A 445396-nucleotide genomic window follows, 5' to 3' on the forward strand; every position below is an offset into this window, starting at 1 on the left:
CGCCCTAAAGTCTGGAACGGTGAAGCCGAAGCGCGGATTTACCGCCTACCCTGATGGGTTCGAAGCCGAGTTCACGGACAAGCCCCACCCTCAAAGCGCCGAAGGCGCTTAGGGTGGGGTAGTTGACTAGTGCGCTAATTCATTACTGCTGCACTGCGTCGGGGGACCTCCGCGGTCTGTCGAATCGTTCTATTCGGACGTAACCAACAGATCGGGGTAGTTGTCACGTGCGAGCGTGAACAGTTCGTCCACGGTTTCCGGATCGGTGGTGAAAGCGCTGTCATAGACACCCGCTGGTTCGCTACTTTCCGCGCTGGGCGCAGAAGACGCCGCCCGTGACTCATCGAGACGTTCTTCGGAGACGAGTGCTGCCTTTCGCTGCGGGTCGTCGTTCCCATCGTACAGGAGAAACCAGTGTTGCTCTAACTCGCGGTGATCGTCCTCGACAACGGTGAACGGGACGGCGTTTAGTGTCGTGTCTGGATAGCCGTAGACACGCACGTCGACGCCCTCGTTGGCGAGTGTGGTGTACATCTCCATCGTGCGTTCAGAGTTGGCAATCTGTGAGAGGCGCTGGAAGCCAGCGTGGAGTTCACCGCCTCCCTCTCGCAGGGCTCGGCGTTCGAATTCCCGTGAGATGCGGACCATCTCTTTGACGCTCTGTGCCGGTTGCACCGTCACGTCGGTCGACAAAGATGCCACCATCTCGGGGACCGATGGTTCCTCGCCGTCCTCGATGGCCCTCTCGAAGGACAACCGCGAGAGGAACTCCTCGGCAGCACACGCCCCAAGCACGGTTCCCTCCTCGTCCAGGACGGCGACGTTGTCGAGTCGTGTCCCTTCCGTTGCCACAGTCCTGACATCGATTCCGTATCCGCTCAGCCACTGCGACAACTCCTGGAGTTGGTTCTCTGTTCCCGCGTAGTCATAGATCGTGAGCGTCCGCGAGTGCCGATTGAGATACCTCAAGAGCTCGTTCATCGGGTCTCACCCTGGGATGGATACTCGGCCCACGTGGTCTCCGTGCCACCCTGGACTCTAAACAGTGTCTTCCCTTCATCTTCTCTGACTTCGATAACAGTCGAAAAGAGCTGCGTGAGCCTGTTCTTGTCCATGGTGTCGATCGCATCGGTGTCCAGCAGCTGGACAGTGATGTCTCCGAATTCTGTCACGCGGTTGTTAATCGCCGTAATGAATCGGAAGATACGATCCACGTCGGAATACACTAAGAATGTCGAGAGGTTATCGAGCAGGATGACTCGGCCACCAGTTGTCCCGAACTCGTCGTATCCCTTCGAGAGGCAGATCCCAACACCGGTCAGGTCAGCAGGCGTAGCTGACGTACAGGTCGGCGTCCCGGTGGCGTCCTCGTTCTGGCCTGATTCGGTACAGTCGATGACGTAAAGATCTTCGACTCGTCGATTCGGCGGACTGAACGCGTTGAACCGGGATCGAAACTGGTCCGCTGTGTCCATCGCCGTGATCACGAACGGCGGGCGCTCGGAGGCCCAACTCTCCGCAAGCAAGTCGAACGCAATAGTGTCTTTCTCACTGCGTGTCGGCCCGCTAATGAGGATGTTCGATTTGAGGGTTTCGTCGGGAAGTATCTCACTGACTCGTGCCCCATCTCTCTGCGCTGTCAGTTTTTTCAAATTGAACCAGTCTCGTCTATGAGATAGAAAGAGCGTGATATGAAATATGCCTTCCCATCGGATAGATCGGAACGGTCGTCCTCCTCTCTATCGGCGAGCCGATGGTGGGATCCGCGAAGTGGCCTTACGCGACTGCCTTGAGAGCAGTTGTCCGCACGGAATCCCATCCAACCGTCTTCTGCCGTGAGCAACCCGCGAGCAGCGAATACGTGCATGTGGAAAGACCAGTCGAGCTGACGCTGCTCGGTTCAGGTTCGGAAAAGTGGCACGTGTGGCCAGGTGGCGAGTCGGGGAACGACTCGGAGCGTGGCTTATTCGTCGGTGTCAGCGGCTTCGTCGGCTTCGTCGTCGCTGATGGAGACCTCGACGTCCTCGACGGCCTTCTCGGCGGCTTCCTGCACGTCGATGACGTTCTCCTCGACGTCTTCCTGGACGTCGTCGAAGCGGTCCTGAAGCTGGTCGAGCTGGTCCTGGTAGCGGTCGAGCTGCTTGTCGAGCTGGTCCTCGAACTCCTCGGCCTGCTCGATGATGCGGTCGTCGATCTCGTCGGTCTGCTCTTCGATCTGCTCGACGAGGTTCTCGTACTGGTCGACGATCTGCTCGATGGCGTCGAGAGTCTGGCCTTCGAGTTCCTCGTTGCTGTCGAGTACGACCTCCAGCAGGTCACCGAGGCCGTCGAGGGCGTCCTCGGTCGCCTCGGAGTAGCTGTCGATGCCTTCCCCGTACTGCTCGTCGATCACGTCGAGGGCCTCGGCGTGCTGATCGAGCAGGGTGTCGAAGCCGTTGTTGACCGAATCACGGAGCTGGTCGACGGTGTCGTCGTCGCTCGGGGTCGCGGACTCGACGGTGTCGAGGATCTGGTTGATCGTGTCCTGACCGAACTCCAGCGTCCGCTGCTGGGCCTCCTTCTGGTCGTCGACGGTTCCCCGGATGGTCTCGTTGACCTCTTTGGGCACCTTCAGCGTCTGTTCGACGGCTTTCTCGCCGTTCTTGATCGTGTCTCGCTGCAGTTTGAAGATCGTACCGATGGGTGATGTGTTGTTAGTCATTTGAATTCCCCCCGTTGGAGACGGGAACGATGATGGCCTGGACGATGTCGTTTTCCTCGATGTCCAGTGCCTGGCGTTCAGCGTCCGGGATGCTGATGCGACCACTGCTCTGGACGCGTGTCTTGAACGTCGCCGTCTGCTGGATCGCTTCCAGCGGAAAGTCCGTCGGCGACTGTGCCTGTCCGAGCAGTTGCATGAGAGCCTGTTGCTGCGTGTCGATCGCCGTCTCGCCCGCCTCTTGGAGTTTGTCTGCGAGTAGCGCCGGTAGCAGCGCGGCCCCGTTCTGGTCGTCTGACATCCCTGTACTAACGTGTAGTCTCCCCGAGTACTTAGCTGTTCCCATTGAGAACCATCTGATGCCATCTGATGACAACAATAGTAAACTGACTCGGCGTGGTTTACCGGATCGGCAACGCGGCCGGTCGGTGCGCGTCGATGAGCGACTCGCTCGCGGGTGGGAGGACGGCGCGGACGGCGGGCGCGGAGAGTAACGCTTTTGCACGGTTCGTCCGGAGGATGAGGTATGAGCGAGTGGCCGCACGACCCGGACGGCGACGAGGGCAGCGAGGGGCGGCGAAAGTACGGACAGGCGATCATCGCCAAGAAGATCGACGAAACGGAGGACTTCCCGCTGTCCCGCGACGAGTTCGTCGACGAACACGGCGACGAACCCATCCGCATCGATTACGAGACAGTCGTCAGCCTCGAAACGGCGCTCGACGGCGTCGAAAAATCCGAGTTCGAGGACTTCCCCGAGTTCCACAAGGCCGTCGGCCAGAACATGCGCGAGAAGGGCCTCTGGTTCTACGAACTCGCATAGCGCTCCAAGCGATTCGGAGTCCTTCTGTTCGTGATCGTCCGTGTGAACCGTGTGGTATGAGACCGCGACACATACTTGTGGGTGGCCGATAAATCACCACGATAGGCCATGGCTACAGACGGATCACACCCCGGATGGGTCGGTCCCACCGGACACGGAGAGGGGCTGCCGGCCGCCGTCATCGAGGACCTGCTCGCGTGCCCGCGACGGCGTGTCTTGCTGACGACGCTGGTCGAAGCCGACGAACCGGTCACCGTCGAGGACCTCGCGGCGGAACTGGCAGCGGCCGAGTCAGCGCCGGCGGCGTCGGTATCGGCGGCCGACAGACGGCGTGCGCGTACGGAGGTGTTTCAGGAGGGACTGCCCAAACTGACCGCGACGGATGTCGTCGCCTTCGATTCCCGCCTCGGGACGGTCGAGTTCACCGGGCCGGAGGCGCTGGCGACCAGACTGGACGCGCTCGCCGAGGAGTGACGGGGACTCCGGAACCAAAGACAAATAGCAGGCCGGTGTTTACCGACGGGTACAGTGACGAATACGCAGGTGACCCACATCCAGATCGACAACTACGGGCCGTGGACGGTCACCCCGGAACCGCGCCGCGAGGTGGACCTCCAGACGCTCCAGTCCCGGCTGTTCGCTGACCTCTCACAGCTCTTTGGCAACCGGGACGGCTACGTTTTCTTCTCGCGATTCGACAACATGATCGCCGTCTCGAACGGACTCGATATGGACGCCCACGCACTCGTCCAGGAGTCGGTCGGGAACCGATACCCGGTGACGATGAGTCTCTCGGTGGCGACCGGGACGACGCCGGCCCAGGCGCTGGGCGACGCGACGGACCAGCTCCAGGAAGCGGGGAGCGCCCAGGACAAACACCGACGAGAGATACTCAAAGGCCGGACGATCGACGACGAGTTCCGGACCGAGGAGGACGTCCAGATCGCCCACTTCGACGTCAACGACGCCACGGGCAAATACACCGACCAGTTGAACGAGTTCGACACGTTCATCCACATCGAACAGGGCTACGCCGAGTTGATGCGCTACATGCGCCAGGCCCACGGCTCGCTGTGCTTTTTCGTCGGCGGCGACAACGTCATCGGCGTCTGTCCGGACTTGGACGAGGCCGATTACCAGGACGCCATCGATCACGTCAACGACGCCGTCGAGGTCGACCTCAAGGTCGGCGTCGGCCGCGGCCGGACCGCCCAGTCGGCCGGCATGGACGCCAAACACGCCCTCGAACACTGCCGCGCGAACGGTGCGGACGTGGAACTACTGTTCTGAGATCGACCGTCGATACGTTTCCGCAAAAACACATACGCAGAATATCAGACCCGATGCGGGTGTGGGTCGATCCGGACTCCTTTACTACGGCGTCAACAGTCTTAAGCGTGGCGTAGGTAGCTTTTAGACACAGTGTGTGAAAGCTTAGCACATGAACGGTGAAGTCACAGTCAGAGAAGTGATGAGACGGGAGTACGTCGGGGCAAGCGAGGCGGACACGCTCGTCGACACGGCGGCGTTGATGCTCGAAGAGGACGTGGAGGCGGTCGTGGTCCTACAGGGGTCCAAACCGGTCGGGATTCTCACGCAACGGGACCTGCTGGGGGCCGCCGTCGATCAGGGCGACCTCGAATCGCTGCAGGTCAAACACGCGATGACGGACGACCCGCCGACCGTCTCGGCCTCGGAGTCGCTCGCGACGGCCACGGACATGATGTCGGGAACGTCGACGCGCCGCCTGCTCGTGATGGGTGACGGCGAACCGATCGGCGTCATCTCCGAACACGACATCGTGACGGCGTCGACGCTGAACCCGCGCGTCAACGGAACGACCAGCCCGGACGTCGAGTCCGAAGACATCGGTGCGGAAGCCGCCGTGGCAACCACCGAGGCGACGGCTACCGACGAGGAGTACTCCAGCCAGGGCATCTGTGAGGTGTGCGGGTCGCTCACGCGAGATCTCTCGTCGTTCAACGGCCAACTGGTCTGTGCTGACTGTAAAGACGTCTGAGACGGCCGGGGCAGAGAGATACCCTGGCATGGGTTCTCATACCCGTGACGCAATATTTTATAACGGACCGGAGTATACCTAAGAAGGAACATGACGCAAAAGGTTCATAGACGACGAGTCCTGCAGGGCATCGGCGGTGCGGCGATCGCTGGACTCGCGGGCTGTACGACGAGCGACGAAGGCAGCAACGGCACGGCAGTGAGTCTGGAAGATCGGTCGAGCGCGATCAAGCTCGGGATTCTGATGCCGGAGACTGGCGACCTCGCGGAGTTGGGGCAACCGATTCGCGACGCGGCGCTGTTGCCGGCGACGCAACTCAACGACGCGGACCTCCCGGTGGAGTTCGACACGCAGGTCGAGGACACGCAGACGAACCCGACGGCCGGCGTCAGCGCGGCCGAGGCACTCGTCAACTCGGGCTATCCGATGGTGACCGGACCGGCATCCTCCGGGGTGAACCTCCAGGTGACGCGCGAGGTCCTCATCCCGAGCGAGGTCGTCGGCTGTTCGCCGTCGAGTACGTCGCCGGCGGTGACGGATCTGGAGGACAACGACTACGTCTTCCGGACGGCACCGAGCGACGCCCTCCAGGGCCAGGTGCTCGCACAGGTCGCCCGCGACCGACGCGAGGCGAGCACGGCCGCGACGATGTACGTGAACAACAGCTACGGGCAGTCGCTGTCGGAGAGTTTCGCCGGCGCGTTCGAGGACAACGGGGGAACGGTCCAATCGCAGGTGTCCTTCGAGAAAGAGCAATCCTCCTACACCTCGCGGCTGGACAACGCCACCGCCGACGACCCGGACATCCTCATCGTCATCGGGTATCCCGCGAGCGGGGTCCAGTTGTTCCGCGACTACTACTCGGATTTCTCCTCGGACCGGACCATCATGGTCACGGACGGCCTCCAGAGCGCGGACCTTCCGAGCCAGGTCGGCAACGACATGGAGAACGTCATCGGCAGCGCGCCGCTGGCCTCGGGGCCGCAGGTCGACACGTTCAACGAACTCTACCGGAGCGAGTACGACACGTCACCGGGCGTGTTCAACGCTCAGGCGTACGACGCCTCGGCGGTGATGATCCTCGCGAACATCGCTGCCGGCGGGAACAACGGGACGAACGTGCGCGACAACCTGCGCACGGTGGCCAACCCCGACGGGACGACCGTCGGACCGGAGAACCTGGCGGAGGCCTGTGAGATGGTCGGCAACGGCGAATCGGTGAACTACGCCGGTGCCTCCTCGTCGGTCAACTTCGACGACAACGGCGACATGGCCGCGGTCAGTTACGAGGTCTGGGAGTTCGCGCCCGACAGCGAGAGCGGGTTCAGTCAGATCACTACTGTCGACTTCGAGGCCTAGGTCACCCGCCGAGGAACTCCTGTCTGACTTCTTCATCGTTCAACAGCGCATCACCGCTGTCCTCGTATCTGTTCTGGCCCTGCACGAGGACGTAGCCGCGATCACAGCGCCGGAGCGCCTCTTTCGCGTTCTGTTCGACCATCAGTATGGCCGTCCCGGCCTCGTTGATGCTGTCGATGCGGTCGAACATCTCATCGACCAGGTCCGGAGCCAGTCCCGCAGACGGCTCGTCGAGCATCAACAGGTCCGGGTCGAGCATCAGCGCCCGGCCCATCGCGAGCATCTGCTGTTGCCCGCCGCTGAGCGTCCCCGCCTTCTGGGTCTTGCGCTCCTCCAGGATGGGGAACCGGTCGTAGATCACGCGCAGCTGCTCTTCGGGCACCGAATCGAGGATGTAGGCCCCCATCTCCAGGTTCTCCTCGACGGTCAGGGTGTCGAAGACGTTGTCGGATTGGGGAACGTAGCTCATCCCCTTGTGGATGATGTCTTCGGGGTTCAGAGCCGTGATGTCCTCGCCAGCGAAGGTGACGGTCCCGCCCATGTGCGTCGTCAGTCCGAACACCGACTTCATCACGGTCGATTTCCCCGCCCCGTTCGGTCCGACGATGGTGACGTACTCCTCGTCCCCGACGCGCATGTCGACGCCGTCGAGTATCTGCAGGTCGCCGTAGCCGGCGTCTAAGTCCCGTGTTTCGAGGAGGTCGTCGGTTCGCTCCGCTCCCTGGGTCGCCCCCTGCTGGGACCCGCTCATACGTCCTCCCCCAGATAGGCCTCGATGACCGACTCGTTCGATCGGATGTCCTCGGCGTCGCCCTCGGCGAGAACCGATCCCTGGTGCATGACGATGACGTGTTCGCAGTTCTCCATGATGACTTCCATGTCGTGTTCGACCAGCAGGAACGTGTAGCCGTCAGCCCGCAGGTCGTGGATGTGGTCGAGCAGTTTGTTCTCCAGCGACGGGTTGACGCCGGCGAGCGGTTCGTCGAGCAGGACCATCTCGGGATCGGTCATGAGGACCCGGGCCATCTCCAGGAGTTTCCGCTGGCCGCCCGAGAGGTTGCCGGCGAACTCCTCGGCCAGGTGGTCGATCTCGAAGAACTCGAGCATCTCCCAGGCGCGGTCCCGGACCTCGGCTTCCTGTTCGACGACGCCGCCCCGAACGCCCGGCGTGACCGAGCGCCACAGCGCCTCGCCCCGCTGGTCACGCGGGGCCAGCATTACGTTCTCCAGAACGGTCATCTCGCCGAGTTCGCGAGCGATCTGGAACGTCCGAACCAGTCCGCGCTGGGCGACCTGATACGGTTCCAGACCGGTGACGTCCTCGCCGTCGAAGTAGACGGCCCCGTCGGTGGGCTCGTAGATGCCGGTGATACAGTTGAACGTCGTCGACTTCCCGGCCCCGTTCGGGCCGATCAGCCCCGTCAACGACCCGGCTTCGACCTCGAAGGTCGCACCGTCGACGGCCGTGATGCCGCCGAACTCCTTGCGTAACCCCTCGACACGGAGCGGGTAGTCGGTGTCGTGCGTGGCCGTCGCGTCGGCCCGGTCGGCGGTCTCGGCCGTCTCGCCGGACTCCCGTGGGCTCTCACTCACGGTCACCACCCCCGTTCCGGCCCGCCGAGAGGTCGACCGCTGCCGCCGACTCCTTGCGGTGTCCGAGCAGTCCCTCGGGACGGTTCTGCATCAGATAGACGATCAGCACCCCGAGGAAGATGAACCTGAGCGTCGAGATGTTCTCCAGCGAGTAGGCGATAAACGGGGTGACGTCCAGCGAGGAGAGCGGCGCGATGGCCTCGATGGAGGTGTTCGGGGCATCGGTAATCTGGAGGCCGAAGAGGTCGTCCAACAGCACGGGGATGATGCGGGCGAGCTGTGGCGGCCCCTCGAACAGCAGGGTCGCGAAGACGATGCCACCGAGGACGCTGCCCGTGTTCGAGCCCGCGCCGCCGATGATGAGCGCGAGGAAGATGTAGAACGTCTGGATCGGCATGTAGTCGCTGGGGATCGTAAACCCGGTCGAGCCGCGCCAGAGGATGCCCGCCAGCCCCATCAGCGCACAGCCGACCATGAACGTCTTGATCTTGAACAGCTGGGTGTCCTTCCCGAGCGAGTTCGCGACCATCTCGTCTTCCCGGATTGCCTTGAGGACGCGACCGAACGGCGAGTTGCCGATGCGACGCAACAGCCAGTAGAAGGCAGCGACGATGGCGACGAGGGCGATGACGTAGGCCAGCCCGATCACGACCGAATCGCGGATCCCGACCCCCGAGACGAGGAAGACTTTGAGCGACCCGGTGACCTCGAACAGGACGTCGCCGACGGGGGTGAGCCCGGCCGATGTATCGCCGGGATCGGTGTAGAAGATGGCTCGGATGGGGTTCTCCGGGGTCCGGATGCCCTGTCCGCCGCCGGTCCCGACGGTGGTACCGAACAGCGTCATCTCCGCGAACACCGACGAATTGAGGGTCAGGCGGATGATCTCGGAGAAGGCGACGGTGACGATGGCCAGGTAGTCGGCGTCCAGCCGGAGCGCCGGGAGCGCGGCGATCAGCCCGACCAGCGCCGACGCCAACACGCCCCCGACGATGCCCAGTGGGAGCGGGAGTCCGAGTCCGAGTTCGGGGCCGGAGATGATGGCCATGGTGTAGACGCCGATGGCCATGAACCCGGCCACGCCGATGTTGAAGAGTCCGGTGTACCCCCAGTGGAGGTTCAACGCGAGGACGAGCATCGCGTACACCGCCGAGAGGAACGTGATGCGCCGGAGCGTGTTGACCAGGCCGTTCAGCGGTAGCTCCAGGAACACCACCATCGCGACGCCGAAGACGACGTAGAGCGCGAGCATGACGCCGACGATGAGCAGGGCGTCGCTCTTCGAGTAGCGCCACAGCGCCCCGATGGCGAACACCAGCCCGGCGTACACTGCCAGCACCATTACGAGTTCGCGCAGCGGCGGGACGATCCCGCCGACGCCGACCAGCGACAGCACCGAGAGGGCCACCCAGACGAGCGCGAGCGCGCCCAGAGCAGTCGCCGCGCTGCTCTCGCGCGTGAACTCGGCCAGGTCGTCGGTCGTGAACTGCTCGGTCGTGTCCGCGACGGGGCTCATCCGTCCGTCACCTCCTGGTGACCGCGGCCGGTCACCGGGCGTCCGCGGCGCGTCATGCCGTTTTCACCCCGCCGAAGATCCCCTCCGGGCGGAACAGCAGGATGAGGATCATGATGAGGAAGGCGGCGGCCAGGCTGAAGTCGGTCGGGAGCCAGACGAGCGAGAGGTTGCGCACGATGCCGATGATGACACCGCCGATCATCGCGCCGTAGATGGAGCCGATGCCGCCGAGGATGACCGCCGCGAAGATCAACAGCAGGAGCACCCAGCCGAGATTGAACCCCATCGACCCGCGCTTGAGCGCGATGAGGTAGCCGGCCGACCCGGCCAGGCCGGCCCCGAGGAGCCAGGTCCACTGGATGACTCGCTCGGTCGGGATGCCGGTCACCCGTGCGAGGTCCTTGTTGTCGGACATCGCTCGCATGGCCTTCCCGAACTTCGTTTGCTGGAGGAACACGTGGATGCCGAGCATCAACAGCACCGCGCTGACGACCAGCGTCGCCTCGTGTGCGTCGATGGTGATCGTCCCGTCGACGATCGTCGGGCTGACCTTGGGAACGTCCCCGGCCGTCAGCCCCCGGAGGCTGGTTCCATAGACGAAGACGACGAAATAGCGAAGCGCCAGGGCCACACCGATGCTGGCGATGAGCAGCGAGATGCCGCCCGCATCGCGCATCGGTTCGTAGACGAGTCTATCGATGAGGAGCGCGATCAGGATCGTCATCACGATCGCCACGACGAGCCCGGCCACGATGGACAGCGGTTCCGCAGTGGCCGTGATCCCGATGTCGCGCGGACTCGCGTTCAACAAGAAGAGTTCGCCAATCGTCGCCGTGCCGAGCCCGGCGACCAGATACGACGCCGTCCATCCCGAGAACGCCCCGACTGTCAGGTAGTCACCGTGCGAGAAGTTCGCGAAGTTCAGGATGCTGTAGGTCAGCGAGAGTCCGATCCCGGCCAGACCGATTATCAACCCGATGACAGTCCCGTTCCAGACATAGCCGGCGACCGTCGAAATGAGCGTCGCACCGGTGAGGATTCGCCGTACCAGATCGAGAAATAACAGTACGGCGATAGCCGAGACGACGACCAGACCTGGTCGCTCCGTGATGAGTTTTCGACCTCGAATATACGCCTGAGTAGCGCCCATACTGTGACACGGTATCACTCACACCTATTAAGTATCACTACTCCGAGACTGGATCCGACCGGTCACGGGCCGACCCGTCAGTGAGGTGTGATAGCAGCTCTCGATCGCGGACCGGCATCGAACAAAACACCTTTCCTCGGTCCCAGTGGAACGGTGGATATGGGGATACCGACGCTGGACGACCTTGCCGTCGACGGGACGACGGTGGGAATACGCGTTGACATCAACAGCCCGCTGTCGGAGTCGGGCGGTCTCGCGGACGACGCCCGCCTTCGCGCCCACGTCGATACACTGAACGAGTTGCTGGACCGAGGTGGTCGCGTCGCCATCCTCGCCCACCAGGGGCGACCGGGCGGTGACGAGTTCGCCAGACTCGAGGACCACGCCGACCGTCTCGCCGAGCTCCTCGATCACCCGATCGAGTACTGCGACGCGACGTTCTCGGCCGACGCCCGCGCCGCCGTCAACCTGCTGGACGACGGCGAAGCCGTGCTCCTCGAGAACACCCGGTTTTACAGCGAGGAGTACATGGAGTTCCCGGCCGACGAAGCCGCCGAGACCTTCCTGGTCGAGCGCCTCGCGCCGGAACTGGACGCGTTCGTCAACGACGCCTTCGCCGCCGCCCACCGCTCACAGCCCTCGATGATCGGCTTCCCGGTCCGCGTCGACAGCTACGCCGGCCGCGTGATGGAGCGAGAGCTGGACGTCCTCAGTAACATCGAGGACACACCGCGCCCACGCGTGTACGCCCTCGGCGGCGCGAAGATCGCCGACGCCCTGGAGGTCGCCGAGAGCGTCCTCTCCCGTGATCTCGCCGATACCATCCTGACCAGCGGGATGACCGGCAACGCCTTCCTGGCGGCCAGCGGCGTCGACATCGGCGAACCATCTCGCGAAGCAATTGTCGACCGCGACGCGACAGCCATCGATCAGGCCGCGGACCTCCTCGAGGAACACGGTGAGAAGATCCGCGTCCCGGAGGACGTGGCCGTCTCCCGGGACGGCGAGCGCGAGGTCGTCGACGTGGCGGACCTGCCCGTCGACGCCCCGGCACTCGACGTGGGCGAAGCGACGATCGCTGCCTACGCCGACACGTTCGAGACCGCCGGGACGGCCATCCTGAACGGTCCGCCGGGCGTCTTCGAGCAGGAGGCCTTTGCCGTCGGCACCCGAGAGATATTCGGCGCTGCGACGCGCGCCGAGTACAGCATCGTCGGCGGCGGTGATACGGCGGCCTCGCTGCGCAGCCTCGGTATCGACGGGTTCGATCACGTCAGTACGGGCGGCGGTGCGGCCCTCCGATTGCTCACGGGCGGCACCCTCCCGGCCGTCGAGGTACTGAAAACAGAGTGAGAATCGAATCACCGGACGTCGAAGCGGCGGACGCCCTCGCGGACCACTGGGTCAGTCTGGCCGCCGAACAGCGCCAGTACGGGTCGCACCTCCGGACGGACGCGAACCGCGATGCGATCCGGGAATCGCTGCTCCGGGCGATCGTCACGGACGGCGTCAGAGTCGCCCGTGCCGAAGAAAGCGACGAGTTCGACGCCGACCGGGACGCGATTCTCGGCTTCGTGATGTACAGTACCGACGGACGGACGTTCGAAACGACGGTCTCCCGCGGGACCATCCAGAACCTCTACGTCCGCCCGCCGTATCGCAATCGCGGTATCGGGAGCGATCTGCTCGATGCGGCGACAGCGGGGCTCGAGGAACGCGGTATCGAGGTCGTCAAGCTCGAAGTCATGGTGGCGAACGACGCCGCCGAGCGGTTCTATCGCCGCCACGGGTTCGAACCCCACCGGATCCAACTGGCAAAGCCAGTGGAAAGCGATAATCACTCAAAGGACCGGGAATAACACCGACGTGTGCCAGGGGAGCTTGGGTGGTTCAAGCACCCGACTTGTAATCGGGAGTTCGTGCGTTCAAATCGCACCCCTGGCTCTTCTCGCGGTCGCGAACCGTCAGCACAGTGTGAGCCATCGAAGGATCTGAACGAGAGGGGACACAGCCGCCGAACGCAGTGATGCAGGTCGTCTCCGCGTGATTCCACATCCCTCCTGTGGCAGCGAACGGCAGAATCGATTCCAATCGGGAACGTCAGGCGACATAGCGGACACGGCGTTCCCGAGGGCGACGGCCCGACCGAGTCGTCGCACTGAAACCCGTCGGCCGAGTACGGGTGTCCATGACCGACGACTGGGCCGCGCAACTCCGCGCCAACCGCGAGGAGAAGGACCGCTTTTTCGCCGACCACCGCCAGTCGCCGATTCCGCCCGAGGAACGCGACGAGTTCGACGGGCTGAACTACTTCGACCCGGACCCCGAGTACCGCGTCGAAGCCACCGTGACCGTCCACGACGACCCGGACCCGGTCGAGATGGAGACGAGCGACGGCCGCACGGTTCGGTACCTGCGAGTCGTCACCTTCGCGTTCGAACTTGACGGCGAGTCCCGCGAACTCTGTGGGTACCGACAGGAGAACGACGACTCGAAGGCGCTGTTCGTCCCGTTCCGCGACAAGACGACCGGGCCCCAGACCTACAAGGGCGGCCGGTACATGGAACTCGAACCCGACCGGGACCTCGAAGACGGCGACCAGGTGACCGTCGATTTCAACCTGGCGTACTCCCCGTTCTGCGCGTTCAGCGAGACGTTCTCGTGCCCGCTCCCACCCGAAGAGAACTGGCTCGAAACCACGGTCGAGGCCGGCGAGCGGACGCCGTAGTTCCGTCGGAAGACTAGCGAATTACGGGGTTCGGTCGCACGGAACTGGCTTCCTACACGGACGGTCTGTGCGTGATTGGTTCCCACTGGTGGCCACGTAGAGTGAGTCGCTCCAGTGCTTGTCCCAAATTGGTCGCCGGTTGGTGTGGTGCTGGCGAATCTGTATAGCCGAGCAGATGGATGGACGGATATGGCCCCTACAGACGACGAGTATACGCCGACGCACTTCCAGTTCGACACGAGCGAGAACGAACCGACGTACATCATCGTCGAGACCGTCGCCGAACTCGAAGGCGTCGATTCGGACGAACTGCCGTCGCTGTACGACACGATCGACCACATGGCCGACAACCTCTACTCGGACCCGCCGACGGCGAAGGCACAGGTAGAAATGACGTTCACCTACGCCGGCTATCGGATCACGCTCAATCAGGACGGCTCCGCGGAGTTCCTGAAGATCCCGTCGACGAGGAAGTGAAGCCGGTTGGGGTGACGCCGCCGATCAGTCGTCAGCCGAGAGAATGCCTCGAACGGTCATCTTCGCCGGGTCGAGCACGTCGTCGACCTCCTCGGCGTCGAGGTAGCCCTTCTCCAGGACGACCTCTCGAATGGTCTTGTCCTCTTTGAGTGCGGTTTTCGCCACGTCGCTGGCCTTGTCGTAGCCGATGGCGGGGTTGAGCGCGGTCGCCAGCGCCATGCTCTCCTTGACCCGTTCCTCGCAGTGTTCCTGGTCGGCTTCCAGTTTCGCGACGAACTTCTCGCCGAAGGTCTCGCTGGCGTTCGCGAGCATGTTCGCGGACTGCAGGAAGTTGTGTGCGAGGACCGGTTTGTAGAGGTTGAGGTCGATCTGGCCCTCGGCCGCGCCGTACTCGACGGCGGCGTCGTTGCCGACGACCTGCTTGTGGACCTGGTTGACCGCCTCGGCGACGACGGGATTGATTTTCCCGGGCATGATGGAACTGCCGGGCTGGTTCTCGGGTTGGTCGATTTCACCGAACCCGTTGCGCGGCCCGGAGGCGAGCAGGCGCAGGTCGTTGGCCATCTTGTTGAGCGAACCGGCGATCGTTCGAAGCTGACCGTGGGCCTCGGCCATCGCGTCGTGGGCGGCCTGGGCCTCGAAGTGGTTGTCAGCCTCGCGGAACGCCAGGCCCGTCTCCTCGCTGATGTACTCGGCGGCCAGTGCCGGGAACTCCGGATGGGTATTCAGACCAGTCCCGACGGCGGTCCCGCCCAGCGCGAGTTCGCCGAGGTGGTCGCGCGTGTTCTCGGCGCGGACGATCGCCTTCTCGACCTGGGTGCGGTAGCCACCGAACTCCTGGCCCAGCGTCACGGGCGTCGCGTCCTGAAGGTGGGTTCGGCCGGTCTTGACGACGTCCGAGTACTCGTCTTCCTTCGCCGCGAGTTCCGACTGGAGCGTCTCCAGGGCGGGGATGAGGTCCTTCTCGACGGCTTCCAGGGACGCGACGTGCATCGCCGTGGGGATCACGTCGTTCGAGGACTGGCCGAAGTTGACGTGGTCGTTCGGGTGGATCTCGCGAGTACCGATCTCGCCGCCGTAGATCTCCGTCGCGCGGTTGGCGATGACCTCGTTGGCGTTCATGTTCGAGGAGGTGCCCGACCCGGTCTGGAACACGTCGACGGGGAACTGGTCGTCGTGGTCGCCGGCGATGACCTCGTCGGCGGCCTCGATGATGCACTCGGCTTTGTCCTCGGGGATCAGTTCGAGTTCGAGGTTGGCCTGTGCCGCACCCTTCTTGACGATGCCCAGTGCGCGGACGAACCGGCGGCCGAAGGTGATGCCCGAGATGGGGAAGTTCTCCACGGCGCGCTGGGTCTGTGCGCCCCAGTAGGCGTCCGCCGGCACCTGCATCTCGCCGAGACTGTCCTGCTCAGTGCGATAGTCGTCGTCACTCATGTTCGTGGAGAACTCCGACCGGAACGCTCCTAAAATGATGTGATACGCCGCTGGCAGGCGCGCCGCTCACTGCCGGAGGCCGAGACTCGCCTGCAACCGATCGCGGTTGTGGGTGTAGAGCCGCCGAGCTTCGTCGTCGTCGATGTCGAACGCCGTCGCGTCCCGCCGCCCCAGCAGCGACGAGGTGGCTGTGTCGGCGGTCAGGTGTGCCAGCCCGAGGCGGCGCTGGAAGACCGATCGCTCGCGCACCACCGTCTGTAGTCGGTAGTAGGGGACCACGCGGATGGTCTGTCGCCAGAACCCCGACCGGACGACGAAGTACTCCTCGCCGGCATCGTAGCCCAGATGCGTCCACTTGAGGTGAGCGGCGACCGGGACGAGCGGCACGAGCAAGAGCGGCGTGAACCAGAGCGTGAAGTTCCCCAGAACCTGCGCGATCGCAGCGAAGACGCCGGTCAGCGACAGCACGGCCAGCAGATAGCGAACCACGTAGCGACGCCTGGCGCGTTTCGGCGGCCGAGAGAACTCGAACTCGTCGAACGCTTCCAGGTCGCGGGCCAGCGAGAGCGTCCGCTCGCGTCCGGCGAGCGGGATCGCAGCCTGGGGACCGCCCTGGCCGTTCTGCTGTCCCGGGCTGTAGCCCGCCGTCTCGACGCTGAGTCCCGCGTAGCCGAGCGCGCGCATCAGGAGGTTCTCCTTGATCGTGAGCGTCTGGATCTTGTCGGTCGGAATCGACCCGCTATACCGCTGGAGGAGGCCGCGCTCGTACACGAGGTCCTCGCCCTGCCGGCCCAGCGTGAAGTTGTAGTACTCCGTGAACGTGGCGACGGCGGAGAGCACCCAGGAGGTGAGGACCGCGAGGAAAATCGCGATGAGGCCGGCGACGAGCGCGATGTCCGGCGTCGACGTCACCGCCCCGGGACCGAGGTCGACGCCGGTCACCCGGACGGCGGTCCCGACGACGAAGTCCTGGACGAACGGGAACCCGACGACAAGGAGGAAGATCGACGCCGACCGAAAGGAGGCGGCCGACAGCGCCAGCAGTTCCCCCGACCCGAGCGAGAAGATGGGCGTCGAGGACCCGGCGTCGACCCTGGGCCCGTGCTCTCGGACCGGGGTCTCGCCGGCGTCGACGGCGTCGTCCGCCACGCCGTCCGGCCGGTCCGCCGTCTCGTCCTCGGCGTCGGTTCCGGTCCGCGTCTCGCCCTGGGCGGCGGCCCTGCGCTCGCGGATCTCGCCCTGGAGCCGCCGGGCTTCGTCGGCCGCGACGAAGTCCAGTTCGGCCTCCGTCTCCGAGCCGCCGGCCGTCTCGACGCGGACGACGGCCACGCCCAGAATCCGGTGGACGATGCTCTCGGTGATGTCGACGTTCTGAACCCGTCGGTACGGAATCTCCCGTTCCTGCCGCCCGAACACCCCGCTGTCGATATCGAGCGTGTCCGGCGTCAGTTCGTACTCGAAGCGGTAGTAGTACGCGACCTGATAGGCGACGCCGGCCAGAAAGGCCACGGGGAGCAACGCCAGGATGAGCCCGGTTCGGTCCCCCGCGCCCGAAAAGGCGACGTTCGCCATCCCGAACGCGAAGAACACGAACGACGCTGCGAGGAGCCCACGCTGGAGCGAGCGGGTCACGGCACTCAACGGGTGCAGCTTCATTCGTTCGAGGCGTCACGTCGAACGGTGGTATCAGTTTCCCTCTCGTACTCACCGACGGCTGGCAGGAAGCGATCCCGGCAGCAACGGCACCGAGCCCTTACGACCGGGAGTTCCGTCGAGGTGAGATTCAAGTGTCAGGTCTTCCTGTACATGATATGAATCGTCGCCACTTCGTCACGGTTGCAGCGGTCGGATCCCTGGCGGGCTGTTCGGTCCTGTCCGGTCGTACCGAGCGCGGGCAACTCGATCTCACCGTGCAGAACGAACGCGCGGACCCTGTCAGCGTGCTCGTCGAAGTCGTCGACGACGAAGGGACGACCTACGAGGAGGAGTCGGATCGGATCGAAAGCAGCGTGGCTCGCACCTTCGAGGTCACCGTCGGCACGGACGGTCGGCACGAAGTGACCGTCACCGGGGACGATTGGCAGGGCCAACTCGGGTGGAACGCCGGGACGTGCGCGCTCTTCGACGGGACCGTCAGGGTCACCGACGGGAGCGTCGAAGTGGCCAGCGAATGCGTCGACACGCGATAAGGCGGTCGCCGTGGCTGTCGGGAACCATAGCGGAGTACGCAGACGTCTGTTCCGGTCTGAGATGTCACCCGGAACACTCCCGGGCGAGAAGTCTGGGAGGGGCATAGAAAGTGAACTTACGAAAGACGATCCGTGAACTCCAACCCTACTGACATCACTCTTCGCGATTGCCGTACGTGTCCTCACCCCACCCGAAACCGGATGCTTCGTCGTTCCGTTCGAGGTAGTCCTCCAGCGTCTCGTGGACGGTTCGGCCGAGGTCATCTAACGCGCCGTCGATCATCGACACCGTGCTCGAATCGAGCGACTCGGTCGCGTCTCGCTCCCGCCAGTCGTCCGGAACTGTCGGAGGATCGAATCGAAGGCGGTCGTCGGTGGGGTCCCAGTAGAAGTCGAACGCCTGGAACAGGTCGAGATCGGTGAGGATTCGAAACTGCGCTTCGTCGAGGTCCGTGTATTCGGCCCACTCGTTGAATCCCTCCGTCCACGCCCCTTCTTGCAGCAGGTCTTCGAGGTCCTCGCGGTAGAAGTCCTCTGATCCGAGCGTTTCGTCCTGCCACTCGAACTCCCGCGGCATCCCTCGGTTCGAGAGATCCGGTGGGTCCGGTATCGCTACATCGAGTGCCATACCAGTGGTTCCACTGGGAACGCAATAAAGCTCATAGCAGATCCCAGCGAAGTGACGTGTAACGCCTCTCTTGACCGCGACAGAGGACAGCTGATTCTTGCGGGAGTCGTCTAATTCGAGTGTAAAATGTCACCCGGAACACTAACGACCGACATCATCCGGGGCGGTGTGCCCTGTCAGCCGGGAAACCCTCGTGCCGGGTGGATCAGACGCTCGCAGCGTCTCGTACCCGGACGGCTGTTACCGTCGGGCAGAGTCGCGTGAAGTGCGACCAGGCTGTGAATGTCGCGCGCCCGGGTTCTCCGCGCGGTCATCGCGCCCTAACGGGTGTGCTCGGGCGGGGACTAAAGGCACGCAGTGAATCGTAGCGGCCACCGGGAGAAAAGACTGTCGCGCTACCTGTGACAGCGAGAGAGTTCCCCACCCTTCCCCTGAGAGCCGAGTGTTCCGACGCGCTGTCGGAACCGAGGACCGAACAGGGCGGGCGTGAATCGCGTTACTTTCACTCAGAGACCCATGGATTTTTGCCCACTGAGGTCGTATGCCGAATCATTTTCTCGGGAAAAGTGGGTGTGGTTTGGCGTTCACCCGTCATTGCCAGACTCCGTCTGGCAGGCAGCCAGAAATCTCCGATTTCTGGCCACATCAAAAACGCGAGCCTGCCCGAGGGAGACTCCGCCGTGAGGCACAGTCAGGTGGATGGCACTGCCCGCACGGGCCAAGCAGATACCCAAGTACATCACACCGTTCACGCGGTCTGACGGCTTGCGTGCAAACCGGAGTACCCACGAGGGGAATCTTGCCTCCGGTGGGGTCGGCCCGCCCGCCCCCACGCGAGAGGAAACCTCGGCGTATACGCCGAGGAGGATGTCATACCAGGAAGTCGTCTTCGCGCAGCTGGCAGAACCGCCCCGAGCGGAGGAAGAACTTCCGACCCTTGTACTCGGCGAGCAGTTTGAGGCCGGTCGCCCCCGCTGTAATCGCCTTCGTCGGCCGGTAGTGGCCGCCGTCCAGCATGTCGCTGACGGCCCCGAAGGTCCGGTCCCACTGGGTCGGCCCCCAGTCCCGAACCATGTCGGCCAGCGACACGTTCCGGCGGACCTCCTCGCCGATGGCTGCCTTCCACTCGTCGTTGTACCTGTCGAGGCGGCCCTGCCCGGCGAGTTGCCCGGCGATCTTGCCGGTCCGAACCGCGACGTGGTCGCCTCCCTCGTGGAACGCCGAGGTCGCGCCCATCGCACCGCCCACTACTGCGATGCCGGCTTTCGTCGGCGACTCGATGGGGCGGGTCGAGGAGATGGGGTACGTTTCCGTGCCCTTTGCCTTCCCGCGGTCCTCGACGATGGGGAAGTCCGAGATGTCGTACTCGGGGAACTCGCGTTCGAGCAACCGCTCGATGTAGACCTGCCCGCGCGGGATGTCAGTGTCGTCCTCCTGCAGGAGCGCCCACTCGCTTTTGTCGTAGTCGTCGATGTCCATCCCGATGGGCATCGTCAGTCCGATGCGGGCGACGTTGTCGTCGTTCGGGAAGATCCAGGGGTACGCCGTGTGTCCGGGCATGATCCCCCACCAGAACTTGATGAGTTCCGGGTCGAACAGCTCTTCCGGTACTCTGCGGTGTTCCTGGTAGGCGATGTGGTTGGCCCGGTTCGAACCGAGGTGATCGCTGACGCTGTGGTCGTGGGGCATGAACTGGTCGAGGACCCCCGTTGTGATCGTCCGTTGTGGCCCGTCCGCCAGCACGAGATAGGTGGCCTCGACGTCCTCGCCGTCCGCGAGTTCGAGGCGGTGGGAGTGTCCGCCGGTCATGTCCGTCTCGACGTCGGTGACGCTGACGCCGACGCGGAACTGCGCCCCGGCGGCTTCCGCGCGTTCGCGGAGCCAGTCGTCGAACTTCGCGCGGTGGAAGGCGAAGCCGAAGTCAGGATATCGGGCGGAGACGCCGGTGCTGCGGATCGTGATGTCCTCGTTCGGGCCGAGGAACTGTGCCCCGTCGAGTTTGCTCAGAATGACCTCGTCGGGAATCTCCTCCGGGCGGAAGTCCATGATGTCGACCCAGTAATCGAGCATGCCGGCGGCGTCGGTCGAGTCCGGACCGAGGCCGTCGCGGTCGGCCCGGGGAACGCCCTTCTCGAAGACGACCGTGTCGGCGCCCAGCGCGGCGGCCTCGCGGGCCGCGGACGACCCGGCCGGACCCCCGCCGACGATGGCCACGTCCACCTGTTCCATACCGGTATCGCGTAGTGCTGGTGTTAAAGTCCTGCCATTCCGGGCGGTGGCGCGGTCGGCCTGTCTCGTCGCTGTCAGGCCGGCCTACCCTTTTGTCGACGGGGACCGCGAGAATGCGTATGAACAGCAGAATACCCCGACGGAGGCGATCCGACAGTGACGAGTAGTTTCGACGTCGTCGTCCTGGGTGAGAAGTTCCACGGACTGCCGCCCTCGGCGTACGCGGCCGCGCTACGCGACCGCCTCCCCGACCACGACGTCCGGGTTGCGAAGACGCCGGATCGAGCGCGGGTGCTGCTGGAGACGGCAACGGTCGCGACCGGCTCGGACATCGACGAGTCACTGCTCGAAGGGGCCGAGAACCTCAGCCTGTTCGCCTGTGCATACGCCGGCTACGATCACCTGCCGCTCGATACACTCGCCGATCGCGATATCGCAGTGACGACCGCCTCGGGCGTTCACGGGCCGAACGTCGCCGAGCAGGCTATCGGCTTCTGTCTCAGCTTCGCGCGCCGACTCCACGAGGGGTGGCGACGACAGCAGCGCCGACAGTGGCAGTCGTATCCGACTCACGAATTTGCCGGCAGCACCGTCGGTATCGTCGGCCTCGGATCGATCGGGCAGGCCGTCGCCGCCCGCCTCGACGGGTTCGGCGTCGACACCATCGGCGTGCGCCACTCGCCCGAGAAAGGTGGGCCGACGGACAAGGTCCTCGGCTACGGGGACGTCCACGAGGCACTGGCCCGGTCGGAGTACCTGCTCTGTTGCTGTCCGCTGACCGACAAGACGCGTGGCCTCCTCGACGAGACGGGACTCCAGAGCCTGCCGACCGAGGCCGTCGTCGTCAACGTGGCTCGCGGCGAGGTCGTCGACACCGACGCGCTCGTCGCCGCGCTCCGTCGCAACCAGATCCGCGGGGCCGCACTGGACGTGACCGATCCCGAACCCCTGCCCGAAGACCACCCGCTCTGGAACTTCGAGAACGTCCTCGTGACGCCGCACAACTCCGGGTTCACACCCGAGTACCACGAGCGACTCGCCGACATCGTCGCGGAAAACGTCCAGGTGGTCGCCGCGGGCGAACCGGAGAATCTGCGAAATCGGATCAACCTCTCGTAACAAGCATCCGCGGCGCTCCGCGCCGCGGTTCACCGGACGCGAATCAAATGAGCGTCCGGGTAATTTTTATACTAAATTTTTGCGAGGAGCGGTGCCGAGCGGAGCGAGGCACCCGACGTGGTTCGAGAGAGCAAAGCTCTCTCGTCATGCCGAAAGAGCGCTCTGCGCTCTTTCGTAGCAAAGTAAAAATTTAGAGTGGCTCGATGAGTTCAACGACGTGGCCGTCGGGGTCCTCGACGAAGGCCGTGCGGGCACCGGCGGCGGGCTGGTCGGAGGGTTCCTGAACGACGCCGTGGTGATCGATCTCCTCGAAGGCCGCGTCCACGTCCTCGACTCCGACTGCGAGGTGGTCCCAGCCAGTTCCGAACTCGAAGTCGTCCTCGCCCTCGGTGTCCGAAAGCTGGATCTCGACGCCGCTGTCTTCGGCGACGTAGACGTTGCGCGTCTCGCCGTCCTCGCTCGTGAACTCCCAGGACCGCTCGAAGTCGAGATTCTCGACGTACCAGTCCGCGAGGTCGTCCGCGTCCGAGACGTTCATGCAGGTGTGCAAGATGTCCATGCAGTCGGGAGTAGTAGGCAGCGAACCTAAAACCGTTCTCACTGCGAGTTGTCGACGGGCACTAGCCGATGGTGAACTCCCGTCCGCTCCAGGTCTCGATCTCAAGCTGGTAGGGCGAGACGGTGTCGGAGTCACCCCATGTGACCGGGTTCGGCGCGTACTGGGTGTTCGTGGCGAGGACCGCCAGGGCGGGTTCGACGTCCGCGTGTTCGGTTTCGACCAGTTCGCCTTTGACGATGACGCTCCGCCACGTCGATTTCGGTTCCGTCTCCTCGTAGACGGTGAACCCGACGTTCCGGTCGCGCTGGAGACACCGCTTCTTGTGGCTCTCCTCGTCGCCTTCGAGCTGGACGACGAAGAGGTCGCGCTCGTCGTCGTAGCCGTACGAAACCGGAAGCGGATGCGGGTTCGCGTCGACCCAGTCGTTCAGGGCCAACACCCCCGTTCCGTTGCGCTGGAGGACGTCAATGACCTCGGCGTCGGTCAGCTGCCTCATGTCACCTCGGTAAGTCGTCGCCACAGGTAGAAGACAGTTACGTGTCGGTCGAACCGCCAGACGGTCCGCCGGCCGTTCTCAGAAACCGGGAACGCGATCCCCCGCTTTTCAGAGAACGACCGTAAGCATCCATATGCCCGTATCGTCGGAGGAGCCGTTCGCGGAGTGGGACGACGAGCGGTACAGCGTCGACATCGAGCGGTTCGACGAGCAACACAAGCGTCTGTTCGGACTGTTGAACGACCTGCATACGGCGATGGACGAGGGTCACTCCGACGAGAAGGTCGGCGACATCCTCCGGGAACTCGAGCGGTACACCGAGTACCACTTCGGCGACGAAGAGGAGTTCATGCAGGACTGTGGCTACGCGATGGACTGTGCCGACTGTTTCTACAACCACCGGGATATGCACGAGAAGTTCGCCGATCGGGTGAGCGAACTCCGGGAGAAACACGAGAACGGCGAGTACATCACGATGGAGGTCCTGACGTTCGTCCGCGACTGGCTGGACTCCCACATCGCGGCCAGCGACGTGGACCAGAACTACAGCGACTACTACCGGGAGGAAGTCGACGACTACGAGTACAATCCCGGACAGTTGAACGCGAACCGCCGGGACGTCGGCCAGACCGACAGCGAGGACCGGCAGGCCGAGCGAACCGCGACGGAAGCGGACGTCACAGTCGAGGGGCCGATCCACGAGGGGGACGACCTCACGGTCCCGGAGGGGCCGATGGCGGCCTGGTTCGAGTCGCTCGCCGAAACACGAGGGGACCGAACGGCCGCGCTCGTTCGCGAGGGCGAGACGTACGAGGAGCGCACGTTCGCGGAACTCTACGAGCGTGCGCGAGCGGTCGCCGGCGGCCTCCTGTCCGAGGGGTTCAAACCCGGAGACCGCATCGCAATCGTGGCGGAAAACCGGTACGACTGGATGGTCGTCGACGTGGCCTGTCAGTTGGCGGGGCTCGTGTCGGTCCCGATCTACCCGTCGTTCGAGAGCCAGCAAACGGTCGAACTCCTCGAGGAGGCGGCCGTGGACGGCCTCGTCTCCGAGGTTGAGACGGCCGTCGAGGTCGAGGAGGCCGCCGGGTCGGTCGTCCAGATCGCGGACCTCCCGACGGAGGAACCACGTGCGCTCCCGGGCTTCGAGGCCGGCGTCGACGACGTGGCCACGATCGTGTTCGACGTCGGCACTACCGGCGAAGAGGGCGGGTGTGCGCTGACACACCGGAACCTCCTTTCGGCCACCGCGTCGCTGGCCGAGGCGTTGCCGCTCGACCCGGGTGCCACCGGGACGTGTTTCCTGCCGCTCGCACACGTCTACCAGCGCGTGTCGACGTATTACCTCTGGGCGAGCGGCGGTGCCGTCGCCGTCATGGATCCCGACGGGCTCCCCGACCAGTTCGAGGCCGTCCGACCGGACGTCCTCGTCGGCACGCCCAAGGCCTATCAGGAACTCTACGGCGCGCTCCACGACCGCATCAGCGACCTGGGCTGGATGAAACGCAAGCTCGCCGGGCGCGTCAGCACGTACGGTCGTGGCATCGTCGACGGGAGCGGGACCCCGCTGAAGTACAAAGCAGCACAGCGGGTCGTCTTCGGACCGCTTCGCGAGACCTTCGGCCTGGATCAGGTCTCGTACGCCCTCTCGGGAGTCGGCAGCCTCGACGACCACCTCGTGAATTTCTTCCGCGGATTCGGCATTCCTGTCTGTGAACTGTACGGCCCGGTCGAGACGGCCGGCGTCGGCGCGCTGAATCCGGTCGACTCCTTCGAGCCGGGAACCGTCGGCCGACCCATGCCAGGCACCGCCTTCGCGCGCTCCGAGGCCGGCGAGATCCTGATCCGCGGCCCGAACGTGATGGACGGCTACCTCGACGAAGACGCAACTGCGTACGCGCTCCGTGACGACTGGTATGTGACCGGGCAGTCCGGCGAATTCGACGGCAACGGGTACCTCCGGCTGGGGAGTAGCGTCTGATCGGTTCGTCGGCGAGCGGGCAAAAAGCGCCGTCGGTCGTCTCGAACCCGGGTTAGAGGTAGCCTTCTTCGAGCAGCAGTTCGCCGTTCAGCAGGCTCGCGCCGGCCGCGCCACGCATCGTGTTGTGCGCGAGGCAATTGAACTGGACGCCGTCGCTCGTCTCCCGGAGGCCGCCGGTCGAGACCTGCATGCCGTTTTTCCGCATGCGGTCGAGGCGGGGCTGGGGCCGATCGAGGTCCTCGAAGACGTGGATGAGCGGATCGGGGGAAGACGGCAGGTCGATGCTCTCGTACTCGCGCATGGCCTCGGCGGCGTCCTCGGTGGTGATCTCCGCTTCGGTGTCGGTCCAGACGTTCTCGAGATGGCCGTCCAGCGTCGGGATGCGGTTACACGAGGCCGCAACGTCGGCTTCGTGCCACTGGACCGCCGCGCCGTCGAATTCGCCCAGCAGTTTCTGGCTCTCGGTCTCCATCTTCTGTTCTTCACCGCCGATGTGCGGGATGGCGTTGTCGATGATCTCCATCGAGGTGACGCCGTCGTAGCCCGCGCCCGACACTGCCTGCAGCGTCGAGACGCGCACGTCGGTCAGCCCGAACGCCTCGTCGAGCGCCGCGAGCGGCGGGACCATCGTGATGGTCGAGCAGTTCGGGTTCTTGATCATCGCCCCGTCCCAGCCGCGCTCGTCGCGCTGCACCTCGATGAGGCCGAGGTGGTCCGGGTTGACCTCCGGGATTGTCAGCGGAATGTCGTCGTCGGTCCGGAAGTTCGAGGAGTTCGAGGACATCACGTAGCCCGCTTCCATGAACTCGGGCTCGACCTGTTCGCCGACACTGGAGGGGAGCGACGAGAAGAGGAGGTCCACGTCGTCGGGAACCTCGGATGGGTCGGTGCCGACGACGGTCATCTCGGCGACGTCCTCGGGGATCGGCGTTTCGACGCGCCACTTGGCTGCCTCGCGATACGATTTGCCCGCGCTTTCCTCGCTGGCGGTCAGTGCCGCGAGCTCGAAGTCCGGGTGCGGGTCGATGAGCTGGATGAGTCGTTGTCCGACTGCGCCGGTCGCGCCGAGAACGCCTACGCGTACTGTCATTGGTATCCGGTGAGTCAGTGGTCCCCATGCAAAACGGTTTGGATACGTGCGGGCGGCGGCGGGCGAGCGGGCGCGCCAGCGGCGTGGCTATCGTCGATACGAGAACGGCGAAAACAGCGGTCTCCTCGCGTCAGGCCGGGACCTGCGCGCCTTCTTTCCGGGTGATGTAGCCGGCGATGCGGTTGCGGACGCCCTTGGACTCGATGTCGGTCAGTTCCTCGACGACGTCCTTGTTGTGCTCGAAGTCGTGTCCGAAGGCCTTGGGATAGCGCTCCATCAGGATTGTCCCGGTCTTCTTGACGTATGCGGGTTTGATTGCCATGTGCTTTGTTTCTCCCGGTGACGGTGAAAAAGGGTTCGGATTTCACCGGTCGAGGTCGGCGTCGATAGCGTCGCGCAACCGCTCGAACGCCGCCCGCTCGCGCTCGGCGCCGCATTTCTCGACGACCGTTTCGAAGTACGACAGCCGATCGAGCAATCGCTCGCGGTCGTAGGCGGGCACGTCCAGCCGCGAGGCCGCCACAGTCGCCTCGATCACCGCGTAGTAGCCCCGGTTCGTCGTCGGCACCGTCCGGGACTGGACACCCGTCTCGACCGGGTCGAGCGCCCACTCGACCCACTGGGTGTCGTCCTCCCGACCCTCGTCGATCGCAATGACCTCGACACGCGCCCACGCATCCGCGCTCCCGAGGACCGGCTCGTCTTCCTCCCGGATCGTCAGCGCGGCCTCGGTGAAATCGACCGGATCGCGGGTGAACTGAACGTAGCCCTCGCCCCGCTCGCGGAAGTTCCGCCAGGTCCGGGTCCGCCCCCAGGTGGTCGCCGTCACCGGCTCGTCGCTCTCGGGCGCGTGTAGTCCCAGCGCAGCCAGGTTCCACCGGTCGTTCGGCCCCAGCGTCGCAACGATGGATTCGGTGACGCCCCTGAGCGCGACCGGCCAGTCGGGCGTCCGATCCTCAGACATCCAGCGTCGCCTCCGGGTCGCGTTCGAGTCGCCGCCGGAGTGCGCCGCCGACCGCCCCCACCGCTGCACCGGGGACGGCGTACGCGACGGCGGTTCCCATCAGCCCGAGCAGGAGGAAGTGAACGGGCGCATCGGCCTGCAAGAACAGCGCGCCCTGGGCCACGGTCGTCCCGACGAACGCCGCCCGGAAGCCGGTATCGGCGCTCCGTCGGAGGGACCCGCCGTTGAGCCAGCCGGCGACGAGCGCCCCGGCGTACAGCCCGAGCGCACCGGGACGCAGCACGGTCGTCAGCGACGCCGACCGCTCGATCCCCGTCGCCAGCGCGACGAGTGCGTACCCTAGGACGGCGACGGTCACGCCCGCACCGATCGCCAGCGGCCCGCGATCCTCGGTCGTCCGGAGCCGGTCCCCGCCGGTCACACGTCGAGCCCCCGTTCGAGCGCGACGAACAGCGCCGCCGCGGTCAGGTCCGCGGTCGTCCCCGGATTGATGCCCTCCGCGACGAACTCGTCGGCGAGCGTCCAGGGGTCGCCGTCGCCCTCCAGCGCCTCCCTCGCCCGTTCGGTCGCCGCCTCCGCAGTCGCCCGACCCTCTTTGGTCGCGACGAAGGTGTCCGGTTCGTCGGCGAGCAGTTCGAGGAAGACGCGAGCCGTCCGATCCGGAACAGCGCCATCGAGTTCGAGCAGCCGGTCGGCCGCCGCGAAACTGCGGTCGAACTCCCCGGTCCACTCCCGGGCGATGCCGTCGACCTCGACGCTGCGCTCCATGACGTCGAACAGCGTCAGTCCTCGCTCCTCCAGCACCGGTACCGCGTCGGCCCCGCGGCGAACGTCCAGCGGTTCCAGCTCCGCGGGCGGGTCGTCGACGGCCACGTCGACGTGCTCGAAGGCCCGGTAGAAGTCCGCGGCGTCCGCGACGGTCGACTCAGCGGCCAACTCGGTCGCACGCTCGCCGGTCAGGTCCCCGTCGGCGGCAGCGACCACCAGCGGGACGAGCGCGAGCAACGCGCCGAACTGGGTGTTGCCGCCGGACTGGCGACTCATCCCGGCAACGGCGCGCTCGAAGGCGCGACCGACGCGCTCCCCATCCGAAGCCAGTTCGAGTCCGGGACGCGCCCCGACCGCGCCGGCCATGAAGTGTTCGAACCGGAGGTCGTCCAGATCGTGTTCACGGTCGACGTTGCCCGGTTTCGGCGTGCCGGTCACCTCCAGCAGGAGCGCCAGTTCGGCGTGCTGGACCACCGACCGCTCCGGCGGTGGGTCGACTCGCGTCGGCTCGTCGCTCACGCGTCGACCTCCCCCGCGAGCCACTCGGTCGCGGCCGCTTCGACTCGCCGGAGGACCGCCGGCTCGTCGCTCGGCCGGCCGACGCTGACCGCGTCGGCCCCGTGGTCGAGGTACTCGTGGACGCTCTCGCGGTCCCGGACCTCGTTGTTCGCGATCACGAAGCAGTCGGTCGCGGCCGCCACGTCAGCGATGACCGCCTCCGAATCCATCGCGTCGACGTGGAGCACGGACGCACCGGCCTCGTCCAGCCGACGCGCGGTCGCGGGGAGGTCCACGCCCTCGACCTCCGTCCGGACCTTGACGCTCACCGTCGCACCCGTTTGGGCGGCCGTCCGGACCTGTTCGCAGAGCCGGTCGGTCTCGCGGAGCAGCGTCTCCCCGGCACCGGCCGCACACATCTCCTCCTGACGGCAGTGGGCGTTGATCTCTATGAGTGCATCCCGCTCGCGACAGATCCGCGCGGCGGCTTCGAGCGGGTCCAGACTCGTGGTCCGGACGTTGAACCCGGCCAGCAGGTCGGTATCTGCCAGCGACGCCAGCTGCCGGTCGATGAACTCGATGGGGTCCTCGGGCAGGAACTCGGTGCGGTCGCGAGCCACCAGATCCCGGGCCGCGTCACGGGTTGGCTCGTCGAGCGCGATACCGCCCAGAAACGCCGCTCCAGCGAACTCGGCTCCGTCCCGCGCCCACTCGGCGTCGGACTCGCCGCTGAGACTCGCGAGCGCCACCCGCGGGGAGAAATCGACCGTCACCGGATCGCCTCCAGTGCGTCCTCCGTGGCGCGGGCGACCCGGGCAGCGTCGGTTTCGGTGTCGAGGCTGGTGTCCGTGCGGACGACCGGGCGGTCGAGGTCGGTGCCGTCGGCCTCGTCCAGGACGAACGCGTCGGCGAAGTCGTAGGCCTCGGCGACGCCGGCCGTCGACGGCTCGTAGCCCACGGCGTCCATCAGCTTCGCGGCCGGGCCGGAGAACACCCGATCCTCGACGAACGGCGAGACGGCGACGACCGGCGTCTCGCGAAGCGCTTCCTCGATGCCTTCGACGGCGAGAAGCGGACCGATGCTCGTGACGGGGTTCGACGGGCCGACGACGACGGGGTCGTCGAGCGCGGTCAGGACGGCGTCGGTCGCAGTCGCGTCGGCTCCACCACGGAACGCCACGTCCTCGACGGTCGGGTCGCCGTCGTGGCCGACCCAGAACTCCTGGAAGTGCATCGGACCCTCGGGCGTGTGAATAATGCTCGCCACGGGGTCGTCGCTCATCGGCAGGACGGTCCAGGGCACGTCGAAGGCGTCTGCGAGCGTCCGCGTCACCTCGGTGAGCGTGTGTCCCTCGTCAAGGAGGCTCGTTCGGGTAATGTGGACCGCGCGGTCGCGGTCGCCGATGTGCATGAACTCGGCGACGCCGGAGAAGCGCCGCCAGCGCGCGATGTCACGGCCGGCGGTCTGGCGGTCGTCGGGGAGGTACCGGGGGCCGGCCTCCAGCCCCGCGTCGTCTGCGAGCGAGTGGAGTTCCTCGGAGGTCGTCGCCGGGTCGTCTTCGATGCCCCACCACGTCTCGCGGTCGAGGACGTCACCGCCCAGAAAGAGCACCGTATCGACGTCCGGGCAGACGAGCAGGCCACCCAGTTCCACGTCGTCGCCCGTGTTCCCGACGACAGTCGTGTCGTCGGGGGGAAACACGTCGCCGGCACCCCGGAGGAGTTTCGGCGTCCCGGTCCCCCCGGAGATGAACGTAACCATACTCACGGGTCCGGAAGCGAGCGACGAAACGCTTTCGCCTCAGTCGGTCGCGCTGCGCGCCTCGGAGAGCCAGGCAGGTTCCGAGACGGTCGTGGATCCGACGTCGCTGTACTGCAGCGAGAGGTGGTAGCCGAGCGGGTCGCCGTTCGCGTTCTCGCCCGTGACGTGGTACTCGAACGATCGGACGACGCCGTCGCGGTCGACGGCGACGGTCACGGAGATAGTCTCGATGCCCTCGGCGGTGAGTATCTCGGGGTCGTGTGCCGAGGCGTTCACCTGGCTGGGGTCGGTGACCTCGTATCTGTCGACCGTCACCCCGTCGACGGTCTCCGTGCCGGCGTCAGAGAAGTTCAGCCCGTCGAGATACCCGGCGATCCCCGGGTCCCGGTAGGTTGTCGTGTCCGCTTCGTCGCCGTCGAAGCGCTGGTAACTGGCGTTATCGCCGGCCGACTGTCGGATGTACGCGTTCCCCTGTCCGTCGACGTAGGCGGCCCGAGACGGCTGGAACGCGAGTTCCTGCTCGGAGCGCAGGCTCCCCTCGGCGAGGTTCGTCTGCGCGGTCACGTTCTTGTAGTTGATGATGCCGCTCCGGTTGCCCAGTTGCCTGGCGGTCGCGTTCTGCCGGTAGGTGAACGTTTCGGCGTCGTCAAGCGCAGCGGTGTGTGCGTCGATCACTCCGCTGCCATCGAGGGGCAGTTCGTGGACCGGTTCAGACGTGTTCGTCCCGTTCGTCGGCGTCTGGGAGGGTTCGCCGCCGAACAGCCCGGCACAGCCCGAAAGCGTTGCGAGCGCGACCAGCAGGAGGACCGAGACGGTGCGTCGGTTCATCATCGGGAGGAATTCGGTCAGTCGATATGAAAGAACCGACTCGGATCGGCGGAGCCGACCAGACACCGAGGAGAGACAGAGCCTTTTGTGCCGTCGGTTCGAAGCCGCTCGCAATGAAGAGCATCAAGGACAGCGTCCACGACCACATCGCGGTGACGGGCGTCGCCAGGGACCTGATCGACACCCCGGCCGTCCAGCGGCTCCGGCACATACGGCAGCTCGGCACCGTCACGCTCGTCTATCCCTCCGCCAACCACACCCGCTTCGAGCACAGTCTCGGCGTCTATCACCTCGCCAACGAGGCGCTGGGCCACCTCAACGTCTCCGGCCAGCAGGCCGAACGCGTCCGCGCTGCCGCACTGCTCCACGACGTGGGGCACGCCCCCTTCAGCCACAACATCGAGGACGTGGTCCATCGCCACACCGGAAAATGGCACGACGACGTGCACGAACTCCTCGAAAACGGCGAGGTCGCACGCGTCCTGACCGAGCACGGCCTGAACACTGACAGCGTCGCCGACCTCGTCGCCGGCGAGGGCAAACTCGGGCAACTCGTCTCTGGGGAACTCGACGTCGACCGGATGGACTACCTGGTCCGGGACGCCCACCATACTGGCGTCCCCTACGGCACCATCGACCACGAGCGACTCGTCCGGGAACTCCGGTTCGTCGACGGCGAACTCGTCCTCCAGGAAGGGAACGTCCAGACCGCCGAGAGCCTGCTCGTCGCCCGCGCGCTGATGACGCCCACCGTCTACGGTCACCACACCGCCCGCATCTCCAAGACCATGCTCCGGCGGGCCAGCGAGCGACTCGTCGAGGAGACCGACACGAGCGCCGAGGAACTGCGGCGGATGGACGACCACGACCTCATCGTGTCCCTCCGAAACTGCGGCGAGACTCAGGAGATGGCCCAGCGGCTGAGCTACCGGGACCTCTACAAGCGGGCCGTCTGGGCGGAGATGCCCGACGTGCCGGCGGACCTGCTCGACCGCGATCACGAGGCCATCCGGGCCGACGAGCGGGCCATCGCCGACGAGGCCGAGGTCGACCCCTCGGAAGTCATCGTCGACGTGCCCCCCCGGCCGGAGATCAAAGAGTCGACCAGCCGCGTGATGGTCAACGGCGAGGTGCGTTCGCTCGGCGACCAGTCGACGCTCGTGAGCGCGCTCCGGGCCGTCCAGCACGACCAGTGGCGTCTCGGCGTCTACGCCCCCGAGGCGGTGAGCGAACGGGTCGGCCACGCCGCCAGTCGAGTGCTCGGCCTCGACATCGACGGGGCCCTGGTCAACGAGACGCGACCCGGCGTCCACACGACACTCGACGATTTCGAGGGTGAACCATGATTCTGGAAGGGACGGTCCTGCGCGGCCACGACTTCATCCCGGTCGAGGGACGGGTCGTCGTCGAGGACGGGGAGATCACGGCGGTCGAGGAGACACAGGCTCGCAGCGACGACATCATCCTCCCGGCCTTCGTCAACGCCCACACCCACATCGGTGACTCCATCGCCAAGGAGGCCGGCGGGGGACTGAGCCTCGACGAACTCGTCGCGCCCCCCGACGGGCTGAAACACCAACTGCTCCGGGAGGCCAGCCGCGAGGAATCGGTCCTGGCGATGCGGCGCTCGCTGCAGTTCATGGAACAGAGCGGCACCGCGAGTTGCATCGAGTTCCGCGAGGGCGGCGTCGAGGGCGTCGAGGCCATCCGGGACGCGGCCGCGCCGCTTTCGATCGACCCGGTCGTCCTCGGCCGGGAGACCGTCGACGCGATGGAGGCCGCCGAGGGGTTCGGTGCCAGCGGTGCTCGTGACGGCGAGTTCGGGCACGAGCGAACGGTGACCAGGGACGCGGGCAAACTGTTCGGCATCCACGCCGGCGAGCGCGACAGCCACGACGTGAACCCGGCGCTCGACCTCGACCCGGACTTCCTCGTCCACATGGTCCACACCGAACCGCTCCACCTGGAGCGGGTCGCCGACAACGAGGTGCCGATCGTCTGCTGTCCGCGGTCGAACCTCGTCACCGACGTGGGGTTCCCGGACGTGGCCGAACTGGCCGACCACACGACCGTCGCGCTCGGGACGGACAACGTCATGCTGAACAGCCCCTCGATGTTTCGCGAGATGGAGTTCACTGCCAAGTTCTCGGACCTCTCCGCCACGGAGGTCCTGAAGATGGCGACCCACCACGGCGCGGACATCGCCGACCTGAACTGCGGCGTCGTCGAGCCCGGGCGGAACGCGCAACTGCTCGTTCTCGACGGTGATTCGGACAACCTCGCCGGCGTGAAAGACCCCGTCCGGGCCGTCGTTCGCCGGGCGGGCGTCAGCGACGTCAAAGAGGTCGTGCTGGAGAAACCGGACTGACCGGAAGTTCGGTCGGGACCGAACGGTTAAGCTTCTGGGCGGCGACTATGCTAGATGATACCAATGTACGAGCGCATTCTCCTGCCGACGGACGGGTCGGTGGGAATGGACCGCGTCATCGACCACGCAGGGGAGTTGGCGGCCGAACACGACGCGCTCGTCCACGCGCTCTACGTGGTCGACACGGCGAGTTTCACGAGTCTCCCGATGGAGACCTCCTGGGAGGGCGTCTCGGACCTGCTCCGCGAGGACGGACAGGACGCGATCAACGAAGTGGAGACGCTGGTCGGCGACCGCGCACAGGTCGAGGGGGTCGTCGTGGAGGGGTCCCCGAGCAGGGAGATCATCGACCACGCCCGCGAGGACGACTGCGACCTCGTCGTCATGGGCACTCACGGTCGGGGCGGCATCGACCGGCTCTTGCTGGGCAGCGTCGCCGAGCGCGTCGTCCGCACGGCGGATGTGCCGGTCCTCACCGTCAGAGTGTCCGATCCCGGAACACCGGTCGAAGAGCCGTAATCGCTCAGACCGGTCGGAGGTGTTCGCAATCGCCAGCCGTCACCCGGACCCGCTCCTCCTCCGTGTCCACGATGAGCGACCCGGGGAACTCCACGTCGACGGCCTCGCCGACCACGTCGCCGCCCGGCGTCTCGACGCGGACGCGCTGTCCGAGCGTCGCCGAGAGGTCACGCCACGCCGGGAGGACGCTTTCCGGGTCGGCCCGCAGTGCATCGAACTCTTCGAGGACCCGCTGGGTGAACACCCGGCGGTCAACGTCTCCGACCTGTTCCCGGAGGCTGGTCGCGTCCGGAACCAGCTCAGCGGCGTCGACGTTGGCGTTGATACCCATCCCGACGACGACCCAGGACACCCTGTCGGCCTCGCCTTCCATCTCGGTGAGGATGCCCACGAGTTTCGACGATTCGCCGTCGCCGTCCGGGACGAGCACGTCGTTGGGCCACTTGATGCGCGCGTCGACGCCCGCCTCCCGGGCGGCCCGCGTCACCGCGACCGCGGCGGCGAGGGTGAACACGGGCGTCTGTGCGGGCGGGACCTCCGGGCGGAACAGAACCGAAAGCCAGATCCCGCCGCTGGGTGAGGACCACTCGCGGTCCAGCCGGCCCCGGCCACCGGTCTGTTCGTCGGCGAGAACGACCACGTCGGATTCGCCCTCGTCGGCCAGTTCCCGAGCGCGACTGTTGGTGCTGGGAATGCTGTCGTGGTACTCGATAGTGAAGGGGGCGTCCAGCCCGAACTCGACGGCGGGGCCGCCGAACTCCGGGACGTCGGTCAGTTCGTAGCCATCGTCCCCGCTCTCGATCGTGAAGCCGTCCTCCCGGAGCGCTTCGACGTGTTTCCAGATCGCCGCCCGCGAGATGTCGAGTCGCTCGGCGAGGTCCGGTCCCGAGACGGGGCCCTCGGACAGTGCGTCGAGAACACGGTGGCGCGTCTCCTGCATACGTTGCGTGATACCGGCAGGCCCCTAAAGACCTCGGCGTCGTCCGGGCTGATCCCCTGTCCCTTTTCTCATTACGGTCGAACAGTGACGTATGCGTTACTTCGAGGATCTCACGGTCGGCGACGACGCGACGTTCGGCGAATGGCCCGTCACGAGCGAGGAGATCGTCTCCTTCGCCGAGCAGTGGGACCCGCAACCGATGCACGTCGACGAGGCCGCCGCCGAGGCGTCGGTCCACGGCGGCCTCATCGCCAGCGGCCTGCACACGGTCGGGATCGCCATGCGGCTCTGGGTCGACGAGTGGCTCGTCGACGTGGCCAACAAGGGAGCGCGCTACATCCAGCGGATCGAGTTCCACGAACCGGTCCGGCCCGGCGATACCGTCGTCGCCAGGGGCGAGGTACTGGAGAAAACGACGCCCGACCACACCGACAGCCACGGTTACGTCGACTACGAACTGTCGGCACACGTCGACGGCGAGCCTGTCATGACGATGGTGACGGACCTCGTGGTCGAGCGCGGCGGAGAGTGACCGATCGGGTCATACGGAATGCTGTAGAAGGTTTCCGCATCGACCGCCCGACTGCGGGCGGTCGTAGCGGTACACAGCGACAGCAAACCGTATCAGTCGGTGACCGACCGCATCCGGTCGTCGATACGGACGACGTCGTCGTTCAGGGACTCGATTTTCGACTGCTGATCCCGGTTCGCGTCGGCGATGCGCTCGACGTCGTCGGCGACGTCGGTGGCGGTCTCGGCGATCTCGTCGATCATGCTGGCGATCTCTTCGGCGCTGGCCGCCTGATCGTCGGTCGTCTCCGCGATCTCGGTGACGCCGCGGTTCGTGTCCGTCACCGACGAGAGGATCGACTTCTGGTTCTCGATGACGGCTTCGAGGTCCTCGGCGGTCGCCTGGATCTCCCTGTTGGCCTCGGTGATGTTGTCGGCCGTCTCCGTCGACATCGCCTGGACCTCCCGGATGAGCGACTCCGCTTCCTCGGCGCGGTCCTGGGACTCGGTCGCCAACTGCTTGACCTCGTCGGCGACGACGGCGAACCCCTCGCCGGCCTCCCCGGCCCGCGCGGCCTCGATGGAGGCGTTGAGCGCGAGGATGTTCGTCTGCTCGGCGATGTCGTTGATCACCTCGACGATCTCGTCGATCTCGTCGACGCGCTCGCTCAGGTTCTGCGCGTTATCGGCCACGCTGTCCGCCGAATCCGCGAGCGTGTCCACGCGGTCGATGGTTTCGCGGGCGGTCTCGACCGACGCCTCCGCCTTGGCTTTCGTCTCCTCGCTCTGATCGCTCACCTGGTCCGCACTGGCAGCGATCTCCTCGACGGTCGCGCTGAACTCCGAGACCTCGCTCTGGACCTCCGATAAGTTCGCCGCCTGCTCGTCGGCGTGCTCGCTGATGTCGTCGGACTTGGCAGCGACCTCGTCGGCCGAGTCCCGCAGTTCCGAAACCGACTCGCTGACGGTATCGGACACCTCTTCCTGGAGGTCCCGAACCGCTTCGCGTTGCTCGACGAGTTCCGAAACCTGGTTCAGGAACTCGACGGCACCGACGACCTCGCCGTCCGGCGCTCGGACGGGTACCGCCTGTACCCGCGAGTAGCTCTTCTCGCCGCCGACGTTCGACGCCGACCGGACCTCGCCCTCGCGAATCGCTTCGCCCGTGCGCATTACCTCTTCGGCGAGGGTCTCGCTTTCCCCCTCGGTCCCGAACACCTCGTAGGCGTCCTCCCCGACGGCCTCCTCGGCCGACACCCCGAACCGGTCGGCGATCGAGTCGCTCCAGTGCGTTATCGTTCCTGATGCGTCCACGACGAACGTCGGGTCGACCATGTTGTCCACCATCGATTCGAACGCCTGCCGCCAGAACTCGCCGCTGGCGTCCCGGTCGGTGTCCGCGTCCGGATCCGGACTGAGCGGCGACGATTGCGCTCCTGTAGCCATGTCTCAGGGTCGCGAGTTCACGGGAATTAAATTACGCGGATTGCAATCATCGGTGATAATCTTACCCGTGTTAGCGAAATAGACCGATTCTGGACGGAGTGTTAACCGGGCTCCGTTATTCAATTACGATAAGCAGGTCGCCCATGTCGACGCTTTCGCCTTCGGAGATGGCGACCTGGGCGACGGTGCCGCCCCGCGGGGCGACGATGTCGTTTTCCATCTTCATGGCTTCGAGCACGCAGATCACGTCGCCCGAGGCGACCTCGTCTCCCTCCTCGACGTCGACCTCCAGGATCGTCCCCTGCATCTCGGCGGTGACCGTCTCGCCCTCGGCCGTCGCGGCCTGGGAACTGCCGCCGCTGTTGCCACCACCGCCTCCGCCGCCGTTCCCGCCGGCGGGGCGCTGTGGCTGGCTGCCGCCACCGTTGCCCGCGCTCGTCGGGATGGGCGGCGCGCCGCGCTCTTCGAGTTCGACCTGGAAGCGTTTGCCGTTGACCTCGACGGTGAACTCTCGCTCGACGATTTCCTCGTCCTCGTCGCCGCCTTCGGACTCCGTCCCGGTCGAGCCCCACTTCTCCTGGGCCTCGTCGATGCGTTCCGGGTCGAGTTCGTCGTCGAGGTACTTCGTGTGGTGGAGTCCGCTGGTGAACTCCTCGTCGGTGAGCATCAACCGGTGGAACGGGATGATCGTCGGGATGCCCTCGATGTCGTACTCCCGGAGCGCGCGCTTTGAGCGGTCGATACACTCCTGGCGGGTGCTCGCCGAGACGACGAGTTTCGCGATCATCGAGTCGTAGTCGGTGACCAGCTCGTCGCCCTGTCGGAGCGCGTCGTCCAGGCGGACGCCGATGCCGCCCGGCGGGTCGTACACGTCGAGTTCGCCCCCGGTCGCCGGCGCGAAGTCCTCGGCCGCGTTTTCGGCGTTGATGCGGAACTCCATGGCGTGGCCGTCTATGTCGACGTCCTCCTGCTCGAAGCCGAGTTCGTCGCCCGCGGCGACCCGGAGTTGCCACTTCACGATGTCGATGCCCGTTATCTCCTCGGTGACGGTGTGCTCGACCTGGATGCGCGTGTTCACTTCGAGGAAGTAGAAGTTCGTGTCGGGGCCGAGGATCTCGTCGCCGTCGTCGCGGTCGTCCTCGACGAGGAACTCGACGGTGCCCGCGTTGTAGTAGTCCGCCGCCTTCACGCCGCGGCGCGCGGCCTCGCCGATCTCCTCGCGGAGTTCGTCGCTGAGCGCGGGACTGGGCCCTTCCTCGATGACCTTCTGGTGGCGGCGCTGCAGGGAACAGTCGCGTTCACCCAGATGGCGGACGTTGCCGTGATGGTCGGCGATGATCTGGACCTCGATGTGGCGCGGGCCTTCCAGGAACCGCTCTAAGTAGACCGAGTCGTTGTCGAAGTAGGCCTCGCCCTCTCGTTTCGCGCTTTCGAGTTGGTCCTCGATCTCGTCTTCGCCGTGGACGATCTTCATCCCGCGGCCGCCACCGCCGCCTTCGGCCTTGATCGCGATGGGGAAACCGTGTTCCTCGCCGAACTCCCGGACTTCCTCGGGGTCGGTGACCGGGTCATTCGTCCCCGGAACGATCGGGACGTCGGCTGCCTCCATCGTCTTTCGGGCTTTGGTCTTCTCGCCGAGCCCTTCCATCGCGTCGCCGGCCGGGCCGATCCACGTGACGCCGTCGGTGTCCTCGACCTTGCGCGCGAAGTCGGCGTTCTCGGCGAGGAAGCCGTAGCCGGGGTGGATCGCGTCGGCGTCGGCCTTCTGGGCCGCCTCGATGATACCCTCGTGGTCGAGGTAGGAGTCGGCCGCGCGCGCCGGCCCGACGTTGTACGCCTCGTCGGCGTAGCGAACGTGGCCGCCGTGTTTGTCGGCCTCGCTGTAGACAGCGACCGTCTCGACGCCGAGTTCCTCGCAGGCACGCATCACCCGGACCGCGATCTCTCCCCGATTCGCGACGAGCACCTTGTCGAACATACCGACCTGTACCGTGAGTTGACCCATAAAAGTATGCGCACCCGCAAGCTTGCAATCGACGCGATCTCCCCTGGAACAAACTATAGAGCGGCGCGAGACCTCACATCCGGTCGGCGCGGCCGGCGGCCGTCCACTCGTCCGTCGGTGCGTCCCGACGGACGCGAACGCCGTCCCGTCGAAGCGTCCCCTGAATGCGGCCGGCGTAGGCCCACTGTTTGCCGTCCCAGCCGGGTTCAGAGTCGGATTCGGCCGCCGCGGCCGCCGCGGCCCGCTGGCGGTCGTTCATGTGTGCGCTGATCGCGGCGGCGATGGCCGCGGCCTGGTCCGTCGTCGCCGACGGGACGGCCTCGAAGACCGCCGCCACGAGCGCCTGATCGGGCGTCGGGCCGTCGGATGTCGCCTCTGCGTCGGTATCGGCTGCCATGGTTACAGTGGGATGTTGCCGTGTTTGCGGTCCGGGTTGTCCTTGCGCTTCGAGCGCAGGACTTCCAGATCCGTGATGAGTCGTTTGCGCGTCTCCTGTGGTTCGAGCACGTCGTCGACGAAGCCCCGTTCGGCTGCAGTGTAGGGGTTCGCGAAGGCGTCGCGGTACTCGTCGATGAGTTCCTGTCGGCGGGCCTCGACGTCCTCGGCGTCTTCGAGTTCGTCGTCGTAGAGCACGTTCACCGCGCCTTTCGGCCCCATAACGGCGATCTCGGCGGTCGGCCACGCGTAGTTCACGTCCGCGTCGATGTGCTTCGATGCCATCACGTCGTAGGCCCCACCGTAGGCTTTCCGGGTGATGACCGTCAGCAGCGGCACCGTCGCCTCCGAGTAGGCGTACAGCAACTTCGCGCCGTGTTTGATGATCCCGTTGTGTTCCTGTTCCGTGCCGGGCATGAAGCCGGGCACGTCCACGAACGTGAGTATGGGGATGTTGAACGCGTCACAGAACCGGACGAACCGCGCGCCCTTGAGCGACGCATCGATGTCGAGCGTGCCGGCGTTGACGTGCGGGTTGTTGCCGACGATGCCGACCGAGTGGCCGTCCAGACGGGCAAAGCCCATGGTGAGGTTCCGGGCGTACTCCTCGGCCACCTCGAAAAAGGAGTTCTCGTCGGCGATCCGCTCGATCACGTTGCGCATGTCGTACGGTTTCTGGGGCTGTTCGGGCACGATGTCCATCAGGTCGTCGGGTTCCCGTTCCGGGTCGTCCCAGGGCTGGACCCGTGGCGGGTCCTCGACGTTGTTCTGGGGGAGGAACGAGAGGAGGTACTTGATGTCGTCCAGGGCCTCCTCCTCGCCGGCGCGGGTGAACTGCGAGACGCCGCTTTCGGTGGCGTGAGTCTTCGCGCCCCCGAGTTCCTCGAAGCCGACCTCCTCACCGGTGACCGTCTCGATGACGTCCGGCCCGGTGATGAACATGTGACTCGTCTCGTCGACCATGAAGATGAAGTCCGTGATGGCCGGCGAGTAGACCGCACCGCCCGCGCAGGGACCCATGATCGCCGAGATCTGCGGGACGACGCCGGAGGCGAGCTGGTTTCGGTGGAAGATGTCGGCGTAGCCGGCCAGCGAGTCGATGCCTTCCTGGATGCGCGCGCCCGCCGAGTCGTTGAGGCCGATGATCGGACAGCCGGTTTCGATGGCCTTGTCCATGATCTTCGAGACCTTCTGGGCGAACGCCTCGCCGAGCGACCCGCCCATCTGGGTGAAGTCGTGGGCGAAGACGAACACCTTGCGGCCGTCGACCTCGCCGTAGCCCGTGACGACGCCGTCGCCGGGCATCTCCCGGTCGGCCATGTCGAAGTTCTGCGAGCGATGTTCGCGGAGCGTGTCCACCTCGTTGAACGTGCCGTCGTCCAGGAAGTAGTCGACGCGCTCGCGGGCGGTCATCTTCCCGCGTTCGTGCTGGGCTTCGATGCGCTCCTCGCCGCCGCCCAGTTCCGCCTTGCGTTTCTTCTCCCTGAGTTCCTCGACGCGGTCGTCCATCGTCATCGGGAATCACACCCAGCGACCGAGTAACCGTCCATGCCTGTTGAACACACAGCGGCGCGAAAAAGGTTTATGACAACGGTTTCGATCATTTTTGATCATTATCGACGGCGTCGGCCTCGACCGACCCGGCAACACTTTTGTCCGGGCCGTCGGATGCGGGTTCATGAACGACCAGACGCCCCCGGAACGCCTTCGCTCGCTGCTTTCGGGATCCGAAACCCTGGCACTGCCTGGCGTGTTCGATGCCCTCTCGGCTCGACTGGCCGAGCAGGCGGGGTTCGACGCCGTCTTTACCTCCGGGTTCGGCATCGCAGCTACGACCCTCGGGATGCCGGACATGGGGCTGTTGACGATGGCGGAAAACACCGACCGCGTCGACGCAATCACCGACAGCGTCGACGTGCCGCTGGTCGCGGACATGGACACCGGGTACGGAAGCGCCCTGAACGTGCGCCGGACGATGGGCGAGTGTGTCGACGCGGGCGTCGCCGGCGTGATCCTCGAAGACCAGGCCTGGCCCAAGAAGTGCGGCCACATGGACGAGAAACGCGTCGTCGACACCGAGGAACACGTCCGCCGGGTTCAGGCGGCCGCCGACGTGCGCGCGGAACGGGACTCGGAGTTCGTCATCGTCGGCCGCACCGACGCCCGCGAGCGACACGGACTCGACGAGGCCATCGAGCGCGGGCACGCCTACGTCGACGCCGGTGCAGACGTGGTGTTCGTCGAGGCCCCGGAGTCCCGCGCGGAACTGGAACGGATCGGTGACGCCTTCGACGTCCCCACCTTCGCGAACATGGTCGAGGGCGGCAAGACGCCGTTCCTGCCCGCCGACGAACTCGAAGCCATGGGGTTCGACATCGTCGTCTACCCGCTGTCGGCGCTGTTCGCGGCGACAGCGGCGATGCAGGAGGCCTACGAGACGCTGGCGACCGAGGGAACGACGGCGGGCGTCGACGGCGTCGGCTTCGAGGGGTTCGAGGCCGTCGTCGACGCACCGGGGGTCCGCGAGCAGGAAGCGCGGTACGGAGCGGCCGACAGCGACGAGTGATCCGACTACTGTCGGTCAGTTCCGAACCGACCGCTCACTGCCGGACGCTCCGCTCGGGGCCTGATTCCAAGACGGCGTCCGAGCGGACTCAGCGATAGTTCACGGTCCGTCGGGACGACTGGAAAAAGTCCGAGTTACTGCTGTTGGTTTTTCGCCAGCTCCAGCGACCAGAAGAAGCCGAAGTAGGCGACGATACCAGCGAGCATGAACATGTAGTAGGCCCACTGCGGGCCGTCGACGAAGTTGAAGAACAACTCGACGATGGTCACCCACACGACCGCGAACAGGAGGTCCGAGAACATCCCCGAACGGTGCTCGCGGACGTGGTCCGTGATCGTATCGACGATGCTCATCGCCGATCACCTCGGGTCGGTCGCGTGAATGGGTCGGTCATGCTCGGAATGGTAGGGGCGTGTCGTTATTCCGCTTCTGCTTCGTCGACGTCGCTCTCCCCGTGGACGTCCACGATGAGGACTGGGAGTCTGGTCCGCCGGAGTACTTTCTCGGCGACGCTGCCGAGCACCACACGCGAGAGCCCGGACCGGCCGTGCGATCCCATGACGATGAGGTCGATCTCGCTGTCCTCGACGAACTTTCGGATGGCGCGTGCGGGCTCGCCGACGCGGATGTGCTCCTTGACGGTCAGGCCGTGTTCGGCTGCCGCGTCCGCGACGTAGCTCGTGGCTTCGTCGGCGGCCTCCTTGACTTCCGGCATGTCTTCGAGGTGGCCCTGTCTGATCCGGTCGACCTGTTCGGTCCCCAGCGAGTAGCTGGTGGCGTCGACGTCCACGACGTAGAGGACGTGGACGGTCGCGTCGTACTTCGAGGCGATGTCGATCGCCTGGTCGACCGCGTGTCGTGCCGTCTTGCTCCCGTCAGTGGGAACGAGGATGTTATCGTACATTGTCTCAGTCGTCCGCGGGGGTCTGGCCCCCGTCGGTACTCACGACGTCTTCGGCAGTCTGTTGCTGGCCCATCGGCTCCGGGCTGTGACACTGCCGAACCATCTTCTTTGTTTTCTCGTCGGGTTCGGCAGTCATCAGCGAGACGACGATGGTGACCGCGAACACGATCGGGGTGCCGGGGAGTGCCGCGCCGATTGCCGGCACGAACTCGCCGTACACGTCGCTGAACGGCATGATGAGGTCGTTGACGACCGCCGCGATCCAGATCACGAGACCGGTCGTCATCCCTGCGAGTGCGCCCTGGCGGTTCGTGTTCTCCCACCAGAGACCGAGGAAGAACATCGGGAACAGGACGATGGCCGCCAGCGAGAACGCGAGTGCGACCAGTTCGCCGATGAGCGCCGGCGGGTCGAGCGCGGTAAACGTCACGAGCGCACCGATACCGACTATCGTCGCGCGACCGAGCATGACCTGCTGGCGCTGGGTCGCGTCGGGGTTGATGAGTTCCGTGTAGATGTCGTGTGCGACCGCGGAAGAGGCCGTGATAAAGAGTCCGGCCGTGGTCGCGATCGCCGCGGCCATCGCACCGGCCGCGACGAAGCCGACCAGCCACTGTGGGAGCGCAGCGAACTGCGCCGCCAGCACGACGATGACGTCACCTTCGGCACCGCTCATGGCATTGGACCCGGAGAAGACCTCCGACGCCGAGATGCCGGCGTCCGCTGCGAACAGGTCGACGCCGAGCGCGGCCATCGCGGGAGCCGACCAGTACAGGAGCATGATGAAGAACAGCCCGGAGACGGTCGACCAGCGAGCGGTCCGCTCGTTCTCGACGGTGTAGAACCGCACGAGGACGTGCGGGAGGCCGCAGGTCCCGAAGATCAGGGAGAAGGCAGTCGCGACCCAGAGGTAGAACGAGGCGTTGACGAACGGCTCGGAGAACTGGTTCCCGAGATCGTTGATCATGGCCCCGTACTGAATCTGGGGCAGGACCATTCCCTGATGGGTCCAGCCCACGGCGAAGACGCCCACCAGGAACGCGACGATGAGGATGACGTACTGAACGGCCATCCCTTTGGTCGCACCGAGCATCCCGGAGAGCGCGAGGTAGCCGACCGTAATCGCCATCATCACGATGACCATCGGAACGAAGTCGAGTCCGAAGACGTACTGGCCGACCAGGCCCATGCCGCTTGCCTGTCCGACCGAGTAGACGTACGCGATGAGGATCGTCGTCAAGGCGGCGATCGCGCGTGCGGTCGAGGAGTTGTAGCGGTCCCCGACGAAGTCGGGTGCGGTGTACTTCCCGAACCGACGCATCTGCGCGGCCAGGAAGATCAGCAGAACGAAGTAGCCAGTCGTCCAGCCGATGACGAACGCCAGCCCGTAGAACCCGGCGAGGGCGATCAGCCCTGCCAGTCCGAGATACGACGCGGCGGACATCCAGTTGGCGCCGATCGCCATCCCGTTCTCGATGTACCCGATACCACGGCCGGCGACCCACATCCCCTCGGTGTCGGCGACCCTGAACAGGTAGCCGATCGCGAGGAACGACGCCATCATCAGGAAGACGATGGCCGCACCGAGGGGCTTGAACGAGATGTTGAGTGCTTCCGCTTGCAGTGGGATCATTACTGGTCAACACCTCCGTCAGCAGCCGTCGCGTCCGCACTGCTCGCCTCGGTGGCTGAGCTGGTGTTGATGCCGTACTTCTCGTCTAGCTTGTCCCGCTGGCGGGCGTAGATGGCCGCCAGCACGAGCGAACTCGTCGGCGCGAAGAAGGCCACCAGGAAGTAGTGGGCCGGGAAGCCCAGGACCGTTATCGAGGTCATCGTGCTCGGGGCAAAGTACGTCGCCACGACCGGTCCCCACGTCGTGAGGATCCAGACGAGGAAACTCCCCCAGACTAGCTTCAGGTGGTCTCGCATGAACGCCGTGCTGGGTTTCAGCAGGTTCACTTTCTTGTCCAGATAGTCGGTGTCGCGATGGCGCTGTGCGGCCCCGCTGACCGTTCCGCCGTCAGAACGGACTTCTGATGAGGAACCGCTCGGGTCGCTCGCGGTGCCGCCATCGGTCTCGACTACCGTGTCGTCGGTCGATTCGTGTGAGGTTTTGTCTGTCATGGTTTGGCTGTGTCGTCTTGGTGTCTGTCGGTGTGTTGGTGTCAAGCCTGCCGAAAAGTGGAGTGTCGTTCAGTCCTCTCCGACTTTCCCCGCGATGTCGTCGACGATCTCGGGGTTACGCAGCGTGCTGGTGTTCCCGAGTTCGTCCTCGTTCGCGATGTCTTCGAGGAGACGTCGCATGATCTTGCCCGAGCGCGTTTTGGGAAGTTCCGGCGAGAAGATGACTTCTTCCGGTCGCGCGATCGGGCCGATGGCGTCTTCGACGCCGTCGATGATACGGCTCCGAAGTTCCTCGTTTTCTTCGTAGCCGTCCTCGGTGATGACGTAGGCGTAGACGGCCTCGCCCTTGATGTCGTGGTCACCGCCGACGACGGCGGCTTCGGCGACGCCTTCGACGCCGACGATCGCGGATTCGAGTTCCATCGTTCCGAGCCTGTGGCCGGAAACGTTGATCACGTCGTCGACGCGACCGAGGACGGTGATGTAGCCGTCCTCGTCGAGTTTCGCGCCGTCCTCGGGGAAGTAGACCCACTCGTCGGCCTCGGGGTCCGAGTACTCGTCCCAGTACTCGTTGATGAACCGCTCGTCGTTCTTGTAGAGCGTTCGGAGCATCCCGGGCCACGGCTTGTCGACCGTGAGGTAGCCGGCTTCGCCGGGTTCGACGTCGTCGCCCTTCATGTCGACGACGTTCGCGCTGATGCCCGGCAGCGGCGGGCCGGCCGACCCCGGCTTCATCTCGCCGACGCCCGGCAGCGTCGTCACCATCATGCCGCCGGTCTCGGTCTGCCACCAGGTGTCCACCACGGGACACTCCTCGTCGCCGATGTGTTTGTAGTACCACTTCCACGCGCGCGGATTGATCGGTTCCCCGACCGTCCCGAGCAGGCGCAGGCTCGACAGGTCGTGTTGTTCGGGGTACTGCGAGCCCCACTTCATGAACGCGCGGATCGCAGTGGGTGCCGTGTACAGCTGGGTCACGTCGTAGTCGTCGACGATTTCCCACATCCGGTCTTTGTCCGGGTAGTCCGGCGTCCCCTCGTACATGACCGTCGTGGTCCCGAGCGCGAGCGGCCCGTAGACGATGTAGGAGTGGCCGGTGATCCAGCCGATGTCGGCCGAGCACCAGTAGTTGTCCTCGGGTTTGACGTCCAGTACCGCCTGGCTCGTCCAGGCGGCGTAGGAGAGGTATCCGCCGGTCGTGTGTTTGACGCCCTTGGGCTGACCGGTGGTCCCCGAGGTGTACATCAGGAACAGCATGTCCTCGGCGTCCCGGGTGACCGGTTCGACTTCCTCGCCCTCGTGGTCGGCGACGAGGTCGTCGTAGTCGACCTGGTCGTCGTCGAGGTCGTGGTCGAGTTCGTCGCCCAGGCGGTCGACGACGACCGTCGTCGTCTCGTGTTCGACGCCGTCGAGACCCTGGTCGGCCTTGTCCTTGTGGTCGAGCGGGTCGCCGCGTCGATAGTAGCCGTCACAGGTGACGAGATACTCCGAGTCGGAGCCGTTCATCCGGGTCGCGAGCGCGTCGGCCGAGAACCCGGCGAACACGACCGAGTGGGGCGCGCCGATGCGGGCACACGCCAGCATGGCGACCGGCAGTTCCGGGATCATCGGCATGTACATCGTCACCACGTCGTCCTCCTCGACGCCCATGTCACGGAGCGCGGCGGCGAACTCGTTTACCTCGGTCAGTAGTTCTTCGTACGTGTACGTGCGCGTTTCGTCGGTCGGCTCGCCGACCCACTCGATCGCGGCCTCGTCACCGCGACCGTCCTCGACGTGTCGATCGAGGCAGTTTTCCGACGCGTTGAGCTTGCCGTCTACGAACCACTCGTAGAACGGGGCGTCGCTGTCGTCGAGTACCTGATCGTAGGACTCCTGCCAGTCGAGCAGGTCTGCGGCCTGCTCCCAGCACTCCGGCCAGTTCTCCTCGAACTCCTCGTAGATGGCCTCGTCGGAGACGTTCGCCTGCTCGACGAACGACTCAGGCGGGTCGAACGACTCACCCTCCGGTAATCGAGCCTCCAGTTCACTGTCGGACTCTCCTTGGTTGGACATGATTCGTCATGATAGTCTCCAACTTCCATGTTAAGCCACGGTTCTAATTATTACAACCACGAGCGCCAGAACAGTCACAATATCCAACAAGTAAGCGCGAAGATAAACGCCAGAGAACAAAAATGCGGTTTCTACTGGCCGATAATTAGCGGAAAACGGGCGTCAGTGTCGTTCGGTCGGCGTCACGTCACCGGGTTTCGCGGGACAACACGGCACTCACTAAACAGTTAGCGACTCGCCACTCACTCGTCGGTCCAGGGCATATCAGTCGCGTGGTGGTCGGCCTGGTCGTAGAAGGTCGAGAGGAGTTTCTGCTGGGCGCGCCGCAGGTGATTGTGCAGCGTCGGCGAAGTGATTCCGATGGCGTCCGCGAGTTCCTCGGCGGTGCTGCCCCGTGGCCACTCGAAGTAGCCCGCGTGGTAGGCGGCCTGGAGGACGGCGGCCTGTTTCTCGGTGAGGTTCTCCCTGAGCGAGGACCGGAACGCCGGGAGCGACTCGGCCGGGAGTTCCCGCTCGCGCTTTTTCGACAGATCGGTCCCGGGAAACGTCGCGGTGACGTCGTCCACGATGTCGCGAACCGACGCGTTCGCGGGAACCTCACCGACGACCTCCTGCCGGCCAGCGGTCGCCTCTATCTCACGGATCGTCGCCCCGTGTTCGACCAACGTCTTCGAGAGGTCGGGGCCGTCGACGACCAGTTCCAGCAGCGCCTCCTCGCCGTAATCGCGGACTAACCTGGCGTCGGTGACGGCCTCGGTCGTGGGGGCCCACTCGACGACGGCGTCGGGTTGTGCATCCGCCAGCGTCACGAAGTAAAGTAGCGACCGTTCCTCGCCCGGAACGACGCCCTCCATGGAGAGCGTCCCGTCGAATCTGGCGGACGCGCCGGCGAAAAACGAATCCGGGTTCCGACACTCGAAGGTCAGTTCCACGGACGTGTCGGCGAGAAGGAACTTCCGTTGTTCGGCGGCGGTGATGGCCTGCCCGACGCGCGCGCCGAGGTCCGCCAGTAACGTTCGCTCGCGGTCGCTGATGTCGCCGGTCGCGGCTGCGCCGATACCCAGCACTCCGTAGGTGGAATCGCCGTCGTCGACCGGGATCACGGCGGCCGCATCCGCGTCGTACTCCCGCCACGGGGCGAACGCGTCGTCCGTGTTGACCGACGACACCAGGACCCGATCCTCCGAGAGAGCGGTCCCGGCCGCGCCGTCGGCGACCGCGAGTTCGTCGACGGCATCGGTATCGAGTCCCGCCACCGCGACGGGACGGAACCCGTCGCCCTCGCGCTGGGCGAACCACGCGAACTGGTAGCAACCGACGCCGACCAGTCGTTCACAGGTCGTTCGTTCGACCTCCTCGCGCGTCGAGGCGGTCGTCAACCCCTCGCCGACGTTGCGTAAGCCGTCGATAATCCGGTCCAATCGAGCCAACGACGGCTGCCCGGAACCGTTCTCGGCCGTGGCCGTCTCGGCGTCGGTCAGACGGGAGTCAATCGCGTCGGAGCGGGCGAACGCGGCCGCGATGTCGTCGGGCTCTGGCTCCTCGAGGTACGGGGCGAGACTCTCGATGCGTTCCCAGCCACCGACCGCCTGGACCACCCGCGGGTCGACCCACTCTTTCACCAGGTGGCGTGCGAAGTACTGTCGCAGGGTCTGCGAGGACACCTCCCGGAACCGGTCCTCGCCGGTGCGGTCCGCGGCGCGGTCGGCGACCTCCGAGACGAGCATCTGGACGCGCCGCGGTGTCACCGGAATCAACCGCTCGTCCGCTGCCACGTCCTCGGCGCGCGCGTACTGCCGCAGGTCGTGTTCGACGTCCTCGGGCAGGTACGCCAGCCGGGTCTCCGCGTCGGATTCGGGCACCGTGAGGAAGTAATGCTCAGCCCCATCGTGGTCGCGATTCCGGACGTGATCCGGTCGAATCCGCGTGATCTCCGCCGGTCGAAGCCCCACTTCTCCCCCGAGCCGAAGCACCAGCTCGGCCCGATACGTCTCGCTCGCACGCCGGAGGGTGCGGTACTCCGCCGCTCCGATCTGCATCCGATTTCCATCGGCCGTCTCTCCCACACCCATGTTTCGCAATACTACAAGAATACGAAACAAAAACCTTGCCCCGCATCAGCCGTGGACGGGTATCCGCCGACAGACGGGGGGATCGTTCGATCTGCGTTTCGTGTTTTTCGAGAAGGGCGAAACCCGCGTTCGGCCTGTCGGCTGCTCCGGCCCGGTTCAGTTATTACCGTCGAAGGCAGTTTCTAGTTCGCCGACGATCTCGGGGTTCCGGAGCGCGCTCATGTCGCCGAGTTCCTCGCCGCGGGCGACCGAGGACAGCAGTCGGCGCATGATCTTCCCGGAGCGCGTCTTCGGGAGGTCCGGGGTGAAGACGACGGCGTCCGGGACCGCGATGGGACCGATCGCCGTCCCGACGGCGTCCTGGATGGTATCTCGGAGCGGTTCCTCGTCGTACCCCTCCGCCAGACAGACGTACGCGAGGACGGACTGGCCTTTCAGATCGTGGGGCGCACTGACCACGGCGGCCTCGGCGACCCCCTCGACGTCGGTGATCGCGCTCTCGATCTCCATCGTCCCGAAGCGATGGCCGGAGACGTTGATGACGTCGTCGACCCGGCCCAGCAGCGTGATGTACCCGTCCTCGTCGACGGCCGCACCGTCTTCGGAGAAGTACGCCCAGTCGAAGCGGTCGAGCACCGGTCGCGTGGGTTCGCGGTCGACGAACCACCCCTCGTTTTCGGCCATCGACAGCGGCATTCCCGGCCAGGGGTCCGTCAGGACCAGATACCCCGCCTCGCCCGGGTCGACCCGCGTCCCGTCAGCATCGACCACCGTGGCACCGATTCCCGGGAGCGGCCGACCCGCCGATCCCGGTTTCATTTCGTCGACGCCCGGAAGCGTCGAAACGATCATCCCGCCGGTCTCGGTCTGCCACCAGGTGTCGACGACCGGACACTCCTCGCCGCCGATGTGTTCGTAGTACCACTTCCAGGCCCGGGGGTTGATCGGTTCCCCGACTGTCCCGAGCAGCCGCAGCGATGACAGGTCGTGTTGCTCGGGGTACTGCTCGCCCCACTTCATGAACGTCCGGATCGCGGTCGGGGCCGTGTAGAACACGTCGACCGCGTTGCGTTCGATGAGTTCCCAGACCCGGTCTTTCTCCGGATGGTCCGGTGCGCCCTCGTAGAGCATCGTCGTCGTCCCGAGCGCCAGCGGGCCGTAGACGATGTAACTGTGGCCGGTGATCCAGCCGATATCGGCCGAACACCAGTAGGTGTCCTCGGATTTGATGTCCAGGACCGCGTGGCTCGTCCAGGTGACGTGGGCGAGGTATCCCCCCGTCGTATGCCTGACGCCCGTCGGCTCGCCCGTCGTTCCGGAGGTGTAGATGAGAAAGAGAGGGTCGCTGGCGTCGCGGTGGACCGGGTCGACCTCGGTGCCGCGGTGGGCCGCCAGCAGGTCACGGTAGCCGTACTCGTCGTCGTCCAGCGGCGTCTCGTCACCCAGCCTATCGACGACCACCGTGGCGTCCACGTCGTGGTCCAGTTCGATGCGGGCGTTGTCGGCCTTGTTCTTCTGGTGGACCGGCGTTCCCCGCCGGTAGTAGCCGTCACAGGTGACGAGATACTCGGACCCGGCGCTGTCCATCCGCATCGCGAGCGCGTCGGCCGCAAAGCCCGCGAAGACGACCAGATGAGGCGCGCCGATGCGGGCACACGCCAGCATGGCGACCGGCAGTTCGGGGATCATCGGCATGTACAGCGTGACGACGTCGCCTTCCTCGACCCCCAGATCCCGCAGTGCAGCGGCGAACTGGTTGACTTCGCGGTACAGTTCCAGATAGGTGTACGAGCGTGACTCGCCGAGTCGCCCCTCCCATTTCAGTGCGACCTTGTTCTTCCGGCCGGCGTCCAGGTGCCGGTCGAGGCAGTTGTAACAGGCGTTGAGCCGACCGCCCTCGAACCAGCGGAACGGGGGTCGGTCACCGCCCAGCACGCGGTCGTACTCGGTGTCCCAGTCCAGCCGGTCGCCGGCCCGCGCCCAAGCGTCGGGCCAGTCGGCCGCGAACTCCTCGTAGACGGCCTCGTCGGAGAGGTTCGCCTGCTGACGGAACGACGACGGCGGATCGATACACTCGCCAGCGGACAGCCGCGTCTCCATGTCCTCGTCGTCGGCTGGCATCTATGGAGAACGTACGGCCTTGCCAGAATAAGTGTTGGCACTAATCGCTTCCCCACGGCAACAGGTTCGCCGCTCTCGTGGCGGCGTCCGGTCAGAACCTCGCGCCCGAGCCGACCTCGTTGCGGTGTTCGAACTCGGCTGCTATGGCCCGACGGAGGAGCGCGACGACCGGGGAAGTACCACGAGTTGATCGCCGGTCCCGCGCAGTTTTAGTGTCGTCCACCCTCTCCGGAGAGTGTGGAGAACGTCACCGACCGGACCTCGAACCCCTTCGACATGCGGCCACCCTGTGAGCCGTTCGTTCCCGGATACGGCGACGCCAACGCGCACTTCCACGTCGTCGGCGACCACCCCGGCGTCCACGGCGGCGTCGACTCGGGAATCCCGTTCACGGAGTCCGTTGCCGGGGAGCGACTCCAGCAGGCCCTCGTCGCCGCCGGACTCCTCGACCGGGTCGGAACGCCCCCGACCGTCGACAGGACCTTCCTGTCGTACCTGTACATGTGCGTTCCCGGCGGAGACGGGCCCAGCGACGAGGAGTACGCGCGACTGGAGCCCGTTTTCGACGCCGAACTCCGGGCCATCACGGCACACGTCCTCCTGCCGGTGGGCGAGCGCGCGACCCGGCACGTCCTCGCGAACTACACCGCTCGCGACCCGAACCGCGACGTGAGCGAGTTACACGCGACCGAACTGCTCGGGAGCGGCTTCCTGGTCTATCCGATCAAAGAGCCGGTCGACTGGACGAAAGCCGACGAGGCCGACCTCGTGGCGGCACTCCGGGACCTCCAGCAGGGGGATTACCGCCGCGAGGTCGATCTCGGTCGATTCGTCGCCGACGACGACCCCTACTTCGTTCGATGAGGAGCTGGGTGCGCACGGAATGCGGAAGAAATCCCCGCAACCTGTGACGACCGGCGATCGGGAGATAGCCGCCAAAACAGCGTGACTCCGCGGAACGCGGTCGAAAAACGTGCGTCGCGCTCGCCTCGTACGCGAGCAGGATTCTCCGCTGTAGTGTCACCCATACGTGGGGCAGGCCTGAATGTAGTCACGAGCCGGTGGACACACCACTCAGAGACACATGGCAACGGACCACGCAGACATCGACGCGCGACAGTTCGCCCGACACCTGCGAGCCCTCCGCTACCGGGAGGTGACGATGGCGTTCGCGACGCTGGCAGTCGTTCTGGGAGCCATCGTCCTATACCCCGGACGGGACGGGATAGCCACCGGCATCCAGGCCGACGTGGGCCTGACGACGCTGGCGCTGTTCGTCGGCGTCGCGGTGCTCGCCGGCGTCGTCAAGGGGATGATCGGCTTCGGCTACGCGCTCATTACGACCCCGATCTTCGCGACGGTCATCGACCCGACGCTCGCTGTCGTCGTGCTCGCCATTCCGCCGTGGATGCTCAACATGTTCCAGATCGGCGAGACCGACACCGGACTCGCGTTCGTCCGGGAGGAGTGGGTGTTGCTCGTCCTGGCCGTGGTCGGCTCAGTGGTCGGCGTCACGTTCCTCGCCCAGTACAGCGCCGGCCCCGCCGTTCCCTTCCTCATCGGCCTCATCATCTTCGGGTACGTCGTCTTCCAGATCGTTCAGAACTTCGTGACCGTCGAGGAGGCCCATCACCCGCTCGCGCTGAGTACGGCCGGCTTCCTCGAAGGGTTCCTGCTCGCCGCCTCGAACCTGGGGCCGCTGCTGCCGGCGTACTTCCACACCTTCGAGCGCGACGCCGAACGGTACATCGGGGGCCTCTCGATGGTCCTCGGGACCATCTTCACCGTCCGCATCCTCCAGATGCTCGCGATGACGGCCATCGAATCGCCCCTCACGGTGGGCGGGACGACCGTCCTGGCCGCGACCGACCTCATGACGCCCTATCGGCTGTGGCTCGGGTGTGTCATCGCCGTCGTCACGATCGTCGGCCTCCTCGCCGGCACGTACCTCCGGCGGCTCGAAATCGACGAGGAACGGTTCAACTGGTTCGTCGTGGGCCTGCTCGGGATCATCGCGCTCAACATCTTCCGGAACACGATTCCGGTGCTGTTCTTCTAGATCGGACCCCTCATACGGTTTGCTGTAGCTGTGTACCGTTACGACCGCCCGCAGTCAGGCGGTCGATACGGAAATGTTCTACAGCATTCCGTATCAGAGGACGGCCCCCGGCCGTCGGACGAGGGCGATAGCGCCACCGACGCCGACGACTGCCGCGACCGCGAGCGCCTCGAAACCGACGGACAGACCGACCACGGAGGTGATCCCCGAGAGGAGACTGAACGCCAGGAACAGCGGCAGCACGACGGCCACGGCGTACAGCCACGGGACACCGACAGCGCTGGCCAGCGGGCCGGCACCGGACCGGTACTCCTCGAGAGCCGATCGGCCGAGCACCCAGCCGGTGAACAGCAGGAACCCGAGCAGTCCGGCTGTCAACGCGAGGTTCGCGATGGTGTCCGCGAGCAGGGTGAAAACGGACGGAATCATCGCCGCGACGCTGCCGGTCACCAGAAAGAGGGCGGCGACAGCGCCCGTCGCGCGCGACCGCGTCGCGTCGCGTTCGTCGACGAGATAGGAGACCAGCACTTCGAAGATGCTGATCGACGACGACAGCGCGGCCAGGGCTACCACGCCGAAAAAGACTGTGCCGACGAGGCGACTGTACGGCAACTGCCCGAACGCGCCGGCGAGGCTGATAAAGAGCGCGCCGGGGCCGCCCTCCCCCGGCGAGACGTCGAGGGTGAACAACACGGGGAAGATGACCAGCCCAGCGAGCACGCCGATGCCGGTGTTGAGCGCGGCGATCACGGTCCCGTCGGCGGCGAGCGAGCGGTCCTCGCCGAGATAGGAGGCGTAGGTCAACATGACGCCAGCCCCGACCGAGAGCGTAAACAGCGCCTGCCCGGCCGACGCGGCGAGCACGTCGAGGAAGTTCGCCCGAAGATACGCCACGTCGAGGGTGAGGTAAAAGGCGTAGGCGTCGCCGGCACCGGGGAGCGTGGCCGCCCACGCCGCGAGCGCGCCCAGCAGGACGACGATGGCGGGGACCATCACCTTCGTCGCGAGTTCGATGCCGCGGTCGACCCCCGCGTAGACGACGCCCGCGGTCAGCGCCAGAAAGAGGACGTGGAACCCGACGGCACCCAGTCCGTAGTCGATCGCCGCGAAGTACTGCTGGGGGGCGTCGAAGTACGCACCGGTGAGACTGCCGAGGACGTACCGGAGGATCCAGCCGCCGACGACCGAGTAGAAGGTCAACACGACGACCGACGCGACCAGGGCGAGGCCGCCGAGCGCGCGCCAGTTGCGCCCGCCGAGTTGCTCGAACGCGCCCACCGGGTTACGGCTGGTCCGTCGCCCGATGACGAACTCACCCAGCAGTCCCGGGACGCCGACGAGCACGATCACGACCAGATACAACAGGAGGAACGCGCCGCCGCCGTTCTCGGCCGTCAACCAGGGGAACCGCCAGACGTTCCCGAGACCGACGGCGCTCCCGACTGCGGCCAGGATGAACCCGAGCCGACTCTGCCACGATGCTCTCGTCATCAGTCAGGTCTTCCAGCGGAGGGCGATAAGGGTGACGAGACGGGTCAGAACGGAGCGAAGGCGGCCGGGCTCTCGCCGAGGAACATCGTGTCGAAACCGAGCGCAAGCGTCGCCAGCACACCCAGAACCACGACCGTCCGGAGCGCCCACAGCCAGAGCGGACCGAACGCGCCCAGCCCGCCGGTCCCCTGACGGAGTTCGGCCACGGCGTCGTCGGCCAGCACCCAGCCGACGAACAGGACGAGCAAGAGCACCGAGAGCGGCAGGAAGATCTGGTAGGCGAAGTTGTCGAACCAGGTCAGCCAGGCGGTGTCCCACGCCGAGGGGAGGCCCAGAGCGAACAGCCCGAGACCGACACCGACGGCGAGTTTCGGGCGAGAGATCCCGTAGTTGTCGTTGGCGTAGGCCACGGTGACTTCCAGCAGGCTGATGGCCGAGGACAGCGCCGCGATAAGGACGACACCGAAGAAGACGACGCCGATGACGCGGCCGAATGGGAGCGCGCCGAACCCGGAGGCGACGGCGATGAAAAGCGCCGAAGCTCCGCCCTCAAGCGCGGGGTCGATGCCGTTCGCGAAGAGGATCGGGAACACGATGAGACCGGCCAGAACGCCGATGAGCGTGTTGGTGACGACGATGACGCCGCCGTCGACCGGCAGGTTGTCGTCTTCACCGATGTACGACGAGTAGGTGATCATGATGGCCATCCCCAGCGAGAGCGTGAAGAAGGCCTGTCCGACGGCGAAGGGGATGACGGTTCCGGCGTTCGCCGTGATCGTGCTCAGGTCCGGCGAGAGGAAGTAGCTGTAGCCCGCGCCGGCCCCGTCGAGGGTCGCAACCCAGGCCGCGAGCCCGAGCATCAGGACGACGATGCTCGGGACCATGACCTTCGTCGCTTTCTCGATACCGTCCTCGATCCCCAGAGCCACGATCCCGACGACGATAGCCAGGAAGACGCCCTGTGCCAGAACGGCTTCGGGCCCGGCCGAAACCGCCACGAAGTAGCCTTCGGCGTTCCCGAAGTACGACCCCGTGGCGCTCCCGAGGATGTACCGGAGCACCCAGCCGCCCACGACGTTGTAGTACGACAGGATCCAGAAGCCGGTGAGGAGCCCGACGGCACCGATGATCCGCCAGGATCGGTGGCCCAACTCCTCGAAGGCGTCGACGGCGTTCCGGTGTGTCCGTCGACCGACCACGAACTCCGCTAGCATCGCCGGGAAGCCGATGAGCAACACGGCGACGAGATAGAAGACGACGAACGCGGCTCCGCCGTTGCCGGCGGTCTTGAACGGGAACTGCCAGAGGTTGCCGAGCCCGACCGCGCTCCCGATGGCGGCTACGAGGAACCCGACGCGCGTCGCCCACGTCTCTCTCTGTGACATTGTCAACGTCCATATACCCGGACCCCCAATTTAATCCCTGTGGGACGAACCGGGGCGCCGGTTTCCAGAAACTGACATCGATACACGGGTGCGTCGGACAGTGTACAAGCCTGTCCGCACGGGTCGATTCCCGTCCAGTGCCCCGTCAGGCTTCGCCGTACACCGGGACCGCCGCACCGCTCGTGACGCTCGTGGCGTCCGAACAGAGGGCCAGAACCGTCTCGGCGATGTCGGCGGGGTCGACCCACGCGTCGTGGTCGGCGTCGGGCATCATCTCCCGGTTGGTCGGCGTGTCGATGACGCTCGGCATCACGGCGTTGGCCCGAACGGTCCCGCGGTTCTCCGCGGCGATGGTCTCGGTCAGTAGCCGGACGCCCGCCTTGCTCGCCCGGTAGGGACCGTCACCCTCGCCGCCCTCCAGGGAGGACCGCGCCGACACCGAGACCACTGCGCCCCCCGAGTCCTGGAGATACGGCAGCGCGTGTTTCGAGGCCAGGAAGGCCGTCTTCAGGTTCACGTCGAGCATGAACTCGAAGTCCGAGACGTCCGTCTCCTCGATGGGGGTGCCGCCGCGCCACGACCCCGCGACGTTACAGAGGTAGTCGAGGCCGCCCCGCTCCTCGGTGATGTCGTCGACGATGCGCTCGACATCGTCTTCGTCGGTGAAATCGCCCTGGTGGTGACAGACCGGTTCGGGGTCGGCCAGGAAGTCCTCGCTGTCCGGCCCGACGATGTCCGCGCCACAGACCGACGCCCCCGCATCGTGAAAGGCCTCGATGACTGCGCTACCCAGTACTCCCCCCGCGCCAGTGACGAGGACGACGTCCCCGCCGAAGTCGAACTCGACTCCCATATCCTTGCGTACCGCCCGAAAGGGCAAAAAACCAGGCGCGTGCCACAAGATTGACCGAAACATCGCTCACGACGGGTCGTGGTTCCAAGCGACGGGGCAATCCCGGGTCGAGCGGCACAAACACTTTCTCACCCGGCTACGGAGGATACCGTAACGTGCGCTGTATCGCTCACAGGGGGTTCGCCGAGACCTACCCCGAAAACACGGTCGCCGGCGTCAGGGCCGCCTTCGAACACGTCGACGCGGTCGAGGTCGACGTGCGCCGCTGTGGCTCGGGCGAACTCGTCGTCGTCCACGACGAGACCGTCGACCGCGTCACCGGGACCACGGGTGCGGTCGTCGACTACTCGCGATCCGAACTCGCGGGCCTGGACGTCCTCGACTCCGGGGAAGGGATTCCGACGCTCGACGCCGTGCTGGCAACGGTCCCCGACGGGGGCGAACTCAACCTGGAACTCAAAGAAGGGGGAATCGCGGCCGACGCGCTGGCCGCGGCCGACGACGCCGACGTCGACGTGCTGATCTCGTCGTTTTCCACCGAGTCCCTCCGGGAGGCTCGCGGCGCCGGCGGGAGCCGGCTCGCGTACATCTCGGCCGAGGCCGACGAGGAGGGGATCATAAACGCCGCCCGGCAGCTCGATTGCACGGCGCTCCACCCCCACTGGCAGCTCTGCGTCGACGAGTTCGTCGACAGAGCCCACGACGCCGGCCTGAACGTCAACGCCTGGACCGTTCCGTCCCGACACGACGCGGACGCGCTCGACGTCGTCGGCGTCGACGGCGTCATCGTCGACCGACCGGACGTCTGTGAGAAGTGACGCGTCGCGACCCGCAGGAACGGAGCAACGGCTCCCGAGCGTCGGGAAAGGTAGAAAGGGGTGGGGGATGGTGGGGTGGCACAGAAATCCTGTGCCTGTCACGAATTGAGCGCGCGGAGCACATAAATCCACCGGCCGAGTATCGGAAAAGATACCGAGATCCGGGGTCGCACCGTGTCCGCGTATCGGGTTGTTCGGAGGTGAATCGGCCGATCAGAGGCCAGCGACGTTCTGGCGGAGTTTGATGGTCGCGGTCATCAGCGTCGTCGCGGTCATGATGACGAAGACGACCTGGATGTGGCGGACGATGCCGACGTTCAGCCCGAAGAGGATCGTGAGGTCGATGGCGAGGACGAGCAGTCCGAAGGCCACGACCGGGAGGAGATGTCGCAGGAGCGAATCGATCATGGTCCCCTGGACCGACGACCGGGAGAGTTGCCGCTGGCCGTAGACGAGGCCGTAGGAGGCAAAGACCAGTGCGGCGACGCCTTCGACCGCCGTCAGGACGATGTGCGTCCCGAAGATTCCCGTCCCGAACACGGACCCGGTGACGATGACGGCGAAACTCATCTCGATGGTCCGGCGCTGTTCGAAGGCGCCGCCGGAGTCGATTCCTGCGTTCGTCAGCGCGTCGTTATCGTAGATCTCACGCATCGTCAGCGCGAGCATGAGGAGGAAGGCCAGGAACACGCCGTCCCGATACGGCGTTTCGACGACCGTCATCGACGGTGTGACGGCCGTCACCGACTCCACGACGCCCAACAGTCCGTACAGGGCGGCCGCGAGGCCGACGAACAACAGGTACTCCCAGAGCACGGCCTGTGAGTCCAGGTCGGTTGCCCCCAGGTTCCAGTAAGCGTACAGCGCGAAGCGGACGCCGAGGACGGTCATGAGGGAAAAGGCGATGAAAAAGATGAACGCGAGGCTGCTGTCCACGGCGAACACCGACTGGAGAGGTACCACGTCCATGCTCTACTCGGCCGCCCGACGGAGATCGCTCACCAGTTGTGAGACGGTTTCGTAGCGGGTCAGTTTTTGTTTTGCCATTGCCTTCCTGACGACTTCGTCCAGCCCGTTCGTGATCTCGGGGTCGTGTTCCGACGGTGGAACGGGGTCCGTATTCAAGATTCCCGTCCGGACCTCGTTGTAGTTGCCCTCGAACGGCGGTCGCCCCGTCAGGAGTTTGTAGACGACGGCACCGAGCTGGTAGATGTCGGTCGCGTGGTCGATGTCGCCGTAGCTTCGGTCGAAATACTCCGGGGCCGCGTACCGGGGGTCCAGCAGCGTCGACGGATCGAAGTACTGTCGCATCACGTTCATCAGTCCGAAGTTCTTCACGAGCGGGCGGTCCCCTTCGGACATGAACCCGTCGGCGTACACGACGTTGTACGGGTCGATGCCGGCGTGGATAACGCCGCGTTGGTGGGCGTGCGATATCGTCTTGGCGACCGTGACCGCGTCCCGGATCGCCCGGCTCAGATCCACGTCGGTCCGGTCGTACAGTGTCCGGACCGCGTACTCCGTCGCCATCCAGGGCGCGGGCGAACTGGCCCAGTCGAACAGCGACACGACCGAGTCCTCGTCGGCGATAGCCGCCCAGTTCTCCAGGGCGTCGGTCACCTCCGCGGCGAACCGCTCGCGGTCCGAATCGGGCGTCCGGAAGCAGTTGATCGCGATGCCCTCCTCGGAGTTACCGCGCACCGCGCGCGTCCGGAAGATCGTCGTGTACCGGCCGTCGATACCGGGGGCGACGATGGCCAGTCGGTCGAACCGGCTCTCCTCGGTGATGTCCTCGATGGCCGCCTCCCCGGCCGCCCGTTCCAGGTCGGCCTCGCGTCCCTGCCGTCTGGCTGCTGCCCGCCGCTGGTCGTCCAGATCGTCGACCCGTCCGTCGAGCAGTTCCGAGAGGTCCTTCATCTCCTCGGGCTCTTCGCCGTCGTTTTGCCGGTTCTGGTAGACGCTCCGTGGGTCGCTCTCGTTCCCCTCGGGGACTTTCGTCCGGCCGACGTCCCGCGACACCATGCCGCCGCTGATGTAGTCACTCCGGGCCAGGCTTCCCCCACGTTCCCCGAGGCGGCGGCGGACGTCTTCGACCGCGGACTCCTTTGCCACGTCCGAGAGCACCTCGGAGACGGTTTCGGGAAAACGGTTGCGAAGGTACGCAAAGGCCAGCTCCGCTTCGGCCGTCGGTTCCCCCTCCCCGTCGGTACCGAGCCTGGTGGCGAGTCCGGTCGCGATCCGCTCGACGGCACCGGGATCGTACTGTGCGACCAGGGAGAGCGACCACGCCGCGTTCAGCCTGGTCGGTCGGTCGTCGGAATCGAGGAGGACGAGCAGTTCGGACAGCTGCTCGCGCCCGGCCGCGGGATCAGCGACCGTCTCACGAAAGACGGGGCGGACGCTCGACTCGTCGTCTGATCCGTGTACCATGTGACTGCGTCTCTGTTCCCGAGAAGTTGGAAGTCACCCCATAAGACGCTTGTGTTAGATTCACAACCAGAGAATCGCGACGGCTGTCGGGGACCTGAACGGCCGTGTCGGCACAGGAGCGGTGCCACGCGGGAATTCGTGACCAGTGACTTCGAGACGGAACCGACCGTCCGCACCTTATCAGCAGTGAGAATTACGGAGGAACGCTTTACATAGGATAGTCCTTGGCCATCGACAATGGCACGAGATACATTATCTCTTCTGCCCGAGTCCATACGGAGTCGGTACACCGCTCGGCTCGGGTTCGCACTGGCGCTGGCGATACTGGTCGTCGTCGCGTCAGGTGCAGTCATCAGCCAACAAGCACAGGCGAGTCTCCAGGAGGACGTCAGGAACGAACTCCGGACGGTCTCGGAGACGCAGGCCGATCAGCTGGACACCTGGTTGAACGCCGTCAAGAGCAACGCGCGCACCAGTTCACAACTGGCGGTGTTCAAGTCCGGTGACAGTGACCGGATCGAGGGGCAACTGGAGACGATGGTCGCCGACGAGTCAGTCCCGCCGGACGTCGTCGCGGTACACTACATGAACACCACGACAGGGACCTTCACGGCCAGTTCGGACGAGCAGTTCGTCGGCGTCAGCCCCGCCGAGCAGGGCGCACCCTTCGCCGAGAACCCGCCGGCGTTCGAGGGTCCGAACGACGTCCACGTCTCGGAGCCGTTCACGGTCCCCATCGCCGACCATCCGATCGTCGCAGTGGTGACGCCGGTCCCGAACGAGGACGCGGTGCTCGTCTACATGATCGACCTGGAGGCTCGGACGGAGGCGCTGTCCTCCGATAACAACGAGACCGTCACGGTCGTCCTCGACGACCAGAACCGCTACATCGCCCATCCGAACGCCTCGAAGATACTGACGGAACACGACGGGGAGTCGACGTCCGGTTCGTTCTCGGAGGTGACCAGGGACGGCGAGCGGGTCCTGATGACGTCGATGGCCCTCGAAAGCGAAGACTGGACCGTGATGTCGCACACGCCAACCTCGGAGGCGTACGCCCTCGGCCAGCAGATCAACTCCGATCTGATCGGGCTCATCATGTTGGCGGTCATCAACCTCGGACTCATCGGGGTGACCATCGGCAGCGGGACGGCGATCTCGTTGCGCCGGCTCTCGAACCGAGCCGAGGCGATGGCGGACGGGAACCTGTCGGTAGATCTCACCTCGGCCCGGGCCGACGAGATCGGGTCGCTCTACCGGTCGTTCGACCGGATGCGCGGGTCGCTCCGCTCGAAGATCACGGAGGCCGAAGAGGCCCGTGAGAGCGCCGAAACGGCCCAGGAAGAGGCCGAGGAGGCCCGTCAGGAGGCCGAACGCGAGCGCGAGGAAGCCCGCGAGATGAACGAACGGCTCCAGCGGAAAGCCCAGGAGTACGGCGACGTGCTCGGCGCGGTGGCCGCCGGCGACCTCACGGTTCGGGCCGATGCGGACGTGGACAACGAGGCCATGGCCGAGATCGCCGAGGCCATCAACGAGGCCATCGCCGACCTGGAGGCGACCATCGCCAACACCCAGGAGTTCGCGGAGAACGTCCTCGAATCGAGCCAGGCGGTCGGAGAGAGCGCCGAAACGGTCGACGAGGCGAGCCAGCAGGTCCGCCAGTCGATCCGGGAGATCTACGACGGCGCCAGTGAACAGAGCGAGAACCTCCAGGATGCGGCCGATCAGATGGAGAACCTCTCGGCGACCGCCGAGGAAGTGGCCGCCTCCGCACAGGAGGTCGCGGACACCTCCGCGGAGGCCGCGTCGGTCGGCGAAACCGGGCGTGAAGCGGCCCAGGACGCCATCGAGGGGATGAGCGCCATCGAAGACGAGACCGAGGCGACGGTCCAGGAGATCACGCAGCTCGACGAGGAACTCAGCGAGATCGGCGACATCGTGAGCGTCATCACCGAGATCGTCGAGCAGACGAACATGCTCGCGCTGAACGCCTCCATCGAGGCCGCCCGTGCGGGCGAAGCCGGCGAAGGGTTCGCCGTCGTCGCCGACGAGGTCAAACAACTCGCCGAGGAGACCAAGGACGCGGCCGGGGACATCGAGGACCGGATCGAGCGCATCCAGGCACAGGCGGGCGACACCGTCGACACGATGGAGACGACACAGGCCCGCATCACCGACGGCGTCGAGACCGTCGAGAACACGGTCGACGCGCTGGAAACCATCGTCGAGCACACGGAAGAACTCGACACGGGCATCCAGGAGATCGACGAGGCGACGGCCGAACAGGCCCGTACGTCCCAGGAGGTGATGCAGGTGATCGATCACCTGACGGCGATCAGCCAGCAGACCTCGACGGAGGCCAACACGGTCGCGGAGGCGGCCGACGAACAGACCGACTCCATCTCGGAGGTCTCGGGCAACGCCGAGGCGCTCCGGGCGCGAGCCACCGAGCTGTCGAACCTGCTCGAACGGTTCGATGCCGAAGCGGCCCACGCCGCGGGAACGGACGATCGAACGACGGCTGCGACTACTGACGACGACTAACTATGGTAGATATCACGACCTGGTTCCAACTGGGCACGATCGGAATGGTCCTGGGAACGTTGGCGATGGTCTGGGCCACGCGCTACGTTCCCCGGGAGAAGTATCGAGAGAGCGGCCTGCTGATCGCAGTCGGGGCGATCGCGGCGGTCGCGTACGCCCTCATGTCGGTCGGCATCGGGACGATCCGGGCCGTCGACGGCCACACGGTCTACCTGGCGCGATACATCGACTGGCTGCTGACGACCCCGCTGCACGTCGTCTACCTCGGACTGCTGGCGGAAGCGACGCGGCGACAGCTCGGCGAACTCGCGGTCTGGCAGGCGCTCACCATCGCGTTCGGTCTCGTCGGGGCCTACCTCGCCCCGCCGATGAAGTGGGTGCTGTTCCTGGCCGGCGGGCTGGCGTTCGTTCGCGTGCTCTATCTGCTCTACCGGCCGATCTACGCCCGGGTCGCGGAGCGCCGGTCCGACAACATCTCGGAACTCTATCAGAAACTGCTCAACTTCATCGCCGTGCTGTGGCTGATGTATCCGATCATCTGGATACTGGCACAGAGCGGCCTCGGACTGTTGGACCTAGAGACCCAGTCGCTCGTCGTCTCGTACATCGACGTGGTCGCGAAGGTCGGCTTCGGCCTCATCGCCCTGAACGGCCAGGCGATCGCGGCGTCGCTCGGCTCGGACGAGGAGGAAGCGGCGGCGACCGCTGGCGCTGCGTCGACTGACTGACGCGAAAAAGAGATCGGGCGTCTATCGGACGCCGATCGCTTCGATCTGTTCCTGATACCGGTTCCGGATGGTGACCTCGGTCACCTGGGCCACGTCCGCGACCTCGCGCTGAGTCTTCTTCTCGTTACAGAGCAGCGACGCGGCGTAGATGGCAGCGGCCGCGTACCCGGTCGGGGACTTCCCGGAGAGCAGCCCCTTCTCGGCGGTCTCGTCGATGATCTCGTTGGCCTTCGACTGGACCTCTTCGGAGAGGTCTAGATCGGAGGCAAAGCGGGGCACGTACTGCTTGGGGTCGACCGGCTCCATCTTCAGGCTGAGCTCCTGGGCGACGTACCGATAGGTGCGGCCGATCTCCTTCTGTTCGACCCGGGAGACGTCAGAGACCTCTTCTAAGCTGCGCGGGATCCCCTCCTGTCGACAGGCGGCGTACAGACAGCTCGTCGCGACGCCCTCGATGGAGCGGCCACGGATGAGGTCCTCGTTCAGCGCCCGGCGATAGATCACGGAGGCGACCTCCCGAACCGACCGCGGGACGCCCAGCGCCGAGGCCATGCGGTCGATCTCGGAGAGGGCGAACTGGAGGTTGCGCTCGCCGGCGTCTTTCGTCCGGATGCGCTCCTGCCACTTCCGGAGCCGGTGCATCTGGCTCCGCTTCTCCGAGGACAGCGACTGGCCGTACGCGTCCTTGTCCTTCCAGTCGATCTGGGTGGTGAGCCCCTTGTCGTGCATCGTCTGGGTGGTCGGCGCGCCGACGCGCGACTTGCTCTGGCGCTCGCTGTGATTGAACGCGCGCCACTCCGGCCCCCGATCGATGTTCTCCTCTTCGATGACGAGCCCACAGTCGTCACAGACGATTTCACCCCCGTCAGCGCTTGATACCAGGTTATCTGAGTTACATTCGGGACAGTTTCGTACCTCCTGATCTTCCCCGCTTTCTTCTTCATCAGCTCGTTCCTGCTCGCGCTCCCGCTGACGACTCGGACGAACCATCGTTCTTATATAGAAAAAGCACACTCTCATTTAAACCCTTTGCATCGAATTTCAGGTGCGTTGACGTGACTGCGGCCGGACATCCATATACGGACGGTAGGAGCTCCGTACCGCCCGGTACGATCGATGTAAGGGGTCGTTCGAGCCTGTTGTTCTCACGAAAGGTTTACGTCCGCTTGCGCGGAATTCCTTCCAACGAGATGAACGATCATCGGGTTCTGGGGGGAGTACTGCTAGTATTAGCGGTACTACTCGCGGCGAATCCGCTCTATATATTTCAACACCCCGACGAGGTAAACGAGGTCAAGGTCGGGAACAGCTACGACAGGACGCCGACGGCCAACTACACGTACGAGGAACTCTCGCCGCGCGCACAGGAGTTGGTCCGCCAGGCGATCGAGTCCGAGGACGACACGACGCGGTTTCGGGGCGACCGCAATCGCCCGGACGAGTTCAGGTTCGAGGCCGCCTCGAACGGGACGCGCGAGGTGGCCGGTTCCCTCTACCGCATCGCTTCCAACGGGACCAACTACACGCTCGCGTACACCTACCGGTATTCGAACGAGTCGAGTCGAGTGACCGTCGACGGTCCCGACGACAGGATACCCAGGGCGAACTACAGTTACGAGGAACTGTCCCCGAGGGCCAGAACGGTGTTCGACGAGGCAATGAGCGCTGAGAACAACACGACACAGTTCCAGGGTGCGGAGAACCGGCCCGACGAGTTCGAGGTTCCGCCCCAGTCGAACACGTCAGGTGGGGTCGTCGTGGGTGCGGTGTACCGCGTCGAGTACAACGGGACGAACTACACGATCGAGACGTTCATGCCGCCACGCGTCAGCAACACCGAGACCCAGCGATCACAGGCCCTCATCGGCTTCGGCGTCGTCCTCGGCGTGATCGGTGCGCTGTTCGTCTGGCGTGCGCAACCACAGATGCTGGGGCTGACGTTCGGGTCCCTCGGGGTCGCGTTCCTCGTGTTGAACCTTGGATACCGGTACGCCCCGGACCTGTTCGGCTGGCTGACAGTCTTCGGGTCGTCGATATTCGTCTCCCTCGCCCTGTTGGCCGGAATCGTCAGTGCCGGTTACCTCCTCTATAAGACCAATCGAGAACGGCAGCTCGCACGCAGCGCCTGAGTCAGACGCCGTCTACGGGACGGTAGTCGACGACTATACTCCCCGTCCCTTGAACGTGCAAGCCATTAGTGGGACATTAACTAAACAGGTAGGCACCGTTAGCGAAAACAGGGGAACGTAGGATGCAAACAACAGACGACCACGACGCAGGCGGGTCACGGACGGGAAACTCGTCGATCTCGTATTTCCGGTGTGCGTACTGCGGCGCGAGCGAGCGGTCGACGGAGATCGAGTACAGTCCGCTCGGGTTTCCACAGTGTCCGGTGTGTCGGACCGACCACGGACCCTAGCGGGGCCGGGCCGGACGGCGGGTCCTGCCGGAACTGTTATGTCGGCTGTCACGCATAGGCCAACACACGATACGCACCGGGGGGTGCAGTATGACAGGGGACAGGCTCTCGAGACGCCGTGTACTCGCGATCGCTGCCGCGACCGTCACGGCCGGCTGTGGCGCACAGAACAACTCAGACAGTGACGCTGGCGGTCGGTTCGAGGAGGACAGCGGGAACGCCAGTGCGACGGCGACAGCGACTGCGACGAGCACCGAGGAAGGGAGTTCGATCGAGATCAACCGCGAGGGGACGCCGACCGAGACCGAAACGGAGTCCACGGCACGGGAGCCAGAGACGACCGAACAGCCGGAAGAGACGCCAGAGCGAACCGAGACCGAGATGCCGACCGGGGCCGAACGGCTGGAGCGGGCCGAGCAGGCGCTGAACGAGAGTATCACCGTTTACACGGACGTAGGGGGCGCTGATTCGATACTTGACGTGGACGCGTCAGCGACTGCGTTCGACGAGGCGGCGGTCCGCGAGCGACTCTCGGCGGCGACGACCGAACTAGATGCGGCAGCGGACGTGCCGGCTGTCGACCAGGGGGACGTCGACGAGTTGCGAGCGGTCGGGGCTGCCATCGAGGAACTGGTCGCCTGTCAGGTCGCAGTGATCGACGCGTACCGGGAGTTCGACAGGGCAGAGACTGCGCTCTTCGACGAGGAGTTCGACACCGTCAGCGACGCATTGAGCAAACTGGAATTGAACACCTCGAAGGCCGCGTCACAACTGAGTTCGTTCGAGCGAAACGTAGAGACCGAGGACCTGGCCGCCGTCGACGGGATCACCGAACGGGAATACCAGGTGAAAGTCGACCAGTTCTCGGGCGAGGTCGACGCGTTCGAGGAGGTGGGATCGCCCATCGACGAGTTCAATCAGGGACTCGAAGGGTTCAACGACGGCGTCGACAGTTACGTCGGAAAGGACTACGGGAGTGCGAGACAGCGACTGCTTGACTCCCAGAACGGGTTCGAGATCCCCGCAAACGACCTCAGCGGGATCGCGAGGCCGCGGTCACTGAACGGCCGGATAGAGGGACTGATCGGCGCTGCGGAGGCGCTCGCGGCCGGGACGGATCACCTGATCGACAGCAGCAAGGCGGGGAACGAAGACAAAGAACAGGAGCGCCAGTCAGATTTCAACGACGCCATCCAGGAGTACCAGCGCTCCGGTGCGGTCACGAACCTGGAGAGTTACGATCAGTTATTGAGCGAAAGCTGAACGCCAGTCGGGGTGTGTCCGGGTCGGCCGCCCACAACGGCAAAGTTGTTCGAAAGGGCGTTCGGCCTCGAGCGACTGGGTGATAAATTCCGACATAGGGAGCCTCTATCGGCCGATTCGTGGCTCACGTCTGAACAAGGGGTTCGGGGATAGCCCGGCGACGTGGGAGCGGATGGCAGGGATTTAAGCGCTTACCGGACGCCGTCTACGGCCGTATGAAGCTTCACGAATATCAGGCCAAACAGGTCTTCGCGGACGCCGGGATCCCGACCCCGTCGTCGCAACTCGCCGAGACTGTCGATGCGGCAGTCGATGCGGCCGACGATATCGGGTATCCGGTCGCGATCAAGGCGCAGGTACAGGTCGGTGGCCGCGGCAAGGCAGGCGGTATCAAACTCGTCGACGACGCCGAGGAAGCCCGGGCGGCGGCTGAAGACATCCTCGGGATGGACCTCAAGGGGTACACCGTCGACCGCGTCCTGGTCGAGGAAGCCGTCGACTTCACGAACGAACTCTACGTCGGCGTGACGATGGACCGCGGCGAGGGCAAACCGGTCGCTATGGTCTCGACGCGCGGCGGCGTCAACATCGAGGAGGTCGCCGCCGAGGACCCCGACGCCATCGCTCGCGAGCACATCGACCCCTCCTTCGGGATGCATCCCTATCAGGCTCGCAAGGCCGTCTACGACGCCGGGGTCGACCGCGAGGTAGCCGGCGACGTGGCCTCGGTCCTGACGACGCTGTACGAGCTCTGGACCGAGAAGGACGGCAGCGACGCCGAGATCAACCCGCTGATGGTCACGAGCGACGACGAAGTCATCGCGGCCGACGCCGTGATGAACATCGACGAGGACGCGCTGTTCCGCCATCCCGACCTCGCGGAGATGCAGGACGAGGCCGCCGAGGACGACCTCGAAGCCAAGGCCAACGAGTACGGCTTCGACTACGTCCGACTGGACGGCAACGTCGGCATCATCGGCAACGGTGCGGGCCTCGTGATGACGACGCTCGACCTCGTCGACTACTACGGCGGGGAGCCGGCGAACTTCCTGGACATCGGTGGCGGCGCGAAAGCCGAACGCGTCACCAACGCCCTGGACATGGTCTTCTCCGACGAGAACGTCGACGCCGTCGTCTTCAACATCTTCGGCGGCATCACGCGCGGCGACGAGGTCGCGAAGGGCATCAACACGGCCTTGGAGCAGTTCGACGAGATCCCCAAGCGCGTCGTGGTCCGACTCGCCGGGACCAACGCCGAGGAGGGCATGGAGATTCTCAACACCGACCTCGTGACCGTCGAGGCGACGCTGGAGGACGCCGTCCAGCGTGCGGTCGAATACGCAGAGGAGGACTCACAATGAGCGTTCTAGTCGACGAGGACACCCGCGTCGTTGTACAGGGCATCACCGGTGGGGAAGGGAAGTTCCACACCGAGCAGATGATGGAGTACGGCACGAACGTCGTCGCCGGTGCGGTCCCCGGCAAGGGCGGCCAGGAGGTAGCCGGCGTGCCGGTCTACGACACCGTCGACCAGGCCGCACGCGAGGAGGACGCCAACGCCTCCGTCGTGTTCGTCCCGCCAGCCTTTGCGGGCGACGCGCTGTTCGAGGCGCTCGACGCACCGGTCGATCTGGTCGTGGCGATCACCGAAGGCATTCCGACCCAGGACATGAGCCGGGTCTACAAGCGCCTCTCGGAGACCGACACGCACCTCGTCGGTCCGAACTGTCCCGGCGTCATCACGCCTGGGGTCGCCAAGCTCGGCATCCTGCCGGGGAACATCTTCTCCTCGGGGAACGTCGGACTGGTCTCCCGCTCGGGAACGCTCACCTACCAGGTGGTCGACAACCTCACCGAGCGCGGCCTGGGCCAGACGACCGCCATCGGCATCGGTGGCGACCCCATCATCGGGACGGACTTCACCGACGCCCTCGAACTGTTCGAGGCCGACGAGGAGACCGAAGCCGTCGTCATGTGCGGTGAGATCGGTGGCGAAGACGAGGAGGAAGCCGCCCAGTTCATCGCCGAGAACATGGACACGCCGGTCGTCGGCTTCATCGCCGGCCGGACCGCACCGCCAGGCAAGCGCATGGGCCACGCCGGTGCCATCGTCTCCGGGTCCGGAACCGGGACCGCCGAGTCCAAGATCAGCGCACTGGAGGACGCCGGAACGCCCGTCGGCGACACGCCCGAGGAAGTCGCCGATCACATCGAAGAGATCCTGTAGGAAACGGTTGTTTCCTTCGAGCGTATTTTTCGCCCCGACGCCGCCCTAATTTCGCGTTTCGACGGGAAAGATTAAACACGATTGCACGATATTCGGACACAATGACCGCGTCAGTGGACGGTCCGATTTCGGTCCTGTACGTCGACGGCGACGCCGACCAGCAGGATCGAGTCGTTGCCGGTCTCGAAGACGGGGGCGGGGATCTGGCAGTCACGGCGGTGGCGACCGGTGAAGACGCGATCTCTCGGTTCGACGCTGGCGCGTTCGACTGTCTGGTAAGCGAGTACGCGTTACCCGACACGGACGGACTGACGGTACTGGAGCGGGTTCGCGAGCGTGACGGAACCGTGCCGTTCGTGCTCTACACCGATGCCGGCGACGAGCGAGTGGCCAGCGACGCCTTCTCGGCCGGTGCGACCGATTACCTGCGGAAAGACGGGACCGACCAGGGCGACCTGACGGCGGCGATCGAGGCGGCCGTCGATGAGTACCGAACCGAGCGCGCACTCGAAGAGAGCGAGGAGCGATATCGGACGTTAGTCGAGGGGAGTCACGACGGCATCTACATCTATCAGGACGCCGAGTTCGTCTTCGTCAACGACCGGATCTGTGAGATCACCGGCTACAGCGAAGCGGAACTGGCCGACATGGAGATCTGGGAACTCGTCCATCCGGCCGATCGGGATCGGGTACGTGCCATCGGCGAACGCAGAGCGCGCGGTGAAAACCCGCCCCAGACCTACGACTCCCGAATCCTGACGAAAGACGGGGAGACGCGATACCTCGAATTCAGCGTGGCGTCGATCACCCACGAAGGCAACTGGGCGGCGCTCGGCTCGGTCCGCGACGTCACCGAGCACCGGGAGCGCGAACGAGAACTGCGGGCCGAACAGGAGTTCGTCCGGACGATACTCGACACGCTCGACGACGTCATCTTCGTGAGTTCCCTCGACGGTGAGATACTGCGGTGGAACGACCGGCTCTGTGATGTCACCGGGTACAGTGACGACGAACTCGCCGACATGGTCGTATTCGACATCGTGCCCGAAGAGTACGAGACGGACATGGTCGGCGTCATCCGCGACGTGTTGTCGACGGGCACCGCGAGCGTCGAAGGGGAAGCTCTCACCAGAACGGGCGAGCGGATTCCATTCGAGTTCCGCGGGTCGGAACTGCAAAACAGCGAGGGGGAAGTCATCGGAGTCGCGGGCGTCGCCCGTGACGTAAGCGAGCGCCGGGCACGCGAACAGGAGCTCGCGCAGTACCGAACGATCGTCGAGGCCGTCGGCGATCCGGTGTACACCCTCGATACGGACGGGAACTTCACGCTGGTCAACGAGGCGCTGGCCGAGATGACCGGCCACGAGGGCGACGAACTCGTCGGGGAGCACGTCTCGACAGTCATGCGCGACCAGGACGTCGAGACGGCGACGGAACTCATCGAGGAGTTGCTGAAAAGCGACGAGCGGCGCAACGCCACCTTCGAGATGCAGACCGTCACGGCCGAGGGCGACCGCGTCTCCTGCGAGGACCACATCGCACTCCTGCCCTCCAAAGAGGGGTTCCAGGGGACGGCGGGCGTCGTCCGCGACATCACGGACCGCAAGGAGCGCGAAGAGACGCTGCGGCGGCAAAACGAGCGCCTGGATCAGTTCGCCGGCGTCGTCAGCCACGACCTGCGAAACCCGCTCAACGTCATGTTGAGCAGGCTGGAACTCGCACGGCAAAGCGGGGACGAAGAGCACTTCGCGGCGATCGAGGCGGCCGGCGAGCGAATGGAGCGACTGATCGACGACCTGCTGACGCTGGCTCGCGACGGGCAGACCGTCGGCGAGGTCGAACCGGTCGCCCTCGGTCCGGCAGTCGAATCCGCCTGGAAGAACGTCGAGACGACGGCGGCGACGCTGTCGGTCCAGGCCGACGATGCACAGTTCCTCGCCGACAGCGATCGCCTCGCCTCGCTGCTGGAGAACCTCTTCCGGAACGCCGTGGAACACGGTTCCACGAGTCCTGACTCGCAAACTCGTCAGGACGCAGTCGAGCACGGCTCGACAAGCAATCGGATTTCGTCCGATGACGCCGTGGAACACGGTTCCACGAGCCCTGACTCGCAAACTCGTCAGGACGCTGTCGAGCACGGCTCGACAGGCGACCGAACCGCGACACGTTCCAAAAGACCGACCGACCCGTGTGCACCGGGTAGCGAAGCGGGCCTCTCCGGTAGTGGGGGCGGGCCCGCGGAAGCGGCCGAGCAGCGTTCCGAAAGTGTTCGGGTTCGCGTCGGTCGCATCGAGTCAACCGGGACGACCGGGTTCTACGTCGCCGACGATGGTCCCGGAATTCCCCCATCGGAACGCGCTGACGTGTTCCAGCACGGGTACTCGAACAGCGAGAACGGGACCGGGCTCGGACTGGTCATCGTCGAAGGGATCGCCGAGGCCCACGACTGGTCGGTGTCGGTCACCGAGAGCGAAACCGGCGGGGCGAGGTTCGAGGTGACCGGCGTCGAGCCGTTCGGCGGCTGAGGTCGACGCGATGTGCTCCCCGGCCGTGGGGTGACTCACCGGGAACACCCCGAAAAAAGGGGCCGAAACGGATCCATACCGCGGCGTAATCAGCCATTTCCGTAACGTGTCCCGCGAATCGTTAGTCGATTGAACGGTGGAGCGGGGCCGTCTCCCGTCCCCTCGGCGTGCGTTGATTTCTCGCGACCGGTCGACCGACAGGTGACCGAGCGGGGGACGATTCGCGCCGGTCGTTGTGATTATCATCGGGAAAGGAGTCGGCTAGGTAGGGATACAAGGAATGAACGTTCCGGTGCAGATATAAGGATTGATTCGAATGGTATTTACTATGGCCCACACCTGCAGGAACTGCAAGCGGACGTTCGCCACGGAACTCGAACTCGAACTTCACCGGGACACGTGCGAGGAAGGGCAGCTCTTCTGTGACAAATGCGGCGAGCGGTTCGCCGAGCGAACCGCCACGACCGACGGCTGGCACTATCGATGCCCGACGGAGGACTGTGACGGCACCGGTATCGGCGAGGACATCTATCAGGTAGAGAACGTACGCGTCGCGAAACAGTAACACCGCTCACTCGCGAGCGGTGTCACCCGTCGAGAGGACAGCTAGCTCCTGCAGGGCTTTCAGGCAGACCACCACGTACGGCGCGGCGACGAGTGGTATCTCGAACTCGATGGTCGTCGGCGGTCCGGCCCGAACGCGGTGACCAGTCGCGGGAATCCGAGCCACCCGCCACGTCCACCGCCGTTCGCGACAGCTCGTCACCTCGAACGGGAGCCAGATGCCCCCCACGGTCCGAACGCGGCCGGTCGTTCCGTTCTCGATAACCCGCTGGTCGCAGTCGACGGCACGGACTGACGGTCCCCACGCCGGCCAGTGGGTGGTATCGACGAGGAGGTCCCAGCACCGATCCGCCGGTGCGTCTACCTCGCGTGCGGCCACGAAGCGTCGACCGTCGGGCGTGCGTTCGAGGCGCACCGAACTCCGGTCGGACCCGCCTGGACAATCCATATCCCATCAACGGGCGGAAGTGCCAAAGTCCTTTCCAGCTTCTGATAATCGGGTACCAACTTATACGGTGGGTGGTTACCAAGCCACGCTCGAATGATCGAGGTCCGGGACCTGCGCAAGGAGTACGGTGGGTTCACAGCGGTTTCAGGGAGTAGTTTCACCGTCGACAGCGGCGAGGTGTTCGGCATCATCGGACCGAACGGTGCCGGGAAGACGACGACCCTGAAGATGCTCGCTGGCCTGCTGGAACCGACCGACGGCACGGTGAGCGTCGCGGGCTACGACGCCGGCGACAGTGAGATGCGCCGGCGGCTCGGCTTTCTCCCCGAGGAATCGCCGCTGTACGAGGAGATGACACCGCTGTCGTATCTCCACTTCTTCGCCGACCTCTACGACGTGCCCGAGGACGTCGCCGAGGAGCGGATTCACGAGACACTGGACCAACTGGACCTCGAACACCGAGACCGACAGCTCGGAGACATGTCGAAGGGGATGAAACGGAAAGTCGCCATCTCCCGGTCGCTCATCAACGACCCGGACGTGTTGATCTACGACGAGCCGGCCAGCGGCCTCGATCCGCTGACGACCAACTACGTCATCGACTTCACGAGCCGGCTGAGCGACGAGGGCAAAACAATCGTGTTCAGCGCCCACAACCTCTATCACGTCGAGAGCATCTGCGACCGGGTCGCCATCATGAACGAGGGGGACATCGTCGCCCAGGGCGGCCTCGCCGAGTTGCGCGAGGAACACGGCGAGACCGAGTACCACGTCTACACGACCGTCGAAGTCCCAGGAAGCGTCCAGGAGAACGGTCGATACCACCGCATCGTCGACTCGATGGACGACGTCGAGACGACGCGCGAGGCCGCACAGGACGCCGGCGGGTCGGTCGTGGACATCCGAACGGAGGAGTCGAGTCTCGAAGAGGTGTTCCTCGATCTGGCCGATCCGGAGGTCGAGGCGTGAAGCTCCGGAAAGTCCTCCGGATCGCCCGGTGGGAGGTGACCAAGAACGCCGGCGGGGTCGACAAGAAAACCGTCGCCGTCGCCGCCGTCGCGCTGCTGGTGGCCGGACTCGTCGCTCCCTACGCCGCCAGCCAGGGTATCGCGCTCGACAGGGGTATCTACCGCGTCGGCGTGACCGAGGAGAGTCCCTACTATCAGGTCGTCGCGGACGACCCGACGTTCGTCGCCCGCGAGCCGAGCGAGGACGCGCTCGAGGCGGGTCGGATCGACGTGCTCATCGAGCCGGGTGAGCCGCCGGACGCGGCCAGCAGCGCGAAAGGCGACGCGGCGCTGGCCGAGCTCCGGTCGACGGTCGACGACTACAACGACCAGCAGATGCGCAAGGAGACGAACCAGTCAGCTGCGTTCCCCATCGCCGTGACGCTCCGATACGTCGAGCGTGAGAACGTCCAGGAGGTCCTCGATCCCGGTGCGACCGGTGGGACGGACACCGACGACGAGTCCGACGAATCCGATGGGGAGACGGGAACCGACACCAGCGGGAGCGACGACGGGAGCAGCGACGGAAGCGGTGATGGGACCGGAGACGAGACGGAGGCCGGTGACGGGACGGGCCAGTCCGGTGACGGAGACACGGCCGCCGGCGGTGGCGGCGGGAACGTCGGCGGGCTGGCCGGGAGTCTGGCGAGCGGGAACGCCTCGGGAACGCCCGCGGACATCTCGCCGCCCTTCCCGTTCCAGTCACTCGTGCTCGCCTTCCTGTTCGTCCTGCCGCTGAACTTCATCATCCAGGCCTACGGGAGCACGATGCTGTCCGAGCGGTTGAATCGCCGGGGTGAACTCCTGCTGGTCTCGCCGGTCACCCGGTTCGACATCATCGGCGGGAAGACCCTGCCGTACTTCGGGGCCGCGATCACGATGGCGGCCCTGATCGGGGCGGGACTGCAGTTCCCGGACATCTCGCCGCTCTCGGTCGGGATATCCGTGCTCGCGATCACGCCGATCGCCCTCCTCTTCCTCGCCGCGACGTTCGTCGGCGCGATGTTCGCCCGGTCGTTCAAGGAACTGACGTTCGTGACGGTGACGGTGACGGTCTCGCTGACGACCTACGCGTTCGTGCCCGCCATCTTCACCGACGTGGGTGCGGTCGCGCTCATCTCGCCGCTGACCATCGTCGTCCGGGACCTCCAGGGCCAGGCGGTGACGCTCGGCGAGTTCACGTTCTCGACGCTGCCGCCGACGCTCACGGCCGGGGTACTGTTCGCCCTCGGTGCCGGTATCTACCGCGAGGAGGACATGTTCACCCAGCGTTCGATCCCGCTGAAGACGTTGGACGCACTGGCGGCACGGGTCCACGGCAAGTGGAGCGTCGCCGCGGTGAGCGCCATCCTGCTCCCGTTCGTCTTCGTCGCCGAACTGGTCGGCGTCGCGATGCTCTTTGCCATCCCGGAGGCGCTGTCGATCCCGGCAATCCTCGTCATCGTCGTCGTCGTCGAGGAGATCGCAAAGAGTCTGCACATCTACGCCGGCTACGCACACAGCCGCTTCGAGGCGGGACTGAAACCTGCGCTCGTCGTCGGCGCGTTCAGCGGCGCGGGCTTTTTCGTCGGCGAGAAGTTCACGCTGCTGGCCCAGTTGGTCGGCCTCCCCGAGCAGGTGGTGGTCGGTCAGGCCGCGCTAGCGACTGGCACGGGAGCGGGCAGTCCCTCGATTCCGGTCGTCATCGCGTTCCTGCTCGCGCCGCTCGTGTTACACGTGGTGACCGCCGCCATCTCGGCGGTCGGCGCGAGTCGGGACCGCGAGTCGTACGTGCTCGCGGTGGTACTGGCGATGATCATTCACTTCGGCTACAACTTCACGGTGGTGAGTGCAAGTGGCGCTATCTGATCTCCTCTCGGACCCGCGAGCGGCCATCGCCCGCCGGGATCTGGCGTCGCTCTCCCGGGAGAAGACCATCGTCCTCGCCCTGCTCATCCAGCTGTTCGTGGCGGCGTTCTCGTCGTTCCTGGTGGTCGGCCTCACCTCGCTGTACGACCCGAGTTCGGTCTCGGGCGAGGTGAACGTCGGCGTCACCGGCAACGCCAGCGACAGCCTTATCGCGGCGACGGAGGAGATGGACGGAATCGACACCGTCCAGCTCCCGAACGAGGCGACGGCGGCACGCGCCTTTCAGGACGGTGGTATCCGTGGCACCAGGGTCGACACCGTGATCGTGGCGAATCACGGGGCGGACAGACGCATCAACGTCACAGCGACAGCGCCCGACGGGAGTCTGCAAACGACGCTGATCGTCGTGCAGATCCGGGAGACCCTAGAGCAGTTCGAGCGCCAGGAGCGCCAGGACCGGTCGGCTCACATCGACCGGGAACTGGTGCCGCTTCCCGACGACGTGGCCGCGAGCCCGTACTTCGGCTTTACGTACACGATCCTCATTCCGCTCTTGCTGTTCCTGCCGCCGTTCATCAGCGGCTCCGTGGCGGTCGACGCCATCACCGAGGAGATCGAACGCGGGACGCTCGAACTCCTGCGGGTCGCGCCGGTCACGCTGGTCGACATCGTCGACGGCAAGTCGGTGGCCATGGCGATGCTCGCGCCGCTGCAGGCGCTCCTGTGGATCCTCCTGCTCGGTGCCAACGGCATCAGTGTCTCGAACGTTCCGCTCCTCATGCTCACCGTCGCGTCGATGGCGACCGTGGTGGTGGTCATCGGCGTGGTGCTCGGCCTCGTCATGGGCGAGCGAAAGAGCGCACAGCTCGTCTACTCGGTGGGCGTCCTCGGGCTCTTCGCCTCGGCGGTGTTCCTCCCAGAACACCCGGCCACGACGGTCGCCAAACTGGCCGTCGACAGTCCCACGAACACGACGTACGCGCTCGTCGCGCTCTACGCGGCGGTCGCCGTGGGGCTCTACGCGCTCGCGAGGGCGTACGTCGACCGGGTCGACGTCGAATCGCTGTAGCCACCTGGTTTTTTCTCCGGGCCGGGCACAGGGCTCGTATGGAATACACGACACTCGGCGACACCGGCATGGAAGTCAGCCGGCTCTGTCTCGGCTGCATGAGTTTCGGCGACCCCGACTGGCGCGAGTGGGTCCTCGACGAAGCAGAGTCTCAGCCCATCATCGACCGGGCCATCGATCTCGGTATCAACTTCTTCGACACCGCCAACATGTACTCGACGGGCGAGTCCGAGCGGATCATCGGCAACGCCCTAGAGGGGCGCCGCGAGGAGAGCATCGTCGCGACGAAGGTGTACTTCCAGATGGACGAGGACGACCCGAACTCGGGCGGCCTTTCGCGAAAGACCATCGAGCAGGAACTCGACGCGAGCCTCGACCGGCTCGGCATGGACACGGTCGACCTCTACCAGATCCACCGCTACGACTACGACACGCCGATGGAGGGGACGCTCAGGGCACTCGACGACGCCGTCCGTCGCGGGAAAACACGGTACATCGGCGCGAGTTCGATGTGGACTCACCAGTTCGCCGACGCGCTCCACACCAGCGAGCGCCTCGGACTCGACCGGTTCGCGACGATGCAGAACCACTACAACCTGGTCTATCGCGAGGAAGAACGGGAAATGTTGCCCTTCTGCCAGAAAGAGGGGATCGGGACCATGCCGTGGAGTCCGATGGCCCGCGGGTATCTCACCCGGCCACACGACGAGGTCGACAGCACCGCACGGGGCGCGAGCGAGGAGTACCTCTACGAGCACCCGTATCTCGACGGGGGCGGACCGGCAGTCAACGAGCGAGTCGAGGAACTGGCCGACGAGTACGACGCCTCGATGGCCCAGATCGCCCTGGCGTGGGTCCTGGACAAGGAGTGGGTCGACGCGCCCATCGTCGGGACGACCAGCGTCGAACATCTGGAGGAGGCCGTCGAAGCGCTGGACATCGACCTCGCCGAAAGCGACGTCGAGTATCTCGAAGAACCCTACGAGCCAGTCCCAGTCTCCGGCCACGAGTAGGAACGACTGCCTGTTACACACGCAACATCTATTATCAGGGATGTCATGGGTACTGACACATGAAGCGTCGAGCGCTTCTCACGTCGATGGGGGTTGGGATGGCCGGTATGGCCGGTTGTCTCAACGGGAACTCGAACAGTGGGGGGAACACACCGCAGGAGAACGCGGGAACGCCGGTCGCGGTCTCGACACCGGACGGCAAGAAGGCGAGCTTCGAAACGGCGATCAATCTCAGCCAGGAGGAGGTCGCCCAGGTCGGCACGGAATACGAGTTCGAGATCACGGTCAAGAACACGGGCGGACAGCCCGGCGTCTATCGGGCACCGGTGAAGACGCGGACGGGCAGCGATGTCGAGTACGAGGAACAGTCCACCGCGATGGTGTACGTCGAAGCCGGCGAGTCGAAGACGGCAGCGATTACCGTCCCACCGTTCGAGTCAGTCGGCTCGGCGGACGTTCGGTTCGGCGGTCCCAAGAACACCTGGTCGGTGGAGATCATCGGACCGGACCTGGCGATGGGGGAATCCTTCGAGGTCGACGGGTTCGAGATCACCGTCGAGTCCGTCGAGTTCCAGGACACGTTCACCTACACCGTGAGTGGCTACGAGAACGAGGATACGCCGTCGATTTCGAACGGAAAGTTCGCTGTGGTCACCATCAAGTTAGAGAGCATCGGCAGCAGCAGCTGGATGGCAGACTCACACGACTACAAGATGCTGATCGACGGGAGCGAGCGAACGGCCTGGACGGACGCGAGATACAACAAACGGAGCCTGGCAGCAGGCCAGACAAAGCGCGTCCAGTTGCCCTACGAGGTCGCCGGCGGAACGGCCAAATCCGACCTGATATTCAAGTACGAGGGCGTCCGCGAGGACAAGTACGCCCGCTGGAGTCCCGGGTTCTCGGCTACCACGTCCGGCGACGGGTCCTGAGATGGGTGGGCAAAGCCGAATTAGCAGGGCGGCGGGCTGTTCCCGTTCGACAGGTCAGTCCCAGAACGACTGAGTGCGAGCGTACTGGCGTTCCTGGGACAGGATGTCCCGGTAGAACTCGTCTTCGTCCTCGCGGAGTTTGCTGATGATCCGGGCCGCGTTGTGCGGGCCGACGCCGCGCGCCGCCAGCGCGACGACGGCCTGTTTGCCGTGGCTCTGAACGAGGTTCGCCGACTGGTAGGCCCGGCGCGTCTGTTTCTCCTGTTCGTCGTCTTTTTGTTCGGCTCTGACTGCCGTGACCACCTCGTCGGCCCAGGGGTTGAGCGCGGCGATGCGCGTCGATCCGCAGCCCGGACATTCGGGTTGCTCGTCGACCCGCTCGACGGTCTGTTTGCGCTCCCAGTCCTGACAGTGGAGACAGAAGAGAATGACCCGGTCGCTCTGGATGCGCTCGCGAACGGTCTCGATGACGCTGGCATCGGCGTTCTCCGGCGCGAGCAGTTCTTTCCCCGAAGAGCGCCCACCCAGTCCGATCGGCGTTCGCTCGCTGACGGTCTCGATGGAGAGTTCGCCGGCCTGGATCCGTGCCAGCACGTCGCTGGCCGCCTCGACGGCGAGTTCCTCGTGGAGCAACTCCCGCAGCGCCTCGTCGTAGACGGGTGTGCCTTCGAGGGCATCGAGCAGCCGGCCGCGGCCGAACCCGCCGGCGCTGCCCTTTCGCCAGTTTTTGAGCGTGCCGAACTTCGCGGCGACCTGTGCGAGTTTGAACTTCAGCGCGTCGGCGTGTTTGAGACTGAGTTCGATGATCCCGGCGACGTGTTCGGGGTCGGTCTCGCGGAGCGTCTCGAGCACGTCGTTGACGGTGATTCCCTGGGGGACCTCCAGTTCGATGCGGTAGGGGTCGATCTCCATCCCGACCGAGGAACCGGTTCGCTGACCGATCAGCGCCGAGAGGACGCGCCCGAGCGTCTCGTTGATGGTATGGCCGAAATGCGCTGTCAGAACGACCTCGCGGCCGTGGGACTCGACCAGGATCGTGTCGTCAGTGGGCATCGGCGCGTGGTGGCGGTCGAGTTGCTCCAGGGCTTCGCCGATAGTGTGTTCGTCGGCCGGATAGCGTCGGCTGAGATCTCGGGCGACGGCGTCCACGTCGACGGCCCCGTCCAGTTGCGCGCCGGCGACTTTTCGGATGTCGCCGACCTCCTGGGCGACCTCGTAGGGGACGGGAATCTCCTGGCCGACCCACGAGGGGACTTCACCGGCCGGGTCCTCGACGGGCGTGACTAGCACTTCCTCGTCGTCTTCCTCTACCTCGGTGATGCGCCACATCTCGCCGCGCTGAATGAAGATCTCGCCCGGCGAGGCGAAGTTGACAACGAACTTCTCGTCTAAGGTCCCGACCTGGCGACCGCTGGCCATGTCTTTGACGTCGTAGGTTGCCTCGTCGGGGATCATCGAGAGGTTGTGATAGAAGTACTGCCACGTCCCGCGGCGCTTCTCGATCATGTCCTCGCCTTCTTCGAGCCAGACGACGCGGTTGTCCCCGAGTTCGCGGACCACCTGCTTGAACTCGCCTTCCGTGACGTTCCGGAACGGGTAGGCCCGAGTGACGATGTGGTAGGCCGCCATCGCGGAGATCTCGCCGAAGTCCATGACGAGCCCGGCGATCTGGTTGGCGACGGTGTCGAGACTGCCGTGGTGGATGTTCGCCGGTTCCACGTCGCCGTCGACGGCCTGGCGGGCGATCGCCAGCGCCTCGAACGTGTCGTCGGGCCTGGTCGTGATGACGGTCCCCGAGGAGACCTCGTCTCGACGATGGCCGGCGCGGCCGATCCGCTGGAGGAGTCTGGAGACCTGGCGGGGACTCTGGTACTGGACGACGTGGTCGATGCTCCCCACGTCGATGCCCAGTTCCATCGAGGACGTACAGAGCAACCCCGAGAGGTCGCCGTCCTTGAAACTGTCCTCGACCTCGATGCGGGCCTCCTTCGAGAGCGAGCCGTGGTGGACCTCGATGTCGGTCCCGAGTTCCTTGAACCGCGAGCCCAGCGCCTCGGCGGTCTGGCGCGTGTTGACGAACACGAGCGTCGACTCGTGCTCGCTGACGAGGTCATCGATGGCCCGGACGTGACTCGCCACGTCGACGTTGGTCATCAGCTCGTTTGCGAGTCGCTCGTCCTCGTCGGTGACACGGGGCTCGCGAACGGCGATGTCGATCTCGCTGCCCACGTCGACCTCGATGATCGCACAGCCCCTGTCGCCGGTGAGGAACCGGCCGACCTCCGCGGGGTCGCCGACCGTCGCCGAGAGCCCGATGCGCTGGAACGGGCCGGACAGCTCCCGGATTCGTTCGAGACCGACCGTCAGCTGTGCGCCGCGCTTCGAGGCCGCGAGTTCGTGGACTTCGTCGACGACGACGTGTTCGACGTCTTCGAGCGCCCGCCGGAGTTTCTTCCCAGTCAGCATCGCCTGGAGCGTCTCGGGCGTCGTCACGAGCACGTCCGGCGGGTCGTCGGCCTGTTTCCCCCGCTGGTAGTCGGTCGTATCCCCGTGACGAACGTCGACGTCGAGCCCGAGCGTCTCGCCCCACCAGTCCAGCCGCTCGCGCATGTCGCGGTTCAGCGCTCGCAGCGGTGTCACGTACAGCGCACCGATCCCGAACCGATCGGTGCCTTCGAGGGCATCGAATACGGGAAGCATGGCGGTCTCGGTCTTGCCGGTGCCGGTCGGCGCGACGATGAGGCCGTTCCGCCCGTCGACGAGCGGTGGAATCGCGCGGCGCTGTGGCTCGGTGGGACTCGTGAATCCGCGCTCGGAGAGCGCCGACCGGACCGCCGCGCCGAGTTCGGCGAAGGCGGCCGCTGAACCCGCTTCTGGCATCACCCCGGCTAGCGGATTGAACCGATTAAGCGCACCGCTTGCGGCCGACGCACTGTCACCACCGACGCCTCAGATCCGGTCGTAGGCACCGAGCCGCGTGCCGTCGAGCAGGTACGCCTCCCCGTCCGCCAGTCCGTCGGGGAGGAACGGCGCGAGAAAGCCCTGCCCCTCGACGTTGACCCAGGTCCCCCCCGAGAGGTCGTTGAACCCCGGAAAGACGACGAGTTCACCGTCGATAGCCAGGTCGTCGTCGAAGAATCCCTCGAACGGAGCAGGGTCGAGCGCCCCGCGCAGCCACGCCCGCTCAACGCGAGCGCCGCCGACCTCGTCCTCCAGTCTGACCGCCGGGTGTTCGTGCCCGACACAGACCACGTCAGCCGCCAGCACGTCAGGCGAGGGCCAGGTGTGACCGTGCGCGAAGCCAACATCCCCCAATCGAACACCATGTCCCGGCGAGATGTCGATGTCGAAGCCGTTCGTCTCGACGACGGACCCGATGTCACCGTCGTGGTTCCCCTTCACGACGGTCACCGCGGCGCGGTCGGTGACGGCGTCCAGCAGGTCCACCAGTTCCGCGCGCTCCTCGTCGCCGGGGTCGCCGATGGCGTGGGCGAGATCGCCGAGGAAGAGCAGTTGGGAGACGTCAGTTCGGTCCAGCAGGTCGAGCACGGCAGTTCGGCGCTCGTCGGCGTGGCTGGCGAGTTCGACGCCGTCGTACCGGAGGCCGACCTCCAACCCGGCGTGGTAATCCGCGACGACGAGCGCCCGCCCGTCGGGGAGGTCCGCGACGGCCGCGGGCTCGCCGGGGACGGGTTCGACCGACATCAGATGGGCTTGAGCGTCGCGTCGTCGGGCTCGTAGCAGCGGCCGTCCATCAGCGCGTCCTGGATCGCGTCCTCGACCGCGTCAGGGTCCGCGCCGTACTGGTCGACCACGCTCGCGATAATCTCCTCGCGGTCGGCACCGTCGCCGCCGTTTAGCTCCCGCATCGCCTCCATGACGGCGTCCCCGAGGTCGACGTCTGCTGCGTCCTCGGCCGGTTCTTCGGTTGCGTCGTCGCCACCCTCGTCGTCCTCGGATTCCGCGGTCGGCTCGGGGTCCGGTTCCGCCGTCGACCCGGCTTCGGACTCCGTCGCCGTCGCTGCGTCCGGTTCCGACGCCGCGTCGGGTTCCGTCGTTGGCTCGGGATCGGACGCCGATTCGGGTTCCGGCTCCGCGTCCGGCTCAGGTTCGGGATCGGGATCGGGCGTCTCGATGTCGGCTTCGCCCGGTTCCTCGACTTCGGTCCCGGTCGAGAAGTCCGTGCCGAACTCCTCCTCGATGCGCTCGCGCTCGTCGTCCTCCATCTCGAACTCGCCGGGCTCGAAGTCGCCGATGTCCTCCTCGTCCGAGTCCCCGGCATCGACGTCTGTCCCCGAGTCACTGACCGGTCGGTCTTCGACCGTCGGTTCCGTTTCCGCGTTCGTCGCGGTCTCGACAGCGGCGTCCGAGGACGTACCGGGTTCGGCCGTCGGAGACTCGCCACCCGAGTCGACTGCCGGTTCGGAGTCCGTCTCCGTCGATGTGGCCTCGGCCGGTTCCGGTTCGGAGTCCGTCGTGACCTCGGCCGATTCGTCCTCGCCCGTTACGGCGTCGTCGGTGGTCGCTTCCGCGTCCGCTGTCTCCGTTTCGGCGGTCGAGACCGCATCGTCTGTCGCTTCGGTGGTACCTGTTTCTGTCGACACCGACTCGCTCGCCGACTCCGTCGCCTCCGCCGTCGACTGCTCGGCCGACGATGGCGTCGTGGTCGGCTCCGTCGCCTCCTCGCCCCCGGCGTTCGGGGTACCTGCGATCTCGGTGTCGATCAAGTCCGAAAGCGTCGCACTCCCGCTCGCGTCCGGACGGACTGACAGCGAGTCGACCTCGTCGCGGTCGCCGGCGACGACGCGGGCGGCGTCGAGTGCCGTTCCCTGCAGTGCCTGCAGGTACGTCGGCGTCGTCCCGTAGTGTTCGATGGCCATCGCGGTGCCGGAGGCGAGGCCCTCGTCGACCCCCGAGGCTTCCAGCACCTCGCGCAACTCGTCGCCGCGCTCCTCGCGTCCCAGCGCCCCGGCCATCGTCGCGATGCGGTCCAGCGTCCGCTCAGCCGTCGTGACGGTCCAGCGGTCGCGCGTCTCCGCGTCGACCTCGTTGATGCTCTCCGGGCGGACCGAGGTGTAGACGACGTCCGAATCGTCCGGCTGGAAGGTTCGGGCTTTCCCGGTGACCGAGACGAACAGGGGCGGGTCGGCCCGTTCGAGGAAAGCCATCTCGTCGGGCTGGTACTGGCCGGCGTAGACCACGAACGCGCCCGTCGGGTCGACGATGCGCGCCCGCAGCACGTCGTCGTTGACCTGTTCGAGTTCGGTCAGAACGCCGACGACGAACAGCCGGTTGACGCGTGCGCCCGTGGGCGTGACCACGTAGTTCGGTGCCCGCTCCTCGTCGCTCTCGGAGTAGGAGAAGTCCGCGTCCTCGTACTCGGCGGCGAACAGTCGGTAGGCGACCTCGCGGCGACCCGCACCGCCCTGGTCGGACTCGCTTTCGCTCACGCGAACCACCCCTGGATGGTGAGGGAAAGGTCGTCAGTCGCAGCCAGGGAGGGACCGAAGGTCCCTCTTGCAGCCGGCGCCGATGGCGCCGGCGACCGCCTGCTGGAACGTCTGACGGCACTCATGCGTCCACCTCCGAGAGCAGGGCGCGAGCGCGTTCAGCCGGGTCGTCCTCGCTCCGAGAGAACTCCGTGGCATCGAGGTTCGCGCCGTACTCGTCGACCGACAGCGATCCGCGGACGCGGTACTCGTGGCCGACGATGCGGCCGGCGATGGTCTCGGCGACGACGGACTGGTCCATCTCGTCGCGGGCGTGTTCTTTGGCGTCGGACAGGTCGCCGCCGTACACCTGGGCCGTGAGTTCGTCGCCCAGTACTGCGGTGACTGTCCCGGTGCCGTCGTCGACGATGGCCTTCGTGCGAAGGTCGTCCTCGCCGTCGACCTCGCCGTGGCTACGACACTGCCCCTTCTGGATGACGCGACCGCAGTCGGGACAGCGCTCGATGAGGCCCGACCCGTCCCGGATCGAGATGACGTTCCCGACGACGGCCACGTCGTAGGCCCCGCCGCGCTCGACGGCCTCGTTGATCGGCAACTGTTCGGGTTCGTCCCGCGCCTCGACCGGTTGGTCCCTGGTCGACACGGTCGTGAACTCCGAGAAGTTGACCGAGGGAACGCCGCGGAACTCCCGGACGTAGGCGTTCTCGACCCGGATCGAGGCGTCGGTCTCGATCCCCGCTCGCGGTTCCCAGTCGGTGAAGGGGAGCCGTGCCGTCTCGTCGGCCAGGGTCCCCGAGAGGATCTCGGTCTCCCCGTCGCGGCCGTCGATGACCTTCGACTCGCATTCGACGACTCGCACGTCGAGGTTCACGCCGCGGTCCCCCGGTGAGAGGTCGGCCAGCGACGCGTCGCCGCCGACCTCGTAGTCGAGGGCGAGGGTCTCGTCGACGCGTTCGACGTCCGTGCTCTCGCCGAGGTTCAACTCGGGGTTGCCCTCCCACTCTCGGACGCCGGCGTTACCGATCTGGACCGTTTCGCCGGGCTGGAGGGAGAAGTCCTCCCAGGCGGTGTAGGATATCTTGCCGGTCTCGTCGGCGAGTTGGCCCTCGAAGATGACGTGGTTCTCGCCGCGGTAGTGGATCGGTCGTTTCCCGACGGAGAGGATCGTCGCCGTGACGGTCACCGAGGAGTCCTCGGTCGACACCTCGGCCACGTCGACGGCACTGGGTGCGCCGCCGCCGCTGCTCGTTCCGTCGCCGTACTTCCGGCGGAGGCTCTGTTTGGCCTCGTCGATCGGGACGCTGTACGACACCAGGTTCTCCAGGTCGGATCTGACCTCCTCTTTGTCAACACCGAGGTCGGAGGCGAGTTCCTCGGCATGATCGTCTAACTCCATCACCGTGGCCTTCGAGGGGCCGTGGTAAAATGCTGTCGCGACCCCCGAATCCGGAGCCCATCGTAAGAGCGTTACCAGCGGGACCGAAACCGTCGGACATGCGCGTCGTCGTCAACGCAGCGATGAGTGCCGACGGGAAGATCTCCTCCCGCGAGCGGACCCAGATCGAGATCAGCGGGCCGGACGATTTCGACCGCGTCGACCGGCTCCGGGCCGAGAGCGACGCCGTCATGGTCGGCGTCGGGACCGTCCTCGCCGACGATCCCTCGCTGACCCTCGACAGCGAACAGCGACAGTCCGAGCGCGAGGCGAACGGCAAGTCCTCGAATCCGGCCCGCGTCGTGGCCGATTCACGCATCCGGACGACCCCCGACGCGACGGTGCTCGACGACGCCGCCCCCACCTACCTGCTCGTCAGCGAAGCCGCGCCGACCGACTTCGTCGAGCAGATGGAGGAAGCCGGCGCGACCGTCATCGCCACCGGCGACGACAGGGTAGACCTGGTCGACGCTCTCGGGGAACTCGAAGCCGAGGGGATCGACCAGCTCATGGTCGAAGGCGGTGGCGAACTCATCTTCTCGCTGTTCGCGGCCGGCCTGGTCGACGAGTGTTCGGTGTTCGTCGGCCCCAAGATCATCGGCGGGCGGGACGCTCCGACGCTCGCGGACGGCGACGGCTTCACCGAGGAGTTCCCGGAACTGTCGCTGGAGGCGGTCGAGCGACTCGACGACGGCGTCCTGTTGCAGTGGCAGGTTCCCTAGAAAAGCGGACCGAGTACCGAGTTAGTGGTCGTGGCCGGTCATCTCGCCGAACGTCTCGCCGAACCGCTCCTCGAAGAGATCCAGCGTGTGTTCTTCGGCCGCTTTGACTTCCTGCTGGGGTTCGCCCTGACTGTGGTGGACCGCACCGTGGATCCGCTGGGCCAGCCCGATCATCGCGATGTCGCCGACGATCTCCGGGTCAGTCTCGGCTTCCTGTCGGAGCATGTCGAGCAGGCCCGTTGGAACCGTCAGTTCGTCGGCCGTTCCGTCCTCGTCTTCGATGGTGAGCGTCACCGTCTCCTGATTTGCCATGCCCGGTCCTTGGCGGACCACCTTGAAGCATCTGTTGGGTCCGTGTTCGTCGACCGACGGACCGCCTGCCACCATATTGAACACCCTGTTCGGCCCAATACGTCTCAATAGCCCTCCTAGCGAGCTATTTACTGTCGCGGCCGGACGACGGTGACATGGTGGCAACCGATCTGCTCACGGTCGTGACGGTCCTGCTGACGCTCGGATGGATGGCCGACCTGGTCGTCGATACCACACGGATGTCCGCTGTCACCGACGTTTGGAGCCAACCAGAGAAGGACATGGACGCATAGCCGAAGGAAGTGTCATACCCAGAACTATTTTGTGAACGTCGGTCACAGGGGCGACTGTCATGGTCCCCCGAACGCGCCCCCTCCCCACTGCGATAGCGATAGCCGTGTTGGCGGTCACGGTGATCGCCGTCGGAAGCGCTGCGCCCCCACCACAGTCGGTCTGTGAGCCGTGCGTCGAAGACCTCGAGTGGAGCGGCTATCGACACGGCGTCGCACTGCAGGTCACCGAGAGCAACGCGACGATGCGAGTCCACGAGAACGGGAGCGCGACCTGGACGGTTACCAGCCGATTCACTCGGGCAGCGGGCGTCGAGCGGTCCCGCCCGAACACGACGCTCCGGGACCCGTCCACACTCCAGCAGAACCGAACGCTCCGTCGAACCGTCGTCCGGGAGGTCATCGGTGCCGACCGAGGAGACACGCGGCTTCAGTCGCTTCGGGTCAACGATTCGACGATACGCTTCACCTACCACGAATCGGATGTCGCCAGACGAACGCCCGGGGGTGTCCTCCTCGTCGAGAGGTACTACACGCGGAGCATGGGGAGCGGGTGGTACGTCGACGTGGACCGACTGACCGTGGTCGGCCCGCCGGGAACAGTGGTGTCGAACGACGTTACCGACGCCGTCGGATCGAGCGTCGCGACGACGGATGGACGGCGGTTCGTCCTGCGAGGCGAGACGCGGCAGAACTCGTCGATGAATCGGCCCATTCCGGACTCGCCATCGCTCGATCGAAGCGACTTCTTCGTCGCTTTCGCCGACCCCGGACCGACGGCCGGCGTGGCGACCGCGCTCGGCATCGCGAGTGTGACACTCCCATTTGTGGTCGTGAATTTCGTCGCGTACCGCTGGGTGGGGACCGGCATCCTGCTGGTGGCACTCGGAGCCGTGGCGACGGTCCGGACCCGGCGCGGGAACCCCCTCGGCAAGCGGACACTGGCCCTCTGGGCCGGCGGGACGCTGGGCAGCTATCTCCTCCTGACGCTGTTCCTGTTACCCCCGTCCGACGCCCCACCGTTCGTTTCGTTCATGACGGGCGTCTTCTCAGCGCTCGCCGTGCTGTTCGGTTTCGGCAGTTGGTTCAGCTACGGGTGGCTCTCGTCGAACGACGGTAAATCGACCGGGGCGGAGAACTAGTCGTCGGCCTCGGCGTCGGCCGTCGCACTCTCGGCGGACTCCGCAGTCGCGTGTTCTTCGAGGTACTCGTCGGCGTCCAGTGCCGCCTTACAGCCCATGCCGCCCGCGGTGATCGCCTGCTGGTAGTGGAAGTCCACCACGTCGCCCGCGCCGAAGATGCCGTCGACGGCAGTTTTCGTCTGGCCGCCGTCGGTGCCGCCCTGCGTCTTGAGGTACCCGGCCTCGTCCATCTCGACGCCCGTGCCTTCGAGGTACTCCGTGTTCGGCGTGTGACCGATGGCGAGGAACACCGCGCCGACGTCGAACTCGATCTCCTCGGTGTCGGGGTCGTCGAGTTTCTCAGTCGGGTGGCCCTCGGGATGGCGGACGAGCGAGACGTGGTCGACGCCGTCCTCGGGGGTCCCGTGGATCTCGGTCGCCTCGGTGTTTTTCATGATCTCGATGTCGCCGTCCTCGACCTTCTCGTGGACGCGGTCGATCCAGTAGTCCTCGGCACGGAACTCCTCGCGGCGGTGAGCGATGTAGACGGTGTCGGCGAACTTCGTCAGGAAGGTCGCTTCCTCCATCGCGGCGTCGCCGCCGCCGATGACGAGCATGTCCTCGTCGCGGAAGAACGCGCCGTCACAGGTCGCACACGTCGAGACGCCGTAGCCCATGAGTTCGTCCTCGCCGGGAATGCCGAGGGTCCGGGCGCTCGCGCCCGAGGCAGCGATGACGGCGTCGGCAGTGTAAACGGTGCCGTCACGGAGTTCGACGCGGAACGGGCGGTCGCTCGCATCGATGTCGGTGACGATGCCGTGGTCGATGTCGGTCCCGAACTGCTCGGCCTGCTCTTTCATGTTGTTGACCAGGTCGGGACCGCTGATTCCGTCCGGAAAGCCCGGGTAGTTTGCCACGTCGGTCGTCAGCGTCAGCTGGCCACCGGGTTCGTCACCCTCCAGGACGAGCGGGTCGTTGTTCGAGCGAGCGGCGTAGATCGCCGCGGTCAGTCCCGCGATTCCCGTGCCTGCAATGATGAGCCTCCGGTGTTCGACGGCCTCGTCAGTCATGGCTGTAATTAGCTGCGGCGCAGACATTAAGCCTACGCTGTCCCGTCCAGCCTGCACAACCGGCGGTCGCGCCGACAACGCTTAGGGGCGTGCCGCCAGTGCTACCGCTATGGCCGCTGACATCGAGGAGAAGACCGACCGGTACGAGGGACTGCTCGCCGAAGCGCTCGACGAAGCCGAGTGCGGGGTCCCGCCGGACACACCGCTCGGCGACGCCGCAGCCGAATACGAGGAGATGGCGCGGTCGTACCTGGAGGACGGACGCCACTTCCGCGAAGAGGACGACCTCGTGAATGCCCTGGCGTCGTTTTCCTACGGGCACGCGTGGCTGGACGCGGGCGCACGCATGGGGCTGTTCGACGTGCCTGAAGAAGGGCACCTGTTCACCGTCTAACCGTCGCAGTGGGGCGCTTTCCAGGTCCGAAACTCCCCACCTGCCTTTTTCGGCTTCCGGCGACGACGTGTGGGTATGCCCGGTGTTTCCAGCGGAGATCGGAGAGTGCAACTGATCGGCCTCGCCTTCTTCGTCGTCGCGGCGGTCGGGACAGTCGTGTACGACTGGGACTTCAGCGGCGATTCGGGGGCCGTTCCGACCGCGCTGGCGCTGGTCGCCGTCGCAGTTGCGATCGCGGTGACGTTACTTCGGCGGCGGTAGGGGGCCAAGCCGGTTGCTGGGTCGGCCGATCGATCACGGTCCCGACCCCGAGAGAGCCCACTGCCGGTGCCGGTGCTATTAACTCGGTCTGTCGCTTCTTGTCGGCCGAATGGAGGGGATCCTCTGGTACGTGCTGACGGGCACGCGGGGTGGGACCAACCGGGCACGGATTCTCCGAGCGCTCGACGATCGCCCGCGGAACGCCAACCAGCTCGCGGCGGATCTCGACCTCGATTACAAGACGATCCGCCACCATCTCGACGTGCTGGTGGACAACGACGTCGTCGAGTCTACCGGCGACGACTACGGCGCCGTTTACCTCCTGACGGACCGGACCGAGCACAACTGGGAGACGGTCGAGGACATCATCGCGGAGGTCGAGTGAGTATGGTCGAATTTGGGAAAGAGTATATTTCAGGCGTGTTCGAAGGGAGGCACAGATGGGTATCTGGCTAGATGCCGCCAGCGCGGCGACGGCACTGAACGTGTGCATGCTCGTCGTGCTGACGGGCATCTGGCTCCGGAACTACGGCGAGTTCCGGTCGAAGCACACGCTCGGGTTCGTCGTCTTCGGCGTCCTGCTGCTCGCCGAGAACCTCCTGTCGTTTTACTACTACGTCCTCGACCCGCAGGTCGCGACGCTGTTGTCCTCGGCGGCCCCGGTCGCCGGCCGGGCGATGATGTTCGTCCAGTTACTGGAGTTCGGTGCGCTCGTCTTTCTCACCTGGATCACGCTCGATTAGTCCAGGACGCGATTCCCGCCGTACCGAGGCGATTTCGGAGAGAATTGGGTGAGAACCTGGCCGCGGTGTGGTGACACCTGGGAAAATCGTCTTTTAGACAGTCGTGGAGCGTTCTCACGATGGTCGACAGAACTCGGCGAACGGTACTCGCGACGGTCGGTGGAACGGTTGCGCTCGGACTGGCCGGCTGCAGTCAAAACGAGGGTGCGGGCGGAACCGAGACGAACGGCACCACGACCGACGAAATGACAGAGGGAGAGACGACAGAGGAGGAGACGACCACGACGGAGACGATGTCCGATGAGATGGCGAACGTCCGCGTCGCGCACATGTCCCCGGACGCGCCGAACGTCGACGTGTACGTCGACGGCGACCCGGTGCTGACTGACGTTCCCTTTCGGACCACGAGCGACTACCTCGAACTCGCGCCCGGGACGTACACGGTGATGATCACGGCCGCGGGCGACGAGAGCACCGTCGTCTTCGAGGACGACCTGACGGTCGAAGCGGCCGACTACACGGTCGTCGCAGCCGGGGAACTCGCCGACGACGGCGAAGCCTTCGAAGTACTCGTACTGGAAGACGATACGAGCGACCCCGGTGGCGACAGCGCGCGAGTCAGGCTGGTTCACGTCGCACCCGACGCGCCGGCCGTCGACGTCACCAGCGGCGGCACGACGGTGTTCGACGGGGCTGCGTACGGTGAAACCGCGACTCAGACCGTCCCGGCCAACGACTACACGCTGGAGATCCGACCGGACTCGGACGGGGACGACGCCGAGGTCGTCGCCGACTACGACGTGTCGCTGAACGGTAGAACGGCCTACACGGTCTTCGCTGCCGGGTACCTCTCCCCCGACGACGAACCGACTGACGAGTCCTTCGACCTGCTCGTCGAACAGGACGCGAGCTATTGAGGCCGGCTCCGGATTCCCACGAAAACGGTCCCCCTGACGCACGACGCGATGACGGTCCCGGGCGGGAAGAGTCCGAACCCCCGTTCTGTCATCGAACCAGTTCCGGCCCTTCTCGCAATGAGTCCGACAACGAACGGACCGCTCGCAATCGCGGTGACGTGTCGATAACCCTATCAAAAATCATCATTCGTTATAAAGTGGCGCGAAAGGTTTAAATAGCTATCGCACTTACTGATAGTTAGCAATAGCCGGAGATTTCTTAAGGTTTCCGCCGCCGGCAACGCAGGACATCCAATGAGCGACACAACAATCAGAACCTCGGACGCGGAACAGACGCGGGAACGACAGTCGATCGAGTCGACGCCGGAGGCCGTTTCGACGGACGAACAGGAGGCAAACGAGAACGAAGTCTGCCCGGAGTGCAGCGGCAGCCTCGTCACTGACAGCGAACACGGCGAGACAGTCTGTCGTGACTGCGGGCTCGTCGTCGAGGAAAACGAGATCGACCGCGGACCGGAGTGGCGCGCGTTCAACGCCTCCGAGAAGGACAACAAGAGCCGGGTCGGAGCCCCGACGACCAACATGATGCACGACAAGGGGCTCTCGACCAACATCGGCTGGCAGGACAAGGACGCCTACGGGCGGTCGCTGTCCTCCAGCCAGCGCGAGAAGATGCAGCGACTCCGCACCTGGAACGAGCGGTTCCGGACCCGGAACTCCAAAGAGCGCAACCTGAAACAGGCGCTGGGCGAGATCGACCGCATGGCCTCGGCGCTCGGCCTGCCCGAGAACGTCCGCGAGACCGCCAGCGTCATCTATCGCCGCGCGCTCGACGAGGACCTCCTTCCCGGACGGTCCATCGAAGGCGTCGCCACCGCGTCGCTGTACGCCGCCGCACGGCAGACGGGAACGCCCCGAAGCATCGACGAGATGATCGCCGTCTCCCGGGTCGACGACATGGAGATGACCCGGACCTACCGGTACATCATCCGGGAACTGAAACTCGAGATCAAGCCGGCCGACCCGGAGAGTTACGTCCCCCGATTCGTCTCGGACCTTGACCTCTCCGAGGAGGTCGAACGCGGAGCTCGCGAACTCATCGAGGACGGCCGCCAGGCCGGACTCCTCAGCGGCAAGTCGCCGGTCGGCCTCGCGGCCGCCGCGGTGTACGCCGCCTCCCTGCTGGCCAACGAGAAGGTCACCCAGTCCGAGGTCAGCGAAGTCGCGAGCATCAGCGAGGTCACCATCCGCAACCGGTACAAAGAGCTACTGGAAGCCAAACAGGTCGCGGCCTGATTCCGGACTCTCGGGGTGTGAACTCTTGGCAACCTTTTTCTGCCTGCCGTATGTGAACAATAACCACATGAAGGAGACATACGTCCGGTTGCTCTGCCCGGAGTGTAAGAAGGGATGGGAGTCGACGCCCAGCGACCTCCCGTCACACAAGCGGACGTTCCACTGTCCGAACTGTCACGCGAGCCGGCGGCTCGCCGAGTTCACGCGAACGGAACACGATCTGGAGACGCTGAAGTCGGTGCAATAGAACCCGACTCGGCGGCGGTTCAGTCGCTCGTCGGCGACAGTGCGCCACAGGCCTCACAGCGGAGCATCAGTGCTCCTTGCTCGCGCTCGAACTTGGTGTCGGGGAGCCCACACTCCGAACAGAGGACGTACTCCTCGACGTACTCGTCGAGGGCGTCCTGAACGCGTCGTTGTCCGAACTCGCCGGTCAGTCTGGCACGGCCGCTCTCGTCGATGTGCCCGCTCGTCCCGAGTTCGCTCTGGAGGAACTTCATCACGTGGTCGTCTTCGCGGTCGAGTCGCTTCGTCGTGGACTGGAAGTTCTCGTAGACCGTGACGTTGCCTTCCTGTCGGACCTCGGGGTCCGGCACGTCGAACCGGTCGGTGCTGCCCTCGATCTCCGGGGTGTGCTCCATCGCCCGGTCGAGTTGGTCTTCGTAGTCCATATCTGGACTCAACCGCGCACGAGACAAAAAAGTTTCAGCCGGCGCGCGCGACGTATATGGGTGTCGATCGACGATGATTCCGAACGTACCGAGTATGAAACAACTCTGTTTAGATTGATTGACGACCACAAATCACTTGAAAACCCCCTTATTGCCGGCTCTCCGGCAGGGTCGTGTGTTAACGGTCCTCAGAGTAATACTATAACCCTTGAGTGGTTACGCTCGGGTGACCATGAAGAAGCAGGAACTCATCCATCTCCACGGCCTGCTTGCACAGGTACAGAACCACTACGAAGAGCGCACAGGGAACACCGTCGAGCACGACGAGTACGCGCGAATCAACGTCCGACCGACGTCGATTCACAAGTCCAAGGACGACCACAAGGAAGCCGTCTTCGCGCTGGCGGACGGCATCAACTCCGAGATGTCCGAGGAGAAGACCGAACAGATTCCTGCTGCGGCCGACTGAGCGGACTCTTTGCGTCGTTTTCTCTCTTGCAGTCCGAGTCTTCACTTTCTCTGACGGCTCTCACCGACAGCAAGCGACGGGTAATGAGCCGCAAGTCCTAACAGAACTGTTGTCGTGAAAACCGGCGAGCGTTACTTGTCGATGAGTTCCTCGAACTCGGGGAGAACCTCGTCGTCGGCCGACTGGTCGCCCGCCGCATCGTCGACCGTCTCGTCGGCCGTCGTCTCCTCGGACGCCTCCGCGTCCGAGTCCGTCTCGGTCTCCTCGTCGTCGTCCTCTTTGACTTCCTCGATTTCCAGCACGTCGAGCGGGATGTTCTCGAGCCGTTGACCGATCTCCTTCCGGGCGATGCGGGCGGCGTGTTCCTCGCGTTCGACGTTGAACACGGTCATCTCCAGTTCGAGGGCGACGAGGCTCTCGTCGGCCGCAATAAAGGCCGGCTCCAACCCCTCACCGCAGTGTGGACAGGACCGCTCGCCCATGTTGATCTCGACGTAGTTGAGATCGGGATTGAGCATTTCACCCGTTTTCGAGATGGCGATGCGGACGGCTTCGTCCGGTGTCTCGACGTCGTACACCGGAACTGCGGCCTCCACGACAACTCTGCAGTTCATGCCAACTGATTGGCGAGCCAGTGGTAAGAAGGTTAGCGTCCGTTCAACCGGTATCGGGAGCCTTCACGCGTTACGGACTGCCTGTTTCCGAACTCGACACCGACCGGGAACACCGGGAACCGCTGTAGCGACTCGTAACCCCCAAGCGTGTCCACCCCCTCCCACCCATCGATGGAACAGGGCGTCATCCCCGTCGAGTCGCTGTCCGGTGGCTTCGATCTGCAGTCGACCATCGAGAGCGGGCAGTCCTACCTCTGGCACCGCGAGGACGGGACGACCTACGAGACCGACCGGGCCTACGGCGACGACGGCTGGTACTGGACCACGTTCCGACCCGCCGACCGCACTGACCCCGCAGTGGTCCGCGTTCGCCAACTCGACGGCCGCCTGGAGTGGGAATCGGGCGTCGACGCCGAGGCCCACCTCCGTCAGCGCCTCCGACTCGACGACGACCTCGACGCGATTCTCGACGCGACACCCGACGACCGACTGCTCGCGGACGCCTACGAGACCTATCGCGGAATGCGACTCGTTCGCGACCCGCCGTTCGGGACACTCGTCTCGTTTATCTGCTCGGCACAGATGCGCGTCGCCCGCATCCACGGGATGCAAGCGGCGCTCCGCCGGACCTATGGCCAGGAGGTTACCTTCAAGGGTAACTCTTACCGGGCGTACCCGACGCCGGAGGCGCTCGCGGGAGCGACTGAGGCGGAACTCCGGGAGTTAGGACTCGGCTACCGTGCGCCCTACGTCCAGCGCAGCGCCGAACTGGTGGCGACGGGCGACCGCGACCCGGTCGACGCGACGGGTCGCCCCTACGAGGCGGCCCGCGAGTTCCTCACCGGGTTCGTCGGCGTCGGGCAGAAGGTGGCCGACTGCATCCTGTTGTTCTCGCTGGGCTACCTCGAAGCGGTGCCCCTGGACACCTGGATCCGGTCGACGATCGAGGAGTACTATCCCGAGTGTGACCGGGGGAACTACGACGAGACCTCACGAGCGATCCGAGCGGCCTTCGGCGGGGAGTACGCGGGCTACGCCCAGACGTACGTCTTCCACTATTTGCGCAACGGCGATGATTGAGGCGGGAGTCACGTACCTTTTGAGCGGCGCGAGTCAAGATCCAGCCATGAGCGACAGTGGCCGCGCCCACGTGTTCGTCACCGGCAAGGTGCAGGGAGTGTACTATCGAGCGAACACCCGGGATACAGCGCGTGAACACGGCGTCGACGGCTGGGTCCGGAATCTCGACGACGGCCGCGTCGAAGCCGTCTTCGAGGGACCGGAAGCCGACGTCGAGGCGCTCGTCGAGTGGTGCCACGAGGGCAGCCCCCGGGCACGCGTCGACGGCGTCGAAGTCGAGTACGAGGACCCCGAGGGGATCGACGGGTTCGAGATTCGGTACTGAACTCCCGCAGGCTTAACGGTCGGCCCCTCGAAGCCAGGCCCATGATGCGGATACAGGATCAGGCCGTCCTCGACGAGAACGCCGCGGCACTGGGGGTGCCACGAAAGCAGTTGATGGAGTCCTCCGGGCACGCCGTCGCCCGCGTCGTCCGCGAGGTGGCCGACGCCGACAGCGAGGTCGCGATCGTCGCCGGCCGCGGGAACAACGGCGGCGATGCCTTCGTCACCGCCCGTTTCCTGGACGACTACGACGGTAGCGTCCACCTCCTCGGCCGTGCCGAGACCATCACCACGGATATCGCCAGGGAAAACTGGGACGCCCTCCAGCGAGCGGAACTCGACGCCCGTGAAGTCCGGGACTCAGCCGACCTCGACCTGGGGAGTCCCGACGTGATTATCGACGCCATGCTCGGCACCGGCGTCACGGGCGCGCTCCGGGAGCCCGAGGCGACGGCCGCCCAGCGAATCAACGACGCCGACGCGACGGTCGTCGCCGTGGACGTGCCTTCGGGGGTCAACGCCGACACGGGCGAGGCCGCCGGCGTGGCCGTCGAAGCCGACCACGTCGTCACGTTCCACGAAACCAAGCCCGGACTCGCGGCTGTCGACGCCGACGTGACGGTCGCCGACATCGGCATCCCCGAAACCGCCGAACGGTTCGTCGAACGCGGCGACCTCCTGCGCCTCTCCCGGGACCCGGCGAGTCACAAGGGCGACCACGGCGAAGTGCTGGTCGTCGGCGGCGGCCCCTACACCGGCGCGCCGGCGCTCGCGGCCCAGTCGGCGTTTCGGGCCGGCGCGGACCTCGTTCGCGTCGCCTGTCCAGAGTCCGTCGCCAGCGAAGTGCAGAGCTTCGAGGAGGGGATCATCACCCGCGCCTTCGCCGGCGAGATGCTCCAGCCAACCCACGTCGACCAGCTCCTCGATCGCGCCGTCCAACACGACGTGGTCGTGTTCGGCCCCGGACTCGGCGACGCCAACGGGACGCTCGAAGCCGTCGGGGAGTTCCTCGAGGCGTTCGACGGCCGGGCCGTCGTCGACGCCGACGCGCTCCAGGTCGTCCCCGACGTGGAGACCGATGCGACGCTGCTGTGTACGCCCCACCAGGGCGAACTCCAGGCGATGGGCGGCGAGACCGACGAGGACTGGCGCGAACGGAACGACCTCGTGGCAGGGTTCGCCGACGACATCGGCCACACCCTGCTCGTCAAAGGTGCCTACGACGTGATCTCCGACGGAGAAATGACGCGCGTCAACCGCACCGGAAACCCGGGAATGACGGTCGGCGGCACCGGCGACGTGCTGGCGGGCGCGGCCGGGGCGCTGCTCTGTACCCAGGACCCGGTCGACGCCGGTGCCATCGCGGCCTACGCGAACGGCCGCGCCGGCGACATCGTCGTCGAGGATCGCGGGTTCGGCCTGACGGCCGCGGACCTGCTCGATGCACTCCCCACGGCACTCTGGGGTGATCAGGATGAGTGAAGATCCCGCAGAGACGAGCGACCGGGACGACCTCACCCACACCGACGACACTGGGTCGGTCCAGATGGTCGACGTGGGCGACAAACCCGACACGGCTCGTCGAGCGACGGCCCGCGGCGAGATACACCTGCAGGAATCGACGGTGGCGGCCATTCGCGAGGACGGTATCGAGAAGGGCGACGTGCTGGCGACGGCCCGCGTCGGCGCAGTCCAGGCCGTCAAACACACCTGGGAGACGATCCCGATGTGTCACCAGATCCCGATCACGAACGTCGACACCGACTTCGAACTCGACGACGACCGCGTCGTCCTGACGGTCGCTGTCGAGACAACGGGAAAGACCGGGTGCGAGATGGAGGCCCTGGAGGGCGTCACGACCGGGCTGAACGTCGTCTGGGACATGGTCAAGGCCGCGGAGAAGGACGCCGACGGGGGGTACCCGGACACGGCGATTCGTTCGGTCGAGGTCGTCGAGAAGGAAAAGCGCTCTCTCGCGTGAGAATCGACCCCCGGGTTAGGCCGTTGTGAGTTTTGTGGTCGATACCTAACCGCGAAACATAAGTTCTGGAACGGCTTACATAGGACTACACATGAGAAACATCGGACTGAAAGCCCGAATGGCGGTAGTGGGGTCGATACTGTTCGCCTTCTACACGCTGGGTATTTCGTTCTTCTACGCGGTGTTCGGCGTCCCGATACCGATACTTGTCGGACTGAGCGTCGTCTTCGTCGTCTTCCAGTACAAGCTCAGCAAATGGTTCACGCTCCGGTCGCTCAAGGGCCAGGAGTTACCCGAGGACAAGTATCCCGAGATCCATCGGTTCGTCGAGCAAACCAGCAGGGACATGGGTATCGACAAGCCGACGCTGTACCTCGTCGAAATGGGGGTTCCCAACGCCTTCGCGCTCGGTCGCCGGGGCAACGGGACCGTCGCGGTCTCCCGTGAACTGATCCAGTTGCTCGAACGCGACGAACTCGAAGGCGTCGTCGCTCACGAGCTGGCCCACCTCCAGAACCGCGACTCCATCGTCATGCAACTGGGGCAGGGCGTCGCCTCGGTCATCGGCTTCGCCGCCTACTTCGCGGTCATTCTCTCGGGCGACAACGATCTCGTCGACATCTTCATCGGGATGATCGTGAGCAACATCGCCCAGATGCTGGTGATGGTGTTCGTCTTCGCCATCTCCCGACACCGCGAGTACGTCGCCGACAGGGACGCCGCGACGGCGATCGGTCGCGGTGACCCGCTCGCGCGTGCCCTGGAGAAGATCTCCGCCGGTGCCCAGCGGAGTCAGCCGACCGATGCAGCCAAAGAGGTCAACGCCCTCTGTATCTTCGGCGGCGGCGCGAGCCTCCTGTCGACGCACCCGCCGACCGAAAAGCGCATCGAACGGCTCCGCAGTTACTGATGGTCGCTCGCGAACTGATCGCGGCCGTCCTCGGCGTGGGATTCGGACTCTTCCTCGTCGCCTTTCCGCAGGCGTTCGTCCGGTCGTGGACCGCCGGCCGCGGCCGGCCGGACCCCTCCCGCGGCGAGTACGGTGCGGACGGGTCCACGCCCGAGAAGTGGCTGTGGGTCGTCCGCGGTGCCGGCGTCCTCGTCGCCGCTATCGGAATCGGGTTCGGCGCGTCGCTGTACCTCTAGAAGAAACAGAACCGAACGACGTCACGCGGACTCGGCCGGCACCAGTTCGCCGGCTTTCGACCGGGACTGCTCGACGACGGCCGGACGAGCCTCGAACTCGATGACGACTTCGTCGCCGTAGTCGACGGTGTCGACGTGTGCGTGGTCGTGGATCCAGGAGACGACGCTCATCGTGTCGTCGGTCATCGGGAGCACGAGCCGTTCTTCCACCAGTTCGGGTAGTTCGCCGTCGATACGCTCACGGAGTTCCGCGACGTTCTCGCCAGTCTTGGCGCTCACAGCGACCGGGTTGGGCGCGAGCGCCGACAACGCCTCGCGTTTCTCCTGTAGTTCCGCGTCGCTGACGGCGTCCGTTTTGTTGAGCACCGTCACGATGGGCGCTTCGTTGCGCTCGTAGAGCGTGTCGTGACAGGTGACGAGTTTCTCGCGGATCTCGTCGATCGGTTCGCTCACGTCGACGACCAACAGGACGAGATCGGCGCGGTACACGGCGTCCAGCGTCGACTTGAACGACTCGACGAGCCAGTGGGGCAGGTCCGTGATGAACCCGACCGTGTCGGTGACGAGCACGTCCCGCCGGTCCATGTCGACGCGGCGAGTCGTCGTGCCGAGCGTGGTGAACAGTCGGTCCTCGCTCTCGGCGGTCGTGTCCAGGTCCGGATGGAGGTCGACGTTCTCGTCGACATCGAGGTCCTCGGCGAGGCGGCGCAACAGCGTCGATTTCCCGGCGTTCGTGTAGCCGGCCAGCGCCACCAGGTCGAACCCGGACTCCCGGCGCTGCTCGCGGCGGTGTTGCTCGGTCTGCTCGATGTTTTCGAGTTCGTCCCGGATGTTGGAGATCTGTTTCTTGATGTCACGCTCGCGGGACTCGTCGTACTCGCCCAGCCCCATGAACCCCGGGCGCTCCTCGCGCTTGGCGAGACTGGCCTTGGCCTCCGCTCTGGGGAGTTCGTACCGGAGTTGTGCGAGTTCGACCTGGAGTTGCGCCTTCCGGGTCTGGGCCCGCTGGCCGAAGATCTCCAGGATGAGCCGGAAGCGGTCGATGATCCGCGTGTCCTCGGGGAGCTTGTTCCCGAGGTTGTAGGTCTGATAGGGGCCGAGCTGGTTGTCGAAGATCACGACACTCGCGTCGGTCGCGGCGACCGTTTCCGCCAGCGTCTCGGCTTTCCCCTCGCCGATGTGGTGTGCCGGATCCTCGGTACGTGTCTGGGTCAGTTCGCCGACGACCTCGTACCCGGCCGCGCGTGCCAGATCACGAACCTCCTCGGTGCTCGCCGTCCCCGAGTCCACCCGCTTCGCGACGACCGCTCGCTCCGTGTGTGTTTCTGTCTCCGTCACTTACCCCCCGATAGGGGACCTGCCTATTTAAACATCTGGCCGCCTCCCGTCGGTCGGTTCCGTCTGACGCGCGGCAGACGGGCACAAAAGCCTTAACCTAACGTCCTCGGTTTCCTTATGTGACATGGTCGATATAACACCCCAGCAGATCGGGCTCGAAGTCGGCGGTGGCGCGCTGGTCGGGGCGATCATCGGCTTCGCGGCCAAGAAGATCGCCAAGATCATCGCGATCATCGTCGGCCTCGAGCTGATGCTGTTCAAGTTCCTCGAAACGAAGGGCATCCTGATCGTCGACTGGAGCGCCATCTCCGGCGCGGCCAGTGACGGGGCCGACACCGCGGCCCAGGCCCCGGGCTGGGTCATGAGCTTCCTGGCGGCGCTCCCGGTCGGCGTCGGCTTCACCGGCGGCTTCGTGGTCGGATTCAAGAAAGGATAAGACGGCTGGTTTCTGCGGACTGTTTCTGTGACTGCTCTCACGGAGCGGTCTCGCCGCTCGGTGGCGTGAACTCGCCGGTCCCGCCGTTCGGGGTCGTCGGCTCTTCTGGTTCGGGTTTGGGCTGTTTGTCCCCGCCCGTGAGGAACTCGATCACGTTACCGATCAGGACCTCGTTGTCCGCGTCCCGGTAGTACGACGGTTCGAGGAACGTCGAGTCCCCGATGACGGTGGCGTTCCCGTTGCGGGCCGCGACGCCGTAAGCCTCGTTCGACCGCGTCGTCGAGAGGTGAGTGCGGTCGGTCGCAGTCAGTAGCGTCTCGGCCGTTCCGTTGTTGGCCGCGACGGGCGTCACGCGCTGGAACACGGCCCGGTCGACGCCGTCGGTCAGGTTCGTTCCGCCGGACGGCGTCGCGTAGACGTGCTGGAAGTTGTTGGCGTTGTCGTGCATGTTGTACAGGTAGCCGGTGCCGACCGACATCCCGAACTGCGAGGACAGCGCCGTCAGCTCCGTCGAGACGCGCTGGGCACTCAGTCCACCGAGCAGGCCGCCCGAGACCTGCGTGCTAGCCGGTTCCGCGACCAGCAACACCCGACCGCCGCGGTCGGCGAAGTCGGCGACGCCCCGGACCTCCGGGGCCCGATACGGTTGCCGGGGCGCGACGACGACGAAAGCGTCGGCACCGCGCAGCGACGCGTTGAGTTCCGGTGCCCGGCCCTGCTGGCTCCCGGAGCCGTGGAACCGGACCTCGTGACCGGCTTCGACGAGCGACTGGACGAGCGGCTGGAGTTCCTCGCGAGTGAACCCGTTCGCGTGGGCCCGGTCGATGACGATTACCTTCGACTCGCCGTCAGAATCGGTCGTGACGGTTCCGTTCTCGGACGGAACGTCGACGAGGTTCGTCGCCGAGTCGAGCGTGCTCGCGTTTGCCGCCGTCCGGGCCTCCGACCCGGTCGACGCCCCGAGCAGTGGACTGACGGCCGCGACGAGCACGACGAGGGCGACGATGCCGACGAACGCGCCCGCGAGCTTCGAGGCGTTACTCATCGGTGATCACCTCCCGGTCCTCGACGCTGCCGTAGAGTGCGAGGTACTGGTAGGTCTCGACGCCGCGATAGCCGAAGGTGTCCTCCTCGACGACGACCGTCGTGTTCCCGTCACCGGTCTGGACCTGGCCGAGTAGCGAGATGCCCTGCTGTTGCGGGGGCTCTTTCTCGACGACGGCGTAGTCGTCGAGGTCAGCACGGGAGGCGGCGTGGGCGATCGCAGTATCCTGATCACCGATTCGGTCGGCGATACCGTTCTCGACCGCCCGTGAGCCCAGATACACCTTCGCGTAGGAGACCTGTTCGCGGGTCAGATCGAGTTCGCTTCCGCGTTCTTCCATCACGGTCCCGACGAACTCGCTCCGAAGCGTCTCGGCCTGTGCGAGCGCTTCTTCCCGGGTGAAGCCCGAGCCCTTGTCGGGGCCGGAGGTGATCGCACCCGGTGGCTGGGCACCGGTCGGTGCGGTCGCGACGACGCCGACGCTTCCGATCAGCGAGCCGGGCGTGACGTAGATCCGGTCCGCCGGGAGCATGCCGAAGTAGCCCCCGGAGGCACCGACGCCTTCGACGCTGGCGACGACCGGCATCTCCGCGGCGGTCCGGTTGACCGCCAGGTAGAGGGATTCACTGGCAGGGACCGATCCCCCGGGGCTGTTGACCTCGAGGACCACTGCCTGGATCGATTCGTTCTGACGCGCTTCGCGGAGGTCGTCTCGGACCCTGTCGACCGAGCCGCTCGTGATCGGCCCTTCGATCGTGACGACCGCGACCGCGTCCGGTGAGCTCTGGCCCAGGCCGCGCGTGACACCCGCGGCATACGGAGCCATCACCGCACCGATCAGGACGGCGACGACCGCGACGACCGCGTACTGCCAGGCGGCCGGCCCAGTCGTCTCGTTCTCTCGTGACATGACGCAGGCGGGTCCACACGGTGACAGCAAAGAAGAGTTTCCAAACTCGTAACTGATTTATCGGAATTCACGGCGACGGGAGACCGAGTGCAGGGAAGACGTGGTTACCGAGTCGAAATCTCGTCCTCGTCGGAGATGATCCGGGTCTCGGCCTCGCCGCTCGTGTGTTCGTTGACCAGATTGTAGAAGTCGTTTTGCATGCCAGCCGGGAACTGGATGACGCCGACCCAGGAGCCGTCGCCCTGCCACTCCTCGCTTTGCAGGTCGCCGAACTGGCGGATATGCGATTGGGCCTTCCCGGCGTAGTCGGCCGGCACCTGCACCGCCACGGTCATCTCGTCGAACCTGATCGGGATCACCGGGCGGAGCATGTCGAGTGCCTCGTCGACCTGGTTCTCGACGGGCTCCATCGGATCGATCTTGAACCCGGCTTCCTCCAGCGCCGACTCGATGCGGTCCGGAGGGTGGGGCGCGTCGTCCATCTGCGGGTTGACCGCGTTCCGGGTGATGTGGTTGACGAGTTGCTTGTGTTTCTGTTCCTGCATCTCGCGGCGCTGTTCGGCCGTGATCTGGATCTCACCCCGTTTGATGACCTCCGGGATGACCTCCAACGGATCCGTCGTGTCGAACACCTCTTCGAGTGCGTCCTCGGGCGGGCGGTCACCGCGGGAGGCGTCCTCGAAGACGTCCTCGGCGGCGATGACGTCCTCCAGTTCGCCGTCGAACTCCTCGCGTTTGATCGTGAGCGCCGCGTCCGGATCGACCAACACCTCGAACCGCTGCCCGTGAGACTCCAGGCGGGCCGTCACCGCCTCGTCGAGCGAAATCATAGCTGAGGGTTACACCGGCACGCATATAAGGTGTTTCCCGCTCGAACTCGATAACCCGCGACAGAGTTGCTGGTTGGCGTCGTTAGGTCGGCTCGAAAAACAGATTCGCCGGAATTACTCCGTGTCGTCGGCGCCCTCGTCCGCGTCGGCGGCCTCGTCGTCCGCGTCGGCGGTCGAGTCCGCTTCGTCTTCAGGGGCGAGCAGATCGAGATCGACCAGGTACTCCTCGACTTCTTCGTCGGTGAGCATCCGGTAGCGTCCGGTTTCGGCGTCGATCGTCGCGAGGCCGACGCCTTCGGGTCGGAGCTGGTCGTCGTTGACCGAGGCCAGCGAGCGCAGCGCCAGTCCGACGGCCTCGACCAGATCGATGTCCTCGCTGTAGTGTTCTTCCAAGTGGTCCCGGATCTCGCCGCGGTCGGCACCGACGGCCAGTGCCTTCCACTCGTAGGGGGTCCCCGAGGGATCCGTCTCGAAGAGGCGAGGTTCGCCGTTCTTGTCGACGCCGCCGACGATGAGCGCGACGCCGAACGGTCGGGCACCGCCGATCTGCGTGTACTGCTGGATGTGGTCGGTGACCTCCTTGGTGAGCGTCTCGACGCCGATGGGGTCGCCGTACCGGAGCTGATTGACCTGTGCGCGTCGTCGGGCGAAATCGATCAACTGTCGGGCGTCGGCGACGTGACCGGCGCTGGCGACGCCGATGTGGTCGTCGGCCTTGTGAATCTTCTCGACGGAGGAGCGCTCCATCAGCGGCGACCGGATGCGTTTGTCCACCGCGAGAACGACGCCGTCCTCCGCGCGGATGCCGATGGAGGCGGTCCCCCGTTTGACGGCCTCGCGAGCGTACTCGACCTGATAGAGGCGTCCGTCCGGGGAGAAGATGGTGATCCCCCGGTCGTAGGCCTGCTGTTGTGATTGTCCCTGCATAGTTACTCGAAATCGAGCTCCGTCGCCCCCGCGAACGCCGAGTCGACTGTCACGTCGTACCGGCCGTCCCGCACGACGGCAGTCCGTTCGCCGCCCTCGAAGGTGACTGTTCTCTGGTCAGGTGCTTCCGGGTCTGCTCCTAAATACTTTTCTTCACAGGCACGTACCGTCCCGCTCACGCCCCGCACTCTGAGGCCCAGTTCCTGTCCGTCGATCCCGTCGAGACAGGCCACGGCCGCCCGCGCCCGGTCGACCTCGTCTCGTCGCGTTCGAACGATCGCGTACCCGCACCCGTCGTCCAGCTCGAACCCGATGACGGTCAGGTCGAGGTCGGCGCTGGCGGCGTCACCGAAGAGGTTCTGGGCGGCGTACCACAGGTGTCGCTGGAACTCACTGCGGCCCACGGCTGTGTCGGGCCAGCTCTCGATGCCCACCGCCAGATACCGCCAGCGCGGTCGCAGGTGTTTCGGCAGGTGTTTCATGGGTCGATCTCGGCTGCTTCCGCCACCGGGACGCGTTCCGCGACGAGAACGCCGACCTGGTCGTGGACCCGCTCGACCGCGGTCAGCGTGAATCCCGCATCGGTCAGTGCGTCAGCTAACAGTCCGACCGTCGAGGGATCGTCGACCTCGGGCGTGTAGAACGGCTCCTCGGGGTCCGGTTCGCCGAAGAACATCACGTCTCCGAGGACGAATCGCTGCGGTTCCAGTGCCGCGATCCCGTCGATCGCGTCGCGTTTCTCCGCGTCGCTCAGGTGGTGCATCGCGAAGTTCGAGACCACGACGTCGACGTCGGCGTCGTCCGGCACGTTCGGCTCGCGAAAGCGCCCCTCACCGAACTCGACGTTGTCGAGACCCTCGGCGTCGGCTTTCGACCGCGCCTGGTCGAGCATCCCCTCGCTGATGTCGCGCCCGACGACGCGACCGGCGTCGGGAGCCAGCGCGAGCGCGATCGCGCCGGTTCCGGTCCCGAGGTCGAGGACCACGTCGTCCGAACTCGGGTCGGCGTGGTCGACGACGAGTCCGGCACAGGCGCGATACTCCGCGGACTGGTCCTCGTCGTAGTCGTCGGCGACCTCGTCGAACCGAGCGGCGTGTTCGTCCAGGCTCCGTTTCATATCCGTTCCTGTGTTGCCAGCCCAAAGAAGGACTCGGAACGACGGGACGGGACCGTGAAACACCCCCAAAACCAAAGATGACCCCGTTCGGACAGGAACTATGCAACGGCAGGTACAGGGGGCGGTCATCGCGGTGAGCGGACTCCTCTTGACAGGCATCCAGATCGTCCACGCGACCAGTCGGACGCGGACGACGGTCGGACTGCTCATCGACGCGGCCCCGTTCGTTCTGATGGCGCTGGCGATCTCCTTTACGGGGTACTGGATGCTCCGGGGCGACGACGGTGAGCACACGACCGTCGTCGGAGCGTGGGTCGTCGGCGGTGCGGTCGGCTTCGCCGCAATCGCCGCGCTCCTCCTGACCAGCATGAACGTCGCGCTCGATACGTTCCCGGTCTTCGAGTCGGCACCCGCCATCGCGATCGACCTCATCACGGTCGGGGCGCTCGCGGGTGTCCTCGTCGGCGTCTACGACGCGCGGAGTCGGACGCGCCTGACCGAACTCGAACGCCAGCGCGACCGCATCGAGGGCTTTGCCAACCGCGCCGCGGACGTGAACAACTACGGCCGGGCGCTCAACCAGTCGGCCACCATGGAGGAGGTGTCGGCTCTCTGTATCGAAGCCGTCGCGACCCTCGCCGACATCAGCGACACCGCCTTCGTGGAACACCGTGGCGACCTGGCGACGGTCGTCGACAGCACCATCGTCGGCGTTCCCGACGAGACCGTCGCGCAACTGTCGGCGCGGGGCGAGGACGCCGACCTGGCGACCGTCGTCTCTCACACCGACAGGCTCCCCGACACGCTCGACGAGAGCGTCGAATCGGTCCTGACGATCCGCGTCACGCAGACCGAACACAGTGCGATCACGATCGTCGCGCTCACCCGCGGCACGGAGACCATCACCGAAGAGACACAAGCGCTCCTGGAGATGCTCGTCTCCCACGCCGGCACCGCATTGAACAACATCTACACTCCCGGCAGTCAGACGGCCAGTGCCGACGACGACCACGTCGACATCGAAGTCGAATCAGGTACCGACGAGGACCGCAACTAGTCGCCCGATCCGTCGTCCAGCCCCGACCCCTCGTACTCCCCGCGCCGGACGCCGGGTTCGACGAACGCGTCCGACTGTCGGTCCCGGTTGCGATCCGCCAGTCGTCCCCACTCGGCGAGTCCCGCGTCGATCTGCTCGCCGGTGAACCCGACGGCCTCACCGACAGCCCGGAGCTCCCGAGGCGCTCGCAGGTGCAGGTGTGAGCGCGCATCGCCGGTCACGACGAAGGGCACGTCGTAGTGGTCGACCAGTTCGCGAAGTTTCCGGAGGTCCTGGATGGCCTGGACACGTCGACCGCCCTCCACGCGGAGCACGCGAGCGAGCGAGAACTCGACGCGAACGCCGTTCCGCGCGGCTTCCTTCGCGAGGACGTGATTGAAATCGCCACCGTCCATCGGGTGAGCCAGCACGTCCACCGCTGATTGCTCGACGGCAAAGCGGTTCATCCGATTGCTCCCGCCGTGCACGCAGACGACGGTCCGCTCGGGGCGATAGTTGCCCACGTAGCCGCTGGCTCGCGAGGGATCGTCCGCTCGAACCTCGACCCCGTTGACGATGTCGATGTCGTACCTGTCCCGGACGCGGTCGAGGTCCGCGTCGTGTCGGCTGTCACCGTGATTGCGGACGACCAGCCCCGAAAAGCCGTACTCGCTAGCGGTTCGCGCCAGCCGAGAGACCGTACTCGCTCCATCCGGCCGCGCGTGAACCGCCTCGTACATACCTCATCGGTGTCCCCGGCCGCCTCTTTGGCGTTTCGAATACCTGTGGGGAGCAGTATGGTCGGCCCAGGAATACCAGCAGATTGATTGCCAGGACTGCGGTCTTTAGCTTCGAATCGTGTAGAAACGGCATGGGCGCTGCAGGATTTGAACCCGCGACAGCTTGGTCCGAAGCCAAGTACTCTGTCCAGACTGAGCTAAGCGCCCTCGGTCCGTCGTATTCGGTGTGCCCTGTTAAACGCCTCGGTTCGCCCCAACCGTGTAACCCCCTCACGGGAGAGACACCGACACACGATAACCCGTATCGGGTGCTTTATCAGTCACACCTCGGAGACTCCACGCATGGCGACGGTCGAGCGCGTTCGTGGGCTGATCGAGCTGACGCGACCCGTGAACTCGGTAGCGGCCGGGGTACTGACGTTCATCGGGTCGTTCGTCGCGGCGGCGGGCGGACTCCCCGTAGCACCGGTCGTCGGAGCGATCGGTGCGACCGTGCTCGCAACGGGGGCCGGCAACGCCATCAACGATTACTTCGACCGCGAGATCGACCGAATCAACAACCCGGACCGTCCGATCCCTCGCGGGGCCGTCTCACCGCGGGACGGGCTCTGGTTCAGCATCGGCCTGTTCGGACTGGCAGTCGTATTGGTGCTGGCACTCCTCCCGCCGCTGGCGATCGCCATTGCGGTACTCAACCTGCTCGCGCTGGTCACCTACACGGAACTGTTCAAGGGCTTGCCCGGGGTCGGGAACGCGCTGGTGGCATATCTCGGGGGAAGCACGTTCCTGTTCGGGGGCGCTGCGATCGGAAATATCGAACCGACGGTCGTGCTCTTCGTCCTGGCAGCGCTGTCGACGCTCGCCCGGGAGATCATCAAGGACGTCGAGGACATCGCCGGCGACCGGGAGGAGGGCCTGAACACGTTACCGATCGCGGTCGGAGAGCGGCGGGCGATGTGGCTGGCAGCGGCCATGCTGGTCGTCGCCGCGCTGGCCAGCCCACTCCCGTATCTGACCGAAACCTTCGGCGTCGCGTATCTGGTCGTGGTCCTCCCGGCGGATCTCATCATGTTGTACGCTGGGTACGAGGGGTTCACCGATCCGACGGCGGGACAGTCCCATCTGAAGTACGGAATGTTCCTCGCGGCGGTGGCGTTCATCGTCGGCCGGGCCGCGACGCTGGCCTGAGAATTACCTGGGAATCGACCGCAGCCAAAAGCATATATGCGTTCCCGAACCACTGTACGGTAAAGATAATTCGACCGCGAGAGGGGGCTATTCCCGCGGTCTGAGTCTTTCAGCGAGGACCTTCCATGTATGATCTCGGTTCGGAGTTCGGCGAGGCGACGGTGGATCCCGGCACGAACATCCTCATTGCCGGGCCACCGCTGAGCGGCAAGCGCCAGCTGGCGATGCGGGCGCTCGAACGGGGGTCGGAGGCGGGCGACGGGTCGATCATCGTGACGACGCGGGACAACGCCGAGCGAGTGCAGGAGGACTTCCGCTCGATACTGACCGCACCCGAGGAGGCGAATCTCGGGATCGTCGACTGCGTCACGAAACACCAGGGCCAGTCGGTGCAGGATTCGAACGTCGTCAAGTACGCCTCCTCGCCGATGGACATGACCGGCATCGGGATCAAGTTCTCCGAGTTCGTCGAGGAGTTCTACCGCAACCGGAACGTCAAGCGAAACCGCGTCATGCTGGACTCGCTGTCGACGCTATTGCTGTACTCGGACCTCCAGACGGTTTTTCGGTTCATGCACGTGTTTACGAGCCGGATCGAGAACGCCGACGCCGTCGGCATCCACGTCATCGAATCGACGGCCCACGACGAGGAGACGATGAACACCCTCAAGCAGTTGTACGACGGCATCGTCAGGACCGACGAGGACCGCAACGTCAGCCTGCAACTCCCGGGCGTCGACACCGGTGCCGTTGGCCACTGAGCCCGGCAGTATCCTTTTGTCTCGGCGTGGCCACTCTCCACGTATGCCCGTCGAAAGCGACGCGGAGATCGGCGAGATACTCGACTACGACACCATCGCCGTCGTCGGCTGTTCGGCCTCGCCCGGCAAGGAGGCCCACGAGATCCCGAAGTACATGCAGGCCCACGGCTACGAGATCGTGCCGGTAAACCCGTACGCTGACGAGGTCCTCGGGCGGGAGGCGTACGACTCGCTGACCGACGTCGAGGAGTCCGTCGACATCGTCAACGTGTTCCGGCCGAGCGAGGAGGTGGCCGGTATCGTCGACGAGGCCGTAGAACGCGACGACGTCCAGGTCATCTGGACACAACTGGGGATCACGGACGATCAGGCAGCCGAACGGGCCGAAGACGACGGCCGCCGGGTCGTCCAGGACCGGTGTCTCAAAGTCGAACACCAGCGGTTGAAACCCTGAACGGCGCTTCGATCAGTCTTCCGGCTCCGCCGCGGTACCGCCGGCGGCGTCGCTCGCTTCCGTCGCGGTGTCGGTCCCAGTCCCGTCCGTTTCGGCCTCTTCGATGGCCGCGTCGGCGAGGACCTGTTCGACGTCGATCCCCTGCTCGTCGGCGAGCGCGTCGAGGAGGGCCCGCTGTTCGTCGAGTTCGTGATCCATGCGGTCGACCTGTTCGCTGGTTCGGTCGACTTTCTCCCGCAGGTCCTCGATCTGTCCGCGGAGTTCGTTGATCTTGGCGTAGGTCTTCTCCGCCGAGTCGACCATCTTCTGAATCTTCTTTTTCGTGTCGCCGAGTCCGACCATACGGGCCGTTCACTGCGAAGGTTTGTGGCCGTTTCGGCTGGCACCGAGGAGAACGCCGCGATTAAGTCCGATGGCTCCGGACGTCGAGGCATGGACGACCTGCGGCTCGCGCCACTCGTCGGAATCGTCGCCTCGCTGGGGTTTCTCGTCACGCTGGGTGTGCCGTACGTGCTGGCTGATTCGGCGTCCGCGGTGGGCGCGTACTACACGTCCGGCGCGGTCAACCCGCTGTTGGCGGGTCTGTTCGCACTCGTCACGATCATCGTCTTCGCCGCAGGCCGCGAGGGACGAACGGATCCCGAACTCGCGGCCGGCGTCGCGCTCGCGCTGGGTGCGTTCATGACCATCGTGGCCGTCGCGTGGGCGCTGACGGTTCGCGTCGACGTCATCGCCATCCAGACGAGCCATCGCTGGATCGTGGTCGCGGTATCGGCGATCGTTCCCGTGAGCGGTGCGTGGTTCGCGCGTGCCCTCGGAGTCTTGTAAGTGGGGGACGGGAGGGTACTGTTCCGAAAGGTCCTTAAGTTACTCCGGATTAGTGATGAATGGACTAGGCCGGGCAGTTAGGCCCTGCTCGTCACCCGTGGTATGGTCTTTAGCGGGGGCCGAATCTCGGGGGCGTACGGTCAGACGGCCGTGGGCCCCGCAAGCCAACGTCGAAGCCTCGTCCTGCGGGGGCGGCGGTCCACGATGGCTCACCTGCAGGGGTGACCTGTCGTGGTTAGCCGGAGACAGCCCGTCAGGCGCGGAAGCGAGCAGCGGATCTCTGGACACCCGTCGCTCGTAGGGTCGCGGGGTGGAGGAGGTGCGCGGGCTTACCCACGTCCGAACGCCGGGCAACCTCGAGGTCCATTCCATTCATCCGATATTGTTACGTCGAGGAGTATCCTCGCTCGCGAGTGCTCGGTGCGGGAACCACGTTTTTCGAGAAGGGGTTCGCGCTCCACGCGAATCCGACGAAGAAAACGGTAGTTAGTCGTCGGTCGCCGGTTCGGCCACACCCTCGACGTTCGCGAGTTCGAGGTCGCCGCCGATAGTGCGGTTCGGGTAGGGCATGTTGATGTCCTCGGCGTCGAAGCGCTCCTTGACGGCCTTGACGTACTCGGCACGGGTCTTGACGAAGTCGCCGCGCGAGGGGTTATCGATCCAGATGCGGGACTGCAGTCCGACAGAGGAATCGCCGAGTTCGACGAGGCGGACCGACGGCGCGGGGTCGTCGAGGATCTCCTCGTGGGCTTCGGCCTCCTCGACGATGATCTCGGTGGCTTCGTCGATGTCGTCGTCGTAGCCGATGCCGAACAGGAACTTCAGACGGAGTTGGTCCTTGGCGACGGGGTTCTTGATGACGCCGTCGGTGAGGTTGGAGTTCGGGACGGTCAGCAGTTCGTTGTCGAAGGTACGGACTCGCGTCACGCGGAGGCTGATGTCCTCGACGACGCCGGACTGGTCGTCCCACTCGATCCAGTCGCCGATGCGGAACGGCCTGTCGGTGAAGATGAAGATGCCGGCGACGAAGTTCCTGATGACCTCCTGCATGGCGAAACCGATGGCCAGCGTCGCGGCGGCGGCGACCGTCGCGAGCGACTGGAGGAAGTTACCGAAGCCGGCCAGCCCGAAGGCGACGGCGATGGCGACGAAGACGATCAGGATCCGGGTGATCTTGATCAGCGGTTTCCGGGCGTGAGCGTCGAGACCACGGGCGTTCAGCACGCGGTTGACGAGCGGACTGACGGTGAGGCGGCCGACGAAATAGAGGGCCAGAAAGGCCACGACGAAGGTAATCGTCGCGCCGGCGGCCCCGGCGAACTCACCGGGAACGCCGCCCCGGGTGAGCAGTTCAGCGACGAACGACGCCCCCGACTGGAGCGGTACCGTCACCGCTCTAGCACCGCCGTATGGCCGCGTGTTTCGACGAGGTCAGCGTTCACGTCATCGGCGAGTTCGTCGGCCAACGCCTCGGTCGTCGTCCCGCCGCGGGCCGCCCGGAGGAACTTCACCTTCACGAGGTTGCGCTCGGCGAGTTGGTCCGAGAGTTCGTCGACGACGGCTTCGATCCCGTTCTTGCCGACCCACACTGTCACGTCGAGGTCGTGAATCCGCTGACGGCGGTTATCGTTGGTCATGATATCGATACTTGGGAGGTACGACCGTTAAAGGCTGTCCCAACTGGTTCGGTGTCCGTTGCGTCCGCGGAAACCGACGGGCGACAGCTCAGTACGGGTATCGCGCGTGCCCACCGCAGTCACAGGTGATCACGACGTGCCCGTCTCGCGTTCGCACCCGCGCGTTCACGCCGGGCACGAGAGACACGTCACAGCGGTCGCAGGTGAAGCGCTTGAACTCCCGGGGAAGCGAGAGCCGGTTCCGTTCCGCGACGCGGCGTGCGCGACGCACGTACTCCCTGGCCCGGTCGAACTCGCCGTCGGCGGCGGCGTCACGCGCCAGTTCCTGCAGGCGTTCGATGCGCTCGGCCGCGATAGTCTCCTCGGTGGACATTCGGGATAGCCGGAACTGGGAGGCCGGGGCCGGTATAGGTTGCGCTCGGCCGTTCCGGTAGGATTTTGCCACGAGGGTGTATCGGCCCGCCTGTGCGCGCGCTCAACTACCTCGAACTCGAATCCCGCCTCAACCGTAGCGGTATCGGCACGTCGGTCGACCAGCAACGCGCCGCGCTCGCCGAAACCGACGTCGAGGTGCTGACCTCGCCCTGGACCGGCGGGAGCGCCAGCGACGGACTCGAACGAGCGCTCATGGGCCACGATCCGATCGCGGACTTCGACGTGGCTCACTGCAACATGATCGGTCCGGGAACGGTCGCCGTGGCACGGTACGCGCGCCGCAACGACATCCCGCTGGTCCTCCATTCCCACGTCACGAAGGAGGACTTCGCGGAGAGTTTCCGCGGGTCGACGTACCTCGCCGGCTCGCTCGGGCGCTACCTCCGGTGGTTCTACTCGCAGGCCGACCTCGTCCTCTGTCCCAGCGAGTACACGAAACGCACCATCGAAGCCTATCCCGTCGACGCCCCCATCCGACCCATCAGCAACGGCGTGGACCTCGACTCGCTGGAGGGGTACGAGGACTGCAGGACGGAGTACCGCGAGCGGTTCGATCTGGAAGGGATGGTCGTCTTCGCGGTCGGCAACGTCTTCGAGCGGAAGGGTCTGACGACCTTTTGCCGGCTGGCCCAGGAGACCGACTACGAGTTCGCCTGGTTCGGTCCCTACGACTCGGGGCCACACGCCTCGAAGACGGTCAAGCGGTGGACCGGGAACCCGCCGGAGAACGTCACGTTCACCGGGTGGGTCAACGACAAGCGCGGGGCCTTCGGCGCGGGGGACGTGTACCTGTTCCCGACGAAAGCCGAGAACCAGGGCATCGCCGTCCTGGAGGCAATGGCCTGCCGGAAGGCCGTCGTGCTCCGCGACATCCCCGTCTTCGAGGAGTTCTACACGCACGGCGAGGACTGTCTGAAATGCGAGACGAGGGACGAATTCAGGGACGCGCTGGCGGAACTGGAGGCGAACCCGGATCTCCGCGAACGACTGGGTGAGAACGCCCGGGCGACGGCCGAGGAGCACGGTCTGGAACGAGTCGGTGAGCGACTGGCGAGTATCTATCGGGAACTCGATGACAACGCAACGCATTAACCACAGGTCTGTCAACAGGGGGACACCGATGCCCACCGTCGCCGTCTTCACGGACACGTATCTGCCGACGGTCAACGGCGTCACCTACACCGTCCAGACCTGGCAGAAGCAGTGGGCCGAACGCGGGGGGTCGATGCCGGTCGTCTATCCCGGTGCCGAGGACTACGATCCGACACCGGACGAGTATCCGGTCCAATCCGTCTCCTTTCCGTTCTACGACGGGTACCACGCCGCGATGCCCCAGATTCCCGACGAGATCGAGGCGATGGATCCCGATCTCATCCACACCCACACGCCGTTTCTGATGGGGCTCGCCGGTCTCCACTACGCCCGGCGACACAACGTCCCGCTCGTCGCCTCGTATCACACGCCCACGGCCGAGTACGCCGACTACATCGCCGAGGGGTGGCTCCGTCCACCCGTCGAGAAGGCGGCCAAGGCATACGAGAAGTGGTACATGAACCGCGCGGAGATGGTCGTCGTCCCGAGCGAACCCGCACGCCACCACCTCCGGGAGATGGGCGTCCGGACGGCCATCGAAGTGGTCCCCAACGGCGTCGACATCGACCGGTTCCGCCCGGTCGACACCGAGGCGTTCCGTCGCGAGCACGACCTGAACACCGGGAAGCCGCTCGTCGGCTACACGGGTCGACACGGGTACGAAAAGCAACTGGATCTCATCGTCGAGGCCACCGACGGGATGGACGTGACCGTGGTGTTCGGTGGTGACGGGCCGGCGCGGGACCGCCTGGAGGAACTGGCCGCCGACGCGGACGTGGATATCCGGTTCCTCGGCTTCCTCGACCGGGAGCACCTCCCGGCGTTTTACGCCTCGCTCGACGCGTTCGCGTTCCCGAGCCCCGTCGAGACGCAGGGACTGGTCGCGCTGGAGGCCAACGCCTGCGGGACGCCCATCGCCGGCGTCGACGCCGGCGCACTCTCGGATACGGTCGTCACGGGCGTCACGGGCTACCGCGCGCCGCCGGGCGACGCCGACGCCTTCGCCGAGGTCATCCAGCGGACGCTCGACGAGCGCGACGAACTCAGCGAGAACTGTCTCGACCGCCGGGAGTTGATCGGCGTCGACCACGCCGTCGACGTGCTGGAAGACGTCTACGACATGCTGCTGTAGCTATCTGACGAACACCGAACAGTTTTTCTCGACGTTACGAAACGAGCGCCGAGAGCTCCGAGGAAGTGACCCGATCGAAACCGGACGTCGACCACTTTCGGAACCAGTAGGCCGGACCGGAGATTCGGTACTGACCAGTGAGCGTTCTAGCGAGAACCAGCAGTATGCGGTCGCAGGGCGCATCCGTGGCGCGGAGCGTCGCGGTTCACTGCTGGCGAGTGCTGTAGGCACGAGCCAGCAGCAGTTTTTTGCCCACGTTTTTGCGAGAGGGGTCGCCCCACCGACCCCTCGAAGTAAAAAGGTGGTTAGTTTTCGAGCGCTTCGGCGATCCGTTCGAGGGTCCGTCGCACGTCGTGGACCTCGTCTCGGAGCTTTCGCACTTCGCGGACCATCTCCTCGTTGCTGCCGCCGCCGGACTCCTCGCGACCGCGGCCTTCGCCGCCGGGGCCCATCCCACCGGGGCCGCCCGGACCCATGCCGCCGGGACCGCCGCCGCCCATGCCACCGGGGCCGCCACCGCCGCCCATCATGCCGCCCATCATCTGCGCGAAGGGATTGCCGCCACCCATGCCGCCGGGGCCGCCACCGCCGCCCATCATCTCTTCGAGTCGCTCCTCGCGGGACTGCTCGCCACCTTCGCCCTCCTCGCCTTCCTCGGCGCGCTGCTGGCGGATCTCCTCGACGCGCTCGCGGAAGGACTTCCCTTCACCTTCGGTTTCCTCGCTACCACTGTCTGCCTCGGCCTCGGTGTCAGCGTCTGTAGAGTCGTCGTCTGCCATGGGACGGCGTTGGCGACGGCGTCTGAAAAGGGTTGTCGTGTCTGGCTGTCACTCACCCATTCGTCGGACCAGCAGGGAGAGCCCGACGCCACATCCCAGGACGACGGCGAGGTTGAACACCGCCTGGAAGACGGGCACGAAGTCGGGGGCGACCCAGATGCCGATGGCGTTCGAGGCGGAGAGATAGAACCGCACCGTCGAAAGCAGTGCCAACAGCAACAGCGTGGTGAAGGCACCCCAGTAGAGATAGTACGTCGCGTCCTCGCCGATCAGTCCGTCCTCCCCAGTAGAACTCGCGGTGCGCTGGTCGTCGGTCGAAGCTCGGTCCGTGTCGATTGTGGATTCGGATTCAGTGTCTGTCATCGGGGATCACCTCGTCGGGCGAGGACGAACAGTCCACCAAGGATGCCGGCGAGCGCGAGGCCGGGACCGAACCCGGGGCCGTCCCCGGAGGAGTCTGGCATCGGTGTCTCGCCGGGTTCGCGGTCAGGGCCGTCGGCACTGCCGGACCCGCGCTGGAAGTCACCGACCTGGAGTCCGACTTCGCGTCTGGTCTGGTTGACTTCGATCGTCTCGGTGGGGTTCAGGTTCGCCGCCGAGCGAGCGGTCGTGACGATGACGTCCTCCTTCCAGAGGACGGCATCGAGGTAGTAGTTGTACTCGCCTGGCACGGTCAGCGTCGTGGTGGGCGTCTCGGTCGAACCGGGCGAGATCTGGCCGACCCGGACCACCCGCTCGGAAGCCAGGATGTTCGAGTCGGCCTGCCGGGCCTTCAACACGAGTCGCATGTCCTCCGAGGGCGTGTCGCCGCCGTTCGTGAGGTACGTCGAGACGTTCAGCGTCGTCCGGTCGTCGGTCGTCGACTCGATCGAATACTCGATCGAGGGGAGCGCGTTCGGACCACCGGCGAACCGGTGGAAGTCGACGTTCGAGTCGGCGTACTGCGGGACCAGGTTCCCGACGCCGTCGACGGAGGTCGACCCCGACGAGCGCCGTTCACCGTCCCGGTAGACGACGGTGTCGATCCGGTACCCACCGGTTCGGTTGACCCTGAGGTCGGCGGTCACGGGCACCTCGCGGTCACCTTCGACCGTCCCGACGTCGACGGTGTCGGTCGTCTCGACCAGTCCGGATTCGATGCCGACCGCCCGGAACAGCACGGTGACGTTCTCGGACGGACCGCCGGCGTGCTGGACGCGCGCTTCGACCGAGAGCGGGACTGTCTCGCCAGTGACTGTCCCGTGGGAGACCGAGAGGTCCCGAAGCTGGAGGGAATCGCGTTCGTCGGACTCCGGTTGGGCGATGACACCGGGGACGACGGCGGCGACGAGGAGGGCGATCAGGACGACGGCGAGGAAGCCGCCGACGAGCGGCCATTCACGTTGCACGGCGATACCGACGAAACCGTCATATATGGGTCTTGTGTGTGAAATGGTACTTTCGGCCTACCCGAACGCGCCGAGGCTGGATTGCAACTCGCGGTCGGTTCCCCCCTCAGTACACTCGTAGCCGACCAGATCGCGCATGTCCACGGCGTAGGTGCTGCCCCCGTTGTCGAGCACGAGGACCCGTCCCTGGGCCCCACGCACCGTTCCCGTAAGCACCGTCTCTTCGACCGGCCGGTCCGAGAGGGGTAGTCCGTAATCGAAGTCGAACCGTTCGAGTACGTCGAACTCCGCCAGCAAGTCCCGCCAGGCGGCCTCGTCCACGTCGCGGTGAAGTCCCGCGATCTTCGTCGGCACTCGGACCCGGTCGACCAGGTCGGTGGCGATTTCGGCCTCCAGTTGCCGGGCGATGCGGCCGTCCTTGACCGTTCGAATGTGGGCCGCTCTGTCGGCCCCCTGCTCGCGGAGGCGGGTCCGGAGTCGCCACGAGCGGGTGACCCCGACCTTGAACGTCGCCGGGGCGAAGGCCGCCAGGTAGACCGCGTGTTCCTCCCGGCAGGCGGGCAGCGGGAGGTCGCAATTCCCAACGCACCGGGCACAGGCCCACCTGCTGGTGTGGTCGTCGCAGTAGGGCGCTGATTCGTTCGGACAGGACTCGTGACGACCATCCTGAACCGTTCCGGCGCAGTGACGCTCGCCGAGAGTGTAGGCCAGTTCGGCTCCGGACACGAGCGGCTGGCGGTCGAGTCCCTCCTCAGTCGAGAGCACGAGTGCGGGGTCGCTCTCGTCGTCGCCAGCACCGGTGTCGTACCCGACGATCTGCACGCCAAGCGGTTGGACCCCGCCCGATTTATCCTTGCTGTTCGGGTGCCGACCGCCACTCGGGACGCCCGGTCGTCTGCCGCCCGTACGCCGTCCGTCATCCTCGTCCGTGTTAGCTAAGTAGACAGGCGTGAGAAAGGGGCCTGTGCCGTTCGCGTACTGTCCCGAGTGTGGGTCGATCGAGTACTTCGATGCCCGCGCCGCGGACTACGTCTGTAAATCCTGTCTCTCCCACAGCGATGCGATCCAGCGAACGCTCCCCGAGTTCGAGTGAGACCGGCCCCAGCGGCTACAGGGGTCCGACTCAGTGTTCGTCGAGCAGTTCCCGCACGGCCTGCCGGACCGCGTCGTCGCTGGACTGTTCGGGATCCCAGCCGAGCGCCGAGAGCTTCTCGATGGAGAGACGCATTCGCGGTACGTCGCCCACCCACCCGCGATCGCCGCCGGTGAACTCGTACTCGGGGTCGAGATCCATTTCGTCGGCGACGATATCAGCGATGGTCGTGACCGACGTGGTGGTTCGGGTCCCGAGGTTGTAGACGTTGAGGTCTTTCTCCGCGGTCTCGACGACGTGGCACATCGCGTCGATGCACTCGTCGATGTGCAGGTAGGACTTCTCCTGGCGGCCGTCGCCCAGGATTTCGAGGGTGGCGGGGTCCTCGCGGAGTTTGTGGATGAAGTCGGGGATGACCGCGCCCTTCTGGAGGCGCGGGCCGACGATGTTGGCGAAGCGGTACACCCAGGCGGTCATGTCGTGGCTCTTGGCGTAGACCGAGATGAGGCTCTCCTCGCCGAGTTTGCTCGCGCCGTAGATGCTGATGGGTTCCAGCGGCGCGAAGTCCTCCGGCGTGGGCCGCGGTGCTTCGCCGTACACCGTCGAGGACGACGTGAAGGCGATGTTGTCCACGCCGACGGCGTCCATCCGTTCGAGGACGGTCTCGGTCAGTCGGTTGTTGAACCGGTACTGCTCGACGTCGTCGCGGGCGGCGTTCTTGTCGGCTGCGAAGTGAAAGACCATATCGAGGTCCCCGGTGATGGCGTCGGCGGCGACGGACGGGTCAGTGAGGTCGCCCTCGACGAACTCGACGCCGTCGGGAAGCCACGATCGATCCCCGTTCGAGAGGTCGTCAACCACCCGGACGTCGTTGTCCGCGACGAGTCGCTCACAGAGGTGCGAGCCGACGAACCCCGCGCCGCCGGTCACCAGGATGCGTTTTCCGGAGAGTTCCATGCGTCGACTCCCACGCCGCTGGCCAAGTGCTTTTGGAAGGCGGACGATAGCATCGAGGAAGCGTGCCGGCGATCCTATCCAAGCCGCAAGTACACTGCAGGTACGGTTTTCAGTCCCCGACGAGCACGGACGATACCAGAAGACGCGACGGTGGGTGCAGCCTACCGGCGGTAAGCGGACCTTACCCGGTCGAACCGACGAGGTCGATGCCAAGTGATGAACCCCCTGACCCGACTCACCGAGTGGTTCGAGCGCCGATACACCAAGCAGGCGCTCGCGCAATTGGTGGTCGTCCTCGTCGCCCTGCTGCTCCTCACCCAGGGGTTTTTCGTCTGGTATTTCGCATCGGTCGGCCTCTCGATGGGGACGACGGGGTACAACAACGACGACCGCACGGTCGTCATCGACCAGTCGGCCGTCGAGCGGATCGAAGGCGGGTACGACCCGAACCACGAGGAGGGGTGGTGTCTCTACGGGACGAAAAACAGCACCCACATCCGCGTCACCGAGGTCGTTCAGGCACAGACGCTGTTCAAGCGGTCGGACCGCATCGCCTTCACCTGCGTCCCCGAGACCGCCGGACAGGTGGCCGCCGGGAAGAACCCGCGACTGGTCGGGAACGTCCACAGCCACGTCGACCACAACGAGAGTCGATTGAGTCGACTCGACATCCTGTTGCTGGGCCGCGTGAGTCCGGTCGTCTCGGTGATGGGCGTCTACACCGAGCGGGACGGCGTCGAGTTCTTCACGACCGAGAGCCTGCGAGATCCCCTGAAAAAGGAGGTCACGGGGGAGTCCCGCGCTATCGAAACCCCCTAACCGGGGACGGCCATTCGGGGTGGTATGCACGAGGAACCCGAGGTCGCGGTGCTCCGACTCGGCCACCGTCCGGGCCGCGACGAGCGTATCACGACCCACGTGGGGCTGACCGCGCGGGCGCTGGGTGCCGACCGCGCGATTCTGGCGGGCCAGGCCAGCAGTCGCGCCGACACCGTCGAGGACATCACCGACCGGTTCGGCGGCCCCTTCGAGACCGAGACGGTCGAGTCCTGGCGGCCCGTCGTCCGGGACTGGGACGGCAACGTCGTCCACCTCACGATGTACGGGCTGGAAGTCCAGAACGTCGAAGACGAGATCCGGGGGACCCTCCAGGCGGACCGCGACCCGCTGCTCGTCGTCGTCGGGGCCGAGAAGGTCCCCTTCGAGGTGTACGAGTGGGCCGACTGGAACGTCGCGGTGACGAACCAGCCCCACTCCGAGATCGCCTCGCTCGCGGTCTTCCTCGACCGGCTGTTCGAGGGCCGGGAACTCGACCGCGAGTGGGAAGACGCCCAGAAGACGGTGATCCCCCAGGCCATCGGCAAGCGGGTCGAAGAGCCCGACGAGTAGCTACGACGGGACGAACAGCCGGAACGGGCGCAGGAGGCGGGCGAGGAGGCGGCGCGCGTTATCGCGGACGAACGGCCAGGGACCGATTTTCGATTCGTCCAGTATCCACAGGTCGCCCTCGCGAGAGGCCGTTCCGGCCTGCTCGTGATAGTCGAGCGCGTCACGGACGCGGGATTCGGTCATGTCACAGGCCTCGGCGAGTTCCGGGACCGTCTTCGGCCCAGTTTTCAGTTCCTCGGCGACGAGGTTCCCGACCTGCATCAGCAACATCAGTTCGCCGAATCCGGCTTCTTCGAGGTCGTCGTCGACCGCGCGAAGACCGGTCCGCAGGCTGTAGAGCGCGTCGAGCACGAGCCAGCCACCGACGACGAACCCGGCGACGGCGACGCCCGCGTCGGACTGGCCCCAGTACGCGACACCGCCGGCGGCCACGCCGATCAGTCCCAGGAGGAGTCGGAAGTGGCGCTCGTCCATACCCGGAATCGGTTCCGACAGCTCCACGGACTCGCTCACGAGCAGGACAAGCGTGATGACGACGACCTGCGGCCAGGTGAACTCGAAGAGAAACCGGAAGAGGACGACGACTCCGACGGCAGAGAGCACGCGCCGGGCTGCGGAGCGACCCGGAAGGGAGTCTCTCAGCGTCGCGGTCATGCGTCTCGGTTCGGCTTACGCCCATCTAAAACCACGTCCAGTCCTGCCGAGTCGGAGAACGGTCCGGTGGGTTTAAACGACTCACGCCCGGATTGACTGCCAATGGCTTTTGAGGAACTCCTGGAGGACCCGGTTATACAGAAGTACCTCCACGAACTGGTGGGACCGAAGGGAATGCCCGTCGCCGCGGCACCGCCTGACGGCGAGGTGACCGACGAGGAACTCGCGGAGGAACTCGGCCTCGAACTGAACGACGTCCGCCGGGCGCTTTTCATCCTCTACGAGAACGACCTGGCGACGTACCGACGCCTCCGCGACGAGGACTCCGGATGGCTCACCTATCTCTGGACGTTCAAATACGAGCAGATCCCGGAGAAACTCGAAGAGGAGATGTATCGGCTGCTCGACGCCCTGGAACAGCGCCAGGACTACGAGCACAACAACGAGTTCTACCTCTGTGAGGTCTGTGGCATCCGGTTCGAGTTCGACGAGGCGATGGACTTCGGCTTCGAGTGTCCGGAGTGTGGCTCGCCGGTCGACGCGATGGAGAACACGGCGCTCGTCGAGTCGATGGACGAGCGCGTCGCGAACCTCCGAGACGAACTGAACGTGGAACGAGAGACCGAAGCCTGATGGTCGTCCTCGCAACGAAGCTGTACGTCGGTGGCGACGCACGGGACCGGGCGCTCGACAGTCTGCGGTCGATGGTGAACAACGAGGTCGGCGACCTCGACGTGACGGTCGACATCGGGATCCGCGACGACGACTTCCCCTCGGTGACCATCGAGGGCGACGACGACGTCGTCGCGCGCAACCTCCTCCGCGAGGAGTGGGGCGAGATCACGCCTCACTTCGAGGCCGGCGAGACCTACGTCGGCACGCTGGAGGGGTGGGACGACGACGGGTTCGTCCTCGACGCGGGCGAAGAGGTACGGATTCCGGCCGACGAGCTCGGTCTCGGACAGGGGACTCCCGAGCAGATCCGGACGCGGTTCGGGCTGGTCCAGCACATGCCGCTCCGGTTCGTCTGGGACGACACGCCGCGCCTGGCCGAGGACGAACAGGACCGGCTCTACGACTGGACGCGTGGCACGGGACGGGTCAACGTCAACAGCGCCACGCGCTCGGAGATTCGCGCGACGGTCAATCGGGCCGGACACGCTCAGGACATCGTCACGGTCGAGCGACTCGGCCTGCTGGAAGGGAGCATCGTCTGTCGCGAGGGGACTGACCCGCCGGGGCTGCTGGCCAGCATCGGCGAGTACCTGCCGGCGGAGCTGCTCGCCGTGGTACCGTGACGCGGCGACGGCTCCTCGTCGGTGTGGGGCTACTCGCGCTCCTGGCCGCGCTGGCCGGTTGTTCGACCATCCTCGGGCCGGGCGAGCCGGACCCCGAAAAGATCGAACAGAACGTCAGTTACGACTGGAACACGTCGGCCAACGCGACGTTCGACATCACGAAAGACGAGTACACGGCCGTCTATGTCGTCGACAACCAGTCGGAGCTCGAACTCTACCAGCGTGACGCGCTGGGAACGAGACACCCCCTCGACATCGAGGGCGTGAAGTTCCGGTATCAGAACGGGACGGTCACGAACGTCTCGGCCGAGAACGTCGACCTCCAGCGAAAGCGAGCCGTCGTCAGTACGCCGGCCGAGGACGGCAAACTCGCCTTCCGGTCGCCGCGACGGGGCAAGCAGTTCGGAATGCCGACCTTCGTGAGCGGGAGCTACGAGGCGACGCTGCCGCCTGGAGCCCGGGTCGACATCCCCATCCTCGCACAGGTCAGTCCGCGCGGGCACGAGACCAGCATCGACGACGACCGCGTGACCGTCTCGTGGGACGAGGTGGAGGCCCAGTCCGTCTCGATCCGGTGGTACCTCGCCCGGGACCTCCTGCTGTTCGGCGGGCTGTTCGCCCTCATGCTTGTGGTAGGGGCTATCGGGGCGATCTACTACCTCCGGCAGATCCGCGCACTCGAAGCACAGCGGGAGGAAGTGGGTCTCGACGTCGACACCGGCGACGACTCGGACGACGGGGGACCACCGCCGGGGATGCGGTGACCACCATCCGTGGTACACCCCCGTTCCTGGGCCACGTTCGCTGACCGTTCGGGTTCGCGGAACTGAACGGCCCGAAACCACTAATTGCGTCGGGCCGTTGGCTCGGACCGAATGCCCCTGCTTATCGACGTTCGGAAGCTCCGTATCATCAACGTTTTGATGGAAAGCGGGGCGGGGAACGTCGCGAACTCGCTGGAATCGCTGGCGGGACTCAACGCCGAGGTCGCCGTCAAGAGCCTCTCGATGGTCACGCCCGGCGACATTCCCGACGACCTGGGCGACGACGAGGTGTTCTCGGCGACGATCAGCCTCACCGAACCGCCGTACGGCGACTTTATCATGACGTTCGACCAGGGAACCGCCGAGAGCATCGCCGAGGAGATGACCGGGACCGAGGTCGACGGCGAACTGACACAACTCCAGGAGAGCGCGCTCCAGGAGATGTGCAACATCTTCACCTCCGGGTTCATCGACGGGATGGCGAACACGCTCGGCTCGTCGATCGAGATGGCGACGCCCGAACTCGAACACGGGACCGGGCGGCAGTTGATGGTGGACAACCTCTCGCACGTCCGCACCGACTCGCTGGCGATCGTTCTGGACTCGCAGGTGAACGTCACGGACCCCGGGACCGAGTTCCGGATCCGCATCTTCCTGGTCCCGGACCCCGGATCGTTCGTCAACCTGGTCGATCACATGGACATGGACGACATCCGGACCGAGGAGCTACAGATCGAGGACATCGAAACCGACGACGAGGGGGACGACGACGGTGAGGACGCGGACGATGGGGAGACCCTCGGAACCGATCACACGGCGTTCGAGGATCTCTGAGCCGGTCCGGCCTTCTGGCCGGGGCACCTGATGGACTTTTACCTGCGGGCCGCCAATCCCGGGTCATGCGCGTCGCGCTGGTCACCGTGGGGGACGAGTTACTTGCAGGGGAGACAGTCAACACGAACGCGTCCTGGCTGGGGAAGCGGCTCTCCGAACAGGGTGCGACCGTCGAGCGGGTGTCGGTCGTCCCCGACCGGCTCGCCGACATCGCCCGCGTGGTCAACGAGTACCACGCGGAGTACGACGCCGTCGTGGTCACCGGCGGACTCGGGCCGACACACGACGACATCACGATGGACGGCGTCGCCGCCGCCTTCGGTCGCGAGGTCGTCCAGAGCGAGGAGGCGCTGGCCTGGATCGAGGAACACGGCGGCTACACCCGCGAGGACCTCGCGGAAGGCACCGCCGACATCCCCGCCGGCGCGCGGATGCTCCCGAACCGTGCTGGGGTCGCGCCCGGCTGTGTCATCGGCTCCGTCTACGTCCTGCCGGGCGTCCCCGACGAGATGAAGGCCATGTTCGAGGACGTCGCCGACGAGTTCGAGGGAGCGCGTCGCTACGTCGAAACAGTCGAAGCGGACGAACCCGAGAGCGCGATGTTGGACCGGATTCGCGAGGTCCGTGAACGATTCGACGTGAAGGTCGGCAGCTATCCCGGCGACCCTGTTCGAATCAGGTTCGAGAGCACCGACGAGAACGCGGTCGAGTCGGCGGCCGCGTGGCTCCGCGATCGCGTCGAAGCGCCGGACCGGACGGAGTAGCGCGGTCAGCGGTAAAAGTACGCCCACCACGCCGCGACCAGCACCAGGCTGACGAGCCCGACCGCAGCCCCGGCGCTGTTGATGACGGCTTCCTGCACACCCGGCTCGGTCGCGTTTTGCGCTGCGAGTACGAGATTCATAACCGGCCGTTCCGACCCCGCGGTCTTAAGAATCCCGGAGTGTCGCCGCCGGATCTCGACGAGCGGAAGGCGATACCGGGTCAGCCCGGACGCCTTTTCACGATGCCGCCAGTACGCATCGCTAATGCGTCGTATCGGCGTCGTCGTGAATCCGATCGCCGGGATGGGCGGCCGCGTGGGACTGAAGGGAACCGACGGGAAAGTCGCGGAGGCCCGCGAAAAGGGCGCTGAGCCCCGGGCACCCGACCGCGCTCGCGAGGCCCTCGAACGCCTCCACGAACTCGGCCCCGAGACCGAACTCCTGACCTACGGCGGGCGGATGGGTGCCGAGCCGGCCCGCGAAGCCGGGTTCGATCCGACGGTCGTCGGCCGACCGAGCGGCGAGGAGACGACGGCCGAAGACACCAGAGCGGCGGTCCGTGCCCTCCTGGCCGAGGACGTGGACCTGGTCCTGTTCGTCGGCGGCGACGGGACCGCCGTCGACGTGACAGAGACGCTCGACGAACTCGGCGACGAGACGCCGATCCTTGGCGTACCGGCCGGCGTGAAGGTCTACTCGGAGGTGTTCGGCGTCACGCCCCGGGCGGCGGGCCAGATCGCAGCGACCTTCTCGGAGACCGAGCGGGCGGAGGTCAACGACATCGACGAGGACCAGTACCGCGAGGGCGAGGTCCACACGGAACTGCGCGGCGTCGTCAGCGTGCCGGCCGCCGAACAGCGCCAGGCCAGCAAACAGCTCGGTGGCGGCACCGTCGAGAGCCTCGCCGAGGGCGTGGCCAGGGAAACCGAACCCGGCGTGACTTACGTACTCGGTCCGGGCAGCACCGTCGGCGCTGTCGAGGAAGCGCTCGGGTTCGAGGGGTCACCGCTCGGCGTCGACGTCTGGCGCGACGGGACGGTCCTCGTCGAGGACGGCGGCGAGCAGGAGATCCTGAACGCGCTGGGCGAGGAGAACGTCATCGTCGTCTCTCCCATCGGCGGCCAGGGGTTCGTCTTCGGTCGCGGGAACCAGCAACTCTCTCCGGAAGTGATCCGGCAGTGTGACCTGGAAGTGGTCGCATCGAAGCGGAAACTTGACGAAATCGGCGTACTACGGGTCGATACCGGAGATCCGGAACTGGACGAGCAGCTCCGCGGCTGGCTCCAGGTGCGGGTGGGGCGCTTCGAGCGACGCCTCATGGAAGTGGTTTAGGAACACACCGATACGGCGGACCTTCACGAAGAGATATTACATTTCGGCCAGTCATAAGTGGTGTATAGACAAAATTAAGGTGGCCGACGACTGACAAAGGGCATATGGAAACCCGTAAGGTGCAACGGCTCGGTCCCTCGACCCTCGCGATGACGCTCCCGGCCGAATGGGCCCAGGAGCACCACGTCGAGAAGGGGGACGAGGTATCGCTCCGAATCGGTGGCAAAGGGACGCTGACGGTGATGCCCGAGTCCGTCCAGAGCGAGGAGTCGGAAGCGATCATCTACGCCGAAGACCTCGATGCGGACGCGGTCGAGCGCGCGATCGTGGCCCAGTACGTGCTGGGCCGACGGATCATCCACGTCGAGGCCGGCGAAGACGGCACGCTGATGAGCGAACACATCAATGCCGTCTACAACGCCGAAACCCAGCTCATGGGCCTGGGCGTCATCGAAGAGACGCCCGAGCGCATCGCCATCCGGTGTTCGGTCGACCCCGAGGACTTCACGCTCGACAACCTCCTCGAGCGACTCGAATCGACCGGTTCGACGATGCGCAACGAGGCGGTCAAGGCGCTCGCACACGGGAACCCCGACCTGGCCCAGCGCGCGCTGAACAGGGAGCGCCAGGCCAACAAGATATTCGTCCTCCTCCTGCGCCTGATCTTCACCGCCTACCAGAACCCGAACCTCGCCCGTGCGGTGGGACTGGACAACGGCTTCCCGCTCATCGGCTACCGCTCGATCGCGAAGAACCTCGAACTCACGGCCGACAACGCCGAGGACATCGCGGAGATCGTCCTAGAGACCGAGGGGCACACGCTGAACGTCGAGTCGTCGACGATGCGACGCATCCGCGAGTTCACCGACCAGGTCAACGAGATCACGGAGAAGGGCGTCACCGCGGCCGTCGAGCGCGATTACGACACCGCGATCGAAGTGCGGAAACAGTACGCCGACATCGGCAACCGCGAGCAGGAGATCCTCTCGGACCTCCCGGAGATGGACAACCAGGACCTGCTCCGCGTCCGCGAGGTGCTGGTGAGTCTCCAGCAGACCGCCCAGTACGCGGTTCGGAACGCGGAGATCGCGACGAACCTGGCGCTCAACGAGGAGTCGGCCCACACGAAGATCCAGTAGCCGGCTGGGACCTCGAGGGTCGTTACTCGACCGTTGTATCGTCGTTCGCGGCTGTTTTGCGGCCCGTCAGCGGGTTTCTCGTGGTGATCGCACAGTCGAACGCGGGGTGTTCCGCGAAGTGTCGCACCAGCATGTGCCGACGCGAGCCGGTGATCCCCGTCCGGCCGACCTCCTCGGCAGTGAACTCCGCCGGCAGGCGCTCGAACAGGCGCCGCAGGTTCCCGAACTCTTCGAACACCTTCGTGTTGCCCGCCGAATCGGCACCCCGGCGGGAGACGACGTACGTCCCGTCCTCGCGGTGTGTCCCGGTCGTGTGCAGGAACTCCCGTTCCCGGGTCATCGCGTCCCCGATCGCGTCCTGTAGCTGCTCGGCCTGTTCCCTGGACAGGGCGTGAGTCTGGCCGCCGACGGTCACCCGTATCGATTCTCCCTCTCTCCGTACTGCGATCCCCCCATCGGGCTCTTCATCACCGTCGAAGAACTCGATCAGGAGCGGTTACACTCCGTGTCATGCAGTCGCATGTTCCCACGGCATCGAATAAAGCCCTGCTGTGGGCGTGACCTGGGTCTTTATAAAGGATCGCCGACCGGTCGACGGATCGGCAGGGGATCAGCCGAGGAGTCCGCCGTCGTCCTCGGTGGTCGTTTCGTCCGACCGGGTGGCCGTCTCGGGCTGTGTGTCGGTGGTCGAATCCGTCGTCTCCCCAGTGGGCGTGGCGGCGTCTTCGTCCTCGTCGGTACTGTCGGGCATGGGCATCGAACCGTCGTCGCCGGCTTCGTCGGTACCGTTGGCGGCCGATCCGTTCTTCGTCCCGAAGATGTCGGTTTCGATGGTCCGCTCGTAGTCGACGGCCTCCAGCGGAATCCGGAACTCGCCGACGCCAGCCAGGTCGGATTGCGGGTCGACGACCAGATAGAAGTCGATTTCGACGTCCGTGACCTGGTTCCGTTCGAGGTGACTCACCCACCACTCGTCCAGGTTCTCGTTCTGCATGGCCGTCCGCGTTCGGATCCGCTCGGTCTGGCCGGGCAGCACCGTCGCCACGTCCTCGGAACTCCCCTGGCCGACGGTCACGTCGTTCATCGTGATGGTGTAGCCGACCTCACTGACGGCGTAGGGCCACGGTTTGGGGTTGTACACGTCGAAGGACATCTCGATGGGCGTCTCTTCCTCGGAGAGTCCCTCGGTGTCCCACTGGGCGCTCGTCTCGTTGACGTACAGGACCGGGTCGTCGACGAGCGGCCGGTTGGCGTCGATCGGCCGCGTCTCCTCGGAGTTGAACTGGCTGATGATGTCGGTCTCGACCCGTTCTTTCTGAGGCAGCGCGACTTCGCGTCCGCCCAGCGTCGAGGACGTGACGCGGGCGTCGATCACGACCTGCGTCTGCTCGTCGTTCGCGATGTGCGAGCGCCACCAGGCCGGAATCCGGTCGTTTCGCATGGACGTCGTAAAGGAGAGCGTCGAGTTACCGCGCCCGACCCGCACGCCCTCCTTCTGGCCGCTGGCCATCGTGACGTCGTTCATCAGTACCGTGTAGTTGACGGTGGTTCCGGCGAGCGAGACGCCGACGGGGTTGGGGTTGGAGACCACCAGGTCGGTCTGGATCGTCGTCGTCGACTCGTTGACCGGCCCGAAACTGTTCTGGACCGAGGCCACCTCCGGGACGCCCAGCAGTCCGAGCAAGAAGGCGAGCGCGATCAGTACCACGACCCCCAAGAGAGCGGTCGAGACGACGCGTACCGTACTGCCGAGAAACGTCTCCGTAAGCCGAGACATACGTGTGCCGGTACCCTATCCGGGTCGGTAAATATGTCTTCTGGCAGCGGCTTCGGGCCTGATACGGACTGCTGTAAGTCATTTCCACATCGACCGCCCGACATCGGGCGGTCGTCGCGGTACACAGTTACAGCAAACCGTATGAGCGACTGCCGGTCGAACCCACGAGAACTCCGTATGAACTAAGTGCGCGCTAGCGGAACGGGCGGTAATGGCAGAAACAGGACTGCAGACGGACAAGTCGCTGGGCCTCGGACTCGTCTTCGGCACGATCGCCGTCGTCGGGGCCGTCGTCATGTACGTCGCGTCGGCGGACCAGCTTACCGCCGGTTGGGGCTTCGCACTCGCGGTTATCGCCGGCTCGATAGCCATCGCAGCCATCCACCTCTTCTCGTAGGACTAACCTTCCGAAGCCGGTGGCGATGCGACACTTACCGGAAACGAACCGTTAAAAGTCAGCACCGCCTACGTTCGGTATGGCCGATTACAGTGAGGAGGAACGGCGGATTCTAGAGCACCTCCGCGACCAGGTCGCCGGAGGTGAGTCGTACGTCCGAGCCAAAAACATCGCCGAGAGCATCGGACTCTCCGCGAAGCAGGTGGGAGCACGCCTGCCGCGACTGGCCGAGAAATCCGACGAGGTCGACATCGAGAAGTGGGGACGTGCGCGGTCGACCACCTGGCGGGTCACCAGAGCCTGATTACGGGGACCGAGCCGAGTCGCACTCTTTTTTGACGCGGGACCCGAAGGGCGTGTATGACTGTCCGGGTCGAGCGATCCTTCGAGTTGCCGGCGGAGCCAGAGCAGGTATGGACTTTCATCGCCGACCCGGAGAAACGAGCGCGGCCGATCAGCGTCGTCTCCGACTTCGATAAGACCGGGGACCGAACTGCGACCTGGTATCTCAAGCTCCCGATACCGGTCGTCGACAGGTCCATCGCCGTCGAAACCGAAGAGGTCGATTTCGACCCGCCCCACCGCGTCGAGTTCGTCGGCCGGTCGAAGGTGATGCGCGTCGTCGGCGAGCACGAACTCGAACCCATCGACGGGGGTACCCGCCTCATCACTCGGTTCACCGTCGACGGCAAGCTCCCCGGCGTCGAGCGCTACTTCAAACGGAACATGGACGAGGAGTTGCACAACATCGAACAGGCGCTGCTGGACGACCTTGGTATCGAGGCCTGAGATGAAACTCGCACTCGCCCAGCTGGCCATCGAACGCGGCGAGGTGGCCGCGAACGTCTCGCGTGCCAAAGACGCCATCGCGGAGGGTGCGGCCCAGGGCGCGGACCTCGTCGCCCTCCCCGAAATCTTCAACGTCGGCTACTTCGCGTTCGACAGCTACGGCCGCCGTGCCGAACCGCTCGGCGGATCGACGCTCTCGGCGATCGCAACTACGGCCCGCGAACACGACGTCGCTGTGCTGGCGGGAAGCATCGTCGAGGACCTGGGGGAGACCGCCAGGGAAACCGACGCGGCGGTGCCGGCAACGGAGGGGTTGGCCAACACGAGCGTCTTCTTCGACCGCGACGGCGAGCGCCAGGCGGTCTACCGGAAACGACATCTGTTCGGGTACGGCTCGGCCGAGCAGGAGTTGCTGGTCCCGGGCGAGTCGGTGCCGGTCGTCGAGTTCGGGGGATTCACCGTCGGGATGACGACGTGTTACGATCTGCGATTTCCCGAACAGTACCGGCGACTGGTCGACGCCGGCGTCACGCTGGCGCTGGTCCCGAGCGCGTGGCCCTATCCCCGCGTCGAGCACTGGCAAACCCTTCCGCGCACGCGGGCGATCGAGAACCAGTTCTACGTGGCGACGGTCAACGGGAGCGGGAGCTTCGACGAGGCCACGCTCCTGGGCCGGTCGACGGTGTACGACCCGTGGGGGACAGTTCTCGCGAGCGCGGACGACGACCCGACGATCGTGACGGCGACCGTCGACCCCGAGCGCGTTCGGGCGGTGCGCGACGAGTTCCCCGCGCTCGACGACCGCCGGACCTAACCGAATATTTATCCGCGGGGCAAACCTACAGGTCGGTGCCGGTACGACGCTTTTCACGTCAGACCGGCAACAGCAGACACCCGCCTCGCTGCTCGGCCATCGTTGCGACATCCGGCTGTCCGGACAGCCGACCTGTCGCAATCCGCCTCGTCCCGTCGGCGCACCCGCCTCGGCAGGGAACGCCGGCCTGCCGAGGCGTCCATCTCTACTTCCAGTCCACCGAGGGACTCAGTCGTCGTTACTCGTCGTGATATCGGCCGAGAGCCCCTGTGCCATCTCGATGTCTTTCGAGTTGTTGACCGTCCAGGCCGTCCGCTCGGTCACCGCCTCGATGACCTCCCGGGCCGATGGCGCGCCCTTTCCGGATTGCTTGACGCCGCCGAAGGGCAACTGGACCTCCGCGCCGATACACGGCAGGTTCGCGTAGGCCAGTCCCACCTCGGCGTGGTCCCGGTAGTAGTTGAGCTGGCGGTAGTCCTCGCTGACGATGGCCCCGGCGAGTCCGTAGGGCACGTCGTTGTGGATCTCCAGCGCCCGCTCGATGTCACCGCTGTAGGGGATCAGCGCGACGTGGGGGCCGAACACCTCCTCTTTGAGACAGCGGAGTTCGGGATCGTACTCGGTCTCGTAGACGAACGGGCCGACCCAGTGACCGTTCGCGAAGTCGCCGCTGCGCTCGCCGTGGTCGGCCGACACAGCCCCGCCCTCGGAAATCTCGTCGTCGGCGAGGTCGGCGCGGTCGACCAGCACGGTCACGCCTTCTTCGCGCGCGAGGTCGTTGTACTGGTGGAACTTCTCGACCTGGCTCTCCTCGATAACCGGTCCCATGAACGTGTCCTCGTCGAGCGGATCGCCGACGGCCACGTCCTCGGCTAAGTCGACGAACCGGGCTTTGAACTCGTCGTAGACGTCCTCGTGGACGACCAGTCGCTCACTGGAGACGCAGCGCTGGCCGGTCGTCTTGAACGACGACATTACCGCTGAATGGACGGCGATGTCAAGATCGGCCTGCTCGGTGACGACGACAGCGTTTTTCCCGCCCATCTCCAGCGAGACCTCCCGTCCGGGTTCCCCACCTAATTTGTCCGCGATCCCGTGCCCGACCTCCGCCGAGCCGGTGAAGAGGACGGTGTCGACGCGGTCGTCCTCGACGATGGCGTTGCCGGCGTCGCCGAAGCCCTGCACCACGTTGAAGACGCCGTCGGGGATTCCCGCGTCGTCGAACATCTCCGCGACGATCTGGCCACACCACGGAGTCTGTTCGGCGGGCTTCCAGACGACCGTGTTGCCCTCGACCAGGGCGACGGCCATGTGCCAGAAGGGGATGGCGACCGGGAAGTTCCACGGCGTGATACAGCCCACGACGCCCCGGGGTCGCCGGCGCATGTACGAGTCCTTGCTGGGGATTTCAGAGGGGACCACGTCGCCGTGTGGATGGCGAGCGTTGCCGGCAGCCCACTCGACCATGTGGTACGCCTCGACCACGTCGGCACGACCCTCCGAGATTTCCTTGCCGCACTCCCTGGTGACGATCTCCCCGAGTTCGTCCGTGCGCTCGCGCAGTTCGTGGTAGATGTCCCAGAGGTGTTCGGCGCGGTCGATATAGGAGCGGTCGCGCCAGGACTCGAAGGCTCCCTCGGCGGCCTCGACAGCGCGTTGGACGTCCGTTTCCGTCGCTCGGTGGAACTCGGCCAGGGGTTCGCCCGTCGCCGGGTCGATGCTCTCGAAGGTCTCGGTCCCGCTGCCCGAAACCCACTCGCCGTCGATGTACTGCTCGTACTGGGGCTGTCCGTGCTGACTCATACGATCACCGGCAAGAATTGCACGCCCGGTGTAAAAAAGGCATCTCCGTGGCTTCCGATCGCATCCGCGAAAAGACGGTGAGGTGACTTGTCCCCTGGTTTCAGGTACGTGGGTGGCTAACCGGAGACGTATGCCTCTCGATAGACGTGCCATCCTTCGACTCGGCAGCCTATCGCTGGCCGGTGTCGTCGCCGGTTGTGCCGATCAGGGCGGGGACGCGACTGAGACGGGAACCGACGAACCCGTGGAGACGACCGAGATCACCGGGAATCCGGGCGGAATGGTGACGGACACCGAAACAACGGGATCGCCGAGCGGAGGAGGGACTGAATCGCCGGGCGAAACGACGCCCGGGGCGGGGCCGCCCCTGCCGTCTGGCGAAGTCGTCGAGATGGACGGGACAGCCTTCGCCCCGATGGAGCTTTCGGTCGATCCCGTCACGGAAGTCCGGTGGGTGAATCGCGACGGGGTCCCACACGACGTGACCAGTGCGCAGTTCAACGACGGCGCGACGGCGTGGGAGTTCGAATCGGAGACCCTAGAACAGGACGAGGAGACGGCCTATACGTTCGAGGAGGCCGGCACGTACGAGTACTACTGTTCGATTCACGGTCAGTCGACGATGTGCGGCGTCGTGCTGGTCGGCGATGCTGAACGCGCCGGCTCGCTTCCGTGTGAGTGACTAGTTCGTCGAGACTCCCGTTCACGTCCCGTTCGAGCTGGTCGCGGCTTTTTCGACCTCGCCTTTGACCGCGGCGGCGTCGAAGCTGTGGTCGGGGCGGATGTTGACGAAATCGAGGAACTCCCGAGCGGCCAGGAGTTCCTCGGGCGAGTACGCCGACAGCGCCGCTGCGACCGTCTCGCTCGCGCCGATGTGTGGCGTCAGCGACCCGAGCGCACACGCCACGTCGTAGCCGCGCGCGTCCTCGATGCGCCCGTCGCGGACGTTGGTCGCGTCGATGAAGTAGAGGCGGCCGTCCGCGACGAGGACGTTCTCCTCGCGGAGGTCCCCGTGGGCGAGCCCGTTGTCGTGCATCGTCGCGAGCGCCTCGAACAGCGCCGGCGCGTGGGACCGCACGGCGTCAGCGTCGAGTTGGTCGAGCGTCCGGAACGCAGGGAGGTACTCCATGACGAGGACGCCCAGGCCGTCGACCTCGAACGCTTCCAGCGGTTCGGGGACGTTGAGACCCAGTTCGCGCATCCGTTTCGTCGCCGCGAGTTCGTGTTCGGCCATCTCGACCGGCGTGTCGAAGTGCTGAAAAAACCCCTCCGTCCCGCTGGAGAAGGCACCGAGGTTGCGCCCGGCCGTAAACAGCGCGTGGACCAGCGAGTTCTGCTCGGAGGTGACCTTGACGAACAACTGGTCGTCGACGACCAGCGGCGTCGACAGCCAGTTGTCGGCATCGAGGAACTCGACGCTGCCGTCCGGAAGGTCGTAGCGGTCACAGACTTCCTCGACGACGGGATTGAGGCGCTCCCTGGAGACGCGCCCGCGAAGCAGCCGACGAATAGCCATACACCCACGAGAAGCACACCCACGGGTATATCCCTTCGGTCTGGCCACCAGGGACCGGCCCAGCGGGCGACGGACGCGGAACCCGACACGCCCAAGTTCTGGCCGGCCACGGTTCCGGTATGGGCACACCGCTGGAGCCGCGAGAACGGCAGGTTCAGGAAGTCATCGACCGCCTCCACGAGGCATATCCGGACTCGACGATCTCGCTTACCTTCTCGAACCGCCTCGAACTGCTCGTCGCCGTCGTCCTCTCGGCGCAGTGTACCGACGAGCGCGTCAACAAGGTCACGGCGGACCTCTTCGAGAAGTACGAGACCCCTGAGGACTACGCCGAGGTCGATCAGGACGAACTCGCCGAGGACCTGAACTCGGTGACCTACTACAACAACAAGGCGGGCTACATCAGGGACGCCTGTCGGAAAATGATCGACGAACACGACGGCGAGGTCCCCGATACGATGGACGAACTGACCGACCTCCCGGGCGTCGGTCGGAAGACGGCGAACGTCGTCCTCCAGCACGGCCACGATATCGTCGAGGGCATCGTCGTCGACACGCACGTCCAGCGGCTCACGCGCCGACTGGGCATCACCGAAGCGGAGCGACCGCCCGCTATCGAGGAGGACCTGTTACCCGTCGTTCCCGAGGCGGAGTGGCAGGCGTTCACGCACCTGCTCATCAGTCACGGCCGCGCGACCTGTACCGCGCGCAACCCGGACTGTGCGGACTGCGTGCTCGCGGACCTGTGTCCCTCGGCGAAGGGCGACAGCGACGTCGACCTCGCCAGCGGCGACGCGTGGTAAGCGCGTGCTACCGCCAAGAACGAACGAGTTACTCCGGCTAGTCCGATCATAATCGGTTTCGGGCGACGTGGAACGTAGCTGGATGTAACCTGGGCTAATCGGCCACTATATCGCCACCAAAGTTTCGAAAGTCGAAAAAACGATTAATGCAGTAGCAGATCGCTACTCGAGTGTAGGGTCGATAGGAAGATCCTACGAGACGAGCAATGGTCGGCAGCACGGCGGTCGGGGCTCACATCTCGGGCAGGTCCCGGCATGGTTGTATCACGGTCGACGACGAAACTGTCGCACATGGGCATCAACTGCCCCGTTCCGCCGTTCGCTGTGCTGTAGGCCGGTCGGTTTCCGACGACTCGGTCGCTTCGGAGCGTCTGCGGACGAACCATCTGACCCCCAAACCAATCCGCGATTCGGAACTACCACACAGTCCCTGTCACGTTCCCGTTGTATTCTCCTCTCTCCCGCTGACGGGTCGGTCGGACCTCCCGACCGGCGACCCCCAGGCCAACGCCCTAGACGATCCAGTATTTGAGCAGATAGCGAGCGACGCCGACCAGGTACGCGAGGATCCAGAAGAACACGTAGCCGAAGACGCCGATGCGGATGCGTCGGCGGAAAAACTGGAGGCGGTCGCTCCCGATCTCGTCCAGCATGACGTCCTCGTCGTAGTCGTGATAGAGATCGTGTTCGTATTTAGCGCGGAACACGCGGACGATCCCGGTGAAGCCGAACGCCAACATCGCGTACGCCTGGAGACCGAGAAACGCGTGGATGGCGGCGAAGCCGTTGAGTTGCGAGATCAGGCGGGGAAGCATCCAGAACAAAAGCGGAATCGTCGTCAGGGCCAGTCCGGTCACGATGAATTTCAGGTGATAGACGAGCACGCTCCAGGTGACGTGCTCGGTATCGATCATGATCCAGGCACCGTAGAGAAAACAGGGAAAACTGAGCGTCACCGAGAGGAGAACGAGCGTCGCGATCGTCGTTTCCGACAGGGCCATGCCCGGACGTACGGACGAAGTTCGTTAAAGCGTGCCGAAACGGCCCGTTCGTCCCGAGTACGGGGCCCACCGGACCGAAGTCTGCGCTCGGGGACAACCGTCACGCTAAGGGGCATCGCGCCCGAACAGACAGCTAATGAGTGACGCCTCCGACGAGCGGGCTGGCGACGAGCAGGGGGCCGCCGGACCTGCGGACGCTGATGAAGACGCCCCGACGGAGGAAATCTCGACCGAGCAGCTCCGCCAGCAGGTCGAGGAAAAGTACGATTTCGAGGAGTTCGGGCCCGACGACATGGCGGAGATGAGCGCCGACGAGTGGGAGGCGGCGTTCGATCCGGACACGTGGATCACGGGCGAGGAACTCCTAGACCGCGTCGAAGCCGACCTGAAGTACAGAGTCGTGATTCGGGACGTGTTCGCCCGGGTCGAACGGCTCGCGGACGGTCGGGTCCTCGCCTACTCCGACGAGGGGTACGCGACAGTCCACCCCGACGGCACCGTCGAGGGGCACGGGACAGTATTGCGCGACGTGAAACCCGTCGTCGCGCTGTGTTCCATGGAGGAGTACGACGTTCCGGAGATGCCCGAAGGAGAGATCCTCCCCCAGCCTACGGAGGTGCCCGAGGGGAGCGGCGAACTCGGGAACATCGTGATGCAGGTCATCGCCGGCGTGCAAGTGCTCGCGGGGCTCGGGTTGCTCCTGTCGTGGCTCCTGTTCGCCATCGGCGTCCTCCAGCCACCGACGAACAGCGTGGGTCAGGACGCGAACCTCACGCTGATGGTGCTGGCGGGCCTCGCGTTCCTGGCGGTCGGGATCCTGTTGTTCGGCGTCGTCGCGAACGCGCGTCTCTCCGATAAGTTCCGGGCCGAGGAGTATCGCAACCGGCTGCGCGCGATCGGTCTGGAGTCGGGCGAGCGTCCGGATTTCCTCCCGATCGAGGACGACGAGTGGGTCGGTGACGAACCGAACCGGCTCGAGACGGGCACGGAGACGGCCGACGAGTGACTCGAGCCGTGAGGAGGGATCGAGGGGCGCGAAGACGGCATCGGCGACCGAGAACGGCAAGAATAGGAAACACCACGTTAGCAGTTCAGTACGGTTCCTGCCGGCGTATTCGGTGGGTTTATACAAACCCAGTTCTGAGTTTTTGATGTATATGAACAGGCGGGACTTTCTCCGAACTGCCGGCGGGGCTGCCGGCGCTACCGCCGCGGTGTCTGCCAGCGCAGGCACAGCCGTCGCTCAAGAGGGCAACGAGACAAGCGGCAACGAAACGAGCGGAGGTGGCGGAGGCAGCGAGCCCGCGGGCCCACCTGATTTCGGTGGCTACCTAGACGGGGCGAACAACTACAACGGCGAAGTCGCCGACGAGACGGGCAGTGACACGGTGACCGTTCAGGTCGGCGCGGGCGACGGGCTGGCGTTCGGCCCGGCGGCCGTCCACGTCGACAACGGCGCGACCGTCCAGTGGGAGTGGACCGGCGAAGGCGGTGCCCACAACGTCGTCGCCGACGACGGCTCCTTCGAGTCGGGCAGCGCGGTCGACACGACCGGCGTCGAATTCGAGCACACCTTCGAGGAAGACGGGATCTACAACTACTACTGCCAGCCACACGAGGCCAGTGGTATGTTGGGCTCCGTCGTCGTCGGGACCGACTACCCGACGGCAGCGGCCGAAGGCGGCGAATCCGGACCCAACACCGACCCCACGCACATGGGCGTGCCGTTCCAGGCACACTGGGTCGGGATCGCGACGATACTGATGATGTTCGTGTCGCTCATCTTCACGTTCTTCCTGCTGAAGTACGGCGAATCGCCGCACGCGAAAGGAGGGAACGACTAACATGTCATCCGAAGGCAGCAGTTACGGAGACATTCACAGGTACGAACCGCCCCGCGAAAGCACGGCAGCAGCACTCGCGATCGTCCTCCTGACGGTCGTCGAGGTCGTGTTCGTCGGACTGTTCACCTACGGACTCGTGTCCGGATGGGCACTGAGCGAGTTCGGCAACATGTACATGGGCGGTATCCTGGCAGTCATCTTCATCGACCTCGCCTTCATCCTGATGCTGTACCGGAAGGAGTTCCTGCCGGACGTGATGATCGTCAAGAAGCGACGACGCAAGTGGGAAGACCTCTACGTTCGTCAGGACGACATCGACGGAACCCCGTTCATGGAGGACCCCTGGGAGGGCGTCAAGCGGGCGCTCTACCCCTACTACAAGAAATAAATCATGCCACTAGACGAAGACAAATATCCGAAAGAGACAGGACGACGCCGGTTCGTGAAGGGCGTCGTCGGTAGTGCAACGCTCGCAAGCGTCGGTGTCGGTGGCGCGGCCGCCCTGGACACGGTGACGTCGCCGACCGGTGTCGGCGGCGGTATCACCCAGTTCGTCGGCATCGAGAACACCGACGGGCCCGCACCGCGCGGCATGCCGATCATCCCGATCCAGATCGAGAACGGCGAACTCAAGGGAATGTGGCCGTCGGTCCAGGAAGAAACCCAAGGGGGCCAGACGGTCAAGGTCGCAAAGGAGCAGTTCGGCGGCATGGAGTACTCGAACGCCTGGTTCCAGTACTGCGGCGTCCAGAACTACGAGGGACTCGCCCCGGAAGCCGACCAGGACAACTTCTTCCGTTCGATCGGGTCGCCCAACTTCGAGTGGCAGGCAGAGGCCAAGGAGGGCGGGGAAAAACTCCTCGTTTCGGACTTCGATGACTACGAGGAGTGGGGCAACGGCATCGGGGCCGACGGCGTCGGCAAACCGGCCGAAGCCCGGTGGCGCTCCGAGGGCGACGTGCAGACGCTGACAGTCCAGATCATTCGGAGCACGAAGGTCGAAGAGATCGCGAACGGCAACGTCGAACTGGACGACCCCAACGCACAGGAGTTCTTCCAGGCCGCGACCGACCAGGGCTTCATCGCCTGGCTCAACAAGTGTACACACTTCTGTTGCGTGCCGGGATTCAAGACCCAGACCGGGAGTGCGAAGTTCGGCGCCGAAAACGACGTGTACTGTCAGTGCCACCAGTCGATCTACGACCCGTTCAATCCGGTCAGCAGCCAGTTCGTCGCGCTGCCGCGTCCCGAAAGCGACGGCGGCAGCGAGGAGGGAGGCGAGTAACGAATGAGTCTGGAAAAGAAAGACGAACACGATCACGAAGGCTGGATGGAAGAGCGCGACCTGACGGCCGTCGAAGAGCGCTACCTGGCCATCCTGATGTGGCTCGACAAGCGGCTCCGCCTGGTCGACTACCTAGAGCTGCTGGAGGACATGTACTACAAAGTCAACCTCCAGATGCCCAAGAGCCACACGGAGCAGTACGGGCTTGACAACAAGTTCTGGTACTGGTACCCGCTGTACGCGCTCGGGTCCTTTTCGACGTTAGCGTACCTAATAGCCGCAGTATCCGGTGCGTTACTGGGCTTTTACTACGCCCCAGCCGCGGCCGCTTCCGCCGGTGATCCGACGGTCGCGTACACCTCGGTCACGTCGATCATGGTCGACCTGAACTTCGGGTACATGCTCCGGAGCATCCACCGGTGGTCGGCACAGGTGATGACGGCGGCCGTGTTCCTGCACATGCTCCGTGTGTACTTCACGGGCGCGTACAAGGAACCCCGAGAGCTGAACTGGATCATCGGCATCGTGCTCATCTCGATGACGATGGTGTTCGGATACACCGGCTACCTGCTCCCCTGGAACCAGCTGTCCTACTGGGCAGGGCAGATCGGTGTCGAGATGGCGCTGTCGATCCCGCTCGCCGGCGAATGGGTCGCACAGCTGATGTTCGGCGGATTCACGCTGACGCAGGCCACGTTGCAGCGGATGTACATCCTGCACGTGTTCTTCCTGCCGTTCCTCGTGACCGCGCTCATCGCAGTCCACATCGGCATCGTCTGGATGCAGGGCATCGCGGAACCCCACTAATACAATGAGCGACAACGACACTCCCGAAACGGAGACCGACGGAGGCACCGGCATCGTCCCGCCGGACGACGAGACGCCCACCTGGAGCGAGCGCAAAGAGCGCAGCCAGGGGCTCTCCCGGCTGACGTACGAGTACTTCGAGCGCGCACGTCGCGAAGACCAGGACCTCCGGCAGGAGTCGAGTTACGTCGAGCGCGACGTCCTCGGCTTCCCGGCCTGGCCTCACGAGATGATCAGGAACCTCGCGCTGTCGAGTTTCTTCATCGGCATGGTCCTGTTCCTCTCGGCGACGCTGCCCCCGGAGATGCTGCCGCCGGCCGACGCGTCGAGTACGCCGTCGGTCATCCTGCCCGACTGGTATCTGTACTGGTCGTTCGGACTGCTGAAACTCGGGCCGCTCAACCCCGAGCTGGCGCTGCTCGGCGGGCAGAAGCTGATGGCCGACCGAACCTACGGTGTGCTGGCGAACCTCGTCGTGGTCGGCGTCATCACGATCGTCCCCTTCCTGAACAAGGGGAGCGCGCGCCGACCGGTCGAACAGCCGTTCTGGGCGGCCGTCGGCGTCTTCGGCGTCGTGTTCGCCTTCACCATCGCGGCGCTGTCGGTCAAGAACCTGGTGCCCATCGGTTCGCACCTGCTCTTCGACCTGACGTTCCTGTTGCCGTTCGTGTTCGGCTTCATCACCTACGCGGTGCTCAAGTCGATGCGCGAGGGGTACATGTTCACCCTCAACCGCCGCTACTACCGCCTGCGACCGCCGAAATAACCGCCTTTGTTTTCGATGTCTGATGATTCAACGTCCGACCAGCCGTCCGACTCGGAATCGCATACGACCGCGACCGACCAGGAGATAGACAGCGAGCAGTCTCCGGAACGGGCCGACAGCGAGTCCGGGGGGAAGAGCGGTCGCGACATCGTGGTTCCGATGCGGGTGTACAAGGCAGTCACCGTGTTCACGACGCTGTTCGCGGTGGCGACGGTCGTCGGCGGGTTCGTGCTGCTGGATCTGGCGACGGATCGGGCACAGGCGACCGTCTCGGAGATCCAGCCGCTGGTCGCGCTCCTCGGGATCGGATTGATCGTCGGCGGAGCAGCGGCGTACGCGTTCTCGACACGGTTTCGCGCGGAAGGAATGGGAAAGTCTAAAGACGACACCGACGAAGGTTCAGATAATGGCTGATGAATTCGCTAAGGGCTTCGGCATTCTGACAGCGGCCGGCCTCGGCTGGATGGTCCTGGCGGGCTGGTACACGACGGACAGTTTCGAGGAGGGACAGCTCCTGGGAACGCCGCCATCGGACCCCGGCATCTACGGGCAGGTAGCACTAATGTTAAAGGACGCGCTGTTCTGGTTCGCGATTCTCGGTGCGCTGACGTTCTGGGTCATCATCCCCCTGATCAACGAAACGCGCGACGCCCTCGACGAACGCGGAAGCTGAAGACGGCCTGGTCGGCTTTTTTCCGACAGCTCTCGACCGACGAGCGGCGGCTCCGAGATGATTCCACGATGTCACGGAGTCGCCGAGAGCGGCGACAGGGGTAGCGCTCTCGACGCGAATCGTGGACGCAGTGTCTCACAGTTGTACGCCGCCGGGCTGACGGACACTCCTCACCCGTCTCCGCTGGAGCCAGTCGAAGGCATGCTGGCGTCCGTAATCTCGATTCACGGTCACACCCCGGTTGCCGTGTCCGTCCGACAGCAACCACAGTGACCGACGCCTGGCAGCGGGGAGACGGAACTGGCAGCAGCAGATGCGTATAGAAGTAACGCTTCGGGGGGATCGTCGTCAAAAAAGGGAAACGCGTGGCCGATCAGATGACAGCCGACCAGTACGGCTTGATGACGAAGAACAGCGCCTGGTAGGAGACGTACATCAGTACGAGTACCGAGGCGGCGATAGCGCCCTTGGGGCGTTCCAGGTCGATCCCGCGTCGGGCCTCGACCTTGCGAGCCTCGAACTCGAAGAAGTCGGTAATGAACAGACCGACGATGAGTGCCGAGGCAACCAGCCCGCCGTGCTGGTGGAGCGTGGTGTAGTATAACGTCGCGAGCACGAGCGCCACGTTCGAGAGAACGTGAACTGGGTGTCGACTGACCGCGTCAGCGCCGTCTTGGGCCTGCTGTACGTTTTTGCGGTGCTGGAACGCACGGGTCCCGATGTTGACCACCGCGAGTGCCAGAAGGACGTACTCGATCTGGCCGCCGAGTACCGTATCCAGCGGTCCGAAGAGTGTCACCGATGGTGCTGCCATACTCGACACTTTCGACCTGATACATTAGAGTTTTTCCAATCCCGTCCGCCGTCAGGACCCATCACTCGGGAGCGGACGCCGACTCGTCCGGCCCCCCGAACGGTGCCGTGCTCTGTGGCAGCGTCCGGACGGTCAGCCGGTCGATCTGCGCGACCGACAGGGGCGTGTCCGGCGGAACGCAGTCGCCGCGGCGGTCGTCGGCGAGCAACTCGACGGGCGCATCGTCGCGTTCGACCGTCAGCGTGAGTCCGTCGGCCGGGAGGATCCAGTGGTCGGCGTCGATAGCGAACGGTGCGATGGGAACGACGCTGACGACCCCGGTGTCGCGGGCGACGATCGGTGCACCGTTCGAGCGCGCGTAGCCGTGACTCCCCAGGGGCGTGGCGACGACGACGCCGTCGGCCCGGAACTGCGCGACCAGATCGCCGTCGGTCCGAACCGAATACTCGGAGATGCGAGCGGGGTCTGCGGTGACGAGCATCAGGTCACAGAGCGCTCGACCCCGCTCGATGCCGTCGGCCATCGCAGCCAGAACCGGTCGAGAGTGGGTTCCGCCCGCTCCGTCCAGGAGCGCCTCGATCGCCCCGTCGATACCCGAGAGCGGGACCGACTGGACACCAGTCCCCGCGTTCACCGGGAGAACGGGAACGTCGGGAACCGTTTCACGAGCAGTGAGGTCGAGCAGGGACCCCTCACCGACCGTGACGAGCACGTCGGGGGACGACGAGAGCACCGTCGACAGCGCCCCGGTCCGGTGTTCGACGCCCGCTGTCTCGATGGCGGATCGAACCGGCTCGATCCGCTCGCCGACGACACCGACGACCGACGGCTCCGCTGGCTCACTCATCACCCGGGTACTGGCACCCGGCGGGCAAAAACATGGGGACTCGCGGTCGTCACTCCCCGTACGGCCAGTCACCCGTCACGCGCATTCCCTCGGCCAGTGACTGGGACTCCAGGTCCGTCGCTACGTCCTCGGGAGTCGCGTGCGGTATCGTCCTGTCCTCGTCGGCGAGTTCGACCACGAGCGCCGTCAGGAGGATCGCGCTCTCGCGGAGGTCCCGGGGGTCGAGTTTGTCGATCGTGTCCGCGTGCGTGTGACCCCAGCCGCGGCCGCGGTCGGGCGTCTCGCTTTTGACCCAGCAGGCGGGCACGCCCCACTTGGCGTACGACCAATGGTCGCTGTGTGGCCCCAGTTGGGGGTCGACGGTGATGGGGTGATCGAACCGGTCGCTGACGGCGCGGACGGCCGCGCCCAGTTCGTCGAAACCATGGGTCTTCGCCCTGAGCGTTCGGCCGCGGACCACCCCGTCTAGGTTGACGACGGCGCGAACCTCGTCGAAGTCGGCGCGCTCGGCGTGGTGGGCCGATCCCCGGAGGCCGACCTCCTCAGCGCCGAAACAGACGACGTGGACGCGCGTATCGAGGTCGGACTCGCGGCTCGCGAGCGCGCGGACGACTTCGACGACTGCGGCCGTCCCAGCGCCGTTGTCCATGGCTCCCTCGCTGAGATCGTGGGCGTCGACGTGGCTCGTCAGCAGGACTGCGTCGTCGGTCTCCGGGCCGAGTTCGGCGTGGACGTTTCGACTCGTCGCCGGACCGACGTCGGCGTCGACGGTGACCGTCACGCGCTCGCCTTCGAACCGGCGAGCGAGTCGGAGGCCGACCTCCTTGCTGACGCCGACGGCCGGAATCTCGCCGATCGGGTGGTCGGGTGTCCCGACGCTCCCGGTCGGCGGGAGACAGCCGTCGACGTGGTTGCGGAAGACGAAGGCGGCCGCGCCAGCCTCGACGGCCCGATAGTACTTCTCGCGACGGTGGACGCGGCGGTCCTGCCAGTCTGGGGCGTCGCTGGCGACCATCACAATGCTGTCCTCGCACTCGGCGGACTCGAAGTCCTCGGGGAGGCCGTAGCCGAGGTCGACGAACTCGCCGGTCGCGGCGTCGGCTGGGCTCCGGGGGAGCGCGATGCAGTCCTGGGTTGTCTCGCCAGCCTCGACGGTGCTCTCCTCGCGCGTCCAGCCCTGGATGTCGAACTCGACGAGGCGAGAGTCGCGAGCGCCGGCGTCGGCCAGGGCGTCGCGGGTCAGTTCGGCCGCGCGGCGTTCGCCCGCGCTGCCGGCCATTCGGTCGCCGACGTCGACGAGGGCTTCGAGGTGGAACCAGCCGGTCGAACTCGTGAACGTCTCGCCGATCCAGTCGGTCATACGGACCTGTGGCGCGAGCGGCACATTAGGCGTTGTGCCGCGTGCAAACTGAAGGCTTTTGAGCCGTGACGGTAATGGCTGGGGTATGCGGGACGTACTCGACGAGTGGCGACCGGTAGTCGACGAGGCGATCGAGGAGCTGTTGCCACGACTCGTCGACGACGCCTACCTCACCGACTTCTTCGGCGAGCCGACCTACCAGTACGATCCGACCGCGGTCCAGTCGGCCCTGTCCGACCCCATCTGGGAACTGCTCGACCGCGGGGGGAAACGCTGGCGGGCCGTCGTCTTCCTGGTGCTCGTCGAGGCTTTCGGCGAGGACCCCGAAGAGTACCTCCCATACGCCTGTATCCCCGAGATCCTGCACAACGGGACCATCATCGTCGACGACGTCGAAGACGACGCGTCGATGCGCCGGGGTGACCCCGCCCTGCACCTCGAACACGGCACCGACATCGCCCTGAACGCCGGGAACGCGATGTACTTCCTGCCGCTGAAGATCATCACGCGCAACCCCACAGGGTTAGACGCCGAGACGCGGCTGGCAGCCTACGAGATGCTGATGCACGAACTCAACCGGACCCACCTCGGCCAGGGAATGGACATCCACTGGCACAACGAACAGGAGATCCGGATGAGCGAGCGCCAGTACTTAGAGATGTGTGCCTGCAAGACGGGCTGTCTGGGCCGCATCGTCGCCCGTCTCGCCGCCATCGTCACCGGCCAGCCCGAGGACGTGGAGATGGCCGTCGCAAACTACGCCGAACGGATGTCCATCGCCTTCCAGATCGGCGACGACATCTTAGACGTCGAACACACCCTGGACGAGGCCGGCGCGTTCGGCAAGGAGTTCGGCAACGACGTCCGGGAAGGCAAGAAGACGCTAATGGTCATCCACGCGGCGGAACACGCGCCGCCCGAGGACGTGGCGCGCTTAGAGGAGATCCTCTGGGCCGACGACAACGACGAGGAAGAGATCATGGAAGTCATCGAGATCCTCCAGTCGACGGGGAGCGTCGAGTACGCGCGCGAGCAGGCGATCGACCTCGCGGCGCACGCGCGCGGCCATCTGGCCGATCTCGATCTCGAACCCGAACCAGCACAGAACCTCGCGGATTTCACCCGCTTCGTCGTCGAACGCGACGCCTGACTCGGGTCGCTCAGGTGACGAGGAGATAGGCCATCATCAACCCGAAGTACAGTACCACGAGCACGCCGAGTGCCTTCAGCTGGAACAGCCGAAGCGCCTGGTTTTCGTCCTCGAAGGCGTCTTGGGCGGCCTCGCGCTGGTCGTCGGTCAGTTCCGACTCGTGTTCGAGCCCCCAGTGCAGCGCGCGGAACGCCTCGTCGGAAAAGGGTGCGCCGCAGTACTCACAGACGACGGTCTCGTCGTCCGCAGGGACGCTGTAGTCGTCGTTCGGTCCGGCTGCGATCGGTTCGGTCGTCGGCTCGTCGGTGTGTGTGCTCATAGGAAAGGCGGTTGAACGGACGGTTGCGAGACGATCCACAGCGAGGTCATCGTGTAGAGGACCATCACGAGGGTGAACGAGTACTGGCTCCGGATGGCCTGGAGGCGGCCAGGGAACACCTCGAACGCGGTGGCGTGGGCGACCCAGATCGCCAGGAGATGCCCAAGCAGCACGAAGGCCATGTTGAGGCCGCCGAACCAGCCGGGCAACTGGGCGACCGGGACCGTCGCCGGAGCCGTGAACGGACTGGCCAGCACAGTGATCGCAGCTGGCAACAGCGAGAGGAAATAGCCCAGGTAGTGTGCGAGGTGGTAGCCGGCGGCGATGGCCAGCAGCGAGGGGGCGAACCGACGGGCCAGGTACGCCTGGCTCCGGTAAGAGTCGGCCATTCGGCGGCTGTACCCCGCAGCGAGCCAGTACGCGGCGAGGAAGACGAGGTACCCGGCGATCATCGCGACGGGATAGAGCACCATCGGGGGCACGCCGAGATCGACGGCGGATCTGGCGAACCCGGTCCAGAGGGGCGTCGCGACGAGGCCGTCGTAGGTCGTCACCCAGACGATGGCGACCACGAACGCGACCTCGTCGAACCCGTCGACCAGTCGCGTCTCGGAGAGGCCGGTCCCGGGAAGCCGCAAGCGCAGGCGGTCGGCCGTCTCGTCCCATTTGACGGGTGCGACTCGGCCGTAGTACCGGAACACGCGCGCGACCGGGTCGACGCTGCCGAACCAGCGGTCGGGGCCGAAGACGAGCGCGCCAGCGAGCGTGAACGCCGTGTAGCCGACGACGACGCCGACGAGCAGTCGCGGCTCGTCGGCCAGCGGGCTGACGACTTCGAGCCAGACGAGCGCGAGCAACCCGACCACGCTCGGCCAGGCGCCCAGCGACTCGGGGTAGGCGCGGTCGGCCGACGGCAGGAGCGACGAGACGGTACGCCAGGGGTTGAGAACCGGCCAGGTGTTTCCGACGAGGTACGTGGTCGCCGTGAAGCCGGCCCACCACCCCACCCAGACGACGAGAATTGCCGGATTCGCGAGGGCCTCCGACGGCCCGAGGTAACCGAGGACGAGCACGACGAGGAGTCCGGCGACGCCCAGCAAATGGCCGGCCAAGCGGGCGACCCGCCGGGCGGGGAACGGACGGGCCCGATACCAGCCATGGATGTCCCGGATCAGCCGGCGGTCGGTGACGAAACTGGCCAGGAGGAACGACGCTCCCACTGCGCTCCCGCCGGTCAGCAAGAAGAGCCAGGTCGGGACCGCAATCGTCTCGCGGGCGTTCGCGCCGAGGCTTCCGCCATGTGCCGTCGCGGGCCCGACGAACAGAACCAGGGCGACCGCCAGCACGGGCAGTCGGGCGAACATGTACTGCAGGAGTGACCGCGACGACCGGATCGAAAGCGACCACGGGGACGGCGGGTCGTCGGACATTGAATGAAGCGACGGGTTTCACGTCCGAGTAGCTTCCGAAACTGCGATGACTTGGGCAGGTTTTTACCGGTCGACTCGTAAGCGAGGGATAGACATGAGTCTCGCAGACGAAACGTCAGAGGACCACGGGGGCCACGACGAACACCACCTCCCCGCGGTCGAGGACTGGCCGCGCGGGTTCGGTGAAGCCAGCTGGTGGCCGTTCATCACGGCCCTCGGTGGCGCCGGCTTCTACATCGGGGCCGCGCTGTTCGTGCTCGGGAGAGGCGAAGAGGCACTCGTCGGCCCGATGACAGGCCCGTACGTGTTCATCGGCAGCACGTTCTTCTTCCTGGCCGGTCTCTACGGCTGGCTCTACCACGCGTTCGTGGTCAACTTCTGGGAGCACGGTACTGACGAACACGAGGGCGGCACGCTCAGACTGGCGATGATATGCTTCCTCGGCACGGAAGTCGCGACCTTCGGGGCCGGCTTCGTGTACTACTTCTTCATCCGGGCCGGGGCCTGGCCGCCGGCCATGCCGGACCCGCTACTGGCTCCCCTCGTCATCGCGAACACGGCGATTCTCGTCCTCAGCAGTTTCACGCTGCACTTCGGCCACGTCGCGCTGCTGAACAACAACCGGAAGCGCTTCATCCGCCTGATGGGTGCGACGCTGCTCCTGGGCATCGTCTTCATCGGCGGCCAGGTGTACGAGTACTACGAGTTCCTCGTCCACGAGAACTTCACGCTCACCGAAGGCGTCTTCGGCAGCGCCTTCTACGGGCTGACCGGCCTCCACGGCCTCCACGTGACGATGGGCGCGATCCTCATCGGCATCGTGTTCATCCGCGGCCTGCTCGGGCAGTACGACGCCGAGCGACACACCTCCGTCAGCACCGTCTCGATGTACTGGCACTTCGTCGACGTCGTCTGGATCTTCCTCGTCGTCGTCCTCTACGTCGGCGCTGTCGTATAACGCAGCGCGCGTTTTTCGCCGCACCGAACGAGAGTAACTGAGGAGGTAGTCCCACTATTCTCAGCATCAGCGTCCCAGGTCGTGGCAATGTATTCCAACGCAACCGACGTTTAAACGCCAGGTGGGAATCGATTTGTTGCCAACACTTATCACGGGACGTGTGCAGTAATGGACCAATGGGACTGGTCGGACGGGGGCCGATTCGGGTCTGTTATCTCGGGTCGGACGAGAAGATAGCCGACTGGGTCCGGGCAGGGTTCGAACGAAATGAGGAAGCGGTCGAGTTCGTCGCGGAAACGGATTTCGACGTCGCGCTGGACCGGATCGCGGACGCACAGCAACGTCTCGACCCCCGAATGCGAAGTCCGCTGGTCGACCACGAGGACCCCTTCGACTGTGTCGTCTGTGCCGACGACGCCGATCCCGTCACGTTCATCGACGGGGTCCGGGAGAGAGACGACTCCCTCCCGGTAGTGCTGTTCGCCGACGACGGGAGCGAACGGTTGGCGAGCGGCGCGATCAGCGCGGGCGTCGACGACTACCTCACGACGGAGGGCTCCAATCCGACCGGGCGACTCGTCGAGCGCGTGGTCGAACTCGGCAAGCGCCACCGCGACCGGAAGCGAAAACGACTGAAACGGGAGCGCATCGAGCGGATCGTCGACGAGAGCGCCGAGATGATCACCGTCGTCGAACCCGGTGCCACGGTCGGCTTCCAGAACGATGCCGTCGAGCAGGTCCTGGGGTACAGCCCGGACGAGATCAATCGGAACCTCCCCTTCGAGAAGGTCCACCCCGACGACTGGCAGGAGATCCGCGAGGAGTTCTACGATGCCGTCCGCGACCCCAACCACGTCCCGGACGTGGAGTTCCGCGTCAAGGACGCCGACGACCGCTGGCGAACCGTCGAGGCGCGCGGCCGAAACCTGCTGGACGATCCGCTGGTGAGGGGCTTCGTCATCACGACCCGCGACATCACCGAGCGGAAGGAGCGGGAACGCGACCTGGAGGGGTACCGGACGGTCGTCGAGAACGCCGGCGACCCGATGTACGTGCTCGATCCGGACGGCCAGATCTCCTGGGTCAACGAGGCGTTCCTCGAACACACCGGCTACGAGCGGGCGTTCGTCGAGAACACGCACGTCTCGACGTTCATGCGCGAACAGGACCTCCAGAAGGGAGTCGAGATCATCGACGAGTTGCTGACCGGCGACGACGACTGGGGGCGTTTCGAGTTCATCATGGAGAACGTCAGCGGCGAGATCCGACGCTACGAGGTGAACGTCTCCGTCCTCACCGACGACGACGGGACCCTCCGTGGATCCGTCGGCGTCATCCGGGACGTCACCGAGGGCGAGTCACTGGAGTAGCCGATCAGTCGTCGGAAACGCCGGTTATCTCGACTCGCAGGCCGCCGCGCTCGCTATCAGTCAACGACACCGTCCAGCCGTGGGCTTCCACGGTCCGGCGGACGATCGCCAGTCCGAACCCGGTTCCCCCCTGAGACATGGTTTCGCCGTATTCGAGCAGTCGGTCCCGTTCGTCTTCCGGAATGCCCGTGCCGTCGTCGGCGACGTAAAAGCCGTCGTCCATCGCCCCGAGCGTCACCGACACGTCCTCGCCGGCGTGTTTCACGCTGTTCTGGAACAGGTTCGCCAGGATCTGCCGGAGCCGGTGTTCGTCAGCGACGACCGAGCGATCGGTCTCGATGGTCAGCGTCGCCTCGGCGGTTTCGAGCCCCGACCACGTCGTCACCGCGAGGTCGTCGAGGGCGACCGGTTCGCCGTCCGACACCGTGTGTCCCTGCCGTGCGAGTTCGACCAGATCCTCGATGAGCCCTTCCATCCGTTGCGTGGCCCGGTCGAGCGCCTCGAAGTGGTCCTCGTCGCCCGTCTCCCTGGCCAGTTGGAGCCGACCGGTGATGACGTTCAGGGGATTCCGGAGGTCGTGTGAGACGGCCCCGACCAACTCTTCGAGTCGCTCGTTTTGCCGTTCGAGTTCCCGCTCGTGGGCGACGCGATCGGAGACGTCCCGGGCGATCCCGGCGATGCCGACGACCGCGCCCGTCTCGTCGGTGAGTCGGGACCCGCGAAACTCCGTGGGGATCTCCGTCCCGCCTCGCTGGTGGACCCGCGCCTCGACGACGGCGCTCCCCGTCTCGACCGTCTCCGCGATCGCGTCGTCGATCCGGTCGCGGTGGTCCGGGACGAAGAAGTCAGCGGGCTCCATCTCGCTGATTTCGTCGGCGTCGTACCCCGTCACCGTCGGGATGTACCGGTTCCAGTAGACCAACTCCCCGTCCCGATCGAGGATGAAAAAGCCGTCCCTGATGGCATCGAGCGCCTCCACCAGCACCGTGCCGCCGTCTTCGACACCGAGACCCTGGAGCACCCGCTCGACCGCCGCCGACTCGTCCTCGAACCCGTCATCCGCGACGGACGCCGACGGGTCCGATCGACCGCCATCGGTCCGAACCGGATCGTACTCCGCGACCGCCGTGAGGATCTCGTCTGCGAGTTCGCCGTACTGTTCGGTTCCCGACCCCTTCTGGAGATACGCGGTGACGGCAGAATCGAGCACCGTTTCGTCGATCTGTGCCCGATCACGGCCGGTAAAGAGCAGAAACGGGATCCCGGGCGCCTCCTCGTGAACCGCCGCGACGAACTCGTCACACCCCATGTCCGGGAGCTGGTAGTCGCTGATAACACAGTGGACGGTCCCCTCTCGGACCGCCTCGAGCGCCTCGCCCGCTGTCTCAGCTAACTCCACGTCGAGACGGTCGTCCTCGCGCTTCAGAAAGGTCGCCGCCAGATCGACGATTTCCGGGTCGTCGTCGACGTGGAGCACCCGAATCGGGTCGACATCGACATCGCTCATGACAGCCTATTGGACGAGTGTACTGTTAAGCGTTGAGGCTGGAGGCAATCGTACTGCCCGAATCACTGCAAGCGGAATGAGTCGACCGACAGGACGGATAGGACAGTTTCGGCTCGCTCCTCATCCCAATATACTCACCAGAACCCAAAGCGTTCTGGTTGGCTCACGTCGGTTCGTCGCAGAAAGCCGGTGGAGGGGATTGTGAACTATTCGGAGACGGTTCACCTCACTGCGTTCGACGACTTTCAAATCCTACCACAGAGGTCTCTTTCGAACTCGTGGACTCGGCCAGAAAGAGCCGGTGGAGGGATGTTGAACCACGGTCGTTCCGTTTCACTCCACTCCCTGATTCAAATCCCTCGGTGGCTTTCGCTGCTCGCGAATCGCTCGCAGCAGAAAGCCGGTGGAGGGATTTGAACCCTCGGCCTAATCCTTACGAAGGATTCGCTCTGCCAGTCTGAGCTACACCGGCGCGTCACCACGTTCGCATCCGAGCCCTGCATCGCTTCACTCTCCAGGACACCGGCGCGTCCGCGTGCATCAATTCGTCCGTGCATAACCGCAATAAGGGTTGCGAATCCGACCGAACATTGCCTTCACTCCCGTCGCAACCGAACGTCCAGTACGACGTTCTGTTCGTGTGGGGCGTATGACCGAACGACGTGCCGCGTCTCGATATCGACCGTGTACTCGGGTTCGGCAGCCGCACGGATGGCCCGTTCACCCGGCCCGAACAGGTCGTCTTCGGGTTGGATGTCGTAGTAGTGGAGGACGCAGTCATCGCCGGCCAACTCGACGGCAGTGTCCAGGAACTCGTCGGCGCTGTGGGGGAGGTTCATCACCAGCCGGTCGGCCCAGTCGGAGTACTCGCCAGCGACGTCGCGTACGTCCCCCTGGATGGCCGTCACGCGGTCCTCGACGCCGTTCCGCCGGGCGTTCTCCCGGAGGTACTCGATGGCGACCTCGTTGAGATCGACGCCGACCGCCTCGGCACCGCGTTTCGCGAACGGGATCACGAACGGGCCGACGCCGGCGAACATATCCAGCGCCCGTTCGTCAGGCTGGACCTGCTCGGCGACGCGGTGGCGTTCGGTCGCCAGCCGCGGGGAGAAATAGACCTCGGCGAGGTCGACGGCGAACTCACAGCCGTACTCTCGATGGACGGTTTCGGTCCCCTCTCCGACCAGCACGTCCCAGTCACGCACGCGGAGATCACCTTTGACCTTCGAGGCGCGGTTCAGGACCGTCGCCACCGGGAGCGCGGACTCGGCGATCGCGTCCGCGAGCGCCCGCGCGCGGTTAGGGTCGTCCTCGTCGACGATGGCGATGTCGCCAAGCCGAGCGTACGACGCCTCGAAGTCGACCAGGTCCGCAGGCATCGTCTGTGTCTCCCGGGCCGGAGGGTCGTAGTCGACGACCTCGTATTCCGCCGGAACGGCGGCGGCGTCCGTCACCGGAATGTAGAGCCGCCCGTCCTCGACGACGATTTCGTGACGCTCGTCGACGAGGCCCATGTCCGCGAGATCCTTGCGGGCACTCTCACCGTCCTCGCGAGCGACACGGGCGCACGGGACCGACATGGACACTCCTCGGACACCGCCAGCGGTAAGCCTGACGTTTCGAGCCAAGGTCGGGTCGTTTAATCCCCCGCAGAGCCCAGTAGCGGTATGCTCACTTTCGTCGGCCTCGGACTCTACGACGAGCGATCGATCACCGTTGCGGGCCGGGACGCGCTCCGGGTGGCTGACAGCGTCTTCGCCGAGTTCTATACCAGCAAACTCGTCGGCACCTCGGTCGCCGATCTGGAAGCCCACCACGACATCACCATCGACGTGCGGGACCGCGCCGGTGTCGAGCAAAACCCCGAGCCGATCCTCGACGCCGCCGAGGGCGGCGACGCCGTCTTCCTCACCGCAGGCGATACCATGATCTCGACGACCCACGTCGATCTCAGACTGCGCGCCCACGACCGCGGTATCGAAACCCGGGTCGTCCACGGCACGACTGCCCAGACCGCGGCCAGTTCGCTGACCGGCCTCCAGAACTACCGCTTCGGCAAAGCCACGACGCTCCCCTTCGAGCGCTCGCACGGCGGCGAGGGCGTCCCGAACAGCGTCGTCGAGACGATCGACGCGAACCGAGAGCGAGGACTGCACACGCTGGTCTATCTCGACATCAAGGCCGAAGCCGAGGAGTACATGACCGCAGACACTGCGGCCCCGCTGCTCGCCGACGACTACGAGGACGTGCTGGCCGTGGCAGTCTGTCAGGCTGGCAGCGCCGAGCCAACGGTGGTCGCCGACCGGCTCTCGGCGCTCGCCGACGGCAGCTTCGGTCCACCGCTCCACCTGCTCGTCGTTCCCGGCGACCTCCACATGCTGGAGCAGGACGCGCTCGGCGAACTCGCCGGTGCGCCGGCCGAAACACTCGAAGAATAACCGGGCTACTCGCCGTCGGCTCGGACTGGTTGGACGCCCAGCGAGTCCCGCAGGTCGTACTCACTGCCCGTCAACAGGTAGAGGACGTCCTCGACGATGACGAGCACTTCGGGGAGTTCCCGAACGACGAGCCAGGTGATCGCGACGAGTGCGACGACTGAAAGCACCTGTGCCATGATTCGGTCGGCGACGAAGTACGACACCATGTACGGGTCCGATGTCGCGAAGAGGGTCATCACGGCGTTGGGAAAGACGTGGAGGTACTGTTCGCCAAAAGAGAGGCCGATGAACACGTTCCGAACGAGGTTCAGCCCGTAGATCACCGGGATCGAAACCGCGAGCGCGCGGAGTTTCCGGCGCAGCGGTGCGCGTACGGCGGCGATCATCCCCGCGAAGATGGCCATGCTCCCGATGCCGGTACAGGCGATGATGATCGTGTAGGTGATCCGGTGGTCCGGGTCGGGGTAGAACTCGAACGTGTTGCGATAGGAGGGATACTCCCTGGAGGCGCTCTGTTGGACCTCGTTGACTAAGTTCCCGGAGACGACTTCCGGATTGTGACCCACCACGCCCATCAGGAACTCGGTCTGTCTGGTCACGGTTTCGACGAGCGGGCGCTGGAACACGACCAGCGTCTCGAACGGAAGGAAGACGATCCCCATCACGGCGATCGCCCGCGAGAGGACGAACAGCGTGTCGCGCCCGTCCGCAAGCAGATACGCGACGTACAGCGAGGCCGGCACACCGACGAGCGTCCCGATCCCCTCGACGAAACTTTTCTGGACGACCGCGAAGTGGTAGATGAGCGTAAACCAGAACAAGCCAAAGAGGAGCCACGCGCCGACCGTCACCAGTCGCCGCGAGTTCCGAGTAGTGTTCATCACCGAGAGGAGTCCGGCCGCAGCCCCGAGCGCGAGCGGGAGTGCTCCCAGCGTCGCGATCCCTTCGACGACGGCCCCCTGGCCGACCGCGTAATAATACACCAGCAGTGCCCAGAACGCACCGAACAGCAGCCACACGCCGACCGTCAGATATCGGTCACCGTCGCTGCGCCGATCCGACCAGCCGAGTAATGCCCCGGTAGTGAACGTCCCCACGACCAGCCAGGCCAGCGGGTCTGACCATTGCGTGAACCAGGCCAGTATCCCGAGCAGCGTATCGAGCATTCTGTCGATTCACAGCTACGCCAAATACGACTATATGTCTTGTCGTTGGGTGCAGACGACACGCACAGCCAATTCCGCCCTCGCACGTTGGGAGACAGTGCTGAACGGCCGCGTGTCGCGGTAGGTCGAGTCGGTAGCGCTGTCGCTATCGGGTGTAGCGTCCGAAAAGAAATGGAATGTGGTCGAAAGCCGGATTAGATCCGGTAGTTAGTCGCGACGACGGGTCGCGAGGAGCGCAGCACCGAGGAGCGCGATCAGAGCGAGGCCGGCCGTGAAGCCAGCACCGTCTCCGGAGGAGTCCGTGGTTTCTTCGCCGCCTTCAGTGGCGGTTTCCGTGGGCTCGTCCGTCTGCTCAGTCGTCTGCTCGGTGGTCTGCTCGGTAGTCTGTTCGGTGGTCTGCTCAGTCGTCTGCTCGGTCGTGGTGTCCTCCTGGACGGAGACCGTGGCCGAGTCGACGACAGCAGAGCCGTTCAGCTCGTAGGCACCGTCAGCGTCCGGGAACTCGAATTCCTGGTTGCCGTTGGTGTCCATGTGAGCCATCGCGACCAGCGTCTGGTCGGACGCGAGGTCCGAGTCCAGCGTGATGGTCACGTCTTCGGTCTCACCGGCACCGAGGTACTCGCTCGTGCCGATGACCTCACCAGAGGCGTCGCCCTGATGGATGGCGATGAAGCCACCTTCGGACATCGTCACGCTGTCGACGGTGACAGCACCGTTGTCGAGGGTCTGGTCGTTGAAGTCGACGCCAGCCGTCACGGCGTCACCGATGCGACCTTCCTGATCGTAGTCGTCATCGAAGCCACGTGCGGAGGCCTCGAAGGTCGTGTTGGACGGTCGCTCGGAGAGGTCGACGACTGCCTCGAAGGACTTGTCGGACTGGACATCAGCGGTCGGGTCTTCGAGGAACGAGCTCGTGCCCGAACCCTTCAGACGGATGTCGAGTTCCGTACCGGGTGCGACGGTGGTCGTACCCGTGACGGACTGGTCAGCTGCGGCCGAGAGCTGGATGAGGTCGTCCTCGTCAGTGTCGAAGTGGACCTCTCGGTCGGTGAACTGCACGTTGTCCGTGAGGGACTGCTTGTCCTCGACGATGTCGGCATCGTCGTAGAACGTGAAGTTACCGACGTAGGTGTCGTCTGCCGTGTTCCGGTAGTTACCGAGATCGCCATCAGCATTGACGAAGTCACTTGGGTTACTGTTGGTCGAACCAACGCTACCCTTTGTATCTTCGTTGAATTCTTCAACGCGTTGAGTCTGGATCGCGTTCTCATCCATGACGACGTAGAGCGAGGAATTCGCCTGGTCAGGCACGACTGCCAGACCGTTGTTCTCCTCGGTCGCAGTGAAGTCGACTTCGTACGCGTTGTAGTTCGCACTCGCGTCTTCCTGCGTCATGCGGAACTCAAAGTCGTCGGATGCAATGGAAGAGGTTCCGTTGAGCATCTCAACGAAGGCCTCTTCGTAATTGTCGCTATGCCCACCGAGTTTGTTCTGGGCTTCGAGAGCACCGTAGACGCTCGTCGATTCGATTTGCCAGACGAGGGTGTCGTCCTCTGCGACCTCGTCCTGCTCTGTAAGGTGTTCGTCTTCGACGAGTTCTGCGACGCTAGACGGATCGTCCTGTTCGATCTCATCGAAGTCGTCTTCGGGTGCTGCCCAACTGTTGAGTCCGGTGATCTGCGGCTCGGTGATCTGGACGGAGCCAACATCGAACTCGTTCGTCTTGTCGTCCACGCTAGAGACGTTCAGCTCGTAGGCTGCTGCTGCCAGCGGCGGGTCCGAGATTTCACCGCTATCGACAATGACATCCTCGACACTGTCCGAATCGTCCGCAGTGCCGATGGAATCTGCAGCGGTTAGATTAACGCCATTATTACCACCAACGAGGTCACGACCCAGCGTGTAAGTGTTCATTTCGAGAACGACTTCACCATCTTCGTCACCGTCGGTGACGTCCATGGTCATGTTGAAGCCGTTGTCGTCGTAACCCATGAACACCTGCGCTTCGTCGGTGTTGTCCAGTTCGATCGGGACGACAGCAATGTCACCCTGACCGACCGGCTGAACATTACCGACTGTGGCGTCCTCGTCAGCTTCCTCGATGTTCGAGATGGAGTCGGACGCTTCCGCATCGGTGTCCGTAACCTCGAAGTCGAAGGTGTAGTCACCGGTGTCGACATCCGAGAAGTCGGCCGGGATACTGGCACTGTCACTGTTGACGTCGAATCTGACGCCGTCCTTGTCTTCGAGGTTTTCGAGGTTCTCTGCGTTCGCGAAGACATCTTCTTCGAGCGTCTCGTCGTTCAGACCGTCAGCTTCGACCTGAACAGTGTAGTCCTGACGGTTCGAGTTGAGGTCGAGGTCGGTCGTTTCCGACTCGACTTCGTCGTCCTCGAACGAGGCCGTCAGACTCTGGACGGAGACAGAGAAGATCGACTCAGTAAGTACTGAGTTCGAAGTATTTGGAACATCTCCATTATGGTTGTCACCGATGACACCATTCTTTTTGATGTCGTAGACGTTGCCGTCAGTATCGACGATCACGTAATCGCCTTCAAGGTTCGACGTATCGATGAGTTCGTTGTCACCGTTGTCGAAGCCAACCGGTTCGACGAAATCACCGAGGTAGTAATCGCCACTGTCACGGTCGACACTGTAGAGTTCGAATTGCGTATTGTTAGTAGCGTTGTTCGAGGTGTAGAGGGTTTCGCCCTGGTAGTACCGAGGACCATCGTCGAGATTGCGATCGGCAATGGTGTACCGGCTAGTCCAAGAGTCAACCTCGCTGCCCTCGTCGTCCTGCAGGATCACTTCGAAGTCGTACTGACCTGCATCAACTGAATTGTTAATGCCTTCGAGTATGACTTCGACGTTGTCCGTGTCACTGAATGAATTGCCGTCGGGCAGTGCAATCTCGATTTCTGAGCCTGCTGCACTGGCGACTTCATCAGTGACATTTGTGCCACTGTTGTCGTTAACCGTCACACTGTCAACCCCATCTACTTCTGCATCTTCAAGGTCGACAACAACGGTCTCGACAGTAGCGGAACTACTGTCCAGTTCAATGTTTGCTTCGGTAGTATACGTTACATCATCTGCACTCGCATTATAGTCTGTGAGACTATAATCGACGGTAGCAGAGTTAGCCGCTGCAGCTCCACCTGAGAGCGCGACGGTGCCGGCGAAAACCGACGTGACCATCAGCGCAGTCAGGAAGAGACTGCGAATCTTCTTTCGTGTTCCTGTCATATTTTGAGTTGGTTTGGTTGTGTCATTCGGGTTGGTTCCAGCACCTTTCCAGCGATCGGCCCGTGGCACACACCGCAGCCACACCGCAACCGACCCACTGTACTCGATACTATCACCATGGGTAGGGGTACGGTGTAAACCAATCCCGCTCATTATAAATGCTTTGTGGTCAATTCCGGGGGATGACATCAACCCACATCCCCCGGAATTCCCGATCTCGGCGCGTATATCCCCGAAATCGCCTCATATATGAGGCCGGCATGCGACCGTTCCACAGGCGTCTGACACGTATTCACAAGGTGAAAACAGACGGTCCAAGCCGCACGCGCGTACAAGTAGTCAGATGCCAGTCGGATGTGCCAAGACTGTCGTCTCCAGTCCCCACGTCTCGATCAACTCGGCGAGCGCTTCCACACCGAACGTCTCGGTAGCGTAGTGACCGGCGAGTACCACGTTGATTCCAGCCTCGCGTGCTTCGTGGTAGGCCTGCTGTTTCCCCTCGCCCGTGAGCAGGAGGTCGACGCCCTCGGCGACGGCTTCGTCCAGCCAATCAACGCCACTCCCGGTGACGATGGCGATATCCTCGACCACGTCGGGCCCGAAATCGAACAACTGGACCGACCGATCCCCAGTGTCGAGTTCGTCGTCAAGCAGTGCGACGAGTTCGTCGGTCTCAAACGGATCGGTGGCCCTCCCGCGCTGGCCGACGTGTTCGGGCCCCATCTCCCCGAACGGTGCACGGTCGGTGAGGTCGAGCAGATCGGCCAGCCCTGCTGCGTTCCCGAGTTCCTGATGGCCGTCGAGCGGGAGATGGGAGACGTACAGCGGCATGTCGTAGTCATAATGGGGTTCCAGCCGGTCGTACAGCCGGCCGGTCACCCGCTCGACGCTCCCGAACACGTAGCCGTGGTGAGTCACCAGGAGGTCCGCGCCGGCGTCGACGGCCGCTTCCGCCGTCGCCCGCGACGCATCGACGGCGAACGCGACGTGTTCGATCTCAGTGTCCGCAGGCCCGACCTGCAGTCCGTTCGGGCTCGCGTCGATGTCGGCGTAGGCGTCGGTCCGCAGTTCCTCGTCCAGTCGTGTACACAGGTCCGCACAGAGCATAGTTGAGCGTTCGCCGGCACCCCCTGTAGCCTTTGGGCTCGCTACTCGCGGACGAGTTGCCCGCCCTGCTCCCCGACGTAGCCCTCCGAGACGAGCGTGTCGATTACGTCGGCACAGTCGTCCTCCGGGATGTCGTAGGCGTTGGCCGCGACGACGGCGAACTCCTCGCGCTCGACCGGGAACTCGCGGTTCTGCAGCAGCCTGACGACCTTCTTGGCGACCGGCGTCGAGAGAATCGAGGGAGTGTCACCAGCACCGTCGGACGCGTCGTCCCCCTCGTCGCCCGCACCGCTGGCTGCCGCTGGTTCTGGTCGCTCTGAGTCCACCGCTTGCTCCGAGTCGGCCTCCCGGGTGTCGTCGTCCGCGTTCGCGGTCCCGTCCTCGCTTTCGCCGTCGGTGTCGGATTCCGCACTGGACTCGTCCCTGGCGTCGACTTCGGCCCCCTCGTCGTCCGGTGCGGTCGCAGCCGACCCGTCTTCGGGGGCCGACCCGCGCTCCCCGTCCGAATCCTGGTCGGCCGTGTCGTCGTCGGCCGCATCTTCCTTCCCGGACGGACCCGACGGTTCATCTGTCGTCGGGTCGGTCGAGTCCGGCGAAACCGTTGTAGATCCGTCGTCGACATCGGCGGCCCCCTCGGCGAGGTCCACTGACTCGTCGAGCGTCGTCTCGATCGAATCGATTCCGTCGACGGCGTCGAAGGCGACATCGAGTAGCCCGTGGTACTTCCGCCGACACGTCGGACACAGCGAGACGGTCCGATCGTCGTCAGACGGGATTCCCTCGGGTACGATCGGATGCGCTTCGACCGGCGCGTCCAGTGCGATCCCACAGAAGTAACACGACGAAAGCGTAGACATGATGGGAACCGACTCACCGCCCGTGCAAAAACTATTCGCCGTCCTTGCTCTTGAGGAATCTAGTCGTCCGCGTGCGCGAACACGAACGCGCGGACCAACTTGGCGGCCAGGACGGCTGCCTGACCGTCGTCGCGGTCGTTGACCTCGACCACGTCGAACCCGTCGGCGAACGGGGCGACCGCGCGAACGACCTCGTGCATCGTCCCCGGTTCCAGACCGAACGGCTCCTTGGTCCCGGTCCCGGGCGCATACGCCGGGTCGGCGGCGTCGATGTCGACGCTCAGGTACACCGATCGGTCGCCAAAGTCGGGGTCCCAGTCGCTCACGTCTCCGGGATCGACCACCGTCACGTCGCCGTCTCGGGCACGCTCCCACTCGGTTTCACTTCCGGTGCGCGCTCCGAGCACGACGGCCTCGTCGGCGACGTCGAGGGCGTGACGGGTGACCGTCGCGTGATTGAGCGGGTTGCCCGCGTACTCCTCGCGGAGGTCGAGATGGGCGTCGAGACAGACGAACACGTCCGGGTCCACCGCGCGCACGCCCGCGACCGTGACGGTGTGCTCGCCGCCGATGGTCAGCGGGACGGCCGCTTCGTCCCGGATGTCCGAGAGCGCCCCACCCAAGAACTGGAGGTACTCCTCGGCGTCGTCGGTCGGGTGGACGTCGCCGTGATCGTGAACCGAGAGGTCGGTAAAATGCTGGTCAGTGTGGTGGTCGTAATCGTCGAAGGACTCGGCAAAATGGCGGACTCGGCGGGGGCCGAACCGGGTGCCCGGTTGGAACGTGGTCGAGGCGTCCAGCGGTGCGCCGACGACGACGTACTGGGCTGCCGATCGGTGGGCCCGCGCGCCAGGAAACATCCGCTATACGATCTTCCGCTGGCCCTCGTATTCGAGGTACTCGATCTCGTCGTCCTCGGAGAGGGTCTCCTCGCCGGGGACCTTCATCGTGATCGTCTCGTACGTATCCAGGTCCATGACCTGGGCGACGTCGGCGCTCTCGACGTTGACGACCTGTCCCTGCTTACGTTCGATGATCGGGACCCAGATCTTCGCGTCGACCGGCTGGGAGAGGTTGCGCTTCTTGTCGTCGAAGACGCCTTTCCCTTCGACGCGAGCCTTGGCGCTGCCGTGTTTGCCGGGTTTCGCCGTACTGTAGGAGTCGATCTCACAGGGGACGTCGTCCATCATGACGTAGCTCCCCTCGTCTAGGTCTCGCACTTCCTTCTGCTCTTTCGCCATGTCCCGCGGTAGTCCGTGTACCGGTATAAACGGTTTGGAACGGCCGCGACCGACGAAACCGGCGTCACCGGGCGAGCGGCCCCGGGTCAGCGGTGTCGGTCGAGGAACGTCCGGAGGCGCTGCAGTCCGGTCGTCAGGTCGTCGGAATCGAGCCCGAAGCCGATTCGGAAGTACTGGTCGCGGCCGAACAGGCCGCCGGGCGCGAGGACGACGCTCTCCTCCTGAACGACGCGCCGACAGAACGACTGGCCCGTCGCGAACCCATCGGGAACCGTGACGAACCCGTTCGGTCCGACCGGTTCGAACCACTCCAGCCCGTACTCGGACAGGAACGCCGCGACCCGGTCCCGGTGGTCCGCGACGAGGTCACGGTTCTCCCGGAGTATCTCTCCCTCCCGGTCCAGCGCTTGCCGGGCGACGTGCTGGCCGAAGATCGACGGCGAGATCGTGGTGTAGTCCTTCCAGCTCCAGGCGGCCTGGACCACCTCCGGCGGGCCGGCGAGCCAGCCGAAGCGGAGCCCGGCCAGCCCCCAGGCTTTCGAGAGTCCCGTGGTGCTCACCCCGTGACGGCCCATGCTCGCCACCGGGTCGATCGGCTCGTCGGCGAGCAGTCGATACACCTCGTCACAGAGGAGGTACGCCCCGGCGTCGGCCGCCAGGTCGTAGATCGCCTCGACGGTCTCCTGTGGATGGTACCGACCGGTGGGGTTGTTGGGGTTGTTCAGGATCACGACGCTGGTCTCTGGTCGGATGGCCTCGGCGACGGCGTCGGGATCGAGTCCCCACTCCGGGGGTTCGAGCGGGACGCGAGTCACGTCGGCCAGCGTCTCGGGGATCGAGGACAGCGACTGATAGGTCGGCGTCACGACGACGGCGTGGCCCCCGTCGTCGAGCAGCGCCAGGTTCGCCAGCAGGTTCGCTTCCTGGGTCCCGGTGGTAAACAGTACCTCGTCGGCGGCCCGGCCGTAGCGGTCGGCGACTTTCGCACGCAGAGCGGGGTCGCCGTTCGTCGGGACGACGTAGTCCAGCCGTCCCGGGTCGGTGTCGAACCGACTGGCGTCGAGCGCCCGGACGCCGCTCTCGGCGAGCATCACGTCGGCCTCGTGTTCGTGGTCGGCGAACCAGCGTTCGAGACCGAACGGTTCGATCTGCATACGTGCCAGTCAACCGCGCGCGGAAAAAGCGTTCCCGAAGGAGTCAGGGGGCGCGGCTCCCGTCCCCGTCGGAGTCGCCGGGTGCAGAACCGGCGTCGCCGTCGCCCCCCTCGACGACGGCATCGCCGAAGCCCGCGCCGAGATCGATCTCGCCGACCGCCGACCCGTCGGTCTCGGACGCCTCGCGTTCCCGCAGGTTCTGGCGCGTGAACTGCGGTTCGGCCTGAATCCCGGACGTCTCGCGGAACGACCAGTACAGCAGGCCGGCCACCAGGAGCGTCCCGGCCCCCGCGACGATCGCGGCGTCGACGGTCGCAAACGAGTACAGCACCGCCGTCGAGACGATCCCCGCCGACAGCGCCATCCCGTAGACCAGTCGCTTGGCCAGCGTCGCCAACAGCCCGTCCGAGTCCTCGATGTCGGCGTTGACCCGGAGGTCGTCGCGCTCGATCCGGTCCAGGGTCCGTTCGAGTTTCGGCGGCGTCCGCACGGCCGACTGGGCGGCCTGCTGGAGTTCGTCGCCGCGGTCCTCGATGAACTGCCGGACCCCCGCCTCCAGATACCCCTCGTCGCGGAGGTAGTCCGTCGCCACGGCGATGAAGTCGAAGTCGGGGTCCAGCGTGACGCAGACCCCCTCGACGACGGTCGCGACGCGGAGGACGAGCGCGAGGTTCGAGGGCAGACGGAGCGGGAACTCGTAGATGGTGTCCTCGACCTGCTGGACGATCTGCTGGATGCGGTACTGCTCGATGTCGTCGCCCCGGGCGTCCGCGATGGCCAGTTCCATCACCTCGCCCATGACCTGTCGGTCGGCGTCCGGGGAGAGCGTCCCCATCTCGATGAGCGCGTCGAGGATGGCGTCGGTGTCCTGGTTGGCGACGGCGACGTAGAAGTCGATGATCTTGTCCTGGACGTAGGGTTCGACGTACCCCGACATGCCGAAGTCGTAGAACACCAGGGTGCCGTCGGCTTTGACCGCCAGGTTCCCGGGGTGTGGATCGGCGTGGAACACGCCGTCGTCGACGATCATCTGGAGGTAGACCCGCTGGAGCGTCTCGGCGATGTCCGTCCGGTCGACGCCCTTCGCGTCGAGTTCCTCGATGTTCGAGATCTTCGTCCCCTCGACGTACTCCATCGTGAGGACGCGGCCGGTCGAACGCTCGCCGTCGACCTGTGGAATGCGAACCCGGTCGTCGCTCCGGAAGTTCTCGCGGATCTCGTTCAGCATCCGCGCTTCCCGCCCGTAGTCCATCTCCTGGCGGATGGTCTTGGCGAACTCGTCGGCCAGGGTCTCGAGCGAGAAGGAACGAGCCTCCTGGACGAACCGCATGATGAGCGGCAGCGACCAGCGGATGACCCGCAGGTCCGCCTCGACCAGATCCTCGATGCCGGGACGTCTGACCTTCACGGCGACGGGACCGTCTGCCGTTTCGGCGTAGTACACCTGCCCGAGGCTCGCACCGCTGATGGACTCGGTCTCGAAGTGCTCGAAGTGCTCGTCGATGGGACCGAGCTCCGATTCGATGACGGCCCGCGCGTCGTCCCACTCGGCCGGCGGCACCTCGTCCTGGAGTTTCGTGAACTCCTCGATGTACTCGGGCGGGAGGATGTCGGGCCGAGTCGAGAGCAGTTGGCCCAGTTTGATGAACGTCGGGCCGAGCGTCAACAGCGAGTCGAGTAACTTCGCGGCGCGGCGACGCCGCTCGGCGGGCGAGACCGACCGGGACCGGCCGACGACGAGGAACCGGTGGCGGTCACGCGCGTAGGCGAGCAAGAGGGGCAGGAACTGGCGCGCGACGGTGAGAAACCGTCGGTACGCACGGAAATTCACCGACCGGCCACCCCGTGATCAGGCACTCGCGTCGGTGATCGGTACGTCCGCCTCGGGCGTCGCACCGGCTTTGGGCAGGCGGAGTTCGAGGACGCCGCGGTTCATCGTCCCCTCGGCGTCCGCACCGGTCGCGTCCGGCGGCAGGGGGAGTTCCGCGTCCAGAAAGAGCGAGCGCTCCTCTTCGACGTACTGGAACTCGGTCGGGTGCCCTTTCTCGCGGCGGGCCTCGATCGTGAGTCGACCCGACGCGACCCCGACGTCGACCGTCTCAGCGGTCGCTCCCGGCAGATCGATGACCAGCAGGTAGGCCTCGTCGCTCTCCAGCAGGTCGGCGAACACCGTCTCGGGAAGGTCCCGCATCGCATCGCGCAACGCTGACATACCAACCGCTAAGGACCCATCAGTGAAGAAGGCGGTGGTTGCGGTGGGTTCGTTCGCCGGACGCTTTTTGTTCGGGCGCTCCAAGCGGGAGTATGACTGACCCACGAGAGTCGGGGTTCAAAGAGGTGACGCGGCTGGCCGCGGCCCGCGAGCGGCTCCGGGACGCTGTATCACCACACGACCGGACCGAGCGCGTCCCGCTGTCGGCGGCCGACGGCCGCGCCATCGCCGAGACCGTGACCGCCCGCAGGCCCGTCCCGCACTACGACCGCGCAGCGATGGACGGGTTCGCCGTCCGCGCCGAGGACACGTTCGGGGCCGGCGACCGTTCGCCGGCCGTTCTCCGGGAACGCCAGCGCGACGGAGCGGCCCAACCCGGCGACGCCCCGCCAGAGGTCGCCCCGGGCGAGGCCCTCCGAGTCCATACGGGCAGCGAGATCCCACCCGGGGCTGACGCCGTGGTGATGGTCGAACAGACGGAGCGTGTCGCGCGAAGCGCGACAGACAGCGAGAACGGCGATAGCGCGGAACGTAGTTCCGCGGACCATTCGAGCGGGCAGAGCCCGCGAGAAGAAGCCGTGAGCGGACACGGGGGCGACGTGGAGGTCTTCGACGCCGTCGGCGAGGGCGAGAACGTCGCGCCCGCCGGCGAGGACGTCGCTGAGGGACAGACCTTGTTCGAACCGGGCCATCAGCTCCGCCCATCTGACCTGGGACTACTCAAATCGGTCGGGATCGACACCGTGACTTGCTACGGGCAGCCGACTGTGGGGGTCGTCCCGACCGGTGAGGAACTCGTCCAGCACGACCCAGAGCCCGGCGAGATCATCGAAACGAACGGGCTCACCGTCGCACAGTACGTCGAGGACTGGGGCGGGAAGGCGACGTACCGGGACGTCGTCACCGACGACGAGAACGCGCTCCGGGCGGCGATCCAACGGGACCTGACCAAGGACGTCGTCGTCACCACGGGCGGGTCCTCCGTCGGCGAGCGCGACCTCATTCCGGAAGTCGTCGACGAGTTGGGCGAGGTACTGGTCCACGGCGTCGCGCTCAAACCCGGCCACCCCGTCGGCTTCGGCGTCGTCGAGGAGACGCCCGTCATCATGCTCCCGGGCTATCCCGTCGCCTGCATCGTCAACGCCGTCCAGTTCCTCCGTCCGGCGGTGAAGTGGAGCGGACACCTTCCCCTTCGAGCGCATCCGGCCACAGAAGCCGTCCTCGACCGGAAGATTCCCAGCGACCCCGGGACTCGCACGTTCGCACGGGTCTCACTCGATCCGGACGGGGCGAGCGTCGACGAAACCGACGCCGAGCCCCCTACCGCCACACCGACGCGGGCCAGCGGCGCGGGCGTCCTCTCGAGCGTCGCGCTGGCCGACGGGTGGGTCGTCGTCCCGGAGGACAGCGAGGGAATACCCGAGGGTGAGCGCGTGACGGTCCAGCACTGGGAGTGGTCTCAGTGAGTTCTCGGAAGGAGTTCCACGACCTCGCGCCCCCCGAAAAAGCCCACGACGCCATCGCCTCGCTCGACCTGGCGGGCGGGACCGAACGCGTCCCGCTCAGGGAGGCCCGCGGTCGCGTCCTCGCGGAGCGGATCGACGCCGATCTCGACGTACCGGGGTTCGACCGCGCGAGCATGGACGGGTACGCCGTCCGCGCACGGGACACCTTCGGCGCTGACGAGGCAGACCCCGCCCGACTCGACCTCGTCGGGGAGGTCCACGCCGGCGAGGAACCCGACGTGACCGTCGAGGACGGGGCGGCCGCGGAGATCTCGACGGGCGCAGTCATGCCCGAGGGCGCCGACGCGGTGGTGATGGTCGAGAAGACGGATACCGAGGAGCGCGTCGAACGGAGTTCGACGGAAAGAGCGAGCGGCAACGCCGCGAGCAGAGAGGTCCTCGTCCGCACGTCGCTCGCGCCGGGGGACCACGTCATGCTCGCCGGTGCGGACGTGGCCGCCGGCGAGCGCGCGCTCGGTCCCGGCACGCGGCTTACCCCCCGAGAGATCGGCCTGCTGTCGGCCCTGGGCGTCGACGAGGTGCCGGTCCGCGCCAGCCCCCGGGTCGGCATCATCTCGACCGGCGACGAACTCGTCCGGCCCGGCGACTCGCTGCACTCGGCGGCCGGCCAGATCTACGACGTCAACAGCTACACCGTCGCGACCGCCGTCGAGGAGGCCGGCGGCGAGGCCGTCCTCTACCCCCACGCAGGGGACGACTACGAGGAGATGGAGCGAATCCTCACCGAGGCCGCCGAGGAGTGCGACCTCGTGCTCTCGTCGGGATCGACCAGCGCCTCGGCCGTCGACGTCATCTACCAGGTCATCGAGGAACGGGGCGAACTCCTCCTCCACGGCGTCGCAGTCAAGCCCGGCAAACCGATGCTGGTCGGGCGGGTAGCCGACTCGGCGTACGTCGGCCTCCCGGGCTATCCCGTCTCGGCGCTGACCATCTTCCGAACGTTCGTCGCGCCGGCGATTCGGGCGGCGGCGGGCCAGCCCGAACCCCGCACGGCGACCGTCGAGGGCCGGATGGCCGTCGAGGAACGCTACAGCGAGGGCCGGATGCGATTGATGCCGGTGGGATTGGTGACCGACGGCGAGGGGCGGACGCTCGTCTACCCGGTCGACAAGGGCAGTGGGGCGACGACGAGCCTCGTCGAAGCCGACGGCATCGTCGAGGTCGATCCAGACACCGAGTACCTCGGTGAGGGCGAGGCGGTCACCGTCCAGTTGTTCTCGCCGGACGTGCGCGAACCCTCGACCTTCGGCGTCGGCGAGGACGACCCCGCGCTCTCGCGGTTCCTCGACGACCTGGAGAATCCGAGGTACCTCTCGCTGGGGACGCGCGAGGGACTGCGCCGCCTCCGCAACGGGGTTCCGGATTTCGCCGTCGCCGCCGGCACCGACGCGCTGGATACCGACTACGCCGAACTCGGCGGGTGGTCCCGCGAGTGGGGACTGATCGTTCCCGAAGGGAACCCCGAGGACGTCTCGGGCGTGACTGACCTGGTCGACCGTGACCTCCGAGTGGTCAACCGGGGAACGAACTCCGGGCTCAGGACGAGTTTCGACGACGCCATCGCGGCGGTAGCCGGCGAGCGCGACGAATCGCGTCGAGACCTGACCGACGCCATCGACGGCTACGAACTCACGGTCAAGGCCCACGAGAGTCCGGCCCGGAAGGTAGCCACTGGGACGGCGGACGCCGGACTGGGACTCCGTGCGACCGCCGAAAAGCTCGGACTCGGGTTCGTCCCGCTGGGCGACCAGCCCGTGCGCGTGCTGGCGAATCCCGACCGGACCGAAAAGCCGGGCGTCGAGGCGTTGGAGTCGGCATTGGCGGACATAGACGGCGTCGTCGCCGACCTCCCGGGGTACGCCTCGCAGTGAGATGGGTGGGCTCGACGAGTGGTACGGCGTCCAGCAGTTCGCAGTCTTCGCCGTCCTGGCGCACCTCCCGCTGGTCGTCGAGGTCCCGACTAGTACCGCCATCCTCGCCTCCTGGTACGTGACGATGCTGCTCGTCGGGGTTCTGGCACTAGTGACGAACCTCGGTCGTCCGGCCGTCGTGCGCGAGTATGCCGGGTTGCTCGGCAACGTGGAGGTGTTCCTCTGTGGCGTCGGCTGTGGGCTGGTGACAGTCGTGCTCCTGGGCGACCCCTCACCGACGCCGTCCGGGCGCGGTTTGGCGGTCGTTTCGAGCGGTGTCGCCGTCGTCCTCGCGGCCGCGGGTCTCGGCGGGGGGACCACTCTCACCGCGCTGTTCGGCCGCGGCTGAGCGTTCAGTCACTACCGGGCTCGGACAGCCCGTCGGCGAACTCCCCGAACGTCTCGATGCGGTAGTCACCCAGCACACACTGGCCGCGCCGGTCGGGACCGTGGCGTTCGACGTGAATGCCATCGAGTCCGGCGTTCCACGCGGCACCGACGTCGTGTGGACCGTCGCCGGCGAGGACGCCGGAAGAGCGAGGGGCTTCCGAGGCCCCGTTCGCGCCGGTCGGTGGTGCGCCCGCGTGACCGGTATACGCGATGTCGAGGTCTTCCATCGCCATCTCGACCGGTTCCGGATCCGGTTTCCAGCCGGTGTCCTCGGTACAGCAGACCACCGTGTCGAACCAGTCGCGGATGTCCAGCCGGTCCAGGACGGGATCGGTGAGGTACTGCTGGCAGTGGGTCACCAGGCCGACCGGCACGTCCAGATCGGCGACGAAGTCCGCGTCGTCGTAGAGGTAGGTGTGTCTGGCTCTCGCCTCGGCGTCTTCGACATCGTGGAACACGTCCCAGAACCGATCGACGTCGATCCCCCACTGGCTGAGCTGTTCGTTCCGGGAGCCACCTAGCCCGTGCCAGATGATCTCGGCCTCCCGGTCGGTGAACTCGCGACCCAGTCGGTCACCGACCTCGTCGAACACCTGCTGGACGTAGGAGGGCTGGATGTCCACCAGCGTCCCGTCGAGGTCGAGCAGCCAGAAGTCGTACTCGTCAGGGACCATCGGGATTTCTGACATACGGGAGGCTCGAATAAGTGTGTTCCGGCAATTGTATCCGGAGCGATATGTGTGTCAACAGTTCACTCATCGACCGTCCGACGTGTCGTCGACGACTCTGATGCTCGATCCGAGGTACTTCGAGCGGACCTCGGGGACCCCATCGGCGTTGAACAGGTCCAGGTTGGCTCCGATCTCGGCGTCCAGCGCGTCGAGATACGACTGGTCCGTCCGCAACTCCCGGAAATCCACGGACAGCACGGTGACGCCCAGCGCGTCCTCGGTCAACTCCCGGAAGTAGTCGGGGTCGTTCAGCTCTCCGTGCCAAAGATTATCACGGAAAAACAGCCAGCCCTCCTCGCCCGGCGGGTCGGCCTCGCGGAACAGCGTCGTCTCGAACTCGTTCGGTTCGGCGCGCAGACCCCCAACGTCGGGGTCAAGCCGGAACCGACAGCCGAAGACGTACTCGGCGTCCCCGGGGCCGTCACCGTCGGCGTCGTCCGCGTCGGTCATCACTCGTAGACGTCGTTGAACCGCTCGGCGAGGTCGGTGTCTTTCTCGGTGATCCCGCCCTCGTCGTGGGTGGTCAGGCGGACCTCGACCTCGCCCCAGGTGATCGTGATCTCGGGGTGGTGCCAGGCGTCCTCGGCGATGCCCCCGATACCCGACGCGAAGCCGACGCCGGGGAGGTACGAGTCGAACTCGAAGGTGCGGACGATCTCGTCGCCGTCGCGCGCCCAGCCTTCGGGTAGCTGTGCTTCGATCTCCTCGTCGGAAAGCAAGTCTGCCATGTGAACGAGGTCGACCGGTAGCCGGTTAAATCCACGGCCGGGGCCGACCGGCCCGAAGGGAAAACCGTTCAGTTCTCGGGCACGAAACCCCGGTGATGGCCGCGACGAACCGTCGTTCCCGTATCGTCCTCGCCGGCGTCGTCTTCGCCGTACTGCTCGCCCAGGTGTTGCTGTATCCGGGTATCGACACCCTTGTGGACGCGCTCGGGGCCGATACGGCGCTCGACGCGAGCATGTGGTTCCTGACCGCCGAGTTCGCGGCGTTCGTCGTCTTCGCCGCGGTGTGGGGCGCTGCCAGCGACGCGGCGGGCCGACGCGTCCCCTTCATGGTCGCCGGTGCCGTCGGCGGCGCGATCGGCTACGCCCTGCTCGCCGGCCTGCACCGACTCCTTCCCCTCCCGTTCGCCGCCGTGCTCGGCCTCCGCGTCTTCCAGGGCGCAGCCACCATCGGCGCGTTCTCGCTGGCGATGACGATGCTGATGGACTTAGACGGCGGCCACGGCCGAAACATGGGCGCGGCCGGCATCGCCATCGGTCTCGGCACCGCCACGGGCGCGCCGCTTGGCGGCCAACTGTACGAGATCGGCCCGTTCGTCCCGGTGATCGCCGCCAGCGGCCTCCTGCTGGCCGCCGGCGTGCTCGCCGCCTTCGCCACCGACCGCGCGACCGGGAACGACCGCAACACGCTCGGCGCGATCGTGAGCGGCCTGCGCGAGACGCCGACGCTCGTGATCCCGTACGCCTTCGGCCTCATCGACCGGCTCACCGCCGGCTTCTTCGCGCTGGTCGGCACGCTCTATTTCCGGGAGGTCGTCGGCCTCTCCCCCGGCGAGACAGGACTCATGCTCGCGCTGTTTTTCGCCCCCTTCGCCCTGTTCCAGTACCCCTTCGGCGTCCTCTCGGACCGCATCGGACGTACGATCCCCGTCGTCCTCGGGTCGCTGTGTTACGGGGTCGCCGTCATCGCCGTCGGCCTCGCGCCGACGGTGCGACTCACCGGCGTCGCGATGGTCGTCGTCGGCGTCGTTGGGGCGCTGGTCGCCCCCGCGACCATGGCGCTGGTCACTGACCTGGCGCCCACCACCGACCGCGGCATCGCCATGGCCGGGTTCAACATCTTCGGCAGTCTGGGCTTTCTCGCCGGCATCCTCGTCGGCGGGACCATCGCCGACGAGATCAGCTACGTCGCCGCGTTCCTGGTGGTCGGCGGGATGGAGATCGGGATCGCGATCCTGGCGCTGCCGGCGTTTCTACGGCTGGAACTCCCGAGAGCCGATCTCTCCGCAAAATAGCGTCAATCGTCCAGTTGCTCTAACACGGCGGTCGGCATCTGGTCTTTCATCGCGTCGGGGATCTCGTCGGGGTTCATGCTGGAGACGAACTCCGGCGTCTCCGCCCCGAAGTCCGGGTCGAACAGCTGGAGGGCGGTGTTGATCGTCGTCCAGTCGTCCTCCTCGGCGGCGTCGCGCAGGCTCTGGGTGGGTGCGGCGAGCAACTGGCCCACCAGGGCGTCAGCCATCGATTCGATGACCTCCCGTTCCTCGCCGTCGAGGTCGAGTTTCTCGGTTGCGGTGGCCAGTTCGCGCGTCTTCAACTGCTCTGCGCTCTCGTACATCGCGGCGATGACCTGATCGGCCCGCTTGCGCTTGTACTGGGTCAACAGGTGCTCGAACTCCTCGTCGACGATGCGTTCGACTGCCTCGGCGGCCTCCTCGCGTCGAGCGCGGGATTCCGCCGTAACCGACTCCAGGTCGTCCATGTCGTGTACCTCCACGGACGCCAGTTCGTCCGCGTCCGGCGGCACGTCCCGGGGTTGGGCGAGGTCGATGACGAGCGTGTCGCCGGCGTCTTCGAGCGTCCCCGTCTCGACGACGTGGCCCGGGCTTCCCGTCGCGGTGATGACCAGGTCCGCCCGTTCGACGGCGGTCGGGACCGCGTCGAGCGCGAGCGCGCTGGCGTCGACTTCCATGCCCTCGACGAGGTGTTCGGCGTGGGGCACCGTTCGGTTCCCCACGAGCACGCGTTCGACCGTCTCGTCCAGCGCTTTCGCGACGAGCGCCCCCATCTCGCCGGCACCCACCACGAGGGCCGTCGCCTCCGAGAGGTCCCGCTCCGCACGGGCGAGGTTGACGGCAGCGCTTCCCAGCGACACCGTCCCCTCGTTGATACCGGTGTCCGTGCGGGCACGCTCCCCGACGTGGATCGCCTTGGTGATGCCGTTCTCCAGGACGGGTCCGATCCCGCCGACGCCACGGGAGTCCTCGTAGGCGTCTTTGACCTGGCCGAGGATCTGGTCTTCCCCGAGAACGATCGATTCGAGCCCCGCCGCGACACGAAGGAGGTGGCGCAGGCTCTCCTCGTGTTCCATCTCGAAACACGCGTCGTCCGAGACGCCGGAGAGGAACTCGTCCAGCACCGCGCGTCCGACCTCCGGGTCGGCGGTCACCACGTACGCCTCGGCTCGGTTACACGTTTGCAGGACGTACGCTTCCTTGACGCCGGGCTCGGCGAGCAGCGATTCGACGGCTACCCGCTGGCTCTCGGCGCAGGCCGCTTCGATGTCGTCGACGCTCGCACGTTCGTGCGACACGCTGACGCCCGTAATGACGCCAGTTCCGTCTATCACGATATATCACCTGTCACGTCGGAAGTCACGTCCTCGGCTACTTGCCGTGCCTTTGTCCTGCCACTATCTAAATGCTTCCAAACAGGACCGGCCCTGACGACTGTTCGCATTGCCTCCCGTCTCGCTTCCGGATCGACGCCCCGTTCCTGTAACTCCTCGCGCAGTTCGCCCGTCAACCGGGCCATCTCGCCCGCTCCGTCGATCTCGGCTTCGATCCGCTCGCGCAGGTACCGGGACAGCGCCGGGCTCGTTCCGCCGGTCGCGACCGCAGCGACGACCGGGTCGTCCCGAACGGTCGCCGGCACGACCACGCTCCCCGGGTCGCGCTCGCCGTGCCGGTCGGTCCGGTTGACCAGCGCACCGTGGTCGCGTCCAGCCCGCTCGATGGCCGCGTTCCGCTCGGCGTCGTCGGTCGCTGCGACGACCAGCGCGGGTTCGGTCCGGTCGATCCACTCGGCGACCGCCTCGTCGTCCGGCGCGGCTTTGACTCGCTCGGCCCCGCCGAAGTCCGTGTCGGCGAACTCGGGACTCACCACGACCACGCGCGCCTCGCGTGTGAACCGCCGTGCCTTCCGCGCGCCGACGGTCCCGCCGCCGAAGACCAGCACCGTCGTACCCGTGAAGTCGTGGAGGAGTGGAATCATGGTCAGTCGTCCGCTTCAGTTGCGCCATCGGTCGTGTTCGCTGCCGCCCGCTCGTCCAGTCTGATGCCCGTTTTCTTCAGGATTTGCGTCGAGAACAGCGAGTCCCAATCGTCTTCGCCGACATCCCAGTACTCGGCCATCCGGTCGCGGACCTGCTGGATGCGCTCCTGGCTCTCTGCCTCGCTGCGACCGTGAGTCATCGCGAAGAAGTTGTACGGCCACACGCCGTCGTGCCGTGGCCGCTCGTAGCAGTGCGTGACGAAATCGAGACCAGCGATGGCCGGCCCGACCGCGTCGAGTTTCTCGTCGGGAACGTTCCAGACCGTCATCCCGTTCTCCGAATACCCGAGCGCGTAGTGGTTCGGGATGACGCCCACTCGGCGAACTTTCCCTTCCTGATCGAACCGCTTGATCGTCTCAGTGACCCAGTCGACGTCCTGGTCGATGGCTTCGGCGACGTCGCGATACGGCGTCGCCGTCACGGGGAGCCCGTCCTGGATCTCCAGAACGAGGTCCAGTTCGGCCGCCGTCAGTTCGGTGCGCTCGGTCGGCGTCACGTCCGGCCCGAGATCGGAGAGATCGACGTCGCCCTCCGGGATGGGACCGTCGAGCAGGAACTTCGCCTCGACCCGGAACTCCTGCTGTTTGGGCAGGTTGTACGTCTCCTGGCCGGTTTCGGCCTCGATTTCGGCCAGCACCTCGTCGACTCGGTCGGGGTCGGGAACGCTCACGACGAACCACATGTTCAGGTGCGGGTGTTCGCGCTCGTAGTTGTGGGCCACCTCGTCGAAGGCGTTGACCTGCTCGGCGACCTCGTCGAACCGGTCTTCGGGCGCGTGCATGGCCACGAGCGTGGCCGCACCGCCGATCGCCTCGGCGTTGATGAGCGCGCCGAACCGCGTCAGCACGCCGTCCTCGTCGAGTGCCTGGATTCGTGCCAGGAGCGCCTCGGCGTCGAGATCGACCCCCCTGTCGGCGAGCGCGTCGGCCGCCGGCTCGAACGGTCGCTCGACGACGGGAAACCCGCCCTGGAAGGCGTTGATGATCGCCCTGTCCGCGCGCTCCAGGTCTGCAGTCATGGTCGCAACTCAGGGTCGGCCCGGCATAAATCCGCGTTTGTCGTCCCGGTACGTGAGAAACCGGAGCCGATCCGATCGCGTGCCGCACGGAGCCGAATAGTTACTCGTCGAGCGTGACGCCCTCGACGGTGTAGCCGTCCTCGCGGAGCGATTCGACGAGGCCGTCCTGGTCGACGTCGGCCTCGTAGTAGAAGACGATCCGGAACCGCTCCTCGCGGATGAGTTGCTGACACTCCCAGACGAACTCGTCGCCCTCGATGGTGAGCCCCTGGTGCTGGTTCAGGCCGAAGTCGGGATCGTCGTTGCCCGAGTAAACGTAGGTGTCGCCCGGGTCGTACCCTTCGTAGTCGGCGATGGTGTTGCCGATCTCGATGGTCGTCTGGTGAAGCTCCGCCTCGGCGTCGCTGTCCAGTTCCGTGTGAACGATGACGCCCGCCAGTTCGATGTCGCCCGGTTCCAACAGCGCCTCGGTCCGTTGATAGAGGTCCGGGTCGATGACGTCCTGCTCGTGTTCCATCGCTAGCCACTCGCTCGTCGGTCCCCATACTTTTCACGGTCTGTCGCCGACCAGGTCGCTCGAAAAAACGATGATCGGGGCGGTCGCCCCGGTAGTGCAGGAACGCGAGTTACAGTCGCGTGAGGTTCGTCGCACGCGGACCCTTGTCCGCCTGCTCGATATCGAACTCGACTTCCTGACCCTCTTCGAGGTCGGGGCCGCCGACGTCTTCCATGTGGAAGAACACGTCTTCGTCGGCGTCGTCGGTCTCGATGAACCCGTAGCCGCCCGTGTCGTTGAAGAAATCGACTTTGCCAGTGGCCATCGAACTCACACCCGCTCCAGGTTGACGGCACGCGGACCCTTGTCCGCCTGCTCGATGTCGAACTCGACTTCCTGTCCTTCCTCGAGGTCCGGGCCGCCAACGTCTTCCATGTGGAAGAAAACGTCCTCGTCCGCGTCCTCGGTATCGATGAAACCGTAACCGCCAGTGTCGTTGAAGAAATCAACCGTACCGTTCGCCATTGCACTTGCCAAGAAGGTGTCCCGATATTAAAACCCTGCGGGTCCCCCTGTCAGCGGGGAAGACAAGATTCTTACGACCACGTGCGGACCGATTACGCAATGCTTTCGTGGGTTCGACAGCAGGCCCTCCAGGGATACGAGCGCCTGCTTCGGGGGGAGATATCGGGGACGCCGGACCACGTCGCCGTCATTCAGGACGGCAACCGCCGCTATGCGACCAGGCAAGGCGACGAGGCCACCGACGGCTACCACGCGGGCGCAGAGACCACCGAGCAACTGCTCAACTGGTGTGACGAACTGGAGATTCAGGAACTGACGCTGTACGCGTTCTCGACCGAGAACTTCGACCGGCCGGAGGACCAGCAGGAGGCGCTGTTCGACCTCATCGAGGACAAACTCTACGAGTTCGCCGACGCCGAGCGCGTCCACGAGGGGAAGGTCCGAATCCGCGCCATCGGGGAAACCCAACGGCTTCCCGAGCGAGTCACCGACGCGATTCGGTACGCCGAGGACCGGACGCGGGGGTACGACGCGCTGCACCTGAACATCGCCCTGGCCTACGGCGGCCGGGCCGAGCTGTTGGGCGCTGCCCGCGACGTGTCCAGGGACGTAGCCGCCGGCGACCTCGACCCGGCCGACATCGACGCCGACACCGTCGAATCCTACCTCTACGAGGGGCCGGTCCGGGACGTGGATCTCATCCTCCGGACCGGCGGCGACGAGCGGACCAGCAACTTCCTGCCCTGGCACGCCAACGGCAACGAGGCCGCCGTCTTCTTCTGTGCGCCGTACTGGCCGGAGTTCCGCAAAGTCGACTTCCTCCGTGCGATCCGAACCTACGAGAACCGCGAGGACTCCTGGCGGACCGCTCGCGCCCGCCGCGCGCTCGCGCTGGTGAGAGCGATGGGCGGTGCCGAACTCGACGAGGCCAAACGGGTCCTCCGACGGTTCCGCGACCACCTCCCGAGCAGCGAACGCGAGGCGCTCGGCGATCCCGCGGAGGGGGAACTCGACCCGGACCCTGCCGCCGACTAACCGCGCACCCACTCGAGTGCGTCCGCGCGGTCTTCGGTCGCGTACGTCTCGATCGAACCCACCGAGATTTTCCCGCGCAGCGAGATGGATTTGATCCCCTCGGCGACGACAGCCCAGCGTTCGACGCCCGCCTCGTCCGCCCGCTGGGCGGATTTTTCCCAGAGCGAAAAGACGTCCTCGGTGAACGGGTCGTCGAGTTTCACGACCGTCACCATGCCGTCGACCGCGTTGTTCGCCAACAGCTCCTCGTAAACCCGGTACGCCTCCGCTTCGAACGCCGAGAGTTCCATTCCCGACAGGAACTCCCAGACCATCACGCCGTCGTCGAGTTCGACCGTCCAGTCGGCTCCGGTCTGACGCTGTGCCATAGCCGAGATATCAGTTGTGTTGCTATTCAATGCTCGGCACGTGTGAGGTTACGGAACACAACCGTTCGGCAGTCGGTGGTTTTCGGACGCCACACTGATCGGCCTACCGGCCGAACTTCCGCTGGACTCGTTGCACTCGTCCAGCGGCGTTTGGGCGCTTCCTATCGTCAGCGCCCAAACCGCCGTCACGTCATTGACTTCGTGACGTGATTCGGCCTACCGGCCAAATCGCCGCTGACGGTCCTGAAAATCCCGAATCGCGCGGAGGTAGTCCCGCTTCCGGAAGTTCCGCCAGTTCACGTCAGTGAAGTACAGTTCCGAGTAGACCGACTGCCAGATCATGAAATCCGAGAGCCGTTCGGCCCCGGTCTTGATGACCAGATCCGGATCGGTCGGGAAGACGAGTCGCTCCTCGATGTCGTCCTCGTCGATGTCTTCGGGATCGAGGTCGCTCGCGTCGACCTCCTCGGCGACGCCCTGGACCGCCGTCGCGAACTCGTGTTTCCCGCCGAGGCCGATGGACACCTGAATGGGTGCGTCGGCGCGACGATCGTCTTCGGGACCGCGAACGGCGATTTCGCGCGGTCCGGTTACGTCTTCCAGCGACCGCCGAAGCGTCGGTACCGCCCCCTCGTCTAGAACGCTCACGTAGACCATCACGCGCTCGGCTCCGTACTCGAACGCCCAGCCGAAAAAGGTCTCTAACGTGTCGTAGGCACCCTGTTCCAGCAGGTCGCGCTCCGTGATGACGACCGCGACGTTGTCCGGCGTGGCCTGGTCGGCCCACTGGGTGCGAGCAGCGAGATACCGATCGTAGATACCCACGAGTTGGCGTTTTCGACGGGCCGCAATGAAGTTCACGGCTTCGGCGATAGTGCGGTAGCGGTGCGGGGCGGTAGCGGGGCGGTAGCGGGGCGGTAGCGGGGCGGTTGCGGAGCGGTACCACGAGGAAGTCGTACGCGAGCGCTCCGCGCTCGCGCTTTTTTGCCCCATCTTTTTTCGAGGTGCGGTCGCGGCGTCGCCGCGACCCGCCGAAGAAAAAAGGTGGTTGTTTAAGTACCTCTCGGGGGTAGCCGGGGACGTGACGTCGACAGTGCGGCGGTCGGGGGCGTTCGCGCTGGTTGGGACGCTAGCACTGCTCGTCCCGTTCGTGAGCCGTATGACCTCGAAGCCGGTCGCGACCGTCGCCGGGACGGCCCCGTTCATCGTCGTGGCCGTGCTGGCGCTGTACGTGGTCGACGAGGGAGCGGTTTTCGAGGCCTTCGCCCGACCGGGCGACCGACGGGACGGGCGACTCTACGGACTGGCCGGCTTCTCGCTGGCCATCGCCGGCCTGGCGCTCCTCTCCGTCCAGTTCGGGCTTCCGGCCCCGGTCTTCGTCGGGTCGGTGTTCGTCCTGGCGTACGGCAACCTCGCCGAGCAGCTGGTCCGGACGGTGACGGCGGAGAACATCCTCGCCGTCGCCGGGTTCGTGGCCGGCGGCTTCCTCGTCGGGACGGGCGCGCAACTGTCGACACTCGCCTTGACGCCGGAGTCCTACGGCGTGCCGACCGTGGTGTTTTTCGCCGCGAGCGGCGCGCTCCTGGCGTCGCTGTTGCGGACCGTGCTGTTCCCGCGTGACGACCCGCTCGTGATGTTCTCGGTGGCACTGCTGTTGTGGCTGTTCGCCGACCTCGCAGTCGCAGTGACGACGACCCGAATCGCCGTGGCCCTGGGCGTGACCGTCGTTCTCGGGTACGTCTCCTACGCGCTCGACACGGCGTCGTTGCCCGGGATGTTGACCGGGGTGTTCCTCGGGCTGTTGACGATCGTCCTCGGGGATTACGGCTGGTTCGCGATGCTCATAACCTTCTTCGGCGTCGGTGGACTCTCGACGAAGTTCCGCTACGAGGAAAAGAAGACGCGGGGCATCGCCGAGGAAAACGAGGGGGCACGCGGGAGCGGGAACGTGCTCGCGAACTCCACGACGGCGCTGGTGGCCGTGATCGGGGCCGCAGCCAGCCCGTCGCACATCCCGGTCGCACCCGAGGTGTTCCTGTTCGCGTTCGCCGGCTCGATCGCCGCGGCGATGAGCGATACGCTCTCCTCGGAGATCGGCGGCCTGTTCGACAACCCGCGGCTCATCACGACGTTCCGGCGGGTCGAGCCGGGGACCGACGGGGCCGTGACCTGGCAGGGCGAGGTGGCCGGCGTCGTCGGTGCAACGCTGATCGCCGCGATCGCGCTGGCGATGTTCGACGAGGTCGCCCCGCTCGGGTTCGTCGTCATCGTCGGTGCCGGTGTCGTCGGCATGACGGCCGACAGTCTCCTGGGAGCGACCATCGAAGGACCCCGGGTCGGCAACCAGGGCGTCAACTTCCTGGCGACCCTGGTCGCCGCTGTCGCCGGCGGCCTCCTCGCCATCGGTGTCGGGCTGACACCGCTCTGACCATGATCCGCGAGGCAACGCCCCGCGACCTGACGCGGCTCCGTGCCATCCAGCTCGCCGCGCTCGACGAACCGTGGGCGGACCTGCTTGAGCCGGCAATCGAGGGACCACCGGTCGTTCTCGTGACGACCGATACGACAGCTGAGCCATCGTCCGGTACAGTGGGGAAACCGGGTTCGGACACCCGAGCCGAACCGGTCGGCTACGCGGTCGCGATTCCGGAAGGGGACGTGGCCTACCTGGCGGAGTTCGCGGTCGCCGCGGGGTACCGACGGTCCGGACGGGGTTCGGCGCTCATGGCGGCGCTGTGCGCTCGGCTCGCCAGCGACGGGTTCGAAGCAGTCCGACTCACCGTGAAGATGGACGACGAAGTCGCGCGCTCGTTTTACGACGCCCTGGGGTTCCGGGTCCGGTCGCTCATCCCGCATCACTACGAGGACGGGGACGGCCTCCAGCTGGTCCGCTCGCTCTAGGCGTTGGCCTCTAACTCGAACTGGTCGGCCGTCCGGATCCGGACGCTGGTCGGTTTCTTGACGAACTGGCCCTCGCTCCGGGCGACGACCTGCTCGACGCCGCGCTGTGCGGCCACGTCCAGGACTCGCTGGGTCAACTCGCCGTCGAGGACGACCGTCGCCGGGACCTGCTCGGCGTCGGTGAGCGTCTCGAAGGCCTCGTCGGCGGACGCTGCAGCGATCCGCCCGAAATCGCTGTCGAGCAACAACACGGTGCTCGACCCCTCGCCGACGACGGCGTGGACGTATCCGGCCAGGGTCTCTGGCGCTTCGTCGCTATCGTCCGAAACTGCGTCGCTGTCGGCCGGTTCAGCGTCGGCGTGCTCGTCACGCGCCGCCGTCTCGGCCGTCGATTGGGCCGTCGTTTCGGTCCCGGTCGACGCCGGTGGCTGATCCCCCTCGACGCCGGATTCGACCGCGTTCTCGTCGGCGGTCGCCGTCTCGTCGGCCGACGGCGTTGCGGCGTCGGTCGATGTTCCGGTCGGTTCACAGTCGTCGGCGGCCTCGGGGGGTGCCGGTCGGGCGCTCCCGTCGGTCACGGCGACGGTCTCGTGCGGTGTGTTCACGTCCGAAACCACATCGAACGGGACCTTCTGGCGGAGCGCCGACATGATCTCGTCGCGCGAGAGGTCCTCGACCGACCGGTCCTCGGGCGCGAAGGCGGCGTAATCGAGGTCCCCCACCTGCCGGAGTTCCTTGAGGATGAGGTCGCCGCCGCGGTCGCCATCGAGGAACGCCGTGACCGTCCGCTCCTCGGTGAGATCCGCGACCGAATCCGGGACGTTCGTCCCTTCGACGGCGACGGCGTTCTTGATCCCGTACTGGAGCAGTTGGAGCACGTCGGCTCGACCCTCGACGAGGATGATGGCGTCGCTATCGGCGACGCGCGGGCCGGCCGGCAGTCCCTCGAACTCGGTGATGTCGGCGACCCGGACCTCCTGTCGGACGGCCTCGACCAGGTCCTGGCTGCTCATGACCTCCTCTTCGAAGGCCGAGAGCAAGTCCTTGGCCCGGTCGACGACCTCCCGGCGCTTGGCGGCGCGCACGTCTTCGAGTTTCGTAACCGTGAACTCCGACCGACAGGGGCCGACGCGGTCGATGGTCTCCAGTGCCGCGGCGAGGATCGCAGTCTCGACCTTGTCGAGGCCGCTCGCGATGGTCACCTCGCCGAACGACTGGCCGTTCTCCGAGCGGATCTGCACGTCGATGCGACCGACCTTCGAGGACTGCTGAAGGTCCCGCAGGTCGAGGTCGTTCCCGAGCAGCCCCTCGGTCTGTCCGAAAACCGCGCCGACGACGTCACTCCGCTCTACCACCCCGTCCGTCCTGATGTCCGCGTGAATGAGATATTTTGCTGAATCCTGCATTGGTGATGAACTGCCCCGGGTTGGGGCGTGAATGATGTGATGACGTGTCCATGAGCGAATCCATGGATACAGTAGGACGTAGGAGACGGCGGACCCATATACCTACTGCCGGACGACCGTGATAACGGACCGCAGCGACCGGTCACACCGCGACGCGTAGCTATTATCCGCCCGGCCACTGCCCATCCGCCATGGGCATCGAAGAAGCCGACATCGACCCCGAACGGTTCCTCGAAGACGTGGAGATGCGGATCGGGACGATCGTCTCTGTCGAGGCGTTCCCGGAAGCGCGCAAGGACGTGTACAAACTCGACGTCGACTTCGGGACCGAGACGCGCCAGTCCGCCGCCGGACTGACGGACAACTACACGAAAGACGAACTGAAAGGGCGACAGGTCCTCGCAGTGGTCAACCTCGGCACCGTCACCATCGCGGGCTTCGAGAGCCAGTGTCTCGTCACCGGGGTCGACGACGAGGACGGCGACGTGGTCCACCTCCAGCCCGAGCGCGAGGTCCCCGACGGAACGCGCCTGTACTGATCGCGGAACTACGCCGGCCTTACCGGACCCGCTAAGGCCATCTTACCGGGGACGAGCGTGGCATCTCACCGGGCGCACTCCGCCGAAGAACGGTCGCTTTCGACCACCGATTCAGTAATCCGGACGTAGTCGAGGAGGAACGCCCGACCGGGTTCGTGGGCCGGGTTACCGTGGTATCGGTCGAACCCTCACGATAATTTTTACTCGATAGTAAGTAAATCTTATTTACTTCAGCGGCCTCCCAAACAGTGATGACTGGAATCACTTCTGAAGCACTCGGAGACACGGAGACGATACGATGATGTGGCAGGACCTGATCTTCCTCGGCGGTAGCGTCTTCTCGCTGATCGTCCTTCTGCCGACGCTCAAAGACCGGATGGCGAACGTCCCGCTCGGAACCTCGCTCCCCTCGGCGACGATCGGCATCATCTACGGCACGACGTTCCTGTCGCTGGGGATGACGATGTCCGCGGTGGGCTCGCTGCTGACCGGCGTGATGTGGAGCGTCATCGCTTTTCTCAGGTCCCCGCACCCGTACGACCACCTCGTCGATTCAGGTCCCCGAGGCCAAGGGGACGGTAACTATCAATCAGCAGACTGATTCGGGCACGTCGCATCGACGTGTGGTATCCACCCGGACCGTGACAGGTAGAGATGGGTGACTCTAAAGTGTACGAGAACGAAGAAACGGCTATGGACAGTACGGAACCCAGCGGACGGTTCAAGCGACTCGGTAGTGCATTGCTCGGCGCGGGACTGGCCGCGTTCTCGATTCGGTCGTTCCGAAAGGGCAATCGCCTTCGAGGAGCGGTCACCAGTGTCGGAGCGATCGCACTCGGCTACGCCGCCGTGAAAGGGACTGACAGTACAGGGGAGGAGTTCGACGTGGAGACGACGGGCGGCGAGACGAGCACGGACACCGAAACGGTCTCGACGACTGTAACGGACACCGACGAGTCGGCGGCCGATACGAGTCCGGGGCTGACGTGTGCCGCCTGCGGTGAACCGATCACGACCGGGCAGCGACGGCGGCCGAACGAGGACGACGAGACGGTCCACGACGACTGCCTCTAACGGTCGAGTCCGGCCGGAACCGGGCGAGTAACCGACCGACGAGCCGAACGCGTTTCTGAGTCGCGGTGGTTTTTATAGCCGCCGAGCCAGTCGACACGTATGCAGACCCACATCGTGCCGGTCGGGTTCGACTACGACCGGCTGATCGCGCCGCTCGTCCGGGAGCAACTGGACGTGGACCGCGTGATCCTCCTGGAGGGGGCGGTCGGCAGCGAGGCCAACGTCGAGTACTCGCGCAACCTCGCCGAGAAGTTGGAGAAGGACTTCACCAACCTCCTCGGGGCCGAGACCGAGCGGGTCGTGGTCGACGACGTCTACGACTACGACGACGCCTTCGAGCAGGCCTACGCGCTCATCATGGCCGAACTCGACCGCGGCCGCGACGACGCGGACGACGAGGTCGAGGAGGTCTGGGTCAACATCTCCGCGATGCCACGCACCGTCTCCTTCGCCTTCGCGACCGCCGCCCACTCGATCATGGTCGAGCGCCAGGAGGACCGTGAGCGCATCCACACCTACTACACGGTCCCCGAGAAGTACCTCGAAACCGAACTCGCCGAGGAACTGCGCCGCCAGATCGACCTCCTCGAAGATATCGGGACCGACGTCGACGACGAGCGAGTCACCGAGCGATTGACAGCGGCCGGAGACTTGCTCGACGAGTTCGACGAGCGTGGGACCACGATCGGCGCCAAAGAGATCGACGGCAGCCACATCGTCGAACTCCCGGTCGCCTCCTTCTCGAACGTCAAACCGTTCGAGGAAATCATCCTCTATACGCTCGGTGAACACGGCGAGTTCGAGTCGGTCTCGGAACTCGCTCAGGAACTGGCCCGCGAACTCGGCGAGGAGTACACCGATTCGTTCCGCTCGAAGGTCATCTACAACGTCGATCGATTGGGGCCGGGCGGGAAAGGCTACATCGAACAGGAGGAACACGGCAAATCATACCGAACGCGGCTCTCGCGTATCGGCGAGTTGTGGGTGCGTGCCCACGCCGACAGCGAGCCACAGGCGCTGTCCTGACTCCGATTACCGACCGATCTCCGCTTTCTTCGCCCGCGTCGCCATCGCGAGGAACACGGCCAGGACCGTCAGCGTGACCGCTCCGGCGGCGGCCTGGTCGTGGACCGCCAGGTTGTGGTTGTACCCGGCCACGATTTCGGCGGGCAAGAGCGTGTGGTGGGGATCACCGACGATGGGCATGAAGTAGTCGACCACGTCGTTGAACAGGTACCACGCAGTCGCGACGGCGACGGCCCAGATCGGGAAGTCGCTGTAGCGGTAGATAACGAAGGCCTCGACGGCCATCGCGAGGTGACTCCAGACGAGGAAGTGGTACAGCCACAGCGGCGTGTCCCCGATCCCGTTGATGTAGAGCTGGACGTACGGCGTCCAGAGGCCGAGTTTGATACAGCCGAAGAATGCCAGGACGTGGACGAACTCCAGATCGAGATCGAGTTTCCAGACGATCAGCGACAGCCCGATGAACATCGTCGCGACGGGGCTGTCCGGAACGACGGGCCAGGCCACCATCGGTTCGATGGCGAACTGGCCAGTGATGGTTGGCGTCGAAGCCGGGATCGGCTGGAAGCCGTAGTACCAGAAGCCGAAGGCGGTGCCCACGAGATTGATGATCGCGATGGGCCAGGCCAGTCGGAGGGCTGCGTCCTCCATCCAGGCGGGCAGTGGTGCGACGTACCGCGGAAGCGACTCCCGGTCGGGGAGACGGCCGTCGAAGTAACGGGCGATGAACTGCTCCAGGCGGCGGCCCGCGTCGGTGACCGGCATTACCGTGGTGCTCGACGGGTGGAACAAAAACGGTAGTGGTTGTGGTCCGCGCGCGTGGCCCGCCCGGTTCAGCAGCCACCGACTCACTCGAACTGCGTCCGAATCGAACAGCGTGCGGTGACGGGACTGGGGGCGAAGGACGGGGTTAAGTAACACAATACCCAACGGGTGTATATGACGAACGAAACAGACCTAGAGGACCTCCAGCGCGGGACCGAGTTGGTCAAGCGCGGGTTCGCGAAAATGCAGAAGGGCGGGGTCATCATGGACGTCGTCAATCCCGAACAGGCCCGCATCGCCGAGGACGTCGGGGCCGTCGCCGTCATGGCCTTAGAGGCCGTGCCGGCGGACATCCGCAAGCGCGGCGGCGTCGCCCGGATGGCAGACCCCGCCGACGTCGCCGAGATCATCGACGAGGTCTCCATTCCGGTGATGGGCAAATCCCGCATCGGCCACACCAAGGAGGCCCAGATCCTCGAGGCCGTCGGCGTGGACATGGTCGACGAAAGCGAGGTGCTGACGCCCGCCGACGACCGCTATCACATCGACAAGCGCGACTTTACTTCCCCGTTCGTCTGCGGCGCACGCAACCTCGGTGAGGCGCTCCGCCGAATCGACGAGGGCGCGGCCATGATCCGCACCAAAGGCGAGGCCGGCACCGGCGACGTGAACCAGGCCGTCCACCATCAGCGCAACATCAAGGGCGCGATCCGCGAACTCGAAGGGATGACCCACCAGGAACGCGAGAAGTGGGCCCGCGAGAACGAAGCGCCCGCGGACCTCGTTCACGACACGGCCGAGATGGGCCGACTCCCGGTCGTCAACTTCGCCGCCGGCGGCATCGCGACGCCCGCCGACGCCGCCTTGATGATGCACCACGAGTGTGACGGCATCTTCGTCGGCTCCGGCATCTTCGGTGCCGAGGACCCCGAGGCGATGGGCGAAGCCATCGTCGAGGCGGTCAACAACTGGGACGACCCCGAGAAACTCGCCGAGATCTCCTCGAACATCGGCTCGGGCATGAAAGGCGACGCGAACAACGATCTGCCCGAAGAAGAGAAACTTCAGGGTCGCGGCGTCTGATCACCGATGTCCGGGGAGTCGACCCGCGATCCCGCCGCGATCGTCGACGACCTCGACCGGCCGGTTCTGCTGTTCGACGGCGTCTGTAACCTCTGTAACGGCTTCGTCCGCTTCATCGTCCGGTTCGACGCGGCGGGGACCGTTCGGTTCGCACCCCTTCAGTCAGCGGTCGCAGACGAACTGCTCGACCGCTACGACCTCGAACCCGAAGGCGAGGGGTTCGAGACCGTGGTCCTTATCGAGGACGGCGAGGCGTACACGAAATCGACGGCGGCGCTCCGGGTGGCACGGCGACTCGACGGGCCGTGGCCGCTCGCCTATCCGCTCGTCTATCTCCCCGAGCGGTTCCGGAACGGCGTCTACGACCTCGTCGCCAGGTACCGTTATCGAGTGTTCGGGCGGAAAGACGAATGTCCCATGCCCGACCCGGAACTCCGCGAGCGGTTCGTCGAGCGGTCGCTGACCTGATCCTGGAGTTCAAGAATCGATAATCGAAGAGCCGAACTTTTTATCGGTCGCTCACTCCGTCGAGTATGGTCGTCCAGTACATCAACGATTTTCGCGTGGTTCTGGAGGGATTCGTCTCTACAGAGGCGCGACTGGCAGCAACGGTCGTACTGACGGTCGCAGCGGTGGTAACGGCGATCGTGCTCGCGCCGCGGATCGTGCGGCTCGTCCGTCGGTCGATATCGAACCGGTTTTTCGGGCACGAACGCGTCCCCTTCGAGCCGCCCGAGTTCGACTGGCGGCTCCCGGTAATGGCAGTGGTTCGGACGATCCAGCTCGCGGTCTTTCTCGGGGTTTCCCTCGCGGTCATGGTGGTCTGGGGGTTCGTCGATCTGGCACTCACGACGGTCGCGGCGATGGCGGCGATGATTCCAACGCTCGTGCGGGGGCTGATAACGATCGGGCTCATCGGCGGGACGCTGGTCGCCATCGACATGCTGGAGACCTCGGTCGAAGAGTACGCCGAGGAGTCGGACACGATAAATCAACACCAGCAGGGGATCGTCTTCCACGTCCTGCAGGCGGTCGTCCTGATCGGGGCGGCGATCGTCGCCCTGTCGGTCTGGGGTGTCAACCTCGGCGGCCTGCTGGTCGGTGCCGGCTTCCTGGGTATCGTCATCGGGACTGCCGCGCGGACGACTATCGGCTCCTTTATCGCCGGCTTCGTCCTGATGTTCTCGCGCCCGTTCAAGATCGGCGACTGGGTCGCGATCAACGACGACGAGGGGATCATCACCGACATCACGATCATCAACACGCGCATTCGGAACCCGGCGGGCGAAGAGGTCGTCATCCCGAATCTACACGTCGCAAACGCGACGGTTACCAACCGAACGAGCCTCGAACGGCTCCGGCTGTCCGTCGACGTGGGTATCGACTACGAGGCCGACCTCGAACTCGCCGAGGAGTTGATCGAGGAGACGCTCGTCGACGTCTCCCACTCCGTGGACAACCCGACGCCACAGGTCATTCCGAAATCGTTCGGCGATTCGGCGATCGTCCTGGAGTGTCGGTTCTGGATCGACCACCCCAGCGCGGCCAAGCGAGCGATGGCCACCGCCGAAGTCGTCCGCGAGGTCAAAGCGACGCTCGACGACGCCGGTGTCAAAATCCCCTACCCGCAACGCGAACTGCTCGGACGCGAAGAGGCCGGCGGCTTTCAGGTGAGTGGGGCGACCGGGAGCAAATCAGCGGCGGAGCCAACACTGGCAAACGACGGGGGGGACTCGGCGTCGCAGTAGATTGAGAGGTGTGCAGTAGCGGTGCGGTGGCGGTAGCGGTGCGGTGGCGGTAGCGGTGCGGTGGCGGTAGCGGTGCGGTGGCGGTACAGTTTCAAGCATCCGGCGGCCGGTGGCCGCCGGTTCACTCCGGGCGAACGCAGTGAGCCCGGAGCGGTTTTTAGTCCAGGTTTTTGGAGCAGGGGGTTCCCGCAGCGAGCGAGAGTGAGCGAGGGGACCCCCTGCTGTAAAAAAGTGGGTTCTAGTACTCGTAGTCGGTGTCGATGGTGCTCGCGGTTTCGACCATCGAGACGGCGGCGTCGGAGTACTGCAGGACTTTCTGCATGTCCCCATCGAGTTCGAAGACGCCGGACATCAGCCCGTCGATGGCGCCGACCTCACCTTCGGTCAGACGGACCCAGTCAGCGTACGCGCCCCGGTAGATGAACCCGTAGTCGGTGTCCTCGGGGTCGGGGACTTCACGGCAGTCGAAGACGTCGCCGTCCTCCAAGCCGATGAAGTAGTACATGTCCTCGGGAAGGCGGTCATCGGCTTCGAGGTGGAAGATGAAGTTCCCGTTGAACTCGACCCCCCACCCCTCGCTGGCCTCCTGATAGGTCTCGTTGTTGCGCAGTTCCTGCTCCCACTCCTCGATCCACTCGTCGGTTGGAAACGGTATCGCCATGGTTGTATCCGCCGTCCTTGCAACGGCACGGGCAAATCAACATGGCTTGTCATAAGAGTTCTCCCGGGAGTTTCGTGCTATTTATATCGCCGTATATTTCCTGTACTTTTTCTCGGAAGTATCGACGGGGCGACGACACCACTCTTAAATTACCGGTCAATTCCCGCGAAATCCTTTTTTAGTGTATCAATGTAATACAATCAAATCGAGTGCCGCATCTGGGGATGTGCGGGGCGAGAGCGTTCGTTACCATGAGTGTAAATCAGAAATCACGGTTTGGGCGGGATGAGCAGGTCGCGTCAGTTATCGGGTCGCTGGTCGGTGGGTTACTGGCCGGGGTGTTGATACAGCTCACGGGCGGTGCCGAGGCCATGCTGTATTTCGCGTGGATGATCGACGCCAGTACGGTCGCGACCGGGTGGGTCGTCTGGATGGTCTTGTCGCTACTGTTCGGCATCGGGTTCGCCCTCTTCGTCTCGCGGAACATCAACACGTTCACGAACACGATCATCATGGTTTCGCGGAAGAGCACGGTCACCCAGGAACTGCTGGTTCCCTTGCTGCATCGGTCCGCGCTCGGGCTGACTGCCGGCAGTATGGGCCTCATCTACGGACAGATCCTCGGCTTCGGCTTTTTCGCCTATCTGGTGCCGGTCATCCTCGGCATGAACGGTTACTTCGTGAACTTCCCGCTGGCGATCTTCCCCGTCATCTTCGGCTACATCACGTACGCGACCGTGCTGGGGACGGTCTACGGGATGTTGCTGGAAGCCGACTGGTACGAACTGGGCGGCGGAGACGCCGCCGAACAGAGCGCGGCGCTCGTGGGTGCAGTCGCCGGAGGCCTCCTCGGAAGCGGCGTCCTCTATCTCGTCGGCGGTGCAGAGAGCCTGGCGACCCTGGGGACGCTGGTCAACGGGGCCTCCGTCCCGCACGGCCTCCTGGTGTTCATGCTGGCGGCGCTCGTCCTCGGGCTGGCCTTCTCCTGGGTGCTCTCACGGACGATCAACGACTTCACGAACACGGTCATCATGTTCTCGCGCCGGAGCGAGGCCACCCAGAAGGTCCTCGTGCCGCTTATCACCCGCGCGGCCCTGACGGTCACCGCCGGCAGCATGGGGCTGGTCTACGGCCTCGTCATCGGCGTGGCTGCAGTCGTTCTCGGTGTCGTCGGCGTCGTCCCCCAGACCGGGCTGGCCGGCGTCCTGGCCTTTGCCGTCTACGGGAGCGTCCTCGGGAACGGCTACGGCCTGATGATGGAGAAAGTGGACCTCTCGGGACTCGGTCCGAGCGAGGAGTCCCGGGCCGGAATCAAGGGATCGCTGGGTGCCGGACTGCTCAGTGGCCTGTTCGTCTTCGCGTTCGTCGGCGTCTCGGTGTTCACCGGCCTCGCCAGCGTGGTCGGGCAGGGCGGGATCTTCACGGGATTCCTCGTCTGGATGGCCATCAGCGTCGCGCTCGGGTTGGCCTTCGTTGCCTACGTCTCCCGGTCGATCAACGACTTCACGAACACGGTCATCATGTTCTCACAGCGGAGCGAGGCCACCCAGAAAATCCTCGTGCCGCTCATCACCCGCGCGGCCCTGACGGTCACCGCCGGCAGCATGGGGCTGGTCTACGGCCTCGTCCTCGGCGTGGCCGTCTTCGGCGGGTCGGTGGCCGGCCTGCTTCCGTCGGTGAGTCCCCTCATCGTGCTGGCGTTCGTCATCTACGGGCAGGCACTGGGGACCAGCTACGGGCTCATCCTGGAGGACGCCGACCTCAGTCTCCCCACCGTGTTCGGCGGCGACGAGGCAGACGAAGACGAGATGCCGGCCGAGGGCGACAAGGAGGAGTTCGTCCCGCCACACGAGCGGCCCGGCTTTGCGGGCTGGCGTGCGCGGCGGCCCTTCGCCGGCTCGGTGATGTTGATGCTCGCCGGGCTGATCATCCTGGCCATCCCGCTCCGACTCCAGTTCATCTTCCCCGGCCCCTCGAAGGCGGCGCTCGGGATCGTGTTCGGGGCGATGGTCATCGCCTGTGGCGTCTTCGCGCTGTTGAAACCGGGGCTGTCGACGCTCATCGGCGTCACCGGCATCGCCATGTCCATCCTCTCGCTGGTCGGGGCATTCGGCGGACTGGTCGTCGGAATGCTGGTCGGCATCGTCGGCGGCAACCTCTGTATCGCCTGGCAACATCCCGCCCGCGACGAGGAAGCGGCCAGCGACAGCCGCTTCAACTGGACGGGCGAAGGCGAACAGCAACAGTGGTAACGCACCTTTTTAAATAGACCACCGCGCTTCGCGACTCGGCGGAAACTCGTTAGAAAACGGTCGCACCGTCGCCGATCTCGGTCTGGTAGACCACCTTTTTCAGCGTCGGGCCGCCTTCGGCGACCACTCCTCGAAAAACGTGGGCGAAAAAGCGCGCCCTCGCTCCGCTCGGTCGCGTGAACCACGGCCCTCGTCCGCTGATGGTCCTCAGAACACCGTCGCACCGTCGCCGATCTCGGTCTGGTAGACGCGGGCCTCGACGCCGACGTCGTTGAAGGCGTCGATCATGGCGGTCCCGACCGCACGTTTGTCCGGTTCGTGGCAAGCGGCGATGACCGTCGGGCCGGCACCGCTGATGGTCACGCCGGTCGCACCGGCTCCGTGGGCGGCCGATTTCACCGCATCGTAGCCCTCGATGAGATCCGCGCGGGCGGGCGTGACGACGGTATCGTTCATCCCCTGCCCGACGAGGTCGGGGTCGTCACGATGCATCCCCGAGGTCAGCGTGGCCGCCCAGCCGACGGTCTCGACGAGTTGCTCGACCCTCGCCGTGTCGGGAACGACGCCGCGGGCGTCCCTGGTCGAGACGACGATGTCGGGGAGACAGGCCACGAGCGGGATGTCGGCGTCGACCTTGGTGACGCCGTCGTCGGTTGCGATCGTGAACCCACCCATGATGGAGGGGGCGACGTTGTCGTCGTGGGCGTCGCCGGAGACGACGGCCTCGCCCTTGGCCGCGATGGGGACGAGTTCCTCACGGCTGTAGCCGCGGTCGTACAGTTCGTTGAGGCCGACGGCGGCCGCGGCGGCGCTGGCCGCAGAAGAACCCAGTCCGGAGGCCGGTCGAACGCCCTTGTCGATCTGGATGTGCGCCGGAGCGTCCAGCGCTTCGGCAACCGCGCCGACGGTGTTTTTGTCGGGGTCTTCCGGGATGTACTGGCTGCCGACGCCGGTGATGTCGATGGTCGTCCGACTGGCCTTCTCCAGGCGGACGACGTCCGCCGGGCGGTCGAGTGCGACGCCGAAGACGTCGAAACCGCTCCCGAGATTCGCACTCGTCGCCGGTGCCCGGACGGTCAGCATGCACGTGGCTTCCCGTAGGGCAGGCAAAAAGGTAGCGAACTACGGGTTCGACGACGCCCCTCGCTTGCCCCGCCGTCCGTCACTCGGAGAGGAACGATACGATTTCTTCGCCCACCACCGCGGGCCGTTCACGGTGCATGAAGTGGCCCGCGTCCTGTATCTCGATCGCGCGACAGTCGGCAGCGAAGGCGTCACCCGCGGTCTCGAACGTTTCGGCACCGATACAGCCGTCGTCGGCACCGGCGACGACGAGTCCGGGAACCTCGATCCCCGGAATCTCGTCGGGGTCGGGGCGGCCGTTGCCGACCAGGTCGCGTACGACGGGGTTGACGAACTGTCGGTAGTACGACAGCGCCGCCTCGACGGTTCCGTCGGCGCGGAACGTGTCCTTGACTGCCTTGATGTGGTCCCGGTCGTAGTCCCAGCCAGGGCTCCAGAGGTTCCAGAGCACTTCGATCAACGCGAAGTCCTCGCGTTCGAGCGTTCGCTCGGAGATGCCCGGCAGCTGGAAGAACCAGATGTACCAGCTCCGGAGGAACTGCCGCGGGTGGTCCCAGATTTCGGCCGCGAATCGCGGCGGAACCGCCATCGTCGCGATCCGGTCGAACCGCTCGGGGTCGCGCCGAGCGGCCGCGTAGGCCGCGACGGCCCCCCAGTCGTGGCCCACCAGCACCGCGTCCTCGAAGTCGTCTTCCTCGACGAGCGCATCGGCGAGTGCGACGGCGTCGGCACCGAGCGCGCTCGCGTCGTACGCGTCGTCCGGGGCCGGTCCGGTCGGGCTGTAGCCGCGCATGTAGGGCGCGACGGCCGTGAACCCGGCGTCGGCGAGTCGGTCGAACAGCGGCTCGAAGGTCTGAGGTGCGTCCGGAAACCCGTGGAGACAGAGGGCGAGTCGGTCCCCGTCGCCCCGGGTGAGACACTCGAACTCCAGTCCGTTCGCCGTCACCTCGCGTCGGTCGGTCATAGGTCGTGTTTCACGTGCCGGTTACTTACGGACTGTGTAAGAGGCAGAAAAGGAACGCGTCGAGACGGTTAGTTCGTGTTGTACTCGTCGGTGTCCATCTGCCCGGTCACGACGACGGCCCGCCCGTTCTTGGAGACGCTGACGTTGTCGAGTTCGTCCCAGTAGTCGCTGTCGTCGATGTAGTCCTCGAACTCGTCCTGGGGAACGTCGTCGGCGTCGTCGAAGAGAGTGACCGATTTGATCTTCGTGGTCTCACCGTTGACGGTGTCCGTTCCGCCGCTGGCCACCGCTCCCTCGAACTGCCCGTAGTCCTCGTCGGTCTCGTCGACCTCCTCCTGGGTCCGACCGGAGACCCGAGTCCCGTTCCCGATCTTGTTCACCAGTTCCTTGAACTCCTCGTTTTCGCCGACGTAGCGGTCCTCGTCGCCGTTCTTGGTGTCGATGATCGTCTCGACTGCGTCGCTGTCATCGGCGTAAACCGCGGTGCCCCCTTTCACTGCGACGGCACCGCTGCCGTTCTCCGGTTCGTAGATCGTGAAGTTCCCCTGATCGTCCTCGTCGTCGAAATCGTTGTCTTCGAGTTCGTCGGTGACGTCCTCCTTGTTGAAACTCCCGATGAGGACCGACGCCGACCCGAATCCCAGAGAGACGACCTCGTCGATGTCGTCGATGTCGAGGTCCAGCAAATCGGTTTCGGCCTCGGCCTCGTAGTTCTCGAAGGCCTCCTCGTCGAAGTTGTCCTCGTTGTTCCGGATCTGTTTGTAGTTCGTATACGAGAAGTAGTAGTGGTCACTGTCTCCCAGTTCGTCCGGCGCGGGGAGCCACTGTTTGTAACTGGCCCCACCGATGAACGGGACTGCACTCTTGATCTGGCTACATCCGGAGAGACTGCCCACTGCACCGAGCCCTGCCGCTGCCGCACCGAGTCGAAGCGTCTGACGACGCGAAACGTCTTTTTCCATACTTATAGGTTTCCTGTCGCTTACCAGTTAAATCTCTTTATACATTCTGTGTCCACGGTCCAAGTGTTCATTTAATTCGGTCCAGTAGATGGCCTATGACAGTGATCGGCTTCCTCAGCGTCGCACCGGTGATCGAAGACAGCATGGCCGACGAGATCGCAAACGCCGTCGACGCCCTAGAGGAGTTCGACGTCGACTACGAGACGACGCCGATGGGAACGACCATCGAAGCCGACGACATCGGCGAGTTGTTCGGGGCCGCACAGGCGGCCCACGAGGCGGTCGACGCCGATCGCGTCTCCACGGTCCTGAAAATCGACGACAAGCGGACCCGCGAAACCAGCGCACGCGAGAAAGTCGACAGCGTCGAGGCGGAACTGGGTCGCCCGGCCCGGAGCGAGCGCGACGACTGAGCGCGGGCCGGGGACGAGCCTTTTTAACCGACGGCGCACGGAACGGGGTGTATGGAGAGTCTCAACAGGATGGCGACGGACCTCGTCGACGAGGCCATCGACTTCGCCGACGAACTGAACGTCGCCGTCACGCCCCTGGACGGGGAGACGACGGTGCTCGATTTCGGCGTGGAGATCCCCGGCGGCGTCGAGGCCGGACTGCTACTCGCAGAGATCCAGACCGCCGGGCTCACGTCGGTCCAGACGGCGATCGAGGACGTCGCCGGCGCACCGATGACCCACGTCGAACTCTCGACGGACCACCCCGCACTGGCACTGCTCTGTGCCCAGAAGGCCGGCTGGGAGGTCAGCACCGACGACTTCGAGGGGCTTGGTAGTGGGCCCGCCCGTGCGCTGGTCGCCGAAGAGGAGATCTACCAGCGCGTGGGCTACCGCGACGAGTTCGACTTCGCAGTCCTGGCCATCGAGACCGACACGGTCCCGGACGAAGCGGTGGCCGAGCAGGTCGCCGAGATGGCCGGCGTGCCGGTATCGAGCGTGTTCCTGCCCGCGTTCTCGGCGGCGAGCATCACCGGCAGCGTCCAGATGGCCGCCCGCGCGGCCGAACTCGCCGTCTTCCGCCTGTCCGAACTGGGCTACGATCCGCTCGACATCCTCTCTGCGAGCGGGAGCGCACCCGTCGCGCCCGTCGCCGAGAGCGAGGAGATGGCCATCGCTCGGACCAACGACGCGCTGGCGTACGGCGGCCGAGTCCACCTGACCGTCGACAGCGAGTTCGACCGCTTCGACGAGGTACCCTCGACTGCCACCGAGGAGTACGGCCAGCCGTTCGCCGAGGTCTTCGAGGACGCCGACTGGGACTTCTACGAGGTCCCGGAGGACGTGTTCGCGCCCGCCCAGGTCACCATCGACGTGATCGGTGGGCCAACGCACGTCCTCGGCGAACGAAACGACGAGGTGCTCGCCGAGAGCTTCGACCTGTAGGATGCGGTACAAGGTCGCGCCGGACCCCGAGAACGGTCGCCAGGCGCTCGCAGCGGCCCACCGCGCCGTCCCGCTTGTCCCCGGGAGCACCGACGACTGCTGTGCTCGCCTCCAGACCCGACTCGACCTCCCGAACCGCGAGACGGCCAACGAGTGGCTGGCCTTTCTCGACGCCCTGGGGCTCGCGGCCGAGACCGACCGCGGGTACGAGCGCGTCCGGACCGACCTCGACGCCGAGGACCTCGGGGCATCATTTCGCGAGCGCGTCTTCGGCGCGCGCGAAGTGCTGGACGCGCTGGGGGCAGCCGACGGGCCGATGACGCCCGTCGAGGCGTTCGAGGCAGTTCGTTCGATGGTGCCTACGTGGGAACGGAATCGACACGCGGACTGGGAACGGGAGTGGCGAGACCGCGTGGCGCGATTGCTCGACTGGGCCGTGGTGTTCGACCTGGTCGAGCGGCGGTCGGACGGCTACGTCGCGGCCAGTCAGTGATCGTGGTCGTCAGTACCGTGGTGGTGTCCGCCGTCGCCCTCGGCGAACCGGGGGTTCGACTCCGCGAAGACGCCGTCGGGGTTGTCCTCGTGGAGCCAGACGTGGAGCGTCCGCAGGTCCGGGTGAGTGATGACCCCGTCGACGGTTCGCATCGTCCGGTCGCCGGACTTCCCCTCGGTCGACCCCCAGTTGAGCGTCGCCGTGTCGCCGGCTTCGATCGTCTCGTCGGCCGGCCGAAACTCCGCCCAGTACTCGTCGGTCAGGAGCGTCTCGAGGTCGTAGCTGTCGAAGTCCCGTTGGGAGGTGTCCGGCGTCGCGAACACGTGGGTCGCCGCGCGGTGTGACCCCCACCGCTCGGTGAGGCCCTCGGACCCGTCGACGAAGAGGTCCGGGTCTTCGGACGTCGAGTCGACGGGCACCACGTACTCGACGGACGCGAGTGACAGGCCGTCGTCGGTCCGCACGTACGTGAGCATCGGTGGTTTCTCGCGATTTGGGCCGTCCGATTCGGCCTGTGCGACCCGACCCTGATCGAGGAAATGCCACCCCATCCCGTCCATGTACGGACCGAGGACGGTGTACCCGTCGCGGCGAGCAGCCGACGGGTCCGCGTACTGCTCCGTCGCTGATCGGACGGCCGCGAACTGGTCCCCGAGTCGGCCCGACGCCTGTGTCGGTTGCGGGCCGTCCTCGCGCGTCGCAGTCACCGTGGGTGTCGCGGTTGCGCTCGTCCCTGCAGTGGTTCCCGTCGCCGTCTCGTTCCGACTGGCGTTCGAACAGCCGGCGAGCGCGGCGGCCAGTCCGGTCCCGACCGCGAGCAACGCTCGGCGTCTGCTGTATCCATCCCCCGAAGGATCCGTCTCAGACATGTGTTCGAAGCGTCGGCCCGGTCGTCCAAGTACACGCTGGCCGGGTCGTCGTCGGTCGATTGCGGAGTGACTATCGGGCGGTTGCAGACGCCGTCGGCGACCGGGCTTCGGCGAGCGCGCCAAACGCTTAACCGAACCCGATGCGAAACGTAGTCGATGAGAGCCGACGGGATCGACGCCGTCTTCCTCGATCTGGACGGGACCATCTGCGAGTACCGCCAGTCCAGTCGAGAACTGCTCTCGACGGCGTTCGAGGAACTCGACGTCGACCCCTTCTTCACCGCCGCGGAGTATCACGACCAGCTGTTCTCGCAGGTCGTCACCGACGAGACCAGGGCCGAACGCCGCGAGCAGGCCTTCAGGACGCTCGCAGAGACCGACGACCGCGACCCGGCACTGGGTCGACGGCTGGCGTCGGTCTACGCGTCGATGCGCGACCACGGCGACGTGGAACCGCTCCCGGGGGCGCTGGAGACTCTGGATTCGCTGGGCGAGCACTACGACCTCGCGTTGGTCACCAACGGCGGGCCCGAGATACAGGACCCGAAACTGGACGCCCTCGACATCGCCGACGCCTTCGACGTGGTGGTCTACGGCGGCTACGACACCACGCCGAAACCCGAACCCGGCCCCTTCCACGAGGCGCTCTACGCGCTCGACGCCAGCCCCAGCCGCGTCGTCCACGTCGGGAACTCCGTCCGGTCGGACGTGTGGGGAGCCGACGCCGCCGGCATCGAGTCGGTACTGATTCGACCCGACGGTTCGGACACGGTTACCGCCCCGGACTACCGGATCGAGTCGATGAGAGAACTGCAGGACCCGCCGTGGGAGTGACAGGGGTCACTCAGTCGGCGTCACGTCGACGACCCGCCCGACGCCCTTCGAGCGCCCCTCGCGGAAGACGAACTTCTGGCCCTCTTCGACGTAGTACGACCGGAATTTGAAGCGCACGCGAGTCGTCCCGTTGTCGCCCGGGAGGAGCTGGCCGTCCTCGGGGTAGAACGCGGCGGCCTCGCTGACGGTTTCCAAGTGCACCACCGGTTCGTAGCCGTCGCCGATGCGGGTCGGGTGGTTCAGAACCATCACTTCGGCCTCGAACTCCCGGACCGGCGTCGGGTCCGCCTCGGCCGGCAACAGGACCATCCCGCGCTCGACGTCGGCTTCCGCCACGCCCTTGAGCGCGATCCCGACGATGCGGCCCGCCCGGCCCTCGTCGACGCGGTGGTAGTGCATCTCGATGGACCGGACTTCGACCTCACGGAACGAGCCGTCCTGCATGGGGCCCAGCAGGAGTTCGTCCCCGGCCTCGACGGTGCCGGATTTGATGGTCCCCGATGCGACCGCGCCGACGCCGGTGACCTTGTACGAGCGGTCGACGTACATCGCGAAGTCGTCGGCCTCGGCACCGGCGGTCTTGGGCAATCGCTCGAAGAACTCGTCGAGCACGTCCAGCCCGTCCATCGTGACCGCGCTGGTCGTGACGACCGGGACGACGGTCTCGCTGATCTCCTCGATGGCCGCGTCGACGCCGTGGCGCTCGACCCGGAGCGGCGTCTTGTCGACCTCCCGGAGCAGGCGTTCGACCTCGCGTTCGACCTCGGCGACCCGCTCGTCGTCGACCAGGTCGGCCTTCGTGATGGCGACGATCGTCGGGAGTTCGGTCGCGAGCAGGATGCCCAGGTGCTCGCGGGTCGTCTTGGTCGGTCCGTCGTCGGCCGCGACGGTCAGCAATCCGTAGTCGATCTTCTGGCCGACCAGGCCGCGAATGGTGGTGCGGAGCCACGGCTCGTGGCCCACCGTGTCGACGAAGCTCACGAGGCGGTCGGCCTCCTCGACGACGCGAGCGCGGTCGGATTTGCGGTGCGGGTTGTCCATCCTGACTGCGCCGTCGTCGTCGAAGCCGTAGACCCCGTAGGACAGGTCCGCCGAGAGCCCGCGTTCGACCTCGTGGGGACGAACGTCGAGGAAGGAGCGGGTGCCGCCCTCGCCGTCGTCTGGATTGCCCGTGACCAGCGAGCCGACGAGCGTCGACTTGCCGTGGTCGACGTGGCCGGCCGTGCCGACGACGATGTGCTCGTCGTCTTCCATCACCGTGCCCTCGCGGATCGTCGCGACGCCGACGATGCCGTTTTCGGTCGACTTCGAGACGGGGGCGTGACTGTCCGTGGCGGTGGCGAACCCGTCGTCGACCCCCCAGGTCTCGACCTCCTCGATGTGTGCGCCGGCCTCCTCGGCCAGGAGGGACAGTACGTCCATCGACTCGGAGAAGGCTTCGGGTGGGATACCCGTGATCCCGCCGTCGTCGGTGACGCCGACGACGTAGGTCGCCTCGCCGTCGCCCGAGAGGACGCGGTGGCGCAACTGGGCTGCCAGGCTCTCGAACCGGCCTTCCCGCGCGTGAAGGTCCTTCGTGAGCCGCTCTTTGAACTCGACGCTGCCGCCCTCCTGTTCCCCGCGCTCGATCGCGCGTTCGAGGACGGCCCGGTCGGGGCTCATGCCAGGCGCTAAGGCGGTCGATATTAAAAGCTTTCCCCGAGTTCGGGTATTGTTGACATCCTTCCCGAACGTAGGGCCAGGAAGTTCCGTGAGCAACGGGCATGCAATCCGCCAGGGACGAACGCCGATTACGCGTCCCGGCCGATGCGCTCGGCCGCTTCGAGGAACCCCTCGCCGTACTCGCCGTCGGTCACCTCGTCGGCGGCCGAAAGCGCCCGGTCGTCGGCGTTGGCCACGGCGATGGCGCGACCGGCCGCCTCGAAGGTCGACACGTCGTTCTCGGAGTCGCCGACCGCCACGAAGTCCTCGGCGTCGAGGTCGAGTTCCCGAGCGACAGCGTGCAGCCCCGTCCCTTTGTTCTGGGCCGGAGATTTCACGTGGTACGCGAAACCGGTGTCGACGACCTCCAGGCCGTGGTCGGCGGCGATGGATTCCAGCGGCTCCAGCGGCGAGTCCAGACTCACGGCCAGTTCCGTCTCCCGCCAGCGGTTCACCATGTCGGCGTTCCCCCAGCCAAGGTCGTAACCTGCAGCCTGATACTCCTCGGCGACCGCCTGAGCGGCCACGGGTTCGCCCGTGAACACCACCGTCTCGGTCTCGGCGACGTAGCTCACGCCGCCGTTCTCGGCGATGACCCGGATCGGGATCGCGAGGAACTCACAGAGGCCGACCGGATACGGGAACGCCTTCCCGGTCGCGACGACGACCGGAGCCGCCCACTCTTTGAGCACCGGCATCGTTCGCGGGTCGATGCCGCGGTCGGGTCCGGTGAGCGTTCCGTCGATGTCGACGACCAGCGGGGGCGTCACGCGCCGGTCACCGTCCGTGCCAGCGTCGTCCGTGCGTACGCGTCCATGGCTAGGCATGCGTCTCACATCGCATAAGTAACCGCAGTCTGATGTGCCGATATGAAGCCCTCACCCGTCGCCGGGTGTCCCGACACCTACCTCGTCGACAACGAACTGTTCGGGATGGAGGAGGCGCTCGCGACCTACCTGCTGAACGCCGAGCGGCCCGCCGTCCTCGACGCCGGCACGACCGAGGGTGCCGAGCGCATCCTCGACACGATGGACGCCCTGGACATCGACCCCGGGGAGGTCGAGTATCTCGTCGTCAGTCACGTCCACCTCGACCACGCCGCCGGGACCGGCCGACTCGCCGAGGCCTGCGAGAATGCGACCGTCGTCGTCCACGAGCGCGGCTACCCGTTCCTGACGGACCCCGACCGTCTCGGGGACCTCGTCGAGAGCGTCAACGCAGCCATCGGGTTCGAGGATCCGTATGGAGAGCCCTCGGTCGTCCCGGCGGAGCGCTGTCGCGCCGTCTCCGGCGGCGAAACCCTCGACCTCGGGGACCGTGAGTTCGAGATCTACGACGCGCCCGGCCACGCGCCCCACCACTTCGTCTGCCTCGAACCCGAGAGCGGCACGCTGTTCGCGGCCGACGCCGTCGGTGCGTTCGACCCGAACGAAGGCGGAGTCGTCCCGACGACGCCGCCGCCGAGTTTCGACCTGGAGGCGAACCTCGAGACCATCGACCGACTCGCCGAACTCGACCCGTCCCGGACACTCTACAGTCACTTCGGACCGGGGGAACGCGGCGAGGCGAGCGGGGAACTCGACGACTACGCCGAGATGCTGCCGGCGTGGGTCGAGGCCGTCCGGTCAGCGCGCGAGGCCGTCGGTGACGACGTCGACGACGTCATGGCCGAACTCCGGCCGGAGTGGGAGAGCTCGACGCTCCGCCGGGACGTGGTCGGTGTTCTTGGATACCTCGACCGCTAGGAGAGCCGTTCGTACGCGCGGTTGACGCGCTTGAACTCGTCTTCGTCGCCCCCGTCAGTGTCCGGGTGGACTTCCTTGACTTTCTGCCGATAGGCCTGCTTGACGGCGTCGTCGTCCGCGCCGGGGTCCACGTCGAGAACCGCGTAGGCTTCGGCCTCGCTTGGTCCGTCCGTCGTCGACGGAGCGCGTCGCCGCTGGCGTTGGCGCTGGCCTTGCCCCCCGAAGGGGTCGCCCCGGGCACGAGAGCGCCGGCCGCCGCGACCGCCCGGTGGCGTCCAGTCCTCCCGGGGACCGGCACCGAACCCGCCCCGTTCCCGACTCCGACGCTGACGGGTACGGCGGCCCGACCCGGATCCGTCGGTGTCCGTCCGCGCCTGGCGCTCGACCGAGCGGTAGACCCGTCTGGCCAGCCGACCGCTCGCCTGGAACCACATGAAATACGCCGCCGCACCCAGCGCCAGCGCGACGAAGATGATCGCCGGATTGTAGATCACGCCCAGCAGCGCCAGCAGCACCGCACACCCCGCCAGGGCAGTCGCGATCCCGGTGATGAGCCGGTCGTGTTGCACGACTGCCCCTTCGTGTGCGACGACCGTAAGCCTCTCGCTGCCGGTTGGCACAGCCGCGGAAGCGACTGACTCCGGACCGCGCAGGGTTCATACGCGTGGGCGTGCTACTCCCTGCCATGAGCGTCTCCGGCAACTGTGCGGTCTGTACCGTGGGCGAGGTCAGTCACACCTGCTCGCACTGTGCCCAGTTGGTCTGTGACGAGCACTTCGACGAGGAGACCGGCCTCTGTGTGGAGTGTCTCTCCCAGGTCGGCGGCGGCGGTGGCACGGAACGCCAGCGCAGCCCCGAAAATATGCCCGATGGCGTCGACACGTACCGGTTTTAGCCCGGCGATATCCCATCCCGAACGAACGGCCGGGCAACGATCCCGAAAGGGAGCGCTCGGCTAGTTTTCCGGTGTACACCCGAAACCTCCGTTCGTTGTCACACCCGGCACTTTTTAGACTGGTCGTGGACCCGGAACGTATGCGCCGCCCCGACCCCTTCGCCGTCCTCCTGGGTGCGTACCTCGGTGCGCTCGCGTTCACTCTCGCCGTCGCGGTCGCTGGCTCCACCGTGGTCGAACCGCTGGCTTTCGTCGCAGGTGGCCTCGTCTGGCTGCTCGTCACCGCGATTGCCGATCAACGTACCCACCTCGCCGCCACGATGGCTCGTCGGCAGTGGCACCTCGCGCTGCTCGGCGTCCCGGCCCTCGTCCTGATCGGGTGGATGGTGACCTACGACGCGCTTCCCGCTGCAGACCGGACCGTCATGCCGTGGATCCCGTTCCTGATCGTCGCCCTCGTGATCGGTCTCGGCACCTACCTGCTCGCGAACCAGCGCATGCTCGCGTGGTCACGGGCGAACGACGCCGTCGTCGCCGAGTGGGTGGCCGAACCGACGCGACGCCACACGTGGTTCCTCCGAGGCCTCGCGCTGTCGGGCGCGCTCGCACTGCTCGGAGCCGGAGTGACATACGAGGACGCGGTCTTCCTGGCCGAGTTCGCGCCGACCGCGGCGGGCGTGCTCTTCGCCGCGGCGTTTTTCGTCGGCGGGAAACGACACTACGTCGCACTGGCCGACGGGCTCTACGTCAAACGCGTCGGCAGTTACGGCGGCGAGTTCATCCCCTGGTCGCGGTTCGCGGACTTCGAAGTCACGGAGAGTTCGCTGGCGCTGTACCGCTGGCTGCCGCCGCTGGCCTTCCGGTCAGCGCGGGCGGACGTCACGGACCTCCCGGCGATCACCGACGCGCTCGATCGGTATCTCCCCCGCAGGGACGCCGGTTAATCGCGGTACTGGTTGAGGCGGTCTTTTAGCCGCTTGGCGGCCTGTCCAGCGGCTTTGTGGAACTGCTCGCCCTGGTCTCTCGGCTCCGCCGCTCGACTTCCCGAGGCGCTCCGCGCCTCGCTGTCCTCTCCGGCGAAGATGATGCCTCGCGAGGAGTTCACGAGGCCGACCCCAATACCGGACTGTGTCCGGTCTGCCGACGAGCTTCGCTCGTCCAGCTTGGCGAGCCCGTGCTCGACGGCGGCCTCGGCGTCGCCGCCCTGCGCGCCGACCCCTGGCACGAGGAAGGGGATGTCGGGCACGATCTCGCGGATCTCCTCGAGTTCCTCGGGCTGGGTCGCGCCGACGACCAGCCCGACGTTCCCGTTCCGGTTCCAGGTGTCTGCCAGCGCGGCCACCCGCTCGTACACCGGTTCGCCAGATTCCAGTTCGAGGTTCTGGATGTCCGCGCCGCCGGGGTTGGAGGTGCGACAGAGCAGGAACACGCCGGCGTCGGCCCGTTCGAGGAACGGCTCCAGGGAGTCCCGCCCCATGTAGGGGTTGGCCGTGATCGCGTCGGCCGAATCGAGCAGGTCGGCGTACTGGCGGGCCGTGTTCCCGATGTCGCCGCGTTTGGCATCCAGCAGCACGGGCACGTCCTTCCCGTGTGCGTAGGCGATGGTTTCCTGGAGGGCGCGCCAGCCGTCCGGGTCCTCGTAGAAGGCCGCGTTGGGTTTGTAGCAGGCGGCGTGTTCGTGCGTGGCGTCGATGATGCGCCGGTTGAACGCCCACCGGGGCAGGTCCTTGTCCATGAGGTGCTCGGGCAGGCGATCCATGTCCGGGTCCAGCCCCACGGAGACGACGCTGTCCGCCGTCTCGATGCGGTCGGCGAGGCGGTCGAAGAAAGTCATTATCGATGGCTGGTCGGGACCCCACTACAAGGTTCCCATCCGATCCCAGGCGGTTCTCGGCCCGACTCAGGCGTCGGTCGCGTTGTAGACGACGCGCACGTCCACCGAGACGGTGGCGTCGCCGGTTTCGATGCTGGTCGACCCGCCCGCTGCCGTGTCGGCGGCCTCGGTCTGGTATCGAACCGGGCTGTAGTTGCGGTCGGTCGCGTCGATGCTCGCGACGCCGGTCACTTCCAGATCGCCGGCAGCCGCCAGCGTGTCGGCCTGACTCCGGGCGTCGCCCATCGCGTTTTCGAGGGCGTCGTCGCGCAGTTCCGTTCGGCTGTCCTCCGAGAGCGTGAACCGCACGCCAGTCACCTCGGCACCGCTGTCCGCGGCGGCGTCGACGACACCGCCGGTCGCGTCGGTGTCATCGAGGCGGACCTCGAAGGCGTGAATCCCGCGGTAGGCCGGTCCCTCTTCGGCCTGGGGACGTCGGTGTGGCTCGGTGATCCGGTAGTCAGCGGTCGAGATCTGGTCCTCGGCGACGTTCGCGTCGTCGAGGGCGCTACGGAGGTCCGCCGACCCGTCGGCGAGTTCGTCCCTGATGCGCTCGGTGTCCTCACCCTCGGCGACGACGGCGACGGTGACCACCGCCTCGTCGGGTGTCGCGCTGGCGCTGCCCTCGCTGGAGACGCTAACGGTCCTGTCCCCGGCGTCGGCTGCCGATGTCGTGTCGGCGTTCGGCGTGGCTTTCTGGCTGTCTGTGCGATCGGTCGTCATCACCGCGCCCGCCGTCCCCGCCGCCACGAGGGCGACGACGAGGGCGAGCACGGGGAGGGCTCGCTTGCGCATTGCACCCGACGCTTCGACGGGCACCACGGTATAACCGACGTAGAATCAAACGGCCGTTTGACTCATCGAACGGACACTCGCGGGAACACTGGCTGACTCCCTCCGGTCTTCACCCAAGCACCCGCTCGCTTCGCTCGCGGGTAGACTCAAATACCAGGCGTCGTTACGAACAGACGAATGGCACCGGCACCGGTCGCGGTCGTGTTCGACCTGGACGACACGCTCGCGGTCACGGACCGAACCCGGCAGACGCTCCTCGACGAAGCCACTTCCCACGCGGGCACAGACAGGATTGCACGCGCAGAGTATCTGCAGGCCCACGGCGCGGTCGAGGCGACCGAGACGCGCGCACCGATCTTCGAGCGACTGCTCGACGACGACAGCGACGCCACGGCGACCGATCTCGCAACAGCCTACCGAGAGAGAATCGAGGACGCGTTGCGGCCGGTCCCCGGCGCGGCCGATCTGATCGGGGACCTCCGGCGAACCTATCGCGTCGGCCTGCTCACAGACGGTCCGGTCGTCGCTCAGCACGGGAAACTGGAGCGACTCGGCTGGGAGGACCTGTTCGACGCCGTCGTGGTCACCGGGACCCTGGCCGCCGGCAAGCCCGACCGGCGCGCCTTCGAGGCCGTCTGTGACGCGCTCGACGTGCGCCCCGACGGGGCCGTCTACGTCGGCGACCGCCCCGAGGTCGACATCGCGGGCGCGGCCGACGCCGGTTTCCGGACGGTGCAGGTGCTTACGCCCGAAAATCCCGATTCCCGTCCCGAAGCCGACGCCGTCATCGACCGCGGGGAACTCGTCGCGCGGTTGCCCGACCTGCTTCAGGCCCTGTAGCGCTCACCGGCCGCGAGTACCACCTCGACGGCTCCTTTCACCTCGGCACCGCTCTCGACGAACACGAGCGTCCGGGGCGGTTCGACGGCTTTCGGGCGCACCCGAAGGCCCTCGTCGTCGGCTGTATCCGTGGCCGCGTCCAGCCCGGCCTGGAGTTCCAGGTACGCGCGGTCCGGCTGGACGAACACTTCGGCCAGACGGTCCTCGCCGACGGCCACGCCGTAGGCGAAGGCCCCGTCGTCGGTCGGCTCGGCGTCCGGGTCGGCGTCGACCACGGACAGGTCGGCGAGCACGCCGGTCTCGCGGCCGGTGATCTCGGAGGCGAGCAGTTGTGCGATGCGCTTCCCGTCGGTGATGCGTTCGTCGACCATCAGAGTTCACCCAGTGCGCGTTCGGCGACCTCGCCGACGTCGATGCCCTGCCGGCGAGCGTAGACGACCGCCGCGGCTTCGACCGTCACGCCGAGGTCGGCCTGCAGCGAATTGATCGCCGCGACGGCCTCCTGTTTCTGGACGCCGGCGTCGACGATGGCGTCGAGCGCGCGCTCGAACGTCGACCGCTCCTGGAGGATGGACTCGTCGGGGACGAATCCGTCAGGGACCGCGACCTCGTCGGGGTCGAACGTGACGGTCACGTCCCCGTCGGCGCGTTCGACGAACCCCTCGCTGGCCGCGACGTCGAGCAGTCGCTTCGCCTGATCGGGCGAGAACCAGTCGCGGTCGAGCGAGAGCGCGACCACGAACTCGCTCGTCCCCATCCGCTCTTTGCCCTGCTGGCGAAACGGTGCGGCGACGGCCGTCCGCAGACTCATCGTCCGTATCCGCAACTGGCATCCTTCTAAACCCATCGCTGTTGGTCGTCGATAGGGGCTCCGGTCGTCTCCGCTCACCGGTCGAGAGTCGAGAGGTTCAAGTATCCGCTCGCGAATCCAAGAGGTATGAAAGATCAGGGACGCTCCATCCGCAAGCGGACGGGCGGCCGGCTTCGACCGAACCACAAGAAGAAGAAACACGAACTCGCCGGGGAACCGACCGAGACGCAGGTCGGCGACGGGAAGCTGAAGTTCGTGGACACGCGCGGCGACACCGAGAAGGTCCGCGCCATCACGTCCGACACCGCCAGCATCGCCGTGGGCGACGAGGTCGTCGCCGCGGAGATCGAAAACGTCGCCGAGAACGAGTCCAACCCCAACTACGCGCGACGGAACATCATCACGAAAGGTGCCGTCCTCGAAACGAGCGAAGGCCGCGCCCGCGTGACCTCCCGACCCGGCCAGGACGGCCAGGTCAACGCCGTTCTCGTCGAGGAGTAACGCCGATTCTCGGTCGCAGTATCCCTTCTCAGTAACCGTCTAGCGCGTCGTGTGCCGGTTTCGACGAGTTGTCGTACGGCAGCCGATTCGCGCACCTGTCACGCCAACCGTTCAGGGACGTGGTGCGGCCTTCTGCAGTGCGCTCTCGGCGATGTTGCCGCCGTAGTCGGCCGTCCGGGACAGCGAGTCGACGACGAGCCCGAGCACCTGGGCGGTCTGGGAGTCCATCTGGTGGATGCGATCGTCGACCTCCCGGGCGCGGTCGTCGATGGGGCGGATCTGTTTGCGGGCCTCGTTGGCCAGCTCCGTGGCGGTCTCCGGGTCGTCCTCCAGCAGCGCGTCCATGGCGGTTTCGGGGACCGCCAGCGCGTCCTCGCGGAGGTCGTAGAGCCCCTGTGCGATCTCGTCGTCGACTTCGCCGATCTCCAGGGAGAACTCGGCGATCTTCGTGGCGTGGTCGGCGATGCGCTCCAGTTGGCGGGCGCTGGACTGGTAGTCGAAACACGTCACGCGTGGGAGCCCGATGTGAGAGGCCGCCGTCGGGTCGCGAAGGACCGTCCGGAACACCCGGGAGATCATGTACCAGAGCCGGTCGACGTCGTCGTCCCGCTCCATCACGTCGCTCGCGAGGTTGTCGTCGTTCTCGACGAGCGCGTCCACCGCGTCGGAAAGCATCGTCAACGCGACCAGCCGCATGCGCGTGATGGCGTTGTGAACCGACAGCTCCGAGGAGTCGAGTAAGTCCTGGAGGACCACGCGCTCGCTGGTCTCCTCGATGACCTCCAGTCCGACCAGTCCCTGGGTGGCCTGGCGGATGGTTCGGCGCTGCTTTGCTTCCACGCGCGGGGTCTCCAGCGTGATGATGTCGAAGCCGCTGACGTACATCGTCATCACTGCGCGCGTGAGCTGGTCGCCCTCCAGTCCAGTGACGTCGAGGGTCCCCTCGGAGCGTTCGTCGGCCGTTTTCGGTGAGAGGAGGAGTGAATCGCTCTCGGCGTGGAATTCGACGACGCTGCCCGCGCTCACGTCGTTTGCCGTCGCCCAGTCTTTCGGTAACGAAACCGTGTACGTCGATCCGCCTGTCACCTGGACCTTTCGCGTCTCCATGCCACCGTGTTCCCCCGTATCCGCAATAAATCAATCCATGTCTATATACGAGAGACCGATATACCTATTTTTAGGTTCGGCTACGAGTAAACCAAACTAACGGGTCCGTGGCCCCGAAGTTGTGGCCGAGATTACGATGGTTGGCCGATAGTATGAGTCGACCTCCATCTCGGCGATTCCCCGAACCCGATGGAAAGGCGGACAGAGGCCGGATATTGTCCCAGACCTGAATTTGTGAATCTATACCAATACAGAAAGCTATATAGATTATAGATTATTCGGTAAAGGTAATAGTAGAGTATTTACCCGTATGTCTGCCCATTTCAGACGATGACACGCGAGCTAACTTCGGTGTCGCGACGCGAGTTCGTCGCAGGTGTTGGTGCGACAAGTGCCCTGGCGCTGGCAGGGTGTACGCAGGACACGAGCGGAGACGGCGGACTCTCGGGCGAGGTCGTCGTCAAAGGGAGCAGTACGGTGTTTCCGGTCTCGGACAAGATGGCCGAGGAGTTCATGTCCGAACACGGGGACGTGAACGTCACCACCGACTCGACGGGGAGCGGTGGCGGCTTCGAGAACCACTTCTGTCCGGGCAACGCCGACATCAACGGCGCGTCCCGGCCGATCACGGACAGCGAAATCGAACACTGTGGCGAGAACGACGTCGAACCCATCGAGTTCCAGGTTGCCAGCGACGCGCTGACGGTGGCGGTCAACAACGCCTCCGACGTCGACTGCGTCACCTTCGACGAGCTGTCCCAGATCTGGCGTGAAGACCGCACCACCACGTGGTCGGACGTCAACGAGGAGTGGCCCAACCAGGAGTTCAGTCTGTACGGCCCCGCCAACACCTCCGGGACGTACGACTGGTTCAACGAGAACGTCGTCGGTGAGGAGTACAGCCACACCGCCGACCACCAGGCGACCGAGGACGACAACCAGATCGTTCGCGGGATCGAGGACAACGAGAACGCGATGGGTTACTTCGGGTACGCCTATTACCAGGAGAACAGCGACCGCGTGAAAGCCCTCGAGATCGAGCAATCGGAAGGCGACGGCTGTACCGAACCGAGCCTGTCGAACGCCAAGGACGGCTCCTACCCGATGGCCCGGCCGCTGTTCATCTACGTGAACAAGGAGTCCCTCCAGCGCGAGGAAGTCTACGAGTTCGTGAAGTTCTACCTCGAAAACGCCGAAACGAACCTCGTCCAGGACATCGGCTACGTCCCGTCAGGGACCGACCTCCGCGACGAGAACCTGAGCAAACTCGAAGAGAACTACGACGCCTGATCGAGTCACACTAAACCGCCCTCTTTACGTACCCAACCTACCACCGAATTCACAATGAGTACAGACACACAACCGGACATCACGTCACGCCCCACGGGTAAAGTGGCGAGAGAGAAACTGTACAACGGGATCTTCTTTTTGTGTGCCGCGTTGTCCGTCGCAGTCACGCTCAGTATCGTCGTGCTGCTGGCGAGAGACGCCGTCGGCTTTTTCGCGGCGGTCCCGCCGAGCGACTTCTTCCTGGGGACGGAGTTCGTCGCCTCGAAAGGGAAGTTCGGCGTGTTACCCCTGGTTTCGGGGACGCTCCTCGTCACCGTCCTCTCGGCACTGATCGCGATACCGATCGGTGTCGCAGCCGCCGTCTATCTCAGCGAATACGCGAGCGAGCGGATGCGCGCGGTTCTCAAACCCGGTCTCGAGATCCTCGCCGGCATCCCGACGGTCGTCTACGGCTTTTTCGCGCTCGTGTACGTGACGCCGTTCCTCCGCGTCCTGGGACTGCCGGTCGCAACGTTCAACGTCCTCAGCGCGTCGCTGATGGTCGGGATCATGATCATCCCGATGGTCTCCTCGCTCAGCGAGGACGCGATGAGTTCCGTTCCCGATTCGTTGCGCCAGGCCGGCTACGGGCTCGGTGCGACCAAATACGACGTCTCGACCAGTATCGTCATTCCGGCGGCGCTCTCGGGTATCTTCTCTTCGTTCATTCTCGCACTGTCACGGGCCATCGGCGAGACGATGATCGTCGCCGTCGCGATGGGGTTGTCCCCTCAGATGCTCGACCTCTCGGACCCGTTGAGCAACGTTTTGGGCAACGGCCAGACGATGACCTCGAAGATGGTCCAGGTCGTCGGGTCGGAGCTCGCTGGCAGCGACGCCGGCTACAAGAGTCTGTTTGCCATCGGAATCACGCTGTTCGCGATCACATTCATCATGAACTTGATTAGTAATCGTATCGCGGCGCGGTACCGGGAGGAGTACGAATGACGGACACCGGTCGTCGGGAGGTGCGAAACTGATGGCGACCCAGGACGGACTCGAGACGTCACGGGAGGGCGACCAGCAGGTCAGTCGCATGCGCGGGCGAATTTTCGAGGCCATGTGCCTCGCTGCGACGGCTATCGGCCTCGTCGCCGTCGGTATCCTACTGCTGTACGTGACCGCAGACGCCATCAGACCGTTCTCGGCCGATCCCGGCTGGCATCTCGTGTTCTTCGCCACACTCGTCGTCCCGTCGACGGGCTTCGGACTCTACCTGTACGCGAGGGACGGGAACGCAGGAAAGGTCGCGTACACGGCACTCGGATTGGGGCTCATCGGCGTCCTCCTCGCCGGCGCGTTGGTCATCCTCTTCGTCGAGATATTCCCCTACGGCGAATGGTTCGCGCTCAGCATCGCACTCGCGATACTGGGGGCAGTGACGGTCGTCCACAGACGATACCGTCGCCACGCGGAGACCGAGCGAACCGGACTATTGATCGTCACGCTGCTGGTGACTGTGTTCGGAATTCCACCCGGTGCCATCGCCGAACTGCTGGGACTGCCGTTCTACATCCCGAGCGTTCGGGGACTGATCGCCTCGTCCCCGGTCCTCCCGCTTGACTGGATCATGCTCGTCCCGTCGCTCGTGCTCCCGGTCGCGGCAGCGGCAGGCTGGTTCGTCCGTGGTCGGCGGGAGAGCAACCGTGCCGGCCTCGTTACGGCAGGTGCCGTGATCGTCGGCTCCGTGCTCGGTGTCGGCCTCGGCCCCGTCGTCGGCGTCGGTGTCGAGGGGTGGATGCTCATCGTTCTCTCGACGGCCGTTCCGCTCGGGCTGTACGTCGAAAGCGTGCTCCGGCGCGACGAGGGTCGCCTCGGACTGTTGTTCCCGGTCGTCCTCGTTGGGGGCACGCTCCTGGGAGCAGTCCTCACCCGGACGCTCGGCTTCGCCGGTCCCGACCCGTGGCTCGACTGGGGCTTTCTGACGAGTGCCACGTCGACGACGCCCGCGGACGCCGGGATCTACCCGGTGATGGTCGGCTCGATCATGCTGCTCATCGTCATCGTTCTCACGACGTTCCCCGTCGGCGTCGGTGCCGCGATCTACCTCGAAGAGTACGCGCCCTCGTCGGGGCTGATGGGACGGCTCGTGACGCTCATCGAGATCAACATCGGCAACCTCGCGGGCGTCCCGTCGGTGGTGTACGGACTGTTGGGTCTGGCGCTGTTCGTCAGGTTCTTCCAGATGCCGACCGGGTCGGTCATCGTCGGCGGTCTCGCGGTCGGACTCCTGATCCTCCCGATCATCATCATCTCCGCACAGGAGGCGATTCGGTCGGTCCCGGATTCGATGCGGGAGGCCTCCTACGGTATGGGGGCGACCCGCTGGCAGACAGTCAGAAACGTCGTCCTCCCCGAGGCGCTGCCTGGTATCCTCACGGGAACGATTCTGGCGTTCGGTCGTGCGATCGGCGAGACGGCACCGCTACTGATGATCGGGATGGCGGCGTCCGTTCGGGTCCCGCCGAACGGGTTTTTCAGCAGGTCCGGTGCGATGCCACGACAGATCTTCCAGTGGGCCCGACAGTTCGATCCGGCGTTCCTCAACGGGGTCCTTCCCGCGGGCGTCGTCACGCTCGTGTTCGTGCTCCTGGTCATGAACGGGACGGCAATCATCATCCGCAACAGGTATCAACGAGGGAGTTAAGCCATGACACAAGACGAAATGACGGATACGAACGACGGTACTGACCCGACTGCGAACGCAGCCGCAGACACGCCGGATCCGTCGGGCGACCCGCTCGTCGATCAGTCCATCGACGTCGAAGGAACGAGTACCACAGAGCAAACCAGCGGCACCGCTCGGACCGTCCTCGAATCCCGTAATCTAGATGTCTATTACGACGACGTACAGGCACTGAACGACGTGAGCCTCGCAATTCCGGCCAAACAGGTCACGGCGATGATCGGACCGTCAGGCTGTGGGAAATCCACGTTCCTCCGGTGTATCAACCGGATGAACGATCTCATCGACTCAGCACGCGTAGACGGTGAACTCCGCTTCGAGGGGAAGGACGTCTACGACGACGACGTCGACCCCGTCGCCCTCCGCCGTCGCATCGGGATGGTGTTCCAGCATCCCAATCCGTTCCCCAAGAGCATCTACGACAACGTCGCGTACGGCCTCCGCGTCCAGAACCAGACCGAGAACATGGACGAGAAGGTCGAACGAGCGCTGAAACACGCCGCGCTCTGGGACGAAGTCAAAGATCAACTCGACAAGAGCGCCCTCGACCTCTCCGGTGGCCAGCAACAGCGCCTCTGTATCGCCCGCGCTATCGCGGTCGATCCCGAAGTCATCCTGATGGACGAGCCGGCGAGCGCGCTGGACCCCATCGCGACCTCGAAGATCGAGGACCTCATCGACGACCTCGCCGAGGACTACACCGTCGTCATCGTCACCCACAACATGCAACAGGCCGCGCGCATCTCCGATAAGACAGCGGTGTTCCTCACTGGGGGCGAACTCGTCGAGTTCGACGACACGAACAAGATCTTCGAGAACCCGGAAAACCAGCGCGTCGAGGACTACATCACCGGCAAGTTCGGATAGCCCCAACATACAACAGCCAACACGGAGAACCCCAATTCATGCCACGGAAAGACTATCAGCAGAAGTTAGAAGACCTTCAGGACGACGTCCTCTACATGAGCGAGGTCGTCCTCGAACGGTTCAGGATGGGCCTCGACGCCCTCGAACAGAAAGACGAGGAACTCGCCCAGGACGTCATCGAGGGCGACCACGAGATCAACCAGCTGTACCTCGATCTCGAACAGGACTGTATCGACCTGCTCGCGCTCCAACAGCCGGTCGCGGGCGACCTCCGCTTTATCGCCGCCTCGTTCAAGGTCATCACCGACCTGGAACGCATCGGCGACCTCGCGACGAACCTCGGGGAGTACACCCTGGACGCGACCCGGGACGTCTACCCCGACGTCGACATCCAGTCCATCGGCGAGGAGACGCTGGCGATGGTCGAGGACGCGATGATGGCCTACGCCGAACAGGACGCCGAGGGCTGCTTCGCGATCTCCGACCGCGACGACGACATCGACGCCCACTGTGAGCGGGCCTCCGAACTCGTCGTCAGGGACCTCATCGAGACCGAACTCGAAGAACAGGGCAAAACCGACGACGAGGACATCGAGCAGTTCCTCCAGGAGGTCTCCCGGATGTTGCTGACGATCCGAGACCTCGAACGCGTCGGCGACCACGCCGTCAACATCGCTGCCCGCACCCTCTACATGGTCGAGAACGACGACGCGTTAATCTACTGAACCTTTTACTTCGTCGGGTTCGAGTCGCGCCTCCGGCGCGCTCGAACCACTCCTCGCAAAACGTCCTCAGAAATCGAAGATTTCTGATGGGCTGTCCCCAGAACGGCTTCGCCGTTCTGGTGTGCATGAAAGACGCGGAGCGTCTTTCATACTGCACAAGAGCTTCGCTCTTGTGAACGTTCATGAAAACTGCTCCGACTCACTTCGTTCGTCGAAGTGAACCGGCGTCGTCACGAACGAAGTGGGTGACGGCTCGAAAGACGCAGCGTCTTTCGGCGGCCGACGGCCGCCGGATGCTGGTGGGTGCCTGCCTTTCCCCGTCGCCACGAACGAAGTGAGTGGCGGCTCGGAAGCGCTTGCCCTTCCGGCGACGCTCGCAATGAAACGCGAGCGCGGCCACCGCACAGTACCGTTCCTCACGGCGTCTCGTCGACGCTCGCCAGTCCGTCGCCGGTGATCGAGAAGCGTGCGGTGTCCCCGGCGGGTTTCGACTGGTGTTTTTCGAGCGTGACGCGACGGTTGCCGCCGCGGAACCGCTCGATCCGGCAGACGACGCCCGACCAGTGAGTGAGCGTGTGGCCACCCAGAGGACTCGCGCGGTCGCTGTCCGGGTCGGTGTACACCTGATTGGTGATGACGACGGCGAGGTCGTGTTTGCGGGCCAGCGAGAGCAGGTGAGTCACCTGCTGGGCCACCGTTCGCAGGGCGTCGCCGGCCTCGTCGTCCTCGGAGCGTTTGATCCGGTAGAACCCGGTCGCGCTGTCCAGCACGATGAGGTCGACCCGCTCGGCGAACTGGGCGGCGTCCTGGACGGCCTCGCCCTGTTCCTCGAAATCGAGGGCGTCCGAGATGATGATCCGGGAGGCGAGGTCGTCGATATCCTCGGTCCGAGCGCCGGCCACCTGTTCGAGGCGGTCGACTGACAGCCCTTCGGTGTCGATGAAGAGGGCGCTGTCGCCGGCGGCGGCGGTCTCGACGGCCGCCGAGAGCGCGAGATTGGTCTTGCCGGCGGCCGGCGGGCCGTACAGTTGCGTGACCACGCCGCGTTCGAAGCCGCCGCCGAGGAGGTCGTCGATGGACGTACAGCCGGTCGGAATCGGCTCGCTCACGTCCTGGCGTTGGAAACGCCCCGACAAAAGCGCTCCCACTCAGGCCCGCGGGAGATGGTCGCCGAGTGCGGCCGTGACGGCGTCCACGTCGATATCGGCTCTGGCACAGCGAATCGCCGGCCGCCACCGCGACCGCCAGCGGACGACGATCGTCTCGTCAGTCACCGCGTAGCTCTCGAAGGCGTCCCACTCGTAGAGGTACCGGGTCGCCGGATCACGGCGCTCCAGGCCCGCTGGCGTCACCCGGTAGGTTCGCTCTCGACCGACGTTCCCAAGCAGGATGACCGGGACGAACAGGACCTGTGCGACTGTGCCGACCCACTCCGCGTTCAGAAGGTACCCGCCGGCCCAGATGGGGACGAGGAGACACATCGCCACGACGCTGGCGTACTGGAGCCGTTTCCGCGATTGGTCGGGCCAGCCGGCCGTCCACTCACAGGTCACAGACTCGTCGTCGACGACGGCGTCGGCGTACCGGCTTCTGGACATCGCGACCAGGCCGATGCCGACGAGTATGCCGACCACGCAAAACAGAAACCCGACGAGTGCACCCGCGCTGGCCGACGACGACTCGACGGCAGCGAGGAACGCGAAGTAGCCGAGGAGCGCGAAAACTGGCAGGAAGACGAGTCCCCACGCGACTCTCGTGGCACCCATCCGCTCTGGAAGCCCGCGCCAGCGCGTGACGCCCCAAGCAACACCGACAGTGATAGCCGTAACTGCTGCCAGCAGACCGAAATACAGGACCGCCGCGTCGCCACTCACCCACAGTCCGAGCCCGATGACGACAGCCGGAGTCAGAAGTAACGCGGCGTACAGGCCAGCCACGAACGCGAAGAACGTGTCCGGCCGTTCCGGCGACTGGAGGGCGGGGCCCCGGAACTGCTCGTGCATGTTCGAATCACCCGTCCACGGTGTGAAAGCATTTGTGCCACAACCTAAGTCGGCCCGCTGCCAACTTCCGCTGTGATCGTCGTCGCCACGGAGGACTTCGAGGTGTACCACGGCGTGGTCAACGAGCTGCGCGACCGCGGCGTCCCGTTCACCACCATCGAGCCCGACGACCCCCTGCCCGACCGCGCATCCGTGCTGGTCACTGGTCCGGAGCGCGAGATCGACAGCGACGTCGAGACGGTCAGGGCCGAGCCCGAGAACCCGCGACGAGCGGTCGAGGAGGTGCTGACGGCGCTGCGCGGGGGCGGCGGCCGGACGATCGTCGGCATCGACCCCGGCGACCGCCCGGGGATCGCCGTACTGGAGGGTGAAAGCGTCGTCGCCGCGTTCCACGTTCCGTCCGCCAAGACCGCCCAGGTTGTCGAGCGGGAACTCGAGGACGCCACGTCACCGCTGGTCCGCATCGGCGACGGCGCGCGGATGGTCGGCGCGCGCATCATCGACGACCTGCCGGACGTGCCGGTCGAACTCGTCGACGAGACCGGGACGACGCCGTACCTCGGCACCGGTGCTCGGGGGATGGGTGACGTCCTCGCCGCCGTCAACATCGCCCGGATCGCGGGCGAGGAGATCGAATCCCGCGACGTCGAACCCACTGCCGGCGAGATCCGGACGATCAAGGAGCGCTCACGCGAGCAGTCCGAGGACAACCGGACTATCGGCGAGGGACTGGCCCGGCGCGTCGCCGTCGGCGAGTTGACCATCGACGAAGCGCTGGCCGAACACCGCGACGACGGCTGACCCTACCCTGACACCGCGTTCTCCGCGCGCCGCATGACCGCCCGAACCGGCAGGTCCGTCTCCCGGGCCACCGCGAGCGCGTCGTCGTACTCGGCGCTCACGTCGAAAACCGTTCCGTCCGCGTCGCTGGCGACCTTCACGTCGACCTCGAACTCGGTTCCGTCGACGGAAATGGTGGCCGTGACGAGTTCGCGGTCGGCCATCCACCGGTGGCCGGCCCCGTGTTCGCGCACGCCCAGCGTCCCCGTCTCCTGGGCGAGTCGACGAGCGACCCGCTCGGCGTCCTCGGGTTTGACAATGACCTTCACGAGGTGTCCGGGCCGGGATTTCTTCATCGTGAGCGGGACGATGGACACGTCTCGTGCGCCCGCGTCCGCGAGCGTCTCCTGGAGCCCGCCGAGGACCTCCGGGGGCACGTCGTCGACGTTCGTCTCCAGAACCGTGATTGCGTCCCGCTCGAGGCCGCCGCTCCCGTCGCCGACGAGGGCGCGCAGGACGTTGGGTCGGTCGGCGAAGTCGTACCCGCCCGCGCCGTAGCCCGAGGACTCGACGCGGAGCGACGGGAGCGTCTCGACACCGTCGGCGACGTGGGCGAGGATCGCCGCACCGGTGGGCGTCAGGAGTTCCGCGTCGACGGGACCGCCCCGCAGCGACCAGTCGGCTCGTTCGGCGACCTCGACGACGGCGGGCGTCGGCACCGGGTAGGTCCCGTGGCTCATCTCGACCTCGCCGCCGCCGGTCGAAAGCGGCGTCGTCACCACCCGCTCCGGATCCAGGTCGTCGAGCAGGAGACAGGCGCCGACCACGTCCGCGATGGCGTCGTCGGCCCCGACCTCGTGGAAGTGGGTCTCGGTCAGGTCGGTTCCGTGAACCGCCGCCTCGGCCTCCCCAAGTATCTCGAAGACGGCTTTCGCGTCCGCCGTGACGCCGGCCGGCAGCTCCAGCGACTCGACGACATCGAGGACTTCCTCGTAGGTGCGCTGTGAGCCGTGACCTTCCGCGTGGGTGTGGCCGTGGTCGTGGTGGTGATGGTCGTCATGGTCGTGGCCACCGTCACCATGATCGTGGTCGTGGTCACCGTGGTCGTGGTGGTGATGGTCGTGACCATCGTCTCCGTGGTCGTGACCGTCGTGATCGTGATCTGCGCCGGTCAGCACCACGTCGACGGCAGTGGCACTGATGGCGTTTTTCTCGACCTCGCGGACCTCGTAGGCCACGTTCAGGGCGTCGGCGTCCTCGACGGGTGCGAGGGCGTCACGATCGGCACCGGCCGCGAGCAGTGCGGCCAGCAGCATGTCGCCGCTGGCACCCATCCGGCCGTCGAAGGCGAGTGTTCGCATACTCGGAGCGAGACCGTACAGCGGGTAAAAGCGTCCGGTCCCGGGCGAGTTCGACCGGACTGATAGGCGACTGTCGACGAGGAGAACCCCCACTGTCATTGTGCTCGCCTCGATACCGTCGACCCGATGCCGACGCCGGAGGCGACGAAACGAACGCTGTGGGTCATCGTCGCATCAGCGACGCTGACGGTCATGGCCGGCGCGATCCTGGGGCCGGTCGTCCCGGGGATTCAGGCAGGCCTCGGCGTTTCGGAGTCGCTGGCGGGGCTCATCATCACCACGCACGGGCTGTTCATCGTGCTGACGAGTCCGCTCGCGGGAGCGATCATCGACCGGTTCGGGCCGCGTCGCCCGTTCGTGGGCGGTCTGCTTGTGTACGCCGTCGGCGGCGGTGCCGGCCTCGTCGTCGAGACGTTCGCGCCGCTGCTGGTCTCACGGGCGGTCCTGGGAATCGGAACGGCCTTCGTGTATACGGGCGTCACCGTGTTGATCTACGACCTCTACGAGGGCCAGCGGATGGACCGCGCGCTCGGGCTCCGCAGCAGCGCCAACAGTGCCGGGGCCGCCGTCTGGCCGCTGGTCGGTGGTGCGCTGGGCACCCTCTCGTGGCAGTTCCCCTTCGCCGTCTACCTGATTGCGCTCCCGCTCGGGTTGCTCGCCGTCGTGACTGTGCCCGAAACTGGCCGGGGAAGTACAAACACCGCGGCCAACGGCGGCGCGGACCCCTCCCGGACCGACGGCGGACTGGCTGGCGTCGTGTCGGTGTTCCGCCGGCGGCCGGCGCTCCTGGCCGTGTACCTGCTGTACTTCGGGGCAAATACGCTCCTGTACAGCATCGTGGTGTTCTACCCGCAACTGCTCGAAGGGGTCGGAATCACCTCGTCGTTCTCGATCAGCCTGTATCTGGCCGCCAACGGTGCCGCCGGCGGCCTCTCGGCGGTCGCCTACGACCGGCTGAAACGGCGGGTCGGCGCGCACGCGCTGGTTCTGGCTGCGCTGGGACTCTGGAGTCTGGCGTTCGCGCTCGCGGTGGTCGCCGACTCGGCGCTGTTGGCCGTGCCGCCGGTCGTCTGTTTCGGCCTCGGACTGGGCCTGGTCTTTCCCTCGTCGTTCGCCTGGGTCGAGTCGCTTGCACCCGCGGACCGCCAGGGGCAGTACAGTTCCTACGTGGCCTCCTTCGGCTACATCGGCCAGTTCCTCTCGCCGGTGCTGTTCGGCCCACTCGTCCCGCTGGTCGGCGTCCGTGGCGTGTTCGGGGCGGCCGCGGCGGTCGCCGTCACCGGCGCGCTCTCGCTCGGCGGGACGCTCCTGTGGCGACGGTAGCAGGACGCGTGTCGAACTGGAACGAACCCGTCCAGGGACCACGCCGCTTCTGAGGGCCATCCGGTAATCCAGGTCGGGTCCCGTTACTATCCAGTCGCGGTCCGAATTATCAAACCGGACCACCGGTAGCAAAAAGCATATCTCCCGGGGTCCCGGACTGTGCTACATCCCCACAGGCAACAAGTATGAATGAAGTCCAACTGGAGGTGGCGAAGGCCTACCCGAACGATTCGGGCCGCGGTATCGCCCGCCTGGATCCGGACACTCTGCTACACCTCAAGCTCTCGCCCGGCGACATCATCGAGATCGAGGGCAGCGACACGACTGCGGCGAAGGTGTGGCGAGCGGACCGGCAGGACTGGAACACCGATACCGTCCGTATCGACGGGTTCACGCGGCAAAATGCCGACGTGGGCATCGGTGAACGCGTCACCATCCGCAAGGCAGAAGCACAGAAAGCAGACGAACTCGTCCTCGCACCCCCCGAGGAAGCGAGCGTCCAGTTCGGCAGCGACGCTGCCGGCATGGTCAAACGACAGATCCTGAAACGGCCGGTCGTCGAGCGCGACATCGTCCCGGTGATGTCCTCGACGAACCACCCGTTCATGCGCTCGCCCGGGCAGGCCATCCCGCTCATCGCGGTCGAGACCGACCCGGAGGGGGTCGTCCTCATCACCGAGGACACCGACGTGGAACTCCGCGAAGAACCCATCTCCGGCTTCGAGAAGACGGGCGGCGGCATCACCTACGAGGACATCGGCGGCCTCCAGAACGAGATCCAGCGGGTTCGGGAGATGGTCGAACTCCCGATGAAGCACCCGCAGATCTTCAAGAAACTCGGCATCGAGCCGCCCCAGGGAGTCTTGCTCCACGGCCCGCCCGGCACCGGGAAGACGCTGCTCGCGAAAGCCGTCGCCAACGAGACCTCCGCCAGTTTCTTCTCTATCGCCGGTCCGGAGATCATCTCGAAGTACTACGGCGAGTCCGAACAGCAACTCAGGGAGATCTTCGAGGACGCCAGCGAAGAGGCGCCCTCGATCATCTTCATCGACGAACTCGACTCCATCGCGCCCAAACGCGAGGACGTCACCGGCGAGGTCGAACGCCGGGTCGTCGCCCAACTGCTGACGATGATGGACGGCCTCGAAAGCCGGGGCCAGGTCATCGTCATCGCGGCGACCAACCGCGTCGACAGCGTCGATCCGGCGCTGCGTCGCCCCGGTCGCTTCGACCGCGAGATCGAGATCGGCGTCCCCGACGAGGTGGGCCGCGAGGAGATCATGCAGATCCACACCCGCGGGATGCCCCTCTCGGACGACGTGAACCTCTCGAAACTCGCCACCGAGACCCACGGGTTCGTCGGCGCTGACATCGAGAGCCTCACGAAGGAAGCGGCGATGAAGGCCCTGCGGCGGTACCTCCCCGAGATCGATCTCGACGAGGAGGACATCCCGCCGAGCCTCATCGACCGGATGATCATCAAGCGCGACGACTTCCGCGGCGCCCTCAACGAGGTGAGTCCGAGCGCGATGCGGGAGGTACTGGTCGAGCTCCCGAAGATCGACTGGGACGACGTGGGCGGACTGCCCGAACCCAAAGAGCAGGTCCAGGAGGCCGTGGAGTGGCCGATGTCGAGCCCGGAGAAGTTCGAGCGGTTCGGCATCACGCCGCCGTCGGGCGTCCTGCTGTACGGGCCGCCCGGGACCGGCAAGACGCTGATGGCCAAAGCCGTCGCCAACGAGACGGACGCCAACTTCATCAGCGTGCGCGGGCCGCAACTGCTCTCGAAGTGGGTCGGCGAATCCGAGAAGGCGATCCGCCAGACCTTCCGGAAGGCCCGGCAGGTCTCGCCGACGATCATCTTCTTCGACGAGCTGGACTCGCTGGCCCCTGGACGGGGCGGCGAGGTCGGCTCGAACGTCTCCGAGCGCGTCGTCAACCAGCTACTGACGGAACTGGATGGCTTGGAAGAGATGGAAGACGTGATGGTCATCGGCGCGACCAACCGGCCGGACATGATCGACCCGGCGCTCATCCGCTCGGGTCGCTTCGATCGGTTGGTCATGATCGGCGAGCCGGACGTGGAGGGCCGCGAGCAGATCCTCCGCATCCACACCCAGGACATGCCGCTGTCGGCGGACGTGAGCCTGCGCGAACTGGCCGAGATCTCGGAGGGCTACGTCGGCAGCGACCTCGAATCCATCGCCCGGGAGGCCGCCATCGAGGCACTCCGCGAGGACGACGACGCCGACATCGTCGAGATGCGCCACTTCCGCCAGGCCCTCGAAGGAGTCCGTCCGACCGTCGACGAGGACATCCGCGACTACTTCGAGCAGATGAAAGACGAGTTCAAAGGCGGCGGCGCCGAGACCCAGCAGGGCCGCGGCGGCGGGCGCATCGGCTTCCAGTGAACCTTTTCCGTCGTCGGGTTCGCGCCTAACGGCGCGACCGCTCCTTGAAAAACGTTCATGAAAAAGGCTCGGCGCTCACTCCGTTCGCGCCGAGTGAACCGGCTCGTCCCGAAGAGAGTCGTCTGACCGCACGGAGCACTGGAAAGACCAGAGTAAGTGTCGACGGATCCGTATCAGCCATGACAGGAGACGACCCACAGGCGTTCGACGACGAGCAGGAAGCGCGGACAGAAACGTTGCTCGACGGCGACGCTGAGGGCGAGTCCGGCGAATTGGAGGTCCCGCCTGCCGTGTATCAAGGGTAGAATCAGAAACCCGACCGAAATCACCGCTCCAGTCTCGCGCCGTCCCGCGGACAGTAGTCGTAGGCGTCGTTTCTGGTCCGGAACTCACACTCCGGACAGGTGCGGGGCGGATCGGCGTCGTCGCTCCGGACTTCCCGGAACAGGAAGGGGACGAAGGGCAAGAACAGCAGGAACACGAACGTCTCGAAGTACCACCAGAGGGCGACGCTCACGAGGAGGCTCCCGACCAGACCGACCGCCGCCGTGAGCGTCCGAGAGCCGACCATGTGTGTTCCGTGCCACTCGACGAGCAAAAGCAACCCGAGTTCTCGTTCGATCCGCCCTGGTGGAGCGGGAGCCGACCCGACGGCTGCAATTTGTCGTTCATGGTTTCATATTTCACGTTCGTTCGCCAGTTATCTACTGAACGTGGTCCTAGAATCGATATTACTTCCTTGTACAGAACCTTTATCAACTATCTCTGAACAATTGTTGATTGTAATGTCCAAGGCAGAAACCCCCTCGGCTGGCATCGACCTCCCGTACAACCCGTCGGCGAGCTACGCACCGTGTCGGAACTGTGAGGAAGGGACGCTCGTCTGGGACGCGGAGGCAGAGACGTCACGCTGCCGCTGCTGTGGCGTCACAGTATAGGAACCAGCACCTCCCAGTCAGGTCCATTCGGTCGCCGTCCACGTCCCAGGTGGCGGCCGTCCGTTTTTTCGAAAAGGCGATACAGGAGCCGGTCGTAGCAGGCTACAACTGGCCGAGTTTCCGGAGAAGCTGGCCGCGGTACTCCTCGTCAGAGCGGACATTCTTGAGTTCGAGGACGTTCCGCTCCAGTTTGTCGAGCGCGACGTTGAAGGCCTGTTCGGCACCGTACCCCTCGCCGGAGCCGGCGATCTGGCCCTCCGTCGTCCGGAGTCGGATCTGCGACTGGATGAGCGGGGTGCCCCGGAGTTTCTCCTTGTGCTCGTGGAAGCGGACGTGGGCGTGGCGGACCTGCATGTCCTGGTACTTGTCGACCACGGCCTCGATGTCCGACCGGATGTCCTCGCGGACGATGGTGTCCAGCAGTTTGATGTTCGTGATCTGGACGTCCATGTGCTCTTCTTCGGTGTAGGTGAGCGCCCGGAGCACGTCCGTCTTGGTGAGTATGCCCGCGACCTCGCCGTCGTCGTCCTCTGGGGTGACGACCAGCCCGTTGTAGTCGTTGTCGAGCATCCGCTCGACGGCGGACTTGACAGACTCGTCGAGTGTCGTCGTCGAGACCGGGCTGGACATCACGTCGTAGACCGGGATGTCGAGGACGCGGTCGATGTCACCCGCGCGGTCGCCGGTGGTCGTCTTGTCCATGTTCCGGACGACGATGTCGACGATGTCGTGCGTCGTGACCATCCCGGAGAGGTCACTGTCCTCGTCGAGAACGGGGACACGTGAGATGCTGTGTTCGCGCAGGAGGTTGATAGCGCGCCCGACGTGGGTGTCTTCCGCGACGGTCACGACGTTCTCGCTGTAGATGTCGGCGACAGTGAGTGCGTCCAGATTCTCGAGGACGGCTTCGAGGATGGCGTTGGTCGTGACGATGCCCCACAGCCGGTCGGCCTCGAACACCGGCGCGATGCGCGTCCCGCCCTCGACGAGGACGCGGGCGACCTCCCGCACGTCGTCGGTCCGTTCGACCTTCGGGGCCGAGACCAGCATCGACTCGGCTTTCATGTCGTCGTTGACGTGTGACTGAACCAACTGGCGCTTCCCGATGACACCAGCGTACTCCCCGTCGTCGGTAACGATGATTCCGCGGGGGTTCTTGCGCTCGAAGATGGAGCGGACCTTCGAGAGCCGCTCGCCCGTGTCGACCTCGACATAATCACTGGTGGCAATATCGGCAATATCCATCGTAATCTCCCTTCTGGCTTGGTCACCGGGGGTAATCAAACTTCCCGCTACTTCTTCCCGTCTCCGTCCCGTACTACCGGTGTGCTTCCGGACATCACCGTCTTCGGCCGGTACACCTATCTGGTGACGGAGGTGCTGTGGGGAACCGTTGCCATCGCCCTCGTGACGTACGCCGGCGTCGCCAGGGAGGCCGTTCGCACCATCGTCGTCCTCTACCCGTTCGCGTACCTCTGGGACTGGTACACGCTCGAAGTCGGCGTCTTCGCCATTCCACTGCGGACCGGCATCGACCTGCTCGGCATCCCCATCGAGGAACACGTCTTCATGATCGTCGTCCCAGCGATGGTCGTCGGTGCCCACGAATCGCTCCGGAAGGCCCTCGACTCCCCGGTCGCCGATGATTGTGGCCGTCCCCAGCGCGAAACATAAGCTGGTTCGTCACGGGATACTGGCGGATCGGTATGTTTATTTATTGCAGGTGAAACTGATACATTGTAAGCGGTTTTCGGGAGAGTGCGTGACATTATATCAGTAAAGGGCCTCCCATGTGGTATTATATCTATCAGAGCAACGCTTTAGGGAATTCACGGACCATCCGTAGGTAGGAGGGGAGAACCTATGGAAACGACTACCGACACCGATCCGGTTCGTCTCGAATTTTACGTGCGCACGCTCTCACCGCCGGGTGCGCGGGCCCGACAGGAAGCGGTACTCGAGCGCCTCCAGCGGCTCGCGGCGGACGGTCACATCGACGACCTCTACGTGAAGGTCTGGGGCAAACAGATCGATCCGACGACCAGAGCAGCGGAGACGGATCAGGGACAGTTCATCCTGAATCGCATCGCCGAGTTCAAACAGTGGGCGCTCGCGGAGAACACGACGCTCGAATCGTTCTACCAGACGCACGAACAGTCCTCCTCGATCACGGGCGAGGAACACACGAGTATAGTGCTCCCCAAGATGGGACTCGCCGAGTACCACGGCAGCGAACTCGAACAGGTCGCCCCCTGTACGACCGGCGAGGAGACGTACAGCATCGTCGACCACATCGACGACCTCGAACGCCGTCTGGCCGGGCCGTCGGCCACCGAGCAGGAGACGGTGTCACCGGTCGCCGAGGAGTAACGCTCCGCAAGCGGGTGGTTCCGTGCCGTCCTTTCTCTTCTCGAACGCCATACTGTAAGCGCCACGACCGTATCCAGCGTCGCGCCCAACAGCGACTGAAAACGGATCGAAGGGAACCGAAACGCGAGACGAAGCCACTGGGCCAAAACACCGTTGCTGTTACTGGTCGAGTCACGAGTGTCCGATGCCTTCCCATCGCACGCGCTGGACTCCGATTCCGCTCCGTCTCGGCGTCGGTACCATCATGACCGTGCACGGCCTCGGGAAACTCGGCCTCGGGCCGCTCGCCAGCCCCGACGGCGTCGCCGGTTTCGCCGAGACCCTGGCCGCACTCGGCGTTCCACTCGCCGCCATCGCCGCCTGGGCCGTCACGCTCCTCGAGTTCGTCGGCGGATTGTTCGTGCTGGCCGGTCTGTTCGTCCGCTACGTGTCCCTCCTCATGGCGGCCAACATGACCGTCGCCACACTGCTGGTCCACCTCCCCAACGGCTTCGCCGTCTCCGACGGCGGCTTCGAGTTCACCGTCCTCCTCGCGCTGGCCTCCCTCTCGCTCGTCCTGTCCGGCCCCGGCACGCTGTCGCTCGAACGAGCGGTGCTTGGGCACGAGTACCGGCCGCTCTCGTCGGGTGCAGGGGACGAAAGAACAGCGTAACCGATGGCAGTGTTAGGACCCATTCGACTGAAATTCGAGTAGATTCATCTCGCAACCCAAAAAGTGTCAGAATCCCGAGATGGGTTCGGACGGATTGTGAACCACGAGGACTTCACTTCGTTCGTCCTCTGGGTTCAAATCCGCCTCACGTCTCAACTACACGACGCGACCGACTCGCTTCGCTCGTCGTGTTGCGTCGTGTAAAATTTTCTATGGGTTCGGACGGATTTGAACCGTCGGCCTCCTCCATGTCAAGGAGGTGTCGTAACCGGTCTAGACCACGAACCCTGATTGCACTCAACCGTAATCGGCAGTGGTAATTGAAGGTTTCGGATTCGGTATCACCGTGCCGTCTGCCAATCATGGCCACAGGTGAAGTATCTCCAACAGCAGGCAGATCACGACAATAGCGGTGCTGTTGCTTCAAGCCTACGCACGGGCGCGAACGAAGTGAGCGCCCGCCTTTTTTGGTCCAGATTTTTTGGCCAGGGTCGAGCGAAGCGAGACCCTGGTGAAAAAGGTGGGTGCGAAGCGCTTAAGTCGATGTACGGATTTGTGCATTACAACACGAACAAGTCCATTGGTGACCACAATGCAGGAATACATCGAACGAGTCAGCGAGGGCGAGGATTTGACGCTCGAAGAGGCACAGACCGCCGCGACGCGCGTCTTCGAGGAGGCGACGGAGGCACAGATCGGGGCGCTGCTGGCGGCGCTGCGGGCGAAAGGCGAGACCGAGGCCGAAATCGCGGGGTTCGCACAGGGGATGCGGGGGGCCGCACGGACCATCAACCCTGATCGAACGCCGCTGGTCGACACCTGCGGCACCGGTGGGGACGACTACGACACGATCAACGTCTCGACGACGAGCGCGATCGTCGCGAGCGGGGCGGGCGTGCCCATCGCCAAGCACGGCAACTACTCGGTGTCGTCCTCGTCGGGGAGCGCCGACGTGCTGGAGGTCGCGGGCGTCAACGTCGAGGCCGAACCGCCAGCGGTGGAGGCAGCCATCGAGGAGAGCGGGATCGGGTTCATGCTCGCACCGGTCTTCCACCCGGCGATGAAGGCCGTCATCGGGCCGCGGAAAGAGTTGGGGATGCGGACGATCTTCAACATTCTCGGCCCGCTGACGAACCCCGCCGGTGCGGACGCGCAGGTACTCGGCGTGTACGACGACGAGCTGGTGCCGTTGATCGCGAACGCGCTGTCGCACATGCCCGTCGAGCACGCGCTGGTCGTCCACGGCTCCGGGCTGGACGAGATCACGATCCACGACGAGACGACCGTCGCCGAGGTCGAGGGTGAGACCGTCGAGGAGTACACCATCGAGCCGGCAGATCTGAACCTCGAAGCGGCCCCCATCGACGAGGTTGCGGGCGGGTCGCCCGAGGAGAACGCAGCGGACCTCCGCGGCATCGTCGAGGGCGACGTGACCGGCCCCAAACGGGACATCATCCTCGCGAACGCGGGCGCGGCCATCTACGTCTCGGGCGAGGTCGACTCCCACCGGGAAGGCGTCGAGGTCGCCCGGCAGGCTATCGAGTCCGGCCGCGCCGCCGAGAAACTATCCGAGTTGTGTTCGGAGCAGGCATGACGCGGGCCAAGGTCTGTGGGATCACCCGCGAGTCGGACCTCGACGCGGCGGTCGAGGCGGGCGCGGACGCCCTCGGCTTCACCGCCGAGGTGACGGTCGATACCCCCCGAGAGATCGAACTCGACCGCGCGGCCGACCTCGTCGAGTCCGTGCCACCGTTCGTCACGAGCGTACTGGTCACCATGCCCGAAACCGTCGAGCAAGCCGTCGAGGTAGTCGAGCAGGTCGGCCCCGACGCGGTGCAACTTCACGGGGCGCTCGGACCCGACGAAATCGCAGCCGTCGGCAATCAGATGCCCTCGAAGGTAATCGCCGCTGTCGACGCCGAGGAAGCGAACATCGACGCGTACGCCGACGCCGCGGACGCGCTGCTTGTCGACTCGGTGGACGAACAGGGCGGTGGCGGCACGGGCGAGACACACGACTGGGAACGGACGCGGGACCTGGTGACGGACCTCGAGGTGCCCGTGATTCTGGCCGGCGGACTGACGCCCGAGAACGTCGCCGAGGCGGTCGAGACCGTGCGGCCGTTCGCGGTCGACGTGGCCAGCGGGGTCGAATCGGACGGCGGAGTCAAGGATCGGGCGGCAGTCCGAGCATTCGTCGAGCGGGCCACGCGCGCCCCGGTGGAAGCATGAGCGTGATGGACACGACGCGAGAGGAATTCATCGAGTTAGCAGACGGGGACCGCCCGGCCGTCGTCCGCGTCGCCGCGGACCTCGGCGTCGAGGTCGAACCCCTGGCCGCCTACGCCGCACTGACCGGCCGGACGACTGACGCCGACCCCGCGCCTTACGCGTTCCTGCTCGAAAGCGCCGAGAAGATCGCATCCAGCGACCCGGACGGGGCTTTTGCCCCCTCGATGGAGGAGCGCCACGCCCGCTACTCGTTCGTGGGCTACGACCCCGAGGCGGTCGTGACCGTCGACGGCGACGAGACGACCGTCGAGACGTTCGACGACCGGTACGCCGACTACGTGTCGCCGGACCCCGAGGGGGACACCGTCGATAGCCTCCGAGGAGCGCTCCCAGAGGCCGCGCTCCGGGGATTCAACGGCGAGGACCGCCAGCACCTGGAGGGCGGTCTCGTGGGCTTTCTCTCCTACGACGCCGTCTACGACCTCTGGCTCGAGGAGGTCGGGCTCGACAGTCCCGACTCACGATACCCCGACGCCCAGTTCGTCCTGAACACGAAGACGCTGGTGTTCGACGACATCGAGGACACCGTCTCGCTGGTGTTCACGCCCCTCCTGACGCCGGGCGAGGACGCCGGCGAGCGCTACGACGAGCTGCTGGCGGAGGCCGACCGCGTGGCCGACCTGCTGGCTGGCGACGTCGAGGTCGAGACCGGCGGGTTCACGCTCGACCACGAGACGGCGGGCCCACGCGAGGAGTACGAGGACGCCGTCCGCACCGCCAAGGAGCACGTCCTCGACGGCGACATCTACCAGGGCGTGATCTCCCGCAAGCGGGAACTGTACGGCGACGTGGACCCGCTGGGGTTCTACGAGTCCCTACGGGCTGTCAACCCCTCGCCGTACATGTACCTGATCGGGTACGACGGGCTGACCATCGTCGGTGCGAGCCCTGAGACGCTCATCTCGGTCAGGGGCCGAGACGTGATGTCGAACCCCATCGCGGGGACCTGCGACCGCGGGTCGAGTCCGGTCGAGGACCGACGGCTCGCGGGGGAGATGCTCGCAGACGGGAAGGAGCGCGCCGAGCACACGATGCTGGTCGACCTCGCACGCAACGACGTTCGCCGGGTGTCCGAACCGGGAAGCGTCCGCGTCGAGGAGTTCATGAACGTCCTCAAGTACTCACACGTCCAGCACATCGAATCGACGGTGACGGGCACGCTGTCGACCGAGTCGGATTCCTTCGACGCGACCCGGGCGGCGTTCCCGGCGGGGACGCTCTCTGGCGCACCGAAGATCCGGGCGATGGAGATCATCGACGACCTCGAACGCTCGCCACGGGGCGTCTACGGCGGCGGCGTCGGCTACTACTCCTGGACCGGCGACGCCGACTTCGCCATCGTCATCCGGACGGCGACTGTCGAATCGGGGATCGGCCCCTACACCGCGGACATGGACGACGATTCAGACCGCATCACGGTCCAGGCCGGCGCGGGCATCGTCGCCGACAGCGACCCGGCGAGCGAGTACTACGAGACAGAAAAGAAGATGAACGGCGTGCTCACGGCCCTGAATCGCATCGCGGACGCCGACGTGAGTGCCGACAGCGAGCCCGTCACTGACGGAGCCGAACCCACCGAGGGGGTGGAGCAATGACGGCACAGACCACCGGAACCGAGACCGACAGCGACACCAGGCAGGTGCTGTTCGTCGACAACTTCGACTCGTTCACGTACAACCTCGTGGAGTACACCGACGTGGCGCTCAGCGCGACGGCGGACCACGCGGCGGGAGACGGGGCTGTCGGCGGCAGCGACCACGCGGAGACGACGGTCCGTCGGAACACCGCGTCGCTCGAAGACGTTCGCGAGATCGATCCCGACGGGATCGTCATCAGTCCCGGCCCGGGCCATCCCAGGAACGACCGCGACGTTGGCGTGACGATGGACGTCCTCGACGAGGTGAGTCCCGAGGTCCCGACGCTCGGCGTCTGTCTCGGACTGGAGGCGGCCGTCTACGCCTACGGCGGGGACGTCGGGCGGGCACCGAAACCGGTCCACGGTAAGGCCGTCCCGATCCAGCACGACGGCGAGGGCGTCTTCGCCGGACTGGATCAGGGGTTCCAGGGCGGTCGGTATCACTCACTGGTCGCCACGTCGGTCCCGGACTGTTTCGAGGTCACCGCCACCTGCGAGAGCGACGAGGGAGACCTCGTGATGGGAATCCGCCACCGCGAGCACCCCATCGAGTGCGTGCAGTTCCACCCCGAATCCGTGCTGACGGCCGTGGGCCACGACATCATCGAGAACTTCCTCGAATCGGTCTGAGACGAAGCTCGCCTCACCCGGCGATCAGCAGGTTACTGACGACCGGCAGACCGAGGCCGAGCACCTGCTCCAGGACGAGTGCCGCACCGAGGACGATCAGTCCGACGACGGCGACTTTGATCGCGAGGCTGATGACGAATCTGAGGAGGATGACCGCTCCGACGAGCACGAGGAGCGCCCCCACGGCCCCCGGCACCGAGGCCAACTGACCGAGTTGTAACGGTATCATACCTGAACGTCATAGCCACGGAACATAAACGATGGTGGCCGCGACCCCGCTATCGAGCGGCGGTTCTGTCGACGAATGAATACGTATATACGGGCGTCCGAGATCGACATCGCCGGGCCGCTCGTGGCTCGAAACCTACACATCGCGAGAGGTCACGCAGCGGCCGCCCAGCCCCGGTCGAGAGCTGTCTCGAAAGGTGCAAATGTTGCCACCGAACCCCCGACGATTTCCACTGGAAGGAGACACTTCGTCCGTCGGTTCACCGGGGTGATGTTCCACTTTCACTCTGGTCTGGTAGGCATTAAGACGGACCGCCACATTGGCTAGCAGCGTAGACAACACGCCCGTAGTCAGTCACATGCGGGTACGGACTTACACAATAGTGACAACTGTATCGGGACGGTAGATCGACCCAACGAAAAGGGTTATCCGTAACCCATGAGTACAAGAATTCCGCCAGAGATGACAGGTCTGAGGCCTACACAGCAGCGAGGTATTGCGCAGCAGCCATATGCGGAGGGACAACGATGAGTCGGAACGAACTGACGGTCGGCGACGTGACGCTACCGGTCAAACGGACGGAGGGGGACACGCTCGAAGAACGGTTGACGGGGAACGCGTATCACAACATTCTGCCGGCTCGCTATCTGCGGAAGGACGCGAACGGCGACCCGATGGAGGAACAGGAGGACCTCTTCGACCGCGTCGCCAAGAACATCGCGCTCGCCGAGGCGGTCTTCGAGTCCGAAAAGCGCGGCGAGGAGATCGCGGTCACGCCCGACCAGCTCAAGCCCGACCACCCGCGCCGGGACGAACTCGCCGCCGAAGTGTTCGGAAAGGGGGTTTCGACCGAGGACGACACCGAGACGACGCTCTCTATCTACAACGTCAACAAGTTCTCCTACGAGACGCTGGTGCCCGAACTACCCGAGGACATTCAGGACCACGTCGAGGAGACGGCCGACGAGTTCCAGAACCTGATGGAGCGACTCGCGTTCATGCCCAATTCGCCGACGCTCATGAACGCGGGCGACGAACTCCAGCAGCTCTCGGCCTGTTTCGTCGACTCGCCGGCCGACGACATCGACGACATCCACCAGACCGCAAAGGAGGCCGCACAGGTCTTCCAGAGCGGTGGTGGGATGGGGTACGCGTTCTGGAAGCTTCGACCGTACGGCGACGCCGTCGGGTCGACCGGCGGGATCGCATCCGGCCCCATCACGTTCATGCGCACGTACGACCAGATGTGTGAGACGATCGCCCAGGGCGGTGCCCGTCGGGGTGCCCAGATGGGCGTCATGCGCGTCTCCCACCCGGACGTCATCCAGTTCATCCACGCCAAGAACAAGGACGTCTCGCTGGCCCACTCGCTGCGACTGAACGACCCGGACGACTACACGCACAACTCGTTTGCGGACGCCCTGGAGGAGGCCCGCGACCTCATCGACGACGACGGAAAAGTACCGAAGCATCTCCGCAACGCCGTCGAGGGGCACCTCTCGAATTTCAATATCTCGGTCGGCGTCACCGACCGGTTCATGGAAGCGGTCCAGAACGACGAGGAGTTCACGTTCACCAACCCGCGCACCGAGGAACCCCACGTCGCCACCGAGGAGACCAAGGAACTGTACGAGATGTTCGACCTCGGCGAGTACGTCGAGGTCGGCGAAGTGCTGTCGGTCCCCGCAACCGAGATCTGGGAGCGCATCATCGGCGGGGCACACGAGAACGGTGAACCCGGTCTCATCTTCCTCGAACGCGTGAACAAGGAACACTCCTTCGACGTGGAGGAGCACCCGGACCACCAGATCCTCGCGACCAACCCCTGTGGCGAGCAGCCCCTCGAGGAGTACGAGGCCTGTAACCTCGGCCACATCAACCTCTCGACGCTGGCGGCACAGGACGGGCCGGACTGGCGCGTCTGGTACGACGCACACGGCGACGAGTACGACTCCATCGAGGCGGCCGTCGACGCGTTCTTAGAGGAGTCCATCGACTTCGAGGAGTTCGACCACCGCATCGAGATGGGGACGCGCTTCCTCGAGAACGTCGTCACGATGTCCGACTTCCCGGTCCCCAAGATCGAGGAGAAGGTCCGTGAGATGCGCAAGATCGGCCTGGGCATCATGGGCCTGGCACAGCTGTACGTCCAGCTGGGCATGGAGTACGGCAGCGAGGCCTCCAACGAGGTCGCGCGCCAGATCATGACCCACATCAACCACGGCTCGAAGTGGGCGTCCCACGAACTCGCCGAGGAGCGCGGTGCCTTCGACGAGTGGGACAACTCCAAGTACGCCGACCCGACGGAGTATCGCGAGTGGTTCGAGCGCCAGACCGGCCTGGACGCCGACGAGTGGGCGGATGGTTTCGCGATGCGGAACCACAACACGACGACCATCGCACCCACGGGAACGACCTCGATGGTCGGCAACACCACCGGCGGCTGTGAGCCGATGTACAACGTCGCCTACTACAAGAACGTCTCCGACGACGTGCAGGGCGACGAGATGTTGGTCGAGTTCGACGACTACTTCCTGCGGACCCTGGAGGCCAACGACATAGACGTCGAGGCCGTCAAGGAAGAGGCCACCGAGCAGATGGCCAACAACGAGTTCGACGGGCTCGAGGGCCTGGAGACGGTGCCCGACGCCATCGGCGAGCTGTTCGTCACGACCGGCGATCTCACGGCCAAACAGCACGCTGCGATCCAGTGTGCCTGCCAGGAGGGCGTCGACTCGGCCATCTCGAAGACGGTCAACGCGCCCAACGACTCGACGATGGAGGACGCCTCGGAAGTCTTCGAGTACATCTACGAGAACGGCGGCAAAGGCGTCACCTACTACCGCGACGGCACCCGCTCGAAGCAGGTGCTGACGACGCGTGCGGACAACGCCGAGTTCTCGGAGATGGACGAAGAAGAGGCCGCCGAGGTCCTCACCGCGAAGATCGAGGACATCTTCGGCAGCTTCGAGGCGTTCGTCGACCACGAGGGCGTCCGAGCAGAACTCGACACGGACGTCGGGGACCTGTTCGACGTCGACGAAGCCAAGTACACCGAAAAGCGCGAGCGACCGGCCGCGCTGCGCGGCGTCTCCCAGCGCATCGACACCGGCTACGGCAAGGTGTACGTGACCATCAACGAGGACCCACAGACCGGCGAGCCGTTCGAGCTGTTCGCCAACATCGGTCACTCCGGTGGCTTCACGAACTCCTTCACCGAGGCGCTGGCGAAGGTCATCTCGACGGCGCTGCGGTCGGGCGTCGACCCGGCCGAAGTCGTCGACGAACTGCAGGGCACGCGCTCGCCGAAGGTCGCCTGGGACAAGGGCGAGCAGATCCAGTCCATCCCGGACGCCATCGGCACCGCGATGCGTCGCTACCTCGACGACGAGGTCGACAAGCCCTACCCCAAACAGCAGACGCTCGAAGAGACCGCCACCGAGGTCGCCGACGACCCGAACGCCGACGCCGCAACTGACACGGGCGCTGGCGCACCCGAGCCGGACGGCGGTCCCGGCGGTGCGACGGCCGAGCGACCCGGCCAGGGGTCGATGGCCGAAGACGACGCCACGCAGGACCTCATCGAAAGCGGCGAGAGCCCGGAGTGTCCCGAGTGTGGCGCGATGACGCTCTACTACTCCGAAGGCTGCAAACACTGCGAGTCCTGCGGCTGGTCCGAGTGCTGAACTGAGCTTCCGGAGCGTGTGACACTACGGAGTTCGGCCACGTTAGCCCGTTCGGTCGCGCCGTCGCGGCGTGACCGTCGACGACGTATTCTGCGTTCGATTCCGTGCTCGCTGTTCTCAGTTGCCCCCGAGTCCGAGTGGCTACGCCTCCCGTAGCAGACAGACCTGTTCAGTCCCCGTCCCCTCGACCGTCACGGTATACCCGTGGTAGGTGAACGTCAGTGTCCGAGTCGTCATTCGGGTACTCCCGGGGACCGGCTCGAAGACGGCGTCGATAGCGTCCGTATCGAGGATCCGTCCGAGCGGCGGGAGGTCGAGCGGGTCGGTCCCGTCGACAGTCGAGACGAGGCGAACGACCGCCTCGCATACCAGTTCCTCGTCCCGTACCTCCGTCCGGCACCGATCGTCACCGTCTGTCCCCACGTATCGTCCTGTCATTGCTATCGGTAGCACAACTCCACGCCCGCGGAACCTGACTGGTCTGGTTGGATGTGAAAGACGGTTAAATGGAGGGGGCTGTTCCGGACCGACGATCACTGCCAGGTGACGTCGGTCAGGACGGCCAACGCGAGGAACGGCAGTCCGCGGAGGACCGCGACGAACTGCTGGGCGAAGGTATCGCGGTCGACAGCATCCCCATCGAGAAAAAAGTTGATCCCGGCGGCGTTCTCGACGAGCCTGACGGCGGCAAACGCGAGCAGGCCCAGAACGAGCGGCGCCTTGAAGCGCCGGTAGTTGCGAACCCAGACGAACCCAGCGCGGCCAGTACGCAGACGTTCAGTGCCGCGATCCCGCTCGCTACCGTGATCCAGGTGCTCATTGCCATACAGTGTCACTCCACGTGCTCGATGATCTCCTCGAACGCCTCGCAGTGGTGTTCGAACTAGTCGGCGAGGAAGTACATCGTACCACAGGGCCTTCTCCATCGACTGTAGCGAGGTTTTCTCACGGTTCTGGTCTCATGCGTGCTGGTCGTGACAGCGGCGCGCACGCGGGTCAGTCGACCGTCCGGGAGACCCAGCCGGTCGGGCCGCTCGGGAACCCACCGGTCTCCTCGCTGGGCTGGAGCGTTCCGGTCCGGTCGGTCGCCCGCACCACGACCTCGTGTTCGTCGCCCGGCGGGTCGTACGTGTACCGCCACTGCCGCCACGCGTCGGGCCAGTCGTTCCCGTCGGTCCCGCCGGGCAGCGGCTCGGAGAGTTCGGCCTCGTTCCAGGTGGAGCCGGCGTCGGTCGACACCTCGACCGTCTCGATGCCGCGGGTGCCGGCGTAGGCGTGCCCGCCGAGTTCCTTGCGGCCGTCGTCCGTGTCGTTGACGGCGCGGAGTTTCGCGACTGTGTTGACCGGCCCAGTCCCGTGCCAGCCCTGTTTCTCCCAGTAGCCCTCGGCCTCCCTGTCGAGGATCTCGATCTCTGAGATCCACTTGACGTTGATCTCGCCCCAGTGCCCGGGGACGAGTGCGCGGACCGGGAACCCATGCGCGCGCGGGAGTTCCATGCCGTTCATCCCGTAGGCGAGCAGTCCGTCTTCCATCGCGTCGATGGGGAACTCCTCGTAGTAGTCGTCCTCGGCGCGGAGCATGACACAGCCACAGCCGCTGTCCGGGTTGGCCCGCTCGACGAGGTCCATGATAGGGACCCCTGTCCAGAGGGCGGTGTCGATCTTCTGGCCGTTCAGCGACTCGCCGACACAGCGCAGCGTCTCGAAGCGGTCCTCGGTCTCCATGGACTCGATGTCGTCCATGGTGACGGTCACTTCCTCCTCGACTTCGCCCGTCACGGTGAGCGACCAGTCCTCCCGGTCGACCGACGGGTCGATAGCGCTGTAATCGACCGTGTAGAAGTCCTCGCTGACGAGCGGCTCCACGCCTGCAATACCCAGCGACAGCTCGGCTGCGTCGTCGAGTAGCCCCTGCAGTTCCTCGGAGCGACCCAGTCCCGTGGGCATCCCACCGCCGGTCCGTCCCTGGCCGACCGCGTAGCCAACCGCGCTGAATCCGAGCACAGAGAGGGCGGTGGCGACGACCGTCCGCCTGTCCTCGTCGACGTCGGTGGCGACGGGCACCGATGGGACGGCCTCGGCCAGCAGAACGACCGCACCGGCGGGAAGTCCCGCACCGAAAGAGAGCAGGAGACTGTCGGTGAGCGTCACGGCGACGCCCCAGGTCGCGACTGCGGTCGACACCACCGGGAGCGCTCTGTTGTTGAGTCGCTCGCCGACGGACATCGACAGCGCGGCGAGCGTGCCGATACCGCCGATCACCAGCAGGAAGGCGGTCAGCAGGCTCAGCTGTTGGCCGAGACTGCCCAGTATCGTGATCGCGTAGCGGATGACAATATCGGGCATCACCGCCCGGAGCAGGTCCGCAACCGGGGAGACGACGAACGCCGGCGTGTATCCGGCCACTGCGTAGGACCCGACGACGCCGGCCACGCCAGCGAACAACCCGACGAGCGCCGTCGGGAGCGCGTGGCGCACCTGTGTGCGAAGCCGTGACGTACTCATTAGTGTTCCTTGGTCTCCAGTGGTTTACGCGCTGCGGCGGGCGACGACCAGCGCCGTCCCGAACAGCGCGAGGCCAGTGGTAAAGCCGGGACCGTCAGCACTCGTATCCGTCGCGCTCTCGGTGTCGCTCATCGAGTCGGTGATAACCACGCTGTCGTCGCCGGCCGCGATGGCGGGCGAGGCGAGAACGGGCAATGTCATCAGTGCAACCAGTGTGAATGTGCCGTAGCGTCGAACGCGGTTCAGTACACTTGCAGCCAGGAAAGAGCCTCTTAAACGGATTTTCCGATCTCCGACCGGACTCCCCTCGGAGTCGGACCGACCTGGGTCTAGAATTCGTCCGGAATCGTCAAGTCCAGCCAGTGCCAGTCTTCGGACATGGACGACGGCCGCGCGGACACTGACGAAAGCAGCGACGACGAGCGGCCAGTCGGCGGTCGGCCCTGTCCGCAGTGTGAGCGCCCGATGTACAGCCGCCACTGCAAGTACGTCTGTCCGGAACACGGGGTCGTCTTCGACTGCGCCGATACGTTCTACTGAGCCGTTTGGGGCGGCACGTTTCAACCGTAGGTACGTTCTCCAGAGTTTATTGTTCTGTAACCCAATCAGAGACTATGAGTCGAATGGACGGGGGGTCGGTACGCGTGTTGCACGTCGACGACGAGCCGGACCTCGTCGAGCTGTCGGCTACGTATCTCGAGCGGGAGCGGGCGGACCTGACGGTCGTTACCGAAACCAGTGCTGCGGACGCGCTCGGGCGCCTGGACGGGGCCGCGATCGATTGCGTCGTCAGTGACTACGATATGCCGGGGATGGACGGGCTCGAATTTCTCGAAGCCGTCCGCGAATCACACCCGGAGTTGCCGTTCATCCTCTTTACTGGAAAGGGCAGCGAGGAGATCGCCAGTGAAGCCATCACGGCCGGCGTCACCGACTACATCCAGAAGGAGGTCGGTGCCGACCAGTATACCGTCCTCGCGAACCGCATCGAGCGGGCGGTCAGAGCCACGCGCGCCGAAGACGCCTTAGAGGAGAGCGAGCGGATGCTCTCGACGCTCATCGGCAACCTGCCGGGAATGGTCTACCGGTGTCGCAACGAGCCGGGGTGGCCGATGGAGTTCGTCAGCGACGGCTGTCGCCCCCTGACCGGATACGACGCCGAACGGATCGAGTCCGGTTCGATCGACTGGGGTTCGGAGGTCATCCATCCCGACGACCGGGGAACGATGTGGGAGACGGTCCAGGCGGCGCTCGACGAGCGGGAGCGATTCGAGGTAACCTACCGCATCCGGACCGCGGAGGGGGAGACGCGCTGGATGTGGGAACAGGGACAGGGCATCTACGAAGACGGCGCTGTCACCACCATCGAGGGGTTCATCACCGACATCACCGACCGCAAGGAGGCACAGCAACGCCGCCAGCAGTACGAGACCATCGTCGAGTCGATGGACGACGGAGCGTACATTCTCGACGAGAACTGCCAGTTCGAGTTCGTCAATACGCCGTTTCTCGGCGTGAGCGGACGCCAGGAGTCGGACGTCATCGGCGAAAAGGCCGGGCTGTTCGTCAGCGACTCGTCCCGTGCCAACTACCAGACTGCACTCGACCGACTCGAACGCGGCGACGCCAGCCAGATTCGAACGGAAGTCGATGTGACCCCACCGGACCGCGACGAACTAACGGTACACCTCCGGTTGACCAGGTTAGCGGAGGACGGTCAGTTCCGGGGCATCGTCGGCATCGCCAGGGACATCAGCGAGCGCAAGGCCCGGGAACGCGAACTCGAACGCTACGAGACGATCATCCAGGCCGTCGGCGACCCCGTCTACACGCTCGACGCCGAGGGCAACTTCACGTTCATGAACGACGCCATCGAGCCGCTGACCGGATACGAACCCGATACCCTCGAAGGCAAACACGTCTCGACGATCGTGCCCGACGCCGACGCCGAGACGGCACGCGACCTGATCGAGACGCTCCTCGAGAGCGACGACCGACGGAACGCGACCTTCGAGATGGGACTGAAGACGCGAGACGGCGACCGGATACCCTCGGAGAACCACATGGCGTTGCTCCCGTTCGGGTCGGACGGAAAATTCCGCGGAACAGCGGGGGTCGTCCGTGACATCACGGAGCGAAAGCAGCGCGAGGAACGTCTGGCGCAGTTCGCCAGCGTCGTCTCCCACGACCTGCGCAACCCACTGAACGTCATCCAGGGTCGCCTGGAGTTCGCCCGGAAGACGGGGGACTCGGAGCATCTGGACACGATGGCGGACGCCGCCGACAGGATGGAGCGCCTCATCGACGACCTGCTCACGCTCGCCCAGCAGGGCCAGACCGTCGGCGACACCGAACCGGTGGACGTCGAGCGCGTCGCCGTCGACGCCTGGGAACAGGTCGAAACCGACGCGTCGACACTCGACGTCGACGGCCCGATCGGGACCGTCTCGGCCGACCGGGGTTGGTTGCGGGAACTGTTCGAGAACCTCTTCCGGAACGCTGTGGAGCACGGCTCCACAAGCCCCGACTCGCAAGCTCGTCAGGACGCTGTCGAGCACGGCTCGACTGGCGAGGCCGACGGACCGACGGTCCGAGTCGGTCCCATCGACGGGGAGGGGGAGGGGGAACAGGCTCCGAGCGGGATCTACGTGGCCGACGACGGGCGGGGAATCCCGCCAGAAGAGAGGCAACGAGTGTTCGAGCACGGCTACTCCGAGAGCGACGAGGGCACGGGGTTCGGACTGACTATCGTCGAGAACATCGTCGAGGCCCACGGGTGGGAGATCACGCTCACCGACAGCGATTCGGGCGGTATCCCCGCGAGTGATGCGAGTGGGGAGTCGGGAGACGAGCGAGGCGAGTCTGCCGGTACCAGGTTCGAGATCACGGGCCTCGATTAGGCCGGGTCGCCCCGCTCGCGCAGGTGGCGGTACGCCGGGCCGGCCAGCAGCAAAACGGCCAGCGAGCCAGCTCCGACGACCAGCGGGAGACCGCTGCTGAGTCCCTGAACGGAGAGCGTCCGCATCGAACTCCCGGCCAGCACCGCTGCGACGACCCAGGGAAACTCACCCAGAAACGTCCCGACGAGCATCGTACCGACCGACACCCGCGAGAGCCCCGCCGCGTAGGCGACGCCGTCGGCCGGGAGCGGAGCCAACCGCGCCGCCACGATACCGCGCAGTTCGCCGGTCGCATCGACCAGTCGGTCGCCGTGCTTGCCGAGATAGCCGAACACGCCGTCGTCAGTCCGGACGTAGCGCGCCAGCGCGAACGGCGGCAGGCTCGTGAGGACTGCCCCGGCCAGTCCGACGGGAACACCCACCGACAGCCCGTAGACGTAGCCGACGAGGACCGAGATTGCGCTGATGGGCCAGAGCACGAACGGTCGGAGCAGGTAGAGAGCGACCAGCGCGGCGGCGAACAGCTCCGGTCGGGCCGACAACGCTTCGGCGTGTGCGAGCACGGCCGCCGGCGACAACAGGACGGCAGCGGCGAGTATGGCACCGCCGGCGAACACGCTGCCGAACAACTGCCGACGCGTCGCCCGTTGCATCTATTATGTGGCCATCGTCTCCGGTAAAACCTCTTGTGGTCGGTCCGACCCCGCCACGCAACGCTTACTTCACCGGCCACCGCAGGTGAGGGTGTGCCCGACAGCGACCGCGTCGCGCTCGGACTCGACCTGCTGGCCAGTCTGGAGGACGACGAGTTGTCTGTCGCCGACGCGCTCGACCGCATCGAGACCGTCACGACCGACCCGAACGTCCAGCGCGAGATCCTGGATACCGCCGTGGTTCGGGGCGTCATCGACCGCGAGGACGGCGTCGTTCGCCCGACGAGCCACGACTACGTCAGTTTCGAGTCCGACGTGGTATCGAAGGAGGGCGAGTTTACCTGCAAGCGGTGCGGCGCTGGCATCACCACCGGCTACTTCATCGACTTCGACGCCGGCGAACACGGTCCCTTCGGCTCCTCGTGCATTCGGAAAGTCACCGGCCGAGAATAATGTCCGAGTTCGCTCGGGTTAGCCGCGCCCCTCGCGGAGTTCCGCGATGAGCTGATCGATGGTCTCCTGCTGTTCAGCCAGGAGTTGGTTCTGGCGCTGGACGACCGCCGTCAACTCGTCGAGTTGGTCCTCGATCGCGGCCACGTCGGCCCGCCCCGCCTGCTGGGTGGACTGTCCGGCCCGCTGTGACTGCGAGCCGGAGGACTGCCCTCGTGTCTCGCCGTCGGCCGTACCGGACCGCGACGCCGTCGTGTCGGTCCGTTCGGACGCTGCCGACTCGGTCCCGGCCGACGCCTCGCGAGTTCGCTGCTGGGACTGGCTCGCCGTACTGGCCGTCGCAGCGTCGTCATCGGTTCCCTCGCTGTCGTCGTCCTCGCTGTCGGTAACCAGCGGGTCGATCCCGTCGCCGATCTCGATGTCGCTCCGGCCGCGGTCGCTGGCGTCCCCTGCCGCGGACTCGTCGGCCTGCTTGATCTCGCGGTTGAGGGCGTCGAGCGAGGTGACGTCGTAATACTGGAACACAGCGTTTTCGACGAGCTGCTGGACCTTCCTGGCGTCCTCGTTCGGCGTCTTGATACGTTTGGGACGGCCGTCGATCTCGATGACGATCTCGGTGGCGACGCTCCCCTCGTCGAAGGAGAGGGCGGTCAGGTCGCTGAACGCGTAGACCTCGAAGTCCTCGGTCCAGACGACGGACCCGATGTGTTTGACGACGCTGGTTTCGGTGACGAACAGCGCCAGTTCGCTGAACCGGAACGCGCCCGACAGCGTCTCTTCCGGGGCGATCACGCCGGCGTCCCGCAGGACGCCGGTCATCAGCAGTTCGAAGACCGGGTCGTCGCGGTTGCTCGGGACGGTGAACGTCTCGGTCCCATCGACGTACTCCAGAACGAACTTCGTTTTGCGCCGTCCTTCCTTGACGTCGAGTCGTTCGACGTCGTGCGTGTACGCTTCGACCTTCTCGTCGGAAAGCAGTCCCTCGGCCCGGTAGAGGAGCGTGCGGGTCCCGGTGAGATAGACGGTGTCTTCGTCACCCAGGTTGACGCTGGCCTCGATCTCCTCGCCCCCGAGCGCGTTTCGGACGAGGTCTGGAACCTCCATGCCCGTTGTGTGCCGGGCGGGTGGCTTAAATCCGCGGGTAGAACCCCCCGCACCTGACAGTCACGGAACCGGTTTCGCGATCAAGCGGCGAACGCGTGCCCGAATCCACGGATGGAGATGGGAAGGTTAAAGAAGTGCACTCGACTACCATCGACTGCGCCCGGGTGGCTTAGCTGGACATAGCGCCGCACTCATAGGGTTATCGAGACTCACGCGGTGCCACTCCCGGTCCCGCGAGGCCTGTCGAGCCTCGAACCTGGGACATGCGGAGATCGAGGGTTCGGAGCCCTCCCCGGGCATTCTCAGCACTCGTCACGAACGAACGTGAGTGACATCGCTGAGAATTGCGCGGGACACTCCGAACCCGTAGGTTCTCGCCGAACGAAGTGAGGCGAGAGTAAGAGAATCTCTGATTCTGGCTGGTTCTGAGCCCTTTACAGGCAGTCACTCGTCCAGTCGGGGGACGCCAGCGAGACGTAGGAACGGAGAAATCAAGCCTTCGACGGGGGAGCGAACACCGTTATTCGTCGCCGGTCGCGTCGCCATCGGTGATCGAGACGGACCCGTCGCTGGTGACGGTGACCCGATAGCCGTGGTACCCAAACGTGATCTTGCCGTCGCCCGGGAGCGACTGGGCGTCCGGAGTGAAAAGCGAGTCGAGCGCGTCGGGATCGATCACCTCGAACAGCGGGACGGTAATATCCACGGGATCGATCCCTTCGGCTGCTGCCACCTGCTCGACTACGGCCCGGCTCACGGACCGCGTCGCCATCGCATTTCCCATAGTCGTCGACTCCGCGCGTCCTACAGATAAGCTTGTCTTCCGTTCTGATCACCCACTAACACGACACGGCCGAGATCGACTCGGAGTGGTCGGAGACGAGGCGGCGCGGCCCGCTCGTGGTTCCTATCGTCGTGCGGGGACGACGACGTCGGTGGCGATCCAGGCGTCGCTGTCGCCCGACTCCGTGAACACGGTGTGGCTGCCGTCGCTCTGGTGGGCAGTGATCGATGGAGTTCCCGACCGGGAGTCGTTCCGTGCGGAACCGATCGGCCGATCACCGTTCCCAGGCTCGCCGTCGCTGGTGTCGTCAACCTGTCCCATGACTATATGACACAAACGACGGTATTCGAGGTATCCGTTCTGCGAATATATGATGGGTCATTTTTACCAATCAGTTCCAGTGAAGAGAAGACGGTATCACTAGGATCGTTCGAGCCCCACGAACGCCGGCGGCGGTGTATGGTGCTATTAGGGTACGCGGGACGACGCGATAGTATGGACAAACAGTCGCTCCGCGAGCGAGTGTGGGACACCCTGGAGGACTCCGGCGAGGCCCGGTTTCCGTTTCCGCCCCACGGTCGGATTCCGAACTTCGCCGGTGCCCAGCGAGCGGCCGACCGGTTGACCGACACCGACGAGTGGCGGGCGGCCGACGCCGTCAAGGCCAACCCCGATTCGCCCCAGCGACCCGTCCGACGCGAGGCCCTCGACGCGGGGAAGACGGTCTACATGGCCGTGCCACGCCTGCGCGACGAACCGTGTTTCCTGAAACTGGATCCGGCACGCATCGACGACATCGACCGGGCGACGACGATCGCCGGATCGTCGGAACTCGGCGAGCAGGTCGGTCCCGATGCCGTTGAGGAAATCGACCTCGTCGTCTCGGGCAGCGTCGCCGTGACGACCGACGGTGCCAGGGTCGGCAAGGGAGAGGGCTACAGCGACCTGGAGTACGCGGTCCTCCGGGAACTGGGGCTGGTCGGCGCGGCGACGCCCGTCGCGACGACCGTCCACGAGAGCCAGGTTGTCAACGACGACGTGCCCATCGAATCCCACGACGTGCCGATGGATCTCGTCGTCACGCCGGAGCGAACGGTCAGAACGGAGACGACTGCAACGAAACCGTCGGGGATCGACTGGGACCGACTCTCCGCGGACCAGCGCGACGAAATCCCGGTTCTCCAGCGATTCGCTCCCGAATGAGTTCCGACGGTCGCCACGGGACCGCCGCTCGCGGGTGGGCGATCGGTGAGTTAACCACGGATCGACCCGACCGTCCGCGTGATGTATCTCTCACCCGTGGTTCGGACGCTCCGGGACGACCCCGTTCCGGGCGAGACGGTGACGCTGGTGCTCTCGCTGGCCGACGACGCGGCCGACTCGTCCGCGACCGTCGAAGCGGCGATCGAGGCGGCGGTCGAAGGGGTAGGCGGCACTGTCGACGAACACCTTCAGTTCGACACGATCGCAGTGACGGTCCCCCACGACGGAATCAGTGCGGTCTGTGACCTCGATGGCGTCGAATCGGTCGAAACGGCCGAGACCATCGGTATCACCCCTGGCGACGCTGGCGAGGACCTAGATCCTGAGGACTGACCGCTCCGGCACCCAAAATCGCGGGTCAGGTCGCTTCGGATTCGGCCGCGCGGGTCACCCGGTCGGCCAGTTCGGAGTAGAGACCGGATCGGCCGTCCTTCTGGATCAGTTCGGTCACGCCGTCGGGCGGCGATTCCTCGAACAGTTCCCGGCCCTGGCTGGTAAAGAGAATGAAGGGCACGTCGTCGCACGTCTCCTGGACGGCTTCTAAGAACTCGAAGCCGTTCATTTCGGGCATCTGGTAGTCGCTGACGATACAATCGACGCCGGCCTCGCAGTCCCGGAGCCGTTCGACGGCCGCCGGGGCGCTCGTCTCCGTGAGGACGGAGAAGCGACCGTCCGTGTGCTCTAAATACTCGCTCGCGAGGTCCACGACTGCGGGATTGTCGTCGACCACCACCACCCGTACCGTTTCCCCCGTCTCCGCATCGTCCGTGACCATCTCTGTACCCGAGACCTGTACCTCCGAAACCATAAACAGGTGACAGTAGTTTCTCGTCGTGAAAACACCCGGTTCGTGTCCGTCCCCGCCCGTGGCAATACCACGGACCAGTCACGCGCTTTTCGCTGGAGGTCCGGCGCGTGGCACGTATCTATTATGGGGCTGGAACACTGACTTCGGGTGAATGGAGGTCTCGGAGTCGATAACTCGTGCGGCCCTCGATACGCTGTCCAGCCAGGTCGCGATACTCGATTCGGAGGGACACATCCTGTTCACGAACAGCGCCTGGGGAGTAGCAGGCGACGAGGCCGCGACCGGTACCGGCGTCGACGCGGAGGGGGCGAACTACTTCGAGTCGGCCGACCCGACTGCCGACGAGTACGCCGCCGACGCCATCGAGGGGATCAAGGCGGTGCTGACCGGCGACCAGGACGTCTTCCGTCTCGAATACCCCTGTCACACGCCCGAGAAACAGCAGTGGTTCATGATGCGGGCCACGTCGTTCACGCTCGGGGACCGGACCTTCGCGACGGTCGCGCACATCGACATCACCGATCGACGGCTGGCAGAGATCGAGGCCAACGAGAACGCCGAGCAGGCAAAGCGGGAGCGACGCAACCTCGAACACCTTCTCGACCGGATCAACGGGCTCATCCAGGACATCACGCAGCTTCTGGTCGGGGCAGTCTCCCGCGAGGAGATCGAAGAGGGCGTCTGCGAGCGACTCGTCGAGGCCGACCCGTACGTGTGTGCGTGGATCGGCGACGCCGATTTCCCGGAGGAACACCTCGATCCTCGGGCTATCGCCAGTAGCATCGACGTGGCCCTCGAATCGACCGACCAGCAACTCGGCGAGGCGGCCGGCAATCCGAGCGGGCGCGCACTCGTCGGCGAGGAACTCCACGTCGTCCAGTCGGTCGGCGACGACGAGCAACTCGACCGGATATACGGCCACGCCGTCAGCTCACTGCTCGCGGTTCCGCTGGTGGCTCGGGACACGGTGTACGGAGTGTTGACGGTCTGTGCCAACGAACCCGACGCGTTCGACGAGCGCGAACAGGTGGTCCTCGAAGCGATCGGGCGAATGATCGGGAACGCCATCAACGCCGTCGAGAGCAAGCGCATGCTCACGACGAACCGGATCGTCGAGATGGAGTTCTCCGTCGCCGACCGCTCGGTGTTTCCCTGCCGCCTCTCGGCCGATCTCGGCTGTTCACTGCACTACTCGGGATCGGTGTACAGATCCGACGGCCAGGTCCAGGAGTTCTACACGGTCAGCGGTGCCGAGGCCGAGGCGGTGTCGTCGTTCGCCGACGGAGTGGAAACCGTAACCGCGTATCGACGCCTGGCCGATCACGACGACGAGTTACTGTACCAGTTCACCCTCCAGCACTCGTTGATCGACACGCTCGTCGACCACGGGGCAGTCACGCAGACGGTCACGAGCGAGAACGGGCAAGCCCGGTTCACCGTCGAGATACCCCAGGAGTCCGACGCCAAGTCGCTGTTCGAGTTGCTCTCCGATCGGTACGACCGGGTCGATCTCGTGAGCTATCACGAACACGAACGGCCCGTCCAGACCCGCCAGGAGTTCCGTACCGACCTCGAACAACGACTCACCGACCGACAACTGACAGCACTGCGGACCGCGTACTACAGCGGCTTTTTCGACTGGCCCCGGGGCGTCGACGGCGACGAACTCGCAGCGATGATGGACATCGCGCGGTCCACTTTCCACCAGCACCTCCGGGTCGCCGAACGGAAGGTGCTAGATGCCTTCTTCGAGCATCAGTAGCCGAGGGCAGTGAACTACCCCACCCTACTCGCTCACCGCTGACGCGGTTCGCTCCTTGAGGGTGGGGCTTCCTGCTTCCACGACGCGCTTTGCAGATACAGGCGTATCCACAGGGAGCGCAGTCTCCACAGGCATTCCTTCGGAGTGTCCCACTCCTAACTGCTTGATACCGCGAGAAAGGATGTTCCACGCCGTTGCCAGAAATCTCCGATTTCTGGCTGCCCGCCAGACGCAGTCTGGCGACCGCGTTCACATCCCTGTCCGCCTCAAACCCGCAGGCGGGACAGGAGTGTTCACGGACCCACAGCGGCTTATCCGTCTTGACGCCGCAGGACGCGCACTCTTTCGTCGTCCCACTCGGATTTACCGCTACGAAGTGTGTCCCCTCTCGCTCACACTTGTATTCGAGCAACGAGAGGAACGTTCGCCACGCAGCAGACGCGGTATTGCGACTGTTCGACGGTGATTCAAGCATTCCCTTCACGTTGAGGTCTTCGACCGTCACAAGGTCATACTCCCGAGCGTAGTAGTTCGAGAGTTTATGTAGGAAGTCGCGGCGCTTCCGTCGCAGGTCAGCGTGACACTCCGCGACTCGCCGCCGTTGCTTCTCGTAGTTGTTAGACCCGTGTTGCTTGCGCGAGAGTTTCCGTTGCTCGCATTCCAATCGCTCCCGTTCAGCGGAGAGGTCAAGCGACCCGACCGCCGTGCCGTCGGTGTCGTGGGCGTACCTGAGTATCCCTACGTCAATGCCGACGCACTTATCGGGAGTCTCAGGCGGCTCAGGTGGTTCATAATCCATTTCGACGGCGAACGTGGCGAACCACTCGCCCGTCGATTCCTTCTTGACCGTGACCTGCTTGAGCGTGGCGTCGTCGGGTATGGCGCGGTGGAGCCTTATCGGAATGTCCGCGAGTTTCGAGAGTGACAGCACAGTCTGACCGCCCTTCTTGTCGAGCTTGAAGCCAGACTGACTGTACGTGAAACTGCGGAACTCCCGTGGCCGCTTCCACTTGAGTTGGCCGACGCCGTAACCGTTCTCCTTGAGTTTGGAGAGTCCTTTGAGGTTGTCAAACAGGCGTTCCACGACGGTTTGGAGAACCTTCGAGTACACGTCCGAGAGGGCGTCCCACCACTTCTTGAGGTCGGGAAGTTCCGACCGGAGGATGGTCATGGACGGCAGTTCTCCGTGTTCGTCTCGGTACTCGTTGAGGCGGTAGAGCGTGTGGTTGTAGAGTTGCCTACAAATGTCTCGGTGGCAGTCCAACTCCTCGCGGTGAGCATCGGACGGCTTGAGACGGTACTTGTAGGCGTAGTACATCCGTTACTGTCGTTCCTCAATCAGTTCGTCCAACTGCTCTCGGACGAACGAGGAGAGGTTGAGGTGTTGGTCCTCAATCCACTCGTCTTGATCTTCCCGAATGGTGATTGTCTTCCGTTTCACCGTAATGCACGCTATGCACGTCACACGCATAATAGCTACGGTAGACATGGGCCTGTGGGTCTGCAACAGAACAGTGTATGGGAGACGATGACGGCGTTGACGAATCGCTCCGCGATTCGTTCGCACACCAGAATCTTTGATTCTGGGGACGCTGTATCCCCGCCCTACTGCGCTACTCGGGCTTCGCCCTGCATTGCTCGTTGAGGACGGGGGCTTAGCGCCTATATTTCAGCTAAATTCGAGAGTTAGAGAGATTCAGTGAGGGATGACCGAGATTGCCCAATTATCAAACCTAACAGATTGGGTGTGACTTTTTCATCAACCAAGTTCCAAAAGAGGGACACAATGGCCACCGACGGAGGTGTGAGAGCGGGTATCGAACAGGACATCGAGGACGACATCGAGGAGGACATCGACCGGAACGCCGGCTACGATCACGAGGCGGCCAGCGAGATCCAGACGTCGATCGCCGAGCTGGAGGACTCCTCGGTCGAGATCGCCGAGCGGACCCGGGAAATCTCGCAGTTGGCAAACGAGCAACACGAGGGGATGACCCAGGTCGCAAACGAGGTATCGACGCTCTCGGCCTCCGTCGAGGAGATCGCCTCCTCCGCCGAGGAGGTCGCAGCCTCCAGCAAACAGGCCAAAGACCTCGCCGAGGAGGGGCAGGCCTCCGCCGAGGAGGTCGTCGGCGCCATGGAGGAGATCCAGCAGGCCGCCGACAGCGTCGCCGAGGACGTCAGGACGATCCAGTCGTCGGTCCAGGAGATCGACGAGATCGTCGAGATCATCAACGACATCGCCGACCAGACGAACATCCTCGCGCTGAACGCCTCGATCGAGGCGGCGCGAGCGGGAGAAGCCGGCGAGGGCTTCGCCGTCGTCGCCGACGAGATCAAGGACCTCGCGGGCGAGTCCCAGACCCAGGCCGGCGAGATCGAGAGCATGATCGACGAGATTCAGGCGAACACCGAGCGTGCGGTCGGGAGCTTAGAGGAGAACAACGACCGCATCGATCAGGGGATCTCGTCGGTCGACGAGGCCATGGAGAACCTAGCGGAGATCGGCGACGCCGTTCGCGAGGTCAACCAGGGCATCGAGGAGGTCGCGACCGCCGCCGACGAACAGGCCGCCTCGACCGAGGAAGTCGCGAGTATGGTCGACCAGACGACCGCCAACGCCGAGACCATCGCCACCCAGGTCGACGAAATCACCGACGAAGTCGACGACCAGACCGACCAGATCACCGATATCAACGGGGCTATCGACACGCTCATCGAGGACGTCGAGACCCGGTCGGTCGCCGGCGACTGATACCGCGGACAGAAATTTTCGCACCCGTCGTTTGTCGAGCGGTCATTTATCCACGGTGTGCCGGGCCGATGGTCGATCCAGCGTTCACGGACTTCTGTCCGACAGTACGACGACACCGCTGGACCGGGTTCCCGCGTCGGTACGGTCAAGTTCACCCGGGCCGGACGGATGCCCATGGGGTCAGCGTCCGACGATCCGTCCGTCATCAGATCGATCGCGATCAGCGTCGAGGACCTGGTCGCGGCGTTAGAGTCGGCCCGCCGCAACGACCGAAACGCGGTCCTCCGCGTCACGCCACCGTTCAGCGGCCGAATGCGCGCTCGTATCCACGTCGAAGGCGCTGAGGGCTACGAGGAACCGGAACCGATCCACATCGATCCGAGTTCACTCGTCGGGGATTCGGCCCCGGACTACCCGACGCCCGTCCAGACGGAAGACCGACTTCGGGCCGATCCGGACGCCGAGTACTCTCCGGACCGACACCACGAGCGACACACCGACGCCGTCGCCGAGTGGCGTGGAAGCGTTCGCGAACACGTCGTCGAGACGATCACCATCGACACCCAGGCAGGCACCCACGAGATCGCAGTTACCGTCCTGGGGTGAGCATCCGAGCGACACCGGAATCCGTAGTAGTTTAACGGTCCTACCACTACTGATCTGCCCGTGTTGATTACAATAGGATCGTCGCGGAAAATATCGGCAGTATTATCGCCTACGACCGACCGAGAGCAGTTTATAAAATTTTACGCGACCTCTGAGCGCGTTGTGAAAGGTCCGGCCCGCGGGCGTGCGTTGGTGAAATAAGCCGAAACGTATCGAAGTCTCAACCGACTATAAGGGGTAGTCTCACCTTATGTTGAGACAGACAGACACGATGTCACCGTCAAGTCCCTCCAGAACGGAACTTCGAACGCTCCTCGCGGAAAGCGATCGCCTTCCGTCGCTGTCCCGTTACGGCACCGGACTGAAGACGGGCATCACAGGCCTCGCGTTCTGGAGCGCCATCGTTCTCCCGTTCCTCCATCTGCCGCTCCTGGCGACCGGACTCGAGAGCTCCGCCGTGACGATGGCCTTCGCCGTGTTGCTGGCGCTGAACGTGCTCGCCGTCGTCGTCGGACAGGCCCACCACCGGAACTGACCGGCCCGTTTCGGTCCCCATCACTCGCCAGTCAGTACCGCACGAAGTCGCGGCAGTTCCGCTGCAAGCGCTTCGCGTTTGAGCAACGCGAACCCGACGACGATGATCAGGAAGCCGGCCCCGGTGTACCAGTCGATGACCTCGCCGAGGACGAGATAGCCCGAAACCGCTGCAAACACCGGGGCGACGTAGGACACGAGGTTGATCTCGACCGGCCCCAGGCGGTCGAGCAGGTCGAAGTAGACGAGAAAACCGACGGCGCTGGCCCCGACCGACAGATATCCGAGTGCGCCCAGCGCCTCGGCCGTCCACCGAACCGAACCCAGCGACTCCGAGGGGAGCGCGACGCTGACGGCGTGCATCAACGCCGCCCCGCCGAGCATCGACCACGCTTCCATGGTCTCGATGGGCAGGTCGGCGTCGATACGCCGCGTCAGAACGCTCCCGAGCGCAAAGGAGAGCGCCGCGAGGAACACCAGTCCCTTCGCGATCACGTCGGCCGTCAGCAGGTTCGACGGGTCGGGACGCGTCAGGATCACCACGCCCGCGAGTCCGAGGAACGTCCCCGCGATGCCGGCGGGGGTGAGTCGCTGGTCGGGCAACAGCGCCCGCGCGAAGCCGGTCGTCAGGATCGGCGAGAGGCTGACGATGACGGCCGCCGCGGCACTGGTCGTCCGCTGTTCGCCGACGAACAGGAAGGCGTGATAGCCGCCGATGAGGAGGACGCTCCCGACGACGACCTGGACCAACCCGCCGCGACTCTCGGGCCTCCACTGGTCGGTCGTCCACCAGGCGTAGCCGAGCACGAGGATCCCCGCGATGTCGTAGCGTATCGCCGCAAAGAGCACGGGCGGGAAGTATTCCAGCCCCGCCTTGATGGCCATGAACGCAGAGCCCCACAGCGCCGCCAGCACCAGGAACAGCGTCGCGTTGCGATACCGGGTCACGGCCGTCTTTCACCCGGTCCGGCCCAGAAGGTTTCGTTTGCGGTCGTGTTCGGCCTGTGAGTATTACGCCGCTTGCCGCTCGTCCCGGAGCGCCCTGAGCACGTCCTGGCGGGCGATGATCCCGACGACCGTGCCGCCAGACGAGTCGTCCCCCACCTCGACGACGGGGAGTCGGTTGATGTCTCGCTCGTCACACAGGAGGTCCAGCACGTGATCGAGGTCGTCGTCCGGTGCGACCGTCACGACGTCGCTCGTCATGACGTTCCTGACGGGCTTGCCCGCGTTGCGTGCCATGTCGATGCCCACGTCGAGTTCGTCCCACGAGAGGTCGATGGCGTAGGTCAGGCTCTCCAGGAACGGCGGGAGCCCGACGGGAATCCACAGCGTTCGGTCCGAGGGCTGGAACAGGTCCACGAGGTCGCCCTGGGTGACGATTCCGACGAGTTCGCCGTCTTCGACCACCGGATACCCGTTGAACTCGGCGCGGGCGAGCCGAGTGAGCACGGCGGCAACGTCGTCGTCCGGCGAGACAGTCTCGACCTCGGTCTGCATGATATCGGCGGCGGTCAGCATGCGAGGACGGAGGTCCGGCCGGGCCGTAGGCGTTCCGGTGAGACACCCGCCCGCGAACCGGTAGTCGAACGGTCCTGTCCGCCCGTATATTTAAATTGCTGCCGTGATATAGGGCAACTATGGCCGCTTACGGCCGGCCGTCCCTTCGGGACTTGTTCGACGAGTCGCCCACGCCACACATCGCCCACCCGCCTCGCACCCATCACCGTGACTTCTACCTGGCAACGGATGGATCCTTCAGAGGCACTGGTGCCGCCACGGACGGCGGGACCCGGGAGACCGCTCCCGCCGGCGGACTCGGCGTCGTCATCGAAACCCGCGACGGGGAGCGCGTCGCACGCCTGTCGCTGCCAGACAGCGCACCCGACAACAACGTCGCGGAGTACCGCGCCCTGCACCTGGGGCTCGACGTGCTCGCCACGCGTGCGCCAAACGACGCCCGCGTCGGCGTCCTCATCGACCACGACGACCTCGCGGGCAACGTCAACCAGGCGGTGCTGGCCGCCCGCGGCGCGGACTGGGGCGCACACGACCTGTCCGTCCCCGGGGCGACGACGAATCACTGGCGGGGCATCCGGGCACGTATCAACGGCTTCGGCGAGATCAGGGCCGCCCGGATCGACAGCGGCGTGAACCCCGCCCACCCGCTCGCGAACGCGCCAGACCAGTACCACCACGTCAACCACGAACCCGACCGGTGTGTCCTCCCGGAGACCCCGCGCTCGACCGGCGGCACCGACGAGCAGTACCCGCCGCCGTCCCGCGCCGACCGCCACGCGAGCGACTGAGGGGTTCGTCTCCGGCAACTTCCGGCTCAGTGTAAGAGCCCTGCATCCGGCCTCTCGTAACGCTTCGCGACCGGTCTTTGCCGGTCGCCTCACACAGTCATGGATCGGAGAGCAGGTCCAACAGTAGCGTCTCGGACGCGAGCAACTGGTCGCGTCGAATCACAACGGGCGGAAAGACGTCCGGAGAAGAGAACTACGGAGCCGTCACGTTCCCGGACGGTGGCTGCGTGATACCGCCGGGTTGGGTCGCTCCCGAGTCGGCATTCGGCGCACCCGGTTCCTTCTCGCCCGACACGAGGAACGTTGCGAGGTTGCTCACGAACGCGTCGTTGTCGGCGAGCGTCGCACTCGCCGGGGAGAGGAAGCTCGTGTCACCGACGGCCGCGAGGTTCCCGACCCGGGCGGCGACCGTGTACGTGCCCGCCCTCCGGGTCGACGACAGCGACGTACCCTCGGCCTGGGCGACCGTCGTCGCGTTCGCGCTCGTCTGCAACGGGGTCGCGTCGCGGACGACGAGTCGGTCGACGCCGGTCGAGAGCGATCCGTTGCCGACGCCCCCCGCGTAGACGCTCTGGTAGTTGTTCGCGTTCTCGTCCATGTCGTAGAGGTAGCCCGAGCCGAAGGTGATTCCGAACTCCGTCGCGAGGTTCGTCGGCTGGCCGGGCGAGGAGGTAGACCCACTCGACCCGGCGAGCGGGATTTCGATGGACGATCCCCCGGTCGAGGCCTTCGGAACCGGATCGGCCAGCAGCAACACGCGACCGCCGGCTTCGGCGAAGGACTCGACGCCGTTGATTTCGCCGGCCGTGTACGAACTGGCCGGGTTTGCGACGACGAACGCATCGGCCGACTGCAACGTCGAATTCAGGGTCGAACTCCCGGACGCACCGAAGCTCTGGTCGTCGCCGCCGGAGTAGAACCGGACCTGGTGCCCGTCACTGACGAGGGCATCGACCATCGGCTGCATCGCGTCTTTGCTGACCGCGTTGCCGTGGCTCAGATCGATCACGACCGTCTTCGATTCGGCCTGGTCGACCGCGTCCACAGTACCGTCGTCCGCCACCGGCGTCGTCAGGAGCGTGTCCGTGTCGTACGCCGAGACGTTCGGTGCCGACGAGTTCGACGGCGAACCGCTCAGTAACGCGCCCGTCGCGGCCGTGCTCGCGAGGACGACCGCGACCACGACTGCGAAGACGGCGAGCCCCTTCAGGAGATCAGTTCGTGCCATTCCGTGTCACCTCCGTTCGGTCCGCCGAGCCGCCGACGTTCAACTGCCCGTGTATCATGAAGTACCGGACCGACTCCACGGTGGGCCCGTCGGACTCGGAAGCGTTCAGTCCGATCTGACTCAGCGTGCTCGGGGAGGGAGACTCCACCCGAGTCGTCTCGTAGTCCGAGAGGCCGGCCCGTCCGGCGGCGTCGTCGATCGCGGCGTCGATCCCGCCGACCTCGTCGGCGAGGCCGAGTTCGACGCCCTCGGACCCGGAGTAGACTTTGCCGTGGGAGAGTTCCTCCCGGGAGAGTTCGAGTTCGTCACTGCGTTCCTCGTAGACCGCGCCGACGAACGCGCGCCGAAGCGTCTCGACACGTTGGCGCGCCTCGGATTCCGTCGCCGTCGAGTACTTGTCAGGACCCGACGTGATCTGGTTGTCGGGCGTGTCCTGGGGCGGTACCGTCGCCCGAACGCCGATGCTCCCGATGGCGTTGGCCGGTGCCACGTAGATCGCGTCCGCGGGGGCGCTGGTGTAGTACCCACCCGACGCCGCCAGCCCGGTGACGGACGCGACCACCGGCATCTCCTGTTTCGTCTCTTTGACCGCGAGATACAACTGCTCGCTGGCAGAGGCCGTCCCGCCGCGGCTGTTGACGTCGAGGACGACCGCTTCGATGGATTCGTTCTGGCGCGCCTCGCGCATGGCGTCGATGGCGGCCGTCGCGGTGTCGCCGTTGATCGTCCCGTGGACCTCGATGACGGCGACGGTCCCGTCGGGACCGCGCGTGGTGTTCCACGCGTACGGGACGAGCGCGGCACCCACGACCAGCCCCACCACACCGAACACGATGACGGGACCGCCGAGACGGTCGAGGAGACCGCGTGATTCGGGCTTCACGTCGCAGCACCTCCCTTCGTCGCCGCGCCCGTACTGTTCGGGACGCCGAGCGAGACGTTCTCGAAGCGGATCGTCTCGGTGATCTCCCGACCGTCGGCGGTCCAGGTCGATTCGATCCGAACTGGCACCATGCGATCGACGTCGACCGACACTTGCCGTTCGGTCAGTCGGCGCTGGTCGCCGGTGGCGTTCGTCGACGGGTTCAGCGTGTAGACGGCGACGCGCTGGCCGTCGACCGTCTCCGTCCCGTCGTAGACGACCTCGTACTGCTCGACGAGGTCAGCCGCGAGCGCACCGTAGATCGCCGCGGCGCCGGTGCGACTGGATTCGGCGCTCCCGCCGGCGAAGAGCCGCGACGGCGAGGGGTCGTCGATGACGGTCGTCTGCCCGGCGTTGGGCCCGTCGTGATACGCGATGCGGAGGTAGTCCCCCTTGTCGAAGGCGACGGTCGCCCGCGTGGCTTCGCGGTCGTCGCCCCGCTCTACGGTCCGGACCATCGTGGCCTCGAACCCGTCCAGTGTTTCGTAGCGCGATTCGACCTGCTCGGCGACGGCGTCCGAATCGTCGATCTCGGTTCCCGCCGGTGCGAGACAACCGGCCGTCACGGAGAGGAGACCGACGAGTCCGACGAGTACGCCACGTCGGACGGTGTCGGAGTGTCTTTGTGACATGCTTCACCCCGACTACACGCAGCCTTCATAAGGGAGTGTCTGACAGTTTCCGGGTCAGAAACTCGGTGGTTGGTTTATATGTCGAGAAACCCGATCACTCTGTGAGAACACAGAGTCGGAAAAGCAGTGGCGGAAAACGCCGACTCGGACCTGCGGTCCGTCGCCGTCGATCTAATAGTCGTTCTGCTGGGCGTCCACGACCGCGACGCTCGCCAGGTTCACGATGTCGCGACCACCTTTTTCTCCTCGGGTTGCTCCCGGAGGTCGCAACCACTCGTCCAAAAAGCTGGACCAAAAACGCCGACTCGGACCTTCGGTCCTCGTCGCCGTCCGAATCAGTAGTCGTTCTGCTGGGCGTCCACGACCGCGACGCTCGCCAGGTTCACGATGTCCTTGACTTCGTCGCCGCGCTGGAGGACGTGGACGGGCTTGTCCATGCCGACGAGCATCGGGCCGATGGCCTCCGCGCCGCCGAGGCGCTGGAGGAGTTTGTAGCCGATGTTCCCGGCTTCCAGGTTGGGGAACACGAGGATGTTCGCCGGCTCTTCGAGGTCCGAGAACTCGTAGGTCCCTTCGAGGATGTCCTCGACGACGGCGGTGTCGGCCTGCATCTCCCCGTCGACCGGGAAGTCACAGGCGGGGTCGTCCCGGAGGAGTTCGGCGGCGCGGCGGGGTTTGCGCGTCCCCTGGTTGTCCACCGAACCGAAGTTCGAGTACGACAGCATGGCGGCCCGTGGCTCGATGTTGAACCGGCGGGCCAGATCGGCGGTGTGGCTCGTGACTTCGGCCAGGACTTCCGCGCCGGGGTTCTGGTTGACCGTGGTGTCGACGCAGAAGACGACGCGGTTCTTGAACGTGAGCATGTAGACGCCGGCCGCGTAGTTTGCGTCCTCGGCGGTCCCGACGATCTGCAGCGGCGGGCGCAGCGCCGACGGGTAGTTGTGCATCAGGCCGGTGAGCATCGCGTCGGCGTCGCCCATCTCGACCATGATGCTGCCCAGGTAGTTCCCGTCCTGGATGAGTTCGTCGGCCTCGCGACGGGTGATGCCCTTCCGTTTGCGGAGTTCGTAGAGCCGCTCGGCGTAGGGCGCGAGGTTCCCCTCGCCGGGGTCGATGATCTCCGGGTCGAAGTCCAGCGCCAGCGTCTCCATGATGGCCCAGATGCGCTCGCGGTCGCCGATGAGGATCGGCTCGGCGATGCCCTGGTCGACCAGCTGCGCGGCCGCCCGAATCATCTTCTCGTCGTCGCCCTCCGCGAGAACGACGCGCTTGGGCTCGTTTTTGGCCTTGTTCAGGACGACCCGCATCATCTCGCGGGACTTGCCCAGACGGGCTTCGAGTTCCTCGACGTACTCCTCGACCTCGAGTTCCTGTCGTGCGGCACCGCTCTCCATCGCTGCCGTCGCAACCGCGGGAGCGACCTCGAAGAGGACGCGCGGGTCGAGCGGTTTCGGGATGATGTAGTCGGGGCCGAACTGCAGCGGCTGGTCGCCGTAGGCCTTGACGACGGCGTCGGGCACGTCCTGTCGGGCGAGGTCGGCCAGCGCCTCGGCGGCGGCGACTTTCATCTCCTCGTTGATCTCGGTCGCACGCACGTCGAGCGCTCCCCGGAAGATGAAGGGGAACCCGAGGACGTTGTTGACCTGATTGGGGTAGTCCGACCGGCCCGTCGCCATGATGACGGTGTCGTCACGGGCCGCTTTCGCGTCCTCGTAGCCGATCTCGGGGTCGGGGTTGGCCATCGCGAAGATGATGGGGTCGTCGGCCATCGAGGCGACCATCTCCTGGTCGACGATGCCCCCGACCGAGAGACCGACGAACACGTCGGCGTCGCGCATCGCGTCCGCGAGGTCGCCCTCGGCCGTGTCACGCGCGAACTCCTGTTTGAACTCGTTGACGTCGCCCTCCTCGGCGCGGGCCTCGGTGATGATTCCCGAGGAGTCACACATCGTGATGTTCTCGCGGCTGGCACCGAGCGAGACGTAGAAACGGGCCGAGGCGATGGCGCTCGCGCCGGCACCCGAAAAGACGATATCGAGCTCGGAAACGTCCTTGCCTGCGATGTCGGCGGCGTTCAGCAGCGCCGCTCCGGAGATGATAGCGGTGCCGTGCTGGTCGTCGTGGAAGACGGGGATGTCCATCTGCTCGCGGAGTTTCTCCTCGACCTCGAAACACTCCGGAGCCTTGATGTCCTCTAAGTTGATGCCGCCGAAGGTCGGCTCCATCGAGGAGATCGAGCGGATCATCTCCCCCGTGTCGGCATCCTCGAGTTCGATGTCGAAGACGTCGATGTCGGCGAAGCGCTTGAAGAGGACGCCTTTCCCCTCCATGACGGGCTTGGAAGCCTGCGATCCGATGTCCCCGAGGCCGAGAACGGCCGACCCGTCGGAGACGACACCGACGAGGTTCCCCTTGGCGGTGTAGCTGAACGCGTCGTTCGGGTTGTCGCGGATGGCCCGGCAGGGGGCAGCGACACCCGGCGAGTAGGCGAGACTCAGGTCCCGCTGTGTGTTCGTCGGCTTCGTCGTCGAGATCTCGATCTTCCCGGGTGGATCCTCCCGGTGATAGTCGAGTGAGTCCTCGTCCAGTCCCATGCAGAAACTCCCACCGTGCCAGGGTAAAAAGGTAACCGAAAGGAACATTCGACAATCGTCGACCACGTCAATGGATTCCGTGGTATCGAGTCGCGATGTGAATGGATGCGAACGAACACGTTCAGCTCGTTTTCACGCACCGGGAACGAAAAGCCGGGTTGAAATACTCGCGGTCCTGAACGCCAGGTATGCGCATCAGGTTTCGCCACCTCGCCGCGACGACGACGGGGTTCACCTTCGGGCTCATCCTGCTGGGTGTGTACACGGGAGCCATCGGAGCGGGACTGTCCTGTGGCGCTCGCTGGCCGTTCTGTGACGGGTGGATGGGGCTGTTTCCCGCCACCTGGCCGAGTTTCATCGAGTGGTTCCACCGCCTCGTCGCGATGGTGACCGGCTTCATGATCCTCGGGACAGCCATCCAGGCCTGGCGGCACGACCACTCGCGACGTATCCGGTGGGCCTCGACGATTGCGGTCGTCGTCCTCCCTGTCCAGATCCTGCTCGGCGGGAACACCGTCCTGAACTTCGGCCCGATCTCGTCGGTCGTCCACCACGCCGCCGCCCAGATCATCTTCGCCGCGATGATCGCGACGACCGTCTGGGCGTTCGAGACCGCCGGCACGCGTGCCGCGACCGATCCGGAGGCGGACGCCTCGGCCGAATCCGGCAGTTCAGACCCCGTTCGGCTCTGATTCCGGCCCGGTTCTTTCGTCCGTCACATGAAATCGCCGAGACCGGACTGCTGCTCGTCGTCCGCGGCTTCGGCTTCGTCGTGGTCCGCTGACGCCGCGCTATCGCCGGATTCTCCGTCCCCGTCAGTCGCACTCGCTTCCAGCGTCGCCTGACCGTCGCCGTCCTCGTCCGTCCCCTCGGACGCCTCGTCCCCGGCGTCGTCCCCGTTCTCGGAGCCCGTCGACCGCGTACTCCCTTCGAAGGCACCGCCGGAGTGTTCGACCGCGGCTTCCTCGCGGAGTCGCTCGGCGTCCTCGACGATCGACTGGACCTTGTTGGTGTCCTTGCCGGAGCCGGTGACGAAGGAGACGTGGTCGGCGTCGAGGTCGTAGCGGGCGGCCATCGCGACGGTGAGTTCCCGGTTCTTGCAGTGGTGGGTCATCACCGCGAGATGGGGCATGATCTCCCGGCGGGCCGTGGCCATGCTGACGCCGCTCTCCTCGGCGATCCCCTGAGCGATGTGGTCGCGCTTGTTCCGCGTGCCCCGGGAGCGACCGAGTTTCGACCAGTAACTCGGCGGGCCGTAGCGCGTCCACCCGCCCTTCTCCCCGTCGCGGGCGGCCGCGACGCCGGCGGTCATGTTGTCGCCGGCGTAGCGCCAGTACGAGTAGTCCTGCGTCGCACGCACGCGCCCGAGCCAGCGGTCGGCGTTGGCCAGGAAGTCGTAGGCCCGGGCCAGTTCCGCGCCCTCGTAGTCCTTGGGCATGTTGTCCTCGATCCAGTTGATGAGGTCGTCCGGCGTCTCGTCGACGTCGTAGGACGCCTCCAGCGCCTCCTGGGCACCGGCCTTCTTGATGACCGTATCGAGGTAGTCGAAGACGCCGTTGGTCGTGTCGCGCTCGCCGGTGACCACGTGCTCTGCCCGGAGTTCCGCCCGGCCTTCGCCGAGCGCCTGCAGGTCCTTGATGGCACCGCGCAGGTCGCCGCTGTTGGTCTGGGCTATCTGGTCGAGCGCCTCGTCCTCGAATTCGAGTCCCTCCTGTCGGCAGATGTCTCGCAGCACCGGCACGATGGAGCGCTTGCCCACGTCGCGGAACTCGATGTCCTGGCAGGCGTTGCGCAGCGAGTTCGACATCTCGTAGTAGTCGTTGGCGATGAGGACCATCGGCTGGCCGGCCTCCTTGACGATCGAGGTCACGGCACGCGAGCCGCCGCGGTCGACGTTGCCGTGGAAGTTGTCGGCCTCGTCGACGATGATTAGCTGGCGGCCGCTCCCCCCCAGCGTCGCGTTCTTGGAGGCGCGGCCGGCCATCCGCTCGATGTCGTCTTTGGTGCGGGAGTCGCTTGCGTTGAGTTCGACGGTGTCCCACCCCATGTCGCTCGCCAGCGCGTGGGCCGCCGATGTCTTCCCGATACCGGGACTCCCGTGGACGATGACGGCCTCGCGGTGGTCGTCCCAGGTGTCGGCCCACTTTTTGAGGGCGTCACGGGCCTTGTCGTTCCCCCGGACCTCCGCCAGCGTCGACGGACGGTACGTTTCGGTCCAGTCGCTCATTACCAGAGGGTGGCGCGGCCGGCGTTTAGGGATTGCGGAGCGCTACTCGTCGTCCACGAGCTGCGGTCAATCCTCGTCCATGATGAGCGCAAGCAGGAAATCCGTTTCAGCGTCCAGTCTCGTCCAGCGCCGTCTCACGCGCACGCTCGCGGAGTTCGTCGCTCGTCGATTCGACGTCGGCGAACTCGTCTCGGAGCGCGTCAAGCGGTCCATCAGACATACGAGGTCGTACGGTGGATCGTCGTAAAAGCGTTCCCCGCATGCACTAACTCACCCACCGTCGGTGCGCCGGACGTCACTCACGTCCTGCACTCCGAGCGGACGACCGGTGGTACGCCGGAACGCGACACGATTCGACGCAGTCGACAGGGGGAAACTAAGATTTAATAACTCGACGGCGATGAGTTAATACATGACCGTCGTCAGCGTCTCGATGCCGGACGACTTGCTCGAACGGATCGACGAGTTCGCGGAGAACCACGGCTACACCGGACGGAGCGAGGTGTTCCGGGAGGCATCCCGGAACCTCCTCGGGGAGTTCCAGGACAAGCGACTGGAGGACCGCGAGTTGATGGCCGTCGTTACCGTCATCTTCGACTACGAGACCACGAGCGTCGAGGAGAAGATGATGCACCTGCGCCACGACCACGAGGACCTCGTGGCCTCGAACTTCCACAGCCACGTCGGCGACCACTACTGCATGGAACTGTTCGTGCTCGAAGGCGAACTCGAAGACATCTCTTCCTTCGTAGGCAAGGTTCGCGCGACGAAGGACACACTGTCGGTCGACTACTCGGTGTTGCCGGTCGACGACATCGGAATGTTCTCCTGATCGGCAGTCGCATCGTCGCTCCGTCGTCGTGCCGTAAGGTAGTAATAGGCAAATATATCTTGATTTTTGTATTAAATTAGTTATTTTGATTAATAATCGGTGGGCGCCCGGCAAACTCGTTTGCGACCGCCTATCGTAGCTGACCTCGATGGCCGAGCATTCGGTTACCGTAACAAAGTCGTATTTGACGGCCTCTGAATCGGATTGGGGACAACATCCCTCCTAGACTCGGCACTGAACGACGGCCTTATCGCGAACCACAGTTGTTATTAGAAATGGCTACAGTATTAATAATATATGCCAAAACTCACGCGTCGAGAAACAATCGTAGCGTCAGCAGGACTGCTCACGACGGGCGCACTCTCGGGGTGTCTCTCCAGGGAGGGCTCCGCGACGGGAACGACGGCGCAGGCGTCCTTTCACGTCTTCGGGGACTTCGCCGCGAAGGTCGCCGGTGACGCGGCGACGGCGGAGACGCTCGTCCCATTGGGTCAGCACGGCCACGGCTGGGAACCCGGACCGCGGATTCAGGGCGACGTGTTGGACGCGGACCTGTTCGTCCACGGGATGGAAGGGTTCCAGCCCTGGGCCGACGACATCGTCACGTCCATCGAGAGCGACGACGCTGCGGTCGTCCCCGTCTCGGCGGCCGATGGGATCGACCTATCCGCACCCGGCGAACATGATACCCACGAGGGAGAAAATGAGGACGAACACGACGGCGAAGAGAGTCCTGGGGAGCACAACGAGAGCGAACAGCGCGACGACGGACACGACCACGCGGAGGGGGCAGACCCGCACTTCTGGCTCGATCCGATTCGAGCCAAGCAGGCCGTCGCCACCATTCGGGCGGGATTCGTGAACGTGGACGGCGACAACGCGGACGCCTACGCGGCGAACGCCGAGGCGTACCGCTCGGACCTGGACGACCTTCACGAAACCATCGAAGAGAGCCTGGCGACGGCCTCGAAGGACGTAGTCCTCGTCGCCGGCCATAACGCGTTCGGCTATCTCGGTGCCCGCTACGGCTTCGAGGTGAAGACGCTGACCGACGTGTCCCCGGACGACACGCCGACGGCCCGGGACATCGAAGCCGCTCAGCACGTCGTCGACGAACACGACATCGAGTACATCTGTGCGGACCCCCTGGAATCACAGCAGGCCGCCGAACAACTGCGCGAGGAGACGGCCGCGACCGAGATACTCCCGTTGACTTCCATCCCGGGCCAGACCGACGAGTGGGACGAGAAGGGGTGGGGCTACGCCGAAGTAATGCAACAGGTGAACCTGCCGACGCTCGAAGCCGCACTGGACGTCTCATGAGCGGCGCAGAATCGGGCCCGGAACCAGTGGTCGAGGTCGCAGACGTGGACTTCGGCTTCGGCGAGCGGCCCGTCCTCGCGGACGTTTCGTTGACCGTCGACCCGGGCGCGTTCCTCGGGTTGGTCGGTCCGAACGGATCGGGAAAGACGACGCTCGTCGAGTTGCTGCTGGGGCTCCGGCGGCCGGATACAGGAACGGTGACGCTGTTCGGCGAACCGGCCCACGAGTTCGACGACGGGGAGCGGGTCGGCTACGTCGCCCAGCACGCCACCGCGGCGGCCGGGCGCATGCCAGTGACGGTGCGGGAAGCCGTCGCGATGGGCCGATACCCGCATCGACTCGTCGGTCGGTTCTCCGCTGCGGACCGTCGGGCCATCGACGACGCACTCGACCGCGTCGACGTGGCCGACCTGGCCGACCGACGGGTGGGAAACCTCTCGGGCGGCCAGCGCCAGCGGGTCTTCATCGCCCGCGCGCTCGCGGCCGAGGCCGACCTGCTCGTGCTCGACGAGCCGACGGTCGGCGTCGACGCCGAGTCCCGCGAGCGGTTCTACGACCTCCTCCACGAACTCAACGACGAGGGACTCACCATCGTCCTCATCGAACACGACATCGGCGTGGTGACGACCCACGCCAGCGAGATCGCCTGTCTGAACCGCGAACTGTACTTCCACGGCGACCCGGAGACGTTCGTCGAGACGAACGCCCTCGCCGACGCCTACGGCACCAATCAAGCCCCGGTCCACCATGGTCACTGAGATGTCCCCGACACCGCTCCAGTCCGCGGTCACCGACCCCATCAGCGGTGCGTTCGACTGGTTCCTCGTCGAGGTGTGGGGCCGGCTCCTGGCCGAACTGAGCGGCGCGCTCGGCGTTGGGATGCTCGAGTACCCGTTCATGCAGCGAGCGTACCTGGCGGCGATCTGTATCGGGATCATCGGCCCGCTGGTCGGGGCCTTCCTGGTCCACCGCGAGATCTCGATGATCGCGGACACGCTCGCCCATACCGCCTTCGCGGGGGTCGCGGTCGGACTCTTCCTGAACAGCGTGCTCGAACTGGGCCTGTCGCCCATCGGGACGGCCTTCGTCGTCGCCGTCGCCACGGCGCTGCTCGTCGAGTTGCTGGTCCAGCACGGCGACGTGACGACCGACACCTCGCTGGCGATGGTCCTGACCGGCGGGTTCGCACTCGGGAGCGTCCTCATCTCGGCGACCGAGGGGGGAATCGCCGTGGGTATCAACGCCTACCTGTTCGGCTCGCTCGCGACCGTCTCGAAGGCCAACGTCGGGCTGCTGGTGGTGATGACGCTGCTGGTCTCCGTGGTCGTCGCGATCTCCTACCGACCGTTGCTGTATGTCACCTTCGACCCGACGGCGGCGCGAGTGGCCGGCATCAGCGTCGCGTGGTTCAACCGACTGATGACCGTGCTGACGGCGCTGGTCGTCGTCAGCGCCATGCAGATCATGGGCGTCATCCTCGTGGCCGCGCTGCTCGTTATCCCCGTCGCCACCGTCGACGGGGCCCGCAGTTTCAGGCGCTCGCTCCTCGCCGGCGTGGTCGCCGCCGAGATCGGCGCAGTGCTGGGAATCTCCATCGCGTACCAGTACCGCCTCGCGGCCGGCGGGACCATCGTCCTGACGGCGATCGGCCTCTATCTCGTCGTTCGCGTGGGCGGACGCTTCGTCCCCCGCCGTCTCGCGGCCGGCGGAACGACACCGGCGGGGGACCGGACTCCCCAGCCGAAAGCCGACGGTGGGGACGAGGACTGAGACGCAGTTTATATCTCCTCCCGGAGGCGTCCGCCGACGACGACGAGGCTCGTCAGCACGAGCAGAAGTTGCCAACCGGCCTGTGCGACGGGGAACACCCGGCGGACGTTCTCCGGTTCCGCACCGCGTGTCGGGTCGACGCCGCTGTTGACGTGGACCTCCTCGGTCGAGCCGAGTTGTTTGGCCTCGACGGTCCCGCCGTCGAGTTCGACGAACGTCTGAACGAACCCCTGGTGGTTCGAGAGGATCGCTTTCCCGTTCACCTCGTAGAACTGATCGTGGAGCGGATACATCGGGTTCGCACCGCTCGTAAAGAGGTCCAGCCCGACGGCGGCGAAGGCAAAGGCCACGACGGCCGTCCAGGCGACCGTCGATCCGTGCTGGCCGAACCGCGCCCGGAGCAGCGACGACTCGCGGACTCGCGTGTCGTAGGCGACGATCCCGGCGACCGCCAGCGGGAGCAAGAGCGTATGGAAGGCGGCCCGATGCGTTCCAGGGATGACCATTCCGACGAACACGTCGAAATCGGCGAGGGCGACGACGGCGAGGACGACCGCGAGGCTCCGCAGCGAGAAGGCCGTGCCAAGCAGTCCGGCGGCGATCAGTCCAGCGAGTGCGAGATGCACTACCGTGGAGGGCATGCCACGGATTGTGGGGCCGACAGCCACAAATCGTTTCCGGCAAGTGTTTCCGGACCGTCGGTGACGCTTCACCGAGAGATCGGTGTCGATACGCTTTTCCATCGGACGGGAGAGGGAAATCTACATGGCTCGTGGCCCCCGTCGCGAACTCGCCGAGAAGATTGCCGGCGAGATCACGCTCAGCGAGGACCCTGGTGCCACTCTCCGGAAGTGGCGTTCGGACTTCGACGTCTCCCAGACCGAACTCGCCGACCGGCTCGACGTCTCCTCGTCGGTCGTCTCCGACTACGAGAGCGGCCGGCGCGCGAGTCCGGGTATCGGCATCGTCAACCGCGTCGTGACCGCACTGCTCGACATCGACGAGCACCGCGGCGGCGGGCGCATCCGCCAGCACGCCCGCGTGCTCTCGGCCGGCTTCGAGAGCGACATCGTCCACGACCTCCGCGAGTACCCCGCGACGATCCCGATCGAACGCTACTACGACGCCATCGACGCGACCGAGATCGTCCGGGGTAACCAGGACACCGTCGCCGGCCACACCGTCATCGACAGCATCGAGGCCATCACGCGCCTCTCCAGCGAGGAGTTCTACCGCCTGTACGGACAATCGACCAACCGCGCACTGGTGTTTACGAGCGTCACCCGCGGCGAGTCACCGCTGGTCGCCATGCGCGTGGTCACGCCGACGCCCAACGCCGTCGTCCTCCACGACATCGAGGAGGACGAACTCTGGGAACACGCGCCGGCGCTGGCCCGCGTCGACGGCTTCTCGCTGGCCGTCACGACGGCGGATCTGCCGACGATGCTGGAGAACCTGGCCGAACTGCCCTAACAGAGGTTTCGCTGGTAGTAGCCCGACCCGGCGAACCCGTTTTCTTCGATGTAGCGCGCCGTCGTATCCGAGAGGTGCTCCTCGGCGGGGTCCGTCGACGGCGTGAGCCAGCCGTCCTCCGTGTGGCCGACCGGTGCCGCGACGTTGTGGAGCAGTTCGTGCGTGATGACGTGAACGCGCTTCGAGACGTTGCCGTCGTAGCCGCTGCGGTTGTCCTCGACGACCGACGCGAACCCTGGGCTGTCCGCGACGCCGGCGGTTCCGGACTCGCGGACGTCACCGATCACGACCTGGTGATAGCGGCAGGCCCGCTGCCCGAGGTACCGGTCGGTGTAGTACTGGTGGATCGCCGCCGATTCGGAGCCGTTGACCGAGACCTGCGTGCCGAGTCCGCCGCCCCGCGGCGGACTGTCGGAGATGTGAACGGCGATCCCGGTCGATCCGTCCGGGTTTTCGACCGGCATCTCGCGCCAGACCCGCCGAAGCTGTTCCTTTTCGGTCTCCGAGAGCGGATAGGTCCCGCCACCGTAGTTCACCTGCACGTACAGGTCCATCCGGTCGGGGTCGGCATCCGAGAGCGCGACGCCGTCCGGGGTCTCGCCGGCCCGTTCCCACCCGTCCCGCAACCGGTCACCGTCGGCGTCCGGACTGGGCCGGTCGTAGGCGTTGACGTCTGCCAGCGCCTCGCCCCCGCCGGCCGTCGTGGTGTCGCCGTTCAGGACCGACAGCGCCTGGGCCTGGTTGTCGACGAGGTCCTCGGAACTCCCCCCGTCGAGCTCGCCGAGGACGTACGGGAGCCCCCAGACCGACCCGAAGAGGAAGGCGGTTATCAGGCCCATACCCACGATGACCTTGCCGATCGGCGTACTGGGCATCACGAACTCGTAAGCGCGTTTCGTGCGCGGCCCGCCGAGTTTCAACAGCGTGTAGAGCACGCGGCCGACCGAGATCGCGATCAGGATCGACACGACCGTCGTGACGAGGAAGACGATGCTGAGAAACAGCGGGCGCGGGAGGGTCGCGTCCGCCCACAGAATCCCGTCGACGATGAGCGTCGTTCCCGGCGAGAGGATTCGAGACACTCGGCTCGGGACGACCGCGTACGCGACGCCGACGGCGAGGAGGACTCCGACCGACACCTTCTCCGCGAGGGTGGCCATGTCACCCTCTAAATTCCCATCCGATTTGAATCTTCTCGCCGACTGTTCGAAGAATTATGATTTTCGCCAGAAGGCGGCGGAGCCGTCCGAGAGAGGAGTCAGCCGCCCGTCTGACGGCCGATTGGCCCCGACTACGATCCCGTCACTCCACGTACCGGTACTTCCGCTCGCCCATCCGGCCCCAGCCGTCGAAGACGAACTCCGCCTCGGGCGGGGTGAACGCCTCGGCTTCGGCGTCGGTATCCTTGTCGTGGTTGTGGACGTCGTGGATGTGCTTGTACTCCTCGTAGGAGATGCTGTACCGGGCTTCGAGCTGTTCGTCGACGTTCAGGGCCTCGATTTCGGCCTCCCAGCCGGGCTGGACGGTCTCGGCGTGGACCTCCGCCTGCGCCCCGCTGCCGTAGGAGGCGACGCCCAGCGTCTCGCCCGTCAGGTCCATCCCCGATTCGAGGGCGTGTTTGAGTCCGCTCGCGCGGGCGACGTGAACGCTCCCGGTGTACCAGTTACCCACCTCGCGGCTGATCGAGAGCGTCGGGTCGACGGTCGCTTCGTACCAGTCGAGATAGCGGTCGGTCTCGACGAGTTCGTCCGTGTACTCACCCATCGCGTCGACGTACTCCTCGTCGGTGTCGAACGCCTCGGGCCGGGGCTGGCGGCCGATGTCCGGCGCGAGTTCCTCCTCGACTGCTGTGTCGCGGATCATGTGCCGGTAGGCTAGCGCGGCAGCCTTCCGGACCATCCCCGGGAACGGGGTGTGGAACGGGAGCAGGACGAACTCGTCGGGGGGGATCTCGCCAGCGACCGACTCGTAGTCCCTGACCGCTTCGCGCATCCGCGCGAGGTAGACCTGCACCGAGCGCTTCCCGTCGACGGACGGGAACTGCTGGTTGGGCTTGAGGAAGTCCGTCTCGTCGGCGCTGCCGTAGCCCTGCTCGGTCGAGAGCGCGACCAGATCCGGGTCCTCGGTGATGAGCATCGCGACGGCACCAGCCCCCTGGGTCGCTTCGCCGGGGTCACCGCGGGCGTAGAGGGCGGTGTCGGTCGCGACGACCAGCGCCGCACGGCCGCGGTGACGGCCGGCACGGATCCAGTTGTACGCGTCGTCGATGCTCTGGGTCCCAGCGACGCAGGCGAACTTCCGTTCGCCCTTGTTGGCGTGGTGGAAGTCGCCGTCGTACACCTGCTCCAGGCAGCCGGCGATGTACGTCGAGACGGGCTTGGAGTTGTCGAACGCGCTTTCGGTCGCCACGTCGATGCGCCCGATGTCCGCGGGCGTTAGCCCCTTCCGTTCCATCAGCCGATGGGCGGCGTTGGCCCCCATCGTCACGATGTCCTCGTAGGCGTCGGGGAACGAACTCGAGTGCAGTCCGAGCCCTTTCGTGTATTTTTCCGGTTCCTCGCCTTTGGCCGGTGCGAACGTCTCGGCCAGGTCGAGTTCGAGTTTGCCCGTTCGGATTTCGATGGCGTCGATGCCGACCGCTGTCATATCACCATCTCAGGCGAGCAACTATAATATATTGTCGACTGAACGTTCGACAGGCGTCGAATATCGTGGTCGGTAGAGCGCAGGCGATCCCGATCGCAGGCGATGTCTCAGTTGCGCGGAACGAGCACAGCCGGAGCCATAAACTAATATATGCTAGCGCATCAACAACATATCACCAGAAGATAACGAGACGGGCAAGCAGCGTCTACAGGATCGCGATACCCAAACGAACACATGACCCATCCATCACCTCGGAAGAAAACAAAAGCGATCTATCTGGTCGTGCTCGTCGTTCTTTCGACGACCGTTATTGGACTTCCTTTGACAGGTACAGCGGCTGCGACGAACGCACCGACGGAAGTTTCAGCGAACGACCTCCCGTCCTCGGTCGTCTATCTCGGACAGGAACTCGAAGTCGGAGTCACTGGGAGCGATAACGGTGATTTCGAGGTCGACAACGAAGACACGGTGTTCTTTTACGAGATTGAACAGGGCGAAGACACCCGACTGGTCGATACCGAAACGGTGGAAGACGGGAAGATCACGCTCGATACGAGCGTTCTCGATGACGGCGGTCAGTTCGCGATCAACAACAGGAGTTCCTACCGGGAGTACCAGACCGAGTTCGCGATCCTGACACAGGAGTTCGACGTCGAGTCGTCACAGGAGACCGTGACCGAGGACGACGAGGAGGTAACGTTCGACGTGTTCAGCAATCGCAACCCGGACTACAACGTGACGATCAGTGCGGACGGACTCGATTACGACGAGTTGAACGCGACGTTCGTCCACCCCGACACCGGACTCACGGAAGTCACCAACCCGAACCACCTGCCGCTCGACCGGCTCGGGTTCGATCGCGAGGAGGGAGACGGCGTCGAGGAACTCCGAAACAACGGCTACATCACGCTGAACCTCTCGGACTCGACGCGCTTCGAGACCGAAGAGGAGATCGTCGCAAACTTTTCGAACCTCGCCGAAGAGGAAGGCCTGTCGGCCAACGAGGAGTACGAGTTCGAGCTGTCGGTGACGGACACGACATCCTCGGACAACGTCACCCTCCAGACTGGGGAGACGACGGCGGAGTTCGGCCAGTCGCTGTACACGCGAGCCGCCGGTGATCTGGCGGCGGTGAGCGTGTCCCTCGATGCGACCGACGAGGGGTGGGTGCAGTTCGCCGATCCGTCCGGCAGCTTCGTCGACGTTCTCTATCTCAGCGACGACGACGGTGACGGCGACGTTTCGTTCGTGATGAACACCCGTCTCGCGGGGACGAACCACGACGAGCTGAGCGGCCTCGATAGCGGAGATTCCGATGTCGTGTACTACTCAGAAAGCGACACGGTTTCGAGCTACATCCACGACGAATCCATCGGGAACGAGGGCACCGACGTGACCAGGGCGACGTTCTACGACGGGAGCGTCGACGACGCGAACGAGCTCACGTTCGCCGAGTACGTTCAGGAGGTAAACGGCGCGACGCCGACGGAACAACTCTCGCGCCCCTTACAGCCGACCGACTACGATCTGATCGTCGCCAACGAGGGACGGTTCGTCGTCGACGACGGGGACCCGACAGTCGACGACGAGATCGGGACCGCCGAGTTCGACCTCGTCCAGCCGTCCGTCAGAGACGTGACCACGTGGACCGCTCCGGCCGGGGACGCCGACGACGCGAGCAGCCTGACAGCGCTCTCGTCGGACCTCACGAACCGCGCCGACATCTCGCTGGGCGATAAGGCCCTCATCCGGTTCAACGCGACCGGGTTCGTCGGCGCGATGGCGACGATCGACTACATCCAGAACGGCAACGACATCGACGAGGGACTGTCCGAGGGATACCAGCCGAACGTCCTGCACGAACTCGCCGGTGGCGACACGGACTGGCAGGGCGAGGGCATACAGTTCTCGTTCGAGGGAGAGCGAAAGGTCAACCGCGACCGGAACGAGTTGGACGTTTCGAGTGCGAGCGAGAACGAGGTGTACGCGCTCGTGACTCAGCAGACGGCCGAAGACAACGTCGGTTCGCTGGGCATCGTCGTCGACACCGATGCCGAACCGTTCACCGACGGCCTGTCAGACGGCGAGGAGTTCGATACGGAACTGCGGTACGTCGCGCCCGGTAGCGAGTTCCGGTTCACGGCTGGCCGGGAACCACTCGGTGGCCGGAGCGGCGATACGTCCGACCCGGCGTACCCGTACTTCGGTTCGAGCGTTCGCGAGAACGTGACCGAAGCCGCGACGATCTCCGTCGAGGAACAAGCGGTGACGTTCTCGAACACTGACGGAGAGACCGTTCAGCTCGCTCCGAACGCGAACGCGCTGGTCTCGGGCAGAACGAACGTCGCCCCCGGTTCAACCGCGCGAGTCAGCGTGCGGCTCACCCCACCGGATCAGGACCTGCCGGACGAGGACCCGAGCTTCCTCGCCCGAGAGCAGATCGAAATCGAGGACGACGGGTCGTTCAGTACCGAACTCGACCTGAGTAGCCGCGTCGTCGGTGAGGAGGGATACCTGACGTTTACTGTCGGTGATGATCAGATCGGCAGTTACGACGTCGTCTTCCGGAACCTCAGCCAGGTACAATCGAAGTATTTCGACGTAGGTGTCGAGGCACCGAAGCGCGTCGCAGCAAACGAGACGTTCAACGTGTCCGCGACAGTCACGAATACCGGCGACCAATCCGGGACGGGCGAGTTGGCCCTGAGCGTCGCCGGGGAAACCGCCGTCAGAGGCGTGTTCGACCTCGACCGCGGCGAGTTTGAGAGCCTCTCTGAGAACGTGGTAGCCGGAGCCGAAGCCGACACCATCAGCATTACCGCGAGCACGCAGGACGCGACGGCGAACGCGACCGTCAACGTCACCGGAACGAACGACCGGACCAACGAGACGAACGCCACGACACCGGACACCGAGACAACAACGTCACCCGATGGGGCGACGGCCACGAACACACCCGCAGGTGGACAGCCAAACGGGACATCGACGGACACCGGAGGCAGCGGAAACGAGTCTGGTCTCCCCAACTTCGTCGTCGGTGGGGCGGTTCTCGCGCTCGTGAGCGGAGGCGTGGTCCTGTTCCGCCGCTGGAACAGGGTGTAAGTCACCCCCACCTGCGTCAGAGGACGGGTCGAGACGGATCGCGCGTCGTCGTGGCTAAATGATTATATGTCCGAGGACTGTCTATGGAGTATGGACCACCAGCGACGAGTGTTACTTCGGGCTCTCGGGGCCGGGCTTGGACTGGGCTCGGCGGGCTGTCTCACACGAGGGCAGACGCAGAACGCTACCGACGGTGGAACGGAGACTCCAGTCCGGAATCCGGACCGGCCGGTCGAGGAGACACCGGGCGGCGATACTGTCGCCGAGCAGTCCGAACCGACGGCAACCGAGCAGTCGACGATGACCGAGGCGGAGGGCCGCCTCGCGGAGACGACAGAGCGGATCATGGACGAGTTGGACTGGTTCGCGTCCGAGTACCAGGGGGCGATAGCGGCGTTCAAGGAGGCCGGTGAGGAGGTCACGTCGACGGTCAACGAGGTCGCCGAGGCGGTCCCACTCACCAAGCAGGACGTGCGCCGTCTCGACGGCGAGATCGATCGCCCCCGAATGGACCAGGGGTGGCCCTGGGACATCTGGTGGGAGAAAGGCGATAAGCGCTGGCGGCGGTTTGATATCAACTGGCAGGAGCCGATCGAGGACGATCCGGAGCCACCGCTGCTGGACAGCGGGGCCATTGACAGCCTCCGTCAAAAAACTGACGCGTTCGCGGACACGTTCGAGGAGGAGTTACACCCACACTTTTCAGGCGCGGGGAAGGAACGGCAGTTCGGGGCCAGCACCATCGACGTCATCGAGCAGTTCAACACGATGGGCGACGCCGCGATGGTCGTCGCCGGCCTCATACGCCTGTACGAACACTACGAGACAGTCACCGGCAGTAAGTACGTCCAGGAGAATCTCTCGAACGATCCGATCCGCAACCGGCTAGTCAAGTATCTCACAGCGTCAGGAACGGGGCCAAACCCGGATCCACCATTGTTTGAACTCGACTATCGCGGACAGTACTCACACACTGCGTTTGTACATGCAAGAACTGTCGGCGAAGATCGAGCCGAGGCGCTTGCCCAAACCGAACCTGTGATGTCTATTAACGGTTCGACATCGCTGTCTGGAGAACTACAGCTACAAAGCCTCGTGAAACCACTGACTGTTGATGACGATCGGGTTGATGTTTGCTACGCTATCGTCAACATGTGGGAGAACACCGTAAGATACAGTGAGGAGTTTCCGTCGCAGACTATTTTTTGTCAGCGGTACACGAATACAGACGCGGCCAGATCCGCAACACGCTCCCTGTTGGACCGGAACACTGTCTGGCAATCGGATCAAATTGAAGTACAGATCGGCGGGGAAGGTGGCACGAACTGGACGCCAATCGTGTACTCTTACGAGAGCGAGCAATGGTATGCACTCTTTAAACAAGTGGGACGGACGACATACATTACAGGAGTATCCCGTCGACCGTTCGAACACCGGGACGAAGATTGGACCGACCCGTTGGAACTATCTTGGATTCGGACCGGCGAACCGGTGCAGGCGTGAACTAACACAGGGTCAGAAAGATTACGTCTGTTTGAAGAAGAATCGTTGCTTGTCCCCGTTACTCAGGACGAGCGTAACCGTCACGTCGGCATCCGCTGCCGAGTCGGTGATTTCGAGCGATCCCAGGTCTGCAGGAGAATTCTTATCATATTCGAAGTATCTGAAGTCTATCGTGACGCTGTCGTCGTCCGGTCCGATTTCTGCATACGTTCCACCTTCGTCTTCGAGATCGTACGATGTTCCATCCGCAGCGAACGATTTTCCGTTCCCCTCAGCATTAGCCGACCCAGGCGTCGTCGAGCCTTGAATCTCGAACTCTTCGCCTTTTTTATCATTTATCTGGACATTGGTGGCGATATCGGTCACGTCAATCGAAAACTCCTCAACTGTTACCAGTGAGTCACCGGTATTTTCGATATCAAATATTAGTTGATCACCAGCAGTATCTACTTCATCTCCAACTGAACCGACCGGCTGGAGCGCCTGATTTGATACCCCATCCGCACCCGGCGTCACGGTGAACGTATCGGCACCAGTTCCACCACCCGGGAATGTGTAACTGAGCGTGATATCAACCGGTTCGTCCGACATGTCGACGTTTGTTGACCCGAACCCGTAAAACTCGTACAGGTAGAACTTCATCTGACCACCGTCCGAAGAAACGACTGGGTTCGCGTTGTTGAGGAATCCGTCAGAGTCTATGTCGATAGATCCGGGGAGTGTAATCCCGTCGTTGATATCGTTGTATCCGTTCGAGACATCTCCGTCGACGTACAGTTCGTTCCGGCCGGGTCCAGGAGGTTCGTTGTCCCCGTATACGTCCGTGAGAGTGTCGATGTTGTTACTCTGTGGTGCGATATTGATGTCAGTAACGGTGACGTCCTGTCCGTAATCATTAGTAATACTGAAGTTAACTCCTCCTGGCGCAGAGTAATAGTCTGGCCCATCGTACGCCTCAGCGTCCTCGTTGTAGCGCAGTTCGCCACTCGGGCTAGTACTGCCGGTTCCTGGCTGTTCCACGTTCACTTTGAACGTCACTTTCTCCCTGTCCATCTCCGTCGCGTCGTCACTAGCGTTGAACACGATGTCTTTCCAGCCATTGCCGCTCGCTGTATACAGGAACGTGGCTCGGCCATCGGTTCCAGTCGTCTTCGTCGACTGATCCAGATCGTTGCTTGTGATGTCTGAAGCGGTTTTGTTCAGTCTCACGGGAACGTCACTGAGGGGATTGTTGTATTCGTCACGTGCCTCGACGACGAGTTTCTGGGTGTTACCCTGCGTAACGGACGAACCGTTACCTTCCACGTCAGTCACGTAACGGAATTCCGGTTCGCGTACGCCGCCTCCGACGCCGACTCGCGCCATCCGGAGCGTGTAGTTGACATCGCGTTCCAGTTCGATTTGCAACAGACCGTACTCGCCGTCCAGCGCGTTCTCGTCCACGTCGACGTTCGTGACGTGCTCTTTGTCCCCTACGAGGCCCTGCCAGTCGTCCGTCGAGAGTCGCGTCGGCAGTTCGAGCCGGATGTTCTCGGATCGGTTCCAGACCGATACTGACGTGGTCGAGCTGCTTGCGGACTGAACGTCCAGCGAAATCCGGTCCGACCGGCTCGTACCGAGCGAGCCGTTCAGCGTGACGAGCGTCAGGCGTTTCCCGTCGATGAGTTGCTGGCCCGTGATGTTGTTCGTGTTGTCCCGGAACTCGTTGTACAACACGCTGTTCTCGTAGACCGTCGTCGGTGCCTCGCTGTACAAATTGTAATCGGGCGCGTACACTAGCGATCCCGTCGTGAAGTTCCGGGCAGTGCCGTTCCAGACATCGCCAACCTCGTCGCTCTCGCTCGGACTCGTGTCTGCGTTCTGAATCGACAGGTTGTAACTCCCGTTTGTGGTCCGCTCGGTCCGGATCGTTCCCGACGGCGGTCCAGGGTTGAGAGCGGCGAGACGACTGGGATACCTGACGCCTAGGTCGACAGAGACGGAGCGGCCAGTGCCACCACCCGGAATCGACACGATGGCGTTCCGCACCTCCTGCATCTGCCCCTGCACACGCTGGTTGTGGTTGAACTCGATTTCCTCGTTCTGGTTCGGGACGACGAAGGCCTGATACGTGCTGAAACTGATGATCAGGATACCGAACAGGAGGACAGCTCCGATCTGGATCGCTTGTCCTCGCCGGTCGTCCCTGAGTCGCATATACGGTGAACTTGAATATCCAGAGTGATATATATAGCGACTACTCACCACTGGCTGACGCGTCGGTACGGACTGCAAGACCGGGCGCCGTGACCAGCTGTCGGAGCAAAATCAGTCCCTGCGTGGTTTCGACTCTCGGGACCGTCGCCCGAACGTTCCCGCTCGCCCCATTGTGGACCCACGAATCCTGTTTGCAGTTTACTCGCTGTCCTCGTCTTCCTCGACGACCTCGGGGTCGCTCATCGCCGTCTGGAGGCTGTCGAGCCCGTTGACCCACTCGGCGACCAGCCCGAAGTCCAACTCCTCGGCCAGATCCATGGCCAGTTCGTCGCCGTCGATGATGCGCGTCCCCGCCTGCGCGCAGTAGCCAAGCGCCGCATCGAGGTCCTCCTCGGCCTCGGCGTCGGCGGCCGCGCGGACGTACTCCTCGATGGTGCCGTCCTCGGCGACGCCGCCAGCGATGTACTCCTCGGCCGCGTAGAAGACACAGACCAGCGAGGTCTGGACGCCGTCGACGAGCATCAGTTTCTCCTCGTCGTCCAGTTCGACCTCCGCGAGCACGATGTCGCGGACCTCGGCCAGTTCCTCGACGGCCTCCTCCTCGTCGAGGTGGCCGTCGTCGTGGGCCGTGATGATCTTCGCGACCGCGATGGCGGTGTCGTCCTGGAGGTTCAACAGGAGCCGCGCCGAGTCCTCGTCCTCCGGGTCGATCTCCTCCTCGTCGATCCGGTCGATCCAGTTCTGCCAACGCTCTGCCGTGTAGTACGCTCCCGGCGGTTCACTCATACCTCGCCCTATACACAGCCGAGCATATAAACACCCTGAGCCGCGCTCGTCGACGCCGCCGAACCTGTCACCCGCCCACAGATTACACGAACGGGTCGCCCACGCATGTGACGTCTACGCGTCGAGATCGGCGTACTGGCGCAGGAGACCGCATTCGGGACACAGCAGGGTCAACACGGGCTGCCCGTCGGTGAGGCCGAGTCGTCCGAGCAGTCCCTCACGGCTGTCGGCGGTCCGCACGAACGGGGCCTGGGACTCGGCGAGCCCCTTTTTCATACCGAAAGTCACCCGCTCCATCGGAACCGCACAGTCGGGACAGTCGATATCCATGCGCCGCCTTCGGTATCAACGAGAATCAGTCGTTCGGACCCGCTCAGTTCCCGCCCAGCGTGGCCTCGGTATCGATGCCGTACACCCGCGACGGCGTCTCGACGTGTGCGTTCCGGACCGCGTCCTCGTGGCCTTCTTCGAGCAGCCACCGCACGCGACGCGGGACGGTCTTGGGACCGAGGACCGCGCCCGGCCGGTCGGGGTCGTCGATGAAGTCCGTCTCCATCAGGAACGGCTCGTCCGCCTGGGACGCGACGTCGAGTTCGTCCTTGTTCGAGAGAACGCTCGCGATTGGCCCCTCGACGTGCCCGCCTGAATAGTGTTTTACGACGCGCTCGCGCGGGAGCCCGCGTGCCTCGGCCCACTCGGCGACCTCGCTGAAGTCCTCGCCGCCCTCGGTGTGGAGCTGGACGGCACAGCCCGTCTCGGCGGCCACCTCGAAGGCGTGTTTCATCACCTCGTTCGAGGCGTCCCAGACCGCGTCGCGCACGTCGTAGTGGGGTCGACCGGACTTGATCGCCAGCGCCGGCCCCTCGGCGACGTATTCGGCGGCCACGTCGAGACCGGCACACATCAGGTCGCGGGCTTCCTCGGGCTCGTAGCCGCGCTCGTCCAGTTTGGAGATCAGCGCGGGATGGACGCCCAGGACCGGCCAGGCGCGGCCGTCCAGGACCTCGGTGGCGGCCTCGACGGCCTCGACGGTGAGGTCGAAGCCCTCCCGGAAGTCCTCGGGGTCGTCGACCTCGACGCCGAGCAGCCAGGAGGGTTTGTTCAACACGAGGAGGTGCGTCCCGCCGAGCTCGGCGAAGTCCTCGACTGCTGCGGTGTTCCGGCCGTTGACCGGGTCGAGGTGGAGGTGGTTGTCCAGCACCGGCGTGTCGAGTTCGTCCATGTCCGTGGAGGGGCCTGCCGGCGGCAAAAGCGGTTCGCCTCCGTCCGGTGACGGAACGGCTTTGTGTCCGCCCCGGGTTATCCGGCCCAATGGCAGGGGCCACGGTCGCAGCGACCGACGTCGTCGTCATCGTCGTCGCCACGCTCGCGGTCTGGAAGGGCAGCGACTGGCTCGAAGGCGCGAGCGACGAACTCTCGACGTACTACGGGCTTCCGCTGGTCGTCCAGGGCGCCATCGTCGCCGCCGTCGGGTCCAGTCTCCCGGAACTCGCGTCGGTCGTCTTCGCCGCGGTCTTTGCCGGCTCCCTGGAACTCGGAGTGGGCGCGATCGTCGGGTCGGCCATCTTCAACATCCTCGTCATCCCGGCGCTCGCCGGCATCGTCACCGACGATCACATCGAGGCCAATCGCACGCTCGTCTACAAGGAAGCGCAGTTCTACATGCTCGCGGTCTCGGTGTTGCTCATCACGTTCGCGCTCGCGGTCATCTACTACCCCGACGCGAGTGCCGCCACCGACCTCGTGGGCTTCGTGACGCGCCCGCTCGCCGCCATTCCGCTCGCCCTGTACGGCCTCTACGTCTTCATCCAGTACCAGGACACGAGCGACCACGTGGCCGAGCCACCGCCGGCCGACCTCGACGTAAAAAAGCAGTGGGGGTATCTCCTGGCTGGCCTCGTCCTCATCCTCGTCGCCGTCGAGCGACTCGTCCACTCCGTCGACGTCATCGGCCAGTCGCTCGGCATCCCCTCGTTCATCATGGGCGTGACGATACTCGCGGCGGCGACGAGTCTGCCGGACAGCCTCGTGAGCGTGCGCGCAGCGCGCGAGGACCGCAGCGTCGCGTCGCTGGCAAACGTCCTCGGTTCGAACACGTTCGACCTCCTCGTGGCGATTCCCGTGGGCGTCATGATCGTCGGCCGCGCGCCCATCGACTTCGCGATGGCCGTCCCGATGTTCGGGGTGTTGACCGGCGCGACGATCCTGCTCTTTACCGTCCTGCGAACCGACCTCTCGCTGACCGACCGCGAGGCGTACGTCCTGTTGCTCACGTATGCGATCTTCATCGGCTGGGTCGTGGTCGAGACGGTCAGTGACGTGGTCGACCTGCTGCCGAATTAGCGGGGCCTGCGGGCGAATACCGAAGGCCTGGGGTGATCCGCTCGGCTTCGCCCGTCTTCTTATACGAGTGGGGAGGGAACATCGAGTCGATGCGCGCCGCAGCCTTCAGCGAACTGACCGGCCCGGACGGCGTCTCGATAGTGGACCGACCGACTCCCCAGCCCGGACGAGGGGACGCAGTCGTCGACGTCGAAGCGTGTGCGATCAACCACCACGACCTCTGGGTCCTCGAAGGGGACTCCGCGATGGTCGATACGGACGATCTGCCGTTCGTCAGCGGCCTCGACGTCGCCGGGACCGTCCGGGAGGTCGGCGAGGGCGTCACTGGCGTCGAACCGGGGGATCGCGTGGTGCTCTGCCCCAACGAGACGTGCGGGACGTGTCGCTACTGCCGGGAAGGACCGGAGAACCTCTGTGAGAACTTCGCCCTCTACCACGGCGGCCTCGCCGAGGCAGCCAACGTCCGTGCCGACCGTCTCGTCGCGCTCCCCGACGACGTGGGGTCGGTCGAGGCGGCCGCGCTTCCGACGGCCTATATGACCGCCTTGCACATGCTCCGCCGGGTCGAGGCCGGGCCAAGCGACCTGGTGTTCGTTCCGGGCGTGACCGGCGGCGTCGGCGTCGCGGGCGTCCAACTCGCGGCGGTTCTGGGCGCTCACAGCGTCGGGACCTCCTCCTCGGGGGCGAAACTCGACCGCCTCGAATCGCTCGGCCTCGACCACGCGATCGAAGGCACCGACCCCGAGGAGATCCGCGACGCGGTCACCGATATCGGGCCGGTCGACGGGGTGCTCAACCACCTCGGTGGTGCGTACACTCAGCTCGGGCTCGACGTCATGCGGCGCGACGGCCGGATGGCCATCTGCGGACGGACGGCCGGTGGCACGTCCGAGATCGACATTCCCGACCTCTTCCTCGGCCACAAACGGATCATCGGGAGTACGATGGGAACCCAGCGGGACCTGGAACGGCTCGTCGAACTCGTCGCCGACGGCGCGCTCACGCCCGAAATCGACGAGACCTATCCGCTCGACGAAACCGGCGAGGCGTTCGCGGCGATGCAGGACCGAAAGAGCGTCGGAAAGCTCGTCGTGACGCCGTAGTCGCGTCGGTCACTCCAGCGTGACGGCGTCGTGTGCGGAATTGCGGAGCGCGTCCGAGCGGCCGTGTTCGCCTGGGGCGATGGCGAACGTAGTGACGTTCCGTAGCGCGGCCGCCTCGACGGCCGGTTTGAAATCCGTGTCCCGCGAGGCGATGGCCAGCACGTCGATGTCCCCCGCTGCGACGAGCGTGGTCGCGTCGACGGCGAGTTTCACGTCGACGTCGCCGCTCGTCGTCACGACCTCGAACCCGTTGGCCTCGGCCGCCTGAATCAGGCCGGACGATGCGTTTTCGTCGAGGTACAGGCGCGTCGCGACGAGTTTCCCCTTTCGGGCTGCGGCCTCGCGCACGTCCGAGAGGTCCACGTCGAACTCCGAACGCAACACGTTCGGCCCGTCGACGAACAGCCCGACGCGTTCGGCTTCGTCACCGTCCAGCAGTCGACCGAGCAGTCCCATATCCAGCCATACGCGTGCTTTGATAAATCACTGGCCGTTTCGGTCACCGTCCGGCCCGTCAGAATCGACAGGAGACCAACCGCGGCGACGACCCACGTTGTCGGTAATTGATATTGGGAGCGACAGACGTGACAACTATTATTCGATTTGGTAACGAAACCGGGGGCGCTCGCGGCTGCTTATAAACACCTTCGGAACCCAAGCAGGGGTAGTTTATGGGTTCGAATGAAAAGGCAGGAGTGTGATGAATCGCGATTCGTTAGGGCGCGAAGCCGGCAGTACACTGGAGGGTCGCTTTCAGTTCTCGGACGGATTCGAGAGGGGACATGAACGGATCAGACCGTCCGCGGCCGTGGACCGATGAGATGACAGGGCGAGATACCGGGCCGTTCGGTCCAGTGATCTACGACGGGGCCGTGGTATGAGCGTCATCGCGAGCGTCCGGCTCGACGGGTCGGATTTCGCGCTGGGCCGTGCGTTTCGGGCCGTCCCGGACACGACGGTCCGGGTGGAATCCATCGTCCCCATCGCCTCGGCGGTGATGCCGTACTTCTGGATCGAGGCGACGGAGATCGAGGGGGTCACGCGCGTACTCCGGGACGCCGACTCCATCGAGGCCGTGACGGTCATCGACGAGATGGACACGAAACAACTGCTCAAAGTCCAGTGGGCCGAGGAACCCGACGAACTGGTGTCCATCCTGCTCGACACCGAGGCGATCGTCCTGCAAGCGGCGATGTCCGACGCCGACTGGACGTTCCGGTTGCGGTTCCCGGACTACGATGACCTCTCGGCGTTCAGCCGGCGGTGTCGCGAACACGACGTTCGGATCGAACTCGAGCAACTGTACAGTCCGAACCGGTCGACCCAGGAGTCACAGTACGACCTCACGCCCGAGCAACGGGAGGTGCTCGTCACGGCCGTCGAACACGGGTACTTCGAGGTGCCGCGAGGAGTCACGCTCGACGAACTCGGCGATCTGCTGGGCATCTCGGATTCGGCCGCGTCACAGCGGCTCCGGCGAGGACTGGCGACGCTGCTGGACTCGACGCTCCTCGATTCACAGGACCTGATGAAGTGAGTCTCACGCGGGGTCAGCACACGCGCCCGCCTGCACGGTGATGAACCCGTCGTCCGTCACCGTCACGACCTGGCCCGCGAGTTCGAAAGTGACCGAGACGCTGCCGTCGCCCGGCCCGGACCCGAGCAGCGCGATCAGCGCGTCCGCGTCGATCACGTCGTTCAACGGTTCGGGCATCGCCAGCGGGTCGGTCCCCGTCTCCGCGGACACCGCGCGGACGACGGCACTGGGTATCGTCTCCGGTTCGGTGAGTTCCCAGGTCGTCCGCCTGACGTCGTCGTCCCCGCCCGTGTCCGCTGCCCCGTCCGACTCCGGATCGTCTCGGTCAGACCCCATATACGGGTCAAAAGTCACCTTTGTAATCAAAGGTACGACTTATGTTTTTACTGGAGGCAACGGCGATCCTCGTCGGCTTCAGTCGGTCGCAACCGCCGCTTCGACGAGGCGTTTCACCCCGCGACGGAGTCGCTGCGAGACCGCGGTATCGGAGACGTCGAGTTCCAGTGCGATCTCGTCGAGCGTCGCCTCCCGCGGCACCTCGAAGTAGCCCAGTGCCAGGGCGAGTCGGAGCGTCTCGTGTTGGGTCGGCGTCAACAGTCGCCCCTCCTCGGCGTCCGTGCCCGGATGGTGGAGACTGACGAGTTCCGTCTCGATCCCGCTGCGTCGGCAGTTCCGGTCGAACGCGGCGAGTGCGTCCCGGTCCGGAAACCGGATCCTGAGCCGCCAGTCATCGTCCTCGATGATTCCTTCGATAATCGAGCCCCGAGACGACGCCACTTCGGACAGGAGCGCGTCGTCCGTCCCCCGCCAGCGGACTTTCAGGAGCCGTCCCCGCTCGGTACGGTCGAGTGTCGTCACATCGGCGACGGACCGGTCGGTCCGCAGGGCGTCCATCGCGTCATCGTTCCCCCCGAAAACCCAGAGATACGGCACGACTTCCTCGCCGGCCGGAATCACTGATTCGAGCGTTATCTGCAGGTCGGGATGCGCTTCCAGGGACTCGGCGAGGAGAAACCCCCGTCTCGGAACCGAATACACCGAGATAACGGTCATGCCACTCGGATGTGATTTCGAACCGACAAAGTTCTTCGGCCGGCATTTGCACGCCTCGTCAGGAGACGTCGGGGACGAGCGGCGCGTCGACTTCGGCGTCCACCGCCCTGTCGGCCGGGGACGGGAGGTCGACGCCACCGTCCGAGACGTACGTGGCAGTTGGCAGTTCGGGCACTATCGGGTCGATGTCGTCGCGTCGAGGCCGGTTCATGATCAGAGCGGACTCCGCGTCCTCGTTCACCCGTCCCACGTCCACCAGCATAAACCTTCATGATCTTTCCTGATTGACTGGTGCCGTCGTTCGGTTCCGGCCCCTCGAATCGCGGATATCGTCAGCTTAAGGACCCGCTCTCGCGTCCGCACACACATGGCATTGACGAGCGCGCTGGTGACAGGCGCCGCGTTGGGGGTCCGGCACTCGCTCGAGGCCGACCACCTGGCGGCGATCGCAACACTCGTCGACGATGAGTCGGCGGCCCATCCCGGAATCGTCGGCACCTCCTGGGGAATCGGCCACACGATCCCGATCTTCGCGATCGGACTGCTGTTCGCGGTGCTGGGCGTCTCGCTGCCCGAACCGGTGACCCTGGCGGCCGAGTTGCTCGCCGGGCTGATTCTCGTCGTCCTCGGGGCCCGGATGTTGGTCGCCGCCACCGGTCGGCTCCCCGTCCGTAGTCACGCCCACGGTGGGATGGTTCACAAGCACCTGCATTTGCGCGGGATCTCGGTCGGCGCGTTCCACACGCACATCGACGACGAATCGTTCCTCGTCGGGATCGTTCACGGCCTGGCCGGCAGCGGTGCCGTCGTCGTCACCCTCGTCGCGACCGCCTCGACCGTCACGGCGTCGCTGTTCCTGCTGGGCGCGTTCTCCCTGGTCACCGTCGTCACGATGGGGCTGCTGTCGTACCTCTGGGGGAACGTCCTCACCACCCGAGCCCAGCGCGGCCTCCAGACCGTCGCCGGCCTCGGGACGGTTGCGGTCGGCCTCCACCTCGCGTCCACCACCGCCTTCGGTGTCGCGCTCCTCCCGCTGTAGGTCGGTCCCGACCCGACTCGCACGTCCTGTTTCGGTTGTGTTCCCGTCAGCCCGCGGCCGAAGCAAGGTTTATTACCCAGTAATATTCTCTAGTTGTACATGCCGCGAACGCAGCTACAGCGAGCGCGCGACGGCGAGATCACCGAGGCGATGGAGCGGGTCGCAGCCCGGGAGAACCGGGACCCGGCGTTCGTCCGCGAGCAGGTGGCCGAAGGACAGGCCGTCATCCCCGCGAACCACGGTCACACGGCGCTGGACCCGATGATCATCGGGCGTGAGTTCTCGACGAAGGTCAACGCGAACATCGGCAACAGCGAGACGACCAGCGACCTGGCAGGAGAACTCCGCAAGCTCCACACGGCAGTCCACTACGGGGCGGACACGGTGATGGACCTCTCGACCGGCGAGGACATCGACGAGATCCGGGAGGCGAACGTGGACCACTCGCCGGTGCCGCTCGGAACGGTCCCCATCTACGAGGCGGTCAAGCGCGCAGGGGGCGCGGCCGACCTGACCCATGAACTCCTCCTGGAGGTCATCGAGAAACAGGCCGAGCAGGGCGTCGACTACATGACCATCCACGCCGGCGTGTTGATGGAACACCTCCCGCTGACCGACGGCCGGAAGACCGGCATCGTCTCCCGGGGCGGCTCGATCCTGGCCCAGTGGATCGAAGAGAACGGGATGGAGAACCCCCTCTACGCGAAGTTCGAGGAAATCTGTGCGATCTTCCGCGAGCACGACGTGACATTCAGCCTCGGGGACGGCCTGCGACCGGGGTGTCTCGCCGACGCCAGCGACGAGGCCCAGTTCGCCGAACTGGAGACGCTCGGCGAGTTGACGCGGGTCGCGTGGGACCACGGCGTCCAGGTGATGGTCGAAGGTCCCGGTCACGTCCCGATGGACGAGATCGAGGCCAACGTCGCGAAACAGCAGGAGATCTGCGACGGCGCGCCCTTCTACCTGCTCGGGCCGCTGGTGACCGACGTCGCGCCGGGGTACGACCACATCACGAGTGCCATCGGCGCAACGGAGGCAGCCCGCGCGGGCGCAGCGATGCTCTGTTACGTCACGCCCAAGGAACACCTCGGACTGCCAGAGGAGGCGGACGTTCGGGACGGTCTCGCGGCGTATCGCATCGCCGCCCACGCCGGCGACGTGGCCAACGGACTGCCCGGCGCGCGGGACTGGGACGACGCCCTCTCGGAGGCGCGCTACGACTTCGACTGGCGACGGCAGTTCGACCTGGCGCTGGACCCCGAACGCGCCCAGGCGTTCCACGACCAGACCCTGCCGGGAGACAACTACAAGGAAGCGCGCTTTTGCTCGATGTGCGGCGTCGACTTTTGCTCGATGCGTATCGATCAGGACGCCCGCGACGTCGCGGACGGCGAGATGGCAGCTATCGAAGACGAGACTGATCTGGAGCGCTCCGAGGCCGCCGAGGTGAACCTGCCACCGACTGGAACCCACGACATGAGTCGCGTCCCGGACCTGCCCGATGCGGTGACACCCGACCACGATCACGGCACGGAGTCGGGCGAGGCCGACGACTGACGGGACTCCTTAGTGCTGTGAACGCCGGAATTAGAACAGCGAGATACCCAGGCTGTAGTCCCAGGCCTGCGGGCCGATGGCCGCGATGACGAGCGCGCCGCCGGCCAGCGAGACGTTCTTGAGGAACTGCGTCATTTCGGTCTGCTGGTCTTCGGCCGGGACCGCCCAGAAGTCGTGGAAGACGACCCCCGAGACGACGAGGAAGCCGGCGATGACCACTGCGCCGACCACGGGCAGGACGCCGGCGATGATGCTCACGCCGCCGAGGACGAGCAACACCCCGGAGGCCAGGACGCCGAACTTCGGCGCGGGGAGCCCCTTGAACTCGGCGTATCCCGTCATCTCCTCGGTCTGCATGAAGTGGTTCAGCCCGGTGAAGGCGATGACGCCGCCGAACAGCACGCGGCCGACGAGCAGCGCGACGCCTTCTGCCCCAGTGATCGCCATCAGGCGGTCACCTCTACGAAATGAGAGGTTTTCGTACGATTATCGACTGACTGCGGATTCGCGGTGTGTACCGACATCGTTCACTCCTGCTACGACGCCAGCCAATATATCCGTTTGGCGACATGAGTGATACCGGGTGACATCGATGCCACTAGCCGTCGCCGGTCCACCAGAGGGGGCGAAAAGCACGAAAAAGACGGGCAGCGCTACTCTTCGACGACTTCGACCTCGTGGCCGTCGTTGGTCTTGGTGAAGGCGTACCGGTTGTCGCAACTCTCGGGGTCGCGGTAGTCCTCGGCGTGGCGGGTCATCAGCGTCTCCCACGTGTCCTGGAGGTCGTCGGCCCGGACCGCGACGTGGCCCCAGGCGTCGCCCATCTCGTAGCTGCGCCCGTCGTAGTTGTAGGTGAGTTCGACCGACATCTCCTCGGGGGCGGCCTCGGCGGGTTTGAGGAAATAGAGCGCGAAGTCGTCGAACTCCTCGCGGCGGAACAGGTCGTATTCGAGTTTCCGGGTGTACCAGCCGATGGCGGCGTCGGCGTCCTCGACGCGGAGCATCGTGTGGTCGAGACTCCACTTCGCGCCGTGGTCGCGCTCGACGATCTCGATCTCGTGGCCGTCCGGGTCCGTGACGAAGGCGTACTGCCCGCCACAGGAGTCGGGGTCCCGGTAGTCCGCGACACCCTGGTCCATGAGTTGCTCGTAGGCGTCGTAGACGTCGTCACAGCGGACGGCGATGTGGCCCCAGGCGTCGCCCATGTCGTAGGTCCGGTCGTCGTGGTTGTACGTGAGCTCCAGCATCGCGCCGTCCTCGTGTTTGTCCGGCGGCGCGAGGAAGACGTTGGTGAAGGTCTCGGCCTCCCAGCGGCCGTACTCCTCGTAGTCGAAATGCGTCTGGTACCAGTCCAGGGACGCTTCGAGGTCCTCGACGCGCATCATCGTGTGGTCGAGCGTCGCGTGCATACCCGAGGGGACGGCCGGAGACGCGAAAAGGCTAGGGTCTCATACGGACTGCTGTAGAACATTTCCGTATCGACCGCCCGCTGTCGGGCGGTCGTAGCGGTACACAGCTACAGCAAACCGTATCAGTCCGAATCGTGTTCGGCCACGAACAGAATGCGCCGGAACGCGGTCCCGTAGTACCGCCAGACGACGCCCCAGCACAGCACCGTTCCGACCGGCACCGCTGTGTAGCCAGGGAGGCGGAGGAAGCCGACCGCGAACAGGACGTTGCTCAGTCCGGCCAGAACGAGGACGGCGGCGGTGACGCGGGCGTCCTCGCGCCAGAAGCGGCCGGAGAGAGCGTTCACGAGGGCGATCCCCAGCAGCACCGCCGCGATGCCGTACGCGACGAGATACTGCGGGAGACTCCCTGGCCCCGCCGTATACCGAAGGTAATAGTCCCAGATCGCAGTGAACGAGAGGACTTCCGGGGTGACGAAGCCGAAGGGGAAAAACAGCGTCGCCGTGCCACGCGCGAACACGACCGTCCAGGGGACGACGGCCAGGACGAGCACGGCCAGCAACCGGCGGCGAGGAGTCGCCATCACTTCTCGGCCACGATGCGCAGCACGTCCTCGTCGGCGAGTTCGTGGTCCCGACCGACCTGCTGGTCGTCGTGTTTGGCGCTCGCCCCCGAGACGCGGGCGAAGCGGAACCGCTCGTCGAAGCGGCCGCCGATCTCCCTGCACACGTCGTCGACGGTGTCACCCCGCCTGACGATCACCGGCTCCTCGTAGTCGACGCCCCGGCCGGGCTTGTCCATGTAGATGCGGATGAGGCCCAGTGCGTCCCAGATCTCCTCTTTGAGCGACTCCAGGCCCTTCTGTTCCTCGGCGCTGATAAAGACGGCCTCGTCGGGGTCGATGTCGTGTTCGCGGAGGCTCTCGTTGACCGTCTCGATGTAGTCCGGTTCGATGAGGTCGGCCTTGTTGACCGCGACGATGGAGGGGATGTACTCGCGATTGTCCATGACGCCGTCGATGAGGCGGTCTAGGTCGACCTGCTCGCCGACGGTCACGTCTGCGTTGATGAAGCCCTGATCGCGGAGGACCTCCTTGACGGTCCCCTCATCGATGTCGAGGTCGACGCTGCTGGTGACCGACAGGCCGTCTTTGCCCTTCCGGCGGATGGACACTCGGGGCGGGTCCTGGTCGACGCGCACGTTGTTCTTGTAGAGTTCCTCGTAGAGGCGCTGGTACTGATCGATCTCGAAGACGTCGAGCATGAACACGACCAGATCGGCGGTACGGACGACCGACAGCACGGCCTGGCCGTCGCCCTTGCCGCTGGCCGCGCCCTCGATGAGACCCGGCACGTCGAGCAGTTGGATGTTCGCGCCGTTGTACTTGAGCATCCCCGGGTAGACGTCGAGCGTCGTGAACTCGTAGGCCCCCGTCTCGCTGTCGGCGTTGGTCAAGGCGTTGAGGAGGGTGGATTTGCCGACGCTGGGAAAGCCCACGAGCGCGACGGTGGCGTCGCCGTGTTTCTCGACGGCGTAGCCGCCGCCACCACCGGAGCTGTCCTGCTGTTCGAGCTTCTCCTTTTTCTGTGCGAGTTTGGACTTGAGTCGGCCGATGTGTGCCTCCGTCGACTTGTTGTACGGAGTCTCGGCGATCTCCTCTTCGATCTCCTCGATTTCCTCCTCAAGACCCATTACCGGGTACTCGACCGTCCCGCCGCAAAAGCGCTTTCGTTGTCCCCAGTCACGGACCGACCCGCGGTCCGACAGGATTTATACCCGAGCCACGGCAAGCGTCTCGGCATGACGATTACGGAGTCCGATCTGCCGGGGGTCGGCAAGAAGTTCGAGATCGACCTCGACGACGAGTCCGAGCTGATCGTTCTCATCCACAACACGGGGAAACGCGAGGTGTTCCACCGGGCCGACCCGGACGCGGACTCCGAGAAACTGTTCGACCTGTCGGACGACCTCGCCCGGAAGGTCGGCTCGATCATCGAGGGATCACACTTCCAGCCGGTCGAAGCCGAGACCCAGGAGACCACGCTGCCGGGCGGCATCTTGCTGGAGTGGTACGAACTCCACCCCGGGTCGCCGCTCGTCGGGGAGACCCTCGAAAGTGCCGACATCGGAGCCGAAACCGGCGCGACCGTCGTCGCCATCCAGCGCGGCGACGAGACGATCGACAGCCCGCCGCCGGACACCGGCCTGGCGGAGGACGACACGCTGATCGTCGTCGGGACCCGCGAGAACTGCGCCGACTTCGAGTCACTGCTGACCGACGACGAATGACCGGCGTGAACACGGGGGCATCGACCACGGACACAGCGACAGCGACGGCGGGAGGCGTCTGACGCGTGGCCGAGTTGTTGCTGGAGGTCGGCGTGTTGTTCACGGCGGTCGCGGCCGTGGGAGCGATCGCCAGCCGGGTCCGCCAGTCGGTCATTCCGTTTTACATCGTGGTCGGGATGGTACTCAGCGAGTTCGTCGCCGGTCGCGCGGGCGTCCCGTACGTCAGCGAGTCCGAGTTCGTCTCGCTCGGCGCGGAGTTGGGGATCGTCCTCCTACTCTTTTTCCTCGGGCTGGAGTTCAACATCGACCGGTTGCTCGCAAAGCGCACTCAGATCGGGAAGTCGGGGACGATCGACCTCCTGATCAATTTCAGCGTCGGCTTCGCGTTGGGCTGGCTGTTTTTCGATGCCGCCCTCCCGGCGTTCCTCGTGGCGGGGATCGTCTACATCTCCTCGTCGGCGATCATCACCAAGTCGCTGCTCGATCTCGGGTGGATCGCCAACAACGAGGCCGACGCGATGCTCGGCACGCTCGTCTACGAGGACCTCGTCATCGCGGTGTACATCGCGATCGCCTCGGCGCTCGTCCTGGGCGGCGGCGACGTCGGCGACATGCTGACGTCCGTCGGGACGGCGCTCGGGTTCATCGTCGTACTGCTGGTCGTCGTGTACTGGGGGACGCCGCTGTTCTCGCGGCTCCTCGACACCGACAACCGGGAGTTCCTCGTCTTGCGTACCGTCGGCGTGACCGTCCTGGTCGCCGGGGTCGCGCTCGCACTGGGCGTCAGCGAGGCGGTCGCCGCGTTCTTCGTCGGCATGGGTTTCTCCGCAACCGACGGCGTCGCCCACCTAGAGGAGTTGCTCGAACCGCTCCGAGACGCGTTCGCCGCGGTGTTTTTCTTCTGGATCGGCCTCGTCACCGACCCGCTGTCGCTCGGCGGCGTCGTCGGGCTGGTCGCGGCGGCGGTCGTCGTCACCACGCCGACGAAGGTCCTAAGCGGCTACCTGGGCGGGCGCGCCTACGGGCTCGACGTCAAGCGCTCGACCCGGGTCGGCCTCGGGATGACGACGCGCGGGGAGTTCTCGCTCATCATCGCGACAGTCGCGATCACCGGCGCGAACACGGGCGTCCTCTCCGCGTCGCTCGCGAACACGATCAACGCGTTCGCCGTCGGGTACGTCCTCGTCATGGCCGTGCTGGGAACCACCCTGATGCAGTACGCCGGCCCGCTGGAGCGACGGGCCGTCGAGTGGTTCGGCCACGAGAACGGCAGCGAGGAAGTCGCGATAAGCGACTAAGCCGGGCACAGCGAACGATTCCGACACACCTATACGCCGAGATAGTGTCAGTGTAACTGATGCCCGACGCGGCGATGCTGCGCGACAGCACGCAAATCCTGCTCCCCGAAGCCGCCATCGAGGGGCTCCGGGACGAGCTAGAGGAACGGTTCACGCTGACCATCCTCTCGGAGGAGACGCAGGTGCGGATCGTCGGGAGCCCGGTCGAGATCAAGGCGGCCAGTCGGTTCCTCTCGCGCAACGGGATCTCGATCCAGTAACCGAAACCTGTCGCCCAATTGGCGTTTTTTAGACGGAATACCGGTCTGAAAATTTCGGGGTGCGACGGTTCGTAGTGCCAGCTCCGGGCATTTCCGTATATCTATCAGGGATAATTCCACAATTTCCAAAAGATTTTTGATATTTGCGGACGAAGCGGAAGTCGAGTGAGTCGTAGGCTTGGATCCAGAGATCGCATCAGGGTTCGGAAGTGAACAGACCGACACGGCGAGCGGGGAACGGGCGGGTTCGAAGGGCAGCCAGCGGTTCGAGAACCTGTTCGAGAACCTGCAGGACGCCGTCGTCGAGTTCGAGGTCGTCGAGGACACGCCGATCGTCCGTGCCGTCAACCCGGCCTTCGTTGAGCTGTTCGGGTACGAGCGCGACGAGATCCGCGGCAGTTCGCTCAACGAGTACATCGTCCCGGAGGTGTACGCGAGCGAGGCCGAGACGTTCGACACCCGGACGAACGACGGGAAACACAACAAGGCGGTCGTCCGCCGCGAGACGGCGTACGGTCTCCGCCGGTTCCTCTACCGGGGCGTCCCCTTCGAGGGCGCGGACGGTCGGCCGTTCGGGTTCGCCATCTACAGCGACATCACGGACGAGACGCGGCGGGAACACCGGCTGCAGGTGCTCCACCGGTTGCTCCGGCACAACCTGCGAAACAACCTGACCGTCATCGACGGGCTGGCCGACGAGTTAGCTCGGACACACGAATCCGAGTCGGTCGCGAAACCGGCACGCATGATACGGGAGCAGGCGACCGAACTCGGTCACCTCAGTTCGGAGGCCGGTCGCGTCCAGCGGATTCTCGACCGCTCGGCCGACGCCGACAGGACTGTCGACGTGGCACAGCTGTGTGACGGCGTCGTCTCGGAGTACCGCTCGGCCCATCCCGACGCCGAGATCGGGCTCGACGTTCCGGCGACGCTTTCGATCAGCGCGAGCGAGCACCTCGAACTCGCGCTCCAGCAACTCGTCGAGAACGCGATCGAGCACAACGACAGCCCAACGCCGCGTGTTCGCGTGAGCGGCCGGGAGACGACCGGCGAGACACACGACTGGGTCGATATTCGGGTGGCCGACGACGGCCCGCGTATCCCCGACGGGGAACAGCAGGTTATCGACACCGAGCCGAACGCGGATCAGCTCTCACACGGCAGTGGACTCGGGCTGCGACTGGTCCAGTGGATCACCGACGCCGCGGGGGGCACGGTCACAGTCTCGGAAAGCGAGTTCGGCGGGAACCTGATCACGTTGCGGTTCAAGCGGTCCGGTCGCGCGTGACCCTCTCACACGGATTCGTCGGTCGCAAAAGCAACCCTTAAAACTGCGCCCGCGTGATACCGGAGTATATGGCTGGAACCATCGAGGTACTCGTCCCCGGCGGGCAGGCCAATCCTGGGCCGCCGCTCGGCCCGGAGCTTGGCCCGACGCCCGTGGACGTACAGGCAGTCGTCGAGGAGATCAACGAGCAGACCGCCGCGTTCGACGGCACGGAAGTGCCCGTCACCGTCGACTACGACGACGACGGCGAGTTCACCATCGACGTGGGTGTGCCGCCGACGGCGGAGCTCATCAAGGACGAGGCCGGCTTCGATACCGGTAGCGGCGAGCCCCAAGAGGAGTTCGTCGCCGACCTCTCGGTCGATCAGGTCAAACAGATCGCCGAGCAGAAACACCCGGACCTGCTGGCCTACGACCTGAAAAACGCCGCCAAAGAGGTCGTCGGCACCTGCACCTCGCTCGGCGTCACCATCGAGGGGAACAACCCCCGCGAGTTCAAGGAACTCATCGACGAGGGCGAGTACGACGACGACTTCGCCGCGGAAGCGTCGGCGTAACCCGACGCGACTCCGCGCAGTCCTGCAGTTCTCTCGGACCCGACCCACAGGTCAGGAGCGACGCGTTCTCGACGAGGCGTGTCGGGAAACCATGGCTTTCCACGGGTAGGCCGAGCTGTGGCTCCGTAATCCCGAATGAAACCACCCCGTGGGTCCGTAAGGGGAGTACAACAAAGCCGGCCGTCGGGGAAGCGGGACCCGAGGCATGTGTCCACCCGAGCTTGTGGCACGACCGACAGCAGCCGGGAGACCCGGTGCCGAAAGGCAGCGGTCCGTCTCGCGGGTCGTGTCGTGGCAGCCAGCCACGAACGCCGGAACGGCCCGGGGACGGAGGGCGCAGTCGTGAACGTCCAGCGTCTCACGACCGGTGACGCCGAGACGTGGAACGGCCTCGTCGACCGATCACCGGCGGTCACCCCGTTCCACCGGTTCGGTGCGCTCTCGGTGATGGCCGCCCACAGCGGGACGACGCTGCACCCCTTGGTCGGCTACAAGGGCGAAGAGCCGGTGGGCCTCTTCCCGGTGTTCACCGTGGAGAAGGGGTTCGTGACGGCCGCGTTCTCGCCGCCGCCGGACCTGAAGGTCAGCTATCTCGGGCCCGCACTGGTCCCCAGCGACGACCTGAACCAGCGCAAACGGGAGCTTCGACGGCGACGGTTCGTCGACGCGGTACTGGACTGGATCGACGAAGCGTTCGACCCGCGTTACCTGTCGGTCCGGACCAGTCCGACCCACGGCGACCCGCGCCCCTTCGACTGGCACGGCTACCGGACGAGGCCGAACTTCACCTACGTCGTGGACCTCCCGGACGACGAGTCCGATCTACTGGAGACGGTTACGAGCGACCTCCGACGGAATATCCGACAGGGACGGGAGGCCGACTGCGAGATCGAGCGGGTGGGCGTCGAGGGCATCGAACCGATCATCAGCCAGGTCCGCGACCGGCACGCAGCACAGGGACTCTCCTACAACGTGACGACGGAGTTCGTGTGTGACCTCGTGACCGCGTTGCCGGCGGACTGTATCCACGTGTACGTCTGTCGGCGGGACGGAGCGTTCCTCGGCGGGAACGTCGTCCTCGATACCGCTGGGACCGCCTACGGCTGGCAGGGTCTCGCGAAGACCGACCACGACCTCCCGGTCAACGACCTCGTCCACTGGGAGGTCATCCGCGACGCCATCGAGCGCGGGGCGACAGAGTACGACCTGGTCGGCGCGAACGAGCGGCGACTGGCCCGATACAAGGCGAAGTTCTCGCCGCGACTCGCCCGGTATCACAGCGTCGAACACACGACGATGGTGACGAAGGCCGCAGCGGAGGTGTACAAGCGACTGCGGTGAGGACCGACGAGGCAACGGGCGCGCTCGCGGGAGCCACGGGCGGGACGGTACGGGTTCGACGGCTTTAAGTTTCGCATCCGATTCTCTCCAACAGAACAGGCAAGCGCCTGTGACACGCCGTAGGAGCACTACGCGTACTACGGAGGTGGACAATGGCAGATCAGGACATAGAGCAAGCAGTAAATCGCGCACTCGACGAGGCACCGCCGCGGAACTTCCGCGAGACGGTCGACCTCGCGATCAACCTGCGCGACATTGACCTAAACGAACCGTCGAACCGCGTCGATACGGGGGTCGTCCTGCCGGCTGGAACCGGTCAGGAGACCAGTATCGTCGTCTTCGCGGAGGGCGAGACCGCCGTCCGCGCGGAGGACGCCGCCGACGACGTACTCGACGGGGATCAACTCGCAGAACTGGGCGACGACGACGACGAGGCCAAGGACCTGGCCGACGCGACCGACTTCTTCATCGCAGAGGAGTCCATGATGCCGGACATCGGTCGCTATCTCGGGACCGTCCTGGGACCGCGCGGGAAGATGCCGACCCCGCTGGACCCCGACGACGACGTGGTCGAGGTCGTCAACCGCATGAAAAACACCGTGCAGCTCCGGAGCAAGGAGCGGCGTACCTTCCACACGCGCGTCGGCGCGGAGGACATGGACGCCGAAAACATCGCCGACAACGTCGACGTCATCCTCCGCCGACTGCACGCCGAACTCGAAAAGGGCCCGCTGAACATCGACACGGTGTTCGTCAAGACCACGATGGGCCCCGCAGTGGAGGTCGCCTAAGATGAGCGCAGAACGCAAGACCGAAACCATCCCGCAGTGGAAAAAGGAGGAGGTCGACGACCTCGTCGAAACGCTGCAGTCCTACGACAGCGTCGGCGTCGTCGACATCGCCGGCATTCCGAGCCGGCAGCTCCAGAAGATGCGAGCGAACCTCCACGGGACCGCCGAACTGCGCGTGAGCCGCAACACGCTGGTCGAGCGGGCGCTCGACGAAGTCGACGACGGTCTCGAGGACCTGACCGGGTTCGTCAGCGGACAGGTCGGGCTCATCGGGACGAACGCGAACCCGTTCACGCTGTACCAGCAGCTCGAAGCCTCGAAGACGGCCGCACCCATCAACGCCGGCGAGGTCGCCCCCAACGACATCGTCATTCCGGAGGGCGACACCGGCATGGACCCGGGGCAGTTCGTCGGTGAACTGCAGGCCGTCGGCGCGGAAGCGCGAATCGACGCGGGCTCGATCAAGGTCATGGCCGACTCCACCGTCCTGGAGGCCGGCGAGACCGTCGACGATCAGCTCTCGAACGTGCTGAGCGAACTCGGCATCGAGCCCAAAGAAGTCGGACTGGACCTCCGCGGCGTGTTCGCCGACGGCGTCCTTTTCGAGCCCGAGGAACTCGAACTGGACGTCGAGGAGTACCAGGCGGACATCGAGGCCGCAGTCGCAGGCGCTCGCAACCTCTCGATCAACGCCGTCTACCCGACCGCACAGACCGCACCCTCGCTCCTGGCGAAGGGGTCCGGCGACGCCAAGTCCGTCGGCCTCCAGGCCGCCATCGAGGACGAGGAGTTCATGCCGGACCTCATCAGCAAGGCGGACGGGCAGGTCCGTGCCCTCGCGGCACAGATCGACGACCCCGAGGCGCTCCCCGAGGAGCTCCAGGACGTCGCTGCAGCCGAACCGGCTGCTGAGGAGGCCGAGGAAGACGAATCGAGCGACGAGGACGAAGCCGAGTCCGAAGCGCCCGACGCGGACGCCGAGGACGACGCCGACGATGACGACGACGACGGCGACGCCGGCGACGCGATGGGCGCGATGTTCGGCTAACAACTAAATACCACACCCACAACTACCAACCATGGAATACGTTTACGCAGCACTCATCCTGAACGAGACGGGCGCAGAGATCAACGAAGACAACCTGACGAACGTGCTGGAGTCCGCACAGGTCGACGTGGAGGAATCCCGCGTCAAGGCCCTCGTGGCGGCACTCGAGGACATCGACATCGAGGAAGCCGTCGAGCAGGCCGCGGCCGTGCCGGCCGGCGGCGCAGCAGCGCCCGCTGGCGGCGACGCCGAGGGCGAACTCGAAGAGGGTGGCGACGAAGACGAAGCCGAGGAAGCAGAGGAAGCCGAAGCCGAAGACGAGGGCGACGACGAGGACGACGACGCCGACGGCGAGGGCCTCGGCGAGCTGTTCGGCTAAGTCAGCCACACCTCAGTTCTCACCATATTTTACCGGTCCCGAGCCGCGGCACCCGCGCTGCAGCGCCCGGAGCGAGCGGGCCGATACCGCCGACGTCGCTCCGTTGACTCGTGTTATCAAAACTGAATTTTACACGGGGAGAATTAAGCAGACGGAGATGCCAGTCACCTGTGACTAGTGGTCGAACGATAGATGCAGGTCCAGTACACGCCGTTGGCGGTTCCGCTCGCACTCGTCGTCGTGCTCTGTCTCGTCAGCGCCACCATCGCGTGGCACCAGCGGGAGGGCGAGGCCGAACTCTGGGCGATGATGATACAGGTGTCGTTCGGGATGTGGTCGCTGTTCACGCTCCTGACCCACACGAGCGTCGCCTACGAGTGGAAACTCCGCTGGTTCCTGTTGTTCGTGCCGACGATTCCGCTCAGCGTCGTGAGCACGTTCCTGTTCACGTTTCACTTCTGTGGGAAACGCGAATGGCTTCGACCGGGCCGGCGCGCGCTCCTGTACCTGTTCCCGGTCGCGGTGCTGGGACTCAGCGTAACGAACGGTCGCCACGGACTCGTCCTCGCGGACAGCTGGCTCGACGCGTCGGGGACCTTGCAGTACACGTTCGGCCCGGTGATGTACGGGACGCTCGCGGGGTCCTACGCCATCGCCGCCAGCTACAACGTCATGCTGTTCCAGAAGTTCCTCCGGTCGCGGAACGTCTACCGGAAGCTCAGTTTCGTCATGTTCGTGACCGCGTTCGTGACGGTGTCGGTGACGGTCGCGTCCGTCGCGGGCGTGAGTCCGTTCCCCCACTTCACACTGTTGCCGGTGACGTATCTGATGTTCGGCGCTGTGCTCCTGGTGGGCACGTCGAGCATCACGCTCATCCGGCGGCTCCCGGTCGACCGTGCGCTCTCCTTGTTCCGGTCGCGGCTCGACAGCACCATCCCGCTGGCCCGGGACTTCGTGATGCAGGAGGTCGACAACGGCATCATCGTCCTGGACGGCGACGACAGGGTCGTCGACATCAACGCGACGGCCAAGTACATGATCGGGACCGAGCGACCCATCGGCAAACACATCACCGACGTGACGACCGTGGAGTGGGTGCTCGACGGCAACGACGTGTTACCCGTCCTCCGCGGGGACGCACCCATCACGGAACTACAGGACCAGGTCTGGGTCGAGAGCCACACCGGAGACCGCTGTTACGACGTTCGGATCTCGGCACTCGGCGGGGCCGACGGCGACTCGACGGCGCACGTCATCCTCCTCCACGACATCACAGACCAGAAGGAACGCGAGGAGCAACTCCAGCGGCAGACGGAGACGCTCGAATCCCGGAAGACCCAACTCGAACATCAGAACGAGCGCCTAGACGAGTTCGCAGGTATCGTCTCCCACGACCTGCGAAACCCGCTTTCGGTGGCCACCGGCCGTACCGAACTGATGCTCGTCGGCGCTGAGGACGCCGAGGAGGTCACGGTCGAACGCGACCACCTCACCGAGCTCCAGGACGCTCACGAGCGGATGTCGACGATCATCGACGACGCGCTGACGTTGGCGAGACAGGGGAAAGCCATCACCGACACCGAGACGGTCGCAGTCGACGCGGTCGCGCGAGCCGCCTGGGAGAACGTCAGCACCGACGCGGCGACCCTGGAGGCGGCCTGTAACCGGTCGGTCGACGCCGACCGCGCCCGCTTGCTCAACGTCTTCGAGAACCTCTTCCGGAACAGTGTGGAACACGGTTCCACAAGTAGTCGGACGCAGTCCGACGACAGCATCGAACACGGCGGCGAGACCATCACCGTCACCGTCGACAGCATCGACCGCGACGGCGCGACCGGGTTCTACGTGGCCGACGACGGCCCGGGCATCCCCGACGGGGAGAAAGACGACGTGCTCGAACACGGGTACACGACGAGCAGCGACGGGACCGGACTGGGGCTGGCAATCGTCGCCGACATCGTGAACGCGCACGGCTGGACCGTCACGGTGACCGACAGCGCCGAAGGCGGCGCGAAGTTCGAGATCACCGGCGTCGAAACGGCGGACGCGACGCAGCCGGCGACGAACTGAGCGGCCAAGGTTTACAAGCGATGCCGGGGCCACCTCGGCCCGGTGGTGGGTTCCCTCTTCGGCGTCCGGATCGTGCTTGCGCCGGAAGCGACGGCGACGGCTCTGCTGTTCGTCCTCGGCGGGATCGCGCTGGGGACCGTCAGCGGCCTGATTCCGGGCTTGCACGCCAACAACATGGCGCTGCTGCTGGCGGCCGGCGCGACGGCGATTCCGGGGCCGCCGCGGTACGTGGGTGCGGCGATGCTGGCGGCGGGGACGGTACATACGTTCCTCGACGTGGTGCCGACGCTGGCGCTGGGCGTGCCCGACCCGGCGATGGCCGCGACGGCGCTGCCGGGACACGAACTCGTTCTCGCGGGCCGGGGTCGGGAAGCGCTCAGGCTGTCGGCGCTCGGCAGCGGACTGGCGGTCGTGCTCGCGGTCCCGCTCGCGATCCCGGTGACCGAGGCCGTGACGGCGATCTACCCGACGCTGCGCGAGCACCTGTCGACGGTGCTCGCTGCCGTCGCCGTCGTCCTCGTGACGACGGAGCCGAGCTATCGGGCCACGGTCGGCGCGGCGCTGGCGCTCGTCGCGAGCGGGGGCCTCGGGGTGGCGACGCTGGATCTGCAGCCCGGCGGACTCGTCGCGGCGGGCGGGATGCTCGCGCCGCTGTTCGCCGGCCTGTTCGGTGCACCGGTCCTGCTGGAAGCGATGGGGGGTAGCGGGGTGCCCGAACAGGACGATACGACGGTCGCGATGTCTCGGTCGGCCGTGGGTGGACTGGCGCTCGTCGGAACGCTGTCAGGGGCCGTCGTCGGGTTCATCCCGGGGGTATCGAGTGCTATCGCGGCGACAGGGGCGCTGCTGGCGGTGCCGTACCGCTACGGCGCGCGCGGGTTCGTGGTCACGACCAGCGGCGTCAACACGGCCAACGCCGTCTTCGCCCTGTTCGCCCTCCAGGCGCTGGGGTCGCCGCGAACAGGCGTGCTGGTCGCCGTCGAGGAGGCGGGCGTGCCGCTGGCGCTGCCGCTATTGCTCGCCAGCGTCGCGCTGGCGGCCGTCGCCGGGTTCCTGCTCGTATTGACGCTGGGCGACCGGTACCTGCGACTGGTGGGCCGGGTGGACTACACGCGGTTGTCGCTCGCAGTGCTGGGGTTGCTCGTCGTCCTGTCGTTCGTGCTGGCGGGGGGAATCGGCGTGGGGGTGTTCGCCGTCGCGACGGTAGTGGGCATGGTCCCGCAGCGGTTCGGTGCGCGGCGAGCCACGCTGATGGGAGTCCTGCTGGTGCCGCTGATCGTCGGGGCGTGATACGGTTTGCTGTAGCTGTGTACCGCTACGACCGCCCGCAGTCGGGCGGTCGATGCGGAACTGTTCTACAGCATTCCGTATGAGTCAGAGGAACCCGCGCCGGCGGAAGTAGACCAGCATGCCGACCGTGAGGATCGCCATGCCGATCATGACGGCGGGGTAGCCGTACGTCCAGGCGAGTTCGGGCATGTTGTAGGGGCTGTCGGCGAAGTTCATGCCGTAGACGCCGACGACGAAGGTCAGCGGGAGGAAGATCGTCGCGATGACGGTCAGGACCTTCATCACCTCGTTGGTCGACTGGGAGACGGTGTTGAGGTAGATGTCCCGGGTTCCGGCGGCGAGATCGCGATACGTCTCGGTGAGGTCGACGACGCCGACCAGGTGGTCGTAGACGTCCCGGTAGTACTTCTCGGTCGGTGCCTGGATCTGGGTCGGGTCACCGCGCGCGAGGACGCCGACGGCCTCGCGGGCGGGCCAGGCGACCTTCCGGAAGGAGAGGAGATCGCGCCGGATGGCGTTGATGCCTTCGAGGGTTTCGATGTCGGTGGCGACGGTGACCGATTCCTCGACGGCCTCGATCTGGTCTTCGATGTCGTCCAGGAGTTCGTAGTACTCGTCGACGATGACGTCCATCACGCGGTACGCGGTGAAATCCGGGCCGTGCTGGAGGAGGCGCTCGTTCCCGCGGACGACGGCGTCCCAGACGCGGCCGACCGGGTCGTCCGGCGTCGTCGCGAGCGTCACCAGCCAGTCGGCCCCGACGAACAGGCCGATGGCCTCGTCGCGGACCTCCTCCCGGAAGGACTGGTCGCCCGTGGTCAACTCGGCGGTCTTCAGCAGGGTGAACGCGTACTCGGCGAACTCCTCGGTCTTCGGTCGGACGTTGTTGCGCACGTCCTCGACGGCCAGCGAGTGGATGCCGAAGGCGTCGGCGACGGCATCGAGTTCCGCCGCCGAGGCGTCGCTGGCCCGGACCCACGTCGTCCCTGCCGCGGCCTTCGCCGCCGAAAAGTCGTCGTACTCGGTGACACCGTCGGCGTCGTAGACGGCAGCGGAGATCACGACTGTCCCTCCGTGACCGGCGAGCGCCCGATCGAAACGAGCAGGAGTCCGATCATGACCGCCGTGATCGAGAACGCCCGGCCGGGGAACGGGCGGGCGGTACCGAGGGCGTACCCGGCGACTCCGACAGTCAACAGGGCACTGCCGGCGACCAGTTCCCGATTCATACGCTCGCGTCTCCCGGGCGGGTGAAAAGCGTTCGCCGGCTCGGGCGCGGACTATCCGCTATGCAACACGTCAGACACGCGCGAGCCAGCGGTCAGCCATATGACAGACACCGCCGAAATCCGGGTCGAGAGCGCACATACGAGGGACATGAACGGGGTGTAACATTTAACACCGAGTAGCAAGAATGGGGAGATACTAGAACAGATGACTATCAACCCACGTGATTACGACCTCGACGAACTCCGGAAGATGGCTCGTGGCCAGAGCGATAGTCCGCGAAGCCCGCCGGCCAGCGAGGACACCGACGACGACGAACCGCCGGAGCTGGAAGGCTGGGGAACCATCGAACCGGACGTAAGCGCCGCCGAAGGACTCCTCAAAGACCAGTTCGAGTCCGACATCCACCGGGAACTGCTCCCGCTCGAAGCCGGCGAGGACGACCTGTCCAAGCCGTACCTGAAGTCCCTGCCCGAGAGCTACGCCGCCGAGATCGTGATCTTCGAGTGGCTCGAGTTCCTGCTGGAGGACTTCGGCTACCAGGGCGCCAACGAATCGCTCCAGTACTACGAGGAAGTCGGCTGGATCACAGAGGACATCCAGAACTCGCTGAACGACTACCTGGTCGGCATCGAGGAACCCGACGCAGGCCACGTCCAGGACGGCGACATCGACAGTCACAAACTCAGTCTGGTCTACGTCGCCCGTCTCGTCTCGATGAACTGATATAAGCAGAATCGGGTGACGGCGTCGGGGTCGGCGGATTTCTTTATCAATTTTGAAGATAAGGGTAGATTATATACCAGAGCCGTGAGTAGCGATTGCTGATATGAGCGAGGAATCGGAAGCGGACGGCGACGAAGCGGCCAGCGAGGAGGAAGCGGAGACGGAGTCGGAAGAATCAGTCTCCGAAACTGAAACCGAGGTCGAAGAGACCTCGAACGGGGACGGGCCAGTTCCCGTCGGTGTCAAACTCGGCAGCACCCGGACAGTCATCGCCATCCCCGAGGGGGACGACGTGCGCATCATCCGGACGCTGACCTGTCTGGCGACGTACGACGACCCGCTCACCGGCGAGGAGCAGGTCCTCTACGGGGAGGAGGCGGCGACCCAGTACCCCGACCGGGTGCAGTTCATGCTTCGCTCGGGTCTGCCCGAGGACGACGACCGGGCGGAACTGACCAAGAAGTTCTTCAACACGGTGCTGGCGGAAAACGACGTCCCCGAGGACAGCGTGGTCGTCTACGCGATCCCGACCATCGAGAACGAGCGCGGACTGGACAACCTGGAGGCGGTCATCCGGGAGAGCGGCATCGGCCAGCGCGAAGTCGAGAGCTATCCCGAGTCGCTGTGCGGTGCGATCCCGGCGATGGGCGACGGGCTTGAGGCCATCGGCGAGATCTTCGTCTCGGTCAACATGGGCTCGACGAACCTGGAGGCCGCCGGCTACCGACGCGGCGAACAACTCAACCCCTTCGCGACGGGCGCGGTCACCGGCAACGAGGTCGACCGCATGATCGCGAACAACGTCGAAGGCGAGACGCAGGGTCGCGTCAACATCGACACGACGACCGCTCGCGAGTACAAAGAAGAGCACGCGGACTTCGTCGACTTCGAGCCGTTCACGGACATCATCCAGCAGCCCGGTGGCGGCTCCCACGATTTCACCATCGAGCGTAGCGTCATGGACGCCTGTAACGCGTATCTGGACGAAGCCGTCGACGAGATCGCCAACAGTTTCCTCCCGGAACTGGCCAACGACCACATCAAGGTCTACCAGCTCGCGCTCGACCAGCCCATCGTCCTCACGGGCGGCATGGCCTGTATCCCCGGCATCGTCGAGGAGTTCGAGGAGCGACTGAGCGAGGAGCTGAACCGCGACATCGAAGCCGTCGCCGCCGACGAACCCGACCTCTCGGCGACGATCGGCGCACAGCGCATCGCCGCGCACCTGATCGAGAACTAGGGCTCCGACTCGCCGGCCCACGTTCGGTGCCAGCGGAGGACCTTCGGCCTCGCCGTCTCGCCGGTCCGCGCCACCGCCGACGCTGTCGCGGGTCCGGCGTCCGTTTCCTGACGCTGTTTCCGGGTTCGCGCGTCACCCGTCGTCCCGTGTGAACTCCCGAATTCTTCGGGTATCTCTATGGTCAATTTGGACATATCGAGCTACCGACCCCTTTCGGGAGTAGAACCCTAAATCTCAGTCAGACAGGCGTCCGCAGCGCGGCAGACAACGGTTTCAGAGTCGATTACGGGCATGTAGGCCTCCCGGCGCGACCGTTCCTGGAGCGACAATCGGCCACATAACTCATTAGGGGTGAGCGACTGCATTCGGTACGAACCCACCATGGTCGCCTCGCAAGACGACGACGGGATCAGCGACGAGGAACTGCTGACGGGGACGGGCAGCGGTGGGATGTTCGCGAGCGGGTATCTCAGCGACCAACCGCTCATCGAGTATCTGGGGGAGTCCGAGCGGGTGTCGTATCTCTTATCGAACACGAAGAAGGGCGTCAGGGAGGAGTCCGACGACGGGAGCACGGCGTACACGCCGGGCGACGGCTACCAGGCGATCGCCGCGGTGACGGACACGCGGGTGCTGTTCGTCGTCGGCGACTGCAGCGAGGACGGCGACGAGATGTTCGGCGTCCCCTACACCGAGATCGAGGACGTGAAGACGAACCGCGGCGTGTTGAAAAAGAGCGTCGACGTCTGGACGACCTCGGGCGTCCGCTGGCGCTTTTTCGTCAAGAGCGGCGTCGAGGTCGGGCCGGCGGCCGAGTACCTCGAACGAGCGGCGGTCGTCTGGTCGCGCGTCGAGGGACAGTTACAGCACGCCAGGAAGTACGTCGCCGCGATCAGCGATCACGCGACGGAGGGCGACCACGAGCAAGCCCGAGAGGCGGCCACGACCGCACGCGAGTACGTCGAGGAAGCCCGGCGGAAGGCCGCGGAACTCACAGAGGACCGCGAAGACGCCATCTGGGACCGGATCGAGACGACGGAACGACGCCTCGAGAAGGGCGTCCTCGACATCCACGTCTCCCGAGCGGACGGACAGGTGGCGACCGCAGAGCGAAAGTGGCAAGCCGAGCAGTACAACGACGCGTACGACTCGTTTCTGGCGGCCCGCAACCAGTACGAACTGGCGCTGGACATCGCCAGGGAGCAGGACCTGCCGGAAGCCGACGACATCCGGACGTGGGCCGACGAGGTGACACAGCGCATCGACCAGCTCTCGAAGTCCCCGCTCCAGCGGGCCGAAGATACCTACGAGCGCGCGCGAGCGGCCGAGGACCTCGACACGACGATCGAATTGCTGGCCGAGTCGCTCGAGACGTACCAGTCCGCGCTCGTGCTGGACTGGGGCAACGAGGACCAGCGGTTCGCCGGCGACAGCGAGACGATCAGAACCCAGATCGAGGCCGTCGTCGGCGATCTCGTGGGCGCGCGACGCGACCTGGCCGAGAAACGCTGGCGAGCGGGCGACTGGTTCAGCGAAACCGGGGAGTTCGACCGGGCCCGCTCGGAGTACGAAGCGGCAAGAGAACACGTCGAGGCCGCGCTGTCGGTCGCCAGGGAACTGGACCCGGACCTCGAACCGGCGCTGGCCGACGACCTCACGGACCTCGACGCAGCGATCGAGCGCCTGACAGACCGATCAAACGGGGCCGACCGGGAGTCCGGGGAATCCGGGGAACGCGACTCCGGTGACGGTTCGGACGAGTTCGGCGAAGTGGTCGCCCGGCTCTGGGCCGGTCGGGGCTGGGAAACCGCCACCCGGGCCGAGGGAGTGGTGGACGTGGTGGCGACGCGGGACCACCCCATTCCCGAGAAGCAACTCGTCGTCGCCCACCAGTGCGGGCCGGACGGAACGTGTGATCGGACGGTCGTCGAGTCGGCGGCCGACACACGCGACTCCGACGGTGATGCGGACGTCGTCGCAGTCCTGACCGACGGATCGGTGACGGACGACGCCCGGTCGGTCGCCCGGGAGCGGAACGTGAAACTCCTCGACGGCGACCGCCTCGCCGACGCGCTCGACGCCGCTGGAATCGCCGGCCTGGACGGCGAATCGGGGACGGTCTGACCGCCAGACCGGGCGAACGCTTTTCGTCGCGCCGTCCAACTAGCGGATACGATGCGAACCCAGCCGCCGGGGCCGAACGGCCTCCCAGTGGTCGGCAACACATACCACTACGCCCGCGATCCCTTCGATTTCATGGCGGCGTGCCGCGAGGCGTACGGCGACGTCGTCCGACTGGACATGGGCGGTCGCGAGGCATACCTGCTCACACACCCCGACACCATCGGGCGCGTACTCGTCGAGGACGACGAGAAGTTCACGAAAGCGCGGTTCCGCGACGACGCCGTCGAGCGGTTACTCGGCCAGGGAATGTTGCTCAGCGAGGGGGACCTGTGGCGACAGCAGCGCCGACTCGCACAGCCGGCCTTCGGGATGGATCGGCTGCGGGACCTCGGGGAACTGGTAACGGACCGGACAGCGTCGCTACTCTCGGGATGGGAGGACGGGGACGTGGTCGACGTCCACGGTGAGATGGCGACGGTCACCGTTCAGATCATCACCGAAGTGCTGTTCGACGCGGAACTCACCGACGACCGGGCCGAACGCGTGCGGGAGGCCCTGGAGCCGGTCGGCGAGCGCTTCGAGCCGGACCCGCGACGCGTCCTGATTCCCGACTGGATGCCGACCGAGGAAAACCGGATCTACGACGACGCGGTCGCGACCCTGGACGAGGTCGTCGAGGAGTTCGTCACCGAGCGCAGACGCCGGGGCTACGCCGAGGGCGACGATCTACTGGCGATCTTGCTGCGTGCCGTCGACGAAGGGACCATCGAAGCGGAGCGGTTGCGGGACGAACTCGTAACCATGCTGCTGGCGGGCCACGACACGACGGCGCTTGCGCTGACGTACACCTGGTACCTGCTCGACGAACACCCCGAGGCTCGCGAGCGGTTGCACGACGAACTCGATTCCGTGCTCGGCGGCGCGACGCCGACGGTCGAGGACCTGCCCCGACTCGACTACACGGAGCGGCTCCTGCAGGAGTCGATGCGCCTGTATCCCCCGGTGTACTCGCTGTTCCGCCAGCCGAAACTCGACGTTCGTCTCGACGGCTACCGCATCCCGGAAGGCGCGGTCCTGTTCCTGCCCCAGTGGGTCGTCCACCGGGACCCGCGCTGGTGGGACGAACCCGATCAGTTCGATCCGGATCGCTGGATCGGGACCGACGCGGACCGGCCACAGTACGCCTACTTCCCGTTCGGGGCCGGACCGCGCCACTGTATCGGCAAACACCTCTCGATGATGGAGGGGCAACTCATCCTCGCCACTGTCGCCCAGGCGTTCGAACTCGAGCGCGTGGCATCGGGGCCGCTGGACCGCCGCGGCTCGATCACCATGCACCCCCGCGACCCGGTCGACGTTCGCCTCCGCGAGCGGTGAGTCATACGGAATGCTGTAGAACAGTTCCGCATCGACCGCCCGACTGCGGGCGGTCGTAGCGGTAAACAGCTACAGCAAACCGTATCAGTCGAGTTCCTCGATCGCCGCGTCCGGCGCGTTGGTTTTGACGCTCCGGATGCCCTTTTTCGCGTTTGCTTTCTCGGTGTATCCCTCGCCGCTGTCGGCGATGATGTTCCCGTTGCTGTGTCGGAGTCGCCAGCGCCACTCGCCTGCGTTGTCCTCGAACAACTCGAAGGTCGCTGTCATGTGTCACTCGGACCCACGAACCCCACTGTAAAATAGTCGGCGGCCGCTCGTCGCCGGACCGTGGATATATCCCGGGGGCGGGTGAATCGCCGCTGTCACCATGGGGCTGCTTCCGGACGAGATAACGGGCGAACTCGCAGACCGCTACGTGCGGAAGGCTCACGAACAGCTAGCCGACGACGGCCCGCTGGCCGACGCCCACACGGCCTGGGTCGAGTACGTGCGTGCGTCCTCCGGCGAGGTGTTCGACGACCTGACGCTCCCAGATTACGACGTGGCCCCCGACGCCGAGACGACCGAGCGCGTCTTCGTCCGGGCGTGTTACTTCGACTTTCTCGTCGACAGCCTGATCGATGCCCTCGAAGGAAGTGCGGGCGTGACGCTGACCAACCGCGACCCGCAGGAGAACACCGATGCACTGCCAGTCACGTTCGGGCCGCTCCACGACCGGATCGTCCCTCCCGAAACGGGCCGTGAGCGGGTGCGAGACGCAGTCGACGAGCCGAGCCTCCGAGCACTGGGTCCCGACGAACTCCGGGACCTGTATCGGCGGGTCGTGCCCCGCGAGGTCAGACTCGCGCTCGGGGAGTACTACACGCCGCGGGGGGTCGCCGACCTGGCCGTCGACGGACTCGACATCGGGACACCGGAGACGACGGTTCTGGACCCCGGCTGTGGGTCCGGGGCGTTCCTGGCCGCCTGTATCGACCGGAAACGGGAAGCCATGACCGAGGAATCACCGCGGAGTCGCGTCGACCGCGTCACCAGTTCCATCGTCGGGATCGATCTGAACCCCGTCGCGGTCAAGAGCGCGAAACTCGCCTACTGTGCGAGCCTCTTCGACGAACTGACGGCGGAAACAGTGTCGACGGTCAGCGTCCCGGTCTTCCTGACCGACGCGCTCGGGCTGATGCGGGAGGACGACCTCCGGTTCGACGGCGAAACGACCACCGGGCAATTTGATGCCCTCGTCGGCAACCCACCGTGGGTCCCGTGGGAGCGGCTCCCGGCGGCGATCAAAGACCGGCTTCGCGAGCAGTACGTCGACGACCTCGGGTTACAGCCACACGGGGGAGCCGCCGCACGGCTCGGCCACAGCAACGACGACCTGTCGATCCCGTTCGTCTGGGTGTGCATTCACCGGTACCTGCGGGAGGGTGGCCGGGCGAGTTTCGTACTCAAACGCGACGTTATGCGCGGGGCCGCCGGCGCGGTCCTCCGGGGTCTCCAGGTCGGGGACCGGTCGCTGTCGGTCGAGCACGTCCACGATTTCGCCGCGCTGGAGCCGTTCGCCGAGGTCGGTGCGAACGCCGCGGTGTACACCTTCGAGGCCGACGCGGAGGCGTCCGTTCCTATCGACACGACCGTCTGGCAGGAACGAGATGGGACCGACCCGGTCTACGGTACTGACGACGAACTCCGCGAGACGACGCGGACGCGACGGACGGAACTGCGGCCGATAGACCCCGAGGACGCGACGACGGCCTGGGTCCGGGCCGACGCCGAGCGCGGGGCGCTCGGGGACTGTGCCCACGACATCCGTCACGGACTCAAAGACGACGCCAACGCCGTGTTCGGACTCGAACGGACTGATCTAGACGACCTCGAACCGGACCTGGTGTATCCCTACATCAAGTCACGCCACGTTCGGAAGTACGGGCTGAGCGGGCACGACCTGCGACTGGTCCCGGCACGGGCCGCCGGCGAAGACAACGAGGCGTGGCTCAGTCGCGAGTTACCCCGTACCTACGACTACCTCTCGGCCCACCGCGAGGAACTGCTCGATCGCTCGTCCTCGTGGCTGGAGACGGGCCCGTTCTACTCGGTGTTCGGCCTCGGCGAGTACACCTGGGCCGACTACAAAGTCGCCTGGTGTCGGCTGGGGTTCAAACCGGACTTCACCGTCGTCTCGACGCGCGAGGACCCCGACCTCGGGGAGCGCCAGGTCGTCCCCGGCGACCACTACATGTTCATCGCCACCGACCACCGCGAAACCGCGCATTTCCTCTGTGCGCTGTTGAACTCGGCCACCTACCAGCGGACGCTCCGGGACATCGCCTCGAACGGAAAGGCCAGCCTCTCGAAGTCGGTCGTCTCGGAACTGAACCTGCCCGCGTGGCCCGACACCGAGACGAGTCGACGGTTGGCGACGCTCTCGATGGACGCACACGAGATCGTTCGAGATAGTTCCCACGACGGAGAGATGTCGGAGTCGGCGCAGGGTTCGATCCAGGAGATTCAGACGGAAATCGACGGGCTGGTCGAGGAGGGGCTGGCGGCCGGGACCCTGGTCTGAACCGGCGAGACGGAGGGAAGTTAGCGTCCGGAACAGTCGGGTGATTCATTATGGAGGAGCGACAAGTGGGGACAACGACGTGACGGGCATGGGGGGACGCTTGGACGCCCAGCAGATACCACAATCCGGGGCCGACGGGGGGTCGTCGGACGGGTACCTGCGGGGCAAACGACTGACTGACTACTTCGAGGGCACCGAACGGCCGGCGTTCGTCCTCTCGAACGAGTCGAAAGGCATCGAACACGAACAGGGCGAGGAGACGACGGTCGTCGAACCCGGGAGCGACTACCGGGCCGTGGCGGCCATCACGAACGAACGCGTTCTACTCGCCGTCGGCGGGAACGACGAGCGGACCGGGCTCAACCGCGACGTGTCGCTCCCGTACACGGAGATCCGGTCGGTGGAGACCGAGACGGGGCTGTTCAAGAGCCGGCTGACGATCACGGCCAGGACCAGCGATACGTATCACTTCCCGCTGGGCGGTCGGACGGACCTGGCCGACGTCGAGGCGTTCGTCGAACGGGCCATCTCCCACTGGGTCGCCGTCGATCGACGGCTGGAGAAGGCCAGGGACCACCTCTCGACCATCGAATCGAACATCGAGGCCGGCGATCCGAAGGCCGCGGCCGACGCCTATCGGCGAACGCGCGAGTTACTCGACCAGGCCGGGGAGGTCGCAGCGGCGTTCGAGTCGGGGACGGACGCGATGGAGCGTCGGATCGACCAACTCGACACCCGGCTGACGCTGACCGAGATACGGGGCCATCGCACCCGGGGCCGACAGCTCGCGGATCGAGCCGAGGACGCCCGGAGCGAGAACGACTATCGACGGGCGTTAGAGGACTACACGACGGCGAAAGACCAGTACGAGCGGGCCGCCGACCTGGCCGAGGACACCGAGTACCACGCCGTCGGGGAGATCCGAACGGAACTGGCGTCGATCTCGACGGCCGTCTCGGAGGTGCGGACCGAGCCGTACCTGCGCGCCGCCAACGCCTGCGTCGAGGCGCTTCAGGCGGAATCGCCCGCGCCCGAACGCTGGGCGAACGCGACGGCGGTCTGCCACGAGACCTACGCCCTCCTCAGGCGAGACGAGCGGTTCGACGGCGACCCCGACGCGCTCCGGTTCCAGATCGAGTGGCTCGTCCAGAACCGAATGAACGCACACGAACGAGCAGCCGAAGAGGCCGTCGCTCGCGGCGACGACCACCGCGAGAACGGCGACGCGGCCGCCGCCCGCGAAGCCTACGAGACGGCCCGCGACCACGTCGAGCAGGCGCGTGACCTGGCCGGGGAGTACCGGTCCGGCGAGCCGGAGCGATACGAGGACGCACTCGAAACCATCGGCGAGCCGTGCTGAACGTGCCGCGTCGGGAGCGCGTTTTCACGGCGTGGGAACGGACTGACCGGTTGATGTGTCCGATCCGAGAAGCGCGAGACGGGAACGATGAGCAAACAACGCCCGGACACCGGACCGATCTGGACCGCACACGAACTCTCGAACGGTGAGTACGTCGTCTGTGAACGGGGGAACCCGGACGCCTGGCTCCGGTCCGATACCGTCGTCAGGCCGCCCGATCGCGAGGAGCATGACAGTACCGACGACGGATCGTACGTCCGAGAGTTCTAGCCGACAGTCCCGAACGCCGGACAGGTATTTACGTTTCGAGGAATGACGGACAGGCGGTACATGCCATCCTATACGGTCGGGCGAGACATCGAGACGGTTGCGACGGTACACGCGACGGGTGACAGCGTCGCGAAGTCTTCGGCGAAAGCGGAGGTCCGCGAGCAGCTGACCGCTGCGAGCGCGGACGGTATCGAGGACATCGATATCGGTACGGTCGAGATCTTCGAGTTCCCCTCGGGACCGTTCGATCCCCATCGGGTGACCGTCGCGCTCACGGTGACGGTGGTCGTCGACGCGTCCGACGAGACGGACGCCACCGAAGCCGGGGCCGACGTGATCGACGAGATACTGTCGGGGACCGATCTCGACGACGTGGAGTACGTCGGGGCCGCGCGGGTCGAGACGGCGGCGAACTGACGGTCTGGACCGATACCACGCGGACGCGAGTGTCGCCACTGGCGGGTGCGGAGCGTGGCCGACGGGCCCTAGAGGAACTCCTCGTCCGAGTCGGGACCAGCGGGATCCTCGGCGGTGTCCCACATGTCGTCGGCGTACTCGTCGGCCATGTCCGTCCCGGGGTCGTCGGTGGTGGTGTCGCGCGTGTAGGCGTCCAGTCCCGCCGAGAGCAGTTCCTCGACGGCCTCCTCCTCGGTGACGAACTCCTCCTCTACGAGTCGCTCGAACTGCGCGTGCACGTCCTGTGGAAGCGAGACTTCGACGTTCGGCACGGGCGGTGTTATCGCACGATACCCTTTCAATCTTGGGCCGAGAGGGGGAGCCGACCGTGCCAGTCGACACGTCTTTGGGCCACTTCGGCGTATGAACGGTCACCATGGCTCGGCTGGGACTGCGGCTGTTGATGGCCCTCGTGGGCCTCTCGCTTTCGGTCTTCTACGGGGTGGCCGCCTGGCTGACCTACTGGCTGGTCGCGACGGTCTGGGCCAACCGCCCGCCGCTCGGCACGACGCTGCTCGTCGTCGGGACGATGACGGTCCTGTTCGGCTACCTCTCCTATCAGTTCGGGACCGCACGCATCATCTCGAGTCTCGACGCCGTCGAGATCCCACGGGCGGAGGCCCCGCTGCTCTACGAGGACGTCGACCGGTTGGCCGCTGAAATGAACGTCTCGCCCCCGCGAGTGCTGGTCGCGGAGATGTCACTCCCCAACGCGCTGTCGCTCGGCAGCGCGGGGAACGGGGTGGTCGTCGTCGACCGGGCGCTGTTCCGCCTGCTCTCCGACGAGGAACTGCTGGCGATCCTCGCCCACGAGTTCGCCCACCTGGAGAGTCGGGACAGCCTCGTCCAGACGCTTGGGTTTTCGGCCATGCGGACCGTCGTCGGCCTCGTCACGTTCGCGCTCTTGCCGCTCTTGCTGTTCGTGACCGGCCTGGCTCGGGCGGTGGCCTGGATCCGCGGTCGGCCGACGCAGTGGTCCGAGGGACTGCTCGGTCGGTTCCGGTCGCTCGTCCACAACGGCGTCGCCGTCCTCTTCCTCGTGTTCACGCTGTTGATCCGCGCCCACTCGCGTCGCCGCGAGTTCGCCGCCGACGACCGGGCCGTCGAGGTGACGGGACGACCGCTGGCGCTCGCACGCGCACTGACGAAGATCGACCGCGTGACCGATCCCAACTGGGGACTGCTCTCGCCGCTCTACACCTACGGCGACGAGGACAACGGCCTGGGAGAACTGTTTTCAACCCATCCAGCGACGGAGGACCGGGTCGAGCGCCTCCGCGAACACGCCCGCGCGACGAGTCGACGCCCCGTTCGACTCCGATGAGCCGAACAGACCCCGGAAACTCGCGGGAACGGGCCGTCGCGACCTGGGGAATCGACCGTGTTACGTGGGCAGATCGGCAACTGGTCGATGGAGTGAGATATGTTTCCTGACGCCCTCCGTCCCCGACTCCGCCATCTCCGCGTGGCAGTGCTCGCCGTCGTCGTCCTGGCGCTCCTGTCGCTTGGCCACTCGTTTCTGACCTACGAGGGAACTGCTGGCGGGAACGCCGACGCCGTCGCGCCGGGCGAACTCGACTCGACGCTCGTCGCAGTCGTCGACGGAACCGGCGCCGGACAGATCGTCGCCTACGACCCCAACGGGACTGTCGAGTACCGGAACCGGTCGCTGTGGCTCTATCACGACGTCGACCCCGTTCAGGGGAAGGCTCGAACGGTCGAGTACGTCGCCAGCGACCGGACCGACGCCAGTCGGTGTTCGGCCGACGACTGGTGTATGCAGAACGTGGTCGAGCGCGTCAACCTCACGACGGGGGAGGTGCGTCGCGTCCACACCATCGTGAGCGATCACGACGGCTCCTCGCAGATCCACGACGTCGACCGCGTCAACGAGTCGGTGTTGCTCGTCGGCGACATCCGCTATCCCGACCGCGTGTACATGGTGAACACGACGACGGACGAGCGGATCTGGGAGTGGCGAGTCGCCGAGGCCTTCGACCCCGACTCGGGCGGTTCCTACCCCGGCGACTGGACCCACCTCAACGACGTGGAGTACCTCCACGACGGCCGCGTCATGGTGACCCTCCGCAATCAGGACCAGGTCGTCTTCGTCGAACCCGGGGCAGGCATCCAACCCGACTGGACGCTGGGGGCTGACGGGAACCACTCCCGGCTCTACGAACAGCACAACGCCGACTACATCCCCGAATCGGAGGGCGGCCCGGCGGTCCTCGTCGCTGACAGCGAGAACAACCGGATCGTGGAGTTCCAGCGCGTCGACGGCTCGTGGCAACGGTCCTGGGTGTGGGCCGACGCGCGCCTCCAGTGGCCCCGGGACGCCGACCGACTGCCCGACGGGGACACGCTCGTCGCCGACTCGCACGGCTCTCGGCTGCTCAGCGTCAGCCCCAACGGGAGCGTCGACTGGTCGATGCCGTTCCCAGATGGGAGTTACGACCTGGAACTGCTCGGGACCGACGACGAGAGCGACGGCCCCAGCGCCGTCGCCGCCGGCCACGAGAACTCGCGGCCCGACGGGGTCGGACACCGAGCGATCTCACTCGTTCCCCCGCTCGTGCTCCACGGCCTCCTCTACTCGCTTCCCCTCTGGGCGACCGCTGTCGACGCCGTGCTCCTCCTGGGAGCGGGCTGTCTGGTGACCGTCTGGCTGGTCGTCGAGGCCGGCGTCAGGCTGGGACCACGCCTGGCTCGCCTCCGCAACGCCGACAGCTGAGTCAGCAGCGGTCCGGCGTGCCGGTACCGTTATCCGAGACGGCCCCGTTTCGGCGGGACATGTGTCTCCCCAGTCGGCGAGACTGTAGCGAGGACGGCTGCGACCGGTTCGCGATGCACGGGACGACGGTCTGTTTCGGACACGCGTCCATCGAGGAGATCGTCGGGTAGCCGAACGGCGACAGGAAGCGGTCAAAGTCTGAATCCGTAAGCCAGGCGGCCAGAACCGCTCAGCTCCGCGTCTGGACTCGCACGAGATCGTTTTCCATGACGCTCACTACCTCGTTCAGTCGGTCCTGCCACTTCTCGATGGTCGTTTCGGTGGTTTCCTGTACCGATTCGAGTTCGCGCCGCTGGTCGGGCGGCAGTTCCGGCAGTTCGTTCCCGCAGGCCTCACAGTAGTCGTCCTCCAGTTTGTCGACGTCCGTCCGGCACTGGAGACACTCCCAGTGGACGGGCAACTCCCGGCTGCACTCCCCACAGAGTTTCGAGTCCCGGTCGGCGTCGTAGCCACATTTGGGACATTTCACCGTCGTCAGGATGTCCACATAGTCCAGGAACCGATTCACGACCTCCAGTTCGTATCGCAGCAAAAAGAGCACGCGCTCGGTCAACTTCGCGTACGCCTGCTGTTGGGCCTGCGAGTCCGTGTTCAGGCGTAGATTCGTGAACATGAGCCGGGACGTCAAGAGGTGTTTTTTCACGTCTCGTGCGTCGATGCGGAACCGCTCCTCGTTGCGCACAATCTCGCCTTCGTCGATCTCACCCTCGCCCATCACCTGCGAGGCGTATTTGGACGTCAACTGTTCGAGTTTGTCCAGATGTGCGATTGCCCCCCGGAGATCGCCCAGATCGTCGATCGTCGTCTCGCGCGCCAGTTCGGCCGACCCACCACCGTCGCCACCCCCGGCACCCTCCCCAGTGATCGCTCCTTTGCACGACCGACAGATCGTGACGAGGTTCATCGTATCGTGCGTGCCCCCCATTTCCCTCGGCACGAGATGAAAGGCCAGGAGTTCGGCCGCTCCCCGCTCGCCGCCCTTCCGTTCACAGTTTTGACAGGTAAGCCCGTCTCGCTCGACCACCTCGTTCCTGCGGGCCCGCCAGTCCCGAGGATAATCGCCGTTGACCATGACTCCACAGTCGAAATTATCTCGTATGATTTTTTCGGCCGAATATCGGATCTGATACGGCCTCCATTGCCAATCCCCAGTACATTATTTGATAATTTGAGCGATGGCGCGTTCCTCGAACTCGGAATCGGGGCCGATTCATCCGATCGGTGGGGCAGTGAAAAACGGATACCGCATCGACGTAGTGCTTCCCAGAGAGTGTCGCAAAAACGCAGCGGGTTGAGGCGGATTCGAACCTCGCCGAGACGTACTCACTCCGTTGTCGTCCGAGAGAGCTTCGCTCTCTCGTGATGACGAAAGGTGCGGAGCACCTTTCGAACCACGCGCGACTCGTCTGGTTCAATCCTTCCAAGAACGGATTTGCGTCTCGCGAATCGTTCGGCGCAAAATCAGTGGGTTGGGGCGGAGTTGAACCTCGGTCGCTTCCGTTCGCTCGCTATTGCTCGCTCACCTCCCGCTCCCTGCTTCAACTCTGCCAAACGCATTGCACACGCGCCGCTCGAAAGTGAGCGGCGCGAGAAACTCAGTGGGTTGGGGCGGAGTTGAACCTCGGTCGCTTCCGTTCGCTCGCTATTGCTCGCTCACCTCCCGCTCCCTGCTTCAACTCCGCCAAACGCATCGCACACGCGCCGCTCGAAAGTGAGCGGCGCGAGAAACTCAGTGGGTTGGGGCGGAGTTGAACCGCCGACTTCCTCCGTGTGAAGGAGGTATCATAACCGGACTAGATCACCAACCCGGCGCCCGGAGCTATCCCTGCACGAGACTTAAGAGTTGCCTTCGAACCGCGCGAGTTACGCCTCGCGCTTCCGGTAGCCCGCGAGTTTCTCCCGAGCCTCCGCGATGGCTTCTTTCGCCTCGCCTTCGGCCGTCGCCTGGATCTCCGCCAGGTCCGACCGTATCTCCGCTAGACGACTCGGCTCCGGTTCGTCCTCACCGCCGGTCAGCTTCGCGAACCGCTCTTCGACCGGTTCGAGCTCCTCGGCGACACCGCGCTTTGCCTCTTTGCCCGCCCGCTTCAGGTAGTACTGCGTGTCTTCGAAGTGTTTGTTCATATCCGTCCTTACGCAGAGGACAGATATAAGGTTTGTGGCGAGACAGGTTTGGAATCGCAGTACGGCGCGACGATCAGTTCTGAAGGACACCGAACCAGAAGCTTTTTCACTGGTTTAGGCATACCTAAAACTGGCCGGAGGTTCCCGCGTCGGCGGGGTCGGCCACCGTCTGTCCCACTTGTCCGGGCCGCCGAGGAACTACCGTGGGCACCCCTCAGTGGCCCGCCGATTCCTGCTCACCAGCAGCGGGGCCCAAAGGGTATGTCCCAGCCCCGGGTAGAGAGGTGCGTGTTCACACGTCTTTCGATTCCCACACCGTTCCAGGTCGGGCCCGTCAACGCCTATCTCGCCGGCCGTACGCTTGTCGATCCCGGACCCGAGAGCGAGGAAGCGTGGTCGCGCCTGCTCGGAGCGCTCGAAGAGCGGGCGCTAGAACCCGACGACATCGACCGCGTCCTCATCACTCACCCGCATCCCGACCACTTCGGGCTCGCCCGGCGGTTCAGTGACCTCGGTGCGACAGTCGTCGCCAGCCCCGAGGCCGCCGACATCATGGCCGACTTCGAGGGCCGATTCGAGTACGAACGGACGTACTTCACCGACTTCTTCGAGCGGTGCGGGATGGCGAGCGAAACCGCCGATACGGTGACCGACCTGCCGGAGACGTACCTCCGGTACGCCCCGAGCGTCGACACCGACCGCGAGGTCACCACCGACGACGCCGTGGTCGTCCAGAACACGACGCTCTCGGTCCGGAAGACCAGCGGACACGCTTCGGGTGAACTGCTGTTTTCCTACGACGGAGACGAGTCCCGGCAGGCCATCGTCGGCGACCACGTCCTGGCCGACATCACACCGAACCCGTTCTTGCTCCCGCCGCCCGAACCCGGCGCGGACCGTCCGAGCGTCCTCCCGGCGTACAACGAGTCGCTGCGGTCCCTTCGCGACCAGGGATTCGACCGATTCCTCCCGGGTCACCGCGACCGGATCGAAACCCCGCGAGACCGCATCGACGACGTGCTGGCCGAACACGAGGCTCGGACCGAAAACGTCGCGGATCTCGTCGACGGACCGACGACGCCCGTCGAGGTCATGGAGGGATTGTTCGGCGACCTCCCGGTCACGGAGTACTTCGCCGGGATGAGCGAAGCCGTCGGCCACCTCGACGTCCTCGAATCCCGCGGCGCGGTGTCCGCCCGCGACAAGGGCGGTATCATCGTCTACGAGCCGATCTAACGGCTATCGGACATTATTTCGTGCCAGAGTCGCCTGACAGATAGTATCGCTTAAACCACTGGCCGATATAGCAAATCGACATGACGTTCCGGGGGGTGCTCGTCGTGGGGGCGACGGGGACACAGGGCGGTGCCGTCGCGACGCGGTTGCTCGACGAGGGTACCGTCGACGTATACGCGCTGACCCGCGATCCGGACAGTGGTGCGGCTCGCGAGCTCGAAGACCGGGGTGCGATCGTGGTCCAGGGGGACCTCTGGGAGCCGGGGACGCTTCTCGACGCGATGGACCCGGTCGACGCCGTCTTCGCGATGACCGACTACTGGGAGGCGGGCTTGGACGCCGAGGTGTCACAGGGAGTCAACCTCGCGAACGCGGCGGCCCGGGCCGACATCGACCACGTCGTGTTCAGTTCGGTCGTCGGTGCGACGCGGGACACGGACGCGCCGATGCTCGCCTCGAAAGGCAGGATCGAGTCCCACCTGCGGGGAATGGACCTCCCGACGACGGTGCTCCGGCCGAGCTACTTCATGCAGAACTTCGAGTTACGCCGTGCGGACGTGACAGACGGGACGCTCGCGTTGCCGCTCGCGCCGGGAACCCGGCTGCCGCTGACCGACGCCGTGGACCTGGGACGGCTCGTGGCTCGCATCCTCGACGCGCCAGAGCGGTACCGGGGGAAGGCGATCCCGCTCGCCGGCGAGGAACTCACCCTGACGGAGATGGCCGCGGTCTTCGGCGAAGCGCTAGACCGGGACCTGGAGACGGTTCACGTCCCCATCGACGTGGCGCGCTCACAGGTCGGGGACGACTACGCGGCGCTGTTCGAGTGGTACAACGACGACGCGCCGGGGGGGCTCGTCGGGCCACTCCGGCACCGACTCGACTTCGAGCCGACGCCGCTATCGGCGTATCTCGACCGGAACGACTGGGGCCGGCCCGAACTGCCCGGGGCCTGGGACGCGAAGCCGGTTCAGTAGGTCGGACTCTCCTCGCGGACGCCCTCGCGCTTGTTGACGACGCGCGCGATGGTGAACAGGCAATCCGAGAGCCGGTTCAGGTAGACGATGGCGGCGTCGTTGACGCCGGCTTCCTCGGAGGCAAAGGAGACGGCGCGGCGTTCGGCCCGGCGACAGACCGCCCGCGCCTGGTGGAGTTTCGCGCCCGGTTCGCTCCCGCTCGGGAGGATAAACGACTCCAGGGGATCGAGTTCCTCGTCGTAGTCGTCCATCCAGCTTTCGAGGGTCTCGACGTGCTCGTCGCGGATCTGCGGGTCGTCCTCCTCGGGGTTGGGATTGGCGAAGTCCGCCTGGACGACGTGGAGGTGGTTCTGGACCTCCCTGAGCTGGTCGTCGATGTCGTCGTGGCCGGTCGGGCGCACGACGCCGACGAGCGCGTTGACCTCGTCGACGGTCCCGTACGCTTCGATCCGGGGGCTGGCCTTCGAGACGCGGTCCATGTTCCGCAGATCGGTCATTCCCTCGTCACCGCGCCCGGTGTAGATTTTCATATGCCACCGCAAGGGGGCCAGTTCCTTATACCCCGTAGTCAGTTTGGAGACAGACGCCAGTGGCGAACCCGAACGTTATGCCGGCAGCCCTCCCAGGACTAGGGAGATGGTCACCGCCCGGAGTCCCACCCTCACGACGATCACGCTGTTCGTGGTGGTGTTCGTCTTCGAGAGCGTCGCCAGATTGCTCGGCGTCTTTCCCCTCCTGTTCGTGCTGGCCCCGCCGGTGACGACCAACCCGTGGACCGTCGTCACCAGCGTCTACGCCCACGCGGGCCCGATCCACCTCCTGGGCAACGCGATCGGACTCCTGTTGCCAGGGTTCGTCCTCGAACGGCAGACCAGCGCTCTGCGCTATCACGCCTTCTTCCTCACGGCCGGCGCCGCGGCGGGCATCGCGGAGATCACGGTCGGACCGCTGCTGGGCAACGCGGCTGGCGTCCTCGGTGCCAGCGGCGCGGTCTTTGCCTTCATCGGCTACCTGCTGTCGGCCAACAGACTCGCAGAAGCGGCCATCGGCGGGGTCGAACTGTCGGGACGAGTCCAACTCGTCGCCTTCGCCGTCCTCGCCGTCCTCGTCACCGTCGCGACGGGTCGGCCCGGTGTCGCCCTCGTCGCGCACTTCACCGGCTTCTTCGTCGGCCTCGTCGCCGGCCGTGTACACCTGCTCCGGCGACCCACGCCCCCGTCATACGGAATGCTGTAAGTCATGTCTGCATCGACCGCCCGATGTCGGGCGGTCATCGCGGTACACAGGTACAGCAAACCGTATCAGTCGCCGGCGGCCGGTGACCCGCCGGGCGTCGTCTCCGACTCCAGTATCGTCTCGGACGCCGAGAGCGTCTCGTCGATCTCGCGCATCGTCTCCTCGAACTGTTCCATCTCGGCCGCGAACTCGTCCATGACCTCGTCGAACTCGGTTGTCATACACTAATGTAGGGACCTCGAGCGTGTATGAACAGTACCTAACAGAGTTGGCCACAGGACGTCGGAACAGCCACCGACTCGTGTCCGAGACGGATATGGATCGGTCAGTCGTCCGCGACGGCCGGAGCGTTCGGTATCTCCGGGCGTGGCTCGGACTGTTCGGACGCCGCGGTCCACGCCAGTTCCGCCTCGTAGTGGAACGCGCGGTGGTCCTGGGTCGGGTCGACGACGGTCAGCGAGAGCCAGTCGTTGTCCAGCAGTTCGGTGAGCCCTTCGTGATCCGCCAAGACGTCGGTGACGCGCTCGACCGGCGCGTGAAGGACCGTCGAGAGGCGGAGCGGCTGGTGGTACGGCTCGTCATCGGCGGCCATCAGCGACTGGTGAGGGAGACCGGTCATCAGGTCGCCGCCGTTGCCCTGGTAGACGCCGACGTTGCCGATGGGGTTGTGGGTTACCTTCGACCCGCTCCCGTAGACGGCGTTGTCGACTGTCGAGAAGTAATACTGGCTGTTGATCCACTGGGTAACCACCAACGGCCCCGTGAGGATGGCTTCGAGCGCGTCGCCGTCGGGATCGGTCGACCAGTCGTAGGAGTGGAGGAAGGCGCGGCCGTCGAGGTCGAGGTCGCTCGTCAGTTCGCGGGGACCGATGACGAAGCCGGCATTGCCAGCCAGACCCCACTCGGGACGTGTTTCGGCCCAGTCGGCGGCCCGGCGTTCCGTCTCGCTGACGCCCGTCGAGCCGTCGGCGCCCATCGACTCGGCGCGCTCGGCGGTCGCGTTCTCGCGAGCGGCCGCGAGGTCCGCGCGCAACTGGTTTAGGTCGTCCGCGTGGCTCTCGGGCACGTCGTCGGCGAACAGTTCCACTTCGTCGGTCGTCGTGTTGTGCTGGCCGGCGACGAACACCGTGTCCTCGGGGATGTCGAACCCGCGGTCGCGGAGGGCGGCCCTGACGGCCTCGTCGTTACAGATCGCCGCGAGGACGCGGGCACTCGGGCCACCGGGGTTGCCGGCACAGGCACCGCAGTCCAGACTCGAATCGTAGGGGTTGTTCGCCGTCTCGCTGGCGTGGCCCGTGAAGACGACGAGGCGGCCGAACTGTTCCCAGCCCATCAGCTCGAAGGCGGACGCAGCGTACTCGACTTTCGCCTCGTGTGTCATCCCCACCGGCAGATCACCGACGTAGGAGTGCTGATGGTGGACGGTCTGCGCACAGAACTCGTGGGTGTCGGCCACCGCGTCGTCGGTGGTGTCGAGCAGGTCGTGGACACGGCCGGGAACGAGCGTCCGTGCCGCGAGCGCCAGCCCGTACCCACTGCCGGCGCTCTCGACGAAGCCGAAGGCGGTGGCGGGGTTCGTTTTCAGCGTCTCGACCACCTCGCTCGCGGCCTCCCGGAGACTCGACCAGCGGTCGTGACTCGCCTGCGCGTCCCCGTCGGTCGGGACCTCGGAGATGCGGTGCTCTGTATCGAGAATCGGCGGACAGGCGTCGACCGACACCTCGGAATCGTATCCCTCGTACTCCATGGGGATGCCGAAGAAGCCGGCGTAGCCGTGTGTCTCGTAGTCGCCGGTCGCCTCGATGTGGCGGCGGATGATCTCGGACCGCGTGTCGATACAGAAGACCAGTTGCGCGTCCGGGCGACCGGCGGGGTCGCTGTCGGCGAGGGTCTCGCTCTCGGCGGCGACGCGCTCGACGACGTCGCTGCGGTAACTCGCCTCCCACGCGCTCAGGAACGCCTCGGCGAGTTCGTCGGCCGCGTCGGACCCGGTGCGTTCGGGACCGGTCGACGGCTCGATATCGACGCCGAAGGCGGAAAGCAGCGCGAGACGAACCGCGAGATACCCCTCGAGCGTGATGGGATACGTGGACTGCCACGCACCGTCGTCGGCAGCGCGCTGTTTGATGAAGCCGGTCCACCCGGGGAGCGCGGCGAACTGTTCTTCGAAGATGGGGACCCACTGGCCCTGAGGATACGGCTCCAGCACGGACTCGATGGCCTCGATCGGCGAGTCAGGCAGATCGGTGACGACTCCGTCGTCGGGAACCTGGCCGTCGTGGGCGGCGACCGACCGGAAAGCGCTGTAAAACCCGTCCTCGCGGTTCGGCATCGGCCACTGCGCCTGCCCTTCGTCGAGGAACGTCGACAGCCACTTGGTCAGCACGTGGTCGACCCGCTCGGCGTCGGTGTCCGGGCGCTCCGACTCGACGCCGGTGTCCATGCGGTCCAGCAGGGTTTCGAGGTCGCCGTCGTAGCCGCGCTCGACCAGTTCCGATTCGAGGATTTCGGGGTCGATCCGCCCGTCGTCGAGGGCCGCCCGGAACGTCTCCGGACTCGGATAGCCGCGGCCGCCTAGGAGGGCCGCGGCCTGCGAGACGGCCTCGCTGAACGGCATGTCCTCGAAGCCCGAGAGCGGGTTCGCCGTCACGAACGAGTGGATCGGCCAGACCGAGCCGACGGTTGTCGCTGCGTTGTCGATGCCGTTTTCGATAGTGCGTTCAGTACTCATTGTAGTTCTCCCTGGAGGTCAGCACGGTGCTGGAAGCGGGTTGACTCGCGTTCAACAACGCGACGTAGAGGCGCTGGCTGCGCTCGTGGAGGCCGGTCTCCATCCCGACGTAGACCGCGAGGAAGACGGCGGCGACAACGCCGTGGACGACACTCAGTTCGGTCGGGGCCGAGACGAGCGGCAACCCGGAGAGGACACCCGAGATCGCCACGTAGACGAGTGCGTAGACGGCGATAGCCGGGATGAAGACCAGCGGGACCGCGCCGTAGCGAGCCGTCGCCGACAGGGCGGTCTGCTGGACGGCGCTACGGGCTGCGTGCAGCGTCGTGAGCACGACGAAGAACACGAGTAAAAGCCCGCTGTCGACGCTCGTCCCTTTCCCCGTGAGAAGCGCGAACAACGCACCGCCCGTGAGTCCGGTTGCCAGGACGGCGGCAGCGCCTGCGATACTCGTCCCGGAGGGTTCGCTCTCAGTCGGGCTGGTGTGCTCGACCTGCCCGCCCGAACTGAGGAAGTGATACGCCTTGTAGAAGCCGTGCAAGACGAGGTGCGTGATCGCGGCGCCGAAGAAGCCCAGGCCAGCCTGCATGATCATAAAGCCCATCTGGCCGACCGTCGAGCAGCCCAGTTCGCTCTTGACGTCCGGCTGGACGGCCTTGAGCAACTTGCCGAGCAAGGCACTCGTCGCGCCGACGACCACGATACCGAGCATGAGGGTGGCGTCGACAGTCACGACCGGCGCGAACCGGGTCAACAGGATGCCGCCCGCGTTGACGAACCCGGCGTGCATCAGCGCCGAGGCGGGCGTCGGGGCAGTCATCGAGGAGAGCAGCCAGTTCTGGAAGGGGACGAGCGCGGATTGAATCATCGCCGCGAGGACGAGCGCGGCCGCGGCGACGAGCCACACCGGCCCGCCGAGGCTTCCGGCGGTCGCGGCGATCCCGGAGACCGTCGTCGCGCCGGTCGTCCACCACAGCGCCGTCAGTGCGATGCCGAGGAGCGCGCTGCTGGCGAGGAAGTACTTGCGGGCGACGCTCCCAGCGGCCCGGGCCTGCGTCCACCCGTCGACGGTGCCGACGAGATTCGCCATCAGCAGGCCCATTCCCAGCCAGAGGAGCCAGAACAGCGCCACGTGGTCGGCGGCGACGAGGGCCATCACCGCGACCGTGAACCCGAACGTCGTGGCGAAAAACTTCGTTTTGTGGGCGCTACCAGCCATGTAGCGGCGCGAGTAGCTGTGGACGATGCCGCTGAAGAAGGTGACCACCACCCACATCAGAACGGTCAGCCCGTCGATGGCGACCACGCCGGAGAACTCCCACGCGCCACCAATTCGGACTCGTGCGACGAGGACGGCGAGACTCGCCGCGAACAGCGACCACACGAGCCACGTCAATACAACGGGCACGGACGGCGATTCTTCCGTCGTGTCCGGGAGCGCTCCGATCGTCGGTTTCGAACTGTGTCCTGACATCGTTCAGCCTATCGTCGTACCCATCCCGGCGACCGAGACGAGTATGAGTCCGTATCTGGTCGTCTTCATCCACCACTGGGAACAGAATAACTATTAAAGCTGTCTATATTCACAAATCGTTCGCGGATAGGCCATTATAGAACATTATGGTTTTGGAAAGTCTGCGGGGAGACGAGTCGCTACTGTATCGTCCGAGGCGGCATCGAAGCAGTCGGGAGCCCTCCTCTAACGTATCTTCGACGAACGAACAGGCCAGCATCAATCGTGCTTCGATGCCTGCTGGGAGCTCCGAATCGGACGCAGTTTACCGATCGTATGCGTTTTCGAGGATGGTCAGATCGAACACGTCGAAGAGAGAGAAACGACGAGGACCGACATCATACTGCCGGCACATACACTCGATTAGCGATTGTCCGCTGTGCGATCCGTGGAATCGAACTTGCCGAACGGTGTGGTCTCGTGGGTTCGCACGAGAACTTCGTCTGCAACGGTGAGTCCCATATCGAGGAGTTCCTGAGCGACGGGCGTGATGTCGTCGTCACTCTTGCCGACCGCAGTCACGAGGAGATTCTGTTCACCGGTGACCAACTCCTGGACGGATATGACCCCCTCTATGTCCAGAATGTCGGGGATCATGTCGCCACGTTCGGGTATCGAAGCGGTACAGTAGAGCAACATTCGGAGGGGATAGCCCGATTGCTGATAATCGACGCTAGCGCGGTATCCCTTGATGATGTCGTCGGATTCGAGCCGCTGGATGCGCTTGCGGACGGTACTGTCCGAGGTACCGGTTCGCTCCGCGATGTCTCCGGACGACATGTTTCGAGCGTCTTCCTGGACGGCATACAGGATCGCTTTGTCCACGTCGTCGATCTCCTCGTCAGCCATACCAGAGTATCCGGGACAGAGGCACTTTACCTTTTGATGTTGCTCGGGTACGACGTCGAGTTCGGTGCACGCGCTGCTAACAGGGACGATCGTACGTGACCGGCACAGTGAGAATACCGGTCGCACCGTCGGTTGAGCGGATTCGATATAGCGGGTTGTCGTTTATCACCGGTCCAGCGGGGTGCGTTCCGGACCGGCAAATCCCAGCCGCTCAGTACCCCTAACTCGCGAAATACGGTTCGAGAGCGCAGTAGTAGTACGGTTCGAGCCGAGGGTACTGGGTACCGGTAGACACCGGCCGGCAGGACGACACCGGTCGGTCCCGGCAACGAGGGTCGAAACCGGGACGTTCAATTAGCAGGCGGTCGATGCCCGAGTATGAGCATGGATCGCGAGCAGTACTGTCCGCACTGCGAGGCCGAGCAGACGTTCTATCGGGCTGCGAGTACGACCCTGCACCTCGGCGAGAAGGTCAAGTGGCACTGCCCGGACTGTGACTACGGGTACGTCACCATCAACGGAATCGACACCAGCGCATCCGCCTGATCCTGTTTTCACCGCACTGTTTTCCCGTTCGGCACCCCGACGAGAGAGATCTACAGGATACCCGCACGCCGGACTGCACGCAGAGTTTACAGGGCGTTCGGGACGTTCCGTCCGACGCCCCATCGAACCGATTTCTCTGAGAGGTGGATCAACGCGCTCCATCCGTCGATCCAGGCGGCCAGCTGGCCGACGTTGCAATCGTAGAGTTGAATCGAGGACGCCCGACCACCGGAGACAACGGCCCAGACCGGGAGGCGCCCGTCTCCGATCGCTCTCACAGCCACCAGACCAGGGGTTCGACCGGGAGTTTCACCACCCGCGCCACTGCCGAGTTCACGTCCCGCCCCACTGGCCACATACCGACGCCGGGGAACCCACGTCGATTCGGTGAACTTTCCGCCTCTCGGAACACTCTCCGTTTCGTTCGGCTCCGGCACTGCAGACCGTTCTTTCACTGTCCTTTCGCCGAGTCTGTACCAGCCACGTTACGGGAACCCCGGTCGAATTACCAACCCATAAACCAGTAACCGCTATATCAAATTCGAGATAGCGTGACAGTCCAGACGGGACAGGAAGACACCGTACAAACCGTCTCGAACAAATGGAGGCCCGGTTCCGGTCGACAACGGGCGATCAGGCGGTGGGCTCGGCTTTTCGGAGTGTGAGCGAGACCGCCGTTCCACCGTCCCGAGCGGTCTCGAAGGACAGGTCACCGCCACAGGAGTCGACGATCCACCGGACCAGCCAGAGGCCGAGACCGCTGGCGTGGTTGAGTTGCGTAATCGGCTCGTCGCCAGCGATCACCGTCCGCTCGTTCTCGGGAATGCCAGGTCCGTTGTCCACGACGCGGACCTCGACGGCGTCCGGGTCCGCCTCGGCAGCCCCGGCGGCGACACGGACGCTCGGAGCGGGGGCGTCGTTGTGCTCGACCGCGTTTTCGACGAGGTTTTGTACGGCAGTCCGGAGCTGTTCGTCCGCGCGCACGTGGAGCCCGTCGGGCACGTCCACGGTGAAGTCGGCATCGGGGTACGCAGACCGGCAGTCCTGGACGGCCGCCGTGACGGTTTCGGCCAGGTCCTGACGCTGGTCGTCGACAGTGCGTCCGATAGTCTGCTCGATGTCACGGACCTTCTCGCTCATCGTAACGATGTCCTCGGCTTTCGACTGGAGCGTCTCGACCAGTGCCAAGTAGTCCGGGTCGTCGAGTTCGTGGGCGAGTTGGTCGGCGTGGCCCAGCACGACGGTCAGATCGTTGCGGATGTTGTGCCGGAGGACGCGGTTGAGGACCTCCAGTTGTCGCTGGCGGTGTTTCTGCTCGGTAATGTCCGTGTAGATGCCGAACGCACGGGTGGCGTCACCGCTGATCTGGTAGGGGATTCCACGGAACAGGAAGTGGCGGACACCGTCGGCCGTTCGCCTGCGAACTTCGGTCTGTTCGACCGTGCCACACGACACCTGTTCTTCGAACGGTGTCCCGCCGGCGTCACCCTCCTCGGGCAACACGTAGTCGTCGATGGGGTTTCCGAGTATCTCTTCGTCCTCGTATCCGAACACGTCCGCGAAGGCCGGGTTGGTCGACGTGACGACCGGGTCGCCGTCGGCCAGTTGCGTGTCGACGACGGCGTCCGGGATGTTGTCGAACAGGTAGCTAAAGCGGTCGCGTTCGTCGCGCAACTGCTCGCGCGTCTGTTCCAGTTCCGTCAGTTCCTGCACGACACCGACGGTCCCAGTGAACCGCTGGCCGGGGAGCACGGACAGTTCGACCGCGGCCGGGAACCGGTCGTCGTCGGTGCAGACCTCCGTTTCGATGGTCTCGGCCATCCGATCGGCGTCCCCGGTGAGGTTCGAGATGGCATCGTCGAACCGCGACCGCTCGTCCACGGGGACGAAATCAGCGGCCCGTCGCCCCAGCAACTCCGATCGGTCGTACCCGAGCCGATCGGCGAACGGCCCGGTAACCATCGTGAACCGACCGTCCTCGTCCAGCACGTAGACCATGTGCTGGACGGTCTCCATGACGGTCTCGTAGCGCGTCAGTTCCTCCTCGCGCTCGGCGCGGTCGAACGCCGCCCGGGCGTTCGTGGCGAGGATCCCGGCGACCTGCTCGTCGATCTCGTCGAAGGCGTTGTCGGCGGTCGACCCGATCGAGAGGACGCCGTGGTCACCGAGCGGGAGGTACAGGCTCGACTCGATGCGCCCTCGGTCGTCGTCGATATCGAGATCCCGGAAGTACGCGCGTTCACCGCGCTCGAAGACCGTCCCCGGCCCGCCCTCGCCGGGTCGGTACACCGGACGGTCGCCCATCACTGTGCGTGTCGCCTCTGTCATAGCGACCGGTTCGAGTGTCCCCGTCTCCCGGTCGTACAGTCGGACGGTGTTCAGATCGAATCCCAGTACGTCCGCCGTCGCATCGGCCACGAGGTCCGCCACCGCTTCCTTCGTCGGAGCCTGCATCAACTTCCGCGTCGTCTCCAGCAGCGAGGTCAGCATCGTCTCGCGTCGCTTGTGCTTGCTGATGTCCCTGAACACGCCCGCGGTCCCGGCGAACTCGCCGTTCTCGAACGGGAGGAGCGTCATCCGGTCCTCGAAGGGTATCGTCCGCCCGTCGGCGTGTTCGAGGTCGAACTCGAAGGTCGTCTGCTGGATGCCGTCCGAGAGCATCCGGCCAAGCACCTCCTCGCCGAGTTTGACCGTCTGGTCGCCCTTGATGATCGAGACGTGTTGGCCCAGCAAGTCGGGCACGGAGTGACCGGTCAGCGACGCGAGCGCCTCGTTGGCGAAGGTGAATCGGCCTTCATCGTCGAGGGCGTACACGCCGTCGTCGATCGTCTCCATGATCGTCTCGTATCGTTCGAGTTCCTGCTCGCGTTCCCGGCGTTCCAGTTCGAAACTGAGCCACTCGACGACGAGTTCGACGAACGTGGTTTCGGCCTCGGAGAACTCCCGATCGCGGGCGCGTTCGTCGGCAAAGCAGAGCGTCCCGTACAATTCGCCATCGACCTCGACGCGACCGCCCAGGTAACAGCTGAGTCCGTACACGTTCGTCGGCGTCGAGTCGGCCCACTCGCCGGTCGTGGCGTCGCGGATCTCGACCAGTTCGTCGCTATCGACGGTCCGGCGACAGTACGCGTTCGAGAGGTCGGTCTCGTGACCCGCGAGCGACTCGTCACCGACCGCCCGGACGATTTCGAGCCGATCGCCGGTGACGGCCGTGAGATAGCCCAACTCCAGGTCGAGTCGCTCACGGCCGAGTCCGAGCAACTGGTCGAGTTTCTCCTCGAAGAGCAGGTCCTTGCTCGACGTGATTTCGTAGAGTTCCTGGAGCGCGCGCTGGCTCTCGCGCAACCGCTCGGCCATCGACCGCCGTTCGGTCACGTCACGCGTGACGCCGGTCAGCCGGTCGACGGACCCGTCAGGCCCCCTGACGACTTCGGCCTGGGTGGCCAGCCAGCGCCGTCCCTCGTCGGCGACGTCGACCCGATACTCCACCTCGAAGCCCGACCCGCCATCGAGGGCGTCGGCGGCGGCCGCCGCCACCTGGTCGCGGTCGTCCGGGTGAACGCGCTCGATGAACGCGTCACCGTCGACGGTTCGGCGCCGGGGTTCGAGCCCGAACAGCGTCGACGTCCACTCGTCCCAGCGCACCTCGTCGGTCGCGGCGTCCCAGACGAAGACGCCAGCGTCCATGCTTTCCAGCGCTAGATCCAGGCGACCGTTCAGGCGTTCGAGCTCCCGCTCGCGTGGGCTGGCTCCGACAGTGTCGACGGTGGGATCACCGGGCATCCCGCCGGCGTCGCACGTGCCCGGATTGCCGTCGGCCACTGGCTCGTTCCCGTCGCGGTCGAGATAGGCGCGCACCCTGTCGAAGAGTTCGACGTGGCTATCGCCGCCGTGGGGGACGTACTCGGTGACGCCCAATCGCGTCGCCGTGCTCGCGACGTCCCCGTCCGGGTCGCTCGTACAGAGGACGAACGGCAGATTCGGGTTCGTCTTGCGGACGCGAGCCAACACGTCCAGCCCGGTCTCCCGTCCCCCAAGTTCGTACTCGCAGACGACGACGCTTGGGTCGGCCTCCAGAAGAAGCGCGGTCAGTTCCGCCGGGGAGTCGACCGCGTCGACGCGTCCCGGTAACGCATGCAGTTCCGTCTCGACCGCGTCCGGACGGACGTAGATGACGTGTGTCCCATCGCTCATTAGCCGAACGAACGGACTACACCCCGTTAAGCCCGCAACCAAACTGGTTATGCTCCGGCGACGACGCTCAGCGTTCCGCGTCGAGCGCCTGCCAGGAGAGTCGCGGGGTCCGGGCCGCGGCGACCTGATCGATGCGTCGGGCCGCCGTCCGCTGGGGGGCGCCGTCGAGCGTTTCGTCGTCCTCCGCGGCGACGGCGTTGAACGCGGCGGCCAGTTGATCGAGGGTGCGCTTGTTCTCGATCTCGGTCGGCTCGGTCATCAGCGCCTCGTCGACGATCTCGGGCCACTTCGTCGTCGGCGGGTGGACGCCGTAATCCAGCATCCGTTTGGCCACGTCCGCGGCGTCCTGCTCGCCCGCACTCGCGACGAACTCGTGGTGGAACGGGCCGAAGGGCACCTCGTAGTCGACCTGCTCGGCCAGGTAGTTCGCGTTCAGCACCGCTTTGGCGCTGGCGTCGGCGAGCCCCGGGTCGCCCAGCCGCGCAATGTAGGCATAGGTCTTGAGAAGCACCAGCCAGTTGCCCTGGAACTCGTGGACCTTGCCGATGGAGTGGTCGGGCTCGAACAACTCGAAATCGCCAGCACGGGTCTCGCGAACCCGCGGACTCGGCAGGAAGGGTGCGAGTCGCTCGGTGACGCCGACCGGCCCAGCGCCCGGGCCGCCGCCGCCGTGGGGCGTCGCGAACGTCTTGTGGACGTTGTAGTGCATGATGTCGAAGCCCATGTCGCCCGGCCGAGCGCGACCGAGCAGGGCGTTGAGGTTCGCCCCGTCGTAGTAGAGCAGGCCGCCAGCGTCGTGGACGATGGTGGCGATCTCCTCGATGTCGCGCTCGAAACAGCCGAGCGTGTTCGGGTTCGTCAGCATCAGCGCCGCGGTGTCGTCGTCGACGGCCGCCTCCAGGGCCTCGATGTCGACGCGGCCGTCCTCGCCGCTCGGGAGTTCGAGCACGTCGTAGCCGGCCAGCGCCGCGGTCGCGAAGTTCGTCCCGTGGGCGCTATCGGGGACGATGACCGTCGACCGGTCGTCGTCGTTGGCCTCGTGGTAGGCCTTCGCGACGAGGACACCCGTGTACTCGCCGGCCGCGCCCGCGGGTGGCTGGAGCGTCACCGCGTCCATCCCGCCGATGCGACCGAGGTAGTCCTGGAGCCGGTACATGAGTCCCAGCGTCCCCTGGACGGTCTCGGCCGGCCGGTCGGGGTGGACCGCGGCGTCGGGCAGGGCGGCCACGTCCTCCGTGAACTTCGGGTTGTACTTCATCGTACACGACCCGAGCGGGAACGGGCCGCTCTCGACGCCGTAGTTCATCTGGGAGAGGCGCGTGTAGTGTCGGGCCAGTTCCGGCTCCGAGAGTCCGGGGAGTTCCAGGGAGTCCCGCGTCAGATCGTCGGGCAGCGGCGACTCCTCGCCGCCGACCGCGACTTCGGTGGTGTCCTTCTCCGAGAGCAGCGGTTCGTACTGCACGTCCGACTCGGTCCAGCGCGCCTGGTCGTAGAAGGTCCGCCGGTCGTCGGGGCCGTGGTCGCTGCTTACGGTTTCACCGCCTTCTCGCGGGCTTCGCCCGCTCGAATGGTCCGCGGAGCTTCGCTCCGCGCTACTCGCTCCTTCCGAGGACTCGCTGTCTCGCGGCTGCGCCGCTCGACTATTCGCGGACTCACTACGTTCGTCCGCGTCCCGCTCGTCCTCGCTCATGGCGCCACCTCCGCCATCGCGTCGACGAAGCGGTCCGTCGTGTCGGCGGTCGTGTCGGTAACACAGACCTGCAACAGGTGTTCACCGACGACGTGGACGGCAAAGCCCTCCGCGCGGAGGTCGTCGGCGATGGCGTCGGCCGGCTGATCGGTCCGGGCACAGAATTCCCGGAAGTGGTGGCGGTCGTGGACCGGTGCCGTGACGCCGTTGATCTCGTTCAGGCGAGCGGCGAGGTCACGCGGGAGCGTCACGCAGTCCTCGGCCAGTTCGACGAGGCTGTCGGGGCCGAGCCAGGCGGCGTGGATGGCCGTCCGCAGCGCGACCCAGGCCTGGTTGGTGCAGATGTTCGAGGTCGCCCGCTCACGGCGGATGTGCTGTTCGCGCGTCTGGAGCGTCAGCGTGTAGGCCCTGTGGCCGGTGTCGTCCTCGCCGACGCCGACGAGTCGTCCCGGCACCTGCCGGAGGTAGTCCTCGCGAGTGGCGAACAGTCCCGTTCCCATCCCGTAGGCGGTGCCCAGACCCAGTGTGCTGGCGTCGCCGACCACCACGTCCGCGCCGACGCTCGCCGGTTCCTCCAGGAGCGCGAGCGCAACCGGGTCCGAGCCGAGACAGAACAGTGCATCATGCGCGTCCGCGAGGTCGCCAATGGCCGCCAATGACTCCTCGATGGTGCCACGAACGGTCGGGTTCTCGGCGTACACCATCGCCACGTCCTCGTCGAGCATCGCTTCGAGAGCGTCCAGGTCGACGTTGGCGTCGACCATGGGGTATGACTCGACGGTGACGTCGGCACCCGCGGCGTAGTTCTCCAGGACCGCGCGTCGTCCCTCGGGCATGATCTCGGGGACCAGCGCCCGGTCGCCGGAGACCGAGCGAACGCGCTGTGAGAGGGTGGCAGCCTCGCCCAGCGCCGTCGCGGCGTCGTACATCGAGCAGTTGGCCACGTCCAGCCCGGTGAGTTCGACGAGCATCGACTGGTACTCGAACAGTACCTGGAGGAAGCCCTGGGCGACCTCTGGCTGGTACTGGGTGTAGGAGGTGAGAAACTCCGAGCGGTCGGCCAGGTGGTCGACCAGCGAGGGAACGTAGTGGTCGTAGTGGCCCCGCCCCAGCAGTTCCGTCAGGTCGTCGTTGCGGCCGAGCAGGCGACCGATTTCGGTTCGGACGGCCTGTTCGCTCCGCGCGTCGATGTCGAAGTCGCCGTCGAATCTGACGGCGTCCGGAATGTCGAACAGTGCTTCGACGCTGTCGACGCCGATCGCGTCGAGCATCGTCGCCGTCTCCGCGTCGGTGTGGGGTGCGTACGGGCTCCCGCGTGTATCGTTTTCGGTCATGAGTGCGCTAGGTGAAACGAACCGTCGTCCCGCGAACGGCAGTGATGGGTGAGTGTTACGCGCCGGCCCATAAGATTGTCCCGGTTACCGGGGACGAGCGGGGTGCTCGCGTCGGCGCGTGGCGTCTCTCGAACGGGCCGAAAACCGCGAGAACGAGACGGACTGAGAGTCAGGCGATCTGGTCGCCGTACTCCTCGGGCGAGAGCAAGGCGTCGAGTTCGCTCTCGTCGTCGATGTCGACTTCGAGCATCCAGCCGTCGCCGTAGGGGTCGTCGTTGACGAGTTCCGGCGCGTCGACGAGGTCGTCGTTGATCGCCGTCACGGTGCCCGAAATCGGGGCGTAGAGGTCCGACACGGCCTTGATGCTCTCGACGACGCCGAAGTCGTCGCCTTTCGTGATCTCCTCGCCCTCGCTCGGGAGTTCGACGAACACGACGTCGCCGAGTTCGTCCTGGGCGAAGTCGCTGATACCGACGCGCACCGTGCCGTCCTCGCTGCGGGCCCACTCGTGAGAGTCCAGATACCGGCAGTCCTCGGGAACTTCGAAGCTCATCTATCGAGGAATGGCAACGCCTGGGTTTGTGCCTTTTTCGACTCGCCGCGGACGGTGACGTAGACGTTGACGCCCGGACTCCGATACTCCACGGGGAGATACGCCAATCCGATCGGCATGTCGAGCGTCGGACTCATCGTCCCACTGGTGACCTCGCCGATCCGGTCGCCGTCGATGTCGGTCACTTCGTAGCCGTGGCGTGGGACTCCGCGGTCGACCAGCCGGAAGCCACAGAGTTTCTGCTCGACGCCTTCGGCGTCGGCCCGTTCGAGGGCGTCCCGGCCGACGAACTCCGTGTCGAGTTTGACCGTGAAGGCGACGCCGGCCTCGTAGGGATTGCGGGGATTGTCCTCGGAGTGGAAGTCCTGCCCGGAGAGAAGAAAGCCCATCTCGATGCGGAGGGTGTCCCGTGCGCCGAGGCCGCAGGGCTGGCAGTCGAACGCTTCCCAGACCGCCTCGGCCTCGTCCCACGGCACGACGAGTTCGAAACCGTCCTCGCCGGTGTAGCCGGTGCGGGCGATGAGAGAGTCGACGCCCGCCACGCTGACCGCCTCGGCCTGGAACCGCGAGCAGTCACAGACGGTGGTTCGCTTGTCGTCGGCGACCGCATCGAGCAGCAGCGCCTCGGCCTCTGGTCCCTGGACGGCGAACATGGCGTACTCGTCGGTGACGTTCTCGACGGTCGCGTCCAGCCCCCACTCGTCGCGGTGGGAAACCCAGCGGTCGTACATCTGCTCGTCGTGGCCCGCGTTCGGGACGAACAGGTACTCGGCGTCGTGAGTGCTCCCGTCGGGGAGCTGGTAGACCACGGTGTCGTCTAAGATGATCCCGTCCTCGTCGGTGATCATCGCGTACTGGGCCTGACCCGGGGAGAGCGCGCCCACGTCGTTGGTCGTGAGTCGCTGCATGAGGCGTTCGGCGTCGGGACCGCTCACCTCGATCTCGCCCATGTGCGAGACGTCGAAGATGCCGGCGTCCTCGCGGACGGCCTCGTGTTCGGTCCTGATGGAGTCGAACTCCACTGGCATGTCCCACCCGCCGAACTCGGTGAACGTCGCCCCTCGGGCCTCGTGTACCCCGTGCAGTGGCGGTGTCCGTTCGGTCATACCGGTATCGGCCCCGCCCAGCGACCTAACTCTTTGCCCTCGGGCAGCCTACAGCATCCCCGAACCCATCCCGCACGAACGTCGATCGCATCCAGCAGGATATGGGCCAGTTCCAACAGGTAGAAGTTCCGGGGTGGTGAAGCGGCGAGTATGGCGAATCCCCACTTGCTGATCCTTGGGCCGCCGGGCGCAGGCAAAGGCACACAGAGCAGCCGCATCGCCGAGGAGTACGGCGTCGAGCACGTGACGACGGGCGACGCGCTCCGGGCGAACAAGGACATGGACATCAGCGACATGGACACCGAGTACGACACGCCGCGTGCGTACATGGAGGCCGGTGACCTGGTCCCGGACGAGGTCGTCAACGCCATCGTCGACGAGGCACTCAACAGTGCAGACGGGTTCGTCCTCGACGGCTATCCGCGCAACCTCGACCAGGCCGAGGAACTCGAAGACATGACCGACCTGGACGTCGTCCTCTCGCTCGACGTGAGCCGCGAGGAACTGGTCGACCGCCTGACCGGTCGCCGCGTCTGTGACGACTGCGGCGAGAACTACCACGTCGAGTTCAACCAGCCCGAAGAAGCGGGCGTCTGTGACGAGTGCGGTGGCGAGCTCATCCAGCGCGACGACGACAACGAGGAGTCGGTGAAAAACCGGCTGGACGTGTTCGAGGAGAACACGGTGCCGGTCATCGAACACTACGAGGACCACGACGGCTTCGTCGCCATCGACGGCGAGCAGACGCCCGACGAGGTGTGGGCCGATATCGAGGCTGCGGTCGACGAGCGGGCCTGATCGCGGCGATATCGCCGACTCGGTTTCTGCGGGCCAGAGTAAAAGGTTGATTAGCGGTGCTTTCCTACGGGCGGGTAATGGCACGCACAGCGGAGAAAGTGGAGTCGCTCGCCAGGGAGGACGGCGAGTTGCTCGATGCGCTCGACGTCGTCCTGGACGTGGCCGAATCGGAGGGCACCGTCGAATGGGCCGACGTCAGCGACGAGATGACGAGCGGGCAGTGGGGCCGACTCATCGAGACCGGCCTCCTGATCGACGCCGACGGCAACGGGTTCGCCGTCGACGACCCCGACGGGATCCGGGACGCGCTCGCCGACGACGAGGTCGAGGGCGCGGCGTCGGTCGACGACGAGGAATCCTCGTGGTCCCAGTACGACAAACTCGCGGCTGTCGGCGCACTGGGGATGATGGCGGGCTACTCGCTGCCGTCGGTCCGCAACACCATCGGCGGCGGTCTGGACCTGCTCTTCGGCCCGCTCGAAGCGATCCTGCCCTTCTACGTCGTCGTGATGGTGCTCGCGATGTTGACCGGGCTCTACTCGACGCTCCTGCAGGCGAATCTCATGGACATGGACAAGATGGGCGAGTACCAGGCCCAGATGAAGGAGATCCAGGAGAAACGCAAGGACGCCAAAGAGCGCGGCGACGAGGAGGCTCTGGACCGCATCCAGCAAGAGCAGATGGAGGCCATGGGCGACCAGATGGGGATGTTCAAAGAGCAGTTCAGGCCGATGGTCTGGATCATGCTGCTCACCATCCCCGTCTTCCTGTGGATGTACTGGATGATCCTCGGTGACCAGACGCTCCATCCCCAGACCATCACGATGCCGCTGCTGGGCTCCGTTAGCTGGCAGGAGGGCGTCCTCGGGCCGCTCCAGGCGTGGATCCTCTGGTATTTCCTCTGCTCGATGGGCTTCACCCAGATCATCCGGAAGTCGCTGAACATCCAGACGACGCCGACGTAGACCGCTCGATTTCCGCTTTTCCCGCTCGTTTCGGACTCGACACCAGTCAGTCCTGGTCGACCTGTACCTGTCGTCCTTGCACCAGGTTCGGCAGAATGTTCCGCAGGAAGTGGATGAACAGTACGAGAACGATCGGTCCCAGGAAGATGCCGTACCAGCCGAACGCGATGGAGCCGAGCACGTACGCGAACAGGACGAGCCCCATGTGCAGGTCGCCTTTCGACACGTACGAGCGGATGAAGAAATCGGGAATCGCGTCGATGACGATCAGCGTCACGACGAAAAAGAGCACGGGGTACCACAGGGGCACGACCTCGCCCCGGACGGCTCGAAACGCCAGGTACGCCGTGTACGGGAAGTAGATGAGTTTAATCCCCACGACCGGAATGATAGTGAACACGCCGGTCAGCAGGCCGAGCAGCAGGGGGAACGCGACGCCCGTACCCTCGGGCGCGACGAGGTCGAGTCCGTAGTACGTCAGGGCGGCGATCACTCCCGTGATGCCGATGATAACGAGGTTCCCCGTGTAGATGGTCGTCAGATCGCTATCGACGCCGTTCATGAAGCCGACGAGGCCGGGCGTCCCCTCGAACGTGGACCGGAACCAGGCGGCGATACGCTCGTCGTCCTTGAGCAGGTAGTAAGCGACGACGACGATGACGAACAGTCTGAGCAGCCAGGTGAACACCACACTCGCGTAGCCGAGGAGTCGGCCAGCGTTCGACCGAAGCATCGTCGCCAGTCGCTCCGTCTCGGTGAGTTGCGCGAGGTCGAGATAGGGCTGGAGGGAGGCCCGGAGCTGCTGGATCCCCGTCTGTCTGAACAGTTGATCCAGTTCCCTGACGGCGACGAGACCGCTGTATCCCAGAACCAGTAGTATCGGGATGCCCACGACGAGGAGCGTGGCCGTCGCGTTGAGACTGGGATGGTCAGTGCGCTGATCGAGCCACCGATCGACCGGTCGAATGGCGTAGTAGAGGAAGACGCCGACGACGATCGCGCCGATGAACGTGTAGAGGACAAAGGCGACGACGAGCGTCAAGACCAGGCCCGCGAGGGTCCAGGCGACCTGGCTACGGGTCAGATCCCATGTCTCGCCCATGCAGGGAGATGTGCGAGGAGAGCCAAAAGCAGATTGTCGGGTCCGTTGTCACTGGTGACGGAGCGAAGACACAATCTCTTTTAGCGACAGTGACCGAGGGTCGGTATGTTGATTACCGTTTCCGGTCCGGCGGGCAGCGGGAAGAGCACGCTCGCTGCCGGCCTGGCCGACGCGCTCGCCTACGAGCACGTCAGTGGTGGGGACATCTTCCGGTCGCTGGCCGACGAACGCGGCTACTCGCTGGTCGAGTTCAACAAACTCGCCGAGGAGGACGACCAGATCGACCGCGACCTGGACCGCCGGCTCCGAACGACGGCCGAGGAACGCGACGACCTCGTCCTCGAATCGCGTCTGGCCGGCTGGATGGCGGGCGAGCACGCGGACCTGCGCGTCTGGCTCGACGCCCCCTTCGAGGCCCGCGTCGAACGCATCGCCGACCGCGAGGACGAACCCGTCGACCAGCTCCGGGAGAGCGAGCGCACCCGGGCCGAAAGCGAAGCCCAGCGCTACCAGGAGTACTACGACATCGACATCGAGGACCGCTCGATCTACGACCTCGTCGTCAACACCGCTCGCTGGGACGCCGAGACGACGATGGAACTGGTGCTGGCGGCCGCCGAGTCCTACGACGCTGCCGGCGACGAAGGGCAGTTCCCGATCGACGGCATCCGCTACGAGTTTTGAGCAGTCAACCGGCGAACAGCGGTCAGCGCGGCCCGCCGACGGGCCCACTACACGTCGTTTTCGTCTCCTGATCGAGGAGGATCCCGGTCTGGACATCGCAGGTGACCGTCGGAACGCTGTCGGGTGGAATCGTGAACGCGGCGTCGAACAGCATCGGCCGGTAGACGAGCCGAACGCTCGCCGTCAGGTCGGTTCGCTCGCCGTTCCGAACGTGACTTCGGAACCAGGCGTCGACTTTCCCGTTGTCCATGCGGACGGGGTACTCCACGCGACGGCTCTCGCCGGGTGCCAGCGGCGGTTCCGACGTGGCGTCGAGCAGCGTCGCCCCCGTCGTGCTGGCCGTAAAGAGCGCGATATCGTTCATCTCCAGAGTCACGTCGAGGGCTTCCGGCACGCTCGGCATCGGCACGTCCCCGCGGTTCGTGACCTCGAAGTGAAACAGAACGGTGGTCTCCTCGGCCGAGACCTCGCCCCACGTGGCCCAGCCCCGGTCGATCTCGTAGCCGACGGCCGGGCTGGCGCTGCCGAGTCGGAGCAGTCCGTCCGTGAGCTGGCTGACGATCGAGCCCGTATCAAGGGAGTAGTCGTCCGCGAGTCCGTCGGCGGCACTGGAGAGGGCGTCGACGACCGGCGTCTCGCCGTCGAGGACGTGCTCTTCGACTGAGGGCATCGCGACGGTCAGAACGCCCCACGGCCCGAACGTGAGTTCCCCACCGGTCGTGACCGTGATCGATTCGTCGCTCTCGACGAAGGTCGCCCACAGCGCGGGGACGTTCTCGTGTTCGATCGACGATCGGAGTTGGAGCAACTGGTCGCCGGCCTCGAGTTCGAGCCCCTCCCGCTGCCCGGTCGCGAGCCGCACGCCGTTCAGTTCGATGTAGTATTCGACCCGCAACCGGTCGCTCACGGCAGCGAGCAGGGGCGAGACGCCCGTCACCCGAACGGTAGTGAGGACGTCGATACGCCGGTCGGCCAGTGGGTGCCAGGTACCGACGTCGTCGATCTCGACCGACGGCCGCTGGAACGCCGTCGACAGCAGCGTCGCAACGAGGCCGACGCTTCCCGCGCCGACACCGACGAGCGCGAGGGTCGTCACCAGTCCAGCGGCGTCCATTCGACCGGTTCTTCGAGGACCGCCGACATAAAGAGCAGGACAGACGGTCGGTCGGGTCGACCGCGCAGTCCCAATCGAACAACGTAAGCCGGGGCGGGTCGACGGCCATGACATGTTACGGGGTCCGCCGGCCGAGCGTTCGCCCGCCGAATTGCTCGAGTTCGGCGTCGTCAATCTCGACAAGCCACCGGGTCCCTCCGCCCACCAGGTCGCCGCGTGGGTCCGCGACATGGTCGACGCCGACCGCATCGCCCACGCCGGCACGCTCGACCCGAAGGTGACCGGTTGTCTCCCCCTCCTGCTCGACGACGCCGCCCGCATGGCACAGGTGTTCGACGACGCCGACAAGGAGTACGTCGCCGTCCTCGAACTCCACGGCCCCGCCCCGAACGACCTCCACGACGTGGTCTCGACGTTCGAGGGCCGGATCTACCAGAAACCACCCCGGAAGAGCGCCGTCCGACGGCAGCTCCGCGTCCGCGAGATGTACGACATCGACGTGCTGGAAGTGCAGGATCGGCAGGCGCTGCTCCGGGTGCGCTGTGAGAGCGGCACCTACGTCCGGAAGCTCTGCCACGACATCGGCCTGGCGCTGGGAACCGGCGCGCACATGGGCCACCTCCGCCGGACGGCGACGGGGACGTTCGACGACACCTCGCTGGAGACCTTAGAGGACCTCGCGGACGGGCTCGGCTGGTGGGAGGACGACGACGACGCCACGGCGTTGCGCGAGGTCGTCCAGCCCGCCGAGCGCGCGCTCGTCGGCCTGCCGAGCCTGACCATCGCTCCGAGCGCCGCCCGAGAGGTCGCCGAGGGCGCGCCAGTGTACGCACCCGGCGTCATCGACGCCAATCTCGGCGACGCAGACGTCGATAAGCGGCCGCTCGTGGCCTGCTACACGCCTAACGAGGCCGCCGTGTGTCTCGGCCGGTTAGTCGGTGATCCCGACGCAGAGCAGGGGACCGTCGTGGAATTAGCGCGGGTCCTGGTGTAATCGCAAAACGAAGCGTTTAATCGGGGGACCCTCGTCTTCCCGAGTGCGGGACCGTGGGGTAGCGGTATCCTCGGCGCATGGGGTGCGTCGGACCTGAGTTCGAATCTCGGCGGTCCCACTCAACTTTCTGTCGCGACCAATCCGGGAGCGACGGTATTGTGATGGGACATCGGAAGTCGCAGCCGTCGAACGGACGTGAGACGGACCGTCTTCCGGCAGTCCCACTCCACCTTTTTACTTCGTCGGGTCGCCTTCGGCGACCACTCCTCGCAAAAATCTGGACCAAAAAGAGCCGCTCGCTCACTCCGTTCGCTCGCGGGTGCCGTGCTTGTGACCGCAACAGCGCTCAATGCGACAGCATCACCAATTGGAAGCCGAAAGTTCGTGAATCCGTCCGCTGGTGTTCCCTCAACTCAGCGCGAGCAGCGAGCGAGTCCGCGATCCCCAATGACCTCACCCGGCATCGATGGGACGACCTGGACGCCGCGATAGACCGACCGCTGTCCGAGGTCGAAAGCCCATAACTACCATTTAATTATCAAAAACGGGGTGGCCGATATAGAGGGTAGAGGGGGCGAATAAAAGTCACATATTGCGAAGTGAGGTCCGTTATTTGACACCCTCGCAGAGTCGCAATTGTTTCAACCGATACGCTCGTATTCTGTCGATGTGTGTCCCCGGGTCTCACTCATCGAAAAGTGCGATACCAAGAACGAAGAGGTCGCCCTTGATACCTCGTATCTCGTTTTGATGACGATGTCCGGAGTGCTTGCTGGCGTGGCTCTTCTCACCAACTCGATTCCGATCCTCATCGGCGCGATGGTCGTTGCTCCGGCATTGACGCCTCTGGAACTCGTTTCCGCTGGCCTCGCTGCCAACCGGTTGGATCGAGCCGGATACGGGGCCATGGTCTCGTTGGTCGGTCTGTTGGCTGCGACTGCTGGGGCTATCGTAACGACGGTGGTACTGAACATGACAGGAGTTCTCCCACCTGCGGAGAACCTCATCGACAAGCCACTCCTCGAGGAACGCATTACAGCCGGCTGGTACAGCGTCATTGCTGCTGCCGCGGCGGGGATCGCGAGCGACGAAGACCGGACAGACACGCTAGTCGGCGTCGTCGCTGCCCTCGCACTCGTCCCGGCCGCAGCTGCCGGGGGAATAACATTACTGTCACGAGCGCCTGCCAAGGCCAGTGGCGGCCTCCTCTTACTCGTCGTAAATGCAGGCGTCGTCGTGATAACGGGGACGGTGACACTCTGGCTCGACGCTCGTGGCGATAGGAAAGCGCACACAGGCCAATAGGCATGCAACGTACCGATCGCCTGTTTCGATCGTCCATGCCGAATCGAACGGACGCCTCTGGTGAACACAGCCTCTGAGTTCAGTAACGAGTATCAGACCGGAGTTTGGTAGCTGGTCGAATACGCTGCTTAGTACCGTCCGTACACTGAGCACTGCGACCGAGTTCGCTCACACTCGGTGCGGGCGCTGACTATGCAGATTCAGTGACCGTTCGACGAGTGAGTCCCCGATACGTCGTCGACGACTGAGAACCCGCGAGGGAGATCACTACGGTGTAAGCTGTACGAAAAAATGGCGTTGCGATCGGGAACTCAGACGGTCGGTACGGACACTACGGGAACCCCTGCCTTCCGGACGAGGCTGTCGGTGACGCTGCCGACGCGTTCGCGTTCGTTGACGGTCTTGCCGGTCGATCCCACGGTGACGATGTCGATGTCGGCGTCGTCGATGTAGTTCAGAATCTCGGTGTCGGGGTTCCCCTGGCGGATCTCGGTCGTCGTTTCGAGGCCGGCGTCCTCGATCTGGTCTTCGAGGTCGGCGATCGCCCGCTCGCCTTCGGCTTTCAGTTTCTCCCTGACGTGGCCCATGGCCAGGCCGGGCGCGGCGTTGGCGACGCTCTCGTCGATCACGTACAGGAGGTGAACGGTGGCCTCGTGGCGCGCGGCGGCGTCGATCGCGTGATCGACGGCACTAGCGGCCGTCTCGCTTCCGTCCGTCGGGAGCAGGACTCGGTCGTACATCGTCGGAAAATATCTACGCGGTCCTATTTAAAATCAAGACTGTGTTCTCGGAAGATGAAACGAGGATCGAACGACGACCGGAGCAGTCACGGGTGTGAACACGGCGGACTGCCGTGCGGTGGTCGGGCTGGACCGCCGTCGGTCAGAGGTACCCTTCGTCTTCGAGACCGTCCATGATGTCGTCTACGAGCGAGTCGACGTCGTCGTAGGGGAAGTCGCCACCGCCCCCTTTCTGGTTGAGTTCCATCGCGGTGAAGCTGACGTCGCCCGACTCGAACGTGGTGCCCGGTCCGTTCGGGAGCGCCGGGACGAGATCCATCGGACTCGATACCGGGTAGTCCGCGCCTTCGAACGCCTCGACGATCTGGTCTCTGAGTTCGTCTTTGTCTGCCATCCCATCACGAGATACCGCCGCAGCATGGCTGAAATTGCTGCCTCGCATGAGAGGGAGTTGTTTTCCAGTCGCACAGACACGTCGTTCCGGTGTGGATCGCTGTCGCGTCGATAGCGGGGTCGATCGTCTCAATCAGCTGATCGAAATCCCGATCACGACGCCGTGCATCGCCCGAAGCATTGATAGCTGGGGGAGCAGTTTTTTCGGCAATACGATATGGCAGCGGGAAACCTGGAGCCGATCTCGCTCGACGACACCGACGTCGAGTACGACGAATACGTCGGCGTTCTCGAGGGCGGGATCGCCGGCCGAAGCGAGCAGATGCTGGACGCTTACGCGGAACTCGAAACCCGCTACGGAGAGCGGTTCGAGGCGGAAGCCGACGAGGCCCCGGACCGGTTCCTCGGGAGCGCCGAGGACGCCGAGAACTTCCGGGCGGCGTTGGCCGAGACGTACGACGAGGAGTTGTATCCGGTCCTGGGCGAGGCGGGCGAAGCGGACATCGGCGGGTATGCGGAGTTCCAGGACACGGTTCGCGCGTTGGCGGAGTTAAACCACGTGCGATTTCTCGACCACCTCGATACCGCCCGGAGCGCAGTCGCCAAGGTGCGGAATCACAGCTCGAACGCCCAGTCGCTGCTCAATCAGGTCGGCGAGATCCTGACCGAGAAGGGGTACACCCACGAGACGAAAGAGCCGATCAAAGAGCGATTCAGTCGGGCCAAACGGCAGCTCACGCAGGCAGCGCGTCTCAGGAAGGAAACCAGTGCCGTCGTGAAACGCTGCTTTCTGTACTACTTCACCGCCGACCTCGTCCGCGAGAAGTACGACGTCGAGCGGGCGGCGTTCCGGTACGTCGATCTCGACGAACCAGCCGACCAGCGCCTGGAACGGGTTCGCGAGGAGTTCGTCCGTCAGGAGCGACAGATCAGACGCGGCCGTCGGTCGCTCAAGCACAAGATCGAGTACATCGAGAAGAACTACGACGTCTGAGCGGCGTCTTCGTCTGCCAGGCGCGCCTCCACGAGTTCGGTTACGTTGTACAGCAGGATGCCGACGGAGACCAGCGTGGTGAGCAGGTAGACGATGAATCCGGGCGGGCCGCCGAGGGTCGTGCCGACGACGCCGCCGACGATGCCGGCCATCGTGAGTTCGAGCCACGTGACCAGTACCCGGGAGAGCAACAGGGAGTTGCTCGCCATCAGTACGACTCCCCGGCCTCGATCGGGCCGCTGAACGCCGAGTAGAGCACGACGAAGTAGAGGAAGACCAGCGGCAGCAGAACGGCTGCACCGATGGACATCAGGTTCAGGGGAAGCGTGGAGACGATGCCCTCACGCACGGTCACGCCGGCCACCCGGTCGACGTAGGGATAGGTCAACCGAGCGACGACGCCGACGAGCGCGAACACCAGTCCGGCAGCCGCAGCGAACGCCAGGTAGTGGCGGTCGGTCCTGATCGCCAGCACGTAGCCGCCAGCCAGGCAAACGGTCGCCGCGACGAGTGCGAGCGCTTCCGCCGAGAGGAGGGCCGACCGGACGGCGGGCGTGGTCGCGTAGATCGTCGCGAGCGCGAGCACGACCAGCAGGAGGTACGCGACCACCGCCCGCTGGGCGGCCCCGCGGAGGTCGGCCTGTAGCCCGCCGCGGGTCTTGAGCCGGAGGAACGCCGCGCCGTCGACCACCGTCAGGGCGACGACGGCGAGGCCGACCACGACGCCGGGAACCGTCAGCGTCCGACTCGCGCCGAGTGCCCAGTTGGCCGTGAACAGCCCGAGAAAGAACGGTGCGGTGACGCTCCCGACGACGAACGCCCGACCCCACCAGCGCTGCCACTGATCGTCCTCGCGTTGCTCGTACATTTCGGGGGCGAGGCCGCGGACGATGAGCGCGCCGAGGATGGCGAACATGAGCAGGTAGTGACGGCTGAACAGCGCGGCGTAGACGACCGGGAACGCGGCGAACAGCATCCCACCGAAGACGACCAGCCACACCTCGTTGCCGTCCCAGAAGGGGCCGATGGCCGCGATGAGTTGCTCGCGTTCGTCGTGGTCATCGCGGGTGGCAAACAGCGCGCCCACGCCGAAGTCGAAGCCGTCGAGGAAGAGGAAGGTACCGAGGACGAAAAACAGGAGGCCGAACCACAGCTCGGCCAGCGGCAACCCGAACAGCGGCTCGGCGGAAAGCGAGAGCGGCTCAGTCATCGACGGTCACTCCTGCGGGCGTGGCTTCCTCGCGCTCGACGACGCGGAGGTCGTCGCCGGTCGGCGGCCCGGCGCGGACGATGCGGACGACGACGTAGGTGTACAGGGTCAGCAGACCGAGATAGACAAGTGCGAACCCAGCGAGCGTCAGGGTCGCTTCGGCACCTGTGAGGCCGGGCGAGACGCCGTCGCTGGTCTTCAGCACGTCCTGGATGACCCACGGCTGGCGGCCGACCTCGGTGACGACCCAGCCGAGTTCGACGGCGACGATTCCCAGGAGCGACGAGAGCATCAGCGACTTATGCAGCAGGTCGTCCTCGTAGAGTTCGCCGCGCCACCAGCGGTAGACGCCCCAGAAGCCCAGGAGGATGAACCAGAAGCCCAGCGCGACCATGATGCGGAACGACCAGAACACGACGGCGACGGGCGGGGCCTCGCCGTACTCGTTCAGGCCGACAATTGTCGCCTGTGGGTCACCCCCGCTGGCCAGCCAGGACGCCCCACCGGGAATGCCGATACCGAAGATTTCCTTGGCCTTCGGGTCGGTCAGGTCCGCCAGACTCGTCGGGAACGCGACGATGTACTCGGGGACGTACGAGTCGGTCTCCCAGACCGCCTCCATCGCGGCGAACTTCTGGGGCTGGGTCTCGTAGACGTGACGCGCGTAGAGGTCACCGTGGACGGCCTGCAGCGGCGCGGTAATCACCAGCGCGACGAGTGCGATCTTCAGTGTCGTCTCCCAGAACCCGACGTTCTCGATAGGATACCCCCAGACGTGGTGACGGAACACGTAGTACGCCCCGAGGCCGGCCATGAACAGCGCGACCGACAGTACCGCCGCGTTCTGCATGTGGACGAACATGAACGGGAAGCGCGGGTTGAGATACGCCGCCATCGGGTCGGTCAGCGTGACGATTTCCCGGCCGCCTTTCTCGACGAGTTCGAACCCGCGTGGCGTCTGCATCCAGGAGTTCGCGATGAGGATCCAGACAGCCGACAGCCAGGTTCCAAGCCCGACGGCGACGGCAGAGACCATGTAGAGCTTGTCACCGACGCGTTCGCGACCGAAGACGAACACGCCGAGGAAGGTCGCCTCCAGCATGAACGCCATCATCCCTTCGAGCGCCAGCGGCCCGCCGAACAGCTCGCCCGCGACCGTCGAGAACGCCGCAAAGTTCGTCCCGAACTCGAACTCCAGGACGATGCCCGTGACGGTACCGACGACGAACGAGACGGCGAAGATCTTCGTCCAGAACCGGCGCAGTTGCTCGTATATCGGCTTTCGACTGCGTATCTCCTTCCACGTGAAGTAGACGAGAAAGGGCGCGAGCCCCATGCTCATCACGGGAAAGATGATGTGGACGATGGTCGTGAGTGCGAACTGGAGTCGGCTTGCGATGACGGGGTCGAGCATTGATTGCGAGTTGGGAGCGTTCGCGTCTGGATACTACGGCAGGTCGGCCGAACTGTACACTTACTACAGTCTGGGAACTGCGCGGACCTATGTCGCTCCCCGATTCTCAGGCCGTCGAAACCACCGAACATGTTTTTTCCTCGGCGCCCCTAGCTATCTGGGTCGGCTACGGGGCGGCCAACTGGGAACGGCCGACCGGCGCGGCCGAAGCTAAGCCGCGCTTATCCTGACCTACGGTGTTTCTAACTAATTCGCTGGCTCCCAAGCCACCGGCATGGCAGAACGGGTCCCAGGGCCGGGCACGATAGCGATAGCTGCACTCGGTGCCGGCCTCCTCGTCGGACTGACGGCCGGCACGACAGCCGCCGCGACGCAGACGGTGACGGAGTGTACGACCATCACCGAGTCGGGAGCGTACGAACTCTCGGGGAACGTGAGCGCGCCGGGGGACGACCCCTGTATCCGTATCGAGGCCAGTGACGTCACGCTCGACGGGAACGGCGCGACGGTCACGACCAACGCGACCGGGAACGCGACCGGAACTGGCGTGCTCGTCGAACCGGCAGCCGACGGCGACCCGGTCGAGAACGTCACGGTCCGGAACCTCAGCGTGTCGAACTGGGGGACCGGCGTCGCGTACCGCGACGTGACCGCATCGACCATCAGTACCGTCACGGCGACGGGGAACACGAACGGGTTCGTGTTGACCGAGAGCGCCCGAATCGCCGTCCGGGACGTGGTCGCAGTCGATAACGAGAACGGACTCCTCACGCGTGACGTCACGGACTCGACGTTTCGGAACGTCACCGCGCGGAACAACGACGAGGACGGACTGTACACGAGCAACGACTTCGACGGGAACCGGCTGGTAAACACGACGGCACAGGAGAACGGGGACGAGGGGCTCCGGGTCGGTCCGGCCTGGAACAGCGTCTTCGTGAACACGACTGTCCGTGCCAACGGCGGGGACGGCATCGCGATGTTGGACACCGGTCGCGTCGAGATGACCGGACTGACGGCCTCCGACAACGACGGCGCGGGGCTCCGGCTCACGGCCGTCGCCGGAACGCGGTTCGAGAACGTGACCGCCCGTAACAACACCGGTGCGATCTACACCGCGGTCGAGTCGCGCAACGTCACGGTCCAGGGACTCGCGATCGGTCCCGATGGAACGCTCTCGCTTACGGCCGGGTCGGCGACTATCAGGGACGTGCCGTCGCACCCGGCGCTGCCCGACGGCACCGAACTCGTCGGTCCCGCAGTCAACGTCTCGCAGGCCGAAGACGGACCGAGCAGACCGGTCGTCACAGTGACCATGACGGAGCGAATCGAACGGACGCCCGCACTCTTGCAGTACGAGAACGGGAGCTGGCGGGAACTCCAGGACGTGCAGTTCGACTCGGGCGAGGGGAGCCTCACCGCCACGGTCGGCAACGGGATCGTCGCGCCGCTGGCACCGACGACCGAGCAGGACGCGGCATCGAACGGAACGGCGTAACGCTGCCGGACCCAGCGAGACCGAGGCCTCAGGCGGAGCCGATCGGGTGGGCCTCGGCGTCTTCGGGTGCGCCCAACATGTATCGCGTGTACCGACCGGCGAGCCACGCCAGGCCGTTGAGGAGGTTGAGTGCCAGGACGAGCAGGACGGTGCCGAACGCCGACATGACGAGCGCCTCACCGAGCGTGTCGATGCGCCAGGACGAGAGCGTGACGACCGCATCGACGCCGACGAGCAGCAGTTCGTGCGCGAACTGGAGGTCGGGCGTCACCGTCAACGGTTCCGACAGGAAGACGCCGACACGGGTGTGCTCGTAGAACAGCGGCGTCACCAGCATCAGGATGGCGACGAAGGGGCCTACCATGATGAGGGCGAACGAGGCGACGCCGAGGAGGAGTTTGCTCGCGAGAAAGACGATGCCCTTCCAGACGCCGAGGTCGGTCACCAGCGCTTCCGACCGGTCGACGATGCCCTCCCGCTGCATGAACGGATGGTCCGGCGGCCGGATGTCGACGCCGAGCAGGGAGACAGTCACGCGGCGCTCGAACCACGTCAGTCCCACCGAAACCGCGAGGACGGCCACCAGGAGCGGCACGCCGACGAGAACGAACGAGAACCCGATCCCGATCGAGATCCCCAGCGTCACGAACAGGTAGTACGCCATGCCGAGCGGGAACGACAGGGCGAGATACAGCAGGTTGCGATACGTCTGGAGGCGGAAGGGCACGCCGACGGCCGACCGGAGCGACGGCCGCGGCAGTTCCGAGCGGAGCTTCTGGGCAGTTTCTGACATCCTCGTGTAAACCGTTCGGCTACGAATCACTTATACGCCAAAGCACAGTTTCAGGCCCAGTAGCTGGCGCGTGGTTTTAAATGTGGATCGTCACCAGCGCCAGTTCGAAGGAGCGTGTGCAGCAGACCTAGCGGTCGACCTCGCCCATGATCGTATCGAGGCTCCCGAGCGTCGCGACCAGGTCGGCGAGTACGACCGGGGACTACAGCTCTCAGAGTCGCTCCTGACAGACCGCCAGCAGGAAGCGGTGCGAGCGGCCATCGACCACGGCTACTACGAGGTCCCACGATCGGGGTCGGTCGAGGACGTGGCGGCGGCCCTCGACTGTGCGCCGAGTACCGCATCGAACCATCTCCGGAAAGCCGAAGCGAGACTCGCCGAGGCAGTCGCTTCTGTGGAGTGACGCCAGTGACGGACGTTCCGTGAGTACGGAGACACATATTTATCAGGATCTGGCAAGAACCGAGAACGATGACGGACACGAAACGCGCGTTGGCGGTCTTCGGCTATATCGCACCCGCCGTATCGATCTCGTTTCTGGTGGTGTCGACCCTGGTCGACCCGCTGTTCTCCTGGCAGACCCGGTCGCTGTCGAGTATCGGGGAGGCCACCGGCACCGCCGTGTTCGCGTTGTCGAGCGCGGATCAGATCGCGTTCAATCTCTTCAACGCCGGCCTGTTCCTCACCGGCTTGCTCGGTCTGCCCTTCGTCGTCGCACTCTGGATGGACGCGGGGTCGCGTCCCGAGCGAATCGGCGTCGGGTCGTTAGTCGTCACGCTGCTCGGGGTAATGGGGGTCGGCGTCACCTATCTCGACGGCCCGTTCGTCGCCTTCCACTTCCCCGCCGCGGCGACCTTCTTTTTCGGGGTCGCACTCACGCTCTGGATACACAGCACGGGAACGATCCGGCGGACCGACGGCCAACGGGGACTCGGGTTCGTCTGGCTGGCGAACGCCTACGTGCTCCAGTGGGTGCTCTGGATCGTCCTCGAAGCACAGGCGTTCGGCGAGGACGAGGTCTGGACGTGGTTCGCCGTCCCGGAGTTCGTCGCCGCCCTCGTGCTCGCCGGGTGGATCGTCACGCAGGCGCGACGACTCCGAACACAGTCTCGGGTCGGATAATAAACGATCAGTTCGCGAACGGGAGACACAACGCTGTCCGTTCGTAGACGCCAAAAAAATTCGCGGTTAGTGGAACGACGTTACGCGTACTCGTACGTGCCGTCGTTGTTCGGGTCGAACTGAACTTCCAGACCGAGGTCCGGCAGCGTGATCTCGTTGGTCGCGAGGTAGGTCGCGCGGATGTTCGCGTCCTGGAGAACGAGACCGGGGTTCCCGTCACCGCCGTCGAGGGTGACCTGGCGCGGACCGCCCGCGATGTCACCGTCGGGACCCGTCGTCGGGGTCTCGGGTGCGCGCAGCGTGATCATCTGCTTGATCCCCTGCTCGGTATTGTTCGCTTTGGTCTCGTCGATCGTCAGGCCGCTGAACGTGGCCGATGAGGCTTCCAGCTCGGGCGTCTTCAGGAGCAGCTGCCCGGACGTGACGTCGGTGTTCGCCCCGGCGGTAATGACGAGGCGTGCGTTGCCCGTCATCCCGTACTGATCGAGGTTGAAGCGCTTGATCAGCGTCAGGTCCGTGATCGTCACCTGATTCAGCTCGACGATACCCTGCGGGTACTTCGAGTGGTTCTCCGCGTCACCGTTCCCCGGATACAGGATGAGGTCGTTCCCCTGAATCTCTTCAGCCTGAATCTTGAAACCGCCGATACCTGAAATCGGTGCGGCGAACGCCGTGCCGGTGCTCAAAAAGAGCATGCCGACGACAGCGACGACACCGAGCGATGCGCCTGTACTCTTTGCAAGTATGCTTCTATCGTACACTACGTACCCCCCTAGGGCATTCCTTTGTTCCAGTGCTACTACCCTTATACTTACCCCATGCATCAACGGCCCTTTATACGCATCTGGAAGGTAACGCCCGTCGCTCGGCGAAATCACAGATCGAAAACGGAGGTATCTCGAACGCGGAATCGGGCCGGTTAGGAAGTTCCTACTCCCGTTTCGCGCCGGGGTTCGTCACCGCGCCGTTCCACCTTTTTCCGCGTCGGGTCGCCTGCGGCGACCACTCGCGCAAAAACGTGGGCGAAAAAGCTGCTCGCTCACGCCGTTCGCGAGCAGTACAGCCCGCTCGTCACTCCCGTTTCGCGCCGGGGTTCGTCACCGCGCCGTTGGCCGCGGAGCCGAAGTCGCGGTGGTACTTCGCCAGCACGCCGTTGTCGTAGGTCGGTTCGGGGTCGTCGCGCGCGTCGAGTCGCTGCTCCATCTCCTCGTCGGAGACGTCGACGGAGAGTTCCAGGTCGTCGATGTCGATGGTGACGACATCGCCGTCTTCGAGCGCGGCGATGGGACCGCCGACGAACGCCTCGGGAGCGACGTGTCCGATCGAGAACCCGCGAGTCGCGCCCGAGAAGCGGCCGTCAGTGAACAGCGCCACGTCCTCGGCGTGGCCCTGGCCGGCGACTGCCGAGGTGACCCCGAGCATCTCGCGCATGCCGGGGCCGCCGCGTGGCCCTTCGTTGCGGATGCCGATGACGTCACCGGACTCGACCTTGCCCTCCTGGACGTACGCCATCGCGTCCTCTTCGGCGTCGAATATCCGGACCGGACCCTCGTGATGGAGGTGGTCCTCACCGGTGATCTTGATGACGGCACCGTCGGGCGCGAGGTTCCCGGTGAGGATGCGAATGGCACCGCGCTCGTGGATCGGGTCCGCGACCGTGTGCAGGAAGTCCGCGTCGAGGTCGGCGATCGCGGGCGGATCGTAGCGCTCCAGTGCCTCGCCGATCGTCTCGCCCGTCACCGTGAGTGCGTCGCCGTGGAGCAGATCGGCCTCGTACAGGGCGTTCAACACGACCGGCACGCCACCGACCTCGTGGAGGTCGTTCATCACTCGCTCGCCGCCGGGCTGGAGGTTCGCGATCTTCGGCGTGCGCTCGCTGATGCGGTTGAAATCGGCGATGTCGAGGTCGATGCCCGCCTCGGCAGCCATCGCCAGGAGGTGGAGCACGGCGTTAGTCGACCCACCGATGGCCACCTGGAGCGCGATGGCGTTCTCGAAGGACTCCTTCGAGAGGAAATCGGAGGGTTTGCGCCGTTCCCGAACCACCTCTGCGGCGAGTTCGCCGGCCTCGCGGGCGACCTCGTAACGGGACTCGTCTTCGGCGGGCGGCGACGCCGACCCGAGCGGCGCGAACCCGAGCGCCTCGGAGATAGAGGCCATCGTGTTCGCCGTGAACATTCCGCCACACGACCCTGCGCCGGGGCAGGCGTTGCGTTCGAGGTCGTCGAGTTCGTCCTCGGTCATGTCGCCGTCCGCGACCGCGCCGACGCCCTCGAAGACGTTCTGGATGGTGACCTCCCGGCCGTCGTGTTCGCCGGGCATGATCGACCCGCCGTAGAGGAACACGGACGGGAGGTCGGTCCGGATGGAGGCCATCATCATGCCGGGCATGTTCTTGTCACAGCCGCCGATCGTCACGAGGCCGTCCATACGCTCGCCGAAGGCGACCAGTTCGACGGAGTCGGCGATGACCTCCCGCGAGATCAGCGAGGCCTTCATCCCCTCGGTCCCCATCGAGATGGCGTCGGAGATGGTGATAGTCCCGAACTCGATGGGCATCCCCGCTCCATCGTCGATACCTTCGTAGGCAGCGTCTGCCACGTCGTCGAGATGGACGTTACAGGGCGTGATGTCGGCGGCTGGGTTGGCGACGCCGACCATCGGCGAGGAGAGATCCTCGTCGTCGTATCCCATCGCCCGGAACATCGCCCGGTGGGGGGCCTTGTCGGTTCCCTCCGTCACCTCGTTGCTCGGCAGGTCGTCCGGCTTCCCGGCATCGGACTCACTGCGTCGCTCGGATTCTTGACTCATACTCGTTGTCAGTCACCGTGGCGGCTTTAATTGCCCGGATGCGACGAATGGCCCCTTGAACCGGGACCCGAACCGGTTCGGCGCGTCCGGACGGACCGGGATTGGCACATCGCCAACACTGATAGGTGCGGAGCGGATACCGGTCGGCAATGACCGCTCGCGTCGCCGCCGGTGCCCGCCTCCACTTCGGCTTCCAGAACCTCTCGCTCGCCCGCGAGCGCCTCTACGGCGGCGTCGGCGTCGCCTTGGAGGAACCCCAGGTCGTCGTCGAAGCCGATCCCGCCGAGGGCATCCACTGCGAGGACGACCTGGCCGCCGAATACGCCTGGACGGCCGTCGATCTGCTGGGCGTCAACGGGGCCGCCATCGAGGTCAGGGATCGGCTCCCCCGCCACGTGGGCCTGGGCAGCGGCACGCAGTTCGCGCTGGCGACCCTGACCGCCATCGCGGGCGCGTACGACATGGAACCCGCCGTCCGCAAGCACGCTCCCGCGCTCGGCCGAGGGGGTCGCAGCGGCGTCGGCGTCGCCGCCTTCGAGACCGGCGGGTTCCTCGTCGACGGCGGCCACCCGACCGAACTGTTCACCGCCGCGCCCCCGGCCGACGGCCAGTGGACCGTGCCCCCCGTCACCGCCCGCCACGAACTCCCCGAGACCTGGCGGTTCGTCGTCGTGTTGCCCGAGTCCAGTACTGGTCGCTCCGGCCAGCGCGAGGACGAAAGCATGCGGGCGGTCGTCGAGCGGGCCGACACCGGCATCGCCGACGAGGTGGGCGGATTGCTCCTCCGGCGGGTGCTCCCCGCCGCAGCGGAGGGCGACCGCGAGGCGTTCGGGGCCGGCGTGGCCAAACTCGGCCGACTCAACGGGGCCTGGTACGCCGACGAACAGGGCGGCGTCTACCGCCCGCCGGCGGGCCGTATCGTGGACGCGCTCTCTGACTGCCCCGCGATCGCCGGAGCCGGCCAGTCCTCGTGGGGACCGGCCGTCTACGGCGTGACACACCGCCACGGCGTCGACGAGGCGCGTGAAGCTGCGCGTGACGCGCTGGGGGAAGCTGGTGTGGAGGGGCGCGTTCTCGTTACGGCTCCGCGGAATCGTGGGGTTCGCGTCGAATAGTGAGGAAGTGACGGATTTCGAGCGCCCCCGGAAGGCACGACCAGTCGACCGTCTCACGAATCCCAAAGGTTAGTAACGGTCATCAGGTCTTCGAGGGGCATCGTTTGAAAATCGGCGTCAGCGACGACGAGTTCGTCACCGGTCGACCGGGCGGTCGCGGCGACGAACAGGTCACGAGCGGGCATGGTATCACCACTTCGCTGCAACTCTTGTTGTAGCTGCACCGCCTCCAATGCGATGGACTCGTTGAATTCCAGCGACGCCACTCGGCCAAAATCTTCCCGAGTCCCGTTGATGTCGGTTGATCCTGAGCTGAAGACTTCACCGATAAGTACCTCATAGACGCAGATCGAGGAGGTGAGCAGGGTCGGCTGGTCGTCGACGAACTCCACGACGTGCTCCACGTTGTCGAGGTAGTCGATAATGACCGACGAATCGAGGAACGTCATCGGCCAAATGATTCTCGCGACCGCTTGACGGCCTCGCGGGCTTTTTTCGCCTTGTCTGTCCCCTCCCACGCGCCCGGATTCATCGACCGGTTGTCAGTGGCGAGTCGGTCAAGTAGCTCGTCCCAGGTTTCATCCTCTCGTTTCAGGTGGCGGAGTTTGTCTTTCGTGTCGTCAGACACGCGAATCGTTGAACTCATTGTGTATACATCGAGTATACAGACAAGTAGCTGTTTCGCCGTTACCGCCACTCGACTTGTTTACACTATCGTACCTGCGCTGACGAGCATAGCTTTGGCTATGGGGAGAAAACTCCATCACTCAAAATCCCCGTAACAACTACGGCACGGGGTCCGTATGGCAGGGTATGGACCGCATCCCCTTCGGCATCAGACAACTCGATACGATTATCGACGGGGGCGCACCGCCGGGGAGCGTCGTCTTGCTGTCGGGGGAGTCCGGTGCCGGCTCCCGGGAGTTCATGTACACCAGCGCCGTCGTCAACGGCCTGGGCCACACCAACGAGGACCTCCACGACCTATACTACGGGGACCTGGCGTCAGGGGCCGCTCTCCCCGAGGAAATCCACTACGTCTCCTTTACCGCCGACGACGACCAGCTCTTCCGGGAGATGGACCGCGTCATGGACGAGGAAGTCGTCGAGTCCGGCTTCGACCCCGTCGAGTTCGTCGACATGGCGGAGGTGTACTTCCACACCAGCAGCGTCCCCCGGCCGTGGTACGCCGAGGAGACGGCCCACATCCGGGACATGGCGGGTCGCCACGACCGCGAGGGACTGTTCGCCGCGCTCGGCGACTACCTGAACGCGAACGCCCAGGGGAACCTCGTCATCCTCGACTCGCTGTCGGACCTCATCAGCGCCATCGGCGACGAACACGACTGGTCCGACATCGTCTACCTCGTCAAGGGCCTCCAGAAGGCCGCCCACTCCTGGAACGGCCTGATCCTGGCCCACGTCAACCACGAGACGGTCACGGACGTGGAACACGGCCAGTTAGTCGACGCGGCCGACGGGACGATGATCTTCGAGTGGGAACAGGGCGGGAGCGAGCGCGCCCGGACGCTCGTGTTCAAGAAGTTCCGTGGCGTCCTCTCCCAGATCGAAGACGAGGACATCATCCGCTTCGAGACCGAGATCGGCGACGCCGGCTTCGACATCAGCGACGTTCGGAAGATTCGCTGACAGTTCTCCGCGGTATCGGCCGAAACGCCGGCTGAACTGCCGCCAGTTCCCGAGGCCGATTGTTTTACGAATTGATAAGCTGTGGCAAACGCTTAACTACCGGAGTTGCCAAAGGGCCGATAGATGGCCAGCGAGCCGTCCGACGATCCGGTCTCGATCTCACTGCCGCCGGAGCTTGCGGAGTGGGTCGACCAGCAAGCCGCCGACCGCGACACCGACCGGGAGACGGTTCTGGTCCAGTTGCTCGCGGCCCACCAGGCCACCGAGGAACTGGAGGACGGAGCCGACTTCGACGCGGACGTGCTCGCACGAACGACCGACCTCGAAGACGAGGTTCGGAACATCATCGCCGACCGCCTCTCCGACATCGCCGGCGCCGTCACCGACCGCATCGACATCGAACAACAGGTCGGGACGGCGCTCGACGAACGACTCGACGACCGGATCGCGGCGGCGGTCGACGAGGAACTGCCCGAGGCGCTGGAGGAGGACCTCCCCGAAGCGATCGACAAACACCTCGCAGCGGAACTCGACGAGCGGCTGGCCGACGCGATCGAGGACCAACTCGGTGCGTTGCTCGAGGACAGACTGGCTGAGGTCTCCCAGTCGGCGGCCGAGCAGGCGAGCCGACAGATCGCAGGCGAGATCGAGTCGGTCGAATCCGAGTTCACGGGCAAAGTCGAGGACGTTCGCGACCGGGTGATTCAGGTCAAAAAGGAGACCGACCGGAAGGCACCGGCCGATCACGAACACCCGGACGTCGTCGATCGAATCGAGGACGTAGAGACCGATATCGAGGGGCTCGTCGGTGAGATCGAGGACGTCGAAGCGGACCTCGACGGGCGACTCGACGCGGAAGCGGACCGGCTCGACGACGTAGAGGAGACCGTCGCGGACGTCCAGGAGAAGCTCCGGACGGTCGCGTACGTCGTCAAGGAACTGCGCGAGAACTCCGAGGTGAACAACAAGCGAGCCACCTCGATCGAGGCGATCAAACGAGCCGCCGCCGAACACGACGTCGACCGCGCCCAGTGTGAGGCCTGCGGGCAGGGCGTCTCCGTCGCGCTGATGACCGACCCCGAGTGTCCACACTGCAAGGCGACGGTGACGGACGTCGAACCGAGTGACGGCTTCTTCGGGAAACCACAGCTGGTCAAGGCACAGGGAATCGAAGCGGCGGGCGACGAGGAGGAGGGATGACCGAGGACTCCGAGGACAGCGACGACCCCTTCGAGGGGTTCGACGCACCCGACGACGTGGACCCCTTCGAGGACCTCGAGGGACCGACCGAGCCGGACGAGGACACCACCGAGGACCGGGGCGAATCGACCCACGGTTCGGTCCCGGACGGGGACGATCGGACACAGCCAGAAGGGATGGCCGAGAACCCCTTCGGGGAGTCCGACGGGGGACGCGAGGGGGCCGGCGGGCCGTTCGGTAGCGGTGAGCCACACGAGGACCCAGCGAGTGGGGCGGCGACCGACGACGCGGATCCCACGGACGACCCCTTCGCCTCGTTCTCGGGAGCCGGTGGCCGGACCGGCACGGACGAGGACCCGTTCGGCTCCTTCGAGTCGGCCGGCGTCGACGAGATCGACCCGGACGTGGTCTGGGAGGCGCTCTCGGCGGCCGAGGAGGAGGGAATGCCGGAGTTCGACGAGAAGGTCTACTACGAGGTCTCGAAACACTCGTTTTGCGAACGCTGTGAGTACTTCTCCAGCCCGCCGGAGTGTACCTGTACGTACGACGGGGCGGCCATCGTCGAGTTCCTCGACATGGAGACGGTGCGACTGTTGAACTGTCCCGTCGTCGCCGAACAGCGCGAACTCGAGGAGAGCGTCGGGAAGATCGGGTCGGACTAGAGAGAGGTGCCGGAGCCGCGTTCGAGCGAGCGGTAGGTCTCGACGACTTCCTCGAAATCGTCCATCGACTGCCGGAGTTCGTTGCTGAGTTCGACCGCGCGGCGCTTGAGACGTTTGAACTCCTCGTCGTCTTCGAGTTCGCTCGGCGTGCGTTCGGCTTCGAGCACGGAGAGTTTCGAGAGGAGTTGGAAGAACTCCTCCAGACGCGGATCCGAGCCCGGCGCGTCGATGTGCTGGTCGAGCGTCGAGAGCAGCGTCTCCTTGTCGACCGGTTTACAGAGGTAGTCGTCGAAGTCCATCTCCAGGATGTTGAGGTCCGGGTCGACCGCCGTCACCATGATGATCGGGAAGTCGTAGCCGCGCTCTCGGAGTTCGACCAGCACGTCGTCGCCGTGGACGTCCGGCATCCGGCGGTCGAGCAGGACGGCAGTGACGTGATCGCCGGCCTTCTCGAGGGCCTGCTCGCCCCCGTAGGCGAGTTCGATCTCGTACCGGTCGCGGAGCTTCAGGGCGTAGGCTTCGGCGACGTCTTCCTCGTCGTCGACGACGAGTATCGTCTGGGTGAACTCACCGGACACGGTCCTGTCCCACTCGTCCGGGATACGTGGTGAAATACTTTTGCGCGGTTTCGGCCGGTCGGACCGCCGCCGTGGCTCATCCTGTCGGACAGCAGTCCGTGAACACTGGATCGACGGTCGGGCCGGCACACCGTAAAGAACTGCCCGCTCGACAAACGACGGGTGCGAAAATTCCTGTCCGGCAGTATCAGTTCCCGGGACGGTACGTACACTTATTAACTGCGGTCGGCAACCCCGAGAGGAGTCGAGTCATGGCGGAATCGGAGTTCCTGACGGTCCACCCGGACCCGGTCATTCACTACGGGCGGTCGGCCGACGGTATCGTCATCGAGGCGATCAATTCCGCCTTCGAGACGACCTTCGGTGCGAGCACGACCGAGGACGGCGGTGTGTCGCTCCAGGCCACGCTCACGTCCGACGGAACGGTGTCGGACGTCGCCGCGGCGATCGAGGCCGGCGACCCCGTCGATCGGCGCGTCACCTGTCCGGTAGCCGGGGAAACGCGGCCGTTCCGCCTCCGGCACATTCCCGGAGACGGAGGTGGCTATCTCGTCTACACCGACGAGAGCGAACAGGTGTCCCGCGAACGGGACCTCGAAGCGCGCAACGAACGACTGGAGACGTTCGCGAGCGTCGTCTCCCACGACCTGCGAAACCCCATCGACGTGGCCGAGACGTACCTCGAAGCCGCCCGCGAGGACGGTGATCCCGAGCACTTCGACCGCGTCGCGGACGCCCTCGGACGGATGCGGACGCTCATCGACGACGTGCTCGCGCTCGCCCGCGATGGCAAGGTCGTCGACGACACGGAACGGGTCACCCTCGCGGCGATCGCCGAGGCCGCCTGGGAGAGCGTCGATACCGGCGAGGCGACGCTAACCCTGGTCGACGAGACCGCCACGCTCCAGGCCGACCCCGACCGCCTCCAGCAACTCGTCGAGAACCTCGTCCGCAATTCGCTCGAACACGGCGGCCCGAGCGTCACCGTCGGCACCATCGACGGGGAGCGCACCGGCTGGTATCTCGAAGACGACGGACCCGGCATCCCGCCCGAAGACCGGGACGAGGTCTTCGAGCCCGGCGTCACCAGTTCCACCGAGGGCACCGGCCTGGGGCTGGCTATCGTCGAGCGAATCGCCGACGCCCACGGCTGGACGGTCGCGGTAACGGAGAGCGACACCGGTGGTGTCCCTGCGAGTGACGCGAGGGGGGAGTCGGCCGACGAGCGGCGCGAGTCCGGCGGTGCGCGATTCGAGTTTGCCGAAATCGAGTCGCTGCAGCCGTTCTAGCGGCGAGTCAGCGACAGTGGCGGGATGGCACAAACAGGAGTTTGAGCCTCACCCACGTTTTTCCACGCTGCCCGTCTGCCCTGGGACATGGACTCTCGAACGGACCGCGGACGGTATCAGTTTCCCGTGCGACGGCGGGAACTCGTCGCCGCGCTCGGGGCGGCCGGGACGGGCACTGTCGCCGGGTGTGGTGAGATTCAGTCCGAGACGACGCTCTCCGATCCGACCGAAAAATCCGACGGGAGCGGGCGGCGGAGCCTCCATTTCTCCTCGGACGGCGAGGAGATCGGTCACTTCGGCGTCGACGGGACCGTCGCGTCCGATCTGATCGAGTTGCGGACCGAGATCTGGCACCGGGATGGGACCCGCGTGCAATCGATCGAACTCAGGGTGTGGATGCCCGAAACGGCGAGGGACACCCCTGCCGAGGTCGCCGTCGTCTCGCCCGTGGAGGGCGATAGCTCGCCACCGCCGAACGTGCGACTCTCTTCGCCCGACCGGGACCTCGGCACGGTGATCGAGATCGACGATCTGGACGATCTGGCCGACGAGACGATCAGCACGCTAGAGCTGCTCGTCAGACCCGCGTCCGAGACGGCCACGGAGCTCACCATCGACAGCACGATCGAACTGACGAGCAGCGGGCTCCTCGGTTCCGATTACACGCTCGACGGCCGGCTCGAACTTGAATACCCAAAACTCGCTACCCGGTCGGACTGAAACGCGACGAGAGCACGCGTCGAGGGAGTCGAAAGAGGGAATGGGGTACAGGTTCGTAGTCGGAGTACCGTCACTATGCAATTTTGCGACGAATGCGGTTCGATGATGCACGCGGACGGCGACGAGATGGTCTGTTCGTCCTGTGGCGCTCGGGTCGCAAAGGACACCGAAAAGGCCGACCAGTTCGTCAGTACCGAGGAACAGAGCGGCGACGAACTCATCGAAACCGAAGAAGGCGCGAACTTCGAGGGGAAACCGACTGCCGACGACGTGACCTGTGAGAAGTGCGGCCACGGCAAGGCCTGGTACACGATCAAACAGACCGGGTCGGCCGACGAACCGCCGACGCGCTTTTTCAAGTGCCAGGAGTGTGGCAACCGCTGGCGTGAGTACAACTAGCTCTCTTTGACTTCGAGGCCACGCACCTCGTCGACGTCCAGCCGCCAGCCGTGCATCGCTTCGAGGGAGTCGGCGCGCTCGAAGTCGCTGGAGAACCAGGCGTTGTCGTCCAGCGTGTCCATGAGGTGCGTCCAGTCGTCGGTGTCGTGGTCGATGCGCCGTGCGTTGCCGGTAACCGCGATGGACTGCCAGTCGAACCGACCGCCGATGTCGGTCACGAGCAGGCGGACGGACGCTCCCTCGTCGATGAATTCGAACTTCCGGCCGTCGGGGCTGTCTTCGAGGAAGACGAAGTAGACGTCCTCGCTGTCGTACCCGAAGGAGATCGGGATGCTGTACGGCTCGTCGTCGCGGGCCAGCGAGAGAACAGCCCAGCCGTGCGCTTCGAGCAGGTCGTCGACGGTTCGCGCGTCCATGGGCGTCCCCATCCACTGACCGGTCGTATCCATCGTCATAGGGCTAGTTGGACAGCTAAGGTATTGAAACCACGCACAGGGGGCCGTTTCACCGAGTCGTCGTCACCGCGGACCCCACGGGCTTTTGCCCACAGGTGCGAAACGGCCAGCCGTGTCAGCCGACTCGCGCCGCGTCGAAGTTCACCCCGGCAAGGAGGCCGTCGTGGAGTTCGACCCCTCGCTGACCTTCGAGTGCGTCGACGACTGCACGTGGTGCTGTCACCACGGCGTCCTGCTGTACGAACCGGACCTGCTGGAACTCGCCGACTGTGCCAACCTCGCGGAGACGACGACGTCGTTTCGTGGCGAGGACTTCGTCCGGCAGGAGCACAAAGACCGCGAGGACCACGTCGACGAGAACGGCCAGGCCTGCTTTTTCCTCCGGGACGACGGGCTCTGTTCGCTCCACGCCGAGTCGGACTGGAAACCCACCCGGTGTTCGGTGTTTCCCCTGGCCGTCACGGTCGAGGACGGCGACATCCACGTGGACGTTCGCGAGTCAGCCCACGAGCACTGCGAGGGACTGGACGTCTCGGAGCGGCGCGTGGTCGAGCACCTCGACGCGTTCCTGCCCGCCGTGCTCTGGGACCTCGACGACCCGGAGACGCGGCGAGAACTGTGAGCTCGGCGGGCCTCGACCCGGTCCCCGCTAGTACGGACCGGCCCAGCCGCAGTCGACGCAGCTGAACAGTCCCTGCCCGTTGACCGTCGGACCCGCACAGCTGGGACAGGAGAACGTCGCCGTCCCGCCGTCGGTGACGACGACGCTGTCGGTCTCTGATTCCGTCTCGGTACTGATCGCGTCCGGAAGCTCCGGGTGGCAGGTGCCACAGACCCACTCGATCTTCCGGTGGGCTTCGCTTCCGAACGCGCGGTGCCGCCATACGTGAGTGACCTCGCACCCACACTTGTCACATTCTGCCATCGCTTACCCTAACGAACGTGCGACTACAGTAAAAATCTTACCCTGTATGTACACTAATCGTCCCTCGATAGATATATTGTCCTTATATTCGTCGCAATATCTGGTCGTTCGTCGAGAGACGGGACCCAATAGTGGACGATACGACGGAAGAGTCGGAAAACGGGATTCAGGCTCCGACCGCGAGCCAGGCGACGAAGACGGCGAGACCACCCAGAGACGTGCTGATGACGGCGTGGACGCGGAGTCGGTCGAGGAGGTGGTGGGCGTTGTCGGAGAGTTCGGCGACCTCGCCCACTTCACCGCCGACCTCGCACTGCGGGAGGAAATCCATCGCGATGTGGAGGAAGATACCGGCGGCGAAGCCGAAGACGGCGGCTCGTCCGAGGCTCCCGATGGGGAGGTCGAGCAGCGCCGAGGGGATACCAGCGATGCCGACACCGGCCGCGGGCAACAGGATGACCGACGCCGACCGGTCCGAACTGGCCAGGCGGCGCGCAGCGGCGTAGCCGGCGGGCCCCTTGTGCGAGACGATGGCGAGACCGAGCAGCAGGCCGAGTTCGGGCATCGAGCCGTAGACGAGGCCGATGATAACCCCGGCCGAGAGTGCGTGTGCCGACAGCTGGACGGCAGTGTCGTCGAACGTGGCGTTGACGTGGGCGAGTCGATGGCCGATGATATGCGAGGCGAACCCGACGAGGATGCCGGCGGCGACGCCGAACCCGCCGACGCGGGGGTCGAAGCCGATGGCCTGCGGGAGCAAGAAGACGGCCGCACTCGTGATCATCGCGCCGCTGGCCAGCCCGTATCCCCAGACCAGTCGCGTCGCGTTCGGCGAGCGGGCCGCCCTGACGCCCAGCGGGATCGAACCGGCCATCGCCCCGAAGGCGACCCACGAGATGACGAGCATCTTCCAGAGTTCCCCCATCACTGCGACGCCGGACAGCACGACCAGCGCCGCCACGCCCGCCACCCCGACCAGCGACAGGCCAGGGCGCGAGTTAATAACTCCGTGACTCATATTATTAGTTATCTGGATAAACCAGGCCGGTTTGTAATAATAAACCCATCGGTCGGGTCTCGGAGCCAGCAGCGAAATGGGGGTCAGCGGGACGGAGCCACCGTCATCGCGTCGCGCGTTTCCAGGTTTTCAGATCGACGATCGCGCCGTCGATATCCCCCGCGGGGGCCTCGGTCGCCGCCCAGCGGAACATCGGAGCGATATCCTCGGGATCACGACCCGTCGATCCCGAGAGGTCGGTCGCGACCTGACCGGGGTCGACGATCGCGACTGCCTGGTCGAGTTCGGCGGCGAACCCGCGAGCGAGCGCCTCGGCGGTCGCCTTCGAGACGGCGTAGGTCCCGTATCCGGGTTCGGCCTCCCGGGCGATACGGCCCGACGGAACGAGGATTCGCGCGTCGTCGGCGAGGTGCGGGAGCGATTCGCGGACGGTCGTGAACACGCCTCGACCGTTGGTCCGGAGATGATCGTCGAAGGCGGCGTAGGACTCGTCGGTGAGCGGGGTCTCTCCCGGCGAGCCGTGATAGACGCCGGCGTTCGCGACGACGGCGTCGATAGCATTCCCTTCGCGTGCGGCCGTCTCCATCAGGCGCTCGACGTCGAACTCGTCGCGGACGTCCGCGCGCATGGTCGTCACGCTCCCCCTGGAGTCGCGGATGTCGTCGGCAGTCGACGCCAATCCGTCGGCGTCCCGCGCACAGCAGACGACGTGTGCGCCCTCGACCCCGAACAGCCGGGCGACGGCCGCCCCGATGCCACGACTCGCACCCGTGACGACCACGGTGTCTCCGTCCATCGGGTCACTGTAGCACCGTGAGAACCATGGACGTTCCGCTCTTGACCGACCCCGTGTGAACTACCAGCAAACCATACAGGTGAGGTTCCGGTTTTATACGGGTTCGTCGCACATTGATATTTAATGAGTTCGCTAGCGGGGACATCCATCGACGTCGTCGGCGGTGGCTTCGGGGGGCTATCGACCGCCTGCTATCTCGCCGACGCCGACGCCGACGTTCGAGTACTGGAGAAGAACGGACAGCTCGGGGGCCGAGCCGCCAGGTTCTCCGAGGACGGCTTCCGGTTCGACATGGGCCCGTCGTGGTACCTGATGCCCGACGTGTTCGAGCGTTTCTTCGGCCACTTCGGGAAGGCTCCCGAGGACTACTACCGCCTCGAACGGCTGGACCCACACTATCGCATCTTCTTCAAGGACGGGGACGAGGTGGACGTGCCGGCCGACCGCGACGCCGTCCGCGAGATATTCGAGTCCTACGAGGACGGAGCCGGCGAGGCCTTCGACGAGTACCTCGCCGAGAGCGAATCGAACTACGAACTGGCGATGGAGAACTTCGTCTACGAGGACCGTCCGAGACTCAGGGACTGGGTCGACCTGGACGTGATCAAGGCGGCCCCGGTCGGGCTGAAACTGCTGGGGAACATGCAGGGCCACGTCGAGGACTACTTCGAGAACCCCAAGCTCCAGCAGATCATGCAGTACACCCTCGTCTTCCTCGGGGGCGCGCCCCACAACACGCCCGCACTCTACAACATGATGAGCCACGTCGACTTCAACCTCGGCGTCCACTACCCCGTCAGCAACGGCGAGGGCGACCAGATCGGCGGCTTCGGCGCGGTCGTCGACGCGATGGTCGACCTCGGGGAGGAACTCGGCGTCGAGTACGTCACCGACGCGCCCGTCGCGGAGATAACGCGGCGGAAAGAGGGGTTCCTCGTCGCGACCGAGGACGGCACGGAGTACAACCCGGACCTCGTGGTCAGCGACGCCGACTACGCTCACACCGAGCGGGACCTGCTGCCCGAACACGAGCGCCAGCACGACGACGACTACTGGGACTCGAAGACCTACGCCCCCTCCGCGTTCCTGCTGTATCTCGGCGTCGAGGGCGACGTGGACGAGTTGGCCCATCACACGCTCGTCCTCCCCGACGACTGGGACCCACACTTCGAGCAGATCTTCGACGACCCGCAGTGGCCCGACGACCCCGCCTACTACGTCTGTGTCCCCTCCGAAACCGACGAGACGGTCGTGCCCGACGGCGACCACAGTAACCTGTTCGTGCTCGTCCCCATCGCGCCGGACTTAGAGGACGGCCCCGAGGTCCGAAAGCAGTACCGCGACGAGGTGCTGGCCGACATGGCCGAACACACCGGCGTCGACGTCCGGGACCGCATCGCCTACGAAAAGCAGTTCTCGGTGTCGGAGTTCGCCGACCGGTACAACTCCATCCAGGGGACGGCGCTGGGACTGGCCCACACGCTCCGCCAGACCGCGCTCCTGCGGCCGCCCCATCGCTCCGACGCCGTCGATGGCCTCTACTACACGGGCTCGTTCACGACGCCCGGCATCGGCGTCCCGATGTGTCTGATCAGCGGCCAACACACTGCCGACGCCATCCTGGCCGATACCTGACGAGCGATGACCGACGGCGCACTCGACGTTCGGACGCGGCTCGAAGCGGTCGCCGAGTACCTACCCTCCGAGGAGACGCCGCTTGGCTACCTGTTCTGGCTCTCCCGACCTCGCTTCTGGCTGTATCTGGGCGGCCCGGTCATCGTCGGCGCGACCTACGCGGCCGACAGCGTGCCGGAACTGTTCGGCCCGGTTCCCGTCCTCCTGCTCGCCTTCTTTACGGTCCCCGCCAACGTCTTCCTCTACGGCGTCAACGACGTCTTCGACGCGGACATCGACGCAGTCAACCCGAAAAAGGAGGACAAGGAGGTCCGCTATCGGGGGAGCCGGTGGGTCGTCGCCGTCGTCGTCGCCTGCGGCCTGCTGGGACTCGCCTTCGTACCCGTCGTCCCACGGACGGCCGCCGCGATGCTCGGCCTCTGGTACTTCCTCTCGGTCGAGTACAGCGCCCCGCCGCTGCGGTTCAAGACCACGCCGCTGCTGGACTCGATCTCGAACGGCCTCTACATCCTGCCGGCCGTCGTCGCGTTCACGGCCGTCGCGGGCGAACTCCCGCCGACGACGGCCATCGTCGCCGGCTGGCTCTGGACGATGGGGATGCACACCTTCTCGGCCATCCCGGACATCGAACCCGACCGCGAGGCCGGCATCAGGACGACCGCGACGGTGCTGGGAAAGAAGCGGACCTACGGCTACTGTGCGCTGTGCTGGCTGGCCGCCGCCGTCATCTTCTGGCAGGTCCACCCCTTCTTCGGCGGCCTCCTGGTGGTCTACCCGGCGCTCGTCTTCGGCATCGCGCGATCGAACATCGACGTGAACGACGCCTACTGGTGGTACCCCGCCATCAACACCCTCACCGGGATGACGATGACGCTGGCGGGCCTGTGGGTGCTCCTCTTTGGCTATGGCGGTTGAATCCGTCACCCGTGAGCGAGTGGAAGCCCGCCTCGACGACCTCGTCCAGGAGAACCGATTTCTCGTCGCCGTGGTCTTCCCCGCGATGGGCGCGATCTTGCTCGTCGCGAGCGCCGAGTCCCTGCTTCCCGGCCCCCTCAATTTCAACCCCTACCTCATCCTCTTCGGGACGCTCGTGATGCGATTGCCCCTCGTGGCGGGCGTCGCGCCCCTCGTCGATCGGCGAGCGATGCTGGCGATGATCGCGCTCACCGTCTACTCCTACGCCATCGAGTACGTCGGGACGACGACCGGGTGGCCCTACGGACACTTCGCCTACGGCATCGACCTCGGGCCGATGCTCCTGGGGAAAGTCCCCCTGGGACTGCCCGTGTTTTTCTTCCCGCTCGTGTTGAACAGCTACCTGCTCTGCCTGTTGCTCCTCGGGGGCCGGGCGACGCGGTGGCTCGTCCGCCTGCCCGTCGTCATCGCTGCCGTACTGGCGGTCGACCTCGTGCTCGACCCCGGCGCAGTCGGCCTCGGCTTCTGGGCGTACGACGCCGGCGGGGCCTACTACGACGTCCCGTGGTCGAACTACGCCGGATGGGTCCTCTCGGCGACCGTCGCCGTGGGGCTGTTCGACGTCGCCTTCGACCGGGCGGCGCTCGTCACACGGGTTCAGTCCTGTCCGTTCATGCTCGACGACCTGGTGAGCTTCGTCATCCTCTGGGGGTCGATCAACGCCTACTTCTTCAACTGGATTCCCGTCGCTGTCGCCGGACTCTTTTTCCTGGGCCTGGTGCAGATCGACCGCTTCGATTTCGCGGTGGTTCGGACGATGCCGATCGTCGGCGAGAAGTTCTGAGAGCGAAGCGGTCAGTTCTCTTCACGGTGCCGTGCGAGACGCTGCTGGGCATCGGCGATGGCTTCGATCGCGACGAGGAACCGCCACCCGACGTACAGCAAACCGGCCAACACAGCGGGGAACAGGACGAGCAGTGGCGTCTGAACGACGAGCAGTGAATACCCGAACAACAGTGCGAAGACGAGACCGATACCGGCGAGCCATGATCGAGGTATCGAGGGCGGGGAGTAGCCAGGCATCGGCGTCGTGTTACCTGTCAATGGAGAAGTAAGCGTCGGTCGTGTAAGAGGGGAAACAGACCGGCGGCTCCGATCGACAGCGAAACTACTGCGTGGGAACGGACTCGGGCGGCTCGAATCCGGGCGAGTGCGCCGGGCGCTCACCGATCGTCGAGACCCGCTCGAAGACGGCTTCGGGGTCCTTGTTCCAGATCCAGTGCCAGCGCGTCTTGGCGACGAGCCAGGCCTTCCGGGCCGTCGAGAGTTGCGGGGTCGCCGAGAGCACGTCGAAGTCCCGCTCGCGGATGAGCCGGTGGTGGTCGGCGTACAGCACAGCGGCCAGCAACACGGCGAACTGGCAGTCCTCGGGGAGGTACTTGATGCCCGCGACCCCCTCGCGATAGAGTCCTTCGGCCCGGTGGAGTTCGTGACGCATCGCCGACCGGAACCCATCGGAGAGTTCGAGGTTCAGGATCTGTGACTCGGTCACGCCGTACTGCTCGTAGGTTTCGGCTGGGAGGTAGATACGCCCGAGTTCGACCGCGTCCTCGCGAACGTCCCGCAGGAAGTTCGTCAACTGGAAGGCCTCGCCGAGGGCACCGGCGTGCGGGCGGGCCACCTCGGACTCGTCGGTGTCCATGATGGCGGTCATCATGTAGCCGACGGCCGAGGCCGAGCCGCGCATGTACGCTTCGAGTTCGTCGTAGGTCTCGTAGCGGTCTTTGTCGATGTCGGTCACCATCGCGTCGACGAACAACTCGACGTCTTCCTCGGTGATGTCGGTCTCCCGGCGGACCTCGTCGAACGCTTTGAGTACGGGGTCGTCGGTCTCCCGCCGGCCGAGCGCTGCCTCGCGAATGCGGCGGAGTTCGGCCGCCTGCTCGGCAGGCGTGTAGTCGTTGTCCTCGTCGTCGACGACCTCGTCGGCGATCCGAAAGAAGGCATACAGAACGTACGTCTTGTGGCGAACGCGTTCCGGGAGGAGCCGCGTCGCGTAGTAGAAAGTCTTGCCAGTGCGCCTGTGAATCGCTTTGCTCTGTTCGAGGGAATCGTTCCGTACCATTACGTGTCCGAAGTCACCGAGTCGTTGCGGTCTCGACACGCCCGCCGAGGGCGACGTCGACTATCCACTGCCGTGTGTTCACTTGTTCGTCCGGAAGGTTCACACACCAATAAGGAGCATACCTTACTGGTTGGTATCCGTTGGAGTCGTATCCGGTCGTGAATCGAGAGTTCGAGAGCGCCATTATACCCTCGTCTCGTATCGATCACAGATACGGGCCGCAGACCCCTGAATATGCGCCCCAGATGCCCGTCAGATACGTGCCACGTGCGAACGAGCATAAGGGCTTTTGTGACCGCTTCGCGTACGGCCGCACATGGTCCGCGAACAACTCCAGACGGCAGCACAGCACCTCGAAACAGCGACCGATTCGGTCGACGGTGACGCGGCCGAGCGGCTGACGGAACTGGCCGAGAAACTCGACTCGCTGGCGACGGCCGACCGCGGGCCCGACCACGGCAGCATGGCGCGCATCCAGAACGCGCTCAACGACCTCAAGGACGACGTCGGCTCCGACGCCGTCGCAGCCATCGACGACGCCAAAGACGCGATCAGCGACTACCGCTCGACCGTCGAAGGCGTCTAATCGAACGCTGTGGTACTGCGTCTCATTATCCAAACATTTTAGATGATCGCGGGAGAGCCATCGAGACGATGAGGGGTGGACAGCAGACCCAGCAACGGGGGTTGCAGAAGGCGAACAGACAGTTGTTGCTCGCGTCGGAACTCACGCTCGAAGAGGACGTGGCCGAGCAGTTGGCGGAGCTGGCCCATCGAGTCGGGGAACTCGCGACGGCCGTCGAGATCGACCCAGAGTCCGTCGAGGAGATCGAAACCCGGCTCCGAAAGCTCCGCGACGAGGCCCACACGGACGTCCGAGACGCCATCGTCCGCACACAGGAGTTACTGTTGCCGTACTCTGAATCGGCGACGACGGCCTGAACGGACAGTACGGAAGCGGTTTTTAATTCGTACGTCGCAACTCGGCCAAAAATCTGTTCCCGCGAGCTTGCGAGCGGGAGCTCGTCAGAGCTCGCTCTGACGGTGGACCAAAAAACCGCTCGCTCCTCCAAGTCGCTCGCGGGACTGCACTACTCGTCGAGGATGTTCTCAGCCAGCATCGGCACGAACGTCCCGATGTCGGTGACCATCCCGACGGCCTGTGCGCTCCCGCGGTCGAGGAGTTGCGTGACCGTCGCGGGGTTGATGTCGACGCAGACGGTCCGGGTGGTCGAGGGGAGACAGTTCCCGACCGCGACCGAGTGCAGGAGTGTCGCGAGCATCAACACCATGTCGGCCTCGTGCGCCTGCTCGCGGATGGCGTTCTGGGCCTCGAGGGAGTCGGTGATCGTGTCGGGGAGCGGGCCGTCGTCACGGATCGAACCGGCAAGCACGAACGGGCGGTCGTTCTCGACACACTCGTACATGACACCGGACTCGATGACGCCCTGCTCGACGGCGTCCTCGATACCGCCGGCGCGGATGATCTCGCTGATCGTGTAGATGTGGTGTTTGTGGCCTTTCCGGGGGTGATCGAGCGACTCGGTGTCCATCCCGAGCGAGGTGCCGTAGATGTCCCGTTCGAGGTCGTGGACGGCGAAGCCGTTGCCCGCCGAGATCATGTCGATGTACCCCTCGCGGACGAGGCGGGCGAGGTCTTCGCGCGCCCCGGAGTGGATGAGTGCCGGGCCGCAGACGGCCAGGATCTTCCCGCCCTCGGCTTTGGTCTCCTCGATAGCCTCGGCGATGTTGGAGATGGTCGTCTCGGAGGGGCGCTCAGATGAGACGCCGCCCTGCATGAACCCGAACGCGCCCTCCTTGCCGCGGGGGCGCTCGGGCGGGCTGACGCGGATGCCGGTCTCGCCGGTGACGACGAGTTCGTCGGCCTCGACAGCACTGAGAACCTTCGTGTAAGCGCGGGGCTGGCCGTCCTCGCCCTCCGGGTCGAAGATGACTGCACAGTCCATCTCGATGTTCTCGACTTCGATCCACTCGCCCTCGTAGCGGATCTCCGTGGGGTGGTTGGTCGTCGAGTAAAAGCCCTTGGGGACGACCTGGTCCTCGGGAGCGGGTTCGAGGGTTGCGTCCTTCGGGTCCGAGGGGTTGGCACCGTTCTGGTGGAGTTCGTGGATGATCGACTGGAGCGTCTCCTCGTCGTCGGCGGTGACGAGCAACCGGGCGTAGGACTCGGCCTCCTTGTGGCGACCGATCTCGAACTCCTCGACCTCGAAGGCACCACCCATGTCCATGATGATGCCGAAACTGGTCTGCATCATCCCCGAATCGATGATGTGGCCCGCTAACTCGACTTCGCGCGAGACTGTCATGCCCGAGAAATAGACGGACGGCGATAAGTGGGTTTTGGGTCGGGGGACGGGAAGCGACGCTGGCGTTTTCGTCCGTGCGAACCGGACACAACATTCATTATGGCAGTCGTACACGTCAGGATAACGCGGCCGTACGTTTCAGACGGCCGAAATGATCGACGTGTCGCCCGTCGGCCGAGGTCAGACGGATGGAACTGGCATACACGAACTACGTCCTCCCGTACGTCGTCGCGATACTGGTCAGTCTGGCGATGGTCGCCAGGCTCTGGAACTACCGCGACCGCCGCGCGGCCCGGAGTTTTTTGTTCGACGTTAGCGGCATCGTCCTGCTCTCGATCTGTAACGTGTTGCAGTTGCTGTCGACGGACGTGGGGACGAAGCTCTTCTGGTGGAACTGGCGGTTCGTCCCGATCACGTTCATGGGCCTTGGCTACATGTTCACCGCCATCGAGTACACCGACCGCGAGCACTGGCTCACCTACAGAACGGGCGCGGCGCTCGCGGTGATCCCCGTGCTCTCGCAGGTACTCGTCTGGACCAACGGGACCCACGGGCTGTTCTACGGGTACAGCTACGACGCGGCAGCGAACATGCTCGTTCCCCAGTTCGGACCGTTCTACTGGCTGTTCGCCGGATTCATCGTCGCCTGTCTCGGCGTGGGCATCTACCTCCTGTTGGACCTGGCCCGGACCCAGGCGGCCTTCACCAAGCAGGCGACGATCCTGCTGGGGTCGATCCTGCTGGTCCTCGTCGGCGAGATCCTCTGGTGGCTCCACGTCGTCCCCATCGACCCGGCACCGCTGACCAGCACCGTCAAGGTCGCGGGCTTCCTGTTCGGCGTCGCTCGCTTCGAGTTACTCGACATCGTCCCCGTCGCCCGGAAGACGGTCATCGAGAACATGCGCGACGCGGTGTTCGTCGTCGACCGGACGAACCGCATCGTCGACGCCAACGACGCCGGCAAGCGACTGGTCGACGACGACGCGGTCGTTCGCAAACAGATCGACGAGGTGTTCGACGCCGAAACGCTCGCGGGCCACGAGGACGCACGCGACGCGCGGACGGACATCGCGCTGTCCGTCGACGGCGAGGTGCGACACTTCGATTTCCAGATCTCGCCGCTGGCCGAACGGGGGACCGCCCACGGCGGTCGGCTGTTCGTCTTCCGGGACATCACCGAGCTGAAACGGCGGGAAGACGAGCTCTCGATCCTCAACCGCATCGTCAGACACGACATCAGAAACGACATGTCCGTCATCGACGGCCGGGGCGAACTGCTCGCCGACCACGTCGACGAGAACGGTGCCGAACACCTCCGGAAGATCCGCGAGAGCAGCCGGCACGTCGTCGATTTGACGGACAACGTCGGGCATCTCATGGAATCGATCACGAGCGATGAATCGATGGAGGTCGAGTCGGTCGACCTGTCGGCGGTCCTGCGGACCCAACTCGATCGGGCACGGATGCGATACGACGCGGCCACCTTCGCTGTCGACGGCAGTCTTCCCGACAGCTGTCACGTCCGGGCGAACGAAATGCTCTCGTCGGTGTTCACCAACCTGTTCAACAACGCCGTCAACCACCACGACGGCGAATCGTGTCGCGTTACGGTCTCGGTCGAGGTAACGGGTTCGACGGCTCGCGTCGAAGTCGCCGACGACGGGCCGGGAATTCCCGACGACCGGAAAGCGCGGATCTTCGGCCGCGGTGAGATGGGACTGGACAGTTCCGGGACCGGCATCGGACTCTACCTCGTCGACACGCTGGTCGACCGGTACGGCGGGACGATCACCGTCCGCGACAACGACCCGCGGGGCAGCGTCTTCACGGTCGAACTCCCGCTCGCGACCGCCGACCGGATCCGGGCGCAACCGTCGAGCGACCGGTAGCCGTTACTCCACGTGACAGTCGACCTGCCAGGTCAGCTCGGACTCGACGGCTCGCAACCGCTCGAACAGACCGCGCAGGCCGGCCGACTCGGTCGCCGGCAGGACGTGAAACCGGACGGTGCCGTCCCGAACGCTGACGCGGAACACGTCGCCGGTCAGTTCGTCGTTGACGAGATACAGCGGCATCGGCAGGTCGAACCAGTCGCCGAAGGTGTACCGGTCCGCCGAGAGCGCGCGCTCGACGAGCGATTGTAAGGACTCGGTGGACCGATCGGGCGTCGGCACGAGCGTAAAGACCGTCTCGCCGTCGTACTCGACGCCGCCGCTGTGAGGATAGCGTCGCTGCGGGCGTCGCGGGATGGCGAATCGGTCCTCGGTCCCGTCGTCTGCGTCCGACACGGTTCGTACCGCTAGCTACGGCGCCATCCCATTTAAGTAGCGGGCCGCTACGGCCGGTGAAAGGTGTATTCGAGGCGTTCGCCCTCGACGTTGGCCGTGACTGTGAGTTCACCGCGTTCGTGATCGACCAGGAGCGTCTCGACGCCCTCGCGCTCGAAGGTGTGCAGCGGCATCCCGGTTTCGACGGTCCCGTCGCGACTGACGGCGAGCCGCGCGTTCGGGAACTCACAGACGACGCGGTCGTCCGCCGCAGAGCACTCCCCGCCCAGACAGAAGTCGTCGAGGTGGTCGACGACGGTCCCCCAGTCTTCGAGACGTACGCGCTCGGCCCCCCCGTCCGGCAGACGGGAATTGTGTGCCGGATTGTCCATACATCTACCAGGAACCGGCACTGTATATGCGTGACGGCACCGCGGAGGTCGGTGCCGAGGGGCCGCTACTCGGCTCGGGTATCCATCTCTGAGGCATCCCGTGGCTCCGGGTCGGCGCGGTCGAGAACGAGGCGAACGTCGCCCCCGTCCTCGAAGACGACGTCGCCTTCGGAGTCGCGGGTGATCCAGGCGACGAGCCAGAGCCCGAGGCCGCTGGCGTGGTCCAGCGGCGTCTCGCTGCCCTGGCCGACGATGCGGCGCTCCTTCGCGGGGATGCCCGGGCCGTCGTCCGTGACGGTCACGCTGACGGTGTCCGGGCCCACGTCGACGCCGACCTCGACGTGCTGGTCGTCGGTGTGTTCGAGACTGTTCTCGATGAGGTTCTCGACGGCGACGTCGACGAGTTCGATCGCCTGGACCCAGGCGTGATCCGGGAGATCCGCCTCGATGGTCGCGTCGGGATACTGTTCGCGGAACCGGGCGATCTGGTCGGTAAGCAACACCGCGAGGTCGAGCCGTTTGCGCGGCAGCGCCCGTTCGCCGATGGTCTGTTCGATCTCCCGGGCCTTCTCGCTGAGCCCGGTGATCTTCTCGGCCCGACGCCGGACGGTCCGGAGCTTCGAGGTGAGATCCGGATCGGAGACGGCCCGCTCGACGAGTTCGGCGTTAGCCAGGATGACGTGCATGCTGTTTCGCAGATCGTGCCTGAGCGCCCGGTTGAGCACGGTCAGCCGACGTTCCCGTCGCTTCCTGTCGCTGATGTTCCGGAGGACGCCGACCGAGCCGCGGAACGATCCGTCCGCACCGGTCATGAGTGCGATGTGATTCTCGACGGGGATCGGGTCGCCGGTCGCGGTGTGGAACTCCATCTCGAAGATGGCCTTCTCGCGGTCGTCGTCGGTCAGCAACTCGCGGATGTGGGCTCGCCCACGCTGGAGGTCGGCCTCGCTCATGCCGAGTGAGATGTGGCTTCCCAGAACGTCCTCCTGCGTCAGATCTGTCTCGGTCTCGAACGTGTCGTTGAGTGCGACGATCTCTCCGGAGTCATCGAGGGCGTACACCATGTCCGGGACGGCGTTGAGCATCGTCTCGTACAGTTCCAGTTCGCGCTGACGCTCCTTGCGGTCGGTGATGTCCCGTGAACTGACGACGACACCACCGATATCCGGGTCGTCGACGAAGTTCCGTGCTCTCGCTTCCACCCAACTGATCGAGCCGTCCGGCTGTTGGACGCGGAACTCGCGGGCGATCGTCTCCCCCGAGGTACCGAGACACTGCTCGAAGGCGTCGCGTACCTGTTCCACGTCCTCGGGATGAATGTACTCGAATACGTCTTCGCCCACGAGGGCCGCGTGGGAATACCCGGTCATCCCCTCGATGGCTGGACTGATGTACTGGAAGGTGCCGTCCGGGTCGACGACGCTGATTACGTCCGTCGTCTGCTCGACCAGTTTCCGGTACCGGGATCGCTCGGTATCGCCCGAGTCCAGCACTCGGGCGATCACGTCCCGCAACTCCGCCGGGTCTGAGATGGTTCCAGCGGGCAGGTACTCGTCGATGCCCAGCGCGACGGCCTCCCGCGCCAGGTCGTCGTCACCCGTCGCCGGCACCAGGACGAGCGGGCAATCCGGGTTCCGTTCGCGAACCCGCCGGCAGAACTCGATGCCCGTCCCGTCCGGGAGTCGCTGCTCGACGACCAGACAGTCAGCGTCGGCGACCCGTTCGTACGCCCGTCCCACCGTCTCCGCGTGGTCGACGTCCCAGTCTGAAGCGCTTCTCAACGCGGACACGCGGTCACTATCGTCGCCGACGTACAACACCACCCGACCACCAGTCATGTGAGTTAGTCACGTATATCTGGCTAACGTACAAAAGCTTATGGACAGTTCCCCACAGAGAGCGGGGAACGGGTGCCGGCGGGGACACCGTCGAGAGCGGTGTCACTCGAAGAGGTCGTCGTGGCGCTGGGCGAGGTTCGTGTAGTCGCCGGAGTGATACGCCTCGAAGACGGCCTCGGGGTCGATGTTCGTCTCCTCGAGGGGCGTGACCGACGCCGGCATGCCGCGGACGAACGACTCGGCTGGGACCTCGTAGCCCTCCGGGACGACCGTCCCCATGGCGATGATCGAGTGCTCGCCGATGGTCGAATCGGTCAGCGTCGAGTTGAACCCGATCAGACAGCCGTCTTCGACGGTCGTGTCGTTGAGGACGGCCCCGTGGCCCACCATGACGTTGTCGCCGACCGAGGAGGCGTGCAGGACCGCGTTGTCGCCCACGTGCGATTCGTGCCCGACGCGGACCGGTGCCACGTCCCCGCGCAACACCACGCCCGGCCAGACGCTGGCGTTCGGTTCGACGGTTACGTCACCGACGACCGTTGCCTCCCGACTGACGTGTGCGTAGCCGTGGATGTCCGGCATCGTGCCCTCGAACCCGTACTCGCGGCTGTCCACCATACGACTGCCCAGGCAGTTGGTAGCTTAAAGGGTTGGCTCGGTGGTAACCACGTGGCCCCGGACCGGCGCGGGAGATTACGGGATATTGACGCACAACGCGACCGTCTGGGACGGAACCCAGGGGCAGTTGTGACCGACGAGAACCCGAACACCGACTCGGGAGCAGAGAGCGCGCCCCGATATCGGGAGAGGTAAACCACAGGGGTGGGAAGCCACGCGCGATGAAACTCGCACGTGCGGACACACCTGATGGCGTCGTCGAGGGCGAATACGTCGACGGCACCCTCGAAACCGACGAGGCAACGTACACGATCGGCGAGGACGCGACCCTGCTCGCGCCCTGTGACCCCGACGCGCTGTTCTGCGTCGGGCGCAACTTCGGCGAGAAGGTCGACCAGATGGATTACGACATCCCGGACGTGCCCGACTGGTTCATCAAACCGCCACACAGCCTCCACCCGCCCGAGCAGCCCATTCCCTACCCCGAGTGGACCGAGGAACTGACCTACGCCGGGGAACTCGCCGTCGTCATCGACGAGGCGTGCCACGACATCGAGGAAGACGAGGTCGACGACGTGGTCCGGGGCTACACCATTTTGAACGACATGGACGCCCTGGACCAGGAACGTCGCACCGCCCGCAAGGCCTTCGACAGCTCCGGGCCGCTGGGCCCCTGGATCGAGACCGACTACGAACCGGTCGGCAAGGAGATGGAGACCACGATTAACGGCGAGCGTCGCCAGCACGACAACACCGAGAACATGTTCAACAAGCCCCGCGAGACCATCGCCTTCCTCTCGGAGCGATACACCTTCCGCCCGGGCGACGTGATCTCCTTCGGCAGCCCGGCCAATCCCGGCCTGGTCGAACCCGGCGACGAGATCGAGATCCGCTACGAGGGCATCGGGACGCTGCGAAACACCGTCGAGTAGTCGACCGGTCGAACGGGTCGGCCGCCCGGCGCTCGCGAAGTATTTAACATCCGACAGCCACTGTAGCCGATACCGATTGATGAGTCATGGTTCTGATACCGGGAACGAACAGGGAGACCGCGGACGAGACGCGGGAACGGCCCCGTTCGCGGAGGTGCTAGCCGACCACGGCACGGCCAGTCGTGCGGACTTGAATTCGAATGGGGAACTTCCCGTCCGGGATCACCCGACGGTCAGGGCCGTCCTCGGCGACGTTGTGGCGTCCTTTCAGACCGAATCCGAGGACGAGTCGTTCGTCCCGACCCCATCGGCGTCGTACGTCGCCGAGCAGTTCTTCGATTTCGGGTATCTCGACCGGTACGAGGAGGTCGACCGGACCTGGGTCGACAGGCCGTACGCCTACACGTCGATTCTCTACGACGAGACGGACAACGAGTACGTCTATCACGTGAGCGAACCGGTCCTCGACGAGTTCGAGCAGTACGTCCGCGAGGACCTCGTCGAGTTGTTGCGGGACAACCTGCTGTATCACTCCTTCGAGGACGAGGCGGAGCGGGAAACGGTGTTCAGGCGGGAGGCAGAGCGTCTCATCACCGACCACGCGGCGACCGTCGACTCGGGGTCCCTGCACAAGTTGCTGTACTACCTGCTCCGGGGGTTCATCCACTACGGCCCGATCGACCCGCTGATGCGGGACCCGGCTATCGAGGACATCTCCTGTGACGGGGCCGACGTGCCGATCTTCGTCTATCACCGGACGTACCGGGACCTGGTGACGAACGTCGCGTTCGAGCGCGATCGGCTCGATCCCTTTACCTTCCGTCTGGCACAGCGGGCCGGCAAACAGCTCACCGTCTCGGACCCGCTCGTGGACGCGAGCCTCCCCGACGGGTCGCGCGTCCAGTTGACGCTCGGCGGCGACGTGAGCACGCGGGGGTCGAACTTCACCATCCGGAAGTTCGCCGACGTGCCGTTCACGCCGGTCGACCTCGTCGCGTCCGGTACCTTCTCGGCCGCACAGATGGCGTACTTCTGGCTGGTCATCGCGAACAACAAGTCGCTCATTTTCGCCGGCGGGACCGGCTCGGGGAAGACCTCCAGCATGAACGCCGTCTCCTTTTTCGTTCCGCCCCGGAGCAAAGTCGTCAGCATCGAGGACACCCGCGAGATCGATCTCCCACACGACAACTGGATCCAGAGCGTGACACGCGACGGCGTCTCCGCCGACGGACGGGGGGAAGTCTCGATGTACCGGCTCCTCCAAGCGGCGCTGCGCCAGCGGCCGGAGTACCTGCTCGTCGGCGAGATCCGGACCGAAGAGCGGGTCGCACTCGCCTTCTTCCAGGCCATGTCGACGGGCCACACCGCCTACACGACGATGCACGCTGACTCGGTCGAGACGGCGCTCAGTCGGCTACGGAACCCGCCGCTGAACGTGCCGGAACAGATGTTACAGGACCTCGACGTGATCTCGGTCCAGGCACAGACGTTCCTCGGGGACGACCGGGTGCGGCGGAACCGAACCGTCGCCGAGATATCGGCCGGCGAGTACGGCTCCGGCGTCGAGACCAAGCGCATCTTCGAGCGCGACGCCGCGACCGACACGCACGAACAGGTCGGGGACTCGGTCGTGCTCCAGGAGATCGCACACGATCGGGGCTGGGACGACACTCGGCTTGAGCGGGAACTCCGGGAGCGCGAGCGAGTCATCCAGTATCTCATCGATGCGGGGATGACCGACTACGGGGACGTGGCCCGGACGATCAAGATGTACCACCGCAACCCCGACCGGCTCATGGAGCGAATCCGCGCGGAGACACTGACGCGCGAGGACCTCCCGGACAGACGGCCGGCCGTCACCGACATCGGCCCGTCGGACATCAGTGGGGCGGAGGACCTCATCGAGGACTCATGAACGACGACAGCGGCGACGAGGTGACGGAAACCCTCCCGTCGGGGATGGATTCGGAGTACGGGCTCGGCGGGATGTCCGAGCCCAGACGGCCGCCGGACGCCGACGGGGACCGACTCCGCGAGGAGTACGGTCGACTCCGGGCCTACTTCAAGCGACGGCACCAGGCGTACGCCGACCTCCAGCGCTCGCTCAACCAGGCCCGGTCGGGCACCAGTTACGACGTCTATCTCACCAACGGCGTCCGCTACGCCGCGAGCGCCGCTGTCGTCGGCGCCGTGATTGGCGTCCTGTTGACGCTGTTGTTGGACTCCCTCGGAGTCGTCGCGGGGTTACAGAGCCCGCTTCAGGTCACGGGCAGTGTCTCCGAGTACGTCGGTCGGAACCGACTGCTGTTGGTCGGTGCGGGGTTGTCGGTCGCCCTCGCGCTGACGCTCTCCGGCCTCGTCTGGCAGATACGCTACAGGTACCCCGGGTACGTCGCCAGCGGGCGGCGGCGGAACATCGACGTGACGCTCCCCCACGCGATCACGTTCATGTACGCGCTCTCGTACGGCGGCATGGACTTGCTCGAGGTGATCGACGTCATCGCCGAGAAGGAGGACACCTACGGCGAGGTGGCAAACGAGTGCCAGATGATCGCCCGCGACGTGGAACTGTTCGGTAACGACATCTATTCGGCGCTGCAAAACGCCCGGAACCTCACGCCAAGCCGTCACTTCGAGCAGTTCCTCGACGACATGATCGCCGTGCTGGACGCCGGCGGCGACCTCACGGCCTTCTTCGAATCGGAGAGCGACGAGTACCTCGAAGAATCCCGCGAGGAACAGGAGTCGTTCCTGGAACTGCTCGCGCTGTTGAGCGAGGTGTTCGTCGTCGGCTTCGTCGCCGCGCCGCTGTTCCTCATCGTCATCCTCGTCATGATCAGCCTGCTGGGCGGGAACACCGTCGAGGAGTTGACGGCCCTGGTCTACGTCGTCTTGCCGCTGGCGATGATCGCGTTCGTGGTCCTGATCGATACCCTCTCGGAGCCGTATCGGATCGCGACGGTCGAGTTTGATATCCAGCAGGCGGCCGTCCTCGGCGGCAGCCGATCGGTCCTCCGGTCGGTTCTGGGCGATCGGATCGCCGTCTGCAGGGAGTGGGTCGCCGTCTGGGCCGGGACTGACGACGCCGTCCCGGACCCCCTGACCGAAACCGAGAAGCGACAGCGCCAGTACCTCGAATACGAGCGCCACCGGCGGTTGCAGACGGCCCGTGAACTCCTCGCGAACCCGCTGGACGCGATCAGTGATCGGCCGACGTTGACGCTCGCGTTCTCGGTGCCCGCGGCGACCCTGCTGGTCGGTGTGACGGTCGCCGCTGGGCTCGTCACTCCCACCGGCCGGGCCGTCGTCGAGGAGCCAGTGTGGACGACGACGCTGCTTTTCGTCCTGCCGCTTCTGGTCGTGCTCGTCCCGCTGTCGGCGTTCCACGAGCGGAAAGCCGGGCGGAACAGGGAGATCGCCAGCCGGTTCCCGGACACGTTGAACGTGCTGTCGTCGGCCAACCGGATGGGCGTCGCGTTCACCGACGCGCTCACCCTGGTTTCCCGATGGACGCGCGGGCCGCTGGCAGCGGAGATCGAAACAGTCAGAAACGACATCCGGTGGAACTTCGACACGCACTCGGCGCTGTACGCGTTCGCGGACCGGTTGCGGGTCGCCCAGCTATCCCGAACGCTGACACTGATCGCCGAAGGGGCGCGGTCCAGCACGGACCTGTCCCGCGTGCTCGCCATCGCGGCAGAGGACACCCGCGAGCGCGAGCGGGCCAGACGGCGGCGACACGCCGAACTGTCGTCGTACATCGCCGTCGTCGTGATCGGCTTCCTGGTGTACCTGCTGGTCATCCTCCTGCTCAGCGCCAGCTACCTGGAGCCGATCGCCGAGGCCGCGGCGACCGCGCCGGAGATTCCCGGCCAACCGGAATCACCCCTCGCCCTGCAGAACGTCCCGATCCAGACCTATCAGGCCCTGTTTTTCCACTCGGCGCTCATCCAGGGCCTCGGCGTCGGCGTGCTCGCGGGCAAGCTCTCGAACGACAGCCTGCTCGGCGGGCTCAAGTACAGCATCGCACTCGTCGCGCTCACACTCATCGCGTTCACGCTCGCATGACAGACAGAGATCTACCAGCCGACAGGGGTACAGCACGGACGGACCGACAGCGGTTTCGCGGTGACGACCGGGCCGTCTCGGCAGTTCTCGGGTCGGTCCTCATGTTCGGGCTAGCGGTGCTACTGGTCGCGCTCGTCCAGCTCAACGCCGTCCCGGCCGCGAACCAGCAAGTCGAGTTCGAGCACAATCAGCGCGCACAGGGCGACATGCAGGAGTTCCAGGAAGTGCTCACCCGCACGGCCGCAACCGGCGTCGAAGGGACGGTCAAGATCGAGGCCGGAACCGGCTACCCGACGCGACTGTTCCTGTTCAACCCGCCGCGGGCGACCGGGAGTCTCGACCTCTCGGAGTCCGGGACGGCGACACTGGACAACGCCCGGGCCGCGGGAGAGGCGGGCGATTACCTGAACGGAACCGAGCGGTCGTTCGCGACGAAGTCGGTCCGATACCAACCGAACTACAACGAGTACCGGAACGCACCGACGACGGTCTACGAGAACGGCGTGCTCTACAACCGATACGAGAGCGACCAGTCGCTCGTCCAGGAACGTGGTGCGCTCGTCAGCGGCCGGCGCATCTCGGTGGTCGCACTGCAGGGTCGACTCTCGACCGCCAGCGCTCACTCGGTGTCGGTCGGTGTAACGCCTGTCAGCGGCCCGGCCCGAACCGTCAGCGTCGCCGACGACGGGACGCCGATTACCCTGACGGTTCCGACCGAGCTATCAGTCGACGACTGGGAGGCGATACTCGACGACGAACGAACAGCAAACGGCGGCTACGTGGCCGATATCAGACCCGGACCGGACGAGGGGACCGTCACCATCGAACTCCAGCAGGGGGTCACCTACGACCTGCGGCTCGCCGCGCTCGGGCTCGGGTCCGATTTCGAACGGACGACAGCACCGCAGTACCTCGTCGACGTCGGGGAGAGCAGGTCGACGGTCCCCGAAAACACCACCCAGCAGTTCACTGTCGAAGTCAGGGACAGGTACAACAACCCAGTGAGTGACGTCGCAGTGACGGCGACGGCCTCCCAGGGAACGGTGACACCGGTGGAAACCAACCGGAGCGACAGTGACGGACGGGTCACACTGTCCTACGAGACACCGGCTGACGTAGACGAGACGACGCCCGTGACGATCACCGCGAGTTTCAACGGGACAGCGCCGGCCGCTCAACGTGAGGTGGTTTTGGAACGGAGTGTGTTCGACGCTGACGGGTCGGGAAGCGACGGGGATGGGGGGAACACGGTCAACCCGGGCACGGGACAGTCCGTCGCGTTGGTCGACTCGGAACTCGTCGGCGGGACGTGTTCGTCACGGAACCAGGACTGTGTGGCCGACCTCACCTTCCAGAACCTCGATGCGACGGCCGGCCGGAGCGTCTCCCGGCTGCGCGTCAGTTTCTACTCGGCACAGGGGGACGCGCCGCCGGAGACCTACACGGTCTCGGACTCGCCGAGCGGCCCGACCGCGACAGGGGACGTCGGTGGCCGCTTCAGGAACGTCTCGGTCACGCCGCTCGCCGCTGCCGACGGGGCGGCTGGCGGTCCCGACGAGCGGACCTACCGGTTCGCGTTCGACTTCTCCGGAAACAGGGACGGCGTCAAGCGGGGCGATTTCTTCGCTGTCGAGATCATCTACGAGGACGACGCCGGACGCAGATCGACGGCGACGTACTTCGGTGCACCGGATTAGGGGAGATGGCCCGCACGCGTCACCGCAGCGCGTGACTCAGTCGTCCTCGCCGTCCTCGATGTCGACGACCAGCACTGGCAACTCGATGCCTTCGACGACGCGCTCGGTGACGCTCCCCATCGAGGCCAGTCGGTCTCGACCGGTCCGGCCGTGTGTCCCCATCGTCACGAGGTCGATCTCCGCCTCCTCGGCGTACTCGATGATCTCGCGGTGTGGGACGCCCTCGCGGCGCTCGGTCACGACCGGCACGTCGACGTCGGCGAGTTCGTCCGTGGCCGCCTCCAGAGCCCGTTCGCCCTCCTGTTCCATCGACGCGGCGATGTCGGCTTTGGCGTCGTCGTCGGCGGCCAGGTACACGCGGCGGTCGACGACGTAGAGCACGTGCAGCGTCGCGTCGTTGTCGGCGGCGATGTGGGCGGCGTGGTCGAGCGTCTCTGTGGTCCCGCGACTTCCATCAGTCGGAACGAGTATTCTGTCGTACATAACGATCCCGTCCGGGAGTTGGAAGGCCGCGTACTTCAAACGGCACCCCGAGCCACCGTGCGATCAGCCGAGACGACACGAAACGTATCTGGCGGCCTGTATGTAGCGATAAGAATAGGTAGACTCGGACGAGACGGTCCCTACTGAGTGCAATGAGCCAGACGATCCATCAGGCGTCCGTGGCGCGACCGCGGGGACGCTACGAGGAGAGCCGATGACGGACGACGAGCCGGTGCGCGTGGAGCTGTACGTTCGGTCGCTCCTGGCGGGACAGGCACGCAGCCAGCAGGACGAGGCGATCGAGCGATTGGCGGCGCTCGAAGACGCCGGTGTGATCGACGAGTCTCAGCTCGTGATCTGGGGTCGGCAGGCCCCGGCATCGCCGGCAGAGGCTCGCACGGACGCCGGCGTGTTCGCGCGCAACCGCGTGACCGTCTTCTCGGAGTGGGCGTCGGCCAACGGCCTCTCGGTCGAAGAGCAGTTCCAGCGTCGGACCGTCGATTCCGCGATCAGCGGAGAAACCTATCGAGCGGTTCGATTCCCCGTCATGACGCTGGCAGAGTACCACGGCAAGGACCTCACGTTCGTCGCGCCCGCGAACGGACCCGAAACGACCTACGCCGTCCAGGACCGTCTCGACACGATCGAGATGGAGTCCCGACCCGCGGACCGGAACGGCGAGTTCCAGCCGATCGAGCAAGCATACGCCGAGCCGCCACACCAGTTGACGCTGACCGATCCGGAGGGAGTGGACGTCCCGGAACCGTAATCGGGCGACGTGAGTCTCGATCGTGCCAGGGGCGCGGCGACGGGGGAACGCGTATCAACGTCCACGCCCTAGTCGGTTCCATGTCTCAAGAAGTCGACGAGGACCTTCCGGAGACGGACGCGGAGTGGCGCGAGGTACTCACCGACGAGGAGTACGAGATCCTGCGCGAGGCGGGGACCGAACCGAAGTTCAGCGGCGAGTTGGTCGACCAGAAAGCGGACGGGAACTACGCCTGTGCCGGCTGCGGCGCAGAACTGTTCGACTCCGAGACCAAGTTCGAGTCCGGATCGGGCTGGCCGAGTTTCTACGACGCGGCGAAGGACAAGATCGAGACGCGAGTGGACACCAGCCACGGCATGCGACGGACCGAAGTCGTCTGTGCGACCTGCGAGGGTCACCTCGGCCACGTGTTCGAGGACGGCCCGGACCCGACTGGCAAGCGGTACTGCATCAACTCCGCCGCGCTCGACTTCGAACCCGAGGACAACTGACCCAGTTGCAATACGTGTCGTAAGGACAATAATTTTACGTCTCGGCAGACAGTAACTAAGCTGTGTTGCCGGCGGACCGGCCAGCGGAACATCCGGGTGAGGGGGTCAGCCCAGGGACGGACGTTCGACAGCGGTTCGAGCGGTTGCTCGCGACGACGCCGTACGGCGGTCCGATAGTCGTCGGAACGGTCGGTGCTGGACTCTTCCTCGCCACGGTGATGAACTTCCTGTGGGAGTTGCGCCTGTTCGGGTTCCAGTGGCCACAGGTCGCGGCGGTCGTCCTCTCGACGTGGCTGTCGGTCATCCTCGTGTACGGTGCCATCTACCTGGCCGGGACCGAGTTCTCGGCCCGACAGCGCTGGGGGGTCGCCGGCGCGACCATCGCGGGGTTGGTGATAGTCTACCTGACGATGTATTTCACCGTCGTCATCCGGACCTCGACGGGCATCTACGTCGGCCGTCCGGTCCTCCAGTTGCTCGCCAGCGCGCACACGGGCGCTATCGCCGGACTGGTCATCGGAACGTTGTTCGTCGAGACCAGACAGGACGCTCGCGAGGCGCGACAGGTCGGCGATCAACTGGAGTTCATGCACAGCATCCTCAGACACGACGTGTTGAACAGCATGACCGTCGTTCGAGCCCGTGGCGAACACCTCGATCGGCAACTCGACGGCGAGTACCAGGAGTCCCTCGACGCGATTCTCAACCAGACCGAGAGCGTCATCGACCTCTCCCAGCGTGCGCGAGCGACCGTCGAGGCGCTGGCCAGCGACGCCGAAATCACGCCGGAACCGGTCGATCTCTCGGCGGTCCTCCGCGAGGAGATCGAGACCGTCCGGAAGAGCTACGACGACCTCTCGGTGTGGGCGAACGTACCCGACGACGTGACCGTCCTCGCCGACGACATGCTCGCGGCGGTGTTCGGGAACCTGCTGGGGAACGCGGTCCACCACAACGACGCGGACCAGCCGGTCGTCCGGGTCTCGGCAGCCGCCGCCAACGATACCGTCCGGGTCAAAGTCGCCGACAACGGCCCCGGCATCCCCGACGAAAAGAAGGTGACGGTGTTCCGTCGGGGCAACAGCACGAGCGGCGGCGGGTTCGGCCTGTTTTTCGTCCGAACGATGGTCGAGCAGTACGGCGGCTCCGTCTACGTCGAGGACAACCGACCCAGGGGAGCCGTCTTCGTCGTGGAGCTTCCGATGGCCGAAATAAACAGTGCCTTCGAAGGCTTCAACGAGTGACGTTCGGTCGGTTGCAGTAAGTTTTCGAGAAGATCAGTCCTTCGTAGGTCAATCAGACAGCGGTGATCTGCATGCACAGGCGGACGGTCGGCGATGGCGAGACGCGCCCGAACGACGGCCGGAGGGGGCGTCGATCGGTCCGCTTCGTGGCACACGTTACCGAGAGTTCCACGGAACTTATCAGTGTATCGCTCGTAGTGAGCGTATGAGTGAAGAATCAGGGCGTCGGAATCTCCGTATGCCCAACAGTGACGAGCTGTTTGCTGTCGTCACCGAACACAACGGTGGCAACCACGTTCGACTGCAGTGCGAAGACGGCAAGAGCCGGATGGGGCGCATTCCGGGTCGGATGAAGTTCCGGACATGGATCAACGAGGACGACGTGGTCATCGCCGAACCCTGGGACTGGGACGACGACAAGGCCAACATCGAGTGGCGCTACGACGGCCGCGACGCCGACCAGCTCCGCGAAGAAGGCCACATCCAGTAACGACCCCGGTCTTCGTCGGGCGCGGATTCTATCGTTTTCAGTTCGGAGCGCCAGCCGCGGAAAAAGAGTTACTCCAGGTGGTGGTAGTCGAGTTCGTAGCCCGCTTCGAGCGCAGCCTGGACCTCGCTGGAAGGAGCGGACACGCCACGGGTGTCGCGCTCCATCCCGGTGTCACCCCGTCGGAACAGGACGTTCCGGTCCCAGTCCGACGACGGCGCTTCGAAGTCGGTTCGGTAGTGCGCGCCGCGTGACTCCTCGCGGGCGAGTGCGCCACGGAGGATTCCCTCGGCCAGCGTCAGCATGAAGGATAGGTCCACGGCGAGTTCGAAGTCCTGGTCGGTCCGGTCGCCCTCGACCCGGAGGTCACCGGTCCGTTCGTGCAGATTCTGGAGCGTCGAGAGTCCGGCTCGCAGGCCGGCTTCGTCGCGGATGATGCCGGCGGACTGGGCCATACACTCCCGGAGATCGGCGATGAGCGTCGCCGGGCGAACCGTCCCGTCGGCGTCACCGAGTTCATTGAGGGCGTGCATGGCTCGTTCGGCGTAGGCGGCCATCCCGTCGGGGAGCGTCGGAGATCGGGGGGCACGGTCAGCGAGGTGCTCGCCGACGACAGTCCCCATCGCGACGGTCTCGGCCAGCGAGTTACCGCCGAGGCGGTTCGCACCGTGGACGCCGGCGGCCGACTCGCCGACGACGTAGAGGCGGTCGACGCGGGTCGCGCCGGTCGTCCAGTCGATGTCGACGCCACCCATCGTGTAGTGGGCGGTCGGTGCGACCTCCATCGGGTCCTCGGTGATGTCGACGCCGAGCGAGGCGAACCGCTCGACCATCGACGGCAGTCGCTCGCGGACGTAGTCGGCGTCCCGGTGACTGACGTCCAGATACACACCCTCGTTCTCGGTGCCCCGGCCCTCGCGAATCTCCTGGGCGATGGCCCGGGCGACCACGTCGCGGGCGTCCAGTTCCATCTGGTCAGGCGAGTATCGTTCCATGAACCGCTCGCCATCAGCGTTGAACAGCCGTCCGCCCTCGCCGCGGACGGCCTCGGTCACGAGCCGGCCCGACCATTCCTCGCCGTAGCGGTCGCCGACCATCCCGGTCGGGTGGAACTGGACGAACTCCAGATCCATCAGGTCGGCACCGGCCTCGTAGGCCAGCGCCGGCCCGTCGGCGGTGTTCTCGTCGTCGCGTGAGGAGTGGCGCTCGTACAGCGCGGAGAACCCGCCGGCGGCCACGACCACGTAGTCGGCGACGAACAGGACGAACTCGCCGTCGGTCAGATCCACCGCGACTGCGCCGTAGACGCGATCGCCGTCCGACAGCAGGTCGGTGATCATCACGTTGTCCCGGTAGGGGATCCCCAGCGACTGGGCTTTCGAGACGAGCGTGTCGAGGATCGCCTCGCCAGTCCGGTCGCCGACGAACGCCGTCCGCCGGAACGACTGGGCACCGAAGTACCGCTGGTTGATCTCGCCGTCGTCCGTGCGGTCGAAGTCGGCCCCCCAGTCGTCGAGTTCGCGCAGTTGGTCGGGCATCGCCTTCGTCACGGTCTCGACCGCGACGGGGTCGTTCAGGAAGTGCCCCTCGTTGAGCGTGTCCGCAGCGTGAATGGTCCAGTCGTCTTCGGGATCGAGGCTCCCCAGTGCGCCGTTGATGCCGCCGGCTGCCCAGGTGGTGTGTGCGTCACCGTGGTCCCGTTTGCCGACGACGAGCGATTCGACGCCGCGATCGGCGAGCTCGATGGCCGTACGTGCACCGGCCGCGCCCGCACCGATGACCAGCACCGGGACCGCCACCGTCTCGTACTCTGAGGGCTGTGCTCTCGCGTCCGCCGTGGGGGAGTCCACGGGGTCCTCGTCGGGGAGTCCGTACTGAGTCATGAGGGGAATTGTCACCGGACCGGCGTTGGGCCCGGATCTGTCCGAATTTAGGCGACGGAATGCGATAAGGGCTTCGCGAGCGTGCGCGCTTAGGCGACGTCAGTATCAGGCATTGACCCGTATCGCGACGAGAACGCACGGAGTGGTCTGCACGGAGAGACGTGTCTCAGCACGTTAGCGTCTGAAAGAACGAAAAATCGCGTTGTGTCGCTCAGCAGCGACTGTACGAAATCTTAGTTGCGAACGACGTTCGTCGCGCGCGGACCCTTGGGGGCGTCCTCGATGTCGAACTCGATGTCGGTCCCCTCGGTGAGGTCCTCGCCGCCAACGTCTTCCATGTGGAAGAATACGTCCTCGTCCTCGTCTTCTGTCTCGATAAACCCGTAACCGCCTGTGTCGTTGAAGAAATCAACCGTACCGTTTGCCATTACGAATAAACAAACGTCGACCCCACGTATTAGTCTTCCGCATTCGTACCCCTATTCTATTTATTTCTATACGAACGTCCTGCATAAACCATAAGCCATAGTCATTCGGCCACACATACTGGATTCTGTCACGAATACTGTTCGATTCAACACATTTCGAGCGAACTTCAGGGGAATCAACAGAACCGGTCGGTGCGGTTTGGGAGATACAGGGGTCCGACGGGGAGGCCGACGATACTTTACGTATCGGCAGTAGTCCTTAGACGTGGATTCTAACGAAGTTCGCCGGCAGTGGGCAGAACGGTCCGGTGAGTATTCACCGGGGTATTACGCCCATTACGGCCCGGACGAGACGAGCGAGGCGATTCTGGACCTCCTCGACCAGTTCGTCGGCCGAGACGCGACGGTTCTGGAACTCGGCTGTAGTTCGGGCAGACACCTCTGGCATCTCTACGACCACGGGTTCGAGACCCTCGCGGGCATCGAGGTCAACGACGACGCGATGGACGTGCTGGCCGAGAACCACCCGGAGCTCGCCGACGAGGGGACGTTCTACATCGACGCCATCGAGAACGTCGTCGGCGAGTTCGACGACGGGCAGTTCGATGCGGTCTACTCCGTGGAGACCCTCCAGCACCTCCACCCGGACGCCGAGTGGGTCTACGAGGAACTGGTCCGGATCACGGACGACCTCCTCGTGACTGTCGAGAACGAGGGCGGAAGCGAGGCGTCCGAATCGAGCGAGGCAGACGTCAACTACGTCAACGACGAGTTCCCGCTGTACTATCGGAACTGGAACCGTATCTTCACCGACCTGGGACTCGACGAGGTGGCCGCCGAGTCCGGCAAGCGGGATACGATCCGTGCTTTCCGCACGGCGGAATCGTAACACGAGGCCTCGGCACTCACCGCTCGGACTCTATCCCCATCTCAATACGTCTCTACAGCGACGCCGAGCGCGTTCTCCGTCTCCTTGTTCAGCATGTGCAGGTCGGAGACGGTCACTGTCGAAATCAGTGATGGCTCCGCAGGCTAATACTTATATATTCGTGTGTACAATGTATGTACTAGTGGTCGTGTTATGGGGAGCACCAGGGTCAACTTCCGGTTGCCGGAGAACCTGATCGAGAAGGCAGACGTCGCCGCCGAAGTCAGCAAAAAGAATCGGACGGAGATCGTCAAAGAAGCGCTCACGGAATACTTCGACGAGATCGAAGACGACGAGAGGTTTCAGGAGGCAGTCGTTGAACTGTACCTCGACGACCAGATCGGATTCGATGTCCTGAAAGGATTCATCGGCAGGCGAGATGCCGAATCCGTCCGGGCCTCGAAAACCATTCTGGACCAAGGCGAAGGCCTGGCCGACGACCTCGCAGGGCTGTAGTGTGAGAGCATGATCGTCGCGGATACGAGCACACTCATTTCGCTAGCCTCTATCGACCTCCTCGACACGTTTCTCACCGAGTTCGATACTCATACGACGGAAACAGTGGTCGAAGAGTTAGCGGAGACTGCGGAGTATGACGATCGGCATGGAAAGGCAGCCGAAGCCGTCCTCCGGAACCTGGATAGGATACCTATTCACCGAGTTGAAGGCAGGTTTGAATCGTCCCGTGTCGACAGGGGCGAGGCCAGCTGCGCGCTGTTGACCCGAGAACTGAACGCGGAGTTCTTGCTCACCGACGACCTGAGAGCACTTCCCGAACTCCAATCACTGGTAGACGCGAAGGTGGCGATCTCACCAATCATCCTCAAAGCCCTCGTGAAAAGAGAAGTCCTGAAGCGAGAGACAGCCCAAGAGAAACTGGACCAACTCGCGGAAAACCGGGACTGGCTCGGCGCACCGATCTACAGAAGAGCCCAGAAACTGTTCGAGTGAACAACCACGTTCTGGTACCAGGAAAGGGGCCTCGGCACTCATAGGGTTCGTCACGGCCGGGTGTCGAAGCCGGCTCGGAACGACCAGTTCGTCATCGGCCAGCGGCGGCTACGTGACGCGACGGCAAGTGGGTTACCCTCCGGAACCGATCGAAACCGGTACCGGCTCGAACCAACACGGGACCGCAGAACGTAGCGAGTGTCGCCGTGGGATCAGTCCGCGATGTCCCAGCGGTCGGTGGTCACGCCGTCGACACCGACGGCACGGAGGGCCGCGATCTCGTCGGCCGTCCGCGCCGCTTTCCAGGCGACGACGTCCAGTCCCTCGTTCTGTGCGGCGGTGACGATGTCGGTCTCCAGACAGAGATCGTAGTGCGGGTGGACGACTTCACAGCCGTGTTCGATGGCGATCTTGAGACTCGTCGACGGGTCCGACTCGAAGAGGTACCCGGTGGCAACGTCCCAGTCGACGGTGTTGACTTCCCGGATCGAGGCCGGACGGAACGAGGAGACGGTCACGCCCACGTCGAAGTCGGCGACAACGTTCCGGACGTCGGCGGCCAGGCCGGCGTCTTTGAGTTCGAGTTGGGCGCGGACGCCGTCCGGGAACGCGTCGAGCACGTCTGAGAGCCGGGGGATCGATTCGCCCGAGTCCAACACTTCGAGGTCTCGTAGTTCCTCCCAGTCCAACTCGCCGATCGGACCGGTTCCATCAGTCAATCTATCGACGGTTTCGTCGTGAAAGACGACCAGTTCCCCGGACCCACACCGCCGGACGTCGACCTCGACCGCGTCGAGGTACTGGGCGGCGCGCTTGACCGCCCTGACGGTGTTTTCCGGACACTGGGCGGCACAGCCCCGATGGCCGATGAGCTCCATTACTGGGAGCCAGGCGTAGGACGGCATTAACGCTATCGCCTCTTCGTGCGTCGACCGCCCAGCGGCGATACGTTCGAATCAGCCGGAGTTGTCGGACGGGAACACAGCACGATCGGCCCTATCCTCGGTTCAAGTCTGGAGGTCGAGTTCGTCAGTGGCCTCTAGGGGGAGCTTACGGCGCGCGGCGAAGAGATCCCGCGGGTAGTTGATCTCGATGTGCTGGTCGGCGGGGATCGGAGCCATTTCGGTCTCGATGGCGGTGTAAAGCCCTGGGTACCACTCGTCGCGGTGTCGGTAGAGGTACCGACGGGCCGCGTCCAGATGCGAACGGTCGATGACGCCGAGGCCGGCGTGGCGATGACCGGTAATCATTCCGTACTCCGCGACGAGTCCCCGGTCATCGGATCGGAGCGCAGTCGAGTGGTTCTGGTACCCGGGAATGTAGGCGACGACGCTCCGATCGGCGGCCGAGGAGTGCTGGTCGACGACGCTCGCGATCGTCGCTTCGGTCACGACGACGTCGCCGTTCAAAACGAGGACGTCGTCGTCGATCCCGGCGAGTCCCCGACGGAGCGATTCGGCGTTCTCGTAGTCGTCCCAGTCCTCCATGACGATGGTTCGCGCATCGGTGATGTCGTCGACGACGTTTTCGTATGCGTACCCGAGCACCACCGTCAGCTCGTCGACGTGTCCGGTGAGACAGCCGTGCTGGCGGTCGTACAGCGTCCGGCCGGCGAGGTCGATGAACGCTTTGGGGACCTCCGACCCGTGGGAGCCGAGTCGGCTCCCCTCGCCAGCGGCGAGGATCACCGCGTGCATGCGATCACCTCCTCGGCCGCGCGTTCGCCTGCGCGACCGTCCATCGGGATGCCGAGTTCCGCGAGCGTGCTCGCGCGTTCCTGTGCGACCGCCTCGGGGTAGCCCTGTTCGTAGAGTTGATCGACGAGATCGAGCGAGAGCGTCTCCGTCTGGAGACCCACTGTGGGGATGTCGAGATCGGCTTCGGTGTCGGTCAGTTGGAGCAGCGGCCGGCCGGTGTGGAGCCACTCGGTGATGATGCCCGAGCAATCGGAGATCAGCAGATCGGCCCACAGCAGGCTCTCGCGGGGCGTGCTCGTGTCGTCGAAGGTGACGTTCGGGAGGCCGGCGATGCGTTCTTTACAGGCCTCGGTCAGTGTCCGCCCCGGCTCCTCGATGCGGTCCATCGGATGGGGGCGGAATCGGAGCTCGTAGTCGGAATCGGCGAACACGTCGAGCACCCGGCTCGCCGTTCGCAGGTAGCTCCCGCCGCCGTAGTTGTGGTTCGTGGGCGCATAGAGAACCCGACGCTCCCGGGGCAGGGTCGTACTGACGAGGGCGTCCGCTTCGGGCACGCCGACGACGCTGACGTTGACGGTCTCGGGAAAGGCCTCGCGGTAGTGGTCGGCCCAGTGCTCGCCCGGGGCAAGCGCCAGGTCGACCACGTCACCAAGGTCGCGCGTCGTCGTCCGCGCCTCGCCGCGACCCAGCGAGGCCCCGTGCCGGACGTGGACGAGCGGATACTCGCGCTGGAAGGCCGGTTGCTCGTCGAGAACCTCCGTGGTGAACCGGTGGTTCTGGACGATCACGTCGGGATCGATGTCGAACACGGCCGCATCGAGGTCCTCGACGGACGCGATCGAGCGTTCGACGACCGGAATCGACTGCGGACAGCCGCTCCCGTCCGGACGCAAGGGCAGAACGGCCGACGAGTCGCCCAGATGTCGGTCGATCGAAACGAAGGTTTTCTGCATGAAGCGCCGGTCGAGTGTATAGAGGATGGTAACCATTCTGACTAAATCGTCTCCGGTGAAACTGGTTGACTGCCGATTCGATCCGGGTCCGCCGCTCTCAAGACGGCAAAGGTAGCATCAATACACCATCCGAATCATTAACTTTACCGGCTTAATTTATTGAAAACAACCGTAGCTACTCGGATCCGACACCACAATCTTCCAGAAAGTAAGGAGCAGGCACTGTCGCCACACCGGTCGGGTCGCCCCGGGCCGGGCGTATAGGGAACACCACGAGACGTATCGGACCGGCGAGTCGGAGTGACCGGTTACACTTTTTCCTTCCAGTATCGACTGGACGTATGCTCTCGGCACTGTCTGGCACGGACCGATACCGGACCGGCTGGTGGCTGTTCACGCTCGCACTCGGCGGGGCCTTCGCGTTCGTGGTGTTCTCGTTCGTCGGGACGTTCGTCTTCGGCGTGTTTCTCTACTACGGACTCCGGCCGCTGCAACGACGGCTCCAGCGCCACGTCCCCGCGGAGGCCGCCGCGACGATCGCCCTGCTCGTCGTGGCGCTTCCGATGCTCGTCCTCGTCGGTTCGCTCGCCGTCGTCGGCATCGGTGAACTGCTCGCCGTCCTCGACGGCGCCCCGATCAGGGAGACGATCAACTCGTACGTCGATCTGTCGGCGGTGTCGGAACCCCTCGACGGCGCCGAGCAGTTGGGAGCCGAGGGCGCGTCGATCCAGAGCGTCGCCGCGGCCAGTCTGGGCGTTCTCGCCTTCCTGACCGACGTTCTGTTGCACCTGTTCATCGCGGTGACCGTCGCGTTCTACCTGTTGCGCGACGACGAGCGCATCAGGGCCTGGTTCGAGGGGAACGTCGCCGGGCAGGGGACGACCGGTCACGCCTACGCGACCGCCGTCGACCGCGATCTGGGCACCATCTACTTCGGCAACGTCCTGCTGGTCGGCGTCGTGGCCGCGATCACGCTCGCCTTCTACCACGCGTTCAATCTCCTCGCGCCGACCGCGCTGACCATCCCGTTCCCGACGGCGCTCGCCTTGCTCACCGGCGTCGCGAGCATGGTCCCGATCGTCGTCGGCAAACTCGTCTACGTGCCGCTGACCGCGTATCTCGGCACAGTCGCGTTCCGGACCGACCCCTCGCTGCTGGCCTTCCCGATCGCCCTCTTCGTGGCCTGTCTGGTCTTCGCCGACCTCGTGCCGATGGGGTTGCTCCTGCCACGCATCGCCGGCCGGAAGACCCACGTGGGACTCGTCCTGTTCGCGTACATCCTCGGACCGATCCTCTTCGGGTGGTACGGCCTGTTCCTCGGCCCCCTGCTGCTGGTGCTGGGCATCCAGACCGTCCGCATCAACCTCACCGAACTGCTCCACGGCCGCCCGCTCACACCGCGTGTGACGGCCGCCGGCTCGATCGGATCGGACCCCGCCGTCGCCACGTCGGACGGGACCCCAGCGGACCACGAGGATGGGGGTGTGGCCGCCACGGACCACGAGGAGACGGACGTCGAGACCGCAGACGGCTCGACCGACGCCGACGATTCACCCGGCACTGACGACGAGTGAGGGGTCTCCGGGACTCCCACCTTTTTTTGTTTGCGGTCTACGGGGTAGTATGGACACCAGTCGTGGGTTCCTCGTCGCGCTCGCACTCGTGTTACTGGCGCTCTCGATCGCCTTCGTGCTCCCGTACCTCCAGTTTTTCCTGCTGGCCGTGTTGCTCGCGTACGTCCTCGGGCCGGTCCAGCGGCGACTGCAGCCCCGGATCGGGGAGCAGGTCGCGGCCGTGCTGCTCGTCCTGGGGACGACAGTCGTCGTGCTGGTACCGCTGTTCGTCGTCGGTCGGGTCGTCGTCTCCGAGGGACTCAGCATCGTTCGCCAGGTCAGGCGGGGAGAGATCACGCTCACGCGGGCCGAAGACCAGATTCGGCAACTCACCGGCGTCGAGGTCGACCTCGGGGGAACGCTCAGGACCGTCGTCCGTGACGGGGGAACGGACGCGTTCGGAGGGCTGCTGGGCGCGTTCGGCGTGGTCACGCATCTGCTCCTCGGATCCGGGATAACGGTGTTTCTCCTCTATTATTTCCTCAAGGACGGCCCGGCGTTCATGGGCTGGCTCCGGCGGACGATCCCGCTTCAGGACCGCGTGCAGGACGAACTGTACGCCGAGATCGACGCGATCATGTGGGCCGTCCTGGCCGGCCACGTCCTCATCGCCGTGATCCAGGGGGGTCTCGCCGGCCTCGGCCTGGCCGTCGTCGGAATCCCCAACGCCCTGTTCTGGACGGCCGTGATGGTCGTTCTCTCGCTGTTGCCCCTCGTCGGCTCGTTCCTGGTCTGGGGGCCGGCCGTGCTCTTCCTGGGCCTGTCCGAACAGCCCGTTCCCGCCCTGTTCCTGCTGGTGTGGGGAACGATCGTCGTCGGCGTCTCCGACGACTACCTGCGACCCATCGTCGTCGACCGGTACGCACAGGTCAGCCCCGCCGTCATCGTCCTCGGCCTCATCGGTGGCATCTCGGTCATCGGCCTCATGGGGATCTTCTTCGGCCCCGTCGTGATCGGCACGCTCCGTGCGACGCTGGACGTGTTCCGCAGGGAATCGCCGCTGCATCCCGGCCGGTAGCGCCGCCCGCCGCCGAACGTCGGCGCGGTCGAGCGCCCCGTCGGTCCCCACCCGGACGCCAACAGCGACAGTCCCAGCGATCGCCGATTAATAACTCGTGCGGTCAGAGATAGTAAAACGAGGTATCTAATCGCCCAACGCTAACAGCGAAGTTAATAACTCGTGAGCGAGTAGGGCCGCTCAATGAGCGGCGAAGACCCGGACGGAGAGAGAGGGGACCCCGGACCGGTGGCTGGTCCAGCGCTCCAGTTACAGGTCCCCGAAATGGACTGTGCTTCGTGTGTCGGGACCGTCGAGAGTGCGCTCCGTGGGGTCGACGGGACCGACGAGATGGAACTCAGTCCAACCACGGGACGGGTGACCGTCGGCTACGACGGTCGTGGCGAGACGCGGCAGGCAGCCGTCAGCGCCGTGGAAGCGGCCGGGTACGGGGTGAGAGGGGTTTCGGTAGACGGTGACGACACGGCGGCGGGACCCGCGACGACGCCACCGGTCTGGCAGACGCAGAGAGCGGTCAAGACCGCCGTCAGCGCCGTCCTGCTGGTGGTCGCGCTGGCGATACGGTTCCTGTTCCCCGGCCTCGACGGCGTGGTCGCCAGTCCGTTCGGCCAGGGGCTGACCGTCGCCGACGGCGTCTTGCTCGCGGCGATCGCCGTCGGCGGCCAGGTGATCCTCCGGAACGGCTACTACTCGGCGAAGAGTTTCAGTCTCGACATCGACTTCCTGATGAGCGTCGCCGTGGTGGGTGCCACGGGCGTCTCGCTGTTCACGAGCGAGCAGTTGTACATCGAGGCCGCCTCGCTCGCCGTGCTGTTCAACGTCGCCGAACTCCTGGAGCGGTACGCCGTCGACCGGGCGCGCAACTCGCTGGGCGAACTGCTCAAACTCTCGCCCGAGACCGCACTGGTTAGACGCGGCGGGGAACTGATCGACGTTCCAGCCGACGCGGTCGCCGTCGGCGAAACCGTCGTGGTCGAACCCGGCGAGAAGGTGCCCCTCGACGGCGAGGTGATCGAGGGCGAAAGCGCGGTCAACGAGGCGCCCATCACCGGCGAGAGCGTGCCGGTAGACAAGACGGTCGGCGACGAGGTGTTCGCCGGGGCCATCAACGAGAACGGCTACCTCGAAATCGAAGTGACGGCGGCCGCGGGCGACAGCACGCTCGCCCGCGTCATCGACCTCGTCGAGAGCGCCCAGGAGCGAAAGACGAAACGCGAGCAGTTCGTCGACCGCTTCGCGGGCTACTACACGCCGGTCGTCGTGACGGCCGCGATCCTCACTGCAGCGGTCCCGCCGCTCGTCTTCGGGCTCCCGGCCATCGAGTGGTTCGTCCGGGGCATCACGTTCCTCGTCATCGCCTGCCCCTGTGCGTTCGTCATCAGCACGCCCGTCACGGTGGTGTCGGGCATCACCAGCGCCGCCCGCAACGGCGTCCTCATCAAGGGCGGCGACCACCTCGAACGGATGGGCGAGATCGACGCCATCGCGCTAGACAAGACGGGGACCCTGACCACGGGCGAACTCCGCGTGACCGACGTAGTGCCCCTCAACGGGAACACCGAAAACGACGTACTTCGGTGTGCCAGCGGGCTGGAAACCCGGAGCGAACACCCCATCGCAGCGGCCATCGTCGGCCACGCCGAGGCCGAGGGCGTCCCGGACGGCGACCGCGAGGTCGACGGCTTCGAGAGCCTCACCGGGCAGGGCGTGCGCGCGGAACTGGGCGGAGCGATCCACTATGCGGGCAAGCCCGACCTGTTCGACGAGTTGGGCTTCGACCTGAGCCACGTCCACTTCACGACGAGCGCGGGCGACCTGCCCGCGGACACGCGAGCGCAGTGCGAACGCGAGGGCTGTCTCGACCTCGTCGAGGAGACGATTCCCCGCCTCCAGGCCGAGGGCAAGACCGTCGTCGTGATCGGGACCGAGGAGGAAATCGAGGGACTCATCGCCGTCGGCGACACGGTCCGTCCGGACGCCAAGCGAGCCGTCGCGGCGTTACAGGAGCGCGGGCTCACTCCCGTGATGCTCACCGGCGACAACGAGGGCACGGCCCGAGCGGTCGCCGACGAAGTGGGCGTCGCGGAGTTCCGGGCCGGACTCCTCCCCGAGCAGAAAGTCGAGGCCGTCGAGGACCTCCAAGACGAATTCGGCACGGTGGCGATGGTCGGCGACGGCATCAACGACGCGCCGGCGCTGGCGACCGCCGACGTGGGCGTGGCGATGGGCGCGGCCGGCTCCGATACGGCCATCGAGACGGCCGACATCGGCCTGCTGGGCGACGACCTCTCGCGGCTCCCCTACCTGGCCGACCTCTCCAGAACCGGCAACGGCGTCATCCGACAGAACATCTGGGGGTCGCTCGGCGTGAAGGCGCTGCTGGCGATTGGCATCCCGTTCGGCCTCGTGGGCGTCATCCACGCCGTCCTCATCGGCGACGTGGGAATGACGACGGCCATCACCGGCAACGCGATGCGACTCGGCCGGCTGAAACCCGAGGACGTACTGGAGTAGCTACTCCCCTTCGAACTCCGGGTCCCGTTCTTCGAGCGCGGCCCCGAACCCTTCCCTGCGGTCGTGCGTGTCCCAGATCTCGACCGCTCGTTCGTGTTCCATGTCCAGTCCCTCGTCCATGGACACGTCGAAGGCGGCGTCGAGACACTCCTTGGCGCGCGTCATGCCGAGCGGGGCCCGCGTCGCCAACTCGTCGGCGAGCGCCTGGGCCTCCTCGTCAACGGTCCCAGGGTCGACCACTTCGTGGACGAGGCCGATGCGTTCGGCCTCCGCGGGGTCGATGAAGTCGCTCCGCATGACGAGGTCCTTCGCACGCGAGAGCCCGATCAGACGGGGAAGCCGCTGGGTCGACCCGCCGCTCGGGAAGATGCCCAGTTTCGTCTCCCGGAGCCCGTATTTCGCGTCCGAGCCGATGACCCGGAAATCCGCCGGGAGTGCGAGCTCGAAGGCCCCGGCGACGGCCGCCTTCTTGATGCCCGCGACGGTCGGGACCGAGACGGCCTCGATCGCGTCGAACAGCTCCCGGAGCTTCGCGTGGAACTCCTCGTGTTCGTCGTGGTCGGCCGAGAACATCATCTCCAGGTTCATCCCGGCACAGAATACCGACCCGTTGCCCAGGAGCGTCATCGCACGCACGTCCTCGCGGTCTTCGACCCGCTCGATGGCCTCGGTCAGGTCTCTGATGACGTCCTGATTTATGGCGTTGCGCTTATCCGGCCGGTTCAGCCACACGTCCGCCCGGTGTCCGTCGAACTCCACGACCGCCGTTCCCGTGCCGATCTCTGGCATGCTAACACAGTAACCGAATCGAGGTAAAAACCCACCGGCAGGCGAGAAACGCGCGTCGAAGCCTTACAATGGAAGGGGGTTTCGGGTCGGGAGTCAGAACCGAACCAGTTCCGACTGGGTTTCGTCCCGACTCTGCGAAGACGGGTTTCCGCGCCGGGCCCCACTCACGAGATACCCGTCGGCGTCGCGGTCGTCGGCCTGGGAGACATCTTGAATCCAGACGGTCGTTCCCGGACTGCTCAGGTCGCGTGCCCACGCACGGGCGAGCGGTTTCGAGCCGAAGCGGCGGATCGTTCCCCGGTCGTTGACCCACTCGCCGACCGCGCGACACCTGCGACGGGCGGACGGTTTGATCTCGACGACGTAGCCGGAGTCGGTCACAGTCGGGCTTTGCGTTCCAGCTACTTCGACCGCTCGGTGGGACACGGGAGCGGGGTTCGCGGGGTATCTTTTCATACCTTCCCGACGTACTGTGTGCCATGAACGAGGCCACCGTCGAGGGTGTCGGCGTCGGAGTCGGCGACGAAGGGTCGGGCGCGCCCGTCGTCGTCCTGAGCGCGCGCGACGAACTCCTGCCGATCTTCATCAGCAACGACCAGGCACAGTCGATGCAACTGGCGCTCGACGGCGAGCCGTTCGACCGGCCGCTGACACACGACCTGTTCGTCCAGATGGTTGCGGAGTTCGGCGGGGCCATCGACCGGGTCCGCATCGACGACCTGGCCGACGGCACCTTCTACGCCAAGATCGACGCGGAGCAGTACCACGGCGGCGAGCGCACGGAACTGGTCTTCGACGGCCGCCCGAGCGACGGCATCGCCCTCGCCTTGCGCGTGGACTGTCCCATCCTCGTCTCCGACGAGGTCCTGGACGACGCCGGCCGCTCCCCCGAGGAGTTCGACGTCGAAGGCGCGGAGTGACTACCGCAGGTTGCCGTGTTGGTCGATCTCGCCGTGGGCGATTCGCGTCGAGGAGATGCGCTCGCCGTCCTCTGCGAGGACGTACGGCGCGACGATCCCGTCGACCGGTTCGAACCCCGCCGCGCGCCGCTGGTCGTTGATCCCTGCGAGTTGTGCGGCCGTCTCCGGCGAGACGACCAGGGCGTCGATATCGGCTTCCTCGGTGACGATCCCGTGCTCGCTCGTCAGTTCGCGGACCTCCCACTCGCGCCCCCACTCGTCGCCCGCCTCCAGGGCGGCCTCGACAGCCGCGACCCGGTCGCCAAAGGCCGGGACCGCTCGGCTTCGTGACGACCGGGCGAACTCGTCGCTGGTGACGCCGATGACGAGACCCCCGTCCCCGTATCGCAGCGCGGTCCGCAGGAGGTTCCGGTGCCCGTCGTGTAACGGCCCGAACGTTCCCGCGACCGCGACGCGCGTTTCGGTCATGGCATAGCCTGGACCGGCCACCTACTTCAAGACTCGACCCAGTACCAGCCCGCTACTGCGGCCGAAGCGACCGCATACTAACGGACGTTCCGCCACAGGTACGAGCGAACCGATGCAGACAGGCATCACACCCCGCGTCGGGACCGAGGTCCGACCGGCGGTCGGCCCGGCGTCGATCGACGGGTGTGCGTGACGAGTCGCCAGCATGGAACCGATCAAGCTCCTCTTCGTCCTGCTGGTCCTGCTGGGGAACACGGTCGGGATAGTCGTCACTGTCCCGCCGGCGGTCGTGCTCGCCGAGGTCGACGACGAGCGGCTCGATACCGTGACACCGGCCGATCTGACGAACGCCTCCGCGGAGTTGTTGACCGCTCTGAGCAACGGAAGGACGGACCAGACGCGAAACGGAACGGACGACGGGGCGGCTGCCGACGACGAGCCCACTGTCGTCGAGGGCGAACCCAAGATATCCGTGTTCGCGCCCAATCGGACGGTCGCACCCGGCGACCAGCGGGAGTTCGTCGTCCAGGTCGTCAACTCGGGCGACCTAGAGGAGACCGGCCCGAACGCTGATCCGGCGGACGAGGACCGCGTCACGACCGCTCGGAACGTCCAGGTGACGCTCGACGACGACAGTTCACCCGTGGAGGTCCGCAGTGGCACGGTCGGGCTGGGCGACCTCCCCAGCGGGCAGTCGGCGGAGGCGGGCTTCGCCATCGTCGTGCCGGCGGACGCCGACGCCGATAGCTACGACCTGCCGGTCGAAATCGAGTACGAGTACGTCCCCGAATCCGGCGACGAGGCCGTCGACCGGGAGTCAGAGACGGTCACCGAGGACGTGGAACTGGTCGTGACCGAGAACGCCCGGTTCGAGGTCGAGTCCGTCGACGCCGACGTCCAGGTCGGCGAGACAGACGACGTCGAGGTCGACATCGAAAACGTCGGCGAGGAAGACCTCACCGACGCGACAGTGCGACTGACCTCACGGAACCGGAACCTGCGCGTCGACGGCTCGAACAGCACGGATCGATACGTCGGCGACTGGGACGCCGGCGAGGACGAAGAGATCGAGTTCCAGGCGACGGCGACCAACGAGTCGGTCCCGCAGGACTACGCCGTCGAGGCGGTCGTCAGCTACACGGACGAGGACGGGACCCAGCGGCAGTCCCGGACGCTCGCGTTCGCGGTGACCCCCGACGACGAGCAGACCTTCGAACTCGACGACGTGGAGGGGCCGCTCCGGGTCGGCGAGGACGCGACCGTCACCGGCGAACTCGAAAACGACGGCCCGGAACCGGCGACCGACGCCGTCCTGCGGATTCGGTCGGGCGATGCGGACGTCGTGCCGCTGCGAGAGGAGTTCGTCCTCGGTGACCTCGACGACGGCGACGACGAGGGATTCGAGTTTCCCGTGCGCGTGCGAGAGGACGCCGAACCGGGGGCGCGACAGTTCGAGTTCGTCGTCCAGTACCGTGACGAGAACGGCGACGTACGGGCGAGCGAGTCGCTCCCGGCCGTGGTCGAGGTCGATGCGGAAGAGACGGACTTCGAACTCGTCACAGTGACCCAGACGCTCCAGGTCGGCGCGGACGGGACCCTCGCCCTCACGCTCGGCAACGACCGCGACGAGGATCTGACTGACGCCCGGGTGTCGATCCAGTCGCCGAACGCGGCCCTGACCGTCGGCGGCGGGGAGAACGCCTCCCGCTTCGTCGGCGAGTGGCCCGACGGCGAGAACCGGACGGTGCGGGTACCGGCCGAACTGGACGCTGACGCGACCGCGGACAGCTATCCGCTGGTCGCCACCGTGGGGTACACCGAGGAGGACGACGACACGAACCGCTCGGACCCGATCCGGTTCGGCGTCACGCCGGCCGGCGAGCAGCGATTCCGCGTCGAGAACGTGACCGGGACTCTCAGCGTCGGCGAGGAGGGACTGGTCACAGGACAGTTGACGAACGCCGGTCCCCGGAACGTCACCGACGCCGTCCTGGTGCTGGCCAACGGTTCGCGAAACGTCGACCCCCGGGAAAACGAGTTCGCCGTCGGTCGGCTGGCCAGCGGCGCGTCGACCCGGTTCGCCTTCCCCGTCGACATCCGTGAGACGGCCGAGGCCGGGCCACGACAGCTCACCGTCCGCGTCGAGTGGCGCGACGCCGACGGGGACCGCCGCGAGAGCGACTCGCTCCCGGCGAACGTGCGAGTCGGGCCCGAGACCGACGCGTTCGCCGTCCGGGCGGCGAGCGCCACCGTCGCGGCCGGGTCGACCGAGACCGTCACGCTGGTCGTCAGAAACACCCGGAACGAGACGCTGCGAAACATCAATGCGAAGCTCTTCGCGACCGAGCCGTTGACCGCCGAGGACGACGGGGCCTTCGTCGACAGCCTCGAACCGAACGAGACGGTCCGTCTGCGGTTCGACGTGAGCGCGAGCGGCGGCGCGAACGCGAAGCGCTTCCCGCTCAAGGTGGACTTCCAGTACGACGAACCGGACGGCGAAACCAAGCTCTCCGACACCTACCAGGTCGGCGTGCGCGTGACCGAGTCCGAAGGCGGCCCATTCAGCGGGATGCTGTCGGTCTCCGCCGCGCTGGTCGGCGTCTTCCTCCCGGTAGTCGGCGGCTACCTCTGGCACCGCCGCCAGCAGTGACATGGACGTCGGTAGTAGCACGCTGGACCGGGTCGGCCGCTGGGTCGTCGAGCGCGCCGGCACCGTCGTCGCGGCCTTCCTCGTCGCGACCGTGGTGTTCGGCCTCGGCCTCGGGGCCGTCACGACCGAAGCCGGCACAAGCCAGTTCACGGAGGCGACGCCCGCACAGCAGGCCTTCGAGTCCGTCAGCGAGACCTTCGAGCCGACCTTCGGGCCGACCAACGAGTCGACGCAACTCATCCAGCGCGACCGGAACGTCCTCGCGAAGTCCGAACTCGTGGCGATGCTCCGGGCCATCGACAGACTCGAAGGCGAGGCGTCGCTCCGCGTCGCCTCGACCGAGAGCGTCGCCGAAACCGTCGCCCGGACCATCGACCCCACCGCGACGACGACCGACGAGCAGCTCATTGTGCTGGAGAACGCGACGGACACCGAGATCGAGGCGGCTGTCCGGCGGGCGGCGGCCCGGGACCCGACGGTCCGGACGCGGCTGAGCGAGGACTTCAACCGGGAGTCAGCGACTGCGTCGGCGACCATCGCGGTGGTGACCCACGAACTGCCGACGCGGACCGACGCGACGTCCGGTGCCAGTGGGAACGACCCGCTCGAACCCATTCAGGTGCGAGCCCAAAGCATCGTGGCACCCGTCGACGCGGACGTGCAGGTGTTCGGCTCGGGCCTCGTCGCCGCGGAGTTCGCGACCGTCGTCGGCGACTCCCTGCTGCTGGTGGTGCCTGCCGCCCTGGTGCTCATCCTGCTCTTTCTGATCGTCGCCTTCCGTGACCCGTTCGACCTGCTGCTGGCGGTGCTCTCGCTCGCGCTGACGCTCGTCTGGACGTTCGGGTTCATGGGCCTGGCCGGCATCCCGTTCACGCAGATGCTCATCGCGGTGCCGCCGCTGGTCCTGGCGGTCGGCATCGACTTCGGCATCCACACGATCAACCGATACCGCGAGGAGCGCGTCACCGGGATGGCCATCGGTCGCGCGCTCGAACGAACATTCGAGCAGTTGCTCGTTGCCTTCGCCATCGTCACCGGCACCACGGTCGTCGGGTTCGGGGCGAACCTGTCGAGTGCGCTCGCCCCCATCCGGGATTTCGGCCTGGTCGCCGCCGTCAGCATCGTCTTCACGTTCCTGATTTTCGGCCTGTTCCTCCCCGCGCTAAAGGTCATGACCGACCGGTTCCGGGAGCGCCGGTCGCTCCCGCAGTTCGGGTCCGAACCGCTCGGCCGGGAGGGGTCCCGACTCGCCGGTCTGCTCACCGCCGGCGTGACCATCGCACGGCGTCAGCCGGTGGCGTTCCTGCTGATCGTGGCGGTCGTCTCCGGCGGTGCGAGCGCCTACGCGACCGGCGTCGACACCTCCTTTTCCGACGAGGACTTCCTGCCGCCGGCCCAGACGCCCGAGATTTACGATACCTTCCCGGAACCGTTCCGGCCCTCGACGTACACCGTCACGCGGACCATCGATTTCCTGGAGGAAAACTTCGAGGCCGCCGCCGAGGACAGGGTGACCATCTACGTGGAAGGGCCGCTGGAGGAGGACTTCGCACTCGAATCCTTCCAGCGGGCACGGAGCGACCCCCCGGACACGTTCGTCGCCGACAACCGAACCGCTCGGACCGAGAGCATCGTGACCGTCATCGAGGGCCAGGCCGAGCGCTCCGATTCCTTCGCCGCCCTCGTGGCCCGAAACGACCTCGACGGGGACGGCATCCCGGAGCGTGACCTGGGAACCGTATACGACAGGCTGCTCACCTCGCCGGCCCGCGATCAGGCGCTGCGATACATCTCCGAGGACCGTCGCAGCGCACGCGTCGTCTACACGACCGAAAGCGACGCATCACAGTCGGCGGTCACCGCAGACGCCCGGCGGGTCGCCGACCGCTACCGGTTCGAGGCGACGGCCACCGGCGAGACCGTCGTCTTCCAGTCCGTCTCGGAGGTCATCTTCCGGTCGGCAATCCGGAGCCTGGTGGTGGCGCTCGTGTTGACCGCGCTCTTTTTGCTCACGGTATACAAGCTCCTGGTCGACTACGCGACGCTCGGGCTGGTCAACCTCGTCCCCATTCTCGTCACCGTCACGTTCATCGCCGGGTCGATGCGAGCACTCGGCGTCCCCTTCAACGCCCTGACGGCGACGATCCTCTCGATTACCATCGGGCTCGGCATCGACTACTCGGCACACGTCGTCCACCGGTTCGCCGACGAGTTCGACCCGGATGCGTCCGCGGACGTGTTCCCGGCCATCGAACGGACAGTCAGGGGGACTGGCGGCGCGCTGACCGGCAGCATGCTCACGACGACCAGCGGAATCGGCGTGCTGGTGCTGGCCTTCACCCCGATTCTCGGTCAGTTCGGGCTTATTACCGCCCTCAGCGTGTTCTACTCGTATCTGGCTGCCGTCGTCGTCACGCCCTCCGTGGTCGTCGTCTGGCATCGACTGGTCGTGACGGAGTAACTCCCACGGGAGCCGACATTCGCAGGCGCGTTGGTCAAGTGTCTCGGTACCATTAGACATGGTATGTGCGCAGTGGTTCGGACAGGGCACGGACGGCCACTCACGTCGATCGGTCGCGTCGGCTGAGATGGATCCGCTCGACCGCTTCGAACGGTTACGGGGCTGGTTCCCGATTCCAACGAGGCAACAGGGGTTCGCCCCGATCCGGTGGCTCCTCCTGGAGGGGAACCGATACGCCGTCACGTTGGCCCTGCTCTCGATCACGTTCGGGAACATCCTCCTTGTCGGGTCGATCTGGACGCTGGAAATGCAGCAGCTCCTGACCGAGACCGAAACCGTCCAGACGCTGCTGAACACGCTCCTGAGCGGCATCATCCTGCTCGTCTCGATCGTCGTCTCGATCAACTCCATCGTCCTCTCGTACGACATCACCCACGTCGGCGAACAGGAGGAGCGCATCGAGAGTGCGCTGACGTTCCGGCGTGACGTCGGGCAGATGGCTGACATCGAGGGAGCGCCGACGAACCCGAGTGCGTTCCTGACCGTGATGGCCGAGGTCATCAGGCAGCGCGCTCGCGATCTCGAAGAAGTCGCGGAGGGAGCCGACGCGGAGTTCGCCAAGGAGATCCAAGACAAGGTCGAGGCGACAGCGACGACGGCCGAGCACCTGGAGGAATCACTGGAGAAAGTCGGCGGTGCCGAGTTCGGCGTCCTCTGGCTGGGACTGGAGATGGATTACGACACGCTGCTGGACCGCTCGCGGCTGATCGCGACGACGGACAGTGCCAGCCTCTCCGAGAACGTCGACGAGCAGTTCGAGCAACTCCGGCAGGCCTTCGAGCTGTTCGCGACCGGGCGCGAGTACTTCAAGACGCTGTACTACAGCCGGGAGATCTCCCAGCTGTCCCGAACGCTGCTGTTCATCTCCCTGCCGGCCATCCTCGTCACCGCGACGACGATCCTCACCATCAGCGCACGGCTCCTGCCCGAGGTCTGGATGCTCGGCCTCCCGCCGCTTCTGACCTTCGTGGCCGCAACCTTCACCATCTCGCTGGCCCCGTTCATCGTTCTCACGGCGTACATGCTCCGGATCGCGACCGTCGCCCACCGGACCGCCGCCGCCGGCCCGTTCACCATCCGGTCCTGACGCCGACTCGCCACAACAGCGGCGGGACCCTCACCTCAAATCGAGCGGCTGATAGAAAGACGGGCTTACGCTGGAGTTCTGGAACAGATATCCGCCGACAGTAGATTGCGATCGCCTTTGGGGGAGCGCCCGGCCAGTGGCAAGCGACCCCGAGTGACGGGGATCGACGTCCACGGAACGGTAATCACGTAGTACCCGACACTGGCTGGTGCTTATTCGTTGAACCGTCGTCCGCGTTTAACAGTCCGTAGCACCACTAGTTCGGTGCGGTGGAGGCAACTTATGACAGAGGACAACGACCTGTTAGAGTCATTCATGGACGGATCGACGCGTCGGTCGGTACTGAAGACCGGAACGCTCGCCACGGCAGGGCTTGCACTGGGCACCGGGACGGCCACAGCACAGGAAGACGACGGTGACGGCGGCGGACTGGGCGAGGAGTACGACAAGGCGTTGATGTTCGCCGACCAGTTCAATCCCAACTCCAAGTTCGTCATTTCGTCGCCCGTGCTCCAGTGGAACCCCAACGTTCAGGAGGTCCGCGAGGCGGCCTGGTCGGAGTACAACACCCGGATGATCCGGTATCTCAACACGGGCCAGCGCGCGACCTTCTTCCAGGCCGAGGCCGCCGAGGTCCCCGAGTTCGACCAGGAGGCGGGGTACGTCGTCGACGCCGAAGGGGACACGAGCGAACAGGGAACCCCTCAGCCCGAGGTGTTTGATATGCACCAGGAGTGGGCACCGTTCGGCGCGTCCCGACTGGTAACGGTGAACTTCACGCCCGTCGGTGAGGACGAGGAAGACGCCCTCCTCGAACAGGAGGACTGGTGGACCCAGGATGGCGGCGGGCAGACGCCGACCGGGCAGACGCCGCAGTAACGGGCTCTCAGCCATCGTCGGGTCGACCGCATCACATTCTTTGGTGCCCGCTGCGGGCCGGAGAGTCGCGGTTCCGGTCGCTGGTATCATTCCGCAACGTTGCTGGTCCGCAGTCGGTCACTACCGCTTAGTGACTGGCGACCCTACTTCGTGCGTCTCCGATGACACGCATCATCGCGGAGCGCTCAGTGAACACCGCGCTGTCGTGGCTCCAGGTCGTCGTCCTCGGACTGGTAACCCTCGGGACGGCCGTCGTCGGGTCACCGCTCTGGACCGGCTTCACGCTCGTCAGTCTGGGGATCGTGCTCGCTCCCGCGATCGTGACACGGGACGCGTCGGTGATGCCGGCCTGGACCGTCGTCGCACTGCTGACCGTCCCGCTGGTCCTCCGGGCCCTTGGCCCCTTTCGGCCGGTGTTCGTCTACGTCGTCCTGGCGGCGCTGGCGCTCATCGTCGCCGTCGAGATCGACGCCTACTCCTCGGCGGCGTTTACCCCCTGGTTCGCCGTCGTCTTCGTCGTCTTCACCACGATGGCCGTCGCCGGCCTCTGGGGCGTCGCACAGTTCGCCTCGGACGCCTCCCTCGGCACCGAGTACCTCACGACGGGCGACGCGCTGATGTGGGACCTCGTCGTGGCGACGGCCGTCGGACTCGGTGCCGGCCTGGTTTTCGCCGGGACCGTGCTGGACCGGACGAACGACGAGTCCGAGACCGCAGCTACCGGGTGATCTCGCGTGTTCGAGTCCCTCCGGACCGACAGTTCGCCCGTCCGGTGGTTCACACACGGCGTGCAGGCTCTGCTCGTCGGACTTGTCGCGTACTCGCTCGTCTCCTTTCAGTTCGGCGAACTCGTCAACATGGGGATTCCGCTGGCGCTCGCGTTCGTCCCCACCGGGCTGCGACTCGCCGGCTATCGGGTCAATCCGGTCGTCGGTCTCTGGATCGTCAGCGCCGCCCTGTTACACGTTCTGGGGAGTTTCGGACTCTACACGATGCTCCCCTGGTTCGACCAGCTCGCACACGCAGTGTCGGCGTCGCTGGTGGCCGGCGTCGGCTTCGCCGCCATCCAGTCGATCGACCGGTACCATCCGGTCATCGAGATCCCGCCCCGACTCCGCTTCGTCTTCCTGTTCGTGTTCGCCACCGCCTTCGGCGTCCTCTGGGAGCTCTCGGAGTTCGCTATCGGCCTCCTCGCGAGCGTGCTCGGCGGCGAACCACTCCTCGCACAGTACGGACTCAGTGACGTGGTGTTGGACCTGCTGTTCAACTCGGTGGGTGCGCTCGTCGTTGCCGCACTCGGCACGGAGTACTTCGAGAACCTGACCCGGGTCTTCGGCCGGGAGTTCGACTTCGGAGCGGACGACCAGTAACCGGGTCAGTTCCCGAGGTCGAAGTGCTCGGCCGCGGTCTCCATGTCCTTGTCGCCCCGGCCCGAGAGGTTGACGACGATCGTCTCGTGGTCGGTCTCCTCGGCGACCCGTTTTGCCATCGCGAGGCCGTGGGCCGTCTCCAGGGCGGGGATGATCCCCTCGGTCATCGAGAGCGTGCGGAACGCCTCCAGAGCCTCGTCGTCGGTGATCGCCCGGTACTCGGCCCGCCCGAGTTCGCGGAACATGGCGTGTTCGGGGCCGACGCCGGGGTAGTCAAGCCCCGCTGAGACCGAGTGAACGTCGGTGTCGTCGTCGATGACCCGGGTCTTCATGCCGTGGATGACGTCCTCTTTGCCGTCGTCCAGTGGCGCGGCGTGACGGCTGGATCCGGAGCCGTCGCCCCCGCCTTCGCCGCCGTAGAAGGCCACGTCGTCGTCCCGGAACGCGTGGAAGAGGCCAATGGCGTTCGAGCCGCCGCCGACGCAGGCCACGCAGGCGTCGGGCAGGCCGCCGAGCTGCTCGATGGCCTGTTCGCGGGCCTCCTCGCCGATGACCGACTGGAACTCACGGACCATCCGCGGGAACGGGTCCGGCCCCACGACCGACCCGACCATGTAGTGGGTGTCCTCGACGTTCTCCATGAAGTCCTCCAGAGCCACGTCGACGGCGTCGGCGAGGCCGGCACCGCCCTGCGTGACGGGGTTGACGTCCGCACCCATCAGGCGCATGCGGAAGACGTTCATCCGCTGGCGCTCGACGTCTTTTTTCCCCATGTACACCTCGGTGTCGAGGTCGAACAGCGCGCCGACCATCGCCGTCGCGGTGCCGTGTTGCCCCGCGCCGGTCTCGGCGATGAGTCGCTCCTTCCCGGCCTTCTTCGCGAGCAGCGCCTGTCCGACGGCGTTGTTGATCTTGTGTGCGCCGCCGTGGAGCAGGTCCTCGCGCTTGAGGTAGATCTCCGCGCCGTACTCGGCCGAGAGTCGCTCGGCGTGGTACAGCGGCGTCGGCCGACCGGCGTACTGCGAGAGGATGGCCCGGAAGTCCTCGCGGAACTCCTCGGTCGTGGCGATCTCCTCGAAGGCAGCGGCGAGTCGTTCCAGCGGTTCGTGCATCGGTTCGGGAACGTGTCGACCGCCGAACCCGCCGAACTCGCCGTCCTCGTCGACTCGCTCTCCGTCCTTGCTCATGGTGGCGTGTGTCTCTACAACCCTACAAATGTGTATCGAATCGACCGGTGTCGCCCCGCGACGGACCCCTGCGGCGTGACTGGGGCCTGCACAACGCTTACGGTGGTGACTCCCTGAGTAGGCCTCGTGGATTCCGTCGAGGTCAGTACCGTCGTCTACCTGCCACCGGAAGAGATCTACGAGTTCCTGCTGGATTTCCCGCGGTACGCGAACTACTCGAAACACCTCCAGGAGGTCCGTAGCGACGGCGACGGTCGCCCGGGAACGAACTACTACATCACGTTCGCCTGGTGGAAACTGTCCTACACCGCCCACTCGGAGGTGACCGGCGTCGATCCGCCCGAAAAGATCGACTGGCGCATCACCAAGGACATCGACGCGGCGGGGTACTGGGGGATCGACCCGATCCCGGAGGAAGCACCGCCAGGAGAAGCCGCGGCGTGTCGCGTCCGATTGTCGATCCAGTTCCACCCCGACTCGGCGGATTCGAACACGCTCGACCTGCCGCGATTCGTCTCGCTGGACTGGGTCATCGAGAAGGTGAAACCGAAGATCCGCGAGGAAGCCGAACGCGTCGTCGAACGCATCGTCGCCGACCTCGAAGGCAGCCGCCGTCCGGTCGAGCTAGAGATCCATTCCGCGCCCGATTCGGTGTAAAACCGACAGCGTTCGTACTACCGGACAGAAATGTTCGCACCCGACAGCTGTCGGGCAGGCATCGATCCACGATAGTGCGGGCCGCGCACCGATTGGGTGATTGCGGACTGCTGTCCGGTAGTATCAGGAGGGCGTCTCGTAGTCGCCGCCGTACTTCATGAAGAAGTAGGCCAGCCCGAGCGACGCGCTCATGACGAACGCCGTCGCGACGCCGATGGACTTCGCGGGGCCGGGGATCGAGGGCACACCGCCACCGCCGCCTCCGCCGCCGGTCGACTTGGTGGGGTAGTCGGTCCCGACGACGATGGAGCCCAGCATGCCACTGGCTTCGTGGGGCATGCAGTAGTAGTTGTAGATTCCGTCTTCCTCGAACGTGTACTCGAACTGGACGCCGGTGGTGTCCACCGGGTCGCCCGACTCGAACACGTCGTCGTCGGAGACGACGTTGTGGGCACCGCCTTCGCCGGTCCACTCCCACTGGACGGTCGCGCCGTTGTCGACGTGGACGGCTGGCGGGTCGAACGCCAGGCCGCTGCTTCCGGCACCGACCTGGACGGTCACCGTGTCGCTGCCCGTCTCGTCGGCGACCTCGCCCTCGTAGAGGTTCGCGTCGTCCAGGTAGCCGCCGAGGTCCGGCGGTCCTGCTTGTTCGCCGCCTCCGCCACCGCCACCGCCGCTGGTCTCGTTGCCGGCGGTTTCGTTGCCGCTGGTCTCGTTACCTGCGGTTTCGTTGCCTTCCTGTGCGGCTGCCGTCCCGGTCGCAGCAGCGACCGCCGTACCACCAGCGGCCGTCTGCAGGAACCGCCGGCGCGAAACGTCCGCATTATCAGCCATGTACGACGGTTAGAGAGGGGTTGTAGTGAATATGTTGGTTCGTCTCTGTCAGACCGTTGTCTCGGTCGGTCGGTTCCGATGCTCCTTTTACTGCCCGGACCCACTACGCGACCATGACTGAGGAACCCGGATTGAGCGATCAGTACCGGATGGCCAGTCCCTGGCCGCTGTTCGTCGCGCTCGGCGTGGCCCTCTCGGAGGTCGGCATCATCATCGGCATCTTCGCCATCGCCGTCGGCGGCCTCCTCCTGCTCGGGGGCAGCGTCGCTGGCATCCTCAAGGAATCGGGCTACGTCGACGAGCTCTGGGGGTTCCTGCTCGGGTTCGGGGCATTCCTCCTCGTTGCCGGCGGTGCGCTGTTCGCCTCGCAGGTCGGCCTCGACAGCGGGGCGGCCCTGTCGGTCGTCGCGAACCCTGGTGGGTTCGGACAGATCATTCCGCGCGCGCTGGCCATCGCCGTCGCCGGCGTACTGCTGTTGGGCTCCGGCGCAGTCGGCCGGGTGCTCGAAGCCAGCGCGACCGACGCCTGACCGCGCTGCAGTCGCCTCCGCCGACCCGGTGAGCTGGCGCGCGCGATTTCGACAACCTATTTACCCGTGTCCCCGAACGGTCGACCATGTCATCGAGCACCTTCGACCGTGACACACTGCTCGACCTCACGGTCAACGCGATCCCGCTGGGCATACTGCTGTTCTTCATCGGGGCGTTCACCTTCGCGAACCCGTTCGGCTGGGACGGTCTCGTGTCGACGCTCCAGTTTTCGATCGTCATCATCACGGGCCTCCTGCTCACGATCCTCACGTACTACGCGGGGAAGGCGATCTCCGAGGCCGAGGCCGAAATGGAAGCCGAAGGCGCTGTCGAGACCGCTCACGCCGACGCCGACGAAGACGCGACGGCCTGATACGGTTCGCGATACCTGTTTCCCGCGATGCCCGCCCGATATCGGGTGGGCGATGTGAAAACGACGTACAGCGGTTCGTATCAAACCGCGATCCGATTCCCGTGACGTCTACCGGGCACCACGCCAGTCGGTCGGGTTTCCCTACACCTACCGCAGATAGCGTCGTCTTTCTCGGCCGGATGCGGTCACGGGCTGTCGAAACCGACTGCTGTTATAAGCAGGACGAACCCGTTCGCGGGGGGAGGAAAATGGAACCTTTCTTTATCCCCCAGTCCTGAGGTTTCGGTATCATGGTTGAAGGGCAGCTCGCGCTGACGGCGTTGATGGGGGTTTTCCTCGTCGTCGTCGCGGCGCTTCTGACACGATTGGAGGACTGGCGCTCGTATACGCCACTGGCAGGCGGGAGCGGTATCGGCGAACAGACGGGCTACGGTCACCAGGAAAAACCCGGCGGTATCGTCCGCTGGCTGACCACCGTCGACCACAAGGACATCGGCATTCTGTACGGCGCCTACGGCCTCCTCGCGTTCGCAGTGGGCGGCCTCATGGCGTTTCTCATCCGGATGCAACTGGTCACGCCGGGCGGAGCCGTCATCGAGAACGGCTTCTACAACGCCATTCTGACCAGTCACGGCATCACGATGCTGTTCCTCTTCGGGACGCCCATCCTCGCGGCGTTCTCGAACTACTTCATCCCGCTTTTGATCGGCGCGGACGACATGGCGTTCCCCCGCATCAACGCCATCGCCTTCTGGCTGCTCCCGCCGGGCGCACTGCTGGTCTGGGGCGGCTTCTTCCTACCGGGCGTCACCGCAGCACAGACGTCCTGGACGATGTACACGCCGCTATCGGTCGAACAGGCACACGCGGGCGCGGACCTGATGATGCTCGGCCTGCACCTGACCGGAGTCTCGGCGACGATGGGGGCGATCAACTTCATCGCGACCATCTTCACCGAGCGCGGCGAGGAGGTCAACTGGGCGAAACTCGACATCTTCTCGTGGACGGTCCTCACCCAGTCGGGGATCATCCTGTTCGCGTTCCCGCTGCTGGGCAGCGCGCTCATCATGCTCCTGCTCGACCGGAACTTCGGGACCACCTTCTTCGCTATCGAGGCCGGTGGGACCATCCTCTGGCAGCACCTGTTCTGGTTCTTCGGCCACCCCGAGGTGTACATCCTCGTCCTGCCGCCGATGGGGTTGGTCAGTTACATCCTGCCGAAGTTCTGCGGTCGCGAGCTGTTCGGGTTCAAGTTCGTCGTCTATTCGACGCTGGCTATCGGCGTCCTCTCCTTTGGCGTCTGGGCCCACCACATGTTCACGACCGGCATCGACCCGCGGCTCCGGGCGTCCTTTATGGCGGTATCGTTGGCGATCGCGATACCCAGCGCCGTCAAGACCTTCAACTGGATCACGACGATGTGGAACGGGAAACTGCGGCTGGCGACGCCGATGCTGTTCTGTATCGGCTTCGTCGCGAACTTCATCATCGGCGGGGTTACCGGCGTCTTCCTCGCCTCGATCCCGGTCGACATGATCCTCCACGACACCTACTACGTGGTCGGACACTTCCACTACGTCATCATGGGTGCCATCGCGTTCGGCGTCTTCGCGGGCGTCTACTACTGGTTCCCGATCTTCACTGGCCGGATGTACCAGCGCACGCTGGCGAAGTGGCACTTCTGGCTGACGATGATCGGGACGAACCTGACGTTCTTCGCGATGCTCATCCTGGGCTATCTCGGCATGCCCCGGCGCTACGCCAGCTACGAGCTCGGGAGCTCGATCGCACCGCTCGCTCAGATCATCAACTTCCACCAAATGGCGTCCGTCGGTGCGGTCATCCTGCTGATCGGCCAGCTCATCTTCGTCTGGAACATCGCGACCTCCTGGCTGGAAGGCCGGGAGGCCGGTCCGGACCCCTGGAACATGCAGGAGGAAGCACCGCACCTGTACGGTCGTGAGTTCGACTGGCACAACGAGCGCCTCGAAACCGCCATCGCGGACGGCGGGGACGAAGAGAAAGCGATGACCGACGGCGGGCAGGACCCGTCCGACGAATCGCTCGACTCCGACGACGCGTAACGCGAACTCCGACTTTTTTCGACGTTCAGTGGGTTTCCGAGGGCCGTCCGAGATTCAGCGGTCGCTGTCTCGTCCGCTCAGGTGGCCGCTGTCGAGACCGGACATGGAAAGCGATTTAGCCGGCCTGTGGCTACGGATCCTCAATGAGTCTCTCCGATTCGGACCGCGAACTCGTCACCGCGGAACTCGGTCGCGACCCGACGGCGGCCGAGGCCGCGCTCTTCGAGAACCTCTGGAGCGAGCACTGCGCGTACCGCTCGTCGCGACCGCTCCTCGCAGCGTTCGACAGCGAGGACGACCGGGTCGTCGTCGGGCCCGGCGACGACGCCGCAGTGGTCGCGCTGCCCGACACCGACGGCGGGAACAGTGACACGTACATCACGATGGGGATCGAGAGCCACAACCATCCCTCCTACGTCGACCCGTTCGACGGCGCGGCCACGGGCGTCGGCGGCATCGTCCGCGACACGCTGTCGATGGGGGCCTATCCCATCGCGCTCGCGGACTCGCTGTACTTCGGCGGCTTCGACCGCGAGCACTCGCGCTACCTGTTCGAGGGCGTCGTCGAGGGCATCAGCCACTACGGAAACTGTATCGGCGTCCCCACAGTGACGGGCAGCGTCGCGTTCCACGACGGCTACGAGGGCAACCCGCTGGTCAACGTCGCCTGCGTCGGCCTGACCGACGCCGATCGCCTCGTCACCGCGGAGGCCCAGGAACCCGGGAACAAACTCGTCCTCGTCGGGAACGGGACGGGCCGGGACGGCCTCGGCGGGGCCTCCTTCGCGAGCGAAGACCTCGCGGAGGACGCCGAAACCGAGGACCGCCCGGCGGTCCAGGTCGGGGACCCCTACACCGAGAAGTTGCTCATCGAGGCCAACGAGGCCCTCGTCGACGAGAACCTCGTCGAGTCCGCTCGCGACCTGGGGGCGGCGGGCCTGGGCGGCGCGACCAGCGAGATGGTCGCCAAAGGCGGTCTGGGCTGTGAGATCGAACTCGAACGGGTCCACCAGCGCGAGCCCAACATGAACGCGCTGGAGATCCTGCTCGCCGAATCCCAGGAGCGGATGGCCTACGAGGTCGAACCCGAGAACGTCGACGCCGTCCGGGAGATCGCCGAGCGGTTCGACCTGGGCTGTTCGGTCATCGGCGACGTGACCGAGGGGAACTACGTCTGCACGTTCGAGGGCGAAACGGTCGTGGACGCCGACGCCGAGTTCCTGGGCGACGGCGCGCCATTCAACGACCTCGACGCCGTCGAACCCGAGCAACCGGAGACCGACCTCCCGGACGCCGACCTGACAGAGGCGTACGAGGCCGTCGTCGGGAGTCCGAACACGGCCTCGAAACGGTGGGTCTACCGGCAGTACGACCACGAGGTGCAGGTCCGGACGGCGACCGCGCCGGGCGACGACGCGGCGTTGCTGGCGATTCGAGAGGAAGGGATCGGACTCGCCTTCTCGTCGGGGGCGGACCCCAACTGGACCGAAGCGGCTCCGTACGACGGGGCGCGGGCCGTCGCGCTGGAGAACGCGACGAACGTCGCGGCCAAAGGCGCGACGCCGCTGGCTGCCGTCGACTGTCTGAACGGCGGCAACCCGGAGAAATCGGACGTGTACGGCGGGTTCAAGGCTATCGTCGACGGACTGGCCGACGCCTGCAGCGAACTCGACGTGCCCGTCGTCGGCGGGAACGTCTCGCTGTACAACGACTCGAACGCCGGCCCGATCCCGCCGACGCCGACACTGGCGCTCGTCGGGACGAAGGAAGGCTACGAGGCACCGCCGGCGGCCCTCGACGGCGAGGGTGAACTGGTCGTGGTCAACGACCGCACGCTCGCGGGCGAGAGCGAGGGCCGACTCGGCGGGTCGGAGTATCTCGTGCAGTTCGGCGGGAGCGACCAGTATCCAGACCTCCCGGACGAGCGGGCGGCGTTCGTCGAGACGCTGGCCGAGGTAGCCGACGCCGTGGAAACACTGGCCGTCCACGACGCGAGCCACGGCGGCCTGGCGGTCACGCTGGCCGAGATGGTAACCGCGGACGCGGGCGCGACGGTCACGCTCGACGGCGAGGCTACCGCCCAAGAACTGCTCTTCCACGAACAACCCGGTCGCGTCGTCGTCGAGACGACAGACGCCGAGGCCGTCGCGGCGGCCTTCGACGGTGTCGCACCGGTCACGTCGGTCGGCAGTGCCGACGGTTCAGGCGAACTGGAGATCGCGGTCGGCGACGAGACCATCGCGGACGACGCCGACGCCATCGCCGAGCGTCGGTCGGTCATCGAGCGCGAACTGGAGTGAGCAGGGCGATCGACCGGTTCGGCTAGCCAACTGATATATTCTCAGCGGACCAACCGACGCACCGACAGGATGGCATCGGACCGACCACCGAGCGACGAAGGGGCACTCACCTGGCGAGTCGAACGCGTGCTGACGGAGTCCCAGGCCGTTCTGTGGGGAGTCATCCTGGTGGCGACGGTGTTCGACGTGCTCACCACGATGCGAGGGCTGGCTTTGGGCCTCTCTGAGGGCAACGCCGTGGCACAGGCCTTCCTCGACACGTACGGGACGCCGGGCATCGGGTTGCTGAAGTTCGTCGCACTGGTACTCCTCGTTCTCTCGTGGTGGGCGCTCCCCGACCGGTCGGCGACCATCGTGCTCGCGGGGTTCGCCGTGATTTCATTGTTGACCATCGCACTCAACGCGCTGACGCTGGCGGCGCTCTGACGGGTATCGAGAGCGGACAGAGAGAAGGTCGCGCTTACAGCACCAGCGGCAGGCCGAAAGTGATGGCCACGCCGACGAGGAAGACGACCAGGCCGAACCCGACCTGACTCATCTCGTAGTCGCTCTGCGGTGCGGTGCTCCGGAGCGGTGGTTCCTGCTCGGGCAAGTCCGGACTCGACGGGTCGTAATCCGGTCGGTCCTCGTCGTGGTCGTCGCTCATACGTGGCGGTACTGTTGGGGGGTACTTCGATGTATCGAAAGGACGCCCTGACGACCCGATTTCGGCCGTGTCTATTTATACCACGATACGCAACCACGTGGCATGGTATCGGCCGACGAGATCGAGCGACTCCGCGAACGCGAACGCGAGTACGACGACGAGGTCATCGGCGACGGCACGCTCGTGGAGTTGTTCGACGAGAACACCCGACGCTACAGCGACAGTGACGCCCAGCTGTACAAGGGCGGCGTCTACGACCGGTCGCTCACACCGGACGTGATCTCACCCGCCGATTCGGGCGAATACGCGTCGATCACCTACGGGGAGATGGGGGATATCGTCCGACGACTCGCGGCCGGCTTCCGCGAACTGGGCGTCCAGCCGGGGGACCGAGTGTCGATGTTCTCGGGGACTCGCATGGAGTGGGCCGTGAGCGACTTCGCGCTCCTCGCGGCCGGCGGCGTCGTCTCGACGGTCTACAAGGAGTCCGGACCGCGACAGGTGAACTACCTCGTCAACCACCCGGGCTCCATCGGGGTCGTCTGCGAGAACGAGACGCTGCTCGACAGGGTCGTCAAGATCCACAGCGAACTCGACCTGGCGTTCGTCGTGGTGTTCGACGAACTCGACAAGTACGCCGACGTCGACGGCATCCACTCGCTGGCCGACGTGTACGAACTCGGCGCGGACCGGTACGACCGGGCGACCTACGAGTCCTGGCTCGACGACCGTGAGCCCGAGGACCTGGCGAGTCTGATCTACACCTCGGGGACGACGGGCATCCCGAAAGGGGTCGAACTGACTCATCGCAACTTCCGGGCCAACGTCAATCAGATCCGCCGGCGGTCGGGGCCGCGTCCGGACAAGGGACCGGACGTGCCCGCCGTCACCAGCGACACGCGCACGCTATCCTTCCTGCCGCTGGCCCACGTCTTCGAGCGGACCGTCGGCCACTTCTTCATGTTCGCCTGCGGGGCGACCGTCGGCTACGCGGAGAGCCCCGACACCGTGGGCGAGGACATCGCGAAGGTCCAGCCCAACGCCGCCGCGAGCGTCCCGCGGGTGTACGAGCGCATCTTCGATCAGATGCGCGAGGAGGCCGGCGGGTCGGCCGCGAAAGAGCGGATCTTCGGGTGGGCGACGGACGTGGCCCGCCGGTGGGCCAGGACCGAGGAGCCGTCGCTCGGCCTCCGGGTGCGACACGCCGTCGCGGACGCGCTGGTGTTCAGCGACGTGAAAGAACAACTGGGCGGAGAAATCGAATACCTGGTCAGCGGGGGCGGCACCCTGAGCAAGGAACTCTCGGAGTTGTTCCTGGGCATGGGCATCCCCATCTACGAGGGGTACGGGTTGACCGAGGGCGCACCGGTGGTCACCTCGAACTTCCCCGAGGCACCCCGACCGGGCACGCTCGGCGCGCCGGTCACCGGCGTCGACGTGCGGCTCGACGAGTCGAGCGTCGACGACGACTTCGACGACACGGACAACAGGGTCGGCGAACTGCTGTTCAAGGGGCCGAACGTGACCGATGGCTACTGGAAGATGCCCGAAAAGACCGAGTCGGCGTTCACCGACGACGGGTACTTCAAGACCGGCGACATCGTCGAGGAGACGCCGGACGGGCACCTCCGCTACGAGGACCGGCTCAAGAACCTGCTCGTGTTGACGACGGGCAAAAACGTCTCGCCGGAACCCATCGAAGGCGAGTTCGCCACCAGCCCCCAGATCGAGCAGATCATGGTCATCGGCGACGACCGGAAGTTCGTCGCCGCCCTCATCGTCCCCGACTTCGAGCAGGTCCGCCAGTGGGCCGGCAAACGGGACGTCGACCTCCCCGACAGCGAGGAAGCCATCTGTGAGGACGAACGCGTCCGCGAGTGGATCAACGAGGAGGTCCAGCTCGTCAACCGCGAGTTCGGCCTCGACTCCGAGGCCGCGATCAAACAGTTCGAACTCGTCGCCACGGAGTGGACCGCCGACAACGACCTCCTGACGCCGTCGCTGAAGAAGAAACGCCGCAACATCCTCTCGGCGTTCGAGGACAGGGTCGACCGGATCTACGGTGAGACGAACTCGGCGGAGACGGCAGCGGGCCCGGTGGCTACAGCCGCCGACGACTGACCGGGCCGTCAGTGCGTGCAGTTCGATAACGAGTGTCGAACCGAGGAGAGGTTATTAGTGTCTGTCAGGAAAATCGGTGTGGAAATGAGTCTCATGGACCGTGTCGTGCCGGGGTCCGTCCGGCACTACTACCTCAGGCGGTACGCGCTGGTCGCGCTGGGAATCGTCGCCGGTGGGTTGGTTCTCGCGACGGTCGTGGAGAGCAGTTTCCTGCTCGTGGGGTATTTTTCGGCCGGCTTCGCGGTGGTCGGTGCGACGACGGGCCGCCGGACGGTCGGGGCGCTGACGGACCTGCGGGAGCGGGCCGAGGCCTTCGAGGGGACCGACCGGCTCGACCCCGAGGACATCGAGACGGACGTCGGGATCGGTCGCGAGGACGAACTCGGACGACTCTACGACGCGTTCGGGGCGATGAGCGCCGCGCTGCAGAAGGAACTCCGGACCGTCGAGCGGGCACGCGAACGCGCATACGAGGAACGCCAGGAGCTCGAAGACGCACAGGCGGAGGCAACTGAAGCGAAACAGCGGGCCGAGCGGCTCAACGACCACCTCGAACGGAAGGCGGCCGACTACGAGACGGTCATGGAGCGGGCCGCGGCGGGCGACCTGACCCAGCGGATGGACCCCGACAGCGAGAGCGGGGCGATGACCGCGATCGGGGAGACGTTCAACGAGATGATGGCGGCGCTCGAACGGACGATGGTCGGCACCGTCGAGTTCGCCGACGAGGTGACCACCGCGACCGACGAGATATCGGTCAGCGCGTCGGAAATCACGCACACGAGCGACACGGTCAGCGATTCGGTCCAGGAGATCGCCGGCGACGCCAACGACCAACACGAGACCCTGGAGCGGACCAGCGACGAGGTCGAGGACGTGTCCGCGACCATCGAAGAGATCGCCGCCTCGGCCGACGAGGTGGCCGCCAAATCCGAAGCCGCAGCCGAGTACGGCGAGGAGGCCAGCGAGTACGCCACCGACGCGGTGAGTCAGATGGACACCATTCAGGAGACGGCCACCGAGTCCATCGAGCGGGTCGAACGGCTCGATGGCGAGATCGAACAGATCGGCGAGGTGGTCGATCTCATCGACGACATCGCCGACCAGACGAACATCCTGGCACTGAACGCAGCCATCGAGGCCGAGCGCGCGGGCCAGGGCGGGGCCGGGTTCACGGTCGTCGCCGAGGAGGTCAAGGAACTCGCAGAGGAGACCAATCGGGCCACAGAGGAGGTCCGAGAGCGGATCGGACAGGTAAAACAGGCGACCGACGGCGTGGTGACGGACATGCACGAGATGGACCAGCAGGTCAGCCGGGGCGGCGAGACCGTCGAACAGGCGCTCGACGCGTTAGAAGAGATCGTCGACCGCGTCACGGAGGCCGACGAGGGCGTCCAATCGATCAGCGACGCGACCGACGAACAGGCCCGATCGACCCAGCAGATCGTGGACATGATCGACGAAGTCTCCGAGATCAGCCGGGAGACCGCCGACCGCGCCTCGGACACCGCGGCAGCGGCCCAGGAACAGACGGCGTCGGTCACGGAAGTCAACGACAGCGTGCAATCGCTGTCCGACCACGCCGAATCGCTGAACGAACTCCTCGCGCAGTTCTCCGTCGACGACTCGCGCGACGTCGACCTCGACACCGACTCCGCCCAGGTGACGGCGGATGCGTCCGTCCGGGCAGTGGGTAGCGGCCGATCCGAACCTGCCGGCGCTGACTCGTCCAATGTGGACGCCACGGGTGGAAACGAGTTCACCGCGAGCGAGTCACCAGAGGTACCGAGCAACGGGGACGACGGGTCGACCGGAGCCGCGGCGGTCGACAGGTCACCCGAACACGGGGACGACTCGGCGGCGACCAACGGGAACGGGGACGCGGACGGCCTCGACATCGCTGACGGCGAGCTCCCGGCGATCGATCTCGACGAGGCGACGGCCGAGAACGCCGAGAACCTGTTCGAGTCGGAATAACGCCGCCGCGGTGCTCGGTCCGGACCGCTTTTACTGTCCGGCCACGGACACACATCCAACAGATGGTCCTGACCAAGCGAATCATCCCCTGTATCGACGTCGACATCGACGACGACGGGAACGCGGCGGTCTACACGGGCGTCAACTTCGAGGACCTGGAGTACACCGGCGACCCCGTCGAGATGGCAAAGCGGTACAACCGCGCCGGGGCCGACGAGTTCGTCTTCCTCGACATCACCGCCTCGGCGGAGGGCCGCGAGACGATGCTCGACACCGTCAACGAGGTGGCCGACGAAGTGTTCATCCCGCTGACCGTCGGCGGCGGCATCCGCACGCGCGAGGATATCAAGGAGACGCTCCGGGCGGGCGCGGACAAGGTCTCCATCAACACTGGCGCGCTGGAACGCCCGGAACTCATCACCGAGGGTGCCCGGTCGTTCGGTAACCAGTGTATCGTCATCAGCGTCGACGCCCGCCGGCGGTTCGACGAACAGGGCGAGCACTACGTGGAAATCGACGGCGAGTCCTGCTGGTTCGAGTGCACGGTGAAAGGCGGCCGCGAGGGGACCGACATCGACGTGCTCTCGTGGGCCGAGGAGGCTGAAGAACGCGGGGCCGGCGAACTGTTCGTCAACTCCATCGACGCCGACGGGACCAAGGACGGCTACGACATCCCGCTAACCAAAGCAGTCTGCGACGCCGTCTCGACGCCAGTTATCGCTTCCTCCGGCTGTGGCGGCCCCGAGGACATGTACGAGGTGTTCACCGAAGCCGGTGCGGACGCAGGCCTGGCGGCCTCGATCTTCCACTTCGAGGAGTACTCCATCCAGCGGGTCAAACAGTACCTCGACGAACGAGACGTGCCGGTTCGGCTGTAGGCGGACTCGACGGCGAGCACCGTCGAGGGACGGGACGAGCCCCGATTCGAAGACTGGACGTGAACGCTTTTCGGGACCGCGGGTCGAGCATCGACGGGATGCAACTCGACGGCTTCGTCGTGGTCCTGTCGCTCGCACAGACGATCGAACAGGTGACGAGCCTGGGGATTTTGGTCGTCGCCCTGACACTAGCGACCCTGAGTGTGATGGCGTGGCGTCGCGAGCGCGACCGGCGAATGCTCGTCGTCGCGAGTGCGTACGGGCTGTTCGCCCTGTACGGTCTCATCGTCTTTCTGGAGTATTTCCTGCTGCCGTATCTCGGCGTTCAAACCGTCGAACTCCTCGAACACGGGGCCGCGATATTGATTCTCGCTGGCCTGTTGGCCTTCTTTTCGGCCCTCACTGGAGACAGATGACGGGGTCAGACGCCGACGTGGACGAACTGGAACTGGAGTCGCGTCGGGCCATCTACAAGGCCATCGAGGCGACGCCCGGCATCCACTTCCGGGCGCTACTCGACGACCTCGAGTACGCGCAGGGCACGCTCCAGTATCACATCCGCTGGCTGGCCGACGCCGACCTCGTCGAGTCGTCGACCGACGGGAAGTACACGCGCTACTACCCCGAAGGTTCGTTCGACGAGGGCGACCAGGCAGTGATGAACGCTCTCCGGCGACAGTGTGCGCGGCGGATTCTGGCCTACCTCGTCAACGACGGCCCGATGACGACCTCGGAGTTGAGCGAGTGTATCGACAAGGCCGCTTCGACGGTGTCCTTTCACCTCTCGCAGCTAGAAGCGGCCGACCTGGTCACCGGCGAGCGGGACGGACGGGCGGTCCAGTACGACGTGACCGACCCTGACCGCATCGCCAGACTCTACGCGGTTCACCACCGCTCGTTCACCGACCGTCTCGTCGACGGCCTGTTCGACCTCTGGGACAGCTACTGAGCGGTCGTCTCCAATAACGGGCCGTAGGCGACGAGGATCCGCAACGCGAGCAGGTAGGCGACGAACGCCGTGGCGGGAACGACGACCGGCCGCACCAGGCCGAGGACGTCCGTGCCGACGGCCGCCGCGTGGACCGTCGCGAACCCGTAGCCCGAGTACGCAAACCCGTGGACCACCCGCGGCCCCCACGGTGCCTCGAACCGCGTCGCGTCGAGGAATCCCAGCGCGGCGACGACGACCAGCAGGAGCGCGCCCGCCCCGACGACGCTGCCGGCGACGAGATACGCGGTTCCGTACGACGGCTCGGGGGCCTGCCCGGTCGCGACGAGCCACGTATCGACGGTACCGAGGACGGCGTGGACGAGCGTGACGACCAGCGCGAAGACGGCCACGTCGACGTGGACTCGCCTGGCCAGCGCCGAGACGGTGCCGAACGCCGACTCCCCGTAGAAGACGCCCGTAACCGTGGCGGCGTACAGCGCCGGATAGGCGACCAGTCCGGTCGCGCGGTCGAGCAGCCAGACGAGGTCCATCAGGACGCCCCCGTCGTCGCGACCACGTCCGGACAGCCGTCGCCGTCCTGGAAGCCGTTCTCCGTTTCCGGCCGTGTCGGACAGTCGTCGGCGCTGTCGTTGATGCCGTCGCCGTCGTAATCCGCGGGTGCCCGTCGCTCCGTCACCTGCCGGACGTCGAGGTCGGCCGCTTTCGCCGACGCAGCCTGCTGTTCGCGTGTCTCGACCAGTTGCCAGCCGACCGGAACGGTCGCCGTGACCAGCAGCAGCGACAACACCGTCACGGCAAGTTTAGTTCGCGACATGGCTCTCGAACCCCGACGTCTCGTGGAAGACGCCCTCGTGGACGACCAGTGCTTCCAGTCCCGCCCAGCTCTCTGCCAGTTCGAGCGCCTCGTCGAGGGGTGACGCCGACAGCGCCGTCGCGAGCGCATCCGCCTCAGTACAGTCCCGGGCCGCAACGACCGTGACGAAGTCATGTCGCGTTCCGGCCTCGCCGGTCCGGGGGTCGTACACGTGGTCGACGGGTCCCCGAGAGCGGCGGTGTCCCGCAGAGGTTGCGACGTGCCAGTCCGTCTTCAACACCTTGAGCGGCGTGTCGTTACCCCGGCCGTCCGAGTAGGGGTTTTCGATGCCCACGGGACCGGACGGACTCGCCACGTCGCCACCACCGGCGACGAACCCCTCCCGCCCGACGCCGTCGAGGGCGTCGAACGCGTGGTCCACGATGTACCCCTTCGCGAGCCCGTTCAGGTCGAGCGCTCGGTCGGTCGTCACCACGGTCCCGTCGACGTGGATCGACGCGTCCCCCGATCGTTCGGCCGTCGGCCGCGTGCCCCCGTCACGGATGTACGCCTTCAGCTCGTGTTCGAATCGCCCGCGGCGTACGTCGAAGGCCCCGTCGGTCCTGTCGGCGTACCGCAGTCCACGCCAGACGACGGCGGCGACGTGCTGGTTCTCCACGCGACCGGTGTCGTTGAGTTCCGTGACAGCGCTGTCGGCGTCGAAGGCGTCCAGGACTGCTTCGAGCTGTTCTGCCCGGTCACGCGCTCGCTCGACGGCACGGCTGGCACCCGGGCCAGTCGCCGACGCGACGAACGTCGTGTCACAGCAGTCGAACCGACGTTCGGCGTCGCCGAGACGCTCGCGAACGCCGTCGACGGCGCTCGACACGCTATTGGCCAGTGCTGCCATCAATCGTCACCGTCCTCGTGGTCCTCGTCGTCGAACCCCCAGAATCCGCCTTCGTCGTCATCGTCTTCCTCGTCTTCCTCGTCTTCCTCGTCTTCGTGTTCGTCTTCCTCGTCTTCGTCCTTGTCGTCCTCGTACTCCTCGTCCTCGTGCTCTTCGCCTCCGGAGACGGCGGGCGTGAAGTCCTCGTTTGGCTGTGGCGCGTCCCCACTGGGCGTGACAGTGGGCGATTGGCCGGCGGTGTCGCCGGTGCTATCGATGACGCCGGGAACGACGATCGCCGACGCTACCACGGCGGTGGCGAGCGCGCCCAGAAGCGTCAGTGCAACCAGTCGGTTCGTCGGGAGCGGTAGTCGCATACCCGCTGCTATCCGAATTCGACAAAAGTGCCTTCGCGTCCGGTCGTCGAAACGTCGTACAGTTCTCGAAGGGATCACCGAGGCAGTGCCCGTAGCCCGCCAACTATTTCTTCGTCTGCCACTTTCGGGCGAACGAGCAATGGAATGGCGGTGTGCGTGGTGTGGCAAGCCCCACGAGGAAAACGACCCGCCGTGTGACAACTGTGGGCACGGGGAGTTCGAGAAGGCCGTCGTCCCGATGGCCCCCGAGGCCGAGGACGACGACAGCGACACGATGACGGTCTGGGTCTGTTCCGAATGCGGGAACGACCACCCCAAGCACACGCCACCGTGTGACCGGTGTGGCGGCGGCCCGCTCGAAAAGCGGGAAGTCGAGTTCGATCAGGACCAGGTCATGGCGGAGATGCTCGGGGACGGCGACGCCGAGGCAAGCGACTACTCGCCGGATATCGGCTATCTCGACGTCCTGGATGCGAAACTCGTGGTCGCCTTCCTCGCCGTCGGCGCGCTGGTCGTCGTCCTCGGCCTGGGGTTCGCGGGCATCGTCAACGTCCCGTTCCTCCCGAACTCCGGGCCGGTGCCCGGGAACGCGACGGCCGTCGACGGCCTCTCGCTGTCGACCGTCGAGACGGAGTACGTAACGGAACTGAACGACCGCCGGGCCGCGGGCGGAGCCGACACCCTCTCACGTGACGAGGACCTCGCGTCGGCGGCGACGTGGGTCAACGAACAGCGCGTGCGACGGGACTACGCCGACGGCGACGGACCCAGCAGCGGGGAGTTACGGGACCGCGTCAGCGACGCCTGCAGGGAGTCGGAACTCTCCCCGGTGATATTCCGGACGAGTCAGTCCGTCGGGCAGGACGCCGGTGAGAACTTCGAGAACGAGACCGGCATGGCGCGCGCGCTGGTCGACGCCTATCGGACGAACCCGGACGCGCCCGAGTCCTTCGCGGACGCGTCGAACGGTCTCGTCGGCGTCGACGTGCACGCCGCACCGGACGGGAGAATATACGTCACGCAACTCGCGTGTTGATGCCGTAGAAGGTCAGGCCGCGGCCTCGAAGGCGTCCTGGAAGGTCGTCGCCTTGTCCATGACCCGCTGGGCACCGTCTTCGAGCGCGTCGAGCGCGTCGACATCCTCGCCGGTTTTGACGGTGAGGATGGGCTCGGTCTGGCCGCCGGACTGTTCGGGGTTGACGTCGTAGGTCGCGGCCTCGACGCCGTCGCTTTCCAGCAGTGCGCCCTTGAGCACGTTCATGAAGGTGTGATCCTCGCCGGAGATCTCGATAGAGAGCTCAGTATCGGTTTTCTCGATGACCCGCAGTTCCATACCCATCTCTGGTCCCCTTTCAGCATTAAACCTCACGGACTACGCCCCTGAGACCACTGGCCCGGTCGCTCGCTTTCAGTTATCCGCCAGGTACTGCGTTGTGTGCATGCCAGCGGTAGCTGGCGGCGCGCATGAGTCTGCACCGCGGCGCTTGCCATACCCGGCGAACGGGACGGTGTATCCCTGTGATGTGTTGCTTACCTGCCCTTTTCCGACCCATACAACCCGCGAGATAGCGCGGGGACGCCCCCGGCCACAGCACAGCACTGCTCTGGTATTATCCAAGTGCGGTCAGGATGCCGGACGCTGGCGTTTCTGCCAGCGTCCTGGGGAGGTGTGGCGGCACTCCCGCGGCCATCTCGGCCGCGGGTGGATGCTGTATCGCCTATTTTGCAGGTCACGCGGCCCGTTGATGGGCCGCACACGGCCCGCGTGTCGCGTACCACGCGACCGCGGAACCCCCTTGTGGGGATCGACCTGGCGGAATACTAAGGGCGAGGCGGGCCGCCAGGCCCGGCGAGGGCTTAGGCCCGCAAAGTATTTGGACCGCATGGGACTTGTGGATACCAATGACGACACGCACGGTCGACCAGGTCGGGAACTGGAGCTCGCGGTCGTTTTCCGGTGGCTACCGTGGCCTGCAGGACCTGTCGGACGAGGGCTTTTCCGGCATCGTGACGGCAGGACCGACGCGACTGTGCATGACCAAAGGCAAGGTAGTCGGCGTTCTCGAGGGCGACGTCGAGGACTTCGAGGGCGCGTCGGGCACCGTCCACGAGGCACCCTCCCCGGCTCTCCCGCTGCTCGCAGTCATGCAGGAACGGAGCGACGAGGTTCGCGCACAGTACTACACGGAAGAGACCCCCATCTCGGAAGTCGATCGGACGCTGACCGACGGGAACTTCACCGGGTTCGTCGAACTCTCCGAGAACGTCCTATCGGGCGACTACTACATCGTCTACCACCAGGGCCGCTCGATGAACGTCGCGTGGGTCGGGGAGAGCAGCCAACTGCTCACCGAGGACGAGGCCTTCGACCGAACCCAGGGCGAGGTCGGCATCTACGAGGTCAAACCGGTCGACATCGAGGTCATCGAGATTCCGGAGCCCACAGGGTCGGCTTCGGGTGGGACCGGATCGGGTGCACCCGCAGCCACCGACGCCGACGAGTCCGACGACGATCCGATCGCCGACGCAGACACCGACGACAGCGACGAGGGCGACGCGGACGATTCGAGTACCGAAACCGATGCGTCGGGGGCCGCGACCGACGATTCCGAGACCGAATCAATGTCGCCTGATTCAGCGGAGACGTCGACGACTGAGACCGGCGGGGCGACGACCGAGGCGGGTGCGGACGCTCGCCAGAACCGGTCGGGAAGCCGGCAGGGTCGAGACGGTCGGTCCGGCCGGTCTCGGGACGACGGAGACAGACAGCAGGCACCGACGGAGGCGGCCTCGCGGCGTGAAGCCAGCCAGCAGCCGAAAGCCGACCAGCAGCCCCAGACGGGCCAACAGGGCGGTTCGTCGCCGGGGTCACAGGGGGTCGAGCGGAACGCTGGCCAGCCGGCGAGCCAGTCCGAACCGCCGGCGACCGGATCGACGGGGATCGAGGGCAGCCAGCGGGACGCCGCCGGTGCGTCGGGGCGCTCCGATGCCGTCGGCGGGCTCGAAACGCGGTCGATTCCGTCGCTCGATCCCGATCGGACGAGCACGCCGAGCGACGAGGGGAGTTCCGGGTCGGCACCCGATCACGGGCCGGAACCGGCGATGGGCGGGGCCAAACCCACGGACAGCGCCCCGCAACAGCAGGGTCCAGCGGCACGGCAACAACAGTCGAGCACCGCGCGCCAGCAATCGTCGGAAGCCGCGCGCACCCAGTCACCGGTCGAGGGCTCGGGGCAGTCACAGCCGGGCCGCTCTGACGGGGCGAGAACCCAGTCCGACGGCGCGGCAACGAGCGCCGAGGGCGGTCCCGACGCGGGGCAACTCGAAGCCGAGCTGGCCGACCGCGAGGAGGAGATCGAGCGACTCGAATCGGAACTCGACGACGTGGCGGGCGAACGCGACGACCTCGAAGCGCAACTCGAAGACGTGCGAGCCGAGCGGGACGAACTCGAAGAGCGCGTCGAGCAACTCGAAGGCCGGGTCAACGAACTCCGGACCGAGGAGGGCGGCGAGTCAGTCGCGGACCGTCGTCGGATGGGTCCGGGCGAGGTCATCGACGGGACCAATCTGTTCGTCCGCTACGACTCGAAGGGGGCCGCGACGCTGGAAGCCGCTTACAAGGGCAACGCGGAGCCGACGGCGGTGAACGACAACCTCGACATCCAACACCACACGCAGTTCGACGCCGAGGACGTGGCCGTCAACGGCGAGCCCTTCGGGGAGTTCCTCCACGGCACCCTCCAGTACAAGTTCGTCGAGTGGGCCATCCGGGTGTTGCCCTACGAGATCCGGGACACGGGCCACGAGGGAGCGTTGAGCGACCTCTACGAGGCGATTCCCGACGTGGATCGGGCGGAGCTCAACGGGTCGATCAGCGTTGTCTACGAGGAAGAGGGGCAGGAACAGCGTAGTCAGGAGCAGTTCGACGTGGTGCTCCGGGACCGGATGGGGAACCCGCTGGCGGTGGCGAACATGAACGAGTCGCGCCAGCCGGCGAGCCAGTCGATGATGGAGACGCTCATCACCGCCGCACAGCGGGTCGGCGAGTCCAAGGAGTCGCTGGCCGGGGCCTTCTTCGTCACGTCGAGTTTCTTCGAGCCGGAAGCGATGGAAGCGGCCGAGGACGCGACTGGAAGCGGGCTGCTCAGCAGGGACAAGCGAGCGAGTTTCGTGAAACTATCGCGAAAAGACGGGTTCCATCTCTGCCTCGTCCAGTTCCTCGATGGCCAGTTCGAGCTCTCGGTGCCGGAACTCTAGCCTTCGATTTCCGCGACGTCTTCGATTTTCATGTCGTCGAGTTTGTCGATGATGTGGTTGATCTTCTCGTCCAGATCGTCGACGAACTCGGATGTCTGTTCGGTCGTGATCGCTCCCTGACTGGACGGCTCGATGAGGTTCTCCTCTTCGAGCACGCGCAGCGAGTAGCGAACCTTGTGATGCGGGTAGCCCGTCTCGTTCGACATCTTCACGATGCCGATAGGCTCGTTCTCGATTACCATCCTGAGGACCTGGAGATGGCGCTCGAGCATATCGACTTCCTTCTCAAGCCTGTCTATCATGGCAATTGTTAACTTGTGTTCGCGGGTTTTAAAGGTTGCTGTCGGGTCGACTTAAAGAACTGCCTGAATACACAGGTTCGACGGGCGATGTGATAAACGTTTGTGATACGTCGACAGACCGCTTCGCAGGAAGTGACCCGTGAGAGCCACGTTCTCCGGTGGTTCGTTCGGACGGGCGAAGCGACCGTAATCTGTTTATCACGGTGGGCGTAAACGCCGGTGATGACCGTAACCATCGTTGGGTCGCAACTCGGCGACGAGGGAAAAGGCGGCATCGTCGACCTCTACGGCGACGCCGTCGACATCGTCGTCCGCTATCAGGGCGGCGACAACGCCGGCCACACCGTCGTCGAGGGCGACGAGGAATACAAACTGTCGTTGGTCCCCAGCGGGGCCATCCGCGGGAAGGTCGGCCTGCTGGGCAACGGCTGCGTCGTGAACCCACGGACGCTCTTCGACGAGATCGACGGCCTGCGCGATCGCGGGCTCGACCCCGACGTTCGCGTCGCACAGCGCGCACACGCGATCCTCCCGTACCACCGGGTGCTCGACGGGATCGAGGAAGAGGCAAAGAGCGATTCGGACCTCGAAGCCGGCACGACCGGTCGCGGGATCGGCCCCACCTACGAGGACAAGGTCGGCCGCCGCGGCATCCGCATCGGCGACCTACTCGACCCCGACGTGCTCCGCGAGCGCCTTGAGTACGTCGTCCCGTACAACCGCGCCATCGTCGAGGACATCTACGGGATGGAGGCCGGCGAGGAGTTCGACGTCGACGCGCTCTTCGAGGAGTTCTCCGAGTACGGCCGCCGTCTCCGCGAGAACGACATGGCCGTCAACGCCGGCGAGTTCATCCAGTCGCGGCTCGACGACGACGAGAACGTGATGTTCGAGGGCGCACAGGGCACCTCTATCGACATCGATCACGGTATCTATCCCTACGTCACCTCCTCGAACCCGACCGCCGGGGGCGCCTGTACCGGCACCGGCATCGGTCCAACGACGATCGGCCAGGGCGAAATCATCGGCATCGTCAAGGCCTACCTCTCCCGTGTCGGCACGGGTCCGCTCCCGACGGAGCTGAAAGGCGACGAGGAATCGGAGGATCTCGCCCACTACATTCGCGAAGAGGGTGGCGAGTACGGCACCGTCACCGGTCGCCCGCGCCGGGTCGGCTGGCTCGACATGCCGATGCTCCGCCACGCCACCCGCGCGAGCGGCTTTACTGGTCTGGCGGTCAACCACCTCGACGTGCTGGCCGGGCTCGACGAGGTGAACGTCGGTCACTCCTACACGCTCGACGGCGAGGAAGTGTTCACGATGCCCCCGACCACCGAGCGGTGGGGCGACTGCGAGCCGAACCTCCGCACCTTCGACGGCTGGCCCGAGGTCGACTGGGAGGCGACCGCCGCCGAGGGCTACGAGGCCATCCCGGAGAACGCACGCGAGTACCTCGACTACATCAGCGAGGAGTTGGACACACCGATCTACGCGGTCGGCGTGGGTCCGAACCGCTCGGAGACGATCGTCCTCGAACGACCGTTCGACCGCTAAATCGGGCCGACGACTGCCCCATTGCCGGCTGTCCGGGGCCGACTCCCCCTTTCGTACCGGCAGTATTTTGTCTCCCAGAGTGACCGTTCGAACATGACACGTCGACGGACAGTACTGCGGACGGGATCGGCGCTGGTGGCACTGGGGTTCGCCGGGTGCAATGCGCTCTCGTCCGAGTCGGACAGTGAGGACGACGGCGAAGACCCGGACGCCGACGAGGAAGAGACCACCTCGGCGGGACCCCGAACGACCGATAGCGCGGACGGACCATTCGAGAACGGATCAACGGAAACCGAACAGAGGGGCGGCGAGGGAGCGCTCAGTCGCTTTCAGGTCGTACAGGCCATCGGCCGGAAGACCGACGCCGACGGGGACACAGCGATCGGTGCCGTGGAGCTGGTCGTGACGAAGGCCCAAGGGACCGGGGACATCGATCTGTCGAACGTGACGATCCAGTGGGTCGACGAGACGGACCAGGAAACGATCGTGTACGAGCGGGTCGACGGTGGCGACAGTGGATCGTTCGCGTACGAGGCGCTCGAAGACGAAGACGGATCGCTCGCAGACGGCGATGCCCCGGTCATCAACAGCGAAGCCGACAGAGCGCGGCTCGTCATCGACATCGGCGCCGCCGAGTCGGGGAACGCGATCAGCGAGGCGTATTCGACGCCGGTGACCGACGAGACAACCATCAAACAGCACGGGCTGGGCGAAGGTGAGATGGCCTCCCTCCAGCTCGTGACTGCCGCCGGGGTCGCGACGACGATCCGACTCACCGTGCCAGACTCGCTCGACGGCACGGAAGTCGTGCAATTCTGAGCCGCCGAAACCCTCAAGACCGCATCGCTGGACTGTCCGGTATGGACGACGCCGGCATCTACGCGCGTGACTCCCCGCTTCTCGACTGTGCCGTTCAGGTCGGGATCGCACAGGGCCGTGTCATCTCGGTTTCCTTTCCGCGGACCCCCGAGGACGACGCCGAGGCCGACCACGAGTTGCTCGACCGCATCGAGGCCTACCTGGAAGGCGTCGAGGAGGACTTCACCGACGTCACCGTGGCGCTGACGGTCCCGACCGACCAGCGGGAGGTTCTGGAGACAGTACGTGGCATCCCCTACGGCACCCAGATCGGCGTCGAGAAGATCACGAGTATGGCCCCCGGTCTCGACCCGGAGAGCGAGGACGACCAGCGACTCGTTCGCGAGGCGCTCCAGAACAATCCCGCTCCGCTGTTGATCCCCGACCATCGCGTCCGCGACGGCCCGAGCGCCGCCCCGGCCGAGGTCGCACAGAAACTCCGGTCGATCGAAGGGCTCTAGTCGTCGGGCGTCGCGTTCGAACCGGCCCCATCCTCGCCGACGTGGCGCTGGTAGAGGTACGCACCGAGGGCGATGAACAGCGCCACGTCACCGGCCGGCTCCAGCAGCGGATACGCGGGCACGACGCCGAGCGCAGCCAGTCCGGCGTACCCGAAGGCCAGCCCTGCCAGCAGATATCCAGTCGCCGAGACGGCGAGCAGGTTCGTTCGGGTCCCTTTGACCGCGACCCCGAACCCGATAGCGACCACCAGCACCACCCCCACGTGGACCTGCGCGAGCGCGAACGCGGTCGGACTGTTCGCAAACGCGCCGTAGCCCATCAGCCCACCGTAGATCGCGAGCGCGGCCAGGAGAAACGCGAGCCGTGTCCGCCTGCTCGTGACCGCCGCGTGAACGTCCATACCCGTCCGTGACCGCCAGTGGCATAAAACCGTTCGGCTCCCAGTTTTTTACTGCGGGGTTCCTCGCAATGTGTCGTATCGCTGTGGGAACTGCGTGGCGGCGCAGCCGCCACGGTACGAGGTTGCCGGGCGGCGGCCCGCAACCCACTGGTCGCAAAATCCACAAAAACCGAATCGCGCAGGTAGGCGGTCGACGTTTTTACGTGCCGATGTCTGGGGGATGTACACACAAATGGCCGTTTGACCTTTCTCAGGTACTTTCACCAGTGCTGTCGAAACAGGACGTATGACACGACGAACACTCGTTCTCGTCGCCCTCACAGCAGTCGTGCTTGCGGGGTGTCTGGGCGGACCAGGAACAGAGACGACGACCGACCCGATGGACAGCAATGGAACGGCCACCGTTTCGAGTGAGAACATTCCCGGTATCTCGGATGGAACGCTCACGAACGCGACGGCGTTGGCACGGGCAAACGAGGCGAGCCTGACCGAGACTGGGGGTGCAGTCCAGATTCGTCGGGATGGGCCATCCAGTCAGTCGACGGTTGACCTCGTGGTCGGAGCGGGTCTCACGACGTACCAACTCACGGGGTTACAATCCGCGGGCGACGACACGGTCGACGCCGATATCTGGAGTAACGAAACGACGCGAGTCATCCGAACGAGCTACGATGGGGAGTACAATTACCGGACGACCGACCGCCGTGACGACCGTTTGAACGTCCTTGTGGCAGTCGAAGACTATCTCGCAGCCGGGAACTTCACGGTAGCCAACGAGTCGACCGGCAACGGGACCGTCGTGTTCACTGCCGATACGTTCGTCACACCGACTGACAGTCACGGTCCGCTCACGAACGTCAGTTCACTCGATGGCCGTCTCGTCGTTAGAGAGTCCGGACTGATTCAGAGCCTCACAGTCTCCGCGACCACCGAGGAAGAGAGTGGATCGTACAGCTACGAACTGCTCCGGACGGGCGTCGACCGTGTGGCCAAGCCGGACTGGTTCGACGACGTGCCAGCGGGTGCGACACTGCAGACACAACTCAACGTGGACGTCGAGAACAGTTCGTATCTCGTTGTCCGAAACGAGGGTGGCGATCACGTCCCGAGCAACACCACCATCAGTGTCACCTCGAACAACACGACCAGCACGGCGACCCTCGATACGTCGCTTATGGCCGGAGACACCCGGTACGCGTATATCGACGCGACAACTGGATCGCTCCAGTTGACTGCGGACCGTCCGACTGCGGGGACTGTCGATCCCGTGACCAGTCCGGTATCGGTGTCCATCACGACCGATGATGGAGCGTCCCTCTACAGTGCGGGCATGGCCTGGAGTTCCGAAACCGCGTCCGCGCCGGAAACCGGTGGCTCTAGCGGGAGTGCTGGGGAATCGAGTCCGACTGGCAGTTCGTAGGAACCAGAGTTCATATTGAAAATTTTTGAGGGTTTTTCCGTGTTGATCTATTAGCTCTAGCCGATGTACTGCCTGTCCCAGGCAACTACCGACCGATGACTCGTCAGTTCGATCCCGCCCAGTCGATGCCCAGCAGTTCGTGGACCGCGAACTCCAGGGCGTTCACCAGGTAGTGGGCGACGAACACGACCAGGAAACTCCCCGTCACGATGAAGGCGCTCGCGAGTACGAACCCGAGGCCACCGGTCACGACGATGCCCAGTTTCCCCTGTGCGCCGTGTCCGAGCGCAAAGGCCAGCGAGGAGACGACGGCCAGCGCCCACGGCGAAGTGCCGAAGCCGGCCGTCGTCGCACCGATGACCGCCGCTCGGAAGACGAACTCCTCGACGCCGGCGATGATCGGCAAGACGAGGACGAACAGGACCACCCACCCGGCCGCCGTGTCCGGCGCGAGCATGCTCCGGAGTCGCTCGTCGTACTCGACGCCCATCGAGTCCGCGCCGGCCGCGCCGAGTTCGTTGACGACGTACAGTCCGACGCCGAGCGCCGCGCCGACGAGCACCGCCGGGAGACCGGTACTCAGCGGTTCGGCAGTGAGGCCGAACGCCCACGCCGGGATCTCCGTGTACCACGCCGCCAAGAGCAGGAGACCACCGAACAGCCCCTGCGTGAACACGACGTTGATCAGCAGTGCACCCGCCGAGAGGTCGCCGGCCTCGTCGTCGGCTTCTGCAGTCGCCGTCTCCCGGGCCGTCCCGGACGACCCGTCGAGACGTTCCGCGTCGAACGGCGCCGCCGAGTCGGCGAGTTCGACGTCGTCCACAGCCGTCGCTCCGTTGGTGTCGGGCGTCGTCCCGTCCGCGTTGGGCATTGTCTCGTCCGCGTCGTCCGGGCCGGCGGGCGACGCGTCTGACTCCTCGGTCGACACCGTCGCCAGTCGTCCCGGCGGGTCGACGTCGTCACGGACCGCCGACTGTGAGAGCCGAGCAAGCGTGAGAAAGAGCGTGAGAACGACGCCGGTCAGGCCGACGAACAGCGCCCAGTCGGCCCCAGCGGGGTCGGTCGCGACCCGCAACGCGGACGTCGCCCACTGGGTCACGGCTTACTGCGGGCTCGGACTGCCGCTACCCGCGCCGACCTGGCGATCCAGGGCCGACCCGGTGATGTTCTTGAGGCGATCGACCAGCGAGTCCTTCTCGGGTTCGCCCGCCAGCGCGACCTCCAGGACCTCGCTGATGTGGGAGACGGGGATGATCTCGATCATCTCCTCGTACTCCTCCTCGATCATGACGTCCTGCTCGTTGGCCTTCGGGATGATGACCTGTTCGAGGCCGGACTTGGCTGCGGCCTCGATCTTGTGGGTCACGCCCCCGACGGGCAACACGTCGCCCCGGACCGACAGCGAGCCGGTCATCGCGAGGTTCTGCTCGACGGGCACTTCTTCCAGCGCCGAGATCACCGCGGTCGCGACCGTGATGGAAGCGGAGTCGCCGTCGACGCCGCCCTCGCCGGCCTGGACGAACTGGATGTGAACGTCCCGTTCGGTGATGTCCTCGTCGGAGAACTTCTTGATGATCGCCGAGACGTTCTGGACTGCCTCCTGGGCCATCTCCTTTAGCTGCCCGGTGGCGATGACCTCGCCAGCGCCCTGCGAGGGCGTGACCTCGGCCATCACGGGCAGGACGATCCCGGAGTCCTCGCCCATCACGGCGAGGCCGTTGACCCGGCCGATCACGTCGCCCTGTGCGACGGTGAGCTCGTAGTCCTTGCGGCGCTCGATGTAGTTGTCCGCCAGCTGCTGTTCGATGGAGCGGCTGCGGCGCTTGGCCTGGAGGACGTCCTCCCGGGTGGTGTACTCCTTGTCCTCGGCGCGAGCGATGTCGCCAGCGACCCGGACCAGTCCACCGAGGTCGCGCAGTTTCAGCGTGAGGTGGCCCTTCCGACCGGCGCGACGCCGGGCTTCGAGGATGACCTCCTCGACGGCCTCCTCGTCGAAGTGGGGCAGGCGACCGTCCTTCTCGACCTCTTGAGCGACGAACCGGGCGTACTTCCGGCGCATCTCGGCCTCGTCCTCGATGGTGTCGTCCATGTACACCTCGTACCCGTACCCCTTGATACGGGAGCGGAGTGCGGGGTGCATGTTCTCCATCGCGTCCAGGTTCCCGGCCGCGATCATGATGAAGTCACACGGGACGGGTTCGGTCTGGACCATCGCGCCCGAGGAGCGCTCGGACTGGCCCGTGATCGAGAACTTCCCTTCCTGGATGGCCGTCATCAGCTTCTGCTGGCTGCGGATGTCCAGGGTGTTGATCTCGTCGACGAACAGCACGCCCTTGTTGGCCTTGTGGATGGCACCCGGTTCCACGCGGTCGTGGCTCGGGGTTTCCATCCCGCCGGACTGGAAGGGGTCGTGGCGAACGTCGCCCAGCAGCGCACCGGCGTGGGCACCGGTCGCGTCCTCGAAGGGCGCGGTCTTCTGCTCGGCGTTGTTGACGAGCAGGTTCGGGATCATCGCGTCGTTGCCCCGCGACCCGTAGCGGAACGCGAGGTAGATGACACCGGCAGCCAGGATGCCCAGCAGGGGTTGCTGGACGATCAGCAGGGCGTAGCCGATGACGATGGCGATGATGATCCACATGAGGAAGCTGCGCATCTGGTTGCGCTTGCGGGCTTCCTCCTTGTGGGCGTCGACGATCTGGTCCCCCTTGCCGGCGGGGACCGTACGTACTTTCGGCTCGTTACCGTCGTCGGGGTTGTGATAGACGAGAACGTCCTGGAGCTCCTCTTTGGGGAGCAGCTGGCTCATCGCTTTGGCCAGCATGGACTTGCCGGTCCCGGGCGACCCGATCATCATCACGTGGCGGCGCTGCTTGGCCGCCTTCTTGACGATGTCCCGAGCGTGGTCCTGCCCGATCACCTGATCGACCAGCCGGTCCGGGACCTTGATGTCATGGGTCGACTCCACCTTGAGCCCGCCGAGGATGTCGTCCTCTGCGACCTCCTCGTCGACCTCGGCTTCGATCTCGACGTCGCTGCCGAGATCGTCGAGGGTCCCGCGGTTGCCCTCGGGGACGTCCGGTTCGTCTGTTGTCTCGTCGCCACCGGTGTCGTCGACGAGTTCGGAGGAGCGGTCGTCGTGCTCCTCCGTCGCGTCTTCCTCGACATCCGTGATGGCATCACTCGCCCCGTCCTGGGGGTCGTCGTCAGTGTCCGTATCGTTGCTCATAGAACCGTTGCTGTTGCCAGAACCGAAGGGCTGTCGACTGATATACTTTCTCCCCTCACGGGACCGAGAGTGGCAGTAGAACCGCCAGAGGGCAGCCACATGACCGATTGGTACACGAGTGGTGACTCGTCGCCTTTAAGAAAGTCCTCGTCCATGTGTCAGTATGACTCGGGGGTTCTACATCGGTCGCTTCCAGCCGTACCACGACGGCCATCACGCGCTGGTCGAACAGATCGCCGAAGCGGTCGACGAAGTCGTCCTCGGCATCGGGAGCGCCGGCGACTCACACACCAGGCGCAACCCGTTCACCGCCGGCGAACGCGTGATGATGGTGACGAAAGCGCTCGAAGAACTCGACATCACGTCCTACGTCGTACCCATCGAGGACCTGAACCGCAACTCGGTGTGGGTCAGTCACGTCCAGAGCATGTCCCCGCGGTTCGACGTAGCCTACTCCAACAACCCGCTCGTCGTCCGGTTGTTCGAGGAGGCCGGCGTCGAAGTCAGACAGTCGGAGATGTTCAACCGCGAGAAACTCAAGGGCAGTGAGATCCGCGAGCGCATGATCGCCGGTGGCGAGTGGGAGCCGTACGTTCCCGACGCCGTCGTCGACGTGATCGGCGAGGTCGACGGTGTCGAGCGCATCCAGCGGGTCGACGCGGTCGACGGCGAATGATCACCCTCAGTTCGGACTTCGGGACCCCCTACCCCGCCGCGATGAAAGGCGTCATTCTCCAGGAGAGCGACGCTCGCCTGGTCGACGTCGCCCACGACTTTCCCCGACAGGACGTGCGAGCGAGCGCGTTCTGGCTTCGGGAGGTCCTCCCCTACTTCCCACCGGCTGTCCACCTCGTGGTCGTCGACCCCGGGGTGGGCACCGACCGCGACGCCGTCGTGCTCCGGACCGGCGACCACGCGCTGGTCGGCCCCGACAACGGCGTCCTCGTCCCCGTCGCGAGGGAACTCGGCCCCGACGACTCCTTCGAGGCGTTCACCGTCGCGGTCGATGACCCCGCGAGTTCGACGTTCCACGGTCGGGACGTGTTCGCGCCCGCGGCCGCGAGCGTCCACGAGGCTGGGGTCGACTCGTTCCAGGAATCCGAGCAGTTCAGTCCCACGGAGGACGTGGTCAATCTGCGGTTCCCGGAGCCGAGAGTCGGTGAAAACACAGCGACCGGCGAGGTGCTGGTCGTCGACGGCTTCGGCAACGTGATTACGAACGTCCCCGGCGACGTACTGACCGACCGGTTCGGGAGCCAGGTCACGGTCAACGACGAGCAGGCCCCCGCCCGCCGGATGTACGCGGCCGTCGACGCCGGCGAGCGCCTGGTGACAGTCGGCAGCCACGGTAACGTCGAACTCGCGGTCAACCGCGGCCGGGGCGAGGAGGCGTTCGGACTGAGCGCCGGTGACGAGGTCGTGCTGGCGCTGGATTCCTAACCGTCAGCGCCGCTGTTCGACCGCGTCGAGCAGGTCTTCGAGCGCCCGTCGAGCGATCCGTTCTTTGATCTCCTGCCGGGTGCCGTCGAACTCGTAGCGCTCGGCGGCGGTCGTTGAGGACTGGGTCCCCCACTCGCCGGCGTAGGCCACGCCGATGAAGACGGTCCCGACCGGTCTCTCGTCGGTGCCGCCCTCCGGCCCGGCAATTCCGGTGGTCGAGACGCCCCAGGTCGTATCGGCGGTGTCCCGAACCCCCTGTGCCATCTGACGGGCGACCGGTGCAGAGACCGCGCCCTCGGCGTCCAGGACCCCTCGATCGACCGCCAGCAGTTGCCGCTTGGCGTCGTAGGAGTAGGTGGCCACCGAGCGGTCGAAGTAGTCCGAGGACCCCGGCACGTCGGTCAACAGCGACCCGATCAACCCGCCGGTACACGATTCGGCGACGGCGACCGTCGCGTCCGTCTCCCGGAGCGGGTCCCCGACCCGCTCCTCGATCGGCGGACTCGAAGCGAACTTGCGCATACCACCGGTCCGTCGGGCCGGACAATCAATGCGACGGTGGCGGCTGGACGCGTCCTCCGCGAGTGCGATTACGACGTCTGTTCCGAGTCCACCAGACGCTGCTCGGCGAGTTCCGGAACCAGTCGTTCGGTCGTCGCGAGCGCGGGGCCCGGCCTGACGAGTTTCGCCTCTCGGTCGTACTCGACGACGTCGACGGTCGCGAGTCGCGGCAGGTGTTCGTAGTGGAGTCGCCGTCCCATGTCCGTTCGCCGCGTCGATGCCGGGCGAACCTCGTCGGGAGCCAGTCGTGCCTCGGTGACCAGGTGCGTGAGCAGGTCGTCGAACGTGAACAGGTCTTCCGGGCGTGACAGGAGGTAGGCACACACCGTCCGACGTGACCACGCGCCGAGCGCGTCGACGAGGTAATCGACTTTCGCCATACCGTCGATCTTGGCACTCGACGCACGTAGATGACACGGCTGTCTGAAAAAGAACAGATCGGCGTGCACGGACACAGCAGTCGCTCCCGACCGAACTGCGCGCTCGAAAGAAAATCGGAGATTCGGGGCCTATTCCGCAGCGTGGATCGCTGCTCGTGCAGCTTCGAGATGAAACGCTCGCGGCTTCCGCCGCTCGCAATTCGAGGTCGCTAAGCGACCTCGCTACCCTCAGTCGGTCACTCCGCCGCGATGACGTCGTCGATGCGGACGATCATCGTCGCGGCCTCGGTCGCGGACTCGACGGCTTCCTGCTTGACAGCGGCGGGGTCGAGGATGCCGTACTCGATGGGGTTACCGACGATACCGGTCTGACCCTCGGAGATGAGGCCGGCGATGCCCTCGTTCTCGAACTCCGAACGGAGGTCGACCAGCGCGTCGATGGGGTCCATGCCGGTGTTGGCCGCGAGCGTGCGCGGGAGCACGTCGACGGCGTCGGCGAAGGCCTCGACGGCCAGCTGCTTGCGACCCTCGATGCTGGCGGCCTCGTCGCGGATGTGGGCCGCGGCGGCGATCTCGGTCGCGCCGGCGCCGGGGACGACGCCACCCTGGTCCAGGGCGGCCGTCACGACGTCGAGCGAGTCGTTGAGGGCCCGCTCCAGTTCGTCGGTGACGTGTTCGGTGCCGCCGCGAGCGAAGACGGTGACGGCTTCGGCGGCCGCGCCGCCCTCGACGAAGGCGAGTTCGTCGTCGCTGAACTTCTCGACGCTGACCTCGTCGGCCTCGCCGAGGTCGGCCGCTTCGAGGTCGTCGACGGAGCCGGCACGGGACGCACCGGTCGCGTTCGCGATGGATTTCGCGTCGTCGTCGCCGACGCTCTCGAAGGCGAGGATGCCGCGCTTGGCGAGGAAGGCCTTCGCGCGGTCGGCGATGTCGCCGGTGGCGAAGACGACCTTCGCGCCGACGTCTTCGAGTTTGTCGACGTAGCTACGGAGCTCTTTCTCCTCGGCCTCGATGGCCTGGTCGAGCTGGTCGACCTCGGTGATGTTGTACTCGGCGTCGATGGAGGACTCCTTGAGGTCGACGTCGTTGTCGACGACGGCGATGGCTGCGTTCTCGACCGAGCGCGGCATGTTCTCGTGGGCCGCTTCCTCGTCGACGATGACGCCTTCGACGAGTTCGGTCGCGGAGGAGGAGCCGCCGGTCTGGGTCCGGACGGTGATGTTGTTCCGGACGACGCCGGCGTCGGCTTCGACGTGCTGGATGGCCCCGACGACGGTCTCGGCGAGGTCCTCGGCGGCGACGTCGCCGGTCCCCTTGCCGGTCATGGAGGTCTCCGCGACTTTGCGGAGCGTCTCCTCGTCGACGTCGGCATCGAGTACTTCCGCGTCGATGGCGTCCTGTGCCAGCGATGCGGCCTCGTGATAGCCCTCGACGATGGTCGTCGGGTGAACGTCGTCGTCGAGCAGGTCCTCGGCCTGCTTGAGGAGTTCGCCCGCGAGCACGGAGGCGGTCGTGGTCCCGTCACCGACTTCTTCCTCCTGGGTCTGGGCGACTTCGACGATCATCTGGGCCGCGGGGTGCTCGATCTCCATCTCCTCCAGGATGGTCGCGCCGTCGTTCGTGATGACGACGTCGCCGGAGTCGGAGACGAGCATCTTGTCCATCCCGCGCGGGCCGAGCGTCGTCCGTACGGACTCCGAAATCGCCTTTCCGGCCGAGATGTTCGATGTCTGTGCGTCCTTCCCCTCCGTCCGCTGGGAATCCTCGTTGAGAATGAACATGGGCTGGCCGCCCATCCGTCGCTGTTGAGACATAGTCATAAGAGGATGGTAAGCGGTTCTATATAAAAGTTATTGATTCGACGAAACCGAGAGACGACGGCAGGAGACGAATCGGCCCGCCGGTGCCCGATTCTGGTTCGAGTCGGGACAGGATCGGGACGCTCGCGAGAGCCGTGAAGCAACCGTTATTACAGGGACACTCCATGGCACGGATGGATGCTCGAACTGGAGCACGGGTTTCGCGTCGTCGACGCGCACGTCCGGTTAGAACCCGACGAGTCCCGGCGGCCCGACCGCCAGACCGGCGACCCCGAGACCATCGAGCGGGAGATGCACCAGGCCGGCGTCGTCCGGTCGGTCGTGTTTCCCGGCCCGCGGGACGGGAGCTATCTCAAGGCGAACAACGCCGTCGCCCGGATGAGCGTCGGCCGGTCGTTCGTCGCCTTCGCCCGCATCAACGGCGTCCGCGACCCCGGCGGGAGTGCGGGCGCGCGCCTCCGGAACCTCGCCACCTCCCGCGACGAGGCCCACACCTCGCCCGAAGACGTCGAACAGTACGCCTACGACGACCGCTTCGCGGGCTTCAAACTCCAGCCGGCCACCGACGGCCTGCCCGACGAAGAAGTCCTCGAAGAACTGGCGGACGTGGGCCTGCCCCTGCTGGTCCACGGCGGCGAGCAGTTCCCACCGTCGGCCGTCGCCGACCACCTCCTGGGATATGACTTCCCCGTCGTCATCGAGCACTTCGGGGGCTACCCGTTGAACCGCGGGCTGACCGAGCGGGCCGTCGATCTGCTCGACGACCACGAGTCCTGTTATCTGGATACGAGTTTCGTCCGCTTTCGCGACCCGATGGAGCGGGCCATCATGGAACACCCCGACCGCGTCCTCTTCGGCAGCGGCGCACCAGGTACGCACCCCGACGTGGCCGTGATGGAGATTCTGACACTGGACGTCCCCGAGGATTCGATGCGGCGCGTCTTCTCGAAGAACCCCTCCCGGGTCATCGAGGAACTCGGTCCGTCCGGCGGCGAGTGAATCCTTAGAAGGAGACCACAGGCAGTTTTACCGCCAGTCGTAGACCGTCACCGCTCGGTCCGACCGGAGCGAGCGGCCACGTGGGTTCCGGCGGGTCGACCGGTCGGAAAAGCGCGCGGCGACGCCGTCTTTCAGTCCGCTACCGATGCCGGTCAGCACGTCGCGCCCGTTCCCGAACCACGAGGACGGGGCTGCGTTGCCGGTGGCGACCTCCCGAAGCGTGCTGGCGGCGTCGCGCAGGCCGTGTCCGAGCACGCGGGCGACGACGGTCGGCCGGAGGCCGTAGTTCTTGGCGAGGCGATAGGCCAGCGCACGATATTTCCAGTTCCAGTCGGTTTCGGCGACGCCGCCGTCGGTCCCGAACTCGTTGCGGACGCACATCTCGCTCTCCCAGACCACCTCGTAGTCCATGCCGGCGAGTCGGTGGGCGGCGTCCCTGGAGCCGCCGGTCAGCAGGTACTCGTCGAACCCGTCGAGTGCATCGAGGGCGTCGCGGGAGAACGCGGCGTTGTCGCCGTTGAAGTAGGTGACTGTTCGGCCCTTGATCGTCCGGGACTCGACGGTCTCGGTGGTCAGTCCGGTCTCGAGTTCGCGGTGGGTCGGTCCGGTCACGACGTCACCGCCGTCGAGGCCGGACGAGAGGGCGTCGAACCAGCCGTCCTCGACGACGAGGCCGTGGTTGAGCAGGGCGACGACGTCGCCGGTCGCGCGGTCGATGCCGGCGTTGCGAGCGACGTTGATGCCCCGGTCGGCGATTTCGACGAGGACGTCCACGTCGTCGCGGTCGCGAACCATTCCCGTGGTCCCGTCGGCCGACGGGCCGTTGACGACGACGACCTCGGCGTCGGGGACGCGCTCGGCGAGAGCGTCCAGACAGCCCGCCAGCTGGTCCCTGCCGTTGAGCGTCGGGACGATCACCGAGAGCTTCATACCCCTGGGTACCCCGCCGGAACCCTAAAAAACTCGCGACGTGCTCGCGGGAAAAGATAGCAAAAGTGACGGCTTCGGTCAGGGAACCTGGGTGTTCCAGTAGGAGACCGACGCGAGACGCTTGCCCAGGGGCGACCTGATGAGCGTCCGATCGATGTCGCGGAACGTGCTCGCGAGTTTGTTCGGGATCTGGCGGTAGAGGCCGTACGGGAAGGCGAAATCGTGGTCGGCCTCGACCAGCGAGAGGTCGGCGCTGTCGAGCAGCCGGGAGACTTCCCACCGCGAGTAGAGACGCGATCCCATCGGGAGCGCCCACGTGTACAGCGACCGCGTCGTAAAGCGATTGAAGGTGTCGAAAAACACCTGGTCGCGGGAGACGCGGCGCATCTCCGAGAGGAAGGATGCGGGCTGGTCGGCCAGGTGGAAAAACCGCATCCCCATGACCGTATCGAAGCTGTCGTCCGGGAACGGGAGCCGCCCGGCGTCACCGCGCATGAACTCCAGGTTGTCGGCGACGCCGGCGCGCTTTGCCTTCTGTCGTCCCTGCTGGAGCATCGGGCCGGAGATGTCCAGGCCGACGACGTCGGCCCCGCGCTCGGCCAGCATGACGGTGAACCGGCCGGTCCCGCAGGCGATCTCCAGTATCTCTTTGTCCTGGACCGGTCCGATAGCGTCCAGGACAGCCTCTTTCTCGCGCCGGTCGATCAACCGGCCGCCGCGGGAGAAACGCTTTTCCTCGTACTCCTCGGCGATGTCGTCTTCCTGATACCACTCCTGGCCCTTCACGGTCTATCGTAGTTCCGACACCGGGGGAATAAAACGATACTGAAACGTTCCGGCGACCACGCCGCCACCCGGTGTCAAAAACCGGTTTGCGGGACCGGGTCGTACACGGCGTATGCCGACCTGCAAGCACTGCGACCGCGAGTTCAATCCCGCGGAACTCGTCAGTCACGAGACCGACCGGCTGCGACTGGTTCACTGTCCGGCGTGTGAGGCCCCGCTCGGGAGCTACCGGAAACACGGCCAGCGGGAGCCGTCCAGCGAACGCCGCTAGCTCGTCGTGACAGTCTCGGGTTCGATGCGGACGATGACGCGTGCGCCCTCCTCGTCGCCGAGGTTCGGATATTCCTCGACGTCCATGTACCGCTGGGCGAGTTCGTTGATGTGGTCGACGGCACCGTCCTCGGTCAGTTCGACGGCCTCGCCCTGGACGGCGAGGAACCGATACGGGTCGTCCGGGTCGGTCATGCTGAGCGCGACGTCCGGGTTCGCCCGCAGATTGCGCTCCTTTCGCCGGCCGCGCGCCGTGTTGAAAAGCAGGTGACCGGCCTCGGGGTCGTAGTCGATCCACACCGGCGTGACGTGTGGCGACCCGTCCGGTAGGATCGTCGACACGTGGGCGAACGTTTGCTTTTCGAACAGGTCGAGGGCGGAATCGGGAACCTGCATACCGGAATCAACGGACGCCACCCGGTTATTGGTTCCGGCAAATTATGTCACAGAAGTTTGTATAAGGATGCATAAAATGCACTTATTTGTTCGTATTGTTTTGTCACACTTGTAGCCAAGGTTTACCACTACCGCCGTGAGAGAGACGTATATGAGTACGACGCCGGAGGACGGCCCACGTCAGGGGAACGGGAAGGAGAGTCCGCTCGCGGACCCGGACTTTCGCGAGGAACTGCGCGAACTACCGCCGAGCGCCAAGCTCGTCGCCAAGGTACTCGAAGGGGACTCGCCGCTGTCGCAGGGACAACTCGCAGAGGAATCCCTGCTGCCCGACCGCACGGTCCGGTACGCACTGAACCGACTGGAGGAGTCCGACCTCGTTGGATCGCGCTACAGCTTCCACGACGCGCGCAAGCAGGTGTACTACCTGAGTAGCTGAGCGGTCGACCGTGATTGAGGCGAACTGACCGCCGGACATTTGCCGGGCGCACCCATGGGGGTGGGTATGGACGTCATCCGGGTTTCCGTCGAGACCGCGACCAGCGCGCCCGACGGCCGGACGAACGCGTATCTGCTCGGGACCGACAGCGCGCTGCTCGTCGACCCAGCAGCCCGTACTGACGACCTCGACGACGCCATCAGCGACAGATCCGTCGACCACGTCGCGGTCACGCACCACCATCCAGACCACGTCGATGCCGTCGAAACGTACGCCGACCGGTGTGACGCGACGGTCTGGGCACACGCGACGCACGCCGACGGCTTCGCGGCCGCAACCGGCGTCAGTCCCGACCGGACTTTCCGATCGGGAACAGTGATCGATGTCGATGGGGACGAGGTCCGCATCCGGGACACGCCCGGGCACGCGCCCGAACACGTGGCTTTCGAGTGGACCGGGGGCGCGCTCGTCGGCGACCTGGCAATCGCCGCGGGCAGCGTCGTCGTCGGCGGTCCCGAGGCGGACATGCGGTCGTATCTGACCAGCCTCCGGCGACTCCACGCGCGGAACCCCGAGAACCTGTACCCGGGCCACGGCCCGGTCATCGAGGACTCGCGGGCGACGCTCGAACGGCTCGTCGTCCACCGGCTGGAACGCGAAGCGCGGGTTCGGGCCGCGGTCGAGAGCGGTGCCCGCACGGTCGACGAGATTCTCGATGCCGCCTACGACAAGGACATCAGCGACGTGCGCCGGCTGGCGGCGGCGACCGTGCGCTGTCACCTCGAAAAGCTCGACACCGAGGGTGACATCGCCTGGGACGGCCAGCACGCCGAACCGCGATAAGCCGGCGGCCCACGCGGGTCAGACCGTCGGGACTGGGATCTCGTCGAGCACGTCAGCGATGACCGCGGTCGCGTCCACGTTGTCGACACGCGCGTCGGGCGTCAGCACCAGCCGATGGGCCAGGACCGGGCCGACGACGCGTTTGACGTCGTCGGGCGTCACGAAGTCCCGGCCGACGACGACGGCACGCGCCCGGGATGCCTCGAACAGCCGCTGGGTGCCGCGGGGGGAGACGCCAACGTCGACCCGGCGGTCCTCGCGCGTGCCGCGAGCGATGGCTGCCATGTACTCCAGGAGATCGTCCTCGACGTGGACGGTCTCGGGCGTCGTTCGGAGCGACCGGACCTGTTCGGGGCCGAGAACGGCATCGACGCTGGGACTTTTCGACTCGCGACCCCGCCGCCGTCGGAGGAGTTCGACCTCGCCGTCCTGGTCGGGGTAGCCGATGGCCGTCTTGACCGCGAACCGGTCGACCTGCGCCTCGGGCAACTCGAAGGTGCCCTCCATCTCGACGGGGTTCTGGGTCGCCATCACGAAGAAGGGCTGTGGCAACTCGTAGGTGTCGCCGTCGACGGTGACCTGGCCCTCGCCCATCGCTTCGAGCAGCGCGCTCTGGGTCTTGGGCGGCGCACGATTGATCTCGTCGGCCAGCACGACGTTCGCGAAGATCGGCCCCTTCGAGAACTCGAAGGTGCCGTCGCGCTCGTTGTAGATGTTCGTCCCGGTCACGTCGGCGGGGAGGAGGTCCGGCGTGAACTGGATCCGGGAGAAGGATAGCCCGAGCGCGGAGGCGACGCTGCGGGCGGTGAGGGTTTTTCCGGTGCCGGGCACGTCCTCCAGGAGGACGTGACCGCGGCCGACGATACCGAGGAGGACGGTTTCCAAGAAGTCGCGGTCGGCGACGACGGCCGACCCGACTTCGTCGAGGACCGATTCGAGGGCGGAACTCGCATCTGCGACTTCCATACCGGCTTGTCCACGACCATCCGTAAATGGGATTCGACTAGCGGCAATCTACGTACCTGTCGACGGGAACCGTAACGTACAAACTACCCACGGTGGTACGATTGGGTGAGCCGAGGTAGCCTAGCCTGGCCAAGGCGGTTGCTTCGAGAGCAACTGTCCTCACGGACTCAGGAGTTCAAATCTCCTCCTCGGCGCTTCTCCACGAACCACACAGCGAGCGACCGCTCTGCGTGTCGCTCGCTCGGTGAGTGGTGTACGACAGTACGAGATTTGAACGAGAGGAGTCGCAGCGTGCGAACGGAGTGAGCACGACCGTCTCCGCGTTGTTCACAATCTCCTCCTCGGCGCTTCTCCACGAACCACACAGCGAGCGACCGCTCTGCGTGTCGCTCGCTCGGTGAGTGGTGTACGACAGTACGAGATTTGAACGAGGCCAGACGCGCACAGCAGAGCGAGCACGTCTGGACGTAGTTCACAATCTCCTCCTCGGCGTTTTCCACGAACTGATCAGCGACCGATCACCACCCTTCCGAGAGCAGAACACACTTAACCGATGGCACATATCTACAGGTAATTGCGGCGGACGGGTTTCGTTCTCCCGCAGTAACGCCCGCTTCAACGGACAGTCCCGCGAGTGAGTCACAGTATATGGTTGTTCGACGAACATTCCACCACGCGAATCGTAACGCAGCATGAACGCAAACGAATCAGAGTTCGATGATCTACAGGAGACGGTCCGGGCGGAAGTGCCCGAGGACCTGTCGGTTGCCCGGGTGACCTACGAGGGGCCCCGGCTGATCGTCTACACGGACACGCCCCGGAAGTTCGCCGAGGCGGACGGTGTCATTCCCCGGCTGGCGAGCACACTTCGGAAGCGAATCACCGTTCGACCGACCGAGGAGAGTCGAACCGATCAGAAGCAGGCCCGCGAGCGACTGCTCGAACTGCTTCCCGAGGAGACCGGCGTCTCGAACATGGAGTTCTATCCCGAGACCGGGGAAGTGCTCATCGAGGCCGAAAAACCTGGGCTCGTGATCGGACGGCGGGCCAGCAGGCTCGACGACATCTCCCGGGAGATCGGCTGGACGCCCGAGGTCCTGCGGACGCCGCCGATGGAGTCCTCGACCGTCTCGAACGTGCGCAACTTCCTCGTTCAGGAACGCGCCGAGCGGCGGGAGTTCCTCGAACGCGTCGGCAAGCAGATTCACAGCACGGCCGAGGATCCCGAGTGGGTCCGGATCACGACGCTGGGCTGTTGTCGCGAAGTCGGACGAGCCAGTTTCGTCCTGGCGA

The 445396-nt window shown here is 65.5% G+C and carries 464 protein-coding genes, 8 tRNA genes, 1 other RNA gene and 4 pseudogenes (1 of these 477 cut by a window edge); 250 read left to right on the top strand and 227 right to left on the bottom strand.

The genetic code is table 11. The features are described from left to right. Positions 1-112: pseudogene (locus E2481_RS19125) on the top strand (transposase); the annotation flags it as partial. 77 nt (positions 113-189) lie between these two features. Here E2481_RS19125 and E2481_RS04410 read toward each other — a convergent pair. The 4 genes from E2481_RS04410 to E2481_RS04425 form a co-directional block, all read right to left on the bottom strand. Continuing rightward, positions 190-981 carry a DICT sensory domain-containing protein gene (locus E2481_RS04410; RefSeq protein ID WP_136715928.1) on the bottom strand — a complete coding sequence of 264 codons (792 nt, stop codon included), beginning with the start codon at positions 979-981 and terminating at the stop codon, positions 190-192. Further along, positions 978-1652, bottom strand: coding sequence for a DUF7504 family protein (locus E2481_RS04415; RefSeq protein ID WP_136715929.1), 675 nt, complete (start codon positions 1650-1652; stop codon positions 978-980). Before E2481_RS04415 ends, E2481_RS04410 begins: the two co-directional genes overlap by 4 nt. 311 nt (positions 1653-1963) lie before the next feature. Then, the gene (locus tag E2481_RS04420; protein ID WP_136715930.1) at positions 1964-2701 is read right to left on the bottom strand and encodes a hypothetical protein; all 738 of its coding nucleotides are present in this window, start codon (positions 2699-2701) and stop codon (positions 1964-1966) included. Next, the gene (locus E2481_RS04425; protein WP_136715931.1) at positions 2694-2999 is read right to left on the bottom strand and encodes an AbrB/MazE/SpoVT family DNA-binding domain-containing protein; all 306 of its coding nucleotides are present in this window, start codon (positions 2997-2999) and stop codon (positions 2694-2696) included. The genes E2481_RS04420 and E2481_RS04425 overlap by 8 nt, the downstream gene beginning before the upstream one ends. Before the next feature lie 225 nt (positions 3000-3224). Here E2481_RS04425 and E2481_RS04430 point away from each other — a divergent pair, with 225 nt between their 5' ends. The 5 genes from E2481_RS04430 (at position 3225) to E2481_RS04450 (ending at position 6900) form a co-directional block, all read left to right on the top strand. Then, positions 3225-3521, top strand: coding sequence for a DUF5785 family protein (locus tag E2481_RS04430; protein WP_136715932.1), 297 nt, complete (start codon positions 3225-3227; stop codon positions 3519-3521). Between the two features lie 108 nt (positions 3522-3629). Continuing rightward, positions 3630-3995 carry a DUF7344 domain-containing protein gene (locus E2481_RS04435; protein ID WP_136715933.1) on the top strand — a complete coding sequence of 122 codons (366 nt, stop codon included), beginning with the start codon at positions 3630-3632 and terminating at the stop codon, positions 3993-3995. A gap of 54 nt (positions 3996-4049) precedes the next feature. Then, positions 4050-4811, top strand: a complete 762-nt coding sequence (locus E2481_RS04440; RefSeq protein WP_136715934.1) for a GTP cyclohydrolase III — start codon at positions 4050-4052, stop codon at positions 4809-4811. A gap of 151 nt (positions 4812-4962) precedes the next feature. After that, the gene (locus E2481_RS04445; RefSeq protein ID WP_136715935.1) at positions 4963-5541 is read left to right on the top strand and encodes a CBS domain-containing protein; all 579 of its coding nucleotides are present in this window, start codon (positions 4963-4965) and stop codon (positions 5539-5541) included. Positions 5542-5631: 90 nt separating this feature from the next. Further along, on the top strand, positions 5632-6900 hold the full coding sequence (locus tag E2481_RS04450) for an ABC transporter substrate-binding protein (protein ID WP_136715936.1): 1269 nt from the start codon (positions 5632-5634) through the stop codon (positions 6898-6900). Position 6901: 1 nt separating this feature from the next. Here the strand turns inward: E2481_RS04450 and E2481_RS04455 are convergent, their stop codons facing one another. The 4 genes from E2481_RS04455 to E2481_RS04470 form a co-directional block, all read right to left on the bottom strand. Continuing rightward, positions 6902-7651: an ABC transporter ATP-binding protein gene (locus E2481_RS04455; RefSeq protein WP_136715937.1), complete on the bottom strand. Its 750-nt coding sequence runs from the start codon at positions 7649-7651 to the stop codon at positions 6902-6904. Continuing rightward, positions 7648-8499: an ABC transporter ATP-binding protein gene (locus E2481_RS04460; RefSeq protein ID WP_370628380.1), complete on the bottom strand. Its 852-nt coding sequence runs from the start codon at positions 8497-8499 to the stop codon at positions 7648-7650. Before E2481_RS04460 ends, E2481_RS04455 begins: the two co-directional genes overlap by 4 nt. After that, positions 8486-9745 carry a branched-chain amino acid ABC transporter permease gene (locus tag E2481_RS04465; RefSeq protein ID WP_250137749.1) on the bottom strand — a complete coding sequence of 420 codons (1260 nt, stop codon included), beginning with the start codon at positions 9743-9745 and terminating at the stop codon, positions 8486-8488. The genes E2481_RS04460 and E2481_RS04465 overlap by 14 nt, the downstream gene beginning before the upstream one ends. A gap of 316 nt (positions 9746-10061) precedes the next feature. Beyond that, positions 10062-11159 (bottom strand): branched-chain amino acid ABC transporter permease, encoded by a 1098-nt coding sequence (locus E2481_RS04470; protein ID WP_136715939.1) that lies wholly within the window; start codon positions 11157-11159, stop codon positions 10062-10064. 159 nt (positions 11160-11318) lie between these two features. Here E2481_RS04470 and E2481_RS04475 point away from each other — a divergent pair, with 159 nt between their 5' ends. The 5 genes from E2481_RS04475 (at position 11319) to E2481_RS04495 (ending at position 14364) form a co-directional block, all read left to right on the top strand. After that, positions 11319-12512, top strand: a complete 1194-nt coding sequence (locus E2481_RS04475) for a phosphoglycerate kinase (protein WP_136715940.1) — start codon at positions 11319-11321, stop codon at positions 12510-12512. After that, a complete protein-coding gene (locus E2481_RS04480) occupies positions 12509-13018 on the top strand; it encodes a GNAT family N-acetyltransferase (RefSeq protein WP_136715941.1) in 510 nt (169 codons plus the stop codon). Before E2481_RS04475 ends, E2481_RS04480 begins: the two co-directional genes overlap by 4 nt. 11 nt (positions 13019-13029) lie before the next feature. After that, positions 13030-13103, top strand: a tRNA-Thr gene (locus E2481_RS04485). A 244-nt stretch (positions 13104-13347) separates the two neighbouring features. Beyond that, positions 13348-13887, top strand: a complete 540-nt coding sequence (locus E2481_RS04490) for a DUF1684 domain-containing protein (RefSeq protein WP_136715942.1) — start codon at positions 13348-13350, stop codon at positions 13885-13887. A 189-nt stretch (positions 13888-14076) separates the two neighbouring features. Next, positions 14077-14364: a HalOD1 output domain-containing protein gene (locus E2481_RS04495; RefSeq protein WP_136715943.1), complete on the top strand. Its 288-nt coding sequence runs from the start codon at positions 14077-14079 to the stop codon at positions 14362-14364. A 24-nt stretch (positions 14365-14388) separates the two neighbouring features. On the opposite strand, the gene E2481_RS04500 is transcribed toward E2481_RS04495, so the two are convergent. Continuing rightward, positions 14389-15801, bottom strand: coding sequence for a class II fumarate hydratase (locus tag E2481_RS04500; protein ID WP_136715944.1), 1413 nt, complete (start codon positions 15799-15801; stop codon positions 14389-14391). Between the two features lie 66 nt (positions 15802-15867). Beyond that, positions 15868-17457 carry a PH domain-containing protein gene (locus E2481_RS04505; protein ID WP_136715945.1) on the bottom strand — a complete coding sequence of 530 codons (1590 nt, stop codon included), beginning with the start codon at positions 17455-17457 and terminating at the stop codon, positions 15868-15870. Positions 17458-17612: 155 nt separating this feature from the next. Here E2481_RS04505 and E2481_RS04510 point away from each other — a divergent pair, with 155 nt between their 5' ends. Beyond that, positions 17613-17990 (top strand): hypothetical protein, encoded by a 378-nt coding sequence (locus tag E2481_RS04510; protein WP_136715946.1) that lies wholly within the window; start codon positions 17613-17615, stop codon positions 17988-17990. A 154-nt stretch (positions 17991-18144) separates the two neighbouring features. Here the strand turns inward: E2481_RS04510 and E2481_RS04515 are convergent, their stop codons facing one another. Next, positions 18145-18567, bottom strand: coding sequence for a hypothetical protein (locus E2481_RS04515; protein WP_136716434.1), 423 nt, complete (start codon positions 18565-18567; stop codon positions 18145-18147). A 921-nt stretch (positions 18568-19488) separates the two neighbouring features. Next, the gene (locus tag E2481_RS04520; RefSeq protein WP_136715947.1) at positions 19489-20847 is read right to left on the bottom strand and encodes an NAD(P)/FAD-dependent oxidoreductase; all 1359 of its coding nucleotides are present in this window, start codon (positions 20845-20847) and stop codon (positions 19489-19491) included. A gap of 156 nt (positions 20848-21003) precedes the next feature. Here E2481_RS04520 and E2481_RS04525 point away from each other — a divergent pair, with 156 nt between their 5' ends. Beyond that, entirely contained in the window at positions 21004-21966 is a 963-nt protein-coding gene (locus E2481_RS04525; RefSeq protein WP_136715948.1) for a D-2-hydroxyacid dehydrogenase, read from the top strand. 190 nt (positions 21967-22156) lie between these two features. Here the strand turns inward: E2481_RS04525 and E2481_RS04530 are convergent, their stop codons facing one another. Further along, positions 22157-22525 (bottom strand): VOC family protein, encoded by a 369-nt coding sequence (locus tag E2481_RS04530; RefSeq protein ID WP_136715949.1) that lies wholly within the window; start codon positions 22523-22525, stop codon positions 22157-22159. A gap of 61 nt (positions 22526-22586) precedes the next feature. Further along, entirely contained in the window at positions 22587-23021 is a 435-nt protein-coding gene (locus E2481_RS04535) for a pyridoxamine 5'-phosphate oxidase family protein (protein WP_136715950.1), read from the bottom strand. Between the two features lie 133 nt (positions 23022-23154). On the opposite strand from E2481_RS04535, the gene E2481_RS04540 reads away from it, so the two are divergent. Next, positions 23155-25002 (top strand): bacteriohemerythrin, encoded by a 1848-nt coding sequence (locus tag E2481_RS04540; RefSeq protein WP_136715951.1) that lies wholly within the window; start codon positions 23155-23157, stop codon positions 25000-25002. Between the two features lie 52 nt (positions 25003-25054). Here the strand turns inward: E2481_RS04540 and asd are convergent, their stop codons facing one another. The 8 genes from asd to E2481_RS04580 all read right to left on the bottom strand — a co-directional run bounded on the left by asd (position 25055) and on the right by E2481_RS04580 (position 30915). Further along, positions 25055-26092, bottom strand: a complete 1038-nt coding sequence (gene asd / locus E2481_RS04545) for an aspartate-semialdehyde dehydrogenase (protein ID WP_136715952.1) — start codon at positions 26090-26092, stop codon at positions 25055-25057. A gap of 130 nt (positions 26093-26222) precedes the next feature. Beyond that, a complete protein-coding gene (locus E2481_RS04550) occupies positions 26223-26414 on the bottom strand; it encodes a 30S ribosomal protein S17e (protein WP_136715953.1) in 192 nt (63 codons plus the stop codon). Between the two features lie 42 nt (positions 26415-26456). Then, entirely contained in the window at positions 26457-27056 is a 600-nt protein-coding gene (locus tag E2481_RS04555) for a DUF447 domain-containing protein (protein ID WP_136715954.1), read from the bottom strand. Then, positions 27049-27477 (bottom strand): hypothetical protein, encoded by a 429-nt coding sequence (locus E2481_RS04560; protein WP_136715955.1) that lies wholly within the window; start codon positions 27475-27477, stop codon positions 27049-27051. Before E2481_RS04560 ends, E2481_RS04555 begins: the two co-directional genes overlap by 8 nt. Beyond that, positions 27474-28343, bottom strand: coding sequence for a triphosphoribosyl-dephospho-CoA synthase (locus E2481_RS04565; RefSeq protein WP_136715956.1), 870 nt, complete (start codon positions 28341-28343; stop codon positions 27474-27476). The genes E2481_RS04560 and E2481_RS04565 overlap by 4 nt, the downstream gene beginning before the upstream one ends. After that, positions 28340-29095, bottom strand: coding sequence for a tRNA-dihydrouridine synthase (locus tag E2481_RS04570; protein ID WP_136715957.1), 756 nt, complete (start codon positions 29093-29095; stop codon positions 28340-28342). Before E2481_RS04570 ends, E2481_RS04565 begins: the two co-directional genes overlap by 4 nt. Next, on the bottom strand, positions 29092-30084 hold the full coding sequence (gene cofD / locus E2481_RS04575; protein WP_136715958.1) for a 2-phospho-L-lactate transferase: 993 nt from the start codon (positions 30082-30084) through the stop codon (positions 29092-29094). Before cofD ends, E2481_RS04570 begins: the two co-directional genes overlap by 4 nt. A 39-nt stretch (positions 30085-30123) precedes the next feature. Continuing rightward, positions 30124-30915, bottom strand: coding sequence for a DUF7537 family lipoprotein (locus E2481_RS04580; protein ID WP_136715959.1), 792 nt, complete (start codon positions 30913-30915; stop codon positions 30124-30126). 110 nt (positions 30916-31025) lie between these two features. On the opposite strand from E2481_RS04580, the gene E2481_RS04585 reads away from it, so the two are divergent. The 3 genes from E2481_RS04585 to E2481_RS04595 are packed head-to-tail and all read left to right on the top strand — an operon-like array spanning position 31026 to position 33799. Beyond that, positions 31026-32258, top strand: coding sequence for an HD domain-containing protein (locus tag E2481_RS04585; protein ID WP_136715960.1), 1233 nt, complete (start codon positions 31026-31028; stop codon positions 32256-32258). Beyond that, positions 32255-33280, top strand: coding sequence for an amidohydrolase family protein (locus tag E2481_RS04590; protein ID WP_136715961.1), 1026 nt, complete (start codon positions 32255-32257; stop codon positions 33278-33280). The genes E2481_RS04585 and E2481_RS04590 overlap by 4 nt, the downstream gene beginning before the upstream one ends. Before the next feature lie 54 nt (positions 33281-33334). Further along, positions 33335-33799 carry a universal stress protein gene (locus E2481_RS04595; protein ID WP_370628381.1) on the top strand — a complete coding sequence of 155 codons (465 nt, stop codon included), beginning with the start codon at positions 33335-33337 and terminating at the stop codon, positions 33797-33799. A gap of 4 nt (positions 33800-33803) precedes the next feature. On the opposite strand, the gene E2481_RS04600 is transcribed toward E2481_RS04595, so the two are convergent. Next, a complete protein-coding gene (locus E2481_RS04600; protein ID WP_136715962.1) occupies positions 33804-34739 on the bottom strand; it encodes a biotin--[acetyl-CoA-carboxylase] ligase in 936 nt (311 codons plus the stop codon). A 91-nt stretch (positions 34740-34830) separates the two neighbouring features. On the opposite strand from E2481_RS04600, the gene E2481_RS04605 reads away from it, so the two are divergent. Then, entirely contained in the window at positions 34831-35271 is a 441-nt protein-coding gene (locus E2481_RS04605; protein WP_136715963.1) for a MaoC/PaaZ C-terminal domain-containing protein, read from the top strand. Positions 35272-35363: 92 nt separating this feature from the next. Here the strand turns inward: E2481_RS04605 and E2481_RS04610 are convergent, their stop codons facing one another. The 4 genes from E2481_RS04610 to E2481_RS04625 all read right to left on the bottom strand — a co-directional run bounded on the left by E2481_RS04610 (position 35364) and on the right by E2481_RS04625 (position 40650). Further along, entirely contained in the window at positions 35364-36695 is a 1332-nt protein-coding gene (locus E2481_RS04610) for a methyl-accepting chemotaxis protein (protein WP_136715964.1), read from the bottom strand. A 115-nt stretch (positions 36696-36810) separates the two neighbouring features. Then, positions 36811-38673 carry an acetyl-CoA carboxylase biotin carboxylase subunit gene (locus tag E2481_RS04615; RefSeq protein ID WP_136715965.1) on the bottom strand — a complete coding sequence of 621 codons (1863 nt, stop codon included), beginning with the start codon at positions 38671-38673 and terminating at the stop codon, positions 36811-36813. A 100-nt stretch (positions 38674-38773) separates the two neighbouring features. Further along, on the bottom strand, positions 38774-39097 hold the full coding sequence (locus tag E2481_RS04620) for an acc operon protein (RefSeq protein ID WP_136715966.1): 324 nt from the start codon (positions 39095-39097) through the stop codon (positions 38774-38776). A gap of 2 nt (positions 39098-39099) precedes the next feature. Continuing rightward, positions 39100-40650 (bottom strand): acyl-CoA carboxylase subunit beta, encoded by a 1551-nt coding sequence (locus E2481_RS04625; protein ID WP_136715967.1) that lies wholly within the window; start codon positions 40648-40650, stop codon positions 39100-39102. Between the two features lie 163 nt (positions 40651-40813). Here E2481_RS04625 and E2481_RS04630 point away from each other — a divergent pair, with 163 nt between their 5' ends. After that, positions 40814-41701 carry an isocitrate lyase/PEP mutase family protein gene (locus tag E2481_RS04630; RefSeq protein ID WP_136715968.1) on the top strand — a complete coding sequence of 296 codons (888 nt, stop codon included), beginning with the start codon at positions 40814-40816 and terminating at the stop codon, positions 41699-41701. A 134-nt stretch (positions 41702-41835) separates the two neighbouring features. Here the strand turns inward: E2481_RS04630 and E2481_RS04635 are convergent, their stop codons facing one another. The 7 genes from E2481_RS04635 to acs (E2481_RS04665) all read right to left on the bottom strand — a co-directional run bounded on the left by E2481_RS04635 (position 41836) and on the right by acs (E2481_RS04665) (position 50977). Then, a complete protein-coding gene (locus E2481_RS04635) occupies positions 41836-42054 on the bottom strand; it encodes a hypothetical protein (protein ID WP_136715969.1) in 219 nt (72 codons plus the stop codon). A gap of 65 nt (positions 42055-42119) precedes the next feature. Continuing rightward, positions 42120-42605: a universal stress protein gene (locus tag E2481_RS04640; protein ID WP_136715970.1), complete on the bottom strand. Its 486-nt coding sequence runs from the start codon at positions 42603-42605 to the stop codon at positions 42120-42122. Between the two features lie 4 nt (positions 42606-42609). After that, positions 42610-44238, bottom strand: coding sequence for a VC_2705 family sodium/solute symporter (locus tag E2481_RS04645; RefSeq protein ID WP_136715971.1), 1629 nt, complete (start codon positions 44236-44238; stop codon positions 42610-42612). Further along, complete coding sequence (locus tag E2481_RS04650; RefSeq protein ID WP_136715972.1) at positions 44238-44729, bottom strand: DUF4212 domain-containing protein; 492 nt, start codon at positions 44727-44729, stop codon at positions 44238-44240. The genes E2481_RS04645 and E2481_RS04650 overlap by 1 nt, the downstream gene beginning before the upstream one ends. Before the next feature lie 69 nt (positions 44730-44798). Beyond that, positions 44799-46784: an acetate--CoA ligase gene (acs, locus tag E2481_RS04655; protein ID WP_136715973.1), complete on the bottom strand. Its 1986-nt coding sequence runs from the start codon at positions 46782-46784 to the stop codon at positions 44799-44801. A 242-nt stretch (positions 46785-47026) separates the two neighbouring features. Next, positions 47027-48856, bottom strand: coding sequence for a bacterio-opsin activator domain-containing protein (locus E2481_RS04660; protein WP_136715974.1), 1830 nt, complete (start codon positions 48854-48856; stop codon positions 47027-47029). Between the two features lie 156 nt (positions 48857-49012). Beyond that, positions 49013-50977, bottom strand: a complete 1965-nt coding sequence (acs, locus tag E2481_RS04665; RefSeq protein ID WP_136715975.1) for an acetate--CoA ligase — start codon at positions 50975-50977, stop codon at positions 49013-49015. Positions 50978-51214: 237 nt separating this feature from the next. Here acs (E2481_RS04665) and E2481_RS04670 point away from each other — a divergent pair, with 237 nt between their 5' ends. Continuing rightward, positions 51215-51841 (top strand): uracil-DNA glycosylase family protein, encoded by a 627-nt coding sequence (locus tag E2481_RS04670; RefSeq protein WP_136715976.1) that lies wholly within the window; start codon positions 51215-51217, stop codon positions 51839-51841. Positions 51842-52061: 220 nt separating this feature from the next. After that, a complete protein-coding gene (locus tag E2481_RS04675; RefSeq protein WP_136715977.1) occupies positions 52062-53036 on the top strand; it encodes a TSUP family transporter in 975 nt (324 codons plus the stop codon). Between the two features lie 93 nt (positions 53037-53129). Here the strand turns inward: E2481_RS04675 and E2481_RS04680 are convergent, their stop codons facing one another. From E2481_RS04680 to E2481_RS04690, 3 genes are all read right to left on the bottom strand, one after another. Next, positions 53130-54527 carry a sodium-dependent transporter gene (locus tag E2481_RS04680; RefSeq protein WP_136715978.1) on the bottom strand — a complete coding sequence of 466 codons (1398 nt, stop codon included), beginning with the start codon at positions 54525-54527 and terminating at the stop codon, positions 53130-53132. Positions 54528-54571: 44 nt separating this feature from the next. Beyond that, positions 54572-55912 (bottom strand): sodium-dependent transporter, encoded by a 1341-nt coding sequence (locus tag E2481_RS04685; RefSeq protein WP_136715979.1) that lies wholly within the window; start codon positions 55910-55912, stop codon positions 54572-54574. A 145-nt stretch (positions 55913-56057) separates the two neighbouring features. Further along, positions 56058-56765 (bottom strand): SDR family oxidoreductase, encoded by a 708-nt coding sequence (locus E2481_RS04690; RefSeq protein ID WP_136715980.1) that lies wholly within the window; start codon positions 56763-56765, stop codon positions 56058-56060. 155 nt (positions 56766-56920) lie between these two features. Between E2481_RS04690 and E2481_RS04695 the strand changes: the two genes are divergently transcribed. Beyond that, positions 56921-57583 carry a glycerophosphodiester phosphodiesterase gene (locus E2481_RS04695; protein ID WP_136715981.1) on the top strand — a complete coding sequence of 221 codons (663 nt, stop codon included), beginning with the start codon at positions 56921-56923 and terminating at the stop codon, positions 57581-57583. A gap of 213 nt (positions 57584-57796) precedes the next feature. On the opposite strand, the gene E2481_RS04700 is transcribed toward E2481_RS04695, so the two are convergent. Both E2481_RS04700 and E2481_RS04705 read right to left on the bottom strand, forming a co-directional pair. Continuing rightward, positions 57797-58552: a hypothetical protein gene (locus E2481_RS04700; RefSeq protein ID WP_136715982.1), complete on the bottom strand. Its 756-nt coding sequence runs from the start codon at positions 58550-58552 to the stop codon at positions 57797-57799. A gap of 3 nt (positions 58553-58555) precedes the next feature. Then, entirely contained in the window at positions 58556-60013 is a 1458-nt protein-coding gene (locus tag E2481_RS04705) for a protein kinase domain-containing protein (protein ID WP_136715983.1), read from the bottom strand. Between the two features lie 237 nt (positions 60014-60250). Here E2481_RS04705 and E2481_RS04710 point away from each other — a divergent pair, with 237 nt between their 5' ends. Beyond that, positions 60251-62557: a methyl-accepting chemotaxis protein gene (locus tag E2481_RS04710; RefSeq protein ID WP_136715984.1), complete on the top strand. Its 2307-nt coding sequence runs from the start codon at positions 60251-60253 to the stop codon at positions 62555-62557. Positions 62558-62559: 2 nt separating this feature from the next. Further along, positions 62560-63285 (top strand): bacteriorhodopsin, encoded by a 726-nt coding sequence (locus E2481_RS04715; RefSeq protein ID WP_136715985.1) that lies wholly within the window; start codon positions 62560-62562, stop codon positions 63283-63285. A gap of 21 nt (positions 63286-63306) precedes the next feature. Here E2481_RS04715 and E2481_RS04720 read toward each other — a convergent pair whose 3' ends face one another. Beyond that, entirely contained in the window at positions 63307-64275 is a 969-nt protein-coding gene (locus E2481_RS04720; protein WP_136715986.1) for a transcription initiation factor IIB, read from the bottom strand. Between the two features lie 200 nt (positions 64276-64475). Between E2481_RS04720 and E2481_RS04725 the strand changes: the two genes are divergently transcribed. From E2481_RS04725 to E2481_RS04750, 6 genes are all read left to right on the top strand, one after another. Then, positions 64476-65414 (top strand): hypothetical protein, encoded by a 939-nt coding sequence (locus tag E2481_RS04725; protein ID WP_136715987.1) that lies wholly within the window; start codon positions 64476-64478, stop codon positions 65412-65414. Between the two features lie 380 nt (positions 65415-65794). Continuing rightward, positions 65795-66967, top strand: a complete 1173-nt coding sequence (locus E2481_RS04730) for a hypothetical protein (RefSeq protein ID WP_136715988.1) — start codon at positions 65795-65797, stop codon at positions 66965-66967. Between the two features lie 215 nt (positions 66968-67182). Beyond that, positions 67183-68328, top strand: a complete 1146-nt coding sequence (gene sucC, locus E2481_RS04735) for an ADP-forming succinate--CoA ligase subunit beta (RefSeq protein WP_136715989.1) — start codon at positions 67183-67185, stop codon at positions 68326-68328. Further along, positions 68325-69194: a succinate--CoA ligase subunit alpha gene (sucD, locus tag E2481_RS04740; RefSeq protein ID WP_136715990.1), complete on the top strand. Its 870-nt coding sequence runs from the start codon at positions 68325-68327 to the stop codon at positions 69192-69194. The genes sucC and sucD overlap by 4 nt, the downstream gene beginning before the upstream one ends. A gap of 101 nt (positions 69195-69295) precedes the next feature. Next, the gene (locus E2481_RS04745; RefSeq protein ID WP_136715991.1) at positions 69296-71719 is read left to right on the top strand and encodes a PAS domain S-box protein; all 2424 of its coding nucleotides are present in this window, start codon (positions 69296-69298) and stop codon (positions 71717-71719) included. A 328-nt stretch (positions 71720-72047) separates the two neighbouring features. Next, complete coding sequence (locus E2481_RS04750) at positions 72048-72284, top strand: HVO_2901 family zinc finger protein (RefSeq protein ID WP_136715992.1); 237 nt, start codon at positions 72048-72050, stop codon at positions 72282-72284. A 6-nt stretch (positions 72285-72290) separates the two neighbouring features. On the opposite strand, the gene E2481_RS04755 is transcribed toward E2481_RS04750, so the two are convergent. After that, positions 72291-72731 (bottom strand): SRPBCC family protein, encoded by a 441-nt coding sequence (locus E2481_RS04755; protein WP_136715993.1) that lies wholly within the window; start codon positions 72729-72731, stop codon positions 72291-72293. Positions 72732-72824: 93 nt separating this feature from the next. Here E2481_RS04755 and E2481_RS04760 point away from each other — a divergent pair, with 93 nt between their 5' ends. The 5 genes from E2481_RS04760 to E2481_RS04780 are packed head-to-tail and all read left to right on the top strand — an operon-like array spanning position 72825 to position 78600. Further along, entirely contained in the window at positions 72825-73700 is an 876-nt protein-coding gene (locus E2481_RS04760) for an ABC transporter ATP-binding protein (RefSeq protein ID WP_136715994.1), read from the top strand. Then, complete coding sequence (locus E2481_RS04765; protein WP_136715995.1) at positions 73697-75586, top strand: ABC transporter permease; 1890 nt, start codon at positions 73697-73699, stop codon at positions 75584-75586. The genes E2481_RS04760 and E2481_RS04765 overlap by 4 nt, the downstream gene beginning before the upstream one ends. Further along, complete coding sequence (locus tag E2481_RS04770) at positions 75573-76655, top strand: ABC transporter permease (RefSeq protein WP_250137731.1); 1083 nt, start codon at positions 75573-75575, stop codon at positions 76653-76655. Before E2481_RS04765 ends, E2481_RS04770 begins: the two co-directional genes overlap by 14 nt. Before the next feature lie 38 nt (positions 76656-76693). Further along, positions 76694-77668 carry an aldo/keto reductase gene (locus E2481_RS04775; RefSeq protein WP_136715996.1) on the top strand — a complete coding sequence of 325 codons (975 nt, stop codon included), beginning with the start codon at positions 76694-76696 and terminating at the stop codon, positions 77666-77668. A 59-nt stretch (positions 77669-77727) separates the two neighbouring features. Further along, positions 77728-78600 carry a DUF4352 domain-containing protein gene (locus E2481_RS04780; RefSeq protein ID WP_136715997.1) on the top strand — a complete coding sequence of 291 codons (873 nt, stop codon included), beginning with the start codon at positions 77728-77730 and terminating at the stop codon, positions 78598-78600. Positions 78601-78654: 54 nt separating this feature from the next. Here E2481_RS04780 and E2481_RS04785 read toward each other — a convergent pair whose 3' ends face one another. The 4 genes from E2481_RS04785 to E2481_RS04800 form a co-directional block, all read right to left on the bottom strand. Further along, entirely contained in the window at positions 78655-81480 is a 2826-nt protein-coding gene (locus E2481_RS04785) for a DEAD/DEAH box helicase (RefSeq protein WP_136715998.1), read from the bottom strand. 69 nt (positions 81481-81549) lie between these two features. Continuing rightward, positions 81550-82305, bottom strand: coding sequence for a metallophosphoesterase (locus E2481_RS04790; RefSeq protein ID WP_136715999.1), 756 nt, complete (start codon positions 82303-82305; stop codon positions 81550-81552). Next, positions 82305-84050, bottom strand: a complete 1746-nt coding sequence (locus E2481_RS04795; RefSeq protein WP_136716000.1) for a hypothetical protein — start codon at positions 84048-84050, stop codon at positions 82305-82307. The genes E2481_RS04790 and E2481_RS04795 overlap by 1 nt, the downstream gene beginning before the upstream one ends. 121 nt (positions 84051-84171) lie before the next feature. Next, a complete protein-coding gene (locus E2481_RS04800) occupies positions 84172-85446 on the bottom strand; it encodes a Single-stranded DNA binding protein (protein WP_136716001.1) in 1275 nt (424 codons plus the stop codon). Between the two features lie 98 nt (positions 85447-85544). Between E2481_RS04800 and E2481_RS04805 the strand changes: the two genes are divergently transcribed. Next, entirely contained in the window at positions 85545-86207 is a 663-nt protein-coding gene (locus E2481_RS04805) for a 2,5-diamino-6-(ribosylamino)-4(3H)-pyrimidinone 5'-phosphate reductase (RefSeq protein ID WP_136716002.1), read from the top strand. A gap of 21 nt (positions 86208-86228) precedes the next feature. On the opposite strand, the gene E2481_RS04810 is transcribed toward E2481_RS04805, so the two are convergent. Beyond that, positions 86229-86519 carry a DUF7545 family protein gene (locus E2481_RS04810; protein ID WP_136716003.1) on the bottom strand — a complete coding sequence of 97 codons (291 nt, stop codon included), beginning with the start codon at positions 86517-86519 and terminating at the stop codon, positions 86229-86231. Between the two features lie 155 nt (positions 86520-86674). On the opposite strand from E2481_RS04810, the gene E2481_RS18570 reads away from it, so the two are divergent. Further along, positions 86675-86812, top strand: coding sequence for a hypothetical protein (locus E2481_RS18570; RefSeq protein WP_169302373.1), 138 nt, complete (start codon positions 86675-86677; stop codon positions 86810-86812). Between the two features lie 59 nt (positions 86813-86871). Next, a complete protein-coding gene (locus E2481_RS04815) occupies positions 86872-87951 on the top strand; it encodes a hypothetical protein (protein WP_136716004.1) in 1080 nt (359 codons plus the stop codon). On the opposite strand, the gene E2481_RS04820 is transcribed toward E2481_RS04815, so the two are convergent. After that, positions 87948-89000 carry an NAD(P)/FAD-dependent oxidoreductase gene (locus tag E2481_RS04820; protein WP_136716005.1) on the bottom strand — a complete coding sequence of 351 codons (1053 nt, stop codon included), beginning with the start codon at positions 88998-89000 and terminating at the stop codon, positions 87948-87950. The two genes, E2481_RS04815 and E2481_RS04820, sit on opposite strands and share 4 nt — an antisense overlap. A 109-nt stretch (positions 89001-89109) precedes the next feature. Here E2481_RS04820 and E2481_RS04825 point away from each other — a divergent pair, with 109 nt between their 5' ends. From E2481_RS04825 to E2481_RS04850, 7 genes are all read left to right on the top strand, one after another. Further along, positions 89110-89394, top strand: a complete 285-nt coding sequence (locus E2481_RS04825; protein WP_136716006.1) for a DUF357 domain-containing protein — start codon at positions 89110-89112, stop codon at positions 89392-89394. A 105-nt stretch (positions 89395-89499) separates the two neighbouring features. Further along, complete coding sequence (locus tag E2481_RS18575) at positions 89500-89655, top strand: hypothetical protein (protein ID WP_169302374.1); 156 nt, start codon at positions 89500-89502, stop codon at positions 89653-89655. Positions 89656-89764: 109 nt separating this feature from the next. Beyond that, positions 89765-90040, top strand: a complete 276-nt coding sequence (locus tag E2481_RS04830) for a winged helix-turn-helix domain-containing protein (protein WP_136716007.1) — start codon at positions 89765-89767, stop codon at positions 90038-90040. A 55-nt stretch (positions 90041-90095) separates the two neighbouring features. Further along, entirely contained in the window at positions 90096-90398 is a 303-nt protein-coding gene (locus tag E2481_RS04835; protein WP_136716008.1) for a hypothetical protein, read from the top strand. 119 nt (positions 90399-90517) lie between these two features. Next, positions 90518-91315 carry a DUF4397 domain-containing protein gene (locus E2481_RS04840; protein ID WP_136716009.1) on the top strand — a complete coding sequence of 266 codons (798 nt, stop codon included), beginning with the start codon at positions 90518-90520 and terminating at the stop codon, positions 91313-91315. A 294-nt stretch (positions 91316-91609) separates the two neighbouring features. Continuing rightward, positions 91610-92611 (top strand): transcription initiation factor IIB, encoded by a 1002-nt coding sequence (locus E2481_RS04845; RefSeq protein WP_136716010.1) that lies wholly within the window; start codon positions 91610-91612, stop codon positions 92609-92611. Between the two features lie 67 nt (positions 92612-92678). Further along, positions 92679-92858, top strand: a complete 180-nt coding sequence (locus E2481_RS04850; protein WP_136716011.1) for a DUF7836 family putative zinc-binding protein — start codon at positions 92679-92681, stop codon at positions 92856-92858. A 19-nt stretch (positions 92859-92877) separates the two neighbouring features. On the opposite strand, the gene E2481_RS04855 is transcribed toward E2481_RS04850, so the two are convergent. Beyond that, positions 92878-93282, bottom strand: a complete 405-nt coding sequence (locus E2481_RS04855) for a translation initiation factor IF-2 subunit beta (protein WP_136716012.1) — start codon at positions 93280-93282, stop codon at positions 92878-92880. Positions 93283-93514: 232 nt separating this feature from the next. Here E2481_RS04855 and E2481_RS04860 point away from each other — a divergent pair, with 232 nt between their 5' ends. Further along, positions 93515-93751, top strand: coding sequence for a UPF0058 family protein (locus E2481_RS04860; RefSeq protein WP_136716013.1), 237 nt, complete (start codon positions 93515-93517; stop codon positions 93749-93751). Positions 93752-93882: 131 nt separating this feature from the next. Here E2481_RS04860 and E2481_RS04865 read toward each other — a convergent pair whose 3' ends face one another. Further along, entirely contained in the window at positions 93883-94365 is a 483-nt protein-coding gene (locus E2481_RS04865; RefSeq protein ID WP_136716014.1) for a DUF555 domain-containing protein, read from the bottom strand. A gap of 171 nt (positions 94366-94536) precedes the next feature. On the opposite strand from E2481_RS04865, the gene E2481_RS04870 reads away from it, so the two are divergent. From E2481_RS04870 to E2481_RS04895, 6 genes are all read left to right on the top strand, one after another. Further along, entirely contained in the window at positions 94537-95445 is a 909-nt protein-coding gene (locus E2481_RS04870; protein WP_136716015.1) for a DNA-3-methyladenine glycosylase family protein, read from the top strand. A gap of 46 nt (positions 95446-95491) precedes the next feature. Further along, positions 95492-95770 carry an acylphosphatase gene (locus tag E2481_RS04875; RefSeq protein WP_136716016.1) on the top strand — a complete coding sequence of 93 codons (279 nt, stop codon included), beginning with the start codon at positions 95492-95494 and terminating at the stop codon, positions 95768-95770. A 41-nt stretch (positions 95771-95811) separates the two neighbouring features. Then, positions 95812-97251 carry an NAD(P)H-hydrate dehydratase gene (locus tag E2481_RS04880; protein WP_169302375.1) on the top strand — a complete coding sequence of 480 codons (1440 nt, stop codon included), beginning with the start codon at positions 95812-95814 and terminating at the stop codon, positions 97249-97251. After that, positions 97244-97750 carry a cyclic pyranopterin monophosphate synthase MoaC gene (gene moaC, locus E2481_RS04885; protein ID WP_136716017.1) on the top strand — a complete coding sequence of 169 codons (507 nt, stop codon included), beginning with the start codon at positions 97244-97246 and terminating at the stop codon, positions 97748-97750. Before E2481_RS04880 ends, moaC begins: the two co-directional genes overlap by 8 nt. Before the next feature lie 91 nt (positions 97751-97841). Further along, on the top strand, positions 97842-98660 hold the full coding sequence (locus E2481_RS04890; protein WP_136716018.1) for a M48 family metallopeptidase: 819 nt from the start codon (positions 97842-97844) through the stop codon (positions 98658-98660). After that, positions 98660-98896, top strand: coding sequence for a hypothetical protein (locus E2481_RS04895; RefSeq protein WP_136716019.1), 237 nt, complete (start codon positions 98660-98662; stop codon positions 98894-98896). The genes E2481_RS04890 and E2481_RS04895 overlap by 1 nt, the downstream gene beginning before the upstream one ends. Before the next feature lie 21 nt (positions 98897-98917). On the opposite strand, the gene hflX is transcribed toward E2481_RS04895, so the two are convergent. Further along, a complete protein-coding gene (gene hflX, locus E2481_RS04900; protein ID WP_136716020.1) occupies positions 98918-100234 on the bottom strand; it encodes a GTPase HflX in 1317 nt (438 codons plus the stop codon). Positions 100235-100358: 124 nt separating this feature from the next. Here hflX and E2481_RS04905 point away from each other — a divergent pair, with 124 nt between their 5' ends. Continuing rightward, a complete protein-coding gene (locus E2481_RS04905) occupies positions 100359-100670 on the top strand; it encodes an FUN14 domain-containing protein (RefSeq protein WP_136716021.1) in 312 nt (103 codons plus the stop codon). Positions 100671-100707: 37 nt separating this feature from the next. On the opposite strand, the gene E2481_RS04910 is transcribed toward E2481_RS04905, so the two are convergent. The 6 genes from E2481_RS04910 to E2481_RS04935 all read right to left on the bottom strand — a co-directional run bounded on the left by E2481_RS04910 (position 100708) and on the right by E2481_RS04935 (position 105499). Beyond that, the gene (locus tag E2481_RS04910; protein WP_136716022.1) at positions 100708-101715 is read right to left on the bottom strand and encodes a DUF4350 domain-containing protein; all 1008 of its coding nucleotides are present in this window, start codon (positions 101713-101715) and stop codon (positions 100708-100710) included. Continuing rightward, the gene (locus E2481_RS04915; RefSeq protein ID WP_136716023.1) at positions 101708-102625 is read right to left on the bottom strand and encodes a S49 family peptidase; all 918 of its coding nucleotides are present in this window, start codon (positions 102623-102625) and stop codon (positions 101708-101710) included. The genes E2481_RS04910 and E2481_RS04915 overlap by 8 nt, the downstream gene beginning before the upstream one ends. A 104-nt stretch (positions 102626-102729) precedes the next feature. Further along, on the bottom strand, positions 102730-103455 hold the full coding sequence (locus tag E2481_RS04920; RefSeq protein ID WP_136716024.1) for a ribosome assembly factor SBDS: 726 nt from the start codon (positions 103453-103455) through the stop codon (positions 102730-102732). 114 nt (positions 103456-103569) lie between these two features. Then, on the bottom strand, positions 103570-104382 hold the full coding sequence (gene psmA / locus E2481_RS04925; RefSeq protein ID WP_136716025.1) for an archaeal proteasome endopeptidase complex subunit alpha: 813 nt from the start codon (positions 104380-104382) through the stop codon (positions 103570-103572). A 2-nt stretch (positions 104383-104384) separates the two neighbouring features. Beyond that, entirely contained in the window at positions 104385-104864 is a 480-nt protein-coding gene (locus tag E2481_RS04930; RefSeq protein ID WP_136716026.1) for an Rpp14/Pop5 family protein, read from the bottom strand. Beyond that, on the bottom strand, positions 104861-105499 hold the full coding sequence (locus tag E2481_RS04935; protein WP_136716027.1) for a class I SAM-dependent methyltransferase: 639 nt from the start codon (positions 105497-105499) through the stop codon (positions 104861-104863). The genes E2481_RS04930 and E2481_RS04935 overlap by 4 nt, the downstream gene beginning before the upstream one ends. A gap of 100 nt (positions 105500-105599) precedes the next feature. Between E2481_RS04935 and E2481_RS04940 the strand changes: the two genes are divergently transcribed. Continuing rightward, positions 105600-106556 carry a hypothetical protein gene (locus tag E2481_RS04940; RefSeq protein WP_136716028.1) on the top strand — a complete coding sequence of 319 codons (957 nt, stop codon included), beginning with the start codon at positions 105600-105602 and terminating at the stop codon, positions 106554-106556. Here E2481_RS04940 and E2481_RS04945 read toward each other — a convergent pair. Continuing rightward, positions 106553-107275 carry an RNase P subunit p30 family protein gene (locus tag E2481_RS04945; RefSeq protein WP_136716029.1) on the bottom strand — a complete coding sequence of 241 codons (723 nt, stop codon included), beginning with the start codon at positions 107273-107275 and terminating at the stop codon, positions 106553-106555. The two genes, E2481_RS04940 and E2481_RS04945, sit on opposite strands and share 4 nt — an antisense overlap. A gap of 132 nt (positions 107276-107407) precedes the next feature. Next, positions 107408-107482: transfer RNA gene (locus tag E2481_RS04950), tRNA-Arg, on the bottom strand. Between the two features lie 135 nt (positions 107483-107617). Here E2481_RS04950 and E2481_RS04955 point away from each other — a divergent pair. The 3 genes from E2481_RS04955 (at position 107618) to E2481_RS04965 (ending at position 109678) form a co-directional block, all read left to right on the top strand. Further along, positions 107618-108463 (top strand): geranylgeranylglycerol-phosphate geranylgeranyltransferase, encoded by an 846-nt coding sequence (locus E2481_RS04955; protein WP_136716030.1) that lies wholly within the window; start codon positions 107618-107620, stop codon positions 108461-108463. A 125-nt stretch (positions 108464-108588) separates the two neighbouring features. After that, the gene (locus E2481_RS04960; protein ID WP_136716031.1) at positions 108589-109224 is read left to right on the top strand and encodes an RAD55 family ATPase; all 636 of its coding nucleotides are present in this window, start codon (positions 108589-108591) and stop codon (positions 109222-109224) included. A gap of 43 nt (positions 109225-109267) precedes the next feature. After that, entirely contained in the window at positions 109268-109678 is a 411-nt protein-coding gene (locus E2481_RS04965; RefSeq protein WP_136716032.1) for a CoA-binding protein, read from the top strand. A 12-nt stretch (positions 109679-109690) separates the two neighbouring features. Here the strand turns inward: E2481_RS04965 and E2481_RS04970 are convergent, their stop codons facing one another. Next, positions 109691-110020, bottom strand: a complete 330-nt coding sequence (locus E2481_RS04970) for a DUF5798 family protein (RefSeq protein WP_136716033.1) — start codon at positions 110018-110020, stop codon at positions 109691-109693. Between the two features lie 90 nt (positions 110021-110110). On the opposite strand from E2481_RS04970, the gene E2481_RS04975 reads away from it, so the two are divergent. Both E2481_RS04975 and ffs read left to right on the top strand, forming a co-directional pair. Next, the gene (locus E2481_RS04975) at positions 110111-110506 is read left to right on the top strand and encodes a DUF7548 family protein (RefSeq protein WP_136716034.1); all 396 of its coding nucleotides are present in this window, start codon (positions 110111-110113) and stop codon (positions 110504-110506) included. Positions 110507-110563: 57 nt separating this feature from the next. After that, positions 110564-110875, top strand: an RNA gene (ffs, locus tag E2481_RS04980) — signal recognition particle sRNA. 117 nt (positions 110876-110992) lie between these two features. Here ffs and E2481_RS04985 read toward each other — a convergent pair. The 3 genes from E2481_RS04985 to E2481_RS04995 all read right to left on the bottom strand — a co-directional run bounded on the left by E2481_RS04985 (position 110993) and on the right by E2481_RS04995 (position 112516). After that, positions 110993-111898: a mechanosensitive ion channel family protein gene (locus tag E2481_RS04985; RefSeq protein WP_136716035.1), complete on the bottom strand. Its 906-nt coding sequence runs from the start codon at positions 111896-111898 to the stop codon at positions 110993-110995. Beyond that, positions 111895-112143, bottom strand: a complete 249-nt coding sequence (locus E2481_RS04990) for a YhbY family RNA-binding protein (protein WP_136716036.1) — start codon at positions 112141-112143, stop codon at positions 111895-111897. Before E2481_RS04990 ends, E2481_RS04985 begins: the two co-directional genes overlap by 4 nt. A gap of 88 nt (positions 112144-112231) precedes the next feature. Continuing rightward, positions 112232-112516, bottom strand: coding sequence for a ribonuclease P protein component 4 (locus tag E2481_RS04995; RefSeq protein ID WP_136716037.1), 285 nt, complete (start codon positions 112514-112516; stop codon positions 112232-112234). Positions 112517-112608: 92 nt separating this feature from the next. Between E2481_RS04995 and E2481_RS05000 the strand changes: the two genes are divergently transcribed. Further along, complete coding sequence (locus E2481_RS05000) at positions 112609-113670, top strand: glycosyltransferase family 4 protein (RefSeq protein ID WP_136716038.1); 1062 nt, start codon at positions 112609-112611, stop codon at positions 113668-113670. 28 nt (positions 113671-113698) lie between these two features. Next, positions 113699-114802, top strand: coding sequence for a glycosyltransferase (locus tag E2481_RS05005; protein WP_136716039.1), 1104 nt, complete (start codon positions 113699-113701; stop codon positions 114800-114802). Between the two features lie 305 nt (positions 114803-115107). Here the strand turns inward: E2481_RS05005 and E2481_RS05010 are convergent, their stop codons facing one another. The 4 genes from E2481_RS05010 to E2481_RS05025 are packed head-to-tail and all read right to left on the bottom strand — an operon-like array spanning position 115108 to position 117791. After that, positions 115108-115581: a hypothetical protein gene (locus E2481_RS05010; RefSeq protein WP_136716040.1), complete on the bottom strand. Its 474-nt coding sequence runs from the start codon at positions 115579-115581 to the stop codon at positions 115108-115110. Between the two features lie 48 nt (positions 115582-115629). Then, complete coding sequence (locus tag E2481_RS05015) at positions 115630-115944, bottom strand: hypothetical protein (protein WP_136716041.1); 315 nt, start codon at positions 115942-115944, stop codon at positions 115630-115632. Then, positions 115941-116969 (bottom strand): DUF7490 domain-containing protein, encoded by a 1029-nt coding sequence (locus tag E2481_RS05020; protein ID WP_136716042.1) that lies wholly within the window; start codon positions 116967-116969, stop codon positions 115941-115943. Before E2481_RS05020 ends, E2481_RS05015 begins: the two co-directional genes overlap by 4 nt. A 57-nt stretch (positions 116970-117026) precedes the next feature. Further along, positions 117027-117791, bottom strand: a complete 765-nt coding sequence (locus E2481_RS05025; protein ID WP_136716043.1) for a DUF2797 domain-containing protein — start codon at positions 117789-117791, stop codon at positions 117027-117029. A 142-nt stretch (positions 117792-117933) separates the two neighbouring features. Here E2481_RS05025 and E2481_RS18920 point away from each other — a divergent pair, with 142 nt between their 5' ends. Then, on the top strand, positions 117934-118062 hold the full coding sequence (locus tag E2481_RS18920) for a hypothetical protein (RefSeq protein ID WP_256867881.1): 129 nt from the start codon (positions 117934-117936) through the stop codon (positions 118060-118062). Between the two features lie 30 nt (positions 118063-118092). Here E2481_RS18920 and E2481_RS05030 read toward each other — a convergent pair whose 3' ends face one another. Next, complete coding sequence (locus E2481_RS05030; protein ID WP_136716044.1) at positions 118093-119019, bottom strand: NAD-dependent epimerase/dehydratase family protein; 927 nt, start codon at positions 119017-119019, stop codon at positions 118093-118095. Between the two features lie 216 nt (positions 119020-119235). Between E2481_RS05030 and E2481_RS05035 the strand changes: the two genes are divergently transcribed. Together E2481_RS05035 and E2481_RS05040 are read left to right on the top strand one after the other, a co-directional pair. After that, positions 119236-119838 (top strand): hypothetical protein, encoded by a 603-nt coding sequence (locus tag E2481_RS05035; protein ID WP_136716045.1) that lies wholly within the window; start codon positions 119236-119238, stop codon positions 119836-119838. A 24-nt stretch (positions 119839-119862) separates the two neighbouring features. After that, positions 119863-120408, top strand: coding sequence for a tRNA (cytidine(56)-2'-O)-methyltransferase (locus E2481_RS05040; RefSeq protein WP_136716046.1), 546 nt, complete (start codon positions 119863-119865; stop codon positions 120406-120408). Here E2481_RS05040 and E2481_RS05045 read toward each other — a convergent pair whose 3' ends face one another. Then, positions 120409-121062 carry a hypothetical protein gene (locus tag E2481_RS05045; protein WP_136716047.1) on the bottom strand — a complete coding sequence of 218 codons (654 nt, stop codon included), beginning with the start codon at positions 121060-121062 and terminating at the stop codon, positions 120409-120411. 102 nt (positions 121063-121164) lie between these two features. Here E2481_RS05045 and tfe point away from each other — a divergent pair, with 102 nt between their 5' ends. The 5 genes from tfe to E2481_RS05070 all read left to right on the top strand — a co-directional run bounded on the left by tfe (position 121165) and on the right by E2481_RS05070 (position 124722). Continuing rightward, the gene (tfe, locus tag E2481_RS05050; RefSeq protein WP_136716048.1) at positions 121165-121695 is read left to right on the top strand and encodes a transcription factor E; all 531 of its coding nucleotides are present in this window, start codon (positions 121165-121167) and stop codon (positions 121693-121695) included. Beyond that, on the top strand, positions 121695-122360 hold the full coding sequence (locus E2481_RS05055) for a DUF2110 family protein (RefSeq protein WP_136716049.1): 666 nt from the start codon (positions 121695-121697) through the stop codon (positions 122358-122360). The genes tfe and E2481_RS05055 overlap by 1 nt, the downstream gene beginning before the upstream one ends. After that, on the top strand, positions 122357-123124 hold the full coding sequence (locus E2481_RS05060) for a DUF5803 family protein (RefSeq protein WP_136716050.1): 768 nt from the start codon (positions 122357-122359) through the stop codon (positions 123122-123124). The genes E2481_RS05055 and E2481_RS05060 overlap by 4 nt, the downstream gene beginning before the upstream one ends. Positions 123125-123235: 111 nt before the next feature. Beyond that, a complete protein-coding gene (locus tag E2481_RS05065) occupies positions 123236-123958 on the top strand; it encodes a chemotaxis protein CheC (protein WP_136716051.1) in 723 nt (240 codons plus the stop codon). Positions 123959-124023: 65 nt separating this feature from the next. Then, positions 124024-124722, top strand: a complete 699-nt coding sequence (locus E2481_RS05070; RefSeq protein ID WP_136716052.1) for a competence/damage-inducible protein A — start codon at positions 124024-124026, stop codon at positions 124720-124722. A 5-nt stretch (positions 124723-124727) separates the two neighbouring features. On the opposite strand, the gene E2481_RS18925 is transcribed toward E2481_RS05070, so the two are convergent. Then, positions 124728-124862 carry a hypothetical protein gene (locus E2481_RS18925; RefSeq protein ID WP_256867882.1) on the bottom strand — a complete coding sequence of 45 codons (135 nt, stop codon included), beginning with the start codon at positions 124860-124862 and terminating at the stop codon, positions 124728-124730. A 124-nt stretch (positions 124863-124986) separates the two neighbouring features. Here E2481_RS18925 and E2481_RS05075 point away from each other — a divergent pair, with 124 nt between their 5' ends. Together E2481_RS05075 and E2481_RS05080 are read left to right on the top strand one after the other, a co-directional pair. Continuing rightward, entirely contained in the window at positions 124987-126054 is a 1068-nt protein-coding gene (locus tag E2481_RS05075) for an ATP-NAD kinase family protein (protein WP_136716053.1), read from the top strand. A 104-nt stretch (positions 126055-126158) separates the two neighbouring features. Continuing rightward, complete coding sequence (locus E2481_RS05080; protein ID WP_136716054.1) at positions 126159-127193, top strand: phosphate signaling complex PhoU family protein; 1035 nt, start codon at positions 126159-126161, stop codon at positions 127191-127193. Positions 127194-127215: 22 nt separating this feature from the next. On the opposite strand, the gene E2481_RS05085 is transcribed toward E2481_RS05080, so the two are convergent. Both E2481_RS05085 and E2481_RS05090 read right to left on the bottom strand, forming a co-directional pair. Next, a complete protein-coding gene (locus E2481_RS05085; protein ID WP_370628393.1) occupies positions 127216-127641 on the bottom strand; it encodes a DUF7528 family protein in 426 nt (141 codons plus the stop codon). Positions 127642-127803: 162 nt separating this feature from the next. After that, positions 127804-128970, bottom strand: a complete 1167-nt coding sequence (locus tag E2481_RS05090; protein ID WP_136716055.1) for an LEA type 2 family protein — start codon at positions 128968-128970, stop codon at positions 127804-127806. Between the two features lie 211 nt (positions 128971-129181). Between E2481_RS05090 and E2481_RS05095 the strand changes: the two genes are divergently transcribed. From E2481_RS05095 to E2481_RS05110, 4 genes are all read left to right on the top strand, one after another. Beyond that, the gene (locus E2481_RS05095; RefSeq protein ID WP_136716056.1) at positions 129182-129367 is read left to right on the top strand and encodes a DUF7525 family protein; all 186 of its coding nucleotides are present in this window, start codon (positions 129182-129184) and stop codon (positions 129365-129367) included. Positions 129368-129446: 79 nt separating this feature from the next. Further along, positions 129447-129671, top strand: a complete 225-nt coding sequence (locus E2481_RS05100) for a DUF7123 family protein (RefSeq protein ID WP_136716057.1) — start codon at positions 129447-129449, stop codon at positions 129669-129671. 56 nt (positions 129672-129727) lie between these two features. Beyond that, positions 129728-130156, top strand: coding sequence for a CoxG family protein (locus tag E2481_RS05105; protein WP_136716058.1), 429 nt, complete (start codon positions 129728-129730; stop codon positions 130154-130156). Between the two features lies 1 nt (position 130157). Then, positions 130158-130970, top strand: a complete 813-nt coding sequence (locus E2481_RS05110; RefSeq protein ID WP_136716059.1) for a carbon-nitrogen family hydrolase — start codon at positions 130158-130160, stop codon at positions 130968-130970. Positions 130971-131198: 228 nt separating this feature from the next. On the opposite strand, the gene E2481_RS05115 is transcribed toward E2481_RS05110, so the two are convergent. Beyond that, the gene (locus tag E2481_RS05115) at positions 131199-132773 is read right to left on the bottom strand and encodes an aldehyde dehydrogenase family protein (protein WP_136716060.1); all 1575 of its coding nucleotides are present in this window, start codon (positions 132771-132773) and stop codon (positions 131199-131201) included. A gap of 130 nt (positions 132774-132903) precedes the next feature. Here E2481_RS05115 and E2481_RS05120 point away from each other — a divergent pair, with 130 nt between their 5' ends. After that, a complete protein-coding gene (locus E2481_RS05120; RefSeq protein WP_136716061.1) occupies positions 132904-133455 on the top strand; it encodes a cupredoxin domain-containing protein in 552 nt (183 codons plus the stop codon). Positions 133456-133476: 21 nt separating this feature from the next. Here the strand turns inward: E2481_RS05120 and E2481_RS05125 are convergent, their stop codons facing one another. Continuing rightward, positions 133477-134289 (bottom strand): RIO1 family regulatory kinase/ATPase domain-containing protein, encoded by an 813-nt coding sequence (locus E2481_RS05125; RefSeq protein ID WP_136716062.1) that lies wholly within the window; start codon positions 134287-134289, stop codon positions 133477-133479. A 119-nt stretch (positions 134290-134408) separates the two neighbouring features. Here E2481_RS05125 and nth point away from each other — a divergent pair, with 119 nt between their 5' ends. Further along, the gene (nth, locus tag E2481_RS05130) at positions 134409-135092 is read left to right on the top strand and encodes an endonuclease III (protein ID WP_136716063.1); all 684 of its coding nucleotides are present in this window, start codon (positions 134409-134411) and stop codon (positions 135090-135092) included. Between the two features lie 512 nt (positions 135093-135604). Here nth and E2481_RS05135 read toward each other — a convergent pair. Beyond that, complete coding sequence (locus E2481_RS05135; RefSeq protein ID WP_136716064.1) at positions 135605-136093, bottom strand: DUF7321 family protein; 489 nt, start codon at positions 136091-136093, stop codon at positions 135605-135607. Positions 136094-136229: 136 nt separating this feature from the next. On the opposite strand from E2481_RS05135, the gene E2481_RS05140 reads away from it, so the two are divergent. The 8 genes from E2481_RS05140 (at position 136230) to E2481_RS05175 (ending at position 141468) form a co-directional block, all read left to right on the top strand. Continuing rightward, positions 136230-137099, top strand: coding sequence for a DUF7319 domain-containing protein (locus E2481_RS05140; RefSeq protein WP_136716065.1), 870 nt, complete (start codon positions 136230-136232; stop codon positions 137097-137099). 151 nt (positions 137100-137250) lie between these two features. Continuing rightward, positions 137251-137937: a halocyanin domain-containing protein gene (locus tag E2481_RS05145; RefSeq protein WP_136716066.1), complete on the top strand. Its 687-nt coding sequence runs from the start codon at positions 137251-137253 to the stop codon at positions 137935-137937. 1 nt (position 137938) lies between these two features. Further along, complete coding sequence (locus E2481_RS05150; RefSeq protein ID WP_136716067.1) at positions 137939-138325, top strand: DUF7318 family protein; 387 nt, start codon at positions 137939-137941, stop codon at positions 138323-138325. Between the two features lie 3 nt (positions 138326-138328). Further along, complete coding sequence (locus E2481_RS05155; RefSeq protein WP_136716068.1) at positions 138329-139222, top strand: ubiquinol-cytochrome c reductase iron-sulfur subunit; 894 nt, start codon at positions 138329-138331, stop codon at positions 139220-139222. Positions 139223-139225: 3 nt separating this feature from the next. Beyond that, on the top strand, positions 139226-140029 hold the full coding sequence (locus E2481_RS05160) for a cytochrome b (protein WP_136716069.1): 804 nt from the start codon (positions 139226-139228) through the stop codon (positions 140027-140029). Positions 140030-140033: 4 nt separating this feature from the next. Continuing rightward, complete coding sequence (locus tag E2481_RS05165) at positions 140034-140795, top strand: cytochrome bc complex cytochrome b subunit (RefSeq protein ID WP_136716070.1); 762 nt, start codon at positions 140034-140036, stop codon at positions 140793-140795. An 84-nt stretch (positions 140796-140879) separates the two neighbouring features. Further along, entirely contained in the window at positions 140880-141209 is a 330-nt protein-coding gene (locus E2481_RS05170) for a DUF7315 family membrane protein (protein WP_136716439.1), read from the top strand. After that, the gene (locus E2481_RS05175) at positions 141202-141468 is read left to right on the top strand and encodes a DUF7314 family protein (protein ID WP_136716071.1); all 267 of its coding nucleotides are present in this window, start codon (positions 141202-141204) and stop codon (positions 141466-141468) included. Before E2481_RS05170 ends, E2481_RS05175 begins: the two co-directional genes overlap by 8 nt. A 373-nt stretch (positions 141469-141841) precedes the next feature. Here E2481_RS05175 and E2481_RS05180 read toward each other — a convergent pair whose 3' ends face one another. The 3 genes from E2481_RS05180 to E2481_RS05190 form a co-directional block, all read right to left on the bottom strand. Further along, positions 141842-142282 (bottom strand): DUF7313 family protein, encoded by a 441-nt coding sequence (locus E2481_RS05180; protein ID WP_136716072.1) that lies wholly within the window; start codon positions 142280-142282, stop codon positions 141842-141844. A 61-nt stretch (positions 142283-142343) separates the two neighbouring features. Continuing rightward, positions 142344-143129 (bottom strand): NAD(+)/NADH kinase, encoded by a 786-nt coding sequence (locus tag E2481_RS05185; protein WP_136716073.1) that lies wholly within the window; start codon positions 143127-143129, stop codon positions 142344-142346. A 49-nt stretch (positions 143130-143178) separates the two neighbouring features. Further along, positions 143179-144489, bottom strand: coding sequence for a M28 family peptidase (locus tag E2481_RS05190; protein WP_136716074.1), 1311 nt, complete (start codon positions 144487-144489; stop codon positions 143179-143181). An 85-nt stretch (positions 144490-144574) separates the two neighbouring features. Between E2481_RS05190 and E2481_RS05195 the strand changes: the two genes are divergently transcribed. Next, on the top strand, positions 144575-145639 hold the full coding sequence (locus E2481_RS05195; RefSeq protein WP_136716075.1) for a polyprenyl synthetase family protein: 1065 nt from the start codon (positions 144575-144577) through the stop codon (positions 145637-145639). Positions 145640-145649: 10 nt separating this feature from the next. On the opposite strand, the gene E2481_RS05200 is transcribed toward E2481_RS05195, so the two are convergent. Both E2481_RS05200 and E2481_RS05205 read right to left on the bottom strand, forming a co-directional pair. Continuing rightward, positions 145650-145958, bottom strand: a complete 309-nt coding sequence (locus E2481_RS05200; protein ID WP_250137733.1) for a C2H2-type zinc finger protein — start codon at positions 145956-145958, stop codon at positions 145650-145652. After that, positions 145955-147322, bottom strand: coding sequence for a hypothetical protein (locus E2481_RS05205; RefSeq protein ID WP_136716441.1), 1368 nt, complete (start codon positions 147320-147322; stop codon positions 145955-145957). Before E2481_RS05205 ends, E2481_RS05200 begins: the two co-directional genes overlap by 4 nt. Positions 147323-147482: 160 nt before the next feature. Between E2481_RS05205 and E2481_RS05210 the strand changes: the two genes are divergently transcribed. Both E2481_RS05210 and E2481_RS05215 read left to right on the top strand, forming a co-directional pair. Then, a complete protein-coding gene (locus E2481_RS05210; RefSeq protein ID WP_136716076.1) occupies positions 147483-148346 on the top strand; it encodes a cytochrome c oxidase subunit 3 in 864 nt (287 codons plus the stop codon). A 176-nt stretch (positions 148347-148522) separates the two neighbouring features. Then, positions 148523-149716, top strand: a complete 1194-nt coding sequence (locus E2481_RS05215; RefSeq protein ID WP_136716077.1) for a PAS domain S-box protein — start codon at positions 148523-148525, stop codon at positions 149714-149716. A 4-nt stretch (positions 149717-149720) separates the two neighbouring features. Here the strand turns inward: E2481_RS05215 and E2481_RS05220 are convergent, their stop codons facing one another. The 3 genes from E2481_RS05220 to E2481_RS05230 all read right to left on the bottom strand — a co-directional run bounded on the left by E2481_RS05220 (position 149721) and on the right by E2481_RS05230 (position 152803). After that, positions 149721-151223: an ATP-binding response regulator gene (locus E2481_RS05220; protein WP_136716078.1), complete on the bottom strand. Its 1503-nt coding sequence runs from the start codon at positions 151221-151223 to the stop codon at positions 149721-149723. 398 nt (positions 151224-151621) lie between these two features. Next, positions 151622-151695, bottom strand: a tRNA-Thr gene (locus E2481_RS05225). A 124-nt stretch (positions 151696-151819) separates the two neighbouring features. Continuing rightward, entirely contained in the window at positions 151820-152803 is a 984-nt protein-coding gene (locus tag E2481_RS05230) for a class I SAM-dependent methyltransferase (protein WP_136716079.1), read from the bottom strand. Positions 152804-152890: 87 nt separating this feature from the next. On the opposite strand from E2481_RS05230, the gene dph5 reads away from it, so the two are divergent. Next, complete coding sequence (dph5, locus tag E2481_RS05235; RefSeq protein ID WP_136716080.1) at positions 152891-153661, top strand: diphthine synthase; 771 nt, start codon at positions 152891-152893, stop codon at positions 153659-153661. A gap of 5 nt (positions 153662-153666) precedes the next feature. On the opposite strand, the gene artA is transcribed toward dph5, so the two are convergent. From artA to E2481_RS05280, 9 genes are all read right to left on the bottom strand, one after another. Then, positions 153667-154827, bottom strand: a complete 1161-nt coding sequence (gene artA / locus E2481_RS05240; protein WP_250137734.1) for an archaeosortase A — start codon at positions 154825-154827, stop codon at positions 153667-153669. 207 nt (positions 154828-155034) lie between these two features. Beyond that, positions 155035-158076: a DUF7282 domain-containing protein gene (locus E2481_RS05245; protein WP_449272257.1), complete on the bottom strand. Its 3042-nt coding sequence runs from the start codon at positions 158074-158076 to the stop codon at positions 155035-155037. Between the two features lie 339 nt (positions 158077-158415). Next, on the bottom strand, positions 158416-159183 hold the full coding sequence (locus E2481_RS05250) for a Nif3-like dinuclear metal center hexameric protein (RefSeq protein ID WP_136716081.1): 768 nt from the start codon (positions 159181-159183) through the stop codon (positions 158416-158418). A 41-nt stretch (positions 159184-159224) separates the two neighbouring features. Then, positions 159225-160040 carry a hypothetical protein gene (locus tag E2481_RS05255; RefSeq protein WP_136716082.1) on the bottom strand — a complete coding sequence of 272 codons (816 nt, stop codon included), beginning with the start codon at positions 160038-160040 and terminating at the stop codon, positions 159225-159227. A gap of 59 nt (positions 160041-160099) precedes the next feature. Next, positions 160100-160900, bottom strand: coding sequence for an agmatinase (gene speB / locus E2481_RS05260; RefSeq protein ID WP_136716083.1), 801 nt, complete (start codon positions 160898-160900; stop codon positions 160100-160102). Between the two features lie 3 nt (positions 160901-160903). Further along, on the bottom strand, positions 160904-161281 hold the full coding sequence (locus E2481_RS05265) for a translation initiation factor IF-5A (RefSeq protein ID WP_136716084.1): 378 nt from the start codon (positions 161279-161281) through the stop codon (positions 160904-160906). Positions 161282-161367: 86 nt separating this feature from the next. Further along, positions 161368-162435 (bottom strand): aminotransferase class I/II-fold pyridoxal phosphate-dependent enzyme, encoded by a 1068-nt coding sequence (locus E2481_RS05270; protein WP_136716085.1) that lies wholly within the window; start codon positions 162433-162435, stop codon positions 161368-161370. 43 nt (positions 162436-162478) lie between these two features. Continuing rightward, on the bottom strand, positions 162479-164266 hold the full coding sequence (locus tag E2481_RS05275) for an ABC1 kinase family protein (RefSeq protein WP_136716086.1): 1788 nt from the start codon (positions 164264-164266) through the stop codon (positions 162479-162481). Between the two features lie 18 nt (positions 164267-164284). Next, on the bottom strand, positions 164285-164647 hold the full coding sequence (locus E2481_RS05280) for an Hsp20/alpha crystallin family protein (protein WP_136716087.1): 363 nt from the start codon (positions 164645-164647) through the stop codon (positions 164285-164287). Positions 164648-164739: 92 nt separating this feature from the next. On the opposite strand from E2481_RS05280, the gene E2481_RS05285 reads away from it, so the two are divergent. The 3 genes from E2481_RS05285 to E2481_RS05295 are packed head-to-tail and all read left to right on the top strand — an operon-like array spanning position 164740 to position 168432. Then, positions 164740-166113 carry a molybdopterin molybdotransferase MoeA gene (locus E2481_RS05285; protein WP_136716088.1) on the top strand — a complete coding sequence of 458 codons (1374 nt, stop codon included), beginning with the start codon at positions 164740-164742 and terminating at the stop codon, positions 166111-166113. Then, on the top strand, positions 166110-168044 hold the full coding sequence (locus tag E2481_RS05290) for a molybdopterin biosynthesis protein (RefSeq protein ID WP_250137735.1): 1935 nt from the start codon (positions 166110-166112) through the stop codon (positions 168042-168044). The genes E2481_RS05285 and E2481_RS05290 overlap by 4 nt, the downstream gene beginning before the upstream one ends. A gap of 1 nt (position 168045) precedes the next feature. Beyond that, positions 168046-168432 (top strand): hypothetical protein, encoded by a 387-nt coding sequence (locus tag E2481_RS05295; protein ID WP_136716090.1) that lies wholly within the window; start codon positions 168046-168048, stop codon positions 168430-168432. A 4-nt stretch (positions 168433-168436) separates the two neighbouring features. Here E2481_RS05295 and E2481_RS05300 read toward each other — a convergent pair whose 3' ends face one another. From E2481_RS05300 to E2481_RS05310, 3 genes are all read right to left on the bottom strand, one after another. Next, positions 168437-169162, bottom strand: coding sequence for an HAD family hydrolase (locus tag E2481_RS05300; protein WP_370628383.1), 726 nt, complete (start codon positions 169160-169162; stop codon positions 168437-168439). A 66-nt stretch (positions 169163-169228) separates the two neighbouring features. Then, a complete protein-coding gene (gene lwrS, locus E2481_RS05305) occupies positions 169229-169654 on the bottom strand; it encodes an LWR-salt protein (protein WP_136716091.1) in 426 nt (141 codons plus the stop codon). After that, complete coding sequence (locus E2481_RS05310) at positions 169654-169932, bottom strand: 4a-hydroxytetrahydrobiopterin dehydratase (RefSeq protein WP_136716092.1); 279 nt, start codon at positions 169930-169932, stop codon at positions 169654-169656. The genes lwrS and E2481_RS05310 overlap by 1 nt, the downstream gene beginning before the upstream one ends. Positions 169933-170027: 95 nt before the next feature. Between E2481_RS05310 and E2481_RS05315 the strand changes: the two genes are divergently transcribed. Beyond that, positions 170028-171224, top strand: coding sequence for an MFS transporter (locus E2481_RS05315; protein WP_136716093.1), 1197 nt, complete (start codon positions 170028-170030; stop codon positions 171222-171224). A 2-nt stretch (positions 171225-171226) separates the two neighbouring features. Here the strand turns inward: E2481_RS05315 and hemA are convergent, their stop codons facing one another. The 6 genes from hemA to E2481_RS05345 all read right to left on the bottom strand — a co-directional run bounded on the left by hemA (position 171227) and on the right by E2481_RS05345 (position 175302). Continuing rightward, positions 171227-172558, bottom strand: coding sequence for a glutamyl-tRNA reductase (gene hemA, locus E2481_RS05320; protein ID WP_136716094.1), 1332 nt, complete (start codon positions 172556-172558; stop codon positions 171227-171229). Then, a complete protein-coding gene (locus E2481_RS05325) occupies positions 172555-173202 on the bottom strand; it encodes a precorrin-2 dehydrogenase/sirohydrochlorin ferrochelatase family protein (RefSeq protein ID WP_136716095.1) in 648 nt (215 codons plus the stop codon). Before E2481_RS05325 ends, hemA begins: the two co-directional genes overlap by 4 nt. Positions 173203-173204: 2 nt before the next feature. Further along, positions 173205-174281 (bottom strand): siroheme decarboxylase subunit beta, encoded by a 1077-nt coding sequence (gene ahbB / locus E2481_RS05330; RefSeq protein WP_136716096.1) that lies wholly within the window; start codon positions 174279-174281, stop codon positions 173205-173207. A 100-nt stretch (positions 174282-174381) separates the two neighbouring features. Further along, positions 174382-174798: a DUF5778 family protein gene (locus tag E2481_RS05335; RefSeq protein ID WP_136716097.1), complete on the bottom strand. Its 417-nt coding sequence runs from the start codon at positions 174796-174798 to the stop codon at positions 174382-174384. Positions 174799-174907: 109 nt separating this feature from the next. Next, on the bottom strand, positions 174908-175102 hold the full coding sequence (locus E2481_RS05340; RefSeq protein WP_136716098.1) for a cold-shock protein: 195 nt from the start codon (positions 175100-175102) through the stop codon (positions 174908-174910). 5 nt (positions 175103-175107) lie between these two features. After that, a complete protein-coding gene (locus tag E2481_RS05345) occupies positions 175108-175302 on the bottom strand; it encodes a cold-shock protein (RefSeq protein WP_136716099.1) in 195 nt (64 codons plus the stop codon). 99 nt (positions 175303-175401) lie between these two features. On the opposite strand from E2481_RS05345, the gene uppS reads away from it, so the two are divergent. Beyond that, positions 175402-176337, top strand: a complete 936-nt coding sequence (gene uppS / locus E2481_RS05350; RefSeq protein WP_136716100.1) for a polyprenyl diphosphate synthase — start codon at positions 175402-175404, stop codon at positions 176335-176337. Here the strand turns inward: uppS and E2481_RS05355 are convergent. Continuing rightward, a complete protein-coding gene (locus E2481_RS05355; protein WP_136716101.1) occupies positions 176334-176705 on the bottom strand; it encodes a hypothetical protein in 372 nt (123 codons plus the stop codon). The two genes, uppS and E2481_RS05355, sit on opposite strands and share 4 nt — an antisense overlap. A gap of 216 nt (positions 176706-176921) precedes the next feature. Continuing rightward, entirely contained in the window at positions 176922-177530 is a 609-nt protein-coding gene (locus E2481_RS05360) for an undecaprenyl diphosphate synthase family protein (RefSeq protein WP_136716102.1), read from the bottom strand. Between the two features lie 256 nt (positions 177531-177786). Between E2481_RS05360 and E2481_RS05365 the strand changes: the two genes are divergently transcribed. Both E2481_RS05365 and E2481_RS05370 read left to right on the top strand, forming a co-directional pair. Further along, a complete protein-coding gene (locus E2481_RS05365) occupies positions 177787-179133 on the top strand; it encodes a DUF92 domain-containing protein (RefSeq protein WP_136716103.1) in 1347 nt (448 codons plus the stop codon). Between the two features lie 2 nt (positions 179134-179135). Further along, complete coding sequence (locus E2481_RS05370; RefSeq protein ID WP_136716104.1) at positions 179136-179606, top strand: GNAT family N-acetyltransferase; 471 nt, start codon at positions 179136-179138, stop codon at positions 179604-179606. On the opposite strand, the gene dnaG is transcribed toward E2481_RS05370, so the two are convergent. Further along, complete coding sequence (gene dnaG / locus E2481_RS05375; RefSeq protein ID WP_136716105.1) at positions 179603-181012, bottom strand: DNA primase DnaG; 1410 nt, start codon at positions 181010-181012, stop codon at positions 179603-179605. The two genes, E2481_RS05370 and dnaG, sit on opposite strands and share 4 nt — an antisense overlap. Positions 181013-181203: 191 nt before the next feature. On the opposite strand from dnaG, the gene E2481_RS05380 reads away from it, so the two are divergent. From E2481_RS05380 to E2481_RS05395, 4 genes are all read left to right on the top strand, one after another. Then, a complete protein-coding gene (locus E2481_RS05380) occupies positions 181204-181551 on the top strand; it encodes a tRNA-binding protein (protein WP_136716106.1) in 348 nt (115 codons plus the stop codon). Positions 181552-181849: 298 nt separating this feature from the next. Continuing rightward, a complete protein-coding gene (locus E2481_RS05385; RefSeq protein WP_250137736.1) occupies positions 181850-182152 on the top strand; it encodes a hypothetical protein in 303 nt (100 codons plus the stop codon). A gap of 92 nt (positions 182153-182244) precedes the next feature. After that, positions 182245-182625, top strand: coding sequence for a DUF2892 domain-containing protein (locus E2481_RS05390; RefSeq protein WP_136716107.1), 381 nt, complete (start codon positions 182245-182247; stop codon positions 182623-182625). 99 nt (positions 182626-182724) lie between these two features. Beyond that, positions 182725-183651, top strand: a complete 927-nt coding sequence (locus E2481_RS05395) for an HFX_2341 family transcriptional regulator (protein WP_136716108.1) — start codon at positions 182725-182727, stop codon at positions 183649-183651. Between the two features lie 6 nt (positions 183652-183657). On the opposite strand, the gene E2481_RS05400 is transcribed toward E2481_RS05395, so the two are convergent. Next, on the bottom strand, positions 183658-184416 hold the full coding sequence (locus tag E2481_RS05400) for a DUF1405 domain-containing protein (RefSeq protein ID WP_136716109.1): 759 nt from the start codon (positions 184414-184416) through the stop codon (positions 183658-183660). A 174-nt stretch (positions 184417-184590) separates the two neighbouring features. Between E2481_RS05400 and pdxS the strand changes: the two genes are divergently transcribed. From pdxS to E2481_RS05415, 3 genes are all read left to right on the top strand, one after another. Beyond that, positions 184591-185499, top strand: a complete 909-nt coding sequence (pdxS, locus tag E2481_RS05405) for a pyridoxal 5'-phosphate synthase lyase subunit PdxS (RefSeq protein WP_136716110.1) — start codon at positions 184591-184593, stop codon at positions 185497-185499. Between the two features lie 6 nt (positions 185500-185505). Beyond that, the gene (locus tag E2481_RS05410; RefSeq protein WP_136716111.1) at positions 185506-185967 is read left to right on the top strand and encodes a thiol-disulfide oxidoreductase DCC family protein; all 462 of its coding nucleotides are present in this window, start codon (positions 185506-185508) and stop codon (positions 185965-185967) included. A 65-nt stretch (positions 185968-186032) separates the two neighbouring features. Continuing rightward, positions 186033-187247, top strand: a complete 1215-nt coding sequence (locus E2481_RS05415; RefSeq protein WP_136716112.1) for a mechanosensitive ion channel family protein — start codon at positions 186033-186035, stop codon at positions 187245-187247. A gap of 238 nt (positions 187248-187485) precedes the next feature. On the opposite strand, the gene E2481_RS05420 is transcribed toward E2481_RS05415, so the two are convergent. Continuing rightward, the gene (locus E2481_RS05420) at positions 187486-187908 is read right to left on the bottom strand and encodes an SCP2 sterol-binding domain-containing protein (RefSeq protein ID WP_136716113.1); all 423 of its coding nucleotides are present in this window, start codon (positions 187906-187908) and stop codon (positions 187486-187488) included. A 251-nt stretch (positions 187909-188159) separates the two neighbouring features. Between E2481_RS05420 and E2481_RS05425 the strand changes: the two genes are divergently transcribed. Further along, on the top strand, positions 188160-190160 hold the full coding sequence (locus E2481_RS05425; protein ID WP_136716114.1) for a DUF6114 domain-containing protein: 2001 nt from the start codon (positions 188160-188162) through the stop codon (positions 190158-190160). 207 nt (positions 190161-190367) lie between these two features. On the opposite strand, the gene E2481_RS05430 is transcribed toward E2481_RS05425, so the two are convergent. From E2481_RS05430 to E2481_RS05440, 3 genes are all read right to left on the bottom strand, one after another. Further along, a complete protein-coding gene (locus E2481_RS05430; RefSeq protein WP_136716115.1) occupies positions 190368-191243 on the bottom strand; it encodes a homoserine kinase in 876 nt (291 codons plus the stop codon). A gap of 79 nt (positions 191244-191322) precedes the next feature. Beyond that, positions 191323-192207 carry an alpha/beta fold hydrolase gene (locus E2481_RS05435; protein ID WP_136716116.1) on the bottom strand — a complete coding sequence of 295 codons (885 nt, stop codon included), beginning with the start codon at positions 192205-192207 and terminating at the stop codon, positions 191323-191325. A gap of 68 nt (positions 192208-192275) precedes the next feature. Continuing rightward, entirely contained in the window at positions 192276-193169 is an 894-nt protein-coding gene (locus E2481_RS05440; protein ID WP_136716117.1) for a hypothetical protein, read from the bottom strand. 95 nt (positions 193170-193264) lie between these two features. Here E2481_RS05440 and E2481_RS05445 point away from each other — a divergent pair, with 95 nt between their 5' ends. From E2481_RS05445 to E2481_RS05455, 3 genes are read left to right on the top strand one after another with little or no spacing between them, the layout of a single operon-like run. Beyond that, on the top strand, positions 193265-193582 hold the full coding sequence (locus tag E2481_RS05445; protein WP_136716118.1) for an MTH1187 family thiamine-binding protein: 318 nt from the start codon (positions 193265-193267) through the stop codon (positions 193580-193582). A 51-nt stretch (positions 193583-193633) separates the two neighbouring features. After that, entirely contained in the window at positions 193634-194566 is a 933-nt protein-coding gene (gene mch, locus E2481_RS05450) for a methenyltetrahydromethanopterin cyclohydrolase (protein WP_136716119.1), read from the top strand. Position 194567: 1 nt separating this feature from the next. Beyond that, complete coding sequence (locus E2481_RS05455; RefSeq protein ID WP_136716120.1) at positions 194568-195059, top strand: hypothetical protein; 492 nt, start codon at positions 194568-194570, stop codon at positions 195057-195059. Here E2481_RS05455 and E2481_RS05460 read toward each other — a convergent pair. Next, positions 195053-195928 (bottom strand): hypothetical protein, encoded by an 876-nt coding sequence (locus E2481_RS05460; protein ID WP_136716121.1) that lies wholly within the window; start codon positions 195926-195928, stop codon positions 195053-195055. The two genes, E2481_RS05455 and E2481_RS05460, sit on opposite strands and share 7 nt — an antisense overlap. 156 nt (positions 195929-196084) lie before the next feature. On the opposite strand from E2481_RS05460, the gene E2481_RS05465 reads away from it, so the two are divergent. Beyond that, on the top strand, positions 196085-196762 hold the full coding sequence (locus E2481_RS05465) for an HAD family hydrolase (RefSeq protein ID WP_136716122.1): 678 nt from the start codon (positions 196085-196087) through the stop codon (positions 196760-196762). Between the two features lie 6 nt (positions 196763-196768). Here the strand turns inward: E2481_RS05465 and E2481_RS05470 are convergent, their stop codons facing one another. Then, complete coding sequence (locus E2481_RS05470; RefSeq protein WP_136716123.1) at positions 196769-198424, bottom strand: GTPBP1 family GTP-binding protein; 1656 nt, start codon at positions 198422-198424, stop codon at positions 196769-196771. Positions 198425-198552: 128 nt separating this feature from the next. Next, on the bottom strand, positions 198553-199290 hold the full coding sequence (locus E2481_RS05475; protein WP_136716124.1) for a phosphoglycolate phosphatase: 738 nt from the start codon (positions 199288-199290) through the stop codon (positions 198553-198555). Between the two features lie 42 nt (positions 199291-199332). On the opposite strand from E2481_RS05475, the gene E2481_RS05480 reads away from it, so the two are divergent. Next, positions 199333-200208, top strand: coding sequence for an MBL fold metallo-hydrolase (locus tag E2481_RS05480; protein WP_136716125.1), 876 nt, complete (start codon positions 199333-199335; stop codon positions 200206-200208). On the opposite strand, the gene E2481_RS05485 is transcribed toward E2481_RS05480, so the two are convergent. After that, the gene (locus E2481_RS05485; protein WP_136716126.1) at positions 200205-200777 is read right to left on the bottom strand and encodes a J domain-containing protein; all 573 of its coding nucleotides are present in this window, start codon (positions 200775-200777) and stop codon (positions 200205-200207) included. The genes E2481_RS05480 and E2481_RS05485 overlap by 4 nt on opposite strands. Positions 200778-200893: 116 nt before the next feature. Between E2481_RS05485 and E2481_RS05490 the strand changes: the two genes are divergently transcribed. Both E2481_RS05490 and E2481_RS05495 read left to right on the top strand, forming a co-directional pair. Next, positions 200894-201103, top strand: a complete 210-nt coding sequence (locus E2481_RS05490; protein ID WP_136716127.1) for a hypothetical protein — start codon at positions 200894-200896, stop codon at positions 201101-201103. 140 nt (positions 201104-201243) lie between these two features. Continuing rightward, the gene (locus E2481_RS05495; RefSeq protein ID WP_136716128.1) at positions 201244-202047 is read left to right on the top strand and encodes a hypothetical protein; all 804 of its coding nucleotides are present in this window, start codon (positions 201244-201246) and stop codon (positions 202045-202047) included. Here the strand turns inward: E2481_RS05495 and pyrF are convergent. Both pyrF and E2481_RS05505 read right to left on the bottom strand, forming a co-directional pair. Further along, positions 202044-202937 carry an orotidine-5'-phosphate decarboxylase gene (gene pyrF, locus E2481_RS05500; protein WP_136716129.1) on the bottom strand — a complete coding sequence of 298 codons (894 nt, stop codon included), beginning with the start codon at positions 202935-202937 and terminating at the stop codon, positions 202044-202046. The two genes, E2481_RS05495 and pyrF, sit on opposite strands and share 4 nt — an antisense overlap. Before the next feature lie 66 nt (positions 202938-203003). Then, a complete protein-coding gene (locus tag E2481_RS05505) occupies positions 203004-203771 on the bottom strand; it encodes an SIMPL domain-containing protein (RefSeq protein WP_136716130.1) in 768 nt (255 codons plus the stop codon). 177 nt (positions 203772-203948) lie between these two features. Between E2481_RS05505 and E2481_RS05510 the strand changes: the two genes are divergently transcribed. Further along, positions 203949-204611 carry an HAD family hydrolase gene (locus E2481_RS05510; protein ID WP_136716131.1) on the top strand — a complete coding sequence of 221 codons (663 nt, stop codon included), beginning with the start codon at positions 203949-203951 and terminating at the stop codon, positions 204609-204611. On the opposite strand, the gene E2481_RS05515 is transcribed toward E2481_RS05510, so the two are convergent. Together E2481_RS05515 and E2481_RS05520 are read right to left on the bottom strand one after the other, a co-directional pair. Further along, on the bottom strand, positions 204599-204982 hold the full coding sequence (locus E2481_RS05515; protein WP_136716132.1) for a hypothetical protein: 384 nt from the start codon (positions 204980-204982) through the stop codon (positions 204599-204601). The two genes, E2481_RS05510 and E2481_RS05515, sit on opposite strands and share 13 nt — an antisense overlap. Next, the gene (locus E2481_RS05520) at positions 204982-205422 is read right to left on the bottom strand and encodes a DUF2240 family protein (protein WP_136716133.1); all 441 of its coding nucleotides are present in this window, start codon (positions 205420-205422) and stop codon (positions 204982-204984) included. Before E2481_RS05520 ends, E2481_RS05515 begins: the two co-directional genes overlap by 1 nt. 126 nt (positions 205423-205548) lie before the next feature. On the opposite strand from E2481_RS05520, the gene E2481_RS05525 reads away from it, so the two are divergent. Continuing rightward, positions 205549-205923, top strand: coding sequence for a 30S ribosomal protein S8e (locus tag E2481_RS05525; RefSeq protein ID WP_136716134.1), 375 nt, complete (start codon positions 205549-205551; stop codon positions 205921-205923). Between the two features lie 111 nt (positions 205924-206034). Here the strand turns inward: E2481_RS05525 and E2481_RS05530 are convergent, their stop codons facing one another. After that, entirely contained in the window at positions 206035-207030 is a 996-nt protein-coding gene (locus tag E2481_RS05530; protein WP_136716135.1) for a phosphate signaling complex PhoU family protein, read from the bottom strand. Positions 207031-207360: 330 nt separating this feature from the next. Here E2481_RS05530 and E2481_RS05535 point away from each other — a divergent pair, with 330 nt between their 5' ends. The 5 genes from E2481_RS05535 to phoU are packed head-to-tail and all read left to right on the top strand — an operon-like array spanning position 207361 to position 212637. Further along, positions 207361-208320 carry a PstS family phosphate ABC transporter substrate-binding protein gene (locus E2481_RS05535; protein WP_136716136.1) on the top strand — a complete coding sequence of 320 codons (960 nt, stop codon included), beginning with the start codon at positions 207361-207363 and terminating at the stop codon, positions 208318-208320. A 54-nt stretch (positions 208321-208374) separates the two neighbouring features. Continuing rightward, positions 208375-209307, top strand: a complete 933-nt coding sequence (gene pstC / locus E2481_RS05540; protein WP_136716137.1) for a phosphate ABC transporter permease subunit PstC — start codon at positions 208375-208377, stop codon at positions 209305-209307. A 31-nt stretch (positions 209308-209338) separates the two neighbouring features. Further along, positions 209339-211006, top strand: a complete 1668-nt coding sequence (gene pstA, locus E2481_RS05545; protein ID WP_136716138.1) for a phosphate ABC transporter permease PstA — start codon at positions 209339-209341, stop codon at positions 211004-211006. Between the two features lie 3 nt (positions 211007-211009). Further along, positions 211010-211912, top strand: a complete 903-nt coding sequence (gene pstB / locus E2481_RS05550) for a phosphate ABC transporter ATP-binding protein PstB (RefSeq protein WP_136716139.1) — start codon at positions 211010-211012, stop codon at positions 211910-211912. Positions 211913-211950: 38 nt separating this feature from the next. Further along, positions 211951-212637: a phosphate signaling complex protein PhoU gene (gene phoU / locus E2481_RS05555; RefSeq protein WP_136716140.1), complete on the top strand. Its 687-nt coding sequence runs from the start codon at positions 211951-211953 to the stop codon at positions 212635-212637. A 416-nt stretch (positions 212638-213053) separates the two neighbouring features. Here the strand turns inward: phoU and radB are convergent, their stop codons facing one another. Beyond that, positions 213054-213746, bottom strand: coding sequence for a DNA repair and recombination protein RadB (radB, locus tag E2481_RS05560; RefSeq protein WP_136716141.1), 693 nt, complete (start codon positions 213744-213746; stop codon positions 213054-213056). A 39-nt stretch (positions 213747-213785) separates the two neighbouring features. Next, positions 213786-214640, bottom strand: a complete 855-nt coding sequence (locus E2481_RS05565) for a hypothetical protein (RefSeq protein ID WP_136716142.1) — start codon at positions 214638-214640, stop codon at positions 213786-213788. Positions 214641-214712: 72 nt separating this feature from the next. Here E2481_RS05565 and E2481_RS05570 point away from each other — a divergent pair, with 72 nt between their 5' ends. Beyond that, complete coding sequence (locus E2481_RS05570; protein ID WP_136716143.1) at positions 214713-215441, top strand: hypothetical protein; 729 nt, start codon at positions 214713-214715, stop codon at positions 215439-215441. Positions 215442-215443: 2 nt separating this feature from the next. Here the strand turns inward: E2481_RS05570 and larC are convergent, their stop codons facing one another. Next, positions 215444-216781: a nickel pincer cofactor biosynthesis protein LarC gene (gene larC, locus E2481_RS05575; protein ID WP_136716144.1), complete on the bottom strand. Its 1338-nt coding sequence runs from the start codon at positions 216779-216781 to the stop codon at positions 215444-215446. 126 nt (positions 216782-216907) lie between these two features. Between larC and E2481_RS05580 the strand changes: the two genes are divergently transcribed. The 3 genes from E2481_RS05580 to E2481_RS18930 all read left to right on the top strand — a co-directional run bounded on the left by E2481_RS05580 (position 216908) and on the right by E2481_RS18930 (position 220820). Further along, positions 216908-218104: an MFS transporter gene (locus E2481_RS05580; protein ID WP_136716145.1), complete on the top strand. Its 1197-nt coding sequence runs from the start codon at positions 216908-216910 to the stop codon at positions 218102-218104. A gap of 185 nt (positions 218105-218289) precedes the next feature. Further along, entirely contained in the window at positions 218290-220515 is a 2226-nt protein-coding gene (locus E2481_RS05585) for a CDC48 family AAA ATPase (protein WP_136716146.1), read from the top strand. A gap of 179 nt (positions 220516-220694) precedes the next feature. Next, entirely contained in the window at positions 220695-220820 is a 126-nt protein-coding gene (locus E2481_RS18930; RefSeq protein ID WP_256867883.1) for a hypothetical protein, read from the top strand. Positions 220821-220840: 20 nt separating this feature from the next. Here the strand turns inward: E2481_RS18930 and E2481_RS05590 are convergent, their stop codons facing one another. Continuing rightward, positions 220841-221086, bottom strand: a complete 246-nt coding sequence (locus tag E2481_RS05590) for a hypothetical protein (protein WP_136716147.1) — start codon at positions 221084-221086, stop codon at positions 220841-220843. Positions 221087-221300: 214 nt separating this feature from the next. On the opposite strand from E2481_RS05590, the gene E2481_RS18585 reads away from it, so the two are divergent. Next, on the top strand, positions 221301-221453 hold the full coding sequence (locus E2481_RS18585) for a hypothetical protein (RefSeq protein ID WP_169302376.1): 153 nt from the start codon (positions 221301-221303) through the stop codon (positions 221451-221453). A 102-nt stretch (positions 221454-221555) separates the two neighbouring features. Here the strand turns inward: E2481_RS18585 and E2481_RS05595 are convergent, their stop codons facing one another. Further along, positions 221556-222698, bottom strand: a complete 1143-nt coding sequence (locus E2481_RS05595) for a CBS domain-containing protein (protein ID WP_136716148.1) — start codon at positions 222696-222698, stop codon at positions 221556-221558. 81 nt (positions 222699-222779) lie between these two features. Here E2481_RS05595 and E2481_RS05600 point away from each other — a divergent pair, with 81 nt between their 5' ends. The 3 genes from E2481_RS05600 (at position 222780) to E2481_RS05610 (ending at position 224475) form a co-directional block, all read left to right on the top strand. Then, on the top strand, positions 222780-223127 hold the full coding sequence (locus E2481_RS05600; RefSeq protein ID WP_136716149.1) for a lycopene cyclase domain-containing protein: 348 nt from the start codon (positions 222780-222782) through the stop codon (positions 223125-223127). A 189-nt stretch (positions 223128-223316) separates the two neighbouring features. Continuing rightward, positions 223317-223823, top strand: a complete 507-nt coding sequence (locus tag E2481_RS05605) for an HTH domain-containing protein (RefSeq protein ID WP_136716150.1) — start codon at positions 223317-223319, stop codon at positions 223821-223823. A 184-nt stretch (positions 223824-224007) separates the two neighbouring features. Then, the gene (locus E2481_RS05610) at positions 224008-224475 is read left to right on the top strand and encodes a DoxX family protein (protein ID WP_136716151.1); all 468 of its coding nucleotides are present in this window, start codon (positions 224008-224010) and stop codon (positions 224473-224475) included. 213 nt (positions 224476-224688) lie between these two features. On the opposite strand, the gene E2481_RS05615 is transcribed toward E2481_RS05610, so the two are convergent. After that, positions 224689-224763: transfer RNA gene (locus E2481_RS05615), tRNA-Val, on the bottom strand. A 304-nt stretch (positions 224764-225067) separates the two neighbouring features. Between E2481_RS05615 and trpD the strand changes: the two genes are divergently transcribed. From trpD to trpG, 4 genes are read left to right on the top strand one after another with little or no spacing between them, the layout of a single operon-like run. Further along, positions 225068-226069, top strand: coding sequence for an anthranilate phosphoribosyltransferase (gene trpD, locus E2481_RS05620; protein ID WP_136716152.1), 1002 nt, complete (start codon positions 225068-225070; stop codon positions 226067-226069). Further along, positions 226066-226707, top strand: a complete 642-nt coding sequence (locus E2481_RS05625; protein ID WP_136716153.1) for a phosphoribosylanthranilate isomerase — start codon at positions 226066-226068, stop codon at positions 226705-226707. The genes trpD and E2481_RS05625 overlap by 4 nt, the downstream gene beginning before the upstream one ends. Positions 226708-226712: 5 nt before the next feature. Further along, a complete protein-coding gene (gene trpE / locus E2481_RS05630; RefSeq protein ID WP_370628385.1) occupies positions 226713-228362 on the top strand; it encodes an anthranilate synthase component I in 1650 nt (549 codons plus the stop codon). Continuing rightward, positions 228359-229033, top strand: a complete 675-nt coding sequence (trpG, locus tag E2481_RS05635; protein WP_136716155.1) for an anthranilate synthase component II — start codon at positions 228359-228361, stop codon at positions 229031-229033. Before trpE ends, trpG begins: the two co-directional genes overlap by 4 nt. 13 nt (positions 229034-229046) lie before the next feature. Here the strand turns inward: trpG and E2481_RS05640 are convergent, their stop codons facing one another. Beyond that, entirely contained in the window at positions 229047-229262 is a 216-nt protein-coding gene (locus tag E2481_RS05640) for a hypothetical protein (RefSeq protein WP_136716156.1), read from the bottom strand. Positions 229263-229789: 527 nt separating this feature from the next. Between E2481_RS05640 and E2481_RS05645 the strand changes: the two genes are divergently transcribed. Next, on the top strand, positions 229790-232948 hold the full coding sequence (locus E2481_RS05645) for an adenosylcobalamin-dependent ribonucleoside-diphosphate reductase (RefSeq protein ID WP_136716157.1): 3159 nt from the start codon (positions 229790-229792) through the stop codon (positions 232946-232948). A gap of 141 nt (positions 232949-233089) precedes the next feature. Here E2481_RS05645 and E2481_RS05650 read toward each other — a convergent pair whose 3' ends face one another. The 4 genes from E2481_RS05650 to E2481_RS18590 form a co-directional block, all read right to left on the bottom strand. Then, complete coding sequence (locus E2481_RS05650) at positions 233090-233386, bottom strand: HalOD1 output domain-containing protein (protein ID WP_169302377.1); 297 nt, start codon at positions 233384-233386, stop codon at positions 233090-233092. Positions 233387-233481: 95 nt separating this feature from the next. Next, entirely contained in the window at positions 233482-233784 is a 303-nt protein-coding gene (locus E2481_RS05655; protein ID WP_250137737.1) for a hypothetical protein, read from the bottom strand. Positions 233785-233944: 160 nt separating this feature from the next. Further along, positions 233945-235453: a molybdopterin-dependent oxidoreductase gene (locus tag E2481_RS05660; RefSeq protein ID WP_136716158.1), complete on the bottom strand. Its 1509-nt coding sequence runs from the start codon at positions 235451-235453 to the stop codon at positions 233945-233947. A gap of 24 nt (positions 235454-235477) precedes the next feature. Beyond that, positions 235478-235654 (bottom strand): hypothetical protein, encoded by a 177-nt coding sequence (locus E2481_RS18590; RefSeq protein WP_169302378.1) that lies wholly within the window; start codon positions 235652-235654, stop codon positions 235478-235480. Positions 235655-235831: 177 nt separating this feature from the next. Between E2481_RS18590 and E2481_RS18595 the strand changes: the two genes are divergently transcribed. Together E2481_RS18595 and E2481_RS05665 are read left to right on the top strand one after the other, a co-directional pair. Then, complete coding sequence (locus tag E2481_RS18595; protein WP_169302379.1) at positions 235832-235993, top strand: HVO_2523 family zinc finger protein; 162 nt, start codon at positions 235832-235834, stop codon at positions 235991-235993. A 74-nt stretch (positions 235994-236067) separates the two neighbouring features. Next, positions 236068-238353 (top strand): PAS domain S-box protein, encoded by a 2286-nt coding sequence (locus E2481_RS05665; RefSeq protein ID WP_136716159.1) that lies wholly within the window; start codon positions 236068-236070, stop codon positions 238351-238353. On the opposite strand, the gene E2481_RS05670 is transcribed toward E2481_RS05665, so the two are convergent. Continuing rightward, positions 238350-239006, bottom strand: coding sequence for a TVP38/TMEM64 family protein (locus E2481_RS05670; RefSeq protein ID WP_136716160.1), 657 nt, complete (start codon positions 239004-239006; stop codon positions 238350-238352). The genes E2481_RS05665 and E2481_RS05670 overlap by 4 nt on opposite strands. A gap of 93 nt (positions 239007-239099) precedes the next feature. Here E2481_RS05670 and E2481_RS05675 point away from each other — a divergent pair, with 93 nt between their 5' ends. After that, positions 239100-239459, top strand: a complete 360-nt coding sequence (locus E2481_RS05675) for a DUF5830 family protein (RefSeq protein ID WP_136716161.1) — start codon at positions 239100-239102, stop codon at positions 239457-239459. An 18-nt stretch (positions 239460-239477) separates the two neighbouring features. Here the strand turns inward: E2481_RS05675 and E2481_RS05680 are convergent, their stop codons facing one another. Beyond that, positions 239478-240560 (bottom strand): DUF7115 domain-containing protein, encoded by a 1083-nt coding sequence (locus E2481_RS05680; RefSeq protein ID WP_136716162.1) that lies wholly within the window; start codon positions 240558-240560, stop codon positions 239478-239480. A 158-nt stretch (positions 240561-240718) separates the two neighbouring features. Here E2481_RS05680 and E2481_RS05685 point away from each other — a divergent pair. Next, positions 240719-240859: transfer RNA gene (locus tag E2481_RS05685), tRNA-Met, on the top strand. A 221-nt stretch (positions 240860-241080) separates the two neighbouring features. Here the strand turns inward: E2481_RS05685 and E2481_RS05690 are convergent. Next, complete coding sequence (locus E2481_RS05690; protein WP_250137738.1) at positions 241081-241317, bottom strand: HalOD1 output domain-containing protein; 237 nt, start codon at positions 241315-241317, stop codon at positions 241081-241083. 150 nt (positions 241318-241467) lie between these two features. Then, a complete protein-coding gene (locus tag E2481_RS05695; protein WP_136716164.1) occupies positions 241468-241665 on the bottom strand; it encodes a hypothetical protein in 198 nt (65 codons plus the stop codon). Between the two features lie 174 nt (positions 241666-241839). Between E2481_RS05695 and E2481_RS05700 the strand changes: the two genes are divergently transcribed. Beyond that, on the top strand, positions 241840-242547 hold the full coding sequence (locus tag E2481_RS05700) for a 5-formyltetrahydrofolate cyclo-ligase (RefSeq protein WP_136716165.1): 708 nt from the start codon (positions 241840-241842) through the stop codon (positions 242545-242547). An 81-nt stretch (positions 242548-242628) separates the two neighbouring features. Beyond that, positions 242629-242940, top strand: a complete 312-nt coding sequence (locus E2481_RS05705; protein ID WP_250137739.1) for a hypothetical protein — start codon at positions 242629-242631, stop codon at positions 242938-242940. A gap of 25 nt (positions 242941-242965) precedes the next feature. On the opposite strand, the gene E2481_RS05710 is transcribed toward E2481_RS05705, so the two are convergent. Then, the gene (locus tag E2481_RS05710) at positions 242966-243382 is read right to left on the bottom strand and encodes a response regulator (RefSeq protein WP_169302380.1); all 417 of its coding nucleotides are present in this window, start codon (positions 243380-243382) and stop codon (positions 242966-242968) included. 184 nt (positions 243383-243566) lie between these two features. Between E2481_RS05710 and E2481_RS05715 the strand changes: the two genes are divergently transcribed. Beyond that, positions 243567-245177 (top strand): bacterio-opsin activator domain-containing protein, encoded by a 1611-nt coding sequence (locus E2481_RS05715; RefSeq protein ID WP_136716168.1) that lies wholly within the window; start codon positions 243567-243569, stop codon positions 245175-245177. Between the two features lie 24 nt (positions 245178-245201). Here the strand turns inward: E2481_RS05715 and E2481_RS05720 are convergent. Continuing rightward, positions 245202-246495 (bottom strand): annotated as a pseudogene (locus tag E2481_RS05720) (RNA-guided endonuclease InsQ/TnpB family protein). A 468-nt stretch (positions 246496-246963) separates the two neighbouring features. Here E2481_RS05720 and E2481_RS05725 point away from each other — a divergent pair. The 3 genes from E2481_RS05725 to E2481_RS05735 all read left to right on the top strand — a co-directional run bounded on the left by E2481_RS05725 (position 246964) and on the right by E2481_RS05735 (position 249073). Beyond that, positions 246964-247932 (top strand): methyl-accepting chemotaxis protein, encoded by a 969-nt coding sequence (locus E2481_RS05725; protein ID WP_136716169.1) that lies wholly within the window; start codon positions 246964-246966, stop codon positions 247930-247932. 174 nt (positions 247933-248106) lie between these two features. Then, positions 248107-248538, top strand: a complete 432-nt coding sequence (locus tag E2481_RS05730; protein ID WP_136716170.1) for a hypothetical protein — start codon at positions 248107-248109, stop codon at positions 248536-248538. 271 nt (positions 248539-248809) lie between these two features. Beyond that, positions 248810-249073 (top strand): hypothetical protein, encoded by a 264-nt coding sequence (locus tag E2481_RS05735; RefSeq protein ID WP_136716171.1) that lies wholly within the window; start codon positions 248810-248812, stop codon positions 249071-249073. A gap of 20 nt (positions 249074-249093) precedes the next feature. On the opposite strand, the gene E2481_RS05740 is transcribed toward E2481_RS05735, so the two are convergent. Next, on the bottom strand, positions 249094-250020 hold the full coding sequence (locus E2481_RS05740; RefSeq protein ID WP_136716172.1) for a DMT family transporter: 927 nt from the start codon (positions 250018-250020) through the stop codon (positions 249094-249096). A gap of 63 nt (positions 250021-250083) precedes the next feature. Continuing rightward, positions 250084-250593: a CBS domain-containing protein gene (locus E2481_RS05745; protein WP_136716173.1), complete on the bottom strand. Its 510-nt coding sequence runs from the start codon at positions 250591-250593 to the stop codon at positions 250084-250086. 119 nt (positions 250594-250712) lie between these two features. Between E2481_RS05745 and E2481_RS05750 the strand changes: the two genes are divergently transcribed. Then, on the top strand, positions 250713-251381 hold the full coding sequence (locus E2481_RS05750; RefSeq protein ID WP_136716174.1) for a ribonuclease H: 669 nt from the start codon (positions 250713-250715) through the stop codon (positions 251379-251381). A 193-nt stretch (positions 251382-251574) separates the two neighbouring features. Here E2481_RS05750 and E2481_RS05755 read toward each other — a convergent pair whose 3' ends face one another. The 4 genes from E2481_RS05755 to E2481_RS05770 all read right to left on the bottom strand — a co-directional run bounded on the left by E2481_RS05755 (position 251575) and on the right by E2481_RS05770 (position 256757). Then, positions 251575-252609, bottom strand: a complete 1035-nt coding sequence (locus E2481_RS05755) for a DUF4350 domain-containing protein (RefSeq protein WP_136716175.1) — start codon at positions 252607-252609, stop codon at positions 251575-251577. After that, the gene (locus tag E2481_RS05760) at positions 252596-253492 is read right to left on the bottom strand and encodes a S49 family peptidase (protein WP_136716176.1); all 897 of its coding nucleotides are present in this window, start codon (positions 253490-253492) and stop codon (positions 252596-252598) included. Before E2481_RS05760 ends, E2481_RS05755 begins: the two co-directional genes overlap by 14 nt. Continuing rightward, the gene (locus E2481_RS05765) at positions 253489-254163 is read right to left on the bottom strand and encodes a LolA family protein (RefSeq protein ID WP_136716177.1); all 675 of its coding nucleotides are present in this window, start codon (positions 254161-254163) and stop codon (positions 253489-253491) included. The genes E2481_RS05760 and E2481_RS05765 overlap by 4 nt, the downstream gene beginning before the upstream one ends. Before the next feature lie 335 nt (positions 254164-254498). After that, positions 254499-256757 carry an NADP-dependent malic enzyme gene (locus tag E2481_RS05770; RefSeq protein ID WP_136716178.1) on the bottom strand — a complete coding sequence of 753 codons (2259 nt, stop codon included), beginning with the start codon at positions 256755-256757 and terminating at the stop codon, positions 254499-254501. 188 nt (positions 256758-256945) lie between these two features. Here E2481_RS05770 and E2481_RS05775 point away from each other — a divergent pair, with 188 nt between their 5' ends. After that, positions 256946-257449, top strand: a complete 504-nt coding sequence (locus E2481_RS05775; RefSeq protein WP_136716179.1) for a COX15/CtaA family protein — start codon at positions 256946-256948, stop codon at positions 257447-257449. Between the two features lie 23 nt (positions 257450-257472). On the opposite strand, the gene E2481_RS05780 is transcribed toward E2481_RS05775, so the two are convergent. After that, positions 257473-258984: a replication factor C large subunit gene (locus E2481_RS05780; protein ID WP_136716180.1), complete on the bottom strand. Its 1512-nt coding sequence runs from the start codon at positions 258982-258984 to the stop codon at positions 257473-257475. Positions 258985-259090: 106 nt separating this feature from the next. Then, positions 259091-259204: pseudogene (locus E2481_RS19185) on the bottom strand (AbrB/MazE/SpoVT family DNA-binding domain-containing protein); the annotation flags it as partial. 192 nt (positions 259205-259396) lie between these two features. Here E2481_RS19185 and nikR point away from each other — a divergent pair. From nikR to E2481_RS05805, 4 genes are all read left to right on the top strand, one after another. Further along, positions 259397-259816, top strand: a complete 420-nt coding sequence (gene nikR, locus E2481_RS05790; protein ID WP_136716181.1) for a nickel-responsive transcriptional regulator NikR — start codon at positions 259397-259399, stop codon at positions 259814-259816. A gap of 297 nt (positions 259817-260113) precedes the next feature. Next, on the top strand, positions 260114-261139 hold the full coding sequence (locus E2481_RS05795; RefSeq protein ID WP_136716182.1) for a metal ABC transporter substrate-binding protein: 1026 nt from the start codon (positions 260114-260116) through the stop codon (positions 261137-261139). Continuing rightward, entirely contained in the window at positions 261136-261897 is a 762-nt protein-coding gene (locus tag E2481_RS05800; RefSeq protein ID WP_136716183.1) for a metal ABC transporter ATP-binding protein, read from the top strand. The genes E2481_RS05795 and E2481_RS05800 overlap by 4 nt, the downstream gene beginning before the upstream one ends. Continuing rightward, positions 261887-262909 (top strand): metal ABC transporter permease, encoded by a 1023-nt coding sequence (locus tag E2481_RS05805; RefSeq protein ID WP_256867884.1) that lies wholly within the window; start codon positions 261887-261889, stop codon positions 262907-262909. The genes E2481_RS05800 and E2481_RS05805 overlap by 11 nt, the downstream gene beginning before the upstream one ends. Before the next feature lie 8 nt (positions 262910-262917). On the opposite strand, the gene E2481_RS05810 is transcribed toward E2481_RS05805, so the two are convergent. Beyond that, positions 262918-263550: a metal-dependent hydrolase gene (locus tag E2481_RS05810; RefSeq protein ID WP_136716185.1), complete on the bottom strand. Its 633-nt coding sequence runs from the start codon at positions 263548-263550 to the stop codon at positions 262918-262920. A 124-nt stretch (positions 263551-263674) separates the two neighbouring features. On the opposite strand from E2481_RS05810, the gene E2481_RS05815 reads away from it, so the two are divergent. Then, positions 263675-264382, top strand: a complete 708-nt coding sequence (locus tag E2481_RS05815; protein WP_136716186.1) for a helix-turn-helix domain-containing protein — start codon at positions 263675-263677, stop codon at positions 264380-264382. Here the strand turns inward: E2481_RS05815 and E2481_RS05820 are convergent. Beyond that, entirely contained in the window at positions 264379-265542 is a 1164-nt protein-coding gene (locus E2481_RS05820) for a hypothetical protein (RefSeq protein WP_136716187.1), read from the bottom strand. The two genes, E2481_RS05815 and E2481_RS05820, sit on opposite strands and share 4 nt — an antisense overlap. A 142-nt stretch (positions 265543-265684) precedes the next feature. Further along, on the bottom strand, positions 265685-267028 hold the full coding sequence (gene hmgB / locus E2481_RS05825; RefSeq protein WP_136716188.1) for a hydroxymethylglutaryl-CoA synthase: 1344 nt from the start codon (positions 267026-267028) through the stop codon (positions 265685-265687). Positions 267029-267349: 321 nt separating this feature from the next. On the opposite strand from hmgB, the gene E2481_RS05830 reads away from it, so the two are divergent. Both E2481_RS05830 and E2481_RS05835 read left to right on the top strand, forming a co-directional pair. Then, positions 267350-270130 carry a BGTF surface domain-containing protein gene (locus E2481_RS05830; protein WP_136716189.1) on the top strand — a complete coding sequence of 927 codons (2781 nt, stop codon included), beginning with the start codon at positions 267350-267352 and terminating at the stop codon, positions 270128-270130. Between the two features lie 300 nt (positions 270131-270430). Continuing rightward, a complete protein-coding gene (locus E2481_RS05835; protein WP_136716190.1) occupies positions 270431-271633 on the top strand; it encodes a hypothetical protein in 1203 nt (400 codons plus the stop codon). Between the two features lie 21 nt (positions 271634-271654). On the opposite strand, the gene E2481_RS05840 is transcribed toward E2481_RS05835, so the two are convergent. The 4 genes from E2481_RS05840 to E2481_RS05855 form a co-directional block, all read right to left on the bottom strand. After that, positions 271655-273880 (bottom strand): hypothetical protein, encoded by a 2226-nt coding sequence (locus E2481_RS05840; protein WP_136716191.1) that lies wholly within the window; start codon positions 273878-273880, stop codon positions 271655-271657. Between the two features lie 147 nt (positions 273881-274027). Further along, positions 274028-274615, bottom strand: coding sequence for a DUF2150 family protein (locus E2481_RS05845; RefSeq protein WP_136716192.1), 588 nt, complete (start codon positions 274613-274615; stop codon positions 274028-274030). A 114-nt stretch (positions 274616-274729) separates the two neighbouring features. Further along, the gene (locus E2481_RS05850) at positions 274730-274945 is read right to left on the bottom strand and encodes a hypothetical protein (RefSeq protein WP_136716193.1); all 216 of its coding nucleotides are present in this window, start codon (positions 274943-274945) and stop codon (positions 274730-274732) included. Between the two features lie 43 nt (positions 274946-274988). Further along, on the bottom strand, positions 274989-275837 hold the full coding sequence (locus E2481_RS05855) for a TatD family hydrolase (RefSeq protein ID WP_136716194.1): 849 nt from the start codon (positions 275835-275837) through the stop codon (positions 274989-274991). Positions 275838-275926: 89 nt separating this feature from the next. Here E2481_RS05855 and E2481_RS05860 point away from each other — a divergent pair, with 89 nt between their 5' ends. Beyond that, entirely contained in the window at positions 275927-276958 is a 1032-nt protein-coding gene (locus E2481_RS05860; protein WP_136716195.1) for a sodium:calcium antiporter, read from the top strand. A gap of 89 nt (positions 276959-277047) precedes the next feature. Continuing rightward, complete coding sequence (locus tag E2481_RS05865; protein WP_136716196.1) at positions 277048-278061, top strand: alcohol dehydrogenase catalytic domain-containing protein; 1014 nt, start codon at positions 277048-277050, stop codon at positions 278059-278061. A 9-nt stretch (positions 278062-278070) separates the two neighbouring features. Here E2481_RS05865 and E2481_RS05870 read toward each other — a convergent pair whose 3' ends face one another. Next, positions 278071-278517: an NYN domain-containing protein gene (locus E2481_RS05870; protein WP_136716197.1), complete on the bottom strand. Its 447-nt coding sequence runs from the start codon at positions 278515-278517 to the stop codon at positions 278071-278073. Positions 278518-278938: 421 nt separating this feature from the next. Between E2481_RS05870 and E2481_RS05875 the strand changes: the two genes are divergently transcribed. After that, positions 278939-279598, top strand: coding sequence for a helix-turn-helix domain-containing protein (locus tag E2481_RS05875; protein ID WP_136716198.1), 660 nt, complete (start codon positions 278939-278941; stop codon positions 279596-279598). Between the two features lie 3 nt (positions 279599-279601). Here the strand turns inward: E2481_RS05875 and E2481_RS05880 are convergent, their stop codons facing one another. From E2481_RS05880 to E2481_RS05890, 3 genes are all read right to left on the bottom strand, one after another. After that, complete coding sequence (locus E2481_RS05880; RefSeq protein ID WP_136716199.1) at positions 279602-279934, bottom strand: HalOD1 output domain-containing protein; 333 nt, start codon at positions 279932-279934, stop codon at positions 279602-279604. A gap of 78 nt (positions 279935-280012) precedes the next feature. Further along, positions 280013-280651 carry a helix-turn-helix domain-containing protein gene (locus tag E2481_RS05885; protein ID WP_136716200.1) on the bottom strand — a complete coding sequence of 213 codons (639 nt, stop codon included), beginning with the start codon at positions 280649-280651 and terminating at the stop codon, positions 280013-280015. Positions 280652-280709: 58 nt separating this feature from the next. After that, the gene (locus tag E2481_RS05890; RefSeq protein ID WP_136716201.1) at positions 280710-280907 is read right to left on the bottom strand and encodes a hypothetical protein; all 198 of its coding nucleotides are present in this window, start codon (positions 280905-280907) and stop codon (positions 280710-280712) included. Positions 280908-281018: 111 nt separating this feature from the next. On the opposite strand from E2481_RS05890, the gene E2481_RS05895 reads away from it, so the two are divergent. Beyond that, positions 281019-281690 carry a high-affinity nickel-transporter protein gene (locus E2481_RS05895; RefSeq protein WP_136716202.1) on the top strand — a complete coding sequence of 224 codons (672 nt, stop codon included), beginning with the start codon at positions 281019-281021 and terminating at the stop codon, positions 281688-281690. A gap of 99 nt (positions 281691-281789) precedes the next feature. After that, on the top strand, positions 281790-283247 hold the full coding sequence (gene thiC, locus E2481_RS05900) for a phosphomethylpyrimidine synthase ThiC (RefSeq protein ID WP_136716203.1): 1458 nt from the start codon (positions 281790-281792) through the stop codon (positions 283245-283247). Positions 283248-283277: 30 nt separating this feature from the next. Here the strand turns inward: thiC and E2481_RS05905 are convergent, their stop codons facing one another. From E2481_RS05905 to E2481_RS05920, 4 genes are all read right to left on the bottom strand, one after another. Continuing rightward, positions 283278-283694, bottom strand: a complete 417-nt coding sequence (locus E2481_RS05905; protein ID WP_136716204.1) for a DoxX family protein — start codon at positions 283692-283694, stop codon at positions 283278-283280. A gap of 206 nt (positions 283695-283900) precedes the next feature. Further along, a complete protein-coding gene (locus tag E2481_RS05910) occupies positions 283901-284656 on the bottom strand; it encodes a VOC family protein (protein WP_136716205.1) in 756 nt (251 codons plus the stop codon). Between the two features lie 122 nt (positions 284657-284778). Further along, positions 284779-285240: a TIGR04206 family protein gene (locus E2481_RS05915; RefSeq protein ID WP_136716206.1), complete on the bottom strand. Its 462-nt coding sequence runs from the start codon at positions 285238-285240 to the stop codon at positions 284779-284781. Next, positions 285240-286349, bottom strand: coding sequence for an OBG GTPase family GTP-binding protein (locus E2481_RS05920; protein ID WP_136716207.1), 1110 nt, complete (start codon positions 286347-286349; stop codon positions 285240-285242). The genes E2481_RS05915 and E2481_RS05920 overlap by 1 nt, the downstream gene beginning before the upstream one ends. Positions 286350-286457: 108 nt before the next feature. Here E2481_RS05920 and E2481_RS05925 point away from each other — a divergent pair, with 108 nt between their 5' ends. The 11 genes from E2481_RS05925 to E2481_RS05975 all read left to right on the top strand — a co-directional run bounded on the left by E2481_RS05925 (position 286458) and on the right by E2481_RS05975 (position 297268). Beyond that, positions 286458-286946, top strand: a complete 489-nt coding sequence (locus E2481_RS05925) for a TrkA C-terminal domain-containing protein (RefSeq protein ID WP_136716208.1) — start codon at positions 286458-286460, stop codon at positions 286944-286946. A 65-nt stretch (positions 286947-287011) separates the two neighbouring features. After that, positions 287012-288244 carry a cation:proton antiporter gene (locus E2481_RS05930; RefSeq protein WP_136716209.1) on the top strand — a complete coding sequence of 411 codons (1233 nt, stop codon included), beginning with the start codon at positions 287012-287014 and terminating at the stop codon, positions 288242-288244. A 59-nt stretch (positions 288245-288303) separates the two neighbouring features. Next, on the top strand, positions 288304-288504 hold the full coding sequence (locus E2481_RS05935) for a VNG_1110C family protein (RefSeq protein WP_136716210.1): 201 nt from the start codon (positions 288304-288306) through the stop codon (positions 288502-288504). 178 nt (positions 288505-288682) lie between these two features. Beyond that, positions 288683-289792, top strand: coding sequence for a sensor histidine kinase (locus tag E2481_RS05940; RefSeq protein ID WP_136716211.1), 1110 nt, complete (start codon positions 288683-288685; stop codon positions 289790-289792). Positions 289793-289860: 68 nt separating this feature from the next. Then, positions 289861-290349 (top strand): 50S ribosomal protein L11, encoded by a 489-nt coding sequence (locus E2481_RS05945; protein ID WP_136716212.1) that lies wholly within the window; start codon positions 289861-289863, stop codon positions 290347-290349. A gap of 291 nt (positions 290350-290640) precedes the next feature. Then, the gene (locus E2481_RS05950) at positions 290641-291690 is read left to right on the top strand and encodes a GNAT family N-acetyltransferase (RefSeq protein WP_250137740.1); all 1050 of its coding nucleotides are present in this window, start codon (positions 290641-290643) and stop codon (positions 291688-291690) included. A gap of 152 nt (positions 291691-291842) precedes the next feature. Then, positions 291843-292481 (top strand): 50S ribosomal protein L1, encoded by a 639-nt coding sequence (locus E2481_RS05955; RefSeq protein WP_136716214.1) that lies wholly within the window; start codon positions 291843-291845, stop codon positions 292479-292481. Between the two features lies 1 nt (position 292482). Further along, on the top strand, positions 292483-293529 hold the full coding sequence (locus E2481_RS05960) for a 50S ribosomal protein L10 (RefSeq protein ID WP_136716215.1): 1047 nt from the start codon (positions 292483-292485) through the stop codon (positions 293527-293529). A gap of 31 nt (positions 293530-293560) precedes the next feature. Next, the gene (gene rpl12p / locus E2481_RS05965; protein ID WP_136716216.1) at positions 293561-293908 is read left to right on the top strand and encodes a 50S ribosomal protein P1; all 348 of its coding nucleotides are present in this window, start codon (positions 293561-293563) and stop codon (positions 293906-293908) included. A 192-nt stretch (positions 293909-294100) separates the two neighbouring features. Further along, positions 294101-295978 (top strand): sensor histidine kinase, encoded by a 1878-nt coding sequence (locus E2481_RS05970; protein WP_136716217.1) that lies wholly within the window; start codon positions 294101-294103, stop codon positions 295976-295978. Between the two features lie 45 nt (positions 295979-296023). Beyond that, on the top strand, positions 296024-297268 hold the full coding sequence (locus E2481_RS05975; protein WP_136716218.1) for a tripartite tricarboxylate transporter permease: 1245 nt from the start codon (positions 296024-296026) through the stop codon (positions 297266-297268). An 84-nt stretch (positions 297269-297352) separates the two neighbouring features. Here the strand turns inward: E2481_RS05975 and corA are convergent, their stop codons facing one another. Both corA and E2481_RS18605 read right to left on the bottom strand, forming a co-directional pair. After that, on the bottom strand, positions 297353-298330 hold the full coding sequence (gene corA, locus E2481_RS05980; protein ID WP_136716219.1) for a magnesium/cobalt transporter CorA: 978 nt from the start codon (positions 298328-298330) through the stop codon (positions 297353-297355). Beyond that, positions 298327-298497 (bottom strand): hypothetical protein, encoded by a 171-nt coding sequence (locus E2481_RS18605; RefSeq protein ID WP_169302382.1) that lies wholly within the window; start codon positions 298495-298497, stop codon positions 298327-298329. The genes corA and E2481_RS18605 overlap by 4 nt, the downstream gene beginning before the upstream one ends. A gap of 205 nt (positions 298498-298702) precedes the next feature. Here E2481_RS18605 and E2481_RS05985 point away from each other — a divergent pair, with 205 nt between their 5' ends. Then, positions 298703-299221 carry a FlaD/FlaE family flagellar protein gene (locus tag E2481_RS05985; protein ID WP_136716220.1) on the top strand — a complete coding sequence of 173 codons (519 nt, stop codon included), beginning with the start codon at positions 298703-298705 and terminating at the stop codon, positions 299219-299221. Positions 299222-299324: 103 nt separating this feature from the next. After that, a complete protein-coding gene (locus E2481_RS05990; protein ID WP_136716221.1) occupies positions 299325-300461 on the top strand; it encodes a rod shape-determining protein in 1137 nt (378 codons plus the stop codon). Here E2481_RS05990 and E2481_RS05995 read toward each other — a convergent pair. After that, positions 300458-300655, bottom strand: coding sequence for a hypothetical protein (locus tag E2481_RS05995; RefSeq protein WP_136716222.1), 198 nt, complete (start codon positions 300653-300655; stop codon positions 300458-300460). The two genes, E2481_RS05990 and E2481_RS05995, sit on opposite strands and share 4 nt — an antisense overlap. Before the next feature lie 187 nt (positions 300656-300842). On the opposite strand from E2481_RS05995, the gene E2481_RS06000 reads away from it, so the two are divergent. Both E2481_RS06000 and E2481_RS06005 read left to right on the top strand, forming a co-directional pair. Beyond that, complete coding sequence (locus tag E2481_RS06000) at positions 300843-302585, top strand: restriction endonuclease (RefSeq protein WP_136716223.1); 1743 nt, start codon at positions 300843-300845, stop codon at positions 302583-302585. Between the two features lie 51 nt (positions 302586-302636). Next, a complete protein-coding gene (locus tag E2481_RS06005) occupies positions 302637-303962 on the top strand; it encodes a cytochrome P450 (RefSeq protein WP_136716224.1) in 1326 nt (441 codons plus the stop codon). 84 nt (positions 303963-304046) lie between these two features. Here E2481_RS06005 and E2481_RS06010 read toward each other — a convergent pair. After that, positions 304047-304223 (bottom strand): annotated as a pseudogene (locus E2481_RS06010) (HVO_2922 family protein); the annotation flags it as partial. Positions 304224-304329: 106 nt separating this feature from the next. Between E2481_RS06010 and E2481_RS06015 the strand changes: the two are divergent. The 4 genes from E2481_RS06015 (at position 304330) to E2481_RS06030 (ending at position 308572) form a co-directional block, all read left to right on the top strand. Continuing rightward, positions 304330-306525 carry an N-6 DNA methylase gene (locus E2481_RS06015; protein ID WP_136716226.1) on the top strand — a complete coding sequence of 732 codons (2196 nt, stop codon included), beginning with the start codon at positions 304330-304332 and terminating at the stop codon, positions 306523-306525. A gap of 88 nt (positions 306526-306613) precedes the next feature. Beyond that, positions 306614-307885 (top strand): PH domain-containing protein, encoded by a 1272-nt coding sequence (locus tag E2481_RS06020; protein WP_136716227.1) that lies wholly within the window; start codon positions 306614-306616, stop codon positions 307883-307885. Between the two features lie 87 nt (positions 307886-307972). Further along, positions 307973-308155 carry a hypothetical protein gene (locus tag E2481_RS06025; RefSeq protein ID WP_136716228.1) on the top strand — a complete coding sequence of 61 codons (183 nt, stop codon included), beginning with the start codon at positions 307973-307975 and terminating at the stop codon, positions 308153-308155. 60 nt (positions 308156-308215) lie between these two features. Next, positions 308216-308572: a hypothetical protein gene (locus E2481_RS06030; protein WP_136716229.1), complete on the top strand. Its 357-nt coding sequence runs from the start codon at positions 308216-308218 to the stop codon at positions 308570-308572. A 68-nt stretch (positions 308573-308640) separates the two neighbouring features. Here E2481_RS06030 and E2481_RS06035 read toward each other — a convergent pair whose 3' ends face one another. Further along, entirely contained in the window at positions 308641-308883 is a 243-nt protein-coding gene (locus E2481_RS06035; RefSeq protein WP_136716230.1) for a DUF7120 family protein, read from the bottom strand. A 104-nt stretch (positions 308884-308987) separates the two neighbouring features. Between E2481_RS06035 and E2481_RS06040 the strand changes: the two genes are divergently transcribed. Both E2481_RS06040 and E2481_RS06045 read left to right on the top strand, forming a co-directional pair. Then, positions 308988-309935 (top strand): M48 family metallopeptidase, encoded by a 948-nt coding sequence (locus E2481_RS06040; protein ID WP_250137741.1) that lies wholly within the window; start codon positions 308988-308990, stop codon positions 309933-309935. Between the two features lie 99 nt (positions 309936-310034). Next, a complete protein-coding gene (locus E2481_RS06045) occupies positions 310035-311345 on the top strand; it encodes an aryl-sulfate sulfotransferase (protein WP_136716231.1) in 1311 nt (436 codons plus the stop codon). A gap of 229 nt (positions 311346-311574) precedes the next feature. On the opposite strand, the gene E2481_RS06050 is transcribed toward E2481_RS06045, so the two are convergent. The 3 genes from E2481_RS06050 to E2481_RS06060 form a co-directional block, all read right to left on the bottom strand. Next, positions 311575-312477, bottom strand: coding sequence for an HNH endonuclease (locus E2481_RS06050; RefSeq protein WP_136716232.1), 903 nt, complete (start codon positions 312475-312477; stop codon positions 311575-311577). Between the two features lie 661 nt (positions 312478-313138). After that, positions 313139-313213: transfer RNA gene (locus E2481_RS06055), tRNA-Val, on the bottom strand. Between the two features lie 55 nt (positions 313214-313268). Next, positions 313269-313529 carry a DUF7553 family protein gene (locus E2481_RS06060; RefSeq protein ID WP_136716233.1) on the bottom strand — a complete coding sequence of 87 codons (261 nt, stop codon included), beginning with the start codon at positions 313527-313529 and terminating at the stop codon, positions 313269-313271. A 288-nt stretch (positions 313530-313817) separates the two neighbouring features. On the opposite strand from E2481_RS06060, the gene E2481_RS06065 reads away from it, so the two are divergent. Together E2481_RS06065 and E2481_RS06070 are read left to right on the top strand one after the other, a co-directional pair. Beyond that, positions 313818-314765, top strand: a complete 948-nt coding sequence (locus E2481_RS06065) for an MBL fold metallo-hydrolase (RefSeq protein WP_136716234.1) — start codon at positions 313818-313820, stop codon at positions 314763-314765. Between the two features lie 80 nt (positions 314766-314845). Then, positions 314846-315742, top strand: a complete 897-nt coding sequence (locus E2481_RS06070) for an NmrA/HSCARG family protein (RefSeq protein ID WP_136716235.1) — start codon at positions 314846-314848, stop codon at positions 315740-315742. On the opposite strand, the gene E2481_RS06075 is transcribed toward E2481_RS06070, so the two are convergent. Beyond that, positions 315736-316272: a cob(I)yrinic acid a,c-diamide adenosyltransferase gene (locus E2481_RS06075; protein WP_136716236.1), complete on the bottom strand. Its 537-nt coding sequence runs from the start codon at positions 316270-316272 to the stop codon at positions 315736-315738. The two genes, E2481_RS06070 and E2481_RS06075, sit on opposite strands and share 7 nt — an antisense overlap. Before the next feature lie 106 nt (positions 316273-316378). On the opposite strand from E2481_RS06075, the gene E2481_RS06080 reads away from it, so the two are divergent. Beyond that, a complete protein-coding gene (locus E2481_RS06080; RefSeq protein ID WP_136716237.1) occupies positions 316379-316978 on the top strand; it encodes a rhomboid family intramembrane serine protease in 600 nt (199 codons plus the stop codon). A 65-nt stretch (positions 316979-317043) separates the two neighbouring features. Here E2481_RS06080 and E2481_RS18610 read toward each other — a convergent pair whose 3' ends face one another. The 4 genes from E2481_RS18610 to E2481_RS06095 form a co-directional block, all read right to left on the bottom strand. Continuing rightward, positions 317044-317199, bottom strand: coding sequence for a hypothetical protein (locus E2481_RS18610; RefSeq protein ID WP_169302383.1), 156 nt, complete (start codon positions 317197-317199; stop codon positions 317044-317046). A 104-nt stretch (positions 317200-317303) separates the two neighbouring features. Beyond that, positions 317304-319709 (bottom strand): DUF2309 domain-containing protein, encoded by a 2406-nt coding sequence (locus E2481_RS06085; RefSeq protein ID WP_136716238.1) that lies wholly within the window; start codon positions 319707-319709, stop codon positions 317304-317306. After that, positions 319699-321183, bottom strand: a complete 1485-nt coding sequence (locus E2481_RS06090; RefSeq protein WP_136716239.1) for a proton-conducting transporter transmembrane domain-containing protein — start codon at positions 321181-321183, stop codon at positions 319699-319701. The genes E2481_RS06085 and E2481_RS06090 overlap by 11 nt, the downstream gene beginning before the upstream one ends. A 402-nt stretch (positions 321184-321585) precedes the next feature. After that, on the bottom strand, positions 321586-322071 hold the full coding sequence (locus tag E2481_RS06095; protein ID WP_136716240.1) for an Lrp/AsnC family transcriptional regulator: 486 nt from the start codon (positions 322069-322071) through the stop codon (positions 321586-321588). 378 nt (positions 322072-322449) lie between these two features. On the opposite strand from E2481_RS06095, the gene E2481_RS18615 reads away from it, so the two are divergent. Continuing rightward, complete coding sequence (locus E2481_RS18615) at positions 322450-322617, top strand: DUF7838 family putative zinc beta-ribbon protein (RefSeq protein WP_169302384.1); 168 nt, start codon at positions 322450-322452, stop codon at positions 322615-322617. 633 nt (positions 322618-323250) lie between these two features. Here the strand turns inward: E2481_RS18615 and E2481_RS06100 are convergent. From E2481_RS06100 to gcvT, 5 genes are all read right to left on the bottom strand, one after another. Continuing rightward, a complete protein-coding gene (locus tag E2481_RS06100; protein ID WP_136716241.1) occupies positions 323251-326811 on the bottom strand; it encodes a PAS domain S-box protein in 3561 nt (1186 codons plus the stop codon). A 67-nt stretch (positions 326812-326878) separates the two neighbouring features. Then, positions 326879-328501, bottom strand: a complete 1623-nt coding sequence (gcvPB, locus tag E2481_RS06105; RefSeq protein WP_250137742.1) for an aminomethyl-transferring glycine dehydrogenase subunit GcvPB — start codon at positions 328499-328501, stop codon at positions 326879-326881. Further along, positions 328498-329835 (bottom strand): aminomethyl-transferring glycine dehydrogenase subunit GcvPA, encoded by a 1338-nt coding sequence (gcvPA, locus tag E2481_RS06110; RefSeq protein WP_136716242.1) that lies wholly within the window; start codon positions 329833-329835, stop codon positions 328498-328500. Before gcvPA ends, gcvPB begins: the two co-directional genes overlap by 4 nt. Before the next feature lie 169 nt (positions 329836-330004). After that, complete coding sequence (gcvH, locus tag E2481_RS06115; protein ID WP_136716243.1) at positions 330005-330388, bottom strand: glycine cleavage system protein GcvH; 384 nt, start codon at positions 330386-330388, stop codon at positions 330005-330007. Next, positions 330385-331494, bottom strand: a complete 1110-nt coding sequence (gcvT, locus tag E2481_RS06120) for a glycine cleavage system aminomethyltransferase GcvT (protein WP_136716244.1) — start codon at positions 331492-331494, stop codon at positions 330385-330387. The genes gcvH and gcvT overlap by 4 nt, the downstream gene beginning before the upstream one ends. Positions 331495-331644: 150 nt before the next feature. On the opposite strand from gcvT, the gene E2481_RS06125 reads away from it, so the two are divergent. Together E2481_RS06125 and E2481_RS06130 are read left to right on the top strand one after the other, a co-directional pair. Further along, complete coding sequence (locus E2481_RS06125) at positions 331645-332292, top strand: adenylate kinase (RefSeq protein WP_136716245.1); 648 nt, start codon at positions 331645-331647, stop codon at positions 332290-332292. Between the two features lie 77 nt (positions 332293-332369). Beyond that, complete coding sequence (locus E2481_RS06130; RefSeq protein ID WP_136716246.1) at positions 332370-333257, top strand: DUF106 domain-containing protein; 888 nt, start codon at positions 332370-332372, stop codon at positions 333255-333257. 46 nt (positions 333258-333303) lie between these two features. Here E2481_RS06130 and E2481_RS06135 read toward each other — a convergent pair whose 3' ends face one another. Then, positions 333304-334359 carry an AI-2E family transporter gene (locus tag E2481_RS06135; RefSeq protein WP_136716247.1) on the bottom strand — a complete coding sequence of 352 codons (1056 nt, stop codon included), beginning with the start codon at positions 334357-334359 and terminating at the stop codon, positions 333304-333306. 105 nt (positions 334360-334464) lie between these two features. On the opposite strand from E2481_RS06135, the gene cmk reads away from it, so the two are divergent. Continuing rightward, positions 334465-335043, top strand: a complete 579-nt coding sequence (cmk, locus tag E2481_RS06140) for a (d)CMP kinase (protein WP_136716248.1) — start codon at positions 334465-334467, stop codon at positions 335041-335043. A gap of 22 nt (positions 335044-335065) precedes the next feature. Here the strand turns inward: cmk and E2481_RS06145 are convergent, their stop codons facing one another. Next, on the bottom strand, positions 335066-336157 hold the full coding sequence (locus E2481_RS06145) for a hypothetical protein (RefSeq protein WP_136716249.1): 1092 nt from the start codon (positions 336155-336157) through the stop codon (positions 335066-335068). Between the two features lie 112 nt (positions 336158-336269). Here E2481_RS06145 and E2481_RS06150 point away from each other — a divergent pair, with 112 nt between their 5' ends. The 3 genes from E2481_RS06150 (at position 336270) to E2481_RS06160 (ending at position 338456) form a co-directional block, all read left to right on the top strand. Next, entirely contained in the window at positions 336270-337151 is an 882-nt protein-coding gene (locus E2481_RS06150) for an RNA-guided pseudouridylation complex pseudouridine synthase subunit Cbf5 (protein WP_136716250.1), read from the top strand. A gap of 47 nt (positions 337152-337198) precedes the next feature. Next, positions 337199-337269: transfer RNA gene (locus E2481_RS06155), tRNA-Pro, on the top strand. 551 nt (positions 337270-337820) lie between these two features. Continuing rightward, positions 337821-338456 carry a DUF389 domain-containing protein gene (locus tag E2481_RS06160; RefSeq protein WP_136716251.1) on the top strand — a complete coding sequence of 212 codons (636 nt, stop codon included), beginning with the start codon at positions 337821-337823 and terminating at the stop codon, positions 338454-338456. Between the two features lie 311 nt (positions 338457-338767). On the opposite strand, the gene E2481_RS06165 is transcribed toward E2481_RS06160, so the two are convergent. Further along, positions 338768-339196 (bottom strand): universal stress protein, encoded by a 429-nt coding sequence (locus E2481_RS06165; protein ID WP_136716252.1) that lies wholly within the window; start codon positions 339194-339196, stop codon positions 338768-338770. A 142-nt stretch (positions 339197-339338) separates the two neighbouring features. After that, complete coding sequence (locus E2481_RS06170) at positions 339339-339590, bottom strand: MTH865 family protein (protein ID WP_136716253.1); 252 nt, start codon at positions 339588-339590, stop codon at positions 339339-339341. A 216-nt stretch (positions 339591-339806) separates the two neighbouring features. Here E2481_RS06170 and E2481_RS06175 point away from each other — a divergent pair, with 216 nt between their 5' ends. Further along, the gene (locus E2481_RS06175) at positions 339807-340583 is read left to right on the top strand and encodes a hypothetical protein (protein ID WP_136716254.1); all 777 of its coding nucleotides are present in this window, start codon (positions 339807-339809) and stop codon (positions 340581-340583) included. Here E2481_RS06175 and E2481_RS06180 read toward each other — a convergent pair. The 3 genes from E2481_RS06180 to E2481_RS06190 are packed head-to-tail and all read right to left on the bottom strand — an operon-like array spanning position 340571 to position 343207. Next, a complete protein-coding gene (locus E2481_RS06180) occupies positions 340571-340792 on the bottom strand; it encodes a hypothetical protein (protein ID WP_136716255.1) in 222 nt (73 codons plus the stop codon). The two genes, E2481_RS06175 and E2481_RS06180, sit on opposite strands and share 13 nt — an antisense overlap. Next, positions 340792-341793 (bottom strand): cytochrome d ubiquinol oxidase subunit II, encoded by a 1002-nt coding sequence (gene cydB, locus E2481_RS06185; RefSeq protein ID WP_136716256.1) that lies wholly within the window; start codon positions 341791-341793, stop codon positions 340792-340794. The genes E2481_RS06180 and cydB overlap by 1 nt, the downstream gene beginning before the upstream one ends. Then, positions 341786-343207 carry a cytochrome ubiquinol oxidase subunit I gene (locus E2481_RS06190; protein ID WP_136716257.1) on the bottom strand — a complete coding sequence of 474 codons (1422 nt, stop codon included), beginning with the start codon at positions 343205-343207 and terminating at the stop codon, positions 341786-341788. The genes cydB and E2481_RS06190 overlap by 8 nt, the downstream gene beginning before the upstream one ends. A gap of 274 nt (positions 343208-343481) precedes the next feature. On the opposite strand from E2481_RS06190, the gene E2481_RS06195 reads away from it, so the two are divergent. Further along, the gene (locus E2481_RS06195) at positions 343482-344705 is read left to right on the top strand and encodes a right-handed parallel beta-helix repeat-containing protein (RefSeq protein WP_136716258.1); all 1224 of its coding nucleotides are present in this window, start codon (positions 343482-343484) and stop codon (positions 344703-344705) included. A 28-nt stretch (positions 344706-344733) separates the two neighbouring features. Here E2481_RS06195 and E2481_RS06200 read toward each other — a convergent pair whose 3' ends face one another. Next, complete coding sequence (locus E2481_RS06200; protein WP_136716259.1) at positions 344734-345498, bottom strand: sensor domain-containing protein; 765 nt, start codon at positions 345496-345498, stop codon at positions 344734-344736. A gap of 82 nt (positions 345499-345580) precedes the next feature. Between E2481_RS06200 and E2481_RS19190 the strand changes: the two genes are divergently transcribed. Together E2481_RS19190 and E2481_RS06210 are read left to right on the top strand one after the other, a co-directional pair. After that, entirely contained in the window at positions 345581-345901 is a 321-nt protein-coding gene (locus E2481_RS19190) for a helix-turn-helix domain-containing protein (RefSeq protein ID WP_370628387.1), read from the top strand. Between the two features lie 68 nt (positions 345902-345969). Next, entirely contained in the window at positions 345970-346620 is a 651-nt protein-coding gene (locus E2481_RS06210; protein ID WP_136716261.1) for a hypothetical protein, read from the top strand. An 80-nt stretch (positions 346621-346700) separates the two neighbouring features. On the opposite strand, the gene E2481_RS06215 is transcribed toward E2481_RS06210, so the two are convergent. Further along, positions 346701-347381 carry a DUF6230 family protein gene (locus tag E2481_RS06215; protein WP_136716262.1) on the bottom strand — a complete coding sequence of 227 codons (681 nt, stop codon included), beginning with the start codon at positions 347379-347381 and terminating at the stop codon, positions 346701-346703. 310 nt (positions 347382-347691) lie between these two features. Next, positions 347692-349431, bottom strand: a complete 1740-nt coding sequence (gene ilvD, locus E2481_RS06220) for a dihydroxy-acid dehydratase (RefSeq protein WP_136716263.1) — start codon at positions 349429-349431, stop codon at positions 347692-347694. A 149-nt stretch (positions 349432-349580) separates the two neighbouring features. Between ilvD and E2481_RS06225 the strand changes: the two genes are divergently transcribed. After that, positions 349581-350546, top strand: coding sequence for a beta-ribofuranosylaminobenzene 5'-phosphate synthase family protein (locus E2481_RS06225; protein WP_136716264.1), 966 nt, complete (start codon positions 349581-349583; stop codon positions 350544-350546). Between the two features lie 53 nt (positions 350547-350599). On the opposite strand, the gene E2481_RS06230 is transcribed toward E2481_RS06225, so the two are convergent. Together E2481_RS06230 and E2481_RS06235 are read right to left on the bottom strand one after the other, a co-directional pair. After that, positions 350600-350995 carry a PIN domain-containing protein gene (locus E2481_RS06230; RefSeq protein ID WP_136716265.1) on the bottom strand — a complete coding sequence of 132 codons (396 nt, stop codon included), beginning with the start codon at positions 350993-350995 and terminating at the stop codon, positions 350600-350602. Further along, on the bottom strand, positions 350992-351192 hold the full coding sequence (locus E2481_RS06235; protein ID WP_136716266.1) for a DUF7557 family protein: 201 nt from the start codon (positions 351190-351192) through the stop codon (positions 350992-350994). The genes E2481_RS06230 and E2481_RS06235 overlap by 4 nt, the downstream gene beginning before the upstream one ends. Positions 351193-351359: 167 nt before the next feature. Between E2481_RS06235 and E2481_RS06240 the strand changes: the two genes are divergently transcribed. The 3 genes from E2481_RS06240 (at position 351360) to E2481_RS06250 (ending at position 354058) form a co-directional block, all read left to right on the top strand. Continuing rightward, positions 351360-352196 (top strand): RAD55 family ATPase, encoded by an 837-nt coding sequence (locus E2481_RS06240; RefSeq protein ID WP_136716267.1) that lies wholly within the window; start codon positions 351360-351362, stop codon positions 352194-352196. 123 nt (positions 352197-352319) lie between these two features. Next, the gene (locus tag E2481_RS06245) at positions 352320-353396 is read left to right on the top strand and encodes a hypothetical protein (protein ID WP_136716268.1); all 1077 of its coding nucleotides are present in this window, start codon (positions 352320-352322) and stop codon (positions 353394-353396) included. Further along, positions 353393-354058 carry a hypothetical protein gene (locus E2481_RS06250; protein ID WP_136716269.1) on the top strand — a complete coding sequence of 222 codons (666 nt, stop codon included), beginning with the start codon at positions 353393-353395 and terminating at the stop codon, positions 354056-354058. The genes E2481_RS06245 and E2481_RS06250 overlap by 4 nt, the downstream gene beginning before the upstream one ends. On the opposite strand, the gene E2481_RS06255 is transcribed toward E2481_RS06250, so the two are convergent. Then, entirely contained in the window at positions 354055-354612 is a 558-nt protein-coding gene (locus E2481_RS06255; RefSeq protein ID WP_136716448.1) for a response regulator transcription factor, read from the bottom strand. The genes E2481_RS06250 and E2481_RS06255 overlap by 4 nt on opposite strands. Positions 354613-354887: 275 nt before the next feature. Here E2481_RS06255 and E2481_RS06260 point away from each other — a divergent pair, with 275 nt between their 5' ends. From E2481_RS06260 to E2481_RS06270, 3 genes are all read left to right on the top strand, one after another. Further along, positions 354888-355925: a sensor histidine kinase gene (locus tag E2481_RS06260; RefSeq protein ID WP_136716270.1), complete on the top strand. Its 1038-nt coding sequence runs from the start codon at positions 354888-354890 to the stop codon at positions 355923-355925. An 87-nt stretch (positions 355926-356012) separates the two neighbouring features. Further along, a complete protein-coding gene (locus E2481_RS18940) occupies positions 356013-356645 on the top strand; it encodes a hypothetical protein (RefSeq protein ID WP_250137743.1) in 633 nt (210 codons plus the stop codon). A 75-nt stretch (positions 356646-356720) separates the two neighbouring features. After that, on the top strand, positions 356721-357044 hold the full coding sequence (locus E2481_RS06270; RefSeq protein WP_136716271.1) for a transcription factor S: 324 nt from the start codon (positions 356721-356723) through the stop codon (positions 357042-357044). Here E2481_RS06270 and E2481_RS06275 read toward each other — a convergent pair. After that, positions 357041-357499, bottom strand: coding sequence for a pyridoxamine 5'-phosphate oxidase family protein (locus E2481_RS06275; RefSeq protein ID WP_136716272.1), 459 nt, complete (start codon positions 357497-357499; stop codon positions 357041-357043). The two genes, E2481_RS06270 and E2481_RS06275, sit on opposite strands and share 4 nt — an antisense overlap. A 112-nt stretch (positions 357500-357611) precedes the next feature. On the opposite strand from E2481_RS06275, the gene E2481_RS06280 reads away from it, so the two are divergent. Next, on the top strand, positions 357612-358121 hold the full coding sequence (locus tag E2481_RS06280) for a YkgJ family cysteine cluster protein (protein WP_136716273.1): 510 nt from the start codon (positions 357612-357614) through the stop codon (positions 358119-358121). A gap of 27 nt (positions 358122-358148) precedes the next feature. Here the strand turns inward: E2481_RS06280 and E2481_RS06285 are convergent, their stop codons facing one another. The 3 genes from E2481_RS06285 to E2481_RS06295 all read right to left on the bottom strand — a co-directional run bounded on the left by E2481_RS06285 (position 358149) and on the right by E2481_RS06295 (position 360238). Beyond that, on the bottom strand, positions 358149-358424 hold the full coding sequence (locus E2481_RS06285) for a hypothetical protein (protein WP_136716274.1): 276 nt from the start codon (positions 358422-358424) through the stop codon (positions 358149-358151). Between the two features lie 166 nt (positions 358425-358590). After that, on the bottom strand, positions 358591-359442 hold the full coding sequence (locus tag E2481_RS06290) for a ZIP family metal transporter (protein WP_136716275.1): 852 nt from the start codon (positions 359440-359442) through the stop codon (positions 358591-358593). A gap of 103 nt (positions 359443-359545) precedes the next feature. Then, positions 359546-360238 (bottom strand): SDR family NAD(P)-dependent oxidoreductase, encoded by a 693-nt coding sequence (locus E2481_RS06295; protein ID WP_136716276.1) that lies wholly within the window; start codon positions 360236-360238, stop codon positions 359546-359548. Positions 360239-360361: 123 nt separating this feature from the next. Here E2481_RS06295 and E2481_RS06300 point away from each other — a divergent pair, with 123 nt between their 5' ends. From E2481_RS06300 to cruF, 3 genes are read left to right on the top strand one after another with little or no spacing between them, the layout of a single operon-like run. Continuing rightward, positions 360362-361873 (top strand): phytoene desaturase family protein, encoded by a 1512-nt coding sequence (locus E2481_RS06300; protein ID WP_136716277.1) that lies wholly within the window; start codon positions 360362-360364, stop codon positions 361871-361873. 6 nt (positions 361874-361879) lie between these two features. Beyond that, positions 361880-362788, top strand: a complete 909-nt coding sequence (locus tag E2481_RS06305) for a prenyltransferase (protein WP_136716278.1) — start codon at positions 361880-361882, stop codon at positions 362786-362788. After that, positions 362778-363632: a bisanhydrobacterioruberin hydratase gene (gene cruF / locus E2481_RS06310; protein WP_136716279.1), complete on the top strand. Its 855-nt coding sequence runs from the start codon at positions 362778-362780 to the stop codon at positions 363630-363632. The genes E2481_RS06305 and cruF overlap by 11 nt, the downstream gene beginning before the upstream one ends. Before the next feature lie 11 nt (positions 363633-363643). Here cruF and E2481_RS06315 read toward each other — a convergent pair whose 3' ends face one another. Both E2481_RS06315 and E2481_RS06320 read right to left on the bottom strand, forming a co-directional pair. Then, entirely contained in the window at positions 363644-363871 is a 228-nt protein-coding gene (locus tag E2481_RS06315) for a hypothetical protein (RefSeq protein WP_136716280.1), read from the bottom strand. Between the two features lie 85 nt (positions 363872-363956). Then, complete coding sequence (locus tag E2481_RS06320; protein WP_136716281.1) at positions 363957-364913, bottom strand: phytoene/squalene synthase family protein; 957 nt, start codon at positions 364911-364913, stop codon at positions 363957-363959. Positions 364914-365229: 316 nt separating this feature from the next. On the opposite strand from E2481_RS06320, the gene E2481_RS06325 reads away from it, so the two are divergent. Together E2481_RS06325 and E2481_RS06330 are read left to right on the top strand one after the other, a co-directional pair. Beyond that, a complete protein-coding gene (locus tag E2481_RS06325; protein ID WP_136716282.1) occupies positions 365230-365499 on the top strand; it encodes a DUF7553 family protein in 270 nt (89 codons plus the stop codon). Between the two features lie 68 nt (positions 365500-365567). Further along, positions 365568-365855: a DUF7553 family protein gene (locus E2481_RS06330; protein WP_136716283.1), complete on the top strand. Its 288-nt coding sequence runs from the start codon at positions 365568-365570 to the stop codon at positions 365853-365855. Between the two features lie 149 nt (positions 365856-366004). Here the strand turns inward: E2481_RS06330 and E2481_RS06335 are convergent, their stop codons facing one another. After that, entirely contained in the window at positions 366005-367240 is a 1236-nt protein-coding gene (locus tag E2481_RS06335) for an ornithine cyclodeaminase (RefSeq protein ID WP_136716284.1), read from the bottom strand. A 188-nt stretch (positions 367241-367428) separates the two neighbouring features. Between E2481_RS06335 and E2481_RS06340 the strand changes: the two genes are divergently transcribed. Continuing rightward, on the top strand, positions 367429-369129 hold the full coding sequence (locus E2481_RS06340) for a sensor histidine kinase (RefSeq protein WP_136716285.1): 1701 nt from the start codon (positions 367429-367431) through the stop codon (positions 369127-369129). A 3-nt stretch (positions 369130-369132) separates the two neighbouring features. On the opposite strand, the gene E2481_RS06345 is transcribed toward E2481_RS06340, so the two are convergent. From E2481_RS06345 to E2481_RS06360, 4 genes are all read right to left on the bottom strand, one after another. Further along, the gene (locus E2481_RS06345) at positions 369133-369528 is read right to left on the bottom strand and encodes a hypothetical protein (protein WP_136716286.1); all 396 of its coding nucleotides are present in this window, start codon (positions 369526-369528) and stop codon (positions 369133-369135) included. Between the two features lie 47 nt (positions 369529-369575). After that, on the bottom strand, positions 369576-369899 hold the full coding sequence (locus E2481_RS06350) for a hypothetical protein (protein ID WP_136716287.1): 324 nt from the start codon (positions 369897-369899) through the stop codon (positions 369576-369578). A 65-nt stretch (positions 369900-369964) separates the two neighbouring features. Further along, positions 369965-371737 (bottom strand): PAS domain S-box protein, encoded by a 1773-nt coding sequence (locus E2481_RS06355; RefSeq protein ID WP_136716288.1) that lies wholly within the window; start codon positions 371735-371737, stop codon positions 369965-369967. Positions 371738-371839: 102 nt separating this feature from the next. Next, positions 371840-372352: a gamma carbonic anhydrase family protein gene (locus E2481_RS06360; RefSeq protein ID WP_136716450.1), complete on the bottom strand. Its 513-nt coding sequence runs from the start codon at positions 372350-372352 to the stop codon at positions 371840-371842. Positions 372353-372576: 224 nt separating this feature from the next. On the opposite strand from E2481_RS06360, the gene E2481_RS06365 reads away from it, so the two are divergent. The 4 genes from E2481_RS06365 to E2481_RS06380 all read left to right on the top strand — a co-directional run bounded on the left by E2481_RS06365 (position 372577) and on the right by E2481_RS06380 (position 379052). Next, positions 372577-373287 carry a fumarylacetoacetate hydrolase family protein gene (locus tag E2481_RS06365; protein WP_136716289.1) on the top strand — a complete coding sequence of 237 codons (711 nt, stop codon included), beginning with the start codon at positions 372577-372579 and terminating at the stop codon, positions 373285-373287. A 79-nt stretch (positions 373288-373366) separates the two neighbouring features. After that, positions 373367-375202: a type II/IV secretion system ATPase subunit gene (locus E2481_RS06370; RefSeq protein ID WP_136716290.1), complete on the top strand. Its 1836-nt coding sequence runs from the start codon at positions 373367-373369 to the stop codon at positions 375200-375202. Then, on the top strand, positions 375199-377355 hold the full coding sequence (locus E2481_RS06375; protein WP_136716291.1) for a type II secretion system F family protein: 2157 nt from the start codon (positions 375199-375201) through the stop codon (positions 377353-377355). Before E2481_RS06370 ends, E2481_RS06375 begins: the two co-directional genes overlap by 4 nt. Further along, a complete protein-coding gene (locus E2481_RS06380) occupies positions 377352-379052 on the top strand; it encodes an Ig-like domain-containing protein (RefSeq protein ID WP_136716292.1) in 1701 nt (566 codons plus the stop codon). The genes E2481_RS06375 and E2481_RS06380 overlap by 4 nt, the downstream gene beginning before the upstream one ends. 36 nt (positions 379053-379088) lie before the next feature. On the opposite strand, the gene E2481_RS06385 is transcribed toward E2481_RS06380, so the two are convergent. Then, positions 379089-379535, bottom strand: a complete 447-nt coding sequence (locus E2481_RS06385; RefSeq protein WP_136716293.1) for a universal stress protein — start codon at positions 379533-379535, stop codon at positions 379089-379091. A 214-nt stretch (positions 379536-379749) separates the two neighbouring features. On the opposite strand from E2481_RS06385, the gene E2481_RS06390 reads away from it, so the two are divergent. The 4 genes from E2481_RS06390 to E2481_RS06405 all read left to right on the top strand — a co-directional run bounded on the left by E2481_RS06390 (position 379750) and on the right by E2481_RS06405 (position 382529). Beyond that, the gene (locus E2481_RS06390; RefSeq protein ID WP_136716294.1) at positions 379750-380304 is read left to right on the top strand and encodes an HTH domain-containing protein; all 555 of its coding nucleotides are present in this window, start codon (positions 379750-379752) and stop codon (positions 380302-380304) included. 80 nt (positions 380305-380384) lie between these two features. Beyond that, positions 380385-380795 carry a peptide-methionine (R)-S-oxide reductase MsrB gene (gene msrB / locus E2481_RS06395; protein WP_136716295.1) on the top strand — a complete coding sequence of 137 codons (411 nt, stop codon included), beginning with the start codon at positions 380385-380387 and terminating at the stop codon, positions 380793-380795. 62 nt (positions 380796-380857) lie between these two features. Continuing rightward, positions 380858-382039 (top strand): sensor histidine kinase, encoded by a 1182-nt coding sequence (locus E2481_RS06400; protein ID WP_136716296.1) that lies wholly within the window; start codon positions 380858-380860, stop codon positions 382037-382039. 205 nt (positions 382040-382244) lie between these two features. Then, complete coding sequence (locus E2481_RS06405; protein WP_136716297.1) at positions 382245-382529, top strand: translation initiation factor eIF-1A; 285 nt, start codon at positions 382245-382247, stop codon at positions 382527-382529. 68 nt (positions 382530-382597) lie between these two features. Here E2481_RS06405 and E2481_RS06410 read toward each other — a convergent pair whose 3' ends face one another. Both E2481_RS06410 and E2481_RS06415 read right to left on the bottom strand, forming a co-directional pair. Beyond that, positions 382598-384409, bottom strand: a complete 1812-nt coding sequence (locus E2481_RS06410; protein WP_136716298.1) for an L-aspartate oxidase — start codon at positions 384407-384409, stop codon at positions 382598-382600. Between the two features lie 233 nt (positions 384410-384642). After that, the gene (locus E2481_RS06415) at positions 384643-384837 is read right to left on the bottom strand and encodes a cold-shock protein (protein WP_136716299.1); all 195 of its coding nucleotides are present in this window, start codon (positions 384835-384837) and stop codon (positions 384643-384645) included. A 265-nt stretch (positions 384838-385102) separates the two neighbouring features. Between E2481_RS06415 and E2481_RS06420 the strand changes: the two genes are divergently transcribed. The 3 genes from E2481_RS06420 to E2481_RS06430 all read left to right on the top strand — a co-directional run bounded on the left by E2481_RS06420 (position 385103) and on the right by E2481_RS06430 (position 386716). Beyond that, the gene (locus tag E2481_RS06420; protein ID WP_136716300.1) at positions 385103-385726 is read left to right on the top strand and encodes a class I SAM-dependent methyltransferase; all 624 of its coding nucleotides are present in this window, start codon (positions 385103-385105) and stop codon (positions 385724-385726) included. 192 nt (positions 385727-385918) lie between these two features. Further along, on the top strand, positions 385919-386221 hold the full coding sequence (locus tag E2481_RS06425) for a ribbon-helix-helix domain-containing protein (RefSeq protein WP_136716301.1): 303 nt from the start codon (positions 385919-385921) through the stop codon (positions 386219-386221). A 9-nt stretch (positions 386222-386230) separates the two neighbouring features. Continuing rightward, entirely contained in the window at positions 386231-386716 is a 486-nt protein-coding gene (locus E2481_RS06430) for a hypothetical protein (protein ID WP_136716302.1), read from the top strand. Positions 386717-386928: 212 nt separating this feature from the next. On the opposite strand, the gene E2481_RS06435 is transcribed toward E2481_RS06430, so the two are convergent. The 3 genes from E2481_RS06435 to E2481_RS06445 all read right to left on the bottom strand — a co-directional run bounded on the left by E2481_RS06435 (position 386929) and on the right by E2481_RS06445 (position 389402). After that, a complete protein-coding gene (locus E2481_RS06435; protein ID WP_136716303.1) occupies positions 386929-387594 on the bottom strand; it encodes a glycerophosphodiester phosphodiesterase in 666 nt (221 codons plus the stop codon). Between the two features lie 129 nt (positions 387595-387723). Beyond that, positions 387724-388413: an NTP transferase domain-containing protein gene (locus tag E2481_RS06440; protein ID WP_136716304.1), complete on the bottom strand. Its 690-nt coding sequence runs from the start codon at positions 388411-388413 to the stop codon at positions 387724-387726. Then, complete coding sequence (locus E2481_RS06445) at positions 388401-389402, bottom strand: CDP-glycerol glycerophosphotransferase family protein (protein WP_136716305.1); 1002 nt, start codon at positions 389400-389402, stop codon at positions 388401-388403. The genes E2481_RS06440 and E2481_RS06445 overlap by 13 nt, the downstream gene beginning before the upstream one ends. Before the next feature lie 305 nt (positions 389403-389707). Here E2481_RS06445 and E2481_RS06450 point away from each other — a divergent pair, with 305 nt between their 5' ends. From E2481_RS06450 to E2481_RS06460, 3 genes are all read left to right on the top strand, one after another. After that, positions 389708-390940, top strand: a complete 1233-nt coding sequence (locus E2481_RS06450; RefSeq protein ID WP_136716306.1) for an AI-2E family transporter — start codon at positions 389708-389710, stop codon at positions 390938-390940. Between the two features lie 49 nt (positions 390941-390989). Further along, on the top strand, positions 390990-391997 hold the full coding sequence (locus E2481_RS06455; RefSeq protein ID WP_136716307.1) for an AI-2E family transporter: 1008 nt from the start codon (positions 390990-390992) through the stop codon (positions 391995-391997). 183 nt (positions 391998-392180) lie between these two features. Beyond that, positions 392181-394511: a heavy metal translocating P-type ATPase gene (locus E2481_RS06460; protein WP_136716308.1), complete on the top strand. Its 2331-nt coding sequence runs from the start codon at positions 392181-392183 to the stop codon at positions 394509-394511. Here the strand turns inward: E2481_RS06460 and E2481_RS06465 are convergent, their stop codons facing one another. Further along, on the bottom strand, positions 394512-395300 hold the full coding sequence (locus E2481_RS06465; RefSeq protein WP_136716309.1) for an enoyl-CoA hydratase/isomerase family protein: 789 nt from the start codon (positions 395298-395300) through the stop codon (positions 394512-394514). It abuts the gene before it with no gap. A gap of 93 nt (positions 395301-395393) precedes the next feature. Further along, positions 395394-395681 carry a hypothetical protein gene (locus tag E2481_RS06470; RefSeq protein WP_136716310.1) on the bottom strand — a complete coding sequence of 96 codons (288 nt, stop codon included), beginning with the start codon at positions 395679-395681 and terminating at the stop codon, positions 395394-395396. Between the two features lie 98 nt (positions 395682-395779). Here E2481_RS06470 and E2481_RS06475 point away from each other — a divergent pair, with 98 nt between their 5' ends. After that, positions 395780-396220, top strand: coding sequence for a bifunctional nuclease family protein (locus E2481_RS06475; RefSeq protein ID WP_136716311.1), 441 nt, complete (start codon positions 395780-395782; stop codon positions 396218-396220). On the opposite strand, the gene E2481_RS06480 is transcribed toward E2481_RS06475, so the two are convergent. After that, positions 396221-396688, bottom strand: a complete 468-nt coding sequence (locus E2481_RS06480) for a phosphopantetheine adenylyltransferase (protein ID WP_136716312.1) — start codon at positions 396686-396688, stop codon at positions 396221-396223. It lies immediately after the preceding gene. 205 nt (positions 396689-396893) lie between these two features. Here E2481_RS06480 and E2481_RS06485 point away from each other — a divergent pair, with 205 nt between their 5' ends. The 6 genes from E2481_RS06485 to E2481_RS06510 all read left to right on the top strand — a co-directional run bounded on the left by E2481_RS06485 (position 396894) and on the right by E2481_RS06510 (position 405195). Next, positions 396894-399338: a COG1361 S-layer family protein gene (locus E2481_RS06485; RefSeq protein WP_136716313.1), complete on the top strand. Its 2445-nt coding sequence runs from the start codon at positions 396894-396896 to the stop codon at positions 399336-399338. Between the two features lies 1 nt (position 399339). Next, positions 399340-401799 (top strand): efflux RND transporter permease subunit, encoded by a 2460-nt coding sequence (locus E2481_RS06490; protein WP_136716314.1) that lies wholly within the window; start codon positions 399340-399342, stop codon positions 401797-401799. A gap of 127 nt (positions 401800-401926) precedes the next feature. After that, positions 401927-402946, top strand: a complete 1020-nt coding sequence (locus tag E2481_RS06495; protein ID WP_136716315.1) for a hypothetical protein — start codon at positions 401927-401929, stop codon at positions 402944-402946. A 282-nt stretch (positions 402947-403228) separates the two neighbouring features. Further along, the gene (locus E2481_RS06500; protein ID WP_136716316.1) at positions 403229-403825 is read left to right on the top strand and encodes a hypothetical protein; all 597 of its coding nucleotides are present in this window, start codon (positions 403229-403231) and stop codon (positions 403823-403825) included. Positions 403826-403986: 161 nt separating this feature from the next. Further along, positions 403987-404553 carry a hypothetical protein gene (locus E2481_RS06505; protein WP_136716317.1) on the top strand — a complete coding sequence of 189 codons (567 nt, stop codon included), beginning with the start codon at positions 403987-403989 and terminating at the stop codon, positions 404551-404553. A gap of 6 nt (positions 404554-404559) precedes the next feature. Beyond that, complete coding sequence (locus tag E2481_RS06510; RefSeq protein WP_136716318.1) at positions 404560-405195, top strand: hypothetical protein; 636 nt, start codon at positions 404560-404562, stop codon at positions 405193-405195. 5 nt (positions 405196-405200) lie between these two features. Here E2481_RS06510 and trpB read toward each other — a convergent pair whose 3' ends face one another. Then, entirely contained in the window at positions 405201-406382 is a 1182-nt protein-coding gene (gene trpB / locus E2481_RS06515) for a tryptophan synthase subunit beta (protein ID WP_136716319.1), read from the bottom strand. A 126-nt stretch (positions 406383-406508) separates the two neighbouring features. Between trpB and E2481_RS06520 the strand changes: the two genes are divergently transcribed. Beyond that, positions 406509-407039 carry a type II toxin-antitoxin system RatA family toxin gene (locus tag E2481_RS06520; protein ID WP_136716320.1) on the top strand — a complete coding sequence of 177 codons (531 nt, stop codon included), beginning with the start codon at positions 406509-406511 and terminating at the stop codon, positions 407037-407039. Between the two features lie 123 nt (positions 407040-407162). On the opposite strand, the gene E2481_RS06525 is transcribed toward E2481_RS06520, so the two are convergent. Beyond that, on the bottom strand, positions 407163-407873 hold the full coding sequence (locus E2481_RS06525) for a halocyanin domain-containing protein (RefSeq protein ID WP_136716321.1): 711 nt from the start codon (positions 407871-407873) through the stop codon (positions 407163-407165). A gap of 113 nt (positions 407874-407986) precedes the next feature. On the opposite strand from E2481_RS06525, the gene E2481_RS06530 reads away from it, so the two are divergent. From E2481_RS06530 to E2481_RS06550, 5 genes are all read left to right on the top strand, one after another. Then, positions 407987-408403, top strand: a complete 417-nt coding sequence (locus E2481_RS06530) for a DUF7541 family protein (RefSeq protein WP_136716322.1) — start codon at positions 407987-407989, stop codon at positions 408401-408403. Positions 408404-408489: 86 nt separating this feature from the next. After that, positions 408490-408777, top strand: a complete 288-nt coding sequence (locus tag E2481_RS06535; RefSeq protein ID WP_136716323.1) for a DUF6684 family protein — start codon at positions 408490-408492, stop codon at positions 408775-408777. A 290-nt stretch (positions 408778-409067) separates the two neighbouring features. Next, complete coding sequence (gene ctaD, locus E2481_RS06540; RefSeq protein ID WP_136716324.1) at positions 409068-410861, top strand: cytochrome c oxidase subunit I; 1794 nt, start codon at positions 409068-409070, stop codon at positions 410859-410861. Between the two features lie 143 nt (positions 410862-411004). Continuing rightward, positions 411005-413161: a phosphoribosylformylglycinamidine synthase subunit PurL gene (gene purL, locus E2481_RS06545; RefSeq protein WP_136716325.1), complete on the top strand. Its 2157-nt coding sequence runs from the start codon at positions 411005-411007 to the stop codon at positions 413159-413161. A gap of 69 nt (positions 413162-413230) precedes the next feature. Then, complete coding sequence (locus E2481_RS06550) at positions 413231-413587, top strand: DUF5658 family protein (protein ID WP_136716326.1); 357 nt, start codon at positions 413231-413233, stop codon at positions 413585-413587. Between the two features lie 34 nt (positions 413588-413621). On the opposite strand, the gene E2481_RS06555 is transcribed toward E2481_RS06550, so the two are convergent. Then, a complete protein-coding gene (locus E2481_RS06555) occupies positions 413622-413807 on the bottom strand; it encodes a DUF7550 family protein (protein WP_136716327.1) in 186 nt (61 codons plus the stop codon). 102 nt (positions 413808-413909) lie between these two features. On the opposite strand from E2481_RS06555, the gene E2481_RS06560 reads away from it, so the two are divergent. From E2481_RS06560 to E2481_RS06580, 5 genes are all read left to right on the top strand, one after another. After that, complete coding sequence (locus E2481_RS06560; RefSeq protein ID WP_136716328.1) at positions 413910-415928, top strand: AMP-dependent synthetase/ligase; 2019 nt, start codon at positions 413910-413912, stop codon at positions 415926-415928. An 84-nt stretch (positions 415929-416012) separates the two neighbouring features. Further along, positions 416013-417905 carry a methyl-accepting chemotaxis protein gene (locus E2481_RS06565; RefSeq protein ID WP_136716329.1) on the top strand — a complete coding sequence of 631 codons (1893 nt, stop codon included), beginning with the start codon at positions 416013-416015 and terminating at the stop codon, positions 417903-417905. Between the two features lie 62 nt (positions 417906-417967). Next, the gene (hisF, locus tag E2481_RS06570; protein WP_136716330.1) at positions 417968-418783 is read left to right on the top strand and encodes an imidazole glycerol phosphate synthase subunit HisF; all 816 of its coding nucleotides are present in this window, start codon (positions 417968-417970) and stop codon (positions 418781-418783) included. 59 nt (positions 418784-418842) lie between these two features. After that, entirely contained in the window at positions 418843-419199 is a 357-nt protein-coding gene (locus tag E2481_RS06575; RefSeq protein ID WP_250137744.1) for a hypothetical protein, read from the top strand. Continuing rightward, on the top strand, positions 419196-419732 hold the full coding sequence (locus E2481_RS06580) for a winged helix-turn-helix transcriptional regulator (protein WP_136716331.1): 537 nt from the start codon (positions 419196-419198) through the stop codon (positions 419730-419732). Before E2481_RS06575 ends, E2481_RS06580 begins: the two co-directional genes overlap by 4 nt. Here the strand turns inward: E2481_RS06580 and E2481_RS06585 are convergent. The 4 genes from E2481_RS06585 to E2481_RS18625 are packed head-to-tail and all read right to left on the bottom strand — an operon-like array spanning position 419726 to position 421794. Then, complete coding sequence (locus E2481_RS06585; protein ID WP_136716332.1) at positions 419726-420265, bottom strand: hypothetical protein; 540 nt, start codon at positions 420263-420265, stop codon at positions 419726-419728. The genes E2481_RS06580 and E2481_RS06585 overlap by 7 nt on opposite strands. After that, a complete protein-coding gene (locus E2481_RS06590; RefSeq protein WP_136716333.1) occupies positions 420265-420549 on the bottom strand; it encodes a hypothetical protein in 285 nt (94 codons plus the stop codon). Before E2481_RS06590 ends, E2481_RS06585 begins: the two co-directional genes overlap by 1 nt. Further along, positions 420536-421438, bottom strand: a complete 903-nt coding sequence (locus E2481_RS06595) for an FAD:protein FMN transferase (protein WP_136716334.1) — start codon at positions 421436-421438, stop codon at positions 420536-420538. The genes E2481_RS06590 and E2481_RS06595 overlap by 14 nt, the downstream gene beginning before the upstream one ends. Next, positions 421438-421794 carry a hypothetical protein gene (locus E2481_RS18625; protein WP_169302371.1) on the bottom strand — a complete coding sequence of 119 codons (357 nt, stop codon included), beginning with the start codon at positions 421792-421794 and terminating at the stop codon, positions 421438-421440. Before E2481_RS18625 ends, E2481_RS06595 begins: the two co-directional genes overlap by 1 nt. A 139-nt stretch (positions 421795-421933) precedes the next feature. On the opposite strand from E2481_RS18625, the gene E2481_RS18630 reads away from it, so the two are divergent. Further along, the gene (locus tag E2481_RS18630) at positions 421934-422830 is read left to right on the top strand and encodes a hypothetical protein (RefSeq protein ID WP_169302372.1); all 897 of its coding nucleotides are present in this window, start codon (positions 421934-421936) and stop codon (positions 422828-422830) included. Between the two features lie 12 nt (positions 422831-422842). Here the strand turns inward: E2481_RS18630 and E2481_RS06600 are convergent, their stop codons facing one another. Next, complete coding sequence (locus E2481_RS06600; RefSeq protein ID WP_136716335.1) at positions 422843-423127, bottom strand: DNA-directed RNA polymerase subunit L; 285 nt, start codon at positions 423125-423127, stop codon at positions 422843-422845. Positions 423128-423696: 569 nt separating this feature from the next. Between E2481_RS06600 and E2481_RS06605 the strand changes: the two genes are divergently transcribed. Continuing rightward, positions 423697-426051, top strand: a complete 2355-nt coding sequence (locus tag E2481_RS06605; protein ID WP_136716336.1) for a DUF7527 domain-containing protein — start codon at positions 423697-423699, stop codon at positions 426049-426051. Here E2481_RS06605 and E2481_RS06610 read toward each other — a convergent pair. Beyond that, on the bottom strand, positions 426048-426353 hold the full coding sequence (locus tag E2481_RS06610) for a hypothetical protein (RefSeq protein WP_136716337.1): 306 nt from the start codon (positions 426351-426353) through the stop codon (positions 426048-426050). The genes E2481_RS06605 and E2481_RS06610 overlap by 4 nt on opposite strands. 222 nt (positions 426354-426575) lie before the next feature. Between E2481_RS06610 and E2481_RS06615 the strand changes: the two genes are divergently transcribed. The 3 genes from E2481_RS06615 to E2481_RS06625 all read left to right on the top strand — a co-directional run bounded on the left by E2481_RS06615 (position 426576) and on the right by E2481_RS06625 (position 429226). Then, a complete protein-coding gene (locus E2481_RS06615; RefSeq protein ID WP_136716338.1) occupies positions 426576-427907 on the top strand; it encodes an adenylosuccinate synthase in 1332 nt (443 codons plus the stop codon). Between the two features lie 93 nt (positions 427908-428000). Next, on the top strand, positions 428001-428726 hold the full coding sequence (locus E2481_RS06620) for a hypothetical protein (protein WP_136716339.1): 726 nt from the start codon (positions 428001-428003) through the stop codon (positions 428724-428726). A 41-nt stretch (positions 428727-428767) separates the two neighbouring features. Then, positions 428768-429226, top strand: a complete 459-nt coding sequence (locus E2481_RS06625; protein ID WP_136716340.1) for an MGMT family protein — start codon at positions 428768-428770, stop codon at positions 429224-429226. On the opposite strand, the gene E2481_RS06630 is transcribed toward E2481_RS06625, so the two are convergent. Further along, on the bottom strand, positions 429223-429627 hold the full coding sequence (locus E2481_RS06630; RefSeq protein ID WP_136716341.1) for a hypothetical protein: 405 nt from the start codon (positions 429625-429627) through the stop codon (positions 429223-429225). The genes E2481_RS06625 and E2481_RS06630 overlap by 4 nt on opposite strands. Positions 429628-429913: 286 nt before the next feature. Between E2481_RS06630 and E2481_RS06635 the strand changes: the two genes are divergently transcribed. Further along, entirely contained in the window at positions 429914-431047 is a 1134-nt protein-coding gene (locus tag E2481_RS06635; protein WP_136716342.1) for a hypothetical protein, read from the top strand. A gap of 103 nt (positions 431048-431150) precedes the next feature. Here the strand turns inward: E2481_RS06635 and E2481_RS06640 are convergent, their stop codons facing one another. Both E2481_RS06640 and lonB read right to left on the bottom strand, forming a co-directional pair. Beyond that, positions 431151-432146 carry a CPBP family intramembrane glutamic endopeptidase gene (locus tag E2481_RS06640; RefSeq protein WP_250137745.1) on the bottom strand — a complete coding sequence of 332 codons (996 nt, stop codon included), beginning with the start codon at positions 432144-432146 and terminating at the stop codon, positions 431151-431153. 3 nt (positions 432147-432149) lie between these two features. After that, positions 432150-434273: an ATP-dependent protease LonB gene (lonB, locus tag E2481_RS06645; RefSeq protein ID WP_136716343.1), complete on the bottom strand. Its 2124-nt coding sequence runs from the start codon at positions 434271-434273 to the stop codon at positions 432150-432152. Positions 434274-434436: 163 nt separating this feature from the next. Here lonB and E2481_RS06650 point away from each other — a divergent pair, with 163 nt between their 5' ends. Then, positions 434437-434949 (top strand): nicotinamide-nucleotide adenylyltransferase, encoded by a 513-nt coding sequence (locus E2481_RS06650; RefSeq protein WP_136716344.1) that lies wholly within the window; start codon positions 434437-434439, stop codon positions 434947-434949. After that, the gene (locus E2481_RS06655; protein WP_136716345.1) at positions 434946-435713 is read left to right on the top strand and encodes an SAM hydrolase/SAM-dependent halogenase family protein; all 768 of its coding nucleotides are present in this window, start codon (positions 434946-434948) and stop codon (positions 435711-435713) included. Before E2481_RS06650 ends, E2481_RS06655 begins: the two co-directional genes overlap by 4 nt. A gap of 3 nt (positions 435714-435716) precedes the next feature. Here the strand turns inward: E2481_RS06655 and E2481_RS06660 are convergent, their stop codons facing one another. The 3 genes from E2481_RS06660 to thsA all read right to left on the bottom strand — a co-directional run bounded on the left by E2481_RS06660 (position 435717) and on the right by thsA (position 438450). Next, positions 435717-436235 carry a CinA family protein gene (locus E2481_RS06660; RefSeq protein WP_136716346.1) on the bottom strand — a complete coding sequence of 173 codons (519 nt, stop codon included), beginning with the start codon at positions 436233-436235 and terminating at the stop codon, positions 435717-435719. 68 nt (positions 436236-436303) lie between these two features. Beyond that, positions 436304-436654 carry a DUF7344 domain-containing protein gene (locus tag E2481_RS06665; protein WP_136716347.1) on the bottom strand — a complete coding sequence of 117 codons (351 nt, stop codon included), beginning with the start codon at positions 436652-436654 and terminating at the stop codon, positions 436304-436306. 236 nt (positions 436655-436890) lie between these two features. Next, on the bottom strand, positions 436891-438450 hold the full coding sequence (gene thsA, locus E2481_RS06670) for a thermosome subunit alpha (protein WP_136716453.1): 1560 nt from the start codon (positions 438448-438450) through the stop codon (positions 436891-436893). Between the two features lie 201 nt (positions 438451-438651). Here thsA and E2481_RS06675 point away from each other — a divergent pair, with 201 nt between their 5' ends. Continuing rightward, a complete protein-coding gene (locus E2481_RS06675) occupies positions 438652-439473 on the top strand; it encodes an amidohydrolase family protein (RefSeq protein ID WP_136716348.1) in 822 nt (273 codons plus the stop codon). Between the two features lie 27 nt (positions 439474-439500). Here E2481_RS06675 and E2481_RS06680 read toward each other — a convergent pair whose 3' ends face one another. Together E2481_RS06680 and E2481_RS06685 are read right to left on the bottom strand one after the other, a co-directional pair. Further along, positions 439501-440403 (bottom strand): glycosyltransferase family 2 protein, encoded by a 903-nt coding sequence (locus E2481_RS06680; protein ID WP_136716349.1) that lies wholly within the window; start codon positions 440401-440403, stop codon positions 439501-439503. Between the two features lie 78 nt (positions 440404-440481). After that, positions 440482-441189 (bottom strand): class I SAM-dependent methyltransferase, encoded by a 708-nt coding sequence (locus tag E2481_RS06685; RefSeq protein WP_136716350.1) that lies wholly within the window; start codon positions 441187-441189, stop codon positions 440482-440484. Positions 441190-441301: 112 nt separating this feature from the next. Here E2481_RS06685 and E2481_RS18635 point away from each other — a divergent pair, with 112 nt between their 5' ends. Further along, positions 441302-441460, top strand: coding sequence for a hypothetical protein (locus E2481_RS18635; RefSeq protein ID WP_169302386.1), 159 nt, complete (start codon positions 441302-441304; stop codon positions 441458-441460). Here the strand turns inward: E2481_RS18635 and E2481_RS06690 are convergent. Further along, positions 441457-441855, bottom strand: coding sequence for a PPOX class F420-dependent oxidoreductase (locus tag E2481_RS06690; RefSeq protein WP_136716351.1), 399 nt, complete (start codon positions 441853-441855; stop codon positions 441457-441459). The genes E2481_RS18635 and E2481_RS06690 overlap by 4 nt on opposite strands. Before the next feature lie 151 nt (positions 441856-442006). Between E2481_RS06690 and E2481_RS06695 the strand changes: the two genes are divergently transcribed. Both E2481_RS06695 and E2481_RS06700 read left to right on the top strand, forming a co-directional pair. Beyond that, positions 442007-442294: a MarR family transcriptional regulator gene (locus tag E2481_RS06695; RefSeq protein ID WP_136716352.1), complete on the top strand. Its 288-nt coding sequence runs from the start codon at positions 442007-442009 to the stop codon at positions 442292-442294. A gap of 66 nt (positions 442295-442360) precedes the next feature. Beyond that, entirely contained in the window at positions 442361-443137 is a 777-nt protein-coding gene (locus E2481_RS06700) for an MBL fold metallo-hydrolase (protein WP_136716353.1), read from the top strand. Positions 443138-443155: 18 nt separating this feature from the next. Here E2481_RS06700 and E2481_RS06705 read toward each other — a convergent pair whose 3' ends face one another. Continuing rightward, positions 443156-444103 (bottom strand): AAA family ATPase, encoded by a 948-nt coding sequence (locus E2481_RS06705; RefSeq protein ID WP_136716354.1) that lies wholly within the window; start codon positions 444101-444103, stop codon positions 443156-443158. A 109-nt stretch (positions 444104-444212) separates the two neighbouring features. On the opposite strand from E2481_RS06705, the gene E2481_RS06710 reads away from it, so the two are divergent. Continuing rightward, positions 444213-444297, top strand: a tRNA-Ser gene (locus tag E2481_RS06710). 498 nt (positions 444298-444795) lie between these two features. Then, positions 444796-445396 carry the beginning of a beta-CASP ribonuclease aCPSF1 gene (locus tag E2481_RS06715; protein WP_136716355.1) on the top strand. 1310 nt of this gene lie beyond the right edge of the window, so 601 of the gene's 1911 nt are visible here — the first part of the coding sequence; the start codon lies at positions 444796-444798; its stop codon lies beyond the right edge, outside the window.

The sequence above is a fragment of the Halorientalis salina genome (assembly GCF_005049285.1).
Lineage (GTDB): Archaea > Halobacteriota > Halobacteria > Halobacteriales > Haloarculaceae > Halorientalis > Halorientalis salina.

Bases quoted from the DNA above. Each gene is read 5' to 3' on its own strand.
- E2481_RS04410 (WP_136715928.1), bottom strand. From the start codon at position 981: ATGAACGAGCTCTTGAGGTATCTCAATCGGCACTCGCGGACGCTCACG.
- E2481_RS04420 (WP_136715930.1), bottom strand. From the start codon at position 2,701: ATGACTAACAACACATCACCCATCGGTACGATCTTCAAACTGCAGCGA.
- E2481_RS04425 (WP_136715931.1), bottom strand. From the start codon at position 2,999: ATGTCAGACGACCAGAACGGGGCCGCGCTGCTACCGGCGCTACTCGCA.
- E2481_RS04430 (WP_136715932.1), top strand. From the start codon at position 3,225: ATGAGCGAGTGGCCGCACGACCCGGACGGCGACGAGGGCAGCGAGGGG.
- E2481_RS04435 (WP_136715933.1), top strand. From the start codon at position 3,630: ATGGCTACAGACGGATCACACCCCGGATGGGTCGGTCCCACCGGACAC.
- E2481_RS04445 (WP_136715935.1), top strand. From the start codon at position 4,963: ATGAACGGTGAAGTCACAGTCAGAGAAGTGATGAGACGGGAGTACGTC.
- E2481_RS04450 (WP_136715936.1), top strand. From the start codon at position 5,632: ATGACGCAAAAGGTTCATAGACGACGAGTCCTGCAGGGCATCGGCGGT.
- E2481_RS04455 (WP_136715937.1), bottom strand. From the start codon at position 7,651: ATGAGCGGGTCCCAGCAGGGGGCGACCCAGGGAGCGGAGCGAACCGAC.
- E2481_RS04465 (WP_250137749.1), bottom strand. From the start codon at position 9,745: ATGCTCGCGCTCTACGTCGTCTTCGGCGTCGCGATGGTGGTGTTCCTG.
- E2481_RS04470 (WP_136715939.1), bottom strand. From the start codon at position 11,159: ATGGGCGCTACTCAGGCGTATATTCGAGGTCGAAAACTCATCACGGAG.
- E2481_RS04475 (WP_136715940.1), top strand. From the start codon at position 11,319: ATGGGGATACCGACGCTGGACGACCTTGCCGTCGACGGGACGACGGTG.
- E2481_RS04490 (WP_136715942.1), top strand. From the start codon at position 13,348: ATGACCGACGACTGGGCCGCGCAACTCCGCGCCAACCGCGAGGAGAAG.
- E2481_RS04495 (WP_136715943.1), top strand. From the start codon at position 14,077: ATGGCCCCTACAGACGACGAGTATACGCCGACGCACTTCCAGTTCGAC.
- E2481_RS04500 (WP_136715944.1), bottom strand. From the start codon at position 15,801: ATGAGTGACGACGACTATCGCACTGAGCAGGACAGTCTCGGCGAGATG.
- E2481_RS04505 (WP_136715945.1), bottom strand. From the start codon at position 17,457: ATGAAGCTGCACCCGTTGAGTGCCGTGACCCGCTCGCTCCAGCGTGGG.
- E2481_RS04510 (WP_136715946.1), top strand. From the start codon at position 17,613: ATGAATCGTCGCCACTTCGTCACGGTTGCAGCGGTCGGATCCCTGGCG.
- E2481_RS04515 (WP_136716434.1), bottom strand. From the start codon at position 18,567: ATGCCGCGGGAGTTCGAGTGGCAGGACGAAACGCTCGGATCAGAGGAC.
- E2481_RS04520 (WP_136715947.1), bottom strand. From the start codon at position 20,847: ATGGAACAGGTGGACGTGGCCATCGTCGGCGGGGGTCCGGCCGGGTCG.
- E2481_RS04530 (WP_136715949.1), bottom strand. From the start codon at position 22,525: ATGGACATCTTGCACACCTGCATGAACGTCTCGGACGCGGACGACCTC.
- E2481_RS04535 (WP_136715950.1), bottom strand. From the start codon at position 23,021: ATGAGGCAGCTGACCGACGCCGAGGTCATTGACGTCCTCCAGCGCAAC.
- E2481_RS04540 (WP_136715951.1), top strand. From the start codon at position 23,155: ATGCCCGTATCGTCGGAGGAGCCGTTCGCGGAGTGGGACGACGAGCGG.
- asd (WP_136715952.1), bottom strand. From the start codon at position 26,092: ATGACAGTACGCGTAGGCGTTCTCGGCGCGACCGGCGCAGTCGGACAA.
- E2481_RS04550 (WP_136715953.1), bottom strand. From the start codon at position 26,414: ATGGCAATCAAACCCGCATACGTCAAGAAGACCGGGACAATCCTGATG.
- E2481_RS04555 (WP_136715954.1), bottom strand. From the start codon at position 27,056: ATGTCTGAGGATCGGACGCCCGACTGGCCGGTCGCGCTCAGGGGCGTC.
- cofD (WP_136715958.1), bottom strand. From the start codon at position 30,084: ATGGTTACGTTCATCTCCGGGGGGACCGGGACGCCGAAACTCCTCCGG.
- E2481_RS04580 (WP_136715959.1), bottom strand. From the start codon at position 30,915: ATGATGAACCGACGCACCGTCTCGGTCCTCCTGCTGGTCGCGCTCGCA.
- E2481_RS04585 (WP_136715960.1), top strand. From the start codon at position 31,026: ATGAAGAGCATCAAGGACAGCGTCCACGACCACATCGCGGTGACGGGC.
- E2481_RS04590 (WP_136715961.1), top strand. From the start codon at position 32,255: ATGATTCTGGAAGGGACGGTCCTGCGCGGCCACGACTTCATCCCGGTC.
- E2481_RS04595 (WP_370628381.1), top strand. From the start codon at position 33,335: ATGATACCAATGTACGAGCGCATTCTCCTGCCGACGGACGGGTCGGTG.
- E2481_RS04600 (WP_136715962.1), bottom strand. From the start codon at position 34,739: ATGCAGGAGACGCGCCACCGTGTTCTCGACGCACTGTCCGAGGGCCCC.
- E2481_RS04605 (WP_136715963.1), top strand. From the start codon at position 34,831: ATGCGTTACTTCGAGGATCTCACGGTCGGCGACGACGCGACGTTCGGC.
- E2481_RS04610 (WP_136715964.1), bottom strand. From the start codon at position 36,695: ATGGCTACAGGAGCGCAATCGTCGCCGCTCAGTCCGGATCCGGACGCG.
- E2481_RS04615 (WP_136715965.1), bottom strand. From the start codon at position 38,673: ATGTTCGACAAGGTGCTCGTCGCGAATCGGGGAGAGATCGCGGTCCGG.
- E2481_RS04620 (WP_136715966.1), bottom strand. From the start codon at position 39,097: ATGGCAGCCGATACCGACGCAGAGGCGACATCCGACGGCCCGACGCCC.
- E2481_RS04625 (WP_136715967.1), bottom strand. From the start codon at position 40,650: ATGACGATGGACGACCGCGTCGAGGAACTCAGGGAGAAGAAACGCAAG.
- E2481_RS04630 (WP_136715968.1), top strand. From the start codon at position 40,814: ATGAACGACCAGACGCCCCCGGAACGCCTTCGCTCGCTGCTTTCGGGA.
- E2481_RS04635 (WP_136715969.1), bottom strand. From the start codon at position 42,054: ATGAGCATCGTCGATACGATCACGGACCACGTCCGCGAGCACCGTTCG.
- E2481_RS04640 (WP_136715970.1), bottom strand. From the start codon at position 42,605: ATGTACGATAACATCCTCGTTCCCACTGACGGGAGCAAGACGGCACGA.
- E2481_RS04645 (WP_136715971.1), bottom strand. From the start codon at position 44,238: ATGATCCCACTGCAAGCGGAAGCACTCAACATCTCGTTCAAGCCCCTC.
- E2481_RS04650 (WP_136715972.1), bottom strand. From the start codon at position 44,729: ATGACAGACAAAACCTCACACGAATCGACCGACGACACGGTAGTCGAG.
- acs (WP_136715973.1), bottom strand. From the start codon at position 46,784: ATGTCCAACCAAGGAGAGTCCGACAGTGAACTGGAGGCTCGATTACCG.
- E2481_RS04660 (WP_136715974.1), bottom strand. From the start codon at position 48,856: ATGGGTGTGGGAGAGACGGCCGATGGAAATCGGATGCAGATCGGAGCG.
- acs (WP_136715975.1), bottom strand. From the start codon at position 50,977: ATGCCAGCCGACGACGAGGACATGGAGACGCGGCTGTCCGCTGGCGAG.
- E2481_RS04675 (WP_136715977.1), top strand. From the start codon at position 52,062: ATGGCAACGGACCACGCAGACATCGACGCGCGACAGTTCGCCCGACAC.
- E2481_RS04680 (WP_136715978.1), bottom strand. From the start codon at position 54,527: ATGACGAGAGCATCGTGGCAGAGTCGGCTCGGGTTCATCCTGGCCGCA.
- E2481_RS04685 (WP_136715979.1), bottom strand. From the start codon at position 55,912: ATGTCACAGAGAGAGACGTGGGCGACGCGCGTCGGGTTCCTCGTAGCC.
- E2481_RS04690 (WP_136715980.1), bottom strand. From the start codon at position 56,765: ATGGGAGTCGAGTTCGACTTCGGCGGGGACGTCGTCCTCGTCACTGGC.
- E2481_RS04700 (WP_136715982.1), bottom strand. From the start codon at position 58,552: ATGGACGTGGTACCTCTCCAGTCGGTGTTCGCCGTGGACAGCAGCCTC.
- E2481_RS04705 (WP_136715983.1), bottom strand. From the start codon at position 60,013: ATGGTACACGGATCAGACGACGAGTCGAGCGTCCGCCCCGTCTTTCGT.
- E2481_RS04710 (WP_136715984.1), top strand. From the start codon at position 60,251: ATGGCACGAGATACATTATCTCTTCTGCCCGAGTCCATACGGAGTCGG.
- E2481_RS04715 (WP_136715985.1), top strand. From the start codon at position 62,560: ATGGTAGATATCACGACCTGGTTCCAACTGGGCACGATCGGAATGGTC.
- E2481_RS04720 (WP_136715986.1), bottom strand. From the start codon at position 64,275: ATGGTTCGTCCGAGTCGTCAGCGGGAGCGCGAGCAGGAACGAGCTGAT.
- E2481_RS04725 (WP_136715987.1), top strand. From the start codon at position 64,476: ATGAACGATCATCGGGTTCTGGGGGGAGTACTGCTAGTATTAGCGGTA.
- E2481_RS04730 (WP_136715988.1), top strand. From the start codon at position 65,795: ATGACAGGGGACAGGCTCTCGAGACGCCGTGTACTCGCGATCGCTGCC.
- sucC (WP_136715989.1), top strand. From the start codon at position 67,183: ATGAAGCTTCACGAATATCAGGCCAAACAGGTCTTCGCGGACGCCGGG.
- sucD (WP_136715990.1), top strand. From the start codon at position 68,325: ATGAGCGTTCTAGTCGACGAGGACACCCGCGTCGTTGTACAGGGCATC.
- E2481_RS04745 (WP_136715991.1), top strand. From the start codon at position 69,296: ATGACCGCGTCAGTGGACGGTCCGATTTCGGTCCTGTACGTCGACGGC.
- E2481_RS04750 (WP_136715992.1), top strand. From the start codon at position 72,048: ATGGCCCACACCTGCAGGAACTGCAAGCGGACGTTCGCCACGGAACTC.
- E2481_RS04755 (WP_136715993.1), bottom strand. From the start codon at position 72,731: ATGGATTGTCCAGGCGGGTCCGACCGGAGTTCGGTGCGCCTCGAACGC.
- E2481_RS04760 (WP_136715994.1), top strand. From the start codon at position 72,825: ATGATCGAGGTCCGGGACCTGCGCAAGGAGTACGGTGGGTTCACAGCG.
- E2481_RS04775 (WP_136715996.1), top strand. From the start codon at position 76,694: ATGGAATACACGACACTCGGCGACACCGGCATGGAAGTCAGCCGGCTC.
- E2481_RS04780 (WP_136715997.1), top strand. From the start codon at position 77,728: ATGAAGCGTCGAGCGCTTCTCACGTCGATGGGGGTTGGGATGGCCGGT.
- E2481_RS04785 (WP_136715998.1), bottom strand. From the start codon at position 81,480: ATGCCAGAAGCGGGTTCAGCGGCCGCCTTCGCCGAACTCGGCGCGGCG.
- E2481_RS04790 (WP_136715999.1), bottom strand. From the start codon at position 82,305: ATGTCGGTCGAACCCGTCCCCGGCGAGCCCGCGGCCGTCGCGGACCTC.
- E2481_RS04800 (WP_136716001.1), bottom strand. From the start codon at position 85,446: ATGGAGTTAGACGATCATGCCGAGGAACTCGCCTCCGACCTCGGTGTT.
- E2481_RS04805 (WP_136716002.1), top strand. From the start codon at position 85,545: ATGCGCGTCGTCGTCAACGCAGCGATGAGTGCCGACGGGAAGATCTCC.
- E2481_RS04810 (WP_136716003.1), bottom strand. From the start codon at position 86,519: ATGGCAAATCAGGAGACGGTGACGCTCACCATCGAAGACGAGGACGGA.
- E2481_RS18570 (WP_169302373.1), top strand. From the start codon at position 86,675: ATGGTGGCAACCGATCTGCTCACGGTCGTGACGGTCCTGCTGACGCTC.
- E2481_RS04815 (WP_136716004.1), top strand. From the start codon at position 86,872: ATGGTCCCCCGAACGCGCCCCCTCCCCACTGCGATAGCGATAGCCGTG.
- E2481_RS04820 (WP_136716005.1), bottom strand. From the start codon at position 89,000: ATGACTGACGAGGCCGTCGAACACCGGAGGCTCATCATTGCAGGCACG.
- E2481_RS04825 (WP_136716006.1), top strand. From the start codon at position 89,110: ATGGCCGCTGACATCGAGGAGAAGACCGACCGGTACGAGGGACTGCTC.
- E2481_RS04830 (WP_136716007.1), top strand. From the start codon at position 89,765: ATGGAGGGGATCCTCTGGTACGTGCTGACGGGCACGCGGGGTGGGACC.
- E2481_RS04835 (WP_136716008.1), top strand. From the start codon at position 90,096: ATGGGTATCTGGCTAGATGCCGCCAGCGCGGCGACGGCACTGAACGTG.
- E2481_RS04840 (WP_136716009.1), top strand. From the start codon at position 90,518: ATGGTCGACAGAACTCGGCGAACGGTACTCGCGACGGTCGGTGGAACG.
- E2481_RS04845 (WP_136716010.1), top strand. From the start codon at position 91,610: ATGAGCGACACAACAATCAGAACCTCGGACGCGGAACAGACGCGGGAA.
- E2481_RS04850 (WP_136716011.1), top strand. From the start codon at position 92,679: ATGAAGGAGACATACGTCCGGTTGCTCTGCCCGGAGTGTAAGAAGGGA.
- E2481_RS04855 (WP_136716012.1), bottom strand. From the start codon at position 93,282: ATGGACTACGAAGACCAACTCGACCGGGCGATGGAGCACACCCCGGAG.
- E2481_RS04860 (WP_136716013.1), top strand. From the start codon at position 93,515: ATGAAGAAGCAGGAACTCATCCATCTCCACGGCCTGCTTGCACAGGTA.
- E2481_RS04865 (WP_136716014.1), bottom strand. From the start codon at position 94,365: ATGAACTGCAGAGTTGTCGTGGAGGCCGCAGTTCCGGTGTACGACGTC.
- E2481_RS04870 (WP_136716015.1), top strand. From the start codon at position 94,537: ATGGAACAGGGCGTCATCCCCGTCGAGTCGCTGTCCGGTGGCTTCGAT.
- E2481_RS04875 (WP_136716016.1), top strand. From the start codon at position 95,492: ATGAGCGACAGTGGCCGCGCCCACGTGTTCGTCACCGGCAAGGTGCAG.
- E2481_RS04880 (WP_169302375.1), top strand. From the start codon at position 95,812: ATGATGCGGATACAGGATCAGGCCGTCCTCGACGAGAACGCCGCGGCA.
- moaC (WP_136716017.1), top strand. From the start codon at position 97,244: ATGAGTGAAGATCCCGCAGAGACGAGCGACCGGGACGACCTCACCCAC.
- E2481_RS04890 (WP_136716018.1), top strand. From the start codon at position 97,842: ATGAGAAACATCGGACTGAAAGCCCGAATGGCGGTAGTGGGGTCGATA.
- E2481_RS04895 (WP_136716019.1), top strand. From the start codon at position 98,660: ATGGTCGCTCGCGAACTGATCGCGGCCGTCCTCGGCGTGGGATTCGGA.
- E2481_RS04905 (WP_136716021.1), top strand. From the start codon at position 100,359: ATGGTCGATATAACACCCCAGCAGATCGGGCTCGAAGTCGGCGGTGGC.
- E2481_RS04910 (WP_136716022.1), bottom strand. From the start codon at position 101,715: ATGAGTAACGCCTCGAAGCTCGCGGGCGCGTTCGTCGGCATCGTCGCC.
- E2481_RS04915 (WP_136716023.1), bottom strand. From the start codon at position 102,625: ATGTCACGAGAGAACGAGACGACTGGGCCGGCCGCCTGGCAGTACGCG.
- E2481_RS04920 (WP_136716024.1), bottom strand. From the start codon at position 103,455: ATGATTTCGCTCGACGAGGCGGTGACGGCCCGCCTGGAGTCTCACGGG.
- psmA (WP_136716025.1), bottom strand. From the start codon at position 104,382: ATGCAGGGACAATCACAACAGCAGGCCTACGACCGGGGGATCACCATC.
- E2481_RS04930 (WP_136716026.1), bottom strand. From the start codon at position 104,864: ATGAAACACCTGCCGAAACACCTGCGACCGCGCTGGCGGTATCTGGCG.
- E2481_RS04935 (WP_136716027.1), bottom strand. From the start codon at position 105,499: ATGAAACGGAGCCTGGACGAACACGCCGCTCGGTTCGACGAGGTCGCC.
- E2481_RS04940 (WP_136716028.1), top strand. From the start codon at position 105,600: ATGCAACGGCAGGTACAGGGGGCGGTCATCGCGGTGAGCGGACTCCTC.
- E2481_RS04945 (WP_136716029.1), bottom strand. From the start codon at position 107,275: ATGTACGAGGCGGTTCACGCGCGGCCGGATGGAGCGAGTACGGTCTCT.
- E2481_RS04955 (WP_136716030.1), top strand. From the start codon at position 107,618: ATGGCGACGGTCGAGCGCGTTCGTGGGCTGATCGAGCTGACGCGACCC.
- E2481_RS04960 (WP_136716031.1), top strand. From the start codon at position 108,589: ATGTATGATCTCGGTTCGGAGTTCGGCGAGGCGACGGTGGATCCCGGC.
- E2481_RS04965 (WP_136716032.1), top strand. From the start codon at position 109,268: ATGCCCGTCGAAAGCGACGCGGAGATCGGCGAGATACTCGACTACGAC.
- E2481_RS04970 (WP_136716033.1), bottom strand. From the start codon at position 110,020: ATGGTCGGACTCGGCGACACGAAAAAGAAGATTCAGAAGATGGTCGAC.
- E2481_RS04975 (WP_136716034.1), top strand. From the start codon at position 110,111: ATGGACGACCTGCGGCTCGCGCCACTCGTCGGAATCGTCGCCTCGCTG.
- E2481_RS04990 (WP_136716036.1), bottom strand. From the start codon at position 112,143: ATGACCAACGATAACCGCCGTCAGCGGATTCACGACCTCGACGTGACA.
- E2481_RS04995 (WP_136716037.1), bottom strand. From the start codon at position 112,516: ATGTCCACCGAGGAGACTATCGCGGCCGAGCGCATCGAACGCCTGCAG.
- E2481_RS05005 (WP_136716039.1), top strand. From the start codon at position 113,699: ATGCCCACCGTCGCCGTCTTCACGGACACGTATCTGCCGACGGTCAAC.
- E2481_RS05010 (WP_136716040.1), bottom strand. From the start codon at position 115,581: ATGGCAGACGACGACTCTACAGACGCTGACACCGAGGCCGAGGCAGAC.
- E2481_RS05015 (WP_136716041.1), bottom strand. From the start codon at position 115,944: ATGACAGACACTGAATCCGAATCCACAATCGACACGGACCGAGCTTCG.
- E2481_RS05030 (WP_136716044.1), bottom strand. From the start codon at position 119,019: ATGGAACTCTCCGGAAAACGCATCCTGGTGACCGGCGGCGCGGGGTTC.
- E2481_RS05035 (WP_136716045.1), top strand. From the start codon at position 119,236: ATGAACCCCCTGACCCGACTCACCGAGTGGTTCGAGCGCCGATACACC.
- E2481_RS05040 (WP_136716046.1), top strand. From the start codon at position 119,863: ATGCACGAGGAACCCGAGGTCGCGGTGCTCCGACTCGGCCACCGTCCG.
- E2481_RS05045 (WP_136716047.1), bottom strand. From the start codon at position 121,062: ATGACCGCGACGCTGAGAGACTCCCTTCCGGGTCGCTCCGCAGCCCGG.
- tfe (WP_136716048.1), top strand. From the start codon at position 121,165: ATGGCTTTTGAGGAACTCCTGGAGGACCCGGTTATACAGAAGTACCTC.
- E2481_RS05055 (WP_136716049.1), top strand. From the start codon at position 121,695: ATGGTCGTCCTCGCAACGAAGCTGTACGTCGGTGGCGACGCACGGGAC.
- E2481_RS05065 (WP_136716051.1), top strand. From the start codon at position 123,236: ATGCCCCTGCTTATCGACGTTCGGAAGCTCCGTATCATCAACGTTTTG.
- E2481_RS05070 (WP_136716052.1), top strand. From the start codon at position 124,024: ATGCGCGTCGCGCTGGTCACCGTGGGGGACGAGTTACTTGCAGGGGAG.
- E2481_RS18925 (WP_256867882.1), bottom strand. From the start codon at position 124,862: ATGAATCTCGTACTCGCAGCGCAAAACGCGACCGAGCCGGGTGTGCAG.
- E2481_RS05075 (WP_136716053.1), top strand. From the start codon at position 124,987: ATGCGTCGTATCGGCGTCGTCGTGAATCCGATCGCCGGGATGGGCGGC.
- E2481_RS05080 (WP_136716054.1), top strand. From the start codon at position 126,159: ATGGAAACCCGTAAGGTGCAACGGCTCGGTCCCTCGACCCTCGCGATG.
- E2481_RS05090 (WP_136716055.1), bottom strand. From the start codon at position 128,970: ATGTCTCGGCTTACGGAGACGTTTCTCGGCAGTACGGTACGCGTCGTC.
- E2481_RS05095 (WP_136716056.1), top strand. From the start codon at position 129,182: ATGGCAGAAACAGGACTGCAGACGGACAAGTCGCTGGGCCTCGGACTC.
- E2481_RS05100 (WP_136716057.1), top strand. From the start codon at position 129,447: ATGGCCGATTACAGTGAGGAGGAACGGCGGATTCTAGAGCACCTCCGC.
- E2481_RS05105 (WP_136716058.1), top strand. From the start codon at position 129,728: ATGACTGTCCGGGTCGAGCGATCCTTCGAGTTGCCGGCGGAGCCAGAG.
- E2481_RS05110 (WP_136716059.1), top strand. From the start codon at position 130,158: ATGAAACTCGCACTCGCCCAGCTGGCCATCGAACGCGGCGAGGTGGCC.
- E2481_RS05115 (WP_136716060.1), bottom strand. From the start codon at position 132,773: ATGAGTCAGCACGGACAGCCCCAGTACGAGCAGTACATCGACGGCGAG.
- E2481_RS05120 (WP_136716061.1), top strand. From the start codon at position 132,904: ATGCCTCTCGATAGACGTGCCATCCTTCGACTCGGCAGCCTATCGCTG.
- E2481_RS05125 (WP_136716062.1), bottom strand. From the start codon at position 134,289: ATGGCTATTCGTCGGCTGCTTCGCGGGCGCGTCTCCAGGGAGCGCCTC.
- nth (WP_136716063.1), top strand. From the start codon at position 134,409: ATGGGCACACCGCTGGAGCCGCGAGAACGGCAGGTTCAGGAAGTCATC.
- E2481_RS05135 (WP_136716064.1), bottom strand. From the start codon at position 136,093: ATGGCCCTGTCGGAAACGACGATCGCGACGCTCGTTCTCCTCTCGGTG.
- E2481_RS05140 (WP_136716065.1), top strand. From the start codon at position 136,230: ATGAGTGACGCCTCCGACGAGCGGGCTGGCGACGAGCAGGGGGCCGCC.
- E2481_RS05145 (WP_136716066.1), top strand. From the start codon at position 137,251: ATGAACAGGCGGGACTTTCTCCGAACTGCCGGCGGGGCTGCCGGCGCT.
- E2481_RS05150 (WP_136716067.1), top strand. From the start codon at position 137,939: ATGTCATCCGAAGGCAGCAGTTACGGAGACATTCACAGGTACGAACCG.
- E2481_RS05155 (WP_136716068.1), top strand. From the start codon at position 138,329: ATGCCACTAGACGAAGACAAATATCCGAAAGAGACAGGACGACGCCGG.
- E2481_RS05160 (WP_136716069.1), top strand. From the start codon at position 139,226: ATGAGTCTGGAAAAGAAAGACGAACACGATCACGAAGGCTGGATGGAA.
- E2481_RS05165 (WP_136716070.1), top strand. From the start codon at position 140,034: ATGAGCGACAACGACACTCCCGAAACGGAGACCGACGGAGGCACCGGC.
- E2481_RS05175 (WP_136716071.1), top strand. From the start codon at position 141,202: ATGGCTGATGAATTCGCTAAGGGCTTCGGCATTCTGACAGCGGCCGGC.
- E2481_RS05180 (WP_136716072.1), bottom strand. From the start codon at position 142,282: ATGGCAGCACCATCGGTGACACTCTTCGGACCGCTGGATACGGTACTC.
- E2481_RS05185 (WP_136716073.1), bottom strand. From the start codon at position 143,129: ATGAGTGAGCCAGCGGAGCCGTCGGTCGTCGGTGTCGTCGGCGAGCGG.
- E2481_RS05190 (WP_136716074.1), bottom strand. From the start codon at position 144,489: ATGACCGACTGGATCGGCGAGACGTTCACGAGTTCGACCGGCTGGTTC.
- E2481_RS05195 (WP_136716075.1), top strand. From the start codon at position 144,575: ATGCGGGACGTACTCGACGAGTGGCGACCGGTAGTCGACGAGGCGATC.
- E2481_RS05200 (WP_250137733.1), bottom strand. From the start codon at position 145,958: ATGAGCACACACACCGACGAGCCGACGACCGAACCGATCGCAGCCGGA.
- E2481_RS05205 (WP_136716441.1), bottom strand. From the start codon at position 147,322: ATGTTCGCCCGACTGCCCGTGCTGGCGGTCGCCCTGGTTCTGTTCGTC.
- E2481_RS05210 (WP_136716076.1), top strand. From the start codon at position 147,483: ATGAGTCTCGCAGACGAAACGTCAGAGGACCACGGGGGCCACGACGAA.
- E2481_RS05215 (WP_136716077.1), top strand. From the start codon at position 148,523: ATGGGACTGGTCGGACGGGGGCCGATTCGGGTCTGTTATCTCGGGTCG.
- E2481_RS05220 (WP_136716078.1), bottom strand. From the start codon at position 151,223: ATGAGCGATGTCGATGTCGACCCGATTCGGGTGCTCCACGTCGACGAC.
- E2481_RS05230 (WP_136716079.1), bottom strand. From the start codon at position 152,803: ATGTCGGTCCCGTGCGCCCGTGTCGCTCGCGAGGACGGTGAGAGTGCC.
- dph5 (WP_136716080.1), top strand. From the start codon at position 152,891: ATGCTCACTTTCGTCGGCCTCGGACTCTACGACGAGCGATCGATCACC.
- artA (WP_250137734.1), bottom strand. From the start codon at position 154,827: ATGCTCGATACGCTGCTCGGGATACTGGCCTGGTTCACGCAATGGTCA.
- E2481_RS05245 (WP_449272257.1), bottom strand. From the start codon at position 158,076: ATGACAGGAACACGAAAGAAGATTCGCAGTCTCTTCCTGACTGCGCTG.
- E2481_RS05250 (WP_136716081.1), bottom strand. From the start codon at position 159,183: ATGCTCTGTGCGGACCTGTGTACACGACTGGACGAGGAACTGCGGACC.
- E2481_RS05255 (WP_136716082.1), bottom strand. From the start codon at position 160,040: ATGTCTACGCTTTCGTCGTGTTACTTCTGTGGGATCGCACTGGACGCG.
- speB (WP_136716083.1), bottom strand. From the start codon at position 160,900: ATGTTTCCTGGCGCGCGGGCCCACCGATCGGCAGCCCAGTACGTCGTC.
- E2481_RS05265 (WP_136716084.1), bottom strand. From the start codon at position 161,281: ATGGCGAAAGAGCAGAAGGAAGTGCGAGACCTAGACGAGGGGAGCTAC.
- E2481_RS05270 (WP_136716085.1), bottom strand. From the start codon at position 162,435: ATGCAGATCGAACCGTTCGGTCTCGAACGCTGGTTCGCCGACCACGAA.
- E2481_RS05280 (WP_136716087.1), bottom strand. From the start codon at position 164,647: ATGTCAGCGTTGCGCGATGCGATGCGGGACCTTCCCGAGACGGTGTTC.
- E2481_RS05285 (WP_136716088.1), top strand. From the start codon at position 164,740: ATGACTGACCCACGAGAGTCGGGGTTCAAAGAGGTGACGCGGCTGGCC.
- E2481_RS05295 (WP_136716090.1), top strand. From the start codon at position 168,046: ATGGGTGGGCTCGACGAGTGGTACGGCGTCCAGCAGTTCGCAGTCTTC.
- E2481_RS05300 (WP_370628383.1), bottom strand. From the start codon at position 169,162: ATGTCAGAAATCCCGATGGTCCCTGACGAGTACGACTTCTGGCTGCTC.
- lwrS (WP_136716091.1), bottom strand. From the start codon at position 169,654: ATGACCGACGCGGACGACGCCGACGGTGACGGCCCCGGGGACGCCGAG.
- E2481_RS05310 (WP_136716092.1), bottom strand. From the start codon at position 169,932: ATGGCAGACTTGCTTTCCGACGAGGAGATCGAAGCACAGCTACCCGAA.
- E2481_RS05315 (WP_136716093.1), top strand. From the start codon at position 170,028: ATGGCCGCGACGAACCGTCGTTCCCGTATCGTCCTCGCCGGCGTCGTC.
- E2481_RS05325 (WP_136716095.1), bottom strand. From the start codon at position 173,202: ATGATTCCACTCCTCCACGACTTCACGGGTACGACGGTGCTGGTCTTC.
- ahbB (WP_136716096.1), bottom strand. From the start codon at position 174,281: ATGACTGCAGACCTGGAGCGCGCGGACAGGGCGATCATCAACGCCTTC.
- E2481_RS05335 (WP_136716097.1), bottom strand. From the start codon at position 174,798: ATGGAACACGAGCAGGACGTCATCGACCCGGACCTCTATCAACGGACC.
- E2481_RS05340 (WP_136716098.1), bottom strand. From the start codon at position 175,102: ATGGCCACTGGCAAAGTCGATTTCTTCAACGACACGGGCGGCTACGGG.
- E2481_RS05345 (WP_136716099.1), bottom strand. From the start codon at position 175,302: ATGGCGAACGGTACGGTTGATTTCTTCAACGACACTGGCGGTTACGGT.
- uppS (WP_136716100.1), top strand. From the start codon at position 175,402: ATGCTTTCGTGGGTTCGACAGCAGGCCCTCCAGGGATACGAGCGCCTG.
- E2481_RS05355 (WP_136716101.1), bottom strand. From the start codon at position 176,705: ATGGCACAGCGTCAGACCGGAGCCGACTGGACGGTCGAACTCGACGAC.
- E2481_RS05370 (WP_136716104.1), top strand. From the start codon at position 179,136: ATGATCCGCGAGGCAACGCCCCGCGACCTGACGCGGCTCCGTGCCATC.
- dnaG (WP_136716105.1), bottom strand. From the start codon at position 181,012: ATGCAGGATTCAGCAAAATATCTCATTCACGCGGACATCAGGACGGAC.
- E2481_RS05380 (WP_136716106.1), top strand. From the start codon at position 181,204: ATGGGCATCGAAGAAGCCGACATCGACCCCGAACGGTTCCTCGAAGAC.
- E2481_RS05385 (WP_250137736.1), top strand. From the start codon at position 181,850: ATGATGTGGCAGGACCTGATCTTCCTCGGCGGTAGCGTCTTCTCGCTG.
- E2481_RS05390 (WP_136716107.1), top strand. From the start codon at position 182,245: ATGGACAGTACGGAACCCAGCGGACGGTTCAAGCGACTCGGTAGTGCA.
- E2481_RS05395 (WP_136716108.1), top strand. From the start codon at position 182,725: ATGCAGACCCACATCGTGCCGGTCGGGTTCGACTACGACCGGCTGATC.
- E2481_RS05400 (WP_136716109.1), bottom strand. From the start codon at position 184,416: ATGCCGGTCACCGACGCGGGCCGCCGCCTGGAGCAGTTCATCGCCCGT.
- pdxS (WP_136716110.1), top strand. From the start codon at position 184,591: ATGACGAACGAAACAGACCTAGAGGACCTCCAGCGCGGGACCGAGTTG.
- E2481_RS05410 (WP_136716111.1), top strand. From the start codon at position 185,506: ATGTCCGGGGAGTCGACCCGCGATCCCGCCGCGATCGTCGACGACCTC.
- E2481_RS05415 (WP_136716112.1), top strand. From the start codon at position 186,033: ATGGTCGTCCAGTACATCAACGATTTTCGCGTGGTTCTGGAGGGATTC.
- E2481_RS05420 (WP_136716113.1), bottom strand. From the start codon at position 187,908: ATGGCGATACCGTTTCCAACCGACGAGTGGATCGAGGAGTGGGAGCAG.
- E2481_RS05425 (WP_136716114.1), top strand. From the start codon at position 188,160: ATGAGTGTAAATCAGAAATCACGGTTTGGGCGGGATGAGCAGGTCGCG.
- E2481_RS05430 (WP_136716115.1), bottom strand. From the start codon at position 191,243: ATGCTGACCGTCCGGGCACCGGCGACGAGTGCGAATCTCGGGAGCGGT.
- E2481_RS05435 (WP_136716116.1), bottom strand. From the start codon at position 192,207: ATGACCGACCGACGCGAGGTGACGGCGAACGGACTGGAGTTCGAGTGT.
- E2481_RS05440 (WP_136716117.1), bottom strand. From the start codon at position 193,169: ATGGAAAAAGACGTTTCGCGTCGTCAGACGCTTCGACTCGGTGCGGCA.
- E2481_RS05445 (WP_136716118.1), top strand. From the start codon at position 193,265: ATGACAGTGATCGGCTTCCTCAGCGTCGCACCGGTGATCGAAGACAGC.
- mch (WP_136716119.1), top strand. From the start codon at position 193,634: ATGGAGAGTCTCAACAGGATGGCGACGGACCTCGTCGACGAGGCCATC.
- E2481_RS05455 (WP_136716120.1), top strand. From the start codon at position 194,568: ATGCGGTACAAGGTCGCGCCGGACCCCGAGAACGGTCGCCAGGCGCTC.
- E2481_RS05460 (WP_136716121.1), bottom strand. From the start codon at position 195,928: ATGTCTGAGACGGATCCTTCGGGGGATGGATACAGCAGACGCCGAGCG.
- E2481_RS05465 (WP_136716122.1), top strand. From the start codon at position 196,085: ATGAGAGCCGACGGGATCGACGCCGTCTTCCTCGATCTGGACGGGACC.
- E2481_RS05470 (WP_136716123.1), bottom strand. From the start codon at position 198,424: ATGAGCCCCGACCGGGCCGTCCTCGAACGCGCGATCGAGCGCGGGGAA.
- E2481_RS05475 (WP_136716124.1), bottom strand. From the start codon at position 199,290: ATGCCTAGCCATGGACGCGTACGCACGGACGACGCTGGCACGGACGGT.
- E2481_RS05480 (WP_136716125.1), top strand. From the start codon at position 199,333: ATGAAGCCCTCACCCGTCGCCGGGTGTCCCGACACCTACCTCGTCGAC.
- E2481_RS05490 (WP_136716127.1), top strand. From the start codon at position 200,894: ATGAGCGTCTCCGGCAACTGTGCGGTCTGTACCGTGGGCGAGGTCAGT.
- E2481_RS05495 (WP_136716128.1), top strand. From the start codon at position 201,244: ATGCGCCGCCCCGACCCCTTCGCCGTCCTCCTGGGTGCGTACCTCGGT.
- pyrF (WP_136716129.1), bottom strand. From the start codon at position 202,937: ATGACTTTCTTCGACCGCCTCGCCGACCGCATCGAGACGGCGGACAGC.
- E2481_RS05505 (WP_136716130.1), bottom strand. From the start codon at position 203,771: ATGCGCAAGCGAGCCCTCCCCGTGCTCGCCCTCGTCGTCGCCCTCGTG.
- E2481_RS05510 (WP_136716131.1), top strand. From the start codon at position 203,949: ATGGCACCGGCACCGGTCGCGGTCGTGTTCGACCTGGACGACACGCTC.
- E2481_RS05515 (WP_136716132.1), bottom strand. From the start codon at position 204,982: ATGGTCGACGAACGCATCACCGACGGGAAGCGCATCGCACAACTGCTC.
- E2481_RS05520 (WP_136716133.1), bottom strand. From the start codon at position 205,422: ATGAGTCTGCGGACGGCCGTCGCCGCACCGTTTCGCCAGCAGGGCAAA.
- E2481_RS05525 (WP_136716134.1), top strand. From the start codon at position 205,549: ATGAAAGATCAGGGACGCTCCATCCGCAAGCGGACGGGCGGCCGGCTT.
- E2481_RS05530 (WP_136716135.1), bottom strand. From the start codon at position 207,030: ATGGAGACGCGAAAGGTCCAGGTGACAGGCGGATCGACGTACACGGTT.
- E2481_RS05535 (WP_136716136.1), top strand. From the start codon at position 207,361: ATGACACGCGAGCTAACTTCGGTGTCGCGACGCGAGTTCGTCGCAGGT.
- pstC (WP_136716137.1), top strand. From the start codon at position 208,375: ATGAGTACAGACACACAACCGGACATCACGTCACGCCCCACGGGTAAA.
- pstA (WP_136716138.1), top strand. From the start codon at position 209,339: ATGGCGACCCAGGACGGACTCGAGACGTCACGGGAGGGCGACCAGCAG.
- pstB (WP_136716139.1), top strand. From the start codon at position 211,010: ATGACACAAGACGAAATGACGGATACGAACGACGGTACTGACCCGACT.
- phoU (WP_136716140.1), top strand. From the start codon at position 211,951: ATGCCACGGAAAGACTATCAGCAGAAGTTAGAAGACCTTCAGGACGAC.
- E2481_RS05565 (WP_136716142.1), bottom strand. From the start codon at position 214,640: ATGCACGAGCAGTTCCGGGGCCCCGCCCTCCAGTCGCCGGAACGGCCG.
- larC (WP_136716144.1), bottom strand. From the start codon at position 216,781: ATGCGAACACTCGCCTTCGACGGCCGGATGGGTGCCAGCGGCGACATG.
- E2481_RS05580 (WP_136716145.1), top strand. From the start codon at position 216,908: ATGCCGACGCCGGAGGCGACGAAACGAACGCTGTGGGTCATCGTCGCA.
- E2481_RS05585 (WP_136716146.1), top strand. From the start codon at position 218,290: ATGAATGAAGTCCAACTGGAGGTGGCGAAGGCCTACCCGAACGATTCG.
- E2481_RS18930 (WP_256867883.1), top strand. From the start codon at position 220,695: ATGACAGGAGACGACCCACAGGCGTTCGACGACGAGCAGGAAGCGCGG.
- E2481_RS05590 (WP_136716147.1), bottom strand. From the start codon at position 221,086: ATGGTCGGCTCTCGGACGCTCACGGCGGCGGTCGGTCTGGTCGGGAGC.
- E2481_RS18585 (WP_169302376.1), top strand. From the start codon at position 221,301: ATGTCCAAGGCAGAAACCCCCTCGGCTGGCATCGACCTCCCGTACAAC.
- E2481_RS05595 (WP_136716148.1), bottom strand. From the start codon at position 222,698: ATGGATATTGCCGATATTGCCACCAGTGATTATGTCGAGGTCGACACG.
- E2481_RS05605 (WP_136716150.1), top strand. From the start codon at position 223,317: ATGGAAACGACTACCGACACCGATCCGGTTCGTCTCGAATTTTACGTG.
- E2481_RS05610 (WP_136716151.1), top strand. From the start codon at position 224,008: ATGCCTTCCCATCGCACGCGCTGGACTCCGATTCCGCTCCGTCTCGGC.
- trpD (WP_136716152.1), top strand. From the start codon at position 225,068: ATGCAGGAATACATCGAACGAGTCAGCGAGGGCGAGGATTTGACGCTC.
- E2481_RS05625 (WP_136716153.1), top strand. From the start codon at position 226,066: ATGACGCGGGCCAAGGTCTGTGGGATCACCCGCGAGTCGGACCTCGAC.
- trpE (WP_370628385.1), top strand. From the start codon at position 226,713: ATGGACACGACGCGAGAGGAATTCATCGAGTTAGCAGACGGGGACCGC.
- trpG (WP_136716155.1), top strand. From the start codon at position 228,359: ATGACGGCACAGACCACCGGAACCGAGACCGACAGCGACACCAGGCAG.
- E2481_RS05640 (WP_136716156.1), bottom strand. From the start codon at position 229,262: ATGATACCGTTACAACTCGGTCAGTTGGCCTCGGTGCCGGGGGCCGTG.
- E2481_RS05645 (WP_136716157.1), top strand. From the start codon at position 229,790: ATGAGTCGGAACGAACTGACGGTCGGCGACGTGACGCTACCGGTCAAA.
- E2481_RS05650 (WP_169302377.1), bottom strand. From the start codon at position 233,386: ATGACAGGACGATACGTGGGGACAGACGGTGACGATCGGTGCCGGACG.
- E2481_RS05660 (WP_136716158.1), bottom strand. From the start codon at position 235,453: ATGAGTACGTCACGGCTTCGCACACAGGTGCGCCACGCGCTCCCGACG.
- E2481_RS18590 (WP_169302378.1), bottom strand. From the start codon at position 235,654: ATGACATTGCCCGTTCTCGCCTCGCCCGCCATCGCGGCCGGCGACGAC.
- E2481_RS18595 (WP_169302379.1), top strand. From the start codon at position 235,832: ATGGACGACGGCCGCGCGGACACTGACGAAAGCAGCGACGACGAGCGG.
- E2481_RS05665 (WP_136716159.1), top strand. From the start codon at position 236,068: ATGAGTCGAATGGACGGGGGGTCGGTACGCGTGTTGCACGTCGACGAC.
- E2481_RS05670 (WP_136716160.1), bottom strand. From the start codon at position 239,006: ATGCAACGGGCGACGCGTCGGCAGTTGTTCGGCAGCGTGTTCGCCGGC.
- E2481_RS05680 (WP_136716162.1), bottom strand. From the start codon at position 240,560: ATGGAGGTTCCAGACCTCGTCCGAAACGCGCTCGGGGGCGAGGAGATC.
- E2481_RS05695 (WP_136716164.1), bottom strand. From the start codon at position 241,665: ATGGGACAGGTTGACGACACCAGCGACGGCGAGCCTGGGAACGGTGAT.
- E2481_RS05700 (WP_136716165.1), top strand. From the start codon at position 241,840: ATGGACAAACAGTCGCTCCGCGAGCGAGTGTGGGACACCCTGGAGGAC.
- E2481_RS05705 (WP_250137739.1), top strand. From the start codon at position 242,629: ATGTATCTCTCACCCGTGGTTCGGACGCTCCGGGACGACCCCGTTCCG.
- E2481_RS05710 (WP_169302380.1), bottom strand. From the start codon at position 243,382: ATGGTCACGGACGATGCGGAGACGGGGGAAACGGTACGGGTGGTGGTG.
- E2481_RS05715 (WP_136716168.1), top strand. From the start codon at position 243,567: ATGGAGGTCTCGGAGTCGATAACTCGTGCGGCCCTCGATACGCTGTCC.
- E2481_RS05725 (WP_136716169.1), top strand. From the start codon at position 246,964: ATGGCCACCGACGGAGGTGTGAGAGCGGGTATCGAACAGGACATCGAG.
- E2481_RS05730 (WP_136716170.1), top strand. From the start codon at position 248,107: ATGGGGTCAGCGTCCGACGATCCGTCCGTCATCAGATCGATCGCGATC.
- E2481_RS05735 (WP_136716171.1), top strand. From the start codon at position 248,810: ATGTCACCGTCAAGTCCCTCCAGAACGGAACTTCGAACGCTCCTCGCG.
- E2481_RS05745 (WP_136716173.1), bottom strand. From the start codon at position 250,593: ATGCTGACCGCCGCCGATATCATGCAGACCGAGGTCGAGACTGTCTCG.
- E2481_RS05750 (WP_136716174.1), top strand. From the start codon at position 250,713: ATGGCCGCTTACGGCCGGCCGTCCCTTCGGGACTTGTTCGACGAGTCG.
- E2481_RS05755 (WP_136716175.1), bottom strand. From the start codon at position 252,609: ATGGCACGAACTGATCTCCTGAAGGGGCTCGCCGTCTTCGCAGTCGTG.
- E2481_RS05765 (WP_136716177.1), bottom strand. From the start codon at position 254,163: ATGTCACAAAGACACTCCGACACCGTCCGACGTGGCGTACTCGTCGGA.
- E2481_RS05770 (WP_136716178.1), bottom strand. From the start codon at position 256,757: ATGGGACTGGACGAGGACTCACTCGACTATCACCGGGAGGATCCACCC.
- E2481_RS05775 (WP_136716179.1), top strand. From the start codon at position 256,946: ATGCGCATCAGGTTTCGCCACCTCGCCGCGACGACGACGGGGTTCACC.
- E2481_RS05780 (WP_136716180.1), bottom strand. From the start codon at position 258,984: ATGAGCGACTGGACCGAAACGTACCGTCCGTCGACGCTGGCGGAGGTC.
- nikR (WP_136716181.1), top strand. From the start codon at position 259,397: ATGACCGTCGTCAGCGTCTCGATGCCGGACGACTTGCTCGAACGGATC.
- E2481_RS05795 (WP_136716182.1), top strand. From the start codon at position 260,114: ATGCCAAAACTCACGCGTCGAGAAACAATCGTAGCGTCAGCAGGACTG.
- E2481_RS05800 (WP_136716183.1), top strand. From the start codon at position 261,136: ATGAGCGGCGCAGAATCGGGCCCGGAACCAGTGGTCGAGGTCGCAGAC.
- E2481_RS05805 (WP_256867884.1), top strand. From the start codon at position 261,887: ATGGTCACTGAGATGTCCCCGACACCGCTCCAGTCCGCGGTCACCGAC.
- E2481_RS05810 (WP_136716185.1), bottom strand. From the start codon at position 263,550: ATGCCCTCCACGGTAGTGCATCTCGCACTCGCTGGACTGATCGCCGCC.
- E2481_RS05815 (WP_136716186.1), top strand. From the start codon at position 263,675: ATGGCTCGTGGCCCCCGTCGCGAACTCGCCGAGAAGATTGCCGGCGAG.
- E2481_RS05820 (WP_136716187.1), bottom strand. From the start codon at position 265,542: ATGGCCACCCTCGCGGAGAAGGTGTCGGTCGGAGTCCTCCTCGCCGTC.
- hmgB (WP_136716188.1), bottom strand. From the start codon at position 267,028: ATGACAGCGGTCGGCATCGACGCCATCGAAATCCGAACGGGCAAACTC.
- E2481_RS05835 (WP_136716190.1), top strand. From the start codon at position 270,431: ATGACCGAGGCGGAGGGCCGCCTCGCGGAGACGACAGAGCGGATCATG.
- E2481_RS05845 (WP_136716192.1), bottom strand. From the start codon at position 274,615: ATGAGTGAACCGCCGGGAGCGTACTACACGGCAGAGCGTTGGCAGAAC.
- E2481_RS05850 (WP_136716193.1), bottom strand. From the start codon at position 274,945: ATGGATATCGACTGTCCCGACTGTGCGGTTCCGATGGAGCGGGTGACT.
- E2481_RS05855 (WP_136716194.1), bottom strand. From the start codon at position 275,837: ATGGACGAACTCGACACGCCGGTGCTGGACAACCACCTCCACCTCGAC.
- E2481_RS05860 (WP_136716195.1), top strand. From the start codon at position 275,927: ATGGCAGGGGCCACGGTCGCAGCGACCGACGTCGTCGTCATCGTCGTC.
- E2481_RS05865 (WP_136716196.1), top strand. From the start codon at position 277,048: ATGCGCGCCGCAGCCTTCAGCGAACTGACCGGCCCGGACGGCGTCTCG.
- E2481_RS05870 (WP_136716197.1), bottom strand. From the start codon at position 278,517: ATGGGACTGCTCGGTCGACTGCTGGACGGTGACGAAGCCGAACGCGTC.
- E2481_RS05875 (WP_136716198.1), top strand. From the start codon at position 278,939: ATGAGCGTCATCGCGAGCGTCCGGCTCGACGGGTCGGATTTCGCGCTG.
- E2481_RS05880 (WP_136716199.1), bottom strand. From the start codon at position 279,934: ATGGGGTCTGACCGAGACGATCCGGAGTCGGACGGGGCAGCGGACACG.
- E2481_RS05885 (WP_136716200.1), bottom strand. From the start codon at position 280,651: ATGACCGTTATCTCGGTGTATTCGGTTCCGAGACGGGGGTTTCTCCTC.
- E2481_RS05895 (WP_136716202.1), top strand. From the start codon at position 281,019: ATGGCATTGACGAGCGCGCTGGTGACAGGCGCCGCGTTGGGGGTCCGG.
- thiC (WP_136716203.1), top strand. From the start codon at position 281,790: ATGCCGCGAACGCAGCTACAGCGAGCGCGCGACGGCGAGATCACCGAG.
- E2481_RS05905 (WP_136716204.1), bottom strand. From the start codon at position 283,694: ATGGCGATCACTGGGGCAGAAGGCGTCGCGCTGCTCGTCGGCCGCGTG.
- E2481_RS05910 (WP_136716205.1), bottom strand. From the start codon at position 284,656: ATGCACGCGACGCTCGACCACACGATGATGCGCGTCGAGGACCTCGAA.
- E2481_RS05915 (WP_136716206.1), bottom strand. From the start codon at position 285,240: ATGGCGACTCCTCGCCGCCGGTTGCTGGCCGTGCTCGTCCTGGCCGTC.
- E2481_RS05920 (WP_136716207.1), bottom strand. From the start codon at position 286,349: ATGGGTCTTGAGGAGGAAATCGAGGAGATCGAAGAGGAGATCGCCGAG.
- E2481_RS05925 (WP_136716208.1), top strand. From the start codon at position 286,458: ATGACGATTACGGAGTCCGATCTGCCGGGGGTCGGCAAGAAGTTCGAG.
- E2481_RS05935 (WP_136716210.1), top strand. From the start codon at position 288,304: ATGCCCGACGCGGCGATGCTGCGCGACAGCACGCAAATCCTGCTCCCC.
- E2481_RS05945 (WP_136716212.1), top strand. From the start codon at position 289,861: ATGGCTGGAACCATCGAGGTACTCGTCCCCGGCGGGCAGGCCAATCCT.
- E2481_RS05955 (WP_136716214.1), top strand. From the start codon at position 291,843: ATGGCAGATCAGGACATAGAGCAAGCAGTAAATCGCGCACTCGACGAG.
- E2481_RS05960 (WP_136716215.1), top strand. From the start codon at position 292,483: ATGAGCGCAGAACGCAAGACCGAAACCATCCCGCAGTGGAAAAAGGAG.
- rpl12p (WP_136716216.1), top strand. From the start codon at position 293,561: ATGGAATACGTTTACGCAGCACTCATCCTGAACGAGACGGGCGCAGAG.
- E2481_RS05970 (WP_136716217.1), top strand. From the start codon at position 294,101: ATGCAGGTCCAGTACACGCCGTTGGCGGTTCCGCTCGCACTCGTCGTC.
- E2481_RS18605 (WP_169302382.1), bottom strand. From the start codon at position 298,497: ATGAATCGGGAACTGGTCGCCGGCAGTGCCCTGTTGACTGTCGGAGTC.
- E2481_RS05985 (WP_136716220.1), top strand. From the start codon at position 298,703: ATGACTATCAACCCACGTGATTACGACCTCGACGAACTCCGGAAGATG.
- E2481_RS05990 (WP_136716221.1), top strand. From the start codon at position 299,325: ATGAGCGAGGAATCGGAAGCGGACGGCGACGAAGCGGCCAGCGAGGAG.
- E2481_RS05995 (WP_136716222.1), bottom strand. From the start codon at position 300,655: ATGTCCAAATTGACCATAGAGATACCCGAAGAATTCGGGAGTTCACAC.
- E2481_RS06000 (WP_136716223.1), top strand. From the start codon at position 300,843: ATGGTCGCCTCGCAAGACGACGACGGGATCAGCGACGAGGAACTGCTG.
- E2481_RS06005 (WP_136716224.1), top strand. From the start codon at position 302,637: ATGCGAACCCAGCCGCCGGGGCCGAACGGCCTCCCAGTGGTCGGCAAC.
- E2481_RS06015 (WP_136716226.1), top strand. From the start codon at position 304,330: ATGGGGCTGCTTCCGGACGAGATAACGGGCGAACTCGCAGACCGCTAC.
- E2481_RS06020 (WP_136716227.1), top strand. From the start codon at position 306,614: ATGGGGGGACGCTTGGACGCCCAGCAGATACCACAATCCGGGGCCGAC.
- E2481_RS06025 (WP_136716228.1), top strand. From the start codon at position 307,973: ATGAGCAAACAACGCCCGGACACCGGACCGATCTGGACCGCACACGAA.
- E2481_RS06030 (WP_136716229.1), top strand. From the start codon at position 308,216: ATGCCATCCTATACGGTCGGGCGAGACATCGAGACGGTTGCGACGGTA.
- E2481_RS06040 (WP_250137741.1), top strand. From the start codon at position 308,988: ATGGCTCGGCTGGGACTGCGGCTGTTGATGGCCCTCGTGGGCCTCTCG.
- E2481_RS06045 (WP_136716231.1), top strand. From the start codon at position 310,035: ATGTTTCCTGACGCCCTCCGTCCCCGACTCCGCCATCTCCGCGTGGCA.
- E2481_RS06050 (WP_136716232.1), bottom strand. From the start codon at position 312,477: ATGGTCAACGGCGATTATCCTCGGGACTGGCGGGCCCGCAGGAACGAG.
- E2481_RS06060 (WP_136716233.1), bottom strand. From the start codon at position 313,529: ATGAACAAACACTTCGAAGACACGCAGTACTACCTGAAGCGGGCGGGC.
- E2481_RS06070 (WP_136716235.1), top strand. From the start codon at position 314,846: ATGACGTTCCGGGGGGTGCTCGTCGTGGGGGCGACGGGGACACAGGGC.
- E2481_RS06075 (WP_136716236.1), bottom strand. From the start codon at position 316,272: ATGAAAATCTACACCGGGCGCGGTGACGAGGGAATGACCGATCTGCGG.
- E2481_RS06080 (WP_136716237.1), top strand. From the start codon at position 316,379: ATGGTCACCGCCCGGAGTCCCACCCTCACGACGATCACGCTGTTCGTG.
- E2481_RS18610 (WP_169302383.1), bottom strand. From the start codon at position 317,199: ATGACAACCGAGTTCGACGAGGTCATGGACGAGTTCGCGGCCGAGATG.
- E2481_RS06085 (WP_136716238.1), bottom strand. From the start codon at position 319,709: ATGAGTACTGAACGCACTATCGAAAACGGCATCGACAACGCAGCGACA.
- E2481_RS06090 (WP_136716239.1), bottom strand. From the start codon at position 321,183: ATGTCAGGACACAGTTCGAAACCGACGATCGGAGCGCTCCCGGACACG.
- E2481_RS06095 (WP_136716240.1), bottom strand. From the start codon at position 322,071: ATGGCTGACGAGGAGATCGACGACGTGGACAAAGCGATCCTGTATGCC.
- E2481_RS18615 (WP_169302384.1), top strand. From the start codon at position 322,450: ATGAGCATGGATCGCGAGCAGTACTGTCCGCACTGCGAGGCCGAGCAG.
- E2481_RS06100 (WP_136716241.1), bottom strand. From the start codon at position 326,811: ATGAGCGATGGGACACACGTCATCTACGTCCGTCCGGACGCGGTCGAG.
- gcvPB (WP_250137742.1), bottom strand. From the start codon at position 328,501: ATGAGCGAGGACGAGCGGGACGCGGACGAACGTAGTGAGTCCGCGAAT.
- gcvPA (WP_136716242.1), bottom strand. From the start codon at position 329,835: ATGACCGAAAACGATACACGCGGGAGCCCGTACGCACCCCACACCGAC.
- gcvH (WP_136716243.1), bottom strand. From the start codon at position 330,388: ATGAGCTTCGAAGTTCCCGAGGACTGCCGGTATCTGGACTCTCACGAG.
- gcvT (WP_136716244.1), bottom strand. From the start codon at position 331,494: ATGACCGAACGGACACCGCCACTGCACGGGGTACACGAGGCCCGAGGG.
- E2481_RS06125 (WP_136716245.1), top strand. From the start codon at position 331,645: ATGGCGAATCCCCACTTGCTGATCCTTGGGCCGCCGGGCGCAGGCAAA.
- E2481_RS06130 (WP_136716246.1), top strand. From the start codon at position 332,370: ATGGCACGCACAGCGGAGAAAGTGGAGTCGCTCGCCAGGGAGGACGGC.
- E2481_RS06135 (WP_136716247.1), bottom strand. From the start codon at position 334,359: ATGGGCGAGACATGGGATCTGACCCGTAGCCAGGTCGCCTGGACCCTC.
- cmk (WP_136716248.1), top strand. From the start codon at position 334,465: ATGTTGATTACCGTTTCCGGTCCGGCGGGCAGCGGGAAGAGCACGCTC.
- E2481_RS06145 (WP_136716249.1), bottom strand. From the start codon at position 336,157: ATGGACGCCGCTGGACTGGTGACGACCCTCGCGCTCGTCGGTGTCGGC.
- E2481_RS06150 (WP_136716250.1), top strand. From the start codon at position 336,270: ATGTTACGGGGTCCGCCGGCCGAGCGTTCGCCCGCCGAATTGCTCGAG.
- E2481_RS06165 (WP_136716252.1), bottom strand. From the start codon at position 339,196: ATGTACGACCGAGTCCTGCTCCCGACGGACGGAAGCGAGACGGCCGCT.
- E2481_RS06170 (WP_136716253.1), bottom strand. From the start codon at position 339,590: ATGGCAGACAAAGACGAACTCAGAGACCAGATCGTCGAGGCGTTCGAA.
- E2481_RS06175 (WP_136716254.1), top strand. From the start codon at position 339,807: ATGGCAGCGGGAAACCTGGAGCCGATCTCGCTCGACGACACCGACGTC.
- E2481_RS06180 (WP_136716255.1), bottom strand. From the start codon at position 340,792: ATGGCGAGCAACTCCCTGTTGCTCTCCCGGGTACTGGTCACGTGGCTC.
- cydB (WP_136716256.1), bottom strand. From the start codon at position 341,793: ATGACTGAGCCGCTCTCGCTTTCCGCCGAGCCGCTGTTCGGGTTGCCG.
- E2481_RS06190 (WP_136716257.1), bottom strand. From the start codon at position 343,207: ATGCTCGACCCCGTCATCGCAAGCCGACTCCAGTTCGCACTCACGACC.
- E2481_RS06195 (WP_136716258.1), top strand. From the start codon at position 343,482: ATGGCAGAACGGGTCCCAGGGCCGGGCACGATAGCGATAGCTGCACTC.
- E2481_RS06200 (WP_136716259.1), bottom strand. From the start codon at position 345,498: ATGTCAGAAACTGCCCAGAAGCTCCGCTCGGAACTGCCGCGGCCGTCG.
- E2481_RS06210 (WP_136716261.1), top strand. From the start codon at position 345,970: ATGACGGACACGAAACGCGCGTTGGCGGTCTTCGGCTATATCGCACCC.
- ilvD (WP_136716263.1), bottom strand. From the start codon at position 349,431: ATGAGTCAAGAATCCGAGCGACGCAGTGAGTCCGATGCCGGGAAGCCG.
- E2481_RS06225 (WP_136716264.1), top strand. From the start codon at position 349,581: ATGACCGCTCGCGTCGCCGCCGGTGCCCGCCTCCACTTCGGCTTCCAG.
- E2481_RS06230 (WP_136716265.1), bottom strand. From the start codon at position 350,995: ATGACGTTCCTCGATTCGTCGGTCATTATCGACTACCTCGACAACGTG.
- E2481_RS06235 (WP_136716266.1), bottom strand. From the start codon at position 351,192: ATGAGTTCAACGATTCGCGTGTCTGACGACACGAAAGACAAACTCCGC.
- E2481_RS06240 (WP_136716267.1), top strand. From the start codon at position 351,360: ATGGACCGCATCCCCTTCGGCATCAGACAACTCGATACGATTATCGAC.
- E2481_RS06245 (WP_136716268.1), top strand. From the start codon at position 352,320: ATGGCCAGCGAGCCGTCCGACGATCCGGTCTCGATCTCACTGCCGCCG.
- E2481_RS06250 (WP_136716269.1), top strand. From the start codon at position 353,393: ATGACCGAGGACTCCGAGGACAGCGACGACCCCTTCGAGGGGTTCGAC.
- E2481_RS06260 (WP_136716270.1), top strand. From the start codon at position 354,888: ATGGCGGAATCGGAGTTCCTGACGGTCCACCCGGACCCGGTCATTCAC.
- E2481_RS18940 (WP_250137743.1), top strand. From the start codon at position 356,013: ATGGACTCTCGAACGGACCGCGGACGGTATCAGTTTCCCGTGCGACGG.
- E2481_RS06270 (WP_136716271.1), top strand. From the start codon at position 356,721: ATGCAATTTTGCGACGAATGCGGTTCGATGATGCACGCGGACGGCGAC.
- E2481_RS06275 (WP_136716272.1), bottom strand. From the start codon at position 357,499: ATGACGATGGATACGACCGGTCAGTGGATGGGGACGCCCATGGACGCG.
- E2481_RS06285 (WP_136716274.1), bottom strand. From the start codon at position 358,424: ATGGCAGAATGTGACAAGTGTGGGTGCGAGGTCACTCACGTATGGCGG.
- E2481_RS06290 (WP_136716275.1), bottom strand. From the start codon at position 359,442: ATGAGTCACGGAGTTATTAACTCGCGCCCTGGCCTGTCGCTGGTCGGG.
- E2481_RS06295 (WP_136716276.1), bottom strand. From the start codon at position 360,238: ATGGACGGAGACACCGTGGTCGTCACGGGTGCGAGTCGTGGCATCGGG.
- E2481_RS06300 (WP_136716277.1), top strand. From the start codon at position 360,362: ATGAGTTCGCTAGCGGGGACATCCATCGACGTCGTCGGCGGTGGCTTC.
- E2481_RS06305 (WP_136716278.1), top strand. From the start codon at position 361,880: ATGACCGACGGCGCACTCGACGTTCGGACGCGGCTCGAAGCGGTCGCC.
- cruF (WP_136716279.1), top strand. From the start codon at position 362,778: ATGGCGGTTGAATCCGTCACCCGTGAGCGAGTGGAAGCCCGCCTCGAC.
- E2481_RS06315 (WP_136716280.1), bottom strand. From the start codon at position 363,871: ATGCCTGGCTACTCCCCGCCCTCGATACCTCGATCATGGCTCGCCGGT.
- E2481_RS06320 (WP_136716281.1), bottom strand. From the start codon at position 364,913: ATGGTACGGAACGATTCCCTCGAACAGAGCAAAGCGATTCACAGGCGC.
- E2481_RS06325 (WP_136716282.1), top strand. From the start codon at position 365,230: ATGGTCCGCGAACAACTCCAGACGGCAGCACAGCACCTCGAAACAGCG.
- E2481_RS06330 (WP_136716283.1), top strand. From the start codon at position 365,568: ATGAGGGGTGGACAGCAGACCCAGCAACGGGGGTTGCAGAAGGCGAAC.
- E2481_RS06335 (WP_136716284.1), bottom strand. From the start codon at position 367,240: ATGACAGTCTCGCGCGAAGTCGAGTTAGCGGGCCACATCATCGATTCG.
- E2481_RS06340 (WP_136716285.1), top strand. From the start codon at position 367,429: ATGGAACTGGCATACACGAACTACGTCCTCCCGTACGTCGTCGCGATA.
- E2481_RS06350 (WP_136716287.1), bottom strand. From the start codon at position 369,899: ATGGACAATCCGGCACACAATTCCCGTCTGCCGGACGGGGGGGCCGAG.
- E2481_RS06355 (WP_136716288.1), bottom strand. From the start codon at position 371,737: ATGACTGGTGGTCGGGTGGTGTTGTACGTCGGCGACGATAGTGACCGC.
- E2481_RS06365 (WP_136716289.1), top strand. From the start codon at position 372,577: ATGAAACTCGCACGTGCGGACACACCTGATGGCGTCGTCGAGGGCGAA.
- E2481_RS06370 (WP_136716290.1), top strand. From the start codon at position 373,367: ATGAGTCATGGTTCTGATACCGGGAACGAACAGGGAGACCGCGGACGA.
- E2481_RS06375 (WP_136716291.1), top strand. From the start codon at position 375,199: ATGAACGACGACAGCGGCGACGAGGTGACGGAAACCCTCCCGTCGGGG.
- E2481_RS06380 (WP_136716292.1), top strand. From the start codon at position 377,352: ATGACAGACAGAGATCTACCAGCCGACAGGGGTACAGCACGGACGGAC.
- E2481_RS06385 (WP_136716293.1), bottom strand. From the start codon at position 379,535: ATGTACGACAGAATACTCGTTCCGACTGATGGAAGTCGCGGGACCACA.
- E2481_RS06390 (WP_136716294.1), top strand. From the start codon at position 379,750: ATGACGGACGACGAGCCGGTGCGCGTGGAGCTGTACGTTCGGTCGCTC.
- msrB (WP_136716295.1), top strand. From the start codon at position 380,385: ATGTCTCAAGAAGTCGACGAGGACCTTCCGGAGACGGACGCGGAGTGG.
- E2481_RS06405 (WP_136716297.1), top strand. From the start codon at position 382,245: ATGAGTGAAGAATCAGGGCGTCGGAATCTCCGTATGCCCAACAGTGAC.
- E2481_RS06410 (WP_136716298.1), bottom strand. From the start codon at position 384,409: ATGACTCAGTACGGACTCCCCGACGAGGACCCCGTGGACTCCCCCACG.
- E2481_RS06415 (WP_136716299.1), bottom strand. From the start codon at position 384,837: ATGGCAAACGGTACGGTTGATTTCTTCAACGACACAGGCGGTTACGGG.
- E2481_RS06425 (WP_136716301.1), top strand. From the start codon at position 385,919: ATGGGGAGCACCAGGGTCAACTTCCGGTTGCCGGAGAACCTGATCGAG.
- E2481_RS06430 (WP_136716302.1), top strand. From the start codon at position 386,231: ATGATCGTCGCGGATACGAGCACACTCATTTCGCTAGCCTCTATCGAC.
- E2481_RS06435 (WP_136716303.1), bottom strand. From the start codon at position 387,594: ATGGAGCTCATCGGCCATCGGGGCTGTGCCGCCCAGTGTCCGGAAAAC.
- E2481_RS06440 (WP_136716304.1), bottom strand. From the start codon at position 388,413: ATGCACGCGGTGATCCTCGCCGCTGGCGAGGGGAGCCGACTCGGCTCC.
- E2481_RS06445 (WP_136716305.1), bottom strand. From the start codon at position 389,402: ATGGTTACCATCCTCTATACACTCGACCGGCGCTTCATGCAGAAAACC.
- E2481_RS06450 (WP_136716306.1), top strand. From the start codon at position 389,708: ATGCTCTCGGCACTGTCTGGCACGGACCGATACCGGACCGGCTGGTGG.
- E2481_RS06455 (WP_136716307.1), top strand. From the start codon at position 390,990: ATGGACACCAGTCGTGGGTTCCTCGTCGCGCTCGCACTCGTGTTACTG.
- E2481_RS06460 (WP_136716308.1), top strand. From the start codon at position 392,181: ATGAGCGGCGAAGACCCGGACGGAGAGAGAGGGGACCCCGGACCGGTG.
- E2481_RS06465 (WP_136716309.1), bottom strand. From the start codon at position 395,300: ATGCCAGAGATCGGCACGGGAACGGCGGTCGTGGAGTTCGACGGACAC.
- E2481_RS06475 (WP_136716311.1), top strand. From the start codon at position 395,780: ATGAACGAGGCCACCGTCGAGGGTGTCGGCGTCGGAGTCGGCGACGAA.
- E2481_RS06480 (WP_136716312.1), bottom strand. From the start codon at position 396,688: ATGACCGAAACGCGCGTCGCGGTCGCGGGAACGTTCGGGCCGTTACAC.
- E2481_RS06485 (WP_136716313.1), top strand. From the start codon at position 396,894: ATGGAACCGATCAAGCTCCTCTTCGTCCTGCTGGTCCTGCTGGGGAAC.
- E2481_RS06490 (WP_136716314.1), top strand. From the start codon at position 399,340: ATGGACGTCGGTAGTAGCACGCTGGACCGGGTCGGCCGCTGGGTCGTC.
- E2481_RS06495 (WP_136716315.1), top strand. From the start codon at position 401,927: ATGGATCCGCTCGACCGCTTCGAACGGTTACGGGGCTGGTTCCCGATT.
- E2481_RS06500 (WP_136716316.1), top strand. From the start codon at position 403,229: ATGACAGAGGACAACGACCTGTTAGAGTCATTCATGGACGGATCGACG.
- E2481_RS06505 (WP_136716317.1), top strand. From the start codon at position 403,987: ATGACACGCATCATCGCGGAGCGCTCAGTGAACACCGCGCTGTCGTGG.
- trpB (WP_136716319.1), bottom strand. From the start codon at position 406,382: ATGAGCAAGGACGGAGAGCGAGTCGACGAGGACGGCGAGTTCGGCGGG.
- E2481_RS06525 (WP_136716321.1), bottom strand. From the start codon at position 407,873: ATGGCTGATAATGCGGACGTTTCGCGCCGGCGGTTCCTGCAGACGGCC.
- E2481_RS06530 (WP_136716322.1), top strand. From the start codon at position 407,987: ATGACTGAGGAACCCGGATTGAGCGATCAGTACCGGATGGCCAGTCCC.
- E2481_RS06535 (WP_136716323.1), top strand. From the start codon at position 408,490: ATGTCATCGAGCACCTTCGACCGTGACACACTGCTCGACCTCACGGTC.
- ctaD (WP_136716324.1), top strand. From the start codon at position 409,068: ATGGTTGAAGGGCAGCTCGCGCTGACGGCGTTGATGGGGGTTTTCCTC.
- purL (WP_136716325.1), top strand. From the start codon at position 411,005: ATGAGTCTCTCCGATTCGGACCGCGAACTCGTCACCGCGGAACTCGGT.
- E2481_RS06550 (WP_136716326.1), top strand. From the start codon at position 413,231: ATGGCATCGGACCGACCACCGAGCGACGAAGGGGCACTCACCTGGCGA.
- E2481_RS06555 (WP_136716327.1), bottom strand. From the start codon at position 413,807: ATGAGCGACGACCACGACGAGGACCGACCGGATTACGACCCGTCGAGT.
- E2481_RS06560 (WP_136716328.1), top strand. From the start codon at position 413,910: ATGGTATCGGCCGACGAGATCGAGCGACTCCGCGAACGCGAACGCGAG.
- E2481_RS06565 (WP_136716329.1), top strand. From the start codon at position 416,013: ATGAGTCTCATGGACCGTGTCGTGCCGGGGTCCGTCCGGCACTACTAC.
- hisF (WP_136716330.1), top strand. From the start codon at position 417,968: ATGGTCCTGACCAAGCGAATCATCCCCTGTATCGACGTCGACATCGAC.
- E2481_RS06580 (WP_136716331.1), top strand. From the start codon at position 419,196: ATGACGGGGTCAGACGCCGACGTGGACGAACTGGAACTGGAGTCGCGT.
- E2481_RS06585 (WP_136716332.1), bottom strand. From the start codon at position 420,265: ATGGACCTCGTCTGGCTGCTCGACCGCGCGACCGGACTGGTCGCCTAT.
- E2481_RS06590 (WP_136716333.1), bottom strand. From the start codon at position 420,549: ATGTCGCGAACTAAACTTGCCGTGACGGTGTTGTCGCTGCTGCTGGTC.
- E2481_RS06595 (WP_136716334.1), bottom strand. From the start codon at position 421,438: ATGGCAGCACTGGCCAATAGCGTGTCGAGCGCCGTCGACGGCGTTCGC.
- E2481_RS18625 (WP_169302371.1), bottom strand. From the start codon at position 421,794: ATGCGACTACCGCTCCCGACGAACCGACTGGTTGCACTGACGCTTCTG.
- E2481_RS18630 (WP_169302372.1), top strand. From the start codon at position 421,934: ATGGAATGGCGGTGTGCGTGGTGTGGCAAGCCCCACGAGGAAAACGAC.
- E2481_RS06600 (WP_136716335.1), bottom strand. From the start codon at position 423,127: ATGGAACTGCGGGTCATCGAGAAAACCGATACTGAGCTCTCTATCGAG.
- E2481_RS06605 (WP_136716336.1), top strand. From the start codon at position 423,697: ATGACGACACGCACGGTCGACCAGGTCGGGAACTGGAGCTCGCGGTCG.
- E2481_RS06610 (WP_136716337.1), bottom strand. From the start codon at position 426,353: ATGATAGACAGGCTTGAGAAGGAAGTCGATATGCTCGAGCGCCATCTC.
- E2481_RS06615 (WP_136716338.1), top strand. From the start codon at position 426,576: ATGACCGTAACCATCGTTGGGTCGCAACTCGGCGACGAGGGAAAAGGC.
- E2481_RS06620 (WP_136716339.1), top strand. From the start codon at position 428,001: ATGACACGTCGACGGACAGTACTGCGGACGGGATCGGCGCTGGTGGCA.
- E2481_RS06625 (WP_136716340.1), top strand. From the start codon at position 428,768: ATGGACGACGCCGGCATCTACGCGCGTGACTCCCCGCTTCTCGACTGT.
- E2481_RS06630 (WP_136716341.1), bottom strand. From the start codon at position 429,627: ATGGACGTTCACGCGGCGGTCACGAGCAGGCGGACACGGCTCGCGTTT.
- E2481_RS06635 (WP_136716342.1), top strand. From the start codon at position 429,914: ATGACACGACGAACACTCGTTCTCGTCGCCCTCACAGCAGTCGTGCTT.
- lonB (WP_136716343.1), bottom strand. From the start codon at position 434,273: ATGAGCAACGATACGGACACTGACGACGACCCCCAGGACGGGGCGAGT.
- E2481_RS06650 (WP_136716344.1), top strand. From the start codon at position 434,437: ATGACTCGGGGGTTCTACATCGGTCGCTTCCAGCCGTACCACGACGGC.
- E2481_RS06655 (WP_136716345.1), top strand. From the start codon at position 434,946: ATGATCACCCTCAGTTCGGACTTCGGGACCCCCTACCCCGCCGCGATG.
- E2481_RS06660 (WP_136716346.1), bottom strand. From the start codon at position 436,235: ATGCGCAAGTTCGCTTCGAGTCCGCCGATCGAGGAGCGGGTCGGGGAC.
- E2481_RS06665 (WP_136716347.1), bottom strand. From the start codon at position 436,654: ATGGCGAAAGTCGATTACCTCGTCGACGCGCTCGGCGCGTGGTCACGT.
- thsA (WP_136716453.1), bottom strand. From the start codon at position 438,450: ATGGGCGGCCAGCCCATGTTCATTCTCAACGAGGATTCCCAGCGGACG.
- E2481_RS06675 (WP_136716348.1), top strand. From the start codon at position 438,652: ATGCTCGAACTGGAGCACGGGTTTCGCGTCGTCGACGCGCACGTCCGG.
- E2481_RS06680 (WP_136716349.1), bottom strand. From the start codon at position 440,403: ATGAAGCTCTCGGTGATCGTCCCGACGCTCAACGGCAGGGACCAGCTG.
- E2481_RS18635 (WP_169302386.1), top strand. From the start codon at position 441,302: ATGCCGACCTGCAAGCACTGCGACCGCGAGTTCAATCCCGCGGAACTC.
- E2481_RS06690 (WP_136716351.1), bottom strand. From the start codon at position 441,855: ATGCAGGTTCCCGATTCCGCCCTCGACCTGTTCGAAAAGCAAACGTTC.
- E2481_RS06695 (WP_136716352.1), top strand. From the start codon at position 442,007: ATGAGTACGACGCCGGAGGACGGCCCACGTCAGGGGAACGGGAAGGAG.
- E2481_RS06700 (WP_136716353.1), top strand. From the start codon at position 442,361: ATGGACGTCATCCGGGTTTCCGTCGAGACCGCGACCAGCGCGCCCGAC.
- E2481_RS06705 (WP_136716354.1), bottom strand. From the start codon at position 444,103: ATGGAAGTCGCAGATGCGAGTTCCGCCCTCGAATCGGTCCTCGACGAA.